This is a genomic window from Saccharibacillus sacchari (assembly GCF_037722395.1).
GTDB lineage: Bacteria > Bacillota > Bacilli > Paenibacillales > Paenibacillaceae > Saccharibacillus > Saccharibacillus sacchari_A.
On record NZ_JBBKAR010000001.1, the window covers coordinates 1 to 375,692 of the forward strand.

Below are 375,692 nucleotides of genomic sequence, written 5' to 3' on the forward strand. Positions count from 1 at the left end.
AAAACTAAGGAGGAATTATTTTGGGACTCTCAGATTGGGTTAGTATTGTTGCTATTGTATTTTCCATTGTAGCTTTCATGTTCAGTTGGAAATGGTCTAGTGATTCAGGAAAAGCACTTGAAGAAGTGAGAAGGGTAGCAGAAAAAATTGAAAATGGAGTAGAAGTCAGGACAAAAGATATTGAGAGAAGAGTTGAAGAAAGAACTAAAGACATAGAACGCTTACTGGATGATCGAACCAGAATTTTGGAACAAAAAGTAGAAGACAGATTATCTGATTTGATAAAACGAGCTGCTCCGAGCGCTGAAGATAAGGCATTCGGTGAAATTCTTACTCAAGTAGGCCCACAATTATTTACAGCTGCTTTTTCCAATCCTGAAATGATGAAAAAGATAATGGAAACAAATGAGAAGGATAAATGAGTTAAGTACAAGAGTTTTTCAATAGTTTCCATGAATTTAGCTATTTAAATTTGAGATTCCGTCGTATAACAATATATTCACGCTGCGGGCATAAGCCCTTGGTCCGGCATTCGCCAAACACCCGGCATTTGCCGGGTCGTGAATACAGGAACGTTATGTGCTACCAGTACAAAACTATAAAAAATTAAAAAGGATATAACTATGACAAGACGTATTATCGTAACTGGCGGAGCAATCATTAAAGATGAATTTGGAAGAATTCTAATGCAAAAGAGATCTGATTATGGAGATTGGGGATTACCAGGCGGGGGAATGGAAGCAGGAGAAACAATAGAAGAAACAATGGTTCGTGAAGTTAAAGAGGAAACAGGTCTAGATTTAAAACACTACAGTCTAGATTCTATTTATTCAGGTTCAAGAATGAAGTATACCTATCCTGATGGAAATGAAGTCGCTTTTGTTATGTTCTTATTTACTGTAGAAGCAGAATTAAAAGGTAAAATATTAGATGACGGAAAAACTCTAAATTTCAAAGATCATGAAAATGAATCATTACAATTAATGTTCAAAGATTTAGATGAGATAGATCTAGAAACAATTAATCTTGTTCAGAAGCCTGTATTTCAAGACTTGAAAACGAACAAAGTAGGAATATTAAGGTCGTAATGGAGATTATTCAAGAAGGTACTGGCAACACATAACATAATATTCACGCTACGGGCATATGCCCTTGGTCCAGCATTCGCTGGACACCTGACAGGCGTCAGGTCGTGAATACAGGAACGTTATATGCAACCTGAAAGAATGGAAACCCGTGAGAGAAAGAATAAGATAACGAAGCGCCGAGTTCCCTATCGGCGTTTTTTGTTTAGTGTAAAAAATTGAAAAATCAAAGGACACTATAGATCTAAGAATAATTAAAGTCTGAGGTTTAGGGTTTAAATCGGAAGCACGATGTCGCTTCGGATCAGGCGAATAAAGAAAAGAAGTTTGAAAAGCATTTTAAACCAACAATAATTTGAAAAAGATAGAGGAAAAGCTAAAAAACTATTGGTGAAAGAGAGAAAGAAAGCATAGAATTAAAGAAGGAAAGGATCGAATAGGATTAAAAGAATTTGGAAGAACACAGGCAGCATATAACATAATATTCACGCTGCGAGCATTCGCTCTTGGTCCGGCATTCGCCGGCCACTCGACATACGTCGAGTCGTGAATACGGGAACGTTATACGAACATGAAATACGACGGAAGAACAAGGATAGGGAAAGCATGAAGAGAACGGGAAGTGGATTCACGCGAATCTCGTATTGTAAGTTTAGAGGCGCCGAAGAAGGAACGTTTCCATACGGAAACTGATCCATGCAAGGGAATGCGGATTGACTGAGAGGGAAGGTGCGCTTTCATATGGAAGCAGACTGGATGTGAGTTTGCGGGAGTAAACAGAGAAGCCCGTCGATTTCACGACATCTAACAGAATATTCACGCGGCGAGCCATACGGCTCTGGGTCTGGCATTCGCCAGACACCCAACATGCGTCGGGTCGTGAATACGGGAACGTTATCAGAAATCCTCTTAAATAAGTGAAAATCAAAAAAATATTTAATAAGGAGAAAATAATATGGTAGACAGACTAAAGTATTCTGATTTTCTAAATGACCTATACAATGATGAAAGTTACGGTGTTTTCATTGATGAAACAGGAGTACCAGATAAGCAAGACAAAAAAACCTGGGTTGCAGTTATAATCAAGCCAGAAATAATGAGTGACGTTTTATATGCAATTAAAAAAGTAATTAGTGAATTGGAGGTGTTTTTTGAAATTCCAATAAACGAATTACATTTTGGAGAAATCTATAATGGAAAAGGGAAATACCGGAGCATACCATTTGATAAGCGATTAGTTCTTTTCAAAGTCATGGTAGATTTATTTAAACACTATAATTTACCGGTAATTGTTCAATCTATGACTCCTGAATTACTTCAACAATTTAAAGAATTGAACGAGAAGGGGATTGAAAAAATTGGTCCATTTGACTTAGAAAACTATAATGATATGGGGTTGTTTTTATTACTATCCAGAATAAAAGGATACATTGTGAAGAATAGAGGTAATAAAAGCGAATTAGCAAGAGTATTTATAGATGAAGACTATAAGAAAAACGGAATTGGTATTTTATTACCGACCTATGAAGACGTTTTTTTAAACAGTGGTATCTTTTTCTGTAACTCTAATACAATTCAACCAATTCAGTTAGCTGATTTTGCAGCCTTTTGTTTAAATAGAACACAATTAATCATTAATAGTTCAAAACCTCATGCCAGAGATATAAAGTTGGCTGAGATTCTCAGCCCATTAGCTGAACACTACCATAATATTAAAAAAGTCGAGGCTTTAATTCTATTAAATAAAATTGAAGAAGAAGGGGACATCTCATAACATAATATTCACGCTACGGACATTCGTCCTTGGCCCGGCATTCGCCGGACACTCGGCATTCGCCGGGTCGTGAATACGGGAACGTTCTCGCTGATCCATAAATACTCATCCTGCAATCAACAAAGCTCAAATAACCTCAAAAAAACTAAGAAAACAGGTGAACAAATGAGTTTCGATCTAGCAGTTTGGTACCCATCGAAGCAACTAACCGACAAAGAAGCCGGAGACCTTTACCTACAATTGTGTGAGGGAATCGTCGATGATGTCATGCCGCATGAAGCAATAAACAACTTTTATTTAGAGATCACTTCTCTCCACCCGGAAATCGACGACGTTCCCGAACACGAAATAGGTAATTTTGATGTAAGCCCTTGGAGTGTGGCTTTTGATCGGTCGCCGGGGCATTTAATTATGTGCTGCGTATGGTCCAAAGCGGAATATGTGGAAGAGTTGGTCATCAAAACTGCACTAAAGCATTCGCTTGCTATCTACAATCCCCAAACAAGTCAATATCTATTGCCAGGCACAAAAGAAAATTAAAATTCTAGAGGACTACAAGATGACGGATCACATACACCATAATTGCAATCTCAATATTCGTTATGATCAATCTACTGAGAAGTGGAATAAAGTCGCAATCCTATATGAAAGCATGCCAGGATGGATCGGCCATACAAACGGAATCCCGTATTGGTTCGGACAAGAAGAGGATGACGTATTTATTACGGCCTCAGTCGAACCCAGCGGACTAGCTTTTTATGCGCAGATGAAGGATAACGACTGGAAGGCTTGGATCGAAAGGTTTAAATCGTTGGCAACAAAAGAACTGGGCTATGCTGTTGGCGAACCTGAAGATGGATTTATATAGTATAAATTTTTTAAGAGAGTTTTATAGAAGCTATAGGCGCAAGCATATACGAGATCGGTATCGAAAAGAACGGAATATATTCCTCCCTATACGTAGGTGAGTCCGTTACGGACCTGCGCAAAAATAAATAGAGAAGACTGCTTAAAGAAATTATCTAGCTTTCCTTTTAGGATCTAAGATATTCGAAAATCACAAAAAGGAGCAAAACGCTCCAGTAAAACGTCGATTCTAAAATCGGCGTTTTTTATTTATGTTATAAGATTTTAAGTTAATAAAATTAATTTCTAGTTAGTTCAAAAATTAAAAGTTGTCTAAAGCTTTTTATCTGGGGTTATCAAAGTAAGGATTATTTCCTATGACAGATTCCACTCCCAAATAATACAGCTTTATTTGAAAGAAATATTATATTTAAAATGAATAAAAAATATATATTGACTTTTAATTCCTTATTGATATATTTACAGGAGAAAGCGTTATCAAAAAAATGTCCAGCTATTCTTTTTTTAATTAAAAGCTGTAGCCAGACGAAAAATGGAATACCCAATCTATTGTAAAGGAGATTTATGATATGCGATTTAAAAAGACTAAATTAACTTTGATGCTTTTTTGTTTTCTCATGTCGACTGTTCTTTTTGCAACCAGTGTAAGTGCTGCATTCAATTATCGACACAACGCTGTTACGGCCCAAATACAGCAGAGATCACTTTGGTGCTGGGCGGCTACTTCGAGTATGGCTGGTCAATATCTAGGAGCAACAGCGGCTACGCAAACTAATATTGTGACTTATGTGAAAGGATCTCCTACCATAAACGACTCGGGTAATATAAGTGATATGCAGAAAGGGTTGGCGAAATATGGCGTTAGCTCTGCTACTTATTTTGAATCATTTGTTTTCTCTAAGATAAAGGAAAATATAAATAGCAATAGTAATATGATAGCCGCTATCGCTTGGACAAACGGAAATGCTATAGGCCATGCCCTTTTAATAAGAGGTTATAATGAAGATACAGTAAGCGGCGCTAAAAATATTACATACATTGATCCGGCAGATGGTTCCTATAATATGATGGCCGACAGTTCGTTTCGATCCAATAATTCTTGGACTTGGGTTAACACATTAAGCGCGATTTACAAATAAGCAAATACCAAACAGGAGGCCTCTTAGATGAAAAGAATCTGTTCAATCGCTTTTATCATTTTTATTTCCTTTTATGGATTCCAGAATTCTGTACATGCAGAACCCAACATCGAATACGCAGATGATACCGTTACGGCAGCGATTCAGACCGATTTTGAAGATCACTACGTGAATTCGCTAAACGCGGACGACCAACAGTTTCAAACCAGCCTAGACTTCAGTGATGCCAAGCTGGGCGAAGGGATCGCGGTGTATCAGATTGAGATCGAAGACCAGTCGTTTACGTTCAAAGGTTATGAATTTCCGTTAACGGTGGGGAATGAAGTGGTCGGAACGGTTGAAGCGGAACAGAATGCGGGGAAGTGGTCCATATTTAATATCAGTACGCTTGCCGAACTTCCGTCCGATCTTCAAGAAGCTCAGCGGCAAGCCGGAACGGATAGCAACATCCAATACGTGCACGACAAAAGATACAAAATCAAAGGTTTTCATATTCAAAATAGCGAGCAAGAAATCTTTTTTGACTCCAACGAAAAAGAAGTTTACGATATAAATAGCTTTAATCAATCGATCGAGGCTTTCCGAACCCAGCAATCCAACTTGCAAATGAAAGGTTCGTCCAACAACGGAGAAATCCAGGTCGGCGGCGGTATTGAATTATTGGATCATTCCGCAAGTTCGGCGTTTCCTTTTGTCAAAGTAGCAATAGCAACCGTCTTCCTCGCAGCAGGGCTGATCCTTTTACGCCAAATAAGAAGAAACAAACGCTAACCTCTCGAAAATTGGATAAAAGAAACCGAAGCGTCGAGATGGATTTCGGCGCTTTTTTGAATTGTCAAAACGATCCAATATCCACCCAATCCCAACCTCCAAAGGAGCCTAACCCTATGAAAGCCATCACCGTAAACCTACAATCCACCTCCAACCGCCTACAACCCCAAACCCTCCCTACCCCCGAACCCGCCGCAGGCGAACTGCTCATCCAAGTCCACGCCGCAGCCGTCAACCGTACCGATATCATGACGCGTGACGGCCTATCCGGTTACGCGACCAACCCTATTCTCGGCGTCGAGATCGCGGGCGTAGTGGAAAAAGCGAACGGCACATCCCGCTTTTCCCCCGGCGATCGCGTTATGGGACTCGTCAACGGCGGCGGGTATGCGGAATATGCGGTCATCCCGGCGGATCGGGCGATCCCTATTCCGGAAGACTATTCGTTCGAGCAAGCGGCTGCCGTACCCGAAGTGTTTCTCACCGCGTACCAGACGCTATACTGGCTCGGACGTCTTCAGCCGAACGAATCGGTGCTGATCCACGCAGGCGCAAGCGGCGTCGGGACGGCGGCGATCCAACTGGCGAAAAAGCTGAGCGGGGCGCAGGTTATCGTGACGGCGGGGTCTGCGGAGAAGCTGGACTTTTGCCGCGAACTGGGAGCGGACGTGCTGATCGATTACAAAAAGCAGTCGTTCGACCAAGAAGTGCTCCAAGCCACCAACGGCCAGGGCGTCGATCTGATCCTCGATTTCGTCGGCGCGGATTACTGGGACAAAAATCTGGCAAGCGTCAAAAAAGAAGGCCGTTGGGTCGTGATCGGCATCTTAGGCGGCGGGGAAGTGGAGAAGGTTAACTTGCTGGCGCTTATGACCAAATGCGTGCAGTTGACCGCTACGGTGCTCGCCCCGAGAAGCAACGAATACAAAGCGCGTTTGACGGCTGATTTTGTCCGGGACGTGATGCCACATATGGAACAAGGGGAGATCAAACCGATCATCGACATCGTGTTCCCGTTGGAACAAGCGTTGGAAGCGCAGCAGCATATGGAGGAGAACCGGAATATCGGGAAGATTATTTTGAAAGTGGCGGAGCAGGAGTAATCTTGCTTCGATTCCTAAACAGCATTCAAAAAGCAAGCTTTGCGCAAACCGGAAGCTCAGCATCAAGCGATTGAAGCAGCCGGGAGAGCCATGACCAATAAAGTCGGAGACCAATATAACTTCCGTTCACTCTCAATCAGATCAATCATTAGCGAAAAGGAGGCTGCCTTATGAAATCTGTAGTTTGCCAAGCTTTTACGATTCTGACGCTAACCGCAACATTATGGATAACCGGCTGCGCCTCTGCGAACGATCAACCTTTCGAATCCATCACGACCTCAGTACTAATCACGGAAAAAGCTCAGTCTGACGATTTGACGAAAAAGTGGCTGATTGCCTCCAATGCCAATACCGATACTATCGCTCCCGTGCGTATAGAAGTCGAAAACGAAATGGTCTGGAACTTGATCCAACCGGACCGGGAATATTTCGTGGCATACGCCGGCTCGCCGCAAAGTGGCTATGTGCTAGAGCAGATCGAGCAAACCGGGACAGACGGCGTGACTCGGTAACAGGATTCATAAACTTTTTATCTATTTCACAGGAGAACCCAACCATGCACATCACCCAAATCCAACTCTGGATCTCGAATTTTCAACAAACCGTACGCTTTTACCGCGACACGCTCGATTTCAAACTGCTATCGGCAGATACGCGGACCGCTTCTTTTCGGATTGGCGGCAGCCTGTTTACGTTACATCACGATCCGCAGCAGCAATTCCATTATTACCATTTTGCGTTCAATATCCCGCCCAATCTATTCCGCGAAGCGAAAGCCTGGGTTGCCGAACGCACCAAGTTGCTGACCGAAGAGGGGATAGACGAGGCCGATTTCGGAGGGATCACGCAAGCGAACTCGTTTTATATCGAAGATCCGGCGGGCAATATCGTGGAATTTATCGCGCGCAGGGAAACGACGCCGGAATCGCCAGTGCTTATTTTTACGCGTGAGCAGGTGTTAGGCATCAGCGAGATCGGGTTGGCGACTGACGAGACCGGCGAATACGCGCAGCGCATCCAGGATCTCGGCATTCCGGTTCGCGGCAATGAAGAAGTGTCGTTGACGCAGTATTTGAACTTTATGGGCGAATACGAAGACGGGAGCTTTATCATTTTGAGTCCGCTCGGCCGAAGATGGTATTTCTCGTCCAAGCTTGCGATCTCGGCGCCGCTGGTCGTTCATACGGATCGCGGCGTCGTAAGCAATCTGTCGGACTATCCGGCTTTGGAAAAAAGGAGGGAGCACGTATGACCATCATCAGTATCGAAGGCGCCAGCGCGGCGGGGAAAACAACCACTTCGGCAACGTTGGCGGCCCGAACGGGCGGGGTTCATATTCAGGAAATCGCCGCCCTTTGGGAAAAGCCGCAGCGCGAATACCCGGAATGGTTTTTCGAACGGCAAGCGGATCGGTGGAAGATCGCGACGGAGCAGGAAGCCGAGCGTCTCGCCGTAGTCGATATCGACTTGTTTCAGCCTTTTTGGTATAACTGGTCGTTCGGCTTCACGTTGTTCGACGGGCAATCGTTGGAGTTCGTGGCACGCTTTTACCGTCCGTTGATTGAGCAGCGCAAACTGGGCTTTCCCGATCGTTATTTCCTTTTACATACGGACGAGCAGCAGTTGAGAACGCGCAAAGCCGGCGATGCCACGCGCATGCGAAGAGGGTTCGAGCTGAACCTGACGTTTATCGAGCCGCAAAAAAGGTATTTTCAAGCGCTGAACGAGTATATGCCGGGTCTGGTGACGTTTGTTGATTCGGTGGATATTGCGGAAAACGTACGGATCATCGAAAACGAGCTGCCAAGCGGGCCGAGCCAACATCGGTATTCGCTGGAGTTGTTCGATCATCTGGTGGATTGGCTGGGGAGCCATACGGCGGAATCGGCAGAACAGACACAAACAGCGCGTACCGACTGAATACCGATACGCGCGGGCTGTTTGGGTTTAAAAGCAAAACAACTTAATAATGGTCGCTTAATCCGCCGGTATCGGCTCGGGAAACCACTTTGGTCCGATAAGCGTCTTTTTGCAGACCGATCAACGGGAAAACGGCTGTCAGGCCGATCGACGCGAGATGGTCTTCGACTTTCGCCGGCGTGGCTACAGTAATATTGTCATTGTCGCCCATAAAGAAAGAGCCCTTTTTCGGAGTATAGGTTTTAGGCGTATTCACTAAAACGTTCTGCTCGATCCGCGTACCATTGGAGAACTCCGGATGCCAAGCCGGGTCGAGGATGCCGCTCCAAAAAGTCCCGGCTTCCGCTTCGTTGTACCCGTAGTTCGGAGCCAACTTTTTGCCAAACGCGGTCCAGGCCGAACCTTCCAACGCTATTTTATCTTCCAATCGTTTCCGCGCGCTGTTCAGCAACGTTTCGCCGCTCCCGCTCATATCGTAAATCTGGATTCCGTGAGAATCGACAATCAGGTTATCGCTGGCGACGTTATGATGGCCGTTTAACAAGAAAGCCCATTTCGTGCCTTGAATGACGTTTTTTCTGTACGTATCGCCCGAATCTCCCTGGTCCGCATAGAATCCGTTCGAATTTTTGGCATGATGGATATAGTTGTATTGCAGGAGGTTGCCGTAAGACGACCAATCGTTCGCGGTATAAAAAGCGCCGGTATCCGTCTCGATCAGAGCGGAGTTGTGGACTTCGTTGTACTGGATCGTCATATTCGTGTCCCGCTCGTAACGAAGCGCGTCGCGCGGCGTATCGTGCAGCAGGTTGTGCTCGACAAGCACGGCGTTGGAATCGCGAATCTGAAGCGCTGGGTATTCGATATGCCGACCGATATGGTGAATATGGTTGTTTAGCACTTGAAACGTATACGGTTCCGGCTCAAGTTTGATCGTTTTTCCAGGCACGAGCACCTTATCCGCCGTGTACGTATCCGGCAGCTTTCCTGCTTTGGCGATTTGGATGCCTTTGCCGATCATATCGTAAATATCGTTGCTTTGAATAACGTTGTCGTTTCCGTTGTTGTCGTAAATGCCTTCAATGCTGTTGCGAATCGTATTGCCCGCTAACGTAATATGGTTTGTTTTGTTCAACGTAATCGCCGTGTCCATGCTTTCTTGCAGCGTAAAACCGACAATATTCACGTAAGCCGTATTTTGCATCGTAATCAGCGGCTTTTTTTGATTCGCCAATACGACTCGTTTGTCGGATAGGCTGGTGCTCGGATAATAATAAAGCATGCCGTCTTTGGCATCCAATGCCCATTCTCCGCGAACGTCGATCTCTTCCAGCACATTGAGCGCGCGCCATTCTTCTTTGCCTGATCCGACGTTGTATTTGGGGTTGGAATTCGGAACGGCGGCCGACTGTTTCGATCCCATGCCTTCGCTGGCGCTGGGCGCTTCGGCCAACGTGATCGTATGGAGCGCCGGATCGACGGCCGAGACTTTGCTCAAAATAGGCACGAAGTCCGTTCGCCAAAACCCTTGCAGATACAACGCTCGACCGTCTCGCACCGCTTTTTGCCAACGAACGGCGCGGTCCGGGGTGTCTTTGTTCAGTTCGTCCGCCGTGATGCCGTCTTCGGGCTTGCCTCCGCTGCCGTAATAAAACGCTTTGGCGCTTGCCGATCCGTTAGCCGTGCTCCAACCGGTGCGCTCCGATCCCGCCGACTGGTTGGGATTGGGCCATTGCGAGATCGGTTGCGGGGTATCACCCACGATCAGGTCCGGCAAGCCCCATTTTTCGACCGACGCGTTGCCTGTGAATCCTTCCGTATTGAGAAGGCCCAACGAGCGGATATCGAGCTGGTATACTTTTTCGGACTTCATCTGCGGAGACAGCCGCGCGACGGCTTTGTCGTCCAGAGGTTTCCAACTGCCCGAAGCGATGACCGTGCCGTTGGCGAGAATAGTGCCGGGTTCGCCGCGATAAGTGATCAGGGATGCGGCCGTGCCGGAATCTTGAGCCTCCAATTGCAACGGTTCGTCCATCTGATACAGTCCTTTGGCGACTTGAACCGTGATGCCGCCGAGTTTGTCGTCTGGATGCGCACGAATATAATCGCGGGCTTCTTGCAGCGTGCCGAACGGTTTCTTTTGCGAACCGGTTCCGCCGACGGCGCCGGATTTCACGTAAAGCGTAGTCGCAACCGCCGTTTCTTTTCCTGCGCTTAACGTCGTAACTGCGCCTGTGTCCGTTCGATCCGCCAAAGCCGGGAGCGGCGACGCGGTTGCCAACAGCATAAGAAACGCCAGCATCGCAGAGCTTGCTTTGATTCGATACATAGATCTATCCCTCCTGGGTATGGGCGGTATATTTACGTTCTTGCTTAATAAACAAGCCGTATGAAAAAAAGTTTGGAAAAAAGGAGGAGACCTAAAAATGAATCAGCGAAAAAACGAAAAAGATTCCGGCAGTCCGGGTATCCGGCGAACGGTAGAGATCGGCGGCGTGTCCAAAAAGGAACTGTTACAGCAATTGAGCACGCGGAATGTCTCGTTGAACGCGTACGCGGAGCAGCTTTTTGCCGATGAACGGTTTACGACTTCGGAAGTTGAGCGCACGTTGCTTACCGTCGAACGTTCTGTGGAGGAACTCGGCTTCCCTGAAGGAGCGACGCTGCCGCAAGTGTTCGAGCAAGCGTCCAAGCTCGGCTTCGCGCCGTGTCCGCTTGAACTGGCTGTGCATCTGAGACTGCGATACACGGATCAGGAAGACGGAGGTTCGGCAAGCGTACCCGGTTCCAACCAGGCGCCTGCGAGGTCGATCACGATCGCTTCGGAGCCGCTGAGCGAAGACGACGAAGTGCCGAAAGGCTTTTACCTGCGCAAGATCGAAGGGACGTTGTGGCTGCGCGGTTACCGCTGCGATGCGGAGCATGTGTGGCAAGGCGAAGACCGGTTTGTGTTTGCGTTAACGCCATGAGAATCAACCGGATCAAAGCGCTGCTGCTCAAACTCGTCCGAATTTTCCGTAAAATGGTCATGATTTCGATCCTCGCCGTCGTGTTGCTGGTCGCCGCTGTCTTTTCGCTATATATCGTGTTTCCGATCTGGAATAACGTACATCTGTACACGTTCGCACATCAGTTGAAAAAAGTTCCGATGCCGGAAGATACCGTTTTTGTAGAAATGGAAACGACCGTCGGCAAGCTGAACGGCAACGGAAACGGCATCGACTTTTTCGCGGCCATGCTGGTCAAAAGCGAACTGGGCAGCAGCGAATTGTTCGACTACTACAAAGCAGCCTCGTTTACCGGTGCCAAAAGCGACGAGCACAAGGTTGCGATCGGCGTGTCGGCAGCCCGGGGAGACGAACTCAAATCGCAGTACGTGGAACGCGAGAAACTGAAATTTCACAAATTGCGATCAACCGAAGACTTTAGCGGTTATTATGTGGTGACGCTTTACGACGGCGGTTACGAAGCGCTGTTCGATCTTCGGGGCAATTGAAGCGGAAAACGAAACGTTAAGCCGCCGCGTTTGAGTGTTGCTTATGTATCGGCGATGAGATAAAATGGAAAAAGGGAACGCAAGTTCTTGTATTATCTATCGCGATACCCGGTACCGACACCTTTTTTACATACACAGCCTGGTTCGCCTACAGAGGAGGAACAAGCATGTTATTCATGATACTCGTCAAAGCCGCTAAAAATTCGGAAGAAGGCAAGCTGCCCAGCGAACGGTTGATGCAAGCGATGGACGCTTATAATGAGGAATTGGAGCAAGCCGGCGTGCGCGTGATGGCAAAAGGACTGCATCCTACCGCGAACGCGATACGGATTTCTTATCCCGCCGATCGCGGAGAACCTGTCGTGACGAACGGCCCTTTTGCGCCTGCGGAAGATTTGGTGGCCGGATTTATTTTGATCGACGTGGCGACGCAGGAAGACGCGGTACGTTGGGCCAAACGCATGCCGGACCCGCAAGGGAACGGGGAAGGGCAGATCGAGCTGCGTCAGGTGTTTTGAATAGATAAAGGTCGATTTCTACGATACGGAACAAAAAGAACCTTCGCTTTCCGCGCAACCGCACGTCTCGTGCCCGGTTGGGAGAAAGGAAGGTTCTTTTTTTGAAAACAGACCGGTTCACCGATCTTCCGACGATACCGCGATCATCTGCACGACCATTCGGCTATCCCCGGTCAGTACCGCTTCGTCCGCATTCATCTGCGAAGAACCGTCTCCGTCCAGAAAAATGCCTTCACGGTCTTCGCCGGGCACTCCCGCCAGCAGCGCCGAACGGAAGTCAGCGGCCGTGCTCGGTTCCGGCGCCACGATCAACCAGAGCTGCCCGGCGTCGTTATACACAAGCCCCGAACGCATCCGCTGATCTTCGGCAAAAGGCAGATTTTCCCGCACGCTTTGCGCCGCCCAATCCTGCTCGTTTGCCAGATTCAGACTGACGCCGCCTTGAGCGAAATACGCATGGCGATCGCTTACCTGAAGCTCGTCGGCCGACGAGATCACCTGCACCGAGAATCGTTCCGCCGCGCCGTCCCAGACCAACGTGCCCCGGGCGTATTTGGCGTTGAACCAACCGGACCCGTAATCGCCGCGATTGCCGTTGACCGGCTTATCGTTCATGACGGCTATCGACAACAGCGCATGTTCGTAAAAGAACCCGCCGTTGATCCCGTAAGCCGGAATTTGCCGCAGCGGCTGTTTGTCGGCGCGCAGCACCACATCGTCCGGCGATACGGCCATCATGTACAACTTCGGCAAAGGCCCGTCGGCGGGCACTTCCGCGTACGCATACCGATGCGGCAACCCGTCGAACACTTCCGCGGGCTTGGCCGGAACAAGCAACAGCCATAGTGCGATCGCGGCAGAAACGGTGAGTAGGGCGATCAGTGAGAAGACCCAACGTCTGCGTTTGTGCGACTTGCGTCGGTAGGGTTTGCCGGGATCGGATTTGTCTCGACCGGATTCGGGTGGAACGTTTTCGGCGTTCGCGGTTGAAAAAGTCGCATTGCTCGCCGAAGTGTCGTCCGAGCGTTGATTGCGGGTTCCGTTATTCTCCTCGGACATACGCACACAGCAGCCGCGCCGTGCCGATCACCGCCCGCGTATGCGTCCGCTCCATCGAGTGCGACGCGTGTACGCCCGGCCCGATCAGCGCCGCCCGGATATTGCCGCCGCCGCGCAGCGCCGCCGAAGCATCGGAACCGTAAAACGGATAAATATCCACGGCGTGCTCGATGCTTTGTTTTTCGCACAATTCGATGAGCTTGCCCGTCATATGGTAATCGTACGGTCCGGACGAATCTTTCGCGCAGATCGAGACGTCGGTTTCTTTGCAGCTCAGATCGTCGCCCATACAGCCCATATCGACGGCGATCAATTCCGCGATATCGGCCGGGATATACGCCGCGCCGTGACCGACTTCTTCATAGTTGGAGATCAGCAGCTTCACGTTTTGTTTCGGTTTCCAGCCTTCGCGCTTCGCCGATTCCAGCAGGCCGAACAGCGCCGCTACGCTAGCTTTATCGTCCAGATGGCGGGATTTGATATAACCGCTGTCCGTCACGACGGCGCGAGCCTCGAACGAGATATAATCGCCTGTGCGAATGCCCAGGTTTTCCACGTCTTCGCGGGAAGAAACCAGCTCGTCGATGCGGACTTCCATATGCTCTTCCGAACGTTTGAAATCGCGCGCGTCGGCGTAAACGTGGACGGAAGGGTGCTGGGTGAGAATCGTACCTGTGTACGTTTTGCCGCTGCGGGTATGGATGATGCAGTATTCGTTTTCGATGCTGGACATCGCGAAGCCGCCGAGCGACGTAAGCTTCACGGTGCCGTGCGGCGTAATCGAACGGACCATCGCGCCGAGCGTATCGACGTGCGCGCTCAAGCCTACCGTGTACGAATCGTTTTCGCCTTCGATGCTGATAATCGCTCCGCCTTTTTCGTTAAAGGTTACCGGGAACCCGAGCGATTCCGCTTCTTCGCGGATCAGGTCGATGATATGGTGCGTGTAACCGGTAGGGCTGGGGGTATCAAGCAGTTTTTTCAAAAAAGGAATCACATAGTTTTCGTCAATGTTTACGGTCATAATCGGTAAGCCTCCAGTAAGGTAAGAATCGGGTTAGTTGAAAATCGGTTCAAGCAAGCGGTGTTCGGCGGTTTTTGAATGATCGGATACTCGGCTCCAAGCGTCGAAATCGGAAAATGTGCGCAAAAAGTCAACAAAAGATACGCCATCTGTTCTTTTTTCACCGAATTATGACGTTTGGTCAACATTTTGGCGCAAATACGGTCGAAAAGAGGGCAAGATCGAAAATTTGTTGACGTCACGTCAGCATTTTTGGAAAAAACGTCTGTAGAGCCGCAAAATGTATGCAAAAAGTCAACAATCATGCGGAAAACGCCGGTAACTTGCTTCAAGCAGAGGTCACGGTTCCGCCATTTGACACGCGACACGCTCGCTACCTATCCGTCTCACGCCGCGCCCATCGTACTGCGCACGACGTTCCACTTTCCATTGTAATCGATCGGAGGCTGCGAAAAAACCTCCGCCGCTTTGCAGCCCAGAAAAAAACCGCGCGCTGTATCAGCGGCGGTTTTGGTATGCAGCCATCCGGTAAACGATCGCGGTTCATGCGTCCTATCGCCGTTCGGTCGAACCGGGGGGCGACGCTAGATCATTTACAGCTTTTTCAACTTGTCCGAACGGAATCCTCTCGACTCCGAACGGGAATCCAGATCGTCCGAGATCGGCTCAAGCGGAGTCGGATCGGCGGAAACGGTCGGTTCGTCGTAAGCCGGCGGCGGTGTCGTTGCCGACACGGGAGCCGAAGCAGGGACAGCCGTTTGCGTGCGCAGTTGTTCGTTTTCGACGCGCAGTTTTTTCACTTCGCGTTGCGTTTTGAACAAGCGATAGATGCCGAACATGCCGACCGCCAGACCGCCGAACAGCGCGCTACCTAGAATGAGCAGAACGAGCGGCACGTCCGCATAACCGAAAATAAAGTTTACTTCCACCGGATTAACGTTGATGACCGCGAAGATCGCGATAATCACCGCAAAAATCAGCATCAGTATCAAAGACCGTTGAGCTTTCATGAATAAGGACAACCCCTTTCGCTTCGTTGCTTATGAGCATCATTAGCCGCTAACGGCGGTTTTGACGCAGGAAGCGCCGTCCTTATTCGGAGAGCTGTTCCATCTGCTCGATCAACGCTTCGAATACGCTCATCGCTTCGCGAACAGGTTCAGGCGAGGACATGTCGACTCCGGCTTTTTTCAAGATGTTGATCGAGTAGTCGCTGCCGCCGCTTTTCAGGAAGCTGAGGTAACGTTCGACCGCAGGCGCGCCTTCTTCAAGGATCTGCTTGGAAAAGCTGGTCGCTGCCGAGAAGCCCGTTGCATATTTGTATACATAGAAACTGTTGTAGAAGTGGGGGATACGCGCCCATTCCATCTCGATATCCTGATCCACCACCATGTCCGGCCCGTGATATTTCACGTTCAGTTCATAGTAGATGCCCGACAGATCCTGCGGCGTGAGCGATTCTCCGGCCTCGGTGCGCGCGTGAATGATCTTCTCGAACTCCGCGAACATCGTCTGACGGAACACCGTTGTGCGGAACTGATCCGCGTAGTAAGTGAGCAGGTACATTTTCTCTTTCGGATCGGTCGACTTTTTCAGCAGATAATCCATCAGCAGCGCTTCGTTGGTCGTCGAGGCCACTTCGGCCAGGAAGATCGTGTACTGCGCGTCGCGGTATTTCTGCGTGTTGTCCGAGTAGTAGGAGTGCAGCGCGTGGCCCATTTCGTGTGCCAGCGTGAACATGCTATTCAGATTGTCCTTGTGATTGAGCAAGACATAAGGGTGAACGCCATAAGCGCCGGAGCTGTACGCGCCTGTGCGTTTGCCTTCGTTCTCGTAAATGTCGATCCAGCCGTCTTTGAAGCTGTCTTCCAGCACTTGGAGGTAATCGGCGCCGAGTGGCTGCAAGCCGTCGATCACGGTTTGTTTCGCTTCATCGTACGTGATATCCATCTTGAACTCATCCACCAGCGGAGCGAACAGGTCGTACATATGCAGCTCGTCCACGCCCATCAGCTTTTTGCGCAGTCGCATATAGCGGTGCAGGATCGGCAGACTTTCGTGGATCGCGTCGACCAGGTTGTCGTACACGGATACCGGAACGTTGTCGCCGTACAGCTTCATTTCCAGCACGGACGGATATTTGCGCGCGCGGGAGTAAAAAATGTTTTTGTTCACGTTGGCCGTCAGTGACGCGCCGATCGTGTTTTTGAGTTTGGCATATGTGCCGTAGACGGCTTGGAAAGCCCGGCGACGCACGTCGACATTGGCGCTTTCCAGGAATTGAATATAGCTGCCGTGCGTCAGTTCGACTTCGTTGCCGTGCTCGTCTTCGATGTTCGGGAACTTAAGGTCCGCGTTATTGAGCATGCCGAAAATGTTCTGCGGCGCTTGCGACAGATTGCCGACCTGCGCGAGTAGCGCTTCTTCGGCCTGCGACAGCACATGGGCTTTTTCGCGCTTCATTTCCTGCAACGTGAACCGGTAATCCTTCAGCGACTCAGCTTCGATCAGCTTGTCGAGTTGCGCGTCGTCAAGGGACAGAATCTCCGGCGTGATGAACGACATTGCTTCACCCGCGTCGACCAGCAGTTTGCGGCCTTTTTGCGTGAGCGCCTGGTAGGTCGGGTTGGCGGTGTCCTGGTCATGGTACAGATGCGTGTAGACGTAGAGTTGCTCCAGCTTCAGGGAAACTTCGTCTTCGAACTTGAAGCATTCGCCGATCGCGGCTTCGTTATTGAGTTTGCCGCGGAAATCTTCGAACGTTTTCAGTTGAGCTTTCGTTTCTTCATATGTAGCGTCCCAGGCAGCTTGATCCGCGAACAGATCGGCTAGCTTCCATTGGTGCTCGGCAGGGATTTCGCTTCGTTTCGGCAAGGATTTAGGCGTTGTGCTCATCGGTAAAACCTCCTCAAGGATAGTGGGCCAAGGTTTGTATAAAAACAGATCTTGGCCGCTTGCGAATGAGTGTCGAAAAAAGGTTGGCGTTACCTGCGCGTATTCAAAATCCCGCATCGTTGACCTACCGGGCAGCTTGACCCAGCTACCCGGTAGGAACGATGCGGTCTGAATGCACGTCTTAAGAGCCCATGCTGAAAAGCGTATAGACCGTCAGGATAAACGAAATGAGAAGCATGACGGCGGCTGAGATCGCGAGACCTCGCTTGAGCTTGGGCGGAATCGAGTCCTTGTAAAACACGACGACCGCGCCTAGCAGCAAGGTTAGGATGAGCAGGGCGGCGATGTTGGTCGTATTCATAAAAGGTTACACACCCTTGAGGGCGTCCATGATGCTTTGCCATTCTTCATCAGTGCCCTTGAATTTGTCTTTGGCAAAGCGGTTTTCCGCCCAATTCATCATCTCCGGACGACTCATGAAGTGATGCGTTTCCTCGCCCCATTGGTCGGAAATTTCGCGCAGCACGAGATTGCGTCCGTTAACTTCTACCGTCATCATGTTCCAATTATCCGTCTTGTAAATACTGTGCTTTTTAATCATGATTGCCATTCCTCGTTTCACATCGTTTCTTATCTAAAATCATACCCTACCCGCATAACGAAAAGCAACGCCTGTACAAGAATGGATGCGCAAGTTCCAACTTTCCAATTGCCAAAGGTTTTTTCATGCAGTATAATAACGATATTCACCATAGATGGTGATATTTTTAGGAGGTTGTTCATTTGAAAGGTACAGTTAAATGGTTTAACGCAGAAAAAGGTTATGGTTTCCTTTCCGTAGAAGGCGGCGAAGACGTATTCGTACACTTCTCGGCTATCCAAGGCGACGGATTCAAAACTCTTGACGAAGGTCAAGAAGTAGAATTCGAAATCACTGACGGAAACCGCGGACCACAAGCAGCTAACGTAATCAAACTGTAAGAATTGATTTCTTACCTTATTTGATGACATAGCAAACCACAGGCACAGCTCCTTCACGGGAACTGTGCCTTTTTGCATGCTTTTTCCACAGCGGTTCACATAGAAAAGAAAACTCCCTGCTGCGCAATCCGTATGCCGAATGCGTAACAGAGAGTAGGATCAAGTCTGCAAAGTTTAGGAAGCTGCCGGACGATCCAGCTTCGGTTCGCGGCCCATGCGGCGCACCACGAGAAAGATGATGACCGCTTCGGCCAGCAGGCCGAGCGATTGCGCAATCGCGCCGACCCTACCGTTCCAATGCGGGAAAATGGCAACCAGCAGGAACAGGAAGCCGATCGTGCAGACCGCGTTGGCGAGCTGGGAACGGAACATGACTTTCGTTTGCCCGCCGAGCAGAATCAGTCCGTTGCCGTAATCCAGCCAAGGCATGACGAGCGGATACAAGATGAAGGCCCGCAGCGTGTACAGACTTTCCTGAAGCAGTTGCCCCTCCACGTTCATGACATGCCCGAACACCCAATAGCCGAGCGGCGTATAAGCGATGATGGCGACGAGAGCGGCAGGAATAAATCCGATCGCCAATGCGAACTTGCGCACCAGCAGCGGATCGATCCGGTAATAGTTCAGCACGATCTGATGAATATAGATGAAGAAACTCAGCATGAGCTGCATCAGACTCGCGGCGACGGCAAACGACGAGATCGCCAGCGCCACGCCGTCCGTTTTGCCCAGCATGATATTCAACGCAGGTCCGATGAACATGGCGACGAGCGACGAATAGAGCAGCGGCTTATAAAAACGGAAGACATCGCCGCGCGTCTCGATGTGATGATCCGGCTTTTTGACCGGCAGACGGCGAGCGATATTGCGTCCTTCCAGAAAACTGACCGTCGCTTCGATGACCATGCCGCCTACGAAGATGATGGCGCCGACGATTCCGCTGGTCACGCCGTGGATATGCACGAAGTACAACGACAGCAGGTACATGCCGCTCAGCCGGATCACCATGCCGATGGTCAGCCATTTGGTGCGGTTATTGGTGATGATAATGCCTTGGTAAATATTGCGGATAACGGAAAAAACGCTGACGAACATCAATACGCCGTAGACGGCGATCACGCTCGGCAACAACGCGGGATCGACCCCGAATACGGCGCCGAAAATGCCGCGTCCCACAGGCGTGTAGACGATGATGCCTCCGATCACCAGCACGCAGACCAGAAAAACGTAAGTGACGAACGTCAGCGCTTTGAACGAAATTTTGTCGCGCACCAGCGCGGAGCAGGTCTGCCGGAGCAGCGTGGACGGCCGTTCGGTAACGGCGAGCAGGCTGCTGGCGATCGCGTAGCTGGCGATGACCGTCTCGGGCGAGGCGGCGGAGGCCAGCGTACGGTTGATGATGACATGGGACAAAGTCACGAGCGAAGCGGACAAACCCAACGGAACGAAAAACAGGAGCAGTCGCTTCCAGGATAAAGGAACGTCGGACATGGGAAACCCCTTTCTTGAAAATCGGCGGTGCAAGTGTGCAGACACGTTCGAATTGATCATTCTCCAGTATACCATGACTGAAATCGTTTGCAGCGAGCGAACGAAAACTTTCCTGAAATTGAACGGTTTTCGGCATATCCGGCGAGCGGCGTGGGGCGATTGCCGGAAAGTATAGCTTTTTGCAGAAAAAACGCTGAAAAAAGTTGAGAATATGACGAAGGTTATTTGTACAAATTAAACCCTCATATTATAATGGAAGTGAATTTGGGTACGGAGCATGCGTAAAAAGCAGATTGGCCTGTCTGACAGGCAAACGCATGCGCCACAGACTTAAGACTGGTATTTGGAGGTACGTTTTGAACCCACTCAGAACCGCTTACACCGTTCCCGAAGAACCCATCCGTTTGATGCGATGGGTGTACAAGTTCGCTTTGTCGGGCGTCAAGGAGTCGCTCGGGGGCTGGAGAGATCGCGCTGCGACTATTCCCGATCCCGAACTTCGAACGCAAGCGCTGGCGAGCATTGCGGACAAGGAATTTCATTGTCAAGGCGGCTCGGTATACGCAGCGATCAATTCGGACAAAAAAGACGTACTGATTCCGCTGATCGTAGCGCTTCAGACCATCAGCGATTATCTCGACAACCTGTGCGATCGAAGCACGTCGCTGGACCCGGAAGATTTTCGTCTTTTACATAAGTCCATGCTGGACGCGGTCGATCCGTCCGCACAGCCGGAAAATTACTATCGCTTCCGTGACGAACAGGAGGACGGAGGGTATTTGAATGCCCTGGTGACTACCTGTCAGGAAAACATCCGGCAGCTGCCCGGTTATGTCCATGCCCAGCCTTATGTGCGCCGTCTGGTCAGTCTTTACGGCGATCTTCAAGTGTACAAGCATATCGCCCCCGAACTGCGGGAGCCTTCGCTGACGACCTGGAGAGCCGAACACGCCGACCTGGCCCCTGATTTGCATTGGAACGAGTTCGCCGCTGCCACCGGTTCGACGCTCGGCATGTTCATGCTTTTTGCCGGAGCGAGCCGTGACGATTTCGATGAACAAGCGGCAAAATCCGTCTACGAGGCGTATTTCCCGTACGTCTGCGGTCTGCATATCATGCTCGATTATTTAATCGATCAGGAAGAGGACCGGATCGGAGGCGACCTGAATTTTTGCAATTATTACGAAAGCGGGGAAGAGATGCTACAGCGCGTCGAGTTTATCGTTAACGGGGCGCGCCGCGACGTGGCAAGGCTTCCGCATGCCGCTTTCCACCGCATGGTGATCGAAGGACTGATCGCGTTGTATTTGTCCGATCCGAAAGTAAGCCAGCAAAAAGATGTGCGAACCGTGTCTAAACGCTTGATGAAGAAAAGCCCGCTGACTCGCCTGTTCTTTTTCGTCAATAGTGTATGGATCCGCAAACATAAGCAGCATTAACAAGGAGGAAGCAACATGTCAGCAGTAAAAAAGATTGCCGTATTAACCAGCGGAGGGGACTCCCAAGGAATGAACGCCGCGCTTCGCGCCGTCGTGCGCAGCGCGATTTACCACGGAATCGAGATTTTCGGGATTCAACGCGGTTATCAGGGATTGCTCAATAACGATATTTTCTCGATGGATCTGCGCAGCGTCGGCGATATTATCCAACGCGGCGGAACGGTGCTTCAATCGGCCCGCTCCAAAGAGTTCTATACGGAAGAAGGCCAACGCAAAGGCGCGGAAATCCTGCGCAGCTACGGCATCGACGGCCTGGTCGTAATCGGCGGCGACGGTTCTTACCACGGCGCGAACAAGCTGAGCAAGCTCGGGATCAACACGATGGGCTTGCCGGGCACGATCGATAACGATATCTCCTTCACGGATTACACGATCGGCTTCGATACCGCTGTAGGCGTTGTTGTCGATGCGATCAACAAGCTGCGCGATACGATGTCGTCGCACGAACGTGCTTCGGTCGTTGAAGTTATGGGTCGTCATTGCGGCGATATCGCGTTGCACGCGGGCCTTGCTTCGGGCGCGGAAACGATTCTCGTGCCTGAAGTTCCTTACGATCTGGACGAAGTGGCGCAGCGCATGACGCACAACTTCGCGATGGGCAAACGTCACAGTATCATCGTGGTCGCGGAAGGCGCAGGCAAAGGCGAGGACATCGCGACCGAGCTGTCGCAGCGCTCCAAGCAGATCGACGCTCGCGTAACGGTACTGGGCCATATCCAACGCGGCGGCACGCCGACTCCGTTCGACCGTAACCTGGCAAGCCGTCTGGGCGACTTCGCGGTACGCTCGCTGATTCGCGGCGAAAGCGACAAAGGCTGCGGCATCATCAAAGGCGAACTGACCCTGACGGATATCGATAAGGTTGTCAACACACGCCCTACCTTCGATCACGAGATGTACGAGTTGGCTCTGCGTTTGTCGCAATAAGCGATTATCCGAAAAGTCGCGAACCGAGAAGCTTTCGCCCCGAAACGGCAGCCGTTCTGCCGTTTGCGGGCGCGAAGGTTTCTTTTTTTATGAAGAGCGGGTAAGGGTACAACGAGGCAAGCGATTCGGCAGCGAAGGAGGCAGGCTCTATGATTACCGTCGGATTGACCGGCTGGGGCGATCACGATTATATCTATACGACCAAGGAAGCGGCCAAGCAGAAACTGGTTACGTACGGCAAAATGTTCGGAACCGTCGAGGTGGACAGTATGTTTTATGCCGTTCAGTCCAAGCGCAATATGGAAAAATGGGTGCAAGAGACGCCGGCGGATTTTCGTTTTGTCGTCAAAGCGTATCAAGGGATGACCGGGCATTCGCGGGGGAAAATCCCGTTCGATAACGAGGCCGAGATGTTCGAAGCGTTCAAATTGTCGATCGGCACGATGCAGCAGGCTAACAAACTGAAGGCGGCGCTGTTCCAATTCCCGCCTTGGTTCGATTGCACGCGGGAAAATGTAGCCAAGCTGCGCGAGGTGCGCGAGCGGATGGAAGATGTGCCTTGTGCGCTGGAGTTTCGCCATCAGAGCTGGTTTCAGCCGGTGATGCGGGAACGTACGCTCAAGTTCATGCGCGAGGAGCACTGGATACACAGCGTATGTGACGAGCCGCAAGCGGGAGTCGGTTCGGTACCCATCGTGGAGGAAGCGACGGATGATCGGTTGACGATTGTGCGGATGCACGGTCGCAACGTTTCCGGTTGGCAGTCGTCCAATCAGCCCAACTGGCGGGAAGTGCGTTATCTGTACCGTTATAACACGCAGGAACTGGAAGAATGGGCAGAGCGGCTTCGCAGACTGGAGCAGCAATCGAAGGAAGTCGTGATCATTTTCAACAATAACTCCGGAGGCGATGCGGCAGAAAATGCGCGCGAGCTGATGGCGATTCTGGGTCAGGATGTGCCGAAGCTTCTTGGCGAGGACGAACCGGAGCAGTTGGATTTATTTTAACGTTGGAAAAAAGGCAGCCCGCAGCGTCGAAAATGACGAAAAGCGAGCTGCCTTTTCTGATAAAGAAGGATTCATGGAACCTGCTTGATGAGTCCTAGGAGCGTCCGTGCATACGTTGAACCTTGAACAAACGCAACAGTAGCAGAACCGCTCCTACGGCCAAACCGGCGATCAACCCGATCCAGTAACCGAACGGACCGAATGGAGTGTACACGGCCAATACGAACCCAAGCGGCAATCCGATGCCCCAATAGGCGATCAGCGTGATGAAAAAGGCCGGAGTCACATCTTTGTAGCCGCGCAGCGCGCCCTGGATAGGCGTAGCCAAAGCGTCGGAGAGTTGGAAAAAGATCGCATACGCCAAAAACTGCACGATCAATGCCGTAACGGCAGGATCGGTCGAATAAATCAACGCGACTTTGTCGGCAAAAAGCAGGAGTATAACCGCCGTGACCAGAGCCATCAGCACGGCAGAGCCGATTCCGATAGAAGCATACTGGCGGGCGTCTTTGTTTCTTCCGGCTCCCGCCTCGTAGCCGACCAGAATCGTCAGCGCCATGCAGATCGCCAGCGGAATCATATACAGCGTTGAAGCGAAGTTGATCGCGGCGGAGTGGGCGGCAACGGCGTTTGTTCCGAAACGGTTCATGAGCAGCGTAACCGCGGCGAAGATGGACGTTTCAAAAAAGGTGGCGAAACCGATCGGAATGCCAAGCTTCAATAATTCCTTTTGCTTGGCCCACGAGATCGGATGACGTTTGCGGAAAAAACTATGCTTGGCAAAAGGTTCAGCGCGGTGCATCACGATGAGCGCAATCAGGAAAATGACCCAATACGTGACGGCGGTCGCAACACCTGCGCCGACGCCGCCCAGCTTCGGAAAGCCGAAGTTGCCGAAGATCAGCAGGTAGTTCAGCAGCAACTGTACGGGAAGTGAACAGAGCGTAATCGCCATGGAGATTCGCGTCTGGCCCATTGCATCGATGCAACCTCGAAGAACGGTATAGCCGAATAACGGAACGACGCCGAACGCCAGGCAAAGCAGGAACTTATACGCGGTATCCGCGACTTCGGCCTCGGCATTCATGAATCCGAGAGCAGGCTTGAGCAGCAGTCCGCCGATCAGAAGCACAGCTGCGGAGAATAGAAGAGACAGAATCAATCCCTGGAACAAATTGAAACGGATATCGCGCTCCCGGCCTCCGCCCATAAGCTGCGAGACGATCGGCATGATTCCGTTTAAAACACCGTTCAGACCGGTCTGAATCGGAATCCATAGGCTGACCCCGATCGAGACGCCCGCTTGCGCGGCCGGACTGACGTGTCCCGTCATGCTGGTATCGAAAAAAGCCATAGCGGATAACGCAATTTGCGTGATAAAGATCGGAAGGAAAACGACGAGAAACTGTGCGAATTTTTGCTTGAAGCTTGAAGTGGCACGCATCGGTTGGCAGATCCTTTCAGGTAACACTGATTCTGTTCCCAACGAACGCAGGCAAAAACCCGGCCGTGGCAGGCCGGGTTTTTGCCGTGCGAGGATATCCGTCGGAACGTATCGCTCGGTGGAAGTAGAGGTAGCTTAGCTTAACAATCAGTCTTTCGGACCGTAATTGGCATCTTTGGTGTAACGGTTGGAGGCGTTCCAGAGGAGATATTCATCCACGCCCATATCCGCCATGGCTTTGATCTGCGCGTCCACTTCGGCTTTGCCGTACTTCGTATAGTGGCCGCTGCCGAGCCAGCTTGCGGTAAAGTCCTGAATCCACGGGCGTACGATCGGACGCTGCGATTCGTCTTTGATCTCATCCAGTTTTTTGAACGTGTCGACCATCGAGCCTTTGATCGTCACGTAAGGTTCCATATCCGGGTTAGTCGCGCCGAACCAGCCGGTCGAGTAGTGACTCGGATACACCATCGGTGCGATAACGTCGACGTTTTCCGAAATTTTGGTGAAGTCTTGTCCGATGCCGTCGGCTGCCGGAACGGAGGCCGCGTAGCCGAAAATATCGACGGAAACGCGAACGCCGAGCGGCGCCAGTTCTTTACGCGCGTACTGTACGAATTCGGATACGGCTTCCGTACGCGTTTTTTCGCCGTCTTTTTCGTATTTGAGCGTGTCCGCGCGTTTCTCGAAGCCTTCCGCGAAACGAACATAGTCGAACTGGATTTCTTTGAATCCGAGCGCTGCCGCTTCTTTGGCGATCGCCACGTTATAGTCCCAGACTTCTTTGCTGTACGGATTGACGAAAGCGTCGCCGCCGCCGTTTTTCCATACTTTTCCGTTTGCGTCCGTGAACGAAAGCTCCGGATGGTTTTCGGCGAGAACGGTATCTTTGAACACCACGATCCGGGCGATCGGATAAACGTTGTGATCTTTCAACTTGGTCATCAGAGCGTCGATGTCCGGGATGAATTTTTGGGCAGTGCCCATTTTCAGCAGTTCCTGATTTTCGGTTTTGTACGTTATGTACCCCAGGTCGTCTTTGATATCGATAACCATCGCGTTAAGACCGGTATTGTCGAGCAGATCAAGCAGTTCGGTCATTCTTGCGCCGCCCGCGCTGTAAGCGGTGGCGTAGATGCCTTTTACCGTAGGCGCATCGGGTTGCGGATCGATTTTGATCGGAGGGTTGTCCGCATCGATGACCACGCTATCTTTTTGAGCCGTCAGCGTACTGAGGTTCCAAGCCGATTCGACCGCGACGGTGATCGGATTGACGTTGACGGGTGCTGGTGCGCTTTCCGGGTTGTGGCTGCTTACTGTGAGAGCCAGCAGGCTCCATAAGATATCCATTGTATTCTCTCCCTCGTCTGTAGGTGATTCTTGGCTGCAAAAGCCTTTACCAGTATAGCGTTTTTCTGATCGAGTGAAGCAACAAAATTGTCACGAATGCCTGATTATTCCGGGAAAAGCAAAATCCGCTTTATGCCCGGAAGGCACACCTCCAACATTTAACCTTTCGAAGAAGCAACGAATCTATGATCTTGTCAACTCTTGATTCGGAAGCCGATCTTCACAAGCGATGGCTTCGAACCCATATGTAGGGCCGCCCCTTCCCTAAGGAAAAGAGCGGCCTATTAGAAGAACTTATTGAAAAGACCAAACCCGGTACCTTGTCCAAGCTAAAAGGAATCGTTAATGCAAAACTTCCGGCGACTGATGTTCGAGGATGCTGTGATGGATAATGTCAAGCGCGTCTTCGGCTTCGAGAATTCCCAGTCCGTCACGAAGGACGATCACGGAATCCAACTCTTGCTGCTTCAAGAACGAAAGCATGTCGGGGTACCATTTCATCACGATTTGTTCAAGTTTTACGGCTTCCATTTCCATAGTCGTCACCCTTTCTTTTCCGGGATCGTGTGTCATTGTCTGACTCGAATACCTGAGAAAAGCTAACCATGAAGTTGGTACGGGGTTATTATATCACATCGCGGTTGTGTTCGCGACGTAGCGTGTGGGAGGGGGCTGCGGGGGCAATTCGTTTCGGTCGCGTGTTGCCCTTGGGAAGCCGGATTGGAATTTAATAAGGAGGCTTCCCAAGGACAAAGGCGAACGCTGACGCTCCTACACTGAATTCTCCCCTCCGCCCCCACTCTTCGAAGCTTTCAAAACCTTGAAAGGATCTAATGAACTTTGGTTTGAGTCGTTTTTTGATAAAACTACCCCAAAAAAAGAAGCGCCTGTAAAGGCCGCTTCGGCTGAAGAAAATATTTTGAGCGGGGTTGCCGCACAAGGGCGGAGGATCAAGTGCAGTGCAGGAGCGCCAGCGTTCGCCTTTGAAATCGGGAAGCCTCATTACATTCAGATCAAGCTTCCCTATTTCAACACGCGACCGAAACGCACTTGATCCTCCGCCCACCTAGCGGCTTTCCCCAGCGAACAGTATTTTCCCGAAGCCGAAACAAAGGCTTCAAACAGAGCGCTTCCGAAACGAGCCCATTACGCCTACGGTTTCGACGATGTTGACGAAAGCGAGAGGGTCGGCTTCTTTGATGATGCGTTTGAGTTCCGCCAACTCGTAGCGTGTGGTAACCGTCATCAGCATGTCTTTTTTGGCATGGGAGAATGCGCCTTCGGCGGGGATTCGGGTAACGCCGCGTTCGATCTGAAGCAGTCGCTCCAACATTTTGTCTGTATCGTTCGTCACAATGAACAACGTAACTTTGGTATGGCTGATATGGATCATATCGACGACTTTTCCTGTGATATATATGGAAACCATTGATAAAAGGGCCAGGTTCCAATCATTTTGGAGATAGCCCATCGCCAGAATGACCAGGCCGTTCATCGCGACAAGCACGTTTCCGACAGGGAAATCGCGATAGCGCGTGACGATCGAGCCGAGGATGTCGAAGCCGCCGCTCGATCCGCCGACGCGGAACGAGATGCCTGCGCCGACGCCGACCAGTACACCGCCGAATACGGAGGAAAGGATCGGATCGGTGGCGACCATGCGTTCAGGCACGACGGTGATCAATACCGTAACGGCGGCGACGGATACGATGCTGAGCAGGATAAACCGTCGACCGAGCAGGAACCAACCCGCAATCAGCATCGGAACGTTGTACACGAAATACAGAATACCGATCGAGATCGGCGTGAAGTACCCGGTAAGCATGGACAGACCGGACACGCCGCCGCTGAGCAATTGATGCGGAATCAAAAACAGGTTGAAGCCGGCCGCGATCAGCAAAGCGCCCACGACCGTCGTTACGATATGACCCATACGAATAAACAAAATCCACCACTCCTGAAAAAGAAAATGAAAAAACAAGAACGAAAATGAAAACCGTGAAAAAATGTGACAATACGTTGAAAGGTTTACTGGCTTTTCTATAGTCGCTTATGCTATAATGATTTAGATGTTCTTGAGTAGATCTTTCTCGTTTCCGTAACCGTCAGCGGCTGAACGGAAGAATCACGAGTAAAAGGATAAACGGTATATAATATGGCTTCAGCTTTTCGGCTTCGGCTTTGAAGAAGCTCCTCCCTTGTCCAAGTAGGTGCGGAAAACTTGGTATCGTCAGCATATGAGGAACCCTTCGGTTATCGATCGGTTGCGGCTACTTAAGAATACAGAATACGAAAGCGGCTTGTCCACAGGCAAAGTGGCAGTCCGCCCATAATAAAAGGAGCATGAATCTATTGGCAAATTTTGTAGACTTCGATTTGGAACCAAAGGTATTACAGGCAATTACGGAAATGGGCTTTGAAGAAGCCACTCCGATCCAATCGCAGGCGATCCCGATCGCCCTGACCGGAAGCGACATGATCGGACAAGCTCAAACGGGTACAGGCAAAACAGCGGCTTTCGGTATCCCGATGATCAGCAAGATCGCACGTGAAGAAGAAAAAATCTCGGCACTCGTTATGGCTCCGACTCGCGAACTCGCGATTCAGGTAGCGGACGAAATCGAGAAGCTTGCACGTTTCAAAGGACTTCGTTCCCTGGCTATCTACGGCGGACAAGATATCGTTCGTCAGATCCGTGCATTGAAAAGAAAGCCGCAAATCATTATCGGTACACCAGGACGCCTGCTGGACCATATCAACCGTAAAACGATCAAGCTTGACGACGTTCAAACGGTTGTACTGGATGAAGCGGACGAAATGCTGGACATGGGCTTCATGGAAGACATCCAGTCGATCCTGAAGCTGGTTCCGGAAGAGCGTCAAACGTTGCTGTTCTCGGCTACAATGCCTGCGAACATCAAACGCCTGGCTGAGCAATTCCTGAAAAACCCGCAGCATGTATCGGTTATTCCGAAGCAAATCAGTGCTCCGCTGATCGACCAGGCTTACATCGAAGTGCCTGAGCGTCAGAAGTTCGAAGCTCTGACTCGCCTGATCGACATGGAATCGCCTGAACTGGCAATCCTGTTCGGACGTACCAAGCGTCGGGTTGACGAGTTGGCAGAAGCGCTGCAAAAACGCGGCTACTCCGCTGACGGTCTGCACGGTGACCTTTCGCAGAACCAACGTGATGCGGTAATGCGTAAATTCCGCGACGGCAGCATCGAAGTTCTGGTTGCAACGGACGTTGCGGCACGCGGTCTCGACGTATCGGGCGTTACGCACGTTATCAACTTCGACCTTCCGCAAGATCCGGAAAGCTACGTTCACCGTATCGGCCGTACAGGTCGTGCAGGTAAAGAAGGTAAAGCATGGTCGTTCGTAACGCCACGCGAGCTGGATCACCTGAACTTCATCGAGCGTGTGACACGTCACAAGATTACGCGCAAACCGCTCCCGACAATGAGCGAAGCGATCGAAGGTAAACAACGCATCCTGGCTGAGCGTCTGCTCGAAGTGGTACAGGACGGCGAACTGAACGAATACAAAGCAATCGCGATCCAAATGCTGGAGCAGTACGATTCGGTAAACCTGCTGTCGGCTGCGATGAAGCTGATGACCGGCGAGAAGAAAGATGCCAAGGTCGAGCTGACTCCGGAAGATCCGGTTAGAGTGAAGCGTCGTAAACCATCGGGTAGCTACGGCAACCGTGGTGGTGGTTACAAAGGCGGAAGCGGTAGCGGCTATAAAGGCGGCGGCTACAAAGGCGGAAGCAGCAGCGGCGGACGCAGTGGGGGTTACCAAGGTAACCGTAGCGGCGGAACTGGCGGCTACAAAGGTTCCAAAGAAGGCGGCTACCAAGGTCGTGGAGGCAAGTCCTCGTATCAAGGAGATCGTCCGGCTCCGAAGCGTGATAACTTCGAAGGTTAATTTCTAAGGCAAGCCAAAGACGGCGCAGCGATGCGTCGTCTTTTTCGTATGGAGAACAAGCAGGCTCGCTGAACGCTAAACGTTTCGAAAGCCTTTTTGATAAGAGTGGTTTTTGGCGGACATAATCGGTATAATTGAACTATCAATATGGTGGTTTAATGATTATGCGATTTTTGAGGAGGAATACCTGTTGGAATTTAGGGGGCTTACGGGGGGCATCTACCGCCTGACGGAGTGGATTATGCGTCTCTCGGGAACGAATCTGCTCTGGGTGCTGTGTTCGGCGCCGTTTTTATTCATTCTGTACATGAGACTGGCGATCGATCCGCAGTATGTGAACGAAGCGTTGACCTTGAACTGGGTGCTTGGCATTTTGGCGCCGCTTACATTGTTCCCGGCGACTTCCGCCATGTTCACCGTTACGCGGAAATGGGTCATGGGCGAACCGGACGTTAAAATCATTCGGACCTATTTTAGAGGCTACAAAGAAAATTACAAGCAAAGTTTGGTTGGCGGCCTGTTCTATACGCTGTTGTTCGTGGTCATGTACGTGGACATCACGGTATACATGGTCCAGTTCCGCAATATGCAGCTATTCGGCATTTTGATGCTGATCCTGATGATTCTTCTTTTCGTATCGTTGTTTAACTTCTTCTCGATGGTTGCCCATTATCATATGAAGATCGGCGGTATCCTGAAAAATGCGATTCTGCTTACGCTGCTGCGTCCGTTCCGTGTATTTTCGACGCTGATCGGGGCTATCGCGGTCATCTATATTTGTTGGACGTATATGCCTGTGTTGTATGTGATTGCAGCCGGCAGCGTCATTTCCTGGTTTGCTTTCCTGAACTTCTATGCGACCTTCCAGAAGATGCAGGAACAAGCGAAAAAGCGGGAAGAAGAGCAAAATTCCGATGATGAGCCTGAACTGATTGAATTAGGCAAAGAGAAAAAAGAAAAGTAATCATTTTTTAACGAAAAGATGAGGTAGAGTTTACAATGATCGGCGTAAGCGCTATAATAATCCTACATCCTGCGATGTACGTTTCGGTCTTTCGTTGTTTTGAACCAATGATGAAGTCTCGGGAGATCTACATTAGGCGCCGCGATGAAAAGCCCTGTCTATATGACATGGGGACTTCAAAGCCCGTCTTGCGGTCACCCACCTGCGATAGCAGGTTCGAGACAATGTTACCGGACGGCAGAGCGGGATCTCTTTCTGTTTTGAACAGGGAAGCGATCAGTTACATAGGCTGAAGCACCCTTTGTCCCGAATGGGATCAAGCGTTCTTGCGCCGGGGAAGTTCCCGGAGCGGGGACGCTTTTTTGCTGTGTTTTTCTTTTGTTATTAATCGAACAATGCTAAACTAGAGAGTAGAATGAGGGTAACGTCAAAGGAGGAAAGATCTTGTCGTTTAAACGTACATTGATCGGAATCATTCGTAGTCAGGAAGGCACGAGCGATCGCGCGACCGATCCTAAAATGAAAACGAGATACTATAGCCTTTCCAGGGACAAAGCTTGGGAAGAAGTCAGCTCGACGCTGAAAAAGATTCCCGGCTATAAGGTGCTGCATGAAGTGCCTAACGTGGGAGAGATCATCTTGGAGAAGCGCACGAAGTTCGGTCGGACGATGGATATCACCGTTTCCGTTCTGGCTGTAGGTCCGGTCAAAAGCGCTGTCGATATTTATTCGGCATCTCGCGGTTCTTTGGGCGATCTGGGTGCGAATTATCGGACGATTCTGAGCTTGTTCACGATTCTCGACAAAAAGCTGGCATCCCATAAGACGACAGGGTAATAGCCGGTAAGCATTTCGTCTTGGGTGAAAAATGGACAGAGCCGTTTTTTGGCTTTCATGTAAGCGTACCCGCTCCACGGAGTTCCGAGGGCGGGTACGTTTTTTCGTGCGTATGTGTGAGGAACGGCGTGTTATAGCAAAGCTTTTACGGCTGCAATCGCTTCTTCGTAGTTCGGGTGTTCGCTCATTTCTTGCAAATATTCAACGTAAGCAATGCGATCATTCGTATCGAGAACGAAGATTGCGCGCATGTCCAAATGGAATTCTTCGATCAGAACGCCGTAAGCTTCGCCGAACGAATGGCCTTTGTAGTCGGACAACGTGACCACTTGATCGACGCCTGCCGCTCCGCACCAACGAGCTTGTGCAAACGGAAGATCGGCGCTGACAGTCAGAATCACTACATTTTCGCCCAGATCGGCAGCTTCCGTGTTAAATCGGCGCGTTTGCGCATCGCAAGTGCCTGTATCAAGCGAAGGAACGACGCTGATCAGTTTTACTTTGCCGGAAAAGTCTTTCAGAGAAGCTTCCTCCAGCAGATTGCGGTTCAGCTTGAAGTCCGGTGCGGAATCTCCGACTTTCAATTCGGGACCGATCAGGGTGATCGGATTGCCTTTAAATGTAGCCACGCCGGTTCTTTGTTGTGCCATTGTGAATAACCTCCTTGGATTTTCCTGTAAGTACGTGCTCATGACTGAGATCGACGTACCTCAATCGGGCTTTTGGATTTTCCCGTACGATTTTATTATAATGTTTTTAATAGATTGTTTGCAAAAAAGAGAATAGGGCATGTCTGAAAAACGAATGAAATCCGTTTTCTTCGGAATTTCGGGACATGCTTTGTCGGAAAAGAGGGAAATGATGATTTTTGTAAGGTACGAAAAATGGAATCAGTACCTGAAGTTCTACCCGGTCACGGCCTTGTTGGTATTGGTGAATGTAATCATGTTCATCGTTCTCGCAGTAAACGGAGCCTATAGCCGAAACGCTTCAGGCTCGATCTTGCTTCAATACGGCGCGTTGTCCAATGTGGTAGGGGTTCCGGGTATCGAAAATGTCGATTCGCCATGGCGCTACCTCACATCGGTCTTCTTGCACGGCAGCTTCGAACATTTGCTTTTCAACTGCTTTGCTATCATGGTGTTCCTGCCGCCGCTTGAACGACTGCTGGGACATGTGCGCTACGCATTCCTTTACCTGGCTAGTGGAATCATTGCTAACTTAATCAGTATGGGCGTTTACAACCGAGCAGGCGAATATTTCATCTCCGTCGGAGCCTCGGGCGCGATCTATGGCGGCTATGGCGCATTCCTGTACATGGCGCTATTCCAGCGAGCCAAGATGGACAAAGGATCGCGGCAAACCGTCTACATCCTGCTGGTCATGGGCTTAATCATGAGCTTCGCGACACCGAACGTCAACATCTCTGCCCATATCGGCGGCGCCATTGCCGGCTTCTTCCTGTACGGAATACTGGTGCGGCTGCCGATCGGAAAAAAAATCGGCTGAGAAACATCGGTTGAGCTTTTGGGAGACCGCTGCGTCAGCCGATAAGGGGGCGGTAGCATGTACTGTAATGGAGATCAGAAGCAGCAATAGGCATAACTAATCCATAAAATGAAAAAAGCAGCGAATGAAGGCTATGTGCTTAGCCTTATCCGTTGCTTTTTTACATTCTGGCTTCAACTGTTCCGTCATCCGAAATCTGGCGAATCTCGGCAAACTCGATTCGGTTACGTCCGTTCTTTTTCGCCTGATACAAAGGTTTGTCGACTTCCGCAAATAATCGTGTCAGGTATTCTTCTAAGTTGTCGGGGACGTATTGATGCTCGAAGTCTTCGATAGACAACACACCCAAGCTAACGGTAACGCTAACCGGTTCTGCTGACTGGGCAAGCTTCACGAAGTTGCTTTCTACGGCGGTACGTACCTGCTCGGCAATTTTCTCGGCCATTTTTCGCTCGGTGCACGGCAGGTATAGAATAAATTCCTCGCCGCCGTAACGTGCCAAAATGTCTGTGCTGCGGATACACTGCTTGACGATCTGTGCCGTGCGATACAACACTTCGTCTCCCGCGACATGGCCGTGACGGTCATTGATCATTTTGAAAAAGTCGATGTCGAACAGAATGAACGAGAATGGAATCCGCTGCTCGACGTTGGCGGTCATTTCCTGCGCCAAACGTTGCGTCAAGTAATGGCGGTTGTAGCAGTGCGTCAGGCTGTCTGTCAGCGCCATCTCTTCAAGCTTGCGGTTAGCCTGCGACAGTTCAAGACGCGTCCGATCCAGCGAGCGGTTGCGCTCATGCAGAACATCGTTCTGGCGGTTAAGCTCTTGAACCAGGCGTCGCTCTTGCGAAACGTCCTGGAACGTCAGGATATGACCGATAGGCGAGCGTGAAGCATCGAAGATCGGCGACGTTTGCAAAATGAAATGAAGCCCGCCTCCGCGATTCGAAGTCAACTCGATGTGGAACAGATCCTGTTCTTTCCGCTTGTAATGATCGAGGAACTGACGACTGTCCCCTGTTGCGCGAACCGAAGACAGAAGCTCTTCGATATCGAATAGGTCTCCCTCTTTGATATCAATAAAAAGCGCGAGTGCGCGATTCGCTTCAACTACCGCATCGTCTTCATCCAATACGAGAATGCCATGAGGAATCGTATTGATGATGTCTTCATGCGCAATCGATACCAGATCGAATACTTTGTACCGGGTAATGACGTAAATGAAAAATAGATCGGCAATAAAAATACCGAGCGAAGTCAATCCGGGGATGATCGGTAAAAACTTGGCAAGCACAACATTGAGCAGAATATCGAGCACGGCAAAAGATGCCAATGCGCACACACCCCATAGAACGATACGAATCTGCTTTTTGAGGCTTGGGGAAGACGAATGAGATCGTACAGCGCGCAGGAGGACAACCAGCGAGGTGAAGAAATATCCGGCGATGACCAACATGGTTAGCCAGAACAGCGGACCGTAGGAACGGTCAACGTAATTGTCGGTCGTAGGACTGGCGAACAGATGGAACGGATTGACGATCGTCCCGAGCGAGGCGACGGCAGCAGGGACGAACAGCAGCGCAATAGACTTGGGACTTAATCGTTTCTCGTCTCCCGCAAGGAATAATGTGAACAGAAACCAGCCGCTTGCAAGCATGAGGGATGCTACGAAGGATAACGAAACGTAGATGAACTGCAATTGAACATCCTGTACGATATGCGTAGCAAATTGACAGAGCGGCCATAACATCATGAAGAAGTGGAAAACGAAATAGACTTTATGTAGATTCGTGATCCGAACTGCAAAGAATATGTAGACCAGCAAGGCGGACAATAGGGCGAACAAGAAGAGATCATACCACATTGATAGGCTCACAAACCTTCTCCTTTTGGTTGCGAAAGCTGCAATCGACTGCAATGTTAAAGTAGATGTATAGTACCATAAAACCAAGAGAATTAGCCAGTATTTATCGTCCATCGGACGAAGATTGCAGTCTTTTTACACTTGTCATACCTAACTCTATCCAAAAAAACGAAAAACCGGCGCGGTCCGAGAGACTGCGCCGGTTTTTCGTTTTTTTATTCAACCGCCGTTCAAAAGGAACACCGATCGTGGAGCGTTAAAGTTAGTCGCGGCTGTTGAAGATTCCGACCAGACGGATCAATTCAAGCAGGGCGACCAATGCGGCAGCTACATAAGTCAGTGCGGCAGCATTCAGGACTTTGCCCACGCCGCGTTCTTCTTCGTTGGTAATGTAGCCTTCCGATACCATGATTTCTCTGGCCCGGTTGCTGGCGTTGAATTCGACCGGCAACGTGATGAGCTGGAAAATGACGGTGACTGCGAAGAACAGAATGCCGATACCGATCAGCGTATGGCTGAAAAGGAAACCCGCCAGGATCAGGAACGGCGCGATACCGGAAGTGAAATTAACGACCGGGAAGATCTTGTGGCGCAGCGCCAGCATCGGATAAGCTTGCTGATGCTGAATGGCGTGGCCGATCTCGTGACACGCGACCGAGACAGCGGAGATGCTGTTTCCATAGTAGACGTCCTCGGATAACGCAACGGTGCGATTCACCGGATTATAGTGGTCAGACAGTGTGCCGGGCACTGTTACGATCTGTACATCATGCAACCCGTGCGTATCAAGCATATGGCGTGCGGCTTGATATCCGGTAATGCCGCTGTTCACCGGGACTTCGTTCCATTTCTTAAACGTGCCTTTGACCCGGAACTGTGCCCAGATGGTCAGGATAAAGGCGGGAATGATCAGAATGTACATAAACGTGTTAAAACTCATATGCTTGTTCCCTCCGTATTCAAATATTACATCATGGTTGCCCCAACAGCAGTTTGATCGCTTCCATGCAGGCAATACCCTGTGGAAGCAGCTGAGAGAAGGTCTTGCGCGCCTGCACCGGATCGAGATCCTGAAGCAGCGGTTGCAGTTCCTTCAATTCTTTCTCGACCTGCGCCAAGTGGCTTTCGAGTAGGGTTAGCTTTTCGGAAACGCGTTCGTCTCCCGAAGCTGCGCTCCATTTGTCGAGTCGTTCCCGGATTTCTTCCAATGTAAACTTTTCGTCTTTCAACTCATGGATACGTTGCAGACGAAGCAGGGTTTCGGGTCCGTAGAGTCGATAGTTGGTCATCGAGCGGTCCTGCGGATGAATCAGACCCAACTTGGTGTAATAGTCGATGGTGCGTTCACTGGTTCCTGCGGCACGGGCCAGTTCTCCAATCCTGAACAGTTTCATATCCCCATCGCTGCCTCACCCTTTCTTAAAAGAAACTCTTGACAAATTCAATTATATCCAACCCAAAGCGTACAGTCAAACGTCATACTTTCAAACCGAAAGTGCGCATTACCGCATTAACGCAGGTATAATTTTTAATCAAGAGAAAAGGGCTGAAATAAATTTTCTTTTTTTATGAAAATACACTTGTCAGCTTTCTTGCCGCGGTCTATAATGACATCAAGAGTTTCACATTGTGTTAGAAAAAATAACATGAAGAGGGCGTGGGGAATTTGAGAAAGAAATGGTGGTTGGCACTTGGAGCATTGACGGCAGTATCGGCATTTCCGGTCAGCGCGTATGCGGCGGAAGCGGTAGACGGCGAAGCATTGGCGAACGGCGTGAATATGGCTTTCGTATTCGTCGCAGCCGTACTCGTTATCTTTATGCAAGCCGGATTCGCCTTGCTTGAAGCCGGTTCCGTACGGATGAAGAACGCCGGGCACGTAGCGGGCAAAACCATTCTTTCCTTCGGCGTTGCGAGTGTCGCGTTCTGGGCGTTCGGGTTCGCGTTCGGGTTCGGTAACGGCAACGGATTTTTCGGTTTTGAAGGTTTCTTCTTCGGAGGAGACGCACAAGCGGCATCGTTCGATTCCGTAAACGGCTTCGGTCTTCCGGTCTCGCTGATGTTCCTGTTCCACCTGGCGTTTGCAGGCGTATCGCTGGCAATTGCGGGCGGCGGTCTGGCAGAACGTGCCAAACTTAGCGTATACATCGTTTTCGGCGCTCTCTTCACGATCGTCATCTATCCGGTCATTGCGCACTGGGTATGGGGCGGCGGCTGGCTCGGCGCGATGGGCATGCAGGATTTCGCGGGTTCGACGGTCGTTCACTTGACGGGTGCGACAGCGGCGCTTGTAGCTACCGTTATGCTCAAACCTCGTTTGGGTAAATACAGCAAAGATGGCAAACCGAACAGTATTTTGGGACACAATCAGGTTCTGTCGGTACTCGGCGTTATCATTCTGTGGGTCGGCTGGTTCGGCTTCAACCCGGGCAGCGCGCTGACGGTCATGGACGGTTTCTTCGCTTATGTAGCGTTGACGACGAATATCGCGGCGGCGGCAGGCGGCGTAGCGGCATTGCTGATCTCGTGGATCGTGTTCGGCAAAGCGGATATTCCAAGCATGTTGAACGGCGTGTTGGCGGCTTTGGTCGCAATCACAGGTTCTTGCGCATTCGTTGCACCGTGGGCAGCGATCGTTATCGGTCTGGTAGCCGGCGTACTGACCTTCTTCACGGCGCAATGGTTTGAAAAAGCGGGCGTTGATGATCCGGTCTTCGCATTTTCCGTACACGGCGTTGCCGGCATCTGGGGCGCGCTTTGCACAGGCTTCTTCGCAACACCTGCTTTGTCGGCCGATAAAGGTCTCGGACAAGCCGGCCTGTTCTACGGCGGCGGATTGCACCAATTGGGCGTTCAAGCGCTTGGCGTTATCGGCACATTGGCTTTCGTAGGCGTCGTAACCTTCGTGATCTTCGCGATCCTCAAAGCAACAATGGGCATCCGCGTAACGGAAGAAGAAGAAATGATGGGTCTGGATATCAGTGAGCATGGCAACTACGGTTACCCGGAACAAATGAAAATGGCTGGCGAAACGACTTTCCACGGTCCGACCAATCCTGACTCGGGCAGCAAACGTACACCGGCTAACGCTTAAATCTTCAAGCGCTTAGGATTAGAAAGGGGGAATCTGGTGAAGCCGACTGATTCGTACACGGACCATTCATTCGTATCCCACGAAGATTTATCGCAGATCCGTTCCCCCGAAGCGCTGCGCGCAAAAAGGGTCGAGATGCAACGTGAGTTAGTGGAAGCGGAAGTCGGCCGGGATATTCTCGGCTGGAACGCTTCGATCAACGATATGCATGACCGCCTGATGAAGCACGCGGTCGAATTGTGCGAGCGTGAGATGGGGGAGGCGGGCTTCGGTCCGCCTCCCGTGTCTTATGCTTTCGTCGTATTTGGCAGTGCGGGGAGGCAAGAGCAGACGCTTTGGAGCGATCAGGATAACGGGTTGATTTTGTCCGACGTGGAGCATATCGACAAGCAATCGTATTTTGAAGAGTTCGGTCGTCGCCTGACAGATATTTTGGAAATTACAGGTTATGACAAATGCGAAGGGAAGGTTATGTGTTCGGAGCCCAGGTGGTGCCGAACTTCTTCCGAATGGGCAAGCCAGCTCGAAGAATGGCGCGGTGATCTGAGCTGGGAACCGGTAAGGTACCTCATTATTGCTTCCGATCTTCGCCATATCGCCGGCGATATGGATTTGGCTGACAAGTGGCGCCGCGATTTTTATGACGGAGTACGCGGGAACGTGGCCTTGCATGCCGCTATTTTACGCAATACGGTTCGCCATAAGAAGACGCTCAATGTACTTGGGCAGGTGGTGACCGAACGTTTCGGCGACCATGCCGGCGATTTTGACGTCAAATACGGGATGTACATTCCGCTGGTCAATGCCGCCCGCTGCTTTGCGCTTCAACACGATGTGGAAGAATCCTCTACCTTAAAGCGACTTGAGCGGTTGATCCAGTTCGAAGCGACTTCATTGCCGCTGCTGGAACCTACCTACGAAGCCTTTCTTACAGCTTTACGGTTGCGGGGGTTGACTGAAGCCACAGAGCATGAGGGGCTGCTGGAAAGCTCCGGTTATCTGCTCAGCGACGAATTGAAGAAAAAAGAGCAGTTCTATGAACTGCGCGACGGTCTGATTCTGGTACGCAAGCTGCACCGCGTGCTTCAGCGTCAGCTCAGATTCGCAGAAAGGAGACGCGCATGAAAGAACCGGCTGGGTCGAGAAGCGGATTTTGGAACATGCTGCGCGGCGGCGGTGTTCCTTCGGCGGTGGCGTCGGTATTCGGGGGACAGAGTGCGCATCAAATGGCCTTCATTCGCTCGCTCAGCCGGGAACAGCGCAGACCGGAAGCTTTGATTACCCCGCTGCATGAATTGGAGACTGTCGTGTTCGATTTGGAGACGACAGGCTTCAACTGCCAAAAAGGGGATGAGATTCTATCGTTCGGGGCTGTCAAAATGAAAGGAGATCAGGTGCTGGAAAACGAGACGTTCTATACGCTTGTCAATCCGCGCATCGACATTCCTCCGCATATCACCGATTTGACAGGCATTACGCCGGCGATGGTTGAAGATGCACCTTCTTTGATCGAAGGGCTGCATGATTTTATGGCTTTTATCGGCCATTCCGTATTAATCGCGCATGCCAGTGCCCATGACAAAGCCTTTTTGAATACCGCGCTCTGGAAAACGTCGAAGGCCCATCTCACGCACCGCGTTATTGATACGATGATGATTGCGAAGCTGCTTAATCCGACAAGATCGGGATACGGGCTGGATGAGCTGTTGGTGGAGGAAGGAATCGAAATCAAAGAACGCCATCATGCGTTGGGCGATTCCCTGATGACGGCAAGGCTATGGGGCGGTTATATGGACAGGGTGAGAGCCAATCAAATCTCGACGCTCGGCGACCTGTACGCGCATCTGAGCAACACTTGAACGAAAAACGCCGCACGAAAAATCCCGCCGAAAGTCAGGCCGGATTTCGTTTCAAACGAAATGAAAGCCTATCTTTGGCGGGACGCATGACGAATACAGTAGCACAAACGGCAACCGAAAGCGGAAAAGCGGCGGGTCTGGCGCTACGGTGTGAAACGGATTACGACTCCGCTTCACATGCCTCCCGCTGCGAAATTCCCTGCACCGAAAAGATGTTTTTCATCTCGATGCGGGTTGTGAACACCCAATGTTTGACCCGCAAGCCTTGAATGGAGCGAGTATTGATTGCCGGACCGGATTCCTGACCGGGTACCGGTACTGACAATCAAGACAAGCGTTGCTCCCTCGAAGCTTGCCACCCATGTTTACCCCTCTCATACTGGGCTTTCCGCTGCGGCGGGAAGCCGCTTTTTTGTTTACGGGTTAATGGTTGAGCAGACCGGGACGCGGTTCCGCAGCCATAGCGGCCACGGCGGGTTCCTGACCGAGCAGCGCGTAACGCATACTGTCGACCAAAGCTTCCCAGCTGGCTTCGATGACATTGCCGGATACGCCCACCGTGCTCCATACGTCCTCGGAATCGCGGGATTCGATCAATACGCGCACTTTGGAGGCTGTCGCTTCTTTATCGTCCAATACCCGGACCTTATAATCGCTCAGGTGCATATCGGTAAGTTGCGGATAGTATTGAAGCAGCGCTTTGCGCAGGGCGTTGTCGAGCGCATTGACCGGACCGTTGCCTTCTCCGGCGGTATACAAGCTTTCTCCGCCGATCCGAAGTTTCACGAAAGCTTCCGATACAACCGGTTTGCCCGCTGACTTTTCCACCAGCATTTTGAACGATTCGAACACGAACAGTTCGCGTACTTCCCCACTGGCTTCGCGAAGCAGCAACTCAAGCGAAGCGTCGGCGCCTTCGAATTGGTAGCCGCGATGCTCAAGTTCCTTGATTCGTCCGATCGTCTCGGCAGCCTGCGGGCTTTTCGGATCGAGTTCGATGCCCAGCTCTTTGGCTTTGGAGATCAGGTTGCTTTGACCCGCAAGCTCGGAAACGAGTACCCGCTGCTTATTGCCAACCAATTCCGGAACAATATGCTCATAGGTACGCGAATCTCGCAGGATCGCCGAGACGTGAATGCCGCCTTTGTGCGCAAAAGCTGCACTGCCTACATAAGGCTGGCCGGTTGGCATGTGTACGTTGGCAATCTCGCTGACATAACGGGCAACCGGAACTAGCTGCGCAAGCTTTTGTTCAGGTAAACAGGGCAAACCGAGCTTGAGCTGAAGATTCGGGATGACGGAACACAGATTGGCATTGCCGCAGCGTTCTCCGTACCCGTTGATCGTCCCCTGAACCTGCAACGCACCGGCGGATATGGCGCTGAGCGCGTTGGCAACAGCCAGTTCGCAATCGTTGTGCGTATGAATGCCCAATCGCGCCTGCGGCATTTCAGCCACAAGAGCCGTTACGATCTCGCTAATTTCGTGCGGCATCGTGCCTCCATTGGTATCGCATAGAACCAACCAATCCGCTCCTGCTTCGGAAGCCGTGCGTAGCACTGTTTTTGCATAGTCCCGGTTATTTTTATATCCATCAAAAAAGTGCTCGGCGTCGAACAACACTTCCAGGCCCCGGCGTTTCAGATACGCGATGGAATCGCCGATCATCGCCAAATTTTCTTCCAGCGTCGTCTGGAGTGCCGTATGCACATGGAAATCCCAAGACTTGCCGACCAACGAAGCCGCTTGTACGCCCGATTCGGCAATCAGCCGCAGATTTTCGTCATCTTCGACCGAAGCGCCTTTGCGGCGGGTGCTGCCGAAAGCGACGATCTTGGCCCGAAGGTCCAGTTCTTTGACCCGACGGAAGAACTCCACGTCTTTGCCGTTGCTGCCGGGATTGCCTCCCTCGATATAATGCACGCCAAGTTCGTCGAGCTTGACGGCGATCTTTAACTTGTCATCGGCAGACAGGCTGATGCCTTCGCCCTGTGTGCCATCTCGGAGTGTGGTATCGAAAATGGTGATGGAACGTGTCATGGAACTGCTCCCTTCCGTCCGTATTAATTGTCGATTATAGCATGAACGCTTTAAACCGGTATAGTACTCTGGTTAACAAATTTTACGGAAGAAAAGAAAGCCGAAAAAGATTGTCCGCACAAGGCGGACGAAGAGTAATTCGACTAAGGCGCGATTGAAATGGAAACGTTACCGAATTGCTCGCCGGAAGTCAGTCTATCGAAGGCTTTTGCGGTGTCCGGTAACGCATATACGGAGTCCACGACAGGGCGGATACGATAAGTTTCGATAAAATGGAGCATTTCAATAAATTCTTCCCGACTACCCATCGAAGTTCCGATCAGGCTGAACTGGGAAAAGAATAATTCACGCAACGACAGCTCGATTTGTGCCTCGGTACTGGCTCCGAGACTCACGATTTTACCGCCCGGATTCAATAAAGGGAAAAAGCGGGGGAAGACGGCTCCGCCTACGCTATCGAGAATCAGGTCTGTTTTGTCTCTGTTTGATTCAGTTGCCCAATTCGCTGCGTTGTCCAGGCCGTGGTCCGCTCCTAGCTTTATCGCTTTACGCAGCTTTTCTTGATGCCTCGAAGTGACCGTCACCGACGCGCCGACCGCTTTTGCCATCATCAGCGCATAAGTCGCCACCCCTCCGCCGATCCCGGTAATCATAAGATGTTCTCCCGGCTGCAACTTTCCCTGGCTAAACAACGCGCGATAAGCGGTGAGCGCCGACAGGGGAAGGACACCCGCTTCTTCCCAACTTAAAAAGGCCGGTTTCGGAAAAACATTTTCAACCGGAACGATCACGAACTCGGCAAATGTACCGTCTGTAGGGCCGCCTAAAATATCGGGAACCCGAGGCAGATCCGCTGTTCGGTTCCAACCCAACGTAGGATGGATCACGACCTCTTTTCCAATCGTAAAGCCTGTAACGCGTTCGCCGATTTCTTCGATCGTTCCGGCACCGTCCGAACCGGGAATCCAGGGGAGATCCGGTACAGGGCGATCTTGCATAACAAATAAGTCCCGATGGTTGAGCCCGGCGTTTTTTAGACGAATCTTAATTTCTTGCGGTCCCGGGCGTTTGTTTTCGGTGTCGGTAAACCGCAGTCGTTCCGGGCCGCCCCGTCCTGTATGTAGGATTGCTTTCATCGCGAGATCATCCTTTCTATTCTAAAAATGATTGAAGTCGGACCAAGCGTTAACCGGCCGTATGTTAGTATAAAAAGATATGAACGGGATTGGAAAGTACGCAGAATTTTCAAACTCACTACTAAAAACCGTACCATGGAGGGGCGAGAAAATGCGCAGATCGAAGCTTGTACCGACGCTTGAAGGCTGTCCCGTCGGAACCACGCTCACCGTAATCGGCGGGAAATGGAAAGGGATTTTGCTCTATCATCTGCTGGAAGAACCGAGACGATTCGGCGAATTTCGCAAGCTGTATCCGGCCATCACGCCGTTTATGCTGACTTTGCAATTAAGGGAACTGGAGCGTGACGGAATCGTGCACCGGGAGGTGTATCCCGAAGTGCCGCCGCGCGTGGAATATTCGTTAACGGAGTTCGGAAAGACCTTGGCGCCGATGATTTTGTTTATGAAAAACTGGGGCGAGGCGCATGGAGATCGGTTGAAAAGATTGAGGACGCAGCATGCGGAAAAGAAACCGGAATAATGTGAAGATTTTCGAAGCGGAAAACGGTTTGTATGGCTGTTGATGTTGTAAAATAGAAAATGAAAAGTAATGAATACGGCGAAAAGGAGGCGGGTAGGAATGGAGAATGTCGAGCGCTATTATCCGTCGAAAGGGCGGGTCATTTTGCACGTCGATATGAATGCTTTTTATTGTTCGGTGCATGAAGCAGAGAACCCGGAGCTATATCGCGGAAAAATGACGGCTGTAGCCGGAGACAGCGAGAAGCGGCGCGGCATTGTCGTCACCAGCTCTTACCCGGCGAGGCGAAAAGGCGTACGTACGGGCATGACGGTAAACCAGGCGCAGCGGCTTTGCCCGTCGTTAATGCTCATTAAGCCGGATTTTCGATTGTATCGGGCGTATTCGAGAGCTTTTCGCGAGATTCTTTATAACTACACGCCTCTGATCGAAGCGACCTCTATTGACGAATGTTATATGGACATCACCGGTTCGAGGCAGTTCGGTACACCGCTTGAGATTGCGGACGAGATTCAGCGGCGTATCGAGAGCGAATTGTCCTTGCCTTGCTCGATCGGCGTGGCGCCGAATAAGCTGCTGGCGAAGATGGCTTCGGATATGAAAAAGCCCAGCGGGATTTCCGTGCTTCGGATTCGCGATCTTCCGCAAACGCTATGGAGCAAACCTTGCGGAGAATTATTCGGCATAGGAGCCAAAACGGACGAAAAGCTGAACCGTATGGGCATTCGCACCATCGGCGAACTGGCACGAACAGACGAGAAGCGGTTGCAAGATTCATTCGGCGTGTTCGGAGCCTGGATGAAGCGTGCCGCCAACGGACAAGATTATTCCGAAGTGCAGTCGGTTCCCGAACCCAGCAAATCGGTAGGGCACACGACGACGCTTCCGTACGATGTCACCGAATCTGCCGAGGCGCTTCGGGTGATCTTGAATCTGAGCGATCAGGTAGCCAGGCGGATGCGCAAGCAGCATTTGCTGGCCGGATCGGTGCAGATTACGATTCGCACGCCGGAAATGAAAACAATCACGCGCTCTCGGACGCTGGATATTCCGACCGAAACAGCCGATGATATTTATAGGGAAGCCAAAGCCCTGTATCTGCGCCATTGGAGCGACGGCAAGCCGGTTAGACTGCTCGGCGTGGCGGCGCAAAATCTAGCGGACAAAAGCACGGCGGCGATCCAGCTTGATCTGTTCGATTATGAGCAGCAACCGAAGAAAGAAAAGCTGACTGAAATCATGGACAAAATGCGCGACAAGTTCGGAGAAGATGCCTTGATGGTCGCCGGAATGTTGGAAGAGGACGGGACCAAACGCATGAAAGCGGGACGTTCGCCAGGGATTTCTTTTCACGGCGAGCGCAGCAAGGATCAGGAAAATCGATGAAAATGAAACGTAAGAATGATTGAAATCAAAAAAAGTTTATATTATAGTTAGAGGGATGAAGGCTCTTACGGGAATGGCTTCTTGACAAGAGAATCAGTATTGCCGACAGAGAGTATACAGGAGGGAACACATATGGCTAAATTTACGTGGGTCGACAAGGACACTTGCATTGCATGTGGGGCTTGCGGCGCGACAGCTCCGGATATTTACGATTACGACGATGAAGGATTGGCAGAAGTTATTTTCGACGGCGACGGTAACCACGGCATCAAGGCAATTCCGGAAGACATGCACGAAGATATGCTCGACGCATGCGACGGTTGCCCGACCGATTCGATTATCATTGCGGACGAACCGTTTAACAAAGAAGGCTGATTCGACTCGAAAGCGCCGAATACAGGGCAGATCCGAGATAAAGCGTCTCTTTCCTGAACCACAGGCGGGAGGCGCTTTTTTTACGGGAATAAGCAAGACAAGCCATTGGAGCCTATTTTCCGGCAAAGGAGCGAAAGGCCATGACCCGTTTTCGCGATTTGAAGCAGTATGTGCGCGAACATCCCGATAACAAAATGGCCTGGTACTTATTAGGTAAGGAATACGAAGCCGACGGTCAAGAGGGCAAGGCCAATTACTGTTTCAATCAGGCGCAGGAAGTCTACGAGGCTTATGAACATGTGCATGTGCCGGAAGATATTTTAGCGGAATATGAAGAGAAATTGCACGAAGCGGCCCGGAAGCGGAAAAAAGCGATCGCGAAGCGTCGAGCTTGGCTGCTTGCGGCTGTGCTGCTATTGCTTGCTGGCTTCCGCTATGCGGAGGCGCCCGGAATTAGCGCGCCGAACTTTCTGGCGGGAGTCGATGAAAATCCGGACCCGCCGTCAACGGTCTTCACGGCAGCCGAAATCGGTGTGCCGCGAGCGATCGGCGCAGCGGCTGCGGCTTATATGGAAGATGGACGATCGGTTCCGGCGTCTGTGCTCGGCATGGAGCGAAGCGGGAAGTGGTTGCTCTGGAAAAAGAACATGCCGGTGATCGCGGAACTGGAACCGGGTGAAGGATCGGCAGAAAGTCTGATTCGAAGCTATGATCCGACCACCTGCGATTGTGAAGCGGACGTCTCAAGGGGAGAACGCCGCGCGGCTCAAGCCTGGGTAAGCGAACAAGAAAGTTTAGCCACGCTTGCATCGGCAGTAGCCAGTTACCGCGAAGGTGGCGGCGGCATACCGGAGGACTTGAAAGAGCTGAACCAGCCGTTTCCCGATAATGTGATGTCAGGTTCGACGCCGATTATGAGTCGGTCCTTCGATAGCTTTGCCACGATGTTGAAAAGGCAGGCTTATGGTCAGGAGATGCCGCCTTTGTCCGAAGAAGCTGCGCGTCCCGTATCGGCCGAGACGCTTGGCGGCACTCCGTATCTGGACCAGCCGCTTGAGATTATCGTGGACCGAAGCCGGCATCGCCTTGCGGTGGTGAGCGGGAATGTGCTGCTTCGGAACTATGAGGTAGGGCTTGGCGGCAGCAAGACACCGACCGGAACATTCGCGATCAGCGACAAAGTGGTCAATCCCAACGGGAAATCCAATGGGGAGTTTGGCAGCCGGGGGATGCAATTGTCGGATACCGACTATGCGATCCACGGCACGAATGTACCCAGCAGCATCGGCGGCGACGAGTCGCACGGTTGCGTGCGGATGAACAAGGACGATGTCGAAGAGTTGTTTGACATGATCCCCGCCGGAACCAAGGTTACGATGACAGACGATGTGCTGCCCGAGGAAACGGTGATTCCGCAGCAACGTTTCCAGACCGGGGACCGTCAGGACCAGACAAACGATCGGAAGATTTATCGCTGGCTGAATTAGACAGGATTCCAAACAGACAAAAAAGCCCGGCTACGGCAGAAAAACCGGAGACCGGGCTGATTTCTGGGAATGTAACCTGATCGGAACAGGTTTAGAGTTGCGCCCAGACAATTAATGCGCTTACAACCAAAACGAACAAAGCAAGACTGGCGCCGATCCAGAGGGCGGCTTTGCGATTGATTTCTTCCTTTTTTTGCTGGAGGGCGGGCGGTTTGCGTTTGACGGCCATGGTCATCGTCTCCTTTGGGTATCGGATATCTTTATTGTAAGTCTCTTTTCGATAGATTGTAAGAGGGAAAGAAGCGACGGGAATGCTTTCCTTTTAACGTGGTTCCGAGTAAAATTAAAGAGTCAGAAGAGAAGAATGGGAGTGAACCGCTTGCTGTATGAACGCCTAGCCAAACCGTTGTTTTTCCGGATGGACCCCGAAAAAGCCCACCACCTTGTGATTGACGGCATGCGTGGGGCTTCGAATACGCCCGGAGGGCTGACTTTGCTGCGCAAGATGTATGGTACGGAGCGTGATGAAGCGCTGGCTTCCGAAGTAGCGGGACTGTCGTTTCCGTCTCCTATCGGCCTGGCTGCGGGACTGGATAAAAACGCCGAGGCGGTTCCGGGCTTTTCGTCGGTCGGCTTTGGCTTTATGGAAGTGGGTACCGTGACTCCCGTAAGTCAACCGGGGAATGAACAGCCGAGACTGTTCCGTCTTCCGTCGGACGAAGCTTTGATCAATCGGATGGGCTTCAATAACGAAGGCGCGGAAGCGATGGCGGCTTCTTTGGCTGCATTGAAGGAACGTCCCGTTCCGGTCGGCGTCAATATCGGCAAAAATAAAGTCACCCCGAACGAGGAAGCCTATCTCGACTACGAACGCTGCATCCGGATACTGTACCCGTACGCGGATTTCTTTATCGTCAATATCAGCTCGCCGAATACGCCGGATTTGCGCCGTTTGCAGCATGGCGACGAATTGCGCAAGTTATTGACCGCGGTGACGAGTGAACTGGCAAGCCAGGCAGGCGACGCTTCACCCAAGCCCGTGTTTGTTAAGATCGCACCGGATTTGGGCGATGATGAGTTGGAAGAGACGGTGGACGCTATTGCTTCAAGCGGCGTATCCGGTCTTATTGCGACCAACACGACCTTGTCGCGCGAAGGTTTGACGCATGTCAATCGAACCGAAGCGGGCGGACTCAGCGGACGGCCGTTGACAGGCCGTTCAACCGAGATCGTGCGACGGGCTTACGCCCAGACACAAGGAAAACTGCCGATCATAGGGAGCGGTGGAATCTTTACACCGGAAGATGCCTATGCCAAAATCCGTGCCGGCGCAAGCTTGATCGAGATTTATACGGCTATGATCTATAAGGGGCCGGAAATTAACCGCCAACTGCATACCGGACTCAAAAGGCTGTTGCAAACAGATGGGTTCACCCATATTTCCCAAGCGGTCGGTGCTGACCACCGCTAAAAGGGTGAAGGAAGACGAGGAGGCACATAGCATGGGTATGGACGGTAGAAACTGGGAAACCTTTTTGCTTCCCTATGAACAGACAGTCGAAGAATTGAAAGTCAAGTTCAAAACGATGCGCTCCGAATTGAAAAAGCGTGAAGAATACGCGCCGATCGAGTTTGTCACCGGGCGAGTCAAACGGATTACCAGCATTTTGGAAAAAGCTGAACGATTGGACGTTCCGTTGGATAATCTCGAAGAAGGAATAGAAGACATCGCCGGGATTCGCATCATGTGCCAGTTCGTCGAAGATATCCGCCGCGTGGCCGAATACATCCGGGCTCGGAAAGACTTGACGGTCCTGTACGAGAAGGATTACATCACGAATTACAAAGAGAGCGGCTACCGCAGTTTCCATATGATTATCCGTTATCCGGTGCAGACTGCGTTGGAGCAGAAGATCGTACTGGCCGAAATCCAGATTCGTACGCTTGCCATGAACTTCTGGGCAACGATCGAACACTCGTTGAACTATAAATATCGCGGCGGATTGCCGGGCGATATGCGCCTTCGTTTGCAAAAGTCGGCGCAAGCCGCATCGGTACTCGATAGCGAAATGTCCAGTATCCGCGAAGAAATCCTGGACGCGCAGAAGCTTTTCGAAGATGACGCGAACATCGTATCGACCTCGCTCAAAACGATCCATCGATTATACGCGTATCATCTGGTCGCCGAAGCGATCGCCTATCAGCAGAAATTCAGCGAGTTATTCCTGGTGCGTGACTTCGAAGGCATGAAAGAAATGTTGACCGAAATCAAAGCGATCATGGCCTCGAAGCATGAGGAAGACCCGGAAGATGAAGGTTGAACGCAAGTTTGCCGCGTTTCTGGTGTACTTCAATCGGGATCGCGACTACTTTGAATGCCATGAAGTGCTCGAAGAATTATGGCTGGAACGCGGCCGCGATCCGCTATATTCCGGGCTGCTTCAGATCGCCGTAGCGCTATATCATTTTCGCAACGGCGGAATCACGCCCGTGTACAACAAGATCGAAGGCGCCAGGAAGATGATGCGTAGTGCCGTAAGCAAGTTATCGGATTATCCGGCAGACGCGCTCGGTATTCGATTGGATCGGCTTGTGTTACAGGCACAGCAGTATTTGGACCGATTGGAGCGTTACGATCAGGAACCGTTTGATTTCTATCCGTTGGAAATCGAGATGTTTGACCCGGAGCTTATCGCCCAGGTGAATCTCGCGGCGAAAAAGATTCAGCCGAATATCCCGCAGCGTACGGGCTACGCGCGTGGGCCGAAGGCCAAACCGAATGCTTAAACATACAAGTCAGGCCCGCTCCGCCGGGCCGCGGCAAGCAGCCGCGAGGCGGGGCGGGCTGTTTTGTGCCTAATGAGCCTAGAAACAGGAGGAATGCTTCGTGAGCATCCAACTTCCAACGTTATTCGAGTCGCGCATGCAGCGTTGGCTCGGAGACGAATATGAAGATTTTATTGCCAGTTACGAACGACCTCGCCATGCGGGAATACGCGTAAACACGCTCAAAATAGGACTTGAGGAATTCAAAGCCGTCAGTCCGTTTGCGTTAAAGCCGATTCCGTGGTGCGAGACCGGGTTTTACGTAGACGAGAACGAACGGCCGGGCAAGCATCCGTTTTACCATACCGGCCTTTATTATATTCAGGAACCGAGCGCGATGGAGCCTGCCGAAGCGCTGAATCCGGAACCCGGCGACCGGGTTCTGGATCTGTGCGCGGCGCCCGGAGGCAAATCGACGCAGATCGCGGCGAAGCTGCGCGGGCAGGGCGTGCTCGTCACGAACGATATCAGCGCCGAGCGTACGAAAGCATTGGCCAAAAATATCGAGATGAGCGGCGTTCGCAACGCCGTCGTGCTCAACGAGACACCGGATCGGATCGCCGAGAAGTTTCCGGCGTACTTCGACAAGATTCTGATCGACGCTCCCTGCTCGGGCGAAGGGATGTTCCGCAAAGACCCCGACGCGGTCCGGCAGTGGGAAAAGCATTCGGTGGACGTCTGCACCGTCATGCAACGCGATATTCTCGATACGGTCGCTTCGATGCTGGCATCGGGCGGACGGATCGTATATTCGACCTGCACGTTCTCGCCGGAAGAGAACGAAGCCATGATCGCGCTGTTTCTCGCGCGCCATCCGGACTTCGTCGTGGGCGAATCGAAGCATTCGCCGCTGTTTGCTCCGGGGCGGCCGGAATGGGTGGCCGGCCTGGCGGAAAGCGGCGGCTGGCTGTCGCCGCTGCTTGAGCAAGAGGCTCAAAAGCATGAGCCGGGCTTTACGCGGCCGGAAGCGCTCGCGCAGACGGCGCGAGCGGCGCGCATTTGGCCGCATCTCGCCGAAGGCGAGGGGCATTTCGTGTGCGTGCTGGAGCACACGGGGGAGAAGGCGGCGCGGACGGAAAGCGCCGCCGGAACTGCCCCCGGCCCGGTAATCGGGGCCGGGGAAGTGCTGCCCGCCGCCTCCGAGGGCGGGCGCAAAGGCGGCGGCCCCAAAGCCAAGGGCCGCCAGGAAAGCCGCTCTGCCGCGATGCCGCGCCGCGAAGACAAGTCCGCGCGCCAAGCTCGCGGACGGCAAAAAGACGCCTACATCCGCGAGGAGGCGTCCGAAGACGACGTGCGCCGCGCGTGTCTTCAGTTCCTGTCCGAGCAGGTCACGGCGCCGGTCTTCGGCACGCTGCTGATCTCCGGCGACTATGCGTACGCCTGCCCGGTCGAACCCGAGCGGCTGCGCGGGCTCAAAGTCCGCCGCTCGGGCTTCCAGCTCGGCATGGTCAAAGCCGGAGGCCGCTTCGTGCCGTCGAACGCACTGGCGGCAGCTTTATCGCCGCGCGAATCGGCGCGGTTGCTTAACCTAAGCTCTTCGCTGCCGGAAGCCGTGTCTTACCTCAAAGGCGAGACATTGACATTCGGTGAGGAACGCATCGAGCGCATTGAAGGCGCTGACGCCAAAGGCTATGTGTTGGTATCCATTGACGGATACTCGGCAGGCTGGGGCAAATGGGCCGCAGGCGTACTCAAAAACGAATACCCGGCAGGATGGAGATGGAACGGATGAGCAATCAATCAGGCAATAAAAGCGCTAAAAAACTGCGAGTGGATAAAATTTTGTCCCATCTCGGCATCGCTACGCGCAGCGAAAGCAAGAAGCTGGTCAAGCAAGGGCGCGTGATCGTGGACGGGCAGCCGATCAAGGACAGCGGCCTTCAGGTCGATCCCGAAGCTTCCACTATTGAGGTGGACGGGCAATCCGTGCATTACCGGGAGTTTGTCTATCTGCTGCTCAATAAGCCGCAGGGCGTCGTCTCCGCCACGGAAGACAAATGGGATCGCACCGTGATCGATCTGCTGGATGCCGAATATTTGGCGTTCGAGCCGTTCCCGGTCGGACGTCTGGACAAAGACACCGAAGGCTTGCTGCTGCTGACCAATGACGGGCAATTAACGCACGAGCTGCTGTCGCCGCGCAAGCATGTTCCGAAGACCTACGAAGCCAAAGTGCTCGGCGCCGTGAACGAAACAGACGGAGAAGCGTTCAAAGCGGGCGTCACGCTGGATGACGGATACCGGACGATGCCGGCGGAACTTGAAATCGTGCGGCATTTTGAAGAAGAAGGCGAAGCCCATACCGATATTCGGTTGACGATCATGGAAGGCAAGTTCCACCAGGTAAAGCGTATGTTCGAAGCCGTAGGCAAAAAGGTTGTGTTCCTCAAACGAATCTCTATGGGACCTTTGCAGCTTGATCCGGAACTGTCGCTTGGCGAATATCGGGAGCTTAGCCCGAAAGAATTGGACGCTTTGCGCAACCGCTGAATGTTTTTTGGATGAACGGCTTGCAACGCTTTACCGGATCGGCGCACAATCGGACAAAGGCTTGGCGGCAAAGTCCGCCTTGCATACCGCGACGTCTCTGAAAAACAGCCCGCTTGCCCTTTACCTTAAGCGGCTTTGTGGGCTATCATCATAAATAAAGAGCGTGTGAAGCGGAAGGGGAGACTGGCTGTGAGATTGCTACAAGCTTTATTTTTTCCGCCCGAACAGCCGGGGGGCGTATCATCCATGATCCCGCATCTGCAAGAGAAGTTTTCTTCAGCCCGCTGGGAGATGGAGATTTTTTCGCTGCCCAAGCGGATTCGGGGCAAGGGACGCGAAGAAGTCGTGTTCGAGACCTTTGATTGGACCGAGTATGGCGACAGTCCGATCGTGCAAAAATATATGCAGACCTATCGCGACTATTTATGGTGGACGCGCCTGCGTTTGCAAAAGCCGTATGATCTGATCCATGCCCATCATCCTATTGCAGCGCTGGCGATGAAGACGGTTTTTCCGGAAACGCCTTTGCTGCAAACGACGCACTCCAGTTATGAACGCGAGTTGGTGCTGAACGGGAAGATCGAAGAAGGCGGGATTGAACACCGTTTTCTGTTAGCGATCTATGGAGAGCTGGAAGCGAAGACAGATCAGCTAATCACGGTATCCGAAGCGTTCCGGCGTTATATGGCTCCGTATATCCGGCACCCGGAAAAGATCAAAATCATGCCAAACGGGTATGACGAGCGTCGTTTCAAGCCCGTGCCGCACGAGAACGAGGTACCGCAGCTGATGGCCGTCTGCCGCCTCGTGCCTGCAAAAGGTCTGGATATCCTGCTGCAAGCCTGCGCGCGTCTGAAAGAGCGGAATATTCCGTATGTGCTGCATCTGATCGGCGACGGTCCTTCACGTGAAGAGCTGGAACAGATGGCGCAGGATCTCGGGGTATACGACGATACGATCTTTTATGGCTACACCCTGCATCCTGAGGAATTCATGCCATTCTTCGATATCTTCGTCTTGCCTTCGCGCGCGGAGGCGTTCGGATCGGTATTTGCCGAAGCGGCCTTATGCTGTCTGGCGCTGGTCGGAACGAGCGTAGGAGGCGTGCCGGAACAGATCGAGCACGGCGTGAACGGATTGCTTGTCCCGCCTGACGACGCCGAAGCGCTCGCGAACGCCTTGGAGCAGGTTATCGTCGATCCGTCGTACCGTTATGAATTGGCCCGTACAGCGTGCGAGAAAGCCAAATCTAATTACTCGCTTAACCGAGTCGCAATCGAACTGAAGCGGTTATACCTCAGTTACGAAGGACGCGGTCGGCAAACGGTTTGAGCCCGAAATTCCGCACATGTCGTGTCATCTTGAAAAAAATCAAACAAAATGCTATTTTTTACGAAAACGTACCTGGGCCATAAGCCAAAAGGGTATCTGGAGGAGAGCCTATGGAAGAGTTAAAACAACGGATCAAGCTCGAAGGGGTCATCGCGTCGCAGCAGGTATTGAAGCTCGACGCGATTCTGAATCATCAGGTTGACCCGGCGCTGACCATGGAAATGGGGCGCGCGTTCGCTTCCCGTTTCGCTGCGGAAGGCGTAACCAAAGTTGTGACCGTCGAGTCTTCGGGTATCCCGGTAGCCTTTGCCGTTGCGCTTGAACTGGGCGTTCCGATGATCTTTGCCCGTCGCAAAAAAACGTTGCTGGCCGATCCCGATTCTTATGTGGAACGTGTCCCTTCTTTTACAAAAGGAATCGTAACCGATTTAATGCTTCCCAAACGGTTTATTAAAAAAGAAGACAGGGTTTTGCTGATCGACGATATTATCGCCAACGGAGACGCTGCGCGGGGACTTGTTAAAATTATCCATTCTGCCGAAGCTACGCTTGTAGGCGTGGGGATCGTAGTGGAAAAATGTTTCCAATCCGGCGCGCAGAGTCTACGGGATCAGGGAATCCGTCTGGAATCACTGGTTCGCATCCAGTCGCTGGGCGAAGAAGGGGTCGTTTTTGCGGACTGAGAGAATTTGAGCCAAAAGCTTCATTTCTCACTTTACCCCTCCGATAATGTTACGTATAATACCTTTTAAGTAGGGAGAGGAGGAAGACTAACATGAGTGATCCAACAGTAAACGCTGAATTTTTCATTAAAAAAGTCAATGACGCCAAGGTGCATTTCGAACGTGCCCTCGACTGCAAGCACACGGAGTTTGATGACCTTTATCCCTATATGATCGAACATCCTCAATTCTTCTGGTACAAGCGCTATGTCGCCTGGTCCGAACTTCTGACACTTGCCGATCTGTGCGAAGAATTGTCTTTCCCGTGGAGAGAAGAGTTCACGCCTCAGCAGATTGAATACGTTGAGCAGCGTGTGATGTCGGCGAAAGTTCTCGACTTCTGGTTCGAAAATGCGGATTCCAAAGAAACGGCGCAACAATAAGCTTTTCTTTCGCAATCAAGGTTCCAGTATCGCTTTTAGACCGGTCCGCTCGCGCGACGCGCGTGCGGGCTTTTTTCGTTAAGAAGTAAACGATAAAAAGAATGGAGGGCGTTTATAATGATCGATGACGAGCAGCTCAATGCTTACCGGGTATCCGGTGAAAAGGTCCGAGTCGTACGCGATGGGTTAAAAGAAAATGATATTAGAGGCATCGTGGTAGCTTGGGACGATACGCACGTTCTGATTCGCCGGCCTAATCGCAACGTAGTCAAGCTGGACCGGAATTATATCATCCAACCATCCAAGGAAGAGCGAATCGATCCGTTGGGCTAGTACTCTGTACCAGGTCAAATAGTAGGTTTACGTTTCAGACAGGCTAAACCATTCATTAATCCAAGAAAAGCTACGAGTACTTTGACTGCATCCAATCTAAGATTTTAGATGGACGTTTAGTGTTGATAACCTTTTCCGAATATGTGCAAAACGTCAACAATTACATCGGCTTTAAAACAAAACATAGCTACGGCTTCTAGGGCGTGTTTGAAAACTCCGAAAGAAGCAGATTTTGCCGAATTTTCGTTTGCAACAAGGAAGGGTTTCGCAGTCGTGCCGGGGCACGTCAAGAAACCGTGACGCGGCGTCGCCGGAACCGTACGCGCTTTAGGTAAGGTTCCGGTAGCGGGCGAAAAGGCGGTAAAAGATGAACGTATTCGGTTTGACAAGCGGGTGTTTTGACGGTGTATACGCAATAAAGCCCGGAAATACTGAAAACTCAGTATTTCCGGGCTTTATTTGTAGCGGGGGAGTAAATTTATCTATATGAATATCCCCCCATATCGGCCGATCGTCGGGGGATGGCGATCGGATCGACATAAGGGAGAGGGGGGCGATGTTTAGGCGTAAGCTCCCGCTGAATAAGGACGCGAAGTTTTCTTTTTAGCGGATGCTGCCGGGTTGGAAGCACGATGGCCATAGCTGCGGACAGGCATTGCATTTTGACGACCGGAATCCGTTACGATCGGCTCTGCCGCGCGATTCTCGGTAGCCGAAATTCCCAGATAAGCGCGCATACGCAAATCAACTTCATTGTGAAAAGGAGCATGGTCGATATGCATCGTGCCGTGAAGACCGCGGCAGAGATAATCCGCATCTACACCGTTCTCTGAATGTTTCACTTCACACATGCGGATATTCCGTTTTTTGAACTCGCGGCGAATGCCTGATAGCAGCACAGCCGCGCACCGGGAAGCGTTGCGAATCATTTCTGTATATAAAGTAGAGGTCTGCATCGGTGCATCGGACTCCAGCTTCTTGGCATCATTCTCGAATGATTTCAAAATATGCGTCAACAACAGGTAACTTTTGATAAAAGACCGTTCATCTCGGGTCGTCTGTACAGCGGTCATGCTCTTCACCACCTTGTAGGAACTTGTGTTCTGTTATTAGTATAACCGAATGTTTGTTCGCATGCAAGCGTATAATCACTTTTTTTGAAAATTGTTGACTGAGGTTTTGGCTTCGTGCTATGATCTATCTTGTCGCTATAATGACTAGTGATCAGTGATAAGCGGTCGTGGCGGAATTGGCAGACGCGCACGGTTCAGGTCCGTGTGGGCTTACCCCCGTGGAGGTTCGAGTCCTCTCGACCGCATCAAGCACAAAAAAGAAGGTTCCTGTTTTGCTTTCGAGCAGAATAGGAACCTTTTTTGTATGGTCAAGTCGATTATAGTCAATTTTCGTCATCTTCCCTCTGTTCATTTGTCGTATAATTAAGTAGAAAGTTAAAATTCAAGCAAAGTCACGGGGTGCATAATGAGCGAGCGCATAATGGAATTGAATCGGCTGGTCAGCGTGTCGGCCGGCGGCCATATCCTATACCTCTATGACGATGTCGACGTTTATGCGGACAATGCGTCTGCTTATTTGGTTTCGGGCGTTCAGGGCGGTGATTTGGCGATTCTGATTGATACCGCAGAACGGATCGATCGAATTCGGAGCCTTGTAAGGTCAGCCTTGAGTACAGAAGAACATGAGCGCATTGTTTATGTGGATGCGGATCTATTTTACGATACATCGAAAAGCTTTCATTATCAAAAGGTGGTAGAGCACTTCGGCGAATTGCTGAAGCCCTATCTGGATCAAAAGTTGCGGATTCGCACCTGGGCGCATGTGGTCTGGAAAAACGAGTCTTGCGTCGAGCGCGAGTTGAATGTATTCGAGGCTTTCGCGGACCGAACCGTACGCGGGCTGAAAATGGTGTCGGTATGTGCTTATCAGGGAGGTTCGATCACGGCTTCCCTACAGGTGAAAATGCTGAGAACGCACGATTACGTGATGACTGACGAAGAACTGAGCAGCACCGATCTTACAGGCCGAAGCGGCGGAGCTTTTTTTCCTTCGTTGTCCGAACAGCGCGAGAAAGACCGGCAGGATGACGCGGAACGGCTGAGCCTGGAATCGGCCAGGCGACAATTGGAGAAGATCACCGCAAATAATCTGGACCCGGTGGCTTTATTTGACGAAAACGGAACGCTGGTCAATCTGAATAAGGCCTTTGAACGAGTATTCGGGTGGGCCGCTCATGATTTTTACGGGATGAGCGAGACGGGAGTTCGGGCGAAAATCGGATTGCAAAATGTAGCCGAAGGCGATCTGGCCCCTTTGTCGAAAGCAAATTTGCTGCCCGATCCGGCTATTCTGGCCGAGGACGCCGTGCGTGCAGAAGCAACGGCCCGTTCAAAAAAAGGCGAGGTTCTAAACGTGTTGGTGACTGAATTCGCGTTGGGGGATGAAGAGCGTCCAGCCGGCTACGCGGTAATCTATCGCGACATTACTTACTTCCGCGATTCCGAGCGTAGACTGCAAGAATCCGTGGAACGTTATACATCCCTTAAACGGAATAACCACGATGCGGTCTTTTCGATCGATGGCGAAGGACGGGTGGTCAAAACCAATCCCGCGGCGCAAAAGTTGATTGGACTGACTACGGAAGAAATGATCGGTCGATTGTTTTCCGAGTGGTTGGCGGAGGGGGCGATGGACGATATTTTGCGCAACAGCGTGGCGGGTGACGAGTCTTTGCGCCCGACTGTGCGTATCCGTAGCGTTGAGGGAAATGAGTTCGAAGTGTTGACTTCAACGGCTCCGATTATCGTCGGCGGGCGCAACGTGGGCTATTATGTTTTGGCGAAAGATATTACGGAACATAAGCGTCTGCTGATCGAAAAGCAAGCGGCAGAAGAGATGAATCGAGCCAAAAGCGATTTCCTCGCTGTCATGAGCCATGAGATTCGTACGCCCATGAATGGAGTCATTACGCTGACGCAGCTCCTGCTGGAGACAGAAGGACTCACTGCCGAGCAGCGCGAGTATGTGGAAGTGATTCGCCGGAGTGGCGATTCGCTGCTGGGCATCATCAACAATATTCTCGACTTTTCCAAAATCGAAGCAGGCAAGACAGAACTCCAATTAGAGCCGATGAATCTGCGTGAAGACGTGGCCCGTTCGTTCGATATCCTGTTGGCCGATTCCAGAGCGAAAAAGCTGGAGCTGGGCCTGTCTGTTGCTCCGCGCGTACCGGATATTGTCGTGGGCGATCCGAATAAGTTGCGACAGATTCTCGTTAATTTGGTCGGCAACGCCATTAAGTATACCGAAGAAGGCGGCGTATTCGTTTCGGTAGACTTGGAAAAGGGAGCGCCGGAAGGTTGGGTTCGTCTGCATTTTCGTATTCGGGATACGGGCCTGGGCATTCCGGAGGCGCAGACGGAGCATTTGTTCGATCCTTTTTACCAGTTGGATAACTTTATGACGCGCAAGTCCGAAGGAACAGGGCTCGGTCTGGCGATTACCAAAAAGCTGATCGAACTTATGCACGGGTCAATCGGCGTTCGCTCGAAGCTTGGAGAAGGCACGGTATTCCGCTTTTCGATCGATATGCAGCTTCCCGACTTTGACGAGAAGCCTACAGAGACTGCCGAGGCTGAGGTTGTGCAAGTGTCGGCCGACGTCTCCGCTCCGCTGCGGATTCTGGTAGCCGAAGATAACAAAATCAATCAGCTCGTGATGGAACGGTTGCTCAGTCGAATGGGCCATGGGTCGGATCTGGCTGAGGATGGGGTCCGGGCGCTGGAGTTGGCGGAACGTTCTCCCTATGATGTGATCTTGATGGATGTCAGAATGCCGAGGATGGACGGGATAGAGACTACGCACCAGATTCGAATCAACCCTGAACGTTACGGCACGCCTTATATTATTGCCGTAACCGCAAATGCGATGAACGGGGATCGGGAACGCTGCCTGGAAGCAGGAATGGACGAATATATGAACAAACCCGTGAATTCCAAACGTTTGGCGGAACTGTTGTCGGAAGCAGAAGAGCAGATTCGGCTTTTGAGTAAAAATAGTGGTAAGATAGTAGGCGAATCGAAACGAACGACAGACGAACACCAATAATGAGGAGGCAGATGGATGATCGATTGGCAAAAGGAAGCAGAATCGCGGCGCGAAGACTTGCTGCGCGATCTGGACGGTCTGCTTCGAATTGAGAGTGTCAAAGACCTGGCTACGGCTTCGACGGAGCGTCCGATGGGACAGGCAATCGGCGAAGCGCTGGACTATATGCTGCAACGGACAGAAGAGCTTGGCCTGGATGTGAAAAATGTAGACGGCTATGCGGGACATGCGCAATATGGCCGTTTTGACCCGGATACGACCATCGGCATTTTGGGTCATGTGGACGTGGTGCCTGCGACAGGCGCATGGACAAGTCCTCCTTTTGAACCCACGATCCGCGGCGGGAAGCTTTACGCGCGCGGAGCGATTGACGATAAAGGGCCTACGATCGCAGCGCTGTACGGACTGAAGATCGTCAAGGAACTGGGCTTGCCTTTGAGTAAAAACGTGCGTTTGATCTTCGGAACCGACGAGGAAAGCGGGATGAGCTGTATGCGTTACTATGTGGAGCATGAGCAAATGCCGACCGTCGGATTCGCCCCGGATGCCGAATTCCCGATGATCTATGCGGAAAAAGGACAGTTCAACCCGACGCTTGTGCCCAAACATGAAGCGGGAGCTTCGCAATCGTTGATCACATTGGAGTCGTTCGAGTCGGGCGTCCGAATCAATATGGTGCCGGAACGTGCGCATGCGGTGTTGAGCGGCGATATCCGTCCGTTGGTGGAGTCTTTCGAAGACTTCTGCCGTAAACATCGTGTGAAAGGCGAAGCCGAGATCAACGCGGGACAAGCGATGTTCACCATAACAGGCGTATCCGCGCATGGTTCGGAACCTGAAAACGGCGTGAATGCCGGGACCATATTGGCTTTGTTTTTGCAGGAAGCCGCTCTTCAGCCGGAAGCGCGCTCGTTTATCGGATTGTTGAACGCCATGCACGAGGACTTCCACGGGCAAAAACTAGGTATTGCTTTCCGTGACGAAATGACAGGGCCATTGACCGTTAATCCGGGTGTAATCCGTTTCGGTACCGAAGAAGGAACGCAAATCCAACTTACGGCTCGCTGCCCGGTTGAGTCTGACCACGATCGGATTCGCACGCAGCTGGAAGCGACGCTGGATACCTTCGGTTTCCGTATCTCCGACGTTCAGCAAAAAGGCTCCCACCATGTTAATAAAAACGAAGCGGTGATCCGGTCTTTGCAAACGGCTTATGCGGAACTGACGGGCGATGAGCCGACGCTGCTGTCGACCGGTGGAGCGACGTATGCCCGCTTTATGGAAAAAGGCGTGGCTTTCGGAGCCTGCTTCCCGGGCAAAGAAATGACGGCTCACCAAGCGGACGAATATATCGAGGTCGACGATCTGCTCAAAGCGACCGCGATCTACGCGCGCGCCATTTACGAACTCGCAAAATAAATCACCAATACTTACACATAGAAAGAAGAGATCAACCGATGTCGCAGGATGTACAAGTTACCCGAGGCCAATATGTAGAAAGCAACCATGAAATTCACGTAGCCGTCGTCGACAACGAAGGGCATTTATTATATGCGGTAGGCGATCCGAATCGCCTGACTTTTCCGCGTTCGTCCATGAAGCCGTTTCAGACGGTGCCGCTGATCGAATCGGGAGCTGCCGATGCTTTTGGCTACGGCGATGCCGAGATTTCGCTGAGCTGCGCATCGCATAGCGGCGAACCGATTCACCGTCACACCGTGCTGGATGTATTGTCCCGTGCGCATTTGTCGGAAAACGATCTTCAGTGTGGGACGCACATCCCGCGAGACGGCGAAAGCTATCGGGAATTGATTCGCGAGGGCCGGGAACTGACGCCTGTATTCAGCAACTGCTCCGGTAAGCATTCGGGCATGCTGCTGACGGCCGTTCATCTGAATGAAGATACGCAGACGTATCGCGAGATCGGGCATCCGCATCAGCAGCGTATTTTATCGGTGATTGCCGACGTATGCGATTTTCCTGCCGAAGAGATCGGCATCGGGGTAGACGGTTGCGGCGTTCCTGTACACCGTTTGCCGCTTCGTCATGTGGCGCTTGGTTTTGCGCGGTTGGCTAAGCCGGAAGGGACCGTATCGGAGCTTCGGGCAGATGCGCTGAACCGCGTTCGCCGCGGCATGACCCGCCGACCGGAAATGGTAGCCGGCAAAAATCGCTTCGATACCGACCTGATGCGCGCATTCGAAGGAAATCTGGTCGCCAAAGTCGGTGCGGAGGGCGTTCAGTGTATCGGCGTAGCCGATCGCGGAATCGGAATCGTGGTCAAAGCGGAAGACGGCAGCGAGCGTGCGACTGCCGTAGCGGCCATGGAGGTGCTGAAGCAGCTGGGCATCGGTACCGAGCAGCAGTTTGCGGAGCTTGCGGATTATGTGCATGCACCTGTGCTGAATGCTCGCCAGGAACGCATTGGCGAGATTAAGCCGAACTTCGTGCTGCGAAATATGGAATAGATAAAGGAGCAGAAAATAGATGACTGAACACAATCAAAGTCCGGCTTCGCATACCGAAAAAGCGGATATTCAACTCGCGACGTTTGCGGGAGGGTGCTTCTGGTGCATGGTGACGCCGTTCGAAGAATTGCCGGGTATTCACGGCATCGTATCCGGCTATATGGGCGGAAGCGTGGACAATCCGACGTACGAACAGGTGAAGACCGGTACGACAGGGTATTACGAAGTGGTGCAAATCGCGTTCGAACCGGACGTTTTCCCGTATGAGCGTCTGCTTGAGCTGTATTGGCCGCAGACCGATCCGACAGACGGCGAAGGCCAATTCCAGGATCGGGGCACGCAATACAAACCGGCGATCTTTTTCCACAACGAGAATCAGCAGGAAGCGGCGCTGGCGACCCGTCAAGAGCTTGCGGACAGCGGACGCTTCGACAAACCGATCGTGACGGAAATCTTGCCCGCGCAAACGTTTTATGAAGCGGAAGACTACCATCAGGATTACCACAAAAAAAATCCGAAGCACTACAAGGAAGACCGCCAGCAGTCCGGCCGGGACGAATTTATCGACGCCAACTGGTAAACGCAAACGCGCGGGTTCCGGGCGGCGGAGGAGCGATCGAGTGAGCGGTCGAGTTTGCGGAGAAGCTAAACATGTGCTTACGCACGTCCGGTTTGCCGAAAAAGTCACGCAGGCGTAGGGCGCGAGAAGGCATCGAGAAAATGAATCGGCTTAAGCTTTCGGAATGCCTTTCTTTGACCGGGTATAAGCCGTGTCCCGGAATCGGGAAAAAGGATGAAAAGGTTAAGATGTGTTCCTCATTCCGAAAGGCAAACCATAAGCGAGAGCGGGTGAAATAAGTGCGCAAATACAATTATTTCGTTCGATTTGCTTCCGCATTTTCAAATAAGTGCGAATATACACTTATTTGAAGAAAAGGCGCGTAAAAGAGCCGTAAACGGAGGAATTAAGTGTATATACGTATCTATTTTCTCTGAAAAGAATAATTTGAAGAAAATAAGTGTATATACGTACTTATTTTCAAGGTTTTGGTCCTGGTTTGTCTTGATTCGAGCTTATCTTGATTCGGGCTTGTCTGTATGCACTCTCTTTGATTCTTGCGGAAGATTTACCTATACGCGAATCGGAGGGTTATATTCTTGAGTGAATTTCTGGACAACTTAAGGCGTGCTTGCGCACGTCTTTTTGCCATAAGCTGAACAGACGCGAAAGGGGAGAAAGGAAGATGGAAAACAAACAGGCTTTGCTGATTGGGGCGACCGGGATGTTGGCGGAAGCGGCGCGGCGGTTGAACGCGGACGGCTGGAACCTGGTGCTGATCGCCCGCGGCCGGGAAAAGTTGGACAGATTGGTCGCATCCTGCGCCAACCCGGAGCTTTGCCGCGCCGCCGCATTGGATTATACGCAAGAAAGCGAGCTGCGCTGCGCGATACGCGAAGCTTCGCAAGCCCGGCCGGGCATCTCGCTCGTACTGGCCTGGATTCATTCGACCGCGCCGAACGCGCCGGGCATCGTGATGAACGAAGTCGCGGGCGCGGACGGCCTGAATCCGTTCCGGTACGTGCACGTCATCGGCAGCGGCGGAGATCCCGAACCGATTCGCATTGCGGCGAACCGGTATCCGGGCTGTTCCTATCGGCAGGTGCGGCTCGGCTTCAAGGTCGAGCCAGGCGGATCGCGCTGGTTGAACGATTCGGAAATTTCGCAAGGCGCGCTGAAGGCGATCGGCGAAGACCGGGATGTTCAAGTCGGCCTGCTCGAACCGCGCGAGCTGCGGCCTTGAGAACCGGGCAAGCTTATGGGACCAACTTCGCATGCCGCCGCAAATCGTTTTTCACATAAATAGGAAATAACGGGCTGTCCGGCTTGCCGGATTCCCGTTAAAATAAGGAAGCATAACAACTACACAATTTGCACATCTTTCGCAGACTTTACATACAAAGGGGAATTGCTATGCTGATCCCGGATAACGAACAAACAATGGAGCGGCTGAAAGCTTTTATTTGCAAATGGGCAGGACCAGCGAGACCTCAATACGGAAGCCGTCCCGAGAGTATACCTGCCGACCTGCCAGCCGTTTTGAAAGACTTTTATAGATTTGCGGGCAATTGGCCCAACCCTTCGTACGACGCCTCTATTTATCCAGCCGGATTTCGTCCCAAATTATTCGAGGCGCAAGATGTTTGGCTGGAGCCGGAAGCGTTGAAACGTGAAGGAGGCCGTATCTCATTCCTGTTGGAAAATCAAGGGGAGTGGAGCTGCGAGGTGAACGCCGGGCAGGACGATTCGCCGGTGTACAGCGACGCGGCCCGGTTATGGGACGATCGTTTGAACGAAAGCGAGATCGTTTGCCCGTCGCTCAGTCATTTTTTGACGACGTTTTGTTTGCAGGAGCTGGTATTTGGTAGTCGTTACTTCGGCAAGCTGGAAGGCGCTCTCGATCCCGGCGTGTTTCGCGAAAAGCTGCATCCGCTCTGGCTCGACGGGTATTATGTATTCAAAGAGCCGTCGCATTCGTTTTATTTGTGCGGCGACAATCTGTTAATTATGGATTATTATTCGGATGTTTGGTACGGTTGTCTTGAAGAAAACGCGCTATCGTTGATCGCCGATCCAAGTATGGTCAAGCCGATCGAGCCGTAACCGTTGATTCCTCGACCGTCTGCCCGGCGCAGTAGGCGTCGGGCTTTTTACATAGGATTCACAGCCAACCCTCTTTGGTGCGCACGCCTATCAGGCGTCCGCTGCTTGGCAGGATACGTACCGCTTCGACGTCTTCGTAATGCTCGAACGCGTCGGACAAAGCGCCTTTGGTTTCGTAACGGCTTCCGTCGTCGAGCGTGACCCACAAGCTGCATATCGACGTCGTACCGCCATTTTGGCAAACTTGCTGGGTGGAAATGATCGACGTTTGCCGTTCTTCGATCGTGCCTTGCGTATAATAGTTCACCAAGTCGTCCGACACTTGAAGCGTCCCCAAGGAACCGAACAGGATGACCGGCAGCGATAGCAATCCGAACCAGCAGACGACGTACACAAATACCGGATAGATCTTCAGGAGTTTGCCGCGTTTGGAAATCAGAACCCATAGGCTTGCGCCCAGGATCGCGATGCCCGCCAACCAGGTCAATACGGTGCGAATGGTGATCACGATCAGTACGGCAGTTTGCAATCCCAATCCCAGCCATTCGGAATAGATCGTGTATACCGACGCCAGCATAGCCACGACAAAGCCGAGCGGAACCCAGAACAAGATGTAAGGCCGTCGAATGAACCAGGGAGCTTCCCGTTGTTTGGCTTTTTTCAAATTGATCTTCATTCTTATTCCTCCCCGAGTCGAATAAGCGACCGATATGCGAATAATGCTTTTTATTGTACCGCAAAAAAAGACGGCGACAAAGCGCAAACCTATTTTCGAACCCGGCAACCGACAACAAGGAGGCTTCGGACACATGGTAGTCATCAAACTGCATACGGAAAAACATATCCCTTCGCTTCAATTGATGCGGCTGTATCAGGATGTGGATTGGTGGCCGACGCGAACAAAAGACGGCATTCGCAAATTGCTGGCCCACGGCGTTGTGCTCGGAGCTTGGGAAGACAAACAGTTGGTAGGTTTTTGCCGGGCGGTGTCCGACGGGGTGTATCGGGCGTACGTGGAAGACGTTGTTGTGTTGAGCACGCATCGAGGCCGGGGTATCGGGCGACAGATGATGGAGCGTATGATGAAAGAACTAAGCGGGATCGAAGTGGTGAGTCTGTTCTGCTCGGCGAAACTGACGGACTATTATCGCGGCAGCGGCTTCAACGAAACCCGGCAGACCGTGATGCACCGCAGCAAATCCAACAAACCGCAAAACGAAAAGAGGACGACTACATGATTCCGATCAAACTGCCCAAAGAACAAAAAGACGAAATGATCGAAGAGCTGCAAAGCTTTTTTTACGAGGAGCGCGGCGAAGAGATCGGGACGATTGCGGCAGAACGATTACTCGACCATATGATGCACCGATTCGCCCCCTATATCTACAATCAGGCCGTGCGCGATGCGAAGGCGGCCGTGAACGAGAAATTAAGTCAGGTTGAAGACGAGTTATATGCACTGGAGCGTCCCGTTAATCGGAGATAAATTGCCTTTGCTTTGGCGGAAAGCGGTGGAGTATGGCGGAACCAAGTTGGAGCAAGATCGGTGACGGAGGGACAGCCGAGATTTTTTTGGATGAATATGGCCGGGTCGTAAAGCTGTTTCGGGAGTGGTTCCGCCAAGAAGGCGAAGACTATGAATACCGTAAAAGCGTATGGGCGTATGAACAAGGCTTGCCGACAGCAGAGCCGCTCGGACGAGCGCAGTACGACGGACGCGAAGCGATATTATTGCAAAAGATCGAGGGAGAGTCGTTGCTTCAGCGCTTGCAGCGCGAGCCGCATACGGCAGCTGAAGCGGCCCAAAAGTTTGCGGCTTACCAGGTGCAATTGAACAATCGTGAAGCATCAACGCTTGGCGATTCCCAACGGGAGCGTCTGGTGCAGCGCTTGGCGCGCGCCGAACAGTTGAATGATGCGGAACGCGCTGCTGTGCAAGCACAATTACAGCAATTGCCTGACGGCAAACGTCTATGCCACGGCGATTTTCATCCCGGCAATATGATGGAAAACGAACAGGGTTGGCAGGTGATCGACTGGATCGATGCAACTTGCGGCCATCCGCTATACGATGTCGCACGTACCTTGCTGCTGCTCGGCTTCGGTACCGAAGCCGGCGGTCCCAGAGGAAACATGGAAGAAGACGCAGCGGTATTTCGCCAGGCCTATTTGAAAACCTATCTCGAATTGACCGGCTTCGAAGAGTCCGACGTCAAGCGCTGGATGCTTCCTGTAGCGGCTATCCGTCTGATCGAGCCGATCCCCGAGTCGGAAAAAGACAAATTGCTCGGATTGATCCGGGCACAGCTATCCGGTACGGATGGCAAATGTAGATGAAAGGAAATCTCTGATTTTCGCACAGGACCTTCCCTTCAACACCCCCAAAGTGTTGAAGAAAGACCTACTTCCAAAAGGAAGCAAAAGCGAAGGGAGAAATTCAGTGAAGGACGCCTTTGAACTCGTAAAGCCTACGGCTTTATGAGTGAAACAGCGTCCTGAACGAATTTCTCCCGCAGCGCCCTAAGCTTCCTTACCGCGAAGTAAGTCTTTCTCCGCAACACGAGTCCATCCCCATAATAAGCACGCCACCCCACTCACTATCGCTCCCATCAAGCATACCCCGCTCCAACCGTACGCCGCATACGCCCACGTAGAGAGCACAGCCCCGACCGCACTGCCTATCGAATAAAACACCATATACGCTCCGGTCAAGCGACCGCGGGCGTCCGGTAATGCCGCGAACAGAAGACTTTGGTTCGTGACATGTACCACCTGCACCGCAAAATCGAGCAGTAAAATACCTGCAATCAGCAGAAGCAAAGAGTGATGCAGCATACTGATGGGAAGCCAGGATAAGAATAGCAGAACGAGAGCGATTCCTGTCGCCCGATGCCCCAGTCCCCGATCGGCCCATTTTCCGGCATTTGCCGCTCCGATTGCTCCTACCGCGCCCGCCAAGCCGAAAGCCCCGATCAGCGAAGGAGATAGCGACAACGGTGCCTCGCCGAGCGGAAGCGAGAGCGGCGTCCATAACATCCCAAAAGCCGTAAAGATGAAAAAAGCAAAAGCTGCCCGCGTCCGCAGTAAATTTTCCTGAAGGAATAGTTGCAGCATGGAGCGCAGCAATTGGCTGTAAGCAAGGTCGGATTTTTTGGAATGGTCTTGCGGTAACATGACGATCAGCGAAAAGGTTACCACAAGCGTCAGACCGGACGAGGTCAAATAAACGGCACGCCAATCGGCCAATTCGCTGATTGCACCTGCAAAAAATCGCGCCAGCAGAATGCCGATCACAACGCCACCCGTAACCAATCCTACCGCTTTGCCGCGTTCGGCCTCCGGAGCCAGTGCCGAAGCGAAGTTGACCAGCACTTGAGTCACGACAGCCATCAGCCCTACTGCGGCAAGCCCGGCGAGCAACAGCACATAATCGTGAGCGAATCCGACACACACAAGGGCTACTGTGATTCCCAGCAGTTGCAGCAGAATCAGTCGTCGGCGGTTCACCAGATCGCCAAGTGGCACGATGAAAATCAGGCCAAGCGCATAAAAGAGTTGAACGGCTGCAATGATGTAACCGACGTTAGCCTGCGAAACTCCAAACTCTTGAGCTAACTGTCCAAGCAGCGGCTGGGCATAATAAATATTGGCGACCGCCAAGCCGCAAGCAAGCGCAAACAGCAGAGACAATAAGAAGGACCAACGCTTGGAAGCTGGAGCTTTGAACATACGGAATAACCTCCGGGAGTCTGTAATCTTTTTTTTGTACCGATCGGTATGTAACTGCGCTGGATTACTATAACTTTTATGTTCCCGCAGTGTCAACCCCTTTGCCCGCTTGCGGTATTTGTATTATACTGATCGGTATAATAGCGACGGATATTCGGGATTTCAGATAAAAGTGAGGGAACGTCCAAGATGAGACCGCGAGCGTTTGACGAAGAACAAGCTCTCGATGCCGCCATGCGCGTGTTTTGGGCAAAAGGATACGAAGCGGCGTCTTTGAGCGAATTAACGGAAAAAATGAATATTCGAAAGCCGAGCCTGTATGCGACGTTCGGCGATAAACGAGGACTATTCGGCAGATCGCTGGATCGCTATACGACCCGGCATCTGGAGTATATCCAGCGTATGCTTGAACGGGAGAGCGCTGTGATTCCTGCTTTTAAAAGTCTGCTGAACGATCTGGCCGAAGGAGGCCGTGCGGGCGATCCGACACTCGGTTGCCTGGCCGTGCTAACGCTGGACGAGCTGGCTCCGAGGGAAGCGGAGTGGACGGAAAAAGCCTGGGCGCATCAACTGCGACTGGCTGAATTATTCCGTAACAAGATTGCCGAAGGACTGGAATCGGGCGAGCTTGCGCCGGGGCAGGATGCCGAAGCGTTGGGCCGTGCGCTACTCGCATCGGTGATCGGACTGACGGTGATGCTGAAGACATTGCCGGATCGGGCTTTTACCGAATCGACCATCTCTGCGACACTGACTTTGCTGAAGGAGGCGCAATCATGACTGCTGTTACCGTATTTCACTATGAGGCTTTTTCCTCGATTCCGGGCAAAGGCAATCCGGCGGGAATCATGCTGGAGGCCGATCATTTGACCGATGCGCAGATGCAAGAGATCGCGACCGAGGTTGGCTTTAACGAAACGACGTTCATTTGCCGCTCCGACGTGGCTGACGTGCGGTTGCGTTATTTTACGCCGGGATATGAGATGGATCTGTGCGGACACGCAACGATGGCTTCTTTGTATGCACTCCGCACCCGAGGGCTGCTGCATCGCGATACGGCGACGATCGAGACGCGGATCGGCGTGCTTCCTGTCGAGCTAACGTCTGACGCAAGAGATGATAGCAAGTCATTGTCCATGCGTATGCGTCAGGGTAATCCGGAATTTATTCCGTTTGAAGGAGATGAGCGCGCTCTTCTGGCTTCGATCGGTTTGTCGATATCCGACCGCGATGAGCGTTATCCGATCGTCTATGGCAGCACAGGCTCGTGGACGGTGCTGATTCCTATCATAAAGCTGGAAGCTTTTTCTCGCATGGTTCCGGACAATGCTTCATTTCCGGGCGTGCTGACCCAAAATCCGCAAGCGTCACTGCATCCTTTTTGCCTGGAGACCTCCGATTCGCAGGCACGTATGCACGCACGTCATTTCTGTCCGCCGCACTCGGGGATGATTGAAGATCCGGTTACCGGAACGGCGAGCGGGGTGATGGGGGCTTATGCACTGACCTATATGGAGACTCATTTACGGCGTACCGATTTTATCGTCGAGCAAGGCTTGGAGATAGGCCGTGACGGGCGCGTCAAAGTTGAAGCCGAGCGACTGCCTGAAGGCGGCATGGATATTCGAGTATCGGGCAACGCGGCGTTTGTAAAGGAAATGTATATAAGTTTGGATGAATAGAAAAAGTGGAGCTGAATTCGAATTTGGGCGTAACGTCCGAGGCTTTCCGTACGTTGATGAAGTGTAGATCAAAATGGACAGGAGAGAGTGCTGTGCAGGAAGATAAGCGGATTTATCAGGTACGAAGTACGCAATCGAGGACGCTGGCCGTGGCTTGCGGTATCCAAAGCGGGTTGTGGGGCACTATGGCTTACGGACACTATCAAAGTTGGGTAGGCGGTTGGGCAGGTCCGGAGTCGATCGGGTTTACGTCATTTATGGCCTTGTTTATGTTGGCTTTCGCGATAGCGGCGGTCTGGCAGTCGCAAAGACCTGCTTATATGCTGCATTTGGGAGAAAAGGGGATCAAGCTGCGTCGGCGTGAATTATTAGGAGACGGGATTAAGCGAATCTATATCTCGTGGGAAGATAATCCGTCGATCAGCATTAAGCCCAAAGGCTCCTTAATCGTGCCCAATGATCTTTCGTTCAGGTTTCAAGAAGGAACCGAGAACGAACGCCGGGTAAGCGAATTGGTAAACTGGGCCGAGTCCCGTAAAGTGCCGATTATCCGACGAAAAGCAACGCGTTGGGTATAATATAGCTATAGCCCATAAAAATGCCGCTGGACCAGTCCCGGACGGCATTTTTTCAAAGGTGGACCGTATTATTTCTCGCAAGCGATAAAGTCTTTATCCCGGTCGCTTTTCTTGTTCGCTTCATACAGTTCTGCGGAAACAAACGGTTTGTATTTGGTTTTCCCGCCTTTGTTTTTCACGGATGCCGATTTGGCGACGCCGCCTTTGTAATCCTTATTGAGCTCGGTACAGTTTTTATACGTTTTGGCGGCAGCGCTGGCGCTTTGGGTAGATACGGGAACCGCGACCGCAAGCAGCAGAACGAAGCTTAACCCGTAAGCCAGACTTTTTTTCATCATGTACTCCTCCTTATTCCGAGATGACATACAAGTTCTTTATCGGAAGTATTGGGGATAAATTGAAGTCGATTCAATGCTGGTCTTTTATACAATCAGGAATAGGAGAGATTTAGATATGGCAAAAGCATTGGTTATCGGCGGCGAAGGAACGCTCGGAAGCGCAATCGTCGCCAAATTGAAAGAACACGGAATCGACACCTATACGGCGGGGCGTTCCGCAGGCGATTACACGGTGGACATGACTGACACAGCGAGCATTTCCGCTCTGTTCGATGAAGTAGGCGAACTAGATCATGTGGTGATCGCGGCGGGTTCGACGCATTACGACGCCGTTCCCGAACTCACCCCGGAAAATAACTTGATCAGCGTGAACAACAAGCTCCTGGGCCAGGTCAACACGGTACTGCTCGGCCAGCATCAATTGAACGACAACGGCAGCTTCACGCTGGTTAGCGGCATTTTAAAAGAATATCCGATCCCGCGCGGCGCCTCCAGTTCGATGGTGAACGGAGCGATCGACGCGTTCGTGCAGGCAGCCGCGCTTGAGCTTCCTCGCGGAATCCGGTTGAACTCGGTAAGTCCGGGCCTACTGACGGAGTCGGCGGAAAAGTATGCGGATTTCTTCAAAGGCTTCAACCCCGTTCCAGCGGATCGCGTCGCCAACTATTTTGTTCGCAGCGTGCTTGGAATCGATAACGGACGCACCTATTATATTTACGAATAAACGAACCGACTTCTTTTTTAATTTTTTTTGAAAAAGATAATGTCCATATAGGGAGGATATATGTCCTTTGTGGCGATTACGCAAGAAATTGTGATCCATGCTCCGATAGAAGTCTGTTTCGACGCGGCGAGAGATGTCGGACTGCATCCTCAAACGGTTTGGCCGCGTACCCGCGAACGGACGCTTCCGGGCGGTCGCCGACAAGGGTTGATGGAGAAAAACGAAATCGTCGTTTTCGAGGCCGTGCATTTCGGGATTCGGCAAAAGCTGACTTCGCTCGTCGAAGAGCTGGACAGGCCCTGCTTTTTCGTTGACCGGATGCAAAAAGGCGCGTTTCGCCACATGATGCACCGACATGAATTCGAACGCTGCGCGGAAGGCACGCTTGTGCGCGATATTTTGGAATTCGCTTCGCCGTTTGGTCCTGCCGGCCGAATATTCGATGCTCTCGTACTCCGGCGTTATATGCAGGGATTTATCGACTATCGCCAGCGGCAGCTCAAGACCCTTTTGGAAAAGTCGTACGCCTCAGACGGACAATGTTAGAATAGCCGCACGTTGCCGCATTGGATGAACAACGATTTTTAGACGAAAATGTAAAAAAAGACTGTCATCGCATGTCGGTTTCGGGGTATGATTATTGAAATATTCTCGACATAATTGGGGGCTTTACGATGAACTACATCAGCACAAGAGGTCAAGTTGAACCGAAAGGCTTTATCGATACCGTCCTGATGGGCTTGGGCGAAGACGGGGGACTGATGGTCCCGGAGCAAATTCCGACCGTATCGGCGGAAACGCTGGATCATTGGAAAAGCCTGCCGTTCCGTGAGCTATTTATCGAAGTTTTCTCGTTGTATGCCAATAATGAAATTCCGCAAGAAGATCTGAAGCAGCTGGTGGATGCCAGTTACGCGACCTTCCGCGATCCCGAAGTGACGCCGGTGCGCAAGCTGAACGATTCCTTGTACATCCTGGAATTGTTCCACGGCCCGACGTTCGCTTTTAAAGACGTGGCTTTGCAATTCATGGGCGAATTCTACTCGTACGTCTCGAAAACGCGCGGCGAGATCATTCATATCCTAGGCGCGACGTCCGGCGATACCGGCGCGGCGGCCATCCAGGGCGTGCGAGGCAAAGAAGGCATCAAAATCTGTATCCTGCACCCGCACGGCAAAGTCAGCAAGGTACAGGAACTGCAAATGACGACGGTCAACGACGAGAACGTGCTGAACCTGTCGGTTCACGGCAACTTCGACGATTGTCAGCGCATCATCAAGGAACTGTTTACCGATCTGGAGTTTAAAAGCAAACACCATCTGCGCGCGATCAACTCGATTAACTTCGTTCGTATCCTGGCGCAGACCGTCTACTACTTCTATGCGTACTTCCAGGCTGCCAAGCAGATCGGCGATGCTTCGAAAAAGATCAATGTCAGCGTGCCGTCCGGCAACTTCGGCAATATCTTCTCGGGCTTCCTGGCGAAGAAAATGGGTCTGCCGATCAACAAGCTGATTATCGCGACCAACGAAAACAATATTTTGGAGCGCTTCGTGACCACCGGCGAATATCAACCGGGCGAGTTCCGCAAAACGCATAGCCCTTCGATGGATATCCAGGTAGCGAGCAACTTCGAGCGTTATCTGTACTATCTGCTCGACGAAGATTCTTCTGCGGTCGCGGCGTACATGCAGCAGCTTGCGGACGGCCGGAAAATCGTGATCGAAGGCGAACTGCTGAAGCGCGTGCAATCGGAACTTCAAGCGCTGGGCGCGACGAACGAGCAGAATCTGCAACTGATCGGCAAGTACCAGTCCGAAACGGGTTATCTGCTCGATCCGCATACCGCTTGCGGCGTGGCGGCTTCCGAAGCGTTTACCGAAGAAGGAGAAGTAACGGTATCGTTCGCAACGGCGCACCCGGCCAAGTTTGACGAAGCGATCCGTTTGCTGGAGATCAATCAGGAGTTCCCGACGCAAATCGCGGAATTGGCCGAGAAACAGCAGTACCAGACGATCATTGACAGCGACAAAGCCGAAGTGGCCCGTCAGCTCGAAGCCTTTTTTGCAGGCGATGCGGTAAGTCAGGCTTAAAAAGGCAGTATGGGGATTCAAAAGCTTTCCGGCGAACGCTTAGCGCGTACCGGGAAGCTTTTTTCTTTTTGCCTATGGACGGAAAAGTTTTTGGCTTTGTCGGTAAATAAGTCTTCTGCACAAAAAAGAATCGGGTTAAAATGGAAAAGAAAGAAAAAGACAACTTGAAAAAGAAAGATGAGGGTGCGCGATGGATTCGGGATACAAAAAACAGGTAGTCAAATTAAGATTGATCGGATGGATGGGAACGTTATTTTTCGGTTTATGTTTGTGGGTCGCATTGGCGTCGGAGGAGTTGATGATGACTCTGCTGGGACTTCTGATGACCGGAGCGAGCGTATGGGTATTGTTCCGGGCGGAAAAAATCAATAAAGTGAACAAACATCATAGTTTTCAATATATTCCGGGCAAAGGGTTCAAGCGTTACCGCCGCACAAAAAACCAAAAGCTGCGGATGTTGACGATCAGCCAATGGGCGACGGCGGCGCTGATGGTTGCGGCTTTGTTTTTCGGGATCGGAAATTCGTTGACCAATCTCACGATCGGGCTGATCGTGTTCCTGTCGATCCAGTTCTCGATCAAAGAACGGATCAAGCGTCATGTGCGGGTCGATCCTTACGCCGTCGCGGGACTTCAACACGCCGGAGCGATCGAACCTCACGAAGAAGTGCGCGCGTTGTACCGAGACTTCGAGAATTGGGCAGACATTCGGGTCGGAACGGTTCTTTTGGCGGTGACTCGGTATGAATTTGCGGCTTTTTACCCTCAGCCCAACGGCAGCTTTATCGTCGATTGCATTCCTTTGAGCGAGATTCGCCGCATGACGGTGCAGACGATCGGCATATCGGGCCGAAGATTGCTGTTATCGGTCGGCGACGGCCGCAACCGCGAGATCCGATGCAGCCTGAACGGACGCAGCCGCCTGGATTCCCCCGAAGAGTTCCTGTCGGATCTGTTGCGCGCCGCGGACGATGCGTTGCTTGGCTTCGGCCCTCGCCCGCTGGAAGATCGTTCACGTACGGCATAACCCTAATAAATAAGCGATCTGAAAAAGACGGAGAGAGAAATTCAGCGAGAGCCGCCTTTGAACACGTAAAGCTGAAAGCTTTATACGTGAGACAGCGGCTCGAACGAATTTCTTTCGGAGTCTTCTTTCTTCCTCCGTTAAAGAAAGGATGACGCCCGATGATCATGCTGTTGACGGTGCTGTTGATTCTGTTGGTCGCACAGACGCTCTATCTGCTGCATTATAAAATTCAAATTCGGGATCTCGGCAACCAATTATGCTTTATCATGCAAAACCGGTCGTTCAAGCGGATCGAAACCCAGCTCAAGCCGCGAGAGATCATGACGCTGATCCGAGGCTACAATCAACTGCTCGATCTGCAAAAAAAGGCAGACCGGCAGTATAACCGAAAAAATGAAGAAATCAATGCGACGATCGTCAGTTCGTCGCACGATATCCGTACGCCTCTGACCGCGCTTGACGGCTATCTTCAGTTAGCGCGGCAGGCAGAGAAATGTTCCGACAAAGATCACTATATGACGCTGGCCAAGTCCCGGATTCGACAATTGTCCAAGCTGATCGACGAACTGTTTTTATATACGAAGCTGCAAAATCCGGAGTACCTGATCGAACAGGAACCGATCGATATACTGGCTTTTCTCCAACAAAATTTGTTTGCGTGTTTCGACGATTTTGCCCGGCAAGGTATCGAACCCGAACTGGATCTTCCGGATTTGTCTGTTCGGGTGAACGGCAATAGTCAGGCTATAGACCGCGTGCTCGCCAATATTCTGGGCAACTATTTTACGCATGGAACAGGACCGTTATCGGTGACGTGCGAAGAAGAGACAGAGCGGGTACGGATTTGTTTTACCAATCGATTGACGGATGGAGAACAAGTAGATGCGCAGCGCGTGTTCAACCGTTTTTACAAAGAAGACTCTTCGCGCAGCGTTCGATCCTCGGGTCTTGGCTTGTCGATCGTAAAGTCGCTAATGGAAAAAATGAACGGCAGTGCGGACGCGTACAGCGAGCCGGGTACATTTGCTATACGTCTAACCTTTATCAAAGCAGGAAAGGGGGAAGCGTATGAATAGGGATGAGCGTAATCAACATATCTTGATCGTGGAAGACGACGAGCCGATCAACGGGATTATCCGCGACGCTTTGACCCGTGAGGGGTTTCGGTGCACGTCGGCGTATTCGGGAACAGAGGCGCTAATCCATCTGACTCGGCAGGACTATCAGCTGGTCATTTTGGATTTGATGCTGCCGGGCTTGTCCGGCGAAGGCTTGATGCGACAGATTCGAAACGAGCTGAATATCCCGGTTCCGGTGATTGTATTGACGGCCAAAGATCATTTGGATCACAAGCTGGACTTGTTTACGCTCGGTGCGAACGATTACGTGACCAAACCTTTCGAACTGGAAGAATTGATTGCGCGGATTCGGGTACATATCGCAAAAAGCAACGTCGATTCCGCGCCCTCTGTATATGCACATAAAAACCTGCTGCTCGATTGCAACGTTTATAGCGCCAGCGTAAACGGAGAGCCGTTGGCCTTGACGCGTCAGGAGTACAAGATTTTGGAGCTGTTGATCAAAAATCCAACGCGCGTTTTTACCAAGCAGGATCTATATGAACTGGCCTGGGACGACGTTTATTTGGGCGAAGACAAAACGATCACCGTACATATCAGCAATATTCGCAGCAAACTCAAATCTTATGACCTGGAGCCGTATATCGATACCCTGTGGGGAATCGGATTTCGGTTAAGCGGTTGAACGTTCGATGTTCTTTGACATTTCTTTGCTTTTTGTTGGCGATCTTTTAGCGTTCATCCTGTTCAATAGGAATCAGGAGGTGAGGTTATGCCGGATATCATTATCGAGATAAACGGGTTGACCAAAACGTACGGAAGCAAAACCGCGGTGAAAAGCATGGATCTCCATATCCGTCGGGGCGAAATCGTAGGTTTGATCGGGAAAAACGGCGCAGGCAAATCGACGCTGCTCAAAATGATCGCCGGGCTGATTCATCCGACTTCGGGCGAATTGCATTTTTTCAATCGGGCATCGGCCAACGGACAATCTTTTTTCGAACGAATGGGCGTACTGATCGAGCAAGCGGGGCTGTATTCTCATTATTCCGCTTTTGAAAATTTGAAGCTGCTTGCGATCGCTTACGGGCTTCCGGACGCGAATACGCAAATCAACAAGCTCCTGAAGACGGTCGGATTGGAAGACATCGGTTCGGTCAAGGTCAAAAGTTTCTCGTTGGGCATGAAGCAGCGGCTCGGAATCGCGGCCGCGCTGCTGGGGAGTCCCGATGTGCTGCTGTTGGACGAACCGATCAACGGGTTGGACCCGCAAGGGATCGTGGAGATTCGCGCGTTGATTCAGGAACTGAACAAGAACGGACTGACGATTTTGATTTCAAGCCACATTTTGGAGGAACTGTCCAAGATCGCAACACAGTATGCCATTATTCATAAAGGCGAAATGGTTGAAGTGATTTCGGCGGACGAACTGCTGCACAAATGCGAAGAGCGGATCGAGCTAAAGCTGGAAAAGGCGGAGGCGGCTATTCCCGTTTTGGAACGCGAACTGAAGATTGCGGATTACAAAGTGTTCGACGCCAATACGTTGTATGTATACGATCCCGGCGCAGAGATTCGGCAAATCTCGAAAACATTGATCGAGCATGGAGTCGGGATCGATTCGATTTATAAATATAAGCAGAGTTTGGAACAGTATTTTTTGGCGCGGACCGAACAGGCAGGTGAACGGCATGCTTAATATTTTTAAAATGGACGTGTATCGTTTTGTTCGCAATAAGACCATGTATATTCTGTTGTTGCTGTTTTGCGGATTTCAGATCTTCGGTACTTTTATGCTCCAGCAGTATTCGCAAGAGGCGGAGCAGGGCGGAGGAGTCGCGGTTAACCGCTTGAATGCGAGCGAGTTCATGCAGTACACGATGTCGCAGACGCCGTCCTGGATGCTGTTATATATTACGGTGTTCGTCGTTTATTTTTATATCAGCGAATACCAGTCGGGATTTGGAAAAAATTATATGTCGATGCGTCGGGCGCGAATCTACACGGTCTTTTCCAAAATGCTGATATCGGCGATGTTCGTCGGGCTGCTTTTTTTGACTCTGCTGGTATCCGATTGGATCGGCCGAAGCTTGTTTTTTGAAAACACGACGTTGGGAGATTTGGCGTTTTTCGTCAAATTACTGATCGGGCAGTTTTTGCTGCATTGGGCATTCGCGATCTTGATATTATGCGTCAGCGTGTTGTGCAAAAACATGCTGGTCAGCCTGATCGTTGGATTCGTGCTGGCGCTGAACATTCCGGGCATGCTTTTAAGCGCGTTGGAGTCGTTGGTGAACGGATTGAATATTTCGCAGTATTGGCTGGTCAATACGCTGGTTCGTATCAAAGATTTTAACCATGCGGGCGAGACGATACAGACGCTGGCGGTTGCGATTGTCGCTATGGCCTTATTCGCCGCGATTGCGGTCCGGTATAAGATTCGCGAAGATTTGAACTGAATACAAGAGCTTAACCTTTCAGGCGCATTCACTCCGATCCCGCACCGGTCGACCGTGAATGCGCCTGACATGACTCCGGCTGCCGATTGGGGTATGCTTATTGGAAGCGGAAAGTTAAGCAAACGATCATCAATAAAGGAGCGGGGATACGCATGACAAAGTTGGCTTGGATCGGAACCGGATACATGGGGCTGCCGATGGCTCGGAATTTGCTGAAAGCAGGATATGAGGTTAGCGTCTACAATCGGACTTCGGACAAAGCGGAGCCGTTGGCAAGCGATGGCGGCAAGCTGGTTTCTTCGCCGAAGGAAGCTGCGGACAGTGCCGAAGCGATATTTATCATGCTGACCAAAGGCGCGGCGGTGGAAGCGGTTCTGGAAGGCGAAAACGGACTGCTTGCAGGGTTGGCGCCTAACGCCGTCGTCGTAAACATGAGCACGATCGCGCCCGGAGAAGCACGTCTTTTCGCGCAGCGAATCGAGTCGGCCGGGGGGATTTACGTCGATGCTCCCGTATCGGGTTCGGTCGCTCCGGCAGTTAACGGGCAATTGGTTATTTTGGCCGGCGGTACAGAGAAGGCAGTAGATCGATGTCGTCCTTTTTTCGAAGTATTGGGCAAAAAAACAATCCGATTCGGCGAAGTCGGTACAGGCAGTTCGGCCAAGCTGTCGATCAATCTGCTGCTCGGCGTGATGGCGCAAGGGATTTCCGAAGCGCTGCTGGCCGGGGAACAAGCAGGTTTACAGCGTGAGCAATTGATCGAGATGATCAGGGAATCAGCGGTGAATACGCCGATGCTGGCCGCCAAAAAAGACATGTGGATGAACGAGGAATTCCCGGCCGCGTTCATGGTCAGCCTGCTGTCGAAAGATCTGGGTCTGCTGACGTCGGAAGCGAAGCGCGAAGGATTGGATTTACCGTTGGCGGAAGCCGTGGACCGCACCTATGCGGACGCTGTGCAAAGCGGCAAAGGGGACTTGGATATGGCTGCCGTATGGTTGGAACTGAAAGACCGGCTTCCGGGTGCCAACGATTAAAAAAAGAAGGCCCGAACACGCAGATGAACTGCGCGTTCAGGCAGGGTTTCAAAAAGGGGTTTTGTTGCATGAAAGCCAAAATCATTGCCGTCAAAGCGCTGGCGGCTTTGGTCCTGCTCGGCTATAGCGGACTGTTGCTTTATTGGATGTTCTGGGGATTTGGCCGCTCGGCGCATATCAGCGGCGATTTCCGTTATAATATCGTGCCGTTCGAGACGATCCGGTTATTTGCCCGTTCGGCGAGCTGGGATAATATTCGGGCTCCGCTGATTAATTTGGTAGGCAACGTGGCTGTATTTGTTCCGTTCGGCGTATTGTTTCCCGTATTGTTTCGAACATGCCGAACGTTCTTCGGTTTCTTGATTCGTTTTCTGGTATTCATTGTAATCTTGGAGCTGGCACAAGGAGGGCTTGGAGCGGGAGTCGCGGATATTGACGATGTGATCCTGAACAGCATCGGCGCAAGTCTTGGCTATATGGGTTATCGCATGATTGTCGGTCCCGAGAAGAAGCGGAATGGGCGTAGACAGGCGAGGACCCGTTCCGCCAACGCTCGCAGCCGTTCCAATCAAGGGCGGAGGAGATAATCGATGATCGTCCAAACCGTACTGATCCGCTGGATGAAAGAAACGCGCGGTGAGCCTTATGCGACTTCGCGCAATCGTCATCCGGCTGCTTTTTCGTTGCCTGCGGCAATACCTTCGCGTGCTTATCCGGTACAGGAAGAGCAGGTGCTGGTGCATCGGCTTGCTTTTTTGCAAACGACAAAAGGATTTCAGCCGTTATCGGATACTTGCGAATGGTTGGCTGTATCTTCTGCCGGTATTCCGCCCGGCGCTAAACGGCTTCCCGGTCTAACTCCGAAACGTTACGCGCAAGGGACCGAAGTGCATTTTGGCTATGATCCGTCGTTCGGAAAGCCTGTGCGCAGCGATTATCAAAGCCGCTTGCTTAATGAGCGGGTTTTCGTATTGCGAGAAGGAGAATACGGTCGAATTCTCATCAACGGCCGTCATACAATTGAAGAAGGCAGTCTATATGAACATCGGACCTTCAACGTCTGGAATGTGGAGGATACGAGCGAATTAGAGCAGAATTCCGTGCATCGGGAGCCTGACTATATGCGTACTTATCTGGCTTCGCTCTGGTAATGAACTCGACACGGACTTTTAGGAGGACGCAACTTGCGTCTTCCTTTTTGCGTTTAGAAAATAATAAGCTTTTGCCAGAGGAGGAGGAACCATAATGAATACTAGCAAACGCCGAACAATCCTACCTGTATTGCTTATCCTGTTGATCTCGATTACGACGTTGGGAGCGGGGCTTACGATAGCTGCAAAACCGGCAATGGCATGTAGTTGTGCAATATCGGATCCGGATCGTTCGATCGCCTACGCAGACCGCATTTTTGCCGGAACTGTCGTTGAACGGCGTGAATCGTCTTCGGGATTGAGAGGCTACACTTCGACTGCCGATCCCGTCTATTATGTATTCGAAGTGGATCGGGCGTGGAAAGGCAAAGTCTACGAGACGACCACCCTGTACAGCGCTTTAGGCTCCGAATCGTGCGGCATGCAGTTTGCGCAGGGAGAGAAATACCTGATATTTGCCCAACAAGGAAACGGAATGCCGACGACCACATCGTGTTCGGGGAATGAGGCTTATCAAGGCACTACAGATCCCGCAGCCGTGAAAAAATTGGGCGAACCTATCGAGCTTCGTGCAGGTGCTTCTCCCGGCACGCCTAACGGAGATTGGGGAATCGGAGCCTCAACGATCCTATGGTGGGCTGGCGGCGTGCTTGCACTGCTGCTTGTAACCCTAACCATTCTAAAAGCAATTCGCGCCAACCGTAATAATCGCGGATAATTAAGACCGTTTCCTTCCTACCTTCACCCTCAACATGGTGAAAGCGAAGGGAGAAATTCAGTGAAAGACGCCTTTGAAGCCGTAATTTGAAGTTTGAATGTACATTCAAACTTCAAATTACGGCTGAGACAGCGTCTTGAACGAATTTTTCCCGTAGCGCTCCCACCATCTTCTCTTCCTTCTTCTTTTGGTACAAACGGCGCTTCCATTTTTGCTTAGAGGAAGGTACAGTGGAAACAAGTCTGACTCTTAATTTTGCGGGAACCGCGTTGACAGAAAGGTGCGAGGAAGTTGACGATTTTTTATTTGATTCGGCACGGGGAGCCGGATTGGCATACGTACAAACCGCTTAAGCTCAAAGGCAATGGCCGTGACTTGGTGCCTTTGACATCGCATGGGCGCAATCAGATTCTGAAGACGGCAGAAGACCCAAGGCTCGGCCGCGCTGAGCTTATTCTGTCTTCGCCGTATACCCGCGCGATGCAGACGGCTGCAATCCTGTCGCGCCGATTGGATCTGGACATCGCGGTCGAATATGATTTGCGGGAATGGCAGCCTGATCTGACGTTCGAATACAATACCGAGGAGCGAATGCGCGAGCTGCGCGATGAGTACAATCTTTACGAAGGAACACATCCGACAGGCGAAACGAAATTATGGGAAAGCCGCGAATCTCTGCTTCGGCGGATCGAAGGCGTACTGGATCGGTACCGGGCCTATTCGAACGTGATCGTTGCCGGACACGGCACGATATTCGGCACGCTGGTTGGGCGCACTGATATCGCTCAAGGAGAGATTGTCGAGTATGAGAGGCGCCGGACATGAGAAGCGAACGTAAAATTCGGCATCGCAGACGCTTTCATGCGCGCAAACGCGCCGTGTATCTGCTCGCGGTGCTTGTCGTGATGCTGCTGGGTTTATCTTCGCGAGCCTTTGCGGACAGCCTGCCTTTATTTTGGGCGGAACATGCGGGAGACGCGTTGTGGGCGGCGATGGTTTATTTGTTATTTCGGATGTTGTTGCCCGATTATCGGACATGGACATGCGCGATCGGCGCTTTGCTTTTTAGCTTCGGCATTGAATGTAGCCAGCTTTATCGTGCGGACTGGTTGGATGCGCTACGCTCCACAACACTCGGTGCGCTGGTGTTGGGACGCGGATTTCTGGTGATGGATCTGGTACGTTATACAGCGGGAATCGTGGCGTTCTGGGTCGTGGATGTCGGCGTACTGCATCTATGGAGCCGGAGAAGCAAAAGGAATTCGAGCAAGGAGGAGCAAGCATGAAAAAAGTAGTCATCGGCTCTGTATTGACGCTGGCCGGAACCTGGATCGTCGGCTTTATCTTTGTTGCGGCTGTGCTGTTCGTGCCCAATATGTCTTCATGGGACGGGACTCGGGTATGGTATGCGATCTTCGGTGGAGGGCCTTATGAAGCGGATCTGAAGCAAAGCATGGCGCTCGGTCTTCCCTTCGCTATTGGTGTGTTGATGTTTGCCGCGGGCATTGTGATTCTGGCTATCGAGTTTTTCCGTCCGGAGCTGCACCGTGAACGAATGCCTGCACCGATTCGTCCGGCTACAGGTTCCGGGAACGGTGGGTCGAAGCTGCCAACTTTCTCTGGAGATCAACCGCCGTCCAAAGAACCTGAAGACATTCCAACGATGAAAGAGGTTCAACCTTGAACGGAAGAAAGTTTAGCCGGATAGAGGATACGAAATGTACGGGTTTCATTTTTGAAAAAGTTGCTTTGGAGGAAAAATAGATGATGGATATTCGTATGCTGCAAGCCGGCGATCTGTCGCAGCTTGCCGTCCTTTACGGGGAATTGGTTGAAGAAAAGTCGTCGCCTGAAGCGATGCGCAGCACTTTCGAGAAAATGGCGTCCGACGAAAATTACCACTTGCTGGGTGCTTTTGAGAACGGGCGGTTGGCAGGTAGCCTTATGGGCGTGATCTGCGAAGATCTGATCGGCGAATGTCGCCCTTTTATGGTCATTGAGAATGTGATTGTGTCGGAAGCTTTTCGCGGCAAAAAGGCGGGAAAGCTGCTGATGCAGGAAGCGGAGCGGATCGCTCGGGAGCGCCGCTGCGGCTATGCGTTGCTTGTATCGAGCGGGTTCCGTAAGGAAGCGCATGCGTTTTACGAATCGCTCGGCTACACGGAAGACGTGCGCGGCTTTCGGCGGAGACTCGTACTTTAACCGCGTTGGCTATGAGGTTGAAATACGGTCATGGTACTGGACTGAGGCGTTCCCCGGCCTCGTCCTTTGTCCCTTTTTCAATAAAATCAAGTTTCCGTCTTGTAATCGCTTTATACGCTGTGCTACAATGGGGCAGACAACAGGATTGTGACCGGTAATGCGGGCAATGCCTAAGTTAACTCAAATATTATTAACTCCGGGGGTCTTTTTGACTGCTCGACTTGATGATATTTGCATTAACTTAGGCTTTTTTTATCCCTGAATTGCTCAAAAGCTTACGTAACGAGCAATCTTAAATGTGCGAGGGCAGTCGGGAGTGAGAATAGTGATTATAGAAAAAGTGCTGAACAACAACGTACTGCTGACCCGCAACGCGAAGGGGAAAGAAGTCATCGTGATGGGGCGCGGCATCTCCTTTAACAAAGTGATCGGAGACGCCGTGGATGAGCACAAGATCGATAAAATCTTCATGTTGAATACGAATGAGCTGACCGCACGGTTGACCGAGCTGCTGAACGAAATTCCGGTCGCGCATCTGGAGACGGTGAAGTCGATCGTCGAACATGCGGGCCGGGTGCTCGGCGAAGAACTGAACGATAATATCTACCTGTCGCTGACCGACCATATCTCGTACGCGATCGACCGGCACAGCAAAGGCGTCGACTTCAAAAACGCGATGCTGTTCGAGATCAAGCGTTTTTACAAAAAAGAGTATGCGATCGGGCAGGATGCGCTCAAAATGATCGAAGAACAGCTGGATGTGCGGTTGCCGGAAGACGAAGCGGGCTTTATCGCCCTGCATATCGTCAACGCGCGCACCGACGGAGCGGAGATGCGCCTGACGATGGAGATGACGGAGATCGTGCATCATATTCTCAACATCGTCACCTACCACTACGGCATCGTGCTCGACGAATCTTCGCTCAGCTACTCGCGCTTCCTCACGCACTTGCAATACTTCTCGATGCGGCTGCTGCGGCATGAGGTGCAAGATAGCGGAGAAGATTTCCTGTACGAGCAGGTGCGCAAAAGTTATGTCAAAGCATTCGAATGCGCCAAAAAGATCGACGATTATTTGCAAAGCACGTACCACCAATCGCTCAGCAAAGACGAGTACGTCTATCTGACGATTCATATCCAACGTATCACCACGCGCGGCGAAGAATAATGTCCGCGTAACCAATTCCATATTTTTTATCGGATACAGGGTGTAACTGGTCATGCAGGCAAAACCTGAGCTGGTGAGAGAACGAACGTTTTTTGGCAGAAGCCTTTTTTGCGCGAAATCCGTCTGTTCCGTCACGAGTTCAGGTTTTTCTGCGTTTTACGGGGAGTCCAACAGGCAGCCGGCGCTTGTTGGGTCCCGGATAAAACGCAGCAGAAAGAACTCGGTGATCGATCGGTAAAAAGCAAGCCATCATCCAATAGGGAGGCCTCATCATGAGCGCGAAAGATCAGGAAATAGCGAAAAAAGTCATCGAAGGCGTAGGCGGAGAAGGCAATGTTAGCTCCGTGTTCCACTGTGCGACACGTCTGAGATTCAAGTTGAAAGACACGGCCAAAGCCGACAAAGAAGGATTGAGCAACACGCCGGGCGTCGTCACGGTCGTGGAAAGCGGCGGTCAGTTCCAGGTCGTCATCGGCAACAACGTTCCCGAAGTATTCAAAAGCATGATGGAACAAACGAATCTGAAAGACGCCGAAAGCGCGGACAAAGCCGAAGAATCCGGTGAAAAAGGAAGCTGGCTCAACCGCGCGGTCGATCTGATCTCCAGCATCTTCTCGCCGCTGCTCGGCGCGTTGGCCGGAGCCGGGGTACTCAAAGGCCTCGTGGCGTTGTTCGTCGTGCTCGGCTGGCTCACCCAGGATTCGGGCGCTTACCTGATCTTGAACGCCGCGTCCGACAGCGTGTTCACGTTCTTGCCGATCTTCCTGGCAATCACGTCGTCGCGCCGCTTCAAGACCAATACGTTCGTTTCCGTCGCCATCGCGGGCGCGCTGGTATATCCGGCGATCGCCGCCGCGCAATCGGCCGGAACCGCGCTGAATTTCTTCGGTATTCCGATCGTGCTGGTGACGTACACGTCGACGGTTATCCCGGTCATTCTGGCCGTATGGGTACAGTCTTACGTCGAGAAATTCTTCGCGTCGTTTATCCATCAATCCGTCAAAAACATTCTCGTGCCGATGTGCACGCTGCTGGTCGTCGTTCCGCTCACTTTCCTGGCGTTCGGTCCGGTCGGCAACATCGTCAGCGAAGGTCTGGCAAGCGGATATACCTGGTTGTATAACCTGAGTCCGATCGTGGCCGGTCTGATCGCGGGCGGTTTCTGGCAAGTGTTCGTTATCTTCGGCGTTCACTGGGGCTTCGTGCCGATCATGCTCAGCAACCTGGGAACGATCGGTTACGATACCATGCTGCCGATGCTGACCGCTCCGGTATTGGCTCAAGCCGGTGCCGTACTGGGTATTTTCCTCAAAACGAAAAACCGCGAACTCAAAGCATTGTCCGGTTCCACTACGGTTGCCGGTATTTTCGGAATTACCGAACCGGCGATCTACGGCATCACGCTAAAGTATAAACAACCGTTCATCCTGGCTTGTATCTCCGGCGGCGTCGGCGCGGCGATCATCGGCGCAGGCGGAGGCCGCGCGCTTTCGTTCGCTCTGCCGAGCGTGCTGGCGATTCCGGCTTACGTCGGCACAGGCTTCGCGATGACCGTGATCGGTATCGTGGTCGCTTTCGTGCTGTCGACGCTGCTCAACTTCGCATTCTTCAAAGACCGTGTCGTTGAAACGCCGGTCTCCGCTGCCGCAACGTCCGACGGACAACCGGCATCGGCCCGTCCGGAAGAAGCCGTTTCCGCTTCCGCGACAGAAAGCCTGCTCAAAAAAGAAGTCATCGTCAGCCCGCTCGAAGGCGCGGTTCAACCGCTCGACACGCTGCCTGACCCTGCGTTCTCGTCGGGCGCGATGGGACAAGGCATCGTGGTCGATCCGACTTCCGGCCATCTGACGTCTCCGGCCGCGGGAACCGTGACGACCGTGTTCCCGACCGGACACGCGATCGGCATCACGACAGACGGCGGCGCGCAGCTGCTGATCCACGTCGGCGTCAACACGGTTCGTCTCAAAGGCCAATTTTTCGATAAAAAGGTCAAAGAAGGCGACCGCGTCGAAGCCGGTCAACTGTTGCTCGAATTCGATCTGGAACAGATCAAAGCCGCAGGCTACGTGACGGCAACTCCGGTGATCGTGACTAACTCGGCCGATTATCTCGACGTGTTGAAAACGACCGAAGTCTCCGCCAAAAACGGCGATTATCTGCTGACGACGGTCGTGTAAAAAAGTTCTCGCGTTTTCCGCGTATACAAAGAAGATCCTTATGCCGAAGCAGCGGCGTCGGGATCTTCTTTTTTTGCCGCCAAATCGAACGGTTCCTTCATTTTACGTCATGAACATTTATTGCAAAAAATGAATATTCGATGAAGCATACTCGGAATTTGTTTGAAAAAAACCCTGGGGTTTAATACTGCATAGCAGTACAAATCATCTGTATGATTGGGAGGACGCCTGAACATGTTCAAACGCATGGAAGAGATCATGATCGAGATTCCGGATGTCGAGAAGCCCGATCCGAACGCCGCCGCAGCCGTACAGGAATTGCTGGGAGGCAAATTCGGCGAAATGTCCACGTTGAACAATTATCTGTTCCAATCGTTCAACTTCCGTTCCAAATCCAAGCTGAGACCGTTTTACGATCTCGTGATGAGCATCACCGCCGAAGAACTGGGTCACGTCGAACTGGTTACGCACGGCATCGGCAAAATTTTGCAAGGTTCCACTTCGCCGGGCGATCCGGACAAAAGTCCGCTGGAAGCCGTCAAAGACGCCCGACTTTCGTATCCGTTTCTGGCAGGCGCGCAGGGCGGGATGCCGATCGACTCGATGGGCAATCCGTGGACCGGGGCGAACGTGTTCAATAGCGGCAACCTGGTCGAAGACCTGCTGCACAACTTTTTCCTGGAATGCGGAGCGCGTACCCACAAGATGAAAGTGTACGAAATGACCGATCATCCGGCGGCCAGAGCCGTCGTCGGCTTCTTGCTGGTACGCGGAGGCGTACACGTCGTCGCTTATGCCAAAGCTCTTGAAGTGGCGACAGGCGTAAACGTGACCAAGCTGATTCCGGTTCCGTCGCTGGATAACCGGAAGTTTAACGAAGCGCGGAAGTATGAAGAAAAAGGCGTGCACACGAAGCTGTATACGTGGAGCGACAACGATTTCACTACAATCGATCAGATCTGGAAAGGCACGCATCCTGAAGACGGTTCACCGCTTGAAGTCATCGCAGGTGTCCCGAAAGGCGTACCGATTCCGGAAGCACCGCCTATCGATGAAGAATTCGCGCCGGGCATTTCCGCAGCGGAGTTCAAAGAAATCGCCAAACGATTGAAGCATTCCGGTAATATCAAAGAGTAAATACAATAGCGATCACCAATAAAAATCGAAGCCGCGCTTCCCTAAAAAAGGAGCGCGGCTGTTTGTTTTGCGTATATAATCGAATCGAACGTTACCGGTCAATGTTTCAGAAGCGTCCTTCGATCAATTTGGCGGTCTTAACCAATTCTTCGTTATCTTTGGCGTCTAGGCCGGAAAGGAGCATGATGCCGTCTTCAAGACCGATTCGACCGCCGAATCCTTGAAGCATCGCTTCTATGTACATCGGCCACATGGTCGCATTGGAGCCGTGCAGCAGAATCGGCAACGTACACCCTGCGCGCTTCAGCACTCTACGGATATGACGAACGATGGAAGACTCTCGTCCGGGATCCGGGTTATGAATGCCGATCAGCACTCTCAGGCATGATTCGCAGCCCGGCATAGCCACGAAGCGTTCCGCATCGGCTTCGGAGCATAGCCCGGCTTCAACATTGATTCCCCGGGAGAGAGCTGTTGCAATGATCCATTCGGCATCAGGCTCATGGATATTGATCGAGACATAGTCCGGAATTACATGCCAGGAGCGCAGGAGCTGCATGCGTGCTGCGCTATCCGGCAATATCGACCAGGCTGTTGAGATGCCGATCGGAACACCCGGAACCCGTGCGCGCACTGCCAACAGAATACGCGCTACATCGTCTGTCGCCAAGCTTTCGTTGCCTTCTCGGTCACGAATATGGATATGAAGTTCGGCTGCTCCGGCACGAACCGATTTTTCGGCATCGTTTGCGATTTCTTCCGGGGTATACGGGATCGCCGGATGGTCGTCCCGGGTACGAGATCCGTTTAGACAGGCTTGAAGCATACGACATCCTCCTTATACGGGACAACCATAAAATTCTAGTATATTCCATTTATCGGAAGGCGTGAGCGTTTTTTTTAGATCTCGCTGGCTGATGCTTTTCTTTATGTAGATCCATATTGTTCCAATATTATTCATGGATAGATAGTCACTTTGCCTTATTTATAGCTCTTTTTACCCGACTAAAGTCGTCATTCATGCCTGCTTACTAATAAAAAAGAATTTGCATCCGATATTTTTTATAAAAGGAAGTTGTAAGTACATCCAGGGGGGCTGTCCATTGCGAATCCATGTAACGGATCTTCAACAAGGCGATATGCTGAAAGAAGACGCATTTAACCCGGCGGGTTTGCACGTACTGCCAAGAGGTACAGTTGTGAAGGTTGAAGAGACCGATCTGCTGAACCGGCACAAAATCGACTATGTCGAGATCGAACCCCGTGGTTCCGAGACCGGGCTGGGCGTGCTCAGTTCAGCGATGCAAAGTCATATCGAGCTTGCGATACGCGGTTATCAGTCTATCTTTTTGGAAGCGTTGACCAGCGGCAAGTTCGAAGAGTCCACGGTTGACCTCCAGCTCGAACCGCTTTTGCGCACCGTTGACGAACATCGCGATATCGTATCGCTGTTGCTCGTGCTCGAACGCGAAGACGTTAGCTTGTACAATCATTCGATGCAAGTCGGTATGTTGTCGTATTATATGGCAACATGGCTCGGCTATTCGCGCGAAGAATGCTATGCCATTAGCAAGGCGGGATATTTGCACGATATCGGGAAGAGTAAAATTTCGCCAACCATTCGTAATCGGACCGACTATCTGACCGAATACGATATGCAAGAGCTGCGTAAGCATGCGAAACTGGGCCATGACGTGATCCAAAAGTCGATGAAAGACGAAACGACCGCTCTGGTGGCGCTTCAGCACCATGAACGCGAGGACGGTTCGGGTTATCCGCAGGGATTGACCAAGCCGGATATTCATCCTTATTCCCAGATCGTGGCCGTTGCTGATACATATCTGAGACTGTCCGAAGGCAAAAAAGGCGAACCGAAGCGTCCATTGCTTGATATTTTGCGCGAAGTGAGCGAGCTGGGCTTCGGGAAATTGAACGAAAAGCCGGTACAGGCGCTCGTGCAGCATCTGATGTCGAATTTGATTGGCAAAAATGTTCGTCTGAGCAGCGGGGACACCGGTACGATTATTTTGAATAATCCGTCCGACATCTTCAAGCCGCTTGTACGCGTCGGCGATCAGTTCCACGATTTGTCGCGGGAACGGAATCTGGCGGTTGAAGAAGTTTTCCTGTAAATATCGGGTTTTCGAGAAAGCCACGTTAGATTTTCTCGACACGTTGAGGCTTTCCGAATTTTTCGGAGAGTCTTTTTGCATCGGAATATATAGAAACTCCGTGAAGAGGAAAAAGGAATTTCATTCGTCAATCCCGAACGAACAGTGATAGCATGTACCTGTGTACGAGGAGGAGCGCATATGCAACCGAAGTGGCTGGAGTGGGCCAAGCAAATCCAGGCGATTAGCCAAGCGGGACTGGAATATTCCAAAGATGTCTACGATCTGGAGCGTTTTGAGATGTTAAGAACGATCAGTCTGGAGATTATGCACGAGTATACCGGAGTCGAGACGACGAAGTTGCGCGAACTGTTCGCAGGCGAGAGCGGATATGCGACGCCGAAGGTAGATGTGAGGGGCGTCATTTTCCAGGAAGATCGAATATTGCTGGTGCGCGAACGTCTGGATGGCGCTTGGTCCCTGCCGGGAGGCTGGGCAGATATCGGTCTGTCGGCCAAAGAGAATGTCGTTAAAGAGATAGGGGAGGAAACGGGATACACGGCGGAGGCAGGCAAGCTGTTGGCTATTCTCGATAAAAAGTTCCACGATCATCCGGTGTCTCCTTTTCACGTATACAAGATGTTTATTCGTTGTGAGATAACGGGGGGAGAAGCCGCCGCGACGATGGAAACCAGCGAGGTCGGATTTTTCGATAAAAATAACTTGCCGCCGCTGTCAGTCGAGCGAAACACGGAGCGTCAGGTCAAGGAAATGTTCGAATATCTACGTGACCCGGAGCGGGCAGTGTGGATGGACTGATCTTTCCTATAATAAAAAATAAACACATGAAAAATTCATGATAGAATCTACCGATTGATTGAGCAGGAAAAAAGGACGACAATAACGATAGGTCGTACATTATAGTGCATATTGGGGGATGGAATACGGATGATAGAATTGTTGGTCGTGCGGCACGGCGAGTCGCAGGCGGATGTGGAAGACCGCCACGAAGGCCGGGCAGACTTTGAATTGACGCCACTGGGTGAGCGTCAGGCGGGTCTTGCCGCAGCCTGGATCGCGAAGCGGTATCGTCCGCATGAGATCCTGGCGAGTCCATTGAAGCGCGCTGCGCGCACAGCCGAAGCGATCGCCCAAGAGTGCAAACTCTCGGTGGCTTACGATGAAGAGCTTATGGAATGGAACAATGGTTTGCTGGCCGGGCTTAAGCGCGAAGAAGCACGGCTTCGTTTTCCGCTGCCGAGCACAGGTCGTCAGCCGTATGATACATGTGCCGAGACCGAATCGGAAATTCAGTTTCGCGCACGGGCAGAAGCCTTTTTATCGAAGCTGCTTTTTGCTCAAAAAAACAAATCCGATCTTCACCGCATCTGCATCGTGTCGCATGGAGGCATGATTAATATGTTATTCCATAGTCTGACGAACCTGCCGTTCCAGTCGGAGATTTCTTTGGCTACGGGAGATACGGGAATCCATCTTTGGCGTATTGACGGCTCGCGCAAGCGGATCGTGTTTATGAACGCACAGGAGCATTTGCGGAGTTAGTAGCTTGATCTAACCGCATTAGCGGTCATTGTCATGGTATCCGTACTTTGCACCAGATGAAGGTGAGGCTGTTGCCTATTGCCTGTTGCAATCCTGCTAATCGGCAACAATCGGTTTCGAATCGGAGCTACTTTCGCTTCATTGTTGCTTATATGCAGGAATGGGCGCCTTTGCATGCCGCCAGGATTCCCTAAGGTTTGACTTTGAAAAAGGTCAAAACGCCGAAAAGGCGGTGTAACGGATCGCATGTCCGTTATACCGCCTTTTCTAGCGTTTTTTGAAGCTTAGGGATCGTCGTGTCGCTGAGCCGTCGCATGGTGCAATCATCGCAGGGTTTACAAGCTCTCCACACTTGCGCTACGATCAAGAGACTGATGCTTTAAAGGAGGAAAGAACGTGACGACAGTGATTGAATTGAAAAACGTCTCCTGGAGACGCGGAGAGAATAATATTCTGCAAAACATCAATTGGACGGTCGAAGAGGGCCAACATTGGGCGGTACTTGGACTCAACGGTTCCGGCAAAACGAGTATTCTGAATATGATCAACGGATATATGTGGCCCACGAGCGGCGAAATATCGGTGCTGGGGCATAAATTCGGTACGATTGATTTGCGCGAACTGCGTAAATCGATTGGTTGGGTAAGCTCATCGTTACAGGAAAAAATCCGTCCAAACGAGCAGGCGCTGGAGATCGTGATCAGCGGTCGCCATGCCTCGATCGGATTGTATGCAGCGATCGAAAATGAAGATCGCGACAAGGCCGAGCAGCTAATGCGCGATCTGGGCTGCTCTCATTTGATCGGACGAGCCTATCAGACCTGTTCCCAGGGTGAGAAGCAGAAGCTCCTGATTGCACGCGCGCTCATGGCATCCCCGAAATTGCTGATTCTGGACGAAGCCAGCAACGGCCTGGACTTTATTTCCCGCGAAGCGTTGCTTCAGAGTATCGATGCTTTGTCCGCCCGTCCCGACGCGCCTACATTGCTGCTCGTCACGCACCACACCGAGGAGATTTCGCAAGTCTTTTCCCATTCCCTTTTAATCCGCCGCGGAGAAATCTTCGCCCAAGGCCGCTCGAACGAAATATTAAGCGACAGCAATCTGTCCGACTTTTTCGAAATGCCTGTCGGCGTAGACTGGCGCGGCGGCCGGGCTTGGCTATCCGTTCGCTGAAAGCGAAGACGTATATTGCGTTTTTTCGGCTGCGGTCACGCGTCATTTTGAAAGCCCATGTTTTCTTCTCGGCATAACGGGTAATGATATGTTGTCGAAACAACCATTCAAAACTTTTCGAGGAGGAATACATCATGACAGATCCCAACCAAGATCCGAATCAACAAAGCGCTGGCGAAGATACGCTAATGGAAAAAACGCGCAAAGAAAACGGCGCCAACGTCGAACCTCAAGCCGACGAGTGGGCCGCCAAGCCTTCTCCGAAAGCCTCCGGCGATCAAGACGAAGAAAAGTAAACCGTCCGAAATCTTCATGATTCGTTGCGGCAACATTCATAAACGAAACCTATAAAAAAACGACGCCCTGACATCGGCGTCGTTTTTTGTGTCTTTCGTTTGTCAAAAGTTTATGTCTGCAAACTCTTCCCCAATATAAAACCCGTAATTTTGATCTTTTGAGTAACGGCGAGCAAAGCCGGCGGAGGGAGAAATTCAGTGAAAGTCGCCTTTGAGCCCGGAAATTGAAGTTTGAATCTATATTCAAATTTCAATTTCCGGGCGAGACAGCGACTTGTGAAGCATTTCGAAGAAATGCACTTCGGAAGCCTATGCTGGCAATTTCTCCCGCAGCGCCCCGCGAGATCCCTTACGAATAGGATCTAAGTTACCCCACCGGCAAACTAACCTGCACGCTATAAATGTTCTCCGTCCTCACCACGTCAAAACTCCCGCCGTGATTCTGCACAATCTTTTCGCATACCTTAATCCCGATGCTGTTGCTATCCGTATGATCGATGCCTTGCTTAATGCGATTTTTCACATGCATATATAGCCATTTTTCCTGCAAGGTGCACATAATCGTGACAGCTTCCGACTTATCCGCATACTTCAGAATATTGGAAAATAGATTGTCGAACACCCGCTGCATCGAAATCACGTGGATATTCAGCGTAAACGGACGGTCGCAGGGAATGAACTCAAATTCAAACCCTTCGTCGATCAACAGAGGGACATGCGTGCCAATCATCTGATCGAGCAAAGGCAACCCGTCGTAGTCGTCCAGCTCCGGCAGATCGTTTTGACTATAGGACACCAAAAAGTATTCAAACAACTGATCGGACAGATGCTTGATCCGGTAGGCGTTGTCTTTGCTGTTGGCGATATATTTGAATAACTGTTCGTCCGACTTGTATTTGCGGTATTGAATAATGTCGAGATAGCCGATCAGCGCGGTCAGCGGAGTGCGCAAATCGTGCGACATCGCGGTAACCAGCTCGTTGTTGGCTTTTCGGGCGAGCTCCTCGTTTTCCAACCGTTCGATAAAAGATTTCCGCATCTCGTTGATGCTTTGCGCCAGAGACGACAGTTCGTCTTTCCCTTTGATCGTGATCGGATACTCCAGATTGCCGCCTTCCAGCAGCTTGATTTCATTTTCCAACACTTCGATATACGAGGTCTTGACGTTAATCAACAGCAGCACCACGCACAGGAAAAAAGCGAACGCGACAGCAAGGGAAGCGAAAGTGACCATTGTATAATAGCGGTATTCCGCGAACGACTCGATAAAAACTTGCGCGTCCGCGTCCGTAAATGAAACGTTGTACAGCGACTCGTCGGAAACAAAAGGCTCGTCGTTTGCTGCTTCAGCCTGCATGTAGTAGCCGTCCGAAGAGTACACCAGCTTTTTATCCCGATAGATATACATCGTCACATATTTCTTTTTACCCGACCAATCGTTCAATTGTTTGTCGTCGTGGATGCTTAAGCGGTTTTGTGATACGTATTCCGATAGCCCGGCGATCATTTTCTGATTCTGCTGCGCGATAAAGGTAGGCTCACCGAAGTGACGGTCGAGCAGATTGGTTCCGATCGATTGCAGCGCCATAAACAGCAGGAATGCCAGCACGATCGCCACCACCAATGCCGCGGTCAACTGGACTTTCAATTTCAAGCGAAAAAAGGGCCTACTCAATGCGATACCCCTTTCCCCATACGGTCTTGATCAACTTGGGTTCCTGGGGATCGGTTTCCGTTTTTTTTCTCAGATTGCGGATATGGACCATCACGGTATTGTTGCAGCTGTAAAAGTAAGGCTCTTCCCATACGCTTTCGTACAGATTTTGCGCGGAAAAGATTTTGCGTTGGTTTTGAGCCATCAGCAGCAGGATTTGATATTCGATATCCGTCAGCACGATGTCTTTGCCGTCTACCGTGACTTCGTGCGAATCCGTATTGATCGTCAACTCGCGGATATGGATCAGGTTTGAAGGTGCCGACGCTTTTTCTTTGCCCCGGTATACATAATATCGCCGAAGCAGCGCTTTGACCCGGTAGACCAACTCCGTATAGGAAAAAGGCTTGGACATATAATCGTCGCTTCCGACGGAAAAAGCCATATACTTATCCGAATCCTGCGTTTTGGCGGTCAGGAATAGGATCGGGGCGCTCGTTTTTTCGCGAATATCGATACAGGCCTTGAAGCCGGATTTGACGGGCATCATAATATCGAGAATGATCAGGTCGATCCGGTCCGTGACCTTGTTTACCGCATCCTCGCCGTCTACGGCTTCTATGACTTCGTAGTTTTCGCTTTCCAATAACACGCGAACGATTTCTCGGATCTCGCTGTTGTCGTCGGCAATCAAAATCGTTTTGGGATCGTTCATAGTGGTTCCTCCATGCGTACACGCTCTAGTTCTGTCTTGTTCATTCTACCTTGTTTGTCGGCCGAATCTGAACACCACTTAAGAATTATTAAGAATTGGCATTGGCGGTTCTTAAGGTTGCTTCGATAACTTTCTAAGGTGTGTATTCGATAACGGAACAAGAGAGGATCGAACATGGAAATGAATAGAATCGGCAAAGCGTTTAAGCGGAAATGGATTTGGGTTCTGCTTCTGTTTCTGGCTATCGCGGCATGGTGGATCTGGTCTTCGATGTTGAGCGCCAGAAGCACGGAAGCACAAGGTTTGGAAAGCTTGCAAACCACGTCGCTTGAAAAAGGGGAAATTACTCGTACGTTGCTGGTCTCGGGCAGCGTGCGCAGTCAAAATAGCCGTAACATCTATGCACCTTCTTCGCTGAAATTGACAGAAGTGCTGGTTAAGGAGGGCGATGTGGTAAAGGCTGGACAAAAACTGGCTACCCTCGCCACGGCGGATCTGGTTTTGGATATCAAATCGGCTGAATTGAACTTGCAGAACTCCAAAGAATCGCTCAAAAGCGCAGGCACGGACAACAAGAACGCGATCGCAACCGCCAAAGGCAGTGTGGATTCGGCTGCGCTCGACGTACAGACCGCGCAGCGCCAATACGACGATACCAAGGCGCAAGCGGAGAAAAATCCGGGTACGGCGGTACTGTCGGCCCAGGCCGACGTGAAAACCGCCGAGCGTCAACTGGCGATTACCCGAGGTCAGGCAGAAGCAACGGCAGGCAGCGCTTTGCTGTCTTCCAAAAAGGATCTCGAAGTGGCGCAGCGTCAATACGATACCCTGCTTGCCCAGGATCAAGGACAATCCGGCACAACGGTAGTTTCGGCCAAAAAAGAGCTGGATATCGCCCAGCGTCAATACGAGGCGCTGGCATCTCAGGCAAAAGGCAACACCGGAAACACCGTTTTATCCGCAAAAAAAGACTTGGAAGTGTCGCAGCGAGCCTATGATCAACTGGTCGCGCAAGGCAACTTCACACCCTCGGTACAATCCGCCAAAAAAGACCTGGAGATCGCGGAGCGTGCTTACCGAGAATCGCAGCTCCCTATAGAAAGCACGCCGACCGTCAAAACGGCAAAAGCGGAATTAACGTCGGCAACCAACAAATACGCGCAATTGCAAAAAGGAAAACCGCTGAGCGAGCAATCCGCATTGAACAGGTACAATAGCGCGGTCGATGCTTTGAATCAAGCGCAAAGCGGTGCGAACAGCCAGGTGAATCAGGCAACGATCGCGTGGCAAAATGCAGACCGGGAGTCCAAAGCCGCCGCGGCTGCTTATGAGGCGAGCAAAACCGCCGAGCTGCCGGCAGGCGATCCAACGCTGAAAAGCGCAGCGGATCAGGCCAATGCGAATTTCAGCGAGAAGCAAGCAGCGCTGACGGCGGCCAACCAAGCGCAGCAGGATAGTATAAAGTCGGCTCAAGACAACGTGAATAGTTCGAATCTGGATTACCGGCAGTCCGTGGAAAGCTCGGCAGACGCTTTGGAACAGGCCAAGCAGGCCGTGGACCGTGCGCAAATCAGCTATGATTCGGCACTGAAAAGCGCTACCGATGCAAAAATAAACGCAAAAGATACATGGGACAAAGCCAAGCAAGCTTTTGACAGTGTCTGGAACAGCTCCGGAGATGCGCTGACCAATGCCGCAGACGCGCTGGAGAAAAGCAAACAAGCGTATGACGTAGCGCTTAAAGGAGCATCCGAGTCACTGGTCAATGCTCAGGACAGTTTGGACAAAGCCAAGCAAGCGTACGACAATGCGGTCAGCAGCTCCAAAGAGTCTTTGACGGCAGCCCGCGATACGTTGGACAAAGCCAAACAAGCGTATCAAAATGCAGGAAACACAGCGAATGAGGCTCTTGCCGCAGCACAGGAATCGCTCGAAAAATCCAAACTGGGCTATGAGAGCGCCTTGAAAAACCAAAGCGAAGCGTTTGCGACGGCAGCAACGGCACTTGAACGCGCCCAAAATAGTTACGAGAGTGCGCAGCTAAACCAGCAAATAGCCGAATCCAAAACGGACGATGCCGCACAGCTCAGCATTGAACTGCAACAGGTCAGCCTGGATAAATTGCAGAAGCAGCTTGCGGATACCGTCATTACAGCACCGATCGCCGGAACGGTAACGTTTAAAAACGCGACGGTGGATCAATATGCCGCGGGGCTGATGTTCACGATCGAAGATGCTTCGAAACTGACGGTATCGGCGGCGATCGGCGAAGCGGATATCGGCTCCATGCAGGTCGGACAACCAGCCTTGGTACAAACGGACGGCACAGGCGAAGAAGAGTTCACAGGCAAACTGTCTTACGTGGGGGCGTCGGCGGTAAAGAATGCCGCTGCCGGAGATTCGGCAACAGCGGCGGCAGCGGTCAATACCAGCGTGCAATTTGCAGCCAACGTGGACATCGACAAGGCAGACCCGCGTATTCGCGTCGGCATGAATGCACGGTTGACGATTGTACTGGATCAGAAGAAAGACGTATTCTCTGTCCCGTTGGACGCCGTAACGTCAGGAGATAGTGGAGACATCGTCTACGTGCTGCAAAAAGGTCAACTCCGGGAACTTCCCGTTACGCTGGGCATTCAGAACGATATCAGTGTCGAGATTCAGTCTCCTCAGCTTTCGCCAGGGATGACCGTTGTCTCGGCTGCACAGGAGGCAAACGGCCTGCTTATGGCTTCACCCGAACTCAAAGGGGAGGCTGCCTCGAATGATTGAGATCCGCAATGTGGTCAAGCGCTATTTTGCAGGAACACCCAATGAAATTACGGTACTTGACGGGATCGATCTGCATATTGCTTCGGGAGAATTCGTTGCGATTGTCGGGCAATCCGGCTCGGGCAAATCGACGCTAATGAATATTATCGGGGCGCTGGATCAGCCGAGCAGCGGGGAATATGAGCTGGGCGGCACGCCGATCCAGCGAATGAATCGGGATGAACTCGCGCAGATTCGCAATCAGAAGATTGGCTTCGTATTTCAATCGTTCAATCTGATCCCGCGCAACAGTGCTTTGAAAAATGTCGAGCTGCCCATGGTGTATGCGGGCATCAAGCCGGCCGAACGCCGCCGTCGCGCCGAGGAATTGCTGGCCATGATGGGGATGGAAGAACGGATGGACCACCAACCGAATGAGCTTTCCGGGGGCCAAAAGCAGCGGGTCGCCATAGCGCGTGCGCTGGCTAACAATCCCGATATTATTTTGGCCGACGAACCGACAGGCGCTTTGGATTCCAAAACAGGCAATCTGGTCATGGAAATCTTTCTGCGCATTCACCGGGAAGAGAAGAAGACCATTTTGTTCATCACGCACTCGACGGAACTGGCAGAGCTATGTCCGCGCGTCGTTACCGTGAAAGACGGACGGATCGTTTCGGACAAGGCAGGGTCGAACAGGGGAGGTTCCATTTCATGATCGAAAATCTTCTGCTTTCCCTGGAAAGTCTGCGTGCCAACAAAATGCGTTCGTTTCTTACCATGCTCGGCATCATTATCGGGATTTCGTCCGTTATTGCCGTGATCTCCGTAGGGAATGCCATGACCTCCTCGGTCACGAACCAATTCGCGGAGTTCGGCATCAATAACGTCACGGTAGGCATGCAAATGCGGGCGGAGGAAGCAAGCGGGCAGTTCGATACGGCAACTGCGAAAGTTCCCAAAGACTCGGACCGTATCTCCAACGAGCAGCTCGATACCTTAGTCAGCCGATTTCCCGAGATCGAGACCCTTTCCTTATCCGAAGACGCGGGGCGGGGGAAAGCCAAGCTTGCGCGTAAATACAGCAATGTCTCGATCACCGGCGTTAACGTAGGCTATGCCAAAGTCAATAAGGTCAAAATGGCGGAGGGGCGCAATATTAGCGAAGCGGACATCAAAGGAATGCGCAATGTTATCGTGATATCCGATCGCGCGGCTGACGCGCTTTACGGATCGAACACGGCGGCGATCGGCAACAATATGATCATCTACACCGACAAAGCCATTAAGCAGTTCACGGTCATCGGCGTCTACACGTATACCCAGCCGTCCGGCATGGGAGCTATGGCATCCGACAAAGACCTGGAAACGAGCAGTTATATCCCGGTCAGCACGGCCAAAAAAGATTCGCAGTACAAGGGCTTTACTTCGTTAACCGTCGTTCCCCGTACCGGTACGGATCTTAACGCGTTTACGGATAAGATCAGCGTCTACTTGAGCAAGCTGTACGAGAAAAACAAAGAATGGGAATCGTATGCCTACAATATGAAAAGCGAGCTGGAATCGACCAATTCGATGATGAAAACTTTATCGCTCGCGGTGGCGGCAGTGGCTGGCATTGCCTTGATCGTCGGAGGAATCGGCGTTATGAATATCATGTTGGTTTCCGTAACGGAACGAACGCATGAGATCGGCGTACGCAAAGCATTGGGAGCCAAAGATGCCCATATTCGCACGCAATTCGTAGCGGAGGCGGTGGTCCTTTCGGTGACGGGGGGATTAATCGGAATTACGCTGGGTTTGATATTGGGCTTTACAGGTTCCAAGCTGATAGGCGCGGACTTCGTTTTGTCTCCCTACATCATTTTGGGAACCGTGTTGTTTTCGATGTTTATCGGCATTTTCTTCGGCTACTACCCGGCAAACAAAGCAGCGAAGTTGAATCCGATCGACGCTTTGCGCTACGAATGATGTTGCGGAAAAAGCAGCGAAACTCGTCCATCCGAATCCTTTTTGCCTAATGACTGGAATTTTAGTAGAATAAAAAGGGCTGATGGTCCGATGCGCCTTCGGCGGGCAACCCACAACAGACGGGAGCGGATAAGGATGAGCGAATTGATTATGCGTACGGCCGGTTCTGACGATATCGTGCAGTTGGCCGAGATGCGATACGATTACACGCTGGAGGATCATCCGGAGCTTGCGGTAACGGACGAGCAAAAGCGGGATTATACCGACGAGATGCACGAGTTTTTGGAAGAAGCGATCGGTTCGGAAAACTGGGTCGTCTGGGTAGCCGAATACGGCAGTGAGATCGTCGCCCATGCCTATCTGGAAATGATTCGCAAAGTTCCCCGGCCGGGCAAAGCCACCAAACCTTTTATCTACATGACCAATGTCTACACCCGTCCTCAGCATCGCGGGCTTGGTATAGGCAGTCGCTTGACACAGGTCATCGAACAATGGTCGCGCGAATTGGATCACGATTTTATCGTGGTCTGGCCTAGCGGACGCGGCGAAGACTTTTATTCCAAAAACGGGTATACGGCTTGCTCGGTCCCGATGGAGCTTAGACTTTCGGTCGAAAGCGGGCAAAAACGAAGTTCCGTGTCGTAACGCGAAAAAACCATGCAAGTCGAAATATCGAAAGTGCGCGGTCATGGCCGCGCGCTTTTTTTTCGGTTAAGCTGTATTCGGAAGGTGAGAAAAAGATGGAAAAGCTCGAAACGGCTTTCAACCAAGAAGCGATTCTTGCCGCAAAGTCGTACGGAATCGGCAGGCTAATGAAAGAAAATCCGATCAACGGCGGCACGACTTCAAATGCCAGACGATTGGATACGGAAAGCGGTCGTTACGTACTGCGCAAATTATCGGGCATCGTCCAAGCACGAAATGAGCAAAGCGTTTCTCAAGTCTTGAAAGGACTGAACGTTTGTCCGGAAATTATGACCGACGCAGCTGGATCGGGTTGGATAAGCGGTCCGGACGGATATTACAACGTGCAGCGGTGGATCGAACCTTTGCCGAATAGGCCGATGATACCGGATTACGCGGAACTCGGAGAAAAGGTGGGCCTGATGCACGCGGCACTGAGAGGAAAACGATTGGACGCGCAGACGGATCGGTTCGATTTGGAGCGAACATGGTCTTCTTTTTTGTCCAAGCAGGTGCGCACGGATATCGAATATAAGCCTTTGGTCCGGCGAATGATTCGCGATATAGAGGCTTGCCTGACCGAATCGGGCAGTTCGACGCCGTCCGTTCCGATCCACGGCGACTTGGGCGTTTGGAATGTGGTGTTCGGCTCGAACGGCGTTCGCATCATCGATTTCGGAGAGCTAAGGTACGGGCATCCGCTGTTTGATCTGGCCGCATTATTGGCCTCGACGCTGGATGTTTCGGACCGAAAGGCGGAAGATCGCCTGGCGGCCTGCATTCGTGCGTATCGTATCCATGCGGAAGACTTCGAACCGGACGCTTTGGCACGTCAGATTCGATTGTGGAACGTACGGGGAGCAGCCGCGATTTTAGATAAAAACGGGTTGAACGAAAAAACGGCCGGGTACGCGAACCGTGTCATGGATCAACATGAAGCGTTTGCGGGTTTGTTGAAAAATAAAGGAGGTTGATCCTATGAACGAAAATATCGGCGATCGTGCGGAGTATCAAATTCGCGATGAAATGGAAGGGGATGCGGGTCAATTGGTCGAGTTGTTTGTACAGCTCGGTTACCCGGCTTCGCAAGAAGAGTTGTCTTCGCGCTTAACCGCTTTGCGCGGCAGCGAAGATTATGCGGTACGCGTCGCGGAGCAAGACGGAAAATTGATCGGCATGATCGCTTTCCATCGCGAACGTGCGCTGCTTCAGCCGACGTGCGAAGTCCGCGTGATGGCGCTCGTCGTAGCGGAGCAAGAACGTGGAAGCGGGATCGGCAGCCGTTTGCTGGTCGAGGCGGAAGAATGGGCGAGGGAACAAAATGCTTCTTACATGCGTCTGAACAGCGGAATTAGAGAAGAACGAAGCAAGGCCCATGTTTTTTATATGAGTCACGACTATAATTCGGGCTCGATCGGCTTTTCCAAAAAACTGCTCACGGATCACGAACAGCAGAGTGCAAATAAAAATAATTCAAGCAAATCCGAATAAAAACCTTCGCACGGTCGTATAGATACGTACAAGATCGGTTATCGGAGCCTAAAAGCCCCCTGCCGGTTTTGCGAATTGTTCCGAAGACCCCAGACGCCTGTTTTATCGACACCCGATTTCGAGAGGAGAATGGAAAATGTTCCAACAAGGACCATTCGGCAGACAAGCAGAAGAAATTTTCGATCAAATGGCAAAAGCTTTCGGCGGCACGTTCGGCGAGGATTTTGCGGACAAGTTCCGGGAACGCGCTTTAACGTTCCGGACCGACATTTATGAACAAGACGGCAGGTACTATCTTGAAGCCGAGCTTCCCGGTTTCGACAAAGACGATATCGATATCGACTACACCGCTTCCTATCTCACGATTCGTGCGGTCCGTCGAGACGGCAAGCCGCAAGACGATACGCGCCGGGTCATCCTGAGCGAACGCCGCTACGGCGAATTCGTTCGCCGCTTCTATCTGGAAGACGCCGACCGCGAAGGCATCCGCGCCCTGCTCAAAGACGGCGTGCTCAAACTCGATATCCCGAAAAAAGACAGCCCAAGCAGCAAACGTATCCTGATCGAAAGCGAAGAATGATTTTCGCGAAAGAAAAAAGACACCGGTAACGGTGTCTCGGGTTGTCCTCGAAAGTTACGTAGGCGGGGAAGCGAGAAGACTCCGGCTACGTTGGCATTTCTCGACACGTTGAGACACCATGACGGTGTCTTTTTTCTTTTTTTGTGTTTATAAAACTAAACAGCCAAAGATCCTGTCTCGGTATAAAGAAGCGACAGCGGAGGGAGGAATTCAGTGAAAAACGCCTTTGAACGCGGAAAGCTGTAAGCTTTCTGCGTGAGACAGCGTTTTGAACGAATTTCTCCCTCAGCGCCCCAGCTTCCCTTAACGAACAGGATCTCCCCTCACCGTAATGTGGACTGGAATCGAACGACCGCTTCCGCCAGCGAGGTCCGGGCCTGGTTCAATTGGGCAGTCGTGGACGTTCTGGATAACGTCAGCGCGGACTTGTTGATCGTTTTGCGTAACTCGCCGAAAGACGAACTCGGATATTGTCCCGAACGGATGCCTTTCGGCGAATCGAGCAGCTTGCGCGCCTGCGTCAATTCATTGGACAGTTGGGCGCCTTCCGCAAGTTTGTCATAGGTCGTTTGCACATTGCGTTCGGCTGCTTCCACGGCCAGCAAACCGGACGTACCCGCCAAAAGGGATTCGAGACCGTTCGCTTGGGCACGGAAATCGCTCAACAGCTTTTGAACGTCCGCGTTATTCGTTTGTCCAGCTGCCAGTTGCTCGGCTTCTTGACGTTTGACGCCAAGCGCATTCAATTTTTCCGTCCGGTCGAAATTCATGCTATCGCGCAACACTGCCGCACCGTCGATATAATTGCGATATTCCTGCCTGAACTGCTGCAGCGTTGCCGTTTCGTCATAAGCGACGGACTGAGCCTGATCGATAACCGCGAACATCGTATCGGCGGCCGACTGCGGATACGTTCCGGGAGTCGTTCCGATCGAAGAATTCAGCATTCGGACCATTTGGAAAGTTTGTCGTTCAAGAAGGGAAGCGTCGCGAATGTATTCTTCGATATAAGCGGTAAGAGCAGAGTCGAGGGTAGCGGAGGCGCTGTTGAGTTTGGAAGTCGAAGTGGCCGGATCGAGCAGCAGGATGTAACATTGATCGGAAGCGGCTTTTACCGCCTGGTAGCGGGCGTTATCCGGATCGCTGTAAAAATCGCCGGCTGCCCAAGCACTCATCGCCAGCTTTTTGATCATCGCGACTTTTTCGGGCTTGTTCCAATCGATGCTTTGGGTTTGCAAAGCTTGAACGTCTATAGGATTGGCAGCTGCATATGTAGGAGAGTTAAATACGTTGCCGTAAAATGTTCCGCTGAACAGAATGCCACACGCCAAAGTCGCCATCGCGCATTTTTTCATGCTGGGTAATCGGTAAGTTTTCAAAAGAACTCCTCCTTGTGTCGATCATGGTGCAGGTCTGGGTGACGGATATTCTTATCGCGGTCAAAAAGTTAAGAAGTGAATTTTGTTCCCCATGTAATTAAACCAATGACTGAAAACGAAACGCCATTATGAAGAAAAAAACGGAAAATGTATGACCATATGGATGTTTTTGCGTCCATCTGGCATCTTTTTGTGCGGTTTTAAAAATGATTGCGAGATTTTGCGTCGAAAAATCGAATCGTTGCGTAATGAAGTAAAGGTGCACGTCTGTCTGGCTTCATATAAAATGAAAAGAAATAGGGGTAAAAAAAGAAAAGAAGATACGGGCTTTGCCCGGCCCATAAGGGGGAGGATGGCCATGCCGGACAAAAACCATTATGACGTACTCGGAGTAGACACGAAAGCCTCCCAGTCGGAAATCAAGAAAGCGTATCAAAAATTGGCAAAGCAGTGGCATCCCGATGTAAATAAAGCGGAGGGAGCCGAAGCCCGTTTCAAAGAAATCGCGGCGGCTTACGAGATTTTGGGCAACGAGGAAAAGCGCCAAGATTATGACGCTTCGCGCCGCCGCTCTACGTCCGGATTCGGAGGAGCCGCGCGCGATTCGCAAGAACCTGGATTCGGCAGCGGCGGAAGCAATTTCGACTGGATCAACGATCTTCAACACGAAGACATTTTCGATATGTTTTTCAACGAGCGGATGGGCGGCATGGGCGGGATTCCCGGCGGCTTCGGTTCGGCGACGGCCGATGCCGGTACGCGCCGCCCTACTCAATCTACATTGGAAGTCACGCTCGAGCAGGCTTACACGGGCCAAACGGTTCGGATCGAACTCGGCGGAAAAAAGATCGGACTCCGTTTGCCGGAGCGTTCGAGAAACGGACAGACCGTTCGCATGACCGGAAGCGGAAGCAACGGCCTCGCGCCCGGTGAAGAGCTATTGATCGTGCTCAAGATCGCGGAGCATGCCGTTTACTCGCTGGAGGAAGAGAATCTGATCGCGGCGCTTCGCGTCGCTCCCTGGCAGGCCGCACTCGGAGGACAGGCAAGAATTTTGCTGCCGGACGGAGCGGCGGTGAATCTGAATATTCCGCGTGGAATCGCCGCGCGGCGAAGGCTGCGTATTCCGCGCCGCGGCTTGAAAAAAGCCGACGGTACGTATGGCGACTTTTTTGCCGAGATCGAGATTGCGATTCCCGATCCGTCCACAGAAGAAGAAGAATTATACCGCCGCTTGGAAGCCTTATCAACGTTCAAACCGCAATTGGGCAAACGCAAACCTTAATTTTGCGTTCGTTGTAAAATAAAGCACGTTACGGAACACCTATGAAGAATACCGTCAGGACGATCGTCTGGAGGAGAGAAAGATGGATTTTAATCGGTTGACGCAAAAGCTGGAGGAAGCGATCACCGATGCGCAATCGCTTGCGGCGGCAAGCGGTCATCAGGAGATCGATACTCCGCATCTGCTTAAAGCCTTGCTGAATCAAAACGACGGCCTGCTGCCCAGATTGCTGAGCCGTTCGAATATTTCGCACGCAAACCTGGTTCGCAAAACGGATGAGCTGCTGCGTCGAAAAGCCCGCGTGGTCGGTGGCGTTCAGCCTTACTTTTCCGCCAATCTGCTTACCGTGTTTACGCAGGCGCAGCGCGAAGCGGAAAAAATGCGCGACGAATTTACGGCCGTGGAGCATGTGTTGCTGGCTTTCGATCAGGATAAGCGCGGAGGCGTACGCGAACTGCTGCGCGGCGAAGGCGTCACGCCAAACAAGCTGCTCGATGCGCTCAAAGAAATTCGGGGCAACCAGCGGGTAACCGGACGAGAGCCGGAAGCGACCTACGAAGCTTTGGAAAAATACGGCCGCGACCTCGTCTCGGACGTTCGCGCGGGCCGCATCGATCCGGTGATCGGGCGCGATGCCGAGATTCGGCGCGTTATTCGTATCCTTTCACGCAAAACCAAAAACAACCCGGTGCTGATCGGCGAACCCGGCGTCGGCAAGACGGCTATCGTCGAAGGGCTGGCGCACCGTATCGTACGTCGCGACGTGCCGGAAGGGCTGAAGGACAAAACAATCTTTTCGCTCGATATGAGTTCGCTCGTCGCAGGTGCCAAGTACCGGGGCGAGTTCGAAGAACGGCTTCAAGCGGTGCTGCGCGAGATCAAGGAAGCCGACGGGCGAATCATTTTGTTCATTGACGAAGTGCATACGATTGTCGGCGCGGGCAAGGCCGAAGGGGCCATGGACGCAGGCAATATGCTGAAGCCGATGCTGGCACGCGGCGAATTGCACTGCATCGGCGCCACGACATTGGACGAATACCGCGAGCATATCGAGAAAGACCCGGCGCTTGAGCGCAGATTCCAGCAGGTGCTGGTCGGCGAACCGGGAGTGGAAGATACCGTTTCGATTTTGCGGGGGCTGCGGGAACGTTTTGAAGTCCATCATGGGGTTAAAATTCACGATAGCGCGTTGGTTGCGGCCGGCGTGTTGTCGGATCGTTATATCACAGACCGCTTCCTGCCGGACAAAGCCATCGATCTGGTTGACGAAGCTTGCGCCATGATCCGGACCGAGATCGACTCCATGCCGGGAGAGATGGACGAAGTGACGCGCCGCATGATGCAGATGGAGATCGAAGAAGCCGCTTTGCGCAAAGAAACCGATCCTGCCAGTCTGCGGCGTCTTGAACATTTGCAGCGCGAGCTGGCGGATCTCAAAGAAAAGCATCTGGTCATGAAAGATCGTTGGGATCGGGAAAAGGCTTCGATCGAACGCGTGCGCGAGCTTCAGCGAAGTCTGGAGAAAGCGCGGAAGGATCTGGAGGACGCGCAGGAGGAATACGATCTCGACAAGTCGGCGGAACTCAGCTATGGCATTATTCCGGGGCTTGAGCGAGAACTGAAGCAGGCGGAAGAAGAAGCGCAGGGCAGCGGCGAGGAACGGATGCTGCGCGAAGCGGTGACGGAGGAAAAAATTTCGGATATCGTTTCGAAATGGACAGGAATCCCGGTCAGCCGTCTGGTCGAAGGAGAACGGGAAAAGCTGCTTCGCCTCGAAGACATTTTGCGCGAACGGGTAGTCGGACAAGATGAAGCGGTAAGTCTGGTGACGGATGCCGTGTTGCGTGCGCGTGCCGGAATCAAAGACCCTAATCGCCCGATCGGATCGTTTCTGTTTCTTGGTCCAACGGGAGTCGGCAAAACGGAGCTGGCCAAAACCCTTTCGGCGGCTCTTTTCGATCGCGAAGAAAATATGATTCGGATCGATATGTCCGAGTATATGGAAAAACACAGCGTGTCCCGTCTGATCGGCGCTCCTCCCGGCTATATCGGCTATGAAGAAGGCGGTCAGTTGACGGAAGCCGTAAGACGCCAGCCCTATTCGGTCATTCTGCTCGACGAAGTGGAAAAAGCACACCCGGACGTATTCAACATTTTGCTTCAACTCCTCGACGACGGACGCCTGACCGACTCGCGCGGACGTATCGTGAATTTCAAAAATACCATTGTCATCATGACTTCCAATATCGGCTCCGCATCTCTCACCGCAGAAGCCGTGGCGTCCGCGGGCGCCACGGCCAACGCCAAAGCTTCCGCAGGAATTTCGGAAACCGCACGCGAGCAGGTGATGCGCGAGCTGCGAAACCATTTCCGTCCGGAATTCCTGAACCGCGTCGACGACGTGGTGCTGTTCCAACCGCTCGGCCTGCCTGAAATCCAGCGTATCGTTTTCAAGCTCGCCGGCGAACTGCGCAACCGCTTGGCCGAACGCCGGATCGAACTGGAACTGACCGCCCGAGCCGCCGGCTTGATCGCCCAAGAAGGCTTCGATCCGATCTACGGCGCCAGACCGCTCAAACGCTTTATCCAGCGCACCTTAGAAACCCGCGTCGCCCGCGCACTGATCGCCGGAGAAGCGCAAGACGGCGATAAATTGCGGGTAGACGAGGCCGACGGAACCTTAACCGTAACGGTTCTGGCCAACGAAGAGACCTGAATCGAAACTTTTATTGATTCTATAAAAAGATCACGCAATAAAGGAGCACACGACGATGCAAGACAACCATTCTACCGATACCCGGCAAGCCAATATCCTTCAAGCCGCAGCCGCCCTCGCCAAAAGCGAACTGGAGCATGAAGGCAGCGGACACGACTGGTGGCATATTTACCGCGTGACCGAACTTGCCAAAAGGATCGCGGCTGCCGAACAGGCAAACCTGTTTATCTGCGAACTGGCCGCGCTGCTGCACGATCTGGCGGACGAGAAGCTGGTGGAAGACCCCGAAGCGGGTCTGAAGCGGACCGAGAGCTGGATGCTGGAAAACGCAGTGACGGCGGAAGAAACCGCGCATGTCATGGAGATCATCTCCACGCTGTCGTTCAAAGGCGGCGCAGGCAAACCGATGACGACGCTCGAAGGCGCAGTCGTTCAGGATGCGGACAGACTGGATGCGATCGGAGCGATCGGGATTGCCCGCACCTTCGTTTACTCCGGGAAAAAAGGCCGTCCGATGTACGATCCGAATATCCCGGTTCGCCAGGAGATGACGCCCGAAGAATACCGGAACGGCAAAGATACGGCGATCAACCATTTTTACGAAAAATTGCTCAAGCTCAAAGACCTGCTGAATACCGATTCCGGACGCCGTATTGCCAAGCAACGCCATGCCTTCATGGAAGAGTTTCTGGAACGGTTCGACCGTGAATGGAACGGCATCGACGGTCTGTGACTTTGATTACCGCTTGAATCGCCCCGTTCGTTTACCCTGAAGAAATATTTACCGGGCGATTAGACGAACGGAGGCGCGTAAGATGAGCGAATTTGTCAAAACCTATTATAATGAGCAGGCAGAGCGAGAATGGGATCGGCTGAATAACCCGTATAATGCCGTGGAAATGGCGAGTACGCTGTGGTTGATCGACCGTTATTTTCCGGGTGAAGGAGCGGTGTGCGATATCGGTTCGGGCCCTGGACGTTACGCAATCGAGCTGCTGAAACGAGGCTACGGCGTCACGTTGCTGGAATTGTCGGAAAAGGAATTGGAGATCGCCCGTGTCAAGATTGCCGAAGCGGGACTTGCGGCGGACGGTTATATTTGCGAAAATGCGATCAACCTGAACAAGCTTCGCAGCGAATCGTTGGATGCCGCTTTGGTGATGGGACCGCTGTATCATCTGATCGACCGCGAGCAGCGATCGGAAGTGCTTCGCCAGACGGCGCGAATCCTGAAACCGGGCGGCACGGCCATTTTATCCTATATCAATTCCTGGGGAACTTTGAAGGCTGGCGTATTGGAGTTTAGCGAGACGTTTCGCAATTCGGACGACTTGTATGCTTACTTCGATGAGCAAAGTCTGGATGCGGAGCGCGGATTCACGGAATGTTATTTTACGACACCGCCCAAAGCGATACGTGAGATCGAGGAGGCTGGACTTGAGTTGATCACCTATGCCGGGGCGGAAAGCTTTCTGGCAGGTCTGGCCCGGGAAGTGCATCGCCTGTATCGGGAAGATCCTCTCGTATACAGTAACTTGCTCCGCGCGGCGGCCGAGACATGCGAAGCGCCGCAGTATCGCGATGCGACCGAGCATCTTCATTTTGTCGTAAGGCGGTGCGTCTGAAGGAGAGAAGAAAATATGACAGAACGTTTTGATCCCATCATGCTGGATTTTCCCGAACAGTTCGAGACGCAGCGCTTAATCATTCGGGCTACGCGTCCCGGCGACGGAGCGGAGCTGAATGCGGCGATTCGCGAAAGCCGGGACGAGCTGATTCCGTTTATGCCGTTTGCCCGAGTTCTGCCGGAACCGGAAGAGACGGAAGCGCTGGTACGCCGCAAAAGGCTTAATTTTCTGGAGCGGACGGATATGATGATGTTGATCACCGAGCGCGAAACAGGAAAAATTTTGGGCTCAAGCGGTCTGCACCGATTTGACTGGGACGCCAGAAGGTTCGAGATCGGCTATTGGATTCGGACCTCTTACGCCGGGCAGGGTTTGGTAACGGAGGCGGTACACGGTTTGACCGAATTTGCCGCCCGCGAGTTGAATGCCAACCGGGTCGAGATTCGCTGCGACGATCGCAACGAACGCAGCGCGGCGGTGGCAAAACGTGCAGGGTTCACGCTCGAAGGCGTGCTACGCAATTGGAACCGCGAGGAAGACGGGACGCTCGTGAACGAGATGGTATTTTCAAAGGTCAGAGGTTTGGACTTTTTATTCGAAGCGTGATCAATAGGCTGGAAAGCGGAGGATTATCGATGAGTAAATTTGCTATTATATCCGACATTCACGGCAATCTTCCGGCGTTGGAAGCGGTACTTGATGATATCGGAAGTCGAGGCATTACCGAAATTTATTGTTTGGGCGATTTAGTGGGAAAAGGGCCTAGCTCGGACGTTGCGGTCGATCTGATCCGTCGCCATTGCCGGCATGTCGTTCGCGGCAATTGGGACGAGTTTTTGCCGCAGCCGACAGAGTTTCCGACGCTGCTGTGGCATCAGAAGCTGCTTGGCGAGGAACGAATGAAGTATTTGCAGTCATTGCCTTTTTCGATCGAGTTCAGGTTAAGCGGACGATATGTGAGATTGTTCCATGCTTCTCCGCGCAGCGTCTATGAGCGTGTACAGCCTTGGGACGATTACGCGCGCAAAGTAAGCCTGTTCGAATTTTCGGATTTGAGCGTAGCACCTGTAAAAGCCGATGTAGCGGGATACGGGGACATTCATAACGCCTACATGCAGCATATGGAAGGACGCATGCTGTTCAATACCGGTAGCGTGGGCAATCCGCTCGATATGACCCAGGCTTCTTACGCGATACTGGAGGGCGATCCCGGCGAAACGCGCAAAACGCGGCTGGATCTGACCTTTGCCCGCGTTCCTTATGATATTGAATTGGCCGTGCGTCAAGCCCAAGAAGTCGACATGCCCGATCTTGAGCCTTACGTGCGGGAGATTACGACGGGACGTTACCGCGGTCTGAAGGATTAAGCGTGGCTGAGAAGCCCGAAAACGAAAAGAACCTGTTTGTCCGGCTTGGCGCAGAAACGCGGCTGTCGGCATAACGGGTTCTTTTTTGCAAAAGCGGGTAATGAAGATCAGCGGAAATCTCATACGAAGAAGGTGCACACATGGAAAAAGAGACAACCAATCAACGACGCCCAAAAGTGATTCTGACCGGAGCCAGCGGCTATATCGGCCATAACCTGATGCAGAAGCTTATCCAAGATTACGATGTGATCGCACTGTCTCGCCACGGAGATTCGCATGAGAACGAAGAACACGTGGAATGGAGAAGCTGCGACTTTTATTCGATGGACGATGCGCTGGAATCTCTTCAAGGAGCGGACTACGCGTTTTACCTGATCCACTCCATGATGCCGACGGCCAAGCTGACCCAGGGCGATTTCGAAGATATGGACGCGATTTTGGCCGACCATTTCGCGCGCGCCGCGAAAAAAAACGGAATCAAACAAATCGTGTACCTAAGCGGCATCGTGCCTGACGGCGTGCCGGAAGAAGAATTGTCCCGCCATTTGCGCAGCCGGTTGGAAGTGCAGCGCGTGCTGGAATCTTCGGGCGTTCCGGTGACGACGATCCGCGCAGGCTTGATCGTCGGCCCGCAAGGTTCGTCATTCCCGATTCTGTATAAGCTCGTGCAGCGGTTGCCGGTGATGACCTTGCCGACCTGGACACGGACCAAAACGCATGCGATCGCGCTTGACGATGTGCTGAACTCGCTGAAAAACAGCTTGGGCAACGAAGACGTCAAAGGGCGCGCGGTCGATGTCGGCGGTCCGGACGTCATGAGTTACAAAGAAATGATGCAACAGATGGCGGACGTGCTCGACGTGAAGCGAAGATTTATCGACGTGCCTTTTTTAACCGTGAACCTGTCCAGGCTGTGGGTGACTCTCGTCACGCGCGAACCCCGGGAAATGACGTATCCGCTTATTGAAAGCCTGATCCATCCGATGGTGGCGCATCCCGACATGAAAGTGGAAGGGATCAGCGACGGTCATATCTCGTTCAAGCAGGCGGCCAAAGATTCATTGGAAGAAGAAAAAAAGAAAAAAGAAGACGAGGAGCGCAAACAGCGCGAATCGTCCCGCAACGAAGAATCCAAGCCGACCAAACAAGAAGAAACGGTCACGAAAGCCGATGTACGCTCGGTGCAGCGCGTGACGCTTCCGGAAGGGAAAGACGCGCGTTGGGCAGGCGAATATTATATCCACTGGCTGGGCAAAGCGATGCTGCTGCGTCCGTTTATCCGCACGGAAACGAGCGAGGACGGCGTCAGTCGGATCTTTATCCGTTTCTTCAGCCGACCGATTCTGGAGCTGAGTTACGACGCTTCGCGAAGCGACGAGAACCGCGCCGTATACCGGATTACCGGAGGCATGTTCGCCAACGCGAAAGACGCGCATCACGGACGCCTTGAGTTTCTGATGATCCCGGGATCGAGCGATTGCGTCGTAGCGATCCACGATTACATGCCTTCGATGCCGTGGTTCCTGTACAAATACACCCAGGCGAAGCTGCATCTGGTCGTCATGTACGCGTTCCGCAAACATCTCGAAAGCCAAGGCAGCCTCGGCAAATCGAGCACGTCGAAAAAAGCGGGAGGTTCAGTCGGCACGCCGTCTTCATTGGAGGCAAAAGGTTGATTGGGCTATAGACGAATGTGCGTGCCAGGTGGATATCGAATTCGAATTGTATGCACAGCGACCAGATATCGGTTTTAAGACAGCGATTATAATGCCCGGCAGCCAAAAACAAAAGCGAAACCTGGGACATTGGAACAGCTTCCAATGCCTGCGTTTCGCTTATTTTGCGCGTTTCTCCATATAAATAAGAAGGAATATGAACGGTTACTGCCGAAGATGTGATAAAAATCTTTGCGCATTGCAGTAATTTGCGTTATTATTAAATTATAATCATTCTAATTAAACGTTAAAGCTGAAAGCCGACTGAGCGGTGAACAGACAGCATAGAAGCTCAAAGGAGGTTGTAATCTAGTGGTTAGTGTAGAAGAACAACTGAAATCAATGAAGCAGCAGATGATATCAAAAGGGTATAAATCGACTATTCAGCGCGAAGCGACGATGCGTGTTCTGTTGGAGCATGAACGGGATCATATGAGCGCCGAAGATGTATATATGCGGGTAAAAACACGTTTTCCGGAGATTGGCCTGGCAACGGTCTATCGGACGCTAGAACTTTTAACCGAACTTCATCTGGTAGAAAAAATGAACTTCGGCGACGGCGTAGCCCGCTTCGATTTGCGCAGCGAAGACCACGAGCATATGCACCACCATATGATTTGCTCGATCTGCGGAGAAGTGGAAGAAATTCAAGACGATTGGCTGAGCGAACTGGAGCAGCGCGTGAAGCGGGAATATGGCTTTAACGTGTCGGATCACCGGCTTGATTTTATCGGGACATTCTCGTCTTGTAAGCATGGGGATTGTCATCGGCATCGGGAGAACGCGTCGTAATAAGGGGAAGCTGAGGCGCTGCGGGGGAAATTCGTTCAAGACGCTGTCTCACTCGGAAAATTCGATTAAAGTTTTTAGTTGAATTTTTCCGAGTTCAAAGGCGTCTTTCACTGAATTTCCCACTCCGCTAGGCTTCCGCGAATAGAATTGTAAAGTAAAATAGGGATGGCCTTCGGGCCATCCGGAGTGTCGAGAACCCAGTCTCCGTATGGAGAGCTGGGTTTCTTTTGTATAGAGGTTTCCTTTTTCTCAATAAACGAAAAATTAATGTACGATAGATCAACAAGCCTTCTGAGAAAGTCCAACGTAACTGGAAGCGAGAAGACGGAGAGAAAAATTCAATTCAAGACGCCTTTGAACTTGGAAAACTTCAACTGATAATTTCAATCGACTTTTCCAAGTGAGACAGCGAATTGAATTGAATTTTTCTTGCAGTCTTCTCGCTTCCCTCCGCACACCTGACTTTTTCGAAACCCTAAGGCGTGTCTTCAAACCTGCCAATGTGCATCTTTTGCCGCCTTTTCGCCCTGTCCTACGTCACTTTCCCTTGACGTGCCCCGGCACGCCTTCGGAAAAGTTCCTTGTTGAGAACGAAAATTCGGCAAAATCTGCTTCCATCGAGGTTTGAAGACACGCCCTAGCGGTCTTAAGGCTATTTTTACTATGTCAATATTGACAAAAATACAGATCATGAATACATTTGTATACATAAGCATACGTTAGAAGGCGAGGAGATCTTATGGAAGAAGAGAAAGAGCGAGGTACAGGCAGAAAAGGCAAGCCGGACGGGAGAACGGAAGGGGCGCAGACGTTTCGGAGAGGCAGGGCGCTGCATTTTTTGGAGCGGCTGGAGTTGAAAAAAGAAACGTTGGCGGCGCAGCTTGAACAGAATGCGTTTGAAAGTATTCGTCCGGTGATCGCGGGAGAGTTGAAAGCGGTGGACGGGATTATTCGGGAGTTCGTTCAGGTGTTTGAGCTGCATGAGAAGCCGGAAGGCTGTGAGCGTGGTCCAGGGGAGCATCGGGGCCATCGTGGGCACGGTCGAGGTCGTCGGCATGAAGAACGGCGAGATTCGAATCAGGAGCCTGACGGCGATTCGCTGCAACAAGCGGAGAACGGCGAATGGACAGCCGATGAGTCGAAGTTGAAGGGATCAGCGGCTTCCGATAATGGGGAGGCCGGGAACTGAATGTGGCGTTTGGGAAAATATCTGAAACCGTATTGGCTTCCCGCATTGCTGGCGCCGCTTTTTATGGTGCTGGAGGTGTGTATGGACTTGATGCAGCCGAAGCTGCTTCAACGGATCGTGGATGACGGGATAGCGGCAGGGGATGCGGGAGAAATCCAGCGAACCGGGCTGTTGATGCTCGGGGTTGCTTTGCTGGGCGTAATCGGAGGCGTTGGCTGTACGATTTATTCGAGTATCGCTTCGCAAAATTTCGGCCGCGATCTTCGGGGGTCTTTATTCGGTAAAGTACAGTCTTTGTCGTTTCGAAATCTGGATAATCTGCCGACAGGGACGTTGATCACCCGTATTACGAACGACGTGACGCAGCTTCAGACCTTTGTGCAGATGCTGCTGCGCATGTTTGTCCGTTCGCCGATGCTAATCGTGGGTAGCTTGGTTATGGCGGTGACGATCAATGCCAAGCTGACGTTGATTCTCGCCGTGTCGGTTCCGTTGTTGTTTGTGTTTCTTTTTTTCCTCGTACGCTTCTCGTTGCCGATGTTCGCGACCGTGCAGAAACGGCTGGACGGCGTAAACGGTCGGTTACAGGAAAATTTGAACGGAATACGCGTGGTTAAGGCGTTCGTCCGTTCGGATTACGAAGAAGAGCGTTTCGGCGAGGTGAATCGCGATTATACGTCCGTCATGACTCGCGGCATGCGCATCATGGCGCTGAATATGCCGGTCATGACGTTGATTCTGAATATCAGCATCATCGCGGTTCTTTGGTACGGAGGGGCATTGAACCGTTCGGGAGATTTGGCAGTCGGGGAACTGGTCGCCTATATCAACTACGTGACGCAGATGTTGTCTTCGATGTTGTCGATCGGCATGATCCTTACCTTCATTTCACGCGCCAAAGCTTCGGCTGACCGTGTGAACGAAGTCTTCGACGAACGTCCCGATATCGAAAATCCAACCCATGCCCATCCAGGAAATGTGAAGGGCGGGGTAGTTGAATTTGACCATGTTTCTTTCGGTTACGGAAAAGAAAACGGCGAACTGGCTTTACACGATATTTCCTTTACTGTGCAGCCGGGACAGACACTGGGAATTTTGGGGGCGACCGGTTCGGGTAAAACGTCTTTGGTCAGTCTGATTCCTCGTCTATATGATCCCCGTTCCGGCGAGGTTCGTATTGACGGGACGCCGGTATCGGAACTTGAACTGTCTTCGCTTCGGGAAAAGGTCGGGGTTGTGCTTCAGGAAGCGAATCTGTTTAGCGGAACGATTGCGGATAATATTCGTTTTGGCCGACCTGAAGCAACGGATGCAGAAGTACAGCGTGCAGCCCGCTCTGCGCAAGCCCACGAATTCATCGAGCGGATGCCGGAAGGCTACGCTACGCGATTGGGGCAAAAAGGCATCAATTTGTCCGGTGGACAGAAACAGCGCATCGCGATTGCCCGCGCGTTGTTGATGAGGCCTGCGGTGCTGATTCTGGATGACAGCACGAGCGCGGTCGATCTGACGACAGAATCGAAAATTCGCGGCGCATTGGAGCAGGAAATGGGCGGAACGACCAAGCTCATTATCGCGCAGCGGATCTCGGCCGTTCGCGGCGCGGACTTGATTCTCGTGATGGATCGCGGTGCTGTGGCGGCAATCGGTACGCATGACGAATTGATGCAGGATAGCGAGATCTACCGGGAGATTTATCGTTCCCAGGTCAGTGAAGGGAGCGAAGCTTATGCCTAACGAACAACAGGGAGAACGTCGTGAAGCAAATCGCGATCCCAATAAGCTGCCTGGCGGATTATCCATGCCCGGGCCGGGAGGGCCGGGACGCGGCGTTCCGGGTCCCAAAGAACGCGCCCGTAATACCGGAGCGACAATCCGTCGGTTATGGGCTTATTTGAATCAGCAGCGTGCGGGTCTGATTCTGGTCTATATCTTAACCGCCATCGCAGCACTGGTGACGATGGTCAGTCCTTATTTTCTGGGGGTTGCGATTGACCGGTTTATTACGCCGGGACGTGCTGAAGGGTTGCTGGGGCTTTGTATCCTGCTGCTGGGTCTATATGCGGGCGGAGCGATCTCTTCATGGCTTCAGGCATACGTCATGACCGGCGTCGCCCAACGGATGCTGCAATCGCTGCGCGGCGATCTGTTCCGCAAGTATCAGCAGCTTCCCGTGTCGTTTTTCGATACGCGTACGCACGGTGAGCTGATGAGCCGCAATACGAACGATATCGAAAATGTGTCGAACGGGCTGAATCAGACCGTTACCCAGATGCTTACAAGCTTGATCGTGGTCGTAGGCTCCCTGGTCTTGATGCTAAGCCTGAATGTGTGGCTAACCCTTCTCAGCCTGGTGACTATTCCGCTTGTTATGCTGGCGACCCGAATGATCGGCGGCGTGACCCGGCGGAACTTCAAAGCGCAGCAGGAGCATCTCGGCGCTCTGAACGGATTGATCGAGGAATCGGTCGGCGGTCAACGCACGGTACAGATTTTTCGTCGTGAAAAAGCCATGCAGGCGGAATTCGGAGCGATTAACGGCAAACTGAACAAAGCGGCGATCAAAGCGCAAATCGTATCGGGCCTTGTCGGTCCGGTCATGAATATGCTGAATAACGTGAACTTCGCGCTGATTGCGGCAGTGGGCGGATGGATGGTATGGAAAGATTGGACCACGGTCGGGATCATTGTCAGCTTCCTGAATTACTCCCGTCAGTTCGGTCGTCCGATCAGCGATCTGGCCAATCAGTATAATCTGATTCAATCCGGCGTTGCCGGCGCGGAGCGTGTTTTCGAAATTTTGGATCTGGATACGGAATACGAAGAGCATGGCCGTTCCCTCGATGGACGCTCGATGCGTGGCGAAGTGACGTTTGAGCAGGTATCGTTCGCCTATAAGCCGGAACAGCCTATTTTGCAGGACGTCAACTTCCACGCCAAGCCCGGGCAGAAAATTGCGTTAGTCGGACCGACCGGTGCAGGCAAAACGACTATCGTCAATCTGCTGACTCGGTTTTACGAGATTTCTTCCGGGCAGATTGCTATTGACGGGCAGAATATTCGCGAGCTGGACAAAAACGATCTGCGGCGCAATGTAGGCATGGTTCTTCAGGATGCCTACGTTTTTGCGGGGAGCATTCGTGACAATATCCGGTATGGGCGTCTGGATGCTTCGGATGAAGAGATTGAGCGTGCCGCCGAACTGGCTAACGCGGACGCGTTCATTCGCGCGCTACCGAAAGGTTATGATACAACGCTCACCATGGGAGGCTCCAATCTGAGTCACGGTCAACGCCAATTGCTGACTATTGCCCGCGCCGTGCTCGCAGACCCGGCTATTTTGATTCTCGATGAAGCGACCAGCAGCATCGACACGCGGACCGAGATGCATATCCAGCAAGCGATGCGCAGTCTGATGCAAGGACGAACCAGTTTCGTGATCGCTCACCGTCTCAGTACCATTCGCGATGCGGACCGGATTCTTTTCATGAACGCAGGGAGAGCCGAGGAGCAAGGAACGCATGAAGAGCTGATAGCGGCAAAAGGCCTCTATTACGATCTTTATATGAGTCAATTTAAGCCGGCTGGCTAAATTTTTTCATTGAACATTTCTTTTCCCGTTTTCGTGGCTTTATCCGAAAACGGGCTTTTTTTGCAGCAAATTTACAAAAACCAGCTTGCGAAGCCAAGGTCTTATCGTTTAAACTGTTTGAAAATGAGAATCAATATCATAAAAAGCAAAGGAGACCGACGATGGAGGAGCTGGAACTGTACGATATCACCATTATCGGCGGAGGTCCCGCAGGGATGTACGCCGCTTTCTATAGTGGAATGCGCGATATGAAGACGAAGGTGATCGAAGCGAAGGACGAACTGGGCGGTCGTATGCTGATCTACCCGGAAAAGATGATCTGGGACGTAGGCGGCGTCACGCCGGTACTGTGCGAGAATCTGGTATCCGGTCTGAAGCAGCAGGCGCGTACTTTCGATCCGACAGTCGTACTGGGGCAGCAGGTGACGGGACTGGAGCGGCGCGAAGACGGGACATTCGTGCTGACGACAGCATCCGGCGAGCGTCATTGGACGAAGACCATCGTGTTGGCTATCGGTTACGGAATCTTGAAAATGGCGAAGCTGGAGATTGAAGGCGCCGATCGCTACGAGGTGACCAATCTGCACTATACGGTTCAGGAGCTGGATGTTTTCCGCGGACGGAACGTGTTGATTTCGGGTGGCGGCAACTCGGCGGTAGACTGGGCGAACGAACTTGAACCCGTTGCGGCTAACGTGACCATCGTACACCGCAGAGACAAGTTCTGGGGACATGAGAAAAACGTGATCAAGATGCAGCAATCGTCGGTCGATGTTCGAATTTTGCATGCGGTCAGCGAGCTTCACAGCTCCGATGGCCGGACGATCGACGAAGTGTCGGTCAAACATGTGGAATCGGAGCATGTGGAGCGTCTGAAGGTAGATGCGGTCATCGTCAATCATGGTCTCACCAGCGATTACGGTCCGTTAAAAGAATGGGGACTGCATATGGAAGACAGTGTTGCGGTAGTCGACGGCAAACTCAAAACCAATATTCCGGGCATTTTTGCAGCCGGAGATTTTGCAAGTTATGACAGCAAGCTGCGCTTGATCGCGGGGGCTTTCACGGATGCGGCTCTTGCCGTAAACAGCGCAAAACTGTATATCGACCCGGAAGCGCCCAAGGTCGCCTATGTCTCGTCGCACAATGATCGTTTTAAAGAAAAAAATAAAGCGTTGGGCGTGGCTGTAGACGAATAATATAAAATTTTGAACGGTTGCCGTGCAATTTATGTCAAAACCGTCACAAGACGCCGAACGGCTTTTGTGTTATATTTATTCAAATATCATTTTGTTTGAGCACTTTCGGGCCGATCCCCGAAGTGTTCGCAGAAGAAATTGTTTACTCGGCACTGGAAAAGACAAGACTAATCGGATAAAGGAGGATGTACGCATGCAAATCATTACGTGTACGGAAGAACACAAGGATCGGTTGACAGAGATGTGGTTGATCTCGGTGCATCGGACGTTGTACGATCTCGATCCAGGCGATATTGAAGGCTATGTCCATTTGTTCCAGGAAAACATCGTTGACCGGATGGAACTGCATGGAGTACGCAGTCGTTTTGGCGGAGAGTTGACCGGTTTTATCGCAATGAACGGTCCCAAAGTGGAGCTGCTTGTCGTTCATCCTCACTATCAAGGACAAGGGATTTCCGACATGCTGCTCGAACATGTGGCAAAGCGCGGGGAATTGGTGGTAGACGTTACGGAACAAGCACCGGACGTTTACGATTACTATCAGCGTTTGGGCTTCATCGAAGCAGGACGTTCGGGATCGACGCTTCACCTGATCCGTCCAAGCTTGATGGAACAGACCGGAGCCTAACGTTTTTAGCCCTTACGTAGAAAGCCTCTCGCAGGAGTCCAAAAGAGACTCCTGCGAGAGGCTTTTTTTGCGTTACCGGTAAGAAGTCGAATAAATTCGACAACAGCCGACTGTCGAAACCCTTTTCCAAATCCTGATATAAACTGGATGGCTAAAAAGAGCGGCGAAACGATATAACGACGATCCAAATAAAGCGAAACGCCTATATCAGACGCTTTGCTTTATTTTTTCACATCTTCGAAAAAAATTTTACCGTAGTATAAATTTCCATATTGACAAGATATATAAAGGGGAGTAGAGTAGAGACAGGCACAAAATGTCGAATAATATCGAATAACGACGATCTTTTGTCGACAACTAACATTTTAAACGAAATGGGGAATTATAGCAATGAAAGCAACAGGTATCGTAAGACGCGTAGATGAACTCGGACGGGTTGTAATCCCGATTGAACTTCGTAGAACAATGGGTATCGACATCAAAGACGGACTGGAAATTTTCGTTGACGGAGAGCGCATCATCCTGAGAAAATACGCTCCAACTTGTATCTTCACTGGCGAAGCCGAAGACCTCGTATACTTCAAAGGCAAAATGGTCAGCAAAGCAGCAATCGAAGAACTGATCGAACTGTACCAAAGCACAGAAGCTAAGTAAGACCCTTTATAAAATCCGCTTTTAAGCGATCATCATAGAGCCCGCCCTACTTGTTAACAAGTAGTGGCGGGCTTTTTGAATGGCGTATCTGTTCCATGCGGTCAGTAGGTGCTCAGCGTATAGTCCGCACGGTCATTTTTTAAAGCAAGCTGACTTTCGTTTTGCTTCCCAATCTCAAGCTCGTTCAACACGATCTCGTACGTATTGCCGGGGAGTGGAACGGATTCGCCGTCGCCGTTCACGATGCTGCCCGATCCATGCAGCAGGAGAGCGCGTTCCAGATAGTCGTCGACCGGATTGTCTTGCGAGCGTTCACTGATCTCGCGCAGCTCGAAATGGACGACGTCCGTGTCGCCGCTTTCCTGTTTTTCAATCTTCAACGTTTGTCCGACTTTGCCTGTTAGCCATTCATTCAGCGCTTGAATTTGTTTTTCCATCGTTACCACCCTTTCATCCGACGATGCTTCGTGCATCATCTGCGTATTCTCCTTTTACCCCGCATACGATTCCGGCAAACGGGCTTGCCCGCCGCCTTCATCGACGAAGGCTGAAGCGATACACCGTATAGACGATTAGCAGGAACCCTCCGTATAAACCAAGTACCGTCAAGGTTTTTGGCAAGTCCGTAAATAAATTCTGCCCGACAAAAGCAAAAACGAGCATAGCGGGAATTTTGCCCAGAGCCGAAGCGGTGATATACACGATAGGGCGAATATTTAAAAAAGCCGGATACAGATTAACCAGCGCTTGCGGCAGCAAAGGAACGAGCCTAGCTGCCAAAATGACTAAAAATGGACGCCGCTCCATCAGTTGCCCCGCCCGCTCCAGACCCGAAAACCTGGCTAATGCGGCCCGGCCCTGTTCACGAAAAAATCGACGTACCAGCGTGTATTGCAGCAAAGAGGCGGCAGTGACGGCGAGCCATGCCGTCAACGCGCCGAGTGCAGGCCCGTATAGAAATCCGAGCGAGCCGATCACAAGCTTATATGGCAGCACCGGGAAAAAAGCAAACAGAAAGGCAAGCGCAAAACCGGTGGAAACAGGCAGGGACACATTTTGCATCAGAGCCTGAAGTTCATGCCTATAGATCAGAATCAAAAGCAAAGCAGCGGCATAAACGGCAAGGGTGATCCATTTTTTCATCAGATGCGAGACTCCTTTGCGGCGCAATCTGCAAGCTCGAATCAGATTGCGCGTTGTTTTCCGATTGTATGCCACAAAGCCGCCCGAAGTCGAATGTGGTCGAATCTTTTGGCCGAAGCAGATCTTTCTTTTTTTGCCTGAACCGCTTGCAAAGCGTACACTTGGTAAATCATATCCTTGAATCGAAGGAGGTGTCTATACCGGAATAAAAAGAGAAAGAAAACGGATTTTTTGGCGAGCGGGTGATCGAGAAAGGGGCGACGGTTGCGGGAATTTGTTTGCTACGGCGAAAAACGTTTCATCTTCCCGTTCGCTCATGCTGTCAATCCGCCAAACGAATTTTCGGTGTCCGTGTGGGAAGGATTTATTGGAGCTGAACATATACTCTCGGAAGGATCTTTTGCCGCGATTTGTCCGCGCAGTTGCGAAGCGCTGGCTTTTGCGTTCCTGCATGGAAAGTTCGGCGATGAACAAGCGGAGACACCGACGCATACAAAAACGGAAAAGGAGAATTCATTCGTGCAATTGAAAAAAGAGTGCAAAGCAGAAAAACAAGTCGATTCGAACCATGCAGGGGCTTATGGGCAAATGTCCGGTCCGGGCATTTTGCGCGATCCGTTATGGGGAACCTCGATCGCACTGAGCGCGGTCGAGGTTGAGCTGCTGCGAACGACCGCGGTGCGACGATTGCATTATGTCCGCCATGCCGGTCCGGCGTCTTTACATACTCAGCATACGTCAACAAGATTGCAACATACGCTGGGCGTCTTTGCCTGCGTGTCCCACTTTGCACCGGACTGGCCGGAGTTGAGAGTGGCTGCATTGCTGCATGATGTCGGGCATGGGCCGTTCAGTCACGCACTGGAAGGATTGGAGGGCTTCGATCATCATCGGCATTCCGAGAAGGTATTGGCTTCGGAAGAGATTCATCGCGCACTGGGCGGATTGAATAGGCAGACCGTGCTTGATCTGATCGAAGGAAGAGTATCCAGTCCGCTGCGAAATCGCGAAGGGGTGCTTCATGCCGATCATTTGGATTCGTGGGTACGCAGTGCGGCGGCTTTTGGCATTTTACCGATACCCGCATCCGAGCTGTTGAGCGGCTTCAAGCTGTCGGGTCCCCATCTCGAAGCGGATATCGACACGGCAGCGCAAATTTTGAAGCTGATCGTGCATGAAGCGTATTATCATGCTTCAGCCGACAATATTGGCCCTGTTGCCGTCCTTCGGGCGCTGACGCAACGTCTTATTGACGCAGGCGGACTGCGCGGAATAGAGATGGGCAATCTGGCCGACGAGGAGCTGCTTGCTGTACTCAGGCGACATCCGGCAACGGCGGAAGAAACTTATCGGCTTTTGTATCGTCCGCAGGAGCTGCATGTCGTTCGTAACGGCGAAGCCAGGCCGGCAGAAGCCTATCGGCACCGCCTGAATAAGCTATATCTGACATTGCCCCGTATTCAGGATGCGGTTAATCCAGCTATTTTGCCTGACTATCCGAAGCTTGAGACGCTAGGCAGACTGCTGGGTGAGTATCATGTATTTTGGGAGGCGGGCGATATTGTTGAACATCACTGATTATAGCCTGGACGATATTGAAACCGAGACCGTCTTGTACTTTGTCCGTCATGCTCATTCGAAGTACGAGCATGGACGAGAACTGGAACGCGGATTATCCGATAGCGGGAAAGCAGCAGCTTTGGCCGTATGCCGTCGATTGGAACAGGAAAATATCGAGTTCTTTGTCTCCAGTCCTTATCAACGTGCTATCGATACGATTGCGTCGTTAGCCCAATATGCCGGGAAAACGATTGAGATTTATCCTGCTTTGCATGAGCGGTTGGTTTCGGGGAAACAGGATCTCGGTCCGGAGGGATTCGCTGAAGCGAAACGTCGCTGTTACGAAGATCCGGATTATTGTCCGCCAGGTGGAGAAAGCAGCCGGCAGGCGCGCGAGCGAGCGTTGCCTGTCATTCGGCAATTGTTGCGGGAGCATGCAGGCAAAAGGATCGCGATTGGCACGCACGGCGATGTATTGACGTTGATGCTCGGCAGTTGGGATCAGCGGTATGATTATTCGTTTTGGCAGAGGCTTTCTATGCCGGACGTCTATCGCGTTCGTTTTAACGGGGAGACATTTGCGGGAGCGGAGAAAGTCGGGTATACCTCGTGAGCGCTTCAGGGCGACCTTTTGATATTGGGCGTGAAGAGTTGGATATGAATGAAGAACTGCGATCTGCTTGGAAAAACCGTATTGTCCTATCCATGCTGATTCTGTTGTCCGAGTCATTGTGTCTCTCTATCGCGGACTGAAGCAATGGATTCAAGACAGCGGAACGGTTGACGCCAATATGGATTCTGGTATACTTGCCCAAATGCAAAGGAGTGAGCCGCCATGATTCTGGAAGCAGCTATGCTACAGGTAAAACCGGGTCGTACCGAAGATTTCGAACGTGATTTTCGTTTGGCTTCGGCCTATATCAGCCAGATTGAGGGATATCTGAATCATGAGCTTCAGCGCTGTCTGGAGGATGATCAGAAATATCTGTTATTGGTTCGATGGGAGACGCTTGAAGCGCATACGGAGGGCTTCCGCGGCTCGGTACAATATGTGGAGTGGAAAAGACTGCTGCATGATTATTACGATCCTTTTCCGATCGTGGAGCATTTCTTTTCGGTCTACCCTTGATTTTCGATTTGGAAATTTGGGGTTGACAAGGGTTAGCGAAGAGGATTAGAATGACACAAAACTGACACATGCAGTTTGTGCAAGTTGTATCATTGATTATCCTGAACAAACGCTATGAACGGGATCAGTAACCGGAACAGTCGTTAAGAGAGCTGCGGATTTGGTGCGACGCAGTCGACAGGTTAGGTGAAACTCACCCGGAAGCGGTCAAACCCAATGGTTTCCGCAGCGCAAGCTGCAAGGGAATCCCAAGTTTGAACGGACTCGCCCACGTGAGAGGGCTGACGAGCGGATTTCGCTTTGTCCCTGGGACAAGCGGAATCAACGAGAGTGGTACCGCGACAGCAAAGCCTGTCGTCTCTTGAACCAAGAGACGACAGGCTTTTTATTTTACCTCAAAAGTTACCAGTCAACAAAACGAACATGCGCAATGAACGGGAGTAGTAGGATCGGAAACGATGCACAGAGAGCTGCGGAAAAGTGCCTTTCAAATTGAACAGGTGCTAGGGCGTACACGCCCTAAGGTGCGACGCAGCGTTCGTTTCCCCGAACTCGCCCGGAAGCGCGGAAGCCGAACTCCGTTAACTGCGTATCTTGACCGCATCAGATCTAAGGTTTGCGTTCATCGGAAACACGCACGGTTCAAGCGGGTTTTCTATGGGCGTAACCTAACATCCTTAAGCGGTCAAGGTACTAGCTTGATTCCAAGCGTACACGGACGTAAGCCGACCGGTCACCCGACCGTTATCCGGGTTCAAGCGGGTCTTCAAGCAGCCTTTGGGCGAATGAAAGATCAACGAGAGTGGTACCGCGGCGGCACAGGCCCGTCGTCTCTTGATTTAGAGACGACGGGTCTTTTCTGTATATCAACAGAAGTTGCAGAACTAACCATCAACCTATTTGGAGGCGATTTACAATGGCGAAAGCAAACGAAATGAGACAAATCAAGATCTTCGACACGACGTTGAGAGACGGTGAACAAGCGCCTGGCGCTTCCCTGGACGTGGAACAAAAGATCCAATTGGCCCATCGTTTGGCTGCGCTTGGCGTAGACACGATCGAACCGGGCTTCCCGATCTCCAGCCCCGGCGATTTTCAGGCCGTGCAGCGCATCTCGCGGGAGATTCAGGGCGTGGAAATCTGTGGTTTCGCCCGTGCGGTCAAAGAAGATATCGACGCGGCGGTACGGGCGACGCAGGATGCCCAGCGCAGACGTCTGCATATGTTCCTGTCCTCATCGAATATCCACCTGGACTTCCAGTTGAAAAAGACGCGTGCGGAAGTGGTCAGCCTGGCTCGCGAGATGGTGTCTTACGCGAAGCGGTTCGTGGACGAGGTCGAGTTTTCGCCGATGGACGCGACGCGGACGGGCGATGAATTTTTGTTCGAAGTGCTGGAAGCGGTTATTGAAGAAGGGGCGACGATTCTGAATATTCCGGATACCGTAGGCTTCGCGCTGCCGGAAGAATACGGTGCGATGTTCACCCGGGTGATGAAAGGCGTACGCGGAAGCGACCGTGTCGAGTTCAGCGCCCATTGTCACAACGATCTGGGCATGGCTGTCGCCAACAGTCTGGCCGCGATTCAAGCGGGAGTGACGCACGTCGAAGTAACGGTTAACGGAATCGGCGAACGTGCAGGCAACTGCTCGCTCGAAGAATTGGCAATGGCGTTGGCGACGCGGGGTGACCATTTCGGCGTAACGACGAATATTCGCCCGGAAGAAATTTACGCCACCTCGCAGATGGTCAGCCGCATGATGGGCTCGCCGATCGCGTTCAATAAGCCGATTGTCGGCCGCAATGCTTTTCAACACGAGGCGGGCATTCACCAGGACGGCTTGCTGAAAAACCGCAATACGTATGAGATTATGGACCCGGAACGCCTGGGCATCCCGCGCAGCATGATCGTGCTGGGCAAGCATTCGGGGCGGCATGCGCTGCGCCATCGAGTCGCGGAGTTCGGCGTGGAGCTGGACAACGAGCAATTGGAGCAGCTGTATACGGCGTTTAAGGAAAAAGCCGACCGTCAGAAAACGGTGCATGACCATGAGCTGATGCAATTGGCGGGGCAAGCGGTAGATCGGGCGTTGGAGCCATACACGCTGGAGGAAGTGCAGATCGTTACGGGCAACGGAGCACACCGTGTGGCTTCTTGCAAAATCCGCAATAACGAAGCCGGAAGCACTGCGGTGTACACAGGCGGCGGAGAAGGACCTGTCGAAGCGGCGGTTGACGCGATCCGACGTGCGATTCCGGAGCCGATCGAGTTTGCGGACCTGGAGTTGTATTCGGTATCCGCTGGGGAGACGTCTGCCGGAGAAGCAACGGTGACGGTTCGTTTGGGCGAGGCGCTGCATCGCGGCACGGCAACAAACCGCGACATTCTGGTAGCCGCGGCTGAAGCGTATATGGCGGCCTGCAACCGAGCGGTACGCGAAGTGCGTTCTGCCGGGGCGCAGACCGTAGATGGAGCGACGGTCTCTTAACGGATCAGAGGCCAAAAAGACGCGAACTCTGAAGCCGGGTTCCAAGCGAACTCGGGTATCGGCTTGCTTAGAACAAGCTCCAGTCCATGCGCTGAGACAACCGCTGGATCAGATGCACGCCCGCGCTGCTGTTGCCTTTTGCATTCAGGGCCGGACCGACTACGCCGATACCGAGAGCGCCGGGTACGAAAGTCAAAATTCCGCCCGAGACGCCGCTTTTGGCAGGAAGTCCGGCTTTGATCGCGAACTCGCCGGAAGCGTTATACATGCCGCAAGTAATCATGAACGTTTTGGCGATCTGAACATATCGGCGAGGGATCAGATTTTCTCCGCTAAGCGGGTCGGTGCCGTCGCCAGCCAGAATCAGAGCCATGCGCGCAAGATCGCGGCAGGTCACTTCGATAGAGCAATGGCGGAAGTAAATAGATAGCACCTCTTCGACACTGCCGTTCAGCACGCCGTTTTCCACAAGGAAATACGCGATAGAGCGGTTGAGATTGCCCGTCTCGAATTCGGAGCGATAAACGGCTTCGTTGACTTCGAGCGGGCTGCCGCCGGACAAACGACGGAAAAAGTCAAGAATGCGCGCTGATTTTTCTTGCGGCGTAGCGCCTTTGATCATGGATGAGATGGTGATTGCGCCTGCATTGATCAGCGGGTTGAAAGGAATGCCGGGACGCACCAGCTCCAGCTTCAGCATGGAATTGAAGTTGTCTCCGGTCGGTTCCATGCCTACGCGTTCAAATACGGCTTCTTCACCGTTGTCCATCAATGCAAGAATAAGGGTGAATACTTTCGAAATGCTTTGCAGCGTAAAGCTCATGCCGCAGTCTCCGGCAGAAGCGGAGTCGCCGTTAATATCGAGCAGATGAATGCCCAGAGCGGTATGGGAGGCTTTGGATAGTTCGGGGATATAGGAAGCCACCTCTCCGGAGGCGGCTTCTTTTCGGCTTTCTTCAAGCCATTGGGGCAGGAATTGTCGGACTTCCTCCAAGCGTGCTTCTTTATGGGTCATGGCACAGCCTCCTTATCGTTCTGATCTGTATTTTCATCATACATCATTTGCTTTTTCATAAACACCTAACATCTAATGTCTGCTTGACTGCCAGATACGCAAGCAGTTACAATATTACATACGGTTTCGTAAAACAATGTTCTCCTGAATCATACCAAAACGTTCGGAAAAGCGAGGTTCGCGGCTGCGAACGACTCGCGAGAACGATATGCGAAAAGCGACAATCGGCCCGTTCCTTTGTGAACGGGCTTTATAGGGAGTGGAGATAATGGAGAGACTTCTCGAAGTCAAAGATTTGGCGATTTCATTCAGAACCCGCGCCGGCGAAGTTCAGGCAATCCGTGGCGTTAATTTCCATTTGGATAAGGGTGAGACACTGGCGATCGTAGGCGAGTCAGGCTCCGGCAAGAGCGTAACTTCGCAAGCGATCATGAAGCTGGTACCGGAACCACAAGGTCAGTACAAGCGCGGACAAATCTTGTTCGAAGGCCAGGACCTGATTAAAAAAACGCAAAACCAAATGCAAAAAATGCGCGGCAAGGAGATCGGCATGATCTTCCAGGACCCGATGACCTCGCTGAATCCGACGATGAAAGTCGGCAAGCAAATCACGGAAGTTCTGTTCACGCACGATAAGATTTCCTCGGCTGATGCCCGTGCGCGCGGTCTGGAATTGCTGAAATTGGTCGGTATTCCGAACCATGAAAAGCGTTTCAATCAATATCCGCACGAATTCTCCGGGGGTATGCGTCAGCGTGTCGTAATCGCGATGGCTCTGGCTGCCAATCCGAAGCTGCTGATTGCCGACGAACCGACAACGGCGCTTGACGTTACGATTCAGGCTCAGATCCTTGAATTGATGAAAGAACTTCAAGCGAAGATCGGAACGGCTATCATCTTTATCACCCATGACCTTGGCGTCGTGGCGAAGATGGCTGACCGCGTTGCGGTTATGTATGCAGGTCAAATCGTCGAAATGGGTACGGCTGCCGAGATCTTCTATGATCCGCGTCACCCTTACACATGGGGCCTGCTGTCTTCGATGCCTGCGCTCGATAGCAACGGCGAAGAGAAGCTGACGGCTATTCCGGGCACACCTCCGGATCTGCTGCACCCGCCAGTCGGCGATGCGTTTGCTCTGCGCAGTAACTATGCCATGAAGATCGACTTCGAGAAGGAACCTCCGATGTTCAAAGTCTCCGACACACACTTCGTGAAGTCGTGGCTGCTGCATCCGGACGCGCCTTCGGTTACGCCGCCGGAAGCGGTACTGCGCCGTCAGCGCAAGCTGGATAACGCGTATGAGACTCCGGTACTGGTAGAAGCTTAAGCGCCCGGTAAGGCTGGACAAGAATAAATAAAAGGGATGATACCGAATTAAATTCGGCGTCATCCCTTTTTTTGTGCAGATCATTTTGGTACAAACAATTCGGCAATCGAATATAAGGCTGCGTTCCCGGCTAGCTGCACACGATCGCCGTTGATCCGTCCGTATAAAATTCCGGTTCTTTGCGAGGCTTGAAAAGCGACCAACTCCGTTTTTCCGCTTTTCCCGCTCCATAACGGAAACACATGGCAATGACCCGAACCGCATACGGGATCTTCGGTCACGTTAAGTTTGGGTGCGAAGCTTCGGGTGACGCAATCGTAGGCGCTTCCGGCAGCGGTCACATGCAGCAGCAGTCCGTCCAACTGCTTGACTTTGCGCTCGTCGGGAACCGCTTCGATCACATTTTGTTCCGTCGGCAGCACGCAGACGAGATCCCGTCCTATCCAGGCTTCAAGCGGACGAACCCCGATCGCTTGCTCCATCTCGTCTGTTACCGGCACCGGAAGCAGCGCATAGGCGGGCATGTCCAATTCGTACAGTTCTCCGCGTTTATGCACAGCCAGTACGCCACTTTGCGTATCGAAAGCGATATGGCTGCGTTCGGGCACGAAAAACCGCATCAATACGTAAGCCGCCGCCAGCGTTGCGTGTCCGCACAGATCGATCTCGCCACCCGGCGTAAACCAGCGCAGACCGTAATGTTCGCCTGCGGGAACCGCAAACGCCGTTTCCGACAAATTGTTTTCTTTCGCGACATTCTGCATCAATGGGTCGGAAAGCCACTCGTCCGTCACGCAGACCGCGGCCGGATTTCCTTGGAATACGGTATCGGTGAACGCATCCACGACATAGATTTTCATCTGAATCCCTCCGTTTTCGAAAAAGCCTATACTCGAAAGTATAAGCTTCTTCTAGCGCAAAAGCTTGTTTTTGCGCTGTCGATCAACGCAACGCCGCTTGTTCCCGGCGCGCCGGGCGTTCGCGGAACTTGAAGTAGTAAAGCAGCGAAGCGGTCACATATAACGCCCCCGTGATGCTGAACGTGATCGCGTAGCCCCAGTAGTTGCCGTAAGTCGTGACCAAAAACGACTGTACGGGCCCCATGCTTGCCCAGCCCAGCATAAAAGCGGTCTGAGTCAGCGAATTGGCGATGCTGCGTTTGTTGTCCGGAATCCGGTCGACCATGACGGCGGACTGGATCGGATTGGCTGCGTTCATCAGCGCCTGACGGAACAGGAATGCAATCGAGGCAACCAGCGCGATATTGGTGAAGCCTGTGGTCAGCAGGAACGGTAGCGATAAAAGCTGGAAGATGACGACGGCCCTTACCGGCCCGACTTTTTTGGATAAGGACGGACCGATTAGCATAGACACGATGGTCATGATTTGCCCCAATGAGATCAACAGGCTCATCATGGAGATCGAGACGCCGAAGCGGTTCGTGAAGTACAGGTTCAGGTAAGGAACGACGAGTCCTGATCCGAGACCGATCGGAAGTTGCGCCAAAACGAACCAGAAGATCACGCGGGAACTGCCATCCGAAGCTTTTTTGCCGGTAGTCCCGGTATGGACCCGAACCTGTTCGGCGACTTCCTGCTGAGGGGACATCGCAGGCGTCGGGGAAGTGTTTAGCGGCTCGGACTGTCTTTTTGACTCACGGATAAATAACATAGGCACAAAAGCCGCGAGCGTCGCCGCTCCACCGACGAATAGCGTAAAGCGCAGGCTGAGCACAGGGTCGATTCCATAATGTTGCAAGCTGTCCGCAAGCACGCCGCCTCCCATACTGCCAAGCACCTGAGCAGCCAGCATCAATGAGGAGTAGGCGCTGAACAACGCGAGGCGTTGCGACTTTTTTACACTCTCGGCCAAGAACGGAATCGCGAGCACCTGAAAAAAGGCAGCGAAAACGCCAGAGCAAACGGCCAAAATCAGCAGCAAAGGCTCGGCTTCGGCGAATGCGCGAAGGGCGAACACGATACCGCTGAACAATGCACCGATGACCAGCAGCATTTTCCGACTGAGCCGATCTCCAAACAGTCCAATCGGAATAAAGATACAGGCTGTCGCGAGCGATTGAATACTGACCACCCGGCCATTCATGGCGTCGTTATACCCGATGCCTTGAATATAGAGATTGTAAAGCACCGAGAACATGCCGCCGCCGATCTGATACAACAAGTTAGCGATAAAAAACAATTTGACGTTGCGCGGCCATTCTGCGATACCAGCCGTCATGCGCCTGAACGATTGCAATTGCGGACCTCCTTTTTAAACATAACGTCTCTATTCTACCAGTTTGAAAAGAAGTCCGAAAGGAAATGCGTCAGTACAAAACCGCTTTGCTGCATATGAGGTTTTTATCGTTTATACTTGAAAGAGAAAAGAAAAAAAGAACGCGAATCCTATGAATAGAAAGGATGAGATGAATATGGCTTTGAGTGAAGAAAACCGCAAGTACCTGAAGCAGGTGATTGAAGAAAACGATTTTGCCCATGCGGCCGACTATCTGCAACGCACAGCCAAGCAAACGATCAAACTGTCCTGTGCGGGACGTGAAACGTATCAGTCGATCGGAAATTCCAGAGCAGCCGGCGAACCGGATTTGCCGGAGAAAGCCCAGTGGCCGCTCGATTCTTCAGGCATTCCGATGACTTTCGTTTTACAGCTGAACCTGAGCGAACTCGTAGGGTTGGACCCGGAAAAGCGATTGCCTACGGAAGGCATGTTGTTCTTTTTTGCGGGAGATTACGATTCGGTCGTGGAGCACAAAGTCTTGTATGCCTCACCGGAACAGATGGAAAGGGCAACGCGTCAAAGCGCTCCGGCACCGACTGTGCATGAACAACAAGACGGGGCTTATCGCTCGCACCGTTTGGACGCGCGTGCTGCGATTGATCTGCCAGGATATGCCTATGTGGATAACGACGAGATTGAGGATGAAAAGCATGAATGGGACGAGTACGAAGAATTGGGCTTTGCGCTAGAAGGCGAGAAGCCGTTTGCGACCGTTCGGATGTTCGGATACGCCGAAGGGCAACACGGAGACGACGAATATATGGCAGCGTTGGAGCTGTTCGGGTGTGAATCGACGTATTATCCGAACGAAGCGATCGAGCGATTGACCCAAGCGTTCGACGGCGACCAGGAACGGGCGGAGCGCGAAGTCGCGGATATCGTGATGCTGGCGGAGATCGATTCGGATCAGGATATCGGCTTCCAATGGGGAGACTCGGGCGTTTTGCATTATTTTATTCGCAAAGAAGATTTGTTGAACGGTCATTTTGAGCGGACGACCTGTTCTTTTTATTCCAGCTAAATATCTATCGACATTAGGAGGCATACGGATATGACGAATGAACGAAACGACTTCGATGAACATGATGAGGAAAATGAACTGGACCAGCAAACGGAAGAAATGCTTGCCGCTGATCAGGATTTTGGGTTCGCGCGCGTGTATACCGTTGAGTTGAAGTACAAGGAGAAGCCAAGCTTTTCGCGTAAACGGTTGTATGAAAAAATGGCCCTGTACACGGGGGAGCTTCAGCAGCCGGAGGAGCAGCAATCGGGCTTGGCGGTCTGGGAGCCCTCGGAAAAATCGGAAACGGATTTGCTGCACTTTTTCCATCTGAACTATCTGGTTAGCTTCGCCGATGGAGAGATGCCCGCGCAAACGTCGCTGATGCCGACCAAGCACCGTCCTGCCTCGGAATACGAGACGGCCGTGCAGCAAGCGTGGCATTGGCCGGACGCGGGAGCCGTAGTGGAGGAGTGCCGGCATTCGTTATTTTTGACGGACATGATGGCATCCGGTCTTGAGCCGAAGGACCGTCTTCGGTTGATTACCGGGACGTTGCGCGCGGTGTTGGAGACGGCTCCGTGCGATGCGGTCTATTTCCGGGAAAGCGATAAACTGCTGGAACCCGGAGATTACCTTACGGCGATCGAAGCGGGCGCGATTTTGTATGGGGCGATGAATGTACGCTTTTTCAATGTGCAGGGCACGGGCAGCGAACGCGAAGAGATGTTGATGGACACGGTAGGACTGGCCGCGCTGGGCGTGCCGGATGTGCAATGTCATTATTTCGAGCTGGAACCCGGCGAAGTCGCCCAGCATTTGACCAATTTGGGATACTATTTGTTTGATCGCGGCGACGTGATTCAGGACGGCGAGACGTTTGGACCGACAGAAAACGTGCGTTGGCGCTGCGAGCATCAGTATGCGTTGGCAGGTCCGCATCGCCTTGTGCTCGACGTCGATCCGGGGCATCCGCATTATGCGGGCAGACAAACAGCGGCACTTGCAGACGAAACCTGAGAATAAAGATAAAATCATATGTAAAAGTTTAAATAAAATTTTACAAAATTGTGTCGGGTTTGTGTGAACATTCATCTGGCTGTATACTGATTGAGACAGCTACGATGAATCCCTTCCGATGCGATGAGCGGCGGCAGATGTTGGCTGATCGCATACAGGAGTGTGACGAATGCGCAAAATTAAAGTGGTTACAGATTCGACCGTCGATTTGAGCGAAGCGGTATTGGCAGAAAACGGAGTAGAGATGGTGCCGCTCTCTTTCACTATCGACGGGCAAACGTATATCGATCGGGTGGACATTACGCCTGAGACCTTTATTCAGAAAATGGTTCAAGCCAACGAACTTCCAAAAAGCTCGCAACCGGCAGCCGGCACATTTGTTGAGCTGTACGATCGTTTGGGAGCGGAAGGTTATGATGTTCTTTCGATTCATATGACAGGCGGTATGAGTGGCACTGTGCGCTCTGCGGCAATGGCTGCGGATATGACAGACACGAACGTAACCGTAGTCGATTCCAAATATATTTCCAGAGGTCTTGGCTTCCAGGTGCTTGAAGCGGCGCATATGGCAGAAGAGGGGCGGAGCATGGAAGAAATTTTGGCCCGTCTGGATGAAGTTCGTGCGGCAACGCGGCTGTATGTCGTCGTGGATACGCTGGAGAATCTCGTCAAAGGAGGGCGTATCGGCCGGGGCAAAGCCTTGATCGGATCGCTGCTGCATATCAAGCCCATTGGCACGCTGAACGACGGGGTGTATACGCCTGTCATGAATGTACGCAGCCATGCCCAGGTGGTCAAGCATCTGGCGCGCCAGTTTGCGGATGACGTAAAAGGGCGCACGGTTAAAGGTGTGGGTCTGGCTCATGCGGAAGGTCATAAGCTGGCCGAAAGTTTGAAAGAGAAGATCGCGGAGTTGACGGGATATTCGCAGATCGAGATCGATTATACGACACCGGTGATTAGCACGCATACGGGACCGGGGGCAATCGGCTTTACCTATTATTTTGAGTAGCGGGGACGGCGGGTTGGCTGCCTCGCCGGGAGATCCTGTTCGTTTAGGGGAAAGGCCGGCTGCGCGGCGGAGGAATCCGTTTGGGTCGCGTGTTGAAATCGAGAAAATGGATTAAACTTTGATTGGTTTTTCTCGATTTCAAAGGCGAACGCTTAAGCATAGGCTCTCGAAGTGACTTTCTTCGAAAGTCTTCACCTATACTGGATTCCTCCTCTGCTTCACAACCCCTTTTTAAAACGAAAAGTATCCCGCTTAACAGTCAAAAACCGTTCCTCAAAAGGGAACGGTTTTTGTGTTAGAAAGAATAGATACAATTCGAGAAATCGGGAACTTGATTTTACCTTCGGTTTCTATCTTGCAAAATCAATGAGCAAATCTTTTTACAAGCTTTTCAAATAATGAACAAGCGTCAGCAGGCCTTTATCGAAGTTCTCCAGGTTGAAGTGTTCGTTAGGGGCGTGCAGGTTTTCGTCGGGAAGACCGAAGCCCATCAGGACGACTGGAGCTTCCAGAACGCGGGAGAAGGCTTCGATGATTGGGATCGAGCCGCCGTCTTTGGTGAAAAGGGCACGTGTGCCGTAAACGGCTTCGTAGGCATCGGCTGCTTTTTGCAGGAACGGATGCGTAGGGTCGATGTTGAACGCGAACGCTTTTTCTCCCGGTACGAGCGTCAACTTGGCGCCTACTGGTGTGTGGGCGTGCAGATGACGTTCGATTTTGTTCAGGATATCCTGCGGATCTTGGTTGGCAACCAGGCGGCAGGTGATTTTTGCATGGGCTTCCTTCGGGATTACGGTCTTCGTGCCTTCTCCCTGGAAGCCGCCGTAGACGCCGTTCAGTTCAAGCGTCGGGCGTACACCGGTGCGTTCGAGGAAAGAGTAGCCTTCTTCGCCGAACAGCGCTTCGAGGCCGAGGTCGGTGCGCAGCTTTTCTTCGTCGTATTGCATTTTGACCAGTTCGCCGCGAAGCTCTTCGGTCAGCGGCAATACGTCGTCGTAGAAGCCTTCGACAAGCACTTGGCCTGTTTTCTCGTCATGCAGCGAGTTCAGCAGGCTTACGATAGCGTGCAGCGCATTCGGAACGCCGCCGCCGAACGAACCGGAGTGCAGATCCGTATTCGCGGTGTTCAAAGCGATTTCGAGCGAGCACAACCCGCGCAAGCCCGTGCTGATCGCAGGTTTGCCGCGTTCGAGCAGGGAAGTGTCCGAGATCAGAACCGCATTGGCCGCGAGGGCTGCCGCATTGGCGTCCAGGAATTCGACCAGGTTCGGACTGGATACTTCTTCTTCGCCTTCGATGCACAGCTTCACGTTAACCGGAAGTTTGCCTTCCTGCGCGAGAATCGCTTCAAGCGCCTTGACATGCAGGAAGACTTGGCCTTTGTCGTCCGTTGCGCCGCGGGCGTAAAGCTTGCCGTCGCGTTCGCTTGGCTCGAAAGGAGGGGTATCCCACAGATTGAGCGGATCAACCGGTTGAACGTCGTAATGGCCGTAGATCAGCAGCGTAGGCGCGCCTTCCGCATGCAGATGATCGGCCGTCAGGATAGGATGTCCCGCCGTTTCATGCAGCGTTACGTTCTCAAGTCCGGCACGCACCAGGGCGTCCTTCAGCCACTCTGCGGCACGAAGGACGTCTTCTTTGTGAGCAGACAGAGCGGAGATGCTCGGAATGGAAAGCCATTCTTTTAGCTCGCCGAGGTGTTTGTCGCGATTCTGTTCGAAATAAGTCTGGTAATTAGTCATCGGGTAAAAATAGGCCTCCTTGTACAATCGTCTCGGGGCTTATTGTACTACAAAAAAACACATGCCGGAAAGGCATGCGTCATTTGCGTATCGGAAAAGGGTTCCATCAAGAGTGGACATTCACTGACCGGACACTTATTCGTGCAGCGAAAAGTTGATCGTGCCGACCATGGTTCCGCTACGGGCGAAGGTTAATTCATAGATACCCGGTTCCCAGTCTGCATTTTCCAGATCCATGCGCAGCTGCTTGGTCGTTGCGTCTTCTTCGACCTGCATCTTCTGAATGACCTGCCCGCTGCTTTCGGAAATGACAGACAAAATCGCCGTATGGTCCAGCGTTACGCCGGCATCGGGATAATCAGCAATGACATAGATCGGCTTGGTCCGGCTAAAAGATGTCGCGTTATCGGTTACACCCGTCTCGTCTGCGTTCAACGTTTGACCCATTTGCAGGTTAAACGGATTCTCCTGCGGGGTTGCGCGGGCGTACACGAGGAAAATAACCAGCGCCAAAATCGCAATTACCGCTACACTCCCGCCTACAATCGCGATCGTTTGATTCCGTTTCGAATTCATCGATTTCGTTCCCTCCCGGAAATTCGTTCCGCTATCCAGTATACGCTAAAAAATAAACTCCCCGCAAAAAAAGTGAAAAACATAACACACTGAACATCAAAATGTGACAATTTTTCTTCGATTTACGAATTTATTTTCTCCATCATAAAAAGCCCGTTTAAATAACGGGCCGGATTCTGAAAACGTGCTTTATGAGTGGAGCCTAGCGGAGGGGAAGATTCAGTGAAAGTCGCCTTTGAGCGAGAAAAGCTGAAAGCTTTCTTCGCGAGACAGCGACTTGAACGAATCTTCCCCGCAGCGCCTCCTTCATCACCAGCACTTTTCGCGGAAACGTACAGATATTTCGGCTATCCGATTCGGCGGCGGCTTCTTCTGCGAAGCAGATACACCTGATCGCGTAACGCTAAATGGAATTGAATACTATTCATTAACTCCGGGTTATCCTCCCGTTCGACTTCTCGGATGCGTTGCTCTTTGACGGGGTCCGGACTGAGTAAAAACTCGGTCATCCACAAAGAATGATTTGATCTGCCTGTCATAACGGTCCCTCCTCGAAATTTGGGGTGAGGTACTAGGTCTTGTCTTTATTATACGCCTCCCGCGGAAAAAAAGATGAGTCCCGGATTAAATTTTACCGTCCGTTTTTTCATGTTCTTTTAATCTGCCGAAGGAGTAGATTCCTCACCATGGAGCGCACGGCTTAATGCTTCGAACGAGATCGCGGAGAAGCTGCCGTTAGCTGACCCCACATAGATCGTATGGTTATCGCTATTGAGAAAATGGTTGCGCATGAGTTGAGTATTGGACTCGTTATACAGCGTTGAAACGCCGTCGATTCGTCGTAGCAGCTTGCCTGTCTGGGCGTCAATCGCTAAAAGGTCGGGTCCGTAAGGCAAAAGAAGGGTGTCCTCGAACCGGAGGAAGCTTCCGGACGCCGCTGAGCCGCCAAGATTGCCCAGTGCAAATTCGGCTGTCTCTGTTTTCCAGAGAGGTTGTCCGTCTTCGATAGACAGGGCCGCAGGAATGCCATTCCATAGTACGAATACCCGATCTTGATTCAGCAATGGCCGATCTGCCTGACCGGCAATACTCCATAGTTCGCGCTTCAGCTTCACGTCGTATAGCACCGTTTCGAATAACGAGCCGGACGAGTAGGTGGAGGCGTTGAGCGCACGGCGAATCAGCAGATAATCGTTACCGAGCACATCGACTTGTTCATTTTCCAAAATCGGATAACGTCCGGTAATTTCGCCAGTCGAAGCGTTCAGGCGCACGTGGTCTTTGCCCAAGGCAACCCAGCGTAGACTTGGGTCGGTATCGAACGGACTTGCAAGCTGACCGTTGAACAGACCAGACGTAGACTGTGGGTCGGCTACGGTGTTTTCATCGGATTTAAGACTCCATACGGCTTGTCCGCTGTTTGGATCAAGAGCTTGAATCCAGCGACCTTGCCGAATCAGCACATACGGATCATTGGAGCCTTGGTTCAAGACCTGGTAAGGATCGGCAAATTCTTTCGTCCAACGGACTGAACCGGATTGTTGGGACCTGACGGTCAGTAGGCCTTTTCCCGTTTCGTTTGGCTGAACCGCTATCACGACCGAGGTGTCCGCTGCAAACAACGGATTGGAGTCTGTCAGATTCGTTTCCGCTTGCTCGATTTCGCGACTCCAGCGTACGGCACCGTCACGCAGACGAATACTGCGCAACATCGGTTTTTCGTCTTTTTGCGGATCGGATTCCGTAAAAACGAGTGCGGATCGTTCGTCGTGGCTAATCAGAGTATGGACCGAACCGTAGCCCGCATCGCGACTCCATAGCCGTTCTCCGCTTGTACGATCGACCGCATAGATGCCGCCTTCCAGATGATTGCCGCTAACGTAACCGTCGTCTTCTTGCAGCACCAACACCTTTTCCGAAGCCGCCAGCAGATATTGGGCATCAAGTTTGGATTCGCTCTGCCACAGTAGCTCCGGCGAAGCTGAGGCTACAGGAGGCAGGGTTCGAAAATCATAGCGGAACGCATAAGGCGGCTGATTGGAATTGACGCCTGCTTGAGCGGCTTCGGAGGTCGGCAGAATCCAGTTCCAGCCCAGCAGCTTGCCATCTACGCCGAAGGAAAGGGTCAACTGGGCGTCGCTGCGTTCATACCGCCATTTCTCGCCTCGTTCGCCTTTGCTATTTTCTGTCTGGGTTTCCGAATAGGGCAACGGCGTACGGGAATAAGGTTCGCCAAGCAGCTCCAGCGTCTGTGCTTGCGTCGTGCCGATCTGAAGCGAGGTTTCCGTCAGGCTGCGAACCATAGCCGTCGGTACGGTCGAGTCAGCGGACAAAAGTCCGGATACCGGCTTTTGCGTACTCTGGATTTGGCTTTTTTCTACCCAAAGCAATGCGGGACGAACAACCGAGCCATTGGCATAACCCGGATCGGCGGGCAGCGAGATTCCGTACCAATCGCCGGATTGAACAGCCGATATCGCACCTGATGCGGCGTAGTCGGCAGACCATACGCTTTCGCTACCGGGGAATAGATGCAAGGCGGCGTCCGGCTTCAGACGAAGAATGACCGGTTGGATGCTCTCGGTGTCAGCAGATTGATTTTCCGTGTACCAGATCGGCACATACACCTGCTCGCCGAAAGACGTCCGAAGCTGTAGCAGCTCGCCCGAAACGTCCGTGACATTCAAGATCGACCCTGTCTCTCCGTAGTAACTGACGCCGAGAGAGCTGCGATCCTGAGCGTTAGGCACTGTTTTGAAATAAGGAGCGGGAAGGTAGAGTGTGGTTTTATTCTCAGATCCGTTTTCATTTTGCTGCTGCGTGGTTGCCGCCGCGTAAGCGGGGGTAAAGGTCGCGGGTACCAGCAAAAAGGGCACGCATAACGCTATGGCAAAACGTTTTGCAGGCAAGGCGAGAAGTTTCGTCTTGCGCAAGTTTTGTTTATTTTTAAATGCCGCGTTTGGCGAGTTTTTGGGTTGTAAGTCTGTCATCATGACCTCCTGATTGCATGGGGATTCGAAGGCACTTGAAATTTCTTTTATTTGTTTTATAGTGCTTCCTCTCTTAATTAGACCGATTTTGTAGCTTTAGACGCTGGAACGGGCAAAAAAGTTCACTAATGGGTTCAAAAAATAGGCGGGGAAGTGTCCGGAGCTGCGAATTCGTCCTTTGCATCAGGGGCGTAGTATAATAAAACAATCATAACGAAGAGGAAGTCATTCATCGAAATACTTCCGTTCACTGGGGGAGAGCCAATGAATAATCCGAATAAGCCGCGTTCGCTCCTTCCCTCAAGCCAGATGGTGGACGGCCTGCATGCGCAGCTTTCCGGAACGCCGAACGCGGTGTATCCGCCTGTTGTTTTCGAACACGGGTGCGGCGTTTCTTCCGAAGTCTGGGCGTTGGTGTGTCCGGAGCTTGCGGAGCTAACCCAGACATTGGCGTATGACCGGGCGGGGTACGGATTCAGCGAGCCTGGTATATTGCCGCGTACGAGCGACCGCTGTGTGGAGGATTTGCGCAAACTCGTGGAGCGCTTGGAGATCACGCGTCCCTTCATTCTGGTCGGCCATTCGTTGGGTGGATTTTATGCGAGATTGTACGCGGAGCGTTATCCGGAAGATGTAGCGGCGCTGGTGCTGATCGACGCTTCGCACGAGGACGAGATTCGGGGGATTTTCCCTATTCCGCATTTGAAAAGACAAAAATTAAGTGTTCGCTTATATGGATTCGCCAAATGGGTCGCCCGAATCGGCGTGCTGCCTTGGTTGGCACGACGTCGCTGGATTCCCGGCTTTGGCAAGTTTGTCGCCAAGCTGCCGCAAGCGTCCCGCGATGCGATGTGGGAGCGGGTATTCAGCGCAAACAGCATGGAAGCTGCTGAAAGCGAATACGACTGCTTCGTAGGCGAAACGGGAAGCGTCCCGCATTCGCGTTTTGCCCGTCTTCCGCTCGCTGTCGTCAAAGCAGGCGTGTATTTGCCCGGAAGAACGCGAAAAGCGACCTTGCGTCAGCAAGTCGAACGCACCTTATACGATACCGCGGTCAAAATGCAACATCTGTCCGAGGCCGGACGTCTGATCGAAGCGGGCGGCAGCGGCCATCATGTGCAGGTGGATAAGCCCGGCACGGTGATCGGTATCGTCAAGCGATTGTTGGAACAAACGCGCGTCTCGATTTAACTTACTCCATCTAACTTACTCGATTTGGGAGGAAACGATTATGAAGAGTATGCCATTGAACGCAAAAGGAATTCCCGCCAGTCGACTGGTACTGGGTTGTATGCCGTTCGGCGGGGAGTGGGATCATTCTCCGCTGACGGAAGAACGCGTTAGACTGTCGGAAAAAGCCGTGGAGGCAGCTTTGTCGATCGGCATTAATATGTTCGATCATGCGGATATCTACACGCGCGGCAAATCCGAGGAGGCTTTCGGTCGCATTTTAAAAGCAAGGCCGGGTCTGCGTGACGGGATTGTACTGCAATCCAAATGCGGCATCGGTCTGGAAGGCGACGGCCTGCCGTCTTTGTTCGATTTTTCGCGGGATCATATTCTGGAATCGGTCGACGGATCGCTCAAACGTCTGGGTACGGATTATCTCGACATTTTGCTGCTGCACCGCCCCGATCCTTTGATGGAGCCGGAACAGATTGCGGAGGCATTCGCCAAACTGAAAGCTTCCGGCAAAGTGCGTTATTTCGGCGTATCCAATATGAGCGTCGCCCAGATCCGGTTTATCGAAAGCGAGTTGACCGATCGGTTGATCGTCAATCAATTGGAGATGGGACTCGGTCGGCTGGATTTCGTGGAGGAGACGGTGCGAGTCAACCAAACTCAGGGAACGAAGGTTCATTTCTCGGACGGATTGATGGAATACAGCCGCTCGGAAAAAGTTCAGCTTCAGGCTTGGGGACCGCTGGCTCAAGGGAAGTTTACAGGGCGCGACGTAAGCGGCGAGCCTGAGTCTGTGCAACAAACGGCCGAGCTGGTTGCACGGATGGCCGAAGAGCGCGGAACCACTCGCGAAGCGATCGTGCTGGCATGGCTGATGAAGCATCCGGCATGTATTCAGCCCGTCATCGGCACGATGAACCCGGAACGGATCAAAGCGTGCCGGGATGCGGAGCGCGAAGCGGATCGAATGAGCCGGGAAGATTGGTATCGACTGTACATGACGGCGCGAGGATAGGAGGACGGTGTGAATCGACTTAAATCACTGCAATATCCATGGAAACTTTATATGTGGCTTGTGCTGTTACTGCTCACGATGATTGACCTGGCCGTGCTGCTCGATATTCAAAACGGGGCAGGAGGAAGGCCGTACCGGTTCATGCTATGGAACTTTTTCCTGGCCTGGATTCCTGTAGCAGCGGCTGCCGGATTGGATTTGCTGTCGTTGCTTCGAAAAGGGGTTGTGCGACATATACTGCTGGGCTTGGGCGGGTTGGCCTGGCTGTTTTTCCTTCCGAACGCGACGTATTTATTGACCGATCTGCTGCATGTATTCCGTATCTACTCGTTTGATCCGCAAGATCGGTACTGGGGAGATATCGGTTTTTGGCGTCATTTGCTTCCTATGCTGCTCGCTTCCATGCTCGGGTTGCTGCTCGCCTGCGCGGCGCTTTATTCGGTACATCGTCTGGTGGAGCGCGCGTTCGGCTGGGTAAACGGCATCCTTTTTGCGGGCGTCGTTCTGTTATTATCGAGCTTCGGCGTGTATATGGGTCGATTCGTACGCTGGAACAGTTGGGATGTGATCGGCAATCCGCTCATGCTGGTCAAAGATATGCGGGACTTGTTCGGCGATCCGGAGTGGGTGCGGCATCTGATCTTATTCGGAGGCGGTATCCTGGCTTTGCAAGCGGGCATGTACGCGGTTCTGTATCTGTTTACGAAAATGAATCCAGGGGAAAAAGAGCATGAAGCTTGAACGCGCGAAGCCGCAGCTTGTATTCGACGTAGGCGGCGTTTTGGCGGAGAATCTGGATGAGTTCTGGAGCGGTATGGCTCAGGCATCCGGGGTAAAAAGGGCCGATCTGCGTACGCGTTACAAGGCTGAGGTTGGTGCTGCGCTATGGCGCGGTTCTTTGGCGGAAGAAGATTTTTGGCTGTGGCTGGGCGAGACTTGTCCTACCGTGAAGACTTCGGAAGCCAGGGCGTTGTTGAAAAAGGTGCTGATTCCGCTTCCGGCGCTTGGATGGGTAAAAGGCTGGAGCGAGAACGCGGATATTCATATTCTCAGCAACCATGTGGCGGAATGGATTTATCCCCTTTTTACAGAGATTGAGGATAGTATCAGCAGCATCGTTGTGTCCAGCGAGGTCGGTTACGAGAAGCCCGATCCCCGATTGTTCGAATGGGCGGCCACGAAATTGAAAGGTTCGGATATCTGTTTCGTTGACGACAAGCTATCCAATCTGGAAGCCGCGCAGCGTCTGGGCTGGGATACGATTCTCGCCGACCCGGACGGGCATTGGGTTCGGGAGATTGATGACCGGCTGAATGCTCGAGTATAAGCGGGAGGAGATTCGAACATGTGGGATTTCATCTTGGGAGTCGCAATGATTGCAATCGGATTACGGTTTTTGTACGGAACGATCAGCCGGGGCAAATCGACGGTAACCGTGAAGATGCTGGGCGTTCGAGTGCCGATTCGAGTGATTCAAATCGTGTTGTCTTTGCTTGTATTGGGCGGAGGGGCGTACTTGTTGCTGCGTTGATCACAACTTCGAAGAACGGGGCGGATGGAATGGGACAGCAATCGGAAACATTGATTCAAGGTGCGAATACAACGCTGGGGACATCGGGCCAAGCCCGTATTACGTTGAAATGGGCGGCATCGCCGTCACCGGTCGATGCAAGCTGCTTTATGTTGGGACCGGACGGAAAAGTGGCTTCGGACGATCATTTCATTTTTTACAATCAACCTCGAAGTCCTTTGGGAGATGTGCAATGGACGGTCGTCAGCGAGCGGGCTTCGGCTTTTGACGTAGATCTGGAAGGTCTTCAAGCAGGAAAGATTGAAAAGTTCGTGTTCGCTGCCGTGCTGGACGGCTCGGGAACTTTTGGAGACGTGCAAGGATTTTCTGTGACGGTGGAATACGCGGGACGCACGATCGCTTGTCCTTTTACGGGAACGGATAAGGAAGCGGCTCTTGTGCTGGCGGAAATTTATCTGTATAAAGAATCAGTGAAGCTTCGCGCGGTCGGAAGGGGATTTGACGGAGGACTGGGTCCGTTGGCGAGTTCGTTCGGTGTCGATGTCGAGGCGGACCCCAATCCTTCATCGCCTGTAGCGCCAGCTGCGTCATCGGGGGTGCAAGAGTCGACGGACCAGCCGCTTGGACGTATCGATTTGCTCAAGAAAAAGGTTGCTATTTCGCTGGAGAAAAAGCAGATTGCTCGTCAAAAGGCTAAGGTAGCGGTTGTATTCGATGCTTCGGGTTCGATGAATAAGCTGTACAAAAACGGCACCGTGCAGCGGGCTTTCGAACGTATTCTGGCGATTGCAGCCAATATGGACGATGACGGCACGCTGGATGTATGGATGTTCGCGTTGGAATTCGTGCGTGCGACGCCGGCTCACGTGAGCGATTATGAAGGATACGTCGATCGGGTTTATCCTTTTAAAGGAGCGGGTGGACGCAATAACGAGCCTGCCGTGATGCAAGACGTTATTCAAAAGTTCACCGTAGAGGATGCCGATCCTTCGATGCCGGTGTACGTCGTCTTTTTCAGCGATGGAGGCGTAGCCGAAACGAAAAAAATCTCCCGGTTGTTGATCGAAAGTTCGCTGCATCCGATCTTCTGGCAGTTTGTCGGACTGGGCGAAGCCAATTACGGGGTGCTGCGCAAACTGGACGATCTACCGGGACGAATAGTGGACAATGCGGGATTTTTTGCGCTGGACGATATCGATACGGTCGGCGACGAAGAGCTTTACGACCGGCTGTTCGAAGAATTTCCGGATTGGCTGCGGGAAGTCAAAGCCAAAAACATATTAAGAGAGTAACTCCGATCTTTTGAATCGGGGCAGATGGAGGACGCGAGATGAATATCAAAGAGTGGGTGGAAGCCGCGCAGCGCGGCGAAGTGACGGAGGACGATGTGCAGCAGGCTTTGTGGTTGCTGTCGAATACGCCGCTTCTATACGACAGCGGAGAGACGGTTGCGGTAGAAGACTATATGCGGGGACTGGAACGCCAGCCTTCCGCGGCGGAAGCGGAAGCCTACGGCCAATTGTTCGATCTGGCCGTAGCGTTATCCCGCCGTTACGCCGAAGCGGCCGACTACGACCGGATGCAGGACGTATTGAGCCTGCAATTCGATCTTTGGGCACGCGGCGTGCTGCGTTTGGAAGATTGGATGGCTTGGTTGCACGGAGCGGTGCAAGGCCGGATCGATCTGCCTGTGTATGATTTCGACGAAGTATTGGGCAGCGCGCCGGAAGAATTTATGATCCAGGATTTTCATGACGAACTTAATTTCCGTCTGGAAGACGCCCCGGAAGACGAATGGGCTTTGTCGCATCTTGACGAATTGTATCGGAAAGTCGGCGTAACCGGAAAAGCATAAAATTGCGAATAAGGGTTGACGCTGCTGTGTAAAGTGTATATGATGGGACACAACGAGAGACGAGCCGATAACGGCTTGTCTCTCGTTTTATTTTGTTAACAGGTATTTCGATTGCTTTTACTGCGAAGAAACGCGTTAAAAGTCGAAATACATCCCAGTGGCTTTCAAGCCATACGTGTATTTGACGATCATATTCATACTTTGCTTGACTTGACAATGAGAATGTTTATCAACTAGGATTTGAATATATGTAACTGAATCCGAAGGAGGCATCATTCATGTTTGTCGTGATGAGAACCGTTACGGTCAAAGAAGGCACATCGCATCTGGTCGTCGAGAATTTTTCCCGGCCAGGCGTGGTTGAACAACAACCCGGCTTTGTCGACATTCAAGTCTTGGTCAAAGAGGTAAGAAGAGGCGAAGAGGAAGTCATTGTGCAAATTCGCTGGGAATCCAAAGAAGCGTGGAAAAATTGGGAGAAAAGCGACGCCCACGTTCAAGGCCATCGCAACAGCCGCGGCGAAACACCGCCCGACCATATCCTTTCCCGTTCCCACGCTGCCTACGAATTAAAAGCCGTAAAGCTTCCGCGAAGCGCTGAGAATCAGGTTTGATTAAAGCTGAGAATCAAGCTTGATTAAAAACGATAAAAGTCGTCTTCCACACCGGAAGACGACTTTTTTTGCCTGAAATGATGTCTTTCCCTCATTTTATGTACAAATGTCGAGTCCTTTTCCTCTAATTGCCTTCAAAAACGTTCCTTTTCGGCGTATAATCAAGCACAATCTATAACGCTTGCACGGTGAGGCCGTGCCGAACGAAAGGAGAAGTACCATGCCGCGTTTGATCGGAGAACGCATCATGCTTCGCGAATACCATCGGGATGATTTGAAATCGATTCGCTCCTGGGTAAACGATCCTGCCGTCACCGATACGTTGTCTGATGTGTTTATGTATCCGCATACCGAACAGTCATCCGAAACTTTTCTAAATCGAATGCTCCAAGGGGGAGATGGGCTAAAAAGTTTTGTTATTGCAGAGAAGGAGAGTGCCGCTTATTCATGATCTTGTGAAGATGGGGATTTTAAAGTTAAAGTCGGAATGCAAAGAGTATGCGCTGTTCGCATGGACGGTGTATCGCTGAGTAGCAAACAGAGGGGAGCGGGGAGAATTTGAACGACTTAAACAAAGCCAATAAGATCATTAGCAGTCAGGATGGCGTGAGCGGACACGTGCCGGAGCTGCTGGGTCGCGATATCGCTCCGCTGGGAGAAATTATTGAAGCTTATCCGATCCAGGCCGGCGTGTCCGCAGATCGAAAATATAAGGTGCATTTCTATGGGTATGACGGTGCCTATTTACTGCGTTTATTTGAGGAGTCCGCGCTTGCTTTTAAGCGTTCGGAATTTGAAGCGTTACATCGGATGCAGGCCATGACCGTACATTGTTCCAGGCCGATTGCGATGGGACGCTGGGAAACGGAAGGGACGTATTTCTTGCTGGTCTCTTATATTGACGGAACAGATGCGCAGCATATATTGCCTATTTCGCCCAAGCCGCAGCAATTGCGCGTGGGGATGCAAGCTGGCGAGGAATTAAGCCGAATCAGCTGCTATCCGGCGCCGGAAGGCATGGAGTCATGGACGGATCGTTACGTGCGCCGTACGGAACGGGAATTGGATGTACTGAAGTCAAAAGGGATCACCTCGCGCGGAATTGAAGCGGTTACAGTCAAGGTTCGCTCCAGCGCAAGCTTAACCGAAGCGCGTCCTTCGGTCTTCTTGCATGGGAGCTTCGAACCTGCAAATTTAATCGTGCATCAAGGCAGGCTGGCAGGCGTCGTCGGCTTTGGCGGTTTTGACTGGGGAGATCCACTATATGAATTTTCCAGGCTTGGCTTGTACAGTCGCGGAGTAAGCACACTGTTTTGCACGGGACAAATTCTGGGCTATCATGGCGGGCAAGAGCCGGATTCCGAATTTTGGGAATTGTACGCACTTTACGCCGCATCAGGTGCGGTTTCTTTAGTGGCGAAGACCGTAGGAAATAAAAGCAGCGAATTGAATACTGTAATCGAAAGAGTGGATCGACTGGCAGAAGACCACGAGGATTTTGCCAACGTTCGTCCTTCCTGGTTCGCTGCACTTTGAATGTGACAATTTGGTTAGTAACGGTTCGGGGCAGGTTCTTTCGGGTATGTTGAGAATGAAACTTCTTATTTTGGTTTTTATTGGAATGGAGTATCGTCTCATGGATCAATGCTCGACATCTCACGGACAAGGGGTGGAGCCTGTGAAAACGTATATCCTGGTGTATGAGGGTTTCTCGCAATTCGAGGTCATATTAGCCGCGCACTTGATGAAAAGGGCGGGAGAGATCGTTACGGTCGGACTGTCCACGGAGCCGATTGTCGCACATGAAGGGTTTCGAATTTTGCCGCATACGACGATCGAACGAGTAGAAGCCTTCTCGGTCGATCTTTTTGTCATTCCGGGAGGCGACCTGTCGAAAATTACTCGCCGAAGCGAACTGGAAAATCTACTGAAGGCTGTCCAAAGCTGCGGAGGTAAAGTAGGCGCTATTTCTTCCGGTACATTGCTGCTCTTGGACGCCGGTCTAGCCAGCGGCCGACGTTTCGCGTCATCCGAATCCATAGAAAATTCGGCGACAGAACGAATCGATCAACCCGTCGTGACGGATGGAGATCTGGTGACCGCTCAATCTCATGGCTATGTGGACTTTGCTTTGGAATTGGGACGTCTGAACGGCATTTATAAAGATGAAACGGATTATGAACAGACGTTACGTTTTTTCAAATTCTTTATGCCGGCCGAGAAATCGGCCACGGCGGATGCTGCGTCTATCCAAGAAACGAGCGATCCATTTAGACCGTCCGGTGCCGGAAAAGCTCGGCGATAAATAGTTGCGGTACAGCGAATTTGAGCCGTAACAGGCCGGATCATAGGCATAATCAGCCTATCCGGCCTCTTTTGCTTGGGATTTGTGTCAGATTACGTTATAATTAACCCATATCGCTCGGTTAGCCGAGCTATCGGCAGGCGCCGGGAGACAAGGCCGTATTCGTGGAAGCGCGGCTTGCGGCGTTTCTTTTCTGCGGATCACGGCAATGAGAATCAGGAGGAATAGACATGACACAAGTTCAAAAAATGCTCGTTTTTGTCGGTTCTTATGCCGAGGCAAATACGAGCGGCGTATACACGTACGAGTTTGACGAAAAAGAAGGAAAGCTCAGCCTGCTGGATCAGACGTCTGATCTGAAAAATCCGACGTTTTTGAATGTGGATGTCGAAAACCGACACATCTATGCGATCGGCGAGACCGAAACGGAAAGCGGGAAAGCTGGCGAAGTCATGATGATCCAATTCGGAGAAGATGGCACGTTGACTCGCTTCAATCGTACAATCACAACGCCAAACACGACTTGCCATGTGCAGCGCGATTCGGAAAACCGCTTCCTGATCGTATCGAGTTACCACGGCGGAATGGCTGGATTGGTTTCGCTGAAAGCTGACGGTCATGTTGGCGAACTGCTCGATGTTCAAACTCATCAGCCCGTGGATGGAGCAGCGCCTCGCGTGCACTCCGTATTTTTTAGCCCCGATCAGAAATTCCTGTTGGTGCAGGATCTCGGTCTGGACTTGATTCGCACGTACTCGCTGGATCGTGAAGCAGGCAAGCTGATTCCTCAAGGCGATACGCATGCCGCCAAGGGTGCGGGCCCACGCCATCTGGCTTTCCACACAAGCGGCAAGTTTGCTTTCGTGATCAACGAATTGAATTCGACTATTGCTTCGTATCGCTATGATGCGGAAACGGGTTCGCTAAGCGAAATCGAAGTTGTGCCGACGTTGCCATCCGACTATACAGGCGAGAATGGCTGCTCCGAAATCGCGGTTTCTGCGGACGGACGCTTTGTATATGGCGGCAACCGCGGTCATGATAGCATCGTAGTCTACGCATTCGACGAAGCTTCCGAGAAGCTGACTTTGGTTGAGCATGTATCGACGGAAGGCGGTCACCCCCGCCACTTCGCATTGACGCCAAGCGGCGACCATGCGTTGGTGGCCAACCGCGATGCGAATAACATCGTGGTGTTCAAGGTGGATAAAGCAACAGGACGCCTGACTTCGACCGGAAACTCCGTTTCGGTCTCGAAGCCGGTTTGCGTACGTCCATACTATATTTAAAAAATTCATGTTTTATAAGTCAACGGTTTTTCCGTCACGCGGAAAAACCGTTTTTTTCTGGATATTCGTGCGCGGGAAAAAGAAGGAACCGCATGAATAGACTAGCCACCAAAAAGCTCTGTATGGTACGCTGGTTGGGATGGGGTCGAATAAGATCTTTACTGAGGAAGTGAGCAAAGGGGGGACCGAAACATGAATGATTTGCCAGCTTCGAAACCGGATTGGCCGCATATCATCGGGGAGCTTCGTTCTTCCGTCACGATAACGGATGCGACGGACCCGAAGCAGCCGCTGATTTTCGTCAACGAGTATTTTTTGCAGCTTACGGGGTATTCGCGCGAAGAAGTCATCGGGCGCAACTGCCGTTTTTTGCAAGGAGCCGATACGCGTAGCGAGACGGCCCGAGAGATTCGCGAAGCGTTATCCAAGTGTATGCCGGTCCGAACGGAAATCTTAAATTATCGGCGTGACGGAAGCACGTTTTGGAACGAGCTGAATATCGATCCGATCTTCGATAAGGAAGGACGTTGCGTGCTGTTCGTCGGCTTGCAATACGACGTAACCGACCGCAAGCTGCTGGAAGAAGAAGCGACCCACGCGGCACGTTCGGCACATGCACAAAGCCGGGCGCTGATGGAATTCATGGGCAAGCTCAACCATGAATTGCGCAACAATATGAACGGCATGCTGGGTCTGATCGATATCGTATTGATGGACGAAGACCTGCCTGCGGAAGTACGCGAATATTTGGAGATTGCCAAAGGAAGCGGTGATTCGCTGCTGAATATCGCCAACGATGCCCTGGATCTTGCGGGAGCTGCCGATGGCCGTATCAAGCTGGAACGTATCGAATTCAATCCGAAACATCTATTGGATTCGATCGTCAAAACGCACCGTCTGCGCGCCGAGGAAAAAGACCTGAACTTGATTCTGGACACGCAAGGGCTGCACAGCCAACGCCTGTACGGCGATCCGCATCGACTGCGTCAAGTCCTGGATAATCTGATCGGTAACGCGCTCAAATTCACGCCGACCGGCAGCATCACGCTGATTGCGGAAGAATCTCATGGGGAACGAAGCGGGGGAGGGACTTCTATTCGATTTTCCGTGCGCGATACGGGGATCGGCATTCCGGAAGAACATATGTACAAATTGTTCAAAGCATTCAGTCAGGCCGAAGCCTCGCATGCCCGCTTATACGGCGGCAGCGGATTAGGCTTGAAAATCTGCGAGGAACTTGTGCATCTGATGGGCGGTACCATCGCTGTCGACAGTCGAAAAGGGGAAGGCAGCACATTTCGCGCGGATATTCCTTTTTCGCCGGAGAGTCCGAATCATCTGCCGGCTTGAACCGCGGCTGTATCGGTCTGTTAGGCATAGTACGTCCTTCATTTAAAGATCGGCAGTCCGATTTTTAAATGAAGGACGTTTTTGCGTGTGTCAGATTATAGATGCAAGAGTAGAGCACATTCAATACATATTCGAAAGCGATTTGTGAAGCAAAAGGCCCGATCTTTTCATGCTTTGCTTCATCGCCGGGAACGCGGATCAGGATCGGACTGAGCTGTGCCAACGGACTTGAGACAGACGAGGTGATCGTCAGAAACGGTATGCGATGATCGATCAGATGGCGGGCGATTTTGGGATAGATCGATGATTTTCCGTGGTAGGTCAAGAAGATCACGCAATCATTCTGACTCAAATTAAGCGTGTGGTACGCCCATTCCGACAGTTCCGTCGCAATGATCGCATATTTATTGATCTTCATCAGCTTGTTCTGAAAGCTTTTGGCCCTGATCTGGGAATCGCCGAGCGCATAGATGAAGATTCGCTCAGCCTGCTCCAGCATCTCGGCGGTCTGTGCCAATACGGCGTTATCGAGCAGCGCTGCGGAGCGATCTACGGTTCCTTTGACCAGCTCCGACATTTCCCGGGCAATCTGTGCAGGCGATTCGTCCAAGCCGAAAGGGTAATTGGGATCGATAGGTCCGCCCGTTCCGTTTTCCTGTTGGAATTCTGCCGCCAGCCCCAACATAAAAGCACGAAAGCCGCTCAGCCCAAGCTTGCGTGTCAGTCGATTGACTGTAGAGTGGGAGGTATACGTTTCCTGGGCCAGCTCACGGATGTTCAAGTTCAACATACGCTCCCGCTGATGCAGAACATAACGGGCAATGCTTGCTTCGTTAGGCGTGAAATTTTTCATGTCCGATAATTGCAGCAGTATTTTCAATAGGCTCAACCTCTTTATATTTCGTATAGGGCAATGAACATTTGGTGCAAAAAAGCAAGGAATCAGCTTGCCTGGATGTTCCTTTATCCCGTTTTTCCTGCAATCGGCTACAGTTCTGTTGCTTTGTTTTATAATGAATGCAAATACGCTAATCCCTTGTCAACGCTAAAGAAGAGGGGTTAAGGAGGAATTGTTATGCTCACGATCGGTTATGTCGGCAACGGAAAAAGTACAAACCGCTACCATCTGCCCTTTTCGCTCAATCGGGATACGATCGACGTCAAAACGATCTATGCCCGTAATTTGGATAAATCGGATTGGGATACGGTGCCCGGCGTGCAATATACGGACGATCTGGCGCAACTGTTGAACGACGCGGAGATTGAATTGATCGTCGTATGTACGCATCTGGATTCCCATTACGAATTTGCCAAAGCGGCACTTGACCATGGCAAGCATGTGTTGGTGGAAAAGCCGTTCATGAAAACCGTCGCCGAAGCCAAAGCTATTTTCGAGTATGCGAAGGAACGCGGCCTGATCGCCCAGTGTTACCAAAACCGCCGCTACGACTCGGATTTCCTGACGACGCAAAAGGTTATCGAATCCGGTAAGCTGGGCGAACTGATCGAGGTAGAAGCGCATTATGACTATTACCGTCCGGAAATTCCGCTGGCCGCGCACCAATTTTCCAAGTATAACAGCTATCTGTACGGACACGCGATCCATACGCTCGACCAGATTCTTTCCCAATTCGGTCAGCCGGAGCGAGTGCATTACGATGTGCGCCAACTGTTGGGCAGCGGGCGAATGAATGATTACTTTGATCTGGATCTTTTTTACGGCGCGCTGAAAGTATCGGTTAAATCGAGCTTTTTCCGTCTCAAAGAACGTCCGAGCTTTGTCGTGTATGGGCAAAAAGGCGTATTCGTCAAGCCGAGCAAAGATCGTCAGGAAGAGCATCTGAAGCTGTTTTATCTGCCAAAGGGACACGCCGACTTCGGTCTGGATACGCCCGGGCATTACGGCACGTTGACCTATATCGACGAAGATGGCGCGTATCGCGAAGAGAAGGTCGTGTCGGAAAAAGGAGACTATGCCCGGATCTACGACGATCTATATGCGGCAATCAAGCAGGGAGCGGAAAAAGCGATCAAGGACGAAGAAACGCTGGCGGCCATGGAGATGCTGGAGACCGGTATCGCGCAGTGTGACTGAACGGTCTTCATAGATTTGTGCCTGCTAACAAAATAAGCACGGGTAGCACGACGAATGAAGCAATGGTCGTCCATAAAATGCAGCGCGAAACAAACTTCGGCGACGCATTGAATTGTTCGGCCAGAATAACCGCGTTCACCGCTGTCGGCATCGAAGCCAGCACCAGCAGTACGCCAAGCAGCAGTCGATCCGCCCCCAGCAGCGTCAAGGTCAGCCAACTGAGCAACGGAGCGATAGCCAGGCGAAGGGCAAGCCCCGCTTGAAACGCACGCCGCAACCGGGGTTCCCACTCGCCGCCTGCGCTGCCGGCCATCTGTGCACCCAGAATGACCAATACGACCGGAGAATAAGCCCCTGCCAGCAGATCGACCCCCGTGTCGAACGAAGCCGGCAGCGTCGTCCCGCTCAAACGCAGCAGCCCGGCGAGCGCCGCCACATATAAAGCAGGCAGCTTTAACACGGCTAAGCCTGCTTTTTTGACGGAAAAATGGGATCTTGCCGCGAAAAAAACGCCAATGGTGTTCACGATGATAATCTGAAGCACGATATAGACTGCGGCTTTATCCAGTCCTGCTTGCCCGAAAGCCAGCAGCACAAGCGGAAGACCGTAGTTCACGCAGTTGGTGAACGAAGCGACCAGCGTAAGGCCGGACTTTTCCGAATCGCCAAGCCGAAGCAATCTGCCCAGTAGAACGGAAACGCCCCACATCGTCAGCAGATTGATGAAGCTGAACGATACGGTGATCCCGATATCTTCCGCCGATACTTGCGCATCGAGCAGCGTGGTGAAGATGATCGACGGACTGAGCAGATACAGAGCCAATACGGACAAAGGCTTCGTATCGAGGCCTTTGATCCGTTTGAGGAGAACGCCCGCAATGACAGGAAAGGCGAGCGGAACGAAGACTTGAACCAGAATAGACACAAAAGAAGACGACATATTGGACACCCACCTATCCTGCTTGACGTATCGGCACAATTTGAGTTGATACAGAGTAATAAGCCGATTGATGTCTTTTACTGTATCGAAGGGAGGGGACGGCGTCCAATACCTCCTGCCTATTAAGCTTATTGGTGATGGTTTTTTCGTTCCACGAACCGGTGAAGCTGATCGAGCAGACCTTCGCGCCGCAAAATCTCCGCCTGCTTGGAACCGATAAGATCAAAATGCGGATAGCGGTCACGGCGATGGATATACGCAGGGCTGAGCCCATTATCCAGGCACCAACGGGCAAGGCGATCCAGATCGGAGCAGCCGACTTTGGTCACCGAATTAATGCCGGGAAAACGGGGATCGAGCCAGAAATGTGTCAGATAGGCGATCTCGCCGCGCTCGACGGATGCTTTCCAGCGGGAAAGTTCTTCTCTGTTGATACCGAATGCCATAGTAACCCTCTTTTCTTCAAAGCTGCTTCTATTATAACAGCCGCCCGGCAAAGAGAGCCACAGCGTGACCAATGAGGCTTGTTCGCAGGAGAGTTAGCGCGTAAACTGGAAGAAGCTTGATGATAGCGTATTCAAAAAAGGCAGGTATCGGGAGGAGACAAACCATAATGCAGGATAATCGGGTAGACGTGGTCACGCTCGGGGAAAGCATGATTTTGTTTCAATCGTATAATCAGGGGGCTTTGCAATATGAACCTCTATTCACCAAGTCGCTGGCAGGCGCAGAGTCCAATGTCGCGATCGGTCTGGCGAGACTGGGCAAAAAAACGCGTTGGGTCGGCCGGCTCGGCAGCGATCCGTTCGGCGATCTGGTGCTGACCACTTTGTCCGGGCAGGGCGTGGACGTGTCGCATGCCGTCCGCGATGCCGAGGCGCCGACCGCCGTTTATTTCAAAGACTTCAAACGTTACGGCGATCCTGCCGTTTATTACTACCGCAAAGGCTCGGCCGCAAGTCGGCTGTCGCCGGAGATGATCGACGAAGCTTGGCTGGCAGGCGCGGGACATCTGCACGTGACCGGCATTACGCCCGCGCTCGGCGAACAGACGGCGGCAGCGACGCGGAAGCTGATGGAGTTGGCACGGGAAAAAGGATTGACCGTATCGTTCGATCCGAATTTGCGGCGCAAGCTGTGGAGTGAAGAGACCGCGAGAAAGACACTGCTGTCGCTGATTCCGTTATGCGATATTTTTATGCCGGGCGACGAGGAAGCGGAATTTTTGCTCGGCAAGCTTGAGATCGAAGCCTATGGCGAAGCTTTTCTGAATATGGGGCCGAAGCTTGTCGCGATGAAGCTGGGGGCGGAAGGTTCGATCGGCTTTACGCAAAAAGCGGTAGTGCGGGCAGAGCCTTTCGCGGTAGATCGTCTGATCGATACCGTTGGGGCAGGCGACGCTTTTGCTTCGGGGCTGCTGTCCGTACTGCTCGATCATCGGGACGAAATCGCGGACGGTCTGGGCGAAGAAGCGTTGCACGAAGCGCTGCGCCGCGCAAACCTGCTGGGTTCGATGGCGACTCAATTCAAAGGGGACTGGGAAGGATTGCCGACGCTTGCGGAAATGCGGGGAATCCTTGACGGGGAGAAAAATGTGACGCGTTAGAGTTTTATTCGCGTGAAGATTGCGTTATGCTGAGTAACGTAGCCGTCGTAGCAGAGATGGATTGCGCGGCAATATGACTTTTGGCAGGCGAAGGGGAGGGGTTACATCGTGACGCAGAATGTGTTGGTGCTGGGAGGCACGCGTTTTTTCGGCAAGGTTCTGGTAGACAAGCTGCTTGAAGCCGGACATACGGTAACGATCGCGACTCGGGGCAATACGGAAGATCCTTTCGGAGATCGGGTAAAGCGGATGAAGGTGGATCGGACGGACGAGGCCGCTTTGGCCGCCGTAACGGAAGGTCTACGTTTTGACGTCGTATACGACAATATCTGTTACACGGCCGATGAAGCACGGGCTGCGATTCGCGTTTTTGCAGGCAAAGTGGGTCATTACATACTGACTTCCAGTTTGTCCGTGTACGGAACGGGCTCGTCTGAGATGCAGGAAGGTCTGGTTGACACCGCTGCGCTGGAAGTGCCGCCAAGCCCGGTTGGCCAAGTGCCTTACGGCGAAGGCAAAGCCCAAGCGGAAGCGGTATTTTTCCGTGAAGCCTCTTTCCCGGCGTCCGCGGCACGGTTCCCGATCGTACTGGGACCGAACGATTACACAAAGCGGCTGCATTTCCATGTGGACCGGATCAAAAACGGCGTCTCGTTCGTGATGCCGAATATCGAGGCTCGGATCTGCTTTATTCATGAAGAAGAAGCGGCCGATTTCCTGAAATGGCTGGGTGAGAGCGGCGTAACCGGACCTTTCAACGCAGCATCGGCAGGCAAGCCGAAGCTGCGTGAGCTGTTGGGGGCGATCGACAAGGAAACCGGCGGATCGGTCATCGTGCTGCCGGAAGGCCCGGACAGCGAAGCTTCGCCGTTCGGCATTCCGGATGATTGGGCGATGGATACGTCGAAAGCGGAGCAGGCCGGATTTGTTTTCCGCAATCTGGACGACTGGTTGCCGGGATTGATAGGGACGCTGGCGCGAGGGGAAGCCTGAGTTCGTCCAGACCGTTTTCGTTTAAAAGTAAAAAAGAGCCAGAGTTGTGTCCCCCGAGGACAGCTCTGGCTTTTTGCTTATTCGTTGCGGGTATCGTGCATCAAATGCTTTTCGGCCGTCTTCGCAGCATCTGATTCAACACTTCGGACAGCACAAGCCCTGCCGCGATCGCACCTGCGATCATGAGCGTCTGCGCGCCGATCTGAAGCGCTTCGTCATACCGGTTTTCTACAAAGCGGCGCATCGCGTTATACGCCATGCCGCCAGGAACCAGCGGGATAATGCCCGCAACGCTGAAGATGATCACCGGTGTCCGGTACATTTTCGCAAACAACTGGCATAAAATGCCGACGAGCAGCGAAGCGGCGAGCGTGGCAGGCGCTTCTCCGATCTCCCCGCGTATAAACACATACAGCACCCAACCGAGCATCCCGACAAGACCGCAATGAAAAAGAGACTTTTTCGGCGCATTGAAAAGGATCACGAATGAGGCGGCAGCAAAAAAACTGGTTAGAAAATGAGCCCACATTAACGTTTACCCTCCTAATGGAAAAAGATCAAAGCAACAGCAATGCCTGCGCCAATTGCGAAAGCGGTCAAACAGGCATCGGCCCCTTTGGAAATGCCGGACACGAGATGGCCCGCCATCAGGTCGCGAATCGCATTCGTAATCAGCAGACCGGGTACGAGCGGCATGACCGAACCCACCGCGATCCGGTCGAATTCATGTCCGAACCCGGCCCAGATGAACAGCAGCGCCAATAGCCCTACCAGCAAAGCTGCCGAAAACTCGGCAAAAAATTTGACCTGCACGATGCGGTGCAGCCAGACAGATGCGGCCAGGCCGGCTCCGCCTGCGATAAAAGCAGCGGGAAAGTCCGGCCAGCTGCCTCCGAACATAATCAGAAAGCAAGCGCTGGTCAACGCCGCAGCCAAAATCTGAACAGGAAGCTTATAATCGAACGAAGCTGATTCCGCTTTGAGCAACAAGGCCTTGGCATCGCGGGCCGACAATTCTCCGGATGCGATCTGGCGGGAAATGGCATTGACCTCTGCGATTTTATTCAGATCTGTCGTACGTTCTTCGATTCGAATCAGCTTGGCTGGCTGTTCGCCGCTGGTCGAGAACATGATTACGGTCGGCGTTACATAGCTGTGGCTTTCGGTCAATCCGAAAGCCGTGGCAATCCGCACCATCGTATCCTCGACACGGTACGTCTCCGCGCCGCTTTGCAGCATGATTTTTCCGGCCAGCAAGCAAAGCTCTATCGTTTCGTAAATGGAAGTTTTTTGTTCCAAAACGTTGATTTCTCCTTCGTCGTTTCGTTCATTACAACACGTGGCAACTTATTGTAACACAACTGAAATCTGTTTTTCAGCTTGTCTTAAGCTTTCGCGTTTATTCTATAGTTACAACCCCCTTAGAAATATATATTTAGGACCGCAGGCGCTAACGAGCGCTGCGGTCCCCTTTTTTTGTGCGGAAGTTTTGCGTCGATCGCCCTTCAGCGGTTATACTAAGAAATCAAGCTATGACTCAATTGCGTAGCACCGCCCTGATAACGGGTAATATGGGGAATCGGCCCGTACGGAATAAAGGAGGAATCGGCGTGAATTTCGGCGCGCGTATGCTGAAAACGGGGATTGCGGTAACCCTGGCTCTATACCTGACGACGCTGCTCAACCTAACGCCGCCCGTCATTGCTGCGATTGCAGCTATTTTTGCCATGCAGCCAACCATATACAAATCATGGACGTATTTTCTCGATCAATTGTTGACCAATACACTCGGAGCCGTCATTGCGGTTACAGCGGGACGCTTGTTATCGAGTGAACCGATCGCGGTCGGCTTGACCTGTATTGTCGTCATCATGATCTGTCTGAAAATGAAGCGCGCCGACACCATCGGACTGACGCTGGTCACTGTGATATCGGTTATGGAGGCGTCGGGAGAGTGGGGCTTTGCGCTCAACCGGTTTATGATCAGCGTTATCGGCATTTTTTCGGCTTTCTTCATTAACATCGTTGTTCTTCCGCCTAAGCCGCGCGAGCAGTTTATCGGCCAGATTCAATCGACGTTCAGCCAGCTTTCGCTGCTGATGCGCACGGCGGTCTCGGATGAGATCAAGGAAAGTGTTTTCCGCGACGAACAGAAGAGTCTGGAAGGCTCGATCCAATCGTTGACGGAAAAGTATAGCTTGCTGGAAGAAGATCAGCATAAGCGCAAACGCCCTTCCTATACGGAAAGCCGTCACCTTGTGGTCTACAAGCAGATGCTGCATACGCTGCGAAAAGGAAGCGAAGTCGTGCAAGCCGTGGAAGAGCACTATTTTCCAACGGCGAGAACGTTGCTGCTTGACAAGCTGTTCGACGACCAATTGGAGTACATGATCAAATATCACGAGCATGTATTATTGAAATTCGAAGGCAAGCTTAAGCCGGACGACCTGCCTTGGCAAAATCTTGATGAAGAAAACGAACGGTTTTCGCAGGCGATGAAAGAATATATGCAGCAGCAAGAGGGAAGCACCATGCGACTGTCGATTGTAGCTGCGGAGATTCAGGCTTATGGTTATAAACTAGAGCGGCTTAACCGACTCGTTGAGCATTACGGCGATAGCGAGCGCAACCGGCCTAAGCCTTGGACGTATTGGCTTAATCCAAAAAACTGGCGCAATCCCAAGTCATGAACCTTTTAAACTTCGTTTATGTAAAAAAGCCCCGGGGTAATGATACAGGAAGACTTTACTTCGGATTGACATAAAGGAGGAAAACGGGATGACGAAAGAAGAGATGCGCCGATGTATCGACGAATGCTTGAAATGTATGGAAGTATGCAATAATTGCTATGACGCCTGTTTGCAGGAAAAAGACGTGGCGATGATGAAAGAATGTATCCGCCTGGATCGCATGTGTGCGGATATGTGCGAATTCGCCGCAAAAGCAATAACGCAAAATAGCGCGTATGCGGCGCAAATTTGCGGACTATGTGCCCAAATTTGCCAGGATTGCGGCAACGAATGCGCCAAGCACGATATGGATCATTGCCGCCGCTGCGCGGAGCAGTGCAAACGCTGTGCCGAAATCTGCCGGGAAATGGCTTCGCAAGCAGCCTAACAGCCTAAGTTCAGATTCGAACGCAAAAAAAGGGAAGGAACGGCCGGAAGACGCGGCTCCTTCCCTTTTTCTGCGACCGGATTTTCGGTGTTCGATATAAGGCAGGAAACATGCGTCGTCTAACGAAATAATCATAAAAGCAAATGCTTCGTACTTCGTACCGGTTGATTTCAACGGGACGCAGGCGTACAATAAAACTCTGTTTGTTCGAGAACTATATTTAAAATCCATTAAATCCATAAATTTCATTATAATTAATGAAAAAAGCAATCAAGCAGAGGGGGACGGAGTCATGGAAATTACAGATCTTGAGTGGAAACGGGAGCAAGAACGCGTCGATGACGTAACAACCAAGATCGGACGCCGTATTCGCGGCCTGGAAGCACAAGTGGGCGAGATGCGCGGCGACGTCGTCGGTTTGCGTAAAGAATTCTGGGACGAGGTCACGATGAACTTTGCCGAACCGGATGATTTGGGCGAGACATCGACCAGTATGCGTCAACAATCTCAGGTATTGGCGGAGCGGGAGTTTGGGCATAAACGTGCTTTCTCCCAACTGGGTAAGCTGCGCCGATTGCAGCATTCGCCTTATTTCGGCCGGATCGATTTCCGCGAAGCGGACGAGAGCGTCACGGAACCGATCTATCTGGGCATCGCATCGCTGTTGGACGACAATGAGCAGGACTTCCTGATTTATGACTGGCGCGCGCCGATCTCCAGTCTTTATTATGACGGATCGCCCGGTGCGATCTCTTATCGCACGCCGGGAGGCAGCGTCGAGGGGGAGATGGATCTAAAGCGGCAGTACGTGATTCGGGATGCCAAAATCCGCGTGATGTTCGATACGGGAATGACGATCGGCGACGAACTGTTGCAAGAAGTGCTGAGCCAAAGCGCGGACGACCGCATGAAAAGCATTGTGTCCACGATCCAGCGCGAGCAAAATGCGATCATTCGCAATGAGCAAAGCCGGCTGTTGGTCGTGCAGGGTGCGGCAGGCAGCGGCAAAACATCGGCGGCGCTTCAACGGGTAGCCTACTTGCTGTATCGTTACCGGGACACGCTGAGCGCCGATCAACTGGTCCTTTTTTCGCCGAACTCGCTGTTTAATAGCTACGTCTCCACCGTGCTGCCGGAGCTTGGCGAGGAAAACATGCTGCAAACGACGTTCCAAGCGTATCTGGAGCGTCGGATCGGTCGTGAGTTCGATTTGGAGGATGCGTTCGATCAACTGGAATATTTGCTGCGCGGGGATGTATCGGAAGACGGGGAGTACGAAGCTCGATTGGCGGGTATCCGCTATAAGTCTTCGCTCGATTATCTTGAAGTGATTCGTGCTTATCGGCAGTATTTGTCGGAGCGCGAAATGATGTTCCGTCCGATCCGTTTTCAAGGACATGAGATTGTATCTGCCGAAGATATGCGCCGCCGGTTCTACGAATTCGATCCCACCGTCAAAATTCCGAGCCGGATCGAGCAGATGAGCAAGTGGCTGATCAAAGAAGTCAGCGAATACGGCAAAAGCCAGCGCGACGAAGAATGGGTAGACGATCAGATTCAACTGCTGGATTCCAGCGCCCTGCACCGGGCATACAACCTGATGCGACGCAAGCAAAAAGGAGCGGCCGACACGTTCGACGATTTCGATCAACAACGCGAAGCCGCGGCGCGCATGATCGTGAACGATTGGCTGAAGCCTGTGCGCAAATGGATCAAGCGCCAGCGCTTCGTTGACGTGAAGGGCATGTATCGCCGTCTGTATAAGGATGAGGCCCTATTTATGAAGTTGTCCGGCGGACGTCCGCTTCCGGCGCTGTGGCACGAGTTTTCCCGCCAGACGCTGGATCGGATCGCCAAGTCGGAGCTAATGTTCGAAGACGCTACGCCTTTGCTGCTGCTTCGGGAATTGCTGCAAGGATTCATCACCAATACGGCGATTCGTCACGTGATCGTCGACGAGGTGCAGGACTACACGCCATTCCAGCTTGAATTTCTTAAACGGTTATTCCCGCGTGCCCGCATGACGGCGCTCGGCGATCTGAATCAGGCGATCTACGGTCACGATTCGGCGCTGGACGACTACGATCCGCTATTGAACCTGTACGGGCGAGACGAAAGCATGGTGCTGCGCTTGACGCGGAGCTACCGGTCGACGCGCGAAATTACCGAGTTCACCAAAGCGATGCTGCCGGAAGGCGAAGACATTCTTGCGTTTACACGCAGCGGAGAAAAGCCGGTGCTGCGGCGATTCGCCGAAGATTCCGTTACGGAGATGGAAGAGGCAATCGCTGCCGATATCGAAAACTTACGCAAGCAAGGGCTGGATTACACCGCGATCATCTGCAAAACGCAAACCGAATGCAACGAGCTGCATCAGCGGTTGAAAGATCGGTTGAACACGCGTTTGATTACGAAAAACACGCCGGCGTTCGAAAAAGGCACGGTTATCGTTCCGGCGTACTTGGCCAAAGGCATCGAGTTCGACGCCGTGCTGCTGCATAACGCTTCGGCGGAACGGTATTGTCGCGAATCCGAGCGCAAGCTGTTCTATACCGCGTGTACGCGGGCGATGCACGTGCTGCATCTGTATGCGGCGGGGGACGTGAGTCCGTTCGTGACTGGGGTGGATTCGAATTTGTATGGGGTTCGTTAAGAACGTACAGCGGACTTCAAAGATTAACAGGATTGAAAAAGAGGGTTCGGGAGTATTCCTGAACCGTCTTTTTTGTATGCAGCCTTTTTCGATCTGCTCGATGTTGACTTTGACGCTACGTTATAGCTTAACGTAATCGGTAGCTTGACCAAGTTAAAGGAGAGATTGAAATGAACATTACAACATTGCGTTCCGATGCCGTTTACAGCCGAATCATGCAACTGCCGCAGGAGGCCAAAAGAGAAGCGTACCGGGAACAAATGCTGGCTCCGTTCAAGGGGAAATGGGAGATTCAGCAGATTCCGTTTCGTTCCGATTCGCCTGGCGGATTCGACGTGCTGACGCTGAATGATCTGATGTATCTGCCTGCGGATCGGATCGATGAATCGGCGCTTGAAGCTGTAGAACTGATCTCGTCCGATCGTTTTTGGGCAGCGTGCGAACAAGTCGTCATCGACAGCTTTTCTTCCTTCGAGCAGCAGGGAATACCGCTTCCTATGCAGAAAGTTGTGTTTACGGTTCTGCTCGGCAATCCGGATAGCGAAATGCTTCGGATCAATGCAGGCTATTCGGGCGACGGTGGCGTTCCGGGCTATATCCTGACCGTACTGACGCCGAACGCTTATACGCTGCCACGCATCCGGGCCGCTCTCGCGCATGAATGCAATCATAATGTGAGGTATCAGTTTATCCGGTGGGATACCCATGTAACGCTTGCCGAACTGATCGTCGGCGAAGGACTCGCAGAGAACTTTGCCGTATCGCGCTGCGGGGAAGAATGGCTGGGACCCTGGGTATCCAAAACGGACGCGGAGACGTTGAATCATGTAATCAAACCGATGATAAAGCCTGAGTTGAATGTTACGGGGTGGGCTCATATCGCACCGTATCTATACGGGGACGAGATCGCCGCTTTGCAGGGAATGACTCCGGCCGGTCTTCCTTACGGAGCGGGTTATGCCTGCGGGTATCATCTGATCCGGCATTATTTACGCAAAACCGGAGTAACGATCGAACAAGCCACTTTAAAAAGCGCCGCCGAAATTTTAAAGGTCACGGAGGATTATTGGCATGCCGAAAGCGTTGTTGACGGTACATGAGGTCGTAAGCATCACAGGCACGACTGCGCGAACGCTGCATCATTACGACCGAATCGGTCTGCTCAAGCCTGCGAAGGTGAAGGAGAACGGATATCGCTTGTATGACCGTAGCAATTTGGAGCGGCTCCAGATCATTCTTTTTTTAAAAGAAACCGGCCTACGTCTTGAAGACATTGCGATATTGCTGAAGCTGCCCGAACCGAAACGCCGCCGAGCGCTGCATGAACATCGTGAACGATTAATGGATAAAAAGCGCCGGTTGGAGCGTACCTTGCAGGACTTCGATCAATATTTGGAAGCCGGAACGATCTTCGGACCGCAGTCGCCGGATATGCCGGGTATCGCTTTGCGTGAGCAGTATGATCGTGAAGCGGAGCTAATCTACGGAGATACGCCAGCGTATGCGGTCTACAAGCAACGCAAGCAGGAATCGGAGCAGCGCCCGCAAGACGAGCATGAGGCTGAGCTGAATCAAGCCGAGCAAAGAATCAACCGCGTGTTGACCCAACTTTTTTCCCTGATCCCGGCTTCTCCCGACTCTCCTGACGTCCAGCACAAGATTGCGGAATGGGCGGAAGCGTTGGGAACCTATACGGAAATTACGCCGCAGCTGTTGGTGCATATCGCGGAAAACTATAGAAGCGACAACCGATTTCGAGCCTACTTCGATACGTTTGGAGGCGAAGAGGGCCAGTTTGCTTCCTTTTTGCATCAAGCTATACAGGCGTACAGCTCGTCATTATCGTATCCGCTAAGGAGGGAGTGAAAGGTGAAAAAAGCAAATTTTCAGGCAGTCCCGACAGACGGAGCGTATACCCATCTGCCGGGCGTGCTGGTCGCGGACCATTACCGGGTATCCGACGAGTATGTCTGTTATCGCCCGGAAGGCACAAAGGATTGGCTGATTATGTACACGCTCTCCGGCAAAGGAACGGCAAAAACCGCAGAAGGCGATTCTTTGGTATGTTCGGCGGGCGTCGTGACCCTCATTCCTCCGGGCACGATGCAGTATTATTTTACGAACGAAGGCGAGATGTGGGAAAAAATTTGGGCACATTACACGCCGAGGCCGTCCTGGTTGGATTGGCTGCCGCCGGATTCCGCCAACGGAGCGATCGGGCAGGTACGGATAGAGGATTCGCGGAGCCGCGAGGCCGTCGAAAAAGCGTTCCGCCGCATCCTCGCTTATCGTTTCGACGCGGCGGTTGATTTTCGCGAGGAGCTGATGCTGAACGCGCTGGAGGAGATCGTGTTGCTGCTGGCCAGCCTGCGCGCCGAACGGCGGATTCTCGATCCCCGGGTCAAAGAAGTGCTGGACGCGATCGCGCACCGGTTTTCGGAAAACTTCGCGGTGGAAGACTTGGCCCGTCAGGTGCATCTGTCGCCTTCCCGCTTGTCTCATCTGTTCAAGGAGCAGGTCGGAGAGTCGATCATCGCTATTTTGAACGGATACCGCTTGAAACAGGCGGAGAAGCTGCTGCGCTACACGCCGCATTCGATCACGGAGATTGCGCTGAGCGTTGGCTTCAACTCGCCCGATTATTTTACCCGGCAATTCGTCCAGTATTATGGAACGGGACCGTTGCAGTATCGGAAGCGGCATATCTCCCAGCAGTAGCAGGTTTTTTCGCTTAAAAATGCTGAACCAAGCCTGTCGCGGATGCCGCTTCGTTTTCCAGTCTTTTCCGATACTGCGAAGGCGTGCATCCTTGATGCTGCTTGAAAACGGAGATAAAGTAGCTCAAGCTGTCGAATCCGACCTCCATCGCGATCTCGACGATTTTGTGTCCGCTGGTTTCGAGCAGTCGGCAGGCTTGCTGCGTGCGGTACCGGTTGAGGTAATCGACAGGCGTTTTGTGCACCATGCTTTTGAAAAAGCGGCAGAAGTAGCCTTCGCTCATGTCCAGCAGCTCTGCAAGATCGCCCAGCTTGATCGGAGACGAGTAATGCTTGTGCATATAGCCCAGTACCTTTTTCAAACGCTCGATTTTTTCCAGATCGCCGCCGGTTGCCGTCGGAACGTTTTCCCGCATATGGCCTTGCAGCAGCGCGAAGATCTGATACAGTCTGGCTTTGGTAGTAAGTTGATAAGCCGGCGCGGAACTTTCGTTGTCTTCGATGATCGCGGCGATCAGCTTCAAAATCTCGCGCTCCCACGGTTCCTGTCCGGTGAGATGGGAAGGAGGGAGCAATTTTTTTTGCAGCAAAGGTTCGATAAACTGCTCCTGAAGATGATCGTACCCCCGGCTGCTTAAAAACTCCCCATCGAACACGACAGCCGAGAATGCGCACGGTTCGTCGCCGACGCGTCTGCCCGCATGCAGCTCGCCGCCGTGGACGAACATGGCCTGACCGGTCTGCACTTCGTGATATTCGGTGCCGATCTGGAAGCTTATCGTCCCGCGAGTCACCATCGTGAATTCCATTTCTTCATGCCAGTGCGAGTCCATAATGGTCGTGTAATCGAGGTCTTCCATCACATAAGAGCTGACCGGATACATCGGGTTGCCGTGGATACGTTCTTCTTTTAATAAAGCACGGTTCATACAGTGGTTCTCCTTCTTTTGGACGTCAAATATGAAATCGTTTCCAAATAGTGGTCGGTAAATAAGCGGTTTTTGAATATGAGGTCAAAATATTGATAGTTTAGATCAAAATAGCGGAAGAAAATTGTTTTAAAGATCAATATCATTATAAACGTAGTCACGGTGATCGGACAAGATCGCCGAAGGCATTCGACAATTGCCAAGGGGGCTTTTACGCATGAAATTTACAGATGGATATTGGATGGTCCGCGACGGATACAATCTGCAAAACCCGGTTGATATTCGCGACGTGGTACAGAAGGACGATTCCTTCACGGTCTACGCGGCAACGAAAAAAGTAGAAAAACGGGGCGATACGCTGAACGCGACGCTGCTGAAAGCGACCTATAGCTCGCCGATGCCAAATGTCATTCGCGTCCGCTTGAACCGTCACGCCGGCGGCGTGAAACAAACTCCCGAATTTGAACTGTACGGTTCGGAAACGAACGTGCAGATTACCAATAACGACGATCTGCTGGCGCTGCAAAGCGGCGAGCTGAAAGTCAGCATCGACCGCAACACCGGCTTCGCCAGCGAGTTCCACTACGGCGCTCGCCGCCTGACAGGCAGCGCGTTCCGCCGTGCGGCGCATATCGAAAACAAAGCGCAAGGCAAAACGTATTTCCGCGAGCAGCTCGATCTGGGCATCGGCGAATACGTATACGGTCTGGGCGAGCGCTTTACCCCGTTCGTGAAAAACGGCCAAACCGTGGATATCTGGAACGAAGACGGCGGCACAAGCAGCGAGCAATCGTACAAAAACATTCCGTTCTACCTGTCCAACAAAGGCTACGGCGTGTTCGTTAACCACCCGGAAAAAGTATCGTTCGAAGTGGCTTCGGAAAACGTGTCGAAAGTTCAATTCAGCGTCGAAGGCGAAACGCTGGAATACTTCATCATCGGCGGCGAGACGCCGAAAGACGTGCTCGACAACTTCACCAAGCTCACAGGTAAACCTGCGCTTCCGCCGGCATGGACATTCGGCCTGTGGCTGACGACTTCGTTCACCACGAACTACGACGAAGAAACCGTGAACCACTTCGTCGACGGCATGAGCGAACGCGATCTGCCGCTGTCCGTATTCCACTTCGACTGCTTCTGGATGAAAGAATACCAGTGGACGGACTTCGAATGGGATAAAGACGTCTTCCCAGATCCTGCGGGCCTGCTTAAGCGCCTGAAAGACAAAGGTCTGAAAATCTGCGTCTGGATCAACCCTTACATCGCGGAAAAATCCGTGCTGTTCGAAGAAGGCATGGAAAACGGCTACCTGCTCAAACGCAAAGACGGCAGCGTCTGGCAGTGGGACATGTGGCAAGCGGGCATGGGCATCGTGGACTTTACGAACCCGGCTGCCGTGAAATGGTACCAAGGCAAGCTTGAAGAGCTGGTCGATCAAGGCGTAGACTGCTTCAAGACGGACTTCGGCGAACGGATTCCGGTCGAAGACGTGGTGTACTTCGACGGTTCCGATCCGGTCAAAATGCACAACTACTACACGTTCCAATACAATAAAGCGGTCTTCGAAGTGCTGGAAAACAAACTCGGCAAAAACGAAGCGGCGCTGTTCGCCCGTTCGGCAACGGTCGGCGGCCAACAATTCCCGGTTCACTGGGGCGGCGACTGCTCGTCGACGTACGAGTCGATGGCGGAAAGCCTGCGCGGCGGCCTGTCGCTCGGCGTATCCGGCTTCAGCTTCTGGTCGCACGACATTTCCGGCTTCGAGCAGACGGCTCCGGCGGACGTGTACAAGCGTTGGGTGCAATTCGGCTTGCTGTCTTCGCACAGCCGTCTGCACGGCAGCGATTCGTACCGCGTGCCGTGGTTGTTCGACGAAGAAGCGGTGGACGTGCTGCGCAAGTTCACGAAGCTCAAAAATTCGCTTATGCCGTACCTGTTCAACCAGGCTGCGGAATCGGCGGAACGCGGCATTCCGATGATGCGCCCGATGTTCCTGGAGTTCCCGGAAGATCATACATGCGCGCCTCTGGATCTGCAATACATGTTCGGCGATTCGATCCTCGTCGCGCCGATCTTCAACGAGCAAGGCGACGTGACCTACTACCTGCCGGCCGGCAAATGGACAGGTCTGCTGGACGGCCAAGTGAAAGAAGGCGGACGCTGGTACAGCGAAAACTACGACTTCATGAGTCTGCCCGTATTCGTGAGAGAAGGCACGCTGCTTGCGGTCGGCGCTCAAAACGACAAACCGGATTACGATTACGCGGACGGCGTAACGCTGCACCTGTTCGGGCTTGAAGACGGTCAAACGGCTTCGGCGAACGTAATCGGTCTGGATGCGAAGCAGTTGGTGGAAGCTTCCGCTGTACGTAACGGCGGCGAGATCAAAGTCAACGTTTCCGGCGGCCAAAACGTCAAAGTCGTACTGCGCGGGATCACGGCTGCGGCAGGCGTGGAAGGCGCTTCGCAAGAAGCGGGCGAGCAAGGGCTCGTATTGACGCTCACAGGCGGTAACGCAACGATTAAGCTGTAATCGAACGGATATGAGGGGTAAAGCTTCTTCCTGGGAGGAGAAGCTTTACCCCTGCTTGCGTATGGATATAAAGTCCAGAGATCGGGATCTGAAGAGGACTATGGATAAGATGTTATGAGAACGCTTTATTCTAAGGAGGAAGAACAAATGACGGAACTGTTTTTGGATATCGAACAGCCGCTGGAGGACCGGGTTCGCGACTTGATTTCCCGACTGACACGGGAAGAGAAACTTTCCTTGCTTCCTACGCGTCAAGCCGCGGTAAAGCGTCTGGGCATCCCTGCTTACAAGGTCGGAGGCGAAGCCGCTCACGGCGTGGCTTGGAAAGGCGTCGCTACCGTATTCCCGCAGCCTATGGGCTTATCGTCGACGTGGAACAAGGAACTTTTGCGCGAGATCGGTTCGGTCATCGGCGACGAAGCGCGGGCTTATCATCATAGCGCGCCGGAGCAGCATGGTTTGACGCTTTGGGCGCCTACGGTCGATATGGAAAAGAATCCGCTTTGGGGGCGTACGGAAGAAGCTTACGGCGAAGATCCGCACCTGACAGGCAAGCTGACCGCAAACCTGGCACAGGGGATGCAGGGCGAGCACGAGTTTTATTTGAAAATGGTGGCGACGCTTAAGCACTTTTTCGCCAATAATAACGAAGTGGGACGTCTGGACGGTTCATCCAGCGTAACGCCGCGCAATATGCGCGAATATTATCTGGAAGCGTTCCGTATTCCGTTCGAAGAAGGCGGCGCGCTGTCGATGATGACCGCCTACAATTCGATCAACGGAACGCCTGCGATCGAAAGTCCCTATGTGCAAAAGTTCGTCAAAGACGAATGGAAAATGGAAGGGTTCATCGTGTGTGACGGCGGCGATTTGTCGCAGACGGTCAATTTCCACAAGTATCATGAATCGCATGCCGAATCGGTAGCCGGAGCGCTTCTGGCGGGCGTCGATTGTCTCACTGACGATGTGGAGTTGGTGATTCCCGCGGCACGCGAAGCGCTGGAGCGTCGTCTGATCACCGAAGAAGACGTGGACCGCGCGCTGGTCAACATCTTCCGTGTGCGCTTCCGGCTGGGTCAATTTGATCCGCAAGAAAACAATCCGTATGCGCAAATTCCGGAATCGGTACTATGCGCTTCCGAGCATGCACAGCTAGCCAGACGTGCGGCAGAACAATCGGTCGTGCTGCTGAAAAACGAGGGGATTCTGCCGCTTCGCCTGTCGGACGTGAAAAGCGCGGCTGTTGCAGGACCTACCGCAGACGCGGTCTGGGCAGACTGGTATAGCGGCACATTGCCGTATCGGGTATCGATTTTTGACGGGATTGCAGCCAAACTGGATACAGAGACGCAGGATGGGGGCTCGGCTGGCGAACTGGCCCGACGTTCCGGAGAAGCCGCGACCGTGCAGGAAGCGAACGATGCGGTGGAGACTGTGGACGAGCCTGCTCGTTGGACAGCGCTGCGTGAGCAGTCGGCCGCCGGATTAGCCAATCTTACAGGTGTCGTTCGGTATGTGGAAGGCAGCGATACGGTACGCTTAGTCGATGCCAATGAAGGAAAAGCGCTTGGCGTGCAGAAAGACGGGACAGGCATTCTCCGCGTGCAGGCCGATGCAACAGACGCGTCTCTTTTGGAATTGACCCGTTGGGGCTGGGGGCAGCATACGCTGCGCGCTCACGCCAATGGCCGATTCGTCAGTGCGCAGGACGGCCAGGCGATTGCCGCTTCAGCCGAGCATATTGGAGGATGGTTTGTCAAAGAACTGTTCGATCTGGAACAAGGGCTCGATGGCGAGATTACGCTGCGCCAGTGGAACGGGGCTCCGATCGGATGGGATTCGTCGGCGGAGGTCTCCGATACAGATACACATACCGAACCGGAACATCTTTTAGCTGAAGAATCTGATCGTACACTTCGGGCTTTGGTCACGGAGGGTGAAGACGCCGCTGCTCCATTGCGACTCGAGATCGTGCAGGACGGAATCGCCCAAGCGGCGGAAGCGGCACGTCTGAGCGACGTCGCGATCGTTTGCGTAGGCAACAGTCCGTACATTAACGGCAAAGAGGAGATCGATCGGCCGTCGTTATCGTTGCCGCCTAGTCAGGAAGCGCTGATTCGCGCCGTGCATGCCGCTAATCCGAAAACGGTGGTCGTGATCGTGGGCAGTTATCCGTTCGCTCTGGGTGAAATCGCAGATTTGGTTCCGGCCATTTTGTATAACGCGCATGGCGGACAGGAAATGGGTTCGGCGCTGGCGGATATTCTGTTCGGGGATGTCGCTCCGGCGGGTCGTCTGAGCATGACCTGGTATCAGTCGGAACAAGATCTGGCGCCTATGCTCGACTACGATATCATCAAAAGCGGGCAGACCTATCAATACTTCGAAGGAGACGTCTTATATCCGTTCGGACATGGATTGACGTACAGCCGTTTCGAATACGGAGCACCCACGCTTGATCAGGAGACAGTCGCCGCGGAAGATACGCTTCGCGTGACATTCGAACTGGCGAATACAGGCAATGTCGACAGTGAAGAAGTAGCGCAATTGTATGTTCGGGCAGAAGCTTCTTCGGTCAAACGTCCATTGAAGCAGCTCAAAGGTTTTGAACGTATCCGGGTTCCGGCTGGCCAGAGCGTAACGGTAAGCTTTGAGCTGCCTGTGCGGGAGTTGGCTTTCTGGGATGTGTCCAGAGATCGGTTTTGCGTCGAATCCGGCGTGTATACGCTGCTAATCGGTTCGTCTTCGGCGGATATTCGCGTGCAAACGGCTGTGACCGTCGTCGGAGAACTTGTTCCGCCGCGCAATTTATACCAGACGACCCGTGCGGAGAACTTTGACGATTACGAGCAGGTTCTTTTGGATGAAGGGGAACGCGAAGCGACAGCGGCGGCTCCTGTTCACTCTGATATACCGGGTGAGTTAATCTTCCGAAATGTCGATGTGTCACAGGGAGTTTCCGGTTGGAAGCTGCGGGTTCGGAGCGGGGAGTCCGCAGGGCGTATTGAATTGCGTCTTGATGGCTCAGAGGGCGAACGGATCGGCAGCGAAGAGGTGGAAGTTTCCGGAATCAAGGCTTGGAACACGCTGGAAGCTCCGCTTCTGAAAGAGATTCCACAATCCGAGACTCCGGCTTTGCTGCATATTACGCTGCACGGGCCGATCCGTCTAAGCGAACTGACCTTGATTCCGATTCGTTCCTAAACGTAAACGATACGTTAACTTGACAGCTTCGAAGCCGCCCCGTATGGTCAAGGGGCGGCTTATTTATTTACAATCAGCAGAACGGGAGCGATCGAGCATGGGGGTTAAGTTGATTACGGAATCGATCCGAAGCGTGGGCGTTTGGGTAGGACTTCCGATTAATGTATGGATCGTGGCGGAACAAGACGGGATTACGTTAGTGGATACCGGAATGTCTTTTATGAGCAAAGGAATTATAAAAGCGATCCAACGCATGGACGCAGGCCCGCTGAAGCGAATCCTGCTCACGCATGGACATGCCGATCATGTAGGCGGACTCCAAAACATTTTGCGGGTCTATGACGTTCCGGTCTATATGCACGCTGCGGAGATTCCGTACGCGGAAGGGCAATTGGCTTATCCGGACAAAGACAAAGCGCATGTTCATGTGGAAAAAGGGATTTTACAGCCTCTTCCGCTTGCTTCGGGAAAAAACAAAGAACTGGACGTTCACGGATCGTTGATCCCGTATTGGACGCCCGGACATTCTCCGGGGCATGTCGTGTATTTCCATCGCGGCGAGAACGCATTGCTGGCCGGCGATTTGTTCAACGGCAAGCGCGGCAAATTGATCCCGCCCCGCTTCACGCCGGACCCGGAACTTGCGATGCGCAGCGCTTTCGGGATCGTGAGGGAACTTGACCCGGAGCGAATCGAGGTCTGCCATGGATCTACCGTATATCGGCCTGCGGGGAAAATGGACGACCTGGAAGCGGAGATCCGGCAGGCACGCGAACTGGAAGCCAAGCTGAAAGCACGTAAAGAAGCGAAAGCCAAAGCGAAGCGGAGTAAAGCGTAAAGCCGGACCGTATAAAGCGAGTAAGCAAAACGGCGCAGCAGTAAGCTTGGCAGAGTCCAAGCTTTGGCCGCGTGAACTCAAGCCGTCCTTTTGCGCTACTCATAATGAGGATTAAGTGCAGAAATGCACTTATTTTCTGCTTATGATCGCTTGAATCCAAAATAAGTGCACAGATGCAATTATTCGACCGGAAAACCGACCAGTTTCTAAAAAAAGCGAAAAATAAGCGTATCTGAGCGCTTATTTGCTTGAAACGGCCGGATCTACCGGGATTAATTGCATCTATGCACTTATTCGACGTCTACGCGATAATAAGACGGTAACGGTAACGGTAACGGTAACGGTAACGGTAACGGTAACGGTGAACCGGAACGCGATTTGCGGCACCGTTTTTTCAACGTCTAAGCGGTTTGGCCGAGCCTACCGCCCATTGCTTCGGCTTTGCTTAAACAGGCTGCGCTTGAATATTACCCGATTCCCGGCTCAGCTTTCGATCGCAGGGCCGTCGCCGTACCGCTCGGCATTGCGTTCGATTTTGCGAAAAGCTTCCGCCAGCAGCTCAAGCTGCTCCGGCGTGAAATCTTCGATCATGGCGCTGTTATGGTGCCGCTCGATCACGGACGTCTCTTCGGTGACCTGACGGCCTTTTTCGGTCGGATAGATCAGGTACGCGCGTCGATCCGCCCGGTCGCTGCTGCGCATGATCAATCCTTTGCGGTGCAGCACATTGAGGATGCGCGTAACGGTCGGCTGATCTTTGACGGTGCGCTCGGCGATTTCTTTTTGGTTCATGCCTTCCTTGAAACAAATGCAACACATGACGGACCATTGTTCCGGCGTCAGATCGTAGTCCTTGAGGTTTGCGGCGAGACGGTTACTGACTTTTCGATAAATGACGCCCAGTTGAAAACCGATCGAATCTTGCGGCTGATACAAGGCTAATCCCCCTCTGGCGCGGCCGAATTCCGCCCCCGCGGCCCGGCCTGCTTGTTCTGATTTGCTGCTTGCTCACGCAAGTATACGAAGTTCGGAAAGCGGTGTCAAATGCGCAAATAAAGAAAACCGGCGGATTCGCGCCCAGCCGACGCAACGGATCAGATACGCGGCGAAAACTCGCCGGGAAAAGCCAAGCTGATCCGCGTTCCTTTGCCGGGAGCGGAATCTACCGTGATCGTGCCTTTGTGGGCGGTGACGACGGCGTAAGCGATACTCATACCGAGCCCCATGCCGTCGATGCCTTCATCGGTGCTCGTTCCCCGGTAATAGCGGTCGAACAGATGGGCTTTCGTTTCGTCGTCCATCCCGATTCCGTCGTCTTGGATCTCGATGACCGCATCGGCGCCTTCGCCGGATACGCGCAATCGAATCTGCGTGCCGGGACCGTTAGGTTTAACGGCGTTGGAGATCAGATTATCCAGCAATCGCTGAAACCATTTGGCGTTGGCGGAAATTTGGATGCGGCCGGGCCATGTTTTGCTCGGCTTTTTTACAGTGTACCAGACAAAGCTTAACGGCTGTTAAAGCACGCGATTTCTTTTTGACGCGGCGTTAAGCGAACGTTAAGGTCAGCTTTAGCGTTTATTTAACGCGGCGAGTTAAGCTTGAGACAGAGGTGATAAGGGGTATGAAAAAAAGGAATCATGCGATTGACGGGTTGAGAGGGTTCAGTTTGTCGGGGATCATCGTGGCGAACATGCTGATTTTCCAATACGGGCTGTTCGGGGAAACGGTGCCGGAATTGTTCGGGATCAAAGGAGCGGATCTTGCGTTTCATTCGTTCCTGTTTATTGCAGTGGTCGGAAGTTTTATGCCGATCTTCGCGTTCTTGTTCGGTTTCGGCATGGTCAAACTGGCGGATAGTCTGAAAGCGCGCGAGCTGCGTCCCAAAAGCCATCTGGCGCGGCGTTTTTTGCTGTTGTTTATATTCGGGATGCTGCATGCGACGTTTTTGTGGGAAGGCGATATTTTGACCTTTTACGGCGCGACCGGATTTTTCCTGCTGCTGTTCCTGAACCGCAAACCGAAAACGCTGCTGGTCTGGTCGGTGCTGCTTTTGGCCCTTACGGGGGCGCTGGGCGCTTCGCCGATGGAATCGTCGGTCAAAGGATTAGGGCAGTCGGAGCATACCGAAAGCTATATTTTGCAAAGCCGCGACGTGTACGGAACCGGAACGTATGCCGAGATCAAAGACTTCCGCAACAACGCCGATCCTTTCGGGGAAGAAGAAGGCTGGATCATGGCGATCGCTATCGTGCTTGCGCCGTTGATGATCGCGCCCATGTTTTTGCTGGGGATGCGCGCGGCGAAAGTCGGCACCTTCGACGATCCGGTCGCGATGCGCCGCACGTATGCCCGCAGGGCCGCGATTTTCGTTTCGATCGGGCTGCTGACCAAAAGCTTCTCCGTGCTCGGACCGCAATTCGGCGGAGGCGCGCTGCCCGGTATCGGAATCGGCGAGACGCTGGGCGGTTCGCTGCTGGCGCTCGGGTACATTTACGCGTTCATGCTGCTGTACGCCGGGAGCCGCCGGGTCGCGCTGCTTGAACGGTTTGAAGCCGTCGGACGGCTGTCGCTGACCAACTACTTGCTGCAAAGCCTGATCTGCACGACCGTTTTCTACGGTTACGGACTGGGACTGTTCGGCCGCGCGGGCGTGTTCGACGGAACGTTGATCGTGCTGACGGTCTATGCGGCGCAATTGTGGCTCAGTCTTTTGTATTTGAAAAGATTCCGTAACGGGCCCGTGGAAAAAGTGCTGCGAATCTGGACGTACCTTTCCTGGAAAGGACGTCCGAGAAAACCGGTGCGCGTTGCGGAACCGTTGGAGGGCGAAAGCCGCGTTTCATGATCGGTTATCGCAAAGCGTAGCACGTCTGCGCCGGATCGAGACGTTAAAAAGCCCGCTCACTCCGAGCGGGCTTTTTAACGTGCCGAGAAAACCTAACGTAACTGAAAGCGAAAATTCAGACACGATACGATCGGAATCATAAAAATAAGTGCGAATATACACTTTTTTTCTTTGAAAATTTCCGTTTGGAGAGAATAGGTGCGGATATGCACTTGATTCCTCCGAGTTTTGCTCTTTTTCGCTTTTTTTCTTCAAATAGTTGTATATACGCACTTATTTGAAAAATCAAGAGCAAATCGAGCGAAATAAGTGTATTTGAGCACTTATTTCAACCGACTTAAGACTTCGTGTTTGCTTCTTCTTTGACCGCATCCGCGGCTTTCGGCACGGATTCCCAGTCTTTCAGGAATTGGTCGATGCCTTTGTCCGTAAGCGGGTGCGCCCACAGCTTCGGCAGGATCGAGCCCGGAATCGTCGCGATATGCGCGCCCGCGAGAGCGGCTTGCTGCACATGGCCGATATTGCGGATGCTGGCCGCGATGATTTCCGATTTCAGGCCGTAGGTGTCCAAAATGGTACGCAGATCGGAGATCAGCTCCATGCCGTCCAATCCGATATCGTCCAGACGCCCGATAAACGGGCTGATATAAGTCGCTCCGGCTTTCGCGGCCATCAGGCCCTGGGCGGCGGAGAAAATAAGAGTAACATTCGTTTTGATGCCTTTTTGCGTCAATTGGTGGCACGCGTACAGTCCTTCTTCCGTCATCGGAAGCTTAATAACTACGTTCGGTGCCCATTCCACGATTTCCAACGCTTCCGCGATCATGTCGTCGCCTTTGAGCGAGACGACCTCGGCGCTGACAGGACCGGGAACAATAGCGGTTATTTCCTTGATGACGTCCTTGAATTGGCGACCTTCTTTCGCGATCAGCGAAGGGTTCGTCGTTACACCGTCCACCAAGCCCAAGCGTACGATCCGCTTGATTTCATCCAGATTACCGGTATCCAAGAAAAATTTCACGTCGATTCCTCCTCGAAAAAAATTAGGAAGTTTTCGTGCTCTTTCCGCGAAAAACCCCGCATCTATTACTTTCACCTTTTCAAGCGATTTTGACACATATTTCTCGGAACTATGCTTGCAAGCTTGAATCGGAAGGTTAAAACTCGATATAATCATAGATAGTCGACTCTGTACGTTGGCGGTACTTTGCCGTTGCGTAAGAAACGGACAAACTTGAGGATAAGGGGAACAGGGATGAGTAAAAACAAAAAGCCGGCGCCGAAAAACGGCAAGCCGCAGGGTGCGAAGAAAAACACAGGGGGAGCGGCAAGACCGCAAGGCGCGCCGAGACCGCAAAATCAAAACACAGCCGCTTCCCAGTGGACGTCGGGTTCGAAGCGTAAAAAGAGTAACCTGGGAATTATCGCATTGGGTTTTGTCGGCCTGATCGTCGTGTTGGCGGTGCTGATCTTTGTACTGACGAAGGTTGGGCAAAATCAAACGACTTCTTCCGCGGAGCCGGTCATTTTGACAAACTACGACGCTTCCAACCAGCCGACGCTGGGCAATCCGGATTCCAATGTGCAAATTGTTGAATTCGGCGATTACAAGTGCCCGGATTGCAAAATCTGGACGGAAACGGTGCTGCCGGAACTGAAAACGAAATACCTCGATACGAACGAAGCTTCGTTCCAATTCGCGGACTACCCGTTCCTCGCGGACGATTCGACGCTGCTCGCGCTGGGCGGAGAAGCGTTGTACGAGCAAAATCCGGAATACTTCTGGGCTTACAACAAAGCGGTCTACGCCAATCAGGACACAAGCAAAGTTCGTGACAGCTGGATTACCGAAGACTACATCGTCAATCTGGTCAAAGAAAACGTACCCGATGCCGATATCGAGAAATTCACGAACGATCTGAAAAACAAAACGTACCAGGCAGCCGTGGATGCCGACGTCAAAGCAGGCGACGACAGCAAAATCACCGGCACGCCTTCTATTTTCGTAAACGGAACAAAGGTAGAAAATCCGACGCTCGAAAACGTGGAAGCGGCGATTGAAGCAGCAAAAGCAAGCTAAGAAAGCTTATCTGCCCGGCGTATAAGGAATCGGCAAAATAGATTCCTTGTCCGCCGGTTTTTTATCGTTCAAAATCGTTGAAGCCGAAACGAATCGGGTTGCGCCAGCGTTAGTAAGGATGTATGTATAAAGGGAGGAACATAGATGGACAGTCAACAGATCGGCGATTATATGGGCGATTTTGAAGGACAGGACGCGATCTCGTTCGAAGAACCGGGCGTATGGAATATGTTCGGCGATCTTTTGGGCGGAGCGCCGTTGTGGTTTTTCATTCCGTTCGTATCGGTATTCGTGCTCGTGATCGGCAGCATCATTTTCGCGATCGTCAGAGGCACTGCGCGGTACGCCAAAAACAATGCTTCCGAAATCGTGGCAGTGCCCGCGCGCCTGATCGGCAAACGCACCGAAGTATGGGGAGGCAGCGGAGACAGCCGAGCCCGAACCAGTTATTACTTGACGTTCGAAGCGCAAAACGGCGATCGAAAAGAATTGGAAGTGAGCGGCGAACAGTACGGGCTCAATATGGAAGGCGACGAAGGTGTGCTGACGTTTCAGGGCACGCGTTTTAAAGGATTCGACCGAAACGCCAGAGCATGAATCAAGCGAAAACCGCGCAGGCTGTCCGGATACGGGTAATGCTGTCATAAGCCTTATCGAAGGAGGAAGCGGCATGGAGAAACGTATCAAAAACGTCACCCTCGCGATCATCCGCGGCGACATTACCAAGTACGCCACCGATGCGATCGTTAACGCGGCCAATTCGTCACTGCTCGGCGGCGGAGGCGTAGACGGAGCGATCCACCGTGCGGGCGGGCCTGCGATTTTGGAAGAGTGCCGGAAAATTCGCGATCGCCAAGGCGGCTGCGACACGGGAGAAGCGGTCGTGACAACAGCAGGGCGGCTGCCCGCAAAGTTCGTCGTGCATACGGTAGGCCCTGTGTATCAGGACGGGAGCAAAGGCGAGGCGGAGCTGCTTAAGCGCTGTTATCTAAACTCGATCCAAGCAGCGGTAAAGGTCTCGGCCCGGCGCATTTCTTTTCCGAATATATCGACAGGCATCTACGGCTATCCGAAAAAAGAAGCGGCCGAAGTGGCTGTCGCAGCAGTAAAAGAGGCTATTCAAACGTATGCCGGACATTCGGGCGAAACGTTTCTGGAAGAGGTGGCCTTCGTCTGCTACGATGAAGAGAACGAACGACTTTACCGGCAGTTGCTAGACCAGGAAGGTCGGTAAATCGGCAAAAGGAGAACCAGAAGCACGATGACTCATGCGATCAAAGCACGAATACAGGATTTGGAGCGCTATAACCCATCTCAGACCGCGGAAAATGATCTACAAGAGTTTTGGTCGAGTACGCTGGCTGAGTATGCTGAAAAACCGTTAAACGGGAACAGAGAACTTGTACAGACTCCTATGAGCGGTATGGACGTCTACCTGACCACCTACGAGGGTGCGGACGATACGCCGCTGCATGCCTGGTATTTGACGCCGAAAGCTGAACGCGGAACGAAATTCCCGTGTGTGGTTCATTACCACGGCTACACAGGCAGCAAAGGAATGCCCGAGCATTTTGCACATTATATTCTGATGGGCTTTGCCGTGCTGTCCGTAGACGTACGTGGGCAGGGCGGAGATACGGGCAATCGGCAGGAGCAGTCTTACGGCGCGATCCGGGGCTGGGTCACGCCGGGCATTTTACAGCGGGAGACGGCCTATTATCGGGCGATCACGATAGATGCGATACGGGCGACGGAGTGGGCGGCCGCGCAACCGGAAACGGACGCGGAGCGAATCTTCGTTATCGGTGGCAGTCAGGGAGGCGGTCTTGCCATGATCGTGCCCGCGTTGAGCGGCATCCCTAAAGCAGCGGTAGCTCATATTCCGAATATGTGCCATATGGACTTCGGGATTTTGAATTCGAACAGTTCTTTATCCGAAGCGGCGGAATTTGTCAGTCGGCATCCCGAGCATTTTGACACCGTGCTGAGAACGCTCAGTTATTTTGATAATTTGAACTTGGCGCCGCGTATCCGGATTCCGATTATGGTATCTTGCGGCCTCAAAGATCCTTGCTGCATGCCGGAGACGGTCTATGCCGCTTACAACCGAATTGCGTCGGAAAAAGAAATGCGGGTCTATCCGTTCGACGGTCACTGGGTATCGGACGGACAGAATCGCTTGGCGATGGAATTTTTGGCTCGGCATGCTGGATTGGTGTGACCGGATATGGAGAAGCTTCTGAAATCGCGTGATCGGCGCGGATTTCAGAAGCTTCTTTTTTTATGTAAAAGTATTTAATTTTCTTTAAGTCACATACTTTACTTTTGTAACCTTGTGTATTATGATGAGAGTATAACAAATATTACTTAAGGGAAACAAATAACGATATAACTAAACAAAATGGAGGCAACTAGCATGAGCAATTATCGGATTCATCCGGAAGCCCATATGGGACGGGTTCAATTGAAAGTCAGTCAGATCGAACGTTCGGTACGTTTTTACAGTGAAGTGATCGGGCTTAAGCTATTGGCTCAGACGGAAAAAACAGCTGAGTTCGGCGTGGAAGGCAGTGGCGTGCTGCTGGGGATCGAAGAAGTACCGCAAGCCCAAATCATGCGTCCTCAATCCGTAACGGGCTTGTACCATTTTGCAATCCTGCTGCCAAACCGCACGGCATTGGGCACAACGCTGCGCCATCTGGCCGAAACCGGAATAAGCATCGGGCAAGGAGACCATCTGGTGAGCGAAGCTTTTTACATGAATGATCCGGACGGCAACGGCATCGAGATTTATGCGGACCGTCCGCGTTCGGAATGGCAAAAAGACGCCAAAGGCGAGTATGTGATGGCAACCGATCCGGTCGACGTAGAATCGCTGCTGCAATTGGCGGGCGCATGGAACGGGATGCCTTCCGGTACAATCATCGGTCACGTCCATCTGCATGTCGGCAACTTGCCGGATGCACGCAAGTTTTATGTAGAAGGACTTGGTTTTGACGTGGTGTTGCACTTCGGCAATGCGGCTTTGTTCGTGTCGGCGGGCGGTTACCACCACCACATGGGCTTGAATACCTGGGCGGGCGTAGGCGCACCGGCGGCTCCGGCCAACGCGGTTGGTTTGAAATACTTTACGATCGTTTACCCAAACGAAGGCGAACGCGACCAAGCGGTTACGGCTCTTCGCGAAGCTGGAATCGAAGTTACCGACACGCCGGAAGGCCCGTCGGCGCTTGATCCTTTCGGAAACCGTGCGGTGTTGGTTGCGGCTCTTTAAAATTAAGTGTTTTGCGGGCGATTCCGACCTTGAGCCACGAGGTTGGGATCGCTCTTTTTGCGTGCAAAGAATGATTCGAACGAAAAGGCGAAGGGTCAACAAAAGAATAGAGACGCATTGCGAAAGGGGAACGGTTATGAGAGTGATCGGCATATTGTTTGTCGCGCTGGGTTTGTTCTGGGTAGTGACCGGAGTGTTTTTCGTAATTAATCCGTCTGCGGAAAGGATCGCATATCCGGCCGGCGTGATCGCGCTCGCTTTTTCTTTGTTTTTTTTCCTGCCGGGCGCTTTGGGGACGTGGATCGGTTCGCGGCTGATCCGTTGGTCCAATCGCCGAAAACGCCGCCGCATGGAAACCGAATATCCGAGTCTGGATCTTGCGAAACCGGACGTTCCGCAAAGCGAGGCGCCGCCGATCCGTTTGGACAAACCCACGTCGCCAAGCGGCGATATTTACCGGACGGCGTCGCCTCGGCCGCGCACGGACGCGTCGGAACTGATCGTGGCCGTCTGCCGCTCTTGCGGTCGCCGCAAAACGATACGGTCCGGTACGCAAGCGGAATGCGAATATTGCGGTTCGGTTCTGGCTCCGGATTGACCGGAATCTCTTATCTTTTCCGACAAAAATCCTTTGACAACAAGTGAACGGTATGAGACGGTTTTACAGTGAGCAAGATCATTACGTGAAAAAGGATGGAAGAACGATGGCGTTGATCGAAGTCGTAAAATACAGCGGGCCTTCCGGCATGCTCGTCTGGAAATATCCGAATGAAGAGCTTGGCACATGGACCCAATTAATCGTAAACGAATCGCAGGAAGCTGTGCTGTATAAGGGAGGCCGTGCAACGGACACATTCGGTCCGGGACGCCATACGCTCAGCACAGCGAATATTCCGATCCTCAACAATATCGTCAACCTCCCGTTCGGCGGAGATTCTCCATTTACCGCCGAAGTCTGGTACATCAATAAAGCAACCGTGCTTGATGTCAAATGGGGAACGTCTTCGCCTATCCAACTGAGAGATCCGCAGTACAATATTATCGTTCCCGTGCGTGCTTTCGGGCAGTTTGGAGTAGAAGTCGTCGATGCGCGTTCGCTGTTGACGAAGATCGTAGGGACGCTGCCGCAGTTCGATCAATTGTCGCTGGTGAAGTATTTCCGCGGCATTTTGATGATGAATATTAATGAATTGATATCGGGCTATCTGGTTCATAAAAAAATCGGCGTGTTGGAAATCAATGCGTACATTACGGAAATCGCGGCCGAGATCGAGTCGAAGGCGGGGGTTGTATTCGAGGAATACGGGATTCGTTTGAAGCATTTCTCCTGTGATTCGATCAGCGTGCCCGAGGACGATTCGTCGGTGACGCGGCTGCGCGAAGCGCTGGCCAAAAAAGCCGAGATGGATATCGTGGGCTACACCTATCAGCAGGAACGTACCTTTGATACGCTTGAGGGCGCAGCGACCAATGAAGGATCGACCCAAGCGGGCGTGATGGGCGCGGGACTGGGACTTGGCATGGGAGTCGGGATCGGCGGAGCATTCGGCGGTCAGACTTCGGAGTTGGGACGGCTTATGAATACCGGTCCTACACCTTCCAACGTAGCGCCTGCGCTCAAACAGTGCCCGGATTGTCATACAGGCAATCCGGCAAGCGCAAAATTCTGCTCAGGTTGCGGCAAAGTGCTTCATGTACCGCAGCCCGTAGAAGAGCAACAGCATCCATGTAACGCATGCGGTCATCCGCTGCCCCGGGATGCCAAATTCTGCCCGAATTGCGGGGATCGATACAAGGCTTGCGAAGGCTGTGGAGCCGACAATGCCGAAGATGCTTCCGTATGCGGAAATTGCGGTCGAGAGCTGCCCAAGCCTTGCGTTCATTGCGGCGAGGCGGTAGCTCCTTCGGCAAAGTTCTGCCCGAGTTGCGGAAAAAGCCAGGGAATTACGGCTTGTGCGGGTTGCGGCCATGAGCTTGAAGCCGGACAGAAGTTCTGTCCCGAATGCGGGCGAGGGATAGGGCAATAAAAAGCGGCGATGAAGCAAGCGGACGGTTTTGATCAGAAAAGCGGCTTATTTTTTGTACGATCGCAAGGGAAGTCAGAGTAGAGGTGGAAGAGATGAAAGTTATAGGCATCATCATGAATGTGTTGGCTACGCTTTGGGCGGGGTTAGGTCTGTTGGTTATGCTGATTCCGGACGAGGATTACACTCCGCTTGAAGACTTTATCGGCTCGAGTATTTTCTTCTACGTTCCTGCGCTCATTGTGATCGTGATCGGTTCGTTCATTATCCGCGCAGCCAATCTCAATCGGGCCAAAGAAGAAGAATTCCGTTCGAACGCGGCTTACAATCGTCGTTTGAGCGAAGCGCGTGCCGATTATGACCAGGCGACCGGTTATCGAGGACCGAGCAGCCGCAACGAGCCGCGCCGCGAGAGCGAGTTTGCGCCGCCCAATCCTCCAGGCTCCTATACGTCGGACGGCAGCGCTTATGATAGCGGTAGCTCCGGACGTCCGATGCGGCCTAACCAGGCTCCGATCGTCGAAGCGACTTGCCGCTCGTGCGGAGCACGCAAAACACTGCGAGCGGGAACATCGGTCGAATGTGAATATTGCGGTTCGACCATTACGGCCGATTAAGGCAGAAATAGTCGACCGAATCTTTTTGCGAAAGGAATTTTTGAGCCATGAAACCGATCTTTGAAAATGACTGGGCGAACATTTTGCATCCTGAAATGCAGAAGCCCTATTATTTGGAATTGCGAAGCAAGCTGGCTGACGAGTATCGTTCGCGGACCGTCTACCCGGATATGTATCGAATTTTCAGCGCGTTCCATCTGACCTCTTTCGCGGACACGCAAGTCGTCATTTTGGGTCAAGATCCCTATCATGGGCCGAATCAAGCCCACGGCTTAAGCTTCTCCGTACAGCCGGGTATTCAGGTTCCGCCTTCATTGGAGAATATTTACCGCGAGCTTCATGATGATTTGGGCTGCCCGCCGGTTCGTCATGGTTTTCTGGAGCATTGGGCGAAACAGGGCGTATTGCTGCTCAACAACGTGTTGACCGTGCGCAGAGGAGCGGCGGCTTCGCATCAGGGAATAGGCTGGGAAACGTTCACGGATGCGGCGATTGCAGCGATTAACGAACGGGAAACGCCAGCGGTCTTCATTTTGTGGGGACGCAGCGCGCAGGAAAAAGGTTCGTTTATCGACGGGAGCCGGCATCTGATCATCAAATCGGCACATCCGAGTCCGCGTTCGGCGGATCGCGGATTTTTCGGCAGCCGTCCGTTCTCGCGCACCAATGCTTTTTTGCGAGAAAAAGGCTTGTCCGAGATCGATTGGTGCCTGCCGGAATCGCCGGAAGGGTTAAAGGAAGAAGGGAAAACGACAACATGAAAAGTTATCCATATATCCTGTTCGACGCAGACGACACTTTGCTTGATTTCCGGCGCTGCGAACGGGAAGCTTTTACGACATCGTTGACAGAGTCGGGCCTCGGCTTGGATTTTGAGCTGTGTTTCAAAAGTTATACAACCATCAACCGGGCACTTTGGCTCGATTATGAACAAAATAAAGTGACGCAAACCCAGCTTCGCAGCGAGCGTTTCCGTCGATTATTCACACAATTGGGAATCGAAAGCGATCCGGAGACGTTCGGAGCGACCTATTTAAGGCATTTTGCGGCAGGATCGTTCCTTACGCCAGATGCGCTTGCGGTCTGCGATGCGTTGAAGCCAACGCTGAATCTGTCGATTATCACCAACGGAATCAGCGACGTGCAATTCTCCCGGATTTCCGGCTCGGAGCTGAAAGACCATTTCGACCATATCATCGTCTCCGATGATGTCGGTTCTGCCAAGCCGGCACCGGAAATTTTCGATTACGCGATGCGCAAGATCGGGTGCGACGACAAATCGCAAGCGCTGATCGTCGGCGATTCGCTGTCTTCCGATATCCGGGGCGGACATAACTACGGCATCGACACCTGCTGGTACAATCCGGGCGGATTGGAGAACACAAGCGGCATCGTACCGACTTACGAAATCACGTCGCTGACCGAATTGTTGGCATTAGTGGGAAACGCGACGGAAGCAGCAACCGAAGCTTAAAACTGTAAAAAGACGAAGCATCTATAGATGCCTCGTCTTCAACTTGCCGAGAAAGCCTAACGTAGCTGGAAGAGAGAAGACGGAGAAAGAAATTCAGTGCAGAAATGAAATGTTCGCCTTTGAAACCGAGAAAATTCCACTGAAAATTCAATCTTTTTCTCGGTTTCAACACGCGATCGGAACGAATTTATTTCGGAGTTTTCTCGCTTCCCGCGCCCACGTAACTTTCTCGGCATCCCGAGACGAAGCATACACAGATGCTTCGTCTTTTTGCTTTTATAACAGAGGGAATCGATTCAACCTTGAAGCACCCGATAGTGATGCCGGGCGACAATATCGAACCCCAATGTTTGATACAACCGAACCGCCGCAACGTTGTCTTGCAGCACCTGCAAATACAGTTCGGCGGCTCCGCGTTCGATCGCCCAGCGCGTCAACTCGCCCATCATGCAAGCAGCCAGTCCGCGGCGGCGATAATTCGGTGACACCATCAGATTGCTGATATAGCCGAAATTTCCTTGCGAAACGACCGTTCCCAATGCCGCGACTTTTCCGTCGATTCGCAGACTGGCAAAACACTTGTCCGCCCGGATTGCCTCGAATATCGAAGCATAAATCGGCTCTCGCTCGGCAGGAACCTTTTTCAGTTCGGTAAATTGCTGCAACCAAGCCTCGTTCTCCGACCTGTGATTCGGTCGCGGGAGGCTAAAAGTGATTTCGCCGCATTGCGCAACCGCCGGACGTGCAGCAATCCTCTCCAGCGAAAGTTTTGCCGAACCCGCCATCAAATAACACGGCTCGCTAAGCGCATACCCTGCAAGCTGAAGGTGTTCGTCCAGTCCTGCGGGTGAAGTCTCGCTGACGTAAAAGCAGGCGTCAATCCCGTTACGTGCAGCAAAGCTTTCGGCTTGTGCCAACCAATCGTTTCCGGCGCCGGATTCTGGGAAAGGCCCGACTGCCCACACGCTGTTCGCCCGACGGCTGACTCCGCTCGCAGCGCGAAGCTTCCAGCCATCCAGCGCTTCCAAAACTTGCGGCGGCCAGGCTTCGATCGTCAATTGCTCCAACAGGCGCGCCCGCTCCAAGCGATCTGTCTTTTGCTCAAATGGCATCATTGGCGGTGCTCCTTTTCAATCAGATGATGCAACGGATTATAACGTTTCGACTGCGTTTTCGGCAAGACTTGATTTCAGGCGATAAAAATGTTGCCGGGAAAGCTTTCTTTTTGACTGTTGAAAACGCTACAATTACAATCAGAGTGAGAAAGAAGCGTTGTCTGTATCAAATGTTACAGGGAGTTGACCCCAGACAACGTAACTATTTTGGGATAGCGATGAAGGAGGAGACGGATTTTGGATTATCGGATCGAAAAAGACACGCTTGGAGAAATGAAGGTACCTACGGACAAAATGTGGGGTGCCCAAACGCAGCGCAGCAAAGAGAACTTTCCGATCGGCCAGGAGAAGATGCCTTCCGAAGTAATACGCGCTTTCGCGATTTTGAAAAAATCGGCGGCGCTGGCGAACCACGATCTCGGCAAGCTGTCGGAACATAAAGCGGGCGCGATCGCGCGCGCGGCCGACGAGATTCTCGAAGGATTGCTGGACGAGCATTTCCCGCTGGTGGTCTGGCAAACGGGCAGCGGCACGCAGTCCAATATGAACGTCAACGAAGTTATCGCTTACCGCGGCAATCAACTGCTCGAAGGCAAAGGAGGAACCGACGAGCGTCTGCATCCGAATGACGATGTGAATATGTCGCAAAGCTCGAACGATACGTTCCCGACAGCCCTGCATGTAGCAGGCGTGATCGCGGTCGAGGATAAGCTTCTGCCGGCGATCGCTGTATTGAAAGCCACCCTCGACGAAAAAGTCGAAGACTTCAAAGACGTGATCAAGATCGGCCGTACGCACTTGATGGACGCGACTCCGTTGACGTTGGGCCAAGAAATCAGCGGTTGGTCCGCCATGCTGGAGAAAAGCGGCAACATGATCAAAGAAAGCGTGCAGCATATGAAAGAACTGGCAATCGGCGGCACAGCCGTCGGTACAGGGATCAACGCGCACCCGGAGTTCGGCGATCGCGCGGCTGCTTATATCTCCCAGTTCACCCAAGCTAAATTTACATCGGCCAAAAATAAATTCCACGCGCTGACCAGTCACGACGAGACGGTCTACACGCACGGAGCGATCAAAGGACTGGCGGCGGATCTGATGAAGATCGCCAACGACGTGCGGTGGTTAGCGAGCGGTCCGCGCAGCGGCCTGGGCGAGATCCGCATTCCGGAAAACGAACCGGGCAGCTCGATCATGCCGGGTAAGGTCAATCCGACCCAGCCGGAAGCGATCACGATGGTCGTGGCGCAGGTGTTCGGCAACGATACGACCATCGGCTTTGCGGCAAGCCAAGGCAACTTCGAGCTGAACGTGTTCAAGCCGGTCCTGATCTACAACTTCCTGCAATCCGTCAATCTGTTGGCCGATTCGATCCTCGCGTTCAATGACAAATGCGCGGTCGGCATCGAAGCGAACCTGGACAAGATCGAGCATAACCTGAACAACTCGCTGATGCTCGTCACATCGCTGAATCCGCATATCGGTTATGAGAACGCGGCCAAGATCGCCAAAAAGGCGCATGCCGAAGGCACGTCGTTGAAAGAAGCGGCTCTGGCTACGGGATTGCTGACCGAAGAAGAATTCGACCGTTACGTTGATCCGAAAAAAATGATCTAAGGAGGATGACGCATGACAGAACCTGTTCATAACCAAGACGAACTGGAGCCTTTGCGTTATCCGATCGGCCGCGCCAAAGATGCGAAGGAATCCAATGCCGGGCAACGCGAAGAATGGATCGAGCATATTCGCCGCCTGCCCGATCGACTGGAAGAAGCGATCGAAGGGTTAAACGAGGAACAATTGGATACGCCTTATCGCGACGGAGGCTGGACCGTGAGGCAGGTCGTGCATCATTTGGCGGACAGCCATATGAATGCCTACGTCCGGCTCAAGCTGGCATTGACGGAGGCAGGTCCCACGATTAAGCCCTACGAGGAAGCGGATTGGGCCAAACAGCCGGATGCTTCGGGTATGGCGGTCGGCGCTTCCTTGCTGATTCTTCGCGGCCTGCATGCACGCTGGACCTTCGTATTGGAATCGTTGACGCCCGAGCAATGGGAAAAAACGTTCTTCCATCCGGAATCCGGGCAATGGACCCGTCTGGATACCCAGGCTTCGCATTATGTCTGGCACGGACAGCACCATACTGCGCAAATCACGTCTTTGAGACAGCGTTCGGGCTGGAATTGAATAGGAAAGCAGCGGCAAAAAAAGGACTTCGTTCTCTTTTTACAAAGAGGCGAAGTCCTTTTGCTTGGAACGTTCTTGCTGATCGGCTGCCTTATTTCGATTTTCGCTTCAGCCCGGTAGGGGGAGGGCTGAAGCCGGAAACGATTAACGGAACGTGCTGTTCACGGCAGACGGCGAGTTGTCGGAAGTCGCTTGAGTTTTCGGCGTCACCGAATTGTCGGAAGCGGAGAACGTATCCGAAGAAGCATCGCGTACGTTTGACGCTGCGGCAACCGGAGTGCTTGCGATCACCGAATTTTTGCCGAGCAAATGATCAAACGAGATCAGGCCGTAACCGTACAGGTTATCGCGTCCGGCAGCGCCCAGATCGGTCGCGCTTTGTTGCAAAGCGGTGCGAATTTCGGCAGCCGTCAGGTTCGGATACGCTTGTTTCAATACGGCAACCATGCCGCTGACGAAAGGCGCTGCTGCCGATGTGCCTTCGCTGATTTTGTATTTGCCGGATACGCTGGAGCTAACGATGTTGACGCCCGGAGCCGCCAATTCGACATTGGAGCCTGTAGCGGAAAAGTCGGCGCGTTGCAGGGAAGAATCGACGGCTGCGACGGCGATGGTTTGCGGCGATTTGGCCGGGAAAGCGAGCGTGTCGCCGCTACCGTCCGCCGTGCCGTTGTTGCCTGCCGCCACGATGACCGTGATGCCTTGATCGGCCGCTTTTTGCAGCAGGTCTTGTACGGCGCTGGATTGCTGAGGGAACGACAGCGACAGGTTGATGATGTCCATATGCTGACGAATCGCCCAGTCGATGCCTTCGGCCAGCGATTGAGTCGAGCCGTTGCCGTCTTTATCCATGACTTTGACCGCATACAGCGAAGCGTCCGGTGCGATACCTTTGTACGCTTTGCCTTTGGCCCCGATGATACCGGCTACGAAAGTTCCGTGTCCGTTATCGTCGTTGTACGAAGTGACGCCTTCCACCGTCGATGTGCCGCCGCTCACTTTGAGGCCCGAAGCGTCGGAGATGCCGGTATCGAGAATCGCGATTTTTACGCCTTTGCCCGTGTATCCGGCCGTTTGCGCTTTCGACGTGTCGATCGCATTGTAGCCCCAAGCGCCTTGTTGGATTTTGGCGGCGGAGGAAGCGGCAGCCGGAGCAGCCGTCGTATCGGAAGCCGATGTCGTCACGTTTTGAGCAGCCATGCCGCTATAATTCTCGCTCAGCTCGATCGACTGGATCGAATCGCTGGCGCGAAGTTCGGCCAGGCCGGCTTCGTTCGTGCGAAGCGACATCATGTCCAGATTCCAGTAAATATGGTAGTCGAGATCGTGCGTCACGTTCAAAGCCAGACGTTCGCCGTCCTGATCGGAGTATTTAACGAAAATGTCGAAAACTTGTTTCGACATTGCTTGATTTTGAGTCGTAGATTCGACATTTTCTGAACGGTCGACTATAACAGAAACTGACAAAGTGGAAAACAGTAAAACCGATGAAATTATGGAAAACAAAAGCTTTTTACCTTTAATTTGTCGATTCATCTAAAATCCCCTACCTTTTTTAACATTTTTCGACTTTATTCGCTATTTTTATTATCGGATGTTAGAGAAAAGTTGTGAATAGATAAATTGTAAAAAATATAAAAAATAGTTCAATAAACGATTATTTTCGACAAAATTTGTTGCACTTTTTTTAACGAAGTCGACAAACATTTGGATCATAAGAAAAAAGATTGTTTTACCAAAACCAATTGCCTACAATGAATGGGGAAGACTTTTTCAAAATGTCGAAAAGAACGGAGTGGTGGATATGAACACGAAAAAACTGGCCGCTGAACGGGCTGTAGAGTCAATAGAAGAAGGAATGACGGTCGGACTCGGAACGGGGTCGACAGCTTATTTTGCGATCGAAAAGTTGGGGCAGCGTGTGCAGGAAGGATTGACGATTCGCGCGGTAGCCACTTCCAAGCGTTCGGAAGAACAGGCGCTGGGATTGGGCATTCCGATTGTTCCTTTTGCGGAAGTGGGCAGAATCGACATTACGATTGACGGTGCGGACGAAGTGGATAGGAATCTGCAACTGATCAAGGGTGGCGGAGGTGCTTTGCTGCGCGAAAAGATCGTGGCCGCGCGCAGCGACAAAATGTTCGTGATCGTAGGCGAAGACAAATTGGTGGAAACGCTCGGAGCTTTTCCGCTGCCGGTCGAAATCGTACCTTTTGCCCATGAATGGACGTTGGATACTCTGAAAGCGCTCCATCTGAATCCCAAGTTGCGGTTGGATAACGGCGACTTGTACGTGACCGATAACGGAAACTACATAGCGGACTGTCACGATGTGCAGATTACCGATCCGGCTAAGCTGCATGCGAGTCTGAATGCTATTCCCGGCGTCGTGGAAAACGGATTGTTCGTCGATATGGCGCACACGGTCATCGTAGGTCGCGAGAACGGGAGCATCGATATGATCACCAAATAAGCTGACTTGAGCGATCGCGGTACGAGCTTGATTCCGACCAAATTGGATGTTAACGAACCGACCAATTTGCATAGGAATGGGGAACTTTATTAATGGAGAAAAATAACCGAAAAACATCTTTTGCCGATCTTTCGACAGGAAATCCCGAGACGATCACGATTCTGGAAGGCGATGTGGTCACGCTTCGCAGCGTGACGCCGGCCGATTATCGCGAGCTGTACGATTTGGAGTACGGAAGCGAGGATCAGGCATGGACGGAGTGGGACGCGCCGTATTACAAAGCCGAAGAAAAGCAGGAGACGTTCGAAGAATTCGCGCAAGTGTACGATAAGATGAAAGAAGCGAACCTTTCGTGGGAGCCACGTTTATTGGTCGAAACCAAGAAGGGCGTCATGCTCGGCGTGGTGACTTCGTATTGGGAGCATAAGCCGTCCAATTGGTTGGAAGCCGGCATTGTGCTGTACCGTTCGGGGACATGGAGCCGAGGCTGCGGAACGGAAGCGCTGCGGCTATACGTCGGTTACCTGTTCCAAAAGTTGGACGTGCCGAGAGTGGGCATCACCACCTTGTCGGGCAACGAACGGATGATGCGGGCGGCGGCTCGGATCGGGATGCAAATCGAAGGCCGGATGCGCCGATGCCGAATCGTGCGCGGCGAGCTGTACGATTCGATTCGGATGGGGATTCTGCGCGAAGAATGGGACGCGCTGCATGGCTCTTCAGAAGGTTGATTTTCAGATGTCAAGTTGCGTATCCCTGCCCGGTGTGGGAAGATGGACCCAAGGCGGTAAGGGGTCATCGGCGATAAAATAATCGGGAGGGATACGCGTATGGGTATGTGGATCAGGAACGAACGACCGCGATTTTTGCGTTCTCGAAGCGGGTGGTCGGTGTGACGGTCCGTAACGAACAAACGTTGTTGGGAGATATTGACCGGCTTGCGGCGCAGGTCACGGAAGAGCACTATCGGATTCAGCCCGATTTGTTCGAACGCTACGGGAAACCGGGCTTCGAGAAATCGCGGCGCGATACCGTATATACGCTGCAATATTTGGCCGAAAGCGTCCAAATGGACAGTCCGTCGCTGTTCGTTCATTACATCGGATGGCTGAAACAGCTGTTGTCCGGCTACGGGCTCACCGATGCGGATATTCGGCTCAAGCTTGAACTCGTGCTTCGCTGTGTCCGTGCGGAACGGCGCGACGAATGGACAGACCGAATGGTCCGCATTTTGGAAATGGGCATTTTGCGCACGTCGGAGCCTGCGGAGACGCCTTCGTTCATCGCTCGGGAACATCGCCTCGGACCGGATGCGCGTTTATATCTCGACGCGCTGCTGCGGAGCGACCGGATGGAGGCTTACGCGTTGATCGACGGATTGATCGAACGCGGCGAGAGCATCCGGGATATTTATCAATATGTTTTTCAAGCTTCGCAATACGAGGTAGGATTGCTTTGGCAAACGCAGCGGATCAGCGTCGCAGACGAGCATTACTGCACGGCGATCACGCAAAGTGCCATGTCCCGGCTTTATCAGCATTGGATCGGCGACGAGCGTCCGTCTCGCGGAGGCGTGCTACTTTCGGCCTGCGTCGGCGGGGAGCTGCACGAGATCGGGCTGCGCATGCTGACGGACGTGTTTGAAATGGAGGGCTGGGATACGCATTATCTCGGCGCCAACACCGACGAAGAGCAGCTGCTGGAAGAAGTGCTGCGGCGCGGCGCGGATATCGTGGCGTTGTCGGCGACGATGACGTTTCACGTGCATATCATGAAGAAACTGATCAGCGTTCTGCGTACCGATGAACGGGCGGCCAAAGCGATCATTCTGGTCGGGGGCCTTCCGTTCAATGTCGATCCTTCGCTATGGAGAAAAATCGGCGCGGACGGTTACGCTCCTGATGCGGCAAAAGCGTTGCAGGAAGCGGACCGGCTCATGGCCGCACGCGTCCAAGGCGCGGAGCGTAAAGCACGCGAGCGGGAGGAAGCGGCCGCGGAAGGAGGGCATGAACTTGGAAGCTGAGGACAAGAACAAAATTCAACGTTTGCACGCGATCATCGAAAACCTCAACGATCGGATCGTGCGCGGTCAGATGAAGGAAGAGAAAATTCTAAACGAATTTTCGTCCACAAACAACGAGTTGGTGACTCTTCAGCGTCAGCTGGCCAAAAGCAACGTCGAGCTTGAGAAAGCCATGCGCGAAGCGCAGCGGGCCAACGATTCGAAAAGTCGGTTTCTCGCGATGATCAGCCATGAATTCCGAACGCCCATGAACGGCATCCTCGGCATGACCGAACTGCTGCGTCAAAGTCCGCTTGCATACGAGCAGCGCGGATGGACGGAATTGATCGAAGAATCCGCTTCCGAACTGCTGGGGATGGTCAACGATCTGCTCGATTTGTCCAAAAGCGATGCGGGCGCGCTGACTATCGAGGAAAAACCGTTCGATCTTCGTCTGGTAGTCGAGCATGTCGTGCAATTGCTTCAGCCGAAAGCCCAGGCCAAACGAAATATCGTCAGCGCCGAATTCGAACCGTCGACCGCCGGAATCTTAAAAGGCGATCCTACGCGCATTCGTCAAATTCTGATCAATTTGATCAACAATGCCAACACGTTTACCGAAAACGGTATGATTCAAGTCGCCGTATACCCGCTTCCCGGTTACCGTGGCAGAATTCGCTTCGAAATACGAGACAGCGGTATCGGGATTTCGCAAAAAAATATCGATACGCTTTTTCGGCCGTATGCGCAGATCGATTCGGGCGAAGCCAATGAAGGCACCGGCCTCGGCTTGATGATTTGCAAATCGCTGGTTAAGTCGATGAAAGGCGAGATCGGGGTGTTTAGCCGCGAAGAAGCGGGATCGACGTTTTGGTTCGAACTGGATCTTCCCGAGGTTGACGAGCCGCGGAAGTCCGGAGCCGCTTTATACGCCGTTTCCGACAATGTGCCGATTGCGTCGAACCTAAGCGTATTGGTCGCGGAAGACAATGCCGTCAACGGCCGTGTGATCCGTATGCAGCTTAAAAAACTGGGCGTGAATTCGGTCGAAGTCGCGGAAAACGGCCAAGCGGCGGTCGATGCGTTCCGCAGCGGTTCTTACGCGTTGATACTGATGGATAAACAGATGCCGGTGATGGACGGGACGGAAGCCGCGCGCGCTATCCGCGAGATTGAGCAAAACGAGATGCGCAAACCCGTGCCGATCGTCGCGCTGACGGGCGAAGCGACCGAAAGCGAGCGGGAAGCTTGTTTCGCGGCCGGAATGAACGATTTTTTGTCCAAACCGATCAATATGGACACGCTGAAAGCCGTGCTTCAAAAATGGGTTTCCAAACGGTCCGGGCAAGCGCTCGATCCCGATGTCATCCGCGAATTGATCGAACTGGACGAAGGAGACGATCCCGAGATTTTCCGTTCGCTGCTGGAAGTATACGAGGAAGAAACGCCGGCCAAGCTGTCGAAGCTGGAAGAGCTGGTGTGCGAGGGGAATCTCGAACAAGCGATGAGAACCGCGCACAGCCTAAAGTCGGGCAGTCTGAGTCTGGGCGTTCATTATTTTTCCGAACTGCTGGAACAGATCGAGTACAGGCTGAAAGAAGGTCAGACGGAGCAGGTAAAAGACATGCTGCCGGGATTGAACGGAGCTTACGAAGCGGCTTGCGCCGAATTGCACCGGTTTGCCTGAATGCGGGCGGACCGGTTGTTTCGTCTTCAAGGACGGAGAGCAAGTTCGCCACAATCATAATTTTTTAGGAGGATTTTATGCTGCAATCCGTTACGGAACAGGTACGCGACGACAGAGTCGCCGCTCTGGTTGAATTGGCTGTTTTTCCTGATCCCGAACAAGTGGAACAGGCGCTCGCTTTTTACGAGCAAAACGAAGAAGCTGAGCTTTTGGCTTATATCGAGCAAGGCGAGATGCTCGGCGTCGTGGGGTTCAAGCCCAGCGGCGACAAAGAAATCACGATCACGCATATCGCGGTTGATCCGGGCAGCCGCGGACTCGGCTACGGGCGGGGAATGCTGCTCGACCTGATGGTTCGGGAGCGTCCCGAGCGCGTTATTGCCGAAACAGACGAAGAAGCGGTCGACTTTTACCGCAGCGTCGGTTTTTCCGTGATCGGTCTGGGCGAAAGCCCGTCCGGGTTGGAACGTTTCCGCTGCGTGTACGAAGCGGACGAGGAAGAATAAAATCGGGCACGTCCCAAAAAAATCGAAAATGCCGTGGGAGGGTCCGCGTATGGGAACGTTTTTGATTCAAAGAGCTCAAATCGTGACGATGAACAGGATGCAGGAAGTTTTTTTCGGCGATCTGCTGATAAAGAACGATGTGATCACACAAATCGGGCCCGACTTGTCCCATGTTCAGGCGGACCGGGTGATCGATGCAGGCGGAAAGGTATTGCTGCCCGGGTTCATTCAGACGCATGTGCATCTATGTCAGACGTTATTTCGCGGCAGGGCTGACGATCTGGAGCTGCTGGACTGGCTTCAACAGCGGATATGGCCGCTTGAAGCCGCACATGACGAGGAATCCGTCTACTATTCGGCGATGCTGGGTATAGGCGAATTGATCTCTAGCGGAACGACAACTTTGCTCGATATGGAGACGGTGCACCATACCGATTCCGCATTTCGCGCCATGGCGGAGACGGGGATTCGAGCCGTGTCCGGCAAGGTGATGATGGACCACGGCAGCGAGGTTCCGCAAGCGCTTCAGGAGAATACGGCACAATCTCTGGAGGAAAGCGTTCGGTTATTGGAAAAGTGGAACGGCTACGACGGAGATCGCCTTCAGTATGCTTTTTGCCCGAGATTCGTCGTGTCTTGTACGGAAGAGCTGTTAATCGGTGTCCGGGATCTGTCTGAGCGCTACAACGTTCGGGTACATACGCATGCTTCCGAGAATCGCGGCGAGATCGAAGTGGTAGAGAATGAACGGGGAATGCGCAATATCGTTTACCTGGATCATCTGGGGCTGGCCAAGCCGAATTTGATTCTGGCGCATTGTATCTGGCTGGATGAACAGGAGAAAGAAATTATTCGCGAGCGGGGCGTCAAAATGACACATTGCCCCGGCTCCAACCTGAAGTTGGCTTCCGGTATCGCTGAAGTTCCGGATATGCTGAGTCGCCATGTGCCGGTAGGATTGGGAGCGGACGGCGCGCCGTGCAACAATAATCTCGATATGTTCCAGGAGATGCGCTTGGCAGCCTTGATTCAAAAACCGATACATGGACCCACTGCCATGGATGCCCGAACCGTTCTACGCATGGCGACGATGGGCGGTGCAGAGGTGTTGGGTATGGAACAAGAGATCGGCAGTCTGGAAGTCGGTAAAAAGGCGGATATGATCCTGCTGGACCTGTACGACTTCCATACCTTCCCTTCGCATGAGGTCGATATCTACTCCCGCATTGTCTACTCGGCTACGCGCGGCAATGTCGATACCGTCATCATTGACGGTAAAGTCGTAATGGAAAACCGGCTGATGCGTACCCTCGACCGCGATATCGTACTGCGCGAAGCAGATCGTTCCATTGCGCGGCTGGTTAAACGCATTTAATAAAGATCAATCGAGAAACTCCAACGTAGCTGGAAGCGAGAAGACGGAGAGGAAAATTCAGTTCAAGACGCCTTTGAACTCGGAAAATTCCTTATTCAAATCCCATCCATTTTCCGAGTGAGACAGCGAATTGAACTGAATTTTTTCTCGCAGTCTTCTCGCTTCCCCGCGCCCACGTGACTTTCTCGCCAGCCTGACCTTTCCTCGATTTCGGGAAAGGTCTTTTTTTCAATCCGTTTGACAGCCGAACCCAAAAGTTTTATAGTTTCACTATTGAATAGTTTCATAGTCGAACAATTCGATTAGAGAATCAATCTGGAAAAGGAGGGAATGCAATGGACGAACGGACCCGTAAAAGCAAAGAGCTTCCGCCCGAAGATACGAAAAAACTCATCAATAAGTTCCTCGCTTCGTGGATGGCGATTGAACGGGAGATGGGTTCGGTTGTGCGCAGACAAATGAGCATGGATTTGACAAGCGACCAATATTATCTGCTTCAACATATCATGCAATACGGTCCGCGCACGTCATCCGAGCTGGCGGATACGTTCAAAGTGGTCAAAAGCTCGATTACGGCGATCGTCACGCGATTGGTGGATCGCGGACTGATCGAACGCACACGCAGCGAAGAAGATCGACGGACCGTCTATTTGTCGCTTACCGAGAATGGTCAACAAATCGCCGAGCAGGTGGAACGGCGAATCTCGGAAGCCGTCGGTGGTTATTTGAGTCATTTTGAAGAAAAAGAAATTTCGATGGTTATGGCGGCATTTGAAAAGCTGGCTGAACTGGTCATCGAAGATGGAGGCAGAGATAAAGAATGAGAACCATACTGAAAGCCAGATGGATCGTTTTGGTTGTCTGGCTTGTTGCGGCGGTCGGGTTATTTTTGACAGCGCCGTCCATGTCGGATTTGGTCCGGGAAAAAGGCGGAATCGCGGTTCCGGAAGGCTACACGTCCACGGAAGCTTCGGCGATTCTGTCGGAATTGGCGGCCCAGGAGGGGGGAGCGGAAGGGACGACGATTGCGCTCGTTTTCCATAATCCCGACGGGTTGACCGCCAAAGAGAAGGAACAGGCCAAGCAAGCGGTGGACGCGATAGAAAAAGACAAAGAAAATCTGCACGTCACTGCGATCCTGAGTCCGTTCGACCAGCCGGAGCTGGAAGATCAGATGATTTCGGAAAACGGGCAAACCATTCTTGTTTCGCTTACTGCCGAAGTTGCGGAAGGCGAAGCGGCCGAAGTACAAAGCGGCTTGGAGACGACGCTTGCTCCGTATGAGGTCGAGCATTATCTGACCGGTCAGTCTTTGATTAATGAAGACACGGTTCGCAGCTCGGAAGAAGGGCTGAAAAAGTCGGAATATATTACGGTCGTCTTTATTCTGTTGATTCTGGTACTGGTATTCCGCTCGGTCGTAGCACCGTTCGTACCTTTATTGACTGTGGGGCTCAGTTATATCGTTTCGCAGAGTATCGTATCGTTTTTGGTTGATCGGTTCGACTTCCCTTTATCCAACTTTACGCAGATCTTCATGGTTGCGGTCATGTTCGGGATCGGGACGGACTATTGTATTCTGTTGATCAGTCGGTTCAAGGAAGAGATGGGCCGCACCGAAAACAAATGGGATGCGATCGTCGAAACGTACCGAACAGCGGGACGCACGGTTATCGTATCCGGTATTGCCGTGCTGGTCGGCTTTGCGGCTATCGGATTGTCGCAATTCATGCTGTATCGCTCGGCGGTGGCTGTAGCGGTCGGTATCGCGATCATGCTGCTGGCAATGGTGACCATCGTACCGTTCTTTATGGCCGTACTGGGTCAAAAAATGTTCTGGCCTTCCCGCAAAGCGATGGGACATAGCGAAAACCGTCTATGGGGCTGGGCCGGCAAGTTTTCGATCAAACGTCCGTGGGCGGCTATGCTGATCGTACTGGCCGTATCGCTTCCGTTCCTGCTTACGTCGAGCGGAAAACTGTCGTTTAACAGCCTTGAAGAGATTCCGGGTAATTACGAGTCGGTGCAAGGCTTCAATATTATTTCGGACAGCTTCGGTGCAGGGCAAGCCATGCCAGCCAAGATCGTAGTTAAAAATGATCAGGCTATGGACAATGCGGAATACGTGGCGATTGCCGAACGGATCAGCCGCGAAGTCTTGAAAGTTGACGGCGTGGACAGCGTACGCAGTGCCAGCCGTCCGACAGGCGAAGAACTAAAAGACTTCAGCGTGGCTGATCAGGCGGGCACCCTGAAAGACGGTCTTGGCGAAGCCAATGACGGTCTAACCAAAATTCAAGACGGTCTGGCTGACGCCAGCAAGCAAATGAGCGATAACGCTCCGCAGATCGAAGAAGCCGCTTCCGGCGCGGATCAACTCGTCAGCGGAACCGAAGATTTAAAAGCCGGGGTTGTACAGCTCGGCGACGGGTTGTCGCAAATCGAAACCGGCATTCGTTCGGGCGCAACCGGTGCAGGAGATTTGCAAGCCGGCCTCGCTCAAATGAAAGCCAGCGCGCAACAACTTGCCGATGCACACGCGCAGCTGTTGGCAGCGTATCAACAGGTCGGCACAGGCTTGACAGCGCTTGACGGCGGGCTATCCCAGATCGGAGAGCAGTTGAATACGGTGTCCGGCGCGCTTGCAAGCGTTCAAAGCAACTTCGGCAGTCTGGAGCAAAAGTTCCCGGAATTGCTTCAGGATCAGGATTACCTGACGATTCGCGGAACAGTGACGCAGACCGGTCAAGGTACGGCTGCATTGGCTGAAGCGTTCGGCCAGATTCAAGGACAGGTCTCGCAAGTTGCCGCCGGAGTCGGTCAAGCCAATCAGGGCTATGCTCAGGCGCTCGACGGTCAAAATCAGTTGACCGGAGGCTTCGATCAATTGATCGCAGGTATCGAGCAACTGCAAAGCGGCCTGAATCAGGCGGCAGACGGTCAAGGTCAAATCGTCGGTCAGGTCCCCGAACTGACGGAAGGTCTGGATCAGCTTCAAGACGGTCAACAGCAGATCGGTCAAGGTTTCAAAGATCTGTCCGGCCAGTTAACGCAATTGACAGACGGGCTTGATCAAAGCGTGGACGGTCTGAAGCAAGTCGGAGACGGTCTGGGATCGGCTCAAGATTACTTGACTCAGCTTCAGGAAAATTCAGACTCGGAGCTTGGCGGTTGGTTCATGCCGCAGGAAGCGCTCGAAAATGAAGACTTCCAACAAGTATTCGACACCTATATGTCCAAAGACCGCAAGATTATGACGCTTGACGTTGTGTTGTCGGACAATCCGTATAGCGCCGAAGCGTTGGCGAACATGGATGATATCCGCGCAGCCGTGGATCGCGGTACGAAGGGGACTGCGCTGGAGCAAGCCGACGTCGCGATCAGCGGCGTAACCAGCACCTTCGCCGATCTTCAAACGGTATCCAATGCGGACTATAACCGAACCGTGTATCTGATGATGGGCGGCATACTGATCATCTTGATCTTGCTGCTTCGTTCGATCATTATGCCGCTCTATCTGATGCTCTCTCTATTCGTGACGTATTATGCGGCGATCGGGGTAACGGAAGCGATCTTCGTGCATCTGCTCGGATACTCCGGCATTACCTGGACGACGCCGTTCTTCGGCTTCGTGATGCTGATCGCGCTCGGCGTCGACTACAGCATCTTCCTGATGGATCGCTTCAACGAAAACCGCGATCTACATCCGAGAGAAGCGATCGTGCAAGCGATGCGCAGCATGGGTACCGTTATCTTGTCGGCCGTCCTGATCCTGAGCGGAACCTTCGCTTCGATGATTCCTTCAGGCGTCCTCTCGATGATGCAAATCGCGACCGTCGTTTTGGCGGGACTTGTGATTTACGCGCTGTTCATGCTTCCGTTCTTCGTTCCTGTTATGGTGAAAACTTTCGGCAAAGCCAACTGGTGGCCGTTCTTGAGGGATAGCGAAAGAGCGGGCGGCAGTAAGGAGTAGGCTTTAACTTGTGGCCGTGCTGAGGCGCTGCGGAGTTGTAGGGCCTGCGATCGCTGTTTCAATTGGATTCCCTCTGATGGTATAAAAGCGTTGTGGGAATCCAATTTCAAAGGCGAGCGCTTATAGCATATGCTTCCGAAGTGCATTTCTTCGAAATGCTTAGCTCCTACAACTCCTCCGCTGGGCGCGCGTGTACAAGTTACATTCTCTTCCCTCAATGACTAGGGAAGAGAACATATAAAAGAAGAAGCGTTTCCCTGTACATAGGGAAACGCTTCTTCTTTATGTTTTTATTATAAAAAAATGTGCAGAGTGAAGCGCCAAGCGGAGGGAGAAATTCAGTTTAAGACGCCTTTGAACCCGGAAAGATTCCTTATTCAAATCCAATCAAATTTCCGGGTGAGACAGCGTCTTGAACGAATTTCTCCCGCAGCGCCCGCTCTTCCCGGCGAATCGAAGTTCGCCAGATCAAGAGATGGCGTGTGCTTCGCACGACGCAAGACCTCAAAGTGCACTTCGAGCACTCAAAATGTACTTCGCTTCATCCAGCGGATTGATACCGTTTCGAGTTCTTGACGCTTCCGTACCTTCCGGCGCTTCCTGATAGCCGTCGAAAGAAGCGGTCATCACGCCTTTTCCGGCGCTGAACGAGCGCAAATCAGCCGAGTAGTCCATCGAAGTCGAAGCCGGGACGGTGCCTTCGACGACAAAGCGTTCTCCTTCTATAGAAGGAGAAGCGAATTCGGCTCTCATGCGGGACAGATCGCTCATCACGCGGCCTGCGTGTTCTTCCGGTACGGAGATGCGGAAGCGCAGGATCGGTTCAAGCAGTGTCGTGCCGCCTGCGGCCAGGCCGTTCATGATGCCCATCGGCGTCGCGACTACGAAATCGAGAGGATGGGTATGCCAGACGTGGTGCTGGCCGTAGGTCAGGGTAACGATAAGGTCGGTGACTTCCCAGCCGTATAAACCTTGTTTTAAAGCTTCGGGAACGCGGCGTTCCACTTCGTTTTGATAAGCAGGCAAAATATCGTCGGCGCGGGCTTGGGAGCGGTAGACCAAGCCGCTGCCGCGTTCGCCGGGTTCGATCGTAAAGTGCAGAATCGCCCAACAAGGCTTCGGCATGAGGTAGGCGACGCGCCCTTCGCAGATTTTCGTCGGCGTTTCTTTGTAAATAACGGCCGGAGGTCCGAAGCCGACGTTCAGATCAAAGCGGGATTTCAGCATGCTGGTTAGAACTTCGAGTTGGATCGCGCCCATCATGCGGACATGCAATTCGCGCAGTTCCGGCAGCCAGGTAAGACCGAGTAGAGGATCTTCGTCGGTCAGTTCCTGAAGGGCTTCGGCTGTACGTACATAATCGGCTTCACGGTCCGGCAGGACGCGTGCGGTCATTAGAGGTACAGCCATTTCCGGAGCTTGGGGTACGAATTGAGGATCGCCGACGATGTCGCCGATCTCGGCATTCGGCAGACCATAGATCGCAGCGATATCACCCGCTCCGATCTCGCCCGCATCGGTGCGTTTGAGACCGTCCAGCACCCGGATTTGCGTGATTTTGTGTTCTTCTTCTCGGTTGCCGAGGCGGACAGTATCACGGTTGCGCAAATGGCCGCCATAAAGGCGCACCCAAGCTGCGCGGCCCATCGAGCGCTCGCGTTCGATCTTGAACACGATACCCGCCAGCGAGGGCTTGGGAGGCGGCGCAGGCAAAAAGGTCAGCATCGCGTCAAGCAGCTCCGTGATGCCGATTCCTTTTTGTGAACAGCCGCAGCAGACTGGGAAGAGTTCAGCGGCGGCGGAGTGTTTGGCGATAAGCGCGGCCAGTTCGTTTTCGCTGGGAAGATCGCCTTCGATATAGCGCAGCATCAGCTTTTCGTCGAACTCGGCGATCACTTCGGTCGCTGTGCTGCGAAAAGCCTCGACTTCGATGTCCGGTGAAGTTGCAGATTGCGCCGTAGCCGGAAACCCCTGCGATCCGGCATCGTTTTGCCATAATTCCGCAATCGCAGCAAACGAATCGTCAGCAGCATAAATCGGCATCTGTACGGGCAGTGCCGAGGGGGAGAGCAGACGACGGATATCGTTCAGCGTACGTTCGAACGAAGCGCCGATCCGGTCAAGCTTATTGATATAGATAACAGTCGGAATGCGCATCATGCGTAAAGCCTGCCATAGCACCTCGGTCTGTGCCTGAACGCTTTCGGCGGCCGAAACGATCAATACCGCGCCGTCCATAACGCCTAGCGAACGCTCTACTTCAGCCAGAAAATCGGCGTGTCCGGGCGTATCGATCAGATTGATTTTGTGCCCTTTCCAAGTTAAAGAAGCCGAAGCCGCTTTCACCGAAATGCCTCGTTCGCGTTCCACGTCCAGGGAGTCGGTCGAGGTGGTGCCTGCATCGACGCTGCCCAGGGATCGGATGCTTCCGCTGCGGTATAGCATATATTCCGTTGTCGTTGTTTTTCCGGCATCTATATGGGCAAAGACGCCGATATTTCGAATGGTCGGAGCTATATTCAAAAAGGTTCAACCTCGATTCCATGCAGAGTGAGTCCAACGCTTCATTGTATCACGATAACGCTTTCTTGTAGAACTTGCCTAGAGCGGCTGAACGTTGCGCGGAAGCGGATTCCTATAAAAAAGCACCGTTTTCCCGGAACGGAATGCTCAATCCGGAAGAAACGGTGCTTGAATATGTTTATTTTTGCGGTTTGATCGTATACGTGAATTCCCAGACGGCTTGGTTGCCCGAATAGCGGCCGCGATTTTCGGTAACCGTTACTTTCAACTTGACGGTTGTGCCCGAGGCGGATACCGAGGAAGTTTTGACGGTTTTGGTCGTTTCGCCGACATCCGGAATTTTGTCTTGTTCTTCGGCGTAAGCATATAGCTTGATATTGCCGGACGAGACTTTGGTACTTGAACCTTCGGCGATGCTTTTTCCGTTTACTTCGCCTTCCGTATACCATTCGTTGCCGACGTGATTGTTCGAGACCAGACGCGCACTTTGGAAAGTCACGACGTATGTACTCGCGGCAGACGCTTGACTGGGTGCATACAGACCGCCGAGCGCCACAGCCAGCGCGATCAGCAGGATTCCCGATGCTTTCGTAAATATCCTGTTCATTGCTTCAATCCCCTTTTTTGTTTTAATAATGGAACTTTATCAGTTTAAAGGTAAATGAGTCTTGCTGTATAGGGCTTTTTGTTAAAAAATAGGACTCAATTCCCGAACTTGCGAGAGTCGAGCCTTTTCGTGATCAATACAGGCCTTGAAATCATGGATCAGTTTTTGCCGTTAGGATAAACCACCCCAAAACAATCACAGCAAGCAGTACGTTTCAAAAAAGAGATTTGGCGCGCGAGGTCATGATAGCGTTGCGCTCGTCCAAACATTCCTCGGAAGTTCATCATTCGAATTTCCGGGCTGCATCGCTCAAGCTGTCGCTTTCTGGGTAAATGGGGAAAGGAAGGGCTTGCTCGCCGATATGTCAGCCCTCGTACAACCATAACTTGTAGGGAGGAATTACGAATATGGGAACAGGCATGGAAGCCAATAAGCAAAAAGAGTTTTGGAAAGAAGCCGTCGTGTACCAAATTTATCCGCGCAGCTTTATGGACAGCAACGGAGACGGCGTAGGCGATCTGCGAGGCATTATTTTAAAACTCGATTATTTGAAAGAACTCGGCGTGGACGTCATCTGGTTATCGCCCGTGTACAAATCTCCAAATGACGACAACGGTTACGATATCAGCGATTACGAAGACATCATGGACGAGTTCGGCACGATGTCGGACTGGGAAGAGCTGTTGGCAGGGCTGCATGAGCGCGGGATCAAACTGATGATGGATCTGGTCGTCAACCATACTTCGGACGAGCATCCTTGGTTTGCCGAATCGAAAAACAACCCGGACGGCGAGTACGGCGATTATTACGTGTGGCGCGACGCGGCTCCGGACGGCGGCCTGCCGAACAACTGGGAGTCGTTTTTCAGCGGTCCGGTCTGGGAGTACAGCGAAGAACGCGGCCAATATTATTTGCATCTGTTTTCGAAAAAGCAGCCGGATCTGAATTGGGAAAACGAAAAGGTGCGCCAGGCTGTTTATAAAATGATGAAGTTCTGGCTCGATAAAGGCGTGGACGGTTTCCGTATGGACGTTATCAACCTGATCTCCAAAGTGGAAGGCTTGCCTTCGAACGGAACGGCTCCGATCGCGGACGGCAGCAAGTATTACGTCGACGGACCGCGCATTCATGAGTTTTTGCAGGAAATGAATACGGAAGTACTATCGAAATACGACATTATCACGGTCGGCGAGATGCCCGGCGTGACGGTGGAAGAAGCGAAAAAGTACACAGCCGAAGAGCGCAAAGAACTTCAAATGATTTTCCAATTCGAGCATATGCGTCTGGACGGCGGACCGGGCGGGAAATGGGATATCGTGCCGTGGAAGCTTCCGCAGTTGAAAAAGGTTATGGACAAATGGCAGGTCGGACTGGCGGAGCAAGGCTGGAACAGTCTGTACCTCAATAACCACGATCAGCCGCGCATGGTGTCGAGATTCGGCAACGACGGCGAGCATCGCGTTCCGTCCGCCAAGCTGCTCGCTACGCTGCTGCACACGCTCAAAGGCACGCCGTACGTGTATCAGGGCGAAGAACTCGGCATGACCAACGTCAAATTCCCGATGATCGACGAATACAAAGATATCGAGAGTCTGAATATGTACAACGAGCGCGTGACGCACGGCGGAGCCGATCCGGGCACGGTAATGGCGGCGATCCAGACGAGAGGACGCGACAATGCCCGCACTCCGGTGCAGTGGGACGATAGCGATCACGCCGGATTTACGACAGGCACGCCGTGGATCGGAGTGAACGCGAACTACAAAACGATCAATGCCAAGCAGCAGTTGGGCGATCCCGGCTCGGTGTTCAACTACTACAAAGAACTGATCGCGCTGCGCAAAAGTCATCCGATCTTGTCCTACGGCGATTACGAACTGCTGCTGCCCGATCATGAGACGATCTATGCCTACACGCGAACGCTCGGAGACGAGACCTGGCTGACTGTGCTGAATTTCTCGACAGAGCCGACTCTTTTCGAATGGCCGGGTAATCTTTCGGAACGGCAAGCGACGCTCGTGATCGGGAATTACGGCGACGAAGATCCGGACCAGCAGCAATGGCGTCCTTACGAAGCAAGGGTTTATCGACTAAACTGATATTCGATCTTTATCGAAAGTCACCTTGAACGTAACCTTTTCCTATAGTGAATCGTTTATGCGGTAAGGGCGAGTTCAATATCCGAATATAAAGCGGGATAAAGGGTTGCCAACCGTAGGAGTTATTATTACCGATGTTGTCGTGACTATCGCGCTGGTTTATGACGTGACATTCGGATTTTTCGGTCTCTGAAAAATAAAAACTCGCCTATACACCGATTAGACGACGAAAGGGTGAGCGAATGATGGATGAAAGATTAAATAAGCCGGAATTTTCCGGTACGCGAGACGGACGCTCTCCATGGCTGGAGCTATGGCTGCATCCGAGGCAGGTCACAAGATGGTTTTTGGACTCGGATGATCCGTTGAAAAATGCGTTATTGCTGATCGTGCTTTCTGGTGCGGTAGGTGGCTTCAGTACCGCCTCTGGGGCCAATTGGGGAGACGAGCTGTCGATGCCTGGTTTAATCATTAGGGCGGTTATAGTTGGAGCACTTGGCGGACTGCTCAGTTATTATCTGGGAGCGCACTTGTTGAAATGGGTAGGCGGCTGGTTTGGCGGAGAAGGAACGGCAGACGATATGCGAGTCGTAATCGGTCAAATTTCCGCTCGGGCAAACTTGATGATCGGAGCTTTGTTGATTCCGAAGTTGTTGATTGCCCGCTCGGAGTTATTCACGCTGGAGACCCCCAATTTGGATGCCAGTCCGCTGTTTGGGTTTATCTTTTGGGCGATCACGGCTATCGAGTTTGCATGGGGACTGTGGTTGTTTATCGTCTCTTTGCATTCAATCGGGGAAGCTCATAGGTTTTCAGCTTGGCATGCTTTTGGCGTGGAATTTGTTTTGGGATTATTTTTGGTCATTGCCGTGATTATCGTGGTTGCGATCATTCTATCGGCCTCCGGACCTCCGATTTGGTGGTTGTACGAGAATCGATAATGTAAAAAAACACAGCCCGCATGCCTATCATTAGGCACGCGGGCTGTGTCGATTTTGCCCAAGAATGTTTATGTTATTGCATGGCTTATTTTGCCGGGCTTAAGATCTGCACGTCACGTCCCGCGATTTGGGTCGATCCGCTCAGCGAGTCGCCGTTCAGGAGGTTGACGTAATTGCCGCCCAGCTCATAAGTCGAGACTTCAGCATTATGATTCATGACGAACAGGAACTCTTCGCCGTCTTTCACGCGTTGGGTCACTTCAACGCCTTCGGGAGTGTTCAGAAGGGGCTGGATGTCTTTATCCGCACACAGTTGCTCAAGCAGACCGTTCAAGAAAGTTTGTTCCGGATCGGAAGCCACATAATACGCTTGGCCTTTGCCGAACGAATGACGGGTCAATACCGGCATGCCTTTGTAGAAATCTTCGCCGTATTCGGCCAGCGTCTCGGCGCCTTCCGTATGCAGCAGATCGCACAGCATGCCGCATTCGTATTCGCCTTTCAAATTGCCGATTTCGCCGTTCACGACGATCTTGTTGCGCATATCCGGGAACAAGGCGTCGATTTCTTCGACCCAGATGCCCAGCAACTTGCGCAGCTCGCCGGGATATCCGCCTGTTTTGACCCTATCGGACTCGTCCACAATTCCGCTAAAGAACGTCGTCAGGAAGGTCCCGCCTTTTTCAACGAAGCTTTCCAGCTTATCCGCAAGACCCGGCTTCACCATGTAAAGGACAGGCGCCACGATGATATCGTAGTTCGAGAAGTCGGAATCGACGCTAACGATATCGGCCTGAACGTTACGGTCATAAAACGATTTATAATACTTATGGATCTGGTCTACATAGTTCAGCGCGACGGTCGGACCGCTGGATTTTTCGACAGCCCACCAGTTTTCCCAATCGAACAGGATGCCGACGCGCGAAGGCAGACGGGAGTCGAGCAGACGGTCGCCCAGCTCACCCAGCTCGCGGCCCAATTCGGACACTTCACGGAAAACGCGGGTATTTTCATGGCCCACATGTTCGATCACGGCACCGTGATACTTCTCGCAGGCACCCACGGAGCGGCGGAGCTGGAAAAACATAACCGTATCCGCACCGTGCGCGACCGCCTGATAGCTCCACAAGCGCATCACGCCCGGACGCTTGAGCGAGTTGTACGGCTGCCAGTTCTGTTGGCTCGGCGTTTGCTCCATCAGCATAAACGGATCGCCGTCTTTAAGCCCGCGCATCAGATCGTGTGCCATGGCGGTATAGCTGACCGGCGTTTGCAGCCCCGGGTAGTTGTCCCAGGAGACGATATCCATTTCTTTCGCCCATTTGAAGTAATCCAATTGCTTGAAAAAGCCCATCAGATTGGTCGTGACGACGGAATTCGGGACATGCTTTTTGATCTCTGCATGCTCCAGCTTGTAACACTCCAGCATGCTGTCGGAGTTGAAGCGTGCATAATCGAGCGAGATGCCCTGGAAAGTTGAATTGTTGTCGCCCCAGTGTTCGCTCAGGTTGTTCGGCACGACGATCTCGTCCCAATCATAGAACGTATGGCCCCAGAAGTTGGTGTTCCAAGCCCGGTTCAGTTGCTCGATCGTGCCGTAACGTTCGCGCAGCCAGACCCGGAAAGCCTTTTCGCAATTTTCGCAGTAACAGTCGCCGCCGTATTCGTTGGATACATGCCACACCAATACGGCTGGATGGTCCTTGTAACGCTCGGCCAATTTCGCTGCAATGTCTTTCGAAAATTTGCGGTAAGCAGGGCTGTTGGGACAAGAATTGTGACGACCTCCGAACTTGCGCTTGCGTCCGTCCGCATCGGTGCGCAGCACGTCCGGATAACGCTTGGCCATCCATGCCGGATGAGCTGCCGTGCTGGTTGCGAGGCAGACGTAAGTACCGTTTGCGTGCAAGCTGTCGATCAGTTCATCCAGCCACTCGAAATTGTAGGTTGTTTCGTCCGGTTGGTTTAATGCCCAGGCAAATACGTTTACCGTTGCGATGTCGATGCCCGCCAATTTGAACATGCGAAGATCTTCGCGATGTGTCTCCTGATCCCATTGCTCCGGATTGTAGTCGCCGCCGTAAAAAATTTTGGGAAGTTTGTTGCTAATCATTAAAAATCACCTCAACATATAAGAATAAGTCTATATTAATCCAACCTATAATATTATAAAATATAATAAAAAGGGATAAGGGTATAAGAAAAAAGAAATATTCGGTTCTGAAGGGGACATAGCGATGCATAGCGCGCACAGACGATATTTTACGGAGTTCAAAGACCAGCCATTGCCTTTGTATATGGAGAGCGTCGGCTACAATCCGGATCAAGAAGCCTTTGTTCGGCCGGACGGCTATAACTGTTACCATTGGCTGCAAACGGTCGGCGGTAAAGGCGAGTTTACCATGGGCGGCGCGAAGTACGTGATGGAAGGCGGCTCGGGAATTTTGCTGTTGCCGGGCGAAGCGCATGAATATCGACCGCTGGAGGGCAAATGGCAGACTTACTATATGACATTTGGCGGAGCGCAGGCAGGAGGGATTCTTGGAACATTGGGCTTGCCTGTTTCTTCTTATTATGGTTGGGACGAAACGGCAGAGCTTGGAGCTTTCGTGCCTGAATTGCTGAATATCATGAGCAGCGAGCGCGATATTTCAGGTCTTAGCGTATCGGTGGAGGTGTATCGTTTTCTGACTTTGCTTAAAAAAGAAGGTCGGGTCAATCGTCTTCCTTCGCTCTCGAACTCGGTCCGTCGCTTGACGCCCGTATTGGAGTTTCTGGATCGTTATTACGCGGACGCGGATATTGGGCTGGAGGATATGGCATACCGGGCCGATATCACGCCGCGCCATCTCAATACCTTGTTCAAACAGGCATTCGGCATGACGGCTTACGCATACCTCATTCTGCTGCGTCTGCGCAAATCGAAGGAAATGATGACACTGCATCCGCGCATGACGGTCAAAGAAGTATCCGGCTTGGTTGGTTTCCGCGATGCCAGTCACTTTGTCGCGACGTTCCGCAAGCAAGAAGGCGTCACGCCGGAACAATTTCGGTTGCTGCATTGATCGAGCAGGAATAGACGGCTCAAATCGCGAATTCCTGTTTCATTACACGCGAAGTTCGCGAATCGGGAGATGAACTTTTTTATGAAATTGAATACGAATGACAAATTGCTGCTGATCGGAGATTCGGTCACTGACGCGGGTCGCGCCTATCCGGTCGGTTATGGCAGCGGTCTCGGCAACGGTTATGCCGCGCTCGTGGATGCGCTGCTGCGTACCGGTTACCCGGAATTGAACAATCTTGTGCTGAACACGGGTGTCGGGGGTAATACCGTACGTGACTTGAAAAGCCGCTGGCAAACCGATGTGCTTGATCTGAAGCCGGATTGGCTGGCAATCATGATCGGCATCAACGACGTCTGGCGGCAATTCGATACGCCGGAAGCGGTGCGATCGTTTATCACGCTTGAGGAGTACGAGGCTACGCTGCGGGAACTGCTGGATGCCGTGCAATCGGGGATCAAAGGTCTTATTCTAATGACCCCTTATTACATGAGCGGACAGGAAGATCCGATGCGTTCGCTGATGGATCGGTACGGTGCCGTGATCAAGCGTCTGGCGGGCGACTACGGAGCGGAGCTGGTCGATACGCAGGCCGCATTCGACCGGATGGGACATCATATGATTCAGTCCTCCTTGTCGAACGGCTGGGATCATGTGCATCCGAATACGGCAGGCAGCATGGTACTGGCACGCGGACTGCTGCATGCGCTGGATTTTGAATGGGAACGACAATAAGACCGTCACGCACAAACCAAATTCCGATACGGAAGGAGCAATCTCATGCATGAATTGAACAATATCTATCTCGAACCGGTATCCGATTACCGCGCTACTTTAGGGGAAGGTCCATGCTGGCTGGAAGACAAACAGGCCTTGATGTGGGTGGATATCGAAGGCAAACAGCTACGTTTTTATTATCCGGGCCATGCACATGACGGGGGACGGGAAGAGGTCTACGAGCTGCCGGAACGTGCCGGAGCTGCGGTCGGCTATACGGAGCATAAGGTCGTATTGGCGCTGGAGAACGGTTTTGCCTACTACGATCTGAATACCCGTGAAACGACACCGATTCATGATCCGGAAAATCGGGAGGACAACCGCTTCAACGACGGCAAATGCGACGCGGCCGGACGCTTCTGGGCAGGTACGATGAGTCTGGTCGGCAAAGATAAGCAAGGCGGTTTCTACTGTTTGGAAAAAGATTTGTCGGTTAGACCCATTTTCGGCGACGTCTCGACGTCCAACGGTTTGGGCTGGAGCCCGGACGAAACCGTGATGTATTACATTGATACAGGCACCAAAAAAGTACAAGCGTTCGAGTTTGACGTGGAAACAGGAACGCTTGGAGCGGAGCGCACGGTCGTATCTTTTGAAAAGGAAGAAGGCTGGCCGGACGGCATGACGGTGGACGCCGACGGCAATCTGTGGATCGCTCACTACGGAGGTAGCCGTGTCAGTAAATGGGACCCGGTATCCGGCTTGAAGCTCGAAGAGATCATGCTTCCGGCTCAGAACGTGACCAGCTGCGCGTTTGGCGGAGCGGATTACCGGGATCTCTATATTACGACGGCGGCTGATGGAGTCTCGGACGAGGATCTGGCCAAGCTTCCGCTGACAGGCGCTTTGTTCGTTTGCCGTCCGGGTGCGCAAGGGCAGCCGATGCATGTGTTCCAACCGCAATCGATCTCCGAATAAGTGGAAAAGAAAGCTGCGCAGCTCCCGCGGGAGCTGCGCAGCTTTTTTTATCAGTGCAAACACCTTTTTTAGTGTGGCTGGCGTACGGTTCCAATCATTTTCCTCGCCGCCTCGTTATGATACGATAAGACAAGCTACTCGTACCGTGACCGATCATAAGGTTAGGTTACGCCCATCGAAACCGGATTAAAGCGTGCGTGTTTCCGATGAACGTAAGCCTTTGATTTGATGCGGTCAAGGTACTAAGGCACAGCATCAGTAGAAACGGGAGGACTTAACGAGTGAGAGTTGTAGCGGGAGAAGCCAAAGGAAGACCGCTTAAGGCCGTACCGGGCAATGGAACGCGTCCGACGACCGATAAAGTCAAAGAAGCTATTTTCAGCATGATCGGTCCCTTTTTCGATGGAGGGGTTGCGCTTGACCTGTTCGCCGGAACCGGAGGGTTGGCGATCGAGTCGCTGAGTCGCGGAGCGGAGCGTGCGATTTTCGTTGACGCGGACGCAAAAAGTATCGAAGTGATACGTGCGAATGTAAAAGCGACCGGATTTGAACAACAGGCCGAAGTATACCGAAACGATGCCGAGCGTGCGCTCAAAGTGCTGGCCAAGCGGGACACGGCGTTCGATCTGGTGTTCCTCGATCCGCCTTACCGGATGAAAAACGGCGATGAGCTGCTGCTTCGGATGGAGGCGTCCAATCTGTTGCAGCCGGGGGCTGTCATTGTGTTGGAATACGAATCTTCGTATGAATATCCGGAAGCTTTCGGTTCGTTTAACTTGAGACGCAAAGCGGTATATGGAGAAACGGCCGTTTCCATCTATGATTGGGAACCGCAAAAAGATGCGAAAGCGCAGGAAGCGGCCGCAGAGGAGGATTCGGAAGTCTGATGGAACAAAAGACGAAAATCGAACGCATCGCAGTCTATCCAGGCAGCTTTGATCCGGTGACGCTTGGGCATATGGATATTATTCATCGGGCCGCCAAGCAGTACGACCGACTGATTGTCGCCGTACTCAACAACTTGAGCAAAAAGCCGTTGTTCAGCGTCGAAGAACGCGCGGAACTGCTGCGTCAGGCGACGGCGGACCTGCCGAATGTCGAAGTGGACGTGTTCCGCGATTTGCTCGTCAACTATGTGGATCAGAAAAAAGCGCAGGTCGTCGTACGCGGCGTGCGTTCGGTAACGGACTTCGAATACGAGCTTCAGATTGCGACTACGAACCGGAAGCTGAACGAGAATGTGGAGACCATTTTTATGATGACCAATCCGATTTATTCCTATCTCAGCTCCAGCGTAGTGAAAGAAATTGCTCAATTCGACGGCGACGTGAGCGAATTGGTTACGCCTGAGGTTCGTGCGGCGCTGAAAGCCAAATTGCACGGGCAATGATTGCGATAAAGGAGATGACCGACCATTATGCTGCGTTCCAGACTGCCGCGGATACGGACTCTGGCTTATTTGCTGTGTCTTGCCTTGCTGGTCTATGTCGTGGTCTATATGCCGACGTCCTATACGATTGAACGACCGGGCAGCGCGGACGATGTTAAACCGATGGTTCGCGTAGCGGGTGCGGACCCGGACGAGCTGGGAACGTTCATGATGACGACAGTATCCGTGACCTATGCGAATCTGGCTTTGCTCGGCATGTCGTTATTCGACGACAATGCGGAGATCGGCGAGCGGAACAAGGATCAGGACGACGACGAATATCGCATTACGCAACAATACTATATGAATTCTTCCCAATCCTCGGCGATTGCGGCGGCGTATCGGGAAGCGAACGTTGCTTTCGACGTGGAGACGGAATATGTGTTTATTACGACTGTGCCTGACCAGGACCCGCAGCAAAAGGAGTTTGTGGCAGGAGACAAGATTACCGGCGTGGGCGGCAAGGATGTCGCGACGCTGGAGGATCTGCGCAAGCTGCTGGAAGGCCGTTCTGCGGGCGATGCGGTTGACGTATCGCTGGAACGCGGAGGCAAGCCGATCGAGCAAAGCGTGAAGCTGGTGGATATTCCGAACGGCGATGGAACAACCCGTTCCGGGTTTGGCGTATCGACGGGAGAAGTATTGCGCATTGACCCGGACAATCCGGCGGATGAGGTGGAATTCACGCAAACCCAGGTGGGCGGACCGTCGGCGGGGTTGATGTTTACGCTGGAAATCTACAATCAGCTGACGCCGGGCGATCTGACGCGGGGTTACCGGATTGCAGGCACGGGCACGATCAAATCCGACGGCACCGTAGGAGAGATCGGCGGCGTGCAGCATAAGATCGTGGCGGCTGAGCGAAAAGGGGCCGAAGTCTTTTTCGTGCCGGAAAGCAATTATGAAGTCGCGAAAAAGAAGCTGGACGAGACTGGCGGTCAGATGCAGCTCGTCCCGGTAAAAACGTTGGAAAATGCGTTAGATTATATTCAGACGCTGCCGGATAAACGGTAGAAATCGAACATAAGCAATAAAAGCGGGTATGCGTTTATTGTCCGCTTGGAGGATAGGCCGAGGGGCGTTGTATGCTTTGTGTTGGCGGCTTTCGATCTCTAGTTTATATTCCCATGTAGCTAACGGTTCCGGTAACTTGTCTTGAAGCAATTACAGGTTTGCGTTTCAGGCGGGCGTAACGCAACATAGTTATCGGTTAAGATAGTGATATGGAAATAAGTGCTCTAAGACACTTATTTCGTTAGATTTATTCCCGAATCTTTAAATAAATGCTAATCTACGCTTATTTAAGGAAAATACGCGTAAAAACGCATGAGGTGAAGAAATTAAGGGCATATCCGCACTTAATTTCTCCAAACCGCAAAATCCTACGCAAATAAGTGGATATCCGCATTTATTTTTCGAAATTTTAATCGAAAGGTATCCTGATCGGAGATTTTCGTACTCGGGTTTTCGTATTTGTTATTTGTTTATAGTCTGTACATGGCATATTCCTATCGAGAATTCAAAACGCTTGACGTCATGAACTATGCTTCCACATTTACGTACGAATTCTCGCCGGGGCGACGAGAGTTAGAATGCCGCTTAAACGATGATTGAATCGGCGCGAGCAGTCGATCACGTTTGGTCGTCTGTAAACGGACCGGCGCTGTCCGAATCGGAAAACATGATCGGCGGCGCGTAATAGTCGGCGTACATCTCCTTGATCTGCGGAGAAGGAAAAGCCGAGGCATGAACGGCGGAAGCCCGGATATCGAGGCGAAGCTGCGGATGGTCGAAATCCGCGGCTCGCACGACGACCGGAAGCTTGGCCGTTTTTTTCATGGTTTTGAGCAGGGTGCGGCCTTTCGGCGAGAAGCCGAGCACGCGGATGTACCGCGGGCCCTGGGCGAGGCTGTCGCGGCCGAACAAGGGGCCGCTATGGTTCAGCAGCGCGTGCGCCAGCAGCCGCTGAAGACGGGTGCGCGTGTAGCGCTTGGTTTTGATCGCGGCGAGCAGCGCCTCCACGCCCGGCACGGGTAGGCGCGGCAGCGCGGCGGCGATGCGGTGTTCCAGGCCCTCGACGGCTTCGGGGACGAGGGCAAGCTCTTCCGGCGCGCGCGTGATAAGCGCGGCGAACAGAGGCTGCGCCAGCGCCTCCCAGCCGGCCGTCAGCATGCGGCCGGCCTGCGCTTCGCGGCGCAGCACGCGCAGCGATCCCGCAGGGAGGTACGGGGCGGCCTCCTCCAGGCCGCCGGTTCCGCGTGCGAGCGCGGCGCGCACGGCGGTAGCGCTGGCGATCTGGCCGCCAGCGGGCAGGCCGGCATCGTGGTAGCCGGCCTGCTCGCGCCGCACGGCGAGCGGCGCCACGGTGCTGGCCAGGCGGCGCAGCGCCAGCACATAATGCAATCCGAGCGTATCGTTCGGATTGCCCAGCAGGGAGGCGGCTTCCGCGTTGCCGCCTCCCTGCCCGGAGGCCGCCTTCGCGTAGGCGGCCGGAAAGCTCAGGCCCTCGGCCAGGGCCTGGCGCAGCGCTGCTTGCATGACGGGCGACTCGCCGCCCTGCATGCGAGCAGCCAGCCGTTGTAGCGGCGCGACCTCGCCGCTCTCGCTGCCGAAGCAGATGCTGTCTACGACGCCTGTGGCGTCCAGCAGCGACACCGCGCCGAAGGCGAACCATTCCGCGGGCTGAAGCGCGTACAGGATCGGCAGCTCCAGTACCAGGTCGACGCCTGCCGCCAAAGCCATCTCTGCGCGAGCGCGCTTGGAGAGCAGCGCAGGCTCGCCCCGTTGCGTAAAAGGGCCGCTCATCACGGCAATCGAAGCTTCGGCTCCCGCCGCTTGAAGCGATCGTTCCAGATGCAATTGATGTCCGTTGTGAAACGGATTGTATTCAACGATCAATCCGACCGTTTTCATAGAAAGATCATCTCTTTTCTCTTAACAAGATGGAATTTATGTGGTAGAATAAATCTTCGTCCGGGACTTCCCGGAATATTTTTTTACGCTGCGAACAAAAGTGCTGACTATTGTGGTTTCGGACGACACGGTTTGTGCGCGGGTACGAGCTAAGTGGAAAGCCGTAACCAGCCTGCGCTTCTATTAGCTTACACGTGCGAAAGCTTCGGCGAAAGAGTGAAATTACTCTTCAAGCCGCGCCGCGCGCCGAAAAGGGCGTAAATGAAAAATACTTGACTGACTGTTGACAAAACAGAAGTTAAGTCGATATAATAACTTTGTTTGTTTGGAGTGATGAATATGCGTCTGCACTTGCGCAGAACGATTCAAAACGGCGAACCGGTTCAGTTGAGCGGCAATGTGCCGATTGAAGGAACGATCGAAGGTCGTACGGACGTGATTTCCGCTTCTCCTGTTTTGGCCGAACTGACGGCTTCGCCGTCGCTTGACGGAACGGTAGGCGTGAGCGGAACGCTTACGGGACATTTGGATATGGTTTGCTCACGTTGTCTGGAGACGGCTCATATCGAATTGGAACTTCCGTTCGAGGAACGGTTCAAGCAGCGTGAAGAAGATGAAGCGGACCTTGAAGACGACGAGGACATGATCCTCGCGGACGACGACGTGATCGAGCTGTCGCCTTATCTGGAAGAGTACGTGACGCTGGGCGTGCCAAGCGCGCCGCTGTGCAAAGAGGACTGCAAAGGACTCTGCCAGACTTGCGGGACCAATCTGAACGAGACGACCTGCAGCTGCGACAATACGGTAATCGACCCCCGGCTTGCCGGGCTCAAAGATTTCTTTAAGTAAGTTCGTAAGTGATCGGGTAACAACATCCGGCCTTCGGGCCGGTTGACTTGAATAAGGAGGTGTTAAACATGGCAGTACCTCAACGGAGAACGTCCAAAACGCGCCGCGACAAACGTCGTACGCATTTCAAGCTGGCGGTGCCGGGCATGGTGAAGTGCGAACAATGCGGAGAGCTCAAACTGGCTCACCACGTATGCAAAGTTTGCGGAACTTACAAGTCCAGAGAAGTTATTTCCCAATAATTCTCGAACGATGATCGCTTGTCGATCTTGAGAAAGTCTCGCCATTCGGCGAGGCTTTTTTTATTTCTTTCAAGGTGAATATAAAAGGGAACGAAGGCTCCCGACTTCGTTCCCTCTTTCCTTTTTTGGCGGAATGATTTATACTAGCGGTTAGTACCAGGTTCTAAAAGTCTTTGCGGCGGACCTACATAATAAGCGCACTCGATTGCGCGGCCTTCGCAAAGCTCTGATTCAAAGGGGAAGCGGCCCGGAAACGGGCGCATATAATCGGACTAAATACCTTGTCGACTCTTAATCAAAGGATTAGGTTTGGTCGAAACACACACGCTTTAGGTAAGAAATCTCGACCAAACCTAACCTTACCTCTAACGTTGACAAGGTATAAGTATCACGTCAACTCTTAACCTTACTTCTAAAGCCCACAAGGTAGAAGTACCTCGTCAACTCTCAACCACAGGTTAACGTTGACAACATACGCACATTATTCATCAGGCGCTTTACGGATCCGCAGACGCCCCGGGCGTCCGGCAAAGGAGGAGACCGGTATCGAACGTTTACCAAAACGTCAGCGCCAGCAGAGACTTGTCGAGCTGATCGACGAGAATCCGTTCGTGACCGACCGTGAACTGACACGCCGTCTTAAAGTCAGCATCCAAACGATTCGCCTCGACCGGATGGAGCTTGGAATTCCCGAGCTTCGCGAGCGAATGAAGCTGATGGCGGAACGGTCTTACGATCAAGTGCGGTCGCTGGCTGCGGAAGAAGTCATCGGCGACATTATAGATCTTCAGCTTGATCGAAGCGGCATTTCGATCTTTGAAATTCGTGACGAGCATGTATTCAGCCGTACGCAGATTGCGCGCGGACACCATATTTTTGCTCAGGCCAACTCCCTTGCGGTTGCGGTGATTAACGACGAGATCGCGCTGACAGCCTCGGCGGATCTGCGCTTCGTACGCCCGATCCATCTCGGCGAGAAGTGCATCGCCAAAGCCTACGTCCGAAGTAATCCGGGCAAGGCGGGAAGAGCCAAAGTCGAAGTGCTGTCCTACGTTGGCGAAGAAATGGTGTTTCAAGGAAACTTTATCATTTACCGGTCCGACGACAAGAACCGGTAATACGGTCAAAAGGAGGACGCGGAAATGATTATTGCAATAGACGCAATGGGCGGCGACCATGCACCGGACAGCGCAGCCGCCGGTGCATTGCAAGCGGCTGCCGAATGGAGCGATATCACGATCAAGCTGGTCGGCGATGAAGCGAAGCTGGCACCGTTAATCGGCGAAGGCAAACCCAATTTGCAAATCGTTCATGCCGGAGAAGTCATCTCCGGCGACGATGAGCCGGTTCGTGCGGTTCGCCGTAAAAAAGATGCTTCGATGGTCGTGGCGGGGCGAATGGTCAAGGAAGGCGAAGCCGACGCCATGATTTCGGCAGGCAACACCGGGGCTTTGATGACAACGGGACTGCTGGTCGTCGGCCGGATGCAAGGTGTGGAGCGCCCGGCGCTGGCACCGATGATTCCGACGCTCGACGAGAGCGGTCACGGTACGCTGGCACTCGATCTTGGAGCCAATATGGATGCCAAGCCCGAACATCTGGCGCAATATGCGTTGATGGGAAGCCTGTACCGCGAAAAAGTACATGGCATCAGCAACCCTCGCGTAGGCTTGCTCAATGTGGGCACGGAGCCGGGAAAAGGAAATGAGCTGACCAAAGCTGCTTTTCCGCTTATTTCCGAATTGCCTATAAACTTTGTAGGTAATGTCGAAGCCCGTGATATTTTGGATGGGGTGTGCGACGTGCTCGTGTGCGACGGCTTTGCAGGAAACATCTTGCTCAAAGCGCTCGAAGGCACGGCAGGAGCCGTATTCAAATTGTTGAAACAGGAATTAACTTCTTCGTTCAAAGCCAAGATCGGCGCGGCTCTTGTGATGCCTCAGCTTCGCGGCCTTAGATCGAAGATGGATTATAAAGAGCACGGCGGCGCGCCGCTGCTCGGTCTGAACGGGTTGGTCATCAAGGCGCATGGTTCGTCCGACGCCGAAGCTATTAAAAACGCGGTGCGGCAAGCGAAGCTGGCTTTGGAGAATCAGCTGGTTTCAAGCATCTCCAGCAGCATGCAAATTATGGTGCAGAAGTCCGACGAAACGGATGGACAAGACCTCACCTATGAACAAGAAAACGAGCAAATCAGCGGGAAGCGAGTGACGGATTAATGAAGAACTTACGGCCGGTCGGTGTGATCGGGGCGGGCAAGTACGTGCCGGAACGCATTTTGGATAACGCGGAGCTTGAAAAAATGGTCGAAACGAATGACGAGTGGATCGTCAGCCGTACCGGTATTCGCGAGCGTCATATCGCGGCACCGGAACAGGCGACATCCGATCTGGCTTATGAAGCTTCGATCAAAGCTCTGGCTTCGGCAGGCATCAAGCCCGAAGAACTGGATCTGATCATTGTAGCTACGATTACGCCGGATACTTCTTTCCCGTCGACAGCCTGCATTTTGCAGGATAAACTGGGCGCCAAAAAAGCAGCGGCATTCGATCTGAGCGCGGCATGTTCGGGCTTCGTGTACAGCTTGGCGGCGGCAACCGGATTTATCCAAAACGGGATGTACAACAATGCGCTCGTTATCGGTGCGGATACTTTGTCGCGCATTACCGATTACACCGACCGCAACACTTGCGTACTGTTCGGCGACGGAGCCGGCGCAGTCGTACTGGGTGAAGTTCCTCAAGGCCGAGGCTTCCAATCGTTCGACCTGGGAGCAGAAGGTGCAGGAGGCGACCAGCTCAAATTGCCTGCCGGAGGTTCGCGTTTGCCTGCTTCGGCGGGGACGGTTGATGCCAAGCAGCATTTCATTTACATGAATGGCCGCGACGTATTCAAGTTTGCTGTCCGCGTGATGGGAACAGCCACCGAAGAAGTGCTGCGCAAAGCGGAAATGACCAAAGACGATATCGATTTGTTCATTCCGCACCAAGCCAATATTCGCATTATTCAATCGGCAATGCAGCGTCTGAATCTGTCCGAAGACCGCGTGATGATCAACGTTGATAAATATGCCAATACGTCGGCAGCTTCTATTCCGCTGGCTTTGGTTGAAGCTTACGAAGAAGGACGGATCAAAGAAGGCGACCGCGTTGTTATGGTTGGCTTCGGCGGCGGCCTGACTTGGGGCGGAGCGGCATTGATCTGGTAATGGGATAAAGGGGCTTTACGAGACTCCAACGGAAACGAGGAATATTCACGATGGGCAAAATAGCATTTGTTTTCCCCGGACAGGGCGCGCAAAGCGTGGGCATGGCCCGCGATGCTTACGATACCCTGCCGGATGCCAAAGCGCTGTTTGATACGGCAGACCGTACGCTTGGCTTTGACCTGACCAAACTGGTTTTCGACGGACCGGTTGAAGAACTGAAGCAAACGGCGAATACGCAGCCTGCGTTGTTGACGGCAAGTCTGGCTTTGCTGCAAGCTGTTCAGGCCAAAGGAATCAAAGCCGACTATGCGGCAGGGCATAGCCTGGGCGAATACAGTGCTCTGGCAGCGGCTGGCGTGCTTTCTTTTGAGGATGCGGTCGCGATTGTGCGCGCTCGCGGTCAATTCATGGAAGCGGCCGTTCCGGGCGGACAAGGCGCGATGGCGGCTGTACTCGGCGCGGATCGCAGTAAGCTTGCCGAGCTTTGCGCCGAAATTTCGGCCGCAGGCACGGTCGTTGAACCCGCCAACCTTAACTGCCCGGGGCAGATTGTCGTATCGGGGTCGGCTGAAGGCGTGGAAGCGCTCAGCGCCCGCGTCAAAGAAATTGGTGCGAAGCGTGCGATCGCGCTGGAAGTTAGCGGTCCGTTCCATTCTTCCTTGATGAAAGAAGCGGCCGAAAAACTCGGAGAAAAGCTTGCGGATGTCACCTTGGGCGAAGGGATTCTTCCGGTTGTCGCGAATGTTACCGCACGTCCGGTCAGCGGAGCAGCAGCGGTGCGGGAATCGTTGATCAGCCAGGTTTATTCTCCTGTTCTATGGGAAGATAGCGTGCAATGGTTGATTGGCGAAGGTGTAGATACTTTTGTTGAGATTGGACCGGGCAGCGTATTGGCAGGACTGATCAAGAAAATCGACAAATCCGTACAGGTGTTCAGCGTGAACAGTCTGGAAGCTGCGGATGGCTTGGCCGAGGCGCTGGCTTAAGCGGCGCGACAACGACCAAACAGGAGGTTAACATTGAATATGGAACAGCCAATCAAAGGACAAAATGCACTGGTTACAGGAGCTTCGCGCGGAATCGGTCGGGCGATTGCGCTTGAACTGGGACGTCGCGGGGCGAATGTAGCGATCAATTATGCGGGGAACGAAGCTTCTGCGCTGGAAGTGGTGCGGGAGCTTGAAGCACTTGGTGTAAAAGCCGCGGCATTCAAAGCAAACGTAGGCAAAAGCGCGGAAGCGGAAGAACTGGTCAAAGCGGTAGCTGCCGAGTTTGGAAGCGTGGATATCCTGATCAATAATGCAGGAATCACTCGCGATAACCTGGTGATGCGCATGAAAGAAGAAGAATTCGATGACGTGATCGAGACGAACCTCAAAGGCGTATTCAACTGCATCAAGGCGGTAACGCGCCCGATGATGAAGCAGCGCTCGGGTAAAATCGTCAATATTTCTTCGGTTGTCGGTGCGATCGGCAATGCCGGTCAAGTCAATTACACAGCGGCAAAAGCAGGCGTAATCGGCATGACCAAGTCTTGCGCAAGAGAATTCAGCAGCCGCGGTATCACCGTGAACTGTGTGGCTCCGGGCTTTATCGATACCGATATGACGGATGTGTTGTCCGAAGAAATCAAAACGGGACTGCTCGCGGGAATTCCGCTGAATCGTCTCGGCCGTCCGGAGGAAGTCGCGACGGCCGTTGCTTTCCTTGTTTCGCCCGACGCTTCGTATATGACAGGACAAGTCCTGCATGTCGACGGCGGCATGTATATGTAAACCATAGATGGAAATGGGATTACAAACGTTTGTTTGCAACCCCAGTCCGTAAACAGTGGCATTTTGGCGAAGCTTCTCGTATAATACCATTTGAAGAGGAGGTGAATCGGATGTCTGATGTGATGGAGCGCGTAACTCGCATCGTCGTGGACCGCCTGGGTGCCGACGAAGCGGAAGTTACGCCTACAGCTTCTTTCAAAGAAGATCTCGGAGCGGACTCGCTCGACGTGGTCGAATTGGTAATGGAGCTTGAAGACGAGTTCGACTTGGAGATCTCTGACGAAGACGCAGAGAAAATCACGACCGTAGGTGACGTTGTAAGCTACATACAATCGCATACCTAAGGACGTTTAAGGGTCCCGCACCGTGCTTTTTACGAAGCCGGCTCGGGACTTCTCCTTCATTATGGAACAATAATAAGACTTCCCGTTAAGCGGGAACTCGCAAATATAGAGGTGGCCCATATGGAGCAGCAGCATAGAGTAGTCGTTACCGGTATGGGAGTCGTGACTTCCCTCGGCAAGGACGTGGAAACGTTTTGGAACAGTTTGCTCGCAGGCAAGTCGGGGATCTCGAAAATCGAGAGCTTTGACGTCAGCGAGTATCCGACGCAGATTGCCGCGGAGATTCACGACTTCAATCCCGAAGACTATGTAGAACGCAAGGAAGCGCGCAAGATGGACCGCTATGTGCAGTTCGCTTACGCAGCCTCCACGCAAGCCCTTCAAGACAGCGGATTGAAGATTGGCGAGTCGGTTGAAGCGGAACGGATCGGCGTCATTGTCGGTTCCGGTATCGGTGGTCTGGGAACTTGGGAAGACCAATTCACGATATTGATGCAAAAAGGACCGAAGCGGGTCAGCCCGTTCTTTATTCCCATGATGATCGCGAACATGGGCTCGGGTGACGTATCGATCAAGCTGGGTGCCAAAGGTCCAAACACATCGGTCGTAACCGCTTGTGCCACGGGTACGCACTCGATTGGCGATTCATTCAAGCTTATTGCACGCGGCGATGCCGATGCAATGATCTGCGGCGGCGCGGAAGCAACCATTCGCCCGACAGGGTTGGCTGGATTCTGCGCAATGCGGGCGATGTCCACGCGCAATGACGATCCAACCCAAGCAAGCCGTCCGTTCGACAAAGACCGCGACGGATTTGTAATGGGCGAAGGTGCAGGCGTATTCGTATTGGAATCGTTGGAACATGCTCAAGCTCGCGGCGCGCATATCTATGCGGAAGTGGTGGGTTACGGTCTTAGCGCGGATGCGCATCACATGACCGATCCCGATCCGGACGGCGCGGCCCGCTGCATGAAGATGGCCTTGAAGAGCGCCGGACTTCAACCGGAAGATCTGGATTATATCAATGCGCATGGTACATCCACACCAGCAGGCGATCTATCGGAAACGAAAGCAGTCAAGATGGCACTGGGCGAGCACGCAAGTAAAATCGCGGTCAGCTCTACCAAGTCGATGACCGGGCATTTGCTCGGCGCGGCCGGTGGCGTGGAAGCCGTAATCTGCGCCCTGTCTCTGGAAAACCAGATCATGGCACCGACAATCAATATTGAAAATCAGGACGAAGCGTGCGATCTTGACTACGTGCCAAACGTAGCTCGCAAAGCAAACTTGAACGTGGTCATGTCGAACTCGTTCGGGTTCGGTGGCCACAACGCTTCAGTCATTCTTAAAAAATTCGAAGCGTAAGGAGCCGGAACGTTGAGCGGAGATCTGAAACAACTGCAGCACAAACTAGGGGTCCAGTTTGCGGATAAGCCTCTGCTTAAACAGGCTTTCACGCATGCGTCGTATGTCAATGAACACCGGTTCAGTCAGCATCATGATAATGAGCGGCTCGAATTTTTGGGCGACGCGGTCCTAGAGCTGACGGTATCGGAATTTCTCTACAATCGTTTCCCTGGCCGTCCCGAAGGGGAGTTGACCAAGCTGCGCGCGGCTATCGTTTGTGAGCCTTCACTGGTCAAGTTTGCGGAGGCGCTGAATTTCGGCGCCTACGTACTGCTCGGCAAAGGGGAGGAGCTGACAGGCGGGCGCAGTCGTCCTGCGCTGCTTGCAGACGTGTTTGAATCGTTTGTAGGCGCGTTGTATCTCGACCAGGGGCTTGAATCGGTTCGGGGGTTCCTGGACCGTAATGTATTCCCGCAGGTTGCCTGGGATGGCAAACTGCAAATGAGCGACTTCAAGACCGAACTTCAGGAATTGACCCAACACCATAATCTCGGCGTGCTTGAATATCGGATCGTGGAAGAACGCGGACCGGCGCACGAGCGGGAATTTGTGTCCGAAGTCTATATGGGCGAACGCAGCCTGGGCCGAGGAAATGGACGTTCCAAGAAGGAAGCCGAGCAGCAAGCTGCGGCCGCGGCGCTGGAGACGCTTAAACTGTAGAGCCTATCATACAAGTGAAGAGCAAAGAGCGGCCGCAAGCGTTATGTCGGAATCGTCCGAATCAGCCTATGCCGCTTTTTGCTCTTTTGCGTTGTAAAACATTGCTTCGCTTGAATCAGGGCACATCTAATCGAAGCAAGCCAGCTAAGAAAGCCAGCCTGTCATCAACACTAGAAAGGGAGGTGAGCGCAGGTCATGTATCTGAAAAGGATCGAACTCGCCGGATTCAAATCGTTCGCCGACAAAACCGAAATGGAATTCGTCCGCGGCATTACCGCGGTCGTTGGTCCTAACGGCAGCGGCAAAAGCAATATCTCTGACGGTATTCGTTGGGTACTGGGCGAACAGAGTGCGAAAAGTCTGCGTGGCGGGAAGATGGAAGATATCATTTTTGCCGGAAGCGATGCACGTAAAGCCGTCAACTACGGTGAAGTATCGCTGACGCTCGATAATGCGGACCATGTGTTGGCACTGGATTTTTCCGAAGTGACCGTGACAAGACGCGTTCATCGCAGCGGAGACAGCGAGTATCTGATCAACCGTCAACCTTGTCGTTTGAAAGATATCACGGAGCTGTTTATGGACACGGGGATCGGCAAGGAAGCCTACTCGATCATTGGGCAAGGTCGGATCGAAGAAATTCTGAGTACCCGTTCGGAAGATCGCCGCGGTATTTTTGAAGAAGCATCGGGGATCGTTAAATATAAATCGCGTAAAAAAGAAGCGAACCGCAAACTGGCCGATACGGAGCAAAATCTGCTGCGGATTCACGACCTGGTCACGGAGCTGGAAGATCAGATCGGCCCGCTGAAAGCGCAAGCCGAGAAAGCACGCCGTTATAAAGAATTAAAGGAAGAACTGAAAGACAAAGAAATTTCGTTGTTCGTATACCAAATCGGCGAGATTCATGAGGCTTGGACAGCCGCGTCGGAAAAGTTGGCGGAGCTTGAACGGCAGCGTGAGCGACTGGCCGCTATCGTGGATGAGCATGATCGGACGCTTGAAAGCGACCGTCAGGCTCTTCGCGCGGTAGAGCATGAAATCGAAGAACTTCAGGGACGTCTTCTTCGCTACAGCGAATTGTCCGAAAAGTCCGAGGGCTATGCTCAACTGTTGGAAGAGCGCCGCCGCAATCTGGAGCAATCGCGCGAGCAGCTGAAAGAAGCGATCGAGAACGAAGGCGAACGTTTTGATCAGCGTAAGCAGGAAAGCTTGTTTGTACAAAATAAGCTGGATGCGGCACGGCTGGAACTTAGCCATTTGCAGACCGAACTGTCGGCCGAGCAAGCCAAGTTGACGGGTGTGACGGAAGGGATCAGCCATGAGCAGGAAGAAACGCTAAAAGGCGAATTGCTTGAGCTGATGAACAAAATGGCGCAGACCCGCAACGAAATCCGGTATGCCGATCAGCAAAAGGAAGGCGTTATGCGGCGAATGAACCGCGTAGACGAAGAATCGGGACGTTGGGAAGCCGAGAAGAAACGTCTGGAACACGAGCATGCGGAGCGTAAAGCCGCATTGGATCAGGCTTCCGAAGATATCGCGACGTTGCGCCGCTCCTATATCGAAGAAAGCGAGAAACTGCACACGCTGCAAAAAACGGCGTCCGACAGCTCGGCTTCGGCCCGGAAGTGGGAACAAAAGCGCGAAGCGCTCGTTTCCAGACGCGATACGATGCAGGAGATGCAGGAAGACTTCGAAGGCTTTATGGTCGGTGTCAAAGAAGTGCTGAAAGCATCAAGGAACCGTCAGCTTGAAGGCGTGCATGGCGCGGTTGCAGAATTGATTACGGTACCGCAAAAGGTAGAGACGGCGATCGAAACGGCGCTGGGGGCTTCGCTTCAACACGTCGTCATGGAAAACGAAGCCGTATCGCGTAAAGCGATCGGATATTTGAAGCAGCGGCAGTTGGGTCGCGCGACATTCCTGCCGTTGGACGTCATTCGGCCCCGTCATATGTCCGAGAGCGATAAACGTGCCGCATCCAGCGCTCAAGGTTTTGTGGGCATCGGTGCCGAACTGGTGCAAGCGGACGAACGCTATGCGGATATCGTCGGCAGTTTGCTTGGCGGTTTGGTCGTCGCGGAAACGTTGGAGGATGCGAACGGCATCGCTTCGCGTTTGAACTATCGTTACCGCGTCGTGACGCTGGAAGGCGACGTGGTCAATGCCGGCGGGTCGATGACCGGCGGCAGTCAGAATCGGCGCGGCGGCAGTTTGCTGGGTCGTAAGCGTGCTTTGGAACAGCTGGAGCACGAAATCAAGGAAAGCGAACGCGAGATTGCACGTCTTTCGCGTGAAGAACGCGAAAACGGCGAATTGGCTGTTGCGAGCGAGCAGCGGTTGACGGAGCTTCGCGAGCGCGGCGACTCCTTGCGTGCCGAGCAGCAGCAGTTGGACGGCGAGTTGAAGCAGACAGAGCATGGTTTGCGTCACGTTAACGAGCAATTTGCGCTGCACGGCGAAGAACGCTCCGGGTATAACGAAGAGCTGGAAAGTGCCGGAGAGAGTCGGAAAAAGGCGGAAGAAAAGCTTAAAGAGCTGGAAGCCGAAGAAGCCGCGACCAGACAAGCGATCGGAGCGGCGGAGTTTGCGCGCAAAGCAAGCGAATCGGCCAAAGAAGAGCTTCAGGACCATCTGACCGAACTTCGCGTGCGCGAAAGCCGCCTTGTTCAGGAGACCGCTTCGCTTGAAGAACGGCTGAGCCGTCTGGGCGAAGAAACCGGAACGGTGTCCAACCAGTTGGCTGATCGACGGAAGATGCTGCGCGGTGCGGAAGCGGAGCTCGCGGCGAATCGGAAAGACGCGGAAAATCACGTACGCGAACTTCAGGAAGCCAAGGATCTGAAAAGCGTGACGCAGGAACGTCTCGAAGAAAAGCGCGGAGAACGTGCGGAACGCCAGCGCAAGCTGGAAGAACGCGAAGGCGAGACCCACAAGCAGCGCAGCGAGTTGAAAACGGTCGAGGACAATATCCGGCATACCGAAATTCAGGCGACCCGTCTGGATGTGGAGTTGGAGAATACGCTGCAAAAGCTTACCGAGGAATACGGAATCGGCTATGAATTGGCGCAGCAGCGTTACGAGTTGCCGGAAGATCCGGAAGCAGCCCGTCTTGATGTTCGCGAAATAAAGCGCAAGATTACTTTGCTCGGCGAAGTGAATCTGGGCGCTATCGAAGAATACGATCGCGTCAGCGAACGTTATACCTTCCTGGACGAGCAGAAAAACGACCTGATGGAAGCCAAGGCCAAGCTGTATCTGGTCATTCGCGAGATGGATGAAGAGATGTCCAAGCGCTTCAAAACGACGTTCGATGCGATTCGACGGCAGTTCGGAACGGTCTTTTCCAAGCTGTTCGGCGGCGGTCGCGCAGATCTGGTGTTGATCGATCCGGAGAATCTGCTGGAGACCGGAATCGATATCGTCGCCCAGCCTCCGGGGAAAAAGTTGCAAAACCTGCAACTGCTTTCCGGCGGCGAGCGCGCGTTGACCGCGATGGCTTTGCTGTTTGCCATTTTGCATGTGAAGCCTGTTCCGTTCTGCGTGCTGGATGAAGTGGAAGCGGCGCTGGACGAGGCGAATGTCGTTCGGTTTGCCCAGTATCTGCGCGAATTCGCGGAACAGACGCAATTCATCGTCGTCACGCACCGCAAAGGAACGATGGAAGAAGCGGATGTGCTGTACGGGGTTACGATGGAAGAAGGCGGCGTATCCAAGTTGGTATCGGTACGTTTGGAAGATGAAGAAATCGGAATCGCGTAACGCTTTATATATGATCGGAGGACGGGAAGCATGAGTTTTTTTCGTAAATTAAAAGAAAGCATCGCGGGCAAAACAGACGCGGTGACCAAGCAGTTCAAAGACGGCCTGGAAAAAACGCGCAAAGGCTTCGTGGAGCGCGTATCCAACCTGATGGTTCGCAGACGCAAGATCGACGAAGAGTTTTACGAAGAATTGGAAGAAATCCTGATCGGGGCGGACGTGGGCGTCAATACCGTGATGGGACTGATCGACGACCTGCGCGCCGAAGTGAAAAAGCGTCGCCTGAGCGATGCGAGTGAGCTTCGTCCGGTACTGTCCGAGAAGCTGATCGAATTGCTGCGCGGAGAACAGGACAACTCGCTTAATATGAGCCAGGAGGGACCGACGGTCATTTTGTTCGTTGGCGTCAACGGCGTAGGCAAAACAACGACGATCGGCAAGCTGGCCCATAAGTTCAAAAGCGAAGGCAAAAAAGTGCTGCTCGCCGCAGGCGATACGTTCCGTGCAGGCGCGATCGAGCAGCTTGAAGTCTGGGGAACACGCACGGGCGTCGAAGTTATCAAGCAAAGCCCAGGTTCCGATCCGGCGGCCGTGATGTATGATGCGGTACAGGCTGCCAAGCAGCGCAATGCGGATATGCTGATCTGCGATACGGCAGGCCGTCTGCAAAACAAAAGCAATCTGATGGACGAACTGAACAAAATCTTCCGGGTCATCCAACGCGAGATTCCGGGCGCACCGCACGAGGTATTGATGGTGCTCGACGCGACGACCGGACAAAACGCGCTCAGTCAAGCCAAACTGTTCGGCGAAAAAAGCGGCGTAACCGGCCTCGTGCTAACCAAGCTCGACGGTACGGCCAAAGGCGGTATCGTGGTCGCGATCCGTCAAGAGCTGAACATTCCGGTTAAACTGGTTGGCTTGGGCGAGAAAATGGAAGACCTGCAAGAATTCGATTCCGAGCAGTTCGTACACGCACTATTCGCAGGTCTGATCGAGGAAGAACTGATTGAAGGCGAAGACGATGAGTCCAACCCATCCGAGCAATAAAAGCAGACAAGCTACGGGTACCTTGACCGAATCAAATCCAAGGTTTACGTTTATCGGAAACACATACGCTTCAAGCGGGTTTTCGAAGGGCGTAGCCTAACCTTAGGATCGATTCATGGTACTTGTTTATAACGCGCTCTATGCAACGTGGCAGGCGGTACGCTCGCGGGACATTATTCCGCTTGAGCGGCCCGCCTGCTTTTTTATGCACGGAAAGATTTTCGAGCCGAAATTTCCTTCCAAAAGGATGACGTTTGTAATTGGTAAAGAGTCATACGAACGTTTATAATGAAATCAATTGTTATGAAAACGGACAGGTTTTGCAGAAAAAGCGGAAAACAGGTCTGATTCGGAAAAGGAGGAAAGGCCATATGGCTAACACGCACACGTATTCCCGTCGGGAAGAGGTTGCCAATGCTGTCACGCACGGGATCGGAGCCGCACTTAGCGTTGCCGCGCTTGTGCTGCTGATCGTTTTTGCCAGCTTAAAAGGAAATGCCTGGCATGTCGTCAGCTTCACCGTATACGGCGTAACGATGCTTCTGCTGTACATGAGTTCAACATTGGTGCACAGCTTCAGGGCAGGCAAAGTGAAAGATTTCTTCGAGTTTATGGACCATTCCTCGATCTATCTATTCATTGCGGGAACCTACACGCCGTTTATGCTGACCGCTATCCGCGGCCCGCTCGGCTGGACCTTGTTCGGCATCGTCTGGGCGATCGCAATCGGAGGCGTCGCGTTCAAAGCCTTTTTCGTCAAAAAGTTCCTGTTTATGTCGACTCTGTTCTACTTATTGATGGGCTGGCTGATCGTGCTCGCCTGGGGCGCACTGACTCAAGCCATCCCGGCCGAAGGCATCCACCTGCTCGTCGCAGGCGGCCTGATGTACACGGTAGGCACCATCTTCTACGTCTGGCGAGGATTCCCTCACCACCACGCCGTCTGGCATCTTTTCGTCCTGGCGGGCAGCATCCTGCACTTCTTCTGCATCCTGATGTATTTGCTGCCGTAAAATCAAAAGCTTCCTATCGTCGAAAAAGGTACGTATGTGTGGGGAAAACAGAAGGCTACGAGAGAAATTCGTTCCAGTCGCTTGTTGAAATCGGGAAAAAAGATTGAATTTTAAGTGGTGTTTTCCCGATTTCAAAGGCGAACTATAGCATAGGCTTCCGAAGTGCATTTCTTCGAAATGCTTTAGCTCTTTCACTGAATTTCTCTCTCCGCCTTCTGTTTTCCAGTTACGTTAGACTTTCTTAACAAGCCAACAAGTCGGGACAATTCCCCGGCTTGTTTTTTTACCCTTCCTCCCATTTGCAAATGGTGACTGGGCGGAGGGGGAGTCCGTGTAGGAATAAAATTTCTCAAAAACAACACGCGACCGAAACGAACTCCCCCGCAGCCCCGCGCACTCGCGCAAACCGCCCCCATACATGCCTTTGAATTGTTACCGTTTACAAATCCCCGCCTCTGCGCTATGCTATGAACTAGGATTGTGACTGGTCGTGCAGGCAAAACCTGATTGCTACCGTGTGCCCTTTTGGGGGATGCGGCGGTAATCAGGTTTTTTTCGTAAAGGGCCCTTACGAGAAAATATGCTGCCGAGCGGTCGAAAGGCCAATCAGAGAGGGTGCTAATGGGATGAATAGAGGAAAATGGGTAAAAACATTGTTGGCGTTGAATCTGAGTGCAGTGCTGGTAGCCGGTGGCGGCGCACAGGCATTTGCAGCAGATGCGAGTCAAGAAGCGATCTCGACGGGGTTGCAGACGCTTACGCCGCAGCAGCAAATTCAATTGAAGCAGAGCCAAGCCAGAACAGTCATTACAAACGATGGCGAAGTGGATGATATGAACTCCATGCTGCGTTTCCTTTTATATTCGAACGAAATGGATTTGGCGGGTATTGTACTCACCAGCTCGGTTTACCATTATGCGGGCGATGCCGCGAAAAACATTGAGCCCTATCGCTGGACAGGTACGAAATGGTTGACCGATATGATCGATGCTTACGAGCAGGCGTATCCGAACTTGATCAAGCAGGCCAACGGGTACCCGACCCCGGAGTATCTGCATAGCGTAACGAAGATCGGCAACATTAGTTACAAGGGCGAGATGGAGCAGGTGACGGAAGGTTCCGAGTTTTTGAAAAACCTTTTCCTGGACAATGATTCGCGTGATCTTTATGTGCAGACATGGGGCGGCACGAATACGACGGCACGCGCGCTGAAGTCGATCGAAGAACAATATAAAGGCACGGCCCAATGGGCGAGCATCCAAAAGAAGGTCAGCGACAAACTCGTGCTGTACATCATTTTGGATCAGGACGACAGTTATAACGAGTATATCGCCAAAAGCTGGCCGAATATTCGCATCGTCAACGATCAGTCAAACTTCTGGCATTTTGCTTACGCCTGGAAGTTCCATACTGAAGCGGTGAACGATAAGCTGCATGGCATATGGAACCTGGAGAATATTCAGAAAGACCACGGCCCGCTGCTTGAGCTATACGCGCTGATGGGTGACGGTAAAATGATCGAAGGCGAACTGGCGGAAGAGCAACGCGGAAGCGAGGAATATCTGGCAGCGAATCCGCAATATGATCGATATGATTTCATTTCCGAAGGCGATTCCCCGTCTTTCTTCTACCTTATCGACAATGGACTGCGCAGCATGGAAGATCCGAGCTATGGCGGCTGGGGCGGGCGCTTCGGCAAAGCGGGCGATCGCCTATACCGCAATAACGTGCTGGACTATGACGTGTACACGCAGCGTTATGAAGCCGAGTATACGTTAATGCGCTGGTTCGACGATATCCAAAGCGATTTTGCGGCCAGAGCGGATTGGGCTATCGCAACGGATTATTCGCAAGCCAATCACAACCCGGCGTTGCGCGTGCAAGAGGGAGTGGACATTAGTGCGTCTCCAGGCCAGTACCTGACCCTGCACGCCGTCGGCAGCGATCCGGACGGAGATAACCTGACGTATCGCTGGTGGCGTTACCATGAAGCCGATACGTATAACGATTCTCCGGTGGAGCCGTTGGACGCGGTCAAAGAGATGGCCGGCGACCTACAGCTTGGCTTGCATCGCGAGAAGGCCGAAGGGGAACACCGCAACACGATCGGAATGCGCGGCGCGGATTCCGATACCGTCAAGTTCCGTGTTCCGACCGATGCCAAATCCGGCGACACCATTCATATGATCGCAGAGGTCAAAGACGATGGGGCGCATAACTTGAAGCACTATCAGCGGGTCATCATTACCGTAAAATAGCAGTCTGGAAAAAGCAAAAAACAAATTTTAATTGTTGCCAGAAGATGTTAAGCAAAAGCGCTTGACATCTTCTTTTCTTTTCGGTATGATAGGGAACGTTGATTGGTGTGTAAAGTGTTTTCCCTTGACGAGAGGAGTGTTCCGGATGAGTCAAGAAAATCGTCTGGAGAAGACGAATCGAATCAACCTGCTGTTCGCCTTTTACGAGCGATTGCTGACAGAGAAGCAGCAGACTTTTCTCAAGTATTACTTCCACGACGACTTCTCGCTGGGCGAGATTGCCGCGGAATTCGAAATTAGCCGCCAGGCGGTGTACGAACATATCAAGCGTGCCGAGCAGACGCTGGAGAATTACGAAGCGAAGCTTGAACTGTTGCAGCGACATGATCGTCGCATGCAGGAGATTCGCGAATTGGAGACCCTGGCTAACGACGAAAAGTTACCGGAGCAGACGCAAAGGGAACTGGGAGTCATTGTACAAAAACTTCAGGCGCTCGAATAGCGGTTACGTCATTTCACGAATTCGATAATTGATCGGCTTTCGGTATATAATAGAAAGAATAGATACGGAAGCGGGGTGAACATATGGCATTCGAAGGATTAACTACGAGATTACAGAACGTCTTCGGCAAGCTTCGCGGCAAAGGGAAGATCTCCGAGGACGACGTCAACGATGCGATGCGCGAAGTGCGACTGGCTCTGCTGGAAGCGGACGTTAACTTTAAAGTTGTCAAAGACTTCATCGCCAAGGTAAAAGAAAAGGCACTTGGCAAAGAAGTGACTGAGAGCTTTACGCCAGGCATGGTGATCATCGACATCGTAAATAAAGAATTGACAGAGCTGATGGGCGGTACGCAGTCCAAGCTGAACAAAAACAATCGGCCGCCAACCGTCATTATGATGGCAGGCTTGCAGGGTGCAGGTAAAACGACGACAACCGGCAAGTTGGCGAAGATGCTTCAAAAGCAGGGCAGCCGTCCGTTGCTTATCGCAGGCGACATTTACCGGCCTGCGGCAATCAAGCAGCTTCAAGTTCTTGGCGAGCAACTGAACGTACCGGTCTTTTCGCTTGGCGATCAAGTGAGCCCGGTAGAGATTGCCCGCCAGGGCTTGCAGGAAGCCAAGGATAAAGGTCACGATTACGTGATTATCGATACCGCTGGCCGACTGCACATCGACGAACAGTTGATGGAGGAATTGAAGCAGATTCATACGGAAACCAAGCCGGATGAAGTGTTGTTGGTCGTCGATGCGATGACCGGTCAGGACGCGGTAAACGTTGCGGCGAGCTTCAACGAGCAGCTGTCGCTGACCGGTGTGGTACTGACCAAGCTTGACGGCGATACCCGCGGCGGTGCTGCGTTATCCGTCAAAGCCGTAACAGGCTGTCCGATCAAGTTCATCTCGCTCGGCGAGAAGCTGGACGCATTGGAGCCGTTCCACCCGGAACGCATGGCTTCGCGGATTCTCGGCATGGGCGACATGTTGTCGCTGATCGAGAAAGCGCAGTCCGGCATCGACGAGAAAAAGGCGAAGGAAATGGAGCGCAAAATGCGCAACGCGGAATTCACCTTCGATGATTTCCTGGAGCAGATGGAGCAGGTCAAGCAACTTGGACCGCTCGATCAAATCATGGATATGATCCCGGGCATGAACAAAATGAAGCAAAAGAGCGACCTGAAGGTCGATGACAAGCAGGTCGGTCGAATCGAAGCAATCGTGCATTCCATGACGAGCGCGGAGAAGCAGTCGCCGGACATCATCAATTACAGTCGCCGCAAGCGGATCGCGACAGGTAGCGGCACTTCATTGGCCGAAGTCAATCGTCTGATCAAGCAGTTCGACGAGATGAAAAAGATGATGAAGCAGCTTTCGGGCATGATGGACCCGAAAGGCGGCAAAAACAAAGCGATGAAACAAATGCAAAAAATGAGCAAAGGCATGAGGTTCCCGTTCCGTTAAGCGGAGAAGGAGCATTATATACAGGCTGAACAGCCGCCGCGGTTTTTCGAAGCCGTTTATTTCTTGAAGGAGGTGATTTTCTTGGCAACTCGTATTCGTCTTAAGCGCATGGGTGCGCATAAAGCACCTTTCTATCGTATCGTGGTATCGGACTCCCGTTCCCCGCGTGATGGACGCTTCATCGAAGAAATTGGTTACTACAATCCGGTCGCTGAACCGCAAGTAGTGAGCATTAACGAAGAAAAAGCTTTGGCTTGGCTGCAAACAGGCGCGCAAGCGTCCGATACTGTTCGCAACCTGCTGAGCAAAGCCGGAATCATGAAGAAATTCCATGAATCCAAACTGCAAAAATAAGACAGTGACTCGGAGGGATTGACGTGGAACAGTTAGTAGCGGTTATCGCAAAAGCTCTGGTCGATCACCCGGAAGACGTCAAGGTCCGTACGGTAGAGAAAGATTCCTTGGTGGTCTATGAGCTTTCTGTTCACCCCGATGATATCGGTAAGATCATCGGGAAGCAGGGACGAATCGCCAAGGCGCTGCGTACGGTCGTGACGTCGGCAGCAGTCAAACTGGACAAGCGGGTTACCGTGGATATCCAGTCTTAAAAGGGAAAGCTTAAACTTTCCGGTCTTAAAGATATACGAAAAGGGGTTAGGAGGTTTTCTTCCTAGCCCCTTTTCGTACATTATCAAGACTGTTTTCATACACTCATAGATGAAGAACTAGTATCTTATCAACTAGCGTTGACAAGATACTAGGATCGAAAGGATCGAAGGCAAATGACAAATTCGAACAATGAACTGGAGTTTTTAAGCGTAGGCAAGGTAGCGAACACACACGGAGTCCGCGGCGAATTGAAAATATTCCCTTTTACCGATTTCCCTGAAGTTCGCTTTGCCAAAGGCAAAGAGCTACTGCTCATCTCGCCTGAGAACGGAAAAGCATTGAAAGTCAAAATCGTTTCCGCGCGCGAGCAGAAGACCGTGTATATCGTGAAGCTGGAAGGCTACGAAAATATCAACGAAGTCGAGAAATACAAAGGCTGGGAAGTCAAAGTGCCCAAAGAAGAAGCTGTAGAAGCAGAAGATAACGCTTATTATTTCCATGAGATTATCGGCTGCGCGGTATTGAGCGAGGAAGGCGAAGAGCTGGGCACGGTTACGGATATTCTGACTCCCGGCGCTAACGATGTCTGGGTCGTCAAACGCAAAGGCGGCAAAGAGCTGCTGATTCCATTTATCGAATCGGTAGTCAAGGAAGTCAATATCGCCGAGAAAACAGTGCGTATTGAGGTTATGGAAGGACTGCTGGACTAATGAGTGCGTTAATGCGGATTGATGTGCTCACTTTATTTCCGGAAATGTTCGATGGCGTATTTGGCGCGAGCATTTTGGGGAAGGCCAGAGACAAGGGAATCGTAGATCTATCCGCCGTGAACTTTCGTCTATACTCGACAAGCAAGCATGGGCAGGTGGACGATACGCCGTATGGCGGAGGCGGAGGCATGGTGCTTAAGCCGGAGCCTATTTTTGCCGCGGTGGAGGATCTGCTGCTTAAGCGGGAGAACGAAGGCGTAGCTGTAACTGAGCCGACCCTATCGGGTTCGCGTCCGCGTATTGTGCTGCTGTGTCCGCAAGGAGAAACTTTTACGCAGAAAAAAGCGGAGGAGTTTGCCAGGGAGGACCATCTGATTTTTATCTGCGGTCATTATGAAGGTTATGATGAGCGGATTCGCGACGGTCTGGTGACCGATGAGATCTCGATCGGCGACTATGTGCTAACCGGCGGCGAGCTGCCTGCGATGGTGATGATCGACAGTACCGTTCGGCTGCTTCCGGGTGTATTGGGCAATGAAAATAGCGCCGTAACGGATTCGTTCAGTACAGGACTGCTGGAATATCCGCACTATACGCGTCCAACCGAGTTCCGGGGAATGAAGGTGCCGGACATCTTGCTGTCCGGGCATCATGCGAATATCGAGGCTTGGCGCAGACGGGAGTCGCTTCGTCGTACGTTACAGCGCCGTCCGGAGCTGCTGGAGCGACTGACCCTGACCAAGCAAGATATGAAGTGGTTAGAGGAATTAAAACGGGAAGAGGCCGCTCTGAACGGCTGACAGGCGGTTTGATGAGTTTGGAAATATGTCGAACACCCTCTGCGGAATCGTCGAAGCTGACGAATTATCGCAGAGGGTGTTTGGCTATTGAGAGGGAATCGCAATATCGCCCGCAGATCGAGTTACAGTTGAGCGGATAGAGTTTTTTATCGTTTTTTGGCCGAAGATGGTAAACTGGAAGGTAGGTTGATCCGGCGTAATTAAATGACATTGTGATAGGGAAACGGGAGGATTGAGCGATGCGAAAAATGAATTGGAGAAAGGTACTGCCTGCGTTGATATTCGTGCTGTTGATATTGACGCCTATACTGTCCGTATCCGCTTCAAGTCCGCAGCGAAGCGGGATCGTCACGGATGAAGCCGGTTTGTTCACAGACAGTCAGATCAGGCAATTGGAAAATGAACTGTCCGGCGGAAAATATACGGTTTATGTGCTGACGGAGAGCGGGCTGAGTGAAAGCGAAGCCGCCCGATTGTCTGCACAAACCTACGACGCCTGGGGATTGGGTTCGAACGAACTGTTGCTTTTTATCGTGACGGACCCGAACTTGGTTTATTTGGAGTTGAAAAACCCGGCTTTGGGCAGTGCTCAACGTATCATTGACCGGGCATTCGTGCCTGCGGCGCAAGACGATGGTCCGGCAGCGGGCGCTCTAGCCCTTGGAGAGTACGTCAACGGCGCAGGAGGGGCTTCCTCGGCCTCTGGCGGCTTGGGTGGCTTGTTGGCTGGAGGAACTTGGTTATACGCGATCCTGGCGCTTGCCGTGCTTGGGATTGTTGCTTATGTGCTATTCAGTATGTTCCAGTCAGGTTCCAAGGTGAAAAAGCGCGCGACAGAGCTTCGAAACCGGCAAAAGACGACAGCCGCTGTGGTGGATGGCATCATGGTGTCCGAGCTTTTCCGCGAGGTGGAGATGGGCTTTGTTCAAGGCGAGACGTTAAAAGAAGCGGAAGGAATCAGCCGCGAAGCGGTAGAGTTGCATCAGAGAGCAGAGTCGCTGTCTACGCGTCTTGCCGCATTCCGCCCGGGTACTTTTGCCTCGCGTGCGCAAAGAAAAGAATTGGATACATTGACTCGCGAGGTTCAGGCTTGGGAAAGCGTAGTGACGGCTTTGCATGAACGCTTCGAGCAAGTATCCGCCAGCTTTGCCGAAGTTCGCCGCAGAGTCAAGGAAGGCAAAGAAGTGGAACAGGAAACGCGTCAAGCGCTGGACAAGTTGAAAACCGATACCGGCTATCCCCTGGCTACTTTGCAAAAAGAATTGGATGAGGCGGCAGCGCTTCTGGCGAAAGCAGACAGTCTGGATGAATTTGACGTGATGCAGGCGTCTGCGCCGGCTGAACAATCCTTGTCTCGGCTCAAAGAAGTTGCGGGCTATGTAGAGTCCTTGAGCGGCCTGGCCTCGGAAGCTGCGCAGTGGCCTGGAGTCATCGTTCAGACGGAACGCGAGCTGCGTCCTGTCACGGAGCGTGAAGGGTTGCTGTTGACCGAAGAAGATCCATTCCGTGTATTGAGTGAAGCAGGAGCGCAGACGCAACGTTTGAATGAGCTGATTCAGGCAGGTGACGTTCCGGCAGCGAAGCAATCGGCCGAACAAATCGCTTCCCGTATTGCAGAGGCAAAAGATATCGTGAAGCGCCGTCTGGACAGCCGAAGCACGTCGGCCGAATCGCTTCGAGATGCGCAAGGGCTGCTGCGTGAAATCGAAGGGTTTGCGCCTCGTTATGAGCAAGAGCTAAATGAATTGAGAGGCCGTTACGCGGAGTCTCATCTTGGCACGCAGCGAGGACGTCGCGAGGAGATCGATCGGGCGGAAGAAGAGGTCCGTCGGCTGTTACCGGAGATTCGTTCGGCGCTTAATCCGCAGGTGCAATATTACAAAGCCGCCCGGGAAAAAAGTGACCGGGTCGACGAGCTTGTCGCCCGGTCGCGCGAACTCATGCGCGAAGCGCTAGGCTATGCAGACGAGCTGGATACTCAGCAGCGTGCTGCTCAGCAACGCTTCGAAGGAGCGCGCAGCATTTTCCGTCAAGCCGGAGCGACTTATCGGTCAATGGGCGTAAGTATGCCGGAGTACGACCGCGCGCTTCAGTCGGCGGAAAGCGAAGGAGAGACTGCTGCGGCAGCTCTGAGAAGCGAACCGATCGACTTGCTGCGCGCAGAACCGCTTTTGGCGGCTTACGAACGAAACGCTTCCGATTTTGCCCAGCATATTCGCGAGTTGCAGGAACGCCGGGATCAGGCGATGCGGCAACTGGAGCAATTGAGCGGCGATTTTTCAGGTCGAGAGCAGACGTATCGCCGTTACTTGCGTACGAATTCCTATGCAGGCCGTTACGGCGGATTCGAAAACGAAGCACGCCGTCTGATCGCAGCAGGATGCTTCGAGGATGCTCTTGCGCAAGCGGCTTTCGGACGCCAGGTGCTGGAAGAGATGGAACGCGATTATCGTCGTGCCGTTCAACGGGCCAACAATAATAACCGCGGAGGCGGAGGATTCGGAGGCGGATTCGGTGGGCCGGGCGGCGGTAGCCGTCCCGGAGGAGGACGGTCGTCCGGCGGCTCAAGCTGGGACGGCGGTGGACGTTCCAGCGGCTCTTCTTCATGGGGCAAAGGAGGCGGCGGAGGTCGCTCTTCGGGTTCTTCGAAGTGGTAACGGATTTTCTTTTGAGTTATTTTTAGATAACGTATTGCCTTTTTATATGACTTCATGTTAAAATCAATCCGTTGTGTAATCTTGCGGTCCTCTGCGAATGATGAGGCGGAATTGTTTTCCGAAGAAGACGTATGAACGCATGAGTGGAAGGAGGAAACAAATTATGAATCTGATTCAAGCTCTGACTCAAGAACAACTTCGCAAAGATATCCCGAGCTTCCGTCCTGGCGACACTTTGAAAGTGCACGTTAAGGTTATCGAGGGAACTCGCGAGCGTATCCAGTTGTTCGAAGGCGTAGTCATCAAACGTAAAGGCGGCGGTATCGCCGAAACTTTCACCGTTCGTAAGATCTCTTACGGCGTAGGCGTTGAAAGAACGTTCCCGATCAACTCGCCAAAACTCGACAAAATCGAAGTCGTACGCCACGGTAAAGTGCGTCGTGCGAAACTGTACTACCTGCGTGAACTGCGCGGTAAAGCAGCAAGAATTAAAGAAATTCGTCGTTAATCTTCCCTTGCGGGAGACGGAACGAACGAAAAATGGGGAGCTTGGAAACAAGCTCCTTTCGTTTTATTCTCAAAAGCGATTCATAGGTGAAAAGGGACGTAGCAGCCCCATAAATATGAGCATTTCTCAAAACCGTACAAACATACGGTTTTGCAAAATGCTGATGTTTGGATATCAAGCGTAAGGAGAGGGCTAGCCATGGAAGAAAACGTAAACCGCCCTGCAGCGGAAGAAGCGCCAAATAATCCGAAAAACAAAGTGAAAAGCGAGACGCTTGAATGGGTAAAAGCCATTGCCATTGCATTAGTGTTGGTGTTTGTCATCCGTTGGCTGCTGTTCGCGCCTTATATGGTTGATGGTTCTTCCATGCAACCGAATTTCCATGATGGCGAACGCGTTATCGTCAACAAGATTTTGTACGATATCCGGGCTCCGAAGAAGGATGAAGTGATTGTGTTTAAAGTTCCTTCCGAAGATAACAAAGAATTCATCAAACGCGTTATCGCATTGCCGGGCGATACCGTTGAGGTTAAAGCCGACGAAGTGAAGGTCAACGGTGAAGTGATCGAAGAGCCGTACATCCAGGATGTACTCGACCAGGCACACGCCAATGGCGAGACTTACAACAACAACACGAACTTCCCGAATGCAACATTCCCTGATGGCACGGTGCCGGAAGGACATGTATTCGTTATGGGCGACAACCGTCCGAACAGCAAGGACAGCCGAATGATCGGTTACGTCCCTTTTAGCGACATTACCGGCCGGGCCGACTTGGTCTTCTGGCCGTTCAGCGACATGCATATTGTCAATCATTAGCATGACCGTGCCGGAATCCGATAGGTTTTCCGGCCTTTAGGAGAGGTGAAATACCGTTATGACCATTCAATGGTTCCCCGGTCACATGACTCGGGCGCGGAGACAGATCGAAGCGAAGTTGGGGTTAATCGATCTTGCGATCGAATTGCTTGACGCTCGCTTGCCGCTGTCCAGCCGTAACCCGATGATCGGAGACATTCTCAAGGACAAGCCCAGACTTATTTTGTTGAACAAGTCTGATCTGGCCGATCCTGAATCTACAAAAAGATGGATCGAATACTTCCGTGAGGAAGGACATTTGGCTATTGAGACCGATACGCCCGGAGGTCGCGGCGTAAAGGACATCTCGGTTTATGCCAAACAACTGCTCAAGGAAAAGATTGACCGTCAGATAGCAAAAGGCATGAACCCTCGCGCTATTCGCGGACTGATCGTCGGTATCCCTAACGTAGGGAAATCGACATTGATCAATAAGCTGGCTGGCAAAAGCATCGCGGAGACGGGAGACCGTCCGGGTGTAACGAAAGGCCAACAGTGGATCAAAATCGGCAAGGAAATGGAACTTCTCGATACGCCGGGTATTTTATGGCCGAAGTTCGATGACCAAAACGTGGGTATGAAGCTTGCGGTGACCGGAGCCATCAAAGAAGATGTACTGAACGTGGAGGAAGTGACTTTCTTTGCGATTAAGTATTGTGCGGAGCATTACTGGGATCGTTTGTCCGAGCGTTACGGACTGGGCGAACGTCCAACCGTTTTTGATGATCCGGATGAGATCGTACGCATTATGGAAGAAATCGGACGCAAACGCGGCTGCATCATGAGCGGCGGTCGGGTCGATTTGACGAAGGCATCCGTATTGTTCTTGCGTGATCTTCGTGCAGGTAAAATGGGCCGCTTCTCTTTGGAAGAGCCTTTCTAAGCATCGAATAGAGGAAACATCAGCCGTGCAGGCAGCGCGGGAAAGGATCGCCGAGCAGTTCGGCGATCCTTTTTGCATAATAGAACGGAGGAGAACGAGATGCCAAGAGCCAAAAAGAGTGAAGAAACGACAAAGGCGGCCAGTAAGCCAAAAAAGATCAAGATCGAAGTGGATCGTCTTCTTTTGGAAAAAGAATTGTGGGCGGAAGGGTTTGAACATATTGCGGGCGTGGACGAGGTAGGTCGTGGCTGTATGTTCGGAGATGTCGTGGCCGCGGCGGTCATTTTACCCACAGGGCTCAAAATCGAAGGAATCGACGATTCGAAAAAATTATCCGAGAAAAAACGCGATGAGTTATACGACATCATTCTGCGTGAAGCGGTTGCCGTAGCTGTAGGCCGCGTTGATCCGAAGACCATTGATCGGATCAATATCAAGCAGGCGTCCCGTTTGGCGATGACAATGGCGGTAGAAGCTTTGACGGAGCAACCGGACGCACTGCTGGTGGATGCGGAAACCATTCAGGTTGATCTGCCGCAGCGGGCTATTATCAAAGGCGACTCGCTCAGCCAGAGTATCGGAGCCGCTTCGATCGTCGCCAAGGTTACGCGGGATCGGCTATGCGCGGGCGAGTGGGAACAGGATTATCCGGGCTATGGCATTGCGGTACATAAAGGCTATGGTACCGCTGTTCACCGCGAGAAAATTTTGGAGCTTGGGATCAGCGACCTGCATCGGCATAGCTTTTTGGTTAAAATGAAGGCGGAGTACGAAGATTTGCGTTAATCGAAAGATTGGACATGTACGCAAACGCTTCTTATTAGAAGAGGCGTTTTTTCCGATATATCAGTCATAGTAGTCGTGACTTGTTTCGAATAGCAGTACGTAGAGAGGTGAGCGAGATGAACATCGGTTCGTTGTTTAAAAGCATCATGGGAGACGCCAAGCCGGGCGAAGCCAAACAAGTCGATCTGCGTGCCGGGCAAGTAGTCAGAGGCGTCGTCCAGTCGGTATCGGAAGATGGCAAGGAAGCGGTTGTTCAGATCCAGGGCGTGAAAGTCAATGCGAAGCTTGAGACGCCGTTGCAGGCCGGACAGACGGCTTTTATGGAAGTCCAGCCTGCCGCCGAAGACGGTTCGATCGTGATGAAGCCTGTCGCGGCTCCTCCGGGTGCCGCTGCGGGTGCCCAGTCAATGGAAGATACAATGAAGCAGCTGGGAATGCCGGATAATAAACAAAACCGCGAGATGGTTCGGATGATGCAGCAGGCAGAGATTCCGATGACCAAGGAGAATGCGGCCGAAGTGCGCAATATGCTCGCACAAAAGCCCGCTTCGGTTGATGCCCAGCAATGGGTGCGCTCGATTGGCATTTTGCAGCAAAGAGGGTTGCCGATCACATCGCAGAGCGTATCGGGCATGCAGCAAGCTGTGTTCGGTGCTCCTGCTTCTACCGTGCTGCAAAATTTGGGGCAGCAGGTTGCGGCGGCGCTTGCGCAGCTGGGCGAAGGAGCAGGTGAAGAAGCTGCTGTACCTGGTCGCGGATTAAATGCTGCGCAGCCAGGAGTTGCTTCAGCACAAAACACTGCTGGGAATGCCGGGGGCGTGGCAGCCAACGGACAAAACCCGGCCGGGAATACGACAGCCGGAACGATCAATACTTCTGCTCCGAATGCGGGAGCGGCAGTGACTACAAACTCCGCAGAAGATGGAAATCCGGCACAGATGCGTACCGCTGCGCAGACAGCCGCGAGCGCGAATTCGGCTGTTGGAGAGTCAGCGGTACCCGATGCTGCGCAAACGGCAAATGCCGCCAAAGCGGCGGAGCGTACAAATTCTGCTACAGGCACGACAGGGGCTAATCAAGCGCCGACAGGAAACGCGGCACAGCAGGCTTCGCAAGGACAAACGCCGACTGCTGTGCAAGCAGAAACAGCTGGCCGGAATGCAGGAACAGCTGGCGCTACGGGGTTGCCACAAACGGATGTCGCTCTGCTTCGCAAGGTGCAAACACTGCTCGGCGAACTGCGAACGGCTGCTGCGGGCAGCACGGAGACAGCCAATATTGCGGCTCAGAATGGTCAAGCGGCTTCGCAGGCAGATGGAGCAGATGCTGGGCCTTGGGTAGGTCGGTTGCTCAAAATGCTTGGTGCCGAACATGAACAACAGACTGCCCGCTCTACATTGCTTAATGCGCCGTCTTCCGCACCGACGCAAGCGGCGAATGCCCCATTGCCGCAGTCTGCACAACCTGCGACTCAGTCTCCGCCTGCCGGACAGACGGCAGCGCAAGCTCAACAGACTTCGGCGGCGACACAGGCGCAGCAAGGAAATTCGGCTAATACGGCCTCCGCAGCCGCCGCTGCAACAAACGCAGATGCCCGTCCTGAAGTGTCTGCTGCTGTTCGAAATGCCGCCGAGCAAGCGCTCCGTGCGGTTCAGGGCGAAACCGGGCGTCCGGATGGAGCAGCAACAGCGGATAGCCGAGCCGCTGCCCAAGCACCTGCGGCCCATCAGTCCGTCGCCGAAGTACGCGAGACGCTGAAGTCCTTGTTGTTGCAGTTATCCGCTTCCGATTCGCTGCCCGCCGGTCTGAAGGAAGCGGCGCAGCAGGCGGTTCAGCAAATGACCGGACAACAACTGCTGCTGAACACTGACCGTACAGCACCTTTTGCCCAAGTCACCATGTTCCTTCCGTTTGTCGGCCCGGATGGCAACCAGACGGCCTCTGTACAGATCGAATCCCGTCGAGGAGCCAAAGGAGAACTGGATGCGTCCAACTGCCGTCTATGGTTCGACCTGGATATGAAGTCGATGGGACGTACCTTGATCGATGTGCAGGTGGTGGATCGTAAAGTCAGCCTGAATTTCCGCAACGACGAAGAATGGGTACGACCTTTGCTAGAAGCAGGACAACCTCAAATTGCTTCGGCATTTGAAGCGGCAGGTTACCAATTGTTGGCTTTGCGTACAGACGCTTTGCCTGAACGCAATATGGAAAGCAATGGAGAGTCCGGAACGTCGCTGTCGTATGCTCCGCCTTCGTACCGGGGAGTGGACGTGAAAATATGAAAGAACCCAAAGCAGAAGAAACCGCACGTAAACGTGCAGTCGCGCTCAAATATACGCCGGAACAGATGTCCGCTCCAGTCGTGGTAGCAAAAGGCAGCGGCAGTATCGCCGAAGCCATTCTGGCGCGGGCTCAAGACGCCGGTGTTCCTATTCAGGAAGATGCCGCTTTGGTCGAAGTGTTGTCAAAGTTGGATCTGGATCAACAAATCCCGGCGGAGCTGTATGGACTTGTCGCCGAGCTGCTTTCCTTCGTGTATCGCAGCGATCGCGAAGCCGGGAGGCGTAAAGGGCTATGAATGAACCGTCAAAAGCAAAGCCGTCCACAACGCGGGGCGGCTCCGCTATACATAAGAATACAGCGGCTCCCCATCGTAAAGATAAAGGTAGAGCCGCCGAAGAAGCGGCAGCTTCTTATTTGGAACAAGCAGGTTGGCTTATTGTCGAACGCAACTGGAGCTGTCGTTCCGGGGAACTGGATATCGTTGCTGAAAAGGGAGAAACCCTATTGTTCGTAGAGGTACGGAGTCGGAGCGGAATCGGATACGGAATGCCTGCCGAGTCGATCGACGGACGCAAGATTCAACAGGTAAGGCGAACCGCCGAAGTTTATCTGCACCGCTTTGGCATCTCGGATCGGCAGATTCGCTTTGATGCTGTTGCCGTTATGCTGGGGCGCAATTTGGAGATTCGGTCGTTGGAACATATCGAAGATGCGTTTTAGTCGGATAAAGTTACGTTAGACTTTCTCGACACGTTGAGGAGCTGTCCTTCAGATGGACAGCTCCTGTTTATGTATATTCGTCTATTCCCGCATTCTGCGATCCATCTGTCGGTATTGCAGGGCCTCCGCAATATGTTCGGTGCGAATCTCATTCGAATCTTCCAGGTCGGCAATGGTCAAAGCCAGTTTCAAAATGCGATCCCGCGAGCGCATGCTCAGTCCCAAAGCGCCGATGGCCGTGTCCAGTAATAGTTGTGCTTCGCGCCCGGGATTGGCATGTTTACGCAGCAGTGCCCCGCTTAATTGACTGTTGCACTCCACGTTCTTCAATGCCCCATAACGTGCTTTTTGACGTTTAGACGCAAAAAGGACTCGTTCGCGAAGGTCGGCAGACGAAGATCCCGGACGGATAAGATCGCCCGGAGGAGGTTGCGGAACTTCAACTTGCATGTCGATCCGATCAAGCAGTGGGCCGGAAATCCGGCTGCGATAGCGTAAAATGGCTGAGGGTGAGCAGGAACAGGTGGATTGGCCGTTCTCGTCGTGTCCCCCACCGCAGGGACAAGGGTTCATGGAGCAAGCCAGCATGAAATGGGCGGGAAAAGTGAAAGCTGCCCGTGCGCGACTGATCGTCACCGTTCGGTCTTCAAGAGGTTGCCGTAAGACTTCCAGCGCACCGCGCGAAAATTCCGGCAGTTCATCCAGGAACAGTACGCCTCTGTGAGCCAGGCTTACCTCGCCGGGTCTTGGGATCGAACCTCCGCCTGCCAGTCCCGAAGGGGAGATCGTATGATGCGGGGCACGAAACGGGCGGCGCCGTACAAGTCCGTGTCTGACATTATTCAGTCGCCCGGCAGCGCTAAGGATTTTGGTGGCTTCTAGCGCTTCGTTTTCGGAAAGGTTGGTCATGATGCCGGGGAGACGCTTGATCAGCATCGTTTTTCCCGTACCGGGAGGTCCGGAGAGCAGAATGTTATGCATACCGGCCGCTGCAATCATTAGCGCTCGCTTGGCGTGCTCTTGACCCAATACATCCGCATAATCGCCATCGGCTTCGGAAAAAAGGGTTGGTTTTTCGGACTTGTCTTGCGTATATCGGAGGCCATCAGCATCGAATGCGTAACGTTTTTCTTTTCCGGCAGACAATTCTTCGCGCTGTGCCTCTGGCACCAACATGCGCAGATGAGGCAGCGAGTAGACGGTCAATCCCTCTAGCAACGAAGCTTCGTCTGCATTGGCGGAAGAGATTAGAATCGCATTAAATCCTTGCCTGCGCGCGCAATCGGCCATAGCCAGTACACCCGGAACCGGACGCAAAGAGCCATCCAGCGAAAGTTCGCCGACCGCGACCAATCGGCTGCCTTCCGGCAATGCGAGCTGTCCGTCCGTCAGTAAAATGCCAAGCGCGATAGCCAAATCCAGCGAGGAACCTTCTTTGCGCAAGTCAGCAGGAGCCAGATTGATCGTGACGCGTCGGCTGGGAAAACGAAACCCGCAATTTTTGAGTGCGGCCTTGACGCGATCGGTCGATTCGCGAATCGCGGAGTCGGGCAAACCGATGATCGTGGTTTGAGGGAGTCCGTTGGTAATATCGACTTCGACTTCCACGATGACACCATTTACGCCGTATAAGCAGGCGCTATAACTTTTTCCATACATAATTAAACACACCTCTTTTTCTTAAATAGCGGAGAATCCGCAAGACCGAAAAAGGGTGCTTCCTCTTTTTCCGAACCATTTAACTACATGTACTTTTATTCTAAACGTAACATTTCGAAAGTCAAGATACGCCCCATGCAAGGTTTTTCATAAAATTCGACCCAAACGTATTTACAACAATCAAATTTAATGCGATTATGTTTGTAAGCGATTTTCGGAAAAAACCAGTAGTTAACGGGAGGAGTGCGCAGAATGGGCAAAGTCAATGAATATCCGCAGCTTCAGTTGGACAATATGCTGTGCTTCTCGATTTATGCCAGCTCGCGCGAGATCACGAAGATGTACCAGCCCTATTTGGAACAATTGGGCGTAACCTACTCGCAGTATCTCGTATTGATTGTTTTATGGGAGCAGGACGAACGGACAGTGAAAGAGTTGGGCGAAGAGTTGTTCCTGGATTCGGGAACCCTGACGCCCCTGCTCAAAAGATTGGAAAACGCAGGGCTGGTCGAGCGCAACCGTTCTACCGAGGACGAGCGTAAAGTCTTCATTTCGTTGACGGACAAAGGGCGCGAGCTGCAAGATCAGGCGGCGCATATTCCGGAATGCATGGCGCGTGATCTGCGTATGGATGTGCCGGAGTTTGTGGAACTGCTGGGCAGATTCCAAAACTTGTTGGCGCGCGCGCATGACGTCAACGTAAATTCTTCGGGCAAATAAATCGCATAGCGTGATGACCTTTACAAAAAAACCGGCAGCCGGAGCGCTGCCGGTTTTTTTGTCGGAACTTAATTCGGATACTGCCGCGATCGTTTTTTGCATACGGAAATTTGTCGAAAAAAGCGGAATAGTTCGAATTTTAAGAAAGCGTTTCAATTTTGTTTACTAGTCGTGCTATAATGGTTGAGGTTGTACTTTTCTGCCTGGCAACCCGCCTGGTGCGAGCCAATTTGATAGGAGGATTCACGAATGAATATCCATGAATATCAAGGCAAAGAAGTTTTGCAGCAGTACGGAGTAACCGTGCCTCGCGGCAAGGTAGCGTTTAGCGCGGCGGAAGCCGTAGACGCGGCCCGCGAACTCGGAACTCCGATCGTCGTCGTAAAGGCGCAGATCCATGCGGGCGGACGCGGCAAGGCCGGAGGGGTCAAAGTGGCCAAAAGCCTGGATGAAGTACGTACCTATGCCGAAGAGTTGATTGGCAAGGTGCTCGTTACCCATCAGACCGGCCCGGAAGGCAAGGAAATCAAGCGGCTTCTGATCGAAGAAGGCTGCGATATCAAGAAAGAATATTATGTGGGTGTCGTCGTGGATCGGGGAACCGGTAGCGTCGTGCTGATGGCCTCGGAAGAAGGCGGAACGGAGATCGAGGAAGTCGCGGCCGCAACACCCGAAAAGATTTTCCGCGAAGTGGTCGATCCAGCCGTAGGACTCCAGCCGTTCCAGGCTCGCCGTCTGGCTTACGCGATCAATATTCCGAAGGAACTGGTCAATAAAGCGGCGAAGTTCATGTTGGCTTTGTATGAAGCGTTCGTGGACAAGGACTGCTCGATTGCCGAGATCAATCCGCTTGTCGTAACCGGTAGCGGGGATGTTATTGCACTTGACGCCAAGCTGAATTTTGACTCGAATTCGTTGTTCCGTCACAAGGATATTTTGGCGCTTCGCGACCTCGACGAAGAGGACGAGAAGGAAATTGCCGCGTCAAAATTCGATCTGAGCTATATTGCCCTCGATGGCAATATTGGCTGTATGGTCAATGGTGCGGGTCTGGCGATGGCAACGATGGATATCATCAAATACTATGGCGGCGAACCCGCTAACTTCCTGGACGTAGGGGGCGGTGCGACGAAGGAGAAGGTTACAGAAGCCTTCAAGATCATCTTGTCCGACCCGGAAGTTAAAGGGATCTTTATCAACATCTTCGGTGGAATCATGCGTTGTGACGTTATCGCGGACGGTGTAGTCGAAGCGGCCAAGCAGATCAAGTTGGAAAAACCGCTCGTTGTACGTCTCGAAGGCACGAACGTCGATCTCGGCAAAAAGATTCTGAACGAGTCGGGACTCAATATCGTGTCGGCAGACTCGATGGCCGATGGCGCAAAACGAATCGTAGAGCTGGTATAACCGCGGCGTAAGTTTCACAAACTGACTTTAAACGGAGGATGTGGACGGGCATGAGTATTCTGGTGGATAAAAATACAAAAGTCATTACGCAGGGGATTACAGGCGAGACGGGGCTTTTCCATACGAAAGGTGCCTTGGAGTACGGTACGCAGATGGTAGGCGGCGTAACTCCCGGTAAAGGCGGCACTGACGTTGAAATCACGCTGGAGAACGGCAATTCGGTCAAGCTTCCGGTGTTCAACACGGTCAATGATGCGGTTCAAGCGACAGGTGCAACGGCGAGCGTCATCTACGTACCGCCGGCATTTGCCGCAGATTCCATCATGGAAGCGATCGACGCCGAACTTGAACTGGTGATCTGTATCACGGAAGGCATTCCGGTACTCGACATGGTCAAGGTTAAGCGTTATCTGGAGGGCAAAAAGACGGTTCTGATCGGACCGAACTGCCCGGGCGTGATTACGCCGGAAGCATGCAAGATCGGCATTATGCCGGGGTACATCCATAAAGCGGGCAAAGTGGGTGTTGTTTCCCGCAGCGGAACGCTTACTTATGAAGCCGTACACCAGTTGACAACGCGCGGCATCGGTCAATCGACAGCAGTCGGTATCGGTGGTGACCCGGTCAAAGGTTCGGAGTTTATCGATATTCTGAAATTGTTCAATGAAGACGAAGGTACGCAGGCGGTAGTGATGATTGGTGAGATCGGCGGTACGGCAGAGGAAGAAGCAGCCGAGTGGATCAAAGCCAATATGACCAAACCTGTTGTTGGCTTCATTGGCGGTGCTACAGCTCCTCCGGGCAAACGGATGGGCCACGCCGGCGCTATCATTTCGGGCGGTAAAGGCACAGCTGCGGAGAAAATCGCCAAGCTGGAGGAATGCGGCATTCGCGTTGCTCCGACTCCGGCTGAAATGGGTGCGACCCTCGTGGCTGTACTTGAAGAGCGCGGTGTGCTCGAAACGTTTACGGCAGGTTGATTCGTAGACGGTTTTCTGGCACAATGAGAGAAGTTTAATCTATAGCTGAACGGAACCAAGGCAAGCAGCCTTTCTTTCCCCAACAGGGAAGAAGGGCTGCTTTTTGTGTTTTTCGAACAGTTAAGGAAAGTTGGGAGAGGTGAAGCGGCAATGAAGCAAGAATGTTCGCCGGAAGAGCTATGGGTTATGGCTTTGCATGAGACGGCGGGAATCGGTTGGCAGAGTATATACGCATTGATGAGAATCGTTTGGCATAAAGGGATTCCTTTTGATGAACTTTTCCGGATTCCCGAGCAGACCTGGCTGGCACTCGGTGCACAAGCCAAGCAGGCAAAAGTAGCAGGCAATATTCGAATTGAGGAAGCGCGTGAGCGTCTTGGACGACTTCGGCAACGGGGGATTGAACCGATATCTTACTTTGATGAAGAATATCCTACTTTAATGAAGGAATCCGCCAAACCGCCCTGGATGCTTTATACGATCGGACGCCGGGAATTGCTGCATGATTTCAGTATTGCGATCGTGGGAACGAGAGCGCCTACCGCTTATGGACGCGTGATTTGCGAACGGGTAGCCGGTACTCTGGCGGAAAACGGAGTTTGCCTCGTCAGCGGTATGGCACGGGGCATCGATGGCTATACGCACCGTGAAGCACTGCGTCGGGGCGGCGCAACCATTGCGGTGCTTGGCGCAGGCGTTGATGTTGCATACCCGCCCGAACATAATCATTTACACCGGGAGATCGCGGAGCAAGGGCTGATCGTTTCCGAATTTCCTCCAGGCACACGTCCTTCCCCCGGACTATTCCCGCTGCGTAACCGAATCATTGCCGGGTTGTCCAGAGGCGTGCTGATTGTCGAAGCGGCAGAGAAAAGCGGTTCGTTGATTACAGCCGATTATGCGCTTGATTGTGGCCGAGACGTTTTTGCTGTGCCGGGACCCGTAACTTCGCCCAAAAGTTTGGGAACTTTGCAATTGATCAAAAACGGAGCAAAACCCTGCGCGGATGCAAATGACATTTTGGAAGAGTATACGCATCTGTTCGTTCCGTCTGCGCCAAGCGCCGAAAAAAAAGAGAACCATGAAAAATTGACAAAAGAGGAGCGGAAGATATACGTTATATTGGAGCAAGGGGATGCGAGTATCGATGAGCTTCAGCGGAAGACATCCTGGGATTTTGGACTTTTACATTCCGTTCTGCTATCGTTAGTCATAAAAAGTCAGGTGAAATCGCTCTCCGGCGCTGTATATGCGTGGATCGGGGAGCCGGTCCGCTGACCTCATCCTTTATTGAAGCAACTGAAGAATCGGCACGGTGCAGGGCAAGGGGCCCGGAAAGCCGCGCTTGCACAACTCGAGAGGAGGACGAACCTATGGCGGATTCGCTCGTCATCGTGGAATCGCCTGCAAAGGCTAAAACGATCGGCAAATACTTAGGCAGCAAATTTATCGTCAAAGCATCAATGGGGCATATTCGGGATCTGCCGAAAAGCCAGATCGGTGTTGATGTGGAAAACGAATTTAATCCGAAATACATTACCATCCGCGGAAAAGGCTCTATCCTGAAAGAACTTAAGGATGCCAGCAAGAAAGTCAAAAAAGTCTATCTCGCGGCCGACCCCGATCGCGAAGGGGAAGCAATCGCTTGGCATTTGGCTCATGCGCTCGACATTGATAACGTACAGGATTGTCGCGTCGTATTTAACGAGATTACGAAGCAGGCCGTTAAAGATGCGTTCAAGACGCCGCGTCCGATCAATATGGATCTGGTTAACGCGCAACAGGCACGTCGCATTCTCGACCGTCTGGTTGGATACAAGATTAGCCCGTTGCTTTGGAAAAAAGTTAAAAAGGGACTGTCTGCGGGCCGTGTACAATCCGTTGCAGTCAAGCTGATCATCGATCGGGAAAACGAAATTTCCGAGTTTGTTCCGGAAGAGTATTGGAGTATCACGGCTCGCCTGGCGGTCAAAGGCAACGACTTCGAAGCCAAATTCCATCAGCTGAACGGTGCCAAAAAGGAACTTCATAGCGAGCAGGATGTCAAAGAAGTGCTGGCCGCTTTCGAAGGAAAGGATTTTGTTGTAGGCGAAGTTAAGGAGAAAGAACGCCAGCGCCATCCGTCCCCTCCCTTTACGACAAGCTCACTGCAACAGGAGGCCGCGCGTAAGCTGAACTTCAGAGCGGCCAAAACGATGTCGGTCGCCCAGCAGCTTTATGAAGGTATCGACCTCGGCAAAGAAGGTACGGTCGGTCTGATCACGTATATGCGTACCGACTCCACGCGGATCGCAGGCAGCGCGCAGGAAGAAGCGAAAGCTTTTATCGGCGAACGTTACGGTGCGGAATTTGCTCCTGAAACGCCGCGTCAATATTCGAAAAAATCGGCCGGCGCCCAAGACGCGCACGAAGCGGTTCGTCCGACTTCGATCTCCCGCGATCCTGAATCCGTCAAAGCATTCATGAGCCGTGACCAGTTCCGCTTGTACAAGCTGGTCTGGGAACGCTTTGTCGCTAGCCAGATGTCTTCTGCCGTGCTGGATACGCTGTCGGTCGATATTGCCGCAGGCGATGCGACATTCCGCGCCGTCGGCTCGAAAGTGCGTTTCCAGGGCTTTATGAAAGTCTATGTGGAAGGCAACGACGACGGTAGCGTGGAAGAAGACAAGTTCCTCCCGGCACTTGCCAAAGGGGATCAGCTGGAGCGCAAAGAGATCGAGCCGAAGCAGCATTTCACGCAGCCGCCTCCCCGTTATACGGAAGCACGGCTGGTCAAAACGTTGGAAGAGCTCGGAATCGGACGCCCGAGTACGTATGCGCCGACGCTGGAAACGATTCAAAAACGCGGCTACGTCGCGATTGAAGAGAAAAAATTCGTTCCGACGGAGCTTGGCGAGCTGATCAACGAGCAAATGGAAGAATTTTTCCCGGAGATTCTCAATGCCGAGTTTACCGCCCAGATGGAAGCAAACCTTGACCATGTGGAAGAAGGCGACGAACAGTGGGTACGCGTGCTTCAGGAGTTCTACGGAACGTTCGAAAAACGGCTTGAGTTCGCGGAAGAGGAAATGAAGGAGATCGAAATCCAGGACGAAGTCTCGGATGAGGTTTGCGACAAATGCGGCAAGCCTATGGTTTACAAAATGGGACGCTTCGGCAAGTTCCTGGCATGTTCGGGCTTCCCGGACTGCCGGAATACTCGCCCGATCGTCAAAAATATCGGCGTGACCTGTCCGAAATGCAAAGAAGGGCATGTTGTCGAACGCCGCAGCAAAAAAGGACGCGTCTTCTACGGCTGCGACCAGTATCCGGAATGCGACTTTGTATCGTGGGACCGTCCGTCCGCAAAGCCTTGTCCGGTATGCTCTTCGTTGATGGTCGAGAAGCGCAGCAAGCAGGGAACGAAGCTGCAATGTACATCATGCGATCATACGGAAGTGCTTGAAGACAACGAAGATACAGCGGAAGCATAAAGCAATAGGGGGAACATGAAGTGGGTAACAATGAAAGTTCGAACACACAGCGAGTAACCGTAATCGGTGCGGGATTGGCGGGAAGCGAGGCGGCTTGGCAGATTGCAAGCCGCGGCGTTCCGGTCACCCTTTACGAGATGCGTCCCAAAGTAAAAACACCGGCTCACCATACGTCTTATTTCGCGGAATTGGTATGCAGCAACTCGCTGCGGGCTAACGGATTTACAGGTGCTGTAGGCGTATTGAAAGAAGAAATGCGCAGACTGGATTCGCTGGTGATCGGCAAAGCGGACGCTAGCGCGGTTCCCGCAGGCGGTGCTTTGGCGGTTGACCGCGATCTGTTCTCCGGTGGTATTACGCAGGCGCTCAAAGAGCATCCGCTTGTGGACGTTCGCGAAGAAGAAGTAACGGAGATTCCTGAAGACGGCATTACGGTCATCGCGACAGGACCTTTGACTTCTCCGGCACTTTCCGCGCAAATCAAAAGCTTCATGGGCGAAGAGTATTTCTACTTTTATGATGCGGCGGCTCCGATCATCGAGAAAGATTCGATCGATATGGATAAAGTATATCTGGCTTCCCGTTACGACAAAGGAGAAGCGGCATACCTGAACTGCCCAATGACCGAAGAGGAATTTGATCGCTTCTATGAGGCGTTGATCGCGGCGGAAAAAGCGGAACTTAAAGAATTTGAAAAAGAAATCTATTTTGAAGGCTGTATGCCGATCGAAGTCATGATGCAGCGCGGACGCCAAACCGCCTTGTTCGGACCGATGAAGCCTGTCGGTTTGCCTGATCCGCGCACGGGCAAAATTCCTTTCGCTGTCGTGCAACTTCGTCAGGACAATGCGGCGGGAACGCTCTACAACTTGGTCGGATTCCAGACGCACTTGAAGTGGGGCGAGCAAAAGCGCGTGTTCCAGATGATCCCAGGCCTTGAGAATGTGGACATCGTTCGCTACGGAGTCATGCACCGCAACACGTTCATCAATTCGCCGAGATTGCTTGAGCCGACCTACCAATGCAAAGCCCGTCCTAACCTGTTCTTTGCGGGTCAGATGACCGGCGTTGAAGGATATGTGGAATCGGCTGCTTCCGGCCTGATTGCCGGAATCAATGCAGCGCATCAAGCATTGGGACGCGAGCAGATCATATTCCCGGAAGAAACGACTCTCGGAGGCATGGCTCGTTATATTACGGAAGCCGACCCGGATCATTTCCAACCGATGAACGCGAACTTCGGCCTGCTGCCGAAACCGGAGAAAAAGATTCGCAATAAAAAAGAAAAGAACGAAGCTTTGGCGATGCGAGCGCTCGATAAGCTGGCGGCTTTCACGGAAGAACATTCGTTGAACGCTGTTCGCAATTAATTGCACAACCCGAATAGGAGGATCACGATGGAAATTTCGTTTCACGCGACGACCATTTGCGCGGTGCGCAAAAACGGCAAGGCGGCTATAGCTGGCGACGGCCAGGTTACGATGGGACAAAATGTCATCATGAAACAACATGCCAAAAAGGTACGCAGATTGTACCGTGGGCAGATTCTTGCCGGATTTGCAGGTTCCGTAGGCGATGCGATTACGTTGTTCGAGAAATTCGAGGCCAAGCTGGAAGAGCACCAAGGCAATTTGCAACGTGCCGCCGTCGAACTGGTCAAAGAATGGCGCACGGATCAAATGCTGCGTAAACTCGAAGCTTTGATGATTGTAATGGACAAAGACGGTATGCTGCTGATCTCCGGTAACGGGGAAATCATCGAACCGGACGATGATATTATCGCGATTGGTTCAGGCGGTAACTTTGCTTTGTCGGCTGCACGCGCGCTGAAGCGTCATGCGGAACTCGATGCGAAAGAGATCGCCGAGGCGTCACTGAAGATTGCGGCCGAGATTTGTGTGTACACGAACGACAACATTATCGTCGAAGAACTTTAATGCCAATTACGGCGGTACTTAAACGAGCGGACTTGATGCGTTTGGGTGCGCGCCCTAGAAGTGGAGGGTACATGCATGAAAAACGAAGCCCTGACACCGCGGGAAATCGTAGCGGAACTGGACAAGTACATCGTCGGACAGAAAAAGGCAAAGCGTTCGGTTGCCGTTGCTCTGCGCAATCGTTATCGTCGTAGCTTGCTGCCCGAAGAAACAAGGGATGAAGTGGCACCGAAGAATATTTTGATGATCGGGCCTACGGGCGTCGGTAAAACAGAAATCGCACGTCGCTTGGCGAAGCTTGTCGGAGCGCCTTTTATCAAAGTCGAGGCTACCAAGTTTACCGAAGTCGGCTATGTGGGTCGCGACGTCGAATCCATGGTGCGTGACTTGGTCGAAACTTCGATCCGTATGGTGAAAGCGGAGCGTACGGAGAAGGTGAAGGACCGCGCGGAAGAAATGGCAAACGAACGTATCGTTGAAATTTTAGTACCGGCCGCAAAATCTTCTTCCGCGCAACGGAATCCTTTTGAAATGCTGTTCGGCGGCCAGTCGAAAGCTACGCCGGAGCCCGAGCCGGAAAAGACCCGATACGAAGAAGGTTCGCTCAGCGAACGCCGGCGCCAGGTCCGCTTCAATTTGTTGTCCGGCAAGCTGGAAGATGATATCATCGAGATCGACGTTGAAGATGCTATGCCTAACATGTTCGATATGCTGGCCGGACAAGGCAATGATCAGATGGGAATGAACATTCAGGAAATGCTGGGCAACTTCATGCCAAAGCGCACGAAGCGCCGCAAATTGCCGATTCGCGAAGCGCGCAAAGCACTGACTCAGGAAGAGGCTTCGAAGCTGATTGACATGGATGATGTCAATCAGGAGGCTGTACGCCGAGCTGAGCAAGCCGGAATCATTTTCATCGACGAAATCGACAAGGTGGCGGGCAGCGGCCGCGGACACGGTCCTGACGTATCCAGAGAAGGCGTGCAACGGGATATCCTTCCTATTGTTGAAGGTTCCACGATCGTAACCAAATACGGACCGGTGAAGACCGATTATATCCTGTTTATGGCTGCGGGAGCTTTCCATGTTTCCAAGCCTTCCGATTTGATTCCCGAACTTCAGGGACGCTTCCCGATTCGGGTGGAGTTGGAGAGTTTGACGCTGGAAGACTTCATCGCTATTCTGACCGAGCCTCAGAATGCGTTGACCAAACAATACGTGGACCTGCTCAAAACAGAAAATATCGAAATCGGATTTTCCGAAGAAGCCATTCACGAGATTGCAAGCATTGCGGCGTCGGTGAACCAGAACACGGAAAATATCGGTGCGCGTCGCCTGCATACCATTTTGGAAAAACTTTTGGAAGATCTTTCTTTTGAAGCGCCAGAACTGAATTTGGATCAGATGACGATTACGCCGGAATACGTTCGCGAAAAGTTGGGCGATATCGCAAAAGATCGTGATTTGAGTCAATATATTTTGTAGAGGCGACTTTTTGTTAAACTGGAAAAAAAGAGGGAGAAAAAGTCTGGAGTTTGGGTTAATGAATGAAAGCCTATTCAATTTTGACATTAAATCAACGCTTTTCCTCTGACTATCGAAATAAGAAAAAGCCCTGTCTTCCAACTAGGTAAAGATAGGGCTTTTTTCTCATTGTTTTATAGGTCCAACTCTAAGAAACTTAGGTTAGACGTAATAGAGATGGATAGGTTGATTTTTATTCCAATTGTTGGGATGCGGAAAGTCTTTTCAACAATTTATAGGCATGACTAAAAAAAACAATAGTTTAGTCGAATTTAATTTTGTATAATTTATAAAGTGCACAAGGCTTATTAACTAAGGGAGTGGAATCGATGAATATTTTGAACGATACCGGCTTTAATCGTCTGCGCAGCGCGATCGACGCATCCAACACCAGACAACAAGTTATTTCCAACAATATCGCCAATGCGGATACGCCTTACTTCAAGCGTTCGGAAGTATCCTTCGAAAGCCTGCTTCAGTCGGAGATGAACGGTGTAAGTTCGATTAAGGGACGAATTACCAATTCCCGGCATATTGCCATCGGTTCTGCAGGATCTATCCCTACAGCCAAAGTGACCAGCGACAACAGCACCGCAATGAACAATAACAAGAACAACGTAGACATCGATAGCGAAATGAGTAGCTTGGCCGAAAATCAACTGCGTTACAACACGTATCTCGAAGAAGTCACTCACCAAATCAAAATGATGCGCACAGCGCTGGGAGGCAATGCATAACCATGAGAATCAGCAACGGATTTGACGTCAGTGCTTCCGCTCTTACAGCGCAACGGTTGCGGATGGACATCATCTCGTCGAACATCGCGAACGCCGATACGACAAGAGCGCAGGTCGTGAACGGCGAAGTACAGCCTTACCGCCGCAAGGTTGCCGTTTTGTCCGAAAATAATCAAACGCCGTTTTCTCAAACGCTTAACGCGGCGATGAACGGAAAAAGCTCGGCCAGCGGAGTGAAAGTGACCGGGATCAAAGAAGATCAGGAGCCTTTCAAGCTGGTGTACAATCCGACTCATCCTGACGCGAACGCGGACGGTTACGTGCAAATGCCAAACGTGGATATCGCCAAAGAAATGGTAGACATGATTTCGGCTACGCGTTCCTACGAAGCCAACGTTACGGCGTTGAATGCGACCAAGGCGATGATCACAAAAGCGCTGCAAATCGGTAAATAACCACAAATGACCGTCAGTTAAAAGCCGAACGGGAAAAATCAACATCATGCGGGCGTTTTGGCGTCCCTATCGGAAAGGAAGATCGCAATGATTCAAAACCATATGTTTAACCCGGTTCAAATCGCTAACCGTGCCGTTTCTTCTACGCAGGAATCACCTTCTACCACTCCGAACGAGGCTATACAGGGTTTTGGTCAATACTTGCAAGATGCGATTCAAGGCGTTTCGGACATGGAAAAAACAGCCGATCAAACCGGGAAACAATTCATGCTTGGACAAGCGAGTGTTGACCAGGTCATGATTACTTCCGAACAAGCGTTGTTGGGTCTTCAATTGACTTCGCAAGTCAGAAACAAAGTCATCGAAGCTTATCAAGAGATCATGCGTACACAACTGTAATCGTACAACCTTTAAGTATAATGCTGCGTAGTGGGGTGAAACTGTGAATGAAAGACTAACCCGAATAAGGGATTCGCTCTTGGGTTACTGGAATCGGCTTAGCAAAACTCAAAAGGCCCTGCTGGTATCGACCGTTGCAATTACGCTGCTGACGATTGTAATTCTGACCATGCAGTTTTCCAAGACGGAATATGAAGTGGCTTTTCAGGATTTGAACGGGGAAGATGCGGCGGCTACCATGGCATACCTGGATGGTGCCAGTATTCCGTATAAGTTGAGCGAAGATGGCAAAAGCATCTCCGTGCCAAGTACGAATGCTGCGCGGGCTCGCGTGGATGTAGCGGCACAGGGTATTATCCAAAGTGGATCGATCGGGTTCAATAAAATGTTTGGCACGACGACATCGGCGCTCGGGATGACCGAGAACGAATTCAATGTCAAGTACAAAAGCGCGTTGAACGGCGAAATCGAATCTTTATTAAAATTGATGAACGGCGTAGAAAGCGCAAGAGTCCTCGTCAATCTTCCTGAAGAAAGCTTGTTCGCTAATAGCGAAGATCAAGATCAGGCTTCCGCTTCGGTCGTGATGAACTTCCAACCGGGCTTCCGGCCGACACAAGACGTTATTGACGGTTATTTCAATATCGTGAAAAGTTCGGTGCCCAATCTTCCGATTGATAACATTACGATTACCAGCGATAACACGATATTGTATGCTTCCAATGCGGGTAGCGGTTTTGGCGCGGGAGCGGCAGGTTCCATTCAAGATAACTTGGCGATTCAACGCAAATACGAGAGCGATATCGAAAAAAGCGTGAAGATGTTCCTCGGCACGATCGTAGGGGCGGATAAAGTCAACGTTCTCGTCGCTTCCAAGCTCAACTTTGACCAGGTTAACGCCAATGAAACTACCTACTCACCGGTCGACGTCGACAATATGCGCGGGATTGAAATCAGCGTGCAGGATATTCAAGAAAGCTATACGGGTGCGGGTGATCCCACTAGCGGAGTAGCTGGAACAGGTACGGAAGCCGTACCTACTTATCCAGGAGACACCACGACGGGTCAGACCACTTCGGAAAACTCGAATAAGATTGTTAACTATCAAGTCAACCAAATTACCAAGCAAATTGTACAAAGCCCTTATATTGTAAAAGACTTAACCATAAACGTGGCAATTGAACCACCTGATGGTGAAACGACTCTTAATCAGGATATCGAAGGGAATATTACCAGTATTTTAAGAAACATCGTTTCCGCTTCTCTTGCCGATTCGGGTGTTACTTATACTGACGCGCAACTGGGTCAAAAAGTTCTGGTTATGTCGTCAACTCCTTCCACCGAAACCGCTGCAACCGACACCGGAATCTCCCGCGTGTTGCTATGGAGCATCATCGGCGGCCTGGCTGCCTTGCTTGCGGTCGCGATCTTCCTGGTTGTACGCCGCAGAAGAAAAAATCGCGAAGAAGAATTGCTCGAAGAAATGGAGCTGCCGACACCGGCGGAGATGCCGTCCATCAACCTCGATACGGTCAGCGGAGAAAGCCAAATGCGAAAACAGCTTGAATCGCTCGCCAAAAAGAAACCGGATGAGTTCGTCAATCTGCTGCGCACATGGTTAGCCGATGAATAGGAGTGAAGAAGTGTGGCTAAAGCAAGCGCGCAAACACTGAGCGGAAGACAGAAAGCGGCGATCCTGCTGATCTCGCTCGGTCCGGAAGTTTCGGCTCAAATTTTCAAACATTTGCGGGATGAAGAAATTGAGCAACTCACGCTTGAAATCGCAAATGTAAGAAAAGTGGATAGTTCGGAAAAGGATTCGGTCCTTGCCGAATTCCATCAGATTTGTTTGGCACAAGAATACATCTCACAAGGCGGTATCAACTACGCTAAAGATATCCTTCAAAAAGCGCTTGGTGAGCAAAAGGCATTGGAAGTTATCAATCGCTTGACCGCAACGCTTCAAGTACGTCCGTTCGACTTCGCACGTAAAGCTGACCCAAGCCAAATTCTGAACTTTATTCAGAACGAGAACGCGCAAACGATCGCACTCGTACTTTCATACTTACAGTTCGAACAGGCCTCAATCATTCTTTCTTCGCTTCCTCAGGAGAAACAAGCCGAAGTGGCTAGGCGGATTGCCATGATGGATAGCACTTCACCAGAAGTCATTGCTCAAGTCGAGCGTGTGCTGGAACAGAAGCTTTCTTCTACGGTCACTCAAGACTTTGCAACCGCAGGCGGTATCGAGTCTATCGTATCTATACTGAACGGCGTAGACCGAGGAACGGAACGCACCATTCTCGATTCGCTTGAAATCCAGGACCCTGAATTGGCGGAAGAAATCAAAAAAAGAATGTTCGTATTCGAAGATATCGTCAATATCGACGACCGTTCGATTCAACGGATTATCCGCGATGTCGAAAATGCCGATCTTCAGCTCGCACTCAAAGTTGCAAGCGAAGAGGTTCGCGAAGTGGTATTCAAAAACATGTCCAAACGTATGGCTGATACCTTCCGCGAGGAAATGGAATTTATGGGACCGGTTCGGCTGCGTGACGTCGAAGAAGCACAAACTCGCATCGTGACCATTATCCGTAAGCTTGAAGAAGCGGGTGAGATCATCATCGCACGTGGTGGAGGAGATGATATCATTGTCTAACCTCATTAAATCTTCGCAATATGTGCCCAAAGAAGACTTTGTCAAACTGGATTTGCATCGGCACTATGCTTCGCAACAGCCGCATAGCGAGGGTGAAGAAGCTTCCCTTTTGCCGGTTGCCGATCAACATACGGTTATCCTGAAGGATGAAATGATTCGCGATGCGAAAGAATTCGCGGAGCTTCAGATTCGGGATGCGGCGCAGCAGGCTGAGCAGATGCTTGCTGAAGCGCAGCAGCAGATCGAAATGTGGTGGCAGGAAAGACGCGAGCAGGATGAAAACCTTGTAGAAGCGGTGAAGACGCAGGCGTTCCGCGAAGGTTATGAGGAAGGCAAGGCACAGGCTGAAGCAGAACTCGCTGTTCGAATGCAGGAAGCTGCGGAAGAGGCCCAAGCCTTGATCCAGGAGGCTATTCAAAGCAAAGGCGATATCATTCAGGAGTCTGAACCTTTCCTGGTTGAGCTTAGTTCGGCAATTGCGGAAAAAGTCATTGATCGAAAGCTGGCCGATGACGAGGAACTGACACTCAGCTTGATTCGCCAAACGCTATCGCGCAAAAGAGAGCAAGGAACGATTACGCTCTGCGTAGCACCTTCGCAATTTTCATTGATAAACTCAGCGCGCGAAGAGCTTGCTATGTCGATCGATTCGCAAGCCGAGCTGCAAATCCTTCCCGACGCTACTGTGCGGGATCGCGGCTGCGTTATTCGCTCGAACTTTGGCAGCGTGGATGCGAGAATCGATACTCAATTGGCAGAGATCAAGCGCGAGTTGCTCAGACTTGCTTTGCATGAAGAAACGACAGGTAGTTAAAAGGAAGAAAATCTATCCATTTTTACGTTTTGCAAGCCGATTGTGATCCAATCTGACTGAGATCTCGTAGATGAGGTTAAGACGACTTCCTAGTCGGAATTTTAGCCTATAGGAATTGAGGTAGGTTGCCGGGTTTTTTATCATTCAGGAAATAGCACTTTTTAGCCTTAGCGGGGGTTTTATAACCGTGTAGAATAGCAATTGTAAAGCGAACGACGGCATGGAGGTGGCGGAATGAGAGAAATTTTGGTCGACAAATACTTGGACCAACTCAGGCAGATCGATCCGATTCGAGTCAATGGCAAAGTGACCCAGGTCATTGGGCTGATGGTTGAATCGGAAGGTCCGGATGCAAGCATCGGCGAGGTTTGCTACATTTACCCGACCAAAACAGCTCCTCCGCTACAGGCTGAAGTCGTCGGATTTCGGGAAAATAAAGTACTGCTGATGCCGTTAGGCGAATTGCAGTCGATCGGCCCGGGATGCGACGTTGTCGGCACAGGCAAACCTCTTACCGTACAAGTCGGTTCGGAGCTTTTGGGAAAAGTGCTGGACGGTCTTGGACGACCGCTTGACGGTTCCATGCTTCCTGCGAGGATGGCCCATGCTTCTACCTTCAATATTCCGAGTAATCCGCTGCAACGTCCGAGAGTACACGAACCCATCAACGTCGGTGTTCGGGCGATCGACGGACTGCTGACAATCGGCAAAGGACAACGGGTTGGTATTTTCGCCGGCTCCGGTGTGGGTAAAAGTACATTAATGGGGATGATTGCCAGAAACACTTCGGCAGACATCAACGTGATCGCTCTTGTCGGCGAACGGGGCCGCGAGGTGCTCGACTTTATTGAACGGGATCTGGGCCCGGAAGGCTTGGCAAGATCAGTCGTCATTGTGGCTACATCCGATCAGCCGGCATTGGTTCGGATCAAGGCCGCCTTGATAGCGACAAGCATTGCCGAATATTACCGGGACCGTGGAATGAACGTGATGATGATGATGGACTCGGTAACGCGCTTTGCGATGGCTCAGCGCGAAGTCGGGTTGGCGGTAGGAGAACCCCCGGCAATGAGAGGGTATACGCCTTCTGTATTCGCTACTCTTCCCAAATTGCTTGAACGGGCCGGAACAGGACCTACAGGTTCCATCACCGCGTTTTACACAGTGCTGGTGGACGGCGATGACATGAATGAACCCATCGCGGATGCGGTTCGGGGAATTCTGGACGGACACATCGTGTTGAATCGCGGAATCGCGAACCGGGGACATTTTCCGGCAATCGACGTTCTCGCAAGCATCAGCCGGGTCATGAAAGACATTTCGCCAGAGATTCAAACCGATGCTGCCAACAACTTGAAGCGACTGCTGTCGGTGTACAAAGAGTCTGAAGACCTGATCAACATCGGCGCCTATCAACGAGGATCGAGCGCAGAGATTGACGAGGCCATTGAGAACATCCAACGCATTTGGGATTTTACGAAGCAAAAGGTGGACGAAAAAACAACGCTGGATGAAACGATTGAACGTTTAATCCAAGAATTTTCAAGGAGTTGACCTGAGAGATGTTAAAATTCAATTACTCATTTCAAAAAGTCGTGGATCTGAAAACCAGTGAAAAAAATCATGCAGAAATGCACCTCTCCTCGGCGATAGGTCAACTCAATGCCGAAGAACAGACGCTGGGCAGACTATTTTCGGATAAGAGTTCGTTGGCAGACTCTATTCAAGAACAGACTGCAGGCGCCGTCTCGGCCCTCCAGCTTCAACAAATGCAGGATTATGTGAATTATATTGATCAATGTATCTTGCAAAAACGTCAAGATATTCAAACTGCGCAAGTAAAAGTCGAAGAAAAGAAAGAGAAGCTTACGACAAAAATGCTGGATGAAAAAGTATGGCTGCAGGCGCGTGGCAAAGCATTCGAATCTTTTGAAAAGGAAGAAATGCTTCGTGAGCAAAACGAACTTGATGAGATGGCAACTGTTCGTTTCGCCTCCCGTGCCCACTAAATACAAAAGTGCGGCAGAACGCGTAAAAGGAGGTTCAACGCATGGCAAAAACCGGAGCGGAGGCCGAAGTCAATCTGGAAGAAGAATCGTCAGGGAGTAAAGCAGGCAGAATCTTGTTGTTCGCCGCCCCTGTACTGTTCGCAGTCGTGCTGGTCGGGGTGCTTTTGACTCTAATGAATCCGACAGTGCGCAACTCCGTGTTGGAGACTGCCAATCAAATTCCTGTCGTTGGTCCGATGCTGCCAAAGCCGACCTATACGCCGGAACAACAGGCCCAGAGACAAGAAGAGAAACAAGCCGCCAGTGCCGAAGCGACAATCAATCAGTTGAAGACTCAGCTGGAGCAGAAAAATACCGAGTTGAAAACTGCGCAAAAGGCTCAGGTCGATACGCAAACCAAAGCCGACGCTTTGCAAAAGCAGTTGGACGACGCGAAAGCGCAGCAGGAGCAGACGGCGGCCGCAGCTGCTGCCGAACCGGCTAAAGATCCCGGACCGAGTCAACAAGTAAAGCAGCTTGCGCAAACGTATGGCTCGATGAGCGCGAGTAAAGCAGCTCCGATTCTGGAAACGTTGACCGATGAAGAGATTGCGATGATCCTCGGTGCAATGAGCACGGAACAACGTTCGGCAATCATGCAAAAAATGACGGCCGATAAAGCAGCGAAAGTATCGATCATGTTGAAGTCCGCGACATCTGCCGAAGCACTTGAAACGGCAGCCAACAAAGCGCGCGCCGCCGCAGACAGCGCGGAACAACCCGCTCAAACCGCGACTTCCACGACAGGCTCGCTGAATCAAGATCAACTCAGCCAAACGTTTTCTTCAATGGATGCCGCAAGTGCAGCAACATTGTTGATCCAAATGGCCAAAACCAATCAAGCAAAGGTGTTGACCATTTTGAAATCCGTAGACGATTCGACACGCTCGAATATCTTGTCGCAAATGGCAAGTACAGATAGCGAAACCGCTGCTTCCCTGGCTAACAAATTGATCGGCGGTTAACGCCAACTTGAGAGGAGGTGAACAATTAGAAAATGGGAATGACGATTCCAGGAATGACAGTAGGATCAGCAGCACCTGCAACAAGCGGTGGCGGTAAAGCTTCAGTTGCAAGCACAATCGGCGCAGCGGCTGTATTCGGTCAATCCCTTCAACAGCTGATGGGCGGTGCAACAACAGGCAGCAATGCCGGCGAGGCAAGCGAAACCCCAACGAATCCTTTATTGGCTGCGTTGCAACAATTGATTGCAGCAGCGGGACAAGCGTCCGGCGATGAAGGTTCACAAGGTGGCGAGGAAGCCGAAAAGCTGGATGCGAAAGTTGAAGAATTGCTGGATCAGTTGGACGTTTTGGATGGACAGTTGACGGAAAATCCGGAATTGATGCCTATGCTTCAAAGTTGGATTCAGCAAGCTCAGGTTGTACTGAATGCACAATCGCAAGGTGAAAATGCACAGGGGGAAGGACAACAAGCTACTGCGAACGCAGTGGAAACATTGGCCTCCAATCCGGCAACACTCAAATTCGCTTTGCAGGATACCGTAACACAGTTGATCGATATGCAGAAATCCAGTCAAACGGCACCGGAAGTAAAAGCACAAGCCCAACAGGTTCTGGCGGCGCTTGAACAGACCGTTGAAAACAGCGTGAAAACGAACAGCGCCAAGCAGACTTCCGTGCAAGCTAACGAAGCGATCCAAATTCAAGACGACGCGCAGCAGGTTGTCAAAAGCGATCAGAACGCGAAGCCGGCAACGGAAGCTCAAGCCAAGAGTTCGGAGCAAACCATCGTATCTTCAAAAGCGCAGACCCAGCAGCAAAACGGAGCAGGCACACAGCAAGAGGATAGGCAGAACGAAGAAGCACCGCAGGAATTCAAAACGCAAGGAACGATTACAGCAGGCGAGTTGGCGCTTAGAAGTAATGGAACAACTCCTGCAAAGCCTGTTGAAGCCGTCCCTGTACATCGGATGGCTCAAGAAGTTGAGAAATTGGTTGTAGACCGTTTGGAAATTTTGCAAAAGCAAGGCTTCACCGAAGCGAAAATCTCGCTGACGCCAGATCATCTGGGTAAAGTGGATATTCGGATCACGATGCACGCTGGACAACTTATCGCCCACTTCGTGACGGAACATGCCGCTGCAAAAGATATGTTGGAACAGCAGATGGTACAACTTCGGGGATCGCTTCAAGGCCAAGGCTTAACGGTTGAAAGACTTGAAGTTACGCAAAGCTCTTCGTTGCAATCCCAAATGGACCAGAACGGCGGGCAGCAAGGCAACGGGCAACAACAAGGACGGCGTTCGCGTTCCAGAGAAGAAGGCAATGACGATGCAAGGCTGACGGCGGAGCTTGGCGAAGAACTCGGCGAATGGTTGAGACAGAAGACCGCTGCACAAGCCGGAAGCTCGTTTATCGCAGAAGCTTAATTCACAGACAGGAGGTTACCTTTTTGACAGATAGCAACGTTTCGACATCGAACATTTGGCCGAACTATTCGACGCAAAACGTACAGAAGGCTGCGGCAAAAACATCGACAGATTCCGCCACGATGGGCAAAGAGCAGTTCTTGACCATCTTGATCGCACAGCTTAAAAATCAGGACCCGCTGGCACCGATGGATAACTCGCAATTTACCGCACAGATGGCACAGTTCTCTTCCTTGGAACAATTGATGAACATGTCTACTCAATTGACGCAAATGAATTCTTCGATGGGAACGGCTTCCCAATTGATCGGCCAGAAAATTACTTGGTACGATTCGGAAACCAAAAATTATCTGACGGGCAATGTAGCCTCGGTTCTTCAAAAGGATGGCAAGATGTATGCGGCAGTAGGAGAATATCTGGTTCCGACTTCAGATATTACCATGGTTGAACCGGCAGGAGCATCCGAAACGCCAACAACGGGCACAGTACCGAATGCTGAAACGGCAACAGAAACAGCGAAGAGTGAAACAAACACAGATGCCGCTGCTCAACAAGCACAGACATCCGGAACACAAACTTCCGAATCCTCTACAGAGGAGGCAGCCGGTACAAGTGAATCCGGTACTGACGGAGGTGTAAAATGAATGACCCGATTCGCGTAGGCCAGCTATACCCGGCGAAAATCCCACCGGTTGCTTCGCGGAATCAAACAGCATCAGTAGCTGGAAAAGAAAGTTTCCAAACTGTTCTTGAAGAAAAACTACTGAAGTTTAGCGGGCATGCTTCGAAAAGACTTGAACAAAGAGGAATCCAGTTCGACTCCGAACAACTTCGCAAACTGGGTAGTGCAATCGACAAGGCTGCTGCAAAAGGTTCCAAAGAATCGCTTGTCCTGATGCAAGATATGGCTTTGATCGTTAACGTCCGTAACCGTACGGTTGTTACAGCGGTCGACGGAGGCTCGATGAAGGATAATGTATTCACCCAAATCGACAGTGCCGTCATTGTTTCCTAGTTTCACCGGCCGGACCGATAGGAAGCCGGATTACCGCCGAACGCATGACGCGGTAAAAAATAGCACTTTATAGCTGGGACTTTTTCTACCAAAGAAAGTAAAATGTAATTAAGTCAAACAACGCAAATCAATTCAAAAATGTGCGAAACCATAGGAGGAATCATTTAATGTTGAGATCCATGTATTCGGGCGTGTCGGGTATGAAAGGCTTCCAAACGAAGTTGGACGTTATCGGTAACAATATCGCCAACGTGAACACGACCGGATTCAAGTCTTCCCGCGTGATGTTCAAAGATATTCTCAGCCAAACGTCGGCAGGCGCAACAGCTCCTACAGACGAGAGAGGCGGCGCGAATGCCAAGCAAATCGGTTTGGGCGTATCGATCGGCTCGATCGACACCCTTCATTTGGCAGGTAGCGCAATGACGACGAATAACCCTACAGACCTTCGGATCGACGGTAACGGATTCTTCGCGGTAGCCTTGACGGCAGACGCCGAGGGCGGAAATATATTTTTGACAAGAGCCGGGGACTTCCATGTTGACGGTGCGGGGAACCTGGTGAATTCCGACGGAATGTTTGTTCTCAATACTGGCGGAGGAGCTATTACTGTACCTCAAGGTTCTTCCTTCTCGATCGGCAGCGACGGAGTGGTAACGATGAGAGATGCTGAAGGCGAAGTCACGACAGATAACCAGATTGCACGAGTTGTCGTACCTAACCCTGAAGGCTTGGAGAAAGCCGGAGGCAACTTGTATCGTGTGGGCCAAAATGCTATGGGACCTGATGCAGAGGAACTGGATTTAACGGCAGAAGGTGAACTTAACGTAGCCGCAGGAAGCATCGTAGCCGGCCAGCTCGAAATGTCGAACGTCGATCTGACCGATCAATTCACCGAGATGATCACCGCTCAACGCGGCTTCCAAGCTAACTCCAGAATCATCACCACATCTGACGAAGTGCTGCAAGAAGTTGTCAACCTGAAACGTTAATCCGGATTACTAGCGGCGGGAAAGCGGCTTAAACAAGTCGCTTTCCCGCCAGCTTTACGGGAGGAAAACCATGATTCCAGTCACTCGTTTAAACGGTTCGCCTCTGTGGCTTAACGCGCTGCAGATCGAGTTAGTCGAGGAAACGCCGGATACTTACGTCACACTGGTTAACGGCAAGCGTATGATCGTGCTGGAAAAGGCCGCCGACGTCGTCAAGCTGATGACCGAATATTATGCCACAATCGGCCTGCACAGCGCTTCGATCAAAGTGCAGAATACGGGGGAAGAAGAATAATGAAAAAACTTTTACCATGGATCATTACGATGTTCCTGGCGATTACGTTAATCGTAGTGGCTGTATTCCTGGTACTGGGCAACAACAAGGATACAGCAAATGCAGCAGGGGAAAAAGAAGAAGTCAAGCAGGAAAAAAAGCTTAGCGCCAAAGAAATCGTAGCTGTCAGCTCCGACATCACAGGCATCAAAACAAACTTGTCGGACCCTTCCTATGTCGTACAAATGGACTTCTCGGTTCAGCTTAGCGATTCCAAAGTCAAAGCCGAATTTGATGAAATCAAGGAAATTACGATCAAGCCGATTATCTTGATGACACTCGCCGACACGACGCCGGAAGCCTTGAGCACCGCAAAAGGAAAAACGCAGCTCAATACAAAGCTTAAAAATCTCATCAACAAAGCAATGCCGGAAGGCGAAGTCGTGAGTGTAAGTATTACAAACTTTATCTTGGCGGCGATGTAACAGGCTTTTGCTTCTAGATTTACCGAGTGAGTTCAGGGCCGTGCCTGCTGGGACGGCCCTGTCTATGGGAGGGGGTGAAAGGTTTGGTTGATGTATTATCCCAGAACGAGATCGACGCATTATTAGCCGCACTTTCTTCAGGCGAAATGGATGCGGAAGAACTCAAAAAAGAAGAAACGCAACGCAAGATCCGCTCTTATGACTTTAAAAGAGCCGTACGTTTTTCAAAAGACCATATTCGAAGTTTGACCCGAATTCACGAGAACTTCGCGCGAAATCTGACCACTTATTTTTCCGCTCAGCTCCGTACTTTTGTTCAAATCAGCGTTGTACAGGTTGAACAATTGCCTTACGACGAATTCATTCGCTCCATTCCGAAAATGACCGTTCTGAACATTTTCGAAGCGGAGCCACTGGAAGGACGAATGGTACTGGAAGTCCATCCGAACATTGCGTATGCGATGGTGGACCGGATGCTGGGAGGTAGCGGAACAGCCCCTCTTAAGCCAGGAGCGCTCACTGAGATCGAAACGATCATCATGGAACGTATCTTCAGCCGGGCACTGGAGAACCTGCAGGAGGCGTGGAAGACGGTTTACGACCTTTCGCCAAGAATGGAAGCATTGGAAACCAATCCGCAGTTTATGCAAATTGTGTCGCCCAACGAAACCATTGCATTGATTTCGCTTAGCACAAAAATCGGCGATACGAGCGGCATGATCAATTTGTGTATTCCGCACGTTGTGATTGAACCGATCATGTCCAAGTTGTCGGTACACCATTGGTTCGTTTCTCAAAAAAAGGCGCGCGCTCCAGAAGAACTCGAAGCGCTGCGCGAACGTGTAACCCGCGCGGCACTTCCGGTCATTGCGGAGCTGGGACAGTCCCAACTGACGATTCGCGAATTCCTCAGCTTGGCTCCGGGAGACGTGATTACGCTGAATAAGGCTACGGAAGAAGGCCTTGCCATCCGTGTCGGAGAAAGACTGAAATTTATCGGAAGTCCGGGTATGATCAAAGACCGGATCGCCGTGCAAATCGACGAGATCGTCAACGAAGGAGTTGAGGAATTTGACGAGTAAAGATTATTTGTCCCAGGAAGAGATCGACGCCTTGCTGAAACAGTCCGAATCGGACGACGGAGGAGTATCGGCTGGAGCCGGTCAAACCGTTGACGACTTTCTGACTCCTCTTGAGCAGGACGCACTGGGTGAAATTGGTAACATTACGTTCGGTAGCGCAGCTACTGCTTTGTCGACGTTGCTTGGTCGCAAGGTTGATATCACGACGCCGAAAGTTTCGATTATTACAAGAAGCCAATTTGAATCGGAGTTTCCAAAGCCGCATGTCGCGATTCACGTCAACTATGTCGATGGCTTCCAAGGTATTAACTCGCTTGTCATCAAGACAAGAGATGCCCAGATCATTGCTGACCTCATGCTTGGCGGGGAAGGGGATCCGCAGGACGAAGAGCTGAACGAAATCCATATCAGCGCCGTACAGGAAGCCATGAACCAAATGATGGGTTCTTCTGCGACGTCAATGTCTACTATCTTTAATCGCTTTGTTAACATATCGCCTCCGGCTATCGACATCCTGGATGTCAGCAGCGGAGACGGAGTCAGCAACCTTCCAGCCGAAGAGACCCTTATCAAAGTTTCTTTCCGCCTCCTGATTGGAGACTTGATTGATTCGACGCTTATGCAATTGATTACCGTTGATTTTGCTAAAAACATGGTGGATATGCTTTTGGGCGGAGGCATGACCGAAGAAGAGCCGCCAGCACCGGAACCGCAGATTGCGGCATCGGAGCCGCCTGTTCAAACGCCCGCTCCAGAGCCGCAGGTTCAGCAACAACCGCCTGTTCAGAACACGCCTTACCAGGACCCTTATGCAGCTTCTGCCGGGCAACAACAACCGCAAGGCATGCCGCCTTACGGCGCTCCTGGACAACAGCAACCGCCTTATCCGGGATACGGCGCTCCGGGCATGCAGCCTGACTACGGCATGCAGTATCCGGCTTACGGACAGATGCCGATGCAGCAGCAACCGCCTCAGCCTAACCATTACGGGAATGCGGGACGCAACGTCAACGTACAACCCGTACAGTTCGGCAACCTTCAGAACGGCGGTTACGGACAAACGGATGAAAATAATTTAGGATTACTGATGGACATTCCCCTTAAAGTCACCGTAGAATTAGGGAGGACCCAAAAGCAGATTAAAGATATTCTCGAATTGTCGCAAGGGTCCATCGTCGAGCTCGATAAGCTTGCCGGCGAACCGGTGGACATCCTGGTGAACAACAAGCTGATCGCCAAAGGGGAAGTGGTCGTTATCGACGAAAACTTCGGCGTTCGTGTAACGGATATCGTCAGTCAGTGGGACCGAATTCAAAACTTACAATAACGTAATCGACAGGGAGGATTTTTAATCAATGGCAAACCGTATTCTTATCGTGGACGACGCAGCTTTCATGCGCATGATGATCAGAGATATCCTTACAAAAAATGGATTCGAAGTCGTAGGAGAAGCTCAAGACGGATCGCAAGCAATCGAAAAATTCAAGGAGCTTAAACCGGACCTCATCACGATGGATATCACGATGCCGGAAATGGACGGAATCGCTGCTTTGAAAGAAATCAAAAAGATCGATGCTGCGGCCAAAGTCATCATGTGTTCCGCGATGGGGCAGCAAGCGATGGTTATCGACGCGATTCAAGCAGGCGCAAAAGATTTCATCGTTAAACCGTTCCAATCCGACCGTGTCGTCGAAGCGATCAACAAAACGCTTGGCGCGTAAGGACCATCGCCTATGCTGCTATTGAGCGAAGGTCAGCCGGACTTCAAGGCGGATACCGGCGTATATTCGTATCTGGTATGGGTAATCTTCGTCCTGATCGCGATCGTCGCCCTTATCGTTTTTTTGATCCGCTACTTGGGCAAAAAAAATCGGGGCTGGTTCGGTGGCCGCTCTGTCCGTACACTCGGCGGAGTCGGCCTCGGCCAAAACAAATCGTTGCAAATCGTCGAGATTGGCGGCAGTGTTTATCTAATCGGCGTGGGTGAAAACATTTCGTTGATTGATAAAATCTCTGACGCCGAGGAAGTCGAGATGTTGATCGGGGCATTGGAGCGGGAAGCCGCGGGCCCGAACATCGCTCTGCCCGCCTGGGCGGAGAAACTCACATCCAGATTCCGTAGTGGATCGAATCCTCCTACCGAAAGCGAGGAACTCGATTCATCTTCGTTCCAGCAATTGTTCGAGACCCGCTTGCGGGAAGCTTCGGACCGTCGACGCAAGGTCGACGATTTGCTGGAAAAAGAAGAATCTGTTGACCGATCGAGGGAACCATGAAAAAAAAATTAACGATTACTTTGGCCTTGTTGATTGCTGTTCTATTCATTCAAGTGTTGCCGACCGCCCATGCGACCGGCACGGAAAACCCGATTCCGAATATCGATCTTCAGATAGGCGGAGATTCGGACGGAGCTCCGGCAACGAGTACCTTGTCGGTTCTTCTCATGATTACCGTTATCAGTGTTGCCCCGGCGGTTTTGGTTCTGATGACCAGCTTTACACGTATTGTCATTGTGCTCAGTTTCGTCAGAACGTCGCTCGGTACGCAGCAAATGCCGCCGAATCAGGTGCTCGTGGGACTGGCACTTTTTTTAACGCTTTTTATCATGTCACCTACGCTCTCTTCCATCAATGACACGGCGTTACAGCCTTACATACGAGGCGAGTTGACGCAGATGGAAGCGCTGGACCAAGCAGCAGTTCCGATGAAGGAATTCATGTTCAAACATACGCGTGAGAAAGACTTACTCCTGTTTATGGATTATACGGGCGCGGAGAAACCGGAAAGCTTCCAGGATATCCCGCTGACTGTCATGGTACCCGCTTATGCCATAAGCGAGATGAAAACGGCATTCCAAATGGGCTTTATGATCTACATTCCGTTTCTCGTTATTGACATCGTCGTATCCAGTACGCTCATGGCAATGGGCATGATGATGCTTCCGCCGACTGTCATTTCGCTGCCGTTCAAGATTTTATTGTTCGTGCTCGTGGATGGGTGGTATCTGGTCGTCAAGTCGCTGCTTCTCAGTTTTGATTCGGGATGAGGCAGTAGAGATCAGATAAACTCGGGAGGAGGAGTAACATGGATTCAAATTTCATTATCGGCCTTGCAGGCCAAGCCATCTACGTTGTATTGAAAGCCAGTGCTCCGATGTTGATTCTGGCACTCGTAGTCGGCTTGCTCGTCAGCGTATTCCAGGCGACGACTCAAATTCAGGAGCAGACCTTGGCTTTTGTACCTAAGATCGTTGCGGTCATGTTCTCTGTTCTGATCTTTGGTCCATGGATTCTGAATACGCTTGTCGATTTTACGTACAACATTTTAAATAACCTGTATCTGTATATAGGGTAAGGCCGGTTTATGATGACAACGTTGATGCAGGCTTTTCCGGTTTTTCTACTTATGTTTTGTCGGATTACATCATTCTTTATCGTCGCGCCTCTGATTTCCTCAAGAAATGTGCCGACCCGGTTTAAAGTGGGCTTGGCAACGATTGTGGCGCTCTTGGTCTATTTAAGTTACGGAGTGAACCAGACGGCAGCCTTTGACGGTAGCTATGTGCTTCTGATTGTAAGAGAAATTTTAATAGGCTTAATGCTTGGATATGTAGCCAACCTGATTTTGGTCTCGATTCAAATCGCGGGAGCGATTCTGGATATCCAGATGGGTTTTGGTATGGCGACGGTATTTGATCCGACTACCGGAGCGGTTACCCCTCTTACAGGGCAGTTCAAGTACATGATCGCGATGCTGCTTTTTTTATCCATGAACGGTCATCATCGATTGCTGGACGCCATTGTCTACAGCTACAATTGGGTTCCGATCGATAATCAACTTTTTGTCGAGATTTACAACGGAAGCTTGACCGAGTTTTTTCTAAAAGCTTTTGCGTCTGCTATGGTTGTTGCTTTTCAAATGGCTGCTCCGATCGTCGTCGCTTTGTTTTTGACGGACGTAGGTCTGGGTTTCCTGGCGAAAACAGCTCCGCAGTTCAATATCTTTGTTATCGGCATTCCGATCAAGATTATAGTAGGGCTTATTCTACTTTTATTGCTAATGCCAAGTTTGACCTATATCTTCGATAATTTATTTTCATTGATGGCTGAGACCATGCAAGGATTTTTGGGAACAGTCGGAGAAAGGCCCGGATCGGGTGGATAATGACGGATAGCGAGAGGAGGCGGGAAGCTTGGAGCTTAGGCACAAACTCGACCTCCAGATGTTTGCGGGTGAAAAGACAGAGAAAGCAACACCGAAAAAACGTGACGAAAGCCGTAAAAAGGGACAGGTTGCAAAAAGCCAGGAACTTCCGGGTTCAATCTTACTGTTAACCTGTATCGTGATGTTGATGATCTTCGGCGGTAATTTTCGCACATCGATCACGCATATGTTTACAGACGTTTTTAACAACCGAATGACGATGGAAATTACGGTCGACAATGTGATGAATATGATGATGCAGTATATGCTGGAAATTTTAAAGCTTCTGGCTCCTATTTTTATCGCTGTCATTCTCATTGTGATTCTATCAAGCTTTGCTCAATACGGACTGTTGTTCGTAACGGAAGGATTGAAACCAAAGTTCAGCAAACTGGATCCGATCAAAGGGGCAAAAAACATCTTTTCGCTTCGTTCGATCGTGGAGCTGCTTAAATCTTTGCTAAAAATGTCCGTTATCGGATTTTTGGTTTTCACTACTCTTCAAAGCCAGATGAGCGTGATCTCTATACTGCACGCCATGTCTCTCGAAGATATACTTGGTTTTGCCGCTTCTACGACAATGTCTCTGGGCATAAAAATCGGCGCAGCATTGATCATTCTGGCGGTATTCGACTTTATGTACCAGAAATTCGAATTCGAGAAAAGCATCCGAATGTCCAAGCAGGATATCAAGGACGAATACAAGAAAGCGGAAGGCGATCCCATGATCAAAGGCAAAATTCGCGAACGGCAGCGTCGTATGGCGATGCAGCGGATGATGCAAGACGTTCCAACCGCCGATGTAATCATTACAAATCCAACGCATTATGCGGTAGCTCTTAAATACGACGGCAATCAGATGCAGGCTCCGGAAGTGGTGGCAAAGGGACAAGATTTCGTGGCACTAAGGATTCGGGAGATTGCAAAAGACAATGGCGTCATGATTATGGAAAACAAGCCGTTGGCACGCGCGTTGTTCGCTCAGGCTGAGATCGGGGATACGGTTCCCGCAGATCTGTTCCAAGCGGTGGCTGAAGTGCTGGCTTATGTATATAAACTAAAAGGTAAAGTGAAGTAATCGAGCCCGGAGGGAGAAAATGATGAAGAAAACGGACATAGTGATTCTTGCCGGCGTGCTTGGAATCGTTCTGATGATGATTCTGCCAATTCCTACCTGGCTGCTCGATATTTTAATCGTGATCAATATTGCCGTTGCCATGTTGATTATGCTGCTGGCCATGAGCACCAAAGAAGCTTTGCAGTTCTCGATTTTCCCGGCTTTGCTGCTGATCACCACGCTTTTCCGGTTGTCGCTTAATATTTCGACGACCAAATTGATCTTGGGTCAGGCGGATGCAGGCTCGGTTGTCGCGACCTTCGGTGAATTTGTCGCGGGTGGCGAGATCGCAATCGGATTTATCGTGTTCCTGATTCTGGTTGCTGTCCAGTTTATCGTTATTGTCAAAGGTTCTGAACGCGTAGCCGAAGTAGGAGCGCGCTTTACGCTCGACGCGATGCCCGGCAAGCAGATGAGCATTGACGCCGATCTGAACGCTGGCCTGATTAATGAGCAGCAGGCGCGGGAAAGACGTTCTAAAATCGAGCGCGAAGCGGACTTCTACGGCGCAATGGACGGTGCAAGTAAATTCGTTAAAGGTGATGCGATTGCCAGTATCATCTTGTTGATTATCAACTTGGTCGGTGGTTTTATTATCGGGATGACCATTCACGGCATGGACTTCCAAACGGCATTATCGACCTACTCGATTCTGACAATCGGTGACGGTCTGGTCAGCCAAATTCCGGCACTGCTGATTTCCACAGCTTCCGGTCTGATCGTAACACGCGCAACTTCGGAAGGTAACCTGGCTGATGATGTAGTCGGTCAGCTTTTCTCTTATCCGAAACTGCTTTATATCGTAGCCGGAGCAATTGCATTGCTCGGAATTTTGACTCCGATTCACTGGTTCTCCACACTGCCTCTCTCGGGATTGTTGTTCTTTGCCGCAAGGCGAATGCAGGCAAATCTCAACAAACAGCAAGTTGCGGAAGAATTGCAGGAAGAAGAGCAGCAGATCGAAGAAGTTCGAAGCCCGGAGAGCGTAGTCAGCCTTCTGCAGATCGATCCAATCGAATTCGAATTCGGTTACGGCCTGATTCCATTGGCGGATATGCAGCAGGGCGGAGACTTGCTCGATCGGATCATTATGATTCGGCGTCAATGTGCTCTTGAGCTGGGGCTTGTCGTTCCGGTTATCCGGATTCGCGACAATATACAACTGAGGCCAAACGAATATGTCATTAAGATCAAAGGGAATATCGTAGGTCGGGGAGAGCTGTTGCTCAATCATTATCTGGCGATGAGCCCTGGATTCGATGATGAGAGTATCAGCGGGATCGAGACGATGGAGCCTGCCTTCGGCCTTCCGGCTCTATGGATCGACGAAGCCACTAAAGAACGGGCAGAATTATCCGGGTATACCGTTGTCGATCCACCGTCTGTAGTCGCGACCCATTTGACAGAGCTTGTGAAGCGGCATGCGCACGAACTGCTTGGCCGTCAAGAAACAAGAGCGTTGATCGACAACTTAAAAGAAAGCTATCCTGTGCTGGTAGACGAGCTTATTCCTTCGATTCTCGGAATTGGCGATATTCAGAAGGTGCTTATGAAGTTGCTTAAAGAAAAAATTTCGATTCGCGACATGGTCACAATCTTCGAGACACTGGCAGACTACGGTACGTATACCAAGGACCCGGACATTTTGACGGAATATGTGCGTCAAGCCTTGTCCCGTCAAATTACGCAGCAGTTTACGCAGCAAGGGGAGACGATGCGGGTTATTACGGTAGGACCCAATTTGGAGAAGAAGATCGCGGAAAGCGTGCAGCAGAGCGAACAGGGGAGCTATCTGGCGCTTGATCCTGTATCTACCCAGACGGTATACCAGAAACTGACCGAACAGGTCAATCGTGCGGTCCAGTCCGGTCAACAGCCGATCCTGCTGGCTTCACCGACAATCCGTATGTATATGCGTCAAATTATTGAGCGCACGATGCAGGACATTCCGGTGCTTTCCTATAGCGAGCTTGAACCGAGTGTCGAAATTCAAAGTGTCGGAGTGGTGAACTTATGATCGTAAAGCGTTATGTAGTCGAGACAATGATCGAAGCCATGCAAAAAATTCGCACGGACCTCGGATCGGATGCCGTTATTTTGAGCACGAAAGAAACTAAAGTTGGCGGAGTTTTCGGTCTGTTCGGTAAAAAGAGATTGGAAGTCGTCGCTGCGCTTGAAAATGATAAAAAAGAAACGGAGCCTGCTCGGCCAAAAGTCGCAGCGGCTCCGCTCCCCGTTCCGGCGGCTATTCCTCGAAGTGCAGGAGCCGGAGCTTATCGGAAAGCCAGCAATGTAACCAATCTACAAAAAGCGGAATCTGAATCTGTCGAATCTTCTCCTGAAATTAGGAAAAATGTCGCAGTTTCCGATTTAAATGAAGGTCTTGAAGACCTACGTATAAAACCTGAGGCTCAATCTTCCGATAATTTGTCTAGCGGGAGCGTTTTGGCGGCGGTTCCGGCTAAAGCTCAAGTCGCTCAAGCACAGTCTGATTCGACGCTGCAAGCCGAACAGCAACGTCAGTTGGAGCGAAGTATCCGCGAATACCAGGGTGAGCGCGTGCCTTCGCGCGAAGACCGGCTTTACGAAGAATTGCATCAGATGCGTTTGATGATCGACAAGCTTTCGCGCAATAAAGACGAATCCAACCCTGTGCCGGAAAGTTTGGAAAAGTTGCTCGAGCGCCTCAGAGAGCAGCATGTCGAAGAAGCTTTGATTCAGGAATGGCTGGACCAAGTGCGCGCTAAGGAAGGTCCTGCCTTTTCAGATTCATCCGCTGAGCAATTTCAGCAGGAGATTCGTACCTTCATCGAGAATCGTGAAGGAGGGGGGATTGGCGACGACATCCGCATTGTCTATATTGCCGGTCCTACTGGTGTCGGGAAAACGACAACCATCGCGAAGTTGGCTGCAGAGCAGATGTTCAAGAAAAAGCGGAAAGTTGGCTTCATTACCTCAGATACCTACCGAATTTCCGCCATTGAACAGCTTCGGACGTATGCGTCCATTCTCAATGTTCCTCTTGAAGTGGTGCAATCGCCGGGAGATTTGCAGCGAGCCTTTCAGAAGCTTGAGCATTGCGATCTCATTCTTATGGATACAGCCGGACGCAATTACCGAAACGAAATGCTTGTATCCGAGCTCCAGGCGCTAATCGCTCCCGCCGAGTACAGCGAGACTTATCTTGTGCTGAGCCTGACATCCAAATATATGGACATGGCAGAAATCACAGATAACTTCAATCAGTACAGACTCGACAAAGTGATCTTTACCAAAGCTGATGAGACGGGCAGTTTTGGTAGTATTTTTAGCTTGCTCTATCGCTACCCGCTCAAGTATTCTTACATCACGAATGGACAAAACGTGCCGGATGATCTGCTGCTTCCCAGTGGAAATCTGCTCGTTGATGTCCTGCTGGGAGAACAAACGATATGAGTGATCAGGCCGCGGCGCTCAGAGAATTGATTTCTTCGCTCGGAACCGACCCTTCGAGGCAACGCGACTCCTCCGGTACGCAGGAAAAGACAGCCCATATCATTGCTGTCACCAGCGGTAAAGGAGGTGTTGGAAAGTCGAACTTCACTTTGAATTTTGCCCTGGAATTGCAGAAACTTGGGCGGAAAGTACTCGTATTCGATGCCGACATCGGAATGGCCAATATCGACGTGTTGATGGGCGTACGTTCCCAGTACAATCTGCTTCATGTGTTAAATCGGGAAAAAAGCATGAGTGAGATCATCCAGTCGGGTCCCAATTCGCTGCCTTTCGTGGCGGGGGGATCGGGTTTGACCGAATTGTTTTCTCTTTCGGAAGAAGATTTGCTTTATTTTACCCGACAGATCGAAGAAGTGGCACATGATATGGATTACATTCTGTTTGATACCGGTGCGGGATTGTCCAAGGAAACGATTCGTTTCATTACGGCTGCCGACGAATGTATTGTGGTTACGACGCCGGAGCCGACTGCGATTACCGACGCTTATGCCTTGGTCAAGGTCGTTCATGATTTGGAACATGCTGCATCGTTTCGCCTGGTTGTGAATCGTGCCATGGATCGGCGCGAGGCCCAGCAAACCGCCGACAAGATTCGGCTGGTAGCGGAAAAGTTTCTCCATTTGGACATTTCTGTACTCGGCCACGTAAGCGATGACCCGCATGTGAGTCAGGCGGTAAAAAAACAGACGCCTTTTTCTATCCGGTTTCCAAACAGTCAGGCTTCGAAAGACATCCAAGAGCTGGCATCTCGTTACGCACAACAATCCTTGCAGGTTCGAGCCGATTCGCCGAAAGGATTCAAAAGCTTTGTACGCAAACTATTAAAACGGTGAAACTGATTCTGGAGCAGGACAGGAGTTGAGGATATGACACCCTATCGCGTGCTTGTGGTTGACGACTCCGGCTTCATGCGGAAGATCGTATCTGACCTGATTGAAAGGGACGTATCGTTTTCGGTCGTAGACACGGCCAAAAATGGACGTGAAGCCGTCGAGAAAGTTAGAAAAATCAAGCCCGACATCGTAACGATGGACGTAGAAATGCCCGAAATGAACGGATTGGAATCGCTTAAGCATATTATGAACGAATATCCGCTCCCCGTTATCATGTTATCGGGGATCAATGAAGAAGGAATGCGAGAAACGATCATGGCGCTGGAAGCGGGAGCTTTTGACTTTATCCGCAAACCGTCGGTATCCAACTCGCAAGACATCGAAGCCGTAGGCGAGGCATTGCTTCGCCAGTTGCATGCCGCTGTACACGATTCGGCATGGCGCAAAGACAAGCCGTCTCCTATCGTGGCTGCCCAGGCGGTCGCGGAAGCACCGGCTCCGTCAGCGCCTGAACACCAGCCTGACGAGACGCCCGAGGTTCCTGTCCGGCGGCAGGAAGAACGGAGCTTCGAAGCTCCGCGTCCGAAGACCGAGCCTTCGGGCCCGGAAAGCCGTCCGCGCAAAGATAGTCCTTCCGGAGGAACATCGGCCGCCGCGCAGCGGAATGCGATTCCTGCATCCAAGCCAAAGCCTTCGGTTACTCCGGCAGCCGCACCGCCATCATCCAGTCGTCCGGCTATTGTTCGGGAAGACAAGAAAACGGCAGCAACACGAACACCTAGTCCAGTAGATAAGCCGCAGACGCGTGTCGAAGCTGTAGCTCCTGCGCCGAAACCAGCGGCCTCCACGCCGAAAAGCCAAGTGCCGGAGCGTAAGGTTCCTGAACGTCAAGCTGTGCCGCCAGCTTCCGGAACCCGGGCCTCCGGTGGTGATCATATCGACCAGATTGTAGCGGTTGGATGTTCAACGGGCGGCCCGCGGGCACTTAAAGAACTACTTGAAAACATCCCGTCTTCCTTCCCCGCTCCAATCGTGATCGTGCAGCATATGCCGCCAAAGTTCACGCATTCGCTGGCCCAACGTTTAAACACGCTAAGCCCGCTTGAGGTGGTTGAAGCCCAGCATGGAATGCCGCTTCGCAAAGGAACAGCCTATATTGCACCGGGCGGTCAACACTTGCTCGTCAAGCGCTCCGGCAGCGGCCAGTATGCAATCGAGTTGTCTGATGCTCCGCCGCAAAACGGCCATAAGCCATCTGTTGGTGCAATGTTCGACTCCCTGTTAGCCATGAATGAAATCCGTCGCCATGCCGTGATTATGACGGGTATGGGAAGCGACGGGGCAAAAGAAATGAAAAAGCTTTACGACTCGGGCGTTTCCACCACGATCGCAGAAAGCGAAGAGACCTGCGTAGTTTACGGCATGCCCCGCTCGGCAGCCGAATTAAACTGTGTTATGCACCTGCTTCCTTTGCCGCAAATTGCAACAAAATTAAACCAGGTCGTCAAATCTTAACTGCACTTTAATGGAGGAGGTGTCTCGCAATGGACATGAACCAGTATCTATCTATGTTTATTGATGAGTCGAATGATCATCTGCAATCGTTGAATGAAAAAATGCTGGAATTGGAAGCAAGCCCGGAAGACATCAGCATCGTACAGGTTATTTTCCGATCGGCGCACACGCTGAAAGGTATGGCGGCTACAATGGGCTTCGAGGATCTGGCTGCTTTGACTCACCAAATGGAGAATGTTCTCGATTTGGTTCGCAATGACAAGCTGAAAATGCAAAATTTCATTTTTGATACCTTGTTCAAGAGCTTGGATGCACTTGAAGCCATGGTACAGGATATTACGCAAGGCGGCGAAGGCAAAGCCGATGTGTCCGCAATTGTAACGTCGCTGCAAGCCATTGTGCGTGGCGAAGTTCCAAACGAAGAAGGAGCATCCGGTGCTTCCGATTCAAGCGCTCCAGCGGCATCCGCAGAAGCAGCCATTTCCAAAGAGCAGGTTCAACTTGACGAATTCCAACATTCGATTCTTGAACAGTCGCTGGCGGCAGGACATCGCGTGCTCTATATCGAAGTTTCCATTCGGGAAGATTGTCAACTCAAAGCAGCCCGCGCCTATATGGTCTTCGACCTTTTGGAACGTAGCGGGGAAGTCGTCAAGTCGCATCCGACCGTACAAGAAATCGAGCAAGAAAAATTCGATCGCAGTTTCTCTCTTTACTTCATTACCGAGAAAGACCCGGAAGAATTGCGCACCATGATTCTGAACCTGTCCGAGATCGAAGATGCGAAGTTGGTTTCTATTGATTCCGATACGCTGGCTCAACTGGCTGAAAAGCTTGAGAAGGAAGAAGAGGAAACCGCGTCTGCTCCTGTTGTCGAAGCTGCGCCCGCGGCAGAAGTCGCAGCAGAAAAAGCACCTGCTGACGACAAGCAACCTGCCGCTGCTAAAAAAGTCGTGGCTGCGCCTTCCCGTACGATTCGCGTTGATATCGAACGTTTGGACGTGCTGATGAATCTGTTCAGCGAACTGTTGATTGACCGTGTTCGTCTGGAGCAGTTGGCAACAGAAATCAAAAGCCAGGAATTGACGGAATCCGTCGAGCATATGGGCCGTGTAAGCAGCGACCTGCAAAACATCGTGATGAAACTGCGGATGGTCGCTATCGATACCGTCTTTAACCGTTTCCCGCGGATGGTGCGGGATCTTGCGAAGTCACTCGGCAAAAAACTGGATCTGGTGATTACAGGTGCCGAGACCGAACTCGACCGTACCGTAATCGACGAGATCGGCGATCCCCTTGTCCACTTATTGCGTAACTCTGTTGACCACGGCATCGAGTCGATCGCAGAGCGTATTGCAGCAGGTAAGCCAGAAACAGGTACAGTTAACTTGCGCGCTTTCCACAGCGGCAACCACGTCTTTATCGAAATTCAAGACGACGGCAAAGGCATCGACCGTAATAAGGTATTGGCGTCAGCGCTTAAAAAAGGTGTCGTAACCGAAGACGAATCCCGTTCCTTGACCGACGAGCAGGTGTACCAGTTGCTCTTTGCTCCGGGATTCAGCACAGCCGAAGTGATCTCGGATATCTCAGGTCGAGGCGTTGGACTTGATGTTGTAAAATCCAAGATCGCTACGCTCGGTGGTCATGTGGCTGTAACATCGACGCTTGGCGAAGGCACATTGTTCTCGGTTCAATTACCGCTGACTCTGTCCATTATCTCTGCGATGTTGATTCGTCTTGGCTCCGAAAAATATGCGATTCCATTGTCCTCGATCGTGGAGACGGGAATCATTCGCAAGGAACAGGTTCGCAATGTACACGGAAGCAAGCTGATTCCTTATCGAGATGCGCATATTCCATTGATGTCGCTAAGCAAATTCTTCGATGCTACGGACTATAGCGAAGAAGACGAAGAGGAAACCGAAATCGTCGTGATTCGCAAAGGAGATCGACTGGCTGCATTGGCTATTGACTCGTTTATCGGGCAGAACGAAATCGTCATCAAGAACCTGGGTAAATATTTGCCTCAGGTTCAGGGGATTTCCGGTGCGACAATACTCGGGGATGGTCAAGTCGCTTTGATTCTCGATCCGAATGCGCTCATCAAATAAGTGAAGTGAAATGCTTCGGTTTTAGACGATTTACCGCTTGGTATTCGGACGGAAAAGTAGGGTGGATACCAAGCGGAGCATTCTATGCGCTCAAGGGGCCAAGGCTCAATAAAGGGGGATTTTTTTGTGGCAGAACAAATTAAGGTAATTGTGTTTGCATTGGGTAATGAAGAGTACGGTATCGACGTTGATAAAGTGCGTACGATTGAACGCATGATGCCGATCACCCGCGTGCCGAAAACCTACTCGTTTATCAAAGGCGTTATCAACCTGAGAGGCGTTGTCATTCCGGTTATCGACCTGAGAGGACGTTTTAACCTTGAAGAGTCGGAATATACCGATCAGACTCGAATCATCATCGTTGCTGTCGGCGAAATGGAAGTGGGCTTTATCGTCGATGCTGCAAACGATGTTGTTGATTTGGATCGGGACAACATCGATTCGCCGCCGGAAGTCGTCGGAGGAGTCAAAGCCAAGTACCTGGACGGTGTGGCTAAAGTTGGCGAAGACCGTTTGCTGATCATGTTGAATCTGGCAGAAGTGCTGAATCGGGGTGAAGTGGCTCACCTTGAACAGCTAGAGGACTAACCCATGGAAATCTTTTCGAAGCTGGAAGGATTCAAACTTGACGTACTGAAGGAGGTCGGCAATATCGGTGCGGGTCACGCTGCCACGGCGTTATCGCAACTTCTGAACAAACCGATCGATATGGCTGTTCCCAAAGTACAGATTCTTCCCTTCGAAGATATTGCAGAGAAGGTGGGGGGCGCGGAAAAAATCGTATTGACGGTTTTCTTCCGCGTTGAAGGGGATGCGCCGGGCAATCTGTTCTATATCATGGGGCCGGAGGCTGGCAAGTCGCTGCTTCAGCGGTTGGGAGCTTTCGAACCGACAGAAGGTCTTGAACTGACCGAGATGGAGCAGTCGGCGCTCGGCGAGATCGGTAACATTCTAGCCGGTTCCTACTTGTCCTCATTAGCCGATTTTACCAACTTGGCGATGTCTCCTACTGTGCCTGCGCTTGCATTGGACATGGCAGGCGCAATCCTGAGTTACGGTATGATTCAGTTTGGCGAGATGGGTGACGCTGCGCTGTTGATCGACACGACGTTTGTACAAGGCAACGATGAGGTTGAGGGGCAATTTTTCCTCATTCCGGATCCGGAATCGTTTGATAAAATCTTTACAGCGCTCGGAGTGCCGCTTGACGATGACTGACGGACAAAATCTGGTCAAAGTTGGCATGGCGGATCTGAACGTAGTCGGGAATTCCGGAATTCTTCGCACCACGGGACTCGGTTCTTGCGTCGGTTTGACGCTTTACGATCCGCAGATCAAAGTAGCCGGTATGGCTCACGTCATGCTTCCCTCATCAGATATTGCGCGCGAGAATCAAATCAATGTTGCGAAATATGCAGATACTGCACTTCCTGTATTAGTAGACAAATTGGTCGAGCTTGGAGCCTCCAAACGCAGACTGATTGCCAAAATGGCAGGCGGTGCACAGATGTTTGCTTTCGCAGGGAGTGGAGACACAATGCGTATCGGGCCCCGAAACGTTGAATCCTGCAAAGAAATGCTGAAAAAGCTGGGTATTTCCTTGTATAGTGAAGATACAGGGGCCAATTATGGCCGAACGATTGAAATCAGTTCGGAAACCGGAATTTTGACTATACGCAGCGTTCAAAAAGGGGTAAAGGAATTGTAGCGATGAAGGGAACCATACGAGTCAATCTGATATTCGCTTTGATCGGATTTGTTATTACGTTTTTATTTGCGATCCGAACCAACCTTCCCGTAACCAGTTTAATTCGGGGAGGAATCGGAGCGGCGGTTTGGTTTCTTTTGGCGTTTCTTTTTCGCATCGTACTTGGCGCGCTTGAACCGCTGCCCAAAGATAAGGAAGGCAGCGGCTCTTCGGAGCCGGGTGCTGCTTTGGATGACGATGTTCGAGGGAGCCGATTGGATCTGGTTACGCCAGATGAGAGCGACCAACTGAATGATTTGCTGAAGCCGAATGCGGATAAGACTCGGGTAACCGAAGAGCGAACGGGTCAAGTCGATGATTTCCAGCCGCTTAATCCGCCGAAGTTAGTTACGACAAAAGAAAAAGATCCCGAAGAACTGGCGAAAGCCGTACGTCATCTTACAGAGGATGAAGGAGGGAGATAACAATGGATGAACGCAAATCCGGTCAGTTGAACCACCTGGATTTATGGATCCGCTGGAAAGAGCACAATGAAGTCGAAGCCAAGAAGAAACTGATCGAGAATCACTTATCCATTGTCGATTACGTCTCTTCGCGGCTTGCGGTGGGACTCCCGAAGAACGTTTCCAAAGACGATCTGGCCAGCAATGGAGTCATGGGCTTGATTGATGCGATCGAAAAGTTCGACTACAAGCGTGGCTTGCAGTTCGAAACTTATGCCTCTTGGCGAGTACGCGGTGCCATTCTCGATGGACTGCGGCAAGGGGACTGGGTTCCGCGTTCCGTTCGGGAAAAGGCCAAAAAAATCGAGGAAGCGTATCAAAAGCTGGAGCAGGAAAATATGCGTGGAGCTTCAGATTATGAGATGAGCGAGTTCTTGGGCGTGTCGGAAAAAGAATTCCAGCAGATGCTGCAGGACGTCTCCGTCATGTCGCTGGTTTCATTGGAAGATCCGATTCGGGAAGAGGAGTCGGAGACCCGCCTGTCTGTGCTGGTTGACGAAAAAGCCAAAAACCCGGATCACAAGGTGAATGAATTTTACTTGAAGGAAGCATTGGCTAAAGGAATAGAAAAGCTGACAGAAAAAGAGCGGATCGTCATATCGCTGCTTTACTTCGAAGATTTGTCGCTCAGCGAAATTGCCGAGGTCATGTCGCTTTCTCCTTCACGGATTTCGCAATTGCATTCCAAAGCGATCCTGCGTCTGCGCGGAACGCTGGATAAACAAAAAAGCCTGCTTATGCAGGATCGTTAATGTCAGATGGGAAGCGGCCGGGGGGCATCTGGCCATCGACAAGCAAATGTTGAAAAGAGGGGTTGTCCGTGGTTGAGCATTTGGCTTTGGATCGGCACCTTGCCGTTTCGTTCGAAGCGTCCAAAATGTCTGCGCACTTGCGTTTTGTAAAGCCGGAAGAAGGCTTTGCATGCACGGAAGAAAGTTTGAGACAGTTTTTGAACGACCAGAAAGTCCGCTTTGGGCTTATCGACGAAGCAATTGGCAAGTTTGTCGCATCGCCGGCTAGTTACTTTTTTGAAGAAATTGAAGTTGCTCGCGGTATTCCGGCAGTTGATGGTCAAAATGGTTACATCGAGTTTATGTTTGATAAAGAGGATGAAGCCAGACCTATGGAACGCGAAGACGGTCGGGTCGATTACAAAGAATTGATTCGCTTGAAAAACGTGGGTAAGGGGCAGTTGTTGGCTCGCCGCCACCCATCCCGGCCGGGGACGCCGGGAACTGGCGTGACCGGGGAAGAGATTGCGTTCAAACCCGGCAAAGAAGCACGTTTCAAAATTGGAAAAAACGTCGTGACGGACGAAAATCATACATCGCTGTACGCCACGATTGAAGGTATGGTCAGTCGTACCGATAACGGAAAAATCAATGTATTCACCGTTTATGAAGTTCATGGCGATGTCGACTACAGCAGCGGTAACGTGGACTTCGTGGGAACTGTCGTGATTCGGGGCAGCGTGCTTCCTGGATTTCGCGTGAAAGCGGCTGGGGATATTCGCGTGCAAGGCGGCGTCGAAGGAGCCGAATTGTATGCGGACGGTTCTATCGAAATTACCGGAGGCGTGATCGGTTACCATAAAGGGATCGTCAAAGCGGGCATGAATGTGAAAAGCTCGTTTATCCAAGACGGCAACGTTGAAGCCGGCGAAGATATTATTGTTTCGCAGAGCATCATGCATTCCGAAGTCCGGGCAGGCAAAAACGTGATTTGCAGCGGTACGAAAGGCCTGATTGTCGGCGGCCATATCCAGGCCGGAGAAGGCGTTACCGCGCGTACAATCGGCAACAGTATGGCAACAGCCACCGCAATCGAAGTAGGCGTTCTGCCGAATCTTCGCAACGAATTGGCAGACCTACATAAAAGAATGCGGGAGACCGCTGACAATATGCAAAAAACGACCCAGGCTTTGGGACTTCTGGATCAAATGGCTTTGGCGGGGACTTTAGGCGCCGACAAGCTGGCGTTACGGGCCAAACTCAGCGTCACCAAGCGACAGCAAGAACAAGAACGCTCGCATTGCAAAGAACGTATTTTCGAAATCGAACATATTCTTGAAGATACAAACCGGGCCCGCGTTGTCGTCAACGATACCATCTACGGCGGCGCGAAGATTGTGATCGGTCGCTACACGAAGTTCATGAAAGAAACGTCGTCACGGGTGTCTTTCCAATACCTTGAAGGCGATATCGTGATGTCTGCCAATCGCTGAGTTTCTGATTCTATCTATTACGAATAAGGGGGCTAACTATGAAAGCGATCGAAGTTCAACTGTCGGTGCATCGCGCTCCCGAGACGAGTCGCATGCAGCAAGAACAATTGCAACGCCCCTTGATTGATCAGGCTCAGCTTGCTGGACAGGCGACTGCGGAAATCGAGCGATCCCGGCATCGTAGTGCGCCTACAACAGAGGCTGCTGATGCTAAAATCCGTAAAGACGCCGAAGGAAACAATCAACACGATTCGCATGCAGAGGGAGAGCGTGGGCAAGGCGAGCCGGAAGTTGAAGTACGTACGGTCGCGGCTCCTCACCCTTTTAAAGGAAAACATTTGGATTTGTCGCTGTAAGAAAGGAACCTGAGATGAACGATGCCTGGCTTTACGTAATGCTGCTCGGTGCCGCGGCTGTCGTGTATGCCTTCTTGATTCCAAAAGAAAAGTCGGCCAATCAAGCTTCCCGTAGTGATCGTGTTGTGCGGGAAGTCGAGCAAACGCTGGAACAGTACATGGTTGAAATGGAAAAAGAAAATGATGATCTCGTTAACCTGGTCGTTCAGATCAAACAGGAAACGGGGGCCAAGCAGCTGGCACTCCAGGAGCAGTTAGGCGATATGCGCTCGCGTTTGGCCGAAATGGAACGTACCGCAGGCAAGCACGAAGCGCGCATAGAACAGTTATCGACTGTAGACACGCGTTCTACGCAGGAAACTGCTGTACAGTTGAGAAACGAGCTGTTGGAGAATACTGTAACGGTAACACCATCTCCCGAACCTCAGTCCGAGCCGGAAGATTCTGTTCGCCATCGCTATCCTCAATTATTCGAATTGCATGACCAGGGCAAATCCGTTGATGCGATCGCCAAAGCCATAGGGCTTCAGCGCGGCGAAATTCAATTGATTTTACGTCTGGCAAAGAGGGAGGAAGCGTAGTGTTCAAAAACCGCTCGTTTATGCTTGGTTTGGGGATCGGGATCATTACGGGTGCGCTGTTGCTCCAATTGATGTTACTGGCACAAAGCGGAAGGCCGACGGTACCCAGCGATGTCGAGTCGACAACGGGCGAAATTCAGACTGATGCTCCGGCAGCTGAAGAAGAGCGACCAGCCGGCTCGTCCGATTCTGATGTGGAACAAACGCCAACGAACGAGTCAGAGCCCCAGGATTCGACAGAGCAGCCAGCCGAACCTGAAGCAACCGCACCTAACGAGCCTGATTCTGAAGCAGCGGAAGCGCCGGATGCGGGGACTGCACCGACATCGTCGGAGCCAGCAGAACCCACTTCTTCGACGACAGAAGCGCCTACCGCGCCGACTGAACCTGCAGACACGGCTGCGACGGGAGCGGAGAAGCCGGCCCAGGCTCCCGCAGCGCCGACCGAACCGGAAGTTTCTGCGGATGTACAGCCCCAGCAGTCGGCCGCAATAGAGTCTTCGAATGTCTCGTTCGAGATTGAACGCGGCATGAATCTCAAAGCCGTGTCACAGGCGCTTGCGAATGCAGGCGTTGTCGACGATGCCGTGGCTTTCCAACGTCAGGCGGCGGAAGCCGGAGTGACCGGCAAGCTGCAAATCGGTAACTACTCTTTTAAGTCCGGAGATTCTTACGAAGATATAATTCGCGAGATTTCTACGCCAAAAGAAGAATAGCACGCACCCGGACCGCCAATGTCGAGCAGAGATTGGCGGTTTTTTGGTGCAGAAAAAACAAGCGAGTGAAACATTCAAAATAATAAGTCTTAGGGATTGCGAAGTAGGGTCTATTATGGTAAACTAAACAACGGTGTTAAAACACACGCCGATTAATTCTGCGGAAGGTGCTTCGCCCGGGGCGGAGTCTCCACAGGAAATGATTTCGGCGGAGGTACATCAAAAAAACCAAACCCATAGGAGGTGTATGGAGAATGGCAGTTATCTCCATGAAACAGCTTCTCGAAGCTGGCGTACACTTCGGTCACCAAACTCGTCGTTGGAACCCGAAGATGGACCGTTACATTTTCACAGAAAGAAACGGTATCTACATTATCGACCTGCAAAAAACAGTCAAGAAAGTTGACGAAGCGTATAACTTCGTTAAAAACCTGGCTGGCGAAGGTGGTACGATCCTGTTCGTAGGTACGAAAAAACAAGCTCAAGATTCCGTGAAAGAAGAAGCGGAACGTTGCGGCATGTACTTCATCAACCAACGTTGGCTCGGCGGCACGCTGACTAACTTCCAAACGATCCAAAAGCGTATCGATCGTCTGAAAAAGCTTGAAGCTTGGGAAGAAGACGGTACATTCGAAGTTCTGCCTAAGAAAGAAGTTATCCTGCTCCGCAAAGAGAAGGATCGCCTCGAAAAATTCCTGGGCGGCATCAAAAACATGAAAAAACTGCCTAGCGCGCTGTTCATCATCGATCCTCGCAAAGAGCGTATCGCTGTTGCGGAAGCACGCAAGCTGAACATTCCTATCGTAGGTATCGTTGATACAAACTGCGATCCGGACGAAATCGACTACGTAATCCCAGGCAACGACGACGCAATCCGCGCTGTTAAATTGCTGACGGGTAAAATTGCGGAAGCCGTTATCGAAGCAAACCAAGGCGAACAAACAACTGCATAAGTCCGGCGGCGTCAACATTGGCGCTTAGCGTAACGGATCGGCAGAGTTAAAAAAAGAGGGTGGTTGGTGGTGAATAACCTCTTAACCGCCCTCTTTTTAGGAGTAAAATACCAATACTTATCTGGAGGGAATCAATAATGGCAGTAAATGCGAGCGCAGTAAAAGAACTTCGTGAAAGAACGGGCGCAGGTATGCTCGATTGCAAAAAAGCACTGGAAGAAACAAACGGCGATATCGACAAAGCGGTAGACGTTCTGCGCGAAAAAGGCTTGTCCGCAGCAGCGAACAAAGCTGGACGTGCAGCGACTGAAGGTACAGTTGAATCTTACATCCACGCAGGCGGCCGTATCGGCGTTCTGGTTGAAATCAACTGCGAAACCGACTTCGTTGGTAAAACCGACCAATTCAAAAACTTCGCACGCGACATCGCGATGCACATCGCTGCGGCAAGCCCGCTTTACGTTCGTCGCGAAGAAGTTCCGGCTGAAGTCGTAGAAAAAGAAAAAGAAATCCTGAAGGCTCAAGCCCTGAACGAAGGCAAGCCTGAAAAGATCGTCGAAAAAATGGTCGAAGGCCGCGTAAACAAATATTACGAAGAAAACTGCCTGCTTGAGCAATCCTTCGTTAAAGATCCGGACAAAACAATTTCGCAACTGCTGAACGAAAAAATCAGCACGATCGGCGAAAACATCTCGATCCGTCGTTTCGCTCGTTTCGAGCTGGGCGAAGGTCTGGAAAAGAAAGTCGATAACTTCGTAGAAGAAGTTATGGCTCAAGTTAAGTAATTTTTAAAACGCGTAACTAAAGATCAATCACAGCTTCTGTGCATGGGGGGAACACTTGGTGTTCCTTCTTTTTTAACCAGGGTTCCCCATATGTTCAGATAGCGGAAAAAAGCGGAGGGTAAAATTGATGCAGCCTGCATTTAAGCGAGTGGTACTCAAAGTCAGCGGCGAGTCGCTTGCGGGACAGAACGGATACGGAATCGACGGACTGATGATTTCGGATATTGCCGAACAAATCAAGGAAGTCGTGAAATTGGGCGTGGAGGTAGCAGTCGTTTGCGGCGGTGGTAATATCTGGCGAGGAATCGCGGGTAGTGCCAGCGGGATCGATCGTTCGACCGCGGATTACATGGGGATGCTTGCGACGGTGATGAACTCGCTTGCCCTTCAAGACGCGCTCGAATCGATCGATGTACCGACTAGAGTCCAGACGTCGATTGCTATGCAACAGATTGCCGAGCCGTACATTCGCCGCAGAGCGATTCGCCACCTGGAAAAAGGCCGCGTCGTCATCTTTGCAGCAGGTACAGGCAATCCGTTCTTCTCGACCGATACGACTGCCGCGCTGCGTGCGGCGGAAATCGAAGCGGAAGTCATTTTGATGGCGAAGAATAAAGTAGACGGCGTGTACTCGGCCGACCCGTTCATCGATCCTACCGCAGAGAAGTTCGAACAACTTACCTACATGGAAGTGATTAGCCGTAATCTGGGCGTAATGGACTCCACCGCTTCTTCCCTGTGCATGGACAACAATATTCCGCTTATCGTATTTGCTATTACCGAACAAGGCAATATCAAAAAAGTCGTTCTCGGTGAAAAAATCGGAACGATCGTTAAAGGGAGTGTAGATTAATGCCTCAGACCGTGAAGAAAAACGCGGAAGATCGCATGGGTAAGGCCATCCAGGCGCTTCAGCGCGACCTGAGCACGCTGCGCGCCGGACGCGCCGTGCCGGCTCTGCTCGACCGGATTCAAGTCGAATATTACGGAGCACCGACACCGCTGAACCAACTCGCGAATATTAACACGCCGGATTCCCGGACGTTGATGATTCAACCGTGGGATAAGTCGTCACTGGCCGATATTGAGCGCGCGATTCAAAAATCGGACCTCGGTCTTACGCCATCCAATGACGGAAATGCGATTCGCTTGGTTATTCCAGCCCTGACGGAAGAGCGTCGTACCGAGCTTGTCAAACTGACGAAGAAGTTCGGCGAAGAAGGCAAAGTAGCGGTTCGCAACATCCGCCGCGATGCCAATGACGATATCAAGAAGATGGAAAAAGGCGAAATCTCCGAAGACGAGTCCCGTGGGCATCAGGAAGAGATCCAGAAGCTTACGGATAAATATATCGCGGAAGTCGACAAAGTGATCGCTGTAAAAGAAAAAGAGATTATGGAAGTTTAAGACCCCGCGACCCCTCCGTTCCAGGTGGGGTTGTGTCTTTTTTCGGGACATCTGCGGGAGCTGAAGCATGGAGGAGAAGACATGATCAATCGGTTTCGCTCGTGGATCGGTCCGAAGGAGCGCGAGCAGGCTTCAGGACCGGCCGAACCGTCGGCGGATAACGTACCGCAGCATATCGCTATCATCATGGACGGCAACGGCCGATGGGCCAAGAGACTTGGCATGCCAAGAATCGTCGGTCACCAGAGCGGGATGAAGGCTGTGAAGCGAGCTACAATTGCTGCGGACGAGCTGGGAGTTCGCTACCTGACGTTATATGCCTTTTCCACGGAAAATTGGAGCAGGCCCAAAGAAGAAGTCGATTTTCTGATGCGGCTGCCGCAGGAGTTTCTGGCATTAGAGCTTGAAGAACTCATACAGAAAAATGTGCAGGTACGGATGATGGGCAATATGGAAAATCTGCCGGAGCACACACTCAAGGCTATGCGTGAAGCAACGGCTCGTACAAAAGATAACACCGGTCTGGTGTTGAATTTTGCACTGAACTATGGAGCGCGTCGCGAACTGGTCGAAGGTATACGAGAAATCGCCAGGCACGTTGAAGCGGGTCAAATTCGGGCGGAAGATATTGATCAAGAGATGATCTCTGCCCACCTTCAAAGCGTAGATATGCCTGATCCCGATCTGTTGATCCGCACCAGCGGGGAGCTGCGGATCAGTAACTTCATGCTGTGGCAGATCGCATATAGCGAATTGTGGTTTACGGACGCCTATTGGCCGGAATTCGGCAGGGAGCATCTGAGAGAAGCGGTAGCCGAATACCAGCGGCGCACACGCAGATATGGCGGTTTGAAATAGCGGCGTCGCCCGGACGGAGGATGAAACGGTGAAACAACGAATTATAACCGGTGTTGTAGCCGGCGTGTTGTTCTTGGGACTGTGTGTATTGGGCGGCTTTGGGTACCCGGCACTGATTATGCTGATGGCTCTCGTCGGCTTTTATGAGTTTGCGAAAATGAGCACAGGGGCTCCGTTTCGTACGGAAGCCTGGATCGGTTATCTCGCTGTGGCGTATTTAACTTTTCCGTGGCAAGTTTGGGACTTGCATTTCCCGATCCCTCCTCAACATGCGATCTGGCTGGCGCTGCTGCTGCTGCTGTGTGCGACGGTGCTTACCAAAAACGAAATCAATATCAAGCAGGCTTCGCTGCTCTTCCTGGGTGCAGTTTATGTCGGCTTGGGTTTTTATTATATTGCCATCTCGCGAGAAACTCCGGACGGACACGGCTTGTTTTGGACCTTCCTGCTGCTGCTAAGCATTTGGGGGAGTGACGCAGGTGCCTACTTCACAGGTAAAGCTTTTGGTAAAAACAAGCTTTGGCCGGCCATTAGCCCGAACAAAACGATTGAAGGCGCCGTTGGAGGAATCTTGATTGCAGTTGTGATCGCGCTTGGATTCTCCCTGGCAGCTCCTGATCTGTTGAATCCGCTTCGAGCGATGTTGATTGGACTGGCGGCTTCGGTTGTCGGACAAATGGGGGATCTGATTCAGTCTGCCTATAAGCGCGTATACGGCATCAAGGATTCCGGCAGCATTTTACCCGGACACGGAGGCATTTTGGATCGCTGCGATAGTTGGTTGGCCGTATTCCCCTTCGTACATATCCTATTTTTGCTTCCTTTTTAAAGAGAATGAAGCGTTAGGAGAAGCGCACAGGGATAAAGAGGGGACGCGAATATCGAATGAAAAAGATTGCATTGCTTGGCTCCACAGGTTCGATCGGTACGCAGACTCTGCAAGTGGCAGCCGAGCATCCTGAACATTTTCAGGTTGAGGCTTTGGCTGCCGGAGGCAATATCGAATTGCTTTTGGAACAAATCCGGCAATTCAAGCCCTCTAAAGTATCGGTTGCGACAAAAGAAGCGGCCGAGTCGCTAAAGACGCAAATTCCTGCCGGAATACAGGTTTTTTTCGGTGATGAAGGCCTGATCGAGATTGCAGCGGGAACAGATGCGGATACGGTGGTTACGGCTGTAACCGGCAGTATGGGACTTCCCGCCACGCTGGCTGCTATCGACGAAGGGAAACAGATTGCACTCGCCAATAAAGAAACACTGGTCACCGCAGGCCATCTGGTTATGCGCCGCGCAGCGGATAAAGGCGTACCGATCCTGCCGGTAGACAGCGAGCATTCTGCGATCTTTCAGTGCTTGAACGGTGAGCCGAGAAAGCGGCTTTCGAGTATCACATTGACGGCTTCGGGAGGTTCGTTCCGGAACTTGAGTCGTGCGGAACTTGCGCAGGTGACTGTTGAAGACGCACTCAAACACCCGAACTGGTCGATGGGCTCCAAAATTACGATCGACTCGGCCACCATGGTCAACAAAGGGCTTGAAGTGATCGAAGCGCATTGGCTATTTGGTTTGTCTTACGATGAAATCAACGTGCTGCTTCATCCCGAGAGTATTATCCATTCATTCGTTGAATTCGAAGATACCGGCATCATCGCCCAACTCGGCAATCCGGATATGCGGGTGCCGATCCAGTATGCGTTGACTTACCCGGATCGTTTTCCGCTTCGGGCCAAACGCTTGTCGCTTGCCGAGATCGGTAAACTGCATTTCCGGGAAATGGATTTCGGCCGCTTCCCTTGTTTAAGGATGGCCTACGACTGTGGTAGAATGGGAGGAACCGCACCGACCGTCTTTAACGCAGCGAACGAAGTGGCGGTTGCACGCTTTTTGCGCCGGGAAATTTCGTTTTTGCAGATTGAAGATACGTTGGAAAAGGTGATGCAGCAGCATACGGCTATTGCCGATCCCGATTTGGATGTGATTCGCGAAGCCGATCAATGGGCGCGCCGCGTTGCTTCCGAAGTAAGATAGGCCATACCCCGCTGTTTTGCCTTGCCAACAATCGGTGCTTGACCAACAGGGAGGATCAGACCAGACATGATGACACTTCAGATCGTCGTGCTGACCGTACTGATGTTTTTCGTCGTCGTTACGGTGCACGAATGGGGACATTACTACTTTGCGAAACGCGCAGGCATTTTGGTGCGGGAATTTGCAATCGGCTTCGGCCCCAAGCTATTTTCTTATAAACGAGATGAAACGATGTTCACCCTGCGACTTTTGCCACTTGGCGGTTACGCAAGAATGGCCGGTGAAGATCCCGAGCTTGACCCGATCCAGCCGGGACAAACCATCGCGGTTCGTTTATCGGATGAAGGTGTCGTCAAAAAGATTTACCTCGATCAATTGGATAATCGGCGCAATGTCGTGATCGGAGAAATCGAATGGATCGATATCGAGGAGAGAATGCAGATTCGCTTGAACGTGGACGGCGAAACACAGCATCTCGAAGTCGACCGCAAAGCGGATATCGTCACGCGCGGCCAAGAGCTTCAGGTTGCGCCAAAAGACCGTCAGTTCCGCAGCAAAAGCGTAGGCAAGCGTGCTTTGGCGATTTTTGCCGGACCTCTGATGAACTTCGTATTGGCGTTCGTGTTGTTCCTGATTTACGTACAGGTCTCAGGCGTACCTGACGAAAAAGCGACAGGTGTCGAAGTAGCGGATATCGTCGCGGGAACGCCGGCCGATTCGTCGGATCTGGTCAAAGGCGATATCATTCAGTCGATCGACGGGCAAGCCGTGAACGGGGATTTGGCTAAGGTTACGGAATTGGTTAACGCATCAGGCGGAAGCGAAGTCGAAATGACCGTGCAACGCGGAAACGAGAGCGTTCAAGTGCCGGTGACGCCGAAGCTGGTTGATGCGCAAGACGGAAGCCAAGTGCTGCAAGTCGGCATTCAATTAAGCAAAATCAAACGGAGCGCGTCCTTCACGGAAACGTTCGAATTCGCGGGTAAATCGTTCGCGAGCGGCAGCACGGCCATCTTGGATGCGTTGCGCAAACTCGTTTTCGAACGCTTTGACATCAATCAATTAGCGGGGCCCGTAGGTACGTTGCAGGCTACCGGGGAGATCGCCAGCCAGGGCATCGATCAGATGATTCTTTGGACGGCGCTTGTCAGCATCAACCTGGGGATTTTCAATCTGCTGCCGATTCCAATGCTGGACGGAAGCCGCTTGATTTTCCTCGGCATCGAAGCTGTACGCAGACGGCCGATCGATCCGAATAAAGAAGGCATGGTGCACTTTATCGGTTTCGCGCTGATCTTCCTGCTTATGATCGCCGTGACGTATAACGATATTTTGCGCATCATCAAAGGCTAGGCATTCACAAGTTAAAAACCGACTTTGCCGTCATCTGGCGGTAAGGCGGCTTGTTCGATAAACGGAGGGACATACATGGCAAGCGATAAACAGGATAAGCAGTTCGTTACAGAGATTACCCCGCAGAGTGAAGACTTTTCACGCTGGTATATCGATGTCATTAAAAAAGCGGAATTGATGGATTATGCGCCCGTTCGCGGTTGTATCGTGTTCCGTCCGGAAGGCTATGCGATCTGGGAAAACATTCAGCAAGAGATGGACCGTCGCTTCAAAGAAACGGGACACCGCAACGCCTACTTCCCGATGCTGATTCCCGAAAGCTTTTTCCAAAAAGAAAAAGAGCATATCGAAGGCTTCAACCCGGAGCTTCCGTTCGTGACCGAAGCCGGCGGCGATATTTTGGAAGAGCGTCTTGCGGTACGTCCGACGTCGGAAACGATGTTCGGCCATATGTACTCCAAATGGATCAAATCGTACCGCGATCTGCCTGTTCTGATCAACCAATGGGCAAACGTGATGCGTTGGGAAAAACGGACCATGCCGTTCCTGCGTACAAGCGAGTTCCTGTGGCAAGAAGGCCATACGGCGCACGAAGACGAGAAGGATGCACGTGAAGAAACGATGCGCATGCTCGAACTCTACCGTGATTTCGTCGAAGACTTCCTGGCTATGCCAGTCGTGATGGGTCAAAAAACACCGTCCGAAAAATTCGCGGGCGCGGTCGATACGTATTCGATCGAAGCGATGATGAAAGACGGCAAAGCGGTTCAAGCGGGTACTTCCCACTATATGGGCACCAACTTCGCCAAAGCGTTTGAGATCCAATACCTCAACCGCGATAACGAGCTGGAGTTCACGCATACGACTTCATGGGGCACAAGCACACGTCTGATCGGTTCGATGATCATGGCGCACGGCGATGACCGTGGTCTGGTCATTCCTCCGAAAGTAGCGCCGACTCAGGTTGTCTTGATCCCGATCGGGCCTCCGAAAATGCGTGATATGGTTATCGAGCGAGCGGACGCCCTGTATGCCGAGCTTAAAGCGGCAGGTATCCGCGTGAACATGGACGACCGTGCGGATGTGCGTCCGGGCTGGAAATTTAACGAATACGAAATGCGCGGCGTTCCGGTACGGATCGAAATCGGACCGCGCGATATCGAAAACGGCGTCTGCCTGCTGGCTTCGCGTCTGGGCGGCGACAAGCTGACCGTTCAGCTCGATAACGTAGTGGCTGACGTGAAGCAATTGTTGGACGATATTCAAAAAGGAATGTACGAGCGTGCGCTTCAATTCCGTGCCGACCATTTCCACTCGGTGGATAACCTGGACGAAATGCGCGCTCAAATGGAAGAAAAGCGCGGATTCTTCCTGGCCGGCTGGTGCGGAAGCGAAGCTTGCGAAGATACGGTCCGTGCCGAGACGGGCGCGACAAGCCGTAATATTCCGTTCGATCCGCAGGAACATAAGACGACTTGCGTCGCTTGCGGAGAAGCAGCCAAGCACACCGTTGTATTTGCAAAAGCGTATTAATCTTTTATACACAAAGCACAACCGGGAATGAAGCTTCCGGCGGCGGGGCGAAGAAAGTGGCCCGCCGCGGAAGCTCTTCGCTTTTTACGAAACAAAGGGGGGACAGACGATGAGTGAGACGGCGGAGCGCAGGCAGCGCCTCGAATTGCTAATGAAGCAGGCCGAGATGCCCGCTAGCGCGGCGGACCCTTATTTTAATGATGGATATATCGACCGGGTAGAAATCAGCCGGTCGAATCGCGATTGGAAAATCGTGTTGGTCAAAGATACATTGGTACCGGCACAGATTTACCGTACTTTTTGTTTGCAGATCCAGGAGCGACTCAAGCATATTGCGAAGATTCGCTTTTTGTTTCAATATACGGGGGAAAATCGGCAAAGCGAGATCGTAAACGAGTATTGGAAGCTGTTTATCGAATGGGCGCAGCGCGAAATCCCTTCGGTCAACGGTTGGATGGCCAGAGCGCAAGCGGTAACGGAAGGAAGCGTGACCACGGTTTCGTTTGCCGATCCGATGTCGCTGGAGCTTGGCAAGAAGCGTAACATCGACAAAGCTCTGACCGACTTTTACGAAAAATATTTCGGTCTTCAGCTTCAGGTCAAATTGAACGTCGACACGGGAGAAGACGCAGCCAAAGAGGCCAAAGCCCAATTCGATGAGATGCGCAGACGTGACGAACTAGCCGCGATCGAGAAAATGATGGCGGAGATCGATGCGGAAATCAATGCGGGCGAGGAGAATGAAGACGGCGAAGTCGTCAAACTCCAAATCGGCTACGATATTCGCGACGAAGCCATCTCGCTTCAGACGCTGCAAGACGAAGAGAAGAAGGTTACGATCCAGGGTCTGATTTTTGGTCTGGAAAGCAAAGAACTGCGTAACGGCAGCACTTTGTTCACCTATTACCTGACCGACTACAGCGACTCGCTGCAAATGAAGATGTTCGCGAAAAACAAAGACGATCTGAAAGTCATGAGTCTGCTTGCGAACGGGAAATGGGTCAAAGCCCGCGGACGCGTCGAAATGGACCGTTTTATGCAGATTCCGGAACTGGTCATGATTCCTTCCGACCTGATGGAGATCAAGTCGCCTCCGATTCGGATGGACAATGCGGAAGAAAAGCGCGTCGAATTCCATTTGCACACCAAAATGAGTACGATGGACGCGGTATGTTCGATCGACGAATACGTGAAGCGCGCCGCGAAATGGGGACATAAAGCGATCGCGGTCACCGATCACGGCGGCGTGCAATGTTACCCGGATGCGGCCAAAGCCGCCAAAAAGAACGGGATCAAAATGATGTACGGCGTCGAAGCCAACGTAGTTAACGATTCGGTCGCGGTCGTGCTCAATCCCCGGGACGGCGAATTGAAGACGGCGGAATACGTCGTCTTCGATATCGAGACCACCGGCTTGTCGATCACGCAAAACAAAATCATCGAAATCGCGGCGGTCAAAATGCGGGACGGTCAGGAAACGGGACGTTATTCGACATTTGTCGATCCGCATGAACGCATTCCTTACCATATCCAGCAGTTGACCAATATCACGGATGACATGGTACGCGGAGCGCCGGAGATCGACAGCGTAATTCGGGAATTCGTGGACTTTGCCGGAGACGCTATTCTTGTCGCGCACAACGCACGATTCGATATCGGGTTTATCCAGGCGACGTTGAAAAACTTCGATCTGCCGCTAATGGAGAATCCGGTGCTCGATACGTTGGAAATGGCGCGTTTGCTGCATCCAACGATGAAAAACCACCGTTTGAACACATTGGCAAACCGATATAAAGTGGCGCTCGAAAGCCATCACCGCGCGATCGACGATACGATAGCGTTGGCAGGCATTTTAACGGGACTGATCGAAGACGCGGTCAAAGAACGCAATCTTAACAATTTGAGCCGTTTGAACGACTTTGTCGGTAAAGACTTGTCCAATGCGCGTCCGTTCCACTGCGGCATTTACGCCCTGAACGATGTCGGCAAAAAAAACCTGTACAAACTCATATCCATGTCGCATACCGAGCATTTCAAACGGGTGCCTTGCATTCCGAAGTCCAAGCTCGAAAACATGCGTGAAGGCTTGCTGATTTTGTCAGGCTGCGAAAAAGGCGAATTTTTCGAAGCTGTGTTGAACAAAACAGTCGAAGAGGCAGAAGACGTAGCCGGATTCTATGACGTTTTGGAAATCCAACCGTTGACCATGTACATGCACTTGGTGGACAAAGGTCTGGTCGGCAGCGCCGAAGAACTCAAAATCGCGGTCGAAAAAGTATGCAAGATCGGCAACAAGCTGAATAAACCGGTCGTCGCCACAGGCAATGTGCATTACCTCGACCCGCGGGACAAAATGTACCGGGACATCACGATCCACGGCATCACGGGATTCAGCCCGCTCAAAGACCAGAACAAACCGGACGCCCATTTTCGCACGACCGAAGAAATGCTGGAAGAGTTCAAGTTTTTGGGCGAGGAAAAAGCCAAAGAAGTCGTCGTGACCAACACGTCCGAACTGGCCGACCGTTTCGAAGAAATCAAGTTGTTCCCGTCGGAGCTGTACACGCCGATTATCGAAGGAGCCGATCAGGAAATCCGCGATACCTGCTACAACACGGCGAAAGAAATGTACGGCGAAGAGCTTCCGGAAGTGATCATTGCGCGGCTGGAAAAAGAACTCGGCCCGATCATCAAGTTTGGTTTCTCTGCCAACTATCTGATCTCCGAGCGTTTGGTTAAAAAGTCGAACAGCGACGGTTATCTGGTCGGTTCGCGGGGTTCGGTCGGTTCTTCGGTGGTCGCGATGTTCCTGGGAATCTCCGAAGTTAACCCGCTGCCGCCGCACTATATATGCCGGAACCCGGAATGCAAACATAGCGAATGGTTCCTGGACGGTAGCGTGCGAAGCGGATTCGACCTACCTAACAAACAATGCCCGAACTGCGATTCGACGATGCTCGGCGAAGGACATGATATTCCGTTCGAGACGTTCCTGGGCTTCAAAGGCGACAAAGTTCCCGATATCGACTTGAACTTCTCGGGCGAATACCAGCCTCAGGCGCATAACTTTACCAAAGTCATGTTTGGCCCTGATAACGTGTTCCGTGCCGGCACGATCGGTACGGTCGCCGAAAAGACAGCGTTCGGTTTTGCGAAAAAGTACGAAGAACACCACCAGAAGCGCTGGCGCTCGGCCGAATTGAATCGCTTGGCTTCCGGCTGTACCGGCGTTAAACGCAGTACCGGACAGCACCCGGGCGGTATTGTCGTTTTGCCGGACTATATGGAGATCGAAGACATCACGCCTGTCCAGTACCCGGCCGACGACGTGAACGCGGAATGGAAAACGACCCATTTCGACTATCACGCATTCGATGAGAACTTGCTCAAGCTCGATATTCTGGGACACGATGATCCGACGATGATGCGTATGCTTCAGGATTTGACCGGCGTCGATCCGACGACGATCCCGATGAACGATCCGAAAGTCATGAGCATGTTTAACTCCACGGATTCGCTCGGCGTCACGCCGGAGCAGATCCGTACTCCCGTGGCCACGTATGGCGTACCGGAGATGGGGACCAAATTCGTGCGTCAGATGCTGATCGAAGCCAAGCCGTCGAGTTTTGCCGATTTGCTGCAAATTTCCGGTCTGTCGCATGGAACCGGCGTTTGGCTGGGCAATGCCGATCAACTGATCAAAAACGGCACCTGCAATATCAAAACCGTAATCGGCTGTCGGGACGATATCATGTTGTTCCTGATTTACAAAGCGGGCATGGACGCGAGCCTGGCGTTTAAAATTACGGAAAGCGTTCGTAAAGGCAAAGGGCTTCCGCAGGAATGGATCGACGAAATGAAGCGCTGCAAAGTGCCGAACTGGTATATCGATTCCTGTCTGAAAATCCAATACATGTTCCCGAAAGCCCACGCCGCGGCCTATGTCATTTCGGCTGTGCGTACGGCTTACTTCAAGCTGTATCACCCGATCGAATACTATGCGACCTATTTCTCTGTCCGCGCGGCGGACTTTGAAATCGAGTTGTTCTGTCAAGGGTATGAAGCGATCGGGCGGAAAATCGTCGAGATCGAGCAAAAAGGCTTCCAAGCGCAGCCAAAAGAAAAAGCCATGCTGCCGATTCTGGAGATGGCGCTTGAGATGACGGCCCGCGGTTTCACTTTCAAAACGATAGATCTGTATCGCTCCGACGCCCAAAAATTCATCGTTGACGGAACCAGCCTGATCTTCCCGTTCTCGTCGCTTGCCGGTCTCGGCGACAATGCGGCAAAAGGTGTAGCTGCCGCGCGTGAACATGGCGAATTCCTTTCAATCGAGGATTTCCAGCAGAAGTCGAAAGCCTCGAAAACTATTATCGAACTGCTTGGGCAACTGGGCTGCTTCCGCGGTCTGCCTGAAAGCAACCAGCTCTCCTTATTCTAAAGAAGGGCGTAATGACGGCCTTTGTAAAGCCCTCATACTTGTCACCATTACGGGCTTATGGTATAATCGAGGTAGGATTTTGGAGTTAGACACAGTAGGAGATAGATCTTTGTGTAGAGAGTGGGGCAACCCACTCTTTACTTTTGGGCTGATATCTTCTGCACCGCCCTTGCGGACGGAACTTGACAACGCTTGGAGGGTGAATGCTTGAGCACACCGAAGATTAAAACAACCGTAGAAGAGATGATCGAACCGTACCTGACTGAACAGGGATTCGAACTGGTCGATGTGGAGTACGTGAAGGAAGGCGGCAGCTATTTCTTGCGTATTTACGTGGATAAGGAAGGCGGCATCGATATCGATGACTGCGGGCAGATCAGTGAGTACATGAGCCAGAAACTGGACGAAAACGACCCGATCGAAGAAGCGTACTTCCTGGAAGTATCGTCGCCGGGAGCCGAACGCCCGCTGAAAAAAGCGGAAGACGTGCTCAAGGCAGTCGGAAAAGATGTTTTCGTTACGACTTACGAACCGATTAACGGATCGAAGGAATTCGAAGGCAAACTGCTTTCGTTTGAAAACGGGGAACTTGTTATCGCGTTCGGGAAGAAACAGGCAGCTGTGCCTTACGACAAGGTCGCCAGCGCCAGACTGGCCATTATTTTCTAATATAGATAGTCCTGAAAGGGGGAGCGTTGGGCAAATGAGTACGGATTTCATTGAAGCATTAAACGAGCTGGAGCGTGATAGGGGGATTAGCAAAGAGATTCTTTTCGAAGCGATCGAAGCAGCGCTGATCTCCAGCTACAAACGCAATTTCAACACGGCTCAAAACGTACGCGTGGATATGAATCGTAATACCGGGGTAATTAAAGTATACGCGCGCAAATTGGTGGCAGAGGAAGTATTGGATGAAAGAACCGAAATCTCGCTCGAAAATGCGCGGGAAATCAATCCGCATCTGCAAATCGATGATATTGCGGAGCTGGAAGTTACGCCTCGTGATTTCGGACGCATCGCTGCACAAACGGCGAAACAAGTCGTGACACAGCGGATTCGCGAAGCCGAGCGCGGTCTGATCTACAATGCGTTCGTTGACAAAACGGAAGACATCGTAACGGGAACCGTACAGCGTATGGATGCCCGGAATCTGTATGTCGATCTGGGCAAGATCGAGGCGGCTTTGCCGCTTACCGAACTTATGCCAGGCGAGAAATTCGCGCACAACGAGCGGATCAAAGGTTATATCACAAAGGTAGAGAATACGACAAAGGGGCCGCAAATCATCTTGTCTCGGACACATCCCGGACTGTTGAAGCGCCTGTTTGAACTTGAAGTGCCTGAGATTTTCGATGGCGTCGTCGAAATTAAATCGGTAGCACGCGAAGCCGGTTTCCGTTCGAAAATCGCCGTTTATTCCCGTAATGCGGAAGTCGATCCGGTCGGTTCTTGCGTAGGTCCAAAAGGCGTGCGCGTACAAACGATCGTGAACGAACTCCGCGGGGAAAAAATCGACATTGTGAACTACTCCGAGAGCGTGGAAGAATACGTGGCGAATGCGCTAAGTCCTTCCAAAGTCATCGAAGTCGAAGTATTCGAAGCCGAAAAAATGGCCCGCGTCATCGTACCGGACTATCAGTTGTCGCTTGCGATCGGGATCAAAGGCCAAAACGCGCGCCTTGCGGCGAAGCTGACGGGCTGGAAGATTGATATCAAAAGCGAGACACAGGCTGAAGAAGAATTCGGCAGAGAGCGCACGTACGACGGCGAAATGCCTCAAGACTCCGTGTCTATCGACTAGCATTTTTAACGTTATAGGCGAAAGCGGGGGTTCCAGCCATGAAAACGAAAAAGGTACCGTTGCGTAAATGCGTAGCCAGCCAGGAAATGCTGCCTAAAAAGGAATTGATTCGGGTCGTCCGCACGCCGGAAGGCCAAATCGAGATCGACCTTACAGGCAAAAAATCCGGCAGAGGCGCTTATCTGCGCGCAGATGCTGACTGCTTCCGGCTTGCCCAGAAGAATAAGTCATTGGACCGCGCGCTCAAGCAGCCGGTGCCGGCCGAGATCTACGAACAACTTGCCCGGGACTTCATTCGGGTTGAACACCAATTCCGTGAATTACAGGAGAGAGAAACAGACGATGAATAATGAGCTTTCGGGACTGGGGCTGGCCATGCGCGCCGGAAAGATGGTTACCGGAGACGAAATGGTGATCAAAGCTATCCGGTCGCGTGAAGCCAAGTTGGTCGTCTTGGCCGGCGACGCCTCGTCCAATACCCAAAAAAAGTTTCGCGACAAATGCGCTTCATACGGCATTCCCCTGCTCGTCGGTTTTGACCGCGAGCGGCTAGGCGCCAGTATTGGTAAGCCAGAACGTCTTGTACTCGCGTTGACCGAACAGGGATTTGCCGACATGATCCGCAGGAAACTGGGGACAACGTCGGAGGTGGAGTATATTGAGTAAACCAGAAAACAAAGTTCGGGTCTATGAATACGCCAAATCGCTCGACATGAGCAGTAAAGAAATCATTACCATTTTGAAAAAACTCGAAATGCCGGTGAATAATCACATGAGTGTGATGGAACCCGAGGCAATCGGCAAAGTGGAACAATTTTTTCGGAAAATCAAGTCGAATGCCTCCAAGCCGGCATCTCCAAGCAGCAAGCCGCAATCGAACGGTGATAGCCAAATAAAAAATTCACAAGAAAAGCAGGTAGGTATGAATAATAAACCCCAAACCCCAAGTAGCAGTCAGTCGCAAAGTCAAGGCGGTAACCGTCCTCAGGGCAACCGCAGTTCTTCTTCCGTAGGCGGCGGTCAAAGTCGTCCGCAAAGCGGCGGCGCAAGCCGTCCTCAATCCAGTGGTCAAGGCGCACGCCCAAGCAGCGGCGGCCAAAGCGGAACTCGCAGCGGTGGCGGTCAAAGCAGTCAAGGCTCGCGTCCTAGCGGTACGGGCACGGGTTCGCAAAGCCGCGGACCTTCTTCCTCGAACAGCAGTTACGGTGGTAACCGTAGCGGCGGTCAAGGCGGACAGGGCGGTAACCGTACAGGCGGACAAGGAGGCCAAGGCGGAAATCGCGGAGGCGGGCAGGGCGGTGGACGTCCAGGCGGACAACGCCGTTCCGACGACAATAGAGGCGGATTCCGTGGCGGCCAAGGCGGTCGTGGTGGTAAAGGCGGCCGTGGCGGCAACAACCGCAACAACCAGCCGCCAAGAGAAAAAATCGACAATACGCCTAAGAAAATTATCGTGCGCGGCACGATGACCGTTGGCGAAACAGCGAAGCTTCTGCATAAGGATGCTTCGGAAGTGATCAAAAAGCTCATTATGCTCGGCGTAATGGCGACTATCAACCAAGAGCTGGATCTGGAAACGATCCAACTGCTCGCAGGCGATTTCGGCGTTGAAGTCGAAATCAAAATCCCGGTCGAAGACGATCGTTTCGAGACATTGGAAGAAACCGATGAAGAAGCCGATCTGAGAGAGCGTCCTCCGGTCGTAACCATCATGGGTCACGTCGACCATGGTAAAACGACACTGCTTGACGCAATTCGTTCGACGAACGTAACGGGCGGCGAAGCCGGCGGTATCACGCAGCATATTGGTGCTTACCAAGTCGAGATCAACAACAAAAAAATCACGTTCCTGGATACGCCGGGTCACGAAGCCTTCACGGCGATGCGTGCTCGTGGCGCACAGGTAACCGACATGACGATTATCGTCGTTGCAGCGGATGACGGCGTTATGCCGCAGACTGTTGAAGCGGTTAACCACGCGAAAGCGGCAAACCTGCCGATTATCGTAGCGGTGAACAAAATCGACAAGCCGGGTGCCGATCCGGACCGCGTCAAGCAAGAACTCACGGAGTACGGACTTGTGCCGGAAGAGTGGGGCGGCGATACGATCTTCGTTAACGTATCCGCGAAGCAAAGAATGGGTCTTGAAGGCCTGCTTGAAATGATTCTGCTGGTAGCTGAAGTCAACGACTACCGCGCAAATCCGGACAAGCGTGCCCGTGGTACGGTTATCGAAGCCGAGCTGGATAAAGGCCGTGGCCCTGTTGCCCGTATCCTCGTTCAGCACGGTACGCTGAAAATCGGGGATGCTTTCGTAGCAGGTAACTGTTTCGGACGCGTGCGCGCAATGGTCAACGACAAAGGCCGTCGACTGAAGGAAGCCGGCCCGTCGACTCCGGTCGAAATCACGGGTCTGACGGAAGTGCCGCAAGCTGGCGATCCGTTCATGGTATTTGAAGACGAGCGTAAAGCTCGCAGCATCGCCGACAAGCGCTCGATCACCCAACGCGAATCGGATATGGGCGCAAACACTCGCGTTACCCTCGACGATCTGTTCAAGCATATCAAAGACGGCGAAATCAAAGACCTCAACGTCATTATCAAAGGTGACGTTCAAGGTTCGGTCGAAGCCCTCAAAGGATCGCTTGCGAAGATCGAAGTCGAAGGCGTTCGCGTCAAGATCATCCACAGCGGTGCCGGCGCGATCAACGAATCCGATATTATTTTGGCGGCGGCTTCCAATGCTATCGTAATCGGCTTTAACGTTCGCCCGGACAACCAGGCTTCGTTGACTGCCGAGCAGGAAAAAGTAGACATTCGTCTGCACCGCGTTATTTACAGCGTAATCGAAGAGATCGAGCAAGCGATGAAAGGCATGCTCGACCCGATCTTCAAAGAAACGGTTATCGGCCAAGCCGAAGTCCGCAGCACGTTCAAAGTTACCAAAGTCGGCGTAATCGCAGGCTCCATGGTTATTCAAGGCAAGATTGCGCGTAATGCGGAAGCTCGCTTGATCCGTGGCGGCATCGTTGTCTACGAAGGTAAGATCGACTCGCTCAAACGTTACAAAGACGACGCGAAAGAAGTCTCTCAAGGCTACGAATGCGGAATCACGCTCGATTACAACGATATCCAAGAAGGCGACATTATCGAAGCCTTCGTGATGGAAGCTGTCGAGCGCTAAAAGCGGGGTGAAAAAATATGGCAAAAATTAGAGTAGGCCGAGTTGGCGAAGAAATCAAAAAAGAACTCAGCCAGATGATTCAAAGCGAATTGAAAGATCCGCGTATCGGATTCGTTACCGTCACCGATGTTGAGGTGACGGGCGACCTGTCCGAAGCTAACGTGTATCTGAGCATTTTCGGCGACGAAGACCAGAAGCAGCAGTCGCTGACAGGTATCAAAAAAGCGACAGGCTTCCTTCGCACCGAAATCGGCAAACGAATTCGCTTGCGGCATACGCCGGCACTGATCTTCCATCTCGACGAATCGATCGCCTACGGCAGCAAGATTGAAAGCCTGCTGGGACAGATCAAGTCGGAGGACGCGCCGGAGAAAGCCAAACAAGATCATAAAGGAGACGGCGATGCGGACGTATGAGCAGGATTTAATCGGTGCGCGGCAATTTATCGAACAGCACGATGACTTCCTGGTCGTGGCGCACGTACAGCCCGACGGAGATGCAGTCAGTTCCACCCTTGCGGTGGGCTGGCTTCTCTCGCGTTTAGGGAAAACCTTCACGATGATTAATGAAGGACCGATCCCGCAGCGTATGACGTACATGGAAGGTTCCGAGCAGATTCTGGATATGAGTTTGACGGAACGTACACGAACCTATAGCAATATCATTTGTGTCGATTGTGCGGATTTCAAACGGGTCGGTCTGGTTTCGGAATGGATGGAAAAAGAAGCGAATCTGCTCAATATCGACCATCATCCAACGAATGACGAGTACGGCACGCAGACGTTGATCAAAGCGGATGCGGCTGCGACAGCCGAGATCCTATACGATCTATTGGCCTCATTCGATTTGGGCTGGGATCGCCATGTCGCGGAAATGTTGTATACGGGGATTTTGACCGATACCGGCGGTTTCCGATATTCCAGTACATCGCCGAAAGTCATGCAAATAGCTTCCCATCTGCTGGAGCTTGGCGTGAACGGTCCGGATCTTGCGGATTTGCTGCTGGAGCAGTTGACCAAGCCGCAATTCGATGTGCTGACCTTGGCTCTGGCTACTCTGCAAATGTCCGAAAACGGCAAAGTCGCATGGGTGCATGTAACGCCCGAGCATATGGTTCAGGCGGGCGCGTCCAACGAAGACCTGGAAGGCATCGTGAATTACCCACGCAATATTCAGGGCGTCGAAGTCGGCGTTCTGTTTAAAGTTATTAACGAGAATGCGGTCAAAGCCAGCATGCGTTCCGCAGGCAAAGTGGATGTGGCGGCTATCGCTGCCGAATTCGGCGGAGGCGGGCATGTGCGCGCAGCCGGCTGCCGGTTGGAAGGCACGCTTGAGCAAGTGACGGCACTCGTGATCGAGAGGATCAAACAATCGCTATGAATGATTTCGACGGCGTACTGCCGGTACTCAAGCCCGCAGGCATGACGTCTCACGATGTCGTGGCGAAATGTCGGCGACTGCTTCAAATGAAACGAATCGGTCATACGGGCACGCTTGATCCGTCCGTTACGGGCGTGTTGCCTCTTTGCTTGGGGCGCGCGACCCGGATGGTCGAATATTTGCAGGAAATGCCAAAGGAATATCGTGCGGTGTTGAAATTCGGCATCGCGACGGACACGGAAGACCTGACGGGGACCGTAATCGAGGAAATGCCCAAAACAGGAATTACCGAAGCCCAAGTACGGGAAGCTTTGACCGATTTTATCGGTCCGATCATGCAGACCCCACCTATGTATTCGGCAATCAAAGTTGACGGTAAACGGCTTTATGAGCTGGCTCGCGAAGGTAAGACCGTGGAGCGCAAAGCACGTGAAGTGGTGATCCATGAACTCGAAGTTACAGGCTTTGAGGCAGGCGATCAGCCGGAGGTTTCTTTGCGTGTATTATGTTCAAAAGGAACCTATATCCGTACGCTCTGCGTCGATCTGGGCGCCAAGCTGGGTGTTCCGTCGACGATGGCGAAGCTGGAGCGCACGCTGTCCGCGGGTATCGGTCTGGATGGCTGCTTGACCTTTGAAGAGATTGCGGAGCGGATGGAAGCAGGCACGCTTGCGGATACGCTCGTTCGGGCAGACAAGGCGGCCGTTCATATGCCTGAGCACAAGGTGGACGAAAGTAGGCTGGAGAACGCATTACGCGGGCAAAAGCTGTCGTCTTGGGCTGTACTGCCTTCTGTGGAAGGGGTACAAAAAGAGTTCAGACTCTATACGCCGGATGACCGCTTTATCGGGATTTACAGATGGGACGAAGAAGTCGGCAAAGTCGTTCCGGTCAAAGTGTTCCTGCCTTAAGTGCCCGGCACTCCGCGAGGAATAGCAATGATCGAACGATCAAACGACGGAAAATGCAGGTGATCGAACAATGAAGACGATAACGCTAACTTATCCTTTAATCGGGGTCGGAGAAAATATTCCCGTTCAGCGGCAGATCATGGCAATCGGACAATTCGACGGTCTTCATCTAGGGCATGTCAGTGTCATTCAACGTGCATTGGAACTGGGACGCAGTCTACAATTGCCGGTTGCGGTACTGACGTTCCATCCCCATCCGAAGGAAGTGATGGGCAAGGGAGATTACGAAGGCTACCTGACGCCCCTGCGCGATAAGGAGAGCATTCTGGAAAAGCTCGGCGTGGACTATATGTATGTGGGCGAATTTACACCGGAATTTTCAAAGGTTCCTCCATCCGATTTTGTAACCAAAGTGTTAATGCCGCTTGAAGTGGCTACGGCAGTCGTTGGTTTTGATTTCCGGTTTGGGTTTATGGGGGAAGGGACTGCGGAAGCGATCAAACCGTTAAGCGGCGGAAAGATCGAAGTCAAGACCGTTTCTCCATTTTTATTGGATGAAGAGAAGGTCGGAAGTTCGGGGATTCGCGCTGCGCTGAAGCTCGGCGATGCGGAGAAAGCCGAGCGCTGGCTCGGTCGTTCTTACCGGGTTCGCGGTACCGTCGTAGACGGAGATAAACGGGGACGTACGATTGGTTTCCCTACTGCCAACGTCAATCCGTCAGGTCACTATGTAACGCCTGCAAAAGGCGTATACGCGGTACGTTTCGGCCTCGGTGAAGAAGTGTACGGAGGCGTCATGAATGTAGGCGTGAAGCCGACGTTTACAGATGGAAGCGTCAAGCCTACGTTTGAGACCCATCTGTTCGACTTTGATCGCAGTATTTACGGCGAGGATGTCTGGATTGACCTGGTGCAGTATATTCGTCCGGAGCGTAAATTTTCGGGGATTGACGAGCTTGTGGCGCAGATTGCCAAAGATGCGGATGAAGCACGCAGCATTCTGAACAAGTAGACGTTCGATTTTTATGGCATGGTGGTTTACTTTTCACTAAACGTTTGTTATACTGATTTACGTTGCTTGCGTTTACGTAAGCGACTTAACCATGGCTTGGTTTCTGGCTTTCACCGGCCGATACGAGGCTTTTGGGGATCAGATTTTCTACATTATTTGGAGGTGAATTGGATGGCATTGACACAAGAACGCAAGAACCAACTGATCGAAGAGCACAGAACTCACGAATCCGATACAGGATCTCCTGAAGTTCAAGTTGCGATCCTGACGGAAAACATCGTTAACCTGACGGACCACCTGCGTACGCACAAGAAAGATCACCACTCGCGTCGCGGTCTTCTGAAAATGGTCGGACAACGTCGCAGACTGTTGGCTTACCTGAAAAACAATGACGTTAGACGTTATAGCGCACTGATCGAAAAACTCGGCCTGCGTCGCTAAAATTAAAAAGTTTTGCACAAGCAGCCTGGTTGTGAACCGTATGGTCTTTTTTGGAGCCGACGGCAGCAGCCAGGTTGTTTTTTATACTTAACGAATGATCGAAGAATAGCCGAGGAGGAGTTTCATGGAACAGCAAGTAGAAATGCAGCTTGGGGGACGCACCCTTACGCTTAAAACCGGTCGTTTGGCCAAACAGGCAAATGCAGCGGTAATGGTTCACTACGGCGAGACTGTCGTGCTCTGCACCGTGACTGCCTCCAACCAGCCTAAAGACCTCGACTTTTTCCCATTAACCGTGAACTATGAAGAAAGAATGTACGCGGTAGGTAAAATTCCGGGCGGATTTATCAAACGTGAAGGACGTCCAAGCGAAAAAGCGATTTTGGCAAGTCGTTTGACCGACCGTCCGATTCGCCCGTTGTTCCCGGAAGGGTTCCGTAACGACGTGCAAATTCAAAATATCGTAATGAGCGTGGATCACGACAACGAACCGCAAATCGCGGCGATGATCGGGACTTCCGCAGCGCTCAGCATCTCCGATGTTCCGTTTGACGGACCGATCGGCGGCGTGGCCGTCGGACGCGTAGACGGTCAATTTGTCGTGAACCCGACGCTCGCTCAACAAGACGCAAGCGACCTGTATCTGGTTGTTGCCGGCACAAAAGACGCGATTATGATGGTTGAAGCCGAAGGTAACGAAGTTCCGGAAGAAGTGATGCTGGAAGCGATTATGTTCGGTCACGACGCAGTTAAGGAAATCGTCGCGAGTATCGAACAGCTCGTTGAAAAAGCCGGCAAGCCGAAGATGGCAGTGAAGCTGCATGCGGTGGACGCTGAAGTCAATGAAGCGGTACGTGCTTTTGCTGCATCCCGTCTCGTCGAAGCGGTACGCATTGCGGAAAAGCATGCGCGCCAAGATGCAATCGACGCTGTGAGCGACGAAGCCGTGACCCACTTCTCCGATCTATACTTGGAAACGCCGGACAAACTGGACGACGTCAAAGAAATTTTGCATGATATCGTCAAAGAAGAAGTTCGCCGTCTGATTACGCATGACAAAGTGCGCCCGGACGGACGCGGCTTGGCCGAAATTCGTCCGATCAGCTCCGATGTTGCGCTGCTGCCACGCGTTCACGGTTCCGGTCTGTTCACACGTGGACAAACACAGGCGCTGAGTATCTGTACGCTGGGCGTACTGGGCGATTCGCAAACGCTTGACGGCGTTTCCCCGGAAGATACCAAGCGTTTCATGCACCATTACAACTTCCCTCCATTCAGCGTAGGCGAAGCTCGTCCGCTTAGAGCACCAGGGCGTCGCGAAATCGGACACGGAGCGCTCGGTGAGCGTGCACTGATGAAAGTTATTCCTTCGGAAACCGAATTCCCATACACGATCCGTCTCGTTTCCGAAGTATTGGAATCGAACGGCTCTACGTCGCAAGCCAGCATCTGTGCCAGCACGCTGGCGATGATGGACGCAGGCGTACCGCTTAAAGCACCGGTTGCCGGTGTCGCTATGGGTCTGATTAAGGATGGCGACCATGTCTCGATCCTGTCTGATATCCAAGGCATGGAAGATCACCTCGGCGATATGGACTTCAAGGTTGCAGGTACAAAAGCAGGCGTAACCGCAATCCAAATGGATATCAAGATCGATGGCATCAGCCGCGAAATCTTGGCCGAAGCTTTGACGCAAGCCCGTGAAGGCCGCATGCACATCCTGGAGCAAATGCTTCAAGCGATTCAAGCGCCTAGAGAAAAAATGTCGAAATACGCACCGAAAATCACCATCATCAACATCAAGCCGGATAAGATCCGCGATGTGATCGGGGCAGGCGGTAAGATCATCAACAAAATCATTGAAGAGACCGGCGTCAAGATCGATATCGAGCAGGACGGCCGTGTGTTTATCGCTTCCAATGATGAAGACATGATCAACAAAGCTTCCGAGATCATTCAAAACATCGTGCGCGAAGTGGTTGTCGGCGAAGTGTACGAAGGTACCGTTCGCCGGATTGAGAAGTTCGGCGCATTCGTCGAATTGATCCCGGGCAAAGACGGACTCGTGCATATTTCGCAGCTTGCTGCGGAGCGCGTAGCCAAAGTTGAAGATGTCGTAGCCGTTGGCGACAAGCTTCAAGTCAAAGTTACAGAGATCGATGCGCAAGGCCGCGTCAATTTGTCGCATAAGATTCTGCTGAGCAATAATGCTCCTGCTAAATCGTAAATCGATCTTCCTTTATAAATGAACGAAAAAGAGACAGAATTCGCTTCTGGCTCTTTTTTTATGCATACGTCGTCTTGTGGACATGACTTTGACTGACGGAAATGCCGATGTCCAGACTGTGTTGAGTGCGACGCAAAAATTTGCTACCATAGAGTTTGCACGCTTATTTGAACTGATATCTATGGGTCGAGTGTACGGGAGGGAATAACGCTTTGGAAAAATATACGTTGAGCAACGGTCTACGAGTGGTAGCCGAGCATATCCCGGGTTCGCGCTCGGTATCGTTCGGGATCTGGGTCAAAAACGGATCTCGAAACGAGACGCAAGCCGATAACGGTATCTCGCACTTTATCGAGCATATGTTGTTCAAAGGCACAGATCGCTACAATGCAAGAGAGATTGCAGAGCAGTTCGATGCGATCGGAGGCAATGTCAACGCCTTTACATCAAAAGAATACACGAGCTATTACGCTAAAGTATTGGATGAGCATCTTCCGATTGCCATGGATACATTGGCTGATATGTTCTTTAACTCCAAGTTCGATCCGGAGGAACTGTCACGGGAAAAGAACGTAATCTTCGAAGAAATTTCAATGTATTTGGATGATCCCGACGACCTGGTTCATGATTTGATCGTGGAGGCTGCGTACGAAGGCCATCCGCTTGCGATGCCGATCTTGGGTACGCAGGAGCATTTGGAATCCATGTCGTCCGAAGATTTGATGGGGTTTATGCGTGATCGTTACACGATTAACCATACGATTGTAGCGATTGCAGGCAATCTTGGGGACGATGTTCGCGAGCTTCTTGAACAGCATTTCGGCTCATTCGAGCGTCAAGGAGTGGAACAAGCCATCACGGTTCCGTCCTTCGACGGTGGACTTGTCTACCGGAAGAAGAAGACCGAGCAGAACCATATTTGCCTGGCTTTTCAGGGGTTCGGCTATGATGATCCGCGCCAATATGCGATGGCATTGCTCAACAACTCGATCGGCGGCGGCATGAGCTCGAAGCTGTTCCAGGAAATTCGGGAAAAGCGGGGACTTGCGTATTCCGTTTACTCGTATCACAGCGCCCATATCGATAGCGGATACTTCACGATCTATGCGGGAACCGCGCCGAAACAAACCGCCGACGTGCTGCAATTGACACGTGAAGTTCTGCAAGACGTGCAGACTAACGGTCTGAGCGAATCCGAGATTTTCAAAGGCAAGCAGCAGCTTAAAGGCAGCTTGATCATGGGACTCGAAGGCAGCGGAAGCCGCATGAACCGTTTAGGGAAAAACGAGCTGATGCTCGGACGCCACGAAAGTATCGATGAGACCATTGCCAAGATCGAAGCCGTTACGGAACAGGATGTCCGCCTTGCGCTCGATCATTTGTTTGCCCAGCCGTTCGCTGTAGCCATGGTCGGAAATTCCGATCGTGCGATCAATGCTTTGAGGAGAGATGAATTTGTCCCATCTAGTACAAATTAAACGATTCGCTGGCAATGAAGATCTGGCTTTGCCGCGTAAAATGACGGAACTTGCTGCGGGTTACGATCTGCAAGCCGCTGTTCTGGAGCCAATGGTGCTCGCGCCGATGCAGCGTGCGCTTGTGCCTACGGGCATCGCGATCGCGATGCCCGGTGGGCTTGAAGCCCAAATCCGTCCACGTAGCGGTTTGGCATTCAAGCACGGGATTACCTGCCTGAATTCGCCGGGAACGATCGATGCGGATTATCGGGGAGAGATCAAAGTTCTGCTGATTAATCTGGGCCAGGAGCCGTTCACGATTGCCCGCGGTGAGCGGATTGCGCAGATGGTGTTCCAGGAAGTTCCTGATACCCAGCTAACTGAAGTCGAAGAGTTGTCGGAGACCGTTCGGGGAACCGGCGGCTTCGGCCATACAGGCAAATAGAACTTTTTTGCGGGAAGCCGCGGCCTCTTTCCAGTAAAGAAGCCGCGGGCTTTTTTTCGCTTTTGAAGTACTGGCCTCCGGCGTGAACGTCTTGCATTTTATTTGGATACAAACTATGATATTCACAATGCAAACCTTGATGTTTAGCGATTTTGCCCCATATAAAGGAGAGACAAGCCAGATGTCGAATGAAACGTTTAACGTAGCTGTAGTCGGTGCAACCGGTGCCGTCGGCGAACAAATCCTTAGGTTGCTCGAAGAGCGCAACTTCCCGGTCAAGACCCTGAAACTGCTGTCGTCCGCGAGAAGCGCAGGCAGCAAGCTCAAGTTCAAGGGACAAGAAGTGACGGTGGAAGAAGCGAAGCCGGAGAGCTTTGAAGGCGTACAAATTGCGTTGTTCAGCGCAGGCGGCGACGTCAGCAAGGTGCTTATACCGGAAGCAATCAAGCACGGTACGGTCTGCATCGACAACACGAGCGCATTCCGGATGGACCCGACAGCGCCACTCGTTGTTCCGGAAGTGAACGAGGAGAAAATTTTCGAGCACAACGGCGTCATCGCGAACCCGAACTGCTCGACGATTCAGATGGTTGCTGCGCTGAAGCCGCTCCAGGATCGCTACGGCCTTAAACGCATCATCGTTTCGACGTATCAGGCGGTATCCGGTTCGGGTGCAAAGGCGATTGCCGAGCTGAACCGTCAAACCAAGGCTATTGTGAACGGAGAACCTGTAAACCCGGATGTGCTGCCAGTCGCTTCTTTGCCGGTTAAGCATCAAATCGCATTCAATGCGGTACCGCAGATCGACAAGTTTACAGAAAACGGCTTTACCTACGAAGAAATGAAAATGGTTAACGAAACGAAAAAAATTATGGGCGACGAATCGATTCAAGTCACGGCGACTTGCGTGCGTATCCCGGTCGTGTACGGACACTCGGAATCGGTCTATGTCGAGCTAGGTTCGGAATATGACTTGCAGGAAGTACGCTCGCTGCTTGAAAACGCACCGGGCATCACGGTTGTCGACGATCCGGCGAATCAGGCTTATCCGCTTGCAACCGATGCAGCGGGTAAAAACGACGTGTTTGTCGGTCGCTTGCGTCGCGATCTCGATTCGCCGACCGGTCTGAACTTGTGGATCGTTTCGGATAATCTGCTTAAAGGCGCAGCATGGAATGCCGTGCAAATCGCAGAAATTATCGCGGCACGTTCACAGCAGGCCTAACGAAAGGAAGAGAACATGGCTATTCGGGTTCAGAAATTCGGCGGAACGTCGCTCTCTTCGGAAGAAGCAAGAGCGCACGTCGTCCGTCATGTTCAGCGCGAGTTGGCTGCCGGCTATCAGCTGGTAGTCGTTGTATCCGCGATGGGACGCAGCGGCGATCCTTATGCGACCGACACCTTGCTGGGATGGGCGGCTTCCACAAGCGGGAAGTCGCTTCCTGCGAAGGAAAAAGATTTGCTCATGGGTTGCGGAGAGATCATTTCCGCGGCTACGCTTTGCGGTATTTTACACCAGGAAGGCATAGATGCAACCGTTTTGACGGGAGCACAAGCCGGATTTATGACGGACAGCCACTTCGGTAACGCACGTATTTTGGAAATGCGTCCGGAACGGATCTTGCGCGAGTTTCAGGATCATAGCGTCGTCATCGTTACGGGTTTCCAGGGACAAAACGAATACGGCGATCTGACGACATTGGGCCGCGGCGGTAGCGATACCTCGGCAACAGCGCTTGGCGCTGCCCTGCATGCGGAGATCGTCGATATCTATACGGATGTAAACGGCATTTTGACCGCTGATCCACGCTTGGTTGAAGATGCCAAACCGCTCGACGTTGTAAGTTATACCGAAATCTGCAATATGGCTTACCAGGGAGCAAAAGTCATTCATCCCCGCGCCGTGGAAATTGCGATGCAAGCGCAAATTCCGGTTCGGGTTCGCTCGACGTTTTCGGAAGAAGAAGGTACGCTCGTTACACATCCTGAGAACTTTGCCGACGTATCTGCCGGAGTCATCGACCGTTTTGTAACCGGGATCGCCTATGTGAACGGCGTAACGCAAATTACGGTAGAGCAGCCTGACCCTAGCGGTCAGTTGTCGTTGAACGTGTTCAAAGCGATGGCCGAGAATGCAATCAGCGTCGACTTTATCAACGTTACGCCGGTCGGTGCCGTCTACACGGTATTCGATTCGGAAGCGGAACGCGCACTGGCCGCACTGCGGGCAATCGGTTATGATCCACGTGCGCTGAACGGATGCGCCAAAGTATCCGTTATCGGCGGCGGGATCAACGGCGTGCCGGGCATCATGTCGCATATCGTAGAAGCATTGACCCTGCAAAACGTACAAATTTTGCAATCGGCAGACTCGAATACGACCATTTGGGTGTTAGTGAAAAAAGACGATATGGTTAAAGCGCTCAAAGCGCTGCATACCCGTTTTGAACTGCACCGTTAATTTTTAAAAGCAGATAGAGAGATCTTGAAGCAGGAAAAAGGGGCGAATGGAAAATGGAGTTCGGACGTTTGATAACTGCCATGGTCACTCCTTTCGACAAGCAAGGGGAAGTCGCGTGGGATCAAGTTCCTGCGCTGATCGATATGTTGATTGAACAGCAGCGTACAGAGTCTATCGTCGTGTTTGGCACGACGGGCGAATCGCCTACGTTGACGGATGAAGAAAAGATCCAGCTTCTTGAAGTCTCGGTGCGCCATGCGGCGGGACGTTGTAAGATCATCGCCGGAACGGGCAGCAACGATACGCATCACAGTATTGAGCTGTCGCAAGCGGCGGAACGCGCGGGCGCGGACGCTTTGCTGTTGGTCGTGCCTTATTACAACCGACCTAATCAGGCGGGATTGTATGCGCATTTTGCGGCTATCGCACAAGCTACGACGCTTCCGGTTATGCTGTACAATGTGCCTAGCCGTACGGCTTCCAACCTTGAAGGAGCCACGACATTGCGTCTTGCGGAGTTGCCGAATGTCGTAGCGGTCAAGGAATGCGCTTCGATGGATCAGGTTGCCTATATTGCGTCTAACGCACCGGAAGGCTTCCGTATCTATTCCGGAGACGACGCCGCTTCGTTGCCCGCGCTGTCTGTCGGTGCCTACGGAATCGTCAGCGTAGCCAGCCACGTAGTCGGCGCGAAAATGAGCGAGATGCTCACCGCGCACGCAAGCGGCAACGCTAGCGAAGCAACACGCATCTATCACTCGCTACTGCCCGTATTCAAAGGCTTATTTGCTTGCCCGCACCCGGTACCCAATCCAGTGGCGGTCAAATATGCCCTAACGCTGCGCGGCCTTCAAGTCGGCAGTGTCCGCTTGCCACTTGTTGATGCGACAGAAGACGAAAAAGCATATATCCAACGTTTCATGACCGATTTTGCTTAAAGATTTAACTTGCAAGATTTGACTGCAACCAAAGCGCCGTTTCCTTATGGAAGCGGCGTTTTTTTATTCGGGGAAGATTTGTCTCCGAGCAAAGCAAACGGTAGAGAGTCAAGTTTTACAAAGATGAAGGGTTGCAAAGACAGCCTTTAGTCTTACCGTTTCGAAAGCGCCCAACGTAACTGGAAGCGAGAAGACGGAAAGAGAAATTCAGTTCAAGACGCCTTTGAACTCGGAAAACTCCTTATTTAAATCCCATCCATTTTCCGAGTGAGACAACGAATTGAACTGAATTTCTCTCGCAGTCTTCTCGCTTCCCTCCTTACCAAGAGGGAATGACAGGGCTTTCGACTTGTATTTTGGGTTTTCATTCATGTATAATGGACGCAAGTGACTGGGTGCGGGTTATAGAAAAACAACACGAACCGTATTTGACGGAGGTTCGTGCATCGGCTTGATCGGACGATATCGAGCGGCTTTTGCGTACAAAAAGCCCTCTCGAATCGTTAACGGTGAAAGCCTTTGTTCGAGCTATGCTAAAAACCGGAAAAATAGCAAATGTCCAACTTTTATAAAACAAATAGACTATGACTTTATTAGGAGGTTTACCTATCTTGGCAAAAAAAAATAATAATGCGGAGAAGTTAAGTATCTTCGCTCTTGGCGGCGTCGGCGAAATTGGTAAAAATATGTATGTTGTGCAATATGAAGATGATATCGTTGTCATCGATGCGGGTCTCAAGTTCCCGGAAGAAGACATGCTCGGGATTGACTTGGTTATTCCAGATATCAGCTATCTGACGGAAAATCGCGACAAAGTAAAAGCAATCATCATTACTCACGGACACGAAGACCATATCGGCGGTCTGCCTTACGTCATGAAGCATCTCAACGTGCCTTTGTATGCAACAAAGCTTACGCTTGGTCTGATCGAAAACAAACTGCGCGAAGCAAACCTGCTTGGCGAAACCAAACGCATTTTGATCAACGCAGATTCGGAACTGAAGCTGGGCAGCTCGCTGACCGCTACGTTCTTCAAAACCAACCACAGTATTCCGGACTCCGTCGGCGTATGCATCGAAACGCCGGAAGGCAATGTGGTTCATACAGGTGACTTCAAGTTCGACCACACCCCAGTTAACGATCAGTTCGCCGATCTGCAACGTATGGCTGAAATCGGCCAAAAAGGCGTACTGGCACTGCTGTCAGACAGCACAAACGCGGAAAAGCCGGGCTTCACGCCTTCGGAGCGCAGTGTCGGCGTCGTACTGGAAGATATTTTCCGCAAAGCGCGCCAACGCGTCGTCGTGGCTACGTTCGCTTCCAACGTGCACCGGATTCAACAGGTCGTCAACGCGGCAATCGCGACCGACCGTAAAATCGTAGTCATCGGCCGCAGCATGGTCAACGTCGTATCGATCGCTTCGGAACTGGGCTATCTGGAAATTCCGGAAGGCATGATCATCGAGCCGGAAGAAATCAACCGCATCGGAGCGGACCGCGTGGCGATTCTTTGCACGGGTAGCCAAGGCGAACCGATGTCGGCACTCAGCCGTATGGCGCGTTCCACGCACCGTAAAGTGGACATTTTGCCAGGCGATACCGTAATCATCGCGGCAACACCGGTACCGGGCAATGAAAAATACGTTGGCCGTACCATCGACGCGCTGTTCCGTTTGGGAGCAGAAGTCATCTACAGCGGATCGAACAAAGGCGTTCACGTATCCGGTCACGGTTCGCAAGAAGAACTGAAGCTGATGCTGAACCTGATGCGTCCGAAATTCTTTATCCCGATTCACGGTGAATACCGGATGCTGCGCAAGCACGCACAACTGGGCGAATCCGTTGGCGTAGAGCCGGATAACATCTTCTTGGTGGATATCGGCGATGTCGTGGAAATCCAGAACGGGGAAGCGCGTAAAGCGGGTAAAGTACCTTCCGGCAACGTATTGATCGACGGATTGGGTGTGGGTGACGTCGGGAATATCGTTCTGCGCGACCGCAAACTGCTGTCGCAAGACGGCATTCTGGTTGTCGTGGTTACGCTTAGCAAGCAGGACGGCCGTATCGTTTCCGGCCCGGATATCATCTCGCGCGGTTTCGTATACGTACGGGAATCGGAAGGTTTGCTGGACGAAGCGAACCGTGTCGTGACCAGCACGCTGCAACGTCTGATGAGCGAAAATGTCAACGAATGGGCTTCGCTGAAATCCGGTGTCAAAGATTCGCTGGGACGTTTCCTTTTCGACCAAACGCGTCGTCGTCCTATGATCCTGCCGATCATCATGGAAGTATAATTAAAAAAAGCTTGGCTTAGGCGGCGTTGCGGAGTATTTTGCAACGCCGCCGTTTTATTTAATAAGCGAAAACCTCTGCATGTGATCGACGGGATAACACAGTTGCTCAAGTGCGGTTTTTTTGTGCGGAGATCGGGGACGTAAGAAGGTTTTTCTCTGCCTTTTGGCGAACTTATGTGCTATTATAGGAAGAGTGTGTCAATGCCAGGGGGGATAGAAGTGGCTCAGAAAAAAAGCACGGGAACAAGGACTGGCAGCAGTAAAGCTCGTTCTAGCGGCAGCCGCACATCAACAAAAAGCAAAAAGAAGAAAACGGGTTCGCTTGCAAGCGCCCTTAAATACGAAATTTACGGCATTGTGCTGATTACGTTATCGGTGATTGGATTATCGGGACAAGCTTTTATCGGCCAACTGCTTTCCGCAGGCTTTGGATTGGTGCTGGGAAAAGCTTACGCGGTGATTCCTTTGCTCGGTATTTATACGGGATTGTATCTAATGATTCGCCGAGGCTTGCCTTATGGTTGGAGTGCGCGCAAGTCAGGGGTTCTATTGATTTCACTGGCCGGAGTGTTGATGCTCTCCATCGGCGAAGCACAGAGTCATATCGAACTGGAAGGACAGATGAGCGCGAGTGGGATTTTGAATGCCGTGCAAGGAGACTTGCATCGTTCCTTAATCGCGCCAAACGCAGAAATGAGCCAGACGACTCCGTTTTTAAGACCGATCGGGGGAGGATACTTCGGAGGTTTGCTGTTGTCTCTTCTGTATCTGATGGTCGGGATGACTGGAGCAAAATTGGCTTCCGGAGTCTTGCTGATTATTGGCGTTATGCTGATTACACAGATGTCGTACGTCGATTTGATGAATATGATTCGCCGTAAAGCGGGTGAAGCCGCCCGGTCTGCCGGAGAGCGTCTGAAAGAAGAACGGGCAGCCGCGGAGCAGCGCAAGATCGAAGCGGAGAAGAAAGCTGAAATTCGGGCCAAAGAAAAAGCGGAGGCCGAAGAGAAACGCCGCGCTGCGCTTCCGGAGTCCGAAGAAGAGAATCCCGAAGAATCAAGTGGTGGCTTAACCAGAGCGTTAAAAGGGCGTAAGAAAAAGCTTGCCGAAGAACCGGAAGAAATGGAAGACTTACCGCAACGGGAAGGCTTTAAAATTACGGGTATTTACCGCGTGCCGAGTGAGTTGAAAGAACGGCAAGGCAATGAAGCTCCAGAAGGGGCGGCCGAAACAAATGAAGCTGCGCTTGATATGAATAGGGCCTCAAGCGGTTCTCTATCTAATCAAGATCGGCAAGCCCCTATTATTCGAGACTTCTTCGAACATATCCGATCCGAGAAATCGCGTACAGCGGGGTCTGGTCATGGAGCGGCTGTAACCATAGACGATGACGCCGATGATTTTGAGGGAAATCCAGCGGCACCGACAGCAGTTGCAAATCCACCGTCTACAGAGGATATTGCCAACACACGGGGCGTAGCCTCTGCGGCCGGTATATCAGTTGAAGCCTTGCTGCCGGAGGGTGATCCTTCGATTCCGGCAACAGCCGGCGAGCTTGCGGAAGCTCCGATCAAGCCGCCGCCAAAGCCGTACAAACTACCTCCGCTCAAATTGCTTGCATTGCCCAAGGAAGACGAAAATGCTTCGGCCAATCAAGCGGATTATATGCAGACTGCACATAAACTGGAGACGACGCTCGAAAGTTTCGGCGTTCGCGCGCGTGTGTTGGAAGTGGTTCGGGGCCCAGCCGTTACCCGGTATGAGATCCAACCTGATGTCGGTGTCAAAGTCAGTCGCGTCGTCGGTCTTACCGATGATATCGCGCTGGCGCTGGCTGCCAAAGATATCCGGATGGAAGCGCCGATTCCGGGCAAGTCCGCGATCGGGATCGAAGTGCCGAACAACGAAGTGTCGATGGTCACGATGCGCGAAGTCATGGACACCTCCGTGTTCGCCGACGCGCCTTCCAAGCTCACCGTAGCGTTCGGTCGCGACATTTCCGGCCAGACGATCGTCGGCAATCTGGCCCGGATGCCCCATTTGCTTGTAGCGGGAGCGACAGGATCGGGCAAATCGGTCTGTATCAACGGCATCATCGCCAGTATTTTATACAAAGCGAAGCCGGACGAAGTGAAATTCCTGATGGTCGATCCGAAAATGGTCGAGTTGAATATCTATAACGGAATTCCGCATTTGCTGGCACCGGTCGTTACCGATCCCAAACGGGCATCGCTGGCTTTGAAAAAGATCGTGGTTGAGATGGAAAAACGCTACGAACTGTTCTCCAAGTCGTCAACGCGCAATATCGAAGGATATAACACGTTGATGAAAGACAATCCGTCTGCTGTTTTGCCATATATCGTGGTTATTGTCGACGAGTTGGCGGATTTGATGATGGTTGCGGCGGGGGATGTGGAAGATGCGATCGCCCGCCTTGCGCAAATGGCCCGTGCGGCGGGAATCCACTTGATCATCGCGACCCAGCGCCCGTCAGTCGACGTTATCACCGGGGTGATCAAAGCGAATATTCCGTCCCGGATCGCTTTCGGCGTATCGTCCCAGGTCGATTCGCGTACGATCCTCGATATGGGCGGCGCGGAGAAGCTGCTCGGTCGCGGCGATATGTTGTTTATGCCGATGGGAGCCTCGAAGCCCGTCCGGGTACAAGGAGCTTTCTTAAGCGATAACGAAGTGGAAGAGATCGTAGCTTTTTGCAGCGGACAAGCGGAAGCGCAGTACGATACGGATCTTGTTCCGGAGATCGATGACAGCAACGCCGAGCCGGAAGAGATAGTGGATGAATTGTATGATCAAGCCGTGCAAATCGTCGTGGAAGCCAAGCAGGCTTCTGTCTCGCTGCTTCAGCGGCGCATGAGAGTGGGCTACACGCGCGCGGCGCGTCTGGTTGACTCCATGGAAGCCCGCGGTATCGTCGGCCCGTACGAGGGCAGCAAGCCGCGCGAGGTGCTGATCTCGATCGAGCAGCTTCAGGCGAGCCGTGCAGCTGCAAGTTCCTGAACGCTTCGCTGAATCCAATCAGAATTTGCTTTTCAAGCATAAGACTTCGATGTCTGCAAAAGGAGGCTGACCTCCTTCGCGGCATCGGAGTCTTTTTTTTCCTCTAAGCCTCGTCAGTTGATTCCGCTCTTCACCGTAGTATAAAATAGTCAAGAATGGTTAAAGAGTGATAGAGCAACAAACATTCAAGCGGAATTCGCCAAAAGTCTAAGGAGTGATAACGATGAGTACCCCAGGATTTGAACGGGCAGCAGAAGGTCGAATTCGGATTCATGTATTGCCGACCAAGCGCTTCAAAACGTTCGCCGTTTCCTTATATGCCGGAGCCCCGCTTCAGGAAGAGACCGTAACGCCTATTGCGCTGACACCGTTTGTGCTGCGCCGAGGCAATGCTTCTTATCCCGAGACGATCTTGTTCCGCGAGCGTCTGGAAGAGCTGTATGGAGCCGGATTCGGATTTGATGTATACAAACGCGACGGCAGTCAGATCGTGCAGTTCCGCATGGATACGATCAACGACGCTTTCGTCAGCACGGATGAGCCGCTGTTGGAGAGTTCGCTAGCATTCCTTGGCGAGACGCTGACCCGGCCTGCTTTGGAAAATGGCGTGTTCAAGCCTAAATTCGTCGATGCCGAGCGCGATAACGTACGTAAAAAGCTCGATGCGATCATCAACAACAAAGCCCGCTATGCAGGCGTCCGTTGCGTAGAGGAGATGTTCGCAGGCGAAGCCTACCGTTTGAGCGCTCTCGGCAAACGCGAAGCGCTGGAAGCTATGGACGCGGCAGCTTTGCACGAGTCCTATCGTCAATGGCTGTCCGAAGCATCATTGGATCTGTATGTGGTAGGCGATACGACATTGGACGAAGTACGCAGCATTGTGCATAAGCACTTCGACGTGGCGGGACCCGGACATTCTCCGTATACGTATGCCAGAAGCGAAAAAAATGAAGGAGTCGGCAACCCGCATATCGTCAAAGAAGTGATGGACGTCTCGCAGGGCAAATTGAACATCGGATTCAAGACGTCGATCGATTACGCGGACGACCGTTACGCGGCGGCGCTTGTCTATAACGGCGTGCTCGGCGGATATCCGCACTCCAAACTGTTCCAAAACGTGCGCGAAAAAGCGAGCTTGGCCTACTATGCGTCGTCGCAATACGAGCCGCACAAGGCGTTCGGCACGATTCAATCGGGCATCGAAATCGGTAACTACGACCGCGCGCTCGAAATTATCCGTGTGCAGCTTGATGCGATGAAAGCCGGCGAAATTACGGAAACAGAACTGAGCCAGACCAAAGCCATGCTGGGCAATGATCTGCGCGAAGTGCGCGATTCCGCTTTCCAGATGATCCATCATGACTTCGGCGGGCGCATTTCCGGGCGGGAGCGCGCAGTATCCGAGCTGATCGAGCAAGTCGAGAGCATGACTGCGCAGCAGGTAGCCGAAGCGGCAGAAAATTTCCGGCTCGACACCATTTACTTTTTGACGGGAAAAGAGGGGGAATAACGATGGAGCGCATTGTCTACGAGCATCTGCAAGAGACTTTATATTATGAAAAACTGGATAACGGGCTCGGCGTATACGTGCTGCCGAAAGAAGGTTTCCAGAAAACATACGCGACCTTTTCGACGAACTACGGATCGGTCGATAACCGTTTCCGCGTTGCCGGACAAGAAGAACATCGCGTGCCGGACGGCATCGCCCACTTTTTGGAGCATAAAGTATTTGAAGAACCTGACGGCGACGTTTTCCTGAAGTTCTCGACGCAGGGGGCTTCGTCTAACGCATTTACAAGTTTTGATCAAACGGTTTATTTGTTCTCGGCAACGGAACGGATCGAAGAGAACCTGGAAACTTTGGTCGATTTCGTGCAGAATCCGTACTTTACGGACGAGAATGTGGAAAAAGAAAAAGGCATCATCGGCCAGGAGATCCAGATGTACCAGGATAATCCGGATTGGCGCGTGTATTACGGACTGATCGAAGCGCTGTATAGCGTACATCCCGTGCATATCGATATCGCGGGTACGATCGAATCGATCAGCGAGATCTCGAAAGAAACGCTATACGCCTGCTACAACACGTTTTACCATCCAAGCAATATGCTGCTGTTCGTTGTAGGCGGCGTCGATCCGGAAAAGGTAATCGGGCAGGTTAAACGCAACCAGGATGCCAAAAAATACGGCCCGCAAGCGGAAATCGAGCGTTTCTTCGATCCGGAACCGGAACAAGTAGCGCAAGAGCGCAAAGAGTTGAATCTTCCGGTGTCGTTGCCCAAGTGCCTTTTCGGATTCAAAGATCCGGCGCCGAAGGTGAGCGGAACGGAGCTGGTCAAGCTGGATCTGACAACCGAAGTCATGCTCGACCTGCTGCTGGGCAACAGTACGCCGTTGTACCAGAAGCTGTACGAAGAGGCTTTGATCACGGATGGCTTCGGCGGCGATTTCCGGGCAACGCCAGAGTATGCGTTCTCCGTGATCGGCGGCGATACGCGTGATCCGGATCTGTTGATCGAACGTATTCGGGAGGAAGCGGCTAAGCTGTCTGAGACAGGTTTTGACGAGCAAGCATTCGAACGCGCCCGTAAAAAGAAAATCGGCGGCTATCTGCGGATGCTTAACTCGCCAGAGAACATTGCACACGAATTCACCCGTCACAAGTTTGCCGGCGGCGATCTGTTTACGGTGTTGGAACTTTACGAAAAGATGACGCTGGACGAGGTTAATGCTCGTCTGCGCGAACATATTCGTTGGGATCGCCACGCCGTATCTATCGTACGTGGCGCATAATGACAGGCGCGGAGAAAAAAGGGCGGCGAAAGCCGTCCGATACCTGCGTACTCGTTACCGGAGCTTCCGGCGGAATCGGTTCGGCGATTGCCGAGCGATTTGCGCTGGACGGTTGCCGGGTAGCGCTGCATTATTCGACGTCGGAGGAAGCGGTTCGTTTAGTGGCTGACCGCTGTAGATCGCTTGGCGCAGTTCAAGTGCTGACCGCCAAAGCGGATATCAGCAAACGTGCTGAAGTATTGCGAATGCGTGATGAATTGAAGGCAGTTGGATTTGTGCCTGATGTGCTGGTCAATAACGCAGGCGTCGCGCATTACGGCATGTTGCAGGATGTAACGGATGAAGAATGGGATCATGTGATGAACGTGAATCTCAAAGGGACTTTTTTATGCAGCCAGGCTTTTATGGAAGATATGGTATACAGCAAGTATGGGCGGATTATCAATATGTCATCCGTCTGGGGCCTCAGCGGCGCTTCTTGCGAAGTTGCGTACTCTGCGGCAAAAGGAGGAATCAACGCCTTTACCAAGGCGCTTGCCAAAGAACTCGCCCTGTCGGGCGTTTCGGTAAATGCGGTGGCTCCGGGAGCCGTGCGTACGGCGATGCTCAAAACGTTGTCGGATGAAGAATTAAATGCGTTGGCGGAAGAAATTCCGGTTGGCCGTTTGGCCGAACCGCGCGATATCGCAGAGACCGTGCATTTCCTTGCTTCGCCGGAATGCGGGTACATGACGGGGCAGATTTTAAGTCCCAACGGAGGTTGGATTACCTGAGTCAGCATGTCCAACCTTTACCCGATTCCGTTGTGCTTCTAAAGATTAAAAATCTGTTTCTTGCGTTTAAACGGCATTTTTAATATCATTAGACGAAGGTTGAAGGTATAGCCTTGACCTGGATTCAGGCTTCAAAATTGCGCGTGATACGGAAGAGAGATGGATCATGGAAACCAAACAATGGTATATGGAATATCGCATACATAAGAATCGTCCGGGCCTTCTTGGGGACATTGCGTCGATTCTGGGCATGCTGGAAGTCAATATCATCACGATCAACGGTGTTGAAGGTCGCACACGGGGGATGCTGCTGGAGACAACGGACGATGAGAAAATTCAACTGCTCGGCGATATGTTAAAAAAGGTCGACAGCGTTACGGTGACGGCTTTGCGTCCACCGAAGCTGGTCGACATTTTGGCGGTACGTCACGGCCGGTACATTGATCGCGACTCGGATGACCGTAAAACGTTCCGTTTTACACGCGATGAACTTGGCTTGTTAGTCGACTTTCTGGGAGAGCTGTTCAAACGCGAAGGCAATCAGGTCATCGGTCTGCGCGGCATGCCAAGAGTCGGAAAAACCGAATCGATCATTGCGGGCAGCGTATGCGCGATGAAGCATTGGACGTTCGTATCCTCGACGCTGTTGCGTCAAACGGTACGTAGTCAGATGTCCGAAGACGAGATGAACCCGAATAATGTATTTATCATTGACGGGATTGTCAGCACGATCCGTTCGAATGAAAAGCACTACCAATTGCTGAATGAGATTATGGCGATGCCTTGCACAAAAGTGATCGAGCACCCGGATATTTTCATGCGCGAGTCGGATTATGACTATGCCCAGTTTGATATGATCATTGAACTGCGCAGCACGCCGGATGAAGAGATCGTTTACGACACGTTTGCTACGGGCTATACCGACGACATCTAGGGAATCTGAGCCGCACCGGATATCTGGACGGTTTTGAATACAACGAGGGGGGATGAACGGAATGTCCGATTTGGGACAACAGTTAAAAGACGCCCGTATGCAAAAAGGGCTGTCGCTTGAAGACGTACAGGAAATGACAAAGATCCGTAAACGCTATTTGGAGGCAATCGAGCAGGGGGACTTCAAAGTTCTGCCTGGGAGTTTCTATGTACGGGCTTTTATCAAAACGTATGCGGAAGCTGTAGATCTTGATCCTGAGTTGCTGCTGCAAAACCATCCCAAGGACGTACCGGCAGCCGAGCCTGAAAATGTGATGGAACCGGTATTGACCAAACGTTCCGCTCGCACTTCGGCAAGCGGAGGGGGAGGCGCACGCAGCGGCGGAAGTCGGGGAGAAGGCAGTAAAGGCCTTTCGACCGCGTTGATGTGGACGTTCCCGATCTTGATTTTGCTGATCGTGGGTATTGTTTATTTCAACAACACCAAAGACACGCCGGAAACAGCCGGCACAGGCGAAGAAACGACTTCGCAGCAACCGGCCGACAATTCGACGACTGAGCCTGCTGGCCAAGAGACTGCCGATCCGGGAACAACCGGCGGCGGGGCTCAGACGCCAGGCACGGACACAACCACCGGCGAAACGGGTACGGATACGCCGGAAGGTACGGATGCAGCAACGCCTCCGGCCGACGGCACCGATACGGCGACGCCTCCGGCGGACAACACGACTCCGCCGACCGAAGGAACCGAGACCGGGACGACCGAAGGGACAGACCCTGCGACGCCGGGAACGGACGAGACCGGACAAACAGGCGAAGAAGGCACCGACGCAACCGGCACCGCTCCCAATACCAGCGGATCGACGGTCGTAACACCTGCCGGACAAGAAGGCAAGACTACCGTCTTCGACGCGCAACCTTCGCAAGGCGGAACGGTCAAAGTCACGATCAACGCGAGCGGCATGAGTTGGTTGGAAGTCTACCGCGGCAGCACAAGCGGCGAGAAACTGTACTACCAGAACACAGAAGGCGGCGAAGCTTTGACGTTCGATCTGGACGCTCAAGGGCTGTATATCAAATCGGGCTATTCGCCGGTGACGGATATCCGCATCGACGGCCAGCCGATTACCGACGGCAAAACGACTTCGCGCTTCAAAGTCAATCTGGTTAATTAGTGGCTTGACTGTATTCGATTTAAGGGTTACGTCTATCGGAAACACGCACGGTTCAAGTGGGTTTTCGGTGGGCGTAACCTAACATTTTAAGCGGTCATGGTATTAAATCATGGAATGCACCCGGAGGGTTCGCGCTAGCGCGAGCCCTTCGCAGGTTGTTTCAAAATAATGTGACTATCGGGAAGGAAGAGGACCAATGGCTTCAGAAAGCTCAATGGATATCGTATCCAAAATGGATATGCAGGAACTCAAAAACGCAATCGATCAGGCAGAGCGCGAAATTACGAGCCGCTTCGACTTTAAAAATACCAAGACCAGTTTTGAATTGGAAAAAGATTCGCTGACGATCGTTTCGGATGACGAGTATAAGTTGGGAGCCGTTATCGACATTCTCCAATCCAAAATGATCAAACGCGGCGTACCGTTCAAAAACCTGGACTTCGGTAAAGTCGAATCTGCGTCTTTGAACACGGTTCGTCAAAAAATGGGGCTGAAATCCGGTATCGAGTCGGATAACTCCAAAAAAATCAATACATTGATCCGTGATTCGAAGCTGAAAGTGAAGAGTCAGATCCAGGGCGACCAGATCCGGGTAACTTCGAAAAGCAGAGATGATCTGCAAGCCGTCATGAAATTGCTGCGCGAAGCCGATCTCACGATCGAACTGCAATTCACCAACTTCAAGTAAATACGAGACAGAATCGATTGCCCTTCGTTTTCCTTTCGGAAAGCGGAGGGTGTTTTAATGTAGCTTGCAAGCGTTTTGACACCAAAAGTTTCGGATATTATACTTGTAACGGCATGTCTTCGTTTTTTTAGAATGAGAATATCGGGCATAGACCCGATCGGAAGGAATGGATAAACAATGAATCTTCCCAATCGTATCACGCTAAGTCGAATTTTTATGATCCCGATCATGATGGTATTTCTTCTGGTAGAGCTACCGTTTTTGCCGGAACCGCTTGTTTGGGGCGGGGTCGAACTGAGTTGGGGGCAATTGATTGCCTGCATCATCTTTATCATTGCCTCATGCACCGACGGGATCGATGGGTACATTGCGCGCAGTCGTAACCTGGTTACCAATCTGGGCAAACTGATGGACCCGCTAGCGGACAAGCTGCTTGTCTCTGCGGCATTCATTTCGCTTGTTCAAATGGATAAGCTTGCGGCATGGATGGCGATCGTCATTATCAGCCGCGAGTTCGCCGTAACCGGCCTTCGCCAAATCGCCTTGCTGGACGGCTCGGTTATGGCAGCCGGCGCAGGAGGGAAGATTAAAACCGTATTGCAAATCGTTGCGATTTCTTTGTTGCTGTTGAATAATCTTCCGTTTGAAATGTGGGGCATTCCGGCGGCGGATATTTTTGCTTGGGCAGCGGTTATTGTTACGGCCTATACAGGCGTAGATTACTTCGTGCGTAACCGTCGATTGCTGAAATAGGCGATGCGTAAGCATCAACTTTCAGGATTCGACGAACCGTCGATTGCTGAAATAGGTGATGCGTACGCATCAACTTTCAGGATTCGACGAACCGTCGATTGCTGAAATAGGTGAAGGATAGAGAAATTCCTATTGGTAAGGGAAGCTATAAGCTGCGCGGAAAATTCGTTAGCGTATGCTTGCGATGTGCTTTTCATTCGAAAGGCTTTAGGTCGCGTGTTGCATTTGGAAAGGCGAACATTTCAGCATCTGCTTTCGAAGTAGCTTTCTCAGAAAGCCTTCACTTCACTGAATTTTCCGCTCCGCTATATGCTTCGCTTGAACACGAATAAGCACTTGGACTATTTTTGGGTCTACGCATAAAAACTTTTAACTATTCTTTGCACTGGAGTGTGACCTATTATGAAAGCAGAAATCATCGCAGTAGGAACTGAACTCTTGCTTGGGCAAATTGTAAATACGAATGCGCAGTACCTGTCTCAGGAATTGGCCGCAATCGGAATCGATGTTTATTTTCAAACGGTCGTCGGCGATAACAAAGAGCGTCTGAAGGAAGCGATTCGGCAGGCTCAAGGACGCGCGGATGTGCTTGTTTTCTCCGGGGGGATCGGACCGACTCAGGATGATTTGACGAAGGATGCGATTGCCGAGGTGCTTGGACGCGAATTGCGCACGGATCGTCCGGCTATGGATAAGCTTACGGAATTTTTTGCCGATCGGGGCGTTCCGATGACTGAAAACAATGAACGGCAGGCGCTTGTGATCGACGGCTGTACGCCGCTGCCGAATGCTACCGGGCTTGCGGTAGGCGTCGCCATCAGTGAGAATTCTCACCATTATATCGTGCTGCCAGGCCCACCGAGCGAATTGAAGCCGATGTTCGCGGAGCAAGCTAAGCCCTGGTTACTTCATCAGGTTTTAACGGGTGAAATGCCGATCTACTCGCGTATTCTGAAATTTGCGGGCATCGGCGAATCGGCGTTGGAGGATAAGCTGCTTGATCTAATCGACGCGCAGACCGATCCCACGATCGCTCCTTACGCCAAGGAGGGTGAGGTTGCGATTCGTCTATCTACCAAGGCAGAGAACATCGAGGAGGCCAACGGAAGGCTTACGGCGTTGGAGGTTCAGATTCAAAGTCGATTATCCGAGCATATGTATGCGAGCGAAGATGTTCCTATTGAAGAGACAATCGTCAAAATGATGGCGGATATGGGTCTGAGCGTCAGCGCAGCGGAGAGCTGCACAGGCGGGATGGTGATGCAGAGCCTGACGACGATTCCGGGCAGCGCAGCGATGCTGCGTGGCGGGATTGTCTGCTACTCTAATGAAATGAAGGAAAAGCTGCTGAACGTGCCCCATGATTATTTGGAAGGCGCTGACGCACCTGGAGCCGTCAGCCACGAAGTGGCGGAAGTGTTGGCGGAACAGGTTCGGATGATTGCCGATTCGGATTTTGGGCTTTCCGTTACTGGCGTGGCCGGTCCAGGTTATTCCGAACGCAAACCAGCAGGGCTTGTGTATATAGGCATAGCTGAAAAAGGCGGTAAAACCGAAGTGTTCGAACTTCGGATCAAAGGCAATCGGGAAACCATACGCAAACGTTCGACTAAAACACTGCTGTATCGCTTATGGAGAAGATTGGTAGAAGCCGAAAAGCAAGACTGAACAACGGCTTCCGTGTTTGACCACGAATGTTGGCTTTGGTATAATAAGGGTACGGAAGAACCGCGGCGATACCACAGATTGCCCGCGGTTTTTTTGTGGAACGGGGGGCTTTTTTGGTTCTTGTTCCGAATGATTTTCGATCGTACGTGCATAATTGCAGTTCTCAAAAAAATACGAATATATGTTCGAAAAACGCTTGGCAAACCCGTTAAAAAGCGGTATGATAGATGTATGGAAAAGATGTAACGAACACGAAAAATACTATGAAGATAAGGGTGTGGATATATTGTCAGATCGTCGTGCTGCGCTTGATATGGCGCTTCGCCAAATAGAGAAACAATTCGGTAAGGGTTCCGTTATGAAACTTGGGGAATCCACTCACATGAACGTCGAAGTCGTACCTAGCGGTTCGATTGCTCTCGACGTTGCTCTCGGAACGGGCGGAATGCCGCGCGGCCGTATCATCGAAATTTACGGACCAGAATCTTCGGGTAAAACGACGGTAGCGCTGCATGCTGTAGCCGAAGTACAAAAAGCTGGCGGACAAGCTGCTTTCATCGACGCTGAACATGCGCTCGATCCTAAGTATGCTCGCAATCTCGGCGTTAACGTCGACGAATTGCTGCTTTCCCAACCGGATACCGGTGAACAAGGCCTGGAAATCGCCGAAGCCCTCGTTCGCAGTGGCGCGGTTGATATCATTGTTATCGACTCCGTAGCGGCGCTTGTGCCAAAAGCGGAAATCGAAGGGGAAATGGGTGATTCCCACGTAGGCCTTCAGGCTCGTTTGATGTCGCAGGCATTGCGTAAGCTCTCGGGCGCGATCAGCAAATCGAATACGATCGCGATCTTTATCAACCAGCTTCGCGAAAAAATCGGCGTTATGTTCGGTAACCCGGAAACCACTCCGGGTGGACGCGCTTTGAAATTCTATTCTACGGTACGTCTTGACGTGCGTCGGATCGAGTCGATCAAAATGGGTAACGATATCGTGGGTAACCGTACCCGTATCAAAATCGTGAAAAACAAGGTAGCGCCTCCGTTCAAACAGGCGGAAGTCGATATCATGTACGGCGAAGGCATTTCCAAAGAAGGTAGCTTGATCGATATGGGCGTAGAGATGGATATCGTCGAGAAAAGCGGAGCCTGGTATTCCTATTCAGGTGAACGTCTGGGTCAAGGTCGCGAAAACGCGAAGCAATTCCTCAAAGAAAACAAGGATATTGCGGTCACGATCGAAACGAAAATCCGTGAAGCCAGCAACCTGACTACTAAAGTAGAAGCACAAAGCGAAGCTGACAAAAAAGCGGAAGAACAAGAAGAGCAAGAGCTGTTGGAACTGGAATAATAGCTCTTGAAGGCCTAACGAATATGCTGAAGCGCCCCGGCCGATCACGGCTCGGGGCGCTTTATTATTTTCGTTTATCATTTTGCATTAAGGAAAAGAGGGGATTCGACGTATGAGTTTCGGAAAAGGAAGTTACGGAAGCCGCCGCAGTCGCAAAGAAGGACACGATTCGAACGATGAAGAAAACAAAAAAGAACGCCGCGAGGCACATTTACACCAAATCGATGATTTTCCGGAAAACGAAGCCCAAGAAATTACGCTAGTTGAGCTTGTGCGGCGTCCAGTCAACAGTTACCGGATCTATTGGGGACCGAATTATGCGACGGTTCATGAATCAACCATGATACGTTATGGAATGACCAAAGGCAGCTTTTTTAATAAACACGCCGTTGAAGAAATCGTTCGCGATAATGAACGCCAAGTCGCTTATGCGCAGGCTATCAACTTTTTGAGCTTCAAGGCCCGCACTTCCGGCGAGATCGAGCAGAAGCTGCTCGAAAAGGAATTGGACCCGGAAGCTGTGGCGGAAACCGTAAAAAGACTTGTCGAAGAAAAGCTGATCGATGACGCCTTCTATGCGCAGGAATGGACAAAACAGCGTATCGCGGGAAAGAAAAAAGGCAAGGTTGTCGTGAAGCAGGAACTTCGGCGCAAAGGGGTCGATCCGGAATTGATCGACGAAGCGTTAGAGTCGATGGGAGACGAAGACGAGCTGCGTAGCGCTGAAGAGCTAGCTGCGAAAAAGTGGCGTACAACCAAGGGAGAATCGTGGGAGCGTAAGCGCAAAACGGCTGCTTTTGTTATGCGGCGCGGCTTTTCCAGCGATATCGTCCGTAAAGCATTGGATAACGTCTTGAGCCGCGAAGGCGAAGACTCGGAAGGGCTTGGAACCGAATTCGATTGAACATAACAAAATGCAGACCAAGCAAATTTGGCAATAGCTTGACAACAACTTTTGACGAAGACTACAATAAATGAGGAACGTGTTCGGAGCGAAAGCCTTTTTCCTTCCAAAAATGCGCTTTCGTCAGCCGTCGCTTCTGCCTAATTGACTCTCCCCCGCTTGTAAAAGTCGGGCTCGGCAGCCGGTATTTGTTAAGCCGTCTTGCCTTATGGGAACAGCCTTGGGCTGTACCTTGAATGGACGAATGAGGGTATGAAAACCAAATGTTTTATCCCGAGGAATACCTTGGAGCAATCAACGAGGAGGTGAGCAGAAATGGATAGTTTCTGGGTCGCGATTCTCGTTGGAGTCGTAGCCTTATTCTTAGGGTTCCTGATCGGATATTTTATTCGCAAGTCTCTTGCTGAAGCTAAGATTTCCAGTGCCGAGCAAGCCGCGGAAAAGATCGTAGAAAATGCGAAAAAAGACGCGGAGGCACTGAAAAAAGAAACGGTTCTGGAAGCCAAAGACGAAGTGCATCGGATCAGAACCGAAGCTGAAAAAGACATTCGTGAACGTCGGAATGAAAATCAACGACTAGAGAGACGATTGTTGCAGAAAGAAGAGTCGCTGGATAAAAAATTGGAATCGCTGGAACGTAAAGAAGAACAGGTGGCGAACAAAGAGAAACGCATTGAAGAAACCAAACAACAGATCGAAAAAACGCTTGCACAGCAGTTGGCCGAGTTGGAGCGGATTTCCAACCTGACGACCGACGACGCAAGAACCATCATTTTGAGCAGCGTGGAGCAAGAAACGCGCCACGAAGCCGCACAGATGATGAAAGACATCGAGACGCAGGCCAAAGAGGAAGCGGATCGCAAAGCCAGAGAGATCATTTCGCTCTCGATTCAGCGTTGTGCCGCAGACCATGTAGCCGAGACGACGGTGTCTGTCGTTACTCTGCCTAATGAGGAAATGAAGGGCCGCATTATTGGCCGTGAAGGTCGCAACATCCGTGCGCTGGAGACGTTGACGGGGATTGACCTCATCATCGACGATACGCCGGAAGCTGTTATCCTGTCCGGTTTCGATCCGATCCGTCGAGAAATCGCACGTACGGCACTCGAAAAACTGGTTGCCGATGGACGTATTCATCCGGCACGGATCGAGGAAATGGTCGAGAAATCGCGCAAAGAAGTCGACGAGCGTATCCGCGAATATGGCGAACAAGCGACGTTCGAAGTCGGCGCACACGGCCTGCATCCGGATCTGATCAAGATTCTGGGTCGCCTACGTTTCCGTACAAGCTACGGACAGAACGTGCTCAAGCACTCGATGGAGGTTGCTTACCTGGCTGGCCTGATGGCCGGAGAACTGGGTCAGGACGTTACGCTCGCAAGACGTGCCGGCCTGCTGCATGACATCGGCAAAGCGCTTGACCATGAAGTGGAAGGATCGCACGTCGAAATCGGCGTCGAGCTTGCCAAAAAATACAAAGAGCATCCAGTGGTGATCAATAGTATCGCATCGCACCACGGCGATACCGAGGCAACTTCGATTATCGCGATGCTGGTCGGAGCGGCAGACGCATTGTCTGCGGCAAGACCGGGAGCACGTCGCGAGACTTTGGAGACGTATATTCGCAGACTCGAAAAGCTGGAAGAGATTTCCGAGTCTTTCGAAGGCGTCGAAAAGTCCTTTGCCATTCAGGCAGGACGCGAAGTGCGCGTGATGGTGCAGCCTGATCGTATTGGCGATGCCGAAAGCTTCAAGCTGGCACGCGATATCACGAAAAAGATCGAGAATGAACTGGATTATCCGGGTCATATCAAAGTCACCGTCATTCGTGAAACACGAGCAGTCGAATACGCGAAGTAACGCGGGAACGCCCGCGCTACCCAGCCATTCGCAATCCGCAGTTAAAAAACGAGAGAAACGGCTGCTTTTCCTTCACAGGACGGGGCAGCCGTTTCTTCTTGCTTGTATAGAGAGGGAGAATATTCATGAAATTGATTTTTATCGGCGATATCGTCGGAAGCCCGGGACGCCGCGCGGTCAAAGAAACCTTGCCTTATCTGAAATCGAAATACAACCCGCATATCGTGATTGCGAACGGGGAAAATGCAGCGGCAGGCAGAGGCATTACCCATGCGATTGCCAGACAGCTTTTCGAACAAGGTGTACATGGCATTACGATGGGTAATCATACTTGGGACAACAAAGATATTTTCGAATTTATCGACGATGAGCCCCGTATGGTTCGTCCAGCCAATTTCCCGCCTGGAACACCGGGGCGCGGCTATACGGTGATCAAAGCAGGAGGTAAAGAGCTGGCACTTGTTAACCTGCAAGGACGTACTTTCCTGCCCGCGATCGATTGCCCATTCCGAGCCGCCGACGAGATTGTGGATGAGCTACGCCGCAAGCATAAATGTATTCTGGTCGATTTCCATGCGGAAGCGACTTCGGAAAAGATTGCGATGGGCTGGCATTTGGACGGACGTGCTTCCCTTGTTGTAGGCACGCATACCCATGTGCAAAGCAACGATGATCGAATCCTGCCGGGCGGAACCGCTTATTTGACGGATGCAGGCATGGTAGGCCCTCGCGACGGAATTTTGGGGATGCAGCAGGAAGGGGTATTGTATCGTTTCAAAACCCAACTGCCTTCCAGATTTAACGTCGACGAAGACGGGAAATGGCATTTCCATGGGGTGTACGTGGATATTGACGAAGATACAGGACGTGCCCGAAAAATTGAAAAAATTCGCATCATGGAAGACGAATGGAGAATGGAATAGCATTTTGCAGGTTTTTTGCTAAACATTCGTAATATTTTGTCGTTCTCCCTCGAAAAAGAAGGATTTTACGGAAGTGCCGCGAATAATTATCAAACAGCAAATCGTTAGTCAAGGCTGTATGTGCTGCTTTGCCAATCCTATATTGCACTACTGTTTATCACTTCTTCCCAGAGGAGGTACCTGCTCATGGATGTATTAAAAGTTTCTGCCAAGTCCAATCCCAATTCCGTTGCCGGTGCGCTTGCAGGCGTGCTGCGCGAGCAAGGAGCCGCCGAACTTCAGGCGATTGGGGCGGGAGCACTCAACCAAGCGGTTAAAGCAGTAGCCATTGCCCGGGGATTCGTTGCACCGGGAGGGGTAGATTTGATCTGTATTCCGGCCTTCACCGATGTAATCATTGATGGAGAAGAACGCACGGCGATCAAATTGATTGTGGAACCGAGATAGTGGACAGATCGATGCAAGGAATGGAGTAATACCTTAGACTGGCGCGTATACGGGTTATCACAAAAGGGACAGGTACTTTGCTGAATGGCGGAGGACATGTCCCTTTTTTACGTGTCAAACCTGTGACTGGAAAGCGACAATCCTTTTTCTTTTGAAAAGGAAGGTGTATAATAAAGGACGCGCGAGTATTTTCGAATACTTGACTTGAACGAAACCCATACTAGAGAAACGAATAGGAGTGACTTGTAATGAGTAAAATCGTACCTGTCGGCGTGTCCGCACGTCATATCCATCTTAGCCAAGAGCATGTAGAAACATTGTTTGGACAAGGATATCAACTGACTGAAATGAAGGCTCTTTCGCAACCGGGACAATTTGCAGCCAACGAAACGGTTGAAGTTGTCGGTTCGAAAGGCTCGTTCCCAAAAGTTCGTATTCTGGGACCTGCACGTCCGGCTACGCAACTCGAAATTTCGCAAACCGACTCGTTCGCACTGGGCGTAAAAGCTCCGGTTCGTGAATCGGGTAAAACATCCGGAACACCAGGCATCCTGCTCAAAGGACCTGCTGGCGAAGTTCAAATCGAAGAAGGCGTAATCGTGGCTGCCCGTCATATTCACTTCCATACTTCGGATGCCGCAAAATGGGAGATTCAAGATCAGCAGTTGCTGAAAGTTCGCTTCGGCGGCGACCGCGGCGTTGTGTTTGAAAATGTAATCGCGCGCGTATCCGATTCGTTCGCGCTCGATATGCACATCGATACGGACGAAGCTAACGCGGTGTTGGCAAAAACCGGCGACACGGCTGAAATTATCGACTAATCATTGAACGTCACCCGATCTACGGCTTATCGTCGTTTGGATGTCGGGTTGGATATAGCAAAAGCGGGACCGTCCACAGTGGACGGTCCCGCTTTTTTTATATCACACGCGCTACAAAGCTGTTAATAATCGAAAGCAAACTTGATGATCGCCATGCCGTTGTCCGCGATCTGATAGCCGTAACGGACGTTTTGGATACCCGTTTCTTTGCAAGCTTTCATCACCTGATCCAATACGGTTTTGGGCGAAGCCGTATTGAAATCATGCTGCACGGTTAGCTCGGTTTTGCCATTTGCGATCGAAGAAAGAACTTTTTGCTTAAGCGTAGCGGTACTTGCCGTAATTTCTCCGCCGATTGCCGCCAGCAGATTGCGATGTTTGGCGCTGGTTGTTGCTTTTTTGGCCAGCAGCGTCCGGTAATCGGCAGTCGCGGCAGGAATATTTTTTCGCGTCCAGGTATGGTCTCTCGCCAGCAGTTTATCAGTCACCAGATAATACGAGTACGAGACTTCGTTTTTACGGTCAGGCGTCGGATCGTCCCAGGTCATATCGAGATTATACCAGTTGCCGTCGAGTTTAACCTTGTTCCAGATATGGGCTTGGCCGCCTGCCACGCCTTCGACCATCCGGTTTTCGATTCCCGCCAGCGTCAGCATACGGTAGCCGAGCAGCGTATAGCCTTGACAAACCGTCGTTCCCGTAGTCAATCCTTCATAAGCGGAGTAGCGTGTCATCGAATCGTCATACGCGAACTTTTTGACGATGTAATCATGAATGACCTTCACTTTTTCTTCCTGGCTCATGCCGGCTTTGATGATTGTTTTCAGCGTGGCTTTGGCTTGAGCGGTGACGTAATCGGCCTGCTGCTTGTTTTCCAGATAAGAGATGGTGAAACGTACTGTAGCATTCGAGCCTCGAACGCTGTACTCCGTGTCGACGCGGTTCAGCGTATAGCGGGCGTAAGGATCGGCATTGGCCGAAGCGCTATCCAGCAGATCATTGATCCGGGAAAGCTGGGAACTGGTCATTTTGACCGTAAGCGTCGTTTTTTTCTGCTCGAAAGCGGAAGTGATCGAAGAGACGACCGATGCGTCCGAAGAAGCAGCCATTACGACGTGCGGTGCCGCAGAGAGGACAGCCGAAGAGCCTACCAATGTTGCGGCAAGGTATAAAGCGATGCGTTTCTTTTTCAACAGTGATCCTCCTAATGTCTTGTTAACCCGAGTACTCTACAGTATACCGCACAAAGCGGCAAGAAGTTGCAGAAAAAAAGAGATAGCGGGAAAACAAATGGTACGAAAGGTAACGGTATGATATAATTTTGTACCGTATAAGACTATTTTTTAACAAAGCAAAACATTTCATTTTCTCGAATGGACAAAGCGATCGGCGCATATAGCAAGCAGACGAAATCAAGGAGGGCACACCCATGGATAATCAGCAACATACGGATTCGGAAAAAATATCGGTTGGCGCTCCTGCAGGAGTCTGGAATCGGAACGATATTCTCAACAAAACGCGCGAATTGGCCGGAATCATCTCCTCCAGTGAGGAAGTTCGGGTCTTTCAGCAGGCGGAACGTCAAATTCAGGGACATGAACGGATTCAGTACCTGATTACGACGATCAAAAAGAAGCAGAAAGAAATCGTAGCGTTCGAAGCGATGAAAAATGCCAAAATGGCGGCCATGATCGAAGCGGAACTGAGCGAGCTTCAAGATGAGTTGGACGGCATTCCGATCGTGAGCGATTATCAGGAGGGACAGGTTGAAATCAACGATCTGCTGCAAATGGTGATCTCCGCGATCCATACTACAGTTTCGGAAAAGATTGCCGTGGAAAAAGGGGCGGACGCACCGCCATCTTCCTGCGGCTAAAAGGCGGCGGGAGCCAAACCAAGGCGCGGACGATCGTCTCCGCGTCTTTTGTTTTTGGCAGAATTCGCGAGAGTGCAGAGAGGGCGGGACGTATGGAAGGTGAGCGGATCGGCAAGACAGACAAAGTGGTGCGTGAATCGGAACCGGGTACGCTGCCAATCGAACTGTTAAAACAGGGAGATCCTCTGGATTGGCGCATCGAGACGTATCTGCATGAAGCCGAGTGGTGGTCGATTCGCATGGGGACGGAAGTGTTTGCCCTTATCGGCTGCCTCCGTATGGGCGCGGAAGAAGCGGAGATCGTCAATCTAGCTGTAAAAGACCAAACGGACGAAGAACTCGAACGGCTGGTCCGTCTGCTTAAACAGGTCGATAAAGAATGGAGACAGCGTGGAGTTCGGCGGCTCATGGTTTATCTCGGTGCATGGGAGACGGATTTGCTTTATGCCTGCCAGCGCGCAGGATTTCGCATTGTTGCGGCAGAACATGATTATTACGCGGATTTTCAGCTTGCAGAAGTAAACCGTAACGGATTACGGCGTCTGGATCGGTTGATGCTGGAGTTACTGGCACAAGGGCGACAACCGTCAGAGGAGACGCTACAGACCGTTTCAAAGGAAGGGTCGCAAGAGCCAAGACCGACGATTCGACGGGCAGAGCTTCGGGATAGCCGAAGTCTGCTTTCCATGAAAAAACGATTGGATCGCGAGACTACCTCCATGCTTTACGAACCGGGGGAGCGACGATTGACCGATGGCGATCAGCTTGAGCAAATCCGTTCGCTGCTTCGCAGTTCCAATTCGTTGATGCTGGTTGCGGAATCGGAAGGCGAAGTCGTCGGTTATCTGGAGGCTACGGGCGGCAAGGTCAGACGGAATCAACATACGATCTATATCGTTGTAGGGATTTTGGAAGCCTGCACCGGGAAAGGACTCGGTCGTCGGTTATTCGAAGACCTATTCGAATGGGCGACTCGGCGGCAAGTGTTGCGAGCGGAATTGACCGTACAAGCCTCCAATCAAAGAGCCTACCGATTATACCGTTCGCTTGGCTTCCGGCTGGAAGGCGTGATGCGCGGCGCGTTGATGATCGAGGGCGAGCCTGTGGATCTGTACCAGATGGGTTGCGATCTGCGTACGATTAAACAGGGAAGGGTTGACAAATGAATCGAGTGTGTCATAATGATAATATCATATTTGGAACTTGTTAAACCAGAACTTATCAAATGCTGCGATGGTGATGCCGATGAACGAACAAGAGGAGCAAAAGAAATACGATGCCAAGAAATATCGGACTCCGGACGGAGCGCCGGCTGACATCGTGATGTTTACGTTGACGAAAAAAGAGCGCAAGACGGTAACCAAGACTCTTCCGCTGCGCGAGCTGCGCGTCATGCTGATTCGCCGTCGCTCCTGGCCTTTTGCCGGGAAATGGGCGCTTCCGGGCGGCTTTTCCCGTGACGACGAGTCGCTGTACGAAACGGCGCTGCGCGAATTGAAGGAAGAAACCGGCGTCGTGGGACGTCATTTGGAATACTTGAGTGTCTATAGCGATCCGGGACGTGACCCGAGGGGCTGGATTATCTCGCATGCTTTCTTTGCTTTGGTAGAGGAGGAAGTGCTGGAGAAGCGCCAAGCCGCCGACGATGCCGAAGAAGTGGGATTGTTCACAATCGAGGAAGCGTTGGATGAATTGGATCTGGGCTTCGACCACCGGGATATTATCGCGGATGCGTACCGGAGAATTCAGGAGAAGATGCTTCAGACTACGATTGCCCGCAAATTTTTGCCTCAGGAGTTTACGCTCAGTGAACTTTACCAGGTCATCAAGGCTGTCGTGCCGGACTTCGAGGAGCCGAACTTTATTCGGAAAATCACGTCCACACGCAGTCGAAAAGGAATTCTTGAGGAAGTTCGGGATAGCGAAGGAGTGCCGATCAGCTCGAATCAGTATTCGCAGCGGCCGGCTCAACTTTACCGTTTCCTCGACAATGTACCGCGCTTATCGATTTACTCTTGATTAAGCATTCCAGCGACAGGAGCGTGAACGGAAGCGATGAGAGCCTTGATTGTAATTGACTACACGAACGATTTTGTGGACGGAAGCTTACCGGTCGGACAGCCCGCGATCGACATTCAGCAGCGAATGGTCGACCTGACGACGCAGTTTGCTGCAAATGGAGATTACACGGTGATGGCGGTCGATCTGCATGAAGAGAACGATCCGTACCATCCGGAAAGCCCCCTTTTCCCGCCGCATAATATCCGAGGAACCGCAGGACGCGAACTGTACGGTGGGCTGAAGGCGGCTTATGAGCAGAACGAAGAGCGTATTTACTGGATGGACAAGACCCGCTATAGTGCTTTTGCAGGTACGGATCTGGCACTGCGTTTGCGCGCCCGCGGGATCACCGAGGTGCATCTGATAGGCGTATGTACGGATATTTGCGTGCTGCATACGGCGGTGGATGCTTACAATCTGGGATTTGCGATCGTGGTGCACGAGGACGCGGTTGCCAGCTTCAATGCCGCGGGACATGATTGGGCGCTGGGACATTTTACAGGCAGTCTCGGAGCGAAAGTTGTTTCGGACTGGCAGGTAAATGGGTAACTTTGACGGACGAACACTTATTGCTGCACGGCACGCCGCGCTCCTTTGACGGAGGCGCGGCTGTGTGTTAGGCGGTATCGGAGGAGGGAACAGTATGGAAACGCCTGGAATGGCTTTACATACGGATAAGTATCAGATCAATATGATGTACGCGCACTGGATGCACGGTACACACAAGCATCACGCGGTATTTGAGGCTTATTTCCGTACCCTTCCGTTCGGGAACGGATACGGGGTATTTGCGGGGCTTGAGCGGATCGTGGATTATATATCGAATCTGCGTTTTCACGAGGACGATATCCGCTATCTGTCCGAGCAGGAAGAGAATTACGATCCGCGTTTCCTTGAGGAACTTCGCACCTTCCATTTCGGAGGTACCGTTCATTCCATGCGCGAAGGCGCCGTCGTTTTTCCGAACGAACCGCTGATCCGCGTGGAAGGCACCATCTTCGAAGCACAGCTCGTAGAGACGGCGCTGCTTAATTTCATGAATTTCCAGACGCTGATCGCAACCAAGGCTGCGCGAATCAAGCAGGCGGCCGATGGGGACACGCTGCTGGAATTCGGTACACGCCGAGCCCAGGAAGCCGATGCGGCTGTGTGGGGAGCCCGTGCTGCCTATGTATCGGGATTCCATGCGACGTCGAATATGATGGCAGGCAAGCGCTTTGGGATACCGACCAAGGGTACGCATGCACACTCGTGGGTCCAGAGCTTTGCGAGCGAGCAGGAAGCGTTCGACAAGTATGCGGAAGTGCTGCCTGACGGCTCTACGCTGCTCGTGGACACTTTTGATACGTTGAAAAGCGGCGTGCCGAATGCGATCCGTACGGCGAAAAAGCTGGAGGAACGCGGAAAGCGTCTGAACTCTATCCGTCTGGATAGCGGTGACTTGGCCTATCTGTCGATCGAGGCTCGCAAAATGCTGGACGAAGCCGGGCTTGACTATGTGAAAATCGTTGCGTCGAATGATCTTGACGAACATACGATTACCGAGCTGAAAACACAGGATGCACGCATCGATATCTGGGGCGTCGGCACGCAATTGATCACGGCCCATGACCAACCTTCGCTGGGTGGCGTATACAAGCTGGTCGAGCGGGAAGTGGACGGAATGATGCAGCCGACGATCAAGATTTCGGCTAATCCGGAAAAGGTAACGACGCCGGGCAAAAAAGACGTATACCGGATTATCGACCGCGGGACAGGCAAAGCGATTGCCGACTACATTTGTTTCCCGGAAGAAGACGAGCCGAGCGAAGGCAAGCAGCTGAAGCTGTTCAACCCTTTGCATACCTATATTCGCCGCTATGTGAAAAACTACGATGCCGAGCGGATGTTGGTCCCGATCTTCGAAGAAGGCAAGCTTGTTTATGAATTGCCTTCGTTGAACGATATCCGTGACTACCATGCTTCGCAGTTAAAACAGTTCTGGCCGCAATATTTGCGCAAGCTGAATCCGGAAATTTACCGCGTCAATATCAGCGAGAAGGCTTGGCAGCTCAAGCAGAGCCTGATCGATCGTTATATGGAAGAAACAGAAGGTACGCCGGAAAGTTAAATCGCACCCGTTCTAAAACACATAGGGAGTATCGACAGGTAAATGGTGATTTTGCCTCGATACGTATAGGGAAAAGCGGGATCTTCTTAGGGAGATCCCGCTTTTTTTGCGTGTCAACAAATTCGATGCCGATACATAGACCTGCGCGGTTAAGCCGAAAGTGGGACAAAATAAGGCCTTCTTCAGGCTGTTTTCATATTCGGCATGTGATATTTATTACAGTGACACCTCATGTAAATTGTTAAATTTAAAACAAAATACGGAGGGGGAAAAGGTGTGGCGGTACTGCCTGAAGTAAATAAACTTGGCTTTTTCGAAATCCGACTGGAATCGATCGGAGGACTCGGTGCTAATCTGGCAGGCAAAATGCTTGCAGAAGCCGGGATCGTCGGAGCGGGCATGGACGGAGTCAGTTTCTCGTCGTACGGATCGGAGAAAAAAGGATCGCCGGTGAAGGCGCATATCCGTTTCTGCGGGCTGGGTACGCCGATTCGCGATACATCGCCGATCGAACATCCTCATGTCATTGGCATTTTTCATGAAGCGTTGATCCAAACGGGAGGCGCCTCCGGTGTTCGTCCCGGTGGCCTGGTACTGGTCAATTCCGCATATTCCGCGCAGCGTATTGCAGAGGATGCCAAGCTGCAAGGTTGCACCGTTGCGGTATTGGACGCGACACGAATTGCGCTTGAAGAGAAAAATAAAGTCAATATGGCGATGCTGGGCGGTTTGTTCCGTCTATGCGGCTTTCTGGACCCTGAATTTATGAAAGACGTCATTGCCAAATCGCTGGGTAAAAAATATCCGCAAGCGGTTGAATTGGCTATCCGCGTGTTTGAACGTGGATACAGCGAGATTGAAATGCTTGAAGTTCCTGCCAAAGAAAGCGAAGAAGCAGACGTAAAAGCCCCGGAAAGCCTTTTGGGTTATCGGAATCAGCCGCTCGGCGGTATGGTGGTCACGCCGGGCAGCAGCTTGCTGAAAGACCTTAGCATCTCGCGTTCCGGTATGTTGCCGGCTTTTGAACAAGCGACCTGCATCAACTGTGCGCAGTGCGATACGGCTTGTCCGGATCTGTGCTTTGTCTGGGAAGAACAACCCGACAAGCGCGGCCGGATGCAGATGGTGCTGCAAGGTATCGATTATCAATATTGCAAAGGCTGCCTGAAATGCGTGGAAGCTTGTCCGACCGACTCGTTGTCGCGGATGCTCGAACAAGAAGGTTACGCCGATGCCAACCAGGTCAAACACCGCTTCGACTTCGTCGAGGCTTGATCCCTGCTGACGGGAAAGGAAGGGTATTATGGCAATCGATTATTCAAAAGAAGTTGTTCCGGGCCGCGTAAAGCAGCGGATGGTTTATGAATCAGGTAACGAGATGGCTGCCTATGCCGCGCACCAGATCGACTATCATATTATGGGGTATTTTCCGATCTCGCCTTCGACGGAAGTGGCGCAGCATCTGGACTTGATGAAAACGGAAGGCAAGCACGGGATTCGCCTTGTGCCGTCGGACGGCGAGCACAGCTCCGCGGGAATCTGTTACGGCGCTTCGACGGGCGGCGGACGTGTGTTCAACGCAACAAGCGCGCAAGGCTATCTGTACATGATGGAGCAGATGCCGGTTCAATCGGGAACCCGCTTCCCGATGGTATTGAATCTGGTCTGCCGTTCCGTCTCCGGGCCGCTGAATATTCACGGGGATCATTCCGACTTGTACTTCGCGTTGAATACGGGCTGGCCGATTCTGATGTGCCGAGATCCGCAAGCGGTATACGATATGAACCTGATCGCCCTTAAGCTGGCCGAAGATCCTGAAGTCCGGCTTCCCGTTATGGTTGCCTATGACGGCTACTTCACCTCCCACCAAAAGCGCCGCGTGCAGACGTTTGAAGATCGTGCCGACGTCGTGGCTTTCGTTGGGGAATACACGCCGGAAGGCTTCGTGAATACGCTTGACCGTGAAAATCCGATTACGGTCGGACCTTACATGAATGAACCGGATTATATCAATAACCGCTATCAGATGTCGGAAGCGATGTATCGCGCGGAAGGCGTTTTCGAACGGATTTCCGCCGAGTACAAAGAATTGACGGGACGCGACTACCCGATGCTCGATCTATACCGGATGGACGATGCCGAAGTGGCTGTATTTCTGATGAACTCCGCTTCGGAGAGCATCAAGGACGTTGTGGACGAGCTTCGTTCGCAAGGGATCAAAGCCGGCGCAGTTGCGCCGAATATGATTCGCCCATTCCCGCAACGCCAGATTGCCGAAGCGCTCAAACGGGTTCGTGCGATCACGGTAGGCGATCGTGCCGACGCGTGCGGCGCACATGGCGGCAATATGCTGAACGAAATCAAGGCTGCATTGTTCACGCACGGCAATCGCGATACGCAGGTTGTAGGCCGCGTGTACGGACTTGGCGGCAAAGAATTCATGGCCGAAGACGGACGGCACTTTTTCGAATTGGCGATCGAGGCTGCCGAGAAACAAACGGTCAATATTCCGTTCGATTTCTACGGCCATACGCTTGGCGATCCAACGAAAGCACCCAAGCGTCTGCTCAAGCCTTTGAACTTCGCCGAATTGAAAACAGGACTGATCACGGTTACGCCGAACGAAGAAACGGGCAAGCTTGCCGTCAAGATTCCGCCGCTTCGTTCGTTGACGAAAAAGCCGAAACGCCTTGCGCCAGGACACGGGGCTTGCCCGGGCTGCGGCATTTTCTCGGGGCTTGAATTGTTTTTCAAAGGGATCGAAGGGGATATCGTCACGCTGTTCCATACAGGCTGCGCGATGGTCACGACAACAGGCTACCCGCATTCTTCCCACAAAGCGACTTACATCCATAACCTGTTCCAAAACGGTGCGGCCACGCTGTCCGGTCTGGTCGAAATGTTCTGGGAGCGCAAGCGCCGCGGGGAATTCGAAGGACTCGGCCTGCAAGAAGATTTCACGTTCGTCATGGTTACGGGCGACGGCGGCATGGACATCGGCATGGGTCCGGCGATCGGCGCCGCATTGCGCGGACATCGCATGATCATCGTCGAATACGATAACGAGGGTTACATGAACACCGGCGCTCAAATGTCGTACTCGACTCCACTGGGTCACCGTACCTCGACTTCCGGCGTCGGCAAGACGCAGCAAGGCAAGTCTTTCCATCATAAAGATACCGCTCAAATCATGGCAGCTACCGGCATCCCGTATGTCTTCACAGGCAGTGAAGCATTCCCGCAGGATTTGGTCAAAAAAGCGGCAAAAGCCCAGTGGTACGCTCAGCATGTCGGGCTGGTATACGGCAAGATTCTGATCGCCTGCCCGTTGAACTGGATGTCGCCGGACGATCAAGGGGCCAATATCGTAGATGCCGCCGTCAGCTCGAACTTTTTCCCGCTATATGAAGTGGAGCAAGGCATTACGGCAATCACCTACAATCCCGAAGACAAAAACAAAAAGGTTCCGGTCTCGGAATGGCTCAAACGAATGGGCAAAACACGCCATTTGTTGAAACCGGAAAATGAAGAAGCGCTCCACGAGTTCGAACGAGAAGTCGAACGGCGTTGGAACCGGCTGAAAGCCAGACACGAGCATCCGGATTTGTAAAAGGGCGCAAACCTATCCCAACAGATGCAGGCAGCCGAGCACGTATCGGTTGCCTTTTTTTTGCAGGGAAAAATACGGGGACTTGCAGATCCTGCGCCGGGTGTGAGCTTCTTAGTGGCATCGCTTGGATCGTTGGAGTAGGATGAAAGAGGAGTGATCGGATGCGATCCGATCTCGTATAGAGATTAACGAAAGATTGAGTTGTGGAGGAGATTAGGATGACAGAGAAATTTCGTGCATTTTGGCTGGAGGAAACAGAAGCAGGCGTCATAGGAGCCGTAAAGCAAATCGGAGCGGAAAACCTGCCGCAGGGCGAAGTGCTCGTTCGCGTTCGTTATTCCGACGTCAATTATAAAGATGGCCTGGCCAGTATCAAGGAAGGTCGGATTGTACGCGAGTATCCGTTCATTCCGGGGATAGACTTGGCTGGCAAGGTTATAGCTAGCGAAGATTCGCGTTTTGCGGTCGGCGATCAAGTATTGTGTACGGGATACGGTCTCGGTGTCTCGCACTTCGGCGGCTACAGTGAGCAGGCGCGCGTACCGGCAGACTGGCTCGTTAAGCTTCCGGAAGGACTGAGCCTGCGCGAAGCGATGATTCTGGGTACGGCGGGCTTCACGGCAGGGATGTCGGTAGAAGCCATTCTAAGCGCGGGGATTACGCCGGAGAGCGGTCCGGTTCTGGTTACAGGCGCATCCGGCGGAGTTGGCAGCGTAGCCGTGTCGATCTTGGCGAAACTGGGCTTTGAAGTCACCGCAAGCAGTGGCAAAGAGCACGAATGGGAGTTGTTGAAGCGTCTGGGCGCAGCGCATACGATCTCCCGCGAAGAAGCACAGGCTTCTTCCAAAGGCCCGCTCGGAAAAGGACTTTGGTCGGCAATCGTCGATCCGGTAGGCGGGGCAGGTACGGGAGAGCGTCTCAAAGCGATTCGTTACCGGGGCGTACTCGCGTTGTCCGGACTTACGGGCGGCGGCGACTTCGGAACAAGCGTGCACCCGTTTATTCTGCGCGGCGTGACGTTAGCGGGGATCGACTCCGTTCAATGCCCGCTGCCTTTGCGTTTGGACGTATGGAATAAGCTGGCGACCGATTGGAAGCCTGACTTTTTGTTTGAACAGGCCGTCCAGGAAGTATCTCTTGAACAGCTTCCCGAAGCGTTTGAACGTATCTTAAAAGGACAAGCGGTAGGGCGGCAATTGGTCAACGTTTCGGCGGAATAGCGCAGATTTTATTCGGCGAAAAAGTATGCGATCCACAAACTGTACCCTATAAGATCGAAACTTTGAAAAAAAGTCATCTTGTAGGGTACAGTTTACTTTTCGTATGCTTTTTTCGCGTTCTGGACAGTTTTACGCGGATTCTATGGCGGGGTCGTTGCACTTCCTTTTGCCTTGTAGTAGACTCAATCCTCGGGCAAATGCTTGGAAATGAACCATTTCAATTCGCATGTACAGGAGGCTGATATAGATGGATAAGGATGTACCCGTATATTTGCTGTCCGGCTTTCTCGGTAGCGGCAAAACGACTTTGCTGCAACGGCTGGTGGGGTATTGGCAAGACCAGGGGATGAAGCCGGGCGTGATCATTAACGAATTAGGTGACGTGAATCTGGACGGTATGCTGGTCGACTCCGAGGTTCCGACGGCCGAGCTGCTCGGCGGTTGCATTTGCTGTACCGTGCGTGAGGACTTGGCAGGAGAGTTGGCGATGCTGGTGGAGCGCGACCAACCCGATGTCGTATTGATCGAAGCCACCGGTGCTGCCAATCCGATCGACTTGCTGGATTCTGCCACCGAAACGGCGATGTACGCAGGGATCGATATCAAAGGTTTGATTACCGTAGCCGATGCCGCTCATTTGCTGGAAATGTATCGGAGCCGCGGAGGAAGTACGTATGCCTTGATGCAAGACCAGATTCGCTGCGCATCCGTGATCGTATTGAATAAAATGGACCGGGTCAACGAGCAGGAGGCCGAAGAGCTGCAACGGCTTATTGCGGATTGGAACGCGTACGCTCCCGTGATTCGTGCTGTTCGTTGCGAGGTGGATTTTGAAGCTTTATTGGATATCGGATTTGCGGCAGAGCGTATAGAGGATGGTCCTTTAAAAAAGACGCCGAGCGGACGCTTCGGTATGCTGGGTTCCGGACATGAGCACGTGACTTCGTATACGCACCGTTTTAAAAATCCGGTAGATAGCGAGCGATTCGAGACCTTGATTTCTTCGCTGCCTCGTGAAATTTACCGGGCAAAAGGACTGTTGACGTTTTCCGATACCGCAAGCCGTTTTTTGTTCCAATACGCGTTCCGGGAGCTTGATTTTATCAAAGTCACGCCTCAGGGAACGCTGGAGGATATGGCGGTATTTATCGGCGAACATTTCTCGGCTGCCGAACTGCGAGAAAAATTAGAGGCTCTGGAAGCAGATCCTGTAAACGGATAAGCAAGTAGGCGGCGAGGGTTTCAGTTTTGTAATCTTTCGGGTAATAAGGATCATCGAAGGCTAACCAGCCTCAACCTACATCCGGGAGGAACACAATATGAACCAACTAACCGTGACTACATATAAAGAGTGTATCGATGCCTGCATTCGCTGCATGAACGTTTGCAACGTCAGCTACGTTTCGAGCCTGAAAGGCCTTGATATCTTCGAACTCCGCGAATGCCTGAGACTGGATCGCGAATGTGCGGATCTGTGCGCGGTAGCGATCCAAGCGATGACGCGCAACAGCCCGTTCGTGGCCGAAATCTGCGAGCTAGTCGCGAAAGCCTGCGATGCGTGCGCCGACGAGTGCATGAAGCACAAGCATGAACATTGCCAGGAGTGCGTAGAAGTTTGCCGCGAATGCGCGAGCATCTGCCGCAGCGTTCTGGTGACGGCTTAAATTTCGATTCACAGGGAGCTTTGGGGCGGCTGCGGGAGAAATTCGATCAGAACGCTGTCTCACCCGAAAAGCTGCTGGATGGAATTTCTGGAAGTAGCTTTTCGGGTTCAAAGGCGTTCTGATCTGAATTTCTCCCTCCGCCTAGATGCTCCGAAGTGAATAGAAATTTACGCCAAAAGATCGCTTCGTCAGAAGCGGTCTTTTTATATATTTAAGAGAATGGTCAGATTCAATAGAATAATCATTCTCGAATAAATCAACATAATAAAGCGATTGCAGTCACTTAAGCGTGTCGAGAAAGCCAAACGTAGCTGGAAGCGAGAAGACGGAGAGAAAAATTCAGTTCAAGACGCCTTTGAACTTGGAAAATAACCACTTAAATTTCAATCCCGTTTTCCAAGTGAGACAGCGAATTGAACGAATTTTTCTCGCAGTCTTCTCGCTTCCCCCGCCTACGCAACTTTCAACAACGACTTATAGCGATTAAAATCGCTTGCTTCTCTCCCCCCAACCCTCTATAATGGCAAAAAGACAGATCGATCCGCTTCGGGCGGGAGTCGATCTTATTCAGGCAATGTCTTTGAACGGGAGAGTATCCGAATCTGCCATAGCGGGAACAGCGAGCCGGGGAGGTGGAAGCCGGCACTGCGGCAATCGGAGAAGCGCACCTGGGAGACGTCGATTTGAACGAACAAGTTGCGTAAGCAGCTGCTTCTGCGTAGAGTCGACCGGTTACGGCGCCGTTATCGTCGATCGAGAGGTCATTGTCGGTTTTATTATCAAACAACAATGGACTACAAGAGTGGTACCGCGGGAATTCAAGCTCTCGTCTCTTTATGAGGCGAGGGCTTTTTTGCGCGCTTTTGCAGGATAACGAAGGAGGAGAAAATGATGAGTTTAGCACAGATCGGAGCAGAACTGGACATATTATTGGAATGGAAAAAAGGAACGGCGGAGGCCATGTTGGAGCTGCCGCCGAATCCGGAATTGGGCGATGCTGCTTTTCCATGCTTCACGTTAGCCAAAAGTCTGCGCAAAGCGCCGCAGCAGATCGCGTCCGATTTAGCGGAGCGTTTTAAGCTGGAAGGTACGGAAGCCTCGGCGGCAGGACCTTATTTGAATTTCCGATTCGACCGTTCCGTTCATTCGGCGTCTTTGCTGTTGCAGGCTGAAGGACAAGCCGCCGCTCCGAACGGGCAAACGGTCGTGATCGATATGTCATCGCCCAATATCGCCAAACCGTTCGGCGTAGGCCATCTGCGTTCCACCGTGATCGGAGCAGCTTTGTACCGGATGTACACGGAAGCCGGTTATCGCACAATCAGCGTCAACCATCTGGGCGATTGGGGAACGCAATTCGGCAAACAAATCACGGCTTATAAACGTTGGGGTAGCGAAGAGCGTTTGAAGGCTGCGCCTATCCGCGAATCGTTGTCTCTTTATGTTCGGTTCCACGATGAGGCTGTAAACGATCCGACGTTGGAGACCGAAGCGCGTGATTGGTTCCGTCGGTTAGAGAGCGGAGACGAAGAAGCATTGGGCCTATGGCGCTACTTCGTCGACGTAAGCCTGAGCGAATTCGATCGGATGTATGGACGCTTGGGCGTCTCGTTCGACAAAGTGCTGGGCGAGAGCTTTTACAACGATAAAATGGGAGCCGTCGTCGAAGAACTGCGTACCAAAGGGCTGCTGGAAGAAAGCGAAGGCGCACAGGTGGTTCGGCTGGATGATGAAGAGATGCCGCCTTGCCTCATTTTGAAATCCGACGGCACAACGATCTATCCGACGCGCGATCTGGCAACCGCAATCTATCGGCATGACGTACTTCAAGCGGACAAGCTGCTTTATGTGGTCGGCGCGGAGCAAACGCTGCATTTCCGGCAAGTTTTCGCGGTATTGCGGAAGATGGGACGGAAGTGGGCATCCGCCTGCCAGCACATTCCGTTTGGCTTGATGAAGTTTGAAGGTAAAAAGATGTCGACGCGCAAAGGCAAAGTGGTGTTCCTGGAAGAAGTGTTGGATGAAGCCGTAGCGCGGGCAACCGCGATTATCGAAGAAAAAAATCCGCAGTTGCAAAATCGGGAGGCTATTGCGGAAGCGATCGGGATCGGAGCCATCGTATTTGGAGATCTGAAAAACAACCGGATCGGCGAAATCAATTTTTCTATCGAAGAAGCCGTGCAATTCGAAGGGGAAACCGGGCCTTATGTGCAATATACGCATGCCCGGGCACGCAGCGTGCTACGCAAAGCAAAGGAAGGCAGTGCAGAAGCGCAAAATGGTGCCGCAGAGTATGAGTCGATCAAGGCATCGGCATCAGCCTATCATTGGGACGAAGCCTCTTGGGAATTGCTCAAACGTCTATGCGATTACCAAACCGAGCTTCAACGGGGCGTACAACGGCAAGAGCCTTCGGTCGTTGCGCGTTATGCGCTGGATTTGGCTAAAATGTTCAACCGTTTTTACCATCATAACAAGGTACTTAGCGCGGCGGCAGGAGATAAGGAAGTTCGGTTGGAGCTTACCCGTCTGACCGCTGAGCGGCTGCGTTGGGCGCTTGATTTGCTAGGGGTTCGTTCGCCTAAAGAAATTTAATGATCATTTTGTGGACGATTTATCGCGTTAAAGGATGAATTATTCAATCATTTAACGTGTTAAAATGTCGGATTGGGTAGTTTTCCGTAGGCGAGGCTTAAGATAATTTTACAATGTCATTAAACCTCACTAGGACGTGCGTCTGCACGCGATAACGGAAAGGATTTTACACATGGGCATGATCAGGAAATCGTCCTCTTTATTCCGGCGAAAAGCAATCGAGCAGCATGAAAGCAATCTGAAACGGGTACTCGGCCCACTCGATCTGACCACATTGGGCGTTGGAGCCATTATCGGAACAGGAATCTTCGTCCTGACCGGCGTCGCGGCAGCCAAATACGCAGGACCGGGTCTGGTATTATCTTTCCTGCTTGCCGGGATCATCTGTGCTTTCGCTGCACTTTGTTACTCGGAGTTTGCGTCCACGGTACCCGCTTCGGGAAGTGCTTATACGTACAGCTATACGACTTTCGGAGAATTGATTGCCTGGATTCTGGGCTGGGATCTGATCTTGGAATACGGCTTCGCCAGCGCGGCGGTTGCCAGCGGCTGGTCCGGATATTTTCAGAGTCTGCTATCGGGAATGGGCCTTCACCTCCCGCAAGCTTTAACCGGTGCGTTTAATCCGGAAAAAGGCACGGTTATCGATATCACGGCCGTCGTCATTACGCTCATTATCGCAACCCTGCTCACCCGGGGCGTAAAAGAAGCAACACGGGCCAACGGCGTTATGGTCGCGATCAAATTGATTGTGGTGTTCATTTTTATCGGCGTCGGCATTTTCTATGTCAAACCGGATAACTGGGAACCGTTTCTGCCTTTCGGATTTAACGGCGTCGCGGCTGGTGCGGCTACGGTATTCTTCGCTTATATCGGCTTCGATGCCGTATCGACAGCCGCCGAAGAGGTTAAGCGCCCGCAGCGCGATCTACCGATCGGTATCATCGTTTCTTTGGCAGTCTGTACCGTGCTCTATGTCATCGTGTCGCTGATCCTGACCGGAATCGTGCCTTACCATATGTTGAACGTCAGCGATCCGGTGGCGTTCGCGTTGGAATTCGTCAACATGAACGGTATCGCCTGGATCATCTCGCTCGGCGCGATCACAGGCATCACGACCGTACTGCTTGTCATGATGTACGGCCAGACCCGTCTGCTGTATTCCATGTCCCGCGACGGCCTGCTGTCTCCGGTCTTCTCCAAAGTCAGCGGAAAAAGCGGAACCCCCGCTATCGGTACTTGGATCTCTTCTGTGATCATTGCTCTTTTCGCCGGTTTGATCCCACTCGACCATTTGGCCGAACTGACGAACATCGGTACGCTATTCGCTTTCACCATCGTCAGCCTGGGTATCATCATGCTCCGCCGGACACAGCCGGATCTGAAACGCGGCTTCCGCGTCCCCCTAGTCCCGCTGATCCCAATCCTGAGCGCGCTAGGCTGCGTCTACCTGATGTTCCAACTCAAAGCCCTAACCTGGTACACCTTCATCATCTGGCTCGCTATCGGCCTGGTCGTCTACTTCCTGTACGGCCGCAAACACAGCCTGTTGAACCCGGAACAGATTCAGAAGTGATTTTCAAAAGCTCGGTAATAAGCTATTTTGATCTTGATACGTTTTTACAAAAAGAGCTGACCCGAAGTCCACCCGGACTTTGGATCAGCCTATTTTTTTTATAGTTCCGCCCGTTACTTTTTCATTCTTTCATCTAATCCCTTTGGAAAATGCCCTGTCCGTAACCGAAACTTAAGCGGAGGGAGAAATTCAGTGAAATACAGGGTTTCGAAGAAAACCTGCGGTAAAATTCAGCGCTATGTTGACGCCTTCGAACCCGGAAAGTTTCCTTATTTAAATCCAATTCCATTTTCCGGGTGAGACAGCGCCTTGAACGAATTTCTCCCGCAGCTGCGGTTACCGGTTCCCCCACACAGGAGTTTTTCCTTCTCCCTGCAACCTTTTCGAAACCAGTGACGTCTGGAAGAGTGAGAAAAAGAAAATCATACAAGAGGTGACCTACCCATGAAAAAGACAGTAAAAGCTTGTGCAGCTCTGGTAATGGCAGGATCGTTCGCATTTGCCGCTTCGGCATCCGCGTTCAGCGACGTAAGCAATGCGGATGATGCGAAGATCGCTCAATCCCTTCAGCAAAAAGGCATCATGAAAGGCATCGGCGAAGATCGTTTCGCTCCTTCGTCCGATTTGACCAATGCGCAGGCGATTCAATTGATCGTCAACGCGTTCGGTTTGAAAGTCGGCTCGAACATGACTCATACACCGACGGCATCGTTCAATGATAAAGCTTGGTACGCTTCGGCTTATGAAGCTGCTTTGCAGAACGGAATCAAGTCTGTAACCAAATCGGACTCGGTCAGCGCAAAAATGACCCGCGAACAATTCGCAAGTCTTCTGCTTGAAGGTATCAACACGACAGGCGAGTATCCGACGACCAAAATGTACATTTTCTTCGACGATGAAAAAGAATTCACGGGCGACCACTTGGGCGCGATTCAAACACTCGGCAACATGCGTATTATCTCTGCTGGCGGCGAATTCCGTCCGCAAGATCCGATCACCCGTATGGAAGCTGCGGAATTGGTGTATAATGCAATAGAGTTCATTAATAAAGTCGGCGGAGACAACGGCAATGTCGGCGAAGGAACGGAGGTCACGGAAGTGAGCGTAACAACGGCGAAAGAAGCCGACGGACGGGTGAAAGCAACGTTGAAAGCTTCGCTACCGAATCCGGGCTATGGTTTGAAAATCAATGACGTGAAATACGAAGGCAGTAAAGCAACGATTCAATACAGCATCACTAAGCCGGAATCGGGTATGATGTATCCGCAAGTGATTACCGATGCGGAAGTCTCGACTTACCTGACAGGCACGCCTTCTGAGGTTGTAGCCGAGCAGACGGGTGGAGCGACTGGGTCTTCGGATGCGAAACTGTTAAAATAAGAGTTTAGGCAAAGCAAAGAGCGCTCCGATGCGGGGCGCTCTTTTTGTTGCTTAGAAGTTCCTATGCGTTGGGGAGGCGCGGGGCGCCAGGAGAATTCCGTTTCGGTCGCGTGTTGAACTGGGGAAGCTTCGATTGAAATTTATAAGGAGGCTTCCCCAGTTCAAAGGCGAACATAGCTTATGCTTCCGAAGTGCATTTCTTCGAAATGCTTCGCCTTCACTGGAATTCTCCCTCTGCCTGGGCAGCCTCTTCAAAGCGTAGGACTTGCCAAAACAAAAGCGCTCCCGTCGGGAACGCTTTTGTTTGCCGGATGGGCAGGGTGAAGAAGGGATCAAGTCAAAGATTAAAATCAATTCGTATGGAAACTCTAATTGAAGCAAGACGAATTAATCATTGAATGAATCAGATAACCCACCTGTCGATTTCACTGCTTAGTCCCCATTCGCGCCACCGAAAGCAGGTCTGGCGTCGAAGCCGGACTCCGGTTTGCCTGTGACGGGTGTGATGGAGTCGCCGCCGCCTTGTTGGAGCTGATACATTTGGAAGTAACGGCCGCCTACGGCCATCAGTTCGTCATGGTTGCCGCGTTCGACGATTTCGCCGCGGTGCAGGACCAGGATTTGATCGGCGCTGCGAATCGTGGATAAGCGGTGAGCGATAACGAAGGTGGTCCGGCCTTGTTTCAAGACATTCAGAGCGGACTGGATCAACGCTTCGGTCTCGGTATCGATATTGGCGGTAGCTTCGTCCAGGATTAGGATCGCAGGATCAAAAGCAAGTGCGCGGGCGAACGAGATCAATTGACGTTGGCCTGCGGACAAGGTGCTGCCTTTTTCGACAACCGGTTCGTCAAAGCCGCCTGGCAGGTCGGCAAGAATCTTGTCTGCGCCGACTTCGCTGAGTGCTTGTTCAACGCGTTCGCGGCTGATCCGTTCATCGCCCAGACTGACATTGGACGCGATGGTGCCGGTGAACAGATACGGGTCTTGCAGCACGATGCCCATATGTTGACGGATATGCTGCTTCGGCAGATCGCGAACGCTTTGACCGTCGATGGTAATCGTGCCTTTTTGCGGATCGTAGAAGCGGAACAGCAGGTTGATGATCGAACTTTTACCGGAACCCGTGTGGCCGACCAGAGCGACCGTCTGTCCTTGTTTCGCTTCGAACGAGATGTTTTTCAATACATAATCTTTGTTATAGGCAAAAGAAACATGGTCAAAAGCGACGTTTCCTTTATAGCGCGGCATGCCGCCGTCCGTGACGTTTTCGCCTTTTTCATCCAATAGTTCGAACACCCGTCCTGCGGATACCATAGCCGAATCGAGCGCGGCCAATTGGTTGACCATGCCGGTGATCGGCTGGAACAGGCGACCGAGAATATCAACGAACGCATACAAAGCACCCAGCGAGATAATAGATGCGGCACCGTCGATGGTCGAGGAGCCGAAGTACCAGATAACTACGGTAAACGAGATATTGCGCAGCACGTTAACCAAGTTGTGAGACGTGAACGAGTTCAGATTCAGCATTTTGTTCTGGTGCTTCATATAATCGCCGTTCAGTTCTTCGAATTCGTTTTCCGTTTGCTTTTCCCGGCGGAAAACGCGAATGATCGACATCCCTTGGATCGATTCGTTGATGATCGCGTTCAACTCGCTCAGACGTGAACGAATGATCGTGTTGTATTTAGTCGCGACTTTGCGGTACAGGTAGATCCACAGAATAATCAACGGCACGATGAACAACGAGACTGCCGCCAGGCGCGGATCAAGAATGAACAGCGCTACGTAGATCCCCGTGATATAGACGATACCTGTCGTAAAGTTGGACAGTACCGCGATAAACAGATCTTTTACCGCTTCTGTATCGTTGGTAACGCGGGAGACAACTTTACCGGCGGGCAGATTATCGAAAAAGTTGACCGGAAGCCGCTGAATCTGCGCATACAGATCAAGGCGAAGCTTCTGGATGACCCGGTTGGCGGACGATTGAAGCCAGTAGGTTTTACCGAACTCCATCACGATCGAGATCGCCAGGAACAACAGATAGAGCAAGACGAGATTGACGATACCCGGAATTTCCGGCGTGTAAAAGTCGAATAGTTCTTCCTTGGACAGCTGCTGCGCCGGATACGTATCCGTGCCGCTATTCGTCCGAATAGACAATGTACCGTCCGCGAAGCTGCGATCGCCTTCGGGAGTCGTTACCGGTTCATCGACAAATACGAAACTTCGACCGACTTGGAGAATGCGAACCTCTTCGCCGCGTGTCTCGCCCGCTGCGAATCGGTCGCCGCGCTTGTAGTAGGCTCCTTGGTAGGCGATAGCGTCTTCACTTGCTTCGCTCGTTTGATAATGCGGATTTTCGATACCCATCATGTGATCGTCGATCATCATTTTGGCGATAAACGGACTGGCCAGTTCGGCTCCGACCCCGATCGCAAGAGCGATAATGGCTGCGATAAAGGTTCCTTTTGCAGCCAGGGCGTATTGGAACAATCTTCGCGCGGTTTGTTTTTTAGGCGTCGAAGAGGTGTTCTCGGGTTGTTCGGAATTATACTCCATGATGATTTTGCACCTCCTCGGAGGAGAGATTGGATTCAACTTGCTGTCGTTCGAATTGCTCACGGTACCAGCCGCCCATCGCGACTAGTTGCGCATGGGTGCCTTCTTCGACGATTCGTCCTTTTTCAAGCACGACGATATGATCGGCATGTTCGACGGCAGACAGGCGGTGAGTAGAGATCAGCGTCGTTTTACCCGCACGCTTCTCCCGGATATTGCGAATGATACGAGCTTCTGTGCGTGCGTCGACGGCAGACAGCGCATCGTCGAGAATCAGAATCTGAGGCTCGGCGATAAAAGCACGTGCCAGCGAGACGCGTTGCTTTTGACCGCCGGAGAGGGAAACGCCGCGTTCTCCGACTTTGGTTTCCAGACCGTCAGAGAGCGTTTCCAGATCGCCTTCAAAAGCAGCGGTACGGATCGCTTCCATAATTTCGGCTTCGTCCGCATCGGATTTGCCGTAACGGATATTTTCGCGAACGCTTTTGGAAAACAGGATTTGTTCCTGCGGCACATATCCGATCCAGCTATGCAGGCGATCTTTGCTAAGCGATTCGATCGGCGTGTCGGAGAGCAGAATCTCGCCCGTACCTGTCGGATACTCATGCAGAAGCTGCTTGAGCAGGGTGGACTTGCCGCTGCCTGTACGCCCGACGACGCCGAGCGTCTGACCGGCGCGAAGCTTCAGGCTGACCTGTTCCAGATTATCGACGGTCGACGTCGGATAGCGGAACGTCACGTCGCGGAACTCGATTGTATCCGGAGCGGCGATATCGGCCGGATGCGGTGGATCTTCGATATCGGCTTTGGTGAACAAAACTTCGTTGACGCGATCGAGAGAAGCTCCGCCACGCTGCATGATATTGATCAGCTCGCCGATCGCGAACATCGGCCAGATCATCATGCCCAGATACATATTGAACGTGACGAGGTCGCCGAGCGTCAGTTCGCTGCGGAATACCAGATAGATGCCATAGGCAAGACCGATCAGATAGCTAAGCCCTACGCAGAGCCGAATATAAGGTTCGAATACGGCATCGACTCGCGCGACGGCCAGGTTCTTTTTATACACGTCGTTGGTAATATCGGAGAACCTTTTCTCGTCATGGCGTTCTTGCACATAGGCACGGATGACGCGAATCCCGGCTACCGACTCCAGAACCTGGTCGTTCATGTCGCCAAAAGAATCTTGGGCCACCGTGTAGCGCTGATGAATGATTTTGCCGTAGATGCTCATGCCGATCGCGATGAACGGAAGAGGGATCAGCGCGGCGAGGGTGAGTTTCCAGCTTACGATAAAGCCCATGGCGAGCAGCACGGTCAGCAGGAAAAGCGTGGAGTCGGTCAGCGTCAGCATCCCGAATCCGGCCGTCATAGCGACGGCGCGCAAGTCATTCGTAGCGCGTGCCATCAAGTCGCCAGTCCGATTGCGTTCAAAAAACGGCGGCGTCATACGCAGCAAATGAGCCATAAAACGGCTGCGAAGTAAGCGTTCCACCAGGTTGGAGCCCCCGAAGAGCTGGCGCATCCATATGTACGTGATTCCGTACATGATGACAAGCAAGCCCAGGATGCCGCCGATGTACGCGAACAACCGCTCGGTCGTGATCAGGCCGCCGGCGATATCGTCGACAGCGATACCGATCAACCGTGGAGGCAGCAATTCAATAACGCCGACGATGACGAGGAAAAATATGCCGATCAGATAACGTCTTTTTTCCTGCCGGAAAAACCAGCCGAGATTGCGAAGGACGGAAAACATTCCATCACTTCCTTTCTTCGTTACGATAGATTTACCAATCAAATTTGCGAAAAACCGCAAAAAAAGCATATCGCAGTGCGCGATATGCTTAAAAACGATTCATATAGCGGACGATGTAGACAAAGCCAATCGTCGCGTTTTTGAGTCAAACGGGGCAACTCTCGGATCACGAATGATCAGAGAGCGCAGGCCGGAAGACGGCGGAAGGAGGCTTCATCGATATGAAGTTCAAAAAGAGCGCGCAACGGACGGTAAGCTTCCGGACGAACAGCCAATCTTTTTTTGAACGCGGACATCGAATTCACTCCTTCCTAATTTTTGATGATCGCAAAATGATCTCGTATGCTCCCGATTTTAGCATCGTCTCTCAGAAAAAGTCAACGAAAAAGTTTTCGCAGCAAGTATTTCGATTTGTCGGAAGAAACATTCTGCGGTATGATGGAGGGGTAAAAGGGACGCATGGAAAGCAGTCCCGTTATCGCGCGAAGGAGGGAACCGAATATGAGTCTCAATATCACGCAACAAGCCGCAGACTGGTATAAAAAAGAGCTGGGCCTGCAACCGGGTGATTATATTCGCTTTTATGCCAGATACAGCAACACCAGCGACATTCATCCGGGATTTTCGCTCGGGATTGCTACCGAAACGCCAAGCACTCCGGGTCTGACGCAGTCGTCGGAAGGCATTACGTTTTACATGGAGGAGAAGGATCTCTGGTATCTCGACGGTTACCGACTGAACGTGACCTACTTGCCGGAGCATGACGATATCTTGTACGCCTACGAGCAAGAGTAAGCACAAAAAAGACGAACGAACCGATAACCTCGGTCGTTCGTCTTTTTTCATGCGCAAAGTCTAAATGATTTACAAATGAGCTGTTCCTTCTAGGGCGAATTCAAAATCGTCGATATCGAAAACCTGAATAGGTACCGCAGCCGAGATGATCCGCTGAATCATCTCAAGCTGGTCGGTCAAAATAGGCGCTTCTTCCTTGAGCGAAGAAAGCAGGACTTCGGTTTCGATCGGATCGAACAGCTCGCCGTAATGAGCGTTATCGACGGCGTTGATTATGCTGAGTTTGATTTGATCGCCCAGCAGGATAGGTGCGCTTTTTGCCCAAGGAACCGTAAGGGCCTTCTGAATTTTTTTCTTGTTCAGCGGCTCCTCGAAGTAAGCGATCAGTTCTTTTACTTTTTCTTTGACATGCCGGTCGTCGCCCGGTTCATTCATTAGCGGCTCCGCACCTTCTTCGAATTCGTAAAGTTCCAATACGGTTGTATAGGGAACGATATATTCGACCGGACGGTTCGCCGAGAGCAATTGCCCGTAGATGGCGACCATAACGGCTTCGATGACAAAACGTTGAGACATAAGCAACGATCCTCCTAGCGGCCTGGCAACCATCTTGTAATCCACCCGGCCAAATCCTGTATGTGGGAAGTATAGCACAAGCGGACATTGAAATCAGCCTTTTACAGAGTTTTCCTCCGCATTTGCTCGCTTCGCGATATGTTCGGCAATCACTCCGCCATGCATGCGTCCGCTCTCGATAAACACTTCGTTGGCATTGCGACCGGAAGCGATAACGCCTGCGACATACAGTCCCGGTACGCCCGTTTCCATGGTGTCCGGATCGAATACAGGCTTGTCGAGGTCATCGGACATTTGAGCGCCGGCCTCCGTCAGCAGCTTGCGATCCGGGCGGAAGCCCGTCATTGCGAGCACGAAGTCGTTGTGAATGCGCGTTTCATTCTCGGGTCCTTGGACAACGACATAATCTTCGCCGATTTCGGTCAGCTTCGAGCCCAGATGCAGAGTGATTTTGCCTTTGGCGATCATTCCTTCGAACAGAGGGCGTACCCAGGGCTTGATATGCTGGGAAATCTCGTTGCGCCGATAGATCATATCGATCTTGGCTCCGACACGGATCAGCTCCAGCGCGGCATCGACAGCGGAATTGCTGCCTCCGACGATCGCGACGTTCATGCCGGCATACGGATGCGCTTCGCGGAAATAGTGAGTGACTTTATCTTTCTCCTCGCCGGGAATGCCCAGCTCGTTCGGATGGTCGAAATAGCCCGTGGAAACGACAACGCTGCCGGCGGCATACTCATGTTTGTTGCCTGCGCGGTCGCGCGTGTCCACCTTGAACGTTCCGTCTTCCTGCGGCTTGATAGCCAAAGCTTCTTCGTAAGAGGAAATACGCAGATTGTAGCGATCGGCTACTTTGCGGTAATAAGCCAGCGCTTCATGGCGAAACGGCTTTTCATTCGGCGAAGTAAAAGGCACGTCGCCGATTTCGAGCAGTTCGGCTGTGCTGAAGAACTGCATATTTGTCGGATACAGGTAAATCGAGTGAACTACATTATGTTTTTCGATGATCCGAACAGACAAACCGCGGCGACCGCACTCAATAGCGGCGGATAATCCGCACGGTCCTGCTCCGATGATCAGAACGTCTTCTTTTTCCATGATAAGTACTTGTTCCCCCTTGGTTGTAGATATTGACTGTAATTGTCGCTGCCCGCGTCACGCGGAAGGCACTCTTACTCATTATCGCGCAAAGCTGCCGCTTCGTCCAACGATCTTGCTATGCCGCTTTGTTTGGATTTCGAAAAAACGCTTGACAATCCATTTTACGCTCCGCTAGAATGAGTGGCAAATACTGATGAAGGGAGAGATGAGCTATGGGAACTTTACATTCGATTGTGATTAGAAGTCGCAAGCTCTCTCCAAGATCAGTGATACGGACGGATTGCACGCGTTCTTAATCTTGTTTGTCAAGAGATTGAACACGGGCGCTTCGCAGCGTATAGGCTGACGAATGCTGCCTGTTGCGGATTTCGGCGCGGGCTCAGGCAGCCGGGGAGAGTTCTCTCCCCGGCTTTTTTGCGTGGTTTGCCGGACAGATTGGAATGGGGGAGAGAGTCGTAGAGTCATTTTCGCATACAACCCAAATCCCAAAAATTCGGAGGAACCATGTATAAAACAAAGAAAAGCATTACAGAAATAACGAACAACCTTTTCCCGGAAACGTACGGCTGGGATTCATATTGGCAAAAAGAGTGGTCGGCAGCCGGATATGAAGCCGCGGATCTGACACCTGTTCGGGTGACGGCCGATTTCGGACAGCAGTTCAAGGTTGCGACGGCAAATGGCGAATATATGGCGGAAACCAGCGGGAAAATGCGTCATCTGACGGAACAGGGTTCGGATCTGCCTGCTGTCGGAGATTGGCTGGCTGCGGAACTGCTACCGGGAGAGCATCGGGCGCGTATTCATGGCGTTTTGCCCCGTCGCAGCAAAATTTCGCGCAAAGCAGCCGGCAATCCGGTTCGTGAACAAATCATTGCCACCAATATCGATACGTTGTTTTTGGTCACTTCGTTGAATTACGATCTGAATATTCGTCGTCTCGAACGTTATCTGATCATGGCCTGGAATGCGGGAACGCAGCCGGTTATCCTGCTAAGCAAAGCGGATTTGTGCGACGAAGTTTTTCGGTTGCAGGCCTTGAACGAAGTGACGCTTGCGGCTCCCGGTGTTCCGGTTCATATGGTGAGCGCGCAGACGGGAGAAGGAATGGAGCAGGTCGCGGGATATTTTGCAGGCGGACGCAGCTGCGCACTCGCCGGAACGTCGGGCTGCGGCAAGTCTACATTAACCAATTATCTGGCCGGAGGACATGTACAACGGACCCGTGACATCCGCGAGGATGATAGCCGCGGACGTCATACGACTACGCATCGCCAAATGTTCGAAATTCCGGGCGGGGGCGTGTTGATCGATACCCCCGGGATGCGCGAGCTTCAGCTTTGGGAGGGCGAAGAGGACGGCATGTCAGGTACGTTTTCCGATATTGAAAACTTGGCCGGCAATTGCCGTTTCCGCGACTGTACGCATAACCGTGAAGAAGGATGTGCGGTCAGGACGGCGGTGGACGACGGCGAGCTGGACTCCGGCCGTCTGAGCAGCTACCGCAAAACGCAGCGTGAGCTGGCTTTTCTGGAACGCAAAGAAAAAAACCGTTCCACTACAGGTCGCAGTGCCGGGAACGGCAAACGGGACCAGCGTAAGGAACGGCGCGTTAAAAATTGGTTACATGAAGAATAATTCAGAATCTTGAGTTAAAAGGCGGACGGAGCCAACACTTTCTCCATAGGGGAAGTCGCGACGTCCGCTTTGTTGCGTTTCGCTTGCTGCTGGGCAGCAAAGGTGCCGCTATGCTTTTGGGAAGCCACGGATTCTCCCTCCGCCGAAGCTGCTGTCCGCGACTTCGCGGTCGAAGATACGAATGGCGCACGGCTTGCTTTGAACTCATCAATCATTTGTAAAAACTCGTCAAATAAGCGATTGCTGTCGGTAGGTCCGGGTGCGGCTTCAGGGTGGAACTGCACGGAAAAAGCAGGAGCGCTTTTATGCTTAAGTCCTTCCACGCTTCCGTCATTGTTGTTGATATGCGTAATTTCAAGATTCGTATTGTCCAACGTCTCTTCCAATACCGAATAGCTATGGTTTTGCGAAGTGATCAGACAATGTCCCGAAGAGACTTCTTTGACCGGATGGTTGGAGCCCCGATGTCCGAATTTGAGCTTCGTCGTATCCGCGCCTGAAGCCAGAGCGAATAACTGATGACCCAAGCAAATACCGAATAGCGGAAGCTGACCGATCAGTTCGCGAACGGTATTGATCGCTTGCGGCACGTCTTTTGGATCTCCGGGGCCGTTCGACAGCAACACGCCGTCCGGGTTGTAACGGTTAATTTCCGCAACGCTCGAGGTATGGGGGACAACGATCACATCGCAGCCCCGATCGCCCAATTCGCGCACGATGCCGGCTTTGCTGCCATAATCGACGACAACGACGCGTTGTTTAGTGCCGGGCACATGGTAGGCGCGCGGTGTAGATACCTGGTTTACTTGATCATGTAGAGCTGCGGTCGCCTTCAATTGCTCCAACAGTTCTTCCGTGCTGGCCGATCCCGTTGTAAGCAAACCGCGCAGCGTTCCCTGATTACGCAAACGGCGAGTCAACATACGCGTATCGATATCGGAAATCCCCGGAATATCGTATTCCTTCAATAACGTGCCGAGGTCGTATTCGGAACGCCAGTTGCTTGGTGCTGTCTCGTAACGGCGCACCGCGAACCCGTGAATCCAAGGGCGAATCGCTTCAAAGTCTTCACGGTTGATGCCATAGTTTCCGATTAGCGGCTGGGTCATTGTAACAATCTGTCCGCAGTAAGAAGGATCGGACAAGACTTCCTGGTAACCGGTAATCCCTGTATTAAAAACAACTTCGCCGGTCATCTGTTTATCACTGCCGAACGAAGTTCCTGTGAACAATGTGCCGTCTTCCAATAATAATCTGGCTTTCATGGTGCTTCCCCTCCCGAAAAGAACGTTTATATAGATCAGCCTTTTGAGGCTTTGGATTTTTAAGTTTAATTAAATATACAACTTTAAGAATAAATATGCAAATCATTTAAAAGAAAAAACGAACTTGGCAACTTTTCCCGAAAAAACGGAGATTCGCCACCAAGATTCGTTTATCGATCACCTGTTCAAAAAGCCGCCGTACGGTAATCTCTGGACGATACGGGCTCTGCAAGCGGGTAACCGTTACCGAAGTTCATGTCTCCCGGCTCGTTGTAGCGATCTTGCACGCAGTCGTACTCGACCAGAAAGCAATGCGGACTGGCGCAAGCCGTGCATAATGTGTTTCCTTCCATAAGAAGGCGACCCGGTTCTTTGGCCAGGATTTTCATCCAGGCAACGGCTCCTTTGATATAACGATCACCGTCAGCACTAAAAGAACCTGTGCATTCGAACGTCCGAAAGCAGGAGCCGCAGATGCAATTTCGTTTTAAAAACATGACCGGATCTCCTTTCGTCGACTATGGATTCAAACCGTTTTACGTTTCGTCTGTTGTCTATATCCTGAGCTTTAATTACCACGGGGCTTTTTCTTGAAACGATCTTGCAAAAAGTCCTAGCGACAAAATGTGCCAAAACGGGTATTGATAACAAGAGTGCAATTTTCGTCTGATGGATAAAAGAATCAAACGAAACGGCATCGCAGACAAGATCCTTGCGAAGGAGTGACGGCAACGAATGAAGATGAAGACGCAGCTATGCACAGGAGAAAAGGTTCGCCTGGATCAGATTCCTACGGTTTATGCCAACGAAGACCGACCTGAAGACAAGGAAATCGCCGCCAAAAAGAAAAAGTTGAACCGAAAGCTGGAGCATTTGCAAGAAAAATTATTTTCCTCGCGCAGCCATGGCGTTTTATTCGTGTTTCAAGGCATGGATTGCAGCGGAAAAGACGGCACGATCAATCATGTGTTTTCCGAAGTGAATCCGCAGGGCGTACTTACGCACAGCTTCAAAGCTCCGACCGACGAAGAAACGGAGCATGATTATTTGTGGCGCGCGCATCGTCAAGTACCGGGACGCGGCTATATTGCTGCTTTCAACCGTTCTTACTACGAAGATGTGCTAATTACGAGAGTTCACGGTACGATCGAAAACAAAAAAGCGCAAAAACGTTTTGGGCAGATCAACGATTTCGAAAAAATGCTGAAAGAAAACGGCATTATCGTCGTCAAAATCTTTTTGCACATTTCGAAAAGATTCCAACTCGAAAAATTGATCGCTCGCATAGAAAATCCGCATAAAAACTGGAAGTTCGATCCAAGCGACCTGTCGGAACGCAAACATTGGGACGATTATCAGGCGTGCTACGAAGACGTATTGACGGAATGCGCAAGTTCGAAGCTTCCTTGGCATATCGTACCCGCCGACGACCGCTCGATGCGCGATCTGGCCGTTCTTCAAATCGCAGTGGATACGTTGGAAGATCTGAATCTCGAATTTCCGCCTCCGGTACCCGAGTTGCAGGATCTGCTGCCCGAATTGTACGCGGAACGAGATAAAGAGTCGGATAAAAACGAAAATCGCAAAAACGCGGCTAAAAAAAACAAAGACAAATAAATGTGCGTCGTCCGGTCGGAAAAACAGGTTTGACCGGACGGTTTTTCGCATGACCCTAGCGTCGATCCAATTGGAAAAAGCGAACGCTTACATCGCGCTGTCAGGTCGTTCAGAAATTTAGCAAGTAACATGCCGAATAAATTGAACTCGCTAGCAAAAAGGGGTACAATCGAGAAGTAAGCGTTTTGTTCACCAATTTGTAAAAAAGTGAAATGGTAAAAAACATTCATCCAAAATCGGCTTTTGCAAACACATTACGGAGGGTGGCAGCGATGGCGAAACAAATTTCGAACACGCATGAGCCATGGGAAAACTATTACGGTCCGAACCTCGGATACGTACAAGAGCAGTACGAACGTTACCAGGAGGACCCGACATCGGTGGAGCCTTCCTATCGGGAGCTGTTCGAACGCTTCGGCGCACCGCCGCAGCATCGATCTTCGAACGCTTCGGCTTCTTTTGAAACGGGAGTCGCTTCGACTGATTCGCAATCATTAAAGAAAGCGGTTGCAGCAAGCAAGCTCGTATGGAACATTCGTACCTACGGGCATTTGGCTGCCGACATCGATCCGATTGGATTGGATGAACAGCCTCACGTGTCGTTCCTGGAACCCAAAGAAGTCGGTTTGTCGGAACAGGATCTGGCATCGCTTCCGGCATCGCTGATCTGGGAAGAAGCCCCGGAAGGCGTCGTAACGGGATTGGATGCGATTCGCAGGTTGCGGGAAGTATACACCGGAACGACCGCCTACGAATTTTCCCATGTGCATGACGAAAAAGAACGCGATTGGCTGAACCAACGTGCCGAGCTTCAAAAGGCTAACGGGGGATTGACGCCCGAAGAGCGCAAGGCACTGCTGGAACGCCTCGTGCAGGTCGAACAATTCGAGGAATTCCTGCACCGTACATTCGTAGGGCAAAAACGGTTCTCGATCGAAGGCATCGATATGCTCGTACCGGTGATGGACGAACTCGTGCGCGGATTTTCGAAAGCGGGCGCGGAACACGTGCTGATGGGCATGGCTCACCGCGGACGTCTGAATGTGCTGGCACACGTGCTTGGCAAACCGTATGGCCGAATTTTCTCCGAGTTCCACCATGCGCCGAATAAAGACCTCATGCCTTCAGAAGGTTCGATGGGAATCAACTTCGGCTGGACCGGGGACGTAAAGTACCACTTGGGCGAAAAACGGGCAGTCGGCGATGAAGGCAAAACGCGTCTGACGCTTGCGAACAACCCGAGTCACTTGGAATACGTCGATCCGGTTGTCGAAGGCTTTGCGCGCGCGGCGCAAGAAGATCGGAGCCAGCCCGGCTATCCGAAGCAGAACACGAATAGCGCGGCATCGATTCTTGTCCACGGCGACGCGGCTTTCCCGGGTGAAGGCGTTGTAGCGGAGACGCTCAACTTCAACCAGCTTCCGGGCTATCAAAACGGAGGAACGGTACATATCATTGCCAATAACCGGCTTGGTTTTACCACCGAAAGCGGCGATTCCCGTTCCACGCATTACGCAAGCGACTTGGCGAAAGGATACGAAATTCCGATCGTTCACGTGAATGCCGACGATCCGGAGGCTTGTATTGCAGCTGTTCGGCTGGCCTGCGAGTATCGCATGACGTTCAAAAAGGACTTCGTGATCGATCTGATCGGTTATCGCCGTTACGGCCATAACGAGACGGACGATCCGGAAACAACGCAACCGCTGATCTACAAAAAGGTCAGAGCTCACGATACCGCTGCAACTATTTTTTCAAAAAAATTGCATAAAAGCGGTTTGATTGGCGAGAGCGGTCTGGAAGAGTTGCGCGAAAAGATCGTTACTGTGTTCAAGGAAGAGTATGAACAGATGAAAAACGGCAAACAGGGCGCAAGCCATCCGTTCCCGTTTGCTTCTAGCATTGACGAGACGCCTTTGGAATCCGTAAAAACGTCGGTCGAGCTGGACAAGCTTCGTTCGATCAACGAGAATCTGCTCAAGCGCCCGGAGACGTTCAACGTATATCCAAAGCTGGAGCGTATCTTGCAACGTCGTTCCAATGCGTTGGATGACGGGGAAAAAGTAGACTGGGGACAAGCAGAGACGCTTGCTTTTGCTACGATCCTGTCGGACGGCACTCCGATTCGGATCAGCGGCCAGGATGCGGAACGTGCGACATTCGCTCACCGTAACCTGGTTCTGCATGACGCTCAAACGGGAGAGACCTATTGCCCGCTGCATGAGTTGCCTGAAGCCAAAGCTTCGTTTGCCATTCATAACAGCCCGTTGTCCGAGGCTTCCGTTATCGGTTTCGAATACGGATATAATGTCTATTCGCCGCAGACGATGGTCATTTGGGAAGCGCAGTACGGTGACTTCGCCAATGCGGGTCAGGTTCTGCTTGATCAGTTTGTTATGCCAGGACGTTCGAAATGGGCGCAAAAGTCCAGTCTGATCATGTTGCTTCCGCACGGTTACGAAGGTCAGGGACCGGAACACTCCAGCGCGAGATTGGAGCGTTACCTGCAATTGGCCGGGGAAAACAACTGTACGGTTGTGAGCTTGACCAGTGCGGCGCAGTATTTCCACTTGCTGCGCAGGCAAGCGGCGATGACGACTCGCGAGGATGCGAAGCCTCTGGTCGTTATGTCGCCGAAGAGCTTGATCCGCAATCCGCGCGTAGCTTCATCGGCTGCCGAGTTTACGGACGGACATTTCAAGCCGACCATCGAACAGGCGGGACTTGGCGAGGCTCCGGATCGTGTAACACGTGTGTTGATGTGCAGCGGCAAGATTGCAGTCGAGCTGGAAGATACCATTGAAAAAGATACTGAAGCCGACTGGAGTTGGCTGCATATTTTGAGAATCGAACAGCTTTACCCGTTCCCTGCACGTGAAGTGTCAAACTTCCTCGAACGCTTCAACAATCTCGAAGAGATTTATTGGGTTCAAGAGGAACCGCATAACATGGGCGCTTGGCGTTATATTGATCCGAATATTAGATCCGTCGCTCCAAAGGGCGTTGAAGTGAGTTACACGGGCAGACCGGAGCGTTCCAGTCCGGCGAGCGGTTACCAACACATCCATACTTTTGAGCAGCAGAAAATCATTCAGACGGCTCTTGGCCAAAATCAGAATACGCCGAAAAAAAATCAAATGAGTTTGGGGAGGTAACGCCGTGAGCGACATTAAAGTACCGGAAATGGGAGAGTCCGTTACCGAAGGCACGATTCTGCGTTGGACGGTAGCGGAAGGCGACGCCGTGCAACAAGGCGACGTGCTGCTGGAGCTGGAAACGGATAAAGTCAATCTGGAAGTCAGTGCGGAATCAAGCGGTTTGATCGAGACACGTATGCGTCAAGAAGGCGATACGGTCCAAGTCGGCGAAGTGATCGGACGTATCCGTACCGGAGACGCCGCGTCTTCGACGACGGGCACCGCTTCCGCTCCGAAAGGCGAAGAAAGCCCGGCTGCCGCAGCGGAAGCGTCGTCTCCGCCTGCTTCGTTGCCGGAAAGCCCGAAAGTCGCCGAGGCCGTCAGTCCGCCTCCTGCGGAAAGCGGCGACGCCGGAACCAAAGCTTCGCCAGCTGCGCGCAAGCTCGCACGTGAACGCGGCGTCGAGCTCGGCAGCGTGCCGAGCGCGGACCCTATCGGCCGTGTCTACTCCGGCGACGTCAAATCGTTCGCCGAAGGCGCCCCGACCTCGCAACCCCAAGCGGCGCCGCAGCCCCCGGCTGCTCCGCCGAAAGCGCCGAAAGCACCGTCGGCGATCGACCCTCTGAAGCCGGTCGAACGCCAGCGCATGTCCCGCCGCCGCCAGACGATCGCGACTCGTCTCGTCGAAGCTCAGCATAACGCAGCCATGCTGACTACATTCAATGAAGTCGACATGACGGCGATCCTGGATGTACGGAAACGTCGCAAAGACAATTTCAAGCAGAAATTCGATGTCAACCTCGGCTTCATGTCGTTCTTCACCAAAGCAGTCGTCGGCGCGCTCAAAGCGTTCCCGGCGGTTAATGCGGAGATCGACGGCGACGAGATCGTTTACAAGAAATTCTATGATATCGGTATTGCCGTATCGGCCAAAGAAGGTCTGGTTGTTCCCGTCGTTCGTGACGCCGATCGCCTGGGCTTCGCCGAAATCGAGAAATCGATCGCTGGATTGGCTACAAAAGCGCGTGATAACCAGTTGGCGTTGTCTGATCTGCAAGGCGGCACGTTTACCATCACAAACGGCGGCGTCTTCGGGTCGTTACTGTCTACGCCGATCCTAAACGCGCCTCAAGTGGGTATTCTCGGTATGCACAAGATTCAATTGCGCCCGGTAGCGATCGATGCCGAGCGTATGGAGAATCGTCCGATGATGTATATCGCTCTCTCTTATGATCACCGGATCATTGATGGCTCGGAAGCCGTAAGATTCCTTGTGAAGGTGAAGGAACTGCTGGAAGATCCGGAAAGTTTGTTGATCGAGAGCTAAAACTTGATATTCGAATCAAAGGCGAAATAAAGAAACTCCCGTTCGAACCTCGCGGTCGAACGGGAGTTTTTTGTGTGCAGATATAGCGGATCAGGATAATCGTGCTTTTTTAATGAAGATCCGGACGCGTTAACTTTGAACTCCGATAATATCGGTACAGATGAATCGCTACAATTTTTACAACCATATAAGAAGGAATAACGATCAGAATAGCAATGAAGCCACCTATCGCACCGCCGCTTAAAAGCAGGAATACCGTAGTCAAAGGATGAATGTCCAGCGCAGAGCCATAAATCATCGGCGATAATAAGTTGTTGCGCAGCATTTGCCCCAGCGCAATAACAACGACGATCCAAATCACGGTAGTCGGAGAATCGATAAAACCTACAATAACAACAGGAATTGCTCCAAGATACACCCCGATATACGGGATCATGTCGGTCAAAATGATGAACAATATCAGAAGGAGCGGATAAGGAACCCCTATAATAAGGAAACCGATTAAGTCAAAGACGCCTACGCAAGCTGCCAATAAAACACGACCGACTATAAATCCGCTTAGTGCAGCATCAATGTCTTTCGCCATATCGCGGAACGTAGGGCGAATCTTCATCGGAGCGGCTTTAAGCAGGAAGGCATATCCTTTGCGATCATCCTTCAGCATAAAGTAAAGAATCATAGGAACCGTAGAAACGACAAGGAAGATCCAAGCCACCGTAGACAATGCGCTCGTCAGCGAGTTACTGATTGAATTCAACACATTTTCGAGATAACCCGATAATTGCTGCGGAATATCGATTCCTACATCAATATCGTTAATACGAGTGCCCCAAATTTCTTGTTCCTGAACCTGAAGCATCAATAATTGTAGCTGATTGGAAAAATTTTGCGCAAGTTGGGGGAGGTTGTCGCTAAAATTCAGAAATTGCGAGCGCAGAATAGGCCACACCCAAATAGCAAACCCGGCAAACACTCCAACCGCAGCGGCATACAGCATCAATATCGACCATGGACGCTTAATATGCCAATCATTCAACTTCCGAATCGTAGGCCTGAATAAGTAGTAGAGAAAAAGCGACATTACGATAGGAAAGAAGATTAAGCTAAAAGCGGCTTTGAGCGGTGCGATAATACTTGGAATCTGAGTGAGCAGAAAAAGAATGATCAAAATGAAAATAATATGTAGGCTGGTTCGCATAAAACGATCGGATTTAAACATGAGAGCCTCCTTTGAACAGAATATGAAGGAATAAATTCAATTGAAATGAAAGCGTTTCAAAATGGTTGGAATTGGATTATTACTATATTAGGCCGCTCTTGTGTTGTATGATTGGATCTACTTCTTATTATAACCTAAGTAGCAAGAAACGATTTAGGTACAGATCTGCAAATATTCTAATATAGCGAGTTGAATTTTGTAATCATAAAATGCTTGCTATGTAGCTGTGGGCGTGATATATTCTAGGAACGGCCTTGAAAGAGCGCCCGTTCGGTTCGAATAAGTGAGCGAGTCCAAGTCGAGATCGGAAAAGAAGCTTCGCAAGAAGCTGAAAAAAGATTTCAAAAAAGACTTGCAAAACGAAAACGAACATGCTAGTATATAAGAGTTGCTGCTGTGAGCGAAACACTGAGCGGTAGAAACATGAAACACAGTTTGCTCCTTGAAAACTGAACAGTAAGTGAGTCAGAAACGAAATTCTTAGACCCCAACCGGGTAATAAGAATTGGAGTTCCCGCGATAAGCGAAAAAGGTTTAAATCTTTGAGTGGTTCGTGTTGAGAAAAAAGAGAATGAAAATTCTCGCCACGTTTTAAACGAGCACATGGTGCTTTCTTTTAAACGGTGACTTCGGTCGCCACCTTAATGGAGAGTTTGATCCTGGCTCAGGACGAACGCTGGCGGCATGCCTAATACATGCAAGT

General features: G+C 52.0%; 350 protein-coding genes, 1 tRNA gene, 1 rRNA gene, 1 other RNA gene and 1 other annotated feature. Of the genes, 293 read left to right on the plus strand and 60 right to left on the minus strand.

Translation table 11 applies throughout. The features are described 5' to 3' along the window. Nucleotides 1-20: 20 nt before the first annotated feature. The 11 genes from WKI47_RS00005 (at nucleotide 21) to WKI47_RS00055 (ending at nucleotide 8,659) form a co-directional block, all read left to right on the plus strand. Nucleotides 21-422, plus strand: coding sequence for a hypothetical protein (locus WKI47_RS00005; RefSeq protein WP_340225138.1), 402 nt, complete (start codon nucleotides 21-23; stop codon nucleotides 420-422). A gap of 201 nt (nucleotides 423-623) precedes the next feature. Continuing rightward, nucleotides 624-1,088 (plus strand): NUDIX domain-containing protein, encoded by a 465-nt coding sequence (locus WKI47_RS00010; RefSeq protein ID WP_340225139.1) that lies wholly within the window; start codon nucleotides 624-626, stop codon nucleotides 1,086-1,088. Between the two features lie 952 nt (nucleotides 1,089-2,040). Next, nucleotides 2,041-2,859 (plus strand): DUF3800 domain-containing protein, encoded by an 819-nt coding sequence (locus WKI47_RS00015; protein ID WP_340225140.1) that lies wholly within the window; start codon nucleotides 2,041-2,043, stop codon nucleotides 2,857-2,859. A gap of 165 nt (nucleotides 2,860-3,024) precedes the next feature. Next, nucleotides 3,025-3,399, plus strand: coding sequence for a hypothetical protein (locus WKI47_RS00020; RefSeq protein ID WP_340225141.1), 375 nt, complete (start codon nucleotides 3,025-3,027; stop codon nucleotides 3,397-3,399). A gap of 19 nt (nucleotides 3,400-3,418) precedes the next feature. Further along, nucleotides 3,419-3,727, plus strand: a complete 309-nt coding sequence (locus WKI47_RS00025) for a hypothetical protein (protein WP_340225142.1) — start codon at nucleotides 3,419-3,421, stop codon at nucleotides 3,725-3,727. A gap of 568 nt (nucleotides 3,728-4,295) precedes the next feature. Further along, nucleotides 4,296-4,865, plus strand: coding sequence for a papain-like cysteine protease family protein (locus WKI47_RS00030; RefSeq protein WP_340225143.1), 570 nt, complete (start codon nucleotides 4,296-4,298; stop codon nucleotides 4,863-4,865). A gap of 27 nt (nucleotides 4,866-4,892) precedes the next feature. Continuing rightward, nucleotides 4,893-5,636, plus strand: coding sequence for a hypothetical protein (locus WKI47_RS00035; RefSeq protein ID WP_340225144.1), 744 nt, complete (start codon nucleotides 4,893-4,895; stop codon nucleotides 5,634-5,636). Nucleotides 5,637-5,752: 116 nt separating this feature from the next. Continuing rightward, on the plus strand, nucleotides 5,753-6,739 hold the full coding sequence (locus tag WKI47_RS00040) for an NAD(P)H-quinone oxidoreductase (RefSeq protein WP_340225145.1): 987 nt from the start codon (nucleotides 5,753-5,755) through the stop codon (nucleotides 6,737-6,739). A 170-nt stretch (nucleotides 6,740-6,909) separates the two neighbouring features. Next, nucleotides 6,910-7,251 carry a hypothetical protein gene (locus WKI47_RS00045; protein ID WP_340225146.1) on the plus strand — a complete coding sequence of 114 codons (342 nt, stop codon included), beginning with the start codon at nucleotides 6,910-6,912 and terminating at the stop codon, nucleotides 7,249-7,251. A 44-nt stretch (nucleotides 7,252-7,295) separates the two neighbouring features. Then, nucleotides 7,296-7,991 (plus strand): VOC family protein, encoded by a 696-nt coding sequence (locus WKI47_RS00050; RefSeq protein ID WP_340225147.1) that lies wholly within the window; start codon nucleotides 7,296-7,298, stop codon nucleotides 7,989-7,991. Then, nucleotides 7,988-8,659, plus strand: coding sequence for a hypothetical protein (locus WKI47_RS00055; protein ID WP_340225148.1), 672 nt, complete (start codon nucleotides 7,988-7,990; stop codon nucleotides 8,657-8,659). The genes WKI47_RS00050 and WKI47_RS00055 overlap by 4 nt, the downstream gene beginning before the upstream one ends. A 43-nt stretch (nucleotides 8,660-8,702) precedes the next feature. Here WKI47_RS00055 and WKI47_RS00060 read toward each other — a convergent pair whose 3' ends face one another. Next, nucleotides 8,703-10,988: a right-handed parallel beta-helix repeat-containing protein gene (locus WKI47_RS00060; RefSeq protein ID WP_340225149.1), complete on the minus strand. Its 2,286-nt coding sequence runs from the start codon at nucleotides 10,986-10,988 to the stop codon at nucleotides 8,703-8,705. Nucleotides 10,989-11,085: 97 nt separating this feature from the next. Here WKI47_RS00060 and WKI47_RS00065 point away from each other — a divergent pair, with 97 nt between their 5' ends. The 3 genes from WKI47_RS00065 (at nucleotide 11,086) to WKI47_RS00075 (ending at nucleotide 12,673) form a co-directional block, all read left to right on the plus strand. Then, entirely contained in the window at nucleotides 11,086-11,628 is a 543-nt protein-coding gene (locus tag WKI47_RS00065; protein ID WP_340225150.1) for a helicase, read from the plus strand. Beyond that, a complete protein-coding gene (locus WKI47_RS00070; RefSeq protein WP_340225151.1) occupies nucleotides 11,625-12,155 on the plus strand; it encodes a hypothetical protein in 531 nt (176 codons plus the stop codon). The genes WKI47_RS00065 and WKI47_RS00070 overlap by 4 nt, the downstream gene beginning before the upstream one ends. A gap of 167 nt (nucleotides 12,156-12,322) precedes the next feature. Then, nucleotides 12,323-12,673: a YciI family protein gene (locus tag WKI47_RS00075; RefSeq protein WP_340225152.1), complete on the plus strand. Its 351-nt coding sequence runs from the start codon at nucleotides 12,323-12,325 to the stop codon at nucleotides 12,671-12,673. Nucleotides 12,674-12,790: 117 nt separating this feature from the next. Here the strand turns inward: WKI47_RS00075 and WKI47_RS00080 are convergent, their stop codons facing one another. The 6 genes from WKI47_RS00080 to WKI47_RS00105 all read right to left on the minus strand — a co-directional run bounded on the left by WKI47_RS00080 (nucleotide 12,791) and on the right by WKI47_RS00105 (nucleotide 18,252). After that, nucleotides 12,791-13,732 carry a hypothetical protein gene (locus tag WKI47_RS00080; protein ID WP_340225153.1) on the minus strand — a complete coding sequence of 314 codons (942 nt, stop codon included), beginning with the start codon at nucleotides 13,730-13,732 and terminating at the stop codon, nucleotides 12,791-12,793. Beyond that, on the minus strand, nucleotides 13,716-14,756 hold the full coding sequence (locus tag WKI47_RS00085; RefSeq protein ID WP_340225154.1) for a M42 family metallopeptidase: 1,041 nt from the start codon (nucleotides 14,754-14,756) through the stop codon (nucleotides 13,716-13,718). The genes WKI47_RS00080 and WKI47_RS00085 overlap by 17 nt, the downstream gene beginning before the upstream one ends. 593 nt (nucleotides 14,757-15,349) lie before the next feature. Next, complete coding sequence (locus WKI47_RS00090) at nucleotides 15,350-15,766, minus strand: LapA family protein (RefSeq protein ID WP_340225155.1); 417 nt, start codon at nucleotides 15,764-15,766, stop codon at nucleotides 15,350-15,352. Between the two features lie 82 nt (nucleotides 15,767-15,848). After that, nucleotides 15,849-17,651, minus strand: coding sequence for an oligoendopeptidase F (gene pepF, locus WKI47_RS00095; protein WP_340225156.1), 1,803 nt, complete (start codon nucleotides 17,649-17,651; stop codon nucleotides 15,849-15,851). Nucleotides 17,652-17,832: 181 nt separating this feature from the next. Continuing rightward, on the minus strand, nucleotides 17,833-18,012 hold the full coding sequence (locus WKI47_RS00100) for a hypothetical protein (RefSeq protein WP_340225157.1): 180 nt from the start codon (nucleotides 18,010-18,012) through the stop codon (nucleotides 17,833-17,835). A 6-nt stretch (nucleotides 18,013-18,018) separates the two neighbouring features. Continuing rightward, nucleotides 18,019-18,252: a hypothetical protein gene (locus WKI47_RS00105; protein ID WP_340225158.1), complete on the minus strand. Its 234-nt coding sequence runs from the start codon at nucleotides 18,250-18,252 to the stop codon at nucleotides 18,019-18,021. 182 nt (nucleotides 18,253-18,434) lie between these two features. Here WKI47_RS00105 and WKI47_RS00110 point away from each other — a divergent pair, with 182 nt between their 5' ends. Continuing rightward, the gene (locus WKI47_RS00110; protein ID WP_018975236.1) at nucleotides 18,435-18,632 is read left to right on the plus strand and encodes a cold shock domain-containing protein; all 198 of its coding nucleotides are present in this window, start codon (nucleotides 18,435-18,437) and stop codon (nucleotides 18,630-18,632) included. 174 nt (nucleotides 18,633-18,806) lie between these two features. Here WKI47_RS00110 and WKI47_RS00115 read toward each other — a convergent pair whose 3' ends face one another. Further along, nucleotides 18,807-20,123: a multi antimicrobial extrusion protein MatE gene (locus WKI47_RS00115; protein WP_340225159.1), complete on the minus strand. Its 1,317-nt coding sequence runs from the start codon at nucleotides 20,121-20,123 to the stop codon at nucleotides 18,807-18,809. 407 nt (nucleotides 20,124-20,530) lie between these two features. Here WKI47_RS00115 and WKI47_RS00120 point away from each other — a divergent pair, with 407 nt between their 5' ends. From WKI47_RS00120 to WKI47_RS00130, 3 genes are all read left to right on the plus strand, one after another. After that, a complete protein-coding gene (locus WKI47_RS00120; protein WP_340225455.1) occupies nucleotides 20,531-21,562 on the plus strand; it encodes a tetraprenyl-beta-curcumene synthase family protein in 1,032 nt (343 codons plus the stop codon). Between the two features lie 15 nt (nucleotides 21,563-21,577). Continuing rightward, nucleotides 21,578-22,549 (plus strand): 6-phosphofructokinase, encoded by a 972-nt coding sequence (gene pfkA / locus WKI47_RS00125; protein ID WP_340225160.1) that lies wholly within the window; start codon nucleotides 21,578-21,580, stop codon nucleotides 22,547-22,549. Between the two features lie 149 nt (nucleotides 22,550-22,698). Then, entirely contained in the window at nucleotides 22,699-23,556 is an 858-nt protein-coding gene (locus tag WKI47_RS00130; RefSeq protein WP_340225161.1) for a DUF72 domain-containing protein, read from the plus strand. Nucleotides 23,557-23,650: 94 nt separating this feature from the next. On the opposite strand, the gene WKI47_RS00135 is transcribed toward WKI47_RS00130, so the two are convergent. The 4 genes from WKI47_RS00135 to WKI47_RS00150 form a co-directional block, all read right to left on the minus strand. Then, a complete protein-coding gene (locus tag WKI47_RS00135) occupies nucleotides 23,651-25,000 on the minus strand; it encodes an MATE family efflux transporter (RefSeq protein ID WP_340225162.1) in 1,350 nt (449 codons plus the stop codon). 147 nt (nucleotides 25,001-25,147) lie between these two features. Then, a complete protein-coding gene (locus WKI47_RS00140) occupies nucleotides 25,148-26,350 on the minus strand; it encodes a putative glycoside hydrolase (RefSeq protein ID WP_340225163.1) in 1,203 nt (400 codons plus the stop codon). Nucleotides 26,351-26,692: 342 nt separating this feature from the next. Next, a complete protein-coding gene (locus WKI47_RS00145; protein WP_037282788.1) occupies nucleotides 26,693-26,887 on the minus strand; it encodes a hypothetical protein in 195 nt (64 codons plus the stop codon). A gap of 580 nt (nucleotides 26,888-27,467) precedes the next feature. Next, nucleotides 27,468-28,283: a YitT family protein gene (locus tag WKI47_RS00150; protein ID WP_340225456.1), complete on the minus strand. Its 816-nt coding sequence runs from the start codon at nucleotides 28,281-28,283 to the stop codon at nucleotides 27,468-27,470. A 410-nt stretch (nucleotides 28,284-28,693) separates the two neighbouring features. Between WKI47_RS00150 and WKI47_RS00155 the strand changes: the two genes are divergently transcribed. From WKI47_RS00155 to WKI47_RS00170, 4 genes are all read left to right on the plus strand, one after another. Beyond that, a complete protein-coding gene (locus tag WKI47_RS00155) occupies nucleotides 28,694-30,280 on the plus strand; it encodes a DEAD/DEAH box helicase (RefSeq protein WP_425355407.1) in 1,587 nt (528 codons plus the stop codon). A 190-nt stretch (nucleotides 30,281-30,470) separates the two neighbouring features. Next, nucleotides 30,471-31,244 (plus strand): YesL family protein, encoded by a 774-nt coding sequence (locus WKI47_RS00160; RefSeq protein WP_340225165.1) that lies wholly within the window; start codon nucleotides 30,471-30,473, stop codon nucleotides 31,242-31,244. A gap of 63 nt (nucleotides 31,245-31,307) precedes the next feature. Continuing rightward, nucleotides 31,308-31,497: non-coding RNA, 6S RNA (gene ssrS / locus WKI47_RS00165), on the plus strand. A 191-nt stretch (nucleotides 31,498-31,688) separates the two neighbouring features. Beyond that, on the plus strand, nucleotides 31,689-32,081 hold the full coding sequence (locus tag WKI47_RS00170; protein ID WP_340225166.1) for a DUF1499 domain-containing protein: 393 nt from the start codon (nucleotides 31,689-31,691) through the stop codon (nucleotides 32,079-32,081). A gap of 131 nt (nucleotides 32,082-32,212) precedes the next feature. Here WKI47_RS00170 and tpx read toward each other — a convergent pair whose 3' ends face one another. Continuing rightward, nucleotides 32,213-32,731: a thiol peroxidase gene (gene tpx, locus WKI47_RS00175; protein WP_340225167.1), complete on the minus strand. Its 519-nt coding sequence runs from the start codon at nucleotides 32,729-32,731 to the stop codon at nucleotides 32,213-32,215. Between the two features lie 211 nt (nucleotides 32,732-32,942). Between tpx and WKI47_RS00180 the strand changes: the two genes are divergently transcribed. Beyond that, complete coding sequence (locus WKI47_RS00180) at nucleotides 32,943-33,590, plus strand: rhomboid family intramembrane serine protease (RefSeq protein ID WP_340225457.1); 648 nt, start codon at nucleotides 32,943-32,945, stop codon at nucleotides 33,588-33,590. Between the two features lie 160 nt (nucleotides 33,591-33,750). Here WKI47_RS00180 and WKI47_RS00185 read toward each other — a convergent pair whose 3' ends face one another. The 3 genes from WKI47_RS00185 to WKI47_RS00195 form a co-directional block, all read right to left on the minus strand. Beyond that, nucleotides 33,751-35,466 (minus strand): diguanylate cyclase, encoded by a 1,716-nt coding sequence (locus tag WKI47_RS00185; protein WP_340225168.1) that lies wholly within the window; start codon nucleotides 35,464-35,466, stop codon nucleotides 33,751-33,753. 250 nt (nucleotides 35,467-35,716) lie between these two features. Further along, nucleotides 35,717-36,394 (minus strand): zinc metallopeptidase, encoded by a 678-nt coding sequence (locus WKI47_RS00190; RefSeq protein ID WP_340225169.1) that lies wholly within the window; start codon nucleotides 36,392-36,394, stop codon nucleotides 35,717-35,719. Between the two features lie 31 nt (nucleotides 36,395-36,425). Next, nucleotides 36,426-36,848, minus strand: coding sequence for a MerR family transcriptional regulator (locus tag WKI47_RS00195; protein ID WP_340225170.1), 423 nt, complete (start codon nucleotides 36,846-36,848; stop codon nucleotides 36,426-36,428). Nucleotides 36,849-37,120: 272 nt separating this feature from the next. On the opposite strand from WKI47_RS00195, the gene WKI47_RS00200 reads away from it, so the two are divergent. Genes WKI47_RS00200 through WKI47_RS00210 form a run of 3 tightly spaced genes read left to right on the plus strand, consistent with a single transcriptional unit; the run spans nucleotide 37,121 to nucleotide 40,407 of the window. Further along, nucleotides 37,121-38,548, plus strand: coding sequence for an ammonium transporter (locus WKI47_RS00200; RefSeq protein ID WP_340225171.1), 1,428 nt, complete (start codon nucleotides 37,121-37,123; stop codon nucleotides 38,546-38,548). A 36-nt stretch (nucleotides 38,549-38,584) separates the two neighbouring features. After that, nucleotides 38,585-39,673 carry a DUF294 nucleotidyltransferase-like domain-containing protein gene (locus WKI47_RS00205; RefSeq protein ID WP_425355409.1) on the plus strand — a complete coding sequence of 363 codons (1,089 nt, stop codon included), beginning with the start codon at nucleotides 38,585-38,587 and terminating at the stop codon, nucleotides 39,671-39,673. Next, entirely contained in the window at nucleotides 39,670-40,407 is a 738-nt protein-coding gene (locus WKI47_RS00210; protein ID WP_340225172.1) for an exonuclease domain-containing protein, read from the plus strand. The genes WKI47_RS00205 and WKI47_RS00210 overlap by 4 nt, the downstream gene beginning before the upstream one ends. A 423-nt stretch (nucleotides 40,408-40,830) precedes the next feature. Here WKI47_RS00210 and cimA read toward each other — a convergent pair whose 3' ends face one another. After that, entirely contained in the window at nucleotides 40,831-42,447 is a 1,617-nt protein-coding gene (gene cimA / locus WKI47_RS00215; protein ID WP_340225173.1) for a citramalate synthase, read from the minus strand. Nucleotides 42,448-42,590: 143 nt separating this feature from the next. Next, the gene (locus WKI47_RS00220; RefSeq protein WP_340225174.1) at nucleotides 42,591-43,583 is read right to left on the minus strand and encodes a zinc-binding dehydrogenase; all 993 of its coding nucleotides are present in this window, start codon (nucleotides 43,581-43,583) and stop codon (nucleotides 42,591-42,593) included. A 151-nt stretch (nucleotides 43,584-43,734) separates the two neighbouring features. Between WKI47_RS00220 and WKI47_RS00225 the strand changes: the two genes are divergently transcribed. The 4 genes from WKI47_RS00225 (at nucleotide 43,735) to WKI47_RS00240 (ending at nucleotide 47,354) form a co-directional block, all read left to right on the plus strand. Further along, nucleotides 43,735-44,106 (plus strand): helix-turn-helix domain-containing protein, encoded by a 372-nt coding sequence (locus WKI47_RS00225; RefSeq protein ID WP_340225175.1) that lies wholly within the window; start codon nucleotides 43,735-43,737, stop codon nucleotides 44,104-44,106. Between the two features lie 99 nt (nucleotides 44,107-44,205). After that, on the plus strand, nucleotides 44,206-45,492 hold the full coding sequence (locus WKI47_RS00230) for a DNA polymerase IV (protein WP_340225176.1): 1,287 nt from the start codon (nucleotides 44,206-44,208) through the stop codon (nucleotides 45,490-45,492). Nucleotides 45,493-45,624: 132 nt separating this feature from the next. Then, nucleotides 45,625-45,867: a ferredoxin gene (locus WKI47_RS00235; RefSeq protein ID WP_172241417.1), complete on the plus strand. Its 243-nt coding sequence runs from the start codon at nucleotides 45,625-45,627 to the stop codon at nucleotides 45,865-45,867. A 140-nt stretch (nucleotides 45,868-46,007) separates the two neighbouring features. Further along, nucleotides 46,008-47,354 carry a L,D-transpeptidase gene (locus tag WKI47_RS00240; protein ID WP_340225177.1) on the plus strand — a complete coding sequence of 449 codons (1,347 nt, stop codon included), beginning with the start codon at nucleotides 46,008-46,010 and terminating at the stop codon, nucleotides 47,352-47,354. Nucleotides 47,355-47,445: 91 nt separating this feature from the next. On the opposite strand, the gene WKI47_RS00245 is transcribed toward WKI47_RS00240, so the two are convergent. Next, nucleotides 47,446-47,583, minus strand: a complete 138-nt coding sequence (locus tag WKI47_RS00245) for a hypothetical protein (protein ID WP_340225178.1) — start codon at nucleotides 47,581-47,583, stop codon at nucleotides 47,446-47,448. Between the two features lie 150 nt (nucleotides 47,584-47,733). On the opposite strand from WKI47_RS00245, the gene WKI47_RS00250 reads away from it, so the two are divergent. From WKI47_RS00250 to WKI47_RS00290, 9 genes are all read left to right on the plus strand, one after another. Next, nucleotides 47,734-48,825, plus strand: coding sequence for a quinone-dependent dihydroorotate dehydrogenase (locus tag WKI47_RS00250; protein WP_340225459.1), 1,092 nt, complete (start codon nucleotides 47,734-47,736; stop codon nucleotides 48,823-48,825). 37 nt (nucleotides 48,826-48,862) lie between these two features. Beyond that, a complete protein-coding gene (locus tag WKI47_RS00255) occupies nucleotides 48,863-49,675 on the plus strand; it encodes a GTP pyrophosphokinase (RefSeq protein WP_037291770.1) in 813 nt (270 codons plus the stop codon). Next, nucleotides 49,665-50,141, plus strand: a complete 477-nt coding sequence (locus WKI47_RS00260; protein ID WP_340225179.1) for a DUF309 domain-containing protein — start codon at nucleotides 49,665-49,667, stop codon at nucleotides 50,139-50,141. The genes WKI47_RS00255 and WKI47_RS00260 overlap by 11 nt, the downstream gene beginning before the upstream one ends. 100 nt (nucleotides 50,142-50,241) lie before the next feature. Beyond that, on the plus strand, nucleotides 50,242-51,912 hold the full coding sequence (locus tag WKI47_RS00265; protein ID WP_340225180.1) for an RsmB/NOP family class I SAM-dependent RNA methyltransferase: 1,671 nt from the start codon (nucleotides 50,242-50,244) through the stop codon (nucleotides 51,910-51,912). Next, the gene (locus tag WKI47_RS00270; RefSeq protein ID WP_340225181.1) at nucleotides 51,909-52,670 is read left to right on the plus strand and encodes a pseudouridine synthase; all 762 of its coding nucleotides are present in this window, start codon (nucleotides 51,909-51,911) and stop codon (nucleotides 52,668-52,670) included. The genes WKI47_RS00265 and WKI47_RS00270 overlap by 4 nt, the downstream gene beginning before the upstream one ends. 189 nt (nucleotides 52,671-52,859) lie before the next feature. Next, a complete protein-coding gene (locus tag WKI47_RS00275) occupies nucleotides 52,860-54,002 on the plus strand; it encodes a glycosyltransferase family 4 protein (RefSeq protein WP_340225182.1) in 1,143 nt (380 codons plus the stop codon). A gap of 110 nt (nucleotides 54,003-54,112) precedes the next feature. Continuing rightward, nucleotides 54,113-54,685, plus strand: coding sequence for a xanthine phosphoribosyltransferase (locus WKI47_RS00280; RefSeq protein WP_340225183.1), 573 nt, complete (start codon nucleotides 54,113-54,115; stop codon nucleotides 54,683-54,685). A 92-nt stretch (nucleotides 54,686-54,777) separates the two neighbouring features. Next, the gene (locus tag WKI47_RS00285; RefSeq protein WP_037282740.1) at nucleotides 54,778-55,107 is read left to right on the plus strand and encodes a hypothetical protein; all 330 of its coding nucleotides are present in this window, start codon (nucleotides 54,778-54,780) and stop codon (nucleotides 55,105-55,107) included. Nucleotides 55,108-55,224: 117 nt separating this feature from the next. Beyond that, nucleotides 55,225-55,440, plus strand: a complete 216-nt coding sequence (locus tag WKI47_RS00290) for a hypothetical protein (RefSeq protein WP_340225184.1) — start codon at nucleotides 55,225-55,227, stop codon at nucleotides 55,438-55,440. Between the two features lie 560 nt (nucleotides 55,441-56,000). Here WKI47_RS00290 and WKI47_RS00295 read toward each other — a convergent pair. Then, nucleotides 56,001-56,513 (minus strand): hypothetical protein, encoded by a 513-nt coding sequence (locus WKI47_RS00295; RefSeq protein ID WP_340225185.1) that lies wholly within the window; start codon nucleotides 56,511-56,513, stop codon nucleotides 56,001-56,003. Nucleotides 56,514-56,674: 161 nt separating this feature from the next. On the opposite strand from WKI47_RS00295, the gene WKI47_RS00300 reads away from it, so the two are divergent. The 7 genes from WKI47_RS00300 to WKI47_RS00330 all read left to right on the plus strand — a co-directional run bounded on the left by WKI47_RS00300 (nucleotide 56,675) and on the right by WKI47_RS00330 (nucleotide 64,692). Then, nucleotides 56,675-56,758, plus strand: a tRNA-Leu gene (locus tag WKI47_RS00300). A gap of 161 nt (nucleotides 56,759-56,919) precedes the next feature. Continuing rightward, the gene (locus tag WKI47_RS00305; RefSeq protein WP_340225186.1) at nucleotides 56,920-59,562 is read left to right on the plus strand and encodes an ATP-binding protein; all 2,643 of its coding nucleotides are present in this window, start codon (nucleotides 56,920-56,922) and stop codon (nucleotides 59,560-59,562) included. A gap of 15 nt (nucleotides 59,563-59,577) precedes the next feature. Continuing rightward, on the plus strand, nucleotides 59,578-60,981 hold the full coding sequence (gene pepV, locus WKI47_RS00310; RefSeq protein WP_340225188.1) for a dipeptidase PepV: 1,404 nt from the start codon (nucleotides 59,578-59,580) through the stop codon (nucleotides 60,979-60,981). A 38-nt stretch (nucleotides 60,982-61,019) separates the two neighbouring features. Beyond that, nucleotides 61,020-62,030: an asparaginase gene (locus WKI47_RS00315; RefSeq protein ID WP_340225189.1), complete on the plus strand. Its 1,011-nt coding sequence runs from the start codon at nucleotides 61,020-61,022 to the stop codon at nucleotides 62,028-62,030. A gap of 67 nt (nucleotides 62,031-62,097) precedes the next feature. Then, a complete protein-coding gene (gene msrA / locus WKI47_RS00320; protein WP_340225460.1) occupies nucleotides 62,098-62,610 on the plus strand; it encodes a peptide-methionine (S)-S-oxide reductase MsrA in 513 nt (170 codons plus the stop codon). 664 nt (nucleotides 62,611-63,274) lie between these two features. Continuing rightward, nucleotides 63,275-63,832, plus strand: a complete 558-nt coding sequence (locus WKI47_RS00325; RefSeq protein ID WP_340225190.1) for a short-chain dehydrogenase — start codon at nucleotides 63,275-63,277, stop codon at nucleotides 63,830-63,832. Nucleotides 63,833-64,002: 170 nt separating this feature from the next. Next, nucleotides 64,003-64,692 carry a hypothetical protein gene (locus WKI47_RS00330; protein WP_340225191.1) on the plus strand — a complete coding sequence of 230 codons (690 nt, stop codon included), beginning with the start codon at nucleotides 64,003-64,005 and terminating at the stop codon, nucleotides 64,690-64,692. A gap of 58 nt (nucleotides 64,693-64,750) precedes the next feature. Here WKI47_RS00330 and WKI47_RS00335 read toward each other — a convergent pair whose 3' ends face one another. Then, the gene (locus tag WKI47_RS00335) at nucleotides 64,751-65,368 is read right to left on the minus strand and encodes a hypothetical protein (RefSeq protein WP_340225192.1); all 618 of its coding nucleotides are present in this window, start codon (nucleotides 65,366-65,368) and stop codon (nucleotides 64,751-64,753) included. A 133-nt stretch (nucleotides 65,369-65,501) separates the two neighbouring features. Here WKI47_RS00335 and WKI47_RS00340 point away from each other — a divergent pair, with 133 nt between their 5' ends. From WKI47_RS00340 to WKI47_RS00350, 3 genes are read left to right on the plus strand one after another with little or no spacing between them, the layout of a single operon-like run. Next, on the plus strand, nucleotides 65,502-65,930 hold the full coding sequence (locus tag WKI47_RS00340; RefSeq protein ID WP_340225193.1) for a GNAT family N-acetyltransferase: 429 nt from the start codon (nucleotides 65,502-65,504) through the stop codon (nucleotides 65,928-65,930). Then, nucleotides 65,927-66,178 (plus strand): DUF2164 domain-containing protein, encoded by a 252-nt coding sequence (locus tag WKI47_RS00345; protein ID WP_340225194.1) that lies wholly within the window; start codon nucleotides 65,927-65,929, stop codon nucleotides 66,176-66,178. The genes WKI47_RS00340 and WKI47_RS00345 overlap by 4 nt, the downstream gene beginning before the upstream one ends. Nucleotides 66,179-66,210: 32 nt before the next feature. Beyond that, nucleotides 66,211-67,029 (plus strand): phosphotransferase family protein, encoded by an 819-nt coding sequence (locus WKI47_RS00350; RefSeq protein WP_340225195.1) that lies wholly within the window; start codon nucleotides 66,211-66,213, stop codon nucleotides 67,027-67,029. A gap of 183 nt (nucleotides 67,030-67,212) precedes the next feature. On the opposite strand, the gene WKI47_RS00355 is transcribed toward WKI47_RS00350, so the two are convergent. After that, nucleotides 67,213-68,421: an MFS transporter gene (locus tag WKI47_RS00355; RefSeq protein WP_340225196.1), complete on the minus strand. Its 1,209-nt coding sequence runs from the start codon at nucleotides 68,419-68,421 to the stop codon at nucleotides 67,213-67,215. 189 nt (nucleotides 68,422-68,610) lie between these two features. Here WKI47_RS00355 and WKI47_RS00360 point away from each other — a divergent pair, with 189 nt between their 5' ends. The 3 genes from WKI47_RS00360 (at nucleotide 68,611) to WKI47_RS00370 (ending at nucleotide 70,681) form a co-directional block, all read left to right on the plus strand. Beyond that, the gene (locus WKI47_RS00360) at nucleotides 68,611-69,201 is read left to right on the plus strand and encodes a TetR/AcrR family transcriptional regulator (RefSeq protein WP_340225197.1); all 591 of its coding nucleotides are present in this window, start codon (nucleotides 68,611-68,613) and stop codon (nucleotides 69,199-69,201) included. After that, nucleotides 69,198-70,103: a PhzF family phenazine biosynthesis isomerase gene (locus tag WKI47_RS00365; protein WP_340225198.1), complete on the plus strand. Its 906-nt coding sequence runs from the start codon at nucleotides 69,198-69,200 to the stop codon at nucleotides 70,101-70,103. Before WKI47_RS00360 ends, WKI47_RS00365 begins: the two co-directional genes overlap by 4 nt. A 92-nt stretch (nucleotides 70,104-70,195) precedes the next feature. Further along, entirely contained in the window at nucleotides 70,196-70,681 is a 486-nt protein-coding gene (locus tag WKI47_RS00370) for a hypothetical protein (RefSeq protein WP_340225199.1), read from the plus strand. 68 nt (nucleotides 70,682-70,749) lie between these two features. Here WKI47_RS00370 and WKI47_RS00375 read toward each other — a convergent pair whose 3' ends face one another. Beyond that, the gene (locus tag WKI47_RS00375; RefSeq protein WP_340225461.1) at nucleotides 70,750-71,016 is read right to left on the minus strand and encodes an excalibur calcium-binding domain-containing protein; all 267 of its coding nucleotides are present in this window, start codon (nucleotides 71,014-71,016) and stop codon (nucleotides 70,750-70,752) included. A 118-nt stretch (nucleotides 71,017-71,134) separates the two neighbouring features. Between WKI47_RS00375 and WKI47_RS00380 the strand changes: the two genes are divergently transcribed. The 19 genes from WKI47_RS00380 to WKI47_RS00470 all read left to right on the plus strand — a co-directional run bounded on the left by WKI47_RS00380 (nucleotide 71,135) and on the right by WKI47_RS00470 (nucleotide 87,991). Further along, nucleotides 71,135-71,743, plus strand: a complete 609-nt coding sequence (locus WKI47_RS00380; protein WP_340225200.1) for a short chain dehydrogenase — start codon at nucleotides 71,135-71,137, stop codon at nucleotides 71,741-71,743. 60 nt (nucleotides 71,744-71,803) lie between these two features. Further along, a complete protein-coding gene (locus WKI47_RS00385) occupies nucleotides 71,804-72,289 on the plus strand; it encodes an SRPBCC family protein (RefSeq protein ID WP_340225201.1) in 486 nt (161 codons plus the stop codon). Between the two features lie 128 nt (nucleotides 72,290-72,417). Next, nucleotides 72,418-73,836, plus strand: coding sequence for a threonine synthase (gene thrC / locus WKI47_RS00390; protein ID WP_340225202.1), 1,419 nt, complete (start codon nucleotides 72,418-72,420; stop codon nucleotides 73,834-73,836). Between the two features lie 190 nt (nucleotides 73,837-74,026). Beyond that, nucleotides 74,027-74,863, plus strand: a complete 837-nt coding sequence (locus tag WKI47_RS00395; protein ID WP_340225203.1) for a hypothetical protein — start codon at nucleotides 74,027-74,029, stop codon at nucleotides 74,861-74,863. Between the two features lie 158 nt (nucleotides 74,864-75,021). Further along, the gene (locus tag WKI47_RS00400) at nucleotides 75,022-75,939 is read left to right on the plus strand and encodes a HAMP domain-containing sensor histidine kinase (RefSeq protein ID WP_340225204.1); all 918 of its coding nucleotides are present in this window, start codon (nucleotides 75,022-75,024) and stop codon (nucleotides 75,937-75,939) included. Beyond that, the gene (locus WKI47_RS00405; protein WP_340225205.1) at nucleotides 75,932-76,627 is read left to right on the plus strand and encodes a response regulator transcription factor; all 696 of its coding nucleotides are present in this window, start codon (nucleotides 75,932-75,934) and stop codon (nucleotides 76,625-76,627) included. The genes WKI47_RS00400 and WKI47_RS00405 overlap by 8 nt, the downstream gene beginning before the upstream one ends. 87 nt (nucleotides 76,628-76,714) lie before the next feature. After that, nucleotides 76,715-77,641 (plus strand): ABC transporter ATP-binding protein, encoded by a 927-nt coding sequence (locus WKI47_RS00410; RefSeq protein WP_340225206.1) that lies wholly within the window; start codon nucleotides 76,715-76,717, stop codon nucleotides 77,639-77,641. Beyond that, nucleotides 77,634-78,401, plus strand: coding sequence for an ABC transporter permease (locus WKI47_RS00415; protein ID WP_340225207.1), 768 nt, complete (start codon nucleotides 77,634-77,636; stop codon nucleotides 78,399-78,401). The genes WKI47_RS00410 and WKI47_RS00415 overlap by 8 nt, the downstream gene beginning before the upstream one ends. 152 nt (nucleotides 78,402-78,553) lie before the next feature. Further along, nucleotides 78,554-79,438 (plus strand): NAD(P)-dependent oxidoreductase, encoded by an 885-nt coding sequence (locus tag WKI47_RS00420; protein ID WP_340225208.1) that lies wholly within the window; start codon nucleotides 78,554-78,556, stop codon nucleotides 79,436-79,438. Between the two features lie 68 nt (nucleotides 79,439-79,506). After that, nucleotides 79,507-80,025 (plus strand): VanZ family protein, encoded by a 519-nt coding sequence (locus tag WKI47_RS00425; RefSeq protein ID WP_340225209.1) that lies wholly within the window; start codon nucleotides 79,507-79,509, stop codon nucleotides 80,023-80,025. Between the two features lie 3 nt (nucleotides 80,026-80,028). Beyond that, a complete protein-coding gene (locus WKI47_RS00430) occupies nucleotides 80,029-80,589 on the plus strand; it encodes a hypothetical protein (RefSeq protein ID WP_340225210.1) in 561 nt (186 codons plus the stop codon). Nucleotides 80,590-80,683: 94 nt separating this feature from the next. Then, on the plus strand, nucleotides 80,684-81,307 hold the full coding sequence (locus WKI47_RS00435; RefSeq protein WP_340225211.1) for a hypothetical protein: 624 nt from the start codon (nucleotides 80,684-80,686) through the stop codon (nucleotides 81,305-81,307). Nucleotides 81,308-81,598: 291 nt separating this feature from the next. After that, nucleotides 81,599-82,132, plus strand: a complete 534-nt coding sequence (locus WKI47_RS00440; protein ID WP_340225212.1) for a histidine phosphatase family protein — start codon at nucleotides 81,599-81,601, stop codon at nucleotides 82,130-82,132. Beyond that, nucleotides 82,129-82,593 carry a DUF2809 domain-containing protein gene (locus WKI47_RS00445; protein WP_340225213.1) on the plus strand — a complete coding sequence of 155 codons (465 nt, stop codon included), beginning with the start codon at nucleotides 82,129-82,131 and terminating at the stop codon, nucleotides 82,591-82,593. Before WKI47_RS00440 ends, WKI47_RS00445 begins: the two co-directional genes overlap by 4 nt. Continuing rightward, a complete protein-coding gene (locus WKI47_RS00450; protein ID WP_340225214.1) occupies nucleotides 82,590-82,991 on the plus strand; it encodes a hypothetical protein in 402 nt (133 codons plus the stop codon). The genes WKI47_RS00445 and WKI47_RS00450 overlap by 4 nt, the downstream gene beginning before the upstream one ends. Nucleotides 82,992-83,071: 80 nt before the next feature. Continuing rightward, on the plus strand, nucleotides 83,072-83,509 hold the full coding sequence (locus WKI47_RS00455; protein WP_340225215.1) for a GNAT family N-acetyltransferase: 438 nt from the start codon (nucleotides 83,072-83,074) through the stop codon (nucleotides 83,507-83,509). Between the two features lie 325 nt (nucleotides 83,510-83,834). Beyond that, a complete protein-coding gene (gene licT / locus WKI47_RS00460; protein ID WP_340225216.1) occupies nucleotides 83,835-84,677 on the plus strand; it encodes a BglG family transcription antiterminator LicT in 843 nt (280 codons plus the stop codon). 272 nt (nucleotides 84,678-84,949) lie between these two features. After that, on the plus strand, nucleotides 84,950-86,854 hold the full coding sequence (locus WKI47_RS00465) for a beta-glucoside-specific PTS transporter subunit IIABC (RefSeq protein WP_340225217.1): 1,905 nt from the start codon (nucleotides 84,950-84,952) through the stop codon (nucleotides 86,852-86,854). A gap of 234 nt (nucleotides 86,855-87,088) precedes the next feature. Next, nucleotides 87,089-87,991, plus strand: coding sequence for a manganese catalase family protein (locus tag WKI47_RS00470; protein WP_340225218.1), 903 nt, complete (start codon nucleotides 87,089-87,091; stop codon nucleotides 87,989-87,991). A gap of 106 nt (nucleotides 87,992-88,097) precedes the next feature. Here the strand turns inward: WKI47_RS00470 and WKI47_RS00475 are convergent, their stop codons facing one another. Then, nucleotides 88,098-88,817, minus strand: a complete 720-nt coding sequence (locus WKI47_RS00475; RefSeq protein WP_340225219.1) for a 3-keto-5-aminohexanoate cleavage protein — start codon at nucleotides 88,815-88,817, stop codon at nucleotides 88,098-88,100. A gap of 277 nt (nucleotides 88,818-89,094) precedes the next feature. Here WKI47_RS00475 and WKI47_RS00480 point away from each other — a divergent pair, with 277 nt between their 5' ends. The 5 genes from WKI47_RS00480 (at nucleotide 89,095) to WKI47_RS00500 (ending at nucleotide 93,137) form a co-directional block, all read left to right on the plus strand. Continuing rightward, the gene (locus WKI47_RS00480; RefSeq protein ID WP_340225220.1) at nucleotides 89,095-90,123 is read left to right on the plus strand and encodes an HD-GYP domain-containing protein; all 1,029 of its coding nucleotides are present in this window, start codon (nucleotides 89,095-89,097) and stop codon (nucleotides 90,121-90,123) included. A gap of 180 nt (nucleotides 90,124-90,303) precedes the next feature. Further along, the gene (locus WKI47_RS00485; RefSeq protein ID WP_340225221.1) at nucleotides 90,304-90,921 is read left to right on the plus strand and encodes an NUDIX hydrolase; all 618 of its coding nucleotides are present in this window, start codon (nucleotides 90,304-90,306) and stop codon (nucleotides 90,919-90,921) included. A 129-nt stretch (nucleotides 90,922-91,050) separates the two neighbouring features. After that, the gene (locus tag WKI47_RS00490) at nucleotides 91,051-91,665 is read left to right on the plus strand and encodes a histidine phosphatase family protein (RefSeq protein ID WP_340225222.1); all 615 of its coding nucleotides are present in this window, start codon (nucleotides 91,051-91,053) and stop codon (nucleotides 91,663-91,665) included. Nucleotides 91,666-92,061: 396 nt separating this feature from the next. Then, nucleotides 92,062-92,841 carry an ABC transporter ATP-binding protein gene (locus WKI47_RS00495; RefSeq protein WP_340225223.1) on the plus strand — a complete coding sequence of 260 codons (780 nt, stop codon included), beginning with the start codon at nucleotides 92,062-92,064 and terminating at the stop codon, nucleotides 92,839-92,841. Between the two features lie 134 nt (nucleotides 92,842-92,975). Then, a complete protein-coding gene (locus WKI47_RS00500) occupies nucleotides 92,976-93,137 on the plus strand; it encodes a hypothetical protein (protein WP_340225224.1) in 162 nt (53 codons plus the stop codon). Nucleotides 93,138-93,504: 367 nt separating this feature from the next. On the opposite strand, the gene WKI47_RS00505 is transcribed toward WKI47_RS00500, so the two are convergent. After that, nucleotides 93,505-94,791, minus strand: a complete 1,287-nt coding sequence (locus WKI47_RS00505; protein WP_340225225.1) for a HAMP domain-containing sensor histidine kinase — start codon at nucleotides 94,789-94,791, stop codon at nucleotides 93,505-93,507. A 13-nt stretch (nucleotides 94,792-94,804) separates the two neighbouring features. Beyond that, on the minus strand, nucleotides 94,805-95,506 hold the full coding sequence (locus WKI47_RS00510) for a response regulator transcription factor (RefSeq protein ID WP_340225226.1): 702 nt from the start codon (nucleotides 95,504-95,506) through the stop codon (nucleotides 94,805-94,807). 174 nt (nucleotides 95,507-95,680) lie between these two features. Here WKI47_RS00510 and WKI47_RS00515 point away from each other — a divergent pair, with 174 nt between their 5' ends. The 7 genes from WKI47_RS00515 (at nucleotide 95,681) to WKI47_RS00545 (ending at nucleotide 102,983) form a co-directional block, all read left to right on the plus strand. Next, nucleotides 95,681-98,278: an HlyD family efflux transporter periplasmic adaptor subunit gene (locus tag WKI47_RS00515; RefSeq protein ID WP_340225227.1), complete on the plus strand. Its 2,598-nt coding sequence runs from the start codon at nucleotides 95,681-95,683 to the stop codon at nucleotides 98,276-98,278. Next, a complete protein-coding gene (locus WKI47_RS00520; protein ID WP_340225228.1) occupies nucleotides 98,271-98,975 on the plus strand; it encodes an ABC transporter ATP-binding protein in 705 nt (234 codons plus the stop codon). The genes WKI47_RS00515 and WKI47_RS00520 overlap by 8 nt, the downstream gene beginning before the upstream one ends. Continuing rightward, nucleotides 98,972-100,228, plus strand: coding sequence for an ABC transporter permease (locus WKI47_RS00525; RefSeq protein WP_340225229.1), 1,257 nt, complete (start codon nucleotides 98,972-98,974; stop codon nucleotides 100,226-100,228). The genes WKI47_RS00520 and WKI47_RS00525 overlap by 4 nt, the downstream gene beginning before the upstream one ends. 135 nt (nucleotides 100,229-100,363) lie before the next feature. After that, on the plus strand, nucleotides 100,364-100,873 hold the full coding sequence (locus WKI47_RS00530; RefSeq protein WP_340225230.1) for a GNAT family N-acetyltransferase: 510 nt from the start codon (nucleotides 100,364-100,366) through the stop codon (nucleotides 100,871-100,873). 95 nt (nucleotides 100,874-100,968) lie between these two features. After that, nucleotides 100,969-101,886, plus strand: a complete 918-nt coding sequence (locus WKI47_RS00535; RefSeq protein ID WP_340225231.1) for a phosphotransferase enzyme family protein — start codon at nucleotides 100,969-100,971, stop codon at nucleotides 101,884-101,886. 4 nt (nucleotides 101,887-101,890) lie between these two features. Next, nucleotides 101,891-102,403 carry a GNAT family N-acetyltransferase gene (locus WKI47_RS00540; RefSeq protein ID WP_340225232.1) on the plus strand — a complete coding sequence of 171 codons (513 nt, stop codon included), beginning with the start codon at nucleotides 101,891-101,893 and terminating at the stop codon, nucleotides 102,401-102,403. Nucleotides 102,404-102,539: 136 nt separating this feature from the next. Continuing rightward, nucleotides 102,540-102,983: an Hsp20/alpha crystallin family protein gene (locus tag WKI47_RS00545; protein ID WP_340225233.1), complete on the plus strand. Its 444-nt coding sequence runs from the start codon at nucleotides 102,540-102,542 to the stop codon at nucleotides 102,981-102,983. A gap of 323 nt (nucleotides 102,984-103,306) precedes the next feature. Here WKI47_RS00545 and WKI47_RS00550 read toward each other — a convergent pair whose 3' ends face one another. Beyond that, a complete protein-coding gene (locus WKI47_RS00550; RefSeq protein WP_340225234.1) occupies nucleotides 103,307-104,362 on the minus strand; it encodes a hypothetical protein in 1,056 nt (351 codons plus the stop codon). Between the two features lie 358 nt (nucleotides 104,363-104,720). On the opposite strand from WKI47_RS00550, the gene WKI47_RS00555 reads away from it, so the two are divergent. The 14 genes from WKI47_RS00555 (at nucleotide 104,721) to WKI47_RS00620 (ending at nucleotide 121,127) form a co-directional block, all read left to right on the plus strand. Beyond that, nucleotides 104,721-105,647, plus strand: coding sequence for a DnaJ domain-containing protein (locus WKI47_RS00555; protein WP_340225235.1), 927 nt, complete (start codon nucleotides 104,721-104,723; stop codon nucleotides 105,645-105,647). A gap of 82 nt (nucleotides 105,648-105,729) precedes the next feature. Continuing rightward, nucleotides 105,730-108,363: an ATP-dependent chaperone ClpB gene (clpB, locus tag WKI47_RS00560; protein WP_340225236.1), complete on the plus strand. Its 2,634-nt coding sequence runs from the start codon at nucleotides 105,730-105,732 to the stop codon at nucleotides 108,361-108,363. Nucleotides 108,364-108,418: 55 nt separating this feature from the next. After that, entirely contained in the window at nucleotides 108,419-109,096 is a 678-nt protein-coding gene (locus WKI47_RS00565; RefSeq protein ID WP_340225237.1) for an HD domain-containing protein, read from the plus strand. 82 nt (nucleotides 109,097-109,178) lie between these two features. Further along, nucleotides 109,179-109,988, plus strand: coding sequence for a class I SAM-dependent methyltransferase (locus WKI47_RS00570; RefSeq protein ID WP_340225238.1), 810 nt, complete (start codon nucleotides 109,179-109,181; stop codon nucleotides 109,986-109,988). Between the two features lie 15 nt (nucleotides 109,989-110,003). After that, complete coding sequence (locus WKI47_RS00575) at nucleotides 110,004-110,597, plus strand: GNAT family N-acetyltransferase (protein ID WP_340225239.1); 594 nt, start codon at nucleotides 110,004-110,006, stop codon at nucleotides 110,595-110,597. Nucleotides 110,598-110,626: 29 nt separating this feature from the next. Further along, a complete protein-coding gene (locus tag WKI47_RS00580; protein ID WP_340225240.1) occupies nucleotides 110,627-111,358 on the plus strand; it encodes a metallophosphoesterase family protein in 732 nt (243 codons plus the stop codon). Between the two features lie 140 nt (nucleotides 111,359-111,498). Then, nucleotides 111,499-113,034 (plus strand): NAD(P)H-binding protein, encoded by a 1,536-nt coding sequence (locus WKI47_RS00585; RefSeq protein ID WP_340225241.1) that lies wholly within the window; start codon nucleotides 111,499-111,501, stop codon nucleotides 113,032-113,034. A gap of 351 nt (nucleotides 113,035-113,385) precedes the next feature. Further along, the gene (locus WKI47_RS00590) at nucleotides 113,386-113,865 is read left to right on the plus strand and encodes a Fur family transcriptional regulator (RefSeq protein WP_308809931.1); all 480 of its coding nucleotides are present in this window, start codon (nucleotides 113,386-113,388) and stop codon (nucleotides 113,863-113,865) included. Between the two features lie 739 nt (nucleotides 113,866-114,604). Continuing rightward, nucleotides 114,605-115,054 (plus strand): hypothetical protein, encoded by a 450-nt coding sequence (locus WKI47_RS00595; protein ID WP_340225242.1) that lies wholly within the window; start codon nucleotides 114,605-114,607, stop codon nucleotides 115,052-115,054. Beyond that, a complete protein-coding gene (locus WKI47_RS00600; RefSeq protein ID WP_340225243.1) occupies nucleotides 115,055-116,791 on the plus strand; it encodes an ABC transporter ATP-binding protein in 1,737 nt (578 codons plus the stop codon). It abuts the gene before it with no gap. Then, nucleotides 116,784-118,646, plus strand: coding sequence for an ABC transporter ATP-binding protein (locus tag WKI47_RS00605; protein WP_425355410.1), 1,863 nt, complete (start codon nucleotides 116,784-116,786; stop codon nucleotides 118,644-118,646). Before WKI47_RS00600 ends, WKI47_RS00605 begins: the two co-directional genes overlap by 8 nt. A 161-nt stretch (nucleotides 118,647-118,807) precedes the next feature. After that, on the plus strand, nucleotides 118,808-119,845 hold the full coding sequence (locus tag WKI47_RS00610; protein WP_340225244.1) for an NAD(P)/FAD-dependent oxidoreductase: 1,038 nt from the start codon (nucleotides 118,808-118,810) through the stop codon (nucleotides 119,843-119,845). Between the two features lie 193 nt (nucleotides 119,846-120,038). Beyond that, entirely contained in the window at nucleotides 120,039-120,473 is a 435-nt protein-coding gene (locus WKI47_RS00615; RefSeq protein ID WP_340225245.1) for a GNAT family N-acetyltransferase, read from the plus strand. Nucleotides 120,474-120,863: 390 nt separating this feature from the next. Further along, nucleotides 120,864-121,127 carry an AbrB/MazE/SpoVT family DNA-binding domain-containing protein gene (locus tag WKI47_RS00620; protein WP_340225246.1) on the plus strand — a complete coding sequence of 88 codons (264 nt, stop codon included), beginning with the start codon at nucleotides 120,864-120,866 and terminating at the stop codon, nucleotides 121,125-121,127. 101 nt (nucleotides 121,128-121,228) lie between these two features. Here WKI47_RS00620 and WKI47_RS00625 read toward each other — a convergent pair whose 3' ends face one another. Together WKI47_RS00625 and WKI47_RS00630 are read right to left on the minus strand one after the other, a co-directional pair. Beyond that, nucleotides 121,229-121,603, minus strand: a complete 375-nt coding sequence (locus WKI47_RS00625; RefSeq protein ID WP_340225247.1) for a hypothetical protein — start codon at nucleotides 121,601-121,603, stop codon at nucleotides 121,229-121,231. Nucleotides 121,604-121,661: 58 nt separating this feature from the next. Further along, nucleotides 121,662-122,270 carry a VTT domain-containing protein gene (locus WKI47_RS00630; protein WP_340225248.1) on the minus strand — a complete coding sequence of 203 codons (609 nt, stop codon included), beginning with the start codon at nucleotides 122,268-122,270 and terminating at the stop codon, nucleotides 121,662-121,664. 519 nt (nucleotides 122,271-122,789) lie between these two features. On the opposite strand from WKI47_RS00630, the gene WKI47_RS00635 reads away from it, so the two are divergent. The 4 genes from WKI47_RS00635 (at nucleotide 122,790) to WKI47_RS00650 (ending at nucleotide 127,447) form a co-directional block, all read left to right on the plus strand. Next, entirely contained in the window at nucleotides 122,790-123,848 is a 1,059-nt protein-coding gene (locus WKI47_RS00635) for an HD domain-containing protein (RefSeq protein ID WP_340225249.1), read from the plus strand. Then, entirely contained in the window at nucleotides 123,832-124,443 is a 612-nt protein-coding gene (locus WKI47_RS00640; RefSeq protein WP_340225250.1) for a histidine phosphatase family protein, read from the plus strand. Before WKI47_RS00635 ends, WKI47_RS00640 begins: the two co-directional genes overlap by 17 nt. A 222-nt stretch (nucleotides 124,444-124,665) precedes the next feature. Next, nucleotides 124,666-124,959 (plus strand): antibiotic biosynthesis monooxygenase, encoded by a 294-nt coding sequence (locus WKI47_RS00645; protein WP_340225251.1) that lies wholly within the window; start codon nucleotides 124,666-124,668, stop codon nucleotides 124,957-124,959. A 105-nt stretch (nucleotides 124,960-125,064) separates the two neighbouring features. Then, nucleotides 125,065-125,324 (plus strand) — a binding site (T-box leader). 569 nt (nucleotides 125,325-125,893) lie between these two features. Next, nucleotides 125,894-127,447 (plus strand): 2-isopropylmalate synthase, encoded by a 1,554-nt coding sequence (locus tag WKI47_RS00650; RefSeq protein ID WP_340225463.1) that lies wholly within the window; start codon nucleotides 125,894-125,896, stop codon nucleotides 127,445-127,447. 67 nt (nucleotides 127,448-127,514) lie between these two features. Here WKI47_RS00650 and glsA read toward each other — a convergent pair whose 3' ends face one another. Beyond that, a complete protein-coding gene (gene glsA, locus WKI47_RS00655; RefSeq protein ID WP_340225252.1) occupies nucleotides 127,515-128,462 on the minus strand; it encodes a glutaminase A in 948 nt (315 codons plus the stop codon). Between the two features lie 268 nt (nucleotides 128,463-128,730). Here glsA and WKI47_RS00660 point away from each other — a divergent pair, with 268 nt between their 5' ends. Continuing rightward, a complete protein-coding gene (locus tag WKI47_RS00660; protein WP_425355411.1) occupies nucleotides 128,731-129,792 on the plus strand; it encodes an ABC transporter ATP-binding protein in 1,062 nt (353 codons plus the stop codon). Nucleotides 129,793-129,872: 80 nt separating this feature from the next. Here the strand turns inward: WKI47_RS00660 and WKI47_RS00665 are convergent, their stop codons facing one another. Together WKI47_RS00665 and WKI47_RS00670 are read right to left on the minus strand one after the other, a co-directional pair. Further along, a complete protein-coding gene (locus WKI47_RS00665; protein ID WP_340225254.1) occupies nucleotides 129,873-130,652 on the minus strand; it encodes a PhzF family phenazine biosynthesis protein in 780 nt (259 codons plus the stop codon). Between the two features lie 82 nt (nucleotides 130,653-130,734). Then, nucleotides 130,735-132,048, minus strand: a complete 1,314-nt coding sequence (locus WKI47_RS00670) for an MFS transporter (RefSeq protein ID WP_425355412.1) — start codon at nucleotides 132,046-132,048, stop codon at nucleotides 130,735-130,737. A gap of 175 nt (nucleotides 132,049-132,223) precedes the next feature. Between WKI47_RS00670 and WKI47_RS00675 the strand changes: the two genes are divergently transcribed. The 3 genes from WKI47_RS00675 (at nucleotide 132,224) to WKI47_RS00685 (ending at nucleotide 135,122) form a co-directional block, all read left to right on the plus strand. After that, nucleotides 132,224-133,111 carry a YwqG family protein gene (locus tag WKI47_RS00675; protein WP_340225255.1) on the plus strand — a complete coding sequence of 296 codons (888 nt, stop codon included), beginning with the start codon at nucleotides 132,224-132,226 and terminating at the stop codon, nucleotides 133,109-133,111. Between the two features lie 30 nt (nucleotides 133,112-133,141). Next, nucleotides 133,142-134,110: a DUF4261 domain-containing protein gene (locus WKI47_RS00680; RefSeq protein ID WP_340225256.1), complete on the plus strand. Its 969-nt coding sequence runs from the start codon at nucleotides 133,142-133,144 to the stop codon at nucleotides 134,108-134,110. A gap of 169 nt (nucleotides 134,111-134,279) precedes the next feature. Continuing rightward, on the plus strand, nucleotides 134,280-135,122 hold the full coding sequence (locus WKI47_RS00685) for a DegV family protein (protein WP_340225257.1): 843 nt from the start codon (nucleotides 134,280-134,282) through the stop codon (nucleotides 135,120-135,122). A gap of 380 nt (nucleotides 135,123-135,502) precedes the next feature. Here WKI47_RS00685 and WKI47_RS00690 read toward each other — a convergent pair whose 3' ends face one another. The 4 genes from WKI47_RS00690 to WKI47_RS00705 form a co-directional block, all read right to left on the minus strand. Further along, nucleotides 135,503-136,864, minus strand: coding sequence for a dipeptidase (locus tag WKI47_RS00690; protein WP_340225258.1), 1,362 nt, complete (start codon nucleotides 136,862-136,864; stop codon nucleotides 135,503-135,505). Nucleotides 136,865-136,999: 135 nt separating this feature from the next. After that, nucleotides 137,000-137,440 (minus strand): hypothetical protein, encoded by a 441-nt coding sequence (locus WKI47_RS00695; protein WP_340225259.1) that lies wholly within the window; start codon nucleotides 137,438-137,440, stop codon nucleotides 137,000-137,002. Between the two features lie 347 nt (nucleotides 137,441-137,787). Further along, nucleotides 137,788-137,979: a hypothetical protein gene (locus WKI47_RS00700; RefSeq protein ID WP_340225260.1), complete on the minus strand. Its 192-nt coding sequence runs from the start codon at nucleotides 137,977-137,979 to the stop codon at nucleotides 137,788-137,790. Between the two features lie 117 nt (nucleotides 137,980-138,096). Continuing rightward, nucleotides 138,097-140,430: a PQQ-binding-like beta-propeller repeat protein gene (locus WKI47_RS00705; protein WP_340225261.1), complete on the minus strand. Its 2,334-nt coding sequence runs from the start codon at nucleotides 140,428-140,430 to the stop codon at nucleotides 138,097-138,099. Nucleotides 140,431-140,694: 264 nt separating this feature from the next. Between WKI47_RS00705 and WKI47_RS00710 the strand changes: the two genes are divergently transcribed. The 13 genes from WKI47_RS00710 to WKI47_RS00770 all read left to right on the plus strand — a co-directional run bounded on the left by WKI47_RS00710 (nucleotide 140,695) and on the right by WKI47_RS00770 (nucleotide 151,571). Next, entirely contained in the window at nucleotides 140,695-141,621 is a 927-nt protein-coding gene (locus WKI47_RS00710; RefSeq protein ID WP_340225262.1) for an alpha/beta hydrolase, read from the plus strand. Nucleotides 141,622-141,661: 40 nt separating this feature from the next. After that, entirely contained in the window at nucleotides 141,662-142,627 is a 966-nt protein-coding gene (locus WKI47_RS00715) for an aldo/keto reductase (protein ID WP_340225263.1), read from the plus strand. Nucleotides 142,628-142,636: 9 nt separating this feature from the next. Continuing rightward, entirely contained in the window at nucleotides 142,637-143,368 is a 732-nt protein-coding gene (locus WKI47_RS00720) for a DUF1361 domain-containing protein (RefSeq protein ID WP_340225264.1), read from the plus strand. Then, on the plus strand, nucleotides 143,358-143,954 hold the full coding sequence (locus tag WKI47_RS00725) for an HAD-IA family hydrolase (protein ID WP_340225265.1): 597 nt from the start codon (nucleotides 143,358-143,360) through the stop codon (nucleotides 143,952-143,954). Before WKI47_RS00720 ends, WKI47_RS00725 begins: the two co-directional genes overlap by 11 nt. 18 nt (nucleotides 143,955-143,972) lie before the next feature. Continuing rightward, nucleotides 143,973-144,158 (plus strand): hypothetical protein, encoded by a 186-nt coding sequence (locus tag WKI47_RS00730; RefSeq protein WP_340225266.1) that lies wholly within the window; start codon nucleotides 143,973-143,975, stop codon nucleotides 144,156-144,158. Between the two features lie 29 nt (nucleotides 144,159-144,187). Then, nucleotides 144,188-145,450 (plus strand): VWA domain-containing protein, encoded by a 1,263-nt coding sequence (locus WKI47_RS00735; protein WP_340225268.1) that lies wholly within the window; start codon nucleotides 144,188-144,190, stop codon nucleotides 145,448-145,450. A gap of 38 nt (nucleotides 145,451-145,488) precedes the next feature. Then, complete coding sequence (locus WKI47_RS00740; protein WP_340225269.1) at nucleotides 145,489-146,013, plus strand: hypothetical protein; 525 nt, start codon at nucleotides 145,489-145,491, stop codon at nucleotides 146,011-146,013. Nucleotides 146,014-146,291: 278 nt separating this feature from the next. Continuing rightward, a complete protein-coding gene (locus tag WKI47_RS00745; protein ID WP_340225270.1) occupies nucleotides 146,292-146,627 on the plus strand; it encodes an antibiotic biosynthesis monooxygenase in 336 nt (111 codons plus the stop codon). 220 nt (nucleotides 146,628-146,847) lie between these two features. After that, nucleotides 146,848-147,078, plus strand: coding sequence for a hypothetical protein (locus WKI47_RS00750; protein WP_340225271.1), 231 nt, complete (start codon nucleotides 146,848-146,850; stop codon nucleotides 147,076-147,078). Nucleotides 147,079-147,185: 107 nt separating this feature from the next. Continuing rightward, nucleotides 147,186-148,163 (plus strand): aminoglycoside phosphotransferase family protein, encoded by a 978-nt coding sequence (locus WKI47_RS00755; RefSeq protein ID WP_340225272.1) that lies wholly within the window; start codon nucleotides 147,186-147,188, stop codon nucleotides 148,161-148,163. 142 nt (nucleotides 148,164-148,305) lie between these two features. After that, the gene (locus tag WKI47_RS00760) at nucleotides 148,306-148,932 is read left to right on the plus strand and encodes a DJ-1/PfpI family protein (RefSeq protein WP_340225273.1); all 627 of its coding nucleotides are present in this window, start codon (nucleotides 148,306-148,308) and stop codon (nucleotides 148,930-148,932) included. A 230-nt stretch (nucleotides 148,933-149,162) separates the two neighbouring features. Beyond that, a complete protein-coding gene (locus WKI47_RS00765; protein ID WP_340225274.1) occupies nucleotides 149,163-150,221 on the plus strand; it encodes a lactonase family protein in 1,059 nt (352 codons plus the stop codon). A gap of 192 nt (nucleotides 150,222-150,413) precedes the next feature. Beyond that, nucleotides 150,414-151,571 (plus strand): sensor histidine kinase, encoded by a 1,158-nt coding sequence (locus tag WKI47_RS00770; RefSeq protein ID WP_340225275.1) that lies wholly within the window; start codon nucleotides 150,414-150,416, stop codon nucleotides 151,569-151,571. A 64-nt stretch (nucleotides 151,572-151,635) separates the two neighbouring features. Here WKI47_RS00770 and WKI47_RS00775 read toward each other — a convergent pair whose 3' ends face one another. Further along, complete coding sequence (locus tag WKI47_RS00775) at nucleotides 151,636-152,451, minus strand: MurR/RpiR family transcriptional regulator (protein ID WP_340225276.1); 816 nt, start codon at nucleotides 152,449-152,451, stop codon at nucleotides 151,636-151,638. 195 nt (nucleotides 152,452-152,646) lie between these two features. Here WKI47_RS00775 and WKI47_RS00780 point away from each other — a divergent pair, with 195 nt between their 5' ends. Beyond that, nucleotides 152,647-153,666 carry a Gfo/Idh/MocA family oxidoreductase gene (locus WKI47_RS00780; protein ID WP_340225277.1) on the plus strand — a complete coding sequence of 340 codons (1,020 nt, stop codon included), beginning with the start codon at nucleotides 152,647-152,649 and terminating at the stop codon, nucleotides 153,664-153,666. Between the two features lie 7 nt (nucleotides 153,667-153,673). On the opposite strand, the gene WKI47_RS00785 is transcribed toward WKI47_RS00780, so the two are convergent. Then, nucleotides 153,674-154,606 carry an AEC family transporter gene (locus WKI47_RS00785; protein WP_340225278.1) on the minus strand — a complete coding sequence of 311 codons (933 nt, stop codon included), beginning with the start codon at nucleotides 154,604-154,606 and terminating at the stop codon, nucleotides 153,674-153,676. Between the two features lie 128 nt (nucleotides 154,607-154,734). Further along, a complete protein-coding gene (locus tag WKI47_RS00790) occupies nucleotides 154,735-155,052 on the minus strand; it encodes a hypothetical protein (protein ID WP_340225279.1) in 318 nt (105 codons plus the stop codon). A gap of 167 nt (nucleotides 155,053-155,219) precedes the next feature. Here WKI47_RS00790 and WKI47_RS00795 point away from each other — a divergent pair, with 167 nt between their 5' ends. Both WKI47_RS00795 and WKI47_RS00800 read left to right on the plus strand, forming a co-directional pair. Then, on the plus strand, nucleotides 155,220-156,212 hold the full coding sequence (locus tag WKI47_RS00795; protein WP_340225280.1) for a sugar kinase: 993 nt from the start codon (nucleotides 155,220-155,222) through the stop codon (nucleotides 156,210-156,212). Nucleotides 156,213-156,320: 108 nt separating this feature from the next. Next, nucleotides 156,321-157,205: an NAD-dependent epimerase/dehydratase family protein gene (locus WKI47_RS00800; RefSeq protein WP_340225281.1), complete on the plus strand. Its 885-nt coding sequence runs from the start codon at nucleotides 156,321-156,323 to the stop codon at nucleotides 157,203-157,205. Between the two features lie 100 nt (nucleotides 157,206-157,305). On the opposite strand, the gene WKI47_RS00805 is transcribed toward WKI47_RS00800, so the two are convergent. Beyond that, on the minus strand, nucleotides 157,306-157,734 hold the full coding sequence (locus WKI47_RS00805; protein WP_340225282.1) for a threonine/serine exporter family protein: 429 nt from the start codon (nucleotides 157,732-157,734) through the stop codon (nucleotides 157,306-157,308). A 14-nt stretch (nucleotides 157,735-157,748) separates the two neighbouring features. Continuing rightward, the gene (locus WKI47_RS00810; RefSeq protein WP_425355416.1) at nucleotides 157,749-158,444 is read right to left on the minus strand and encodes a threonine/serine exporter family protein; all 696 of its coding nucleotides are present in this window, start codon (nucleotides 158,442-158,444) and stop codon (nucleotides 157,749-157,751) included. 371 nt (nucleotides 158,445-158,815) lie between these two features. Here WKI47_RS00810 and WKI47_RS00815 point away from each other — a divergent pair, with 371 nt between their 5' ends. The 6 genes from WKI47_RS00815 to WKI47_RS00840 all read left to right on the plus strand — a co-directional run bounded on the left by WKI47_RS00815 (nucleotide 158,816) and on the right by WKI47_RS00840 (nucleotide 165,693). Further along, complete coding sequence (locus WKI47_RS00815; RefSeq protein ID WP_340225284.1) at nucleotides 158,816-159,895, plus strand: FUSC family protein; 1,080 nt, start codon at nucleotides 158,816-158,818, stop codon at nucleotides 159,893-159,895. A gap of 88 nt (nucleotides 159,896-159,983) precedes the next feature. Continuing rightward, a complete protein-coding gene (locus tag WKI47_RS00820) occupies nucleotides 159,984-160,322 on the plus strand; it encodes a four-helix bundle copper-binding protein (RefSeq protein ID WP_340225285.1) in 339 nt (112 codons plus the stop codon). A gap of 292 nt (nucleotides 160,323-160,614) precedes the next feature. Then, a complete protein-coding gene (gene helD / locus WKI47_RS00825; RefSeq protein ID WP_340225286.1) occupies nucleotides 160,615-162,975 on the plus strand; it encodes an RNA polymerase recycling motor HelD in 2,361 nt (786 codons plus the stop codon). Nucleotides 162,976-163,145: 170 nt separating this feature from the next. Beyond that, complete coding sequence (locus WKI47_RS00830) at nucleotides 163,146-164,075, plus strand: DUF2268 domain-containing protein (protein ID WP_340225287.1); 930 nt, start codon at nucleotides 163,146-163,148, stop codon at nucleotides 164,073-164,075. After that, entirely contained in the window at nucleotides 164,047-164,841 is a 795-nt protein-coding gene (locus tag WKI47_RS00835) for a MerR family transcriptional regulator (RefSeq protein WP_340225288.1), read from the plus strand. The genes WKI47_RS00830 and WKI47_RS00835 overlap by 29 nt, the downstream gene beginning before the upstream one ends. 3 nt (nucleotides 164,842-164,844) lie before the next feature. Next, nucleotides 164,845-165,693, plus strand: coding sequence for a helix-turn-helix domain-containing protein (locus tag WKI47_RS00840; protein WP_340225289.1), 849 nt, complete (start codon nucleotides 164,845-164,847; stop codon nucleotides 165,691-165,693). A 13-nt stretch (nucleotides 165,694-165,706) separates the two neighbouring features. On the opposite strand, the gene WKI47_RS00845 is transcribed toward WKI47_RS00840, so the two are convergent. Continuing rightward, the gene (locus WKI47_RS00845; RefSeq protein WP_340225290.1) at nucleotides 165,707-166,621 is read right to left on the minus strand and encodes an AraC family transcriptional regulator; all 915 of its coding nucleotides are present in this window, start codon (nucleotides 166,619-166,621) and stop codon (nucleotides 165,707-165,709) included. Between the two features lie 217 nt (nucleotides 166,622-166,838). Between WKI47_RS00845 and yicI the strand changes: the two genes are divergently transcribed. The 3 genes from yicI (at nucleotide 166,839) to WKI47_RS00860 (ending at nucleotide 173,196) form a co-directional block, all read left to right on the plus strand. Next, the gene (gene yicI, locus WKI47_RS00850; protein WP_340225291.1) at nucleotides 166,839-169,154 is read left to right on the plus strand and encodes an alpha-xylosidase; all 2,316 of its coding nucleotides are present in this window, start codon (nucleotides 166,839-166,841) and stop codon (nucleotides 169,152-169,154) included. A gap of 147 nt (nucleotides 169,155-169,301) precedes the next feature. Further along, nucleotides 169,302-172,358, plus strand: coding sequence for a glycoside hydrolase family 3 C-terminal domain-containing protein (locus WKI47_RS00855; RefSeq protein WP_340225292.1), 3,057 nt, complete (start codon nucleotides 169,302-169,304; stop codon nucleotides 172,356-172,358). A gap of 97 nt (nucleotides 172,359-172,455) precedes the next feature. Next, nucleotides 172,456-173,196, plus strand: coding sequence for an MBL fold metallo-hydrolase (locus WKI47_RS00860; RefSeq protein WP_340225293.1), 741 nt, complete (start codon nucleotides 172,456-172,458; stop codon nucleotides 173,194-173,196). Nucleotides 173,197-173,679: 483 nt separating this feature from the next. On the opposite strand, the gene WKI47_RS00865 is transcribed toward WKI47_RS00860, so the two are convergent. Next, on the minus strand, nucleotides 173,680-174,132 hold the full coding sequence (locus WKI47_RS00865) for a MarR family transcriptional regulator (protein WP_340225294.1): 453 nt from the start codon (nucleotides 174,130-174,132) through the stop codon (nucleotides 173,680-173,682). Nucleotides 174,133-174,290: 158 nt separating this feature from the next. Continuing rightward, nucleotides 174,291-174,653, minus strand: a complete 363-nt coding sequence (locus WKI47_RS00870; RefSeq protein ID WP_340225465.1) for an ATP-binding protein — start codon at nucleotides 174,651-174,653, stop codon at nucleotides 174,291-174,293. A 167-nt stretch (nucleotides 174,654-174,820) separates the two neighbouring features. Here WKI47_RS00870 and WKI47_RS00875 point away from each other — a divergent pair, with 167 nt between their 5' ends. Then, nucleotides 174,821-176,044, plus strand: coding sequence for a DUF418 domain-containing protein (locus tag WKI47_RS00875; RefSeq protein ID WP_340225295.1), 1,224 nt, complete (start codon nucleotides 174,821-174,823; stop codon nucleotides 176,042-176,044). Between the two features lie 337 nt (nucleotides 176,045-176,381). On the opposite strand, the gene fsa is transcribed toward WKI47_RS00875, so the two are convergent. Next, nucleotides 176,382-177,065 carry a fructose-6-phosphate aldolase gene (gene fsa / locus WKI47_RS00880; RefSeq protein ID WP_340225296.1) on the minus strand — a complete coding sequence of 228 codons (684 nt, stop codon included), beginning with the start codon at nucleotides 177,063-177,065 and terminating at the stop codon, nucleotides 176,382-176,384. 234 nt (nucleotides 177,066-177,299) lie between these two features. Between fsa and WKI47_RS00885 the strand changes: the two genes are divergently transcribed. The 10 genes from WKI47_RS00885 (at nucleotide 177,300) to WKI47_RS00930 (ending at nucleotide 185,513) form a co-directional block, all read left to right on the plus strand. Continuing rightward, the gene (locus WKI47_RS00885; protein ID WP_340225297.1) at nucleotides 177,300-178,124 is read left to right on the plus strand and encodes a DsbA family protein; all 825 of its coding nucleotides are present in this window, start codon (nucleotides 177,300-177,302) and stop codon (nucleotides 178,122-178,124) included. Between the two features lie 144 nt (nucleotides 178,125-178,268). Then, nucleotides 178,269-178,721, plus strand: coding sequence for a DUF2500 domain-containing protein (locus WKI47_RS00890; RefSeq protein ID WP_340225298.1), 453 nt, complete (start codon nucleotides 178,269-178,271; stop codon nucleotides 178,719-178,721). Nucleotides 178,722-178,794: 73 nt separating this feature from the next. Beyond that, nucleotides 178,795-179,358 carry an O-acetyl-ADP-ribose deacetylase gene (locus WKI47_RS00895; RefSeq protein ID WP_340225299.1) on the plus strand — a complete coding sequence of 188 codons (564 nt, stop codon included), beginning with the start codon at nucleotides 178,795-178,797 and terminating at the stop codon, nucleotides 179,356-179,358. A gap of 27 nt (nucleotides 179,359-179,385) precedes the next feature. Continuing rightward, a complete protein-coding gene (locus WKI47_RS00900; protein ID WP_340225300.1) occupies nucleotides 179,386-180,345 on the plus strand; it encodes an acetylxylan esterase in 960 nt (319 codons plus the stop codon). Nucleotides 180,346-180,540: 195 nt separating this feature from the next. After that, complete coding sequence (locus WKI47_RS00905; protein WP_340225301.1) at nucleotides 180,541-181,398, plus strand: VOC family protein; 858 nt, start codon at nucleotides 180,541-180,543, stop codon at nucleotides 181,396-181,398. Between the two features lie 136 nt (nucleotides 181,399-181,534). Continuing rightward, entirely contained in the window at nucleotides 181,535-181,996 is a 462-nt protein-coding gene (locus WKI47_RS00910; RefSeq protein ID WP_340225302.1) for a hypothetical protein, read from the plus strand. 106 nt (nucleotides 181,997-182,102) lie between these two features. Continuing rightward, complete coding sequence (locus WKI47_RS00915; protein ID WP_340225303.1) at nucleotides 182,103-183,425, plus strand: SPFH domain-containing protein; 1,323 nt, start codon at nucleotides 182,103-182,105, stop codon at nucleotides 183,423-183,425. A 92-nt stretch (nucleotides 183,426-183,517) separates the two neighbouring features. Further along, nucleotides 183,518-184,039, plus strand: coding sequence for a hypothetical protein (locus WKI47_RS00920; protein WP_340225304.1), 522 nt, complete (start codon nucleotides 183,518-183,520; stop codon nucleotides 184,037-184,039). 47 nt (nucleotides 184,040-184,086) lie between these two features. Next, a complete protein-coding gene (locus WKI47_RS00925) occupies nucleotides 184,087-184,800 on the plus strand; it encodes a uracil-DNA glycosylase (protein ID WP_340225305.1) in 714 nt (237 codons plus the stop codon). Beyond that, on the plus strand, nucleotides 184,797-185,513 hold the full coding sequence (locus WKI47_RS00930) for a YjjG family noncanonical pyrimidine nucleotidase (RefSeq protein WP_340225306.1): 717 nt from the start codon (nucleotides 184,797-184,799) through the stop codon (nucleotides 185,511-185,513). The genes WKI47_RS00925 and WKI47_RS00930 overlap by 4 nt, the downstream gene beginning before the upstream one ends. 296 nt (nucleotides 185,514-185,809) lie before the next feature. Here WKI47_RS00930 and WKI47_RS00935 read toward each other — a convergent pair whose 3' ends face one another. Next, nucleotides 185,810-186,628 (minus strand): GNAT family N-acetyltransferase, encoded by an 819-nt coding sequence (locus WKI47_RS00935; RefSeq protein WP_340225307.1) that lies wholly within the window; start codon nucleotides 186,626-186,628, stop codon nucleotides 185,810-185,812. 237 nt (nucleotides 186,629-186,865) lie between these two features. Here WKI47_RS00935 and fumC point away from each other — a divergent pair, with 237 nt between their 5' ends. After that, entirely contained in the window at nucleotides 186,866-188,245 is a 1,380-nt protein-coding gene (gene fumC / locus WKI47_RS00940; RefSeq protein WP_340225308.1) for a class II fumarate hydratase, read from the plus strand. A gap of 12 nt (nucleotides 188,246-188,257) precedes the next feature. Next, entirely contained in the window at nucleotides 188,258-188,818 is a 561-nt protein-coding gene (locus tag WKI47_RS00945) for a YfiT family bacillithiol transferase (protein ID WP_425355414.1), read from the plus strand. Between the two features lie 144 nt (nucleotides 188,819-188,962). On the opposite strand, the gene WKI47_RS00950 is transcribed toward WKI47_RS00945, so the two are convergent. Then, nucleotides 188,963-190,222, minus strand: a complete 1,260-nt coding sequence (locus tag WKI47_RS00950; protein ID WP_340225309.1) for a S8 family peptidase — start codon at nucleotides 190,220-190,222, stop codon at nucleotides 188,963-188,965. A 400-nt stretch (nucleotides 190,223-190,622) separates the two neighbouring features. On the opposite strand from WKI47_RS00950, the gene rpiA reads away from it, so the two are divergent. From rpiA to WKI47_RS00990, 8 genes are all read left to right on the plus strand, one after another. Continuing rightward, on the plus strand, nucleotides 190,623-191,291 hold the full coding sequence (gene rpiA / locus WKI47_RS00955; RefSeq protein WP_340225310.1) for a ribose-5-phosphate isomerase RpiA: 669 nt from the start codon (nucleotides 190,623-190,625) through the stop codon (nucleotides 191,289-191,291). A 92-nt stretch (nucleotides 191,292-191,383) separates the two neighbouring features. After that, entirely contained in the window at nucleotides 191,384-192,022 is a 639-nt protein-coding gene (locus WKI47_RS00960) for a GNAT family protein (protein WP_340225311.1), read from the plus strand. Nucleotides 192,023-192,129: 107 nt separating this feature from the next. Beyond that, nucleotides 192,130-193,314 carry a cobalamin B12-binding domain-containing protein gene (locus WKI47_RS00965; protein WP_340225312.1) on the plus strand — a complete coding sequence of 395 codons (1,185 nt, stop codon included), beginning with the start codon at nucleotides 192,130-192,132 and terminating at the stop codon, nucleotides 193,312-193,314. Continuing rightward, a complete protein-coding gene (locus WKI47_RS00970) occupies nucleotides 193,304-194,980 on the plus strand; it encodes an ATP-binding protein (protein WP_340225313.1) in 1,677 nt (558 codons plus the stop codon). The genes WKI47_RS00965 and WKI47_RS00970 overlap by 11 nt, the downstream gene beginning before the upstream one ends. Nucleotides 194,981-195,057: 77 nt before the next feature. Beyond that, nucleotides 195,058-195,486, plus strand: coding sequence for a GNAT family N-acetyltransferase (locus tag WKI47_RS00975; protein WP_340225314.1), 429 nt, complete (start codon nucleotides 195,058-195,060; stop codon nucleotides 195,484-195,486). A 49-nt stretch (nucleotides 195,487-195,535) separates the two neighbouring features. Next, the gene (locus tag WKI47_RS00980; RefSeq protein WP_340225315.1) at nucleotides 195,536-196,861 is read left to right on the plus strand and encodes a 5'-deoxyadenosine deaminase; all 1,326 of its coding nucleotides are present in this window, start codon (nucleotides 195,536-195,538) and stop codon (nucleotides 196,859-196,861) included. Nucleotides 196,862-197,196: 335 nt separating this feature from the next. Beyond that, complete coding sequence (locus tag WKI47_RS00985) at nucleotides 197,197-197,685, plus strand: MarR family transcriptional regulator (protein ID WP_340225316.1); 489 nt, start codon at nucleotides 197,197-197,199, stop codon at nucleotides 197,683-197,685. Next, complete coding sequence (locus WKI47_RS00990; RefSeq protein ID WP_340225317.1) at nucleotides 197,682-200,834, plus strand: MMPL family transporter; 3,153 nt, start codon at nucleotides 197,682-197,684, stop codon at nucleotides 200,832-200,834. Before WKI47_RS00985 ends, WKI47_RS00990 begins: the two co-directional genes overlap by 4 nt. Nucleotides 200,835-201,338: 504 nt before the next feature. Here the strand turns inward: WKI47_RS00990 and WKI47_RS00995 are convergent. Both WKI47_RS00995 and WKI47_RS01000 read right to left on the minus strand, forming a co-directional pair. Beyond that, the gene (locus tag WKI47_RS00995) at nucleotides 201,339-203,357 is read right to left on the minus strand and encodes a translation factor GTPase family protein (RefSeq protein ID WP_340225318.1); all 2,019 of its coding nucleotides are present in this window, start codon (nucleotides 203,355-203,357) and stop codon (nucleotides 201,339-201,341) included. 178 nt (nucleotides 203,358-203,535) lie between these two features. After that, the gene (locus WKI47_RS01000) at nucleotides 203,536-203,964 is read right to left on the minus strand and encodes a hypothetical protein (RefSeq protein WP_340225319.1); all 429 of its coding nucleotides are present in this window, start codon (nucleotides 203,962-203,964) and stop codon (nucleotides 203,536-203,538) included. A gap of 407 nt (nucleotides 203,965-204,371) precedes the next feature. On the opposite strand from WKI47_RS01000, the gene WKI47_RS01005 reads away from it, so the two are divergent. Next, the gene (locus WKI47_RS01005) at nucleotides 204,372-206,063 is read left to right on the plus strand and encodes an alpha-glucosidase (protein WP_340225320.1); all 1,692 of its coding nucleotides are present in this window, start codon (nucleotides 204,372-204,374) and stop codon (nucleotides 206,061-206,063) included. 245 nt (nucleotides 206,064-206,308) lie between these two features. Next, nucleotides 206,309-207,004 (plus strand): YIP1 family protein, encoded by a 696-nt coding sequence (locus WKI47_RS01010; RefSeq protein ID WP_340225321.1) that lies wholly within the window; start codon nucleotides 206,309-206,311, stop codon nucleotides 207,002-207,004. 85 nt (nucleotides 207,005-207,089) lie between these two features. Here the strand turns inward: WKI47_RS01010 and WKI47_RS01015 are convergent, their stop codons facing one another. Further along, the gene (locus WKI47_RS01015) at nucleotides 207,090-209,117 is read right to left on the minus strand and encodes a beta-galactosidase (RefSeq protein ID WP_340225322.1); all 2,028 of its coding nucleotides are present in this window, start codon (nucleotides 209,115-209,117) and stop codon (nucleotides 207,090-207,092) included. Nucleotides 209,118-209,241: 124 nt separating this feature from the next. Here WKI47_RS01015 and WKI47_RS01020 point away from each other — a divergent pair, with 124 nt between their 5' ends. The 6 genes from WKI47_RS01020 (at nucleotide 209,242) to WKI47_RS01045 (ending at nucleotide 214,207) form a co-directional block, all read left to right on the plus strand. Then, nucleotides 209,242-210,069 carry an AraC family transcriptional regulator gene (locus WKI47_RS01020; protein ID WP_340225323.1) on the plus strand — a complete coding sequence of 276 codons (828 nt, stop codon included), beginning with the start codon at nucleotides 209,242-209,244 and terminating at the stop codon, nucleotides 210,067-210,069. Nucleotides 210,070-210,150: 81 nt separating this feature from the next. After that, nucleotides 210,151-210,804 (plus strand): SGNH/GDSL hydrolase family protein, encoded by a 654-nt coding sequence (locus WKI47_RS01025; protein ID WP_340225324.1) that lies wholly within the window; start codon nucleotides 210,151-210,153, stop codon nucleotides 210,802-210,804. A gap of 45 nt (nucleotides 210,805-210,849) precedes the next feature. Next, nucleotides 210,850-211,764, plus strand: a complete 915-nt coding sequence (locus WKI47_RS01030) for an SMP-30/gluconolactonase/LRE family protein (protein ID WP_340225325.1) — start codon at nucleotides 210,850-210,852, stop codon at nucleotides 211,762-211,764. Nucleotides 211,765-212,045: 281 nt separating this feature from the next. Beyond that, the gene (rsmD, locus tag WKI47_RS01035) at nucleotides 212,046-212,651 is read left to right on the plus strand and encodes a 16S rRNA (guanine(966)-N(2))-methyltransferase RsmD (RefSeq protein ID WP_340225326.1); all 606 of its coding nucleotides are present in this window, start codon (nucleotides 212,046-212,048) and stop codon (nucleotides 212,649-212,651) included. Continuing rightward, a complete protein-coding gene (coaD, locus tag WKI47_RS01040) occupies nucleotides 212,651-213,154 on the plus strand; it encodes a pantetheine-phosphate adenylyltransferase (protein WP_340225327.1) in 504 nt (167 codons plus the stop codon). Before rsmD ends, coaD begins: the two co-directional genes overlap by 1 nt. Before the next feature lie 27 nt (nucleotides 213,155-213,181). Then, the gene (locus tag WKI47_RS01045; RefSeq protein ID WP_340225328.1) at nucleotides 213,182-214,207 is read left to right on the plus strand and encodes a SepM family pheromone-processing serine protease; all 1,026 of its coding nucleotides are present in this window, start codon (nucleotides 213,182-213,184) and stop codon (nucleotides 214,205-214,207) included. Nucleotides 214,208-214,825: 618 nt separating this feature from the next. Here WKI47_RS01045 and WKI47_RS01050 read toward each other — a convergent pair. Further along, on the minus strand, nucleotides 214,826-216,106 hold the full coding sequence (locus WKI47_RS01050; protein ID WP_340225329.1) for a nucleotidyltransferase: 1,281 nt from the start codon (nucleotides 216,104-216,106) through the stop codon (nucleotides 214,826-214,828). Nucleotides 216,107-216,445: 339 nt separating this feature from the next. Here WKI47_RS01050 and WKI47_RS01055 point away from each other — a divergent pair, with 339 nt between their 5' ends. From WKI47_RS01055 to WKI47_RS01190, 28 genes are all read left to right on the plus strand, one after another. Beyond that, on the plus strand, nucleotides 216,446-216,955 hold the full coding sequence (locus WKI47_RS01055; protein WP_340225330.1) for a DUF177 domain-containing protein: 510 nt from the start codon (nucleotides 216,446-216,448) through the stop codon (nucleotides 216,953-216,955). A gap of 68 nt (nucleotides 216,956-217,023) precedes the next feature. Continuing rightward, the gene (gene rpmF, locus WKI47_RS01060; RefSeq protein ID WP_018975076.1) at nucleotides 217,024-217,197 is read left to right on the plus strand and encodes a 50S ribosomal protein L32; all 174 of its coding nucleotides are present in this window, start codon (nucleotides 217,024-217,026) and stop codon (nucleotides 217,195-217,197) included. A gap of 545 nt (nucleotides 217,198-217,742) precedes the next feature. Beyond that, nucleotides 217,743-218,315, plus strand: coding sequence for a transcription factor FapR (gene fapR / locus WKI47_RS01065; RefSeq protein WP_340225467.1), 573 nt, complete (start codon nucleotides 217,743-217,745; stop codon nucleotides 218,313-218,315). 24 nt (nucleotides 218,316-218,339) lie between these two features. Continuing rightward, entirely contained in the window at nucleotides 218,340-219,416 is a 1,077-nt protein-coding gene (plsX, locus tag WKI47_RS01070; protein WP_425355415.1) for a phosphate acyltransferase PlsX, read from the plus strand. Then, nucleotides 219,416-220,405 (plus strand): beta-ketoacyl-ACP synthase III, encoded by a 990-nt coding sequence (locus WKI47_RS01075; RefSeq protein WP_340225331.1) that lies wholly within the window; start codon nucleotides 219,416-219,418, stop codon nucleotides 220,403-220,405. The genes plsX and WKI47_RS01075 overlap by 1 nt, the downstream gene beginning before the upstream one ends. Nucleotides 220,406-220,455: 50 nt before the next feature. Further along, nucleotides 220,456-221,391, plus strand: a complete 936-nt coding sequence (gene fabD, locus WKI47_RS01080; RefSeq protein ID WP_340225332.1) for an ACP S-malonyltransferase — start codon at nucleotides 220,456-220,458, stop codon at nucleotides 221,389-221,391. Between the two features lie 39 nt (nucleotides 221,392-221,430). Next, on the plus strand, nucleotides 221,431-222,180 hold the full coding sequence (fabG, locus tag WKI47_RS01085; protein WP_340225333.1) for a 3-oxoacyl-[acyl-carrier-protein] reductase: 750 nt from the start codon (nucleotides 221,431-221,433) through the stop codon (nucleotides 222,178-222,180). 110 nt (nucleotides 222,181-222,290) lie between these two features. Then, complete coding sequence (acpP, locus tag WKI47_RS01090; protein WP_037282458.1) at nucleotides 222,291-222,524, plus strand: acyl carrier protein; 234 nt, start codon at nucleotides 222,291-222,293, stop codon at nucleotides 222,522-222,524. Between the two features lie 120 nt (nucleotides 222,525-222,644). After that, nucleotides 222,645-223,889, plus strand: coding sequence for a beta-ketoacyl-ACP synthase II (fabF, locus tag WKI47_RS01095; protein WP_340225334.1), 1,245 nt, complete (start codon nucleotides 222,645-222,647; stop codon nucleotides 223,887-223,889). A 12-nt stretch (nucleotides 223,890-223,901) separates the two neighbouring features. Continuing rightward, nucleotides 223,902-224,591 (plus strand): ribonuclease III, encoded by a 690-nt coding sequence (gene rnc / locus WKI47_RS01100; protein WP_340225335.1) that lies wholly within the window; start codon nucleotides 223,902-223,904, stop codon nucleotides 224,589-224,591. Nucleotides 224,592-224,786: 195 nt separating this feature from the next. Further along, nucleotides 224,787-228,356 (plus strand): chromosome segregation protein SMC, encoded by a 3,570-nt coding sequence (smc, locus tag WKI47_RS01105; RefSeq protein ID WP_340225336.1) that lies wholly within the window; start codon nucleotides 224,787-224,789, stop codon nucleotides 228,354-228,356. Between the two features lie 30 nt (nucleotides 228,357-228,386). Further along, on the plus strand, nucleotides 228,387-229,406 hold the full coding sequence (ftsY, locus tag WKI47_RS01110) for a signal recognition particle-docking protein FtsY (RefSeq protein ID WP_340225337.1): 1,020 nt from the start codon (nucleotides 228,387-228,389) through the stop codon (nucleotides 229,404-229,406). A 371-nt stretch (nucleotides 229,407-229,777) separates the two neighbouring features. Beyond that, entirely contained in the window at nucleotides 229,778-230,419 is a 642-nt protein-coding gene (trhA, locus tag WKI47_RS01115) for a PAQR family membrane homeostasis protein TrhA (RefSeq protein WP_340225338.1), read from the plus strand. 626 nt (nucleotides 230,420-231,045) lie between these two features. Next, nucleotides 231,046-232,677, plus strand: coding sequence for a DUF1593 domain-containing protein (locus WKI47_RS01120; protein ID WP_340225339.1), 1,632 nt, complete (start codon nucleotides 231,046-231,048; stop codon nucleotides 232,675-232,677). 145 nt (nucleotides 232,678-232,822) lie between these two features. Further along, nucleotides 232,823-233,179, plus strand: coding sequence for a YlxM family DNA-binding protein (ylxM, locus tag WKI47_RS01125; RefSeq protein WP_340225340.1), 357 nt, complete (start codon nucleotides 232,823-232,825; stop codon nucleotides 233,177-233,179). Nucleotides 233,180-233,262: 83 nt separating this feature from the next. After that, on the plus strand, nucleotides 233,263-234,639 hold the full coding sequence (gene ffh, locus WKI47_RS01130) for a signal recognition particle protein (RefSeq protein WP_340225341.1): 1,377 nt from the start codon (nucleotides 233,263-233,265) through the stop codon (nucleotides 234,637-234,639). An 81-nt stretch (nucleotides 234,640-234,720) separates the two neighbouring features. Beyond that, complete coding sequence (rpsP, locus tag WKI47_RS01135) at nucleotides 234,721-234,993, plus strand: 30S ribosomal protein S16 (RefSeq protein ID WP_037282436.1); 273 nt, start codon at nucleotides 234,721-234,723, stop codon at nucleotides 234,991-234,993. 23 nt (nucleotides 234,994-235,016) lie between these two features. Beyond that, nucleotides 235,017-235,247: a KH domain-containing protein gene (locus tag WKI47_RS01140; RefSeq protein ID WP_340225342.1), complete on the plus strand. Its 231-nt coding sequence runs from the start codon at nucleotides 235,017-235,019 to the stop codon at nucleotides 235,245-235,247. 174 nt (nucleotides 235,248-235,421) lie between these two features. Further along, complete coding sequence (gene rimM / locus WKI47_RS01145; protein ID WP_340225343.1) at nucleotides 235,422-235,958, plus strand: ribosome maturation factor RimM; 537 nt, start codon at nucleotides 235,422-235,424, stop codon at nucleotides 235,956-235,958. 11 nt (nucleotides 235,959-235,969) lie between these two features. Beyond that, nucleotides 235,970-236,758, plus strand: a complete 789-nt coding sequence (trmD, locus tag WKI47_RS01150) for a tRNA (guanosine(37)-N1)-methyltransferase TrmD (RefSeq protein WP_340225468.1) — start codon at nucleotides 235,970-235,972, stop codon at nucleotides 236,756-236,758. Between the two features lie 239 nt (nucleotides 236,759-236,997). Further along, entirely contained in the window at nucleotides 236,998-239,415 is a 2,418-nt protein-coding gene (locus tag WKI47_RS01155; RefSeq protein WP_340225344.1) for a septation ring formation regulator EzrA, read from the plus strand. Between the two features lie 163 nt (nucleotides 239,416-239,578). After that, the gene (gene rplS, locus WKI47_RS01160) at nucleotides 239,579-239,923 is read left to right on the plus strand and encodes a 50S ribosomal protein L19 (protein WP_037282428.1); all 345 of its coding nucleotides are present in this window, start codon (nucleotides 239,579-239,581) and stop codon (nucleotides 239,921-239,923) included. Nucleotides 239,924-240,121: 198 nt separating this feature from the next. Beyond that, nucleotides 240,122-240,742 carry a signal peptidase I gene (lepB, locus tag WKI47_RS01165; protein ID WP_340225345.1) on the plus strand — a complete coding sequence of 207 codons (621 nt, stop codon included), beginning with the start codon at nucleotides 240,122-240,124 and terminating at the stop codon, nucleotides 240,740-240,742. 58 nt (nucleotides 240,743-240,800) lie between these two features. Then, nucleotides 240,801-241,664 carry a ribosome biogenesis GTPase YlqF gene (gene ylqF / locus WKI47_RS01170; RefSeq protein ID WP_340225346.1) on the plus strand — a complete coding sequence of 288 codons (864 nt, stop codon included), beginning with the start codon at nucleotides 240,801-240,803 and terminating at the stop codon, nucleotides 241,662-241,664. A 72-nt stretch (nucleotides 241,665-241,736) separates the two neighbouring features. Further along, nucleotides 241,737-242,450 carry a ribonuclease HII gene (locus WKI47_RS01175; protein WP_340225347.1) on the plus strand — a complete coding sequence of 238 codons (714 nt, stop codon included), beginning with the start codon at nucleotides 241,737-241,739 and terminating at the stop codon, nucleotides 242,448-242,450. Between the two features lie 116 nt (nucleotides 242,451-242,566). After that, entirely contained in the window at nucleotides 242,567-244,735 is a 2,169-nt protein-coding gene (locus tag WKI47_RS01180) for a hypothetical protein (RefSeq protein WP_340225348.1), read from the plus strand. Continuing rightward, nucleotides 244,732-245,031 (plus strand): EscU/YscU/HrcU family type III secretion system export apparatus switch protein, encoded by a 300-nt coding sequence (locus WKI47_RS01185; protein ID WP_340225349.1) that lies wholly within the window; start codon nucleotides 244,732-244,734, stop codon nucleotides 245,029-245,031. The genes WKI47_RS01180 and WKI47_RS01185 overlap by 4 nt, the downstream gene beginning before the upstream one ends. After that, entirely contained in the window at nucleotides 245,028-245,456 is a 429-nt protein-coding gene (locus tag WKI47_RS01190) for a YraN family protein (RefSeq protein WP_340225350.1), read from the plus strand. The genes WKI47_RS01185 and WKI47_RS01190 overlap by 4 nt, the downstream gene beginning before the upstream one ends. Nucleotides 245,457-245,537: 81 nt before the next feature. On the opposite strand, the gene WKI47_RS01195 is transcribed toward WKI47_RS01190, so the two are convergent. After that, on the minus strand, nucleotides 245,538-247,115 hold the full coding sequence (locus WKI47_RS01195) for a YifB family Mg chelatase-like AAA ATPase (protein ID WP_340225351.1): 1,578 nt from the start codon (nucleotides 247,113-247,115) through the stop codon (nucleotides 245,538-245,540). 252 nt (nucleotides 247,116-247,367) lie between these two features. Here WKI47_RS01195 and WKI47_RS01200 point away from each other — a divergent pair, with 252 nt between their 5' ends. The 87 genes from WKI47_RS01200 (at nucleotide 247,368) to pduL (ending at nucleotide 339,889) form a co-directional block, all read left to right on the plus strand. Next, on the plus strand, nucleotides 247,368-247,835 hold the full coding sequence (locus WKI47_RS01200; protein ID WP_340225352.1) for a MarR family transcriptional regulator: 468 nt from the start codon (nucleotides 247,368-247,370) through the stop codon (nucleotides 247,833-247,835). 249 nt (nucleotides 247,836-248,084) lie between these two features. Beyond that, entirely contained in the window at nucleotides 248,085-249,242 is a 1,158-nt protein-coding gene (gene sucC / locus WKI47_RS01205; protein WP_340225353.1) for an ADP-forming succinate--CoA ligase subunit beta, read from the plus strand. A 50-nt stretch (nucleotides 249,243-249,292) separates the two neighbouring features. Then, nucleotides 249,293-250,222, plus strand: coding sequence for a succinate--CoA ligase subunit alpha (gene sucD / locus WKI47_RS01210; protein ID WP_340225354.1), 930 nt, complete (start codon nucleotides 249,293-249,295; stop codon nucleotides 250,220-250,222). 150 nt (nucleotides 250,223-250,372) lie between these two features. Then, a complete protein-coding gene (dprA, locus tag WKI47_RS01215) occupies nucleotides 250,373-251,500 on the plus strand; it encodes a DNA-processing protein DprA (RefSeq protein ID WP_340225355.1) in 1,128 nt (375 codons plus the stop codon). Between the two features lie 95 nt (nucleotides 251,501-251,595). After that, nucleotides 251,596-253,695, plus strand: a complete 2,100-nt coding sequence (gene topA, locus WKI47_RS01220) for a type I DNA topoisomerase (RefSeq protein ID WP_340225356.1) — start codon at nucleotides 251,596-251,598, stop codon at nucleotides 253,693-253,695. Nucleotides 253,696-253,715: 20 nt separating this feature from the next. Beyond that, nucleotides 253,716-255,065, plus strand: coding sequence for an FADH(2)-oxidizing methylenetetrahydrofolate--tRNA-(uracil(54)-C(5))-methyltransferase TrmFO (gene trmFO / locus WKI47_RS01225; RefSeq protein ID WP_340225357.1), 1,350 nt, complete (start codon nucleotides 253,716-253,718; stop codon nucleotides 255,063-255,065). A gap of 27 nt (nucleotides 255,066-255,092) precedes the next feature. Next, nucleotides 255,093-255,632 carry an ATP-dependent protease subunit HslV gene (gene hslV, locus WKI47_RS01230; RefSeq protein WP_340225358.1) on the plus strand — a complete coding sequence of 180 codons (540 nt, stop codon included), beginning with the start codon at nucleotides 255,093-255,095 and terminating at the stop codon, nucleotides 255,630-255,632. A 75-nt stretch (nucleotides 255,633-255,707) separates the two neighbouring features. Next, nucleotides 255,708-257,117: an ATP-dependent protease ATPase subunit HslU gene (gene hslU, locus WKI47_RS01235; protein ID WP_340225359.1), complete on the plus strand. Its 1,410-nt coding sequence runs from the start codon at nucleotides 255,708-255,710 to the stop codon at nucleotides 257,115-257,117. A gap of 368 nt (nucleotides 257,118-257,485) precedes the next feature. Then, a complete protein-coding gene (gene flgB / locus WKI47_RS01240) occupies nucleotides 257,486-257,893 on the plus strand; it encodes a flagellar basal body rod protein FlgB (protein WP_340225360.1) in 408 nt (135 codons plus the stop codon). A gap of 2 nt (nucleotides 257,894-257,895) precedes the next feature. Next, the gene (gene flgC, locus WKI47_RS01245; protein ID WP_340225361.1) at nucleotides 257,896-258,348 is read left to right on the plus strand and encodes a flagellar basal body rod protein FlgC; all 453 of its coding nucleotides are present in this window, start codon (nucleotides 257,896-257,898) and stop codon (nucleotides 258,346-258,348) included. An 87-nt stretch (nucleotides 258,349-258,435) separates the two neighbouring features. After that, a complete protein-coding gene (gene fliE, locus WKI47_RS01250; protein ID WP_340225363.1) occupies nucleotides 258,436-258,747 on the plus strand; it encodes a flagellar hook-basal body complex protein FliE in 312 nt (103 codons plus the stop codon). A 43-nt stretch (nucleotides 258,748-258,790) separates the two neighbouring features. Then, the gene (fliF, locus tag WKI47_RS01255; protein ID WP_340225364.1) at nucleotides 258,791-260,380 is read left to right on the plus strand and encodes a flagellar basal-body MS-ring/collar protein FliF; all 1,590 of its coding nucleotides are present in this window, start codon (nucleotides 258,791-258,793) and stop codon (nucleotides 260,378-260,380) included. A gap of 12 nt (nucleotides 260,381-260,392) precedes the next feature. Then, nucleotides 260,393-261,409: a flagellar motor switch protein FliG gene (fliG, locus tag WKI47_RS01260; RefSeq protein ID WP_037282380.1), complete on the plus strand. Its 1,017-nt coding sequence runs from the start codon at nucleotides 260,393-260,395 to the stop codon at nucleotides 261,407-261,409. Beyond that, nucleotides 261,402-262,223 carry a FliH/SctL family protein gene (locus WKI47_RS01265; RefSeq protein WP_340225365.1) on the plus strand — a complete coding sequence of 274 codons (822 nt, stop codon included), beginning with the start codon at nucleotides 261,402-261,404 and terminating at the stop codon, nucleotides 262,221-262,223. Before fliG ends, WKI47_RS01265 begins: the two co-directional genes overlap by 8 nt. 234 nt (nucleotides 262,224-262,457) lie before the next feature. Beyond that, on the plus strand, nucleotides 262,458-263,777 hold the full coding sequence (fliI, locus tag WKI47_RS01270; protein WP_340225366.1) for a flagellar protein export ATPase FliI: 1,320 nt from the start codon (nucleotides 262,458-262,460) through the stop codon (nucleotides 263,775-263,777). Nucleotides 263,778-263,785: 8 nt separating this feature from the next. Next, complete coding sequence (fliJ, locus tag WKI47_RS01275; RefSeq protein WP_340225367.1) at nucleotides 263,786-264,232, plus strand: flagellar export protein FliJ; 447 nt, start codon at nucleotides 263,786-263,788, stop codon at nucleotides 264,230-264,232. A gap of 41 nt (nucleotides 264,233-264,273) precedes the next feature. Beyond that, nucleotides 264,274-265,236, plus strand: coding sequence for a kinesin (locus WKI47_RS01280; protein ID WP_340225368.1), 963 nt, complete (start codon nucleotides 264,274-264,276; stop codon nucleotides 265,234-265,236). 32 nt (nucleotides 265,237-265,268) lie between these two features. Continuing rightward, the gene (locus WKI47_RS01285; RefSeq protein ID WP_340225369.1) at nucleotides 265,269-266,663 is read left to right on the plus strand and encodes a flagellar hook-length control protein FliK; all 1,395 of its coding nucleotides are present in this window, start codon (nucleotides 265,269-265,271) and stop codon (nucleotides 266,661-266,663) included. A 23-nt stretch (nucleotides 266,664-266,686) separates the two neighbouring features. Continuing rightward, nucleotides 266,687-267,307, plus strand: coding sequence for a flagellar hook capping FlgD N-terminal domain-containing protein (locus tag WKI47_RS01290; protein WP_340225370.1), 621 nt, complete (start codon nucleotides 266,687-266,689; stop codon nucleotides 267,305-267,307). Further along, complete coding sequence (locus WKI47_RS01295; RefSeq protein ID WP_340225371.1) at nucleotides 267,304-267,678, plus strand: TIGR02530 family flagellar biosynthesis protein; 375 nt, start codon at nucleotides 267,304-267,306, stop codon at nucleotides 267,676-267,678. Before WKI47_RS01290 ends, WKI47_RS01295 begins: the two co-directional genes overlap by 4 nt. A gap of 167 nt (nucleotides 267,679-267,845) precedes the next feature. Further along, the gene (gene flgG, locus WKI47_RS01300) at nucleotides 267,846-268,670 is read left to right on the plus strand and encodes a flagellar basal body rod protein FlgG (protein WP_340225372.1); all 825 of its coding nucleotides are present in this window, start codon (nucleotides 267,846-267,848) and stop codon (nucleotides 268,668-268,670) included. A 70-nt stretch (nucleotides 268,671-268,740) separates the two neighbouring features. Then, the gene (locus WKI47_RS01305) at nucleotides 268,741-268,965 is read left to right on the plus strand and encodes a flagellar FlbD family protein (RefSeq protein WP_037282365.1); all 225 of its coding nucleotides are present in this window, start codon (nucleotides 268,741-268,743) and stop codon (nucleotides 268,963-268,965) included. Beyond that, entirely contained in the window at nucleotides 268,965-269,429 is a 465-nt protein-coding gene (locus WKI47_RS01310) for a flagellar basal body-associated FliL family protein (protein WP_340225373.1), read from the plus strand. Before WKI47_RS01305 ends, WKI47_RS01310 begins: the two co-directional genes overlap by 1 nt. An 83-nt stretch (nucleotides 269,430-269,512) precedes the next feature. Next, a complete protein-coding gene (fliM, locus tag WKI47_RS01315; protein WP_340225374.1) occupies nucleotides 269,513-270,511 on the plus strand; it encodes a flagellar motor switch protein FliM in 999 nt (332 codons plus the stop codon). Beyond that, a complete protein-coding gene (fliY, locus tag WKI47_RS01320; RefSeq protein WP_340225375.1) occupies nucleotides 270,501-271,838 on the plus strand; it encodes a flagellar motor switch phosphatase FliY in 1,338 nt (445 codons plus the stop codon). Before fliM ends, fliY begins: the two co-directional genes overlap by 11 nt. 28 nt (nucleotides 271,839-271,866) lie before the next feature. After that, nucleotides 271,867-272,232, plus strand: coding sequence for a response regulator (locus tag WKI47_RS01325; protein ID WP_340225376.1), 366 nt, complete (start codon nucleotides 271,867-271,869; stop codon nucleotides 272,230-272,232). A gap of 12 nt (nucleotides 272,233-272,244) precedes the next feature. Beyond that, nucleotides 272,245-272,787, plus strand: coding sequence for a flagellar biosynthetic protein FliO (locus WKI47_RS01330; RefSeq protein WP_340225377.1), 543 nt, complete (start codon nucleotides 272,245-272,247; stop codon nucleotides 272,785-272,787). Then, a complete protein-coding gene (gene fliP / locus WKI47_RS01335) occupies nucleotides 272,784-273,557 on the plus strand; it encodes a flagellar type III secretion system pore protein FliP (protein ID WP_340225378.1) in 774 nt (257 codons plus the stop codon). Before WKI47_RS01330 ends, fliP begins: the two co-directional genes overlap by 4 nt. Nucleotides 273,558-273,595: 38 nt before the next feature. Then, nucleotides 273,596-273,865: a flagellar biosynthesis protein FliQ gene (fliQ, locus tag WKI47_RS01340; RefSeq protein WP_340225379.1), complete on the plus strand. Its 270-nt coding sequence runs from the start codon at nucleotides 273,596-273,598 to the stop codon at nucleotides 273,863-273,865. 12 nt (nucleotides 273,866-273,877) lie between these two features. Continuing rightward, entirely contained in the window at nucleotides 273,878-274,675 is a 798-nt protein-coding gene (gene fliR, locus WKI47_RS01345) for a flagellar biosynthetic protein FliR (RefSeq protein ID WP_340225469.1), read from the plus strand. 28 nt (nucleotides 274,676-274,703) lie between these two features. Next, nucleotides 274,704-275,792, plus strand: a complete 1,089-nt coding sequence (gene flhB, locus WKI47_RS01350; RefSeq protein ID WP_340225380.1) for a flagellar biosynthesis protein FlhB — start codon at nucleotides 274,704-274,706, stop codon at nucleotides 275,790-275,792. Between the two features lie 22 nt (nucleotides 275,793-275,814). Then, nucleotides 275,815-277,848, plus strand: a complete 2,034-nt coding sequence (gene flhA / locus WKI47_RS01355; protein WP_340225470.1) for a flagellar biosynthesis protein FlhA — start codon at nucleotides 275,815-275,817, stop codon at nucleotides 277,846-277,848. After that, nucleotides 277,845-279,266, plus strand: coding sequence for a flagellar biosynthesis protein FlhF (flhF, locus tag WKI47_RS01360; protein WP_340225381.1), 1,422 nt, complete (start codon nucleotides 277,845-277,847; stop codon nucleotides 279,264-279,266). Before flhA ends, flhF begins: the two co-directional genes overlap by 4 nt. Further along, nucleotides 279,263-280,159: a MinD/ParA family protein gene (locus WKI47_RS01365; RefSeq protein ID WP_340225382.1), complete on the plus strand. Its 897-nt coding sequence runs from the start codon at nucleotides 279,263-279,265 to the stop codon at nucleotides 280,157-280,159. Before flhF ends, WKI47_RS01365 begins: the two co-directional genes overlap by 4 nt. Before the next feature lie 33 nt (nucleotides 280,160-280,192). After that, on the plus strand, nucleotides 280,193-281,674 hold the full coding sequence (locus WKI47_RS01370; protein WP_340225383.1) for a protein-glutamate methylesterase/protein-glutamine glutaminase: 1,482 nt from the start codon (nucleotides 280,193-280,195) through the stop codon (nucleotides 281,672-281,674). Between the two features lie 29 nt (nucleotides 281,675-281,703). Next, nucleotides 281,704-283,788 carry a chemotaxis protein CheA gene (locus WKI47_RS01375; protein ID WP_340225384.1) on the plus strand — a complete coding sequence of 695 codons (2,085 nt, stop codon included), beginning with the start codon at nucleotides 281,704-281,706 and terminating at the stop codon, nucleotides 283,786-283,788. A gap of 126 nt (nucleotides 283,789-283,914) precedes the next feature. Next, nucleotides 283,915-284,376, plus strand: a complete 462-nt coding sequence (locus WKI47_RS01380; protein ID WP_340225385.1) for a chemotaxis protein CheW — start codon at nucleotides 283,915-283,917, stop codon at nucleotides 284,374-284,376. 3 nt (nucleotides 284,377-284,379) lie between these two features. Continuing rightward, on the plus strand, nucleotides 284,380-285,006 hold the full coding sequence (locus WKI47_RS01385) for a chemotaxis protein CheC (protein WP_340225386.1): 627 nt from the start codon (nucleotides 284,380-284,382) through the stop codon (nucleotides 285,004-285,006). Continuing rightward, complete coding sequence (locus WKI47_RS01390) at nucleotides 284,999-285,496, plus strand: chemotaxis protein CheD (RefSeq protein ID WP_340225387.1); 498 nt, start codon at nucleotides 284,999-285,001, stop codon at nucleotides 285,494-285,496. The genes WKI47_RS01385 and WKI47_RS01390 overlap by 8 nt, the downstream gene beginning before the upstream one ends. A 2-nt stretch (nucleotides 285,497-285,498) precedes the next feature. Further along, nucleotides 285,499-285,960, plus strand: a complete 462-nt coding sequence (locus tag WKI47_RS01395) for a hypothetical protein (RefSeq protein WP_340225388.1) — start codon at nucleotides 285,499-285,501, stop codon at nucleotides 285,958-285,960. Between the two features lie 2 nt (nucleotides 285,961-285,962). Continuing rightward, nucleotides 285,963-286,751 (plus strand): FliA/WhiG family RNA polymerase sigma factor, encoded by a 789-nt coding sequence (locus tag WKI47_RS01400; RefSeq protein WP_340225389.1) that lies wholly within the window; start codon nucleotides 285,963-285,965, stop codon nucleotides 286,749-286,751. A gap of 68 nt (nucleotides 286,752-286,819) precedes the next feature. Then, entirely contained in the window at nucleotides 286,820-288,223 is a 1,404-nt protein-coding gene (locus WKI47_RS01405) for a FapA family protein (RefSeq protein ID WP_340225390.1), read from the plus strand. A gap of 38 nt (nucleotides 288,224-288,261) precedes the next feature. Further along, a complete protein-coding gene (locus WKI47_RS01410; RefSeq protein WP_340225391.1) occupies nucleotides 288,262-288,579 on the plus strand; it encodes a hypothetical protein in 318 nt (105 codons plus the stop codon). Between the two features lie 14 nt (nucleotides 288,580-288,593). Then, nucleotides 288,594-289,160 carry a DUF6115 domain-containing protein gene (locus WKI47_RS01415; RefSeq protein WP_340225392.1) on the plus strand — a complete coding sequence of 189 codons (567 nt, stop codon included), beginning with the start codon at nucleotides 288,594-288,596 and terminating at the stop codon, nucleotides 289,158-289,160. Then, nucleotides 289,160-289,876, plus strand: a complete 717-nt coding sequence (locus WKI47_RS01420; RefSeq protein WP_340225393.1) for a hypothetical protein — start codon at nucleotides 289,160-289,162, stop codon at nucleotides 289,874-289,876. The genes WKI47_RS01415 and WKI47_RS01420 overlap by 1 nt, the downstream gene beginning before the upstream one ends. Before the next feature lie 254 nt (nucleotides 289,877-290,130). Beyond that, nucleotides 290,131-290,829, plus strand: a complete 699-nt coding sequence (rpsB, locus tag WKI47_RS01425) for a 30S ribosomal protein S2 (RefSeq protein WP_037282308.1) — start codon at nucleotides 290,131-290,133, stop codon at nucleotides 290,827-290,829. Between the two features lie 137 nt (nucleotides 290,830-290,966). Next, nucleotides 290,967-291,614, plus strand: a complete 648-nt coding sequence (gene tsf / locus WKI47_RS01430; protein WP_037282305.1) for a translation elongation factor Ts — start codon at nucleotides 290,967-290,969, stop codon at nucleotides 291,612-291,614. A gap of 124 nt (nucleotides 291,615-291,738) precedes the next feature. Continuing rightward, on the plus strand, nucleotides 291,739-292,467 hold the full coding sequence (pyrH, locus tag WKI47_RS01435; RefSeq protein WP_340225394.1) for a UMP kinase: 729 nt from the start codon (nucleotides 291,739-291,741) through the stop codon (nucleotides 292,465-292,467). Further along, on the plus strand, nucleotides 292,467-293,021 hold the full coding sequence (gene frr, locus WKI47_RS01440; protein WP_340225395.1) for a ribosome recycling factor: 555 nt from the start codon (nucleotides 292,467-292,469) through the stop codon (nucleotides 293,019-293,021). The genes pyrH and frr overlap by 1 nt, the downstream gene beginning before the upstream one ends. A gap of 81 nt (nucleotides 293,022-293,102) precedes the next feature. After that, on the plus strand, nucleotides 293,103-293,879 hold the full coding sequence (locus WKI47_RS01445; protein WP_340225396.1) for an isoprenyl transferase: 777 nt from the start codon (nucleotides 293,103-293,105) through the stop codon (nucleotides 293,877-293,879). 28 nt (nucleotides 293,880-293,907) lie between these two features. Continuing rightward, entirely contained in the window at nucleotides 293,908-294,708 is an 801-nt protein-coding gene (locus tag WKI47_RS01450; RefSeq protein WP_340225397.1) for a phosphatidate cytidylyltransferase, read from the plus strand. A 56-nt stretch (nucleotides 294,709-294,764) separates the two neighbouring features. Next, a complete protein-coding gene (locus WKI47_RS01455) occupies nucleotides 294,765-295,907 on the plus strand; it encodes a 1-deoxy-D-xylulose-5-phosphate reductoisomerase (RefSeq protein ID WP_340225398.1) in 1,143 nt (380 codons plus the stop codon). Between the two features lie 66 nt (nucleotides 295,908-295,973). Next, entirely contained in the window at nucleotides 295,974-297,260 is a 1,287-nt protein-coding gene (gene rseP, locus WKI47_RS01460) for an RIP metalloprotease RseP (protein ID WP_340225399.1), read from the plus strand. A 75-nt stretch (nucleotides 297,261-297,335) separates the two neighbouring features. After that, nucleotides 297,336-298,793 carry a proline--tRNA ligase gene (proS, locus tag WKI47_RS01465; protein ID WP_340225400.1) on the plus strand — a complete coding sequence of 486 codons (1,458 nt, stop codon included), beginning with the start codon at nucleotides 297,336-297,338 and terminating at the stop codon, nucleotides 298,791-298,793. Nucleotides 298,794-298,902: 109 nt separating this feature from the next. Further along, nucleotides 298,903-303,234 (plus strand): PolC-type DNA polymerase III, encoded by a 4,332-nt coding sequence (locus tag WKI47_RS01470; protein WP_340225401.1) that lies wholly within the window; start codon nucleotides 298,903-298,905, stop codon nucleotides 303,232-303,234. Nucleotides 303,235-303,441: 207 nt separating this feature from the next. Beyond that, nucleotides 303,442-303,903 (plus strand): ribosome maturation factor RimP, encoded by a 462-nt coding sequence (gene rimP, locus WKI47_RS01475; RefSeq protein WP_037282280.1) that lies wholly within the window; start codon nucleotides 303,442-303,444, stop codon nucleotides 303,901-303,903. 34 nt (nucleotides 303,904-303,937) lie between these two features. Next, entirely contained in the window at nucleotides 303,938-305,035 is a 1,098-nt protein-coding gene (nusA, locus tag WKI47_RS01480; protein WP_340225402.1) for a transcription termination factor NusA, read from the plus strand. 38 nt (nucleotides 305,036-305,073) lie between these two features. After that, entirely contained in the window at nucleotides 305,074-305,385 is a 312-nt protein-coding gene (gene rnpM / locus WKI47_RS01485) for an RNase P modulator RnpM (RefSeq protein ID WP_037282275.1), read from the plus strand. Further along, entirely contained in the window at nucleotides 305,378-305,701 is a 324-nt protein-coding gene (locus WKI47_RS01490; RefSeq protein ID WP_037282273.1) for a L7Ae/L30e/S12e/Gadd45 family ribosomal protein, read from the plus strand. Before rnpM ends, WKI47_RS01490 begins: the two co-directional genes overlap by 8 nt. Next, nucleotides 305,694-308,219, plus strand: a complete 2,526-nt coding sequence (infB, locus tag WKI47_RS01495) for a translation initiation factor IF-2 (RefSeq protein WP_340225403.1) — start codon at nucleotides 305,694-305,696, stop codon at nucleotides 308,217-308,219. Before WKI47_RS01490 ends, infB begins: the two co-directional genes overlap by 8 nt. A gap of 17 nt (nucleotides 308,220-308,236) precedes the next feature. Continuing rightward, entirely contained in the window at nucleotides 308,237-308,635 is a 399-nt protein-coding gene (gene rbfA, locus WKI47_RS01500; protein ID WP_340225404.1) for a 30S ribosome-binding factor RbfA, read from the plus strand. Next, on the plus strand, nucleotides 308,622-309,599 hold the full coding sequence (locus WKI47_RS01505; RefSeq protein ID WP_340225405.1) for a bifunctional oligoribonuclease/PAP phosphatase NrnA: 978 nt from the start codon (nucleotides 308,622-308,624) through the stop codon (nucleotides 309,597-309,599). The genes rbfA and WKI47_RS01505 overlap by 14 nt, the downstream gene beginning before the upstream one ends. Next, entirely contained in the window at nucleotides 309,596-310,510 is a 915-nt protein-coding gene (gene truB, locus WKI47_RS01510) for a tRNA pseudouridine(55) synthase TruB (protein WP_340225406.1), read from the plus strand. The genes WKI47_RS01505 and truB overlap by 4 nt, the downstream gene beginning before the upstream one ends. A gap of 70 nt (nucleotides 310,511-310,580) precedes the next feature. Further along, nucleotides 310,581-311,522, plus strand: coding sequence for a bifunctional riboflavin kinase/FAD synthetase (locus tag WKI47_RS01515; protein ID WP_340225407.1), 942 nt, complete (start codon nucleotides 310,581-310,583; stop codon nucleotides 311,520-311,522). A gap of 171 nt (nucleotides 311,523-311,693) precedes the next feature. Then, nucleotides 311,694-311,963 carry a 30S ribosomal protein S15 gene (rpsO, locus tag WKI47_RS01520; RefSeq protein WP_037282261.1) on the plus strand — a complete coding sequence of 90 codons (270 nt, stop codon included), beginning with the start codon at nucleotides 311,694-311,696 and terminating at the stop codon, nucleotides 311,961-311,963. Between the two features lie 124 nt (nucleotides 311,964-312,087). Next, nucleotides 312,088-314,190 (plus strand): polyribonucleotide nucleotidyltransferase, encoded by a 2,103-nt coding sequence (locus WKI47_RS01525; RefSeq protein WP_340225408.1) that lies wholly within the window; start codon nucleotides 312,088-312,090, stop codon nucleotides 314,188-314,190. A gap of 212 nt (nucleotides 314,191-314,402) precedes the next feature. Continuing rightward, nucleotides 314,403-315,668, plus strand: coding sequence for a pitrilysin family protein (locus tag WKI47_RS01530; RefSeq protein ID WP_340225409.1), 1,266 nt, complete (start codon nucleotides 314,403-314,405; stop codon nucleotides 315,666-315,668). Then, nucleotides 315,646-316,092, plus strand: coding sequence for a dUTP diphosphatase (dut, locus tag WKI47_RS01535; RefSeq protein ID WP_340225410.1), 447 nt, complete (start codon nucleotides 315,646-315,648; stop codon nucleotides 316,090-316,092). The genes WKI47_RS01530 and dut overlap by 23 nt, the downstream gene beginning before the upstream one ends. A 181-nt stretch (nucleotides 316,093-316,273) precedes the next feature. Further along, a complete protein-coding gene (locus WKI47_RS01540) occupies nucleotides 316,274-317,317 on the plus strand; it encodes an aspartate-semialdehyde dehydrogenase (protein ID WP_340225411.1) in 1,044 nt (347 codons plus the stop codon). 15 nt (nucleotides 317,318-317,332) lie between these two features. Continuing rightward, nucleotides 317,333-318,553: an aspartate kinase gene (gene dapG, locus WKI47_RS01545; protein WP_340225412.1), complete on the plus strand. Its 1,221-nt coding sequence runs from the start codon at nucleotides 317,333-317,335 to the stop codon at nucleotides 318,551-318,553. A 53-nt stretch (nucleotides 318,554-318,606) separates the two neighbouring features. After that, on the plus strand, nucleotides 318,607-319,491 hold the full coding sequence (gene dapA / locus WKI47_RS01550; protein WP_340225413.1) for a 4-hydroxy-tetrahydrodipicolinate synthase: 885 nt from the start codon (nucleotides 318,607-318,609) through the stop codon (nucleotides 319,489-319,491). Nucleotides 319,492-320,102: 611 nt separating this feature from the next. Beyond that, nucleotides 320,103-321,785: a ribonuclease J gene (locus WKI47_RS01555; protein ID WP_340225414.1), complete on the plus strand. Its 1,683-nt coding sequence runs from the start codon at nucleotides 320,103-320,105 to the stop codon at nucleotides 321,783-321,785. A 219-nt stretch (nucleotides 321,786-322,004) separates the two neighbouring features. Beyond that, nucleotides 322,005-324,803 (plus strand): DNA translocase FtsK, encoded by a 2,799-nt coding sequence (locus tag WKI47_RS01560; RefSeq protein WP_340225415.1) that lies wholly within the window; start codon nucleotides 322,005-322,007, stop codon nucleotides 324,801-324,803. Nucleotides 324,804-325,026: 223 nt separating this feature from the next. Beyond that, the gene (yfmF, locus tag WKI47_RS01565) at nucleotides 325,027-326,313 is read left to right on the plus strand and encodes an EF-P 5-aminopentanol modification-associated protein YfmF (protein WP_340225416.1); all 1,287 of its coding nucleotides are present in this window, start codon (nucleotides 325,027-325,029) and stop codon (nucleotides 326,311-326,313) included. Nucleotides 326,314-326,315: 2 nt separating this feature from the next. Beyond that, a complete protein-coding gene (gene yfmH, locus WKI47_RS01570) occupies nucleotides 326,316-327,596 on the plus strand; it encodes an EF-P 5-aminopentanol modification-associated protein YfmH (RefSeq protein WP_340225417.1) in 1,281 nt (426 codons plus the stop codon). Next, nucleotides 327,596-328,369 (plus strand): elongation factor P 5-aminopentanone reductase, encoded by a 774-nt coding sequence (ymfI, locus tag WKI47_RS01575; protein WP_340225418.1) that lies wholly within the window; start codon nucleotides 327,596-327,598, stop codon nucleotides 328,367-328,369. The genes yfmH and ymfI overlap by 1 nt, the downstream gene beginning before the upstream one ends. Before the next feature lie 166 nt (nucleotides 328,370-328,535). Continuing rightward, a complete protein-coding gene (locus WKI47_RS01580; protein WP_340225419.1) occupies nucleotides 328,536-329,303 on the plus strand; it encodes a YmfK family protein in 768 nt (255 codons plus the stop codon). A 61-nt stretch (nucleotides 329,304-329,364) separates the two neighbouring features. Further along, nucleotides 329,365-330,477: a helix-turn-helix domain-containing protein gene (locus WKI47_RS01585; RefSeq protein WP_340225420.1), complete on the plus strand. Its 1,113-nt coding sequence runs from the start codon at nucleotides 329,365-329,367 to the stop codon at nucleotides 330,475-330,477. Between the two features lie 196 nt (nucleotides 330,478-330,673). Next, nucleotides 330,674-331,165 carry a YajQ family cyclic di-GMP-binding protein gene (locus tag WKI47_RS01590; protein ID WP_340225421.1) on the plus strand — a complete coding sequence of 164 codons (492 nt, stop codon included), beginning with the start codon at nucleotides 330,674-330,676 and terminating at the stop codon, nucleotides 331,163-331,165. Nucleotides 331,166-331,342: 177 nt separating this feature from the next. After that, a complete protein-coding gene (pgsA, locus tag WKI47_RS01595) occupies nucleotides 331,343-331,918 on the plus strand; it encodes a CDP-diacylglycerol--glycerol-3-phosphate 3-phosphatidyltransferase (protein ID WP_340225422.1) in 576 nt (191 codons plus the stop codon). Between the two features lie 402 nt (nucleotides 331,919-332,320). Further along, a complete protein-coding gene (locus tag WKI47_RS01600) occupies nucleotides 332,321-333,586 on the plus strand; it encodes a competence/damage-inducible protein A (protein WP_340225423.1) in 1,266 nt (421 codons plus the stop codon). A gap of 286 nt (nucleotides 333,587-333,872) precedes the next feature. Beyond that, entirely contained in the window at nucleotides 333,873-334,934 is a 1,062-nt protein-coding gene (recA, locus tag WKI47_RS01605; protein ID WP_340225424.1) for a recombinase RecA, read from the plus strand. 112 nt (nucleotides 334,935-335,046) lie between these two features. Beyond that, the gene (locus tag WKI47_RS01610) at nucleotides 335,047-335,838 is read left to right on the plus strand and encodes a regulatory protein RecX (protein ID WP_340225425.1); all 792 of its coding nucleotides are present in this window, start codon (nucleotides 335,047-335,049) and stop codon (nucleotides 335,836-335,838) included. Nucleotides 335,839-336,153: 315 nt separating this feature from the next. After that, nucleotides 336,154-337,698 (plus strand): ribonuclease Y, encoded by a 1,545-nt coding sequence (rny, locus tag WKI47_RS01615; protein WP_340225426.1) that lies wholly within the window; start codon nucleotides 336,154-336,156, stop codon nucleotides 337,696-337,698. Between the two features lie 125 nt (nucleotides 337,699-337,823). Further along, nucleotides 337,824-338,621, plus strand: coding sequence for a TIGR00282 family metallophosphoesterase (locus WKI47_RS01620; RefSeq protein ID WP_340225427.1), 798 nt, complete (start codon nucleotides 337,824-337,826; stop codon nucleotides 338,619-338,621). A gap of 186 nt (nucleotides 338,622-338,807) precedes the next feature. After that, on the plus strand, nucleotides 338,808-339,068 hold the full coding sequence (locus WKI47_RS01625) for a stage V sporulation protein S (RefSeq protein ID WP_088490407.1): 261 nt from the start codon (nucleotides 338,808-338,810) through the stop codon (nucleotides 339,066-339,068). Nucleotides 339,069-339,316: 248 nt separating this feature from the next. Further along, nucleotides 339,317-339,889 carry a phosphate propanoyltransferase gene (gene pduL, locus WKI47_RS01630; protein WP_340225428.1) on the plus strand — a complete coding sequence of 191 codons (573 nt, stop codon included), beginning with the start codon at nucleotides 339,317-339,319 and terminating at the stop codon, nucleotides 339,887-339,889. Between the two features lie 122 nt (nucleotides 339,890-340,011). Here pduL and WKI47_RS01635 read toward each other — a convergent pair whose 3' ends face one another. Beyond that, complete coding sequence (locus tag WKI47_RS01635; protein ID WP_340225429.1) at nucleotides 340,012-341,082, minus strand: transglutaminase domain-containing protein; 1,071 nt, start codon at nucleotides 341,080-341,082, stop codon at nucleotides 340,012-340,014. Between the two features lie 236 nt (nucleotides 341,083-341,318). Here WKI47_RS01635 and WKI47_RS01640 point away from each other — a divergent pair, with 236 nt between their 5' ends. From WKI47_RS01640 to WKI47_RS01700, 13 genes are all read left to right on the plus strand, one after another. Then, the gene (locus tag WKI47_RS01640) at nucleotides 341,319-341,765 is read left to right on the plus strand and encodes a RicAFT regulatory complex protein RicA family protein (protein WP_340225430.1); all 447 of its coding nucleotides are present in this window, start codon (nucleotides 341,319-341,321) and stop codon (nucleotides 341,763-341,765) included. A 92-nt stretch (nucleotides 341,766-341,857) separates the two neighbouring features. Continuing rightward, a complete protein-coding gene (locus tag WKI47_RS01645) occupies nucleotides 341,858-342,931 on the plus strand; it encodes a GNAT family N-acetyltransferase (protein WP_340225431.1) in 1,074 nt (357 codons plus the stop codon). Between the two features lie 67 nt (nucleotides 342,932-342,998). Beyond that, nucleotides 342,999-343,784 carry an NUDIX hydrolase gene (locus tag WKI47_RS01650; protein WP_425355417.1) on the plus strand — a complete coding sequence of 262 codons (786 nt, stop codon included), beginning with the start codon at nucleotides 342,999-343,001 and terminating at the stop codon, nucleotides 343,782-343,784. A 36-nt stretch (nucleotides 343,785-343,820) separates the two neighbouring features. Continuing rightward, nucleotides 343,821-344,375: an isochorismatase family cysteine hydrolase gene (locus WKI47_RS01655; protein ID WP_340225433.1), complete on the plus strand. Its 555-nt coding sequence runs from the start codon at nucleotides 343,821-343,823 to the stop codon at nucleotides 344,373-344,375. A 94-nt stretch (nucleotides 344,376-344,469) separates the two neighbouring features. Beyond that, nucleotides 344,470-345,936 carry a nicotinate phosphoribosyltransferase gene (locus tag WKI47_RS01660; protein ID WP_340225434.1) on the plus strand — a complete coding sequence of 489 codons (1,467 nt, stop codon included), beginning with the start codon at nucleotides 344,470-344,472 and terminating at the stop codon, nucleotides 345,934-345,936. 276 nt (nucleotides 345,937-346,212) lie between these two features. Beyond that, entirely contained in the window at nucleotides 346,213-347,211 is a 999-nt protein-coding gene (locus tag WKI47_RS01665) for a 2-oxoacid:acceptor oxidoreductase family protein (protein WP_340225435.1), read from the plus strand. 28 nt (nucleotides 347,212-347,239) lie between these two features. Next, on the plus strand, nucleotides 347,240-349,546 hold the full coding sequence (locus tag WKI47_RS01670; protein WP_340225436.1) for a thiamine pyrophosphate-dependent enzyme: 2,307 nt from the start codon (nucleotides 347,240-347,242) through the stop codon (nucleotides 349,544-349,546). Between the two features lie 218 nt (nucleotides 349,547-349,764). Then, nucleotides 349,765-350,766 (plus strand): acryloyl-CoA reductase, encoded by a 1,002-nt coding sequence (locus WKI47_RS01675; RefSeq protein ID WP_340225437.1) that lies wholly within the window; start codon nucleotides 349,765-349,767, stop codon nucleotides 350,764-350,766. Nucleotides 350,767-351,013: 247 nt separating this feature from the next. Next, the gene (locus WKI47_RS01680; protein ID WP_340225438.1) at nucleotides 351,014-351,988 is read left to right on the plus strand and encodes a GTP-binding protein; all 975 of its coding nucleotides are present in this window, start codon (nucleotides 351,014-351,016) and stop codon (nucleotides 351,986-351,988) included. A gap of 97 nt (nucleotides 351,989-352,085) precedes the next feature. Further along, nucleotides 352,086-352,430, plus strand: coding sequence for a four-helix bundle copper-binding protein (locus tag WKI47_RS01685; RefSeq protein ID WP_340225439.1), 345 nt, complete (start codon nucleotides 352,086-352,088; stop codon nucleotides 352,428-352,430). Nucleotides 352,431-353,390: 960 nt separating this feature from the next. Beyond that, on the plus strand, nucleotides 353,391-355,025 hold the full coding sequence (gene argS, locus WKI47_RS01690) for an arginine--tRNA ligase (RefSeq protein ID WP_425355418.1): 1,635 nt from the start codon (nucleotides 353,391-353,393) through the stop codon (nucleotides 355,023-355,025). Between the two features lie 178 nt (nucleotides 355,026-355,203). Then, the gene (locus WKI47_RS01695; RefSeq protein ID WP_425355419.1) at nucleotides 355,204-356,601 is read left to right on the plus strand and encodes an amino acid permease; all 1,398 of its coding nucleotides are present in this window, start codon (nucleotides 355,204-355,206) and stop codon (nucleotides 356,599-356,601) included. A gap of 444 nt (nucleotides 356,602-357,045) precedes the next feature. Continuing rightward, complete coding sequence (locus tag WKI47_RS01700) at nucleotides 357,046-357,981, plus strand: S-layer homology domain-containing protein (RefSeq protein WP_340225441.1); 936 nt, start codon at nucleotides 357,046-357,048, stop codon at nucleotides 357,979-357,981. 432 nt (nucleotides 357,982-358,413) lie between these two features. Here WKI47_RS01700 and WKI47_RS01705 read toward each other — a convergent pair whose 3' ends face one another. Together WKI47_RS01705 and WKI47_RS01710 are read right to left on the minus strand one after the other, a co-directional pair. Then, nucleotides 358,414-360,549, minus strand: coding sequence for an ABC transporter ATP-binding protein (locus WKI47_RS01705; RefSeq protein WP_340225442.1), 2,136 nt, complete (start codon nucleotides 360,547-360,549; stop codon nucleotides 358,414-358,416). Then, on the minus strand, nucleotides 360,539-362,311 hold the full coding sequence (locus WKI47_RS01710) for an ABC transporter ATP-binding protein (RefSeq protein WP_340225443.1): 1,773 nt from the start codon (nucleotides 362,309-362,311) through the stop codon (nucleotides 360,539-360,541). Before WKI47_RS01710 ends, WKI47_RS01705 begins: the two co-directional genes overlap by 11 nt. Nucleotides 362,312-362,812: 501 nt before the next feature. Between WKI47_RS01710 and WKI47_RS01715 the strand changes: the two genes are divergently transcribed. Beyond that, nucleotides 362,813-363,106, plus strand: coding sequence for a HesB/YadR/YfhF family protein (locus tag WKI47_RS01715; protein ID WP_340225445.1), 294 nt, complete (start codon nucleotides 362,813-362,815; stop codon nucleotides 363,104-363,106). A gap of 69 nt (nucleotides 363,107-363,175) precedes the next feature. Here the strand turns inward: WKI47_RS01715 and WKI47_RS01720 are convergent, their stop codons facing one another. Together WKI47_RS01720 and WKI47_RS01725 are read right to left on the minus strand one after the other, a co-directional pair. Continuing rightward, the gene (locus WKI47_RS01720) at nucleotides 363,176-363,682 is read right to left on the minus strand and encodes an ADP-heptose synthase (RefSeq protein ID WP_340225446.1); all 507 of its coding nucleotides are present in this window, start codon (nucleotides 363,680-363,682) and stop codon (nucleotides 363,176-363,178) included. Nucleotides 363,683-363,775: 93 nt separating this feature from the next. Then, nucleotides 363,776-364,783, minus strand: coding sequence for a YpdA family putative bacillithiol disulfide reductase (locus tag WKI47_RS01725; RefSeq protein WP_340225447.1), 1,008 nt, complete (start codon nucleotides 364,781-364,783; stop codon nucleotides 363,776-363,778). Between the two features lie 507 nt (nucleotides 364,784-365,290). Between WKI47_RS01725 and rsgA the strand changes: the two genes are divergently transcribed. Continuing rightward, nucleotides 365,291-366,424 carry a ribosome small subunit-dependent GTPase A gene (gene rsgA / locus WKI47_RS01730; protein ID WP_340225448.1) on the plus strand — a complete coding sequence of 378 codons (1,134 nt, stop codon included), beginning with the start codon at nucleotides 365,291-365,293 and terminating at the stop codon, nucleotides 366,422-366,424. A 14-nt stretch (nucleotides 366,425-366,438) separates the two neighbouring features. Here rsgA and WKI47_RS01735 read toward each other — a convergent pair whose 3' ends face one another. Together WKI47_RS01735 and WKI47_RS01740 are read right to left on the minus strand one after the other, a co-directional pair. After that, entirely contained in the window at nucleotides 366,439-367,689 is a 1,251-nt protein-coding gene (locus tag WKI47_RS01735) for a carbamoyl phosphate synthase small subunit (protein ID WP_340225449.1), read from the minus strand. A 185-nt stretch (nucleotides 367,690-367,874) separates the two neighbouring features. Then, a complete protein-coding gene (locus WKI47_RS01740) occupies nucleotides 367,875-368,078 on the minus strand; it encodes a hypothetical protein (protein ID WP_340225450.1) in 204 nt (67 codons plus the stop codon). A 346-nt stretch (nucleotides 368,079-368,424) separates the two neighbouring features. Between WKI47_RS01740 and WKI47_RS01745 the strand changes: the two genes are divergently transcribed. The 3 genes from WKI47_RS01745 (at nucleotide 368,425) to odhB (ending at nucleotide 373,770) form a co-directional block, all read left to right on the plus strand. Further along, nucleotides 368,425-369,306, plus strand: a complete 882-nt coding sequence (locus WKI47_RS01745; protein ID WP_340225451.1) for a PPK2 family polyphosphate kinase — start codon at nucleotides 368,425-368,427, stop codon at nucleotides 369,304-369,306. 272 nt (nucleotides 369,307-369,578) lie between these two features. Further along, complete coding sequence (locus WKI47_RS01750; RefSeq protein ID WP_340225452.1) at nucleotides 369,579-372,461, plus strand: 2-oxoglutarate dehydrogenase E1 component; 2,883 nt, start codon at nucleotides 369,579-369,581, stop codon at nucleotides 372,459-372,461. 4 nt (nucleotides 372,462-372,465) lie between these two features. Next, on the plus strand, nucleotides 372,466-373,770 hold the full coding sequence (odhB, locus tag WKI47_RS01755; RefSeq protein ID WP_340225453.1) for a 2-oxoglutarate dehydrogenase complex dihydrolipoyllysine-residue succinyltransferase: 1,305 nt from the start codon (nucleotides 372,466-372,468) through the stop codon (nucleotides 373,768-373,770). 109 nt (nucleotides 373,771-373,879) lie between these two features. On the opposite strand, the gene WKI47_RS01760 is transcribed toward odhB, so the two are convergent. Then, nucleotides 373,880-374,989 (minus strand): AI-2E family transporter, encoded by a 1,110-nt coding sequence (locus WKI47_RS01760; protein ID WP_340225454.1) that lies wholly within the window; start codon nucleotides 374,987-374,989, stop codon nucleotides 373,880-373,882. Between the two features lie 641 nt (nucleotides 374,990-375,630). On the opposite strand from WKI47_RS01760, the gene WKI47_RS01765 reads away from it, so the two are divergent. Beyond that, nucleotides 375,631-375,692, plus strand: a 16S ribosomal RNA gene (locus tag WKI47_RS01765); the annotation flags it as partial.

Bases quoted from the DNA above. Each gene is read 5' to 3' on its own strand.
- WKI47_RS00010 (WP_340225139.1), top strand. From the start codon at position 624: ATGACAAGACGTATTATCGTAACTGGCGGAGCAATCATTAAAGATGAA.
- WKI47_RS00015 (WP_340225140.1), top strand. From the start codon at position 2,041: ATGGTAGACAGACTAAAGTATTCTGATTTTCTAAATGACCTATACAAT.
- WKI47_RS00020 (WP_340225141.1), top strand. From the start codon at position 3,025: ATGAGTTTCGATCTAGCAGTTTGGTACCCATCGAAGCAACTAACCGAC.
- WKI47_RS00025 (WP_340225142.1), top strand. From the start codon at position 3,419: ATGACGGATCACATACACCATAATTGCAATCTCAATATTCGTTATGAT.
- WKI47_RS00030 (WP_340225143.1), top strand. From the start codon at position 4,296: ATGCGATTTAAAAAGACTAAATTAACTTTGATGCTTTTTTGTTTTCTC.
- WKI47_RS00035 (WP_340225144.1), top strand. From the start codon at position 4,893: ATGAAAAGAATCTGTTCAATCGCTTTTATCATTTTTATTTCCTTTTAT.
- WKI47_RS00040 (WP_340225145.1), top strand. From the start codon at position 5,753: ATGAAAGCCATCACCGTAAACCTACAATCCACCTCCAACCGCCTACAA.
- WKI47_RS00045 (WP_340225146.1), top strand. From the start codon at position 6,910: ATGAAATCTGTAGTTTGCCAAGCTTTTACGATTCTGACGCTAACCGCA.
- WKI47_RS00050 (WP_340225147.1), top strand. From the start codon at position 7,296: ATGCACATCACCCAAATCCAACTCTGGATCTCGAATTTTCAACAAACC.
- WKI47_RS00055 (WP_340225148.1), top strand. From the start codon at position 7,988: ATGACCATCATCAGTATCGAAGGCGCCAGCGCGGCGGGGAAAACAACC.
- WKI47_RS00060 (WP_340225149.1), bottom strand. From the start codon at position 10,988: ATGTATCGAATCAAAGCAAGCTCTGCGATGCTGGCGTTTCTTATGCTG.
- WKI47_RS00065 (WP_340225150.1), top strand. From the start codon at position 11,086: ATGAATCAGCGAAAAAACGAAAAAGATTCCGGCAGTCCGGGTATCCGG.
- WKI47_RS00070 (WP_340225151.1), top strand. From the start codon at position 11,625: ATGAGAATCAACCGGATCAAAGCGCTGCTGCTCAAACTCGTCCGAATT.
- WKI47_RS00075 (WP_340225152.1), top strand. From the start codon at position 12,323: ATGTTATTCATGATACTCGTCAAAGCCGCTAAAAATTCGGAAGAAGGC.
- WKI47_RS00080 (WP_340225153.1), bottom strand. From the start codon at position 13,732: ATGTCCGAGGAGAATAACGGAACCCGCAATCAACGCTCGGACGACACT.
- WKI47_RS00085 (WP_340225154.1), bottom strand. From the start codon at position 14,756: ATGACCGTAAACATTGACGAAAACTATGTGATTCCTTTTTTGAAAAAA.
- WKI47_RS00090 (WP_340225155.1), bottom strand. From the start codon at position 15,766: ATGAAAGCTCAACGGTCTTTGATACTGATGCTGATTTTTGCGGTGATT.
- pepF (WP_340225156.1), bottom strand. From the start codon at position 17,651: ATGAGCACAACGCCTAAATCCTTGCCGAAACGAAGCGAAATCCCTGCC.
- WKI47_RS00100 (WP_340225157.1), bottom strand. From the start codon at position 18,012: ATGAATACGACCAACATCGCCGCCCTGCTCATCCTAACCTTGCTGCTA.
- WKI47_RS00105 (WP_340225158.1), bottom strand. From the start codon at position 18,252: ATGATTAAAAAGCACAGTATTTACAAGACGGATAATTGGAACATGATG.
- WKI47_RS00115 (WP_340225159.1), bottom strand. From the start codon at position 20,123: ATGTCCGACGTTCCTTTATCCTGGAAGCGACTGCTCCTGTTTTTCGTT.
- WKI47_RS00120 (WP_340225455.1), top strand. From the start codon at position 20,531: ATGCGATGGGTGTACAAGTTCGCTTTGTCGGGCGTCAAGGAGTCGCTC.
- pfkA (WP_340225160.1), top strand. From the start codon at position 21,578: ATGTCAGCAGTAAAAAAGATTGCCGTATTAACCAGCGGAGGGGACTCC.
- WKI47_RS00130 (WP_340225161.1), top strand. From the start codon at position 22,699: ATGATTACCGTCGGATTGACCGGCTGGGGCGATCACGATTATATCTAT.
- WKI47_RS00135 (WP_340225162.1), bottom strand. From the start codon at position 25,000: ATGCGTGCCACTTCAAGCTTCAAGCAAAAATTCGCACAGTTTCTCGTC.
- WKI47_RS00140 (WP_340225163.1), bottom strand. From the start codon at position 26,350: ATGGATATCTTATGGAGCCTGCTGGCTCTCACAGTAAGCAGCCACAAC.
- WKI47_RS00145 (WP_037282788.1), bottom strand. From the start codon at position 26,887: ATGGAAATGGAAGCCGTAAAACTTGAACAAATCGTGATGAAATGGTAC.
- WKI47_RS00150 (WP_340225456.1), bottom strand. From the start codon at position 28,283: ATGGGTCATATCGTAACGACGGTCGTGGGCGCTTTGCTGATCGCGGCC.
- WKI47_RS00155 (WP_425355407.1), top strand. From the start codon at position 28,694: ATGAATCTATTGGCAAATTTTGTAGACTTCGATTTGGAACCAAAGGTA.
- tpx (WP_340225167.1), bottom strand. From the start codon at position 32,731: ATGGCACAACAAAGAACCGGCGTGGCTACATTTAAAGGCAATCCGATC.
- WKI47_RS00180 (WP_340225457.1), top strand. From the start codon at position 32,943: ATGATTTTTGTAAGGTACGAAAAATGGAATCAGTACCTGAAGTTCTAC.
- WKI47_RS00190 (WP_340225169.1), bottom strand. From the start codon at position 36,394: ATGAGTTTTAACACGTTTATGTACATTCTGATCATTCCCGCCTTTATC.
- WKI47_RS00195 (WP_340225170.1), bottom strand. From the start codon at position 36,848: ATGAAACTGTTCAGGATTGGAGAACTGGCCCGTGCCGCAGGAACCAGT.
- WKI47_RS00210 (WP_340225172.1), top strand. From the start codon at position 39,670: ATGAAAGAACCGGCTGGGTCGAGAAGCGGATTTTGGAACATGCTGCGC.
- cimA (WP_340225173.1), bottom strand. From the start codon at position 42,447: ATGACACGTTCCATCACCATTTTCGATACCACACTCCGAGATGGCACA.
- WKI47_RS00220 (WP_340225174.1), bottom strand. From the start codon at position 43,583: ATGAAAGCAATCCTACATACAGGACGGGGCGGCCCGGAACGACTGCGG.
- WKI47_RS00225 (WP_340225175.1), top strand. From the start codon at position 43,735: ATGCGCAGATCGAAGCTTGTACCGACGCTTGAAGGCTGTCCCGTCGGA.
- WKI47_RS00230 (WP_340225176.1), top strand. From the start codon at position 44,206: ATGGAGAATGTCGAGCGCTATTATCCGTCGAAAGGGCGGGTCATTTTG.
- WKI47_RS00235 (WP_172241417.1), top strand. From the start codon at position 45,625: ATGGCTAAATTTACGTGGGTCGACAAGGACACTTGCATTGCATGTGGG.
- WKI47_RS00240 (WP_340225177.1), top strand. From the start codon at position 46,008: ATGACCCGTTTTCGCGATTTGAAGCAGTATGTGCGCGAACATCCCGAT.
- WKI47_RS00245 (WP_340225178.1), bottom strand. From the start codon at position 47,583: ATGGCCGTCAAACGCAAACCGCCCGCCCTCCAGCAAAAAAAGGAAGAA.
- WKI47_RS00255 (WP_037291770.1), top strand. From the start codon at position 48,863: ATGGACGGTAGAAACTGGGAAACCTTTTTGCTTCCCTATGAACAGACA.
- WKI47_RS00260 (WP_340225179.1), top strand. From the start codon at position 49,665: ATGAAGGTTGAACGCAAGTTTGCCGCGTTTCTGGTGTACTTCAATCGG.
- WKI47_RS00270 (WP_340225181.1), top strand. From the start codon at position 51,909: ATGAGCAATCAATCAGGCAATAAAAGCGCTAAAAAACTGCGAGTGGAT.
- WKI47_RS00280 (WP_340225183.1), top strand. From the start codon at position 54,113: ATGGAAGAGTTAAAACAACGGATCAAGCTCGAAGGGGTCATCGCGTCG.
- WKI47_RS00285 (WP_037282740.1), top strand. From the start codon at position 54,778: ATGAGTGATCCAACAGTAAACGCTGAATTTTTCATTAAAAAAGTCAAT.
- WKI47_RS00290 (WP_340225184.1), top strand. From the start codon at position 55,225: ATGATCGATGACGAGCAGCTCAATGCTTACCGGGTATCCGGTGAAAAG.
- WKI47_RS00295 (WP_340225185.1), bottom strand. From the start codon at position 56,513: ATGACCGCTGTACAGACGACCCGAGATGAACGGTCTTTTATCAAAAGT.
- WKI47_RS00305 (WP_340225186.1), top strand. From the start codon at position 56,920: ATGAGCGAGCGCATAATGGAATTGAATCGGCTGGTCAGCGTGTCGGCC.
- pepV (WP_340225188.1), top strand. From the start codon at position 59,578: ATGATCGATTGGCAAAAGGAAGCAGAATCGCGGCGCGAAGACTTGCTG.
- WKI47_RS00315 (WP_340225189.1), top strand. From the start codon at position 61,020: ATGTCGCAGGATGTACAAGTTACCCGAGGCCAATATGTAGAAAGCAAC.
- WKI47_RS00325 (WP_340225190.1), top strand. From the start codon at position 63,275: ATGGAAAACAAACAGGCTTTGCTGATTGGGGCGACCGGGATGTTGGCG.
- WKI47_RS00330 (WP_340225191.1), top strand. From the start codon at position 64,003: ATGCTGATCCCGGATAACGAACAAACAATGGAGCGGCTGAAAGCTTTT.
- WKI47_RS00335 (WP_340225192.1), bottom strand. From the start codon at position 65,368: ATGAAGATCAATTTGAAAAAAGCCAAACAACGGGAAGCTCCCTGGTTC.
- WKI47_RS00340 (WP_340225193.1), top strand. From the start codon at position 65,502: ATGGTAGTCATCAAACTGCATACGGAAAAACATATCCCTTCGCTTCAA.
- WKI47_RS00345 (WP_340225194.1), top strand. From the start codon at position 65,927: ATGATTCCGATCAAACTGCCCAAAGAACAAAAAGACGAAATGATCGAA.
- WKI47_RS00350 (WP_340225195.1), top strand. From the start codon at position 66,211: ATGGCGGAACCAAGTTGGAGCAAGATCGGTGACGGAGGGACAGCCGAG.
- WKI47_RS00355 (WP_340225196.1), bottom strand. From the start codon at position 68,421: ATGTTCAAAGCTCCAGCTTCCAAGCGTTGGTCCTTCTTATTGTCTCTG.
- WKI47_RS00360 (WP_340225197.1), top strand. From the start codon at position 68,611: ATGAGACCGCGAGCGTTTGACGAAGAACAAGCTCTCGATGCCGCCATG.
- WKI47_RS00365 (WP_340225198.1), top strand. From the start codon at position 69,198: ATGACTGCTGTTACCGTATTTCACTATGAGGCTTTTTCCTCGATTCCG.
- WKI47_RS00375 (WP_340225461.1), bottom strand. From the start codon at position 71,016: ATGAAAAAAAGTCTGGCTTACGGGTTAAGCTTCGTTCTGCTGCTTGCG.
- WKI47_RS00380 (WP_340225200.1), top strand. From the start codon at position 71,135: ATGGCAAAAGCATTGGTTATCGGCGGCGAAGGAACGCTCGGAAGCGCA.
- WKI47_RS00385 (WP_340225201.1), top strand. From the start codon at position 71,804: ATGTCCTTTGTGGCGATTACGCAAGAAATTGTGATCCATGCTCCGATA.
- thrC (WP_340225202.1), top strand. From the start codon at position 72,418: ATGAACTACATCAGCACAAGAGGTCAAGTTGAACCGAAAGGCTTTATC.
- WKI47_RS00395 (WP_340225203.1), top strand. From the start codon at position 74,027: ATGGATTCGGGATACAAAAAACAGGTAGTCAAATTAAGATTGATCGGA.
- WKI47_RS00400 (WP_340225204.1), top strand. From the start codon at position 75,022: ATGATCATGCTGTTGACGGTGCTGTTGATTCTGTTGGTCGCACAGACG.
- WKI47_RS00405 (WP_340225205.1), top strand. From the start codon at position 75,932: ATGAATAGGGATGAGCGTAATCAACATATCTTGATCGTGGAAGACGAC.
- WKI47_RS00410 (WP_340225206.1), top strand. From the start codon at position 76,715: ATGCCGGATATCATTATCGAGATAAACGGGTTGACCAAAACGTACGGA.
- WKI47_RS00415 (WP_340225207.1), top strand. From the start codon at position 77,634: ATGCTTAATATTTTTAAAATGGACGTGTATCGTTTTGTTCGCAATAAG.
- WKI47_RS00420 (WP_340225208.1), top strand. From the start codon at position 78,554: ATGACAAAGTTGGCTTGGATCGGAACCGGATACATGGGGCTGCCGATG.
- WKI47_RS00425 (WP_340225209.1), top strand. From the start codon at position 79,507: ATGAAAGCCAAAATCATTGCCGTCAAAGCGCTGGCGGCTTTGGTCCTG.
- WKI47_RS00430 (WP_340225210.1), top strand. From the start codon at position 80,029: ATGATCGTCCAAACCGTACTGATCCGCTGGATGAAAGAAACGCGCGGT.
- WKI47_RS00435 (WP_340225211.1), top strand. From the start codon at position 80,684: ATGAATACTAGCAAACGCCGAACAATCCTACCTGTATTGCTTATCCTG.
- WKI47_RS00445 (WP_340225213.1), top strand. From the start codon at position 82,129: ATGAGAAGCGAACGTAAAATTCGGCATCGCAGACGCTTTCATGCGCGC.
- WKI47_RS00450 (WP_340225214.1), top strand. From the start codon at position 82,590: ATGAAAAAAGTAGTCATCGGCTCTGTATTGACGCTGGCCGGAACCTGG.
- WKI47_RS00455 (WP_340225215.1), top strand. From the start codon at position 83,072: ATGATGGATATTCGTATGCTGCAAGCCGGCGATCTGTCGCAGCTTGCC.
- WKI47_RS00465 (WP_340225217.1), top strand. From the start codon at position 84,950: ATGAGCGCGAAAGATCAGGAAATAGCGAAAAAAGTCATCGAAGGCGTA.
- WKI47_RS00470 (WP_340225218.1), top strand. From the start codon at position 87,089: ATGTTCAAACGCATGGAAGAGATCATGATCGAGATTCCGGATGTCGAG.
- WKI47_RS00475 (WP_340225219.1), bottom strand. From the start codon at position 88,817: ATGCTTCAAGCCTGTCTAAACGGATCTCGTACCCGGGACGACCATCCG.
- WKI47_RS00485 (WP_340225221.1), top strand. From the start codon at position 90,304: ATGCAACCGAAGTGGCTGGAGTGGGCCAAGCAAATCCAGGCGATTAGC.
- WKI47_RS00490 (WP_340225222.1), top strand. From the start codon at position 91,051: ATGATAGAATTGTTGGTCGTGCGGCACGGCGAGTCGCAGGCGGATGTG.
- WKI47_RS00500 (WP_340225224.1), top strand. From the start codon at position 92,976: ATGACAGATCCCAACCAAGATCCGAATCAACAAAGCGCTGGCGAAGAT.
- WKI47_RS00510 (WP_340225226.1), bottom strand. From the start codon at position 95,506: ATGAACGATCCCAAAACGATTTTGATTGCCGACGACAACAGCGAGATC.
- WKI47_RS00515 (WP_340225227.1), top strand. From the start codon at position 95,681: ATGGAAATGAATAGAATCGGCAAAGCGTTTAAGCGGAAATGGATTTGG.
- WKI47_RS00520 (WP_340225228.1), top strand. From the start codon at position 98,271: ATGATTGAGATCCGCAATGTGGTCAAGCGCTATTTTGCAGGAACACCC.
- WKI47_RS00525 (WP_340225229.1), top strand. From the start codon at position 98,972: ATGATCGAAAATCTTCTGCTTTCCCTGGAAAGTCTGCGTGCCAACAAA.
- WKI47_RS00530 (WP_340225230.1), top strand. From the start codon at position 100,364: ATGAGCGAATTGATTATGCGTACGGCCGGTTCTGACGATATCGTGCAG.
- WKI47_RS00535 (WP_340225231.1), top strand. From the start codon at position 100,969: ATGGAAAAGCTCGAAACGGCTTTCAACCAAGAAGCGATTCTTGCCGCA.
- WKI47_RS00540 (WP_340225232.1), top strand. From the start codon at position 101,891: ATGAACGAAAATATCGGCGATCGTGCGGAGTATCAAATTCGCGATGAA.
- WKI47_RS00545 (WP_340225233.1), top strand. From the start codon at position 102,540: ATGTTCCAACAAGGACCATTCGGCAGACAAGCAGAAGAAATTTTCGAT.
- WKI47_RS00555 (WP_340225235.1), top strand. From the start codon at position 104,721: ATGCCGGACAAAAACCATTATGACGTACTCGGAGTAGACACGAAAGCC.
- clpB (WP_340225236.1), top strand. From the start codon at position 105,730: ATGGATTTTAATCGGTTGACGCAAAAGCTGGAGGAAGCGATCACCGAT.
- WKI47_RS00565 (WP_340225237.1), top strand. From the start codon at position 108,419: ATGCAAGACAACCATTCTACCGATACCCGGCAAGCCAATATCCTTCAA.
- WKI47_RS00570 (WP_340225238.1), top strand. From the start codon at position 109,179: ATGAGCGAATTTGTCAAAACCTATTATAATGAGCAGGCAGAGCGAGAA.
- WKI47_RS00575 (WP_340225239.1), top strand. From the start codon at position 110,004: ATGACAGAACGTTTTGATCCCATCATGCTGGATTTTCCCGAACAGTTC.
- WKI47_RS00580 (WP_340225240.1), top strand. From the start codon at position 110,627: ATGAGTAAATTTGCTATTATATCCGACATTCACGGCAATCTTCCGGCG.
- WKI47_RS00585 (WP_340225241.1), top strand. From the start codon at position 111,499: ATGGAAAAAGAGACAACCAATCAACGACGCCCAAAAGTGATTCTGACC.
- WKI47_RS00595 (WP_340225242.1), top strand. From the start codon at position 114,605: ATGGAAGAAGAGAAAGAGCGAGGTACAGGCAGAAAAGGCAAGCCGGAC.
- WKI47_RS00600 (WP_340225243.1), top strand. From the start codon at position 115,055: ATGTGGCGTTTGGGAAAATATCTGAAACCGTATTGGCTTCCCGCATTG.
- WKI47_RS00605 (WP_425355410.1), top strand. From the start codon at position 116,784: ATGCCTAACGAACAACAGGGAGAACGTCGTGAAGCAAATCGCGATCCC.
- WKI47_RS00610 (WP_340225244.1), top strand. From the start codon at position 118,808: ATGGAGGAGCTGGAACTGTACGATATCACCATTATCGGCGGAGGTCCC.
- WKI47_RS00615 (WP_340225245.1), top strand. From the start codon at position 120,039: ATGCAAATCATTACGTGTACGGAAGAACACAAGGATCGGTTGACAGAG.
- WKI47_RS00620 (WP_340225246.1), top strand. From the start codon at position 120,864: ATGAAAGCAACAGGTATCGTAAGACGCGTAGATGAACTCGGACGGGTT.
- WKI47_RS00625 (WP_340225247.1), bottom strand. From the start codon at position 121,603: ATGATGCACGAAGCATCGTCGGATGAAAGGGTGGTAACGATGGAAAAA.
- WKI47_RS00630 (WP_340225248.1), bottom strand. From the start codon at position 122,270: ATGAAAAAATGGATCACCCTTGCCGTTTATGCCGCTGCTTTGCTTTTG.
- WKI47_RS00645 (WP_340225251.1), top strand. From the start codon at position 124,666: ATGATTCTGGAAGCAGCTATGCTACAGGTAAAACCGGGTCGTACCGAA.
- WKI47_RS00650 (WP_340225463.1), top strand. From the start codon at position 125,894: ATGAGACAAATCAAGATCTTCGACACGACGTTGAGAGACGGTGAACAA.
- glsA (WP_340225252.1), bottom strand. From the start codon at position 128,462: ATGACCCATAAAGAAGCACGCTTGGAGGAAGTCCGACAATTCCTGCCC.
- WKI47_RS00660 (WP_425355411.1), top strand. From the start codon at position 128,731: ATGGAGAGACTTCTCGAAGTCAAAGATTTGGCGATTTCATTCAGAACC.
- WKI47_RS00665 (WP_340225254.1), bottom strand. From the start codon at position 130,652: ATGAAAATCTATGTCGTGGATGCGTTCACCGATACCGTATTCCAAGGA.
- WKI47_RS00675 (WP_340225255.1), top strand. From the start codon at position 132,224: ATGGCTTTGAGTGAAGAAAACCGCAAGTACCTGAAGCAGGTGATTGAA.
- WKI47_RS00680 (WP_340225256.1), top strand. From the start codon at position 133,142: ATGACGAATGAACGAAACGACTTCGATGAACATGATGAGGAAAATGAA.
- WKI47_RS00685 (WP_340225257.1), top strand. From the start codon at position 134,280: ATGCGCAAAATTAAAGTGGTTACAGATTCGACCGTCGATTTGAGCGAA.
- WKI47_RS00690 (WP_340225258.1), bottom strand. From the start codon at position 136,864: ATGACTAATTACCAGACTTATTTCGAACAGAATCGCGACAAACACCTC.
- WKI47_RS00695 (WP_340225259.1), bottom strand. From the start codon at position 137,440: ATGAATTCGAAACGGAATCAAACGATCGCGATTGTAGGCGGGAGTGTA.
- WKI47_RS00700 (WP_340225260.1), bottom strand. From the start codon at position 137,979: ATGACAGGCAGATCAAATCATTCTTTGTGGATGACCGAGTTTTTACTC.
- WKI47_RS00705 (WP_340225261.1), bottom strand. From the start codon at position 140,430: ATGACAGACTTACAACCCAAAAACTCGCCAAACGCGGCATTTAAAAAT.
- WKI47_RS00710 (WP_340225262.1), top strand. From the start codon at position 140,695: ATGAATAATCCGAATAAGCCGCGTTCGCTCCTTCCCTCAAGCCAGATG.
- WKI47_RS00715 (WP_340225263.1), top strand. From the start codon at position 141,662: ATGAAGAGTATGCCATTGAACGCAAAAGGAATTCCCGCCAGTCGACTG.
- WKI47_RS00725 (WP_340225265.1), top strand. From the start codon at position 143,358: ATGAAGCTTGAACGCGCGAAGCCGCAGCTTGTATTCGACGTAGGCGGC.
- WKI47_RS00730 (WP_340225266.1), top strand. From the start codon at position 143,973: ATGTGGGATTTCATCTTGGGAGTCGCAATGATTGCAATCGGATTACGG.
- WKI47_RS00735 (WP_340225268.1), top strand. From the start codon at position 144,188: ATGGGACAGCAATCGGAAACATTGATTCAAGGTGCGAATACAACGCTG.
- WKI47_RS00740 (WP_340225269.1), top strand. From the start codon at position 145,489: ATGAATATCAAAGAGTGGGTGGAAGCCGCGCAGCGCGGCGAAGTGACG.
- WKI47_RS00745 (WP_340225270.1), top strand. From the start codon at position 146,292: ATGTTTGTCGTGATGAGAACCGTTACGGTCAAAGAAGGCACATCGCAT.
- WKI47_RS00750 (WP_340225271.1), top strand. From the start codon at position 146,848: ATGCCGCGTTTGATCGGAGAACGCATCATGCTTCGCGAATACCATCGG.
- WKI47_RS00765 (WP_340225274.1), top strand. From the start codon at position 149,163: ATGACACAAGTTCAAAAAATGCTCGTTTTTGTCGGTTCTTATGCCGAG.
- WKI47_RS00770 (WP_340225275.1), top strand. From the start codon at position 150,414: ATGAATGATTTGCCAGCTTCGAAACCGGATTGGCCGCATATCATCGGG.
- WKI47_RS00780 (WP_340225277.1), top strand. From the start codon at position 152,647: ATGCTCACGATCGGTTATGTCGGCAACGGAAAAAGTACAAACCGCTAC.
- WKI47_RS00785 (WP_340225278.1), bottom strand. From the start codon at position 154,606: ATGTCGTCTTCTTTTGTGTCTATTCTGGTTCAAGTCTTCGTTCCGCTC.
- WKI47_RS00790 (WP_340225279.1), bottom strand. From the start codon at position 155,052: ATGGCATTCGGTATCAACAGAGAAGAACTTTCCCGCTGGAAAGCATCC.
- WKI47_RS00795 (WP_340225280.1), top strand. From the start codon at position 155,220: ATGCAGGATAATCGGGTAGACGTGGTCACGCTCGGGGAAAGCATGATT.
- WKI47_RS00805 (WP_340225282.1), bottom strand. From the start codon at position 157,734: ATGTGGGCTCATTTTCTAACCAGTTTTTTTGCTGCCGCCTCATTCGTG.
- WKI47_RS00810 (WP_425355416.1), bottom strand. From the start codon at position 158,444: ATGCTGCAAAGCGGCGCGGAGACGTACCGTGTCGAGGATACGATGGTG.
- WKI47_RS00820 (WP_340225285.1), top strand. From the start codon at position 159,984: ATGACGAAAGAAGAGATGCGCCGATGTATCGACGAATGCTTGAAATGT.
- helD (WP_340225286.1), top strand. From the start codon at position 160,615: ATGGAAATTACAGATCTTGAGTGGAAACGGGAGCAAGAACGCGTCGAT.
- WKI47_RS00830 (WP_340225287.1), top strand. From the start codon at position 163,146: ATGAACATTACAACATTGCGTTCCGATGCCGTTTACAGCCGAATCATG.
- WKI47_RS00835 (WP_340225288.1), top strand. From the start codon at position 164,047: ATGCCGAAAGCGTTGTTGACGGTACATGAGGTCGTAAGCATCACAGGC.
- WKI47_RS00845 (WP_340225290.1), bottom strand. From the start codon at position 166,621: ATGAACCGTGCTTTATTAAAAGAAGAACGTATCCACGGCAACCCGATG.
- yicI (WP_340225291.1), top strand. From the start codon at position 166,839: ATGAAATTTACAGATGGATATTGGATGGTCCGCGACGGATACAATCTG.
- WKI47_RS00855 (WP_340225292.1), top strand. From the start codon at position 169,302: ATGACGGAACTGTTTTTGGATATCGAACAGCCGCTGGAGGACCGGGTT.
- WKI47_RS00860 (WP_340225293.1), top strand. From the start codon at position 172,456: ATGGGGGTTAAGTTGATTACGGAATCGATCCGAAGCGTGGGCGTTTGG.
- WKI47_RS00875 (WP_340225295.1), top strand. From the start codon at position 174,821: ATGAAAAAAAGGAATCATGCGATTGACGGGTTGAGAGGGTTCAGTTTG.
- WKI47_RS00885 (WP_340225297.1), top strand. From the start codon at position 177,300: ATGAGTAAAAACAAAAAGCCGGCGCCGAAAAACGGCAAGCCGCAGGGT.
- WKI47_RS00890 (WP_340225298.1), top strand. From the start codon at position 178,269: ATGGACAGTCAACAGATCGGCGATTATATGGGCGATTTTGAAGGACAG.
- WKI47_RS00895 (WP_340225299.1), top strand. From the start codon at position 178,795: ATGGAGAAACGTATCAAAAACGTCACCCTCGCGATCATCCGCGGCGAC.
- WKI47_RS00900 (WP_340225300.1), top strand. From the start codon at position 179,386: ATGACTCATGCGATCAAAGCACGAATACAGGATTTGGAGCGCTATAAC.
- WKI47_RS00905 (WP_340225301.1), top strand. From the start codon at position 180,541: ATGAGCAATTATCGGATTCATCCGGAAGCCCATATGGGACGGGTTCAA.
- WKI47_RS00910 (WP_340225302.1), top strand. From the start codon at position 181,535: ATGAGAGTGATCGGCATATTGTTTGTCGCGCTGGGTTTGTTCTGGGTA.
- WKI47_RS00915 (WP_340225303.1), top strand. From the start codon at position 182,103: ATGGCGTTGATCGAAGTCGTAAAATACAGCGGGCCTTCCGGCATGCTC.
- WKI47_RS00920 (WP_340225304.1), top strand. From the start codon at position 183,518: ATGAAAGTTATAGGCATCATCATGAATGTGTTGGCTACGCTTTGGGCG.
- WKI47_RS00925 (WP_340225305.1), top strand. From the start codon at position 184,087: ATGAAACCGATCTTTGAAAATGACTGGGCGAACATTTTGCATCCTGAA.
- WKI47_RS00930 (WP_340225306.1), top strand. From the start codon at position 184,797: ATGAAAAGTTATCCATATATCCTGTTCGACGCAGACGACACTTTGCTT.
- WKI47_RS00935 (WP_340225307.1), bottom strand. From the start codon at position 186,628: ATGATGCCATTTGAGCAAAAGACAGATCGCTTGGAGCGGGCGCGCCTG.
- WKI47_RS00945 (WP_425355414.1), top strand. From the start codon at position 188,258: ATGACAGAACCTGTTCATAACCAAGACGAACTGGAGCCTTTGCGTTAT.
- WKI47_RS00950 (WP_340225309.1), bottom strand. From the start codon at position 190,222: ATGTCGAAACAAGTTTTCGACATTTTCGTTAAATACTCCGATCAGGAC.
- rpiA (WP_340225310.1), top strand. From the start codon at position 190,623: ATGAACACGAAAAAACTGGCCGCTGAACGGGCTGTAGAGTCAATAGAA.
- WKI47_RS00960 (WP_340225311.1), top strand. From the start codon at position 191,384: ATGGAGAAAAATAACCGAAAAACATCTTTTGCCGATCTTTCGACAGGA.
- WKI47_RS00975 (WP_340225314.1), top strand. From the start codon at position 195,058: ATGCTGCAATCCGTTACGGAACAGGTACGCGACGACAGAGTCGCCGCT.
- WKI47_RS00980 (WP_340225315.1), top strand. From the start codon at position 195,536: ATGGGAACGTTTTTGATTCAAAGAGCTCAAATCGTGACGATGAACAGG.
- WKI47_RS00985 (WP_340225316.1), top strand. From the start codon at position 197,197: ATGGACGAACGGACCCGTAAAAGCAAAGAGCTTCCGCCCGAAGATACG.
- WKI47_RS00990 (WP_340225317.1), top strand. From the start codon at position 197,682: ATGAGAACCATACTGAAAGCCAGATGGATCGTTTTGGTTGTCTGGCTT.
- WKI47_RS01000 (WP_340225319.1), bottom strand. From the start codon at position 203,964: ATGAACAGGATATTTACGAAAGCATCGGGAATCCTGCTGATCGCGCTG.
- WKI47_RS01005 (WP_340225320.1), top strand. From the start codon at position 204,372: ATGGGAACAGGCATGGAAGCCAATAAGCAAAAAGAGTTTTGGAAAGAA.
- WKI47_RS01010 (WP_340225321.1), top strand. From the start codon at position 206,309: ATGGATGAAAGATTAAATAAGCCGGAATTTTCCGGTACGCGAGACGGA.
- WKI47_RS01015 (WP_340225322.1), bottom strand. From the start codon at position 209,117: ATGATTAGCAACAAACTTCCCAAAATTTTTTACGGCGGCGACTACAAT.
- WKI47_RS01020 (WP_340225323.1), top strand. From the start codon at position 209,242: ATGCATAGCGCGCACAGACGATATTTTACGGAGTTCAAAGACCAGCCA.
- WKI47_RS01025 (WP_340225324.1), top strand. From the start codon at position 210,151: ATGAAATTGAATACGAATGACAAATTGCTGCTGATCGGAGATTCGGTC.
- WKI47_RS01030 (WP_340225325.1), top strand. From the start codon at position 210,850: ATGCATGAATTGAACAATATCTATCTCGAACCGGTATCCGATTACCGC.
- coaD (WP_340225327.1), top strand. From the start codon at position 212,651: ATGGAACAAAAGACGAAAATCGAACGCATCGCAGTCTATCCAGGCAGC.
- WKI47_RS01045 (WP_340225328.1), top strand. From the start codon at position 213,182: ATGCTGCGTTCCAGACTGCCGCGGATACGGACTCTGGCTTATTTGCTG.
- WKI47_RS01050 (WP_340225329.1), bottom strand. From the start codon at position 216,106: ATGAAAACGGTCGGATTGATCGTTGAATACAATCCGTTTCACAACGGA.
- WKI47_RS01055 (WP_340225330.1), top strand. From the start codon at position 216,446: ATGCGTCTGCACTTGCGCAGAACGATTCAAAACGGCGAACCGGTTCAG.
- rpmF (WP_018975076.1), top strand. From the start codon at position 217,024: ATGGCAGTACCTCAACGGAGAACGTCCAAAACGCGCCGCGACAAACGT.
- plsX (WP_425355415.1), top strand. From the start codon at position 218,340: ATGATTATTGCAATAGACGCAATGGGCGGCGACCATGCACCGGACAGC.
- WKI47_RS01075 (WP_340225331.1), top strand. From the start codon at position 219,416: ATGAAGAACTTACGGCCGGTCGGTGTGATCGGGGCGGGCAAGTACGTG.
- fabD (WP_340225332.1), top strand. From the start codon at position 220,456: ATGGGCAAAATAGCATTTGTTTTCCCCGGACAGGGCGCGCAAAGCGTG.
- fabG (WP_340225333.1), top strand. From the start codon at position 221,431: ATGGAACAGCCAATCAAAGGACAAAATGCACTGGTTACAGGAGCTTCG.
- acpP (WP_037282458.1), top strand. From the start codon at position 222,291: ATGTCTGATGTGATGGAGCGCGTAACTCGCATCGTCGTGGACCGCCTG.
- fabF (WP_340225334.1), top strand. From the start codon at position 222,645: ATGGAGCAGCAGCATAGAGTAGTCGTTACCGGTATGGGAGTCGTGACT.
- smc (WP_340225336.1), top strand. From the start codon at position 224,787: ATGTATCTGAAAAGGATCGAACTCGCCGGATTCAAATCGTTCGCCGAC.
- ftsY (WP_340225337.1), top strand. From the start codon at position 228,387: ATGAGTTTTTTTCGTAAATTAAAAGAAAGCATCGCGGGCAAAACAGAC.
- trhA (WP_340225338.1), top strand. From the start codon at position 229,778: ATGGCTAACACGCACACGTATTCCCGTCGGGAAGAGGTTGCCAATGCT.
- WKI47_RS01120 (WP_340225339.1), top strand. From the start codon at position 231,046: ATGAATAGAGGAAAATGGGTAAAAACATTGTTGGCGTTGAATCTGAGT.
- ylxM (WP_340225340.1), top strand. From the start codon at position 232,823: ATGAGTCAAGAAAATCGTCTGGAGAAGACGAATCGAATCAACCTGCTG.
- ffh (WP_340225341.1), top strand. From the start codon at position 233,263: ATGGCATTCGAAGGATTAACTACGAGATTACAGAACGTCTTCGGCAAG.
- rimM (WP_340225343.1), top strand. From the start codon at position 235,422: ATGACAAATTCGAACAATGAACTGGAGTTTTTAAGCGTAGGCAAGGTA.
- trmD (WP_340225468.1), top strand. From the start codon at position 235,970: ATGCGGATTGATGTGCTCACTTTATTTCCGGAAATGTTCGATGGCGTA.
- WKI47_RS01155 (WP_340225344.1), top strand. From the start codon at position 236,998: ATGCGAAAAATGAATTGGAGAAAGGTACTGCCTGCGTTGATATTCGTG.
- rplS (WP_037282428.1), top strand. From the start codon at position 239,579: ATGAATCTGATTCAAGCTCTGACTCAAGAACAACTTCGCAAAGATATC.
- lepB (WP_340225345.1), top strand. From the start codon at position 240,122: ATGGAAGAAAACGTAAACCGCCCTGCAGCGGAAGAAGCGCCAAATAAT.
- ylqF (WP_340225346.1), top strand. From the start codon at position 240,801: ATGACCATTCAATGGTTCCCCGGTCACATGACTCGGGCGCGGAGACAG.
- WKI47_RS01180 (WP_340225348.1), top strand. From the start codon at position 242,567: ATGAACATCGGTTCGTTGTTTAAAAGCATCATGGGAGACGCCAAGCCG.
- WKI47_RS01185 (WP_340225349.1), top strand. From the start codon at position 244,732: ATGAAAGAACCCAAAGCAGAAGAAACCGCACGTAAACGTGCAGTCGCG.
- WKI47_RS01190 (WP_340225350.1), top strand. From the start codon at position 245,028: ATGAATGAACCGTCAAAAGCAAAGCCGTCCACAACGCGGGGCGGCTCC.
- WKI47_RS01195 (WP_340225351.1), bottom strand. From the start codon at position 247,115: ATGTATGGAAAAAGTTATAGCGCCTGCTTATACGGCGTAAATGGTGTC.
- WKI47_RS01200 (WP_340225352.1), top strand. From the start codon at position 247,368: ATGGGCAAAGTCAATGAATATCCGCAGCTTCAGTTGGACAATATGCTG.
- sucC (WP_340225353.1), top strand. From the start codon at position 248,085: ATGAATATCCATGAATATCAAGGCAAAGAAGTTTTGCAGCAGTACGGA.
- sucD (WP_340225354.1), top strand. From the start codon at position 249,293: ATGAGTATTCTGGTGGATAAAAATACAAAAGTCATTACGCAGGGGATT.
- dprA (WP_340225355.1), top strand. From the start codon at position 250,373: ATGAAGCAAGAATGTTCGCCGGAAGAGCTATGGGTTATGGCTTTGCAT.
- topA (WP_340225356.1), top strand. From the start codon at position 251,596: ATGGCGGATTCGCTCGTCATCGTGGAATCGCCTGCAAAGGCTAAAACG.
- hslV (WP_340225358.1), top strand. From the start codon at position 255,093: ATGGAAATTTCGTTTCACGCGACGACCATTTGCGCGGTGCGCAAAAAC.
- hslU (WP_340225359.1), top strand. From the start codon at position 255,708: ATGAAAAACGAAGCCCTGACACCGCGGGAAATCGTAGCGGAACTGGAC.
- flgB (WP_340225360.1), top strand. From the start codon at position 257,486: ATGAATATTTTGAACGATACCGGCTTTAATCGTCTGCGCAGCGCGATC.
- flgC (WP_340225361.1), top strand. From the start codon at position 257,896: ATGAGAATCAGCAACGGATTTGACGTCAGTGCTTCCGCTCTTACAGCG.
- fliE (WP_340225363.1), top strand. From the start codon at position 258,436: ATGATTCAAAACCATATGTTTAACCCGGTTCAAATCGCTAACCGTGCC.
- fliI (WP_340225366.1), top strand. From the start codon at position 262,458: ATGAGAGAAATTTTGGTCGACAAATACTTGGACCAACTCAGGCAGATC.
- fliJ (WP_340225367.1), top strand. From the start codon at position 263,786: ATGTTAAAATTCAATTACTCATTTCAAAAAGTCGTGGATCTGAAAACC.
- WKI47_RS01280 (WP_340225368.1), top strand. From the start codon at position 264,274: ATGGCAAAAACCGGAGCGGAGGCCGAAGTCAATCTGGAAGAAGAATCG.
- WKI47_RS01285 (WP_340225369.1), top strand. From the start codon at position 265,269: ATGGGAATGACGATTCCAGGAATGACAGTAGGATCAGCAGCACCTGCA.
- WKI47_RS01295 (WP_340225371.1), top strand. From the start codon at position 267,304: ATGAATGACCCGATTCGCGTAGGCCAGCTATACCCGGCGAAAATCCCA.
- flgG (WP_340225372.1), top strand. From the start codon at position 267,846: ATGTTGAGATCCATGTATTCGGGCGTGTCGGGTATGAAAGGCTTCCAA.
- WKI47_RS01305 (WP_037282365.1), top strand. From the start codon at position 268,741: ATGATTCCAGTCACTCGTTTAAACGGTTCGCCTCTGTGGCTTAACGCG.
- WKI47_RS01310 (WP_340225373.1), top strand. From the start codon at position 268,965: ATGAAAAAACTTTTACCATGGATCATTACGATGTTCCTGGCGATTACG.
- WKI47_RS01325 (WP_340225376.1), top strand. From the start codon at position 271,867: ATGGCAAACCGTATTCTTATCGTGGACGACGCAGCTTTCATGCGCATG.
- WKI47_RS01330 (WP_340225377.1), top strand. From the start codon at position 272,245: ATGCTGCTATTGAGCGAAGGTCAGCCGGACTTCAAGGCGGATACCGGC.
- fliP (WP_340225378.1), top strand. From the start codon at position 272,784: ATGAAAAAAAAATTAACGATTACTTTGGCCTTGTTGATTGCTGTTCTA.
- fliQ (WP_340225379.1), top strand. From the start codon at position 273,596: ATGGATTCAAATTTCATTATCGGCCTTGCAGGCCAAGCCATCTACGTT.
- fliR (WP_340225469.1), top strand. From the start codon at position 273,878: ATGACAACGTTGATGCAGGCTTTTCCGGTTTTTCTACTTATGTTTTGT.
- flhA (WP_340225470.1), top strand. From the start codon at position 275,815: ATGAAGAAAACGGACATAGTGATTCTTGCCGGCGTGCTTGGAATCGTT.
- flhF (WP_340225381.1), top strand. From the start codon at position 277,845: ATGATCGTAAAGCGTTATGTAGTCGAGACAATGATCGAAGCCATGCAA.
- WKI47_RS01365 (WP_340225382.1), top strand. From the start codon at position 279,263: ATGAGTGATCAGGCCGCGGCGCTCAGAGAATTGATTTCTTCGCTCGGA.
- WKI47_RS01370 (WP_340225383.1), top strand. From the start codon at position 280,193: ATGACACCCTATCGCGTGCTTGTGGTTGACGACTCCGGCTTCATGCGG.
- WKI47_RS01375 (WP_340225384.1), top strand. From the start codon at position 281,704: ATGGACATGAACCAGTATCTATCTATGTTTATTGATGAGTCGAATGAT.
- WKI47_RS01385 (WP_340225386.1), top strand. From the start codon at position 284,380: ATGGAAATCTTTTCGAAGCTGGAAGGATTCAAACTTGACGTACTGAAG.
- WKI47_RS01390 (WP_340225387.1), top strand. From the start codon at position 284,999: ATGACTGACGGACAAAATCTGGTCAAAGTTGGCATGGCGGATCTGAAC.
- WKI47_RS01395 (WP_340225388.1), top strand. From the start codon at position 285,499: ATGAAGGGAACCATACGAGTCAATCTGATATTCGCTTTGATCGGATTT.
- WKI47_RS01400 (WP_340225389.1), top strand. From the start codon at position 285,963: ATGGATGAACGCAAATCCGGTCAGTTGAACCACCTGGATTTATGGATC.
- WKI47_RS01410 (WP_340225391.1), top strand. From the start codon at position 288,262: ATGAAAGCGATCGAAGTTCAACTGTCGGTGCATCGCGCTCCCGAGACG.
- WKI47_RS01415 (WP_340225392.1), top strand. From the start codon at position 288,594: ATGAACGATGCCTGGCTTTACGTAATGCTGCTCGGTGCCGCGGCTGTC.
- rpsB (WP_037282308.1), top strand. From the start codon at position 290,131: ATGGCAGTTATCTCCATGAAACAGCTTCTCGAAGCTGGCGTACACTTC.
- tsf (WP_037282305.1), top strand. From the start codon at position 290,967: ATGGCAGTAAATGCGAGCGCAGTAAAAGAACTTCGTGAAAGAACGGGC.
- frr (WP_340225395.1), top strand. From the start codon at position 292,467: ATGCCTCAGACCGTGAAGAAAAACGCGGAAGATCGCATGGGTAAGGCC.
- WKI47_RS01445 (WP_340225396.1), top strand. From the start codon at position 293,103: ATGATCAATCGGTTTCGCTCGTGGATCGGTCCGAAGGAGCGCGAGCAG.
- WKI47_RS01455 (WP_340225398.1), top strand. From the start codon at position 294,765: ATGAAAAAGATTGCATTGCTTGGCTCCACAGGTTCGATCGGTACGCAG.
- rseP (WP_340225399.1), top strand. From the start codon at position 295,974: ATGATGACACTTCAGATCGTCGTGCTGACCGTACTGATGTTTTTCGTC.
- proS (WP_340225400.1), top strand. From the start codon at position 297,336: ATGGCAAGCGATAAACAGGATAAGCAGTTCGTTACAGAGATTACCCCG.
- WKI47_RS01470 (WP_340225401.1), top strand. From the start codon at position 298,903: ATGAGTGAGACGGCGGAGCGCAGGCAGCGCCTCGAATTGCTAATGAAG.
- nusA (WP_340225402.1), top strand. From the start codon at position 303,938: ATGAGTACGGATTTCATTGAAGCATTAAACGAGCTGGAGCGTGATAGG.
- rnpM (WP_037282275.1), top strand. From the start codon at position 305,074: ATGAAAACGAAAAAGGTACCGTTGCGTAAATGCGTAGCCAGCCAGGAA.
- WKI47_RS01490 (WP_037282273.1), top strand. From the start codon at position 305,378: ATGAATAATGAGCTTTCGGGACTGGGGCTGGCCATGCGCGCCGGAAAG.
- rbfA (WP_340225404.1), top strand. From the start codon at position 308,237: ATGGCAAAAATTAGAGTAGGCCGAGTTGGCGAAGAAATCAAAAAAGAA.
- WKI47_RS01505 (WP_340225405.1), top strand. From the start codon at position 308,622: ATGCGGACGTATGAGCAGGATTTAATCGGTGCGCGGCAATTTATCGAA.
- truB (WP_340225406.1), top strand. From the start codon at position 309,596: ATGAATGATTTCGACGGCGTACTGCCGGTACTCAAGCCCGCAGGCATG.
- WKI47_RS01515 (WP_340225407.1), top strand. From the start codon at position 310,581: ATGAAGACGATAACGCTAACTTATCCTTTAATCGGGGTCGGAGAAAAT.
- rpsO (WP_037282261.1), top strand. From the start codon at position 311,694: ATGGCATTGACACAAGAACGCAAGAACCAACTGATCGAAGAGCACAGA.
- WKI47_RS01525 (WP_340225408.1), top strand. From the start codon at position 312,088: ATGGAACAGCAAGTAGAAATGCAGCTTGGGGGACGCACCCTTACGCTT.
- WKI47_RS01540 (WP_340225411.1), top strand. From the start codon at position 316,274: ATGTCGAATGAAACGTTTAACGTAGCTGTAGTCGGTGCAACCGGTGCC.
- dapG (WP_340225412.1), top strand. From the start codon at position 317,333: ATGGCTATTCGGGTTCAGAAATTCGGCGGAACGTCGCTCTCTTCGGAA.
- dapA (WP_340225413.1), top strand. From the start codon at position 318,607: ATGGAGTTCGGACGTTTGATAACTGCCATGGTCACTCCTTTCGACAAG.
- yfmF (WP_340225416.1), top strand. From the start codon at position 325,027: ATGAGTACCCCAGGATTTGAACGGGCAGCAGAAGGTCGAATTCGGATT.
- yfmH (WP_340225417.1), top strand. From the start codon at position 326,316: ATGGAGCGCATTGTCTACGAGCATCTGCAAGAGACTTTATATTATGAA.
- ymfI (WP_340225418.1), top strand. From the start codon at position 327,596: ATGACAGGCGCGGAGAAAAAAGGGCGGCGAAAGCCGTCCGATACCTGC.
- WKI47_RS01580 (WP_340225419.1), top strand. From the start codon at position 328,536: ATGGAAACCAAACAATGGTATATGGAATATCGCATACATAAGAATCGT.
- WKI47_RS01585 (WP_340225420.1), top strand. From the start codon at position 329,365: ATGTCCGATTTGGGACAACAGTTAAAAGACGCCCGTATGCAAAAAGGG.
- WKI47_RS01590 (WP_340225421.1), top strand. From the start codon at position 330,674: ATGGCTTCAGAAAGCTCAATGGATATCGTATCCAAAATGGATATGCAG.
- pgsA (WP_340225422.1), top strand. From the start codon at position 331,343: ATGAATCTTCCCAATCGTATCACGCTAAGTCGAATTTTTATGATCCCG.
- WKI47_RS01600 (WP_340225423.1), top strand. From the start codon at position 332,321: ATGAAAGCAGAAATCATCGCAGTAGGAACTGAACTCTTGCTTGGGCAA.
- WKI47_RS01610 (WP_340225425.1), top strand. From the start codon at position 335,047: ATGAGTTTCGGAAAAGGAAGTTACGGAAGCCGCCGCAGTCGCAAAGAA.
- rny (WP_340225426.1), top strand. From the start codon at position 336,154: ATGGATAGTTTCTGGGTCGCGATTCTCGTTGGAGTCGTAGCCTTATTC.
- WKI47_RS01620 (WP_340225427.1), top strand. From the start codon at position 337,824: ATGAAATTGATTTTTATCGGCGATATCGTCGGAAGCCCGGGACGCCGC.
- WKI47_RS01625 (WP_088490407.1), top strand. From the start codon at position 338,808: ATGGATGTATTAAAAGTTTCTGCCAAGTCCAATCCCAATTCCGTTGCC.
- pduL (WP_340225428.1), top strand. From the start codon at position 339,317: ATGAGTAAAATCGTACCTGTCGGCGTGTCCGCACGTCATATCCATCTT.
- WKI47_RS01640 (WP_340225430.1), top strand. From the start codon at position 341,319: ATGGATAATCAGCAACATACGGATTCGGAAAAAATATCGGTTGGCGCT.
- WKI47_RS01645 (WP_340225431.1), top strand. From the start codon at position 341,858: ATGGAAGGTGAGCGGATCGGCAAGACAGACAAAGTGGTGCGTGAATCG.
- WKI47_RS01650 (WP_425355417.1), top strand. From the start codon at position 342,999: ATGGTGATGCCGATGAACGAACAAGAGGAGCAAAAGAAATACGATGCC.
- WKI47_RS01655 (WP_340225433.1), top strand. From the start codon at position 343,821: ATGAGAGCCTTGATTGTAATTGACTACACGAACGATTTTGTGGACGGA.
- WKI47_RS01660 (WP_340225434.1), top strand. From the start codon at position 344,470: ATGGAAACGCCTGGAATGGCTTTACATACGGATAAGTATCAGATCAAT.
- WKI47_RS01670 (WP_340225436.1), top strand. From the start codon at position 347,240: ATGGCAATCGATTATTCAAAAGAAGTTGTTCCGGGCCGCGTAAAGCAG.
- WKI47_RS01675 (WP_340225437.1), top strand. From the start codon at position 349,765: ATGACAGAGAAATTTCGTGCATTTTGGCTGGAGGAAACAGAAGCAGGC.
- WKI47_RS01680 (WP_340225438.1), top strand. From the start codon at position 351,014: ATGGATAAGGATGTACCCGTATATTTGCTGTCCGGCTTTCTCGGTAGC.
- WKI47_RS01685 (WP_340225439.1), top strand. From the start codon at position 352,086: ATGAACCAACTAACCGTGACTACATATAAAGAGTGTATCGATGCCTGC.
- argS (WP_425355418.1), top strand. From the start codon at position 353,391: ATGTTGGAGCTGCCGCCGAATCCGGAATTGGGCGATGCTGCTTTTCCA.
- WKI47_RS01695 (WP_425355419.1), top strand. From the start codon at position 355,204: ATGATCAGGAAATCGTCCTCTTTATTCCGGCGAAAAGCAATCGAGCAG.
- WKI47_RS01700 (WP_340225441.1), top strand. From the start codon at position 357,046: ATGAAAAAGACAGTAAAAGCTTGTGCAGCTCTGGTAATGGCAGGATCG.
- WKI47_RS01705 (WP_340225442.1), bottom strand. From the start codon at position 360,549: ATGGAGTATAATTCCGAACAACCCGAGAACACCTCTTCGACGCCTAAA.
- WKI47_RS01710 (WP_340225443.1), bottom strand. From the start codon at position 362,311: ATGTTTTCCGTCCTTCGCAATCTCGGCTGGTTTTTCCGGCAGGAAAAA.
- WKI47_RS01715 (WP_340225445.1), top strand. From the start codon at position 362,813: ATGAGTCTCAATATCACGCAACAAGCCGCAGACTGGTATAAAAAAGAG.
- WKI47_RS01720 (WP_340225446.1), bottom strand. From the start codon at position 363,682: ATGTCTCAACGTTTTGTCATCGAAGCCGTTATGGTCGCCATCTACGGG.
- WKI47_RS01725 (WP_340225447.1), bottom strand. From the start codon at position 364,783: ATGGAAAAAGAAGACGTTCTGATCATCGGAGCAGGACCGTGCGGATTA.
- rsgA (WP_340225448.1), top strand. From the start codon at position 365,291: ATGTATAAAACAAAGAAAAGCATTACAGAAATAACGAACAACCTTTTC.
- WKI47_RS01735 (WP_340225449.1), bottom strand. From the start codon at position 367,689: ATGAAAGCCAGATTATTATTGGAAGACGGCACATTGTTCACAGGAACT.
- WKI47_RS01740 (WP_340225450.1), bottom strand. From the start codon at position 368,078: ATGAAAATCCTGGCCAAAGAACCGGGTCGCCTTCTTATGGAAGGAAAC.
- WKI47_RS01745 (WP_340225451.1), top strand. From the start codon at position 368,425: ATGAAGATGAAGACGCAGCTATGCACAGGAGAAAAGGTTCGCCTGGAT.
- WKI47_RS01750 (WP_340225452.1), top strand. From the start codon at position 369,579: ATGGCGAAACAAATTTCGAACACGCATGAGCCATGGGAAAACTATTAC.
- WKI47_RS01760 (WP_340225454.1), bottom strand. From the start codon at position 374,989: ATGTTTAAATCCGATCGTTTTATGCGAACCAGCCTACATATTATTTTC.